Raw genomic sequence first — 414,412 nt, 5'->3', positions numbered from 1 at the left:
AACGACGCCAACGACGCCAACGACGCCAACGACGCCAACGACGCCAACGACGCCAACGACGCCAACGACGCCAACGACGCCAACGATCGAGCATAGCCCGGCAATCGCTTTCGCGGCGGATCACGCGGCACGATCCGCCGCCAGATTCGACCGGCGAGGCCGCGAGACCCGCTACCGTCGCAAGCGCTTGCGCAGCACGTCGATGCGCGCCTGCAGCTGGGTCACCGAGGCGCTCGCGACGAGCGGCCCGCCGCAGATGCGGCGCAGCTCGTTGTGGATCTGGCCGTGCTGCTCACCAGTGGTCTTCGCGTAGAGGCCGACGAGGCTGTTGAGTAGTTTGCGCTGCTCGCCGAGCGTGCGGTGCAGGGCTTGCGGGGCCTCAGCCTTTTCGGGGGCGTGCTCGACGATGCCCTGCCGGTTCGCGCTGCGCTTCGCCTGGCGTGCCTGGCGCTGCTGCAGGAGAGCCTGCACCTCGTGTACGTCGAGCAGGCCTGGCAGCCCCAGGAAGTCGAGTTCTTCTTCGCTGCCAACCTCGGCGTAGCCACCAAACTCGGCGCCATCGAACAGGGCCCGGTCGAAGTGGGCGTCTGACGAGAGCGCTTCATAGACGAACTCGTTCGTGAGCTCGTCTGACGCGCGATCCTCTTGGTTGGCGGCGTCGAGCATTGACGCTTCGAGATCCCAGGTGTCGCCCTTCGCGACCATGTCGAGCACGTGGCTGCGCTCTTTCTCGAGCTCGGCCGAGAGCTGCATGAGCGTGGGAACATTCGGCACGAACACCGAGGCAACCTCGCCGCGGCGGCGCGAACGCACGAAACGGCCGATGGCCTGCGCGAAGAAGAGCGGGGTCGCCGAGCTCGTGGCGTAGACGCCGACCATGAGCCTCGGCACGTCGACGCCCTCAGACACCATGCGCACCGCGACCATCCAGCGTGACTCGCCCTCTGAGAACTCGTCGATCTTCGCGCTCGCGGTGTCGTCGTCAGAGAGAATGAGCGCAACGTCTTCGCCCGTGATGCTCTTGAGAATTTGCGCGTAGGCCCTCGCCGAGGCGTGGTCGGTCGCGATGACGAGGCCGCCCGCGTCGGGAACCTGCAGCCTGGTCTCGGTAAGCCGAACGTCGGCGGCGCGCAGCACCTGCGAGACCCACTCGCCTGCGGGGTCGAGCGCGGTGCGCCACGCCTGCGAGGTGATGTCTTTCGTGTTGCCCTCGCCCAGCCGGGCCTCCATGACCTCGCCGGCAGAGGTGCGCCACTGCATCTTGCCCGCGTAGACCATGAACACGACCGGGCGCACGACGCCGTCGGCGAGGGCTCTGCCGTAGCCGTAGTCATAGTCGGTGATCGAAACCCTCGTGCCGTCTGGCTGGGGCTGGTAGAGAGTAAAGGGAATCTCGGCGTCGTCGCTGCGAAAGGGGGTTCCCGTGAGCGACAGGCGCCTCGTCGCGGTGCTGTAGGCCTCGCGAATCGCGTCACCCCAGCTGAGGGCATCACCGCCGTGGTGCACCTCGTCCATGATCACGAGCGTCGGCTCGCGGTCAGTGAGCAGGCGGTGCTGAATTGGCTTCATCGCGACCTGCGCGTAGGTCACGACGACGCCGTGAAAGTGACGGCCGTAACTCTGCCCGTCGGCGTTCGAGTACTGCGGGTTGAGTCTGATGCCAACACGGGCAGCGGCAGCGGCCCACTGCTCTTTGAGGTGCTCGGTCGGGGCAACAACGATGATCTGGGTGACGGTTCGGCGGCCACGAAGCTCGGCGGCGAGCCTCAGCGCGAAGGTCGTCTTACCAGCTCCGGGCGTTGCCGAGGCGAGAAAGTCACGGGGTTCGGTCTCGAAGTAGCGCTCGAGCGCCTCCTGCTGCCAGGCACGCAGCGACCCTGCCGTTCCCCACGGGGCACGGCCCGGAAACGCGGGCGAAAGATGCTCAGCAGCGTGGGTGCCGGGGGTCGGCGAGCCGTCATCCAGCTGCCCTGTCATCTCATCATCCCGTTCGTCCACGACGATCTACATTATCGTAGAGATATGACACCGCTGAATCCTGACATGAATGCCTCGCTTGAATTACCCTGGTCGCGGTATGTCGCGGTCGGCGACTCCTTCACTGAGGGCGTGGGCGATCCCGCTCCGACACGCCCGAACGGCCTGCGCGGCTGGGCAGACCGTGTCGCCGAGGTGCTGAGTGCTATGCACCCCGACGGCGATTTCTCGTACGCGAACCTCGCGGTGCGCGGCAAGCTCGTCGATCAGATCGCTAGCGAGCAGGTCGACGCGGCCCTCGCCTTACAACCCGACCTCATCACGATTTGCGCGGGCGGCAACGATGTCTTGCGCCCTGGCTCTGACCCCGACGAGATCACCGCGAAACTCGAGCGCATCGTCACGAGGCTTGCCTCTGGCGGCGCGACGATCGTCATCTTCACGGCGGTCGACGTGAGCTTCACGCCCGTGTTTAAGAGCATTCGCGGAAAAGCCGCGATCTACAACGAGAACGTTCGCGCGATCGCTGCCCGGCACGACTGCATTGTCGCCGATCAATGGGGGCTCACCGAGCTCAAAGATCCGCGCTACTGGGCTGACGACCGGCTGCACATGAACGCGCTCGGCCACCACACGGTCGCGCTTCGGGTGCTCGACGCGCTCGGGGTTCCGCACAAGCTCACCCCGCTCGATCCGCCTCCCGTCACCCCGCACAGCTGGCGCGAGGCGCGCGCCGAAGACGTGGTGTGGGCTCGCACGCATCTCGTGCCGTGGGTGATTCGCCGGCTGAAGCGCGAGTCATCGGGCGATCATGTCGCGCCGAAGTGGCCCGAGGCGAAGCCGCTGCCCGACGACCTTATTGGGGGCTAGCCGGGTGCCACACCCAGGGCTCGCGCGGTAGTCGAGCCTCGTCGAAGCGTTCGAGCAGCTGCTGGGTCGTCACCCGCGCTCCCTGTTCGTTCAGGCCAAGCGATGCGCCGAGCAGCGACAGCACCGATTGGGCCGTCTCACCCTGCTCAAGCAGTTCGGGCAGCGTCACTGCCCCGTCGCGCTTTGCGAGCCGCTTTGTGTCTGGGCCTAATACGAGCGGAACGTGATGGTACTCAGGCTGCGCGTACCCGAGCAGTCGCTGCAGGGCGATGTGCCGCGGCGTCGAGGCGAGCAGGTCGTCACCACGCACGATCTGGTCGACCCCCTGCCACGCGTCGTCGACGACCGCGACGAAGTTATAGGCGTAGGCTCCGTCGCCGCGCATGATCACGAAGTCGTCAATCACGCCCGTCGTTTCGCCGCAGACGCCGTCGGTGAAGCTGATCTCGCGGTGTGGTTCGTCGAAGCGCAGGCGAAGGGCGGCGGATCGCGGCGCAATACGCCGCCTCGCCTCCCGTCGCTCGCTCTCGCTGAGATCGCGGCAGGTGCCCGGGTAATTGCCGGGTGGCTGGTGAGGGGCAACGGGCGCCTCGAGAATTTCACGGCGGGTGCAGTAGCACTCGTAGAGATGCCCAGCTTCGTCAAGCTGACGAACGATGCCGGCGTAGGCGTCGATGCGCTCGGTTTGCCACACGACAGGGCCGTCCCAGTTGAGCCCGAGCGACGCAAGGTGCTCAAGCTGTGTCGCCGCGGAACCCTGATCACGTGCCCTGTCGAGATCTTCAACGCGCATGACAAAGGAGCGCCCCGTCGAGCGGGCGAAGAGCCATGCGAGAAGGGCTGTGCGCAGATTACCAAGGTGCAGATCGCCAGAGGGGCTCGGCGCGTAGCGGCCCGCCCCTGAATATTTCTCGTGTTGCACCATCTTAGAGTACCGAATGTCAGTGGCACACCGTATTCTTTTGCTCATGACCCACGCAGCTGATCAGCACACCAACATCACGGTTCTCGGGGCACGAGAGCACAACCTCAAGGGTGTCTCAGTCACGATTCCGAAGCGCCGGCTCACCGTCTTCACGGGGGTTTCTGGTTCAGGCAAGAGCTCGCTCGTTTTTCACACCATCGCAGCCGAGTCGCAACGACTTATCAACGAGACGTACAGTGCATTCGTACAGGGGTTTATGCCGACGCTGCCCCGCCCCAACGTCGATGTGCTCGAAGGGGTAACGACCGCCATCATCGTCGATCAGAAGCCACTCGGCCAAGACCCGCGTTCGACCGTGGGCACCGCAAGCGACGTGAACGCACTCTTGCGCATTCTCTTTAGCCGCATCGCGACCCCTCATATCGGTAACCTGCAGGCGTACTCCTTCAACGTTGCATCAGTTTCGGGCGCCGGTGCTGTCAGCTTCGAGAAAGACGGCAAAACGGTCAAAGAGCGTCGATCTTTCTCTGTCACTGGTGGCATGTGCCCGAACTGCGAGGGCCGGGGCCTGGTCTCTGGCTATAACCGGGAGGCGCTTTTTGACGCGTCGAAAACACTCGAAGAGGGCGCGATTCTCGTTCCCGGTTACTCGATGAGCGGGTGGTGGGGTCGCATCTTCGGCGCGCTCTTCGCGCTCGATAAGCCGCTTCGCGAGTTCACCGCCGATGAGATCGACCTTCTGCTGAACGCCGAACCGACGAAGCTCAGCGTCGAGGGCATCAACGTCACCTATGAGGGCCTCATTCCACGCATCGAAAAGTCAATGCTGCAAAAAGATCGCGAGGCCATGCAGGCCCATGTGAGGGCGTTTGTCGACCGCGCCATTACCTTTACCGAGTGCCCAGAGTGCAAGGGCACGCGCCTCAGCGAACTCACGCGATCGTCGCGCATCGAGGGCAAGAACATCGCCGACCTCTGCCGCATGCAAATCAGCGACCTGCTTGAGTGGCTGCCAACCGTGAGCGACGAGCGCGTCGCGCCGCTGCTCGCGTCGCTCACTGCAACGCTGCAGTCGTTCGTTGACATCGGTCTCGGGTATCTCTCGCTTGACCGTCCTGCCGGCTCACTCTCAGGGGGCGAGGCACAACGCACGAAGATGATTCGCCACCTCGGCTCAAGCCTTACCGACGTGACCTACGTGTTCGACGAGCCAACCATCGGCCTGCACCCGCACGATATCGAGCGCATGAACCGGCTCCTACTCGACCTGCGCGATAAAGGTAATACGGTGCTCGTCGTCGAGCACAAGCCAGAGACCATCGCGATCGCCGATCACGTCATTGACCTCGGGCCGGCAGCGGGGGCACTCGGTGGCGAGCTCTGCTACGAGGGTGATGTTGCTGGCCTGAGGGCGAGCGGCACGCTGACCGGCAAGCACCTCGATGACCGGGCAAGTACGAAGCCCACCGTGCGTGAACGCACCGGCTCGCTGCCCATTCGCGGTGCGGCACTGCATAACCTTGAGCAGGTTGACGTCGATGTTCCCCTCGGGGTGCTCACCGTCGTCACGGGTGTCGCGGGCTCGGGCAAGAGCTCTCTCGTGCACGGTTCGATCTCGCCCCAGCCGGGTGTCGCCGTCATTGATCAAACACCCATTCGTGGTTCGCGCCGCAGCAACCCCGCAACGTACACGGGCATGTTCGACGGCATCAGAAGCGCCTTCGCCAAGGCCAATGGTGTGAAGCCCGCGCTCTTCAGCTCGAACTCTGCGGGCGCCTGCCCCGAGTGCAAGGGCGTTGGTGAGGTGTCACTCGATCTCGGTGTGCTCGCCGAGGCCTCGGTTCCCTGCCCGGTGTGTGAGGGGCGCCGTTACTCTGACGAAGTGCTGCAGTACCGTCTTGAGGAGCGCAGCATCGTCGATGTGCTCGCTATGAGCATGAACGACGCGCTCGCATTCGTGCAGCAGCCAGGGGTCAGCGTGCCGAAAGCGAAGACGGTGCTCACGAGACTCGTCGACGTCGGCCTCGGCTATCTCACCCTCGGGCAGCCACTCTCAACACTCTCGGGTGGCGAACGACAGCGCCTCAAACTGGCAATGACCATGGCCGAAGACGCCTCGATCTATGTGCTCGACGAACCAACCACCGGGCTGCACCTCGCCGACGTCGAGCGCCTGCTCGAACTGCTCGACCGCCTCGTCGAGAGCGGCAAGTCGGTCATTGTTGTCGAGCACCACCAGGCGGTCATGGCCCACGCAGACTGGATCATCGACCTCGGGCCGGGCGCAGGCCACGAGGGTGGCCGCATCGTGTTCGAGGGAACTCCCGAACAGCTCGTCAAAGCACATTCGACACTCACGGGAGAGCACCTGGCACGCTACGTCGCGTAAGCTTCGGCCGCCCTGGGCAGTGGGGCCTTAAAGGCCCCACTGCGCCTAAGCCTCGGCAACGCCCCGAAGCCGCGCGTGCAGCGCACGCACACGGTCGCTGAGCTCTGGCGAGGGCCCAGCGACGCGAATGCCCGGGGCAACCGACTGCACCGGCAGCGGCAGCACAGGGCCAGCCGCGATGCCCCACTCGAGGTACCAACCGCTCAGTTGGTCGGTGCTCGTCGCGTAAACGATCGGGCCGAGCCCAACCCACGCGTGCGCAGCCGAACACATCGGGCAGTGCTCGCCGGAGGTGTAGACCGTGGCAATGGCACGCTCCTCAGGGCTCATGTTCTCGGCCGCCCAGCGCGCGATCTCAAACTCTGGGTGCCTCGTGTGGTCGCCTCCCGCCACGCGGTTGCGATCTTCGAAGCGCACAACGCCCTCGGCGTCAACGAGAATCGAGCCGAATGGCTCATCGCCCAGGTCGAGTGCCTCTTCAGCGAGGTCGACGCAGCGGGTCAGGAATCGGGTGTCTTCTTCGGTAAGTGTTCGTGAAGCAGTCATACTCTCACTCCATCACACCCTCGTGAAAGTTACCAGGGGAGCCTCAGCCTGAACACCGAGACTCCCCCGTTTGGCCTGTTACATGGCACGAAGATCTTTGCGCAGAATCTTGCCAGAACTCGACTTCGGAATCACCTCGATGAATTCAACGACGCGCACCTTTTCGTGCGGAGCGACTCGTTCGGCAACGTGATCGATAATCGTCTGCTCGTCGGCTTCAGCCCCCGGCTGCAACACGACGAAGGCCTTCGGCACCTCTTGTCCATCAGCATCAAGCGAACCGACCACTGCCGCGTCGGCAACCACCGGGTTCTCAAGCAGAACCGCCTCGAGCACCGCAGGAGCAACCTGATATCCCTTGTACTTGATGAGCTCTTTGAGTCGATCGACGATGAAGAACTCGCCCTGAGCGGTCATCGTCGCGATATCGCCGGTGCGCAGCCAGCCGTCTGAGTCGAGCATCTCAGCGGTGTCTTCGGGCCGATTGAGGTAGCCCTTCATCACCTGTGGCCCGCGCACCCAGAACTCACCCGGTTCACTCTGCCCATTCTCTGGAACCTCGACATCTTGCCCGGTCTCGGTATCGACAATGCGTCCCTCGGTGTTTGGCAAAAGCAGGCCGATGCTTGAGCGGTCAATATCGGTGCGCTCCTCGGGAATCGAGCACACCACGGGGCTCGTCTCGGTCATGCCGAAGCCCTGGGCAACGACGCAATCGAGACGTTTCGCAACGGCCTCGGCGAGGTGACCGTCGAGCGGGGCCGCGCCAGAGAAAATGACTTTGACAGGCGACATATCGAACTGGTCGACGAGCGGGTGCTTCGCGAGCGCCACGGCAATGGGCGGCGCGATGAATACCCAGGACGTACGATGCTCGGCGATGATCCGCAAAAATTCTGGCAAATCAAACTTGGGCATCGTCACGAGGCCTGCGCGCTGCTTGACCGCGAGGTTGAGCAGCACAGTCATGCCATAAATGTGGAAGAAGGGCAGCACGGCGAGCACGCGGTCACTCGAAGAGAGCCCGATGAGCAAGCTCGTCTGGTGAACGTTGGCCACGAGGTTGTGGTGGGTAAGCTGCACGCCCTTCGGTTTACCGGTCGTTCCCGACGAATACGGCAGCACCGCGAGGTGAGTGAGCGGATCAAACTCGACGTGCGGCGCAGGGTTGCCCTCTTGCAACAGCTGCATGAGGTTCGGGTGCCCCTCGGCCCCGTCGAGAACGATGAGCCGGTCGTCGGGAATACCGACCTCGGCGGCAGCAATCTTTGCACCCTCGAGCAACGGTGATACCGTGACGAGCCAGGTCGCGCCCGCATCTCGAAGCTGGTTCGCGATCTCGGCCGGGGTGTAGAGCGAGTTCAGGGTCGTAGCCGTTGCGCCTGCCCTCAGCATTCCGTGAAAGACCGTCGCGAAGGCTGGAACATTCGGGCAGAGGAGCCCCATTACCGTACCGACATCGACGCCGCGCACCGCAAGTGCGCCCGCGAAACCTTCGACCTGGGCGATAAGCGAACGGTACGTAGTTTCTGCCCCGCTCATGCCATCGATGATGGCCACCTTGTCAAGATCGGCAGCGTCTATGTCGGCAAAGAGGTATTCAAAGATCGAAACCTCGGGAATAGTAATGTCAGCGTATTGGCTGTGGACCATGTGATCTCCTTTGATCATTTGGCGTATTCGTACAACAAGTCGTCGACATTGCCCAGTGTGTCATACATCTTTCAGCTTTGGGCACAGCTGTTGGCGTTTTGTTACCGAATGTTTCCTTGAGCACGAATCTGGTTTGGTACCTGATAGTATGGCGCCTAATGACTTCATATATCTCAATGAAACACCAACTGCTCAACGAGCGACTTGGCACACCGCCCAATGCTGAACTCCTACTCTCGGTGCTCTCGGTGGCCCGCGACATCGACCGCGCCTGCGCTGACATGCTCGCGCCCTACGGCCTCTCTGAGTCGCGCCTCGCGGCGATGCTCGCGATTGAACAGCACCCCTCCATCACCGCGGCCGAGCTTGCCGATCACCTCGAGGTGACCCGGGCCACCGTGACGGGCCTTATCGACGGGATCGACCGCGCTGGGTACGTCATACGGCAAACGTCGGGAAGCGACCGCCGCCGCTCGCAACTGACACTCAGCGAAAAAGGCGAGGCGCTGCTCAATGACCTCATGCCGGTATACAAAACCTGGTTCAAGTCACTCACCTCGAATGTGAACGCCGAAACTCGCGACGCCACTCTAGGCGCACTCGGTGAGTTGCATGACGCACTCGAAGCGGGAGGCCGCTCGTGACTCCTCCCGGAGCTTCATCCCCCTCGAAGGTGAACCACGAACACCAAGCTCTGCTCAATACCGGCGCTGTGCAAGCACGCACCCTCAGCGAAGCACTCGCGATTGATCAACCCCTCCTCATGCGCACGGTCTGGCCCGACGCGCCAGACGCACTACACCGGGCGGTCGCCGAGGCCGATCCGCTCGGCATTCTGCAGCGCATGCGGCACATCGGCACCGCGCTCGCGGCGTTCGCCTCCCCTCAGCAGCTCGATGCTCTCTCGCGGCACTCCTCTGACACCGTTCGCGGCTGGGTTTGCTTCGCACTCGCCGTGAACGATGAAGTGCCCCCAAACACCCTCTTACGCGTGCTCGAGCCATTCGCTGACGACACGCATTTCACCGTGCGCGAGTGGGTGTGGATGGCAGCGCGCCCCACCCTGGTCGAGGAACTCGAGACGAGCATCACCCTGCTCACGCGTTATACCTCGCACCCGTCGCCTCGTATGCGCCGTTTTGCGAGCGAGGCACTACGGCCCCGTGGGGTGTGGGCATCGCACATTGCCGCGCTCAAGCGTAACCCCGACATGGGCCTGCCGCTCCTTGAACCATTGCGCTCAGACCCAGAAAAATACGTGCAAGATTCGGTCAGCAACTGGATTAACGACGCCGCAAAAGATCAGCCCGACTGGGCTCGCGAACTCTGCGCACGGTGGCTGGCCGAGAGCCCCACCCCCGCGACGGAGCGAATCGCGAAGCGGGGGCTGAGGTCACTCACCTAGACCTGATTAGCTCATCAAGACGATGCCGTAAACGGCAAACAGCACGAGGTGCGTCGCGCCGTGCAGCGCGGTCACCCTGCGCGCCGAGAACGTCGCGAGCGTCAGCAGCAGCGTCAGCCCGAGCATCACGAGGTTCGCAGGAGACTCGGCGAGCACCACTCGCTGCCCCGTGAGCATTCCAACCACGAGCACCGCAGGAATCGTCAGCCCCACCGTCGAAACGAGTGCCCCGTGGCACAGGTTGCTCACCCGCTGCGCCTCGCCTCCGAGTGCGGCTCGCACCGAGGTGAGCGACTCTGGCAAGAAAACGATCATCGCAATGATCACGCCCGCGAGCGCAATCGGAGCCCCGATGCGATCAAGCCCGTCATCGAGCAGCGAGGCCATATCGTGCGAAAGTAGCACGATCGGCAACACGGTGACGATCAGCAGCACGAATCGCGTGATGATCTCACCCTTGTGCCGCCCAACGATCACCCGCAGCGGATCGCGCCCGGCTTCACCCGTGGCCTGCGTGGTCGCTGGCCCTGCGGCTTCTTGTTGCCCCGGCGCCCTCTGATCGGGTGTTTGCTGGTCGGGCGCTTGCTGACCAGTTCTCGTTGCGCCAACGAGCATTTGGCCAACCATCGCCCCGCCGCCCCTGGCACCGTTCTGGCCTGAGCGCGCTACGAGATCGGCTGGGTCACGAAAATCGTCGGCCTGCGCGCCCATTTGGCGCACAAGAAAGAATGCGTACAGCCCAATCGTGAGCACGATGATGGGAATCTCTTGCCCCGTTGTATACGCCCCGTCGACGCCGACAACCGCGGGCAGCGCAAAGGCAAGTCCGATGAGCACGACGAGCATCGCAAGGTAAGCAGAGACACCGGTGCGGTTAACCCGCATCGCACCTCGCTTCAGCCCGCCCACGAGCAGCGAGAACCCAACCACGAGGTTGGTGATAATCATCGAGACCGCCATCACCGAGTCGCGCGCGATGGTCTCATGCTCGCCAGGGCCGAGCATGACTGCGGTAATAAGAATCACCTCAATCATCACGATCGAGAGGGTGAGCACGAGCGAGCCATAGGGGTCGCCGAGCCGGTGCGCAAGCGCCTCGGCCTGCTCAACCACGCCGAACGAGCACAAGAGAATCACGGCGACGATAGCGGCGAATGTGCACCACAGCACCGGGCTTGAAACCGAACTGCCGAGCACGGAAGCACACAGCGTGAGCACGACGAATGAGCCCCAGCCCACGGCGATACGAACGAGATCGATGGGACGAACCCACGCATTTCGAAGAGTGTGTTGCATGATCGAAATCTTTCCCTCGAGGTCGTCCTCGAAGAAGAGCGTCATCAGCCGGGTCGTCCCGCCTGGCCGGCTTCTCGCGCGGCTACGACAATCGTAACCGATGTCTCTGTGCGGCGATCGGTTCCTGAGCATCGCCGACTAAGCATGGCTCCGTCGAGCCGATACGCCACGTGTGAGTTAGGCAGCTCCGGCACCACGCACCAGGCCCATCAGCAAGTCAAAGAGTCGCTAGAAACACCAAACGGGAACCCGCCACATGAGTATGTAACGTGTTCCCGTTCGGTGATTCGGTGGGCGATGAGGGACTCGAACCCCCGACCCTCTCGGTGTAAACGAGATGCTCTAACCAACTGAGCTAATCGCCCGGATGCGCATTTGCAACTCTGTAAGCATATACACAGTTGGCACCCCACCGCAAAACGGGGTGCCAACCGCGTGTCGCACACCCTAGAGTTTCGCGAGAGCCGCCTCGTAATCGGCGAAGTTGCGTGGCTCTGACGGCGAAGTCTCGAACGAAGCCACGATCTTGCGATCCTGGCCGATCACGACCGTGGCGCGGGTTGCGATGCCACCGTCTTCGGCAAAGACACCGTAGTCTTTCGCGACGCCACCGTGCGGCCAGAAGTCTGAGAGCAGCGAGAACTCGTAGCCCTCTTCTTTAGCCCAAGCAGCAAGCGTGAACTTCGAGTCAACCGAGACACCGAAGAGGCGCACCTTCTGGTCGTCAAACATTGCGAGGTTGTCACGCAGCTCGCAGAGCTCTCCGGTGCAAATGCCCGAGAACGCGAGTGGGAAAAACACGAGCACAACAGGCTGCTCTTCGAGCGTTTCTGACAGGGTCACCTCTTCGCCGAGGTGGTCAACAAGGGTGAAGTCGGGGGCAAGTGTGCCAGCTTCAAGAACCATCGGTACTCCTTCTCAAATCTTTTCTACGCGTCATTCGCACCTTCAGTCTACGTGGCACCACCGACAGTGCGCGAGGGTCTACCGAACATCGCGACACGCCGCAGTTGCCCCTTTTTAACCCCTTCAAAGCGACGAGTGACGCCCCTTGGCATTCTTCGCCAATTTGGTAGTAATGTGGAGACTGAACGCATATCTGCGTGAAACGATTGTGCGTTGTTGACAAAACAGCGCCAACTTCATTCTTTTGAAACTCAAAGGAGTACCCCAGTGGCAGTGAACAGTCAAGATCCGTACGCACCCGACCTCGATGATCAAGACCCTCAGGAAACGGCCGAGTGGGTAGAGTCCCTCGACGGTGTCGTCGATACTTCTGGCCCCGGCCGCGGCCGGGAAATCATGACGAGTCTTTTGCAGCGCTCACGCGAACTGCACCTCAGCGTTCCACAGGTGCCCACGACTGACTACGTCAATACGATTGCCTCGCAGAACGAGCCCGAATTCCCGGGCGACGAAGAGCTTGAGCGCGAGTACCGCAGGTGGCTCCGTTGGAATGCTGCCGTCACGGTTCACCGCGCACAGCGCCCCGGCGTGGGCGTTGGCGGCCACATCTCAACGTACGCATCAGCTGCCTCGTTGTACGAGGTCGGCTTCAACCACTTCTTCCGCGGGCAAGACCACCCGGGTGGCGGCGACCAGATCTTCGTGCAGGGTCACGCCTCACCCGGCATCTACGCACGCGCATTCCTTGAGGGTCGCCTCACAGAAGAGCAGCTGAACGGCTTCCGCCAGGAGAAGTCACAGGCTCCCCACGCTATTCCGAGCTACCCGCACCCACGCAGCCAGCCCGACTTCTGGCAGTTCCCCACCGTTTCGATGGGCCTCGGCCCTATCAACGCGATCTACCAGGCCCAGGTCAACAAGTACCTCACAAACCGCGGTATCAAAGATGCCTCAGACCAGCACGTCTGGGCGTTCCTCGGCGACGGCGAGCTTGACGAGGTCGAGAGCCGTGGACAGCTTCAGGTAGCGGCTAACGAGGGGCTCGACAACCTCACCTTCGTTATCAACTGCAACCTGCAGCGCCTCGACGGTCCCGTTCGCGGCAACGGCAAGATCATTCAGGAGCTCGAAAGCTTCTTCCGTGGTGCCGGCTGGAACGTCATCAAGGTTGTTTGGGGTCGCGAGTGGGATGCCCTGCTCGACAAAGACGACGAGGGCGCTCTGCTCAACCTCATGAACACGACGCCCGACGGCGATTACCAGACGTACAAGGCCGAGAACGGCGCATTCGTACGAGAGCACTTCTTTGGCCGAGACGAACGCACGCTCGAGATGGTCAAGGACTACACCGACGACGAAGTCTGGGGCCTGCGCCGCGGCGGTCACGACTACCGCAAGGTCTACGCTGCCTACAAGGCTGCCACCGAGCACAAAGGTCGCCCGACCGTTATTCTTGCGAAGACCATTAAGGGCTACGGGCTCGGCTCATACTTCGAGGGCCGCAACGCGACCCACCAGATGAAGACGATGCGACTTGAAGACCTCAAGCGCTTCCGCGACACCATGCGCATCCCGATCACCGACGAGCAGCTCGAGGCGAACCCAGATCTGCCGCCGTACTACAACCCGGGTCCCGACCACCCGACGATCCGCTATATGAAGGATCAGCGCTCGCGCCTCGGTGGTTACGTACCCGAGCGCCGCACGAAACACACCGAGCTGGCACTGCCAGACAACAAGGTGTACTCGGTCGCGGCCAAGGGATCGGGCACGCAGGAAGCTGCGACCACCATGGCGTTTGTGCGCATGCTGCGCGACGTCATGCGCGACAAGGAATTCGGTTCACGCATCGTGCCGATCATTCCCGATGAGGCCCGCACTTTCGGTATGGATTCGTACTTCCCGACCTCGAAGATTTACAACCCTCACGGCCAGAACTACCTCTCGGTCGACCGCGAGCTGTTGTTGGCCTATAAAGAGAGCCCGCAGGGTGTGCTGCTGCACGTCGGCATCAACGAGGCAGGCGCAGCGGCCGCGTTCACGGCGGTCGGCACCTCGTATTCAACGCAGGGCGAGCTGCTCGTTCCCGTCTACATCTTCTACTCGATGTTTGGGTTCCAGCGCACGGGCGATGCGTTCTGGGCAGCTGGCGACCAGATGGCCCGGGGCTTCATCATCGGCGCCACCGCAGGCCGCACCACGCTCACCGGCGAGGGCCTGCAGCACGCCGACGGTCACTCGCTGCTGCTCGCGGCCACGAACCCGGCCGTTATCTCGTATGACGCGGCTTACGGCTACGAGATCGGCCACATCTTCCGTTCGGGTCTCGAGCGCATGTACGGCGGTCAGCATGAAGATCCGAACGTCATGTACTACCTCACCGTGTACAACGAGCCATACGTTCAGCCTGCCGAGCCCGAAAACGTTGATGTCGAGGGCATCGTGCGCGGTATTCACCGTGTGCACGAGGCTGCCAAGAGCGATCTGAACGCCGAGATTCTTGCCTCGGGTGTTGCCGTGCCATGGGCCATCGAGGCCGCAGAGGTACTCAAGTCAGAGTGGGGCGTCGACGCGAGCGTCTGGAGCGTCACCAGCTGGGGTGAGCTGCAGCGTGATGGCCTCGCCGCCGAGAAGCAGAACTTTGCGAACTTCGAGGCAACGCCGCGGGTTCCCTACCTGACGTCGAAGCTGCAGGGTGTCACCGGCCCCGTTGTCGCGGTCAGCGACTGGGCAACGCAGATTCCCGAGCAGATTCGCCCATATGTGCCCGCAACCTACACGGTTCTCGGCGCCGATGGTTTCGGCTACTCAGACACCCGTGCAGCTGCACGCCGCGACTTCAAGATCGACCGCGAGTCGGTCGTCGTGAAGGTGCTGCAGCAGCTGGCGCTTCAGGGCAAGATTGACTCATCGATTCCAGTACAAGCAGCCGAGCGCTACCGCCTCGATGACGTCAACGCCGGTTCAACCGGCGGTGCGGGCGGCGACGCGTAAGCGAGAGCATTCAATGCAACAATCTAAACAACAGGAGCTCGCCTGGCTTCGAAAGATTTCAGGCGAGCTCGCTACCCAAACGATCGCAACGCTCGAAGAGACCCTGCCCTGGTACGGCGCAATGCCGCCAAGCCGGCGCTCTTCGATCGGGCTCGTCGCGCAGTCGGGCATCAGCTCGTTCATCGCGTGGTACGAAGACCCGACGAGCACTCCGTGGGTTGCAGCCGACGTCTTTGACGCCGCGCCCCGCGAGCTGCTCCGTTCGATCAGCCTGCAAGAGACGCTGCAGCTCATTCGCGTGGTGGTGACCGTCGTCGAGGCGAGGGTTGCTCCAAAGAGTGAGCAGCTGCGTGAGGCCGTCATGCACTACTCGCGTGACGTCGCCTTCGCTTCGGCTGACGTGTACGCGAGGGCTGCCGAAGCACGAGGCCTGTGGGACGCGCGCCTCGAGGCTCTCGTCGTCGATGCCATTCTGACCGGAGAGGCCGACGAAGAGCTTCCGAGCCGCATTGCGGCCCTTGGGTGGCACGGCCACGGTGAGGCCGCGGTTATCGTGGGCACCGCCGACCGCAACGTCGACATCGATCAGATTCGTCGCACCACGCGTCACCGTGGAGCCGATGTACTCATTGGGTTGCAGGGCAAGCGTCTCGTGCTCGTGATCGGTCGCGCCGAGGCTGGCTCGCAAGACGGCGAGCACCCAGCAGACGAGAACACACCGTCATTCCACGAGATCGCCGAACGACTCTCGGAGTTTTTTGTCGATGGCCCGATCGTTGTTGGCCCGACGGTTCCGAATCTCGTCGAGGCATCAAAGTCGGCTCACGCGGCCCTCGCTGGTGTTGCGGTCGCGAGAGCATGGAGAGCGGCCCCCCGCCCCGTAGCAGCCGACGATCTCTTGCCAGAGCGGGCACTCGCGGGCGACTCACTCGCCAGGGCGACTCTTATCGAGCAAATCTACCAACCGCTGAAGAGCCACTCACCCGAGCTGCTCGAAACGCTCTGGTGCTACCTCGACAATGGCCGTTCACTGGAAGCAACGGCACGTGAGCTTTTCGTGCACCCGAACACCGTTCGGTATCGCCTGAAAAAGGTCTCTGAGGTCATTGGGTGGAACGCAACCGGTGCCCGCGAGGCACTCATCTTGCAGTCGGCCCTCATCATCGGATCGATCGCTCCTGTACCCGCAAAACGGCCGTTGCGTCGCCCAAAAGCGTGACAACCTACAACGTTTTCGGCGAATCTCGATAGTTTATATGCACTCTGAACCCACTCAATCTGGAAGACTAGAAGCGTGATTGTTATAGCTTGCCCAGGCCAGGGCTCTCAAACCCCCGGCTTTCTGACCGAATGGCTCAGCGACCCCGCTGACCGTGCCTTTCTCGAAGAGGTGTCGCAAAACATTGGTGTCGACCTCATAGAGCACGGCACTATCAGCGACGCCGAGACGATTCGTGACACCGCAATCGCTCAACCCCTCATCGTTGCTGCGAGTTTGCTCGCCTGGCGCGCGCTCGCGCGCCGCACCGACCTCTCGGCAGCCGCCGTGGCTGGCCACTCGGTCGGCGAGTTTGGCGCTGCGGCGATCGCGGGTGTCTTCTCAGAACACGATGCTCTCTCGCTCGTGGCAACACGCGGCGCCGCGATGGCCCAGGCCGCAACCGAGGCAGCTACCTCAATGGCCGCAGTGGTCGGAGGCGTCGAAGATCAGGTACTCGAAGCCATCGAGTCGTTCGGCCTCACCCCTGCCAACCGCAACGGTGGTGGCCAGATCGTCGCTGCAGGCGCTGAAGAGGCCATCGCGAAACTCGTTGCCGAGCCTCCACGCGGGGCACGCGTCATTCAGCTGCAGGTCGCAGGAGCCTTCCACACCGACTACATGGCCTCAGCCATTCCCACGCTGCAGGAGGCCGCATCACTCGTCACGGTGAACGACCCTGCCCGTGTGCTCTGGACCAATGCCGATGGTTCGCGCATTACCAAGGGCACAGAGTTTCGTGACCTGCTCATCACCCAGGTGTCAAACCCTGTGCGATGGGATTCATGCATGCAATCATTCACCGAAGCAGGCATCACTGGCTTCATCGAACTTCTTCCGGGCGGTGCACTCTCGGGCATCGCGAAGCGCGGCATGCGTGGCGTACCCAGTGTCGCGATCAAAACCCCGGCAGATCTCGACGCCGCCGTCGAACTCATTACGTCAGCGAACGAGTAGGAACAATCATGGCAGTGCTCACACAAATTACTGGCCCCGCGCACACCCGCATCCTTTCGGTGGGTGCCGCACGCGGCAACATCGACGTGCCCAACGATGATCTCGTCGAGGCGATCGACTCTTCTGACGAGTGGATCCGCCAGCGTACCGGCATCATCCAGCGCCGTCGCGCGAGTGAAGATGTTCTCGCAGTGGACCTTTCGGTTGAGGCAGGCGAAGAAGCGATCGTGCGTTCCGGTCTCGACCGCTCAGAAATAGATGGTGTGATCATCTCGACGATTTCGAACGTGGCGGTCACTCCGTCGATGGCTGCTCTCGCTGCGCACCGACTCGGGCTCACCCCAGCAGCAGCATTCGATATCTCTGCCGCGTGTGCCGGCTACGTCTACGGCGTCGGCCAGGCTGACGCGCTCGTACGCTCTGGCGTGTGCAAGAACGTTCTTGTCATCGGCTCAGAGAAGCTGTCTGACCTTGTTGACCCAACCGACCGCTCGATCTCATTCTTGCTCGGTGATGGCGCTGGCGCCGTTATCGTTGGCGCGAGCGACACGCCAGGCATCGGCCCCACTATCTGGGGTTCTGACGGCGGCCACTGGGACACGATCCACATGACCACGACCTTCAGCGATTACCGCGCAAACCCGGGCGAGGTCGCCTGGCCGACGCTCCGGCAAGACGGGCAGACTGTCTTCCGCTGGGCTGTCTGGGAGATGGCGAAGGTCGCGAAAAAGACGATCGCTGCCTCGGGAATTGAGGTTTCTGACCTCGCCGCGTTTATCCCCCACCAGGCAAATATGCGTATCATTGACGAGTTCGCTAAACAGCTGAAACTTCCCGAAACCGTTGCCGTTGCGCGCGATATCGAGATGCAGGGCAATACCTCTGCCGCCTCGATTCCGCTCGCGATGCACCAGCTTCTCGAAGAACAGCCAGAACTTTCAGGCGGCCTCGCGCTGCAGATCGGCTTTGGGGCCGGTCTGGTCTACGGCGCGCAGATCGTCACCCTGCCCTAATACTTCCAACCAAAACACATAAGGAGAAAAACCATGGCAGCTACTCAAGAAGAGGTACTTGCAGGTCTTGCAGAGCTCGTTGCAGACGAGACCGGCATCGCGGCCGACGTTGTCACCCTTGAGAAGTCATTCACCGATGACCTCGACATCGACTCGATCTCGATGATGACCATCGTCGTGAACGCTGAAGAGCAGTTCGACGTCAAGATCCCGAACGAGGAAGTCAAGAACCTCGTTACCGTGGGCGACGCGGTCAACTTCATCGTTGCAGCTCAGGCGTAACCCACGCCACCTGAGAGGGGCTGAGGAGAACCTCCTCGCCCCTCCCCCTTATCTTTACGATCAATGATGCGAAATCATCACCCCTCGGGAGAACACCATTGACTAAGAAAATCGTCATTACCGGCATTGGCGCATCGTCACCCATCGGTGGCACCGCGCAGGAATCTTGGGACGCCCTACTCGCTGGAGAGTCGGGCATTCACAGCCTCGAATTTGACTGGATCGAGCAATACGACATTCCCGTCACGTTCGCTGGCAAAGCAAAGGTGAACCCTGAAGAGGTGCTCGAGCGACCCGTCTGGAAACGCCTCGACCCCTCAAGCCAGTTCGCACTGATCGCAGCAAAAGAAGCGTTCGCCGACGCAGGCACCCCAGAGGTCGCCTCAGAGCGCCTCGGCGTTGACTGGGCCACCGGTATTGGTGGCGTGTGGTCGCTCCTCAACGCGTGGGACACCCTGCGCGAAAAGGGTCCCCGCCGCGTCATGCCCCTCACGGTGCCCATGCTCATGCCCAACGCACCATCGGCCGCCGTTTCAATGCACTTCGAGGCCCGCGCATATGCTCGCACCGTGGCCTCGGCCTGCGCCTCAAGCACCGAGTCGCTCGCAAATGCTTACGATCACCTGCAGGCTGGTCTCGCCGACGTCGTCATTGCCGGCGGATCGGAAGCAGCCATTCACCCGGTCACCATCGCCTCCTTCGCCTCGATGCAGGCACTCTCGACGCGCAACGATTCGCCCGAGACCGCATCGCGCCCGTACAACACTGACCGCGACGGCTTCGTCATGGGCGAGGGCGCTGCTGCGCTCGTGCTCGAGACCGAAGAGCATGCACTCGCCCGCGGCGCGAAGATTTACGCTGAGCTCGCAGGCGGCGGCGTGACCGCCGACTCGTACCACATCACGGCAAACGACCCAGAGGGCCGTGGAGCAAGCCGCGCCGTTGAGATGGCGCTCGAGCAGGCCGGCGTTACTGCGGCCGATGTCACCCACATCAACGCTCACGCAACCTCTACCCCGGTCGGCGACCCTGCCGAGTACGCGGCGCTCAAGCTCGTGTTCGGCGATCGCGTCGACGAGATCGCTGTTTCGGCGACGAAGGCTGCTACCGGCCACCTCCTCGGAGGCACGGGAGCGCTCGAGGCCGTCTTTACCACACTCGCGGTGCAGAACCGCCTCGCTCCCCCGACGATCAACCTCGTCGATCAGGATCCCGAGATTCCACTCTCGGTCTCGTCAGAGGCGCAGTCTCTCGGCGACGGGCCTCAGGTCGCGATCTCGAACTCGTTCGGATTCGGTGGACACAACGCCGTTGTCGTGATCCGCTCGGTCGACTAACTTCTGCGCCAGTGCGGCGGCACTCCTTCCCTAGGATGTCGCCGCACTGTCACGAAGAAGCGATCATTCTCTTCCCTAACGCGCATCCGGTCATCAGGCCGCCCAGCGTCAGGGTAGAATAAAGCGTCGCGAACAAAGACCACCCACTCACGGGGCATTAGCTCAGCTGGTTAGAGCACCGGACTCATAATCCGTCGGTCGCGGGTTCAAGCCCCGCATGCCCCACCAACACATCTGTACTCGTGCAACACAACGGTACTCGTGCAACACAACGGTACTCGTGCAACACATCAGTACTCGTGGCGCTTTGGACTTCGTGAGGCCTGCCTGCGGGTGCGGCCGCCTTCGTTGCACGCCTTTTTCGCGTCTACTTGACGAAAAGCAAGGTCTTTCTCGAAATACACCCTGCTTTTCGTCAAGTAAACCGCTGGAAGGCGAGCAGCAGCACTGCAGCGGGTGGCCGGGCCCCGTGACGCCCCGCGCCGCCCCGCCCCGCGACGGCCAAGCCCCGCGCTCCGAGGCAGTAGCCGGTTGGCGTTACGCCGCGACAGGCGCCAGCGCGCCAAGCACCTCGGTCGCGCCGCCGCCGAGCGCCACGTTCGCGCCGCCGTTCGGAGTCAGCACCCCGGTCATGAGCAGCGCGATGATAACGAGGCCAATCACGACGCGGTAGATCACGAACGGGGTGAAGCTGCGCTTCGAGATGTAGTTCATGAAGAAGCCAATGACGAAGAGCGCGACCACGAATGCGATGACGGTTGCCAGAGCAGTCATGCCCATGGGCGTCGAGCCGGGCGCCTTGATCGCTTTGTAGAGCTGGTAGAAACCTGAGCCGAACACGGCCGGGATCGCGAGCAGGAACGAGTAGCGGGCCGCTGCCTCGCGCTTGTAGCCCATGAAGAGGCCGGCGGTAATCGTGCCGCCTGAGCGTGAGACTCCGGGAATAAGGGCGAGCGCCTGGGCGAAGCCGTAAATGAGGCCGTGCTTCCAGGTCAGCTTTTCGAGGGGGCGGGTTTTCTTCCCCGCCCAGTCGGCGACACCGAGCAGAAGCCCGAAGAAGATGAGGGTGAAGGCAACGAACCACAGTGAGCGAAGGGTCGTCTCGATCTGGTCTTCAAAGGCGAGGCCAAGCACGACGATGGGAATGGTGCCGACGATGATCCACCAGCCCATGAGGGCGTCAGGGTCGTTGCGCGCGATTTTGCCTGTGAGAGAGCGGAACCAGTTGCCGATAATGCGCACGATGTCTTTCCAGAAGAAGACGATCACGGCGAGCTCGGTGCCCAGCTGAGTGATTGCGGTAAAGGCTGCGCCGGCGTCGCCGATGCCGAGCAGTTCGCTCGTGACGCGCAGGTGAGCGCTCGATGAGACCGGGAGAAACTCAGTGAGTCCCTGCACGAGCCCGAGTATGATCGCCTCGAAAATACCCATGAGTTCCTTTCGTTGGGTGTCGGTCGCTCCGACCTGCAATAGTTTAATTGCCCCGCGGTGCTCACCCGTGTGCGTTTGCAGGGAAAGGCGGGCTGGCGCTACTGCCTCGGCCTGCCCCGGGGTGGGCGCTCGTGAGAAACGGCGAAGGGCTGTGGGGCCACTTCACGCAGCTCGGCGAGCCAGGAGAGCGCTGCGAGGGCAAGGTGCCGCTGAGCGAGCTGGCCTGGGCTTTCGTCGTGAACACTGTCGAGGCGCGCTTGCCAAAGTGTTTCATAGGCGTTCAGCAAGACATCGGCGTCTCGGCCGGGCAAACTCACGGCCATCGCGACCTGCGCAAGCATCGTCTCCCAGGGATGTTGCTCGTCGGCAATGGGCTCGGTGAGCCATGAATCTGCGAGCGCACGCCCGGCATCGGTCACCGCGTAGAGCGGCAGCCCATCATCGGTCTGGGCCCGCTGCTCGGCAAAGCCGTCACGCACGAGCCGGTCGAGGGTTGAGTATACCTGGCCGACGTTGATGGGGCGCTCGCGCGGAAGCCTGCGGGTCAGCTCGCCCCGCAACTGCAGCCCGTAGGCAGGTCCCTCGGTCAAGATCGCAAGAATGGCGTGCTTCACGGCCGCCGGCCTCGGTGCCCCGAATCGTCGGTGGGAGGAAGCTCCTCGAAGGTTCCCTCAGGAATCTTGATATTGCCTGTGCTCGTCTGCATCATCTGCTTCATACCGGCTTGCGGGTGGTAACGCGCGAGGCCGAATACTCCGAGAATCGCGACGAGCCCTGAGAGCGCGAAGATGATGACCGCCGCAGCACTCGCGTGCTCTGCCTCGCCAAGAACGACGATGCCAATGAGCACTGCAATGAGCGGATCGACGACGGTGAGCCCCGCAACAACGAGGTCTGGCGGGCCCGATGAGTAGGCGTTCTGCACAAAGAACATGCCGAGTACGGCCCCGAGAATAAGAGCGGCGAGGCTGAGCCACAGGTAGGCGTCGAATTCTTGCTGCTGCAGTCTGCTGATGACCGTCTTCGCGAGCGTCGCCACGAAGCCGTACAGCACGCCGGCTCCAATAATGTATGCGAGGGCGATCGCGCGGTGCCGCATGAGTGCGAAGAGCACGAGGGCGAGCACGAAAACGACTGCGAAGATGATGAGAATGATGCGAAGCTTCGTGTCTGAAACCTTCGCGTCAACCGCGTTAAACGCGGCAACGGTTACGAAGATACCAACGCCGACGACGCACATCGCGACGGCTGTGAAGGCTTTCGCTCCGAGCCTGACCTTCGAATAGTGCATGTTGAGAAAGGCGGTGATCACGAGGGCCACAACACCAATCGGCTGCACGAGAATCAGCGGTGAGAAGCTCAGCGAGCCGATTTGCAGCACGGTCGCGAGGCCGAGCAGAATCGTGCCAACGAGCCACGAGGGTCGCTTTAAGAGGTTGAGCGTGTGCTTCGCTGAGATGCCCTGCGAGGCGCTACTGCCGGTGATGCGTTCGACCTTGTTGAGGCCGCGCGACTGGTACTGCGCACCGAACGAGAGAAACGCCGCGCCGAGCAGCGCGAGCGGTATGCCCCAAAACGCATGCGCGTCGAGCATGATCTCGTTCCCAAGCACGACAATTTGCACCGCGTCACCAGCTGGCAGCATCGCTTAGGCCTCCGACTTCTCGCCGCGCATAATCGCCACGAGACGTTCGGCAGCGAGGGCTACCTCGTCGTTCACGATGGTCTCGTCGAACTCTTCTGCAGCGGCGAGCTCGCCTTTCGCCGTCGTCAACCTGCGCTCCTGCTCTTCAGCCGATTCAGTGCCGCGGCCAATGAGGCGGCGTACGAGCTCATCCCATGTCGGTGGTGCGAGAAACACGAGTCTCGCATCAGGCATGGCGACGCTGACCTGGCGCGCACCCTGCAGATCAATTTCGAGCAACACGAGTTGTCCCTGCGCAGCGGCCTCGAGCACAGGCGTGCGGGGGGTGCCATAGCGGTAGGCGTTATGCACGGTCGCCCACTCAAGAAACTCTGACTCGGCGAGCATGCGGTCAAACTCTTCGTCGGTCACGAAAAAGTAGTGCACCCCGTCGATCTCGCCTGGGCGCGGGGCACGGGTAGTGGCCGAGACTGAGAGGCTCACCTCTGGGAAGTGCTCGCGAATGTATGCAGCAACGGTGCCCTTGCCCACCGCGGTGGGGCCCGCAAGAACAGTCAGGGGTGGCACTGTCGTCGCTTCTTCTAAGCCGAGTCGCTGCCGCACAAAGGCCTCCAGTCGTGTTCGTTGTCGAATTCCGAGCCCGCCGAGGCGCTTCCGCTCAGAAATATCCAGTGTCTCCAGGATACCGGGCATCTTGACCGCACCGATGGCGGGCATCAGTAATAAAAAGTCGGTTATCCGTAATGTTGCCGCTGGCGTGTCTGGCCTTTTCGAGAGCTCGAGCACCGTGACCGGCGACAGTTCACCGTCACGCACCCGTTGCTTGAGCTCGGCCCTTGCCCTGCGAGCCTCCACTGCCGCGCGACTTGCAGCGACCCTATCGGTGTCTGGAACCGGGTGTTTCACGCGTATGCCTCCATGATGCGTTCGTTACTCAGCGCGATACTGCTGCCGACCTGATCGGCCCCACCGTTGACGATGCTGCGCGATTCGCTCACGAGCACGCCTGCAGCGAGCGAGGCGAAGAGTTCGCGCACCTCGCCGACGCTTGCCCCCTGAAAGCCAAAGCCGGGTGCGAGCACGGGCACAACAGGCCCATCGTGCGTCGTAGCACGGTCGATCGCAAAGTCATCGAGGTTGACGGTCGCACCCAGCACGACACCGACCGAGCCGACCTCGCCACCCTGAGCGGCGTTCATGTCGCGCGCACCAGAGAGCACGTATTGCGCAAGTGTCTCGCCAGTCTCGACGTGGGCAAGCTGCACGGCCTTGGCCTCCGGGTTCGAGGTCGCCGAGAGTACGAAGAGCCCCTTGCCGTGTTCACTCGTGTACTCGCTGGCACCGGCGAGCGTACCGAGGCCTTGGTATGCGTGCACCGTCATCGCGTCGGCTTCGAGCGGGCTTCCTGGCTTCAGCCACGCGTCGGCGTAAGCCGCAAACGTTGAACCGATATCGCCGCGCTTCACATCGGCGATCACGAGGAGCCCCGCCTCGCGCGCATCGGCAAAGACGCGCTCGAGGGCGACGTAGCCGGCCGATCCGAAGCGCTCAAAAAACGCGATTTGGGGCTTGATGCAGGCGACCTCGCCAGCTGCCGCCGCAACAACCTCGCGCCCCAGGCGCTCAGCGTTTGCGGCGGTATCGTCGAGCTGCCATGCAGCGAGCGTACTTGCGTGCGGATCAATGCCGACGCATAAGCGGCGGCCCGCAGCAAACTGTGCTGCGAGCCGCCCACCAAAGGTGTCTGTCATTACTTCGTCTTTCGCGCGAGGCGGTCGGCCTCGTACTCCTGAAGCGGTTTCACCGTCACACCTTCAGAGACTCGTGAGATCGCAGCAACTGCCGCGTCGAGCTCAGAGACGGTCGTGAAGATGGGCATGCCAGCAGCGATGGCCGCCGCACGAATGCGGTAACCGTCGGCACGCGTCGTGCCGCCACTCGGGGTGTTGATAATCATGCCGACCTCGCCGCGATCGATGAGGTCAACCACGCTCTCTCCCCCGTTGATCTCTGAGTGCTTCTTCACGACCTCTGCCTCAATACCGTTGCGTCCGAGCACGACCTGCGTGCCCTTCGTCGCGATGAGACGGTAGCCAAGCTCTTTGAGGCGCAGGGCTGGGAGCACGATGCCACGCTTGTCGCGGTCTGAGACCGAGATAAACACGGTGTCGCCGGGCTTTGGCAGCTCACTACCGGCGGCCGATTGGCTCTTGGCAAACGCCGTCGGGAAGTCGCGATCCATGCCCATGACCTCGCCCGTCGAACGCATCTCGGGGCCGAGCAGCGAGTCGACTACGAGGCCCTCGGTCGTGCGGAATCGCTTGAACGGCAGAACCGCCTCTTTCACCGCGATGGGTGAATCGATGGGAGCGCGTGAGCCGTCACGCTCATCAAGCACACCGGCGTCGATGAGGTCTTGAATCTTCTCGCCTGCCATGACGCGTGCCGCGGCCTTTGCGAGCGGAATCCCGAGTGCCTTCGAAACGAACGGCACGGTACGCGATGCGCGGGGGTTTGCCTCAAGCACGTAGAGCACGCCCTGGCCGATGGCAAACTGTACGTTCAAAAGCCCACGTACGCCAACGCCCTCTGCGATCGCACGGGTTGCCTCGCGAATCTCGCCGATCTGCTCGAAGCCGAGCGTGATGGGAGGCAGGGTACAGCTTGAGTCACCCGAGTGCACGCCAGCCTCTTCGATGTGCTCCATGACGCCGCCAACGTAGAGCTGCTCGCCGTCGTAGAGCGCGTCGATGTCAATCTCGATTGCATCATCGAGAAAACGATCGACGAGCAGCGGGTTTCCGGGGCCAACGAGCGCCGATCCCTCGATGCGCACGAAGTAGTCGCGCAGCGAGTCGGTGTCGTACACGATCTCCATACCGCGGCCGCCGAGCACGAACGACGGGCGCACGAGCACGGGGTACCCGATCTCTTCGGCGACGCGGATCGCGCCAGCCTCGTCGATGGCCGTGCCGTTGCGCGGCGCGTGCAGGCCTGCCCGGTCAAGAATCTGCGAGAATGCACCACGCTCTTCGGCGAGGTCGATTGCCTCGGGGGTTGTGCCGAGAATCGGCACCCCGTTGTCTTTGAGCAGCTGCGCGAGGCCGAGTGCCGTCTGGCCGCCGAGCTGCACGATGACGCCGACAAGCTCACCCGAATCCTGCTCTGCGTGAATGACCTCGAGCACATCTTCGAGCGTGAGCGGCTCGAAGTACAGACGATCTGAGGTGTCGTAGTCGGTCGAGACCGTTTCGGGGTTGCAGTTGATCATAATCGTCTCGTAGCCGGCCTCCGAGAGAGAGAATGAGGCGTGCACGCACGAGTAGTCGAACTCGATGCCCTGACCGATACGGTTGGGGCCAGCGCCCAGGATGATGACCTTCTTGCGATCGGTCGCAATCGCCTCGGTCTCCTGGTCGTACGACGAGTAGAGGTACTGCTGAAGCCCCTCGTGCTCGGCCGAGCAGGTGTCAACCTTCTTGAACACGGGGCGCAGGCCGTGGGCATGGCGCCAGCCGCGCACCTCTGACTCGCGCATACCGCGCAGCTCACCAATTTGAGCATCTGAGAAGCCGTGGTTCTTGGCGTGCTTCAGCAACTCACTCGTGAGTTCTGCCGCCTCACGGACTTCGTGGGCGATCTCGTTGATGAGCACGATCTGGTCGAGGAACCAGGGGTCAATCTTCGTTGCTTCGAAGACCTGCTCGATCGTCGCGCCCTTGCGCAGCGCCTGCTGAATATCAACGAGGCGGCCGTCGGTCGGGCGCACCATGGTCGTGAGCAGCTCGTCTACTGAACGCTCGTCTTCGCCCCAGTGGAACGATGAACCCTTCTTCTCAAGCGAGCGCAGCGCCTTCTGCAGGCCAGTCGCGAAGTTACGGCCAATGGCCATGGCTTCGCCTACCGACTTCATGGTCGTCGTGAGCGTGTCGTCGGCTGCAGGGAACTTCTCGAAGGCAAAGCGCGGAACCTTCACGGCGACGTAGTCGATCGTGGGGTCGGCGGCAACGTCTTGAATGCCCGTCATATCGTTTGTGAGCTCTGCAAGTGTGTAACCGAGTGCAAGCTTGGCCGCGATCTTTGCGATCGGGTAACCGGTCGCCTTCGAGGCGAGGGCCGACGAGCGCGAAACACGGGGGTTCATCTCGATGACGATGACTCGGCCGTCTGTGGGATTGATGGCAAACTGAATGTTGCAGCCGCCGGTGTTCACACCGACGCGGCGAATGATCTCTTCACCGATGCGGCACATGTTCTGGTACTCGGGGTCGGTCAGCGTGATCGCCGGGGCGATCGTGATGGCGTCACCCGTGTGCACGCCGACGGGGTCAACGTTTTCGATCGAGCACACGATCACCGAGGCGCCGGTGGGGTCTTGCATGAGCTCAAGCTCATATTCTTTCCACCCGAGGATCGACTCTTCGAGCAGCACCTCGCCCGTGGGGCTCGAATGAATACCGTCGGTGACGATGCGCACGAGCTCTTCTTCGGTGTATGCGAATCCTGAGCCGAGGCCGCCCATGGTGAATGAGGGGCGCACGACGAGCGGGTAACCGAGGTCTTTCGCCTGTTCCTTCGCCTGCTCAACCGTCGTGGCGATGTATGACTTTGCCACATCGGCGCCTGCTTCAATCACGATGTCTTTGAAGAGCTGGCGGTCTTCACCGCGCTGAATGGCAGCGATGTTCGCGCCGATGAGCTCGACGTTGTGCTTGTCGAGAATGCCGAGCTCGTCGAGCTCGATCGCGGCGTTCAGTGCAGTCTGCCCGCCGAGCGTTGGCAGGAGCGCGTCGGGCTTCTCTTTCGCGATGATCTGCTCGATGACCTCGGCTGTGATCGGCTCAACGTAGGTTGCGTCGGCGAAATCGGGGTCGGTCATGATCGTTGCGGGGTTCGAGTTCACAAGAATGACTCGCACGCCCTCCTGGCGCAGCACGCGGCAGGCCTGGGTACCTGAGTAGTCGAACTCGCACGCCTGGCCGATAACGATCGGGCCAGAACCAATGACGAGTACTGAGTGAATGTCTGTGCGTTTTGGCATAAAAGTGCTCCTGTGCTGCTGGTTCTACGCGGCGGTGTTGACGATGGTTGCGAGCTCGGCGTCTGAGAGCTGTGCGTCTGCTCCCGAGAAGATGCCTGCGCGAAGCGGGCTGTCTGCTGCCGCGATGCGGCGCGTCAGCGCGCGGGTGTCGATGCCTGAGATGCCGACGACTTCGTCGCGGGCGAGATCGTCATCGAGGCTGCGGGTTGCGCGAAAATTTGAGACGCGGCGAGCCGGGTCGCGCACAACGAGACCAGCGGCCTCGATGCGTGACGAAACCGCGTCTTCGTCGTTCACACCGGTCGCACCGATGTGCGGCGTCGCGAAGACGACAATCTCTCCGGCGACCTTCGGGTCAGTGAGTGTCTCGAGGTATCCGGTGGGGGCTACATCGAGCCGCAAAGTGCCAACACTTCGTCCGACTGAGCCGTATGCGCGGCCCTCAAAGCGGGTGCCATCGGCGAGTACGAGTACGGCGCTTGATGTGGTCGTGGCGGTCATTTAAGCCTCCTCTAGTGAGCGAGCGGTTGTTGAGTTGGGGTGCTGGTTGAGCATTCGAGCGATGCTCTCAGCAAATTCGTGTTGTTGGTGCGGCGTGCTGAAACGAAAGCTCGTCGCGAGGGCGCCTCGTGGTGAGACCCACTCGAGGTTTGAGAGCCCGTCGTGCTCTACAACCTTGTCGATGGTGAGCTGAGCGAGCGTCTCGCCCGTGATGGCCTCGCGTGCGATGACCACGGGGTCTTCACCCGTGACCTGTACCTCAAGCCCGTCGGTACGAACGGCGACCTGAGCCCAGCCGCGAAAAGCGAGACCGGGAACAGCGACGCGTTCGAGCGGCGCACCTTGCGGGGTGGTTGCTACGTAGAACACGCGGTCAAACGATGCGATGGTGTCGCCAGTGAGCGTGGTCTCGATCGGAGCGAGATCGGCGTCGCGTCTGCCACGTCGTCGCCAGCTTCGCCACATGAGCCAGAAGAGCAGCGCGGTCAGAGCCACCAATACGAGCGTCGACGTGAAGAAATTCATGAGAGGTTCTCCTTTGCTGCCTGGGCGACCGTTGCTTCGTCAACGAGCACACCTTGATCGAGGGTGAGGTACCCGTGGCGAATGGTGGTGTGCACCCGCCCGGGAAGTTGCATGCCGAGAAACGGCGAGTTCAGGCTGAGCCCCTTGAGGTCGGCAACGCTGAAGGTGCTCGACGCGCTCGGATCGACGAGCACGAGGTCAGCGACCTCTCCCTCGTCGAGCGACGCTGGGTGCCCCTCGAGTTTGCCGATGGAGGCCGGGGTGTGTGAGAGCAGCTGTTCGAGCCGCTGCCAACTCACGGTGCCTTCGTCAATAAGCGTGAGCATCGCGATGGGCAGCGCCGATTCGAGGCCGACCATGCCAAACGCCGCCGAGTCCCACTCACACTCCTTGGTTTCACTGGGGTGCGGTGCGTGGTCAGTGGCGATGATGTCGATAATGCCGTCGGCAACCGCTCGCCTCAACGCTTTTACGTCGGCATCGCGGCGAAGCGGCGGGTTCACCTTGAAGATCGGGTCGTAGCTCACGGCTTTGTCTTCGGTAAGAATGAGGTGGTGAGGCGTCACCTCGGCGGTGACGTTCACGCCGCGCTCCTTAGCCCAGCGCACGACCTCGACCGAGCCTGCGGTTGAGAGGTGGCAGATGTGCAGTCGCGCCCCGATGTGCTCTGCGAGCAGGACGTCGCGCGCGATAATCGATTCCTCGGCAACGGCAGGCCAACCGGCGAGGCCAAGCTGGCTCGAGAGCTCACCCTCGTTCATCTGGGCATTCTCGGTGAGACGCGGATCCTGCGCGTGTTGCGCGATGACCCCATCGAACGTTTTCACGTACTCAAGAGCTCGACGCATGAGCAGCGAGTCGTGAACGCACTTGCCGTCGTCAGAAAAGACGGTCACGCCTGCGCGTGACTGCGCCATAGCGCCGATCTCGCTGAGGCGCTCACCCTCAAGCCCCGCCGTGACCGCACCGATCGGGCGCACCGTGGCGTACCCTGCGGCCTGGCCAAGGGCTTGTACCTGCTCAACGACGCCCGCGGTGTCAGAAACGGGCATGGTGTTGGCCATGGCGTAGACGGTCGTGAAGCCACCTGCGGCGGCGGCCCTGGTTCCCGTCAACACGGTCTCAGACTGCTCGAAACCCGGCTCGCGAAGGTGTGTGTGCAGATCAACGAGCCCCGTCATCGCGATGAGCCCCGTTGCGTCGATGACTCGCGCCTCGGCGCTCTCAATTGCCCGGCCCACGCGAACGATGCGGCCACCATCGACCAGGATGTCGACGGTCTCGGCATCGCCGACGCTCTTGCCAGCCTCGGTGAGGTCTTGCGCCCTCGTGACGTTGGTAATCAGTATCTGGCCCGCGTTAGGCATGCGTTTGCTCCTTGTCTCCTGAAAGCAGCAGGTACAGTGCCGCCATACGAACCGATACGCCACTCGAAACCTGATCGAGCACGGTCGATCGATCAGAGTCGGCTGCGGCAGATGAAATTTCGAGGCCACGGTTCATAGGCCCCGGGTGCATGATGAGTGAGTGCTCTGGGAGCGCTGCAAACCTGCGGTCATCAAGGCCCCAGTTGCGCGCGTACTCGCGCTCGTTCGGGAAGAACGCGTGGTGCATGCGCTCCCCCTGAATGCGCAGCATCATGACGACGTCTGGGGCGTCTTCGCGAATCGCCTCGTCGAGCGAGTGTCGAATCGTCGCAGGCCACGCCCGCACACCATAGGGTTGCAGGGTCTCAGGGGCGACGAGCGTCACATGGGCGCCGAGCGTCGTGAGAAGCCAGAGATTTGACCTCGCGACCCGTGAGTGGGCAATGTCGCCAACAATCGCGACAGAGATTCCGTCGAGATCACGCCCACGACTCTGGGCACCGAAGAGGCGTTTGCGCAGCGTGAAAGCGTCAAGCAGCGCCTGGGTTGGGTGTTCGTGCGTTCCGTCGCCAGCGTTCAGGACGCCGGCCTCGATCCACCCCGACTCTGCGAGGCGCTGCGGAGCGCCCGAGGCGTGGTGACGAATGACGACGCCGTCGGCGCCGATGGCCTGCAGCGTTTGCGCGGTGTCTTTGAGCGACTCGCCCTTCGACACCGACGAGCCCTTAGCGCTGAAGTTGATCACGTCGGCGCTCAAGCGCTTCGCGGCGGCCTCGAATGAGATGCGGGTGCGCGTCGAATCTTCGAAGAAGAGGTTCACGACAGACTTGCCGCGCAGTGTGGGCAGCTTCTTGACCTCGCGATGCTGGGTCGCAGCCATGTCTTCGGCCGTGTCGAGAATGCGCAGCGCTGCGTCGCAGCCAAGCGTTCTCGTGTCGAGTAGATGCTTCATGCCTCGGCCTCCCCTGCCGCCTCGGTCGATGAGATCGTGACCTGGTCGATGCCGTCGTGCTCGACGAGGTGCACCTGAATGCGCTCGCTCTTGGCACTCGGAAGGTTCTTGCCGATGTAGTCGGCCCGAATCGGGAGCTCGCGGTGGCCCCGGTCAATGAGGGAGGCGAGCCGCACGGCAACGGGGCGGCCGTGGTCGCCTAGGGCATCGAGCGCAGCACGCACCGTGCGGCCCGAGAACAGAACATCGTCGACGAGCACGACGGTAATGCCGTCAACGCCCTCGGCGGGCATGTCGGTCGGGCCCGTGACTCTTGTCGGGTGGCGGTCGAGGTCGTCACGGTACATCGTGACGTCGAGCGAGCCGACGGGAACCGTTACTCCCTCGATCTGTTCGATGTGCTGGGCGATGCGATGCGCGAGAGCGACCCCGCGCGTGGGTATGCCAACCAGCAGCAGCCCGTGGGGGCCCTTGTTTGCTTCTATGATCTCGTGTGAGATTCTGCGAAGTGCGCGAGTAATCTCGGCACCTTCGAGCACCGTTCGCGTATACACAACCAGAGCCCCCTTCTCCGCCTCACAGGACGGGTTTAAAGAAGTGCTTACCGTAAAAACTATAGCCGAAGAGCGCCGATCATTCAGCGTGTGTCGCGATATTTCCCAGCACGCCGTTAATGAAACGGCTTGAATCGTCGGTCGAGTACTCCTGTGCGAGAAGAACCGCCTCGGTGATGGCCACTGCGGCGGGAACCTCGTCGTTATACAAGATCTCCCAGCTGGCGAGGCGCAGGAGCGCCCGGTCAACGTGAGGCATTCGTTCGAGTGACCAGCCCTCGGCGTACTTCACGATGAGAGCGTCGATCTCTTCGCCGTGGTCGTGAACACCGTCGGTGATCTCTCGGGCGTACAGCCAGGAGCCCATGCGATCGGGCTCCTGTGCTGCACGTCTGGCTTCGGCCTCAATGACCTGGGGAATCTCGATTTCTCGCAGGTCAGCCTGAAACAGCATGTCTAGTGCGCGCTTGCGCGCTTTCGTTCGTGCGCTCAACGGTTAGCGATTAATCGTTGACGCGACCGAGGTAGTCGCCCGTGCGCGTATCGATCTTGACCTTGGTACCGGTCTCGAGGAAGAGGGGAACCTGAATCTCGTAGCCCGTCTCGACCTTTGCGGGCTTCGTGCCACCGGTCGAGCGGTCGCCCTGCAGGCCTGGCTCAGTGTAGGTCACCTCGAGAATGACCGATGCTGGCAGCTCGATGTACAGGGGCTCACCCTCGTGCATGCCGATCTGCACGTTGAGGTTTTCGAGCATGTAGTTCTCGGCGTCGCCGACAACAACGGCGGGAACCGTGAGCTGATCGTAGTCAGAAAGGTCCATGAACACGAAGTCAGCGCCATCTTTGTAGAGGTACTGGAAATCGCGGCGGTCAACGGTGGCCGTCTCGATCTTTGCACCGGCGTTGTAGGTCTTGTCGATGATCTTGCCCGAGACGATGTTCTTCTGCTTGGTGCGAACGAACGCGCCACCCTTGCCCGGCTTTACGTGTTGAAACTCAACAACGCTCCAGAGCTGGCCGCTGTCTTTAATGACGGTACCGTTCTTAATATCGTTCGAGGTTGCCATGTTTCGTCTCCAAGATCATGTGTTCGATTGAAAAAATGCGACACCCTATCGTAGCGGCTCAGTCGGTGAGCGCGCTGAGAGCGAGCACATACGATTGAAACCCAAAGCCAGCGATCACGCCGGTTGCCACGCCGCTAATGGTACTCATGTGCCGAAAAGCCTCGCGAGTGTGCGGGTTCGAGATGTGCACCTCGATGAGCCGCGAGGTACCCTGCAGCATCGCTACCGCGTCGCGCAGACCGTACGAGTAGTGCGTGAATGCCGCCGGGTTGAGAATCACGTCGCAACCACGGCGAAAAGCCTCGTGGATCCACCCGATGAGCTCTGCCTCGTCGTCAGTCTGGCGCACCTCAACGCGTTGCTCTGCGGTCTTGCGCGCTTCAAGCAGCTCACGCAGGTCATCGAGCGTCGCGTGGCCGTACACCTCGGGTTCGCGTGCGCCGAGCATGCCCAGGTTTGGGCCGTTGAGAACGAGAATCTCTTGCATGGCTGCCCCTAGCTCCCGATTGCCTGGTATGCGAACTGCAGCATTGAGGGGTCGACGCCCGCGAGCACGCGTGGCTTGCCAATGTCATCGAGCACGATGAAACGCAGCATGCCCGCGCGCGCCTTCTTGTCGCGCTGCATCGTCGCGAGTAGCCCTTCCCAGCGGCCGGCACCGTAGGTCACCGGCAAGCCGAGCGAGGTAAGAATCGCCTTGTGGCGGTCGACGACCTCGTCTGAGAGCGAACCGGCGAGGCGGCCGAGCTCTGCGGCAAACATCATGCCGATCGAGACAGCGACACCGTGGCGCCACTGGTAGCGCTCGGCGTGCTCGATCGCGTGGCCGAGCGTGTGCCCGTAATTGAGGTTCTCGCGCACTCCGGTTTCGGTGAAGTCTTCGCTCACGACCGCGGCCTTGACCGCGATGGTGCGCTCGATGAGCTCGCGAAACTCGGGGCTCGACGGGTTGGTCGCGACGTCGACGTCGGCCTCGATGATTTCGAGAATGCGCGGATCTTCAATGAATCCGCACTTGACGACCTCGGCGAATCCCGCGCGAATCTCGTTGTCGGGCAGGGTCTGTAGGTGATCGAGATCGCAGATGACCCGTGCCGGTGGGTAAAAGACACCGACGAGGTTCTTGCCCTCGGCGGTGTTGATGCCGGTCTTGCCACCGAGCGCGGCGTCAACCGCGCCGATCACGGTCGTCGGAATCTGCACGAGCTTGACGCCGCGAAGCCAGGTTGCCGCGACGAAGCCCGCAAGGTCAGTTGCCGCACCCCCGCCAATGCCAATAATCGCGTCGCTGCGCGTGAAGTCAGCCTGGCCGAGCAACGTCCAGCAGAAAGCCGCGACCTCGACACGCTTCGAATTCTCAGCGTCGGGAATCTCGGCGATGAGTACCTGATGGTACGTCTCAGAGAGCGCGACGCGTAGCTCTTCGGCGATACGCCCAACCGACCCGGTGTGTACGATGAGCACCTTTGCAACCTGAGGCCCGAGAGCGCTCACGACCTCGGCCTGCAGCCCGTGCCCGACGACCACGTCGTAGCGGGTTTCTCCGGTCACCTGAATACGGGTTGCGTCAGTCACTATGCCTCTTTATCTTCGTCGTTCGTCGGGAGGGTGTCGACGAGATGCTCGCTCGCCCACGTCGTAATCCAGTTTGCCGCAACCTCGGTGAGTGCACTCTGCGAGAAGCGGTCAGTTCGAAAGGTCACGTCGGCGACCTCTTCGTAGAGGGGCCTGCGTTGGTCGAGAATGCGCTGCCACGCCCCTGGATCGTTTTTGAGCAGGGGCCTGCGCGAAAGATTCGCGGTTTTGAGCACGGCTTTCTCGGTCGTCATGAGCAGCAGCACCGGGTGGTTGCGAAGCAGCTGCCTGGTGCGCTCAGTGAGCACCGCTCCCCCGCCGAGTGCAAGCACCCTGGGGCCTTTGCGCGCGAGCTCTGCCGCGATGACCGTCGCCTCCATCTCGCGAAACGCGCTCTCGCCCTGCTGCTCGAAGATCTGCGTGATCACTCCGTGCTGCTGCACGATGCGGGCGTCAGAGTCAACAAACGGAATGTTGAGCGCACGCGCGAGTCGCTTGCCGAGACTCGTCTTACCCGCCGCCATCGGGCCGACGAGCACGACCGCCCGGTCAAGCCCGAGCACATCGGGGTTGCCCTGCACGAGTGGTGGCGGCGACGGCACCGGGCGCTGCTGAGGGGGCCCCGCGGGGCGTGAAGCACGTCGGCGGGAAGGGCTCACTGTTCCCCTGCCGTGCTGAGCGTCTCGGGAATGTTCGCGAGGTACGCGTCGAGATTGCGCTTCGTCTCGGCAACGCTGTCGCCGCCGAACTTCTCGACCATCGCGTCGGCAAGCGTCAGGGCAACCATCGCCTCGGCCACAACGCCCGCGGCCGGAACCGCACACACGTCGCTGCGCTGGTGGTGGGCCTTCGCTTGCTCGCCCGTCGCAATGTCAATCGTCGGCAGCGCGTGAGGAACTGTCGCGATAGGCTTCATGCCCGCGCGCACCCGAAGCGGCTGACCCGTGGTCATGCCACCCTCGATGCCACCGGCGCGATCGGTCTCACGAACGATCTTGCCGTCACGCATGTGCAGCTCATCGTGCGCCACTGAACCGCGGCGACGCGTGGTCTCGAAGCCGTCGCCAAACTCAACGCCTTTAATCGCCTGGATGCCCATGATCGCGGCGGCGAGTTTGCTGTCGATGCGGCGATCCCAGTGCACGTAGGAGCCGAGCCCAGCGGGCAAGCCGTAAGCGATCACCTCGACGATGCCGCCAACGGTGTCGCCCGACTTCTTCGTCTCGTCGACTTCGGTAACCATCAACGCGCTCGTCGCTTCGTCGAAGCAGCGAAGCGGATCGGCATCGAGTCGTTCAACATCGCCCGGGACCGGAAGCGGTGTGCCGGCGGGAACCTGCACGGGCCCAATCGCAACCGTATGGCTCACGAGCTCGACCCCGAGCTCTCGTAGGAAGGCCTTCGCTACTGCGCCAAGAGCAACCCTCGCGGCAGTCTCGCGAGCGCTGGCGCGCTCAAGCACAGGGCGGGCCTCATCAAAGCCGTACTTTTGCATACCGACGAGGTCGGCGTGGCCCGGGCGCGGGCGCGTCAGCGCCGCCCCACGGCCGCGGGACTTCTCTGAGAGCTCGGTCGGCTCGGCGCTCATCACCTCGACCCATTTCGCCCACTCGGTGTTGCCAACGCGAATCGCGATCGGGCCACCAATGCTTCGGCCCTGCACAACACCTCCCGAGAGCGAGAGTTCGTCCTGTTCAAATTTCATTCGTGAGCCACGGCCATAACCGAGCTTGCGACGCGCAAGGTCATCTCTGATCTCTTGCATCGTGATGGGCAGCCCAGCGGGCATGCCCTCAAGAACAGCAATCAGTTCGGGTCCGTGTGATTCTCCAGCAGTAAGCCAACGCAGCATGCTGTCTATTCTTCCACAGAACTTGCCGCCGCTTCGCGCATAGCGGCAATCACGCGACCTTCACCCTCGAGCTCGGCTTCAGTCGAGCCATTCACGAACAGCCGAATCTGCAACACCGCCTGAAAAATGAGCATGTCAATGCCCGGGTAGCGGTCGCTTCCCCGCGCGTCCCACAACTCACTGAGGGGCGACGGCCAAGGATCGTACGCGACGTCGAAGAGCGGCGCCTGGGTTACCGTTTCTGGGAGCGCGAGACCAATACCCGCGGGGCCCGGAAGCGTACTCACGACCACCGTCGGGCGCCACACGGGCTCCTGCCCCAGCGTGCCGGGAACCGCCGCGTAGGCATTGCCGAAGGCAGCCGCCGCCTCAGGGCGTCTTGCCATGACCTGCACCTCTGCCGCTCCGCCAGCGCGAGCGGCAAGCACCGCCGAAACCGCGGTCGCTCCCGCACCCAGAACCAGCGTGCGGGTCAGATCGAGCCCGTGTGACTCGAGGGCCATACGCAGGCCCCCCACGTCGGTGTTGGCGCCGATCCACCCCGCCTCGTACCTCACGAGTGTGTTGACAACGCCACTCGCCTGAGCGACGGGGTCGAGCACGTCGGCGAGTTCACGCGCACGCGTCTTGAGCGGCATCGTGCACGAAAATCCAAGCCAATCGTCACTTAGCCCACGTAAGAGAGGCGCGAGCTCGGTTTCAGTACATTCAATGCGCTCGTACTGCCAGTCGAGACCCAACTCAGCATATGCAGCCGCGTGAATGAGCGGAGACTTTGAGTGAGCAATGGGCGAACCCAACACCGCAAGCCTGCGCATCAGCACCCGCTATCGGGGGTTTCGCTGCACCACTTGCGGTACTTGTCGACGGCTGCCTCATGGTCTTTCATATTTGAGGTGAACGTCGACTCGCCCGTGCCACCCGGCGACACAACGAAGTACAACCAATCTCCGTCTTCGGGGCTCAGTGTTGCCTCAATTGCACTGGCACCGGGGTTGGCGATGGGCCCGACCGGCAACCCCTTGTGCACGTAGGTGTTCCAGTCGTTATCGTCTTTGAGCGCTTCCTTCGATGACCACACGTTGCCATCGGCATGCTCACCGTACCCGTACTGCGCGGTCGAGTCCATTTGCAGCAGCATGTCGGTGTCGAGGCGGTTCGCGATAACGCGTGCAACCTTGCCGAAATCGCTCGGCGTTCCGGCCTCCTTCTCAACGATCGACGCGGTCGTGAGCACGCGCTGAGCGTCTTCATCACTCACCTCGAACGATGCGAGTACCGAACGCTGCTTTTGCACGAGCGTGTTGATCATGACAAAGGCGTCATCGTCAGGCCCGAACTCGTAGTTGGCAGGAAACAGCCACCCTTCGAGCGAAGTGACGCCAGCCGGAAGCCCATACGGAGCAACGTTCTTTGCCGCCTCTTCGAACTCCTCGAGTGGCACCCCAGTGCCCGCTGCAAGCCGCTCAAGCGTCTGGTCAACCGTGAGCCCCTCGCGCAGAGCCACTGAGCGTTGGAGTCGGTTCTCAGGGTCAAGGAGCGCCTCAAGTGCGCCCTCAGCGCTCATCTGCTGCTTAAGGGAATAACTGCCGGGAATCAAAACCGTGTCGGCTTTCTCGATCAACAGGTCGTAGAAGGCCTCTGAACTCTTGACCACGTCTGCCTCAGCAAGGGTCTCGGCGATGTCGCCTCCGAGCTCACCCTCGTAAATCGTGATGACGGCCTCGCCGGTTCCTGGTCCCGGGTAGTCGTTATCGACCATGCCGAAACGCTTGAGCACGGCGTCGCCGTAGCTGCCCCAGAGCACGGCCACGCCGCCCCCGAGGGCACCGAGCACGACGACAACGACGAGCAGAATGATCCACCCGCGTTTTCCTTTTCGGGGTTTTTCAGCACGATGAGTCATGAGGTGGTTTCCTCCTGTTGGGTGCCGGGCAGCACGGTGCCGGTAGGCTCCCCGCGCAACCGTTCAGCATCAATAGCGTGTTGCAAAATAACGACGGCCGCCGCCTGGTCAATAACACCGCGGCCCTTTTTATGGTTTTTTCCGGTCGCGTGTAGCTGACCCCAGGCGGTCACGGTCGAGAGCCGCTCGTCGACGAGCCTGACGTCGGTACCCAGCGCGGCAATCCGGTGTGCAAAGCCGAGCGCGTCGTCAGTTGAAGCGGTGTGTTGCCCCTGCATATTCAGAGGCAAGCCCACCACGCACTCGATGACCTCATACTCTGCGATCAGCGCACCAATACGCTCAATATCGGTCGAGCCTTCGAGATCGCGAGCCACCGTTTCAACCGGGGTCGCGATCATGCCGTGGGCATCGCATTTTGCAACACCAATGCGTGCTTTACCGACGTCAATGCCGAGACGAACCCCCACTCGCATCGAGGCTAGGCTCCGCGCAACTGCTCGCGCAGCGCCAGCAGTGCGTCGTCAATTTGCGTCACGTCGGTGCCGCCGCCCTGGGCGAGGTCTGGCTTACCGCCGCCACCACCGCCAAGAATGCGTGCGCCCGTCTTCACGAGGTCACCCGCGCGAACGCCCGCGTCGCGGGCGCCCTGAGTGGTCGCCGCAATGAGAACCGGTTTCTCAGCGACCTCTGCCGCGAGAACGACGACGGCCGCTTCGGCCTGAACACGGTCACGAATATCGGTCGCAAGGCCTCGCACATCGTCACCTGAGCCGACCGCTCCAAGCGAAGCGCTCACGAGCTTCACGTCGCCAACGCGCTCTGCCTGTGAGATGAGTTCGGGAATGCGCTCACCAAGCTGCGCTGCCTGCAGCTGCGCGATTTTCTTCTCGGCCGTTTTTAGCTGCGCTCCAAGCTCGGCAACGCGCTGCACGAGGTCAGCGCGAGGCGTCTTCAAGTTGCTGCTGAGTTCTTGCACGATGGCGCGCTCAGCGGCGAAGTTTTGGAACGCTTCGAACCCAACGAGTGACTCAACGCGACGGTTTGACGCACCCACCGAGCTCTCTGAGATGAGGTTGATCATGCCGACCTCGGCCGAATTCGAGACGTGCGTTCCCGCACACAGCTCACGGGACCACGGGCCTCCGATATCGACAACCCGCACAATGTCGCCGTACTTCTCGGTAAACAGAGCCATCGCGCCGAGTTGCTTTGCATCATCGATCGGCATCTCGCGAGCAACCACCTCGTGGTTAGCGCGAATCGCCAGGTTTGCGATCTCTTCGATCTCACTCTTTGCCGTCGTCGAGAGGGCCTCGCCGTGTGTAAAGTCGAGCCGCATGTAGCCGGCCTTGTTGTAGCTGCCGGCCTGGTGCGCGCCATCGCCCAGCACATCGCGTAGCGCGGCGTGAATGATGTGTGTCGCCGAGTGCGCCTGCTGTGCCCCACGTCGATAAGCCGCGTCGACCTTCGTCACCGCGCGATCATCAACAGCAACGGTACCGACGGTCACACGCACGGTGTGCACGACGAGCCCCTGCACGGGCTTTTGCACGTCGAGCACCTCAAGCTCGAAACCGTCACCGACGATCACACCATGGTCAGAGTCCTGGCCACCAGACTCAGCCCACAGCGTGGTTTCGGCGAGCACGATCTCGGCGATGTCGCCCTCTGATGCCGCAGTAACCGATTGTCCGTCGACGAGCACGCCGAGCACTCGAGACTCGTGTTCAAACTCGTCGTAACCGAGGAAGGTCGTCTCACCGAGCGCCCTGAGCGTCTTATAGACTCCGAGGTCGGCGCGCTGCCCCTTCTTCGCGAGAGCATCGGCCTTGGCACGGTCTCGCTGCTCTTGCATGAGGGTCGTAAAGCCAGCCTGGTCGACCTCAATGCCGGCCTCTTCAGCAATCTCAAGCGTCAGCTCAATTGGGAAGCCGTGGGTATCGTGCAACATAAAAGCGGTGTTGCCGGGCAGCGTCTCTTTCGCTGAACGCGCCTCGGTGACCGCGTCGTCGAGAATGGCAATGCCAGACGAGAGCGTACGCAAGAACGTCGCTTCTTCGTTGAGGGCTGCACGCTCAATGAACGAGTAGTTCTCGTTCAGTTCTGGGTAGGCCTCGCGCATTGCTTCGTACGATGCGGCAAACAGCTTCTTAAACGTTGGGTCAGAGACGCCGAGCAGACGAAGCGAGAGGATCGCGCGGCGAAGAAGCCTGCGAAGAATGTAGCCGCGGCCCTCGTTTGAGGGTGTCACCCCGTCACCAATAAGCATGAGGCCCGAACGAATATGGTCTGCGATGACGCGCATGCGCACGTCGTCGGCGTCATTATCGCCGTACGCTTTGCCAGAAAGCTCTGCTGTGAGATCGAGTACCGGGCGTACCTGGTCGATCTCGTACATGTTCTCGACGCCTTGCTTGATAAAGGCGATGCGCTCGAGCCCCATGCCGGTGTCTATGTTCTTCTTTGGGAGTTCACCCTCGATCGTGAACTCGGTCTTCGACTTCACATCGGTCACCGAGTACTGCATGAACACGAGATTCCAGATCTCGACATACCGGTCATCGTCGGTTGCGGGCCCACCATCAATGCCGTATTCAGGACCGAGGTCGAAGAAAATCTCAGAACACGGGCCGGCCGGCCCTGGCTGCCCCGTTGACCAGTAGTTGGTGTCTTTGCCGAGACGTTGAATACGCTCGTCAGGCAACCCTGCAATATCGCTCCAGAGGCGATGTGCTTCATCGTCGTCTTCGTAGACCGTAACCCAGAGATCGGCCGGATCGAAGCCGAGCCCGCCCTCTGCTTCACTCGTCGTGAGCAGATCCCATGCAAAGGTGATCGCTCCTTCTTTGAAGTAGTCACCGAACGAGAAGTTGCCGCACATCTGGAAAAACGTACCGTGGCGCGGGGTCTTACCGACCTCTTCGATGTCGTTCGTGCGAATGCACTTCTGTACGCTCGTCGCACGCACATAAGGTGAAGGAACCATGCCAGAGAGGTATGGCACAAACGGCACCATGCCCGCGACGGTAAACATGAGCGTCGGATCGTCACTCACGAGTGAGGCCGAAGGCACGACCGTGTGCCCACGTTGCTCAAAAAAAGAAAGCCACCGTCGACGAATTTCGGCGGTGCTCATTCCCGTTGCTGCAGAGTTCTTAGTCATTCGACCATTATCCCACAGCCGGGTGCCTCATTCAGCCTTGTCTCTGAGCTTCTTCAGAGCTTCTTCAACATCTTGCAGCAGAGCTTCGCCGCCCTGACGGTAGCCATCTTGCATAGCGTCGTTGAATTCACGAGCGCCCTGGCCTATGCGGTCGAAAAACTTTCGCCCCTCGGGCGTCTGATTCACAAAGTGAGCGGCAACAAAACCAATACCGACTCCAGTAATGAGCCAAGTCAATTTACGCATGTTCATTCCTTTGCGTTACCGATGCGTGGTCATACTCCACTCTACGGGGTGCAGTATGCCCGAAGTGAAGTATAGAAACACACAGGGGCATCACCCTAACGGGTGATGCCCCTGTATTGAAGCCTGATGCTTAGCGGCCTGAGTAGAACTCAACCACGAGCTGAACTTCACAGGTCACGGGAACCTCTGCGCGCTTCGGGCGGCGCACGAGGCGCGCCTGGAGCTTGTCGAGTTCAACCTCGAGGTAGCCGGGAACTGCGGGAAGCACGTCGGTGTGACCGCCGGCTGCAGCAACCTGGAAAGGCTCGGTGCCCTCTGAGCGCTCCTTGACGTGAATGAGCTGACCTGGCTTCACACGGAATGAAGGGCGGTCAACGATCTTGCCGTCAACGAGAATGTGGCGGTGCGTCACGAACTGACGAGCCTGAGCGGTCGTACGTGCGAAACCTGCGCGAAGCACGAGTGCGTCAAGGCGCATCTCGAGCAGCTCGACAAGGTTCTCACCCGTCAGACCATCCTGGCGACGAGCTTCGTTGAAGGCGATAACGAGCTGCTTCTCGCGAATACCGTACTGGGCGCGAAGACGCTGCTTCTCGCGCAGACGAACGGCGTAGTCACTGTCGCTCTTACGCTTGGTGCGGCCGTGCTGGCCTGGGCCGTAGGGGCGACGCTCGAGGTACTTTGCCGCCTTAGGAGTAAGGGGAATGCCCAGTGAGCGTGAAAGACGCGTCTGTGAACGCGTACGTGAAGTGGTTGACACGTGTCATCCTTTCGGGTTAGTGCTTTATGTAAATACGGAGCGTGCGGTTGCAGCTTCGTGTTCTCCTCGGCCACGCCGTGCCCGCATTTGCGAGAAATGCACGCGACACGACAAACCATTTCGGTGAGGGAACGACCGTTCGCAGTAACCCTGAAGGGCGCCTGTCAATAATGGCCACAGACGAGCATACCAGACTTTCGAGCTATGCACGCTCTCCGCGGGTGATTCGGCGTATTTTGTCGAGCCGCTCAGCGACCTCACGCTCGTGCCCAAGGCCTCGAGGGTCGTAGTATCGCTTTCCCCTCAGCGGCTCGGGTAGATACTCCTGTTCGAGCACACCGCGGGGGTCGTCGTGCGGATACCGATAGCCTTTACCGTGCCCCAGGGCCTTTGCCCCTTTATAGTGCGCGTCGCGAAGATGCTTAGGTACCGTGCCGATCTTTCCTTTTCGCACATCGGCCAAAGCATCGTCGATCGCAACACAGGCCGCGTTGGACTTCGGCGCAGTCGCAATGTATATCGTTGCCTCCGCGAGCGGAATGCGCGCCTCTGGCATGCCGATAAACTGCACGGCGTCAGCCGCAGCGGTTGCGATGACGAGCGCCTGCGGATCGGCCATGCCCACGTCTTCGGCTGAGTGAACAATGAGCCGGCGCGCGATAAAGCGGGCATCTTCACCAGCCTCGATCATGCGGGCAAGGTAGTGAATTGCGGCGTCTGGGTCAGAGCCACGCAGCGACTTAATGAAGGCGCTAATAACATCGTAGTGCTCATCGCCGTTACGGTCGTAGCGTAGGAGCGCGCGGTCCATCGCCTCGGCAACGAGCTCGGCGGTGACCACGGATGGGCCTTCATGTTGCAATGCAAGTGCAGCGGTCGCTTCGAGCCCTGTGAGGGTTCGCCTCGCATCTCCCGATGCAAACTGCACGAGGGCGCGAGCCGCGTCTGCTTCGACGGTGATTGAGCCGCCGTAGCCACGATCGTCGTTCACAGCCCGCTCAATGAGCAAGTACAGGTCGTCATCGGAGAGCGGCTGAAGCGTTAAAAGCAAAGACCTCGAGAGCAACGGGCTAATCACCGAAAAGGAAGGGTTCTCGGTCGTTGCCGCTACAAGGGTCACCCAACCGTTTTCGACTCCCGGAAGCAGGGCGTCTTGTTGCGCCTTCGTGAAGCGATGAATCTCATCAAGAAAGAGCACAGTAGCAATATCAAACAGGTCGCGGTCATTCAGCGCCTGCTCCATCACCACACGCACGTCTTTCACTCCGGCGTTAATGGCCGAAAGCTCGACGAATTTACGGCCGCTTGAGTGAGCGAGCGCCTGCGCGATCGTCGTTTTACCGGTGCCCGGCGGCCCCCACAAGATCACCGAAATCGCGCCTTGTTGGCCACTGTCGCCGTCGGCAAGAAGACGAAGCGGCGAGCCAGCCCGTAGCAAATGCTGCTGCCCCACGACCTCGTCAAGGGAGGTTGGGCGCATGCGCACGGCGAGCGGCGCCGTCTGTGCGGCCGGGCTCAGCGAATGATTCGTCACAATGCTTATGGTAGCCACACCCACTGACAAGATGCGTGAGAACGGCAGGAGTTAGCTATAGTAGAGACTTGATGGAACAATCTGCCTCGAATGGTGAAACTGTGAACGAATCAACTAACGCGAATCAATGGGGTCGCGTCGACGAAACGAATACCGTAACTGTGCGTGACGGCGACACAGAACGGGTAGTCGGCCAGTACCCAGACGGCACGGCTGAGGAGGCGATGGCCTACTTCGTGCGCAAGTTCGATGATCTTGAAGGGCAGATTCACCTGCTTGAACAGCGCATCAATACCGGTAGCGCAGGTCTCGACATTTCACAGAGTGTCGCCAGTCTGAGCGAACTCGTTAAAGAACCAGCCGCGGTTGGCGACCTGCAGTCGCTCCGTGACCGCGTCGCCAAGCTTCAAGAGCGCGCTGAAGAGTACGCAAAGAAGCAGCGCGAAGAGCGCGCCGCGCTCAAGCAAGAGGCGCTCGCAGAGCGAGAGGCGATTGTTGTTGAGGCAGAGCGCATTGCCGCTCAGCCTGAAGACCAGGTTCGCTGGAAAGACTCCGGCAAGCTCATGGAACAGCTCTTCACGAACTGGCAGAACGCACAACGCCAGGGCCCACAGATCAATAAGGCCGACGCCGATGCGCTCTGGAAGCGTTTCCGCACCGCGCGTACGAGCTTCGATGCTGCCCGCCGCCGCTTCTTCTCACAGATGGATGCGACGAATAAGCAGGTTAAGCACCGCAAAGAACAGCTCATTACGGCTGCCGAGGCTCTTGCACCCAAAGGCTCAGATGGCATCCCTCAGTACCGTACGCTGCTCGATGATTGGAAGGCAGCCGGCCGAGCAAGCCGCAAGGTTGACGATCAGCTCTGGGCACGCTTTAAGGCCGCTGGCGATGTGCTCTATAACGCTAAGGCTGAAGAGGTAGCCCTCGAGAACGTTGAGTATGAGGCAAACCTTGAAGCGAAGCGTGCGATCCTCGAAGAGGCTGAGCCGATTCTGAAAGTCTCAGATCATGAGAAGGCACGCAAACTCATCACCGACATTCAGATCAAGTGGGACGAGGTGGGCCGCGTTCCCCGCGAGGCTCTCCGTGAAATCGAAGGCCGTCTTCGCACGGTTGAAGATCACGTTCGCAAGCTCGAGAACGATCACTGGGAAGCCACGAATCCAGAAACGATCGCTCGAAGCGAGGGCTTGAAGGGGCAGCTCGAGGCCTCAATTGCAGAGCTTAATGAAGAGATCAAAGCTGCCGAGGCAGCGGGTAACTCGAAGAAGGCAGCCCAGGCCGCCGAAAAGCTCGCCACGCAGGAGTCGTGGCTCAAAGCACTCGGCTAAGAGTTACTCACACTTTTCGCAGGAGGGGTGGCATTCACCGCTTGTCTCACGACAGGCTGGTGCAATGCTCACCCCTCCTGCTTTTTCATTACTACCGCCCTCAATCATCTCTGCTGAGCTACGGCGCGGCTCGCTCGTTCGCTGCGGACCCGGCGTACGCGGTGTCGGGTGGCCTGACAACGCCGTCGTCCGGGCCAGTACGCTCCTGCCACCAGACGCCGGCAGCCACGAGCTCACCGTTGCTGCCTACAGTGCCGCATGGGTGTGGGGTGCTGAATGGCAGACCGGTCAACCAACGCTCTATTCAACGCTGAACGGTATGCGCTTCCTGAGGCGTATCGCTGACCCGGTTCGTGTGCGAGAGTACGATATTGACCGTTCACACACGGTTGTGCTTGCCGGTGTGCGCGTCACGTCTCCCGCACGCACCGCCTATGACCTGCTGTACCTCGGCGATGACGAGTTCGAACGTTTCGGGCTCAGTTCGCTCCGCTCGCTGCTTGAGCAGGATGCGCGCCTGCCTCAGGATCTTGCAACCAGGTACCACGAGCGTAATCGCCCCTACCGAGGAAGGGCCGAGGCTCGGCTCACCGAAGTACGTCGATGCGTGATCCGCCACCATCAAACCATCCAGTGAATAACGCTACCGAGGGCTAACCAGTGACCCTATAGACGTCGTACACACCCTCTATGCGGCGCACCGCCCCCAACACGTGGTCGAGATGGGTCGTGTTTGCCATTTCGAAGGCAAAGGTACTGATCGCGAGCCGCGCGCTCGAAGTGTTGAGGTTGGCCGAGAGAATATTGACGTGATATTCCGACAGCACTCGGGTGATGTCGGAGAGCAGCCCTGAGCGGTCAAGCGCCTCTACTTGGATTTGGACGAGAAATAAGCTTTTGGAGGTTGGTGCCCACTCCACCTCCACAAGCCGTTCGGTCTGCTCTGCGAGGGCCGCATAGTTGGTACAGCGAGTCTGGTGCACCGAGATGCCCTGCCCCTTGGTGATGAACCCCATGATTTCGTCGCCTGGAACCGGCGTGCAGCACTTTGCAAGCTTCACGAGCACGTCGCTCGTGCCCTTCACAATGACGCCAGAGTTACTCGTCTGGCGCTTGGCTGGCTGCTGCGCGCCGATCGCGGGAGTCTCAATCAGCGGACTGTGGTCGGTCCCCTCTTGCTCGGCAATGATGGCAATGATCTTCTCGACCACTGACTGTGGCGAGACGTGCCCCTCACCCACAGCCGCGTAGAGCGCTGAAACATCGGAGTAGTGCAGTTGCAGGCCTACGTCTTGCACCGCATCTGAGTTGAGAAGTTTCTGCAGAGGCAACTTCTGCTTACGCATTTCACGGGTGATCGCCTCTTTGCCGTGCTCAACGGCACCCTCGCGACGCTCTTTCGTAAACCACTGTTTGATCTTGCTCTGAGCACGCTTGCTCTTCACAAAGTTCAACCAGTCCTGGCTCGGCCCCGCATCGGGGTCTTTCGAGGTGAATACCTCAACGACGTCACCGTTGTGCAGCTCAGTTTCAAGTGGCAAGAGCCGGCCGTTCACCCGAGCACCCATGGTGCGGTGGCCGACCTCAGTGTGCACGGCGTAGGCAAAGTCGACGGTCGTACCGCCTGCCGGGAGACCAATGACACGTCCCTTTGGCGTAAAGACGTAAACCTCTTTTGCGCCGATCTCGAAGCGAAGCGCGTCAAGGAATTCGCCGGGGTCTTCGGTTTCGGCTTGCCAGTCGGTAATGTGCTCGAGCCAGGCCATGTCGGCTGAAACCGACTGCCCATTCTCAGTATTGCCCTGCTTGTACTTCCAGTGGGCAGCAACACCGTATTCGGCTCGCTGGTGCATCTCATGCGTACGAATTTGAATCTCGACCGCTCGCCCATCGGGCCCGATCACCGTCGTGTGAAGCGACTGGTACAGATTGAACTTGGGTGAGGCAATGTAGTCTTTAAACCGGCCGGGAATCGGGGTCCAGCGGGCATGAACCGCTCCCAGAACCGCATAACAGTCGCGAATCGAGTTCGCGAGAATACGAATGCCCACGAGGTCATAGATGTCATCGAACTCGCGGCCGCGAACGATCATCTTTTGGTAGATCGAATACAGCTCTTTGGGTCGCCCCGTTACCTCAACCTTGACCTTCGCCTCGCGCATGTCAGATTCGATCGTGCCGATCACCTTTTGCACGAGCTTTTCGCGCTCGGGGTTGCGCTGGTTGACGAGGTTTTGAATCTCGCCGTAGAGCTTCGGCTTGAGTACGGCGAACGAGAGATCTTCGAGCTCGGTCTTCATCGACTGAATGCCGAGCCGGTGTGCGAGCGGTGCGTAGATCTCGAGCGTTTCAGCTGCTTTGCGCTTGGCAGAGTCTGGGTTCACAAAGCCCCAGGTGCGGGCATTGTGCAGGCGGTCGGCAAGTTTAATGACGAGAACGCGAATATCTTTCGACATAGCGATGATCATCTTGCGCACGGTTTCAGCCTGGGCGCTATCGCCGTATTTGACCTTGTCGAGCTTCGTCACACCGTCAACGAGCATCGCGATTTCCTCGCCGAAGTCTTCGGTGAGGGTTTCAAGCGAGTAATCGGTATCTTCGACCGTATCGTGCAACAGGGCTGCGGCGATGGCCACAGGAGCAACACCGAGCTCTGCGAGAATCTGAGCGACGGCTACGGGGTGCGTAATGTACGGTTCGCCACTTCTGCGCACCTGGTCACGATGCCACCTCTCGGCGACCTCGTACGCTCGTTCGATGAGCGCGAGGTCGCCGCGAGGGTGGTTCGCTTTGACGGTGCGTACGAGCTGATCAACAGCATCGGGCGTGGTTGAGCGAGAAAAGAGCTTCGGCATCAACCGACGAAGCGATGAACTGTTGATATTTGTATCAGCCATGGCACCTCCACCTTATGAAGGAATCGTACGCCACATGTGCCCCGATCACGCAATCGAGGTTGAGGTTGCCTCTCGTTCGCGCGTTTTGCGCACTGTTTCGTCGTGCTTGATGATGCCATCTTCTTTTTCTCGCAGCTGCGCGTAGACCGGAGCAGCGATGAAAATAGTCGAGTAGGCACCGACAAAAATACCGATGAAGAGTGCAAGGGTAATGTCACGTAGGGTGCCGGCACCCAGCATCATCGCACCGATAAAGAGGATCGACCCGACGGGAAGCAGAGCAACGACCGAGGTGTTAATCGAGCGAACGAGCGTCTGGTTCACGGCGAGGTTCACCGATTCGCCAAAGGTTCGCTGCGACGTAAACATGCTCGTATCGGTATTCTCACGAATCTTGTCGAAGACCACAACGGTGTCATACAGCGAGTAGCCAAGAATCGTCAGGAACCCGATCATCGCTGCCGGGGTGATCTCGAACCCAGCAGCGCCATACACGGCGGCCGTAATGACGAGGTCGTGGAAGAGCGCGATGAGGGCCGCAAGAGCCATCTTCCAAGTTCTAAAGTAGAGCGCCATGACGAGGCCCGCGAAGAGAATGAACACGATGAGTGCCTTGAGCGCAGACTTGGTAATGTCCTGGCCCCATGTCGCACCAATGTACGACGAGGTTACGGCGCTCTCATCAATATCGAAGGCTTCGGCGAGCTGCACGCCGATTTCACGTGACTGCTTCTCGTCGAGCTGTTCGGTCTGAAGCCGAACCGTGTTCTGACCGAGGGTCGTCACCCGAGGCACCGAGCCTGGGAGTACGTCGGTAACGACGTCGGTCGCGACCTGAATATCGCTCTGGCTCACTTTGTCGGTGTGCACCTGGAACTCGCTACCGCCCGTGAACTCAATGCCAAAGCTGAAGCCACCTCGCAAGAGGGTGCCCAGCAATGCGAGAACGATGACGAGCGTTGAAAGGAGATACCAGCGCCCGCGGCGCCCAACGAAGTTTACCGAGCGGTCGCCCGTATAAAGGTCGTTACCAAGCTTTGCAAATCCACCGGCCATTAGTTTGCTCCCTGATTCTCAGTAGCCTTACGCTCGGCAATCGTTTGACGACGCTCTGCTTCTTTACGGCTCTTCTGGTTTTTGCGGCCCGCCTTCGATTCGTCAATGACGGGGGCCTGGAACTGCGCCCGGCCACGGTAAACGGCACCTAGCTGGCGCGGGTCGAGACCCGAAAGCGGGTGACCTTGGCTATAGAACTTCGTGCGTGCGAGCAAGACGAGCAGCGGGTGCGTGAAGAGTGTCACGACAAGAACGTCGACAATGGTCGTGAGACCGAGCGTAAACGCGAAGCCCTGCACATTGCCAACAGCGAGCACGAAGAGAATGATTGCCGCGAGCAAGTTAATGCCGTCTGAGGCCAGAATCGTACGAATGGCACGCTTCCAACCGGCGTCAACGGCGGCCGATACCTGCCGACCGTCACGAAGCTCATCACGAATTCTCTCGAAGTAGACAATAAACGAGTCGGCGGTGAAGCCAACGGCCACCATGACACCGGCAATGCCCGCGAGCGAGAGTCGGTACCCATGCTGCCACGACATGTAGATCAACAGCAGATAGGTAATGAAGCCGGCCATGATGAGTGACATCACCGTGACGCTGCCGAGTACCCGGTACTGGAACAGCGAGTAGATCATCACGAGAATGAAGCCGATGAGGCCCGTAATGAGGCCCCACTTCAGCTGGCTGTCGCCAAGCGTCGCCGAGATATCCTGCTGGCTTTGCACCTCAAAGCCGATGGGAAGTGCACCGAACTTGAGCTGGTCAGCGAGAGCCTGCGCCGCTTCTTGCGTGTAGTCACCCGTAATCGATGGTCGGCCATCAAGAATCGTTCCCTGCATCGACGGCGCAATGAGTACTGCACCGTCAAGCACGAACGCGAACTGGTCAAGAGGCTCCTGCCCCTTGAGACCGAAGAGTCTCGTGCTCATCTGCCCAAAGAGCTTCGAACCGGTTTCGTCGAGCTTCAGTTGAACAGCCCAGCTGCCGATCACGGCGCCGTTGCTGTCGGTTGCCTGTGCGGCGCTTGCGTCGAGAATCGACTCGCCACCGAGCACGTTGCCCTTATCATCTTGCTCAACCGGGCTCAAGATGTACTTGATCGTATTCGTCGTATCACACGTAATCAGTGGGCGGTCAAGGGGAGCTGCGCTTGCCTTGTCATGTGAATCGGTGGTGCACTGGTACTCGTTAAATTCGTTGAAGAGTGCCTCGGTTACCCACGCGCTATCGCTGGGATCAGTTGGCAGCGGATCGGGGTACAGATCTCCCGTATCTTCTGCGTCAGCAGCTTCATCCTTTGTATCGGCTGCTTCACTCTCTTCTGACTTGGCGTCAGACTCATCGGTCTTTTCGGCAGCTTCATCTGTACCGGCGACCTCAGGAGCATCCGCTCCTTCTTCGCCCTCGGCGGTTGCGTCGTCGCCTTCCTGAGCGCCGTCACTCGAGAGCGCGGGGCCGTAGTACAGCACCGCACGCATGTCCATCTTTGCAGAGGCCTCGATGCGTTTGAGCGTTGCCTCATCGGCTTTGCCTGGAATCGAGACGACGATGTTCTGGTTACCCTGTGTCGTAATCTCGGCCTCGGTCACGCCGTTAGCGTTGACGCGCTGACGAATGATCGACACAGCTTGATTCAGTTGCTCACCGGTGACTTGCGAGCCGTCGGTTTGTTTTGGAGCGAGAAGTACCTGTGTACCGCCCTGCAGGTCAAGCGCAAGTTTTGGCGCTAACCCTGTTCCCCCACGGAACACTCCGATACCAATCACGCTTATGAGCGCAATAATAATGACAGCGAGGGCGAGTAATGACTTACGCGCCTTTCGCACCGACGGTGATGATGCCACAGCGGATTCTTTCTCTAGAAAAAGGTGACGAGCTTACTTTTCGTCAGACTTGGGCGACTCAGGTGCCTCTGGGAATTCAGGAGCCTCTGAGGTCGCCGGAAGGTCAGTGGTTTCTTCGGTGGTTGCCTCGGTCGAACCGAGTGACTCGCCAAAGGCTGGGTCATCATCGGGCGCGAGCGATGACGCTTCTTCATCAACGGCTTCAACTTCAACAGGCGTGATGATCTGCCCAATAGCGTTACGGTGAACAACCATCGTGGTGTCACCGGTCTGAATGACGGCGCGATTCTCATCGACCTCATCGAACTTCACAAAGGTTCCGTAGATACCGGTCTGCAGCATGACCTCTGCCCCGGCGACAAGCCCCTGCTGCATTGCAGCGGCCTGCTCGCGGCGCTTACGGCCGTTGCGTACCATCATGATCACAAGCAAGCCGATGAGGGCAAGCATGATTAGACTCATTGGATCCATACTGTGTTCAACTTTCTTCTCAAGCCTTGTACGAGCAAACTCTCTCAGCTTACATGGTTGTTGGCTTTATAACGCCGAGGTAATCCCAAGCTTTCTGCGCTGCCACCCTACCTCGCGGGGTGCGAAGCACGAAGCCCTCGCGCACGAGGAAGGGTTCAACCACCGATTCAATGGTCTCCGCTTCCTCCCCCAGCGACGTGGCGAGCGATTCGACGCCAACTGGTCCACCCCCGAAACGCTCGACAAGAACGAAGAGGACATCGCGGTCAAGCCGATCAAGGCCAGCCTCGTCAACGTCATAGAGCGCAAGCGCTTCACGTACCGTGTCAAGGTCGCCGTGATTGTCATGTACGAGTGCGTAGTCGCGCACGCGCCGAAGCAGCCGGTTCGCGATACGCGGCGTACCCCGTGAACGCCGCGCGATCTCGGCGATCGAGGGCTCTTCGAGTCCGAAGTCGAGCAGTCTCGCCGTGCGGGTCACAACCTGTGCCAGCTCATCGTGATCGTAAAACTCGAAGTGCGCAGTGAAGCCAAATCGATCGCGCAGTGGGTTTGGCAGCATGCCCGACCGGGTCGTCGCCCCCACGAGTGTGAACGGCGAAAGATCGAGCGCAATTGAACTGGCGCCGGCGCCTTTTCCGACCATGATGTCGATGCGAAAGTCTTCCATCGCGAGGTAGAGCATCTCTTCGGCATTGCGCGAGAGCCGATGAATCTCGTCAATGAAGAGCACATCGCCAGGCTGCAACCCCGAAAGAATCGCAGCGAGGTCACCCGCGTGTTGGATCGCGGGCCCAGAGGTCTGATGCAGCTGCGCATCGAGTTCGTGAGCGACAATCATCGAGAGGGTCGTTTTACCGAGCCCAGGGGGGCCCGCAAGCAAGATGTGCTCGGGAGTGCGCTGCTGCATCTGGGCAGCGCTCAGCAACAGGCTCAATTGTTTACGCAGCTTGGCCTGCCCAATGAATTCACCAAGCCGCGAGGGGCGAAGCGCGCCCTCAAAGTTCAGTTCGCCGTGTTCGAGTCCTGCAGAGAGTTCACCACTCACGCCTTACTTCCCTCCCGACTGAAGAATGAGCAAAGCAGCTCGCATGAGCCTCGCAGCATCTCCTGGAGCACCAGCCTCGAGCGCCTGGAGCACAGCGGCACTCGCCTGCTGCTCATTCCATCCAAGACCTTGCAGGCCGAGGATGACCTGCGCGCGGTCGTCTGATGGCTTCTCTGCTGTGGGTGCAGCGGTAGCGGCGGGCTGAGGAAGGTGATCGAGTTTACCTGCGAGCGAGACGATGAGGAGCTTCGAGGTCTTCGGCCCGATACCAGGAGCCTGGCGAAACGCCTTATCATCTTCGGCCATCACGGCCGCGGCAATGTCACCAGGGCTCATCGCCGAGAGCACCCCGAGCGCCGACTTCGGGCCGACACCCGACACGGTAATCATGTGTTCAAAGACCTCGATTTCTTCGAGGGTCTCAAACCCAAACAGCGTCATAGCGTCTTCACGAACGATGAGTGAGGTATGTAAGAACACCTCCCCCGCGCCGAGCCGTGGGGCCCGAGCACCCGAGGGCACCTCGACACGCATGCCGACTCCCCCCACCTCAATGATGAGAAAGTTTGCCCCTTGACGAAGCAGCTGACCTCTGACTGATGCAATCACAGTTCAACTGTAAACGCTTCGCCTTGCGTTTCGCGCGTGCCACTCGGGTGATTCGAATAAATTTTCGAATACTATGCCGTGACCGTGGCCTTGTTGCGCTCGGCACGGTTCATCGCACTGACGATTGCTTTGAGACTTGCACGGCTCGTATCGGCGTCAATCCCGACGCCCCAGAGCTGCACCCCGTCGACGTCGAGGTGTACGTACGCGGCAGCCTTCGCGTCACCGCCCTCGCTCATGGCGTGCTCGACGTAGTCGAACACCTTGACCTCATTGCCGTCATCGTTGATGCCATTAATGAACGCATCAACCGGCCCATTGCCGCGTGCGGTGAGCGTGCGCTCTGCCTGCTCGTCGCGGTAGGTGACCGTGAGCTCGGTTACGCCGTCGCCCTCGCTCTTCGACTTGGTCGAGAAGATCTCGTAGCGGCCCCAGCGCTCGGCCGGCTCTGCCGACGGGAGGTATTCGTCCTGGAAGATCCGCCAGATCTCTTCACTCGTCACCTCGCCACCCTCTGAATCGGTGACGTTTTGCACCACGCCACTGAATTCGATTTGCAGGCGACGCGGCAGATCGAGCGAGTGATCGTTCTTGAGCAGGTACGAGACACCGCCCTTGCCCGACTGCGAATTGACGCGGATCACCGCTTCGTAGCTGCGGCCGAGATCGCGCGGGTCAACAGGCAAGTATGGAACGGCCCACTCGATGTCGTTAACATCGACTCCGGCTTTTGCGGCGTCTTGCTGCATGCGTTCGAAGCCCTTTTTAATCGCGTCCTGGTGTGAGCCAGAGAACGCGGTGTACACGAGGTCGCCGGCCCAGGGGCTGCGCTCGGGAACCCTGAGCTGGTTGCAGTACTCGGCGACGCGGCGAATCTCGTCGAGGCGCGAGAAGTCAATTTCAGGGTCGATACCCTGCGTGAACATGTTGATACCGAGTGCGACCAGGTCGACGTTGCCGGTGCGCTCACCGTTGCCGAAGAGGCAGCCTTCGATGCGGTCAGCGCCCGCCATGTACCCGAGCTCTGCCGCCGCGACACCCGTGCCACGGTCGTTGTGAGGGTGCAGCGAGAGAATGACGTTCTCGCGGTGGTTGAGGTGGCGGCTCATCCACTCGATCGAATCGGCGTAGACGTTCGGGGTCGCCATCTCTACCGTCGCCGGGAGGTTAATGATGACCTTGCGTTCTGCCGTTGGCTTGAAGATTTCGAGCACGTCGTTGCACACCTCAACCGCGTACTCGAGCTCGGTACCGGTGTACGACTCTGGCGAGTACTCGTAGTAGATATCAGTTTCTGGGCAGATCGATTCGGCTTGAACACAGAGCTTTGCCCCGTCGAGAGCGATCTGCTTGATGCCGTCACGATCCTGGCGAAATACGACATCGCGCTGCAAAATGCTGGTCGAGTTGTAGAGGTGCACGATCGCCTGCTTGGCACCGCGCAACGATTCGTACGTTCGGGTGATGAGGTGTTCGCGCGCCTGGGTGAGCACCTGAATGGTCACGTCGTCGGGAATCGCGTTCTCTTCAATGAGGTGACGCACGAAGTCAAAGTCGGTCTGGCTCGCCGAAGGAAAACCAACCTCGATCTCTTTGTAACCCATCTCAACGAGCAGATCGAACATGATGCGCTTGCGCTCTGGGCTCATTGGGTCAATGAGTGCCTGGTTGCCGTCGCGCAGGTCAACGGCACACCACCGAGGAGCCTTCGTGATCTGTTTCGTAGGCCAGGTGCGATCGGGCAGATCGACCTTGATGATCTCGTGGTACGGACGGTAACGGTGAGCTGGCATACCTGATGGCTGTTGAGTATTTTTCATGGTCTTACGTTCTTTCTTCTTGCGACGGTCCAGCCAAGCACAAACACCGCGACGAGGAAGGCTAGTGAACTAGGACTCGTCGCGGCAGCTAAGAAGAAGCGCCATGAACAGCATGCTGCAAATATAACACGGCTCGGCGAGCTTTTCTTACACTAGAGGTATGCCCGCACCATTTTTATCGCTCGTGGCCGCGCTGTTTTTGAGCGTTTCCTCGCTCTTTTCACCCGCTGTTACTCAGTCAACCCTCGAAGACTTTTCATACGAGTCTTGGAACACGCACATCGATCTCGAGACCACCGAAGATGGCAGAGCGGTCGCCCACGTCACTGAAACCCTCGTCGCCCTTTTCCCTGATCATGATCAGAATAAGGGCATCGTGCGCGGCATCCCCACAACCTTTCACGGCGCAAACTCCAAGCCTGAAAACGTCACAGTGACCGATGAAAACGGCGCCGCAACCCCGTTCTTCACGGAGACAGAGGATCGGTTTTTCGTGATCCTCACCGGCAACGATGATTATGTGCAGGGTCGCACAACCTATGTCATCTCGTACGATATTCCAGATCCTGTTTTTGTTCCAGATGACGCAGAGGTCGACGAGTTTCTCTGGGATATGGTCTCGGTTGACCGTGCCCAGGCCATCGATTCATTCTCAGCTAGCGTCACGGTCGATGACGCCCTGAGCGCCGCCTTCAATGGCGATATGACGGCATACGCCGGGGTTGCCGGTTCACGCAACACGGTGAACCTGCGCCACGAGGGTGATCGCTTCAGCATCGATCCACTGCCACTCGGCCCCAACGTGGTCGTCACCTTCGGGCTCGGCTTTGCCAAAGACACCGTCGTGCAGCCGCCGAAACGGCAGAGCAATCCCGTCGTGACGATCATGCCCTTCGCGGTCTCACTCGCCTCGATGGGAGCTGCGGTCGCCGCTCAGATCGCGTTCGTACGCTTCAGGAGGCGCCACCGCGAGACGGGTCGCGCAATCATCGCTCAGTATGAGGCACCTGCCCAACTTCCCCCGCTTATTGCCGCGGCCATCATGCACCCGGCCAGCCTCGACCCGATTGCCCCGGAGTACCTGCATCTCGCAGTGAAAGGCAATATTCGCATCGAAGAGCAGTTGAAGGCTAACGGAAACCTCTATCGCGAACCACGCATCGTGCTGCGCAATATGACTCCTGGCGCGGCTTCGCACAGCGTCACCGATGATGCACTCGACGCAGCGATGCTCGATGCGCTCTTTACTTCGAAGTATCCAGAGACCCGCCCAATCCCAAAGTCATCAACGAAGTTCGCGAGCCGTATGGGCCAGCTCACCGCCGATGGCAAGCGCGAGAGCGACAAACGTGGCTACTTCACGCGCAAGGCCAGCCCGGTTTCCAAAGTACTCGGGCTCGTAGGCATCGGCCTGGCGATCGTGAGTGCGGCGCTTCTCGCCTATGCTTCAGCGACCGGATTCGACCGTGGGATTACTCTCGTGGCGATGCCGCTCATCACCACCTCCCTCGCACTGTCGATCTTCGGCTTTTTCAAGCGACGAGTGCACACCCCGCTCGGAGCCGAAGCCTACGAGCATCTGGAAGGTCTCAAGCTCTTCATCTCGGTCGCCGAGGCCGAGCGTATTCGCATGCTGCAGTCGCACTCGGGAGCAGAGAGAGCCGAACTTGACGGGGTCGCCGTTGTGCAGTTGTACGAACGCCTTCTGCCCTACGCGACACTCTTCGGCCTCGAAAAAGAGTGGTCACGCGTGCTTGCCTCACGATACGAAGCCGAGCGCATTTCAGCTCCATACTGGTATCCGTACCTCGCAACGCGCGGGCTCTCGAGCATGAGCAACTCGTTGGGCGCGTTCTCTGGTGCGGTCACCTCGGCAGCCTCATACACCGCGAGTACCAGCAGCGGATCGAGCGGCGGCGGCTTTGCCGGCGGAGGTGGCGGCGGCGGCTTCTCGGGCGGCCGTTAGAAACCGAGGCGGTTCAGCTTCTTGGCGTCGCGCTGCCACTCCTTGAGCACCTTCACGCGGAGGGAGAGGTAGACGCGACGGCCGAGCAACTGCTCGATCTCTTTGCGAGCCTTCTCACCAATCGTGCGCAGCCTGCTGCCTCCCTTGCCGATGATGATGCCCTTCTGGCTATCACGTTCGACAATGAGGTTGGCGTAGATCTCAAGCAGCCCGTCTTCCCGCTCTTCCTGGTCTTCAATCGTGACGGCGATCGAGTGCGGTAGCTCTTCGCGCACCTCTTCGAGAGCGGCCTCACGAATGAGCTCAGCGAGACGGTCTTCTTCACTCTCTTCGGTCGTCTGCTCGATCTCGTAGAGTGGTGGCGACTCGGGCAGGAGCGAGAGCAAGAGGCTCGACATTTCTTCGAGCTGGCCCTCGTTTGAGACCGAGACCGGAATCACCGCGTCCCACTCCCTCAGCTGATCAACGAGTGCAAGCTGATCGATCACCTGGTCGCGGCCAGCGGTGTCGATCTTCGTGACGATGGCGACCTTCTTTGCCTTGGGAAAATCATCGAGTTGCTCGTTGATATACCGATCGCCAGGGCCGATCGCCTCGTTTGCAGGAACGCAGAAACCGATGATGTCGACGTCACCGAGTGTCGAGTACACGAGATCGTTAAGCCGCTCACCGAGCAGCGTTCGGGGGCGGTGAATGCCGGGAGTATCGACAATGATAATTTGACCGTCTTCTCGGTGCGCGATACCGCGAATCACTCGACGGGTGGTCTGTGGGCGATTGCTCGTGATGGCAACCTTCTCGCCGATAATCGCGTTGGTGAGCGACGACTTGCCGACGTTTGGCCGGCCCACGAACGAAACGAATCCGGCGCGGAAATCAGGGTGCTCAGTCGTCATGCTTTTCCTTGGTCTCGTGATCTTCCATCATATCCTGCGTCTCGCGCCCGACCCATTTGGCGCGAACGCTCACGAGCCTCTGGCGTTTCTTCTCAACGTTCAGCACGGTGAGCTCGATGCCTGATATTCGCACGACATCACCGGGCTCTGCAAGCCGACCAAGCTCTTTTGCGACGAGCCCAGCCACGGTTTCAACGTCATCGTCGTCGAGCTCCTCGTCGAAGAGCTCACCGAGCTCATCAATGTCGAGCCGGGCGTTGATGTGGTACGACCCATCGGGCTGCATGACGATGTCTGGGGTCTCTTTGTCGTGTTCGTCGTGGATCTCGCCCACGAGTTCTTCAATCAAGTCTTCGAGCGTCACGAGCCCTGCGATGCCACCGTACTCGTCAACGGCAATCGCGAGGTGGTTCGCTTCACGCTGCATCTCGCGGAGCAGGTCGTCGGTGCGCTGCAGATCGGGCACGAAGCGCGCCGGTTTCATAACTCTCGTCACTTGTGAGTGCTGAGCTTCTTCGGTTCGGCGATGCACAAAAGAGACGACGTCGCGCAGGTACATGACACCGATCACCCCGTCAGAATCTCCAGAGATCACCGGAATGCGCGAGTAGGGCGAACTCAGGAAGAAGTCGAGTGCCTCCTGAATCGTCGCACTCGACTCGATCGTGATCATGTCGGTGCGTGGCACCATGACCTCTTTGACGAGCGTGTCACTGAACTCAACGACCGAGTGAATGATGTCTTGCTCGTCTTCTTCGAGCAGTTCCTGCTCGGCTGCACGGTCGACGAGCGAGAAAATCTGCTCGTTCTTGAGCCGCTCGGCCTGGGTCGAACGGGCCGAGAACGCTCGCTCACTGATGCTGCTCATCACGGGAGCAAGCGGTGTGAGTAGCGTGTCGAGCATGCGTACGAGGCCCACCGTGCCGCGCACAATGCGCTCGGGGTGGCGCTCCCCCAGCTGCCTCGGGCTCACGCTAATGACGATGATGTTGAGCACCACGATCGTGAGCGCTGCGGCTGCGAGCGTCACCCAGACGCTCTGCCAAATCTCGCCGTAGGCCAGGGTAATGAGCACCGCCGAGAAGGTCTCAGCGGTAATGCGCATGAAGCTCAGGTTGCGCAGGTGGCGCTCGAGGTTGTCGCCGATGAGTTCAAGGCGATCGGCCTTTGCGGGGTTCTCTTCGGCGAGCTCTTCGAGGTCGCTCTTTGAGAGTGCCGTGTATGCCGCGTCGATTGCGGCGAGCAGCCCCCCGGCGGCGGTGACGAGCACCGCGAGCGCCGCGAGACCGATAACGAGACCAGGAATCACGCGCCAGCTCCGCGCAGCAGATACGACTGCAGCAGTTGGTTCTGCAGCGAGAACATCTCATGCTCTTCGACGGGCTCGGCATGGTCGTAGCCGAGCAGGTGCAGCATGCCGTGAGTAACGAGCACCAGCATCTCTGTCATAAGGTCATGGCCCGCGGCATCAGCCTGAATCGCCGCAACCTGAGGGCACACCACGATGTCACCAAGCAGGCCAGCTGGAGTCTGTGCATCGGGTCTTCCGGGGCGCAGCTCGTCCATCGGAAAGCTGAGCACGTCGGTTGGACCGGGCTCCCCCATCCACTGCTCGTGCAGCTTCGTCATCGCGTCTTCATCAACGAGCAAGATCGCGAGGTCGGTGTCGGGGTGCACGTGAAGCTCGGTGAGCACGAAGCTCGCGAGATCGTGCAGCGTTGCCTCGGTTGTGGGCATCGCTGATTCATTGTTGATCTCGATGGTCACGGTTGATCCTTTCGCGAATCATAGGAGTCGTAAGCGTCGACGATGCGGCCGACAAGGCTGTGGCGAACGATATCGTCGCTCGTGAGGTTGCACACCGCGAGGTCATCGACCCCGTCGAGAATGCGCAGGGCGTGTTTGAGGCCGCTCTTGGCATGAGGCAAATCAATTTGCGTGGCGTCGCCCGTCACCACCATCTTTGAGCCGAAGCCTAGCCGCGTGAGGAACATTTTCATTTGCTCTGGCGTCGTGTTTTGCGCCTCATCGAGAATAACGAAGGCATCGTTCAAGGTGCGCCCGCGCATGTAAGCGAGCGGTGCGACCTCGATCGTTCCGCCCCCGAGCAATTGCGGCACAGCGTCTGGCTCCATGAGTGACGCAATCGCGTCAAAGAGTGGTCGCAGGTACGGATCAATCTTTTCTTCGAGCGAGCCCGGCAGATAGCCAAGCCGTTCGCCCGCCTCAACCGCGGGCCTGGTGAGCACGATGCGCGAAACCTCTCGACGCTGCAGCGCCTGAACCGCCTTCGCAACGGCGAGAAACGTCTTGCCCGTGCCCGCTGGCCCCACGCCGAAGGTGATCGTGTGTTGGTCAATCGCGTGCACGTAGTCGCGCTGGCCCGCGGTCTGCGGGCGAATCTGCTTACCGCGAGTCTGCACGATAGGTTCACTGAGCATCTGTTGCGCAGTCGTTTGAGGCGCAGTATCTCGGCCGGGGCGCCCAAACAGACGCTCAGCTTCACGGGCGCTCACGGTGCCCTGCGCGAGGGTCACCTCTCGCAACCCGTCAACGAGCCGTTCGATCTCATTCATCTCGGCTGTCGGCCCTGTGAGGGTCAGGCGGTGCCCCCGAAGAAAGAAGGTCACGCCCGGAAAGCGTTCTTCGAGGGCACGAAGGTGTTCATCACCCGCACCAAAGAGAGCCCGCGGGTCAGCGGTACCAAGAACAATGGTGCGGGAACTGTGGTGAGGGTCAGCCACCGAGGCTCTGCTCCTTCAAGTCGTCGATGAGAACGTGTGCGTGCACATGAAACACGGTCTGCCCTGCTGAGGCACCGTTGTTAAAGACGAGCCTGTACTCGCCCTCACCGTGTTCGTCAGCCAGCTGCTTCGCAACAGCGACCATGTCAGCGAGCAGTGCAGGATCGCCAGCGGCGAGTTCTGTCACGTTCTCGTATGCGGTGGTTTTCGGAATGACGAGCAGGTGCACCTTTGCCTGGGGCGCGATGTCGCGAAAGGCGAGCACGCTCTCGCTCTCGTATACCTTCTCAACGGGAATCTCACCCGCGATGATTTTCGCAAAAATAGTTTCCTGAGCCATGCCGGTAGTCTACCAATGCCCAGCCGCGAGATTCAGTACCGAAAGTGCGGCAGCGCCAGCGCTCGAGGTGCGCAATACGTTCGCGCCGACCGTCGCCGTCATCGCTCCTGCGGCAGAGAGCGCTTCGAGCTCTGCATCGCTGAGGCCACCCTCGGGCCCGACGCACACATACACGTCGCCACTCGGGCTGAGTTCAGACACCCTAGCCGAGAGCTCTGCTGCGTCTCTCGGGTGCAGCACAATCACGGTCGTTTCGCCCGCCGCGGCGAGCTTCGTGAGATCGTTGGTCGTCACTGGGCCCGTCACGCGCGGCACGAACGGCCGTATCGACTGCTTCGAGGCTTCGCGAGCAACCCTGTGCCACTTCTCAAGCCCTTTCGGGCTCTTCTTCGCATCCCACTTCGAGATCGAACGGGCCGCCTGCCACGCGACAAACCCCCAGGCGCCAAACTCGGTGCACAGTTCGACCGCCCGTTCAGAACGATCGCCCTTTGCGAGGGCCTGCACGATCCACACTTTTCGAACGGGCTCTGGGTGCTCGGTAACCTCGGCGATCTCGACCGAAAAGGCGCTCTGTGACGCCGCGGTAACCGTGCCGCTCGCGATGGCTCCCTCGCCGTTTCCAACGAGAATGCTTTCGCCCACGCGCAAGCGACTCACGGCGACGGCATGGCGCGCTTCGTCGCCGGTCACTTCGATGGTGCCGGCGAAGTCGGCGGGCTGAAGGCCCTCTCGCACGTAGAGATTAGCCATGGTTAGCGAAAGAAGCGGTCGCGCATCTTGCCGAAGAAGCCCTGCTGAAACTCACCAAACTGCGGCGGCTTATTGCCACGCAACTTGGCGAGGTTCTTGAGCAGGTCTTTCTCCTTCGAGCTGAGCTTCGTCGGCGTCACAACTTGCAGGGCTACCTTCAAGTCACCGCGCTGGTTCGACTGCAGGTGCTGAATGCCGCGCCCGCGAAGGGTCAAGATATCGCCCGCCTGCGCGCCGGCCTCAACCTCGATCTCGACCGCGCCATCGAGCGACTCAAGCGTCACCTCGGTGCCGAGTGCAGCGTCGGTCATCTGCAGGTTCACGGTCGCGAGCAGATCGTAGCCGTCGCGGCTGAAGATGTCGTGGTGCTTGACCTGAAACTCGACGAACAGGTCGCCGTTCGGGCCGCCACCGGGGCCGACCTCGCCGCCGCCGCGAATCTGCATGCGCGTGCCCGTCTCGACGCCAGAGGGAATCTGAATGGTGGTTTCGCGGCGCTCACGCGTGCGGCCCTTGCCCCCACAGGTAATGCATGGGCTCTGAATGACGGTGCCGAAGCCCTGGCAAGTGCCGCAGGGGTGGCTCGTCACGACGTTGCCAAAGAGCGAGCGCACCTGACGCTGCACCGAGCCCTCACCGCCACATACGTCACAGGTGACGGGTGACGTACCCGGCTGGCAGCAGCTGCCCTGACACGTTTCGCACAGCACCGCGGTATTGAGCGCAACCGTCGTCTCATCGCCGAACATGACCTGTTCGAGCGTGACGTCAATGCGAATGAGCGCGTCTTCCCCGCGCTCTGAACGCGACTTCGGCCCGCTGCCACCGCCACCGAAGCCGCCACCGAAGAAGGTATTAAAGATGTCGCCGAAGCCACCGCCAAAGGCGTCATTGCCGCCCATATCGTACTTCTGGCGCTCCTGCGGGTCGCTCAGCACGTCGTAGGCGTGGGTGACGAGCTTGAAGCGCTCCGAGGCATCTTCTGAAGGGTTCACATCAGGGTGCAGCTCGCGCGCAAGCTTGCGGTAAGCCTTCTTGATTTCTTCAGGGGTTGCTTCGCGTGAAACCCCGAGAGTTTCGTAGTGATCTGCCACGAGGGCTGCTCCTTTTTGCGTTTCGTTGGTCTAGAGGTTGCTCTCACCGAGCAAACGACCGAGGTATCTCGACACCGCTCGCATCGCGGCGATGTTACGTTCATAGTTCATGCGGGTTGGCCCGAGCACACCGAGCCGCGAGAGTGTGGCGCCACCAGCCTCGTACTGGGTCGCGATGAGTGCTGCGTCAGGAAACCCGTACGGGAGGTTTTCGCGGCCAATTGACGCGCCAACTCCACGCTCATCGGTCGCAAGCTCTTGAATGAGCCTCAAGAGCACGACCTGTTCTTCAACCGCCTCAAGCACAGCCGAGAGGTTCTGAAAGGTCTCTCCCGGGCGCGACAGGTTCGCCGTTCCGGCGACCGCGATGCGCTGATTGCGGTTGGCGCTGAGCTGTTCTTCAACGACCGCAAGAACGCTCACAACCGGTTCGAGCTCATTCGGCTCTGCCCAGTCACTCGCGGTTCGAATGAGTTCTGTCACCCGAGTCTGGGCAAGCGCGATGTCACGCCCCATGACCTCGGTCGCGATGCGGTCTCTCAGCCCTTGCACCCAGGCCTCGTCGACAATCGCGTGGCGAATACGGGCGATGTGCTGTTCAACAGCCGCGTTACTCGTGATCACGACACAGAGCACCCGGTCTGGCCCAATCGCCACGAGCTCGATCTGTTTCACGTACCCCGCGCCAGCGGTCGGGTATTGAATCACCGCGACCTGGTGCGTGAGGCTCGCGAGCAGCCTGACGGTTCGCGCCATGACGTCATCGAGGTTCTCTGCTTCACCCAGAAAACGCTCGATTGCTGCGCGTTGTGCCTGCGTGAGCGGGCGAATCTCGGCGAGCGTGTCGACGTAGAGCCGGTAGCCCTTGTCGGTGGGCACTCGGCCACTCGAGGTGTGCGGCGCCACGATGAGCTCTTCCTCTTCGAGAAGAGCCATATCGTTGCGGATCGTCGCCGCCGATACCCCAAACGAGTGCCTCTCGACGATCGATTTCGAGGCCACCGGTTCGCCCTCGTTCACGAAGTCGTTCACGATGGCGCGCAAGACCGCCAGACCCCGGTCTGAGATACTCATTCACACCTCCGCATTGGCACTCTCAATACCTGAGTGCTAATACTAGTCGAACAACCTGAACATTTTTCACTGAAGCAGGCGATGAACGACCGTGTCTGAAAGCAGCCGACCCCTGAGCGTCGGCACGATCCGCCCCGCAATCGCCGCTTTGCCATCGATTAAGCCCTCGGCGATCAGGCTCGCGACCTCGCTCTTTCCGGCCTCTTCGAGTTGCGAGATGCGCGCGCCAGTGCGCAGCCGCGATTCGAGCATGATGCTTTCGATGCGCTGGTCTTCAGCCGTGAGCAGCTCTCGCTGGTGGGCAGGCGAAACGTCACGGGCAATGCGCTCGGCGTAGGCTGCAGGGTGTTTGACGTTCCACCAGCGCACGCCACCGATGTGCGAGTGAGCCCCTGGCCCAATCGCCCACCAATCTTCACCGGTCCAGTACGAGAGGTTGTGCCGCGATCGCAGCTCATCTGCCCTCGCCCAGTTCGAGATTTCATACCACTCATACCCGGCAGCCTGAAGCATGCCATCGGCGAGCTCGTACATTGCCGCGTGCAGATCGTCATCGGGCTGCGCAACCTCACCGCGGCGAATTTGCCGGGCGAGCTTCGTGCCCTGTTCGACGATGAGCGCGTATGCGCTCAGGTGGTCGGGTGCGCAGGCGATCGCCGTCTCGAGCGAGGTACGCCAGTCTTCGAGCGATTCCCCTGGGGTGCCATAGATAAGGTCGAGACTCACCTGCAGCCCGGCTTCCTTCACCATGTCGACGGCCTTCGGAACCATCGCCGGCTCGTGCGTTCGATCGAGTGTTGCGAGCACGTGCGGCACAGCCGACTGCATGCCCATGCTCACCCGAGTGAAGCCCGCCGCTGCGAGCGTCTCAAGCAGCTGCGGGGTGACGGTATCGGGGTTCGCCTCGATCGAAACCTCGGCCCCGTCGGCGAGCCCCCACTCGTCACGTACCGCGTGCAGCATCTCGGCGAGCTGCTCGCCCGGCAGGAGCGTCGGGGTTCCGCCACCAAAGAAGACCGTCGAAACCTTGCGCTCAGGAAGCCCCACTCGGCGCATGACGTCGCCCGCCAGACGCACCTCGTGCACCGCCTCGCCAGCATAGTTCTCGCGCTTTGCGCCGCGAAGCTCGGAGGCCGTGTAGGTGTTGAAGTCGCAGTACCCGCAGCGCACCCGGCAATAGGGCACGTGCAGATAGACCCCGAAGTTGCGCTCGTGCGCGCCAGCGGTCACACTCTCGGGTAGAGAACCGTCTTCGGGAGCGCTGACGCCCTCGGGGGGCTGGCTCGCCACGTTACTCTTCTTCTGAGCTTGACGCGTTGATCGTCGCTTGCACGACGGGCGTGAGTGCGTGCAACTGCTCGGCTACGCGGGCAATCTCTTTCTTCACGCTGCTCTTGGTGAGCAGCTTCTTGCTGCCCTTGCGTGCGTCGTAGAAAAAGCCACGAGCAACCGCCCACACCGAGTTATCGGAACGCATTTCGACACGCAAGAAGGCCTCGCCCGCGATGTCAGACTCTGCCGCGCTGCCGACAATGAAGCCGACACGGTTCGTCTCATCAATGACACTGATCACCCGCATGCTGCGCACGTCTTCGTCACCGATACGATAATTTACGAGGTGACCAGCCTCGAGGTACGGGGTGCCGTCTGGCGCAAAGAGCTGCTCGTTCTCTTTCGGGCCTTCGGGAAGCCCGGTGTCGCGAAACGAGATCGATGCGTACTTCGATTCCTGCCCTTTGTCGACGAGCTCAATCTCGATGTTGGCGCCCTTTTGCGCGCCCCAGGTCATGAGGGTCGAGCTAGCCGACATGAAGCGATCTTCGCCGCTGCCGAGCAGCACCTCTTCTTCGAAGGGGGTACTGCCAACAGGTGGATACTTCATGAGGTCGGGCGCCTGCGAGGCGCCGACCGATGCGTAGCTGACCTCGTGGTCGACGTGTGTGGAGCGCCTCAGGATTGGCTGCTCATCGCTCACTTATTTTTCTCCTTGTCCTCGACGTCACCCGAGAGTGCGGCAATAAACGCTTCCTGTGGTACCTCAACGCGGCCCACCATTTTCATGCGCTTCTTGCCTTCCTTTTGCTTCTCAAGCAGTTTACGCTTACGACTAATGTCACCGCCGTAGCACTTTGCCAGAACGTCTTTGCGGATCGCGCGAATGGTCTCACGCGCGATCACGCGCGACCCGATTGCCGCCTGAATCGGCACTTCAAACTGCTGCCTCGGAATGAGTTTGCGCAGTCGCTCGGTCATGAGCGTGCCGTAGTGGTAGGCACTGTCACGGTGCACGATCGCACTGAACGCATCGACTTTGTCACCCTGCAGCAGGATGTCGACCTTCACGAGATCGGCTTCTTGCTCACCCATCGGCTCGTAGTCGAGGCTTGCGTACCCCTGCGTGCGGCTCTTCAGGTGGTCGAAGAAGTCAAACACGATCTCACCGAGTGGCATTGCGTAGCGAAGCTCGACGCGCTCCCCCAGGTATTCCATACCGAGCAGGCTGCCGCGACGGCTCTGGCAGAGCTCCATGATCGCGCCAACGTAATCTTTGGGAGCGAGAATCGCGACGCGCACCATCGGCTCGCGCACGCTCATAATCTTGCCCTCGGGGTACTCGCTCGGGTTCGTGACCGTAATCTCTTCGCCGTCTTCAGCGGTCACCGAGTAGACCACGCTCGGCGCGGTCGCGATGAGGTCGAGGTCAAACTCGCGGCGCAGGCGCTCCGAGATAATTTCGAGGTGCAGAAGCCCGAGGAAGCCACAGCGAAAACCGAAGCCGAGCGCAACCGAGGTCTCGGGCTCGTACTGCAGCGCCGCGTCTGAGAGCTTCAACTTGTCGAGCGCCTCGCGCAGGATCGGGTAGTCAGAACCATCGATCGGGTACAGGCCCGAGAAGACCATGGGCTTCGGGTCGGTGTAACCGGGAAGTGCCTCTTCGGCACCGTGGTGCTGGCTCGTGACCGTGTCGCCAACTTTCGACTGACGCACGTCTTTCACACCAGTAATGAGGTAGCCGACCTCGCCGGTCGCGAGTCCCTTCGTCGGTTCTGGCCCGGGTGAAGAAACGCCGATCTCGAGCGCCTCGTAGACCATACCCGTCGACATCATCTGCACTTTTTCGCGCGGCGTGAGTCTGCCGTCAACCATACGAACGTAGGTCACAACACCGCGGTACGGGTCATAGACCGAGTCAAAAATCATGGCGCGTGCGGGGGCCTCCTGCTCGCCCACCGGTGCCGGAACCTTCTCGATCACGCGGTCGAGCAGTTCTTCAACGCCCATGCCGGTCTTGCCAGAGACCTTAATAATGTCTTCGGGCTCGCCACCGAGCAGGTCACAGATCTCGCGCGCGACCCGCTCGGGGTCGGCCGCCGGCAGGTCAATCTTGTTGAGCACCGGAATGATTTCGAGGTCGTGCTCCATTGCGAGGTACAGGTTCGCGAGCGTCTGGGCTTCAATGCCCTGTGCCGCGTCGACGAGCAGAATCGCTCCCTCGCAGGCGGCCAGCGAACGTGAAACCTCGTAGCTGAAGTCGACGTGGCCAGGGGTGTCGATCATGTTGAGCGCGTACTCGGCGCTCTCGTGCTGCCAGTGCATACGCACGGCCTGCGACTTGATCGTGATGCCGCGTTCTCGCTCAATATCCATATTGTCGAGGTACTGAGCACGCATCTCACGGTCGGGAACCGTGCCGGTGATCTGCAGCATGCGGTCGGCAAGAGTTGATTTACCGTGGTCGATGTGCGCGATGATGCAGAAGTTGCGAATCATGCGCGGATCGGTCGACGCCGGCACAGGGGGATGAACACTTCGAGGAGACATTGTGATTCAGTATCTCATGAAATCGCGAAACGATGCTGTTTACTCCTTTCGCGCGCGGCTTTTTCTGGTAGAGTTGGTTCTTGGCTTGCGTGTGGGTAACCACACACCCCGCCCGGTAGCCCTCTTCTCTGCCGTCGGGACTCAACCGTTAATGATTTTTAAGCTAAAGGACAAAGTACCAAGTGGCAAATATTAAGTCGCAGATCAAGCGCATCAAGACCAACCGCAAGGCTACCGAGCGTAACCGTGCCGTGAAGAGCGAGTTCCGTACCCTCGCACGCCAGACCCGCGCAGCAGTTGCCGCTGGCGACAAGGAGCTCGCAGAGAAGAAGCTCAAAGAGGCGAGCCGCAAGATCGACAAGGCTGTTTCGAAGGGCGTTCTGCACAAGAACCAGGCCGCGAACCGCAAGTCGAAGCTCGCACAGCAGGTAAACGCTCTCGCAGCGTAGTGACGCGTTTCACGTCAAGGGCCCTCACCGCTTGGTGGGGGCCCTTCGTGTTTCTAGGGCCCCATTCCCCTCGTGCCCAGAGTTCAGTGCTTAGGCGGCCGGGAGCGGAGCGCCCTTGCGGGCCACGAGCAACACGAAGCGCTCGAGCGCGTAGACGGCATCGCGAGACCCGCCCTTGAGAGCGAGGTCGGTCGCCGCTGACTCAGTCATGACCCGGGCGAGGCCGCTTTCACGCCAGCCGCGCACGTCGCGCATTGCGCGGTCGACCTGCCAGGGCGGCATGCCGAACTCTTTGGCGAGTTGGGCTGCCGAGGCCTCTGCCCCGCACACCCGGGCGATGGCACGCAGCTTATAGTTGAGGGCGCCGAGCAGAGGGATCGGTTGCACGCCGGTATCGAGCGCCTGGCGCAGGAAGAGTAATGCCTCTCCCGCGTTGCCCGCGATCGCGGCATCAGCGACCTTAAAGGCGTTCGTCTCGACGCGGCCGCCCGTCATGATCTCGACCTGCGAGAGCGTCACGTTGCCGCCGCTATTTTGGGCGAGCTGGCCGCACACCGCGATGAGCTCTTCAAGGTTTTCAGGAAAAGCTTGCACGAGTGCCTGCATCGCCCGCGGGTCGGCCTTGACGCCGAGCCGATGGAACTCGGCACGCACGAGCGCCGGCAGGTCGCCGGGCTTCACCGCTGGGCACAGCACTTCGACGGCTCCAGCGGGCATCGCGCGGATCGCGTCGAGAAGTCCCTTGCCGCGCTGCCCCCCGCCGTGACGAATCACGAGGGTCGTGTCAGCATCAGGAACTTCGAGGTATGCCTTCGCGTCGGTGATGAACGCGTCAGTGGCTTTTTCAGCGCCCATGACGCGAATGAGCCGCGGCTCGCCAAAGAGTGAGGGGCTCGCGAGCGTCATGAGCATGCCTGACTCGTACTGGCTCGCCTCGACCTCGTGGATCTCGAGTGCCGGGTCTTGCTCACGCAGCATCGATCGCATACGAAGCCAGGCCCGGTCAGCAAAAAGCTGTTCTGGACCGGTCACGAGCATGACCGGAACCGGCTGCACGTCTGACCACGAGAGTTGGGGAATCTTTGCTTTGGCTGCCACGGCTCTACTCTATCGTTCACTCCAGACAACGACTCTGTCGCCCTGTAGCGAAAGCGCGATCGAGCCGTGGGTATCACTGCGCAACGGGATCGTTTTGGCCCTGGCGAGGTCACCCAGCGCCTTATCGCTCGGGTGCCCGTAGCGGTTCTCGGCTCCGCTCGATACGAGACCGTACTCTGCGCCGAGTTGCTCGAGCAACTCGGCCTCGGCATCCTTCGAACCGTGATGAGCGACCTTCACGATGTCGCAGCGCTCGTCTGGGTAACGTGACCGAATCGTCGCGTGATCGCCCTCACCGGTATCGGCGAGCATGAAAAGACACACCCCCTGAACGTCGATGCGCATGACAATGCTCGCACCGTTCGCACTCGTAATCGGCTGCTCTGTGGTCGGCGCGAGAATACGCCACGCGAGGGTGGCGTCGGGGTTGTCGCTGCCGAGGGTTCCCTGCATACCCTCAACCCCGATTCGGTACGGAATCGAGTGTCGCTGTAGCTGCTGCTCGGGAGCGCGTTCGGCAGAGTCTCCGGTAACGGGGCGTGAGATGAGCGCAGCCCGCGTGCGACCGAGCACTGCCCCAATGCCGCCGACGTGATCGGCATCGTCGTGGCTGAGTACGAGCAGCGTCACCTCGGTCACTCCAAAGCGATCGAGGCAAGCCGATACCGCCGTTTCGTCGACGCCGGTATCGGTGAGCATCACTCTGCCAGGGTCTGCGGGGTCTCTCACGAGAAAAGCGTCGCCCTGCCCTACGTCGCACATCACGACGAACCAGTCTCCGGGGGTCGTCACCCGGGTCATGACCGGTGAGGTGATGCTGACCGCCACGAAAGTTCCGATGCCGGCCGCTCCGAAGGCCCACCAGAGGCGGCGCAACAATACCGGTGCATCGATGCGTGCTCGCCAACGGCCCACCGGCCTCATGCTGCGCAGCCACAGCGATGCGATGATGCTGCCCTGGCACAGTGTTAGGAGCACGGCACCAACCGCGCCACCCGGCCAATACAAGCGCGTGAGTGGCATCTCTGTGATCGTCACTGCGAGCCAGATAACCCATGACGAGGGAACGGCAGCGACAAGCGTCAGCCAGTGCCCGAGCCAAGGGGCCACGGGTGCGGCGAGCATCGCGAGAAGTCCGATACCAGTGCCGAGCGGCGCTGCCGGAGCGGCGAGAACGTTCGCAACAATGCCGCCGAGGGCAAGCCCCGGCTGCAGCAGCAATAAGAGTGGCCCGCAGGTGACCTGGGCCGCGATGGTCACGGCGAGTGTGAGCGCCAAGGGCATCGGCAACCTTGCCCACTGGGAAAGCCAGCGGGTGATCGCCGGCGCCCAAAACATAATGCCGGCGGTTGCGGCGACCGACAATGTGAAACCGGGGTGGCGCGCTTGCCAGGGGTCGCTGATGAGCAGCACGATCATGGCGCAGCCGAGCGAGGCAAACCCGACGCCACGGCGCCCACCGAACTGCGAGAGCAGTGTCACGGCTGCCATGAGGGCCGCTCGCTGAATGCTCGGGTCAGGCCCCACGATAAGCGTGAACCCGAACAGTGCAAGAGCCCCGAATCCAATGCGTAATCGCCTTCCAAGCCCAACATACGAAACCGCGACCATCGCGGCGGCAACAATGAGCGCGCAGTTCGCGCCCGACACCGCGATGAGGTGCGTGAGGCTCGTCGTTTTCATGGCCTCATCGAGCTCTTCGGTCACGAGTGTCGTGTCACCGACAGTGAAGCCCGGTACCAGGTCGGCGCCGTCAACGACCGAAGCATGCTCAATGATCGAGAGCCGTAACGAGGCGATGACTCGGTGCCAGGCCGCGGGGCTTTCGGCTACGTTGAGCTCTTGAACGCTCACCATGTAGGCCGTTGACCGTTCGGGCTCTGACGGGCGAAAGCTCCCGTCGAAGCGCACAACCATGCCGGGAACCCACCGCGAGGAGGGAATCTCAGTGGCCCCGTCGAGTTGTTCGAGCGTGTCTTTCGAAAACCAGAGCAGCACCGGCACCCTACCGCGGCTCGTCAAGACGTCTGCCTGCACCCACCCGTCGCCCGTCGCAGTGCGCTCGACAAACCCCGCGAGCTTCGCCTCACGCATCGCATTGCCGCGCGAACTCGCCGCGTCGCTTTGATGGGTGCGGATCGTCGCTTGCTCGACGCCGCTCACCTCTGGCGCCTCGCGCACCCACTCCTGGTGTGCGATCTGCCCGGAAACGACCGCGAGAAAGGCGAGCGTCACGACGGAAAAGCGCGCCACACACCGCGGCAGCTGAGCCTCCTTGAAGACCATCGATGCGCCGAGCATCAGACCGCCAATTACCAGTGAAGCCACCGTCACCGGCATAGCCCAACCCGGGCGGGCAATCAGAAACGCGGCTGTGGCCCATGACACAAGCGCAGCAAAAAGCAGCCGCCAGGTGCCCGGCGGTTGGCCCCGCCCCGTGTTCACGGGGCGGTCACAAGGTCGCGCAGCTCGGCAAAGACCTTCGGGCCGATGCCTGAGACGTTCATGAGGTCGTCGACGCTACGAAACCCGCCGTTTGCGTCGCGCCACTCAATGATTCGAGCGGCGAGGGCCGGGCCAATACGCGGCAGCGTTTCGAGTGCCGCCGCGTCGGCGCTGTTGAGGTTCACCGGCCCACCCGCTTCGGGCGCCGCGGCTCCCGATGAGCCGGGCTGCTCGCTTTGCTCACCCTCTGCGGGAACGAGTATCTGTTCACCGTCGATCACCTCGCGCGCAAGGTTAACCCCGACGAGCGAGGCTTTGTCGGTGACTCCCCCGGCCGCTTGGATTGCTTGCTGCACCCGCTCACCGGAGGTCAGTTCGATAACCCCAGGCTTCTTCACTTCACCCAGCACGTGAACAAACACGCTCGCGCTCTCGGCACCCTTGCTCGAGCGGTCACCGGGATCCGCACCACGATCGCCCTCACTACGGGAATCGTTCGAGCCGGCTTCCCCGCGCGAGGCCTCTCCTCCCAGTATTTCGCTCGCGTTCGCTTCGTCGTTAGCTGAGGTTTCGGATCCCTCGAGCGAGAAGGCATGGTTCGAGCGCACGAGCGCGAGAATCACTGCGACCAACACCACGAGGATAAAGATGATCACGCCAGCCGCGGGCGGCGTCGCGATTGCGCGAAAGAGTCTTCGCGGCAGCGACTCCGGCACCTTCCACGAGGCGGCTTCACCGTCGCTGCGTGCTGCAGGGCTCCTGGGTTTCGCTGCCACACGACCGGGCTTCGGCACCGTGTTCTCATCAAGGTTCATGGGGTGAACGCTACGTGAGACGAGGCCTCAGGCGGCTGTCATCAACAGACCTTCAAGCGTGAGCAGCTCGAGGGCCGTTGTGAACGGCGAAAGAAGCGATGACTCGCCTCGCTATGCCCTTCCCATGAGCCACTCAAACGCACTGGCCAAGTCGTCGGCAGACGCAAGACGCTCTGCGATATGCCCGTCGGGCCTCACGAGCAGCGCACCGCCGAGGGCCAGGCCCGTCTTCTCGCGGAATTCGCCGGGATCACGCTCACGGCGGCTGGCCTCGGTGAGCGCCGCGTAAGGAATTCCCAGAGCCGCCGCCGCAGCAGCGTATTGAAGCTCTCGGTGCTCACTCACAAGGGTCGGCAGGTGGTGAACCGCGACGAGGTCGAGGCTCGAAACCACCGCTGGGTCACCCTCGATCGCGACGTGCGGTATGCGCCTTCCCGGCTCGCCAGACGGCGCGTAGGGGCCAAGAGCGACGGGCTCGGCAGCGCCATAGTGCGTTGCGAGCAGCAGCTCATCGTCGATCGCGTAGTTGCGCCCAGCGTTGCCCGAAGACACCGCGATGATCGTCTCGGCGACGGGCCTGCGCTCAGCGGTATACCGGTCGAGGGTTGCGGCGGGAGCCGATCCGCCAAGCACCGCGGCAAGTCGCCACGCGAGCGTCTCAGCATCGCCAATGCCCACGTTCATGCCGTGTCCGCCGGTCGGCGGGGTCTGGTGAGCGGCATCGCCCGCGAGCAACAGGCGACCGTTTCGAAACGTCGTGGCGAGGCACGCATCCATGCGCCAGGTCATGGTGTCGAGCACGGTGACCTCGAGCTCGCTGACGCCGGCAGCCACACGAACGAGCTCGGCCAGTCGGTCGTTATCGGCGCGAAGCGTGTCACTGTCGGTGTGCTCGGCGATCGGGTACTGATAGATCCACCGCGTGGCATTGTCGACCGCGAGAAACCCGCCCTTGCCCCCAGCGAGAAAGTACGAGGTCGATTCGCGGCCACGAACGGTCTCGCGCAGGTCGGCAATGAGGCGGATCGAGAGAAACCGCGCGAGCCCCTGCTCGCCCTCAAGAGCAATGCCCGCCGCCTCGCGAACGGTGCTGCGTGCACCATCGCAACCAATGACGTACGCGGCATCGAAGTGCTTCGTCTCACCGGCAACCTGCGCGGTGACACTCACGCCCGTTTCGGTCTGCTGCACGTCGGTGACTCGGTGCCCAAAGAGCACCTGCGTCCCGAGCGATTTCGCGTGCTCGAGCAGCACCGGCTCAAGCACGTCTTGTGAGCAGAGCACGCCGGGTGAAGGGGTGTTGCCCGAGTCGTGTGTGGGAGGCGCGGCAGAGACCTCTGCGTGTGGATCGGCGAGCGTGTCGCCCCTGAAGAAGCGGATATGGCTCGCTGGCAACGCGACCTCGCGAATGCGCTCTTCAACACCGAGCGCCCTGAAAGCTTCCATAGAGCGGGCTGAAATGCCGCGGGCTTTGGGGTGCCGCGAGAGGCCCGGGTGGGCCTCAAGCACGAGCACCTCGATGTCGCGCTGCCGCAACATGGCTGCCAGGGTGAGGCCAATGGGGCCTGCGCCAACGAGAAGAACCGATGGAGTCATCGACACCCCTTCCTTGTAACGATAAATAAAAGATAACAGCGTTACAATACTCGTATGACGCAATCATACGCAACCGATGACCGGCCACTCGGGCTGCGTTTCGTCGTCGAGGCAATCAACGACGTCGAAACCGAAACGAGCTGGCGCACCCTCTGCGAACGCCGCGGTGACGCCGCGCTCGGCGAGCGAGCGTTCGATGAGGGTCGTTTTGCAGAAGCGAAGGCGATACTTCGCCGAGTGTTCGCAGAGCCAGAGCTCGCGAGCGCAGCGCCCATCATCAACGAGACACTCACCGCACACCAGGTCACCCAGCAGCTCACCCAACTCGCCGACGGGCGCTGGGCGCTACGACCCATCCATCAGGGGCCACACGATGACGCCGCGGCGACCCTGCTCACACTCGGCTCGTTTGGGCTCGCACGGTGGGCCTCAGACCAGGGCCGAGCGGCCTGGGGCATCTGCGCAGCATCCGGCTGCGAGCGAGTGTTCGTCGACGAGGGACGCAAAGGGCCGCAGCGGTTCTGCGGCACCACCTGCGCGACGCGCGTGAGAGTCGCCGCGCACCGCCGCAAGCAGCAGTCGAGCTGAAAGCACGCCAAACGCACGACGCCCCGCGAGCCAAAAAGGCCGCGGGGCGTCGTGTCTGACGAGCGAAAGAGGCTAGCCCTTCGTCGCGATCGAGACGATCTTTGGCAGGCGCACGATCACGCGCGCGATCTCCTTATCGCCAATCGCACGTTGCACCGAGGTCGAAGCGAGCGCCGCTGCCTCAGCGTCGGCATCGCTCGCGGTCGCGGGCAGCACGAGTACGTCGCGCACCTTGCCACCAACCTGCACGGCAACCTTGATCTCGTTCTCGACGAGCAGCGACTCGTCGGCCGCCGGCCACTGTGCGAGCGCAACGGTAGCCTCATGGCCGAGCATCGCCCACATATCTTCTGCAGCGTAGGGCGCGAAGAGTGAGAGCATCATCGCGATGGCCTCGGCCGACTCGCGCACGGCAGGGTCGGCGGTGCCGACCGAACCGTCGATGGCCTTGCGCGTCACGTTGACCTGCTCCATGAGGCGAGCCACGACGACGTTGAACTTATAGTCTTCGACAAGCTTCGGGACCTCGGCGAGCAGGTGGTGCGTCGCTTTGCGCAGTTCAGCGTCGCCGGTCGTGAAGTCAACGCCGGGCTCGCTCGTGACGTCGCGAGCGACGCGCCAGGCGCGGGCGAGGAACTTCGCCGAGCCCTGCACCGAGACGTCGGCCCAGTCGATGTCGTCTTCTGGTGGCCCCGCGAACGCAAGGGTCACGCGCAGCGCGTCGGCGCCGTGGCTCTCGAGCTGTTCGGCGAACTCGACGAGATTGCCCTTCGACTTCGACATCTTGGCGCCGTCTTGCAGCACCATGCCCTGGTTGAGCATGTCGAGGAAGGGCTCTTCGAAGTCGATGTAGCCCATGTCGAAGAGCACCTTCGTGATGAAGCGCGAGTAGAGCAGGTGCAAGATCGCGTGCTCGACACCACCCACGTACTGGTCGACGGGGCCCCACTTCTTCGCCTCGGCGGGGTCAAATGCCTGGGTGCTGTCGGTGGGCGACAGGAAGCGGAAGTAGTACCACGAGCTATCGACGAAGGTATCCATCGTGTCGGGGTCGCGCAGCCAGGTCGCGCCGGTCTCGGGGTCTTCGACCGTGGCCCACTCGGTTGCGGCGCCGAGCGGAGACGACCCCTTGGGCTTCAGGTCGAGCCCAGCCGAGGCTGGCAACTCAACGGGCAGCGTCGACTGATCGACAGGCTTCATCTCGCCCTCGTGCTCACCTGTGCCGTGCAGAATCGGAATCGGGGTGCCCCAGTAACGCTGGCGCGAAATGAGCCAGTCGCGCAGGCGGTACGTGATGGCTTGCTTGCCGGTGCCGCGCTCTTCGAGCGTCTTAATCGATTCGGCGACCGCCTCGGCCTTGGTGAGGCCGTCGAGCCCCGGCGAGTTGACGAGCACGCCGTCACCCGTGAGTGCGATGCCACTCTCGGCCGGGTTCGGCAGCTCTTCGCCCTCTTCGCCGCGCACGTCGAGCACCTGCACGATGGGCAGATCAAAGGCGAGGGCAAAGTCGAGGTCGCGCTGATCGTGGGCGGGAACCGCCATGATCGCGCCGTGTCCGTAGTCGGCAAGCACGTAGTCGGCGGCCCACACGGGAATACGCTCGCCCGTAAGCGGGTGCGTGGCATAGCGGCCAAGAAACACGCCGGTCTTCTCACGGTCAGCATTCTGACGTTCAATCTCAGACTGCTTCTGCGACTGCGCAAGGTAGTCGGCGAAGGCCTCACGGGTCGCCTCGTCGGCTCCCGCAACGAGCTCCTGTGCAAGGTCAGCGTCAGGCGCGACGACCATGAATGTCGCACCCCAGAGCGTGTCGGGACGGGTCGTGAAGACCGGGATCTTCTCGTCGTGACCCTCGATCTCAAAGAACACCTCGGCGCCCTCTGACTTGCCGATCCAGTTGCGCTGCATGCCGAGCACCTTTGCGGGCCAGCGGCCCTCGAGCTGATCGAGGTCGGCGAGCAGACGCTCTGCGTAGTCGGTGATGCGGAAGTACCACTGGGTGAGCTTCTTCTTGACGACCATTGCACCCGAACGCTCGCTCGTGCCGTCGGCAAGCACCTGCTCGTTCGCGAGCACGGTCAGGTCGACGGGGTCCCAGTTCACCCAGCTGTCTTTGCGGTATGCCAGGCCGCGCTCGTACATCTTGAGAAACAGCCACTGATTCCAGCGGTAGTACTCGGGGTCAGAGGTGTGCAGCACTCGGGTCCAGTCGAACGAGGGTGCGTACGTGCGGAACGACGCCTTCTGCTGGTCGATATTTGAGTAGGTCCATTCACGCGGATCGACCCCGCGCTTGATCGCCGCGTTCTCGGCGGGCAACCCGAACGAGTCCCAGCCGATGGGGTGCAGTACGTCGTAGCCCTGCGTGCGCCAGTAGCGCGCGAGAATGTCACCAAAGCAGAACGCCTCTGCGTGGCCCATGTGAAGGTCGCCCGAGGGGTACGGGAACATATCAAGAATGTACTTGGTTGGGCGGCCGGTGGGCTCGGGCTTCACCACGAAAGGCTCTTTGGCCTCCCATACAGGGAGCCAGCGCTCCTGGATTACCCGAAAGTCATAGGTTTCGTTCTGCATTTCACTCACAGTACTCTAGGATACCCGGCTCCCAGCGCTTTCAGCACCGCTCGGGCTTTCAGCTTAACCTCGGCGAGCTCTTCGTCTGGGCGCGAGGCTGCGGTCAGGCCTCCCCCGGCGCCAACGAGCGCCGTCGATCCGCGAAGCTCGGCGCAACGAATCGCCGTTGCAACCTGAGCATCGGCGCCGCTGACACTCACCCACCCGTAGCACCCCGAGTAAAGCCCCCTCGGCCCGTCTTCGAGCTCGGCGAGGTGCCTCACCGCCGTTTCTTTCGGCACGCCGGTCATCGATGCCGCCGGTGACATCGCGTCGAGCACCTCACCGAGCGTCGCACGCTCGCGGAGGTGACCACGCACTTCACTCACGAGCTGATGCACCTGCCCGTAGCTCTTGACCACGCAGGGACGAGGTACGTGCACGCTGCCACTCACGCACACCGTCTCGAGCTCTGCGACAACGCGTTCGGTGACTGCGAGGTTTTCTTGCCGCTCTTTTTCGCTCGAACGCAACTCCTCACGCAGCGCCTCGTCGGCTTCGGGGGTGGCACCCCGGGGCCTCGTGCCCTTCATCGGTTCGGTCTCGGCGATGCCTGCTCTGCAGGCGATAAAGGTCTCGGGGCTCGCGCTCACGAGAGCAACATCACCCTCAACAATGATCGCCGCCCGCGGCGCGCCGCTCGAGCGCGCAAGAGCCGTGTATACCGAGGCTGGATCGAACGGAGCCGGAGCCGTCACCGTTGCCATGTTCGTGAGGCAACGCACACCGCCATCTTCACGCACCGCCGCCACGCACGCACCGACGCGTTCGAGGTAGCTCGCGTCGTCGTGCCGCCACTGAACGGCTAGCCCTGCATGCGCCTCGTCGCCATCGCGGGGAGGCGCAGCGGGTTGCCCCTCCTCAAGAACACCCGGCCTGCCGTCAAGCACCTCAGCTGCCGAGTCACGCGCGTGACTGAGCAAGGCCTCGAGCGCAGCAGTGTTGCGACTGCTCGCTTCGCCCTCGACCCAGGCGTCACCATCACCGTGTCTCAGCACGATCGTGGCATCAGCGTAACCACCGAGCGGGGCCCCGCCCTCGTATCGCTCGGCGAAGATCCACCCCGCTCCTGGGGTTTCGACTGGCCACTCGCCCGAATCACCAACGACCACTCCGCGGTGATGAGGCTCACCGCCAAAGCGCCCGAGCCGCGTGATGCGACCATGCACAGGATCGTCGAGCTCGATGCTAAACCACGGGGTATCGCCGACCTGAAGCCCCTTGAGCAGAGCGCTGTGTAACGTTTTCACGCACCCAGCGTAATGCACGGTTAGAATCAGCGGTATGGAACGCCTCGCGCTTGCAGATTCGTTGCTCATTGATATCGCCGACGGCACCCCCGTCGCGAGGGGCCTCCCGCTTCATCTCGAGCGTTTTCGCGCGGGTGTGCGGGAACGGGCTGGCGAACGTCATGAAGCGCTACTCGACAACTTCTTCGAACTCGCACTGCAAAGCATTGACGAGTACGCACGGGCGAACGGCCCGGCCTTTCCGCGTTTCGAGTGCTGGCAAGACCGGGCAACTTTTCGCTTCGAGCTCGCCCTGCGCCCAGCACCGAAGATCACGAGTAAGATCGCGCTCACGACCGCACAGCAACCAGCCGCCGACGATGCGCACCTCAAAGGCCCAAACATCGAACGCTACGGGCGGGTCATGAAGCGCCTCGGGGGCGAGGCGCTCTTCGTGAACGACCGAGGCCATGCGATCGAGGGCACCACGACGTCACTCGTCTGGTGGCGAGAGGGTCGGCTCATGCACGCCCCGAGGGTCACGGTGCGGCCACGCGTTGCTTCTATCACCGAGCGGCTCGTGACCGAGATCGCTGATCGGCTTGGCTACGAGACGGGCACCGAGCTATGCTCACCGTTGGAGCTTGCCGAGACCGAGCTGTGGGCGCTTAATGCTCTGCACGGGATACGACCGGTGACGCTGCTCGATGGGACACCCCTCAACGCTCCCGACACGCAGCGGCTCGAAGCCTTCGAGAAGGCGCTTCACGCGATGCCTGAAGCAGTCGTGCCGAGCCGCTAGGCACCCGCCGAGCTCAGCCGCAGGTGCCTTGTCGCGTTTACCCCCTCGGGCAGGTCAGTGTGAGAGATCACGATGACGGCGCGATCACTTGGGACAGCTCCCAGCAGGTCGCGAAGCATCGCGTCGGCGTTTTCAGTGTCGACCCCCGCGGTTGGCTCATCGAGCACAACGATCTCGAAATCAGTGAGCAGCACCCGAGCGAGAGCGATGCGGCTCGCCTGCCCGCCCGACACGAGCGCGCCGTGCTCGCCGACGTGCATGTCGAGGCCTCCGCGGGACTCGGCCCACTCTCGCAAGCCCACCCTGTCGAGCGCCTCAAGCAGCACCTCGTCAGGAGCGTCGGGCTGAGCGAACTTCAGGTTTTGGCGCAGGTCGGAGTCGAAGAGGTGAGGCGACTGCTCCGAAAGCCCAACGCGCGAGCGCACCTCGTGGGTCGTGAGTTGTTTGAGCTGCGTACCGCCGAGTGTCAGCGAGCCCTCGTAATCGAGAAAGCGCACGAGCACCTTGGCGAGCGTTGACTTACCGGCGCCGCTCTCACCGGTGATGAGCAGCGTCTCGCCCGCGTTCAACGAGAAGTCGACGCCCTCGAGCGTGTTGCGCGTTGCGCCAGGGTACCTGGCCGAGAGGTCGCGGGCGGCGAGCAGCGGAGCCGTGGCCTCAAAGCCTGCCTGCCGAGCCTCGGCGAGGCGCTCTCGCGTCTCGCTTTCGCTGCCGGTGGTCTCGGGAATCTCGTCGGCAACGCGTTCGCCAAGCAGCGACTCGACGCGAGCAGCACTCTCGTCAACGAGCTGACGCGCCTGCATCGCCTGCGGAATCTGCGTGAGCACCTCGAAGAGGGCCGCGGGCACGATCACGAGGGCGGCGAGCACGGGAGCCGAGACGACGTCAAGGCCTGCCTCGGGTCGCATGAGCCAGAGGGTGACGAGGGTGCTGAGGCCAGCGGCAGCAGACATCAAGCCAGCGGTCATGCCGGTGAGGCCTGCTTCTTTTTGCTGCACCGAGACATACTCGCGAGAGATGCGTGCGATGCGTTCGTCGTGATTGCTCGTGGCCCCAAAATGGTGCAGAACCTGCGCAGCTTCGAAGCGTTCGATGAGGGCGTCGATGAGCCGTGAGCGGATCTCGGTGAGCTCAGAACTCGACACCTTTCGACTGCGCGCGATGAGCCATCTGGCGGTGAGCAGCGCGAGCACGATGAAGACGGTGTTCACGAGCGCGGCAAGCGGGCTCATGATCGCGACGAGACCGACGCCGAGCGCCACCGTGATACCCGACACGACGAGCGGCTGCCAGACGCGAAGCGGCTGATCTTGCAGTTGGTCAATATCGTCTATGAGGCTCGCGTGCACATCGCCCGTCGTGCGCTGCTTCATCGCTCCTGGAACGAGTGGAATCAGTCGCTTGAGCACGTTCGAGCGCAATGAGGCAAGCTGTTTGAGCGCACGGTCGTGCGTGGCGAGCCGTTCGAGGTACCGAAAAACGGCCCGACCGATCGCGAGGGCACGAACGCCGACAATGGCAAAGGTGAGGTGCAAAATCGGCGGCTGCTCGCCTGAACGCATAATGAGCCACATGCTGAGAATGAGCAGCGTGACCATCGAGGCGTCTGAGAGCACACCCCAGAAGACGCCTGTAAAGCGAGCTTTGGGCGCCGGCATCGCAAGCGCCTTGGCGTCGAAGCGATCTTGAGCGCTGTGTGTCTGTTTCGTCACGCCGTCACCCTCGATTCCATACGTACAACGCGCGTTGCCGCTTCCATGACCGCGGGTCGGTGGCTCACCACGACGAGCCCCTTCCCCTCAGAAGCGAGCGCGCGAAGCGTCTCGATCACGCCCTGTTCGGTCTCGGCGTCAAGCGCAGAGGTCGGCTCGTCGAGCACGAGCAGCGGGAGGTCATGCGCACGCAAGCGATACAGCGCCCTGGCGAGGGCGAGGCGCTGAGCCTGCCCTCCCGAGAGCCCCTCTCCTGAGGTGCCCAATGGTGTCGATGGATCGAGCCAGTCAAGCTTTGCCGCGTCGAGCGATGCACGCACAAGTGCTTCGTCGGCCAAAGACTCGCCGAGCGCCACGTTCTCGGCAACCGTGCCACGCAGCAGACCAGGCTTCTGCCCGCTCCATGCGGCGGGAGCTGCTTCAAGCGCGCCCTCGAAGGGCTGCGTGCCAACCATGGCATTGAGCAGCGTCGTCTTCCCGACACCGCTTGGCCCAGCAAGCACGACGATCTCGCCGGGTGACACGGTCATCGTGACTGGCTCGGCGACGGCGACACCGTTACGAACGGCCTGCACGCCGTCAAGCGAGACGACCGAACCGCTCGCCGGAGTTGCGGGGGCTGCAACCTGTTCGCCCGCGTCTTCGAGAATCGCAAAGACATCCTGCGCGGCGGTGAGCCCCTCACTCGAGGCGTGAAAAGCGGCCCCAACCTGGCGGATAGGAACGAACACCTCGGGTACGAGCAGCAGCACAAACAGTGCGAGGGTGATCGGGAACGCCCCGTCGACGAGCCTCGTGCCAACCGTTACCGCGACGAGCGCAACCGAGAAGGTCCCGGCAAGGTCAAGAACAAACCCAGAGAGAAATGTCACCCGCAGCACCTTCATGGTGCGCGAGCGATACTCCTCGGTGATGTTCTCGACACGTTCGACCTGACGGTCCTCGCGACGAAAGAGTTTGAGCGTTGGGAGCCCGCGAACGACGTCGAGGTACGCGTTCGAGAGCTGCCCGAGCGCCTTCCACTGCTTGTCCTGGGCGCCCTGGGTCGCGAGGCCAATGAGCACCATGAACACGGGAATGATCGGGAATACGATGACGACGATGATGGCACTCAAGAAGTCAACGCGAAAGAGTACGAGCACGAGCAGCGGGGTCACAGTGATCGTGAGAAAGAGCTGCGGCAGGTACTGCGAGAAGTAGTTGTCGAGGGCGTCAAGCCCCCGAGAGAGTTTGAGGGTGAGTCCAGCCTCTGACTGAGTGGTGACCCAGCCAGGGCCGAGCTCATCGATGTGCGCGAGGGCATTAGCGCGAAGCTGGTGCTTCACCGTTGCGGCCCCGCGCTCGGCAATCCAGTTCATCAACCAGGTTGCCGCGGTGCGCACCACGAGTGCTGCGCACGCGAGAATGATCCACGTTTGACGTTCGTCTTCCAGGCCCTCGAAAACGCGACCGTAGGCCGTCACCGACCAGTCAAAGACCATAATGGGCTTTGCGTACCAGGCGATGAGGTGGGCGATTGACCACGCCCACGCCACGATCGCGATGGCTCTGAGAACCCCGAGAAGGGCGCCCCAGCTGAGCAGCGGGAGCACCCCTCTCGCGTATCGGAGTAACCGAACGTCAAACGGTTTCATTATGCCGCGACCGGCTCCTCGGCGGGAATCGATTCGCGGGTAACGCGCTTCTTGAAGACCCAGTACGTCCAGCCCTGGTAGGCCAGCACGAGCGGCATGGTCAGGGCGGCAACCCAGGTCATGAGCTCAAGCGTCTTCTGCGAGCTTGCGGCGCCGACGATTGACATCGAGAACGCGGGATCGGTGCTCGAGATCATGAGGTTCGGCATGAGCCCCATGAAGATCGTCAGCAGCGCGAAGGCGATCGCGGCGGCATTGAAGGTGAACGCCCAGCCCTCTGAGCCACGGGCGTTGAACACCCAGGCGCCGATAAGCGTGACCGCTGCGAGGGCCGCCATAACGATGACCCACGGCAACATCGGATTATCGAGCTGCTGCACGATGGTCCACACGAGAAACGCCGCGGCAACGACGATCGTGATGAGGCCGACGCGTGAGGCAAGCGCCCGTGAGCGTTCGCGGATCGCGCCGTCTGATTTGAGCGCAAGAAATACCGCGCCGTGCGTGAAGCAGAGCAGCATCACCGCGAGACCGCCGAGGAGGCCGTACGGGTTCAGCAGCGTGAGCAGCGTGCCAGTGTAGATCCAGCCACCGTTGTCCATCGGTTCGATGGGCAGGCCCTGCAGGAGGTTCGCGAACGCGACACCCCAGAGGAGCGGCGGGAGGAACGAGCCGAACACGATAAAGCGGTCAAACCACTTCGTCCAGTTCTCGCCCTTGCCCTGGTGGCGGTACTCAAACGAGACACCGCGCAGAATAAGCGCGACAAGGATGAGCAGAAGCGGCAGGTACAGGCCTGAGAACATCGTCGCGTACCACTCGGGGAACGCGGCAAAGAGTGAGGCACCAGCCACAATGAGCCAGGTCTCGTTCAGGTCCCAGACGGGGCCGATCGTGTTAATGGCGACGCGGCGGTCGGTGTCGTCTTTGGAGACGAACGGGAGTGACATGCCGACACCAAAGTCGAAGCCGTCGAGCACGAAGTAGCCGACGAGCATCACTCCAACAATAAAGAACCAGAGAATTTCAAGAGACATGGTGATCCTTCCCTAGTACACCGTGGCGTGCTTGCTGACGTCGATCTCTGAACCGTCTTCGGGTTCTTCGATCTGCGGTGGGCCTTCTTTCGCGGCCTTTCTGATGAGCCAGAACTCGACAACGGCAAGACCACCGTACAACAGGGTGAAGACAATCATCGAGGTAAAGACGGCCCAACCGGGTACTCCGGGCGAGACACCCTGCTCGGTCGTCATGACGCCGAACACGATCCAGGGCTGACGGCCCATCTCGGTGAAGACCCAGCCAACGAGTGAGGCAAGCAGTGGCAGCGGAGCGGTCCAGACAGCAACCTTCCACGTCCAGGCCGGAAGCTCGGCGCGTTTGCGCGTGAGCCAGAGGCCTACGGCGCTCACGATCATCGACAGGCCACCAAGGCCGATCATCCAGCGGAACGACCAGTAGGTGATCCACACCGTCGGCACGAAGCTGCCGCTCTCGGGGCAGGTGAGCAGCGAATCTTCATCGCCACAGTACTTCTCGGTGTACTCGGCCTGCAGGTCACGAATGCCCTCGACTTCACCATCAAGCGAGTTTGTTGCGAGGAACGAAGCGAGGTACGGGATACGCACCGAGAAGATCTCGTGCTCGCCGTCTGGGGTGCCGATACTGAAGAGCGAGAATGAAGCGTCTTTACCGCTCGCGGTCTCGTACATCGCCTCGGCAGCGGCCATCTTCATGGGCTGCGTCTCGGTCATCGTGATACCGAGTGAGTGGCCCGAGAGGCCAACACCCATGAACGCGATGATGTTCACGACCGCGCCAAAGCGCAGTGCCGTCGTCATGTCTTCCTTGTGCTGCTTGCGAGCGAGGTGCCATGCGGCGATCGCGACGATCACCGTTGCGGCAAACATGAGCGAGGCGAAGATCGTGTGCACGAACTGGTTCACCGCGACGGGGTTCAAGAGAACAGCAGAGATGCTTTCGAGCTCGGCGCGGCCGCGCTCCTCGTTAATGACGAAGCCATCAGGGTTCTGCATGAAGGCGTTCGCGGCGAGAATGAAGTACGCACTCAGCACAGTGCCGATCCACACGCACCAAATCGTGGCTGCGTGAATCTTCTTCGGGAGCTTGTCCCAGCCAAAGATCCAGAGGCCGATGAAGGTCGCCTCAAAGAAGAAGGCGATAAGGCCCTCCATCGCGAGTGGTGCACCGAAGATGTCACCGTTAAAACGCGAGTAGTTCGACCAGTTCATACCGAACTGGAACTCCTGCACGATGCCGGTTACGACGCCCATCGCGAAGTTGATAAGGAAGATCTTGCCAAAGAGCTTCGTGAGGCGAAGGTATTTGACTTTACCCGTTCGTACCCAAGCGGTCTGCAGAATCGCTACGAGCAGAGCCATGCCGATGGTCAACGGGACAAAAATAAAGTGGTAGAGCGTTGTCAAACCAAATTGCCAACGCGCTAGGGACAGCGGATCAAAGAACTCGTCCATAGAACACTCCAGGTCCATTTCAGGAGTGCGCCCAACAGATTTCTTTAGAGGAAGCACCCCCATCAGTGAGCTCCGTGAGAGGATGTCATTCCTCGCGGATCTACCAGCGTCTACTGGTCACTTTCAAGCTTACCGGATTCGCGGCGTTCGCGCGAACCAACACGGGTAGAATGGCCTTGTGACTCTTAACCCACCGACCCCGTCTTCCCTGCGCGCTATCGCGGCAAAATGCGAGGGGTGGATTCATCAGCAGCGAACCAATAGGGCGACAAAACGCGGCAAAACACCATCGGTCATTCCATATATTGGGTATGGCTCGACCGAGTGGGTGCGCGTACTCGGTCGCGTCTTGTACCTGAAACCGAAGGCCGTAACCGAAGACCTCGGCCGCACAGATCTCGTTCAGATTTCAAAGGTTCGGGGGTGGCGAACCTTCACAAGTGTCGCAGTACCTCGCCAACAGGTGGAGGTATATCTCGACGGCAGACTAGTAACAACCGTCACAGCCGATGACGGCGGCGTGGTCGACGCTAAAGTCGATGTTTCACTAAACCCCGGTTGGCACACCCTCGGCCTTCGCGCCGAAGACGAAGACATTGCCGAGACAAACGTACTCATCGTCGACCCTCACGCCAGATTTGGCGTGATTTCTGACGTTGACGACACCATTTTGAAGACCGCACTCCCCCGGCCCCTCGTCGCCGCATGGAACACCTTTGTGGTCGATGAGCAGGCACGCACCGCAACTCCCGGCATGCCGGTTTTGCTCCAGACGCTCATCGAGCGCCACGAGGGTTCACCCATTGTTTACCTCTCGACCGGGGCTTGGAACGCGGCGCCCGCACTCAGCCGTTTTCTCGCACGCAACCTCTACCCCGTAGGGCCGCTCCTCCTCACCGACTGGGGGCCCACGCACGACCGGTTCTTCAGGAGCGGCCGGCAGCACAAACGACGCGAGTTGCTGCGCCTCATTGAGGAGTTCCCCTCAACCAAGTGGGTACTTATTGGCGATGACGGGCAGCACGACGAGATGCTGTACCACGAGTTCTCGTCACAGCACCCGGAAAATGTTGCGGCGGTAGCGATCCGCCAAATTTCTACGGGCGAAGCCGTCTTGCAGGGCGGGCGTTCGAAGGCCCGCCTGCACCGCAGCGTCAGTGGGGTTCCTTGGGTGTACGGGCCTGATGGCGCGACCATCATGAACGAGCTCAAGAAGCACGGGATTCTATGATCAGGTCGTTCTCACGCGCGGGTAGGCAGCTCACTGAAAGCTTCGTGCGCACCGAACGTACCCCGTTTCTGCAGGTCGTGAAGAGCGGCATCGCCTCGCTCTTGGCCTGGCTCGCGTGCCTGCTCGTATTTCCCGACGCCCTGCCCATCTTCGGCATCATCGCGGCCCTCATCTGCGTGCAAGACAACGTTTCGCAGTCGCTCAACAAGAGCATCGAACGGCTCGTCGGCGTGGTCGTTGGCGTGGCGATTGCGGTCAGCGCGAGCATCTTCTTTGGCAAGGCCCCGTGGCTCTTCGTCGCCGCGATCTTCGTCTCGCTGCTTATCGGCTGGGCCTTTCGTCTCACTGGCCCCTCAACGACGCAAATCGCGATCAGCGCCATGCTCGTCATTGCCCTCGGCGGCGAGAGCCTCGCGTACGGCGCAGAGCGCATCGTCGAGACCGCGATTGGTGGGGCCATCGGTGTGCTCGTGAACGCGTTTCTCATCGCGCCCGTGCGTACCTCGCCCGCCAGCATCGCCGTGCACGAGCTCGTCGAACACACGGCGCAATCGCTCGATCGCATCGCGACTTCGCTCACGAAAAAGCAAACGTTTGACGAGATGCAAGACATCCTCATGGCGGCGCGCGACCTGCGCGAAGAGCGCCGCGAGGTGCACACCCTTCTGCGAAGCGCGCGCGAGAGCCTGAAACTCAACCCGAGAAGCCGCCACTACCGCGAGCAGTTGCTCGCCGATGACGAACTCTTTCAGCGCCTGCAACACATCGTCACGCAGGTTCTCGGCATGTCGCGTGCCCTTGCCGATGGCTACGACCCCGACATCATTAACGACCCTGCGGTCGAGGGCCTCGCTGACGAATTCAACCGGGCGGCACATGACCTCAGGCACGTCGGGTACCGGTTTAATCTCGAGAGTGACGAGATCATCGAGCCTCCCGCGCTCACGGCGCCGTACCGCATCGTCGTGCCCAACGCCGAACACTGGGTGCTCATCGGCGCCCTCATGGAAGACCTTCGCCGCACGCGCATCAGCATCGACGAGCTACAACAAGGCGAATAGCCGCGACAAAACGCCCTGAATGACGCCTCAGCTTAGTGTTGGCATCCGGGGCACCAGTAGAGCTTGCGTGCGCCGAACTCCTCGAGTGCGATGTTCGTGCCGCATCGCTTGCACGGGGTGCCCTCAAGCTTGTAGACCCAGTGACGATCGTCGCGGTGCACGAGCGCTCGTTCGTAGGCCTCGCCCTCGAGCCCATCAATCGTGATCATCTGGCCGACGCGAATGCCAATGTCGAGCAGGTGCACCCAATCATCCCAGAGCGCCTGCATGGTCTCGCGGCTCAGCTCGTTCGACGGGGTGTGCGGATCGATGCCCGCACGAAACAGCATCTCGGCACGATAGACATTGCCGATGCCCGCGACCATTGACTGATCCATGAGTACGAGACCGATCGGCGTGCGCTTCTTGAGCGCACGGTCGACAAAACGAGCCTGTTCTTCGGGGCTGTTATCGTTTCCCGGGTCGGGGCCCAAGCGTCGCATCACCGCGTGCACCTCTTCGGGGCTCACGACCTCACAGGCGGTTGGGCCGCGGAGGTCTGCGCACACACGCTCGTTGAGCAACCGAACGCGCACCTGGCCGACAGGTTCGGGCGGCCATTCGAAGGCGACGTCACGCTCTTTGTCTTCTTCGGCCATGCGAATGCGTGTTTTTCTCGGTGCCCCAATCGAGGTCACTGAGTCTTCGCCAACCTCGTCAACGGCAGCCTTCTGGCCGTGAATCTCAATCGACTCGTGAACAACGATGTCGCCAGAGAAATCCCACGCACCGTACATTCCGAGGTGCACGCGCAGCCAGTGCTCGCCGGCAAACTCGAGAAACATCTGTTTGCCGACGGCACGGGCATCGGTCATTGGCAGGCCCGAGATAATCTCAGCGCCGGCAGCAAAGCGGCCCTGCGGGCTCGAAACCTCAGGCGAGGTGCCGACGTAGTTCGCAGCGAACTGACGCGTGATGCGATGAACTGAATGACCCTCAGGCACCGAAGCTCCCTACGCTGAAACGGGCTCGTCAACCTGCTTGCCGGCAATCTTGCCGGTTCGCTCGTACTCACCCAACTGGTTGATGCGGCGCACGTGGCGCTCGTCGCCGGGAAATGGCGTCGCGATGAACAGGTCAATGAAGCGCATGGCTTCTTCGACGGTGTGCTGGCGCGCACCGATCGAGATCACATTTGCGTTATTGTGCTCTCGCGCAAGTTCAGCGGTCGACTCGTTCCAGACTAGTGCAGCACGAATGCCCTGAACCTTATTCGCTGCCATTTGCTCGCCGTTACCCGACCCACCAAAGACGACGCCCAGCGCCTCAACGCCCGCTGCCTCGTCCCGCGCAACCGCGAGAGCCGCGTTAATGCAAAACGACGGGTAATCGTCGAGCGCATCGTATTCGACGGGGCCGTGATCATGGACCTCAAGGCCCTGCTCGGTGAGGTGCTGCTGAAGCGTCTGGCTGAATTCAAGACCGGCGTGATCGGTCGCAATGTGAATGCGCATAATGCTTCTACTGTACCCGAATCAGCTAGCTGAAATCGGGCCCAACTTCGCGGCCACGCTTCAGCTCGTAGAACCCTGGGGTCTGGGTTGCGTAGTACACCGCGTTCCACAGGTTCAGTGCGTCTTGGCCCTTCGGGCGAGGGGTCACCACGGGGCCGAAGAAGGCCTTACCGTTGATCGAGAGAATGGGCACACCGACGCCAGGACCAACGGCCTCGATGCCAGCGGCCGTGCTTGCACGCAAGAGCTGTTCGGCGGTGTCAGCATCATCGCCCGCAATGTTGGCGATCGACTCGGGCAGATCTGCGGCAGCAACGGCCTCGGCGAGCACTGCCTCATCGTCACGAGCGTCGTGGTGCAGGCGATTGCCGAGCTCGGTGTAGAGACGCCACACGGCCTCACTCCCGTGATCACGCTCGGTCACGATAAGCGCCTTGCCGAGCACAAGGCTACGGACGTAGGCGTCGCGATGACCGTCGTCTTCGTTGCCCTCATTCAAGATTGCAAGGCTGAAGGGGCGCCAGGCTACGGTAAGGCCGAGTTTCTCGCTCACCTCGGTGAGCCAACGGCTTGACATCCAAGCCCACGGGCACACCGGATCGAACCAAAATTCAACGCTGTCTACACGGGGTTGCTCTGCACTAGTCATACCACACAGTCTACCGCTGAGAGCGTAAAAGCAAGGACGCCCTCAGCGAACCCAGCGAACTTCGCCCTGTCTCGAATAGGCTGGTCACGTCCAATGTGAAGAAGATTCTAAGGAGCATCATGCCAGGAGAAAACCTCACTCACGTCGAAGCCCAGTCGCGTGCGGCGGTGGTGCAAACGAGTGCCTACGAGATCGCGCTCGACCTCACCCGTGGTGAGACCCTTTTCGGGGCCGATACAACCATCCATTTCACCGCTACGCCCGGAGCCGAAACCTTCATCGACTGCATCGCTGACGCGGTGCACAGCATCACGCTCAACGGAACCTCGCTCGATCCCGCCACCCATTTCGCCGACTCACGCATCGCCCTGCCTGGTCTCGCTGCTGAGAACACACTCACGATCGTGTCAGACATGCGATACATGAACACCGGCGAGGGCCTGCACCGTTTCGTTGACCCGGTCGACGGCGAGGTATACCTCTACTCGCAGTTCGAGGTGCCCGATTCACGTCGCATGTACCCGGTCTTCGAGCAGCCAGACCTCAAGGCAACGTTCCAGTTCACCGTGACGGCCCCCGCATACTGGAAGGTCGTCAGTGTACAGCCGACGCCAGAGCCTGTCGCTGCAGGTCAGGTCGACGGCGTCGAGGTAGCCACCTGGCACTTCACCCCCACCCCGATCATGTCGAGCTACATCACCGCCATCGTCGCTGGCCCCTACCACGAGGTGCGGTCTGAACTGACAAACCCAGACGGCCGCACGATTCCGCTCGGCGTCTTTTGCCGCGAATCTCTCGCCGAGCACCTCGACCACGACTACATCTTTGACATCACCCGCAAGGGCTTTGACTTCTTTGCCAAAGAATTCGACTACCCCTACCCCTTCGAGAAGTACGATCAGCTCTTTGTGCCCGAGTTCAACATGGGAGCCATGGAGCACATCGGCGCCGTTACCTTCACCGAAGCCTACGTCTTTCGCAGCCAGGTCACCGACGCGATGCGCGAACGCCGTGTCGTCACGATTCTGCACGAGCTCGCCCACATGTGGTTCGGTAACCTCGTCACGATGCGCTGGTGGAACGATCTGTGGCTCAACGAGTCATTTGCCGAGTACATGTCAACGCTCGCGACCGCTGAGGCAACCGAGTGGAACGAAGGCTGGACCACCTTCATCGGCAGCGGCAAAACCTGGGCATACCGCCAGGACCAGCTGCCCTCGACGCACCCGATCATGGCCAACATCGCCGACCTCAACGACGTGCTCGTGAACTTCGACGGCATCACCTACGCCAAGGGCGCCTCGGTGCTCAAGCAGCTCGTTGCGTGGGTTGGCCGTGAGCCATTCATGAAGGGCGTGCACGACTACTTCGAGAAGTATGCGTACAGCAACACCGAGCTGCCCGACCTCATGCGCGAGCTCGAGGCAACGAGCGGCCGCGATCTTGCCGAGTGGACGAAGGCATGGCTGCAGACCGCAGGCGTGAACACGCTGCGTCCGGTCTTCACGACCGACGCCCAGGGCAACTTCGAATCGTTTGCGATCGAGCAGAGCGCAACCGACGAATACCCGACGATCCGCCCCCACCGCCTCGCGGTTGGCCTCTACTCACTTGAGGGCGGGAAGCTCGTTCGCACGAAGCGCGTCGAACTCGACGTCGCGGGGGCAAGCACGAGCGTCGCCGAGCTCGTTGGGGTTGCGCAGCCCGATCTCATTCTGCTCAACGACGACGATCTCACCTACGCGAAGACCCGCTTTGACGAGCGCTCACTCGCGACGGTTCGCGAGCACCTCGCCGCGATGCCAGACTCGCTCGCCCGTGGCCTCGTGTGGGGCTCGCTCTGGGACACGACGCGTGACGCCGAAATGCCAGCCTCTGAGTTCATCGAGATCGCGCTCGCAAACGTGCACGCCGAGACGAACTCGACGATTTTGCGTAACGTTATCAACCAGTTGCTCACCGCGACACACTCGTACCTCGCGCCCGAGAAGCGAGAGGCGACCCGCACGCGCGTCGCTGACGCACTCTGGCAGCTCGCGAATGCGGCAGAGGCAGCTTCAGATGCACAGTTCCAGTTCATCAAGGCGTTCTCAGCCCTCGCAGAAACCCCCGACGAGACCGCGAAGATTCAGGCGCTACTCGATGGCACCGTGAAGCTCGAGGGCCTCACGGTCGACACCGACCTCACCTGGGAGTTCGTCATCTCGCTCGCTGCCGCCGGTCTCGTTGACGGTGCGGCGATCGACGAGGTGCTCGCAACCGACCTCACGGCAAGCGGCAAGCAGTTCGCTGCCTACGCGCACGCGGCACTGCCCACCGCAGAGGCCAAAGAGAGCACCTGGCAGCAGATGGTCGAGACCGAGGGCGCCGCGAACCTCACGATTCGCTTCGCCGCACTCGGCTTCAACCGTGTGCACGATACCGAGCTGCTTCGCCCCTTCATCGAGCGCTTCTTCACCTCGATCGATGCGGTGTGGAACGACCGCAGCTACGCCATCGGCGAGGAGATTTTCGAGGGCTTCTACCCCGCCCCGCTCGCAGACGCTCAGCTGCAACAGGCGACGCGTGCATGGCTCGAGGCAAACACCGACGCGGCGCCTGCGCTTCGTCGCTTCATGATCGAGCACCTGGCCGACGTTGAGCGCGCACTCGACGCGCAGGCCCGCGACGCTCAGGCGTAGGGCACACGCGTGGGCCGGGCGATACCACACGCCTGGCCCACGCACTCATCACACCCGTATGACGTTTCGAAGGAGGCACAGTGGAAATTCTTGAGGCACTACAGAGCTTTATCACCACCTATAAAGTTCCGTTTAACATCGCGCTCATTATCCTGCTCTCAATCGTGCTGCGGTGGCTCTTGCAGCACACCCTTCGAAGGGTCGTGAGCCGCGTCGTGAAGGGCGTGAAACGCTCGCAAGCGACCGACCTCACCGAGGAGCTCTCGCTAGCCCCGAAGCTCAGTGCTCGTGCGGTCCAGCGCACGAGAACGCTCGGAGCCGTCGGCAAACACATCATCACGTGGACGATCGGTGTCATCTCGATCATCCTCATCCTTGGCCAGCTGGGCGTTGACCTGGCAGCGCTGCTCACCTCGGCCGGTATCGTTGCTGCTGCGCTGGCATTCGGTGCGCAAAACCTCATTAAAGATCTCTTGAACGGCATCTTCATGGTGAGTGAAGACCAGTTAGGCGTCGGCGATTGGATCACGATCGGCGAGATCAGCGGAACGGTCGAAGACGTCGGCATTCGCGTAACGCAGGTGCGCGCGGTTGATGGCACCCTCTGGTTCATTCGCAACGGCGAGGTGCTGACCCTCGGCAACAGTTCTCAGGGCTGGGGCCGCGCCATCATCAACATCACGGTCGACGCCGATAACGATCTCGATCTCGTCGAAAACGTCGCGCTTGAGGCCGCTCGTGAGGTAATGAAAATGCCCGAGCACGCGCGAAAGATTATCGGCGAGCCCGAGGTGTGGGGCGTCGAGAGCATGTTCGGCGACCGTGCGACTCTACGCCTTGCGATGCGCACGAGGCCTGAAGCCCAGTGGGCCGTTCAACGCGCACTTCGTCTCGAGCTGGTGCGACTCTTCGACAAGCACGGCATCACCCTCGCCAGCGAACTACCAACGTTTCCAGGAGCTACCCCGTGACCACCCCAGAAACCCCAAAGCCACGCCTGACCCTCCGCGAAGGCGCGACCGGCAACGCAGTGACCGACACGCTCTGGCAGCAAGTCGGCGGATCACCCACTTTCGAGCGCATCGTGCGGCGATTCTACGCTGGCGTCAAAGAAGATCCGGTGCTTGCGCCCATGTACCCGCAAGACGATTGGGAGGGCGCCATCTGGCGCCTGCAGACCTTCCTCGAGCAGTACTGGGGCGGGCCAACCACCTACCAGGAGCACCGCGGCCACCCGCGACTGCGTATGCGTCACAATGCCTTCCCGATCAACGCTCTTGCTCGCGAACGCTGGCTGCACCATATGCACGCCGCACTCGACGAGGCTGACCTCGTGCCCATGGCCGACACACAGTTTCGCGACTATATCGAGCGGGCCGCGCTCGCGATGACGAATACCGCCGGTTAACGCAGCTCGGGATCGTCGCCTGTCGCGCGGTGCTCACCGGGCAATTCGTCTTCGAGCGGGAGCGTGATGGGCCCCGTTTCGGGTTCGGTTGGTGAGACGATCATCGCCTCGGCCGTAATGTCGGCGTCATTCAGCACCCTCGAATCAGGGGTAAACACCCACACGACCGTCGTGATGCCGAGCAGTACGGCGGTAAGCCAGAACGCAGCCTGATAGCTCACGGTATCAATGAGCATGCCTGCTATGAGGGGGCCGAGAATGCCGCCCAGGTCGGCCGACATCTGCCCAGCCGCGACAACCTGCCCACCGCTGCGTTTACCAACGACGTCGGCAATGACCGCCTGCTGCGCCGGGTTCGCACACGCCGCAGCAACGCCTGCGAGAGCGAGCGTCGCCATTGCGAGCGGAATCGAGGTCGTGAGGGGAAACACGATAAAGGCAATCGTGCTGAGCGCGAAGCCGGTAACGAGCAGCGGTTTTCTCCCGATTTTATCGTTCCATCGGCCAGAGGGAATCACGAACACCGCGTTGCCTGCGGCATAGGCCGCGAGAACCCAGCCCGATTCCCGACCGCCCCCGCCCAGGGAGCCCGCAACGAAGAGCGGGACCGCGCTAATACGCACCCCGAAAATCGCCCACCCAAACGAGAACGTCGAGAGCAGCGCACCGCGGTACTGACGCACGCGAAACGCCTCACGGAACGTTTGGGGTGGCAAAAGGTGCGCGCCAGCTGCCACCCCAATGTTCGTCGAGCGGCGCAGTGCGATTCCCACAACGAGCGCGGCGGCAAGCAGCGTGAAAAAGTAGACAATAAAGGGAGCGCGCAGGCCCCACCCAGCGACCAGCGCGCCGAGCACGGGCCCGAGCAGGTTGCCGAGTAGAAACGCAGCAGAGTTCATGCCGGCGACCTGGCCTCGCTGTGCGGCGGGCATCACCTTTATCATGAGCGCGGTTGAGGCGATCGAAAACATCGATGAGCCGATGCCCGCGAGCCCACGCGAGAGCAGCAGTTGCCAGTACTCCCCGACGAATACTGCCGCGCCAGTCATCGTGGCCACGATAAGCAGACCGGTCACATAGGTCGTGCGCTCCCCCAGCTTTGTGACGATGACGCCGGCGACGGGCGCAAAGATGAGGCGTGAGAGAGCAAACGAAGAGATCACGGCAGTTGCGGCAAAACTCGAAACGCCAAACTCCTGCGCAAACTGCGGCAAGACTGGCGCTACGACACCGTAGCCCAAAGCGATGGTGAACGCTCCGGCGATGAGCGCCCATACCTCAAACGGGAGCTTCTTTTCAGCCCTGGTCGCCATCGTCCCCCTCTGTTTGCGTTGCCTCGGCTAGTTTAGTCTCACCGAGCTTCGAGTCACGGTAACGTTGACTCGATGAATACTTCGCCCACCACCCCTCAGCACCAGAACCAGCCCCGATCATTTGTGCGCCGTAATGGCCGCATGACCGCTGGCCAAGAGCTCGCCTGGGCAGAATACGCCGGCGACTACCTGCTTGAGATGCAGCGTGACGGCGGAGCGACCACTGTCGCCAAGGGCGTGTCTCGCAGCCCAGAAGAGATCTTCAGTCGCAGCGCCCCGCTCGTGGTCGAGATCGGTACCGGCGACGGCGAGGCGCTCATTCACGCCGCGACCGAACACCCCGAACGCGATTTCATCGGTATCGAGGTTTACCAGGCGGGCCTCGCACGCGCTATGCTCAACGCCCACAAACGCGAGCTCACGAACGTGCGTCTTATCGAAGCCAACGCCCCCGAGGTGCTTGAGCACTACCTGCCCGAAACCTCGGTCGACGAGATTCGCGTCTTTTTTCCCGACCCCTGGCACAAAGCGAGGCACAACAAGCGGCGCCTTATTGCACCACCCTTCGTTGAGCTGGCCTCACGCGTGCTGAAGCCTTCCGGAATCGTGCGCATGGCGACCGACTGGCAAGAGTATGCCGATCAGATGCGCGAGGTGTTCGACGCGGCGACCGGTTACGAGCGCGCTTTCGAAGGCGAGTGGGCCGAGCGTTTCGCGGGCCGCCCCGTCACGAATTTCGAGCGCAAGGGCGCCGAAAAGGGCCGCGACATTCGCGACCTCACCTACCGAATCACGAGCGGCGCCCGCTAGCGCAGATTTCGCACTTGCCAGGCCCGGCGTAGCATGCGGCGGATCGACCCCAGCAAGACCGTAAACACGTCACTGTAACTTGCGCGCGGCAAAGCAATGCTATTCTGGTTCAGTTGCCTCCGTAGCTCAGGGGATAGAGCAATGGCCTTCTAATCCATTGGTCGCAGGTTCGAATCCTGCCGGGGGCGCTATATGAACGCTGCTTGCAGCGCGCTGTTCTGCGCATGCATCCAATGATGAGCTTCTGCTTGAGGCCTCACTTGTCAGCGAGTGCCATGAACCGCTCCCACTCCGCTGGTCGTACACGTCTCACTCGCCCAAAGTCGCAGGCTAGACGCCGCATGCTACTCGCTACTCCTGCCGTCCTATTCCCCCAATTCTAGACGAGTGAATTGTTTACCCTTGCGCTCCCCACCAATTCGTGTAGCGTGGAAATAACCGCATTTTCTAGGGGGAAATACAATGGGGATACGTGCATGGCGAAAATTTCGGGGTGGCATAACCGCCTCCCTAGTCGTCGGACTTATGTTTTCTGGATCGGTCGCAGCTCATGCAGAGCCTGCACCACCACCGACCCACGGCGACACCCCACCGTCGCCCGAAGCAGACCCTTTCATTGCGCCGGCGTGCGAAGGTTCTGAGCCCGACGAGGCGTCTCGCGTCGTAACGGGCGAACAGCTCGAAAACTATAATTCCGGGGGCATTGCCGTTCTGTACGGGTCACAAGGCACGCGGGATGAAGATTCGGCGACCGCCCCCGGCTGCGGCGTTCGGTACGTTGAAGCCGCGGGAGGCCCCGTCTCTGAGTGGATGTATTGCACCGACATGGCAAAGGCAGCCTGCTTGAACGTCATGCCCGACGGTAGCCTCGTGAGCAAGGAAGGCCATCAACCGGTCGACCCCATGGAATGGCTTGATGGCAACGATAAATTAACTGCAGACCAGTCGAAGGTGATCGCCTATATTCTTCAGAATGACATGCCAGTCACGCCACCACCTTCAGCCGATGTGACGACAACGTCAAACCGAGATCGTCATGAGCGTTACGCTCGCCAGCTCATGGTGTGGTGCGTTTCTGACTATGACCGCTTCGGTGTGGGCGGAGAAAATAACCTGTGGTGTAATGAAAACATAGGGCCCGAGCGCCAAGCCGAGATCTTGACGCTTATTCCAGAAACACCTCAGGTGAACCTCTCAATCTCAGGTGGCCAGACGAACATACCGGTGGGGGCGACCGCCCGCCTGGTCGTTTCAACGAACGTTTTTAAGCTGCCCATTGATTTCGAGATTGATGGCGCCGAGGTGAAGATTTGCTCAGGCGATGCGACCCTGACCGACCATCAGCTTGTCGTTCAGGGCACGAACCCTGAAACCTCCAAGCAAGTACACCTCTGCGTTAAGCGCACCTCTGCGGGCGACGTCACGCTCTCTCTGAGCGCAACACCGCAGGCATCGAAGTACCTGAGCTGGGCGCAGGCAAACCATTCTTCAGATACAACTTCGTGCCAAGTCTTTGCCGCTTTTGAACGCAGCCGTGCGACGAAGGTGCGCGCAATGACGCAGCTCAACTTTGTCGATGACCTCGGTACGTTTAATGTGCGCAAGGCGCTCTCGGGCATCGAGCCAGGTGACTTCCCAGAGGGAACTACCTTCCCAGTAGAAGCCACTTGGAACGAGGGCTCAGCAACCATCGACGTGCCAGCCGACGGCACCCCCGTCTCCTCCGGCGTCATTCTCCCGGCGGGAACGGTCGTGACCCTTGCCGAGGGAACACCGCCAGAAGCACCCGAGGGATACACCTTCACCTCGAGTCACCTCTCTGACGAATCGATCACGATTCTGGCAGACGACAACCCCGACATCGAACTCATCGTCACAAACACCTACGAACGTGTTCTCGGCGGCTTCGACCTGAGCAAAACGCTCAAAGGAGTCTCGTCTCAAGACTTCCCCAAGGAGACACAGTTCACGGTCACGGCCCTCCTCACAATCGACGGCAAAGAAGTGACCCGCGAGTTCACGCTTCCCGCCGACGGCTCACTCGTTGAAGGCCCAAGAGATCTGCCCGTTGGTACGACAGTCACCCTCAAAGAGGTGAAGATACCAACCCTTGAAGGGTACGTTTTCACCGGCGTCGACTTCAGCGAAGACGCCTTCACCATCACCGCCAATGAGCCCCTGCACATCACCGCAACAAACACCTATAGCGACACGCCACTCACCAACGAGGGTACGTTTAATGTGCGTAAGGCGCTCTCGGGCATCGAGCCAGGCGACTTCCCAGAGGGAACTACCTTCCCAGTAGAAGCCACTTGGAACGAGGGCTCAGCAACCATCGATGTGCCAGCCGACGGCACCCCCGTCTCCTCCGGCGTCATTCTCCCGGCGGGAACGGTCGTGACCCTTGCCGAGGGAACACCGCCAGAAGCACCCGAGGGATACACCTTCACCTCGAGTCACCTCTCTGACGAATCGATCACGATTCTGGCAGACGACAACCCCGACATCGAACTCATCGTCACAAACACCTACGAACGTGTTCTCGGCGGCTTCGACCTGAACAAAACACTCAAGGGAGTCTCGTCTCAAGACTTCCCCAAGGAGACACAGTTCACGGTCACTGCCCTCCTCACGATCGACGGCAAAGAAGTGACCCGTGAGTTCACGCTTCCCGCCGACGGCTCACTCGTTGAAGGCCCAAGAGATCTGCCCGTTGGCACGACAGTCACCCTCAAAGAGGTGAAGATACCAACCCTTGAAGGGTACGTTTTCACCGGCGTCGACTTCAGCGAAGACGCCTTCACCATCACCGCCAATGAGCCCCTGCACATCACCGCAACAAACACCTACCAAAAATCACCACTTGCCGTGACAGGATCTGAAATGTCGCCTGCGATGTGGCTCGTTCCAGGATTGCTCGTTCTCTTCGGCGGGGCCATTCTTTGGCTGACCCGAAGGCAGCGCAGGGAGTAGCCAAGCACTCTCGATCAGCCGTTCGGAAATTCTTCGAACGGCTGATCTGCACTGGTCTCAAACTATCGCCGTCAGGAGCTCTGGTCGAATAATCGCTCGAGATGCCGGTCAATGGCTGTGAGAGCCGCGCTCGGTTCAATGACGTTCAGTTCGAGCAAAGGGGCAAGACCCGTCAATGCAAGAACGAGATCTGTCTCGATCGCTGCATCGCAATCCGCTCGAATATGCCCCTCGTACACGGCATCGCGAATGAGCTGCTCGACCATCGCTCTCCCAGTACGCATGCCTTGGCTCACCTGCTCGGCCAAAGCAGCATCATGCATGGCCTCAAGCACGTATGCCGCATGCATGCGGCTAGTCGCTCGTGCGCCAGGATGCAATGGAAGCATCTCGCCAAGAATGACACGCAGCGCATCGCGAGGGTGCGGCGGCTGGCTGAGCTCTTCAAGTTGCTCTCCGATTCGGCGCGTTGTCTCTTCTGACGCGCACTCGACTCCAAACGTCAACATCTCGGCCCGCGACGAAAAGTAGTGTTGCAGTTGCCCAAGCGAGACCCCCGCTTCACGCGCCACCTCGCGCATGGTTGCTTTTGACCAGCCCTGTTCGTCAACAACTCGCCATAGCGCGTGAGCGATTGCTTCTCGCCGAGCTTGATGATCAACCTGTTTTGGCACTTGGACTCCTTTCCATACAGATGTAATAATACAGTTGACTTGCAAATAGGGCGAGAGGAGCACACCATGGCCGAGAACGAGCTCCCGAGTAGCTTTTTTAACCCCTCCGCGTTCGCCTTTGACACCGAAACAATGATCGCCCTCATCGCCGACATGCAGATTCGCAAGGCCATCGAACGGGGCGAGTTCGACAACCTTCCCGGAGCAGGCAAACCAATCGATGTCTCAGACAGCCACGACCCAGATTGGTGGCTCAAACGCCTCGCACGACGAGAAGGCCTCGTTGTCCTACCACCGTCTGTGCAACTGCGAAACGAAGACGCCGCACTCAATAAGAAGCTCGATCAGCTCGCGAGTGAGCGCGAGGTGCGTCGCGAGATCGAGGCGTTCAATGAACACGTCACCTGGGCACGGTATCAACTCCCAGCGGGCCCTCCCCTCATCACGATGCCACGCGATCTCGAGGCCACGGTCGCCGCATGGGTAGCCCGAAAGGAACAGAGTGCCGAGCAAGCTCGCCGCAAGGCCGAAGAATCACGTGACAATGAACGCGCTCAGATGCGCCGTCGGCTGGGGTTCTTTCGCAGGCGCCGAACCGAGCAATAATCTGCAAGGCGCTCCGGTGTGAATACGCCAACAACCTACCCAGCAGCACGTGCGCCTCACGCCCGCGATCCCCTTCCTAAAAGATGCGCGAAGTCAGTAACACTAGATTCGTGCAAGCAAAGGTAGGTAGACTGGTCTACCTATAGGGAGGGTCATGAAAACCGATCGACTGAAAACAGCACCAACTCCGGCACGCGACAGACTCATGGAGGCGGCAGGCAGGCTGTTCTACTCCAACGGCATGAATGCAACGGGAATCGATACGATTACCGCCGAGGCCGGCGTCGCCCGAAAGAGTCTCTACAACAACTTCTCTTCGAAAGACGAGTTGATGCTGGCCTACATTGACGCACGGCACGCTGAGTGGCTCGAACTGTATGAGGCGCGGCTCGCAGGGGCCCGTTCCCCCGCTGAAAAAGTGCTCGCCGTCTTTGACGCATATATTGATCACGCCGAGGCAGGGAGCGTGCACGGTTTCCGCGGCTGCGGCCTACTGAACGCCGCGGCCGAACTGCCGGTTGACGCAGCCGGGCGTGAGGCGGTGAGGCGCCACAAAGAACAGGTCGAATCGATCCTCGTCGAGCATCTGAACGCACTTGAGCGCCCAGATGCAAACGATCTCGCCGAGCATTGCGCATTTATTCTTGAGGGAGCAATGACGCGGGCTGGCCTCGAGGGCAGCACCGACAAGCTCGTACGGGCACGCTGTCTCGCCGAGCAGATGCTGGCGAATCAGTGAACCGCGGTGGCCGAGTAAGCGCGATCGCGGCCATTACCATCGCGTCGTTTCTCTGGGGCACGACCGGCACCGCCGCCACGTTTGCTCCCACGGCTGGCCCGCTAGCGATCGGGGCAGCCGCCCTCGGCATCGGCGGGCTCATGCAGGCCGTCATCGCCGTTCCTTCACTGCACAGGGCTTGGCCAGCGCTCAAGCCGAAGGCCGGGCTAGTGACGCTTGGCGGGGCCGCCGTTGCGGTGTATCCACTTGCCTTCTACAGCTCTATGCACGTCGCTGGCGTGGCCATCGGCTCGGTCGTCTCGCTGGCCTCGGCTCCCCTGGCCTCTGGCTTGCTTGAGCGGCTCGTCGAACGCCGACGACTCAGCCGATGGTGGTCGCTGGCCGCGGGCCTCGGCATCATAGGCAGCACACTGCTGTGCCTCGCTAAATTGAACGAGCCAGCAGCGTCAGGCGTTGCCACGATCGGCGGCATTCTCCTTGGGCTCATCGCGGGAGCATCATACGCAACGTATTCGTGGGCCACGCGCCGCCTCATGGACGAGGGCATCGGGCGCGCGGCCTCAATGGGGTCGGTGTTCGGCCTCGGCGGGCTCATGCTCATGCCGGTGCTCCTCGCGACCGGCGCACCACTCATTGAAACCCGAGAGGCGTTCTTTGTGGCGGCCTACATGGCGATGGTTCCGATGTTTCTTGGCTACCTACTCTTCGGGTACGGGCTTGCTCGCATTAACGCGAGCACCGCGACCACGGTCACCCTCACCGAGCCAGCAATCGCAGCGGTTCTCGCGGTCGTTATCGTTGGTGAACGGCTCACGGCCGCTGGCTGGGTTGGTCTCGCCGTGATTGGGCTCGCGCTCGGCATCCTGGCCGTTGCACCCACCAACGCCGGCTCTGTGACGGCAGCGAAGGCGCAGCCAAGCCAGACTGCCCCCCAAACCGATCAACGGCTCATGCCCGACTCGAAGCGGGCCTAGCGAAGCAAGCGAGGGGCGCACTACTCTGGTCTGGTGAACTCCGACACCTACCGCGACGCCGTGTGGCCGTTCCTGGCCGAAACAACTCCGCAGGTCACCGAGGTGCTCGATCGCTTGCACCGAGCAGCAACCGCAGAGGGCGTGAGCATCGACGGCATCACCGTCACCGTCTTTGTCGATCAAGACGGCGAGGGCCCCTTTGACGTGTGGGCCGCGTTCGAGGGCCGTGACGCGTTCACGCTTGACCGCAGGTTCGACGACGATCGCCACCTCTTCGGGGTTGAGTGGGGCGAGCAGGGCTGGGAGCCCGACGTGCCGCCACGACCGAGAGCGTGGAGCCGCGACGAGTTCGAAGAGGCGGTGCTCGAAGTCGTCACCGAATGGCTTCAACCACTCACGCCAAAAGACGGCCCCGACGACTTCTGGCGCATCGAGGCCGCCTTCTGCTAGCGCACGTGTGACCGATCAGTAGTATTCGCCGTGGCGGTAGTCCCAGGTGTTGAACTGCTGCGAGAGGTTCATCATAATCTTGTCGATATCGATCCCTTTGCGGATCACCGTGGGTGCAGGAGTCACCGAACGCTCACTTCCCTGCTCGGGAACGAGAGCACCCGAGGCATCGACAAACGACACCATGACGCCCTGCTCGTACCGCGTCTCTGGGGTCGCGTTTGGCTGGATCGAACGAACGTAGTCGTCGCCCTCAATGACGAGATCGGCTTCGGCGTCAATCGCCTCGCCGATGCCCTCGATCACCCCGCGGTTCCCCTTACCTGATGGGTTCGCAGAACTCGCGAAGGTGAGTTTTTTCTCCCGATCCCAGAGCTCCTTGGCAATATACTCGCCGGGTCGCCCGAAGCGAATGATGAAGCAGCTCGTGCCGCGCTCGTCGGTCACGAGCTCTTCAGATCCGTCGTTCGGCAAGAACTGCTTGCCCTCGTCTGACCAGGGCAAGATGCAGCCCATGAGCACGTCCTGCTCCCAGTGAGTCTCGTAAAACCGTTCAATCTCGGGGGTGAGCTTCGCGAGCGAACGCAACTGGTCCATCGATCCGCAAAGAACAACGCCGGGCTTCGTGAGGGCACGCTGCTTGACCTCGAACTTTCGGTCGAGCCCCGCACGGTCGGCGGTGAGAATAATGTAGCCGACCTTCGTGGGGCACACGACGATGCGGCCGCCCTCGTCGAGCAGTTGCACGGCCTCGGTTTGCAGGCCGCCGTTCCATTCAGTGTGATTGCGCTTCACAAGTACCTTTCTTGGGGTGATGACTCGGCAGAGTCGCCAGAAAACGCACCCCGGCGCGTGGGTCGCCGGGGTGCGAGCGGGTGTTTGCCCGTGTGAGCTACGAGCCGATCTGATGCGACCAGAGTTCGCTGAGCTCGCTCTCGAGCTTCATCCAGTAGCTGCGCATGATCGAGCTTGAGCGAGCCCCCATCCACAACGAGTAGTGCCAGAGGCCGGGGTCGGCTCGAATCCACTCATCAAGCCAGGCCTCGATCGCTTCAGAGAGCGCCTGACACCGCGGAATGCCGATGCCCGGCCTCGTGCTTGGGCGCAGTTGCTCTCGGCAGATCCACGTGACTCCGACATGTTCGGGCGTTTTGAAGTGCTCAATCTGGTACTCGGCAAAGACCTCGATAAAGATTTGCCCATAAGTGTGCTCGGGCAACGAGGCACACCAACGCTTGAGGCCCTCGAGGTCACCGATATCGCCTGCCGCGAGAACGCAGGCGAGCTGCTCGGTCTCGTCGTAGGGGTGGAGGGAATGATCGCGATGGTTGCACTGCATACCCTCAAGGTTAGGCAATGTTTACCCACATCAGATGAATGCACAGTGAATTGCCAGGATTGCCCACGATTCCCCCCACTTGCCAGTTAAATAGCCACTGGCAACCACCCCACCTCCGCGGGAACGACCCTGAACAGAGTCTGAGTTCTGAGCAAAAGTATCTTGACGTCAAGATACTTTCATGAGACATTAGGGTTGCCTAAGTCACATCAGATGATAGGAGTTTTGCCATGACTGAAGTCAGCCAACTTGCCCGCTACGTCGAGGCTGCGAGCCTCACCGAAATGAGCAGCGAGGCGCTCGAACAACTGAAGATTCGAGTGCTCGATACCCTCGCGGTCGCGATCGGCGCACTCGACGCCGAGCCCATCGTCGCGATTCGAGGGCTACTCGATGATCTCGGGGGCACGCCGAGCGCAACGCTCATCGGCGGCGGTAAAACGAGCCCAGAACGTGCCGCGTTTTTCAATAGCGCGCTCAGCCGCTACCTCGACTTTATGGATTCTTATCTCGCGAAGGGCGAGACGAACCATCCCTCAGATAACCTCGGTGCCGTTCTCGCCGCGGCCGAGAGCGTCGACGCGACCGGCGCCGAGTTTCTCACCGCCTTCGCCGTCGCCTACCAGGTGCACACGCGCCTGTCTGATGAGGCCCCGGTTCGCGCCAAGGGCTTCGACCACACCACGCAGGGCGCCTTTGCGGCGGCCGCCGCTGCGGCGAAAGCCATGCGCCTTCCAGCAGAGCAGATCGCCAACGCGGTCGCGATCGCAGGCACCGCAAACGTCGCCCTGCGCGTCACTCGCACCGGCAATCTCAGCCATTGGAAGGGCCTCGCTTACCCGCACGTGTCAAAAGAGGGCACCTTTGCGGCGCTCCTCGCGAGCCGCGGCATCACTGGCCCCGAGCAGGTCTTCGAGGGCAACAAGGGCTTCAAAGACTCGATTGCAGGCCCCTTCTCGATCGACTGGTCTAAGGAAGACCTTGAGAGCGTCAAGCGCACCATCATCAAAAAGCACAACGCCGAGATCCACTCTCAGTCGGCACTCGACGCGGCCCAGGACATTCGGCGCCAAGACGGCTTCAACGCCCACGCGATCGAGCGGGTGCGACTCACCACCTTCGACGTCGCCTACTCGATCATCGGCGGCGGCGAAGAGGGCGATAAGCAGCTCGTGCGAACGAAAGAAGAGGCCGACCACTCACTTCCGTGGATGATCGCCGTGGTGCTGCTCGACGGCCAGCTGAACCCCGAGCAGTACGACCCAGAGCGCATTATCGCGGCCGATGTACAGAGCCTCATGACGAGGGTCAAGATCACCCCGACGCAGGAGTTCTCAGATCGGTTCCCGCAGCACATGCCCGCCGACCTCGAGGTCGAACTCGCCGATGGAACCGTATTCCGTTCGTCACAGGACAGCTACCACGGTTTTCACGACAACCCGCTCGACTGGGCGGCGGCTCGGGCCAAGTTCGATGCGCTCACGACGCCCTTTGCCGACGCGAGCCTGCGCGACGAGATCGCGGCGCTCGTGCACAACCTCGAACACCACCGGGTCGCAGAGCTCACTGAGGCACTCGCCCGGGTCTCACGCTCGCGCGCATAGCCACCAATCCATCACAGACCAACCCCAATGATAAGGAGCTCATCATGAGTAATGCAGTACCGCACGACGTATCATTCAACTTCATTCCCCGCGCCTACCGCCCGCAGAAGCCACGTAGCTTCGGCATGACCGAGGTGCGCGCCCCCTACTACTCAACCTTCGGCACCCGCCATCTGCACGACGTGTTTGACGTCGCCGGGCAGTGGGTCGACGGCATCAAGTGGGCAGGCGGATCGTTCTCGCTCGTACCGAGCGAGCAGGTGCGCGCGTTTAGCGACATCGCTCACGAGAACAACGCTTACGTCTCATCGGGAGGGTGGATCGAGACCGTTCTGCGCTATGGCGACGACGCCGTCGATCATTACCTCAAGGAGGCGAAGGAGGTCGGCTTCGACGTCATCGAGATTTCGACCGGCTTCATCATGCTCAACACCTCGGGCCTGCAGCGGCTCGTCGAGAAGGTTGTGAAGGCAGGGCTCAAGGCGAAGCCAGAGCTCGGCCTGCAGATCGGCTCGGGCGGCGACTCGGGCGAGGCAGAGCTTGCCGCCGAGGGTAAGAAAGACATCGGTGACCTCATCGACCGCGGCCAGAAGGCCCTCGAGGCCGGCGCCTCGATCATCATGATCGAGTCGGAGGGCATCACCGAGAACGTGACCGAGTGGGACACTGGCGCTGCGGCGTCGATCATCAACGGTCTCGGTCTCGAGAACGTGATGTTCGAGGCGGCCGATGGCCCCGTCTTCGAGTGGTACATCAAGAACTACGGCAACGAGTGCAACCTCTTCGTTGACCACAGCCAGATCTTGCAGCTCGAGGGACTCAGGCAGAACGTCTGGGGCAACAAGAGCACCTGGGGCCGCATCATCAACCCGGCTCCGTAAAGAGCACTCCCCCACGCAAGATGCAGGGCGGGGTCAGCTTCGGCTGGCCTCGCCCTTTGGCTATGCCGGGAGGGCTTGACTATGCAGGGCGGGCTCGGACAAGCACCGTGGCGAGTGCTTGCAGCGCTCGTTCGAGTTGCTCAGGAGAAGCAGCCCCGAGGCACAGGCGAATTCCTGAACGCTCCGGCTCGCGTTCGGTCTCAAGTGTGCTTGGCGCGGTGACAAGCACGCCCGCCCTAGCCGCTTCGACGAGCACCTGCTGAGCGCTTGCGCGCTCCATCGGGAGCCACACGTGAAAGCCCGATTCCGGTAATCGCTCGATGCAGTTCCCGATGACTCTCTCGGCGACCTGCAACCGTTCTTCGGCCTCGGCTCTCATCGCGAGACCAACGTTGCCGACGGTCCCGTCGGCGATCCACCCCGCAACGAGCTCGGCGATGATGGGGCTCACTGCGGCCGTGCTGGCTTCGAGCCCAAGCCGCACCTGCTCGCCTTCTCCCTTCGGAATAACGAGTACGCCGAGGCGGAGGCTCGGGCTCAGACTCTTCGAGAAGCTGTTGACGTACCAGGTGCGCTCTGGCGCGAGGCTCTGCAGCGGCACCGTGCCACGCGGGCGAAAGAGCGAGTAGACGTCGTCTTCGATGATCACGGCATCGTGCTCTCGGCACACCCGCACGATCTCGGCTCTTCTCGCTGGGCTCATCGTCGCGCCCGTGGGGTTATGCAGTGTCGGGGTAACGTACACGATCGGCCGGGCTTGCGTGGTGCGCACCGCCGCCCCGAGCGCCCGGTCGAGCGCGGCGGGGAGCATTCCGTACCGATCGACGGCGACCGGCTGGACAGTCTGACGGTTCAGCCGCATCGCGGTGAGTGCCCCGGAGTAGGTCACCGCCTCGGTGCAGACGGTTGCACCCGGCCCCGAGGCCGCCAGGAGCGCGAGCGAGATGGCGTGCTGCGCACCGTGACTCAGCAGCACCGTGTCGCGTGAAGCCTGAACCCCCTGCCAGGTAAGCCAGCGGGCAAAGGCCTCCCGGTGGCGTTCATGCCCCGCGAGGTCGGTGTAGCGCGCGAGCGACTGTCCCGTGAATGCCTGCGGAATGCGAGCGAGACTTCGCGAGAGCAGCCCCATACCGAGGTTCGGCGGCGGGACGTTCATCGAGAGGTCGATGACCGCGTCTCGCTGGGCAGGCTGGGCGAAGTCGCTCACGAAGGTTCCGCTGCCGTGCACGGCGCTTAAGAGCCCCTCGTCGATGAGCCTCGAGTAGGCCTTCGAAACGGTCGCTGTCGCAATGCCGAGCTGCGTTGCGATCTCGCGGTGCGAGGGCATACGGTCACCCGGCGCGAGCTCCCTCGCTGCAACGCTCTCTCGCATGGCCTGGGCGAGCCGCTCATACACGCTGCCGTGGTTCTGATCTGAGAGGCGCGGCTGCCACGCTGATCGACTCGACATGCCAGGGCCCCCTGCTTGAAAGTGTCATAGGACACTCCCGAGTGTATCGAAAACGGTGCCACAGTAAACGAATTCACAAGAAACCTGAGGTGCCATGACCGTCGAAACCCTGCTCGCCCTTGCCGTATACGCCTTCGTCACCTCGATCACGCCAGGACCCAATAACCTCATGTTGCTCTCATCGGGCATGACCCACGGAATCGCACGCACCCTGCCCCACCTCGCGGGCATCACCATTGGTTTCGGCGTCATGGTGTGGGCCGTGGGCGTCGGGCTCGCAGGGGTGTTCATCGCGTTCCCTCCCGCCTACTCCATCGTCAAGGTCCTGGGCGCGATCTACTTGGTGTGGCTCGCCGTCAAGATTGCCCGTTCGGGAGCCCCCGCTGAGGGCAGAGCCGGCGCAAAGCCCCTCTCGTTTCTCGGCGCCGCTGCCTTCCAGTGGGTCAACCCAAAAACCTGGGTCATGGCCGTTGGCGCGATCGCAAACTTCGCTCCGGGCGAGCCGAGCATCGCCCGCATTACGCTCATCGCGCTCGTGTACGCGGCCGTCAACGCACCCTGCGTGAGCGTCTGGGCCATGTTCGGAGCGCTCTTGCGTAGGTGGTTCAGCTCACCCCGAGCGCTTCGGGCGATCAACATGGGCATGGCCATCCTGTTACTGGTGTCGCTCGTGCCCATGCTGGGCGCCTCGATCTAGCCCTATTCGGGGCTGTTAGCCTACTGTGGTGCATCTTTTTGACCTCGAACGCATCGGCTCAGGCCTTCCCGTCGCCCAGCACGAAGCTGCCCTCACCGCGGGCCTCGCCACCGCCTCGCTCGTGGTCACCGCACCACCAGGAACCGGCAAAACCACCTTCGTTCCGCCACTCACGGCAAACGCGGTTGCGGGGCGAGGCATCACGATCGTCACCCAGCCACGCCGAGTCGCGGTGCGTGCTGCCGCGCACCGTATCGCGTCACTTGATCGCAGCGATGTCGGCGAGACCGTGGGCTTCACGGTGCGGGGCGAGCGCCGCGTCAGGCCAGATACCCGCATCGAGGTCGTTACCCCCGGCGTGCTCCTGCGGCGCCTCATCAGTGACCCAGCACTCGATGGCGTCGCCGCCGTGGTGCTCGACGAGGTGCACGAGCGCTCACTCGACGGCGATCTCTTGCTGGGCCTCATCGCCGAGGTGCGACAGTTGCGTGACGATCTCACGGTCGTCGCAATGTCGGCCACGCTCGATGCCGAGCAAGTCGCCAAGGTCATCGAGGCCGAGGTTGTCGATATTCCCTCGGCGCTTCACCCCCTCACGGTCACGCACCGCCCCCACTCAGGCCCGAGGCTCGACCACCGTGGCGTCACGAACGACTACCTCGACCACCTCGCTCGCGTCGCCGTCGCAGAGCATCAAGCCCTCGGCTCCGACGCACTCGTGTTCGTTCCCGGAGCCCGCGAGGTTGAGGGCGTCGCGCGGCGCATCGAAGCCCTTCAGCACGAGAGCGACGTGCTCATGCTGCACGGTCAACTCGGTGCCAGGCAACAAGACCAGGCCGTTCGCGGCCGCGCACCAGGAGAGCGCCCTCGCATCGTCGTGAGCACGGCGCTCGCCGAGAGCTCATTGACCGTGCCGGGCATTCACCTCGTTGTCGATTCTGGTCTCTCTCGAGAGGTACGGCGCGATGCGGGCCGCGACATGACGGGCCTTGTGACCGTGAGCGCCTCTCGCTCAAGCACCGAGCAACGTGCGGGCCGTGCTGCCCGCCTCGGGCCCGGCCATGCGGTACGGGCATTCTCAGAGCAAGAATTCGCCCACATGCCCACCCACGCTCAACCCGAGATACTCTCGGCCGATCTCACCGACGCTGCCCTGCTGCTCGCAGCCTGGGGTTCACCAGACCTTCCGCTCATCACGGCGCCACCGACCGCGGCACTCGCCAGGGCCGAGCGCACGCTCCTAACGCTCGGCCTCATCACCGAGACGGGCGTTATCACCCCAGAGGGCTCCCTAATCGCGTTGCTTCCCGTTGGCGTACGTGAAGCGCGGGCGCTGCTCGCAGGGGCCGGTCTCACCGGCTCGCCGCAGCGCGCCGCAGAGGTCATCGCAGCGATTTCGGGAGGACACCGAGAGGCAAGCACCGACGCAAGCAAACTGCTGCGCGACCTCCGCTCTGGCTTACACCCGGGCGCACAAAGCTGGAAGCGCGAGGTTCGCCGGCTCGAGGCCATCGCATGTGACCGCCCAGCCCCGGCCCCCACCAGCGCTACCCCAGACGCCGACACTGAGGTCGCGGCAATCATGGCCCTCGCGCGGCCCGAGTGGGTCGCGCGGCGCACAGCTCCACACTCCCGCAGCTACCTTTTCGCAAGCGGATCGCGCGCCGCGCTTCCCGAGAACTCGCCGCTTCGCGAACACGAGTGGATCGCGGTGCACGAGGTCCAACGAGCCGAAGGCCGCGTGGCCGATGGTACCGGGGCCGTGATTCGCCTCGCCGCGCCCCTCACCGAGCAGCTTGCAACAACCCTCTCAGCCACGCTCCTCACCGAGCAGCGCAAGGCAACGATCGATGACGGGCGAGTACGGGTTCGGGAGGAGCGGCTGCTCGGCGCGATCCGCCTCTCATCGCAACCGGTGAAGGCAACCGCAGCCGACACGGGTGGCGCGCTCCTCTCGCACGTGACCGAAAACGGGCTGCAGGTGCTCGACTGGAGCGAAGGCGCGAAGGCACTTCGCGGCAGGCTCTCGATTCTTCACCGCGAGCTCGGCAGCCCCTGGCCCGCTGTCGACGAGGCCTCGCTCTTACACGCGGCGACCGAGTGGCTCATGCCCGACCTCGAGGCTCTGACCCCCGGCGCAGCACTCACCTCGATCGACGTCGAAGCCGCGCTTCGTAGGCTCCTGCCATGGCCAGAAGCCGCGCAGCTCGACGTGCTCGCTCCCGCCGCGCTCGCCGTTCCGTCTGGCTCGCGCGTGCGCATCGACTATCCGCTGGACGACGGGCCTCCGGTCGTCGCCGTCAAGCTGCAGGAGCTCTTCGGTCTTGAGCGTTCGCCCACGCTCGTCGGCGGGCGGGTGGCGATTCTCTTTCACCTGCTCTCGCCAGCACGCAAGCCGCTCGCGGTGACCGACGACCTCTCGTCGTTCTGGAACGGACCGTACCAGGACGTGCGCAAAGAGATGCGCGGGCGCTACCCGAAGCACCCCTGGCCCGAAGACCCTTGGAGCGCCGAGGCAACGAAACGCACCAAACGGGCCGATGCTACTCGGCGCGGTCACTAGGTTGCCAGCAGTTGCTAGTGGCTGCGTAAGAGGCGTATGAGCTCGGCCTTGCGCAAGCTGGAGTACCCGCTCAGCCCGAGCTGCTTCGCCCGACCTCGCAACTGCGGCACGGTGCGCTCCTCGTAATCTTCGGCCTCGCCGCCCCGCTTGCCCACGGCGCCTCTGCCGTCACGCGCTGCAGCGTTTGAGATACGAGCTGCCTTCTCTTTTGAATTGCCCTCTTCGCGCAGGCGCTCGTAAAGCTCCTCGTCCTTGAGCTGTGGTTCAGCCATGGTTGTCACGCTCCCTCGTCTCGTTCGGTTCAGGTTTCGTTCGTTTCGTGGTTCGTGCATTTCCAGGCTAAGCTCCATTTCGCACCGCCTCAAGCCGTATTCAGCGCTTGCACAGGCCCTTCAAACGCGTATGCCAGACTGAGAACATGAGCAACTTCATCACCGCAGATCTCGCGATTATTGGCACCGGTTCAGGCAACACCCTCATCACCCCGTTCTGGGATGACCGCACGGTAGTCATGGCCGAGAAGGGCGTGTTTGGTGGCACTTGCATCAACGTCGGCTGCATTCCGACCAAGATGTTCGTGCGGCCAGCGACCCTCGCGCGCACGCCTGAAGAGGCGACAAGGCTCGGCGTTGAAGTACAGGTTGGTGAGGTCGACTGGCCTGGCATGCGCGACCGCGTTTTCGGGCGCATCGACGCCATCGCCGCGGGCGGGCGCAACTATCGCGCCGAAGAGCTTGAAAACGTGACGCTCATCGAGCAGGCCGTCACGCTCGACGGCACGAGCGGTTTCGTAGCGCCCGACGGCACGCGAGTCGAAGCCAAGCAGATGGTTATCGCGGCTGGTTCACGTGCAACGCTTCCTGACATCGAGGGCATCGACCTCGACGGGGTGCACACCTCTGACACCATCATGCGACTCGAGGCGCTGCCTGAACGGCTCGTGATCGTGGGCGGCGGCTATATCGCGTGCGAGTTTGCCGGCGTGTTCTCGGGGCTCGGTAGCGCTGTGACCCAGGTGATCCGCGGCCCAGAGCTGCTCAGCCAGCTTGACGACAGCATTCGCGGGGCGTTCAACGAACAAGCGCGCGAGCACTGGGACCTCGTGACAGAGCACCCCCTCGAACGCATCGAACGCGCAACCGACGGTACGCTCGTCGTGCACGCGGGCGGCGAGCGTTTCGAGGCCGATGCCGTGCTCATGGCGACCGGCCGCACCCCGAACACCGACCTCATCGGTGCCCGTGAAGCAGCGCTCGATATGCACGACGATGGCCGACTCGTCGTCGATGAGTATCAGCGCGTCGTGCGCGGCGGCGCCCCTGTCGAGGGGGTGTACGCGATCGGCGACATCTGCTCACCGCACCAGCTCAAGCACGTGGCGAACTACGAGGCCCGCGTCGTCATGCACAACCTTGAGAATCCCACTGACCTGCGAGCAAACGAGCAGTTGCCCGTACCCGCCGCGATCTTCAGTTACCCCGAGGTTGCCATGGTCGGGCTCACCTCGCAGCAGGCCACCGAGCACTACGGCGCCGAAGCCGTGGTCACCCACACGCAGCGGTACGGCGACACGGCCTACGGCTGGGCGATGGAAGACCAGAGCGGCCTCTTCACCGTCGTCGCAGAGCGCAAAAGCGGTCTCATTCTCGGCGCCCACGCGATGGGATATCAAGCGTCAAACCTCATTCAGCCGGTGATCTCGGCCATGAGCTTTGGCATCCCGGCCCACCGCTTCGCCCGTGGGCAGTACTGGATTCACCCGGCGCTCATGGAGGTCACCGAGAACGCGATGCTCGGTGTTCAGCCTGAAAGCACTTCGTAGAGCACCGAGGCATTCCCCGCATCACCCAAATGGTTGATGCGGGTTCCGAGCACACGGGCGATGCCAGAAGCCTGTGATCCTGGTGAACTTGAGAGTGTCGCGCGAGCACTGCCCCGCGCCCCTCCTGGCCCAACCCGCGCCAGAGGCTCACTCGCAAGAAAGGTCACCATGATTTCGCTCGTTCGCACCGCACTCATCTACATGGTTGTCGGGGTTGGCTCGGGACTCTTTTACCGGGAGTTCACGAAGCTCAACAACTTCGCCGAGGGCGAGGCCACCCAGCTCGGGCTCGTGCACACGCACCTGCTCACACTCGGGTTTATCATGTTTCTCATCGTGCTCGTGCTTGAAAAAACCTTCACGCTCTCGCAAAGCCCGAAGCTCTTTACCGCGTTTCAGTGGCTCTACAACGCGGGCCTCGTGCTTACCGCTGGCATGCTCACCTGGCACGGGAGCCTCACGGTTCTTGGCGAGCAGTCGAACAGTATGATCGCAGGTCTCGCGGGGCTCGGCCACATGCTGCTCACGGCAGGTATGATCGTCTTCTTTGTCGCCCTCATGAAAGCGGTGCGGATTGCCCAGAACGAGCGTGCGGCTGAGCTGCAGAGGTAGCGGCTTCTGGCAGGAGTAGCGCGCTCTGCTCAAACCGACTACGAAGGCTCTCAGCACAGCGTCGCCGTTTCTTCACCGATGAGTGCCCCATGCTAAAGGTTAAGGACATAACCTTTAGTATGCTCATGGTATGAGTCAGATTCCTTCCACACCGATTCCAGGTTGGCCGGCGGTCACGTTTGAGCCGCGACCTTGGAAGCAAGATGCCGGAGTGGCTACCTCTCGAAGGCAAAAGCTGCTTGCGCGGGGCGACTACCAAGCAGCGGTACCGCCCTTCATCGCAAACCTCGAGGTACATCTGGACGCTGAGGCACTGACAACTGCCGATGACGCTAGCGCAGAATTAGCCCGTTTCGATTCAGAGCTGGGTTCGGTCACAGCGCCTTTCGCGTCGATACTCCTGCGCTCAGAATCAGCGTCTAGCTCAGAGGTTGAACAACTCACCTCAAGCGCAAAGCAAGTCGCCCTCGCCGAGCTGGGCGCCGCAAAGTCCGAGAACGCGCACCTGGTCGTTGCAAACGTTCGCGCCATGCAAGCTGCTTTGCAGCTCAGCGAGAATATCAATGAGCGTGCAATCATCTCGATGCAGCACGCACTACTGCACGAAAGTGCACCCGAACACACGGGTCAGTTTCGAAACACCCAGGTATGGATCGGCGGCGGCGGTATCTCTCCGCACAGTGCGGAGTTCGTGCCCCCGCATCACGACCGGGTACCAGAACTCATGACTGACCTCGTGCAATTTAGCCGCCGCACCGATATTCCCCTGCTTGCCCACGCAGCACTGATGCATGCCCAGTTTGAAACGATCCACCCGTTCCCCGATGGCAACGGCCGTACCGGCCGCGCCTTACTGCACAGCATGCTGCGACACGGCGGACTCACGAGAAACGTCACAGTTCCGGTGTCGGCCGGACTGCTCAGCAATACTGCAGAGTACTTCACAGCACTCTCAAAGTATCGAGACGGCGACACTGGAGCTATCGTCGTAACGTTCGCCGATGCGGTGTTCGCAGGCATCAATAACGGCCGCCAGCTCGTGACCGAGCTCGAAGCAGTCGCCGCCGAGTGGGAGAAAATTGCGCCTACACGCCAGGGCTCTGCCGTCACCGCGTTGAAGACACTCCTATTGCGTCAACCGGTCGTAACGGTAGCGTTGGTGGCCACCGAGCTCGGTGTCTCTTCAGTGACCGCCACGAACGCTATCGAACGCCTCGTGAGCTCTGAGGTTCTCGTGCAAACAAACAGCTTCAAACGCAACCGCATGTGGCATGCACCTGAAGTACTGACGGCACTTGACCGCTTCGGCTCACGTGCCAGACGACGATTGCCATGAACAGATTAAAGCACTCGCTATTGCCGTCAGAAAACACGAACGCCGCCGGGTATTTCTACCCCGCGGCGTTCGTACGTCTTGTGCACGATACTTAGCGTGCGACACCCTTCAGCGAACCGGTTACGGTCTCTGTGGTTGTGTCATAAACCGAGCAGACCACCTCACGGTCATTCATCTCTTTCCATGAGCCCTCTGAAGGCATAATCGCAAAGAAGTCGATGTCAGAGGTTTCGTAAGGAGCACCGATGAACTCTTCAAATTTCTCGAAGCACATCTGGTCGGCAGTTTCCGAAACTGCATCGGCGCCAGGCCACTCGCCATCATCCATCATCATGATTGCGACAACCTCGTTCTGGTGAGCGTCACCGCAGGGCACGGCGGGAACGTCAGAGATCTGGCCCGATGACGAGGGGTCGTTGTAGCAGTCGCCCACGTTCATGCTGAACGCAGACGCCTTGCCCTCGGTCACGACCTCATTCGTTTCAGCATCGCGTTCGGCAGCAGGGCCTCCGGTGATCTCTGAAAGCAGCGAGCAGCCGGTCAGCGCGAGCGCCGTAACCGCCACCGTCATACCGGCAAGCAGTGTGCGACGTACGGGTGAAACGTGGTTCATGTGGGTTCCTCTTCTGTTTTCTGACATTGCCCTCGCATACTGTACACACTGGGTGTGACGCCCTCGCGCCGCAGCTGTGGCTTCTGTACGAAATTCAAGTCGAAATTTCGTACAGAGACCATAGGGCACGATCGCCCGTTACCGAATCGAGACCTTTTGAGCGGTTTAGTCGGTCATCGGCTCGATTCGCCTTGCGATGTTGTTTGCGCTCAAAACAACGACGAGGGCGAGCGCCACCGAGATGAGGTATGCGATGCGCATCGAGCTCATGTCGGCGACCGGGCCAATGATCGCCGCACCAAGCAAGAAACCCACGTAGGTGAACGAGTTTGCCCTCGCGACCGCCACCCCGCTCGTGTCAAGCGAACCCGCCGCAGCAAAGGCCAAGGGAGCGATCACGCAGAGTCCGCCACCGGCAAGCGCGAAGCCGATGAGAGCGACGGGAGCGACCGGCGCGATGACGACGAGCACCATGCCACCGAAAGCAACGAGCGCGCACACCTGAATCACACGCTTGACGCCAAAGGAGCGAATGAGCCAGTCAGCACTGAGCCTGCCGATAAGCATTGCCGCGCTATACCCACCAAACGCGAGCGCAGCGACACTCTCGGGCGAGTTCAGGGTGTCGTGCACGTATACCGATCCCCAGCTTGAGGCTGACGACTCAATGAAGTAGGCCGAGGTCAAGACGACACCGATACTGATAACAGGAAGCCAGGGAACCTTGACTGCGAGTGCGTTCTCGCCCGACTCAGTGCGACGTTCGGCGATAATTCTCGTGTTCACGAGCGACGAACCCGTCACCAGCAACAGCGGCAAGAGCACGAGGGCCTCGACGCCGAAGAACACCCAGAGCGGAAGGCCAGCAGCGGCCGCACCGGCCGCAGCGAGCGAGGCGACAATGCCTGCTGCACTGTAGATCGCGTAGAACCCGACCATGATGCTGCGCCGGTACTTCGTCTGTAGTGCAACGCCCTTCATGTTCATCGTGGCATCGACCGTACCGAACGCAACACCCATGAGCACCCACGCTGGAATGAGCATCGCGAAAGAGTCGGCGAACCCGATAATGACGAGCGCGGCAAACTCAGCGATGATGGCGATGCGCAACACAATGTCGCTGTGTAAGCGCTGCACCACCGTTCCCGTGACGAGCGTGGCGACACCGGCGAGCAGCGGCAGCGCAAGCGTCAGAATTGCGAGTGTCGTGTCGCTGAAGTCGAAGCGCTCTTTAATAGTCGGCAAGCGCGCAAAGAGCGAGCCGAAGCCGAGCCCTTGCGCGAAAAAGACGATAAAGAGGGCAACCCGGGCCTTACGCATTCCATGCGAAATATGGGCCTGCATGGTCTCAGTGCCGTGTATCATGTACTTTCTCTACTCTCCATTGAGCGTTACTGCCTGAGATTCAGGCTGGGTTTCGCGCGCCATGCGCTTGAGCACCTGCTTGTCGACTTTGCCGACCGGCAAGAGCGGCAGGTCACGAACGAGAGTGAACTGCTTGGGAACCTTATAGTTCGCGAGCTGCCCGCGGCAGTGCGTCTCGAGCGCATCGCGATCGATGCTGTGCCCAGGTTGCGCGGTTACGTAGGCCACCCCAACCTCGCCAAACTTCTCGTCGGCTCGCGCGATCACCGCGGCAAGCGCAACCCCCTGAAAAGACTCGATGACCTGTTCAATCTCGCGGGGGTAAATGTTGTAGCCGCCAGACTTGAACATGTCTGACCTGCGGCCAACGAGCACGAGGTTACCGTCGGCGCGCAACACCCCAACATCGCCCGTTCGAAACCAGCCGTCATCGGTGTACGAAGCTTTGGTGGCCTCCGGCTGCCCGAAGTACTCGAGAAAGAGCCCCTCGTGCTGTACCTGCACTTCGCCCTCCTCACCGTGCGCGACCGGCTCAGCATTCTCGTCGGCAAGCCGCACACGCATGCCGCCGTCGAGCTGACCGACCGTATGCGCGAGCTCTTCTTCGCCCGCTCCCTTGCGGGTGATCGAAATCGAGGCAACGGTCTCGGTCATGCCATAGACGCTCATGAGTTCGATGCCCCGGTCACGGTATTTGCGCATCGATTCGACCGGCATAGCCGCCCCGCCCCACACGACGTGTTTGAGTCGCGAAAGGTCTCGGGTCTCAAAGTCAGGAAGCATCGCGATCATGTGCAGTACCGTCGGTACATTCATGAGGTTGGTGATGCCAAGCGCCTCGATGCTCGCAAGCATTTCTGCCGGATCAAACCGCTCGAAGAGCGCGAGCATGCCGCCCGCAACGAGCGTCGTACCGGTGAGATCTGCAAGACAAGCAACGTGGTTGATCGGCAGGTTGCAAGGAACTCGTGGGCGCAGCGTGCCAAAGAGTTCAGCTTCGACCCGAGACGCATAGACAAGACCCTTGTGACTGAGCACTGCCCCCTTCGGGGCGCCACTCGTTCCCGAGGTATACACGACCGTTGCGGGAGACATGGGTTCTGGCTTCACCTGTGTAAAGGGCACCGGCTCGGGAAGCGTAGCGAGCGCGCCAGTCTCGTCTTCACCGGTGAGCGAGAACACACGCTCGACATTCAGCTGCGTGGCGACACGCTCAATGAGTTCGCCGAGCCCGTCACCGTCGATGCTCGGGAGGGAAAGGATCACCGTGGGTTTCGAATCACCCACAACGTGCATGAGCTCTCGCTCGGTGTAGCGCGGGTTGAGCCCAAGCCACACCGCGCCAAGCTTCATGGCCGCGAGCAACGAGATGAAATACTCAGTTCGAGGCGTCGAGAGCACCGCGATGCGCTGCCCCTCGCGAAGACCAGCAGCGCACAATTGGCCAGCCATGGCCTCGACTCGGGCATGAAGCTGCGCATAGCTCAGCATCACCCCGTCACACCACACAGCGTCAGCCTCTGGCTGCACCGTCACGTAATGATCGAGGTACTCTGCGTAGCTCGTGAGTTCAGGCAGACTGTGTGTCACAATACTCGCCTACGCTTCACTCGTACCGTCGAGCGTGGCGAAGAGAGTCACCCATGTTGCGACCATGGCTGGCTTATCGGTGTGTTTGAGCTCGATAACGTTGTTCGTTGTCACGAGCACACGACCGTCTGGTCGTTCATCGACCTTCTCCAGCGTTGCGACGCAGCGCAGCTCTTCGCCGACGAAAACCGGGTGCGTAAAACGAACGCGATCCATCCCGTAATTAAATCCATAGATGCCAGGCTCACGCACCGGGCTGTTGTTGAAGTGAAACATCGTGAGCATGCTCGTCAGCAGGAAGCCATCGACGAGGGTACTGCCGAGAGGATTGTTCTTGCTCGCAGTCAGGTCAGCGTGGTCGGGATCGAGGTAGGTCGAGTAGGCAAACTGCGCGAGGTGCTGCTCGTCAATCGTCATCCAGGGAGAGGTAAAGAACGTCTCGCCCACGTGCTGCGCAATGGTAGCGAGGGTCATTTCAGGCTTGTGCGACACTGCATTCTCCAAACGTAAGTAATTATTTAGCTTTCAGTATTGACGGGTTGGACATTGTTGTCAAGCCGTGGTGGAATGAAGCGGTAGCTGTTTCCAAGGAGCCCCACCCGGATGACCCAAATTTCGCACGCACCGAGGCGTGAACCCCAACAGGCGCGAGGCAAAATCGCCGTCAAGTCAATCAAGCGAGCAACGGCCGAACTGCTCGAAGCATCAGGGTTCGAGGGGCTCACCACGCAAACCATCGCCGACAAAGCGGGCATTAACGTCGCAACCCTGTATCGCTATTACCCCAATAAATTTGCCGTCGTACGAGAACTCGCCGAGACCATTGAGCAGGAGCGGCTCATCTCGTCGATCGAACACTTGAAAGGACTCAGCGACACCGACGACTGGCGCGGGCTCATTCAAGAGACCCTCACGAACCTCATCAATCTGCGAGAAACAAGGCCGGGCGCGAGGGCCATCAGGCGGGCCCTGCAGTCATCACCCGAGCTTTGGGACATCGAGCATCAGATGCTGCACAACACCGCGAACGAGCTCGCCTGCGTGTTCGTCTCGGTTGGCACGAACCTCACCGAGACCCGCGCGCACAGCATCGCGCTCATCATCGTCGCAACGGTCACGCACCTGCTCGACGTCTCACACGACGTCGACACCAATGTGGCCGAGCTCAGAGAAGAGATGGGGTTGCTCATCGAGCGCTATCTTGCCCCGTACCTCGACGCTGCGTCCATCTGAAGGAACGGAAGGGCTGGGCCAGCTAGCCCTCGAGGTTATCTTCGCCAGGCAACCAGCTCAGGCCAGGAACACCCCACCCGTTCTTGCGCTGCGCTTTCTGCGCGCCACGACTATCGGGATGCACGAGGCGGTCAACGTAGAGCAGACCGTTCAAGTGATCGTATTCATGCTGGAAGATGCGAGCAAACCAACCGCTCGCCTCGATCTCAAAGAATTCACCGTCGAGATCTTGCGCACGCAACAACGCACGCTCAGAACGCCTCAGACCAAAGCGTTCGCCGGGAAATGAGAGACACCCCTCAAACTCGTCATCGTCTGGCATGCCGGGCTGCGACGGAGTGATCCACAGCACCGGGTTAATCGCAACGCCCTGGGCTGGCGCGACGTCTTGATCGTCGTAATCCCAGACAAAGATGCGCTTGCCCACACCAACCTGCGGCGCCGCGAGACCGACACCGGGTGCGGCCACCGTCGTCTCTTGCATGTCTTCAACGAGAGTGCGCAGCTGCGCGTCGAACTCGGTTACGGGCTCGGCGACACGGTGCAGAACCGGCTCGCCGCAAATCACGATGGGAAGAATTGCCATAAGGCAAGTGTAGTACGGGGCTACACTCGGTAGTGGCCACCCATCCACTGAAGAAAGATGTGACATGTCGAACACCCCCGCAGAACAGATCGTGTGGATCGATTGCGAAATGACCGGGCTCGAGATCGAAACCGATCGCCTCTGCGAGCTCGCCATCATCGTGACTGATTTTGACCTCACGCCGCTGCACGAGGGGTTCACCGTCGTGATCAACCCCGGCGAGGAGGCACTCGCCGGCATGAACGACTTCGTGCGCAACATGCACACGACCTCTGGCCTGCTCGAAGAAATGCAGCAGGGCGTCACCGCCGAGGTCGCCGAACAGCAGGCGCTCGATTACGTCAACGGGCTCGTGAGCGAAGGCTCACGCCCCCTCGTTGCCGGAAATACCATTGGTATGGATCGCCGATTTATTGCCAAATACCTGCCCGTCTTCGACGAACGCATGCACTACCGCAGCGTCGACGTCTCGACCATTAAAGAACTCTCGCGTCGCTGGTACCCATCAACCTTCTACCGCGCCCCCGAGAAGCACGGCGGCCACCGCGCACTCGCTGACATCGCAGAATCAATTCGCGAGCTCGCCTTCTTCAGGGATACCGTCATGGTCAAGGCCCCCGGCCCCGGCTCAGACGAGGTCAAAAATCAAGCGAAGAAAACCATCGCCGACTACGCGCCCCTCATCGACGGCATGACACGCTGACCGCTCAGTTTGCAACCAGCCCCCGGTTGTGGGCTATGATGATGAGGTTGCTTCGTGAGCCGCAAGGCTCTCAGCGGCACATGGTGGGCGTAGCTCAGTAGGTAGAGCACCGGCTTGTGGTGCCGGTGGTCGCGGGTTCAAATCCCGTCGTCCACCCCAGAGTCGCAAGACAACGAAAAGCACCTGAACTTTCAGCGAGAAAGTTCAGGTGCTTTTTCTTTTGCCAGTTGCTCGCGCTACCCCGCCCCGCCCTCGGCTTCTCGCTCGGCGCGGGCTCTCGCCACGTGGTCACGCGCGTGAGCAACCGCATCGTCGAGGTTATCGAAGAGGTGCGCCTGGTCACGCAAGGAGTGGAAGATGCCGATGCGCTCAGCGAGCGCCCTGTGCTGCGGCTGCACGCCTTTCACGAGCACGGTGATGCCGCGACGCTCGAGCCCCGTGATCATCTCGGTCGCGGCCTGGGCGCCCGTCGCGTCGAGAAACTGCAGCTCTGCCATGCGAACCACGACGACCTCGACACCACGAAGCGCCTCTGCTCGTTCAAGCAGCCGGTCGGCAGCGCCAAAGAAGAGCGCGCCTTCGAGGTGGAACACCGCGATGCGTTCGTCGCCCTCAACGGGCTCGCCGGGAAGCTCCTCACGATAGACGCCACTCGTCTTGGCAAGCTGCCGCAGTGAGAAGAAGCCCGCGGCGACGATGCCGATGAGCACGGCATAGATGAGGTCGATGCTGATCGTAATGATCGCGGTGAGCAGGAAGATCACCGCGTCTGAGCGAGTCGAGCGCAGCACGAGACGCACCGTCGTGGGGGCGACCATGCGGCACGCCGTCACCATGAGCACGCCAGCGAGGGCCGCGAGGGGAATCTGCGAGACGACGCCAGAGCCCACGAGCACGATCACGAGCAGCAGCACGCTATGCACGACCGCCGCGAGACGCGTCTTGGCGCCACCGCGAATATTCACCGCGGTGCGCGCAATGGCGCCGGTTGCCGGCATGCCGCCAAAGAAACCGGAGGCAACCGAGGCGAGTCCCTGCCCCACGAGCTCACGGTCAGCATTAAACGAACCGCTGTTCGTAAGCGTGGCAGCGATGCGTGCCGAAAGCAACGACTCAATGGCCGCAAGCGCAGCCACGGCAAAGGCAGGCCCGATGAGCACGCCCATCATATGCGGATCTAAGACGGGCAGGGTTGGCGCCGGAAGCCCGCTTGGCAGCTCGCCGATCACGTCAACCGGCAGGTCGAAGAGGCTCGCAACCAGCGTCGCAACAACAATCGCGATGAGCGAGCCGGGAAACTGCGGGGCGAGCTTCAAGAGCACGAGCATGATGACGACAACGAGCGCAACGATGCCGAGCGACCACGCAAGCTTCGGCATTTCGGCCGACATGGCCGACTGCACAGCCGAGACAACCGCGTTATTACTTTCGCCGGGCTCGGTTCCGGTTGCGGTGGGTACCTGCTGCAGGAAAATGATGACGGCAATGCCGAGGGTAAAGCCCTCGATCACGGGCCACGGAATGTAGCCGACCGTTCGCCCCAGCCGAAAAACACCGGCGAGAATCACGATCGCGCCTGCCATGAGGCACACGAGGGCGAGCGCACCCGCTCCGTGCAGCGCGATGATGGGCGCGAGAACGACCACCATGGCACCGGTTGGACCGGAGACCTGCACGTGCGATCCCCCAAAAATGGCAGCAACGATACCCGCGATAATGGCGGTCACGATGCCGCTCTCTGCCCCGGCTCCAGAGCTCACGCCAAAGGCGAGTGCAAGCGGCAGCGCGACGATGCTGACCGTGAGACCGGCGAGCAGGTCGTTCTTCCAGGTGCGTGGCACGTCCCGGTAGTCAGCGAGCGATGGCAGGAGGCTCTGCGACTCTTTCTTACTCACCGCGAGACCACCCCCAAACGCACCTCGGGTGCTGCTGGTGGGTGCATTTTCGCACCTTGGCCCCGCCGTCTAGATTCACCGGGCTCACACGCTCCTTTCGCTCGCGATTTGCGAACTGTCATGTATAGAGTTACCCCTCAATGATACCGCGAGGGCCAAAGTCGCCGCCCTGATCAGCCCGCGCAAGCATTTAAGACTCGTGACTACGTCGAGTCTCGGCATGCTCACGCTCGACCGCAACCGCCTCTTGCGCCGCACTGAGTTCACGTTCTGCTGCGGCAACAAGCTGCTCTGCCCGAAACTGCCGCCGCTCGGCGAAGGTGTGCACCAGGGCACCACCGGCTTCACCTCGACCCGCGTGATCACGGGTCGCAACCATGATGTAGCTGCTCGCAATGAGCACGACCTGCACCGACAAATTCACCCAGAGCAAGAGAGCGATGAGCACGGCAAACGAAGCGAGCAAGGGGTTCGACGTGGCACCTTTCACGAAAAGGCTCGAGAGCGTTTGCAGCACCGTGAGGCCGGCAGCCCCAAGCAGAGCTCCCTGCCAAAGCGCGGCAGAGCTCGCGGTGAAGTCGGCGAGGAGCCGGAACATGAGCGCCACGGTGAACAGGTCGACAATAAAGACAACTGCGATGCCCGCAAGCTGCGTCATAACCGCCACGGGCGTGCTCACGGTCGAGAGCCCCAACCACGAAGCGAGCGTCTCGATGCCGGCACCGCTAAACGCGCTCAGCACCGTTGCCGAGACGAGCAGCACCGCAAACCCCACGGCGAAGAGCAAGTCGCGCAGCGACCCCCACACGGCGCCCTGGTCATCGCGAAGCGTGTCGCCGAGGTCAAGCAAAGCCGTACGCAGGCTCGCGATCGCTGAGATCGCGGCCCAGGCGATGCCCAGAAGCGAGGCGATACCTAAGATGGTGAGCCCGGTGGGCGCCTCAATCTGGGTAATATCGACGACACTCGTGATTCCGGGAAGCAGGTTATCGAGCATCTCGCCGAGTGCCGTCATGGCCTCGGCGTTGCTCTCAAACCAGAGAGCAACGAGCGAAAACCCGAGCAACACCGAGGCAAAGATACCGAACAGCGAGCGATACGTGATGGCGTCGGCAAGCATCGAGCCGCGGTGCTCACTGTAGGTGAGCGCGGCACGAACGAGGCGCAACTGTAGCACCCACGCGATGGCCTGCTTGATGCGCTCTCGTGCCGTCATGCACGTCAGTCTAGCGAGCCTTACGCCTCGCCGACCACCCGAATACCCACGGTATTTCGCGAGCGGGCCTTATCTCGCCGCTCGATGTAAACGCTCAGCAACGCGAGCGCAAAACCTACGAGCGCGAGTGCGATACCAACCCAGCCGGGCGCAAGATAACCAAAGCCAGCGGCAATGACCGCGCCGCCAAGCCAGGCCCCAAGGCCATTGCCCACGTTGAACGCAGCATGGTTCACCGCCGCCCCGAGCAGTTCGGCCTCGTCGGCGATGCGGATCATGCGCGCCTGAATCGAGGGAATCAAGATCGCTTCGGTGAGGCCAATACTGAACACTGTCACGAAGAGCCCGACCGGGCTCGGCGCAACCCAGGTGTACACGAGCAGCGAGGCGACAAAGGTCGCAAAGCCAACGACAATCGTTCCCACGAGATTCCGGTCGCTCGCCCAGCCACCGATAAGGTTGCCGATCGTCATACCAAGCCCCATGACCGCGAGCACCCACGGCACCGCCGGTGGCTCGAGCCCCGTGATGCGCGTGGTCACCTCTGACACATACGAGTACACGGCAAAGAAACCGCCGAAGCCAATTGAGCCGACGGCAATCATGATCCACAGTCGGTAGTTCGCGAGGGCGCGCAATTCGGAGCGCGGGTCGCGGTCAGGATTCGCGGCGTACCGAGGCAAGAAGGCGAGTGCGAGGGCGAGCGTCGCCGCAAAAATAGCTGCCACGAGCACGTACGCCCAACGCCAGCCGAGGCTCTGCCCCAGCCAGGTTGCGAGCGGGACCCCGACGACGTTCGCGATCGTCAGGCCCGAAAGGGCAAGCGCGACCCCCTTGCCCTGGCTTCCCGGCCCCATGATGCGGGCCGCGATGAGGGAGGCCGCCCCAAAATAGGCGCCATGCGGAAGCCCCGCGAGCACCCGAAAAAGCACGAGGGTCTCGAACGTCGGAGCCGCCGCAGAGGCCAGCGATCCGCCCACAAACAGCACTAACAAGAGAAACGTGAGTCGCGTGTGCGAGGCCCTCGCCCCAAAAATCGCGAAGAGTGGCGCACCAATGACCACGCCGAGTGCGTACGCGGTGATGACAATTCCGGCCCGCGCGATCTCCTGCTGTGGGTTCGCCTCAAACCCAGGAATGAGGTCGCTCGCGATGTTTGGCAAGAGGCCCATCGAGGCGAACTCGGTCACCCCGATACCAAACCCGCCGAGCGCAAGAGCGATCAAGGCGATGGTGCGGCGCAGCGGCGTTAGCGGTTTCAAAGGTGCCCTTTCTCTTTGACGGTTCTCGCGCCCCCTTGCGCAGCAGGTTTTAGTGTAGCGGCTACGAGGCGCGCACGACACGCAGCTCGTCCCACTGGGTTGTCGCTCTTGGCGAGAGCATGTCGCGCCTCATGTTCCACACCGGCGCCTTTTGCAACCCACCACGTCCCACCCCAATGAGGCCGGGCCCCACACGCTCCTGAATGCGGTCGAGCGTCACGCCAATCTTTCGCCCCTCGAACTCGGGAACGAAGAGGTCGAGCGGCGCGAGCCTCGCCTCGGGAACGAGGTCGGTGAGCACGATTCCCGCACGCACATATCGCGTTCCCGGGAGCATCTTCTGAAGCAGCGGCGCCGCCGCTTTTGCGATGCGGATCGGCTCACTCGTGTGCGTCTCAAGCGTTGCTGAGACGTGGGCCGAGTGCCACGCGGCCGTGTTGTGGTGTGCGGTCATTGTCCACGCTGAGATGGTTTTTGCCACTTGCCCTTCAGAGCGCAGCCGTGCGCTGACTTTCTGCGCGTAGATCGAGAGCACCTGCTGCATCTCCTCTTGCGTCGTGACCGGCCGTGAAAACGAACGTGAAAAAATGAGCTGGTCTTTGTACTCACGCGCCTCGGCGAGTTCGATACATCGAATGCCTCGCAGTTCGTACACGGTTCGCTGCAGCACCACTGAGAAACGCTTGCGCATCTCGCCCGCGTCGCAGTCGCGCAAATCTTTCGCGGTGTGAATGCCCCTCGCGGTCAGTTTGTTCGTGAGCTTACGGCCAACGCCCCACAGTTCACTTACCTCGACCTCGGCGAGTAATGCGTCGGCCCCCTCTGCGTCGTGCTCGTTGAAGTTGCATATCCCGTCAAAGCGAGCGTTCTTTTTGGCGCCAATGATCGCGAGCTTCGCGAGCGTCTTCGTCGAGGCAATGCCGACCCGCACCGGAATGCCTGTGAGCTGATAAATCTCGTCTTTGAGCTTGCGGCACTTCTGCGTCACCTCAGCCGGCGAGCCGTTGAGCCCGATGAAAGCCTCGTCAATGCTGTACACCTCTTGCCACGCCGCATGCCTCCCAATGATGTTCATAACCCTGGCCGACATTGAACCGTAGAGTTCGTAGTTACTGGAGCGCGCGACAAGCCCCTGTTTCGCGGCACGCGCGCTCAACTGAAACCAGGGAATGCCCATGGGAATCCCGTAGGCCTTGGCCTCGTGCGACATCGCAACGACGCAGCCGTCGTTGTTTGAGAGCACGAGCACCGGGCGACCTTCGAGTTCAGGGTGAAAGACTCGCTCGCACGAGGCAAAAAAGCTCACACAGTCAACGAGAGCGATGCTCTGCCGGTGAGGTTCGTGCCCTGCCCCGCCAATACTGTCGGCACCGACGCTCTCGGTGCCGGCGCTCTCGACCACCGTCGCATCCCCTTCATCGAACATGGTGCAAGCACCTCGTCACGACACCCCAAATGCGCAACTCTGAGAGCTCTTCAACGACAATATCTGGGTAGCGAGGGTTTGCGGCGCACAGCACGACCCCGGAATCAGTTCGCTGCAATCGTTTGACAGTAAGATCACCGTCAAGCACCGCAATGACCACATCGCCGTACTGGGGCTCTGCCGCACGGTCGACGATAAGTTCATCGTCGTGACTGATCCCCGCTCCCACCATCGAGTCTCCCGCGACGCGTACGATGTATGTCGCGGCAGGATCACGAATGAGGTGCTCGTTGAGGTCGATCTCACCCGAGTAGTAGTCTTGCGCAGCCGAGGGCCACCCCGCGGGAACGGCTTCGAGCGCCGCACGCAGCGGCACCCGATGGGGCGCCTGCCGCACCCCACTCACGAGGGCGACGCCGCGCGTTTCATCACAACCCATTGATTCGAACATATGTTCGATCATACTCGCTTCCCCGCGCCTGGCACAGTTCTCACCGACACAGGGTAAAGTAAAGCCATGCACGAGGTGACGATCGAAGAGTTCGAAGAGCTCGTCTCGCAGGGTATCGATTCCTTGCCCGACGACATGCTCGAAGCACTCGACAACGTCATTTTTCTCGTCGAAGAGGCCCCGACCGATGGCAGTGAGGTGCTCGGTGTATACGAGGGCTTTTCGCTGCAAGAACGCGGTGACTACGGGTACGGCGAAGAGCCTGACCGAATCATTCTCTTTCGCGAGCCCCTCTTGGCACACTGCGCTGACCGAGACGAGCTCGTGCGCGAAATTCGCGTAACCCTCGTTCACGAGATTGCCCACTTCTACGGGCTCGACGAAAACCGAATTCATGAGCTTGGGTGGGGCTAGATGACTGACACTTCGTTACAACACGAGAGACAGCTTCGTGAAGATGCGCTCCCGTCAACCCCGTGGCAAACCATTGTGTGGGATGACCCGGTGAACCTCATGTCATACGTCACCTATGTCTTCCGCAAACACTTTGGCTACTCGCTCGATCGCGCCGAATCACTCATGCTCGAGGTGCACCGCGAGGGCAGCGCGATTGTTGCCGAGGGGTCGCGCGAGTCGATGGAATTGCACGTCGAGGCGCTCCACGGCTACGGCCTCTGGGCTACCGTGCGAGAGGGGCATATGCCGTGAAAATTCTCGTCATGCAGGTCGGCGAAATCACGATCGAGCTGCACCCCCAAGAGAGCATCATTCTCAGCAATCTCGTGGGCCAGCTGCTCGGCCTTTTGCAGTCGCACAGCAGCGCCCCACTCGATCCCGATCCGCTGCTTGCAAGCTATGAAATTGGCGGCACCGATTGCCTGCCCGCCGACCCAGCCCTCGCAAAGCTGCTGCCGAACGCTTACCTTGACCCGAGCCTCGCGGCCGAGTTTCGGCAGGTCACCGAGCAGGGCCTTCTCAACCGCAAGATTGAAGACGCGTTGCTCGTTGCTACGGCGCTCAGCGGCGGCGTTCCCGAGCACATAGAGCTCGAAGAGCTGCTCGCGTGCGAAGACCCCGAGGGCACGATTTTCTTCTTGACCGCCGACACACTCGAGCCGTGGGTGCGCACGCTCACGGCGCTTCGCCTCTCGATCGCCGCGAGGCTTGGCATCGAAACCGAGCAGGAGTACTCGCAGCTTCGCGAGCAGAGCGAGCACGAAGAAACCTTCGTGATTTACGAGTGGCTCGCGACGCTCACCGACATGCTACTGCGGTTTGCCCCGGCACTCGAGTCATTCTCTGACGAAGAAGAGTAGCCGAGCTACCGTTCTTCACCCCCGCCGCCGAGCAGCCTCGCGGGGCCGAGCATCGAGCCGAACTTCCCTTTGGCTTCATCGACCGTCTGATCGAGTGAGCGCAGTCGCTCATCGTCGTTCCATAGCCCCGCAACGACGTCGCCTTCGGGCATGAGGCCCTCGCCGCGAACACCGAGCAACCGCACGGGCCGACCGTCGGGGTCTAGGGCGCGCAGGAGTTCAAGCGCGGTGAGGTGAATTCTGCGCGTCACGTTGCTCGGCTCGGCGAGTGTTCGCGACCTCGTGACGGTTTCAAATGAGGCCCAGCGCAGCTTAATCGAGACGGTTCGTGCAACGACTCCATGACTGCGCAGCCGTTGCCCCACCTGCTCGCTCATGCGTAAGAGCTCTCGCTCCAGCGCGGGCAGGCTACGAATATCGGTCTCGAAAGTGTTCTCTTGCCCGATGCTTTTTTCGACGCGCTGCGTCTCAATGACTCGTGGATCATCGCCGCGAGAGAGCGCATACAGTTTTGCCGCGGCCGCTTTGCCGACGGTGCGTTCGAGCGAGTCAAGAGGTTCGCTCGCGAGGTCGCCGAGGGTGTGGATCGCGCGGGAGCGAAGCTTCGTAGCCGTAGCCTTCCCAACGCCCCACATGGCTTCGATGGGGAGCGGGTGCAGAAAGTCGAGGGTGCGCGTGGGGTGCACCTCGAGCAAACCGTCGGGTTTAGCCCTCTGCGAAGCAAGTTTGGCGACGAACTTTGTTGCCGCGAGGCCGACTGATGCTGGAAGGCCGGTCTCAGCGTAAATGCGTTCGCGAATGCGCTGTGCGATCTCTCGGGGCTCGCCAAAGAGTTTCATGCTGCCCTGAACATCGAGAAAGGCTTCGTCGATGCTGAGGGGCTCAACGAGCGGGGTGAACTCGTGAAAGATAGCCATGACCGCTTGTGAAGCCGCCCGGTATTTCTCAAAGGTGGGCGTGATGACCTGCAGTTGCGGGCAGAGCTGCCTGGCCCTGGCAACGGGCATTGCTGATGAGACTCCGAAGCGACGGGCCTCGTAGCTGGCACTCGCGACGACTCCGCGGTTCGCCGCACCGCCGACAGCGACCGGCTTGCCCCGCAGATGCGGCGCGTCGAGCAGCTCAACCGAGACGAAAAAGGAGTCCATATCGACGTGAAGGATCGAGGCGACAGTGCGCCTCGATCCTCCTGCGTCGACCTGTGGGGTGATGGCTACTGGCCTGCCCGCTCCATGATGAGCTCACGAACGCGTGCGGCGTCTGCCTGCCCACGCATCGCCTTCATCACCGAGCCGATGATGGCACCGGCGGCCTGAACCTTGCCGTCGCGAATCTTCTCGAGCACGTCTGGCTGCTGCGCGAGTGCCTCGTCGATGGCTGCAACGAGTGCGCCCTCGTCAGAAACGATTGCGAGGCCCTGCGCGTCAACGATCTCCTGTGCCGAGCCTTCACCGTCAATCATTCGCTGAATGACCTCGCGGGCGAGCTTATCGTTGAGCGTTCCAGCGTCGACCAGCTTCACGACCTGCGAGATCTGCTCGGGGGTCATCACGTCGGTCGGCTGAGCATTGCGCTCTTTGGCGATGCGAGCCACCTCACCGGTCCACCATTTACGGGCGGTCTGGGGTGCGACACCAATCGAGACGGTCTCTTCGATCGCGTCGATGAGGCCTGCGTTGACGACGTCCTGAAACTCAAGCTGGCTGAACGCCCAGGCATCGCGAAGCCTGCGCCTGCGAAGCGTTGGGTGCTCAGGAAGTGCTGCACGCAGCTCTTCGACGAGTTCACGAGAGGGGGTCAGCGGCGCGATGTCTGGGTCTGGGAAGTACCGGTAATCGTCGGCGTCTGACTTCGGGCGACCGGGTGAGGTCTCGCCGGTGTCTTCGTGCCAGTGACGCGTCTCTTGCGTAATCTCAACGCCGCGGTTGAGCAGTTCAGCCTGGCGCTGAATCTCGAAGCGCACTGCGCGCTCGATTGAGCGCAGCGAGTTCACGTTCTTCGTCTCGGTGCGGGTACCGAGCTTTCCCGAACCGCGCACACTCAGCGACACGTTCGCGTCGCAGCGAATATTGCCTCGCTCCATGCGCGCGTCTGAGATGCCCAGCGCTACAACGATGTCACGAATCGTTGACACGTACGCAGCCGCGATCTCTGGCGTGTCTGCTTCGCCACCGAAAATCGGTCGCGTCACGATCTCAACGAGCGGAACACCGGCGCGGTTGTAGTCGACCAGCGAGTACTCTGCTCCTTGAATGCGGCCAGTAGCGCCACCGATGTGGTTGAGCTTGCCCGCATCTTCTTCCATGTGGGCACGCTCGATGGGAACGTGGATCACTCGGCCAGAGGCCAGCTCGATTTCGACGCTGCCGTCGTAAGCAATCGGGTCATCAGCCTGCGAGGTCTGATAGTTCTTCCCGAGATCTGGGTAGAAGTAGTGCTTGCGCGCGAAGCCGGTCACCTCGCGAATCTCGCACCCGAGCGCGAGGCCGAGGCTCATCGAGTAGCGAACCGCTTCTTCGTTGACCGTCGGCAGTGAACCGGGAAGGCCGAGGCAGGCGGCGGTGAGGTTCGTGTTCGGTTCAGCCCCAAAGGTGTTGGGAGCCGTCGAGAACATTTTGGTCTTCGTGTTGAGCTCGACGTGCACTTCGAGGCCGATGACCGGCTCAAATAGTTCGAGTGCCTTGTCAAAGTCCATGAGCTTGGTTTTTGCCATTATGCGCTCGCCTTTCCCGAGAGTGCTGGAATGGACTGCCAGAACGGTGCCCCATCGCGAGCAGCGACGAGGTGTTCGAAGGCAGCGCCCACGCGGTATGCCCGGGCATCTTCAAAGGTCGGTGCGATGACCTGCAGGCCAACGGGCAGCCCGTCTTGCGCGACGCCAACCGGAACGCTGAGCGCTGGCATACCCGAGAGGTTTGCCGCGGTGAGCATCGAGTCGGTCAGCAATCCCGCATCGGGGTTTACCTGCTCGTTTGCAAAGCGCTGGGCGGTCGTTGCCGAGGTCGGGGTGACGATCACGTCTACGGTGGCAAACGCCGAGACGAGTGCCTCGGTGATCTGGGCGCGCACGCGCTGTGCCCCGATGAAGAGACGATCGAAGTTGCCCGCAGACAGCGCGTAGGTGCCGAGCAGCAGTCGCCGCTTCACCTCGTAGCCGAAGCCTGCGCCGCGGCTCGCGCTCATCACGTCTTCAACGTTTGCGGCGCCCTCGGGCACTACGCGCTGGCCGAAGCGAACCGAGTCAAACTTCGCGAGGTTACTCGAAGCTTCTGCCGACATGAGCAGCATGTACACGGCAGCACCGTAGGTGAGCGCTTCTGCGTCGATCTCAACGATCGTGGCTCCCTGCTGCTTTGCTTCAGCAATCATCGCGTCGAAGTGCTGAGCGACGTCGGGCTCAACGGCATCGGTTGCAAATTGCGAGACGACACCGATGCGCAGCCCCTTCAGCGACTCACCCGTTGCACCCTCGCGTGCTGCGGCAGCCATCGAGGGCCACTCACGCTTCGCCGAGGTTGATTCGTGTGAGTCGAAACCGACGATCACGTCGTGCATAAGCGCGGTGTCGAGCACGGTACGCGCGCATGGGCCCACCTGGTCGAGCGATGAGCCGAGGGCGATCGATCCGTAGCGACTCACCCCACCGTAGGTTGGCTTCATGCCGACGGTTCCAGTGAGCGAGGCAGGCTGGCGAATGGAGCCTCCCGTATCGCTGCCAAAAGCTAATGGGGCCATAAACGAGGCCACGGCTGCTGCCGATCCACCGCCTGAGCCACCGGGAACACGATCAAGGTTCCACGGGTTGTGGGTGTTGCCGTAGGCCGAGGTTTCGGTCGTCGAGCCCATCGCGAACTCGTCCATGTTCGTTTTACCGAGCAGCACGAGGCCAGCCTCACGGGCCTTGGTCACGACCGTCGCATCAAAGGGTGAGCGATACCCCTTGAGAATCGCAGAAGATGCGGTCGTGGGCATCTCGGTGGTGACGAGCACGTCTTTCACCGCGACGGGAACACCCGCGAGTTCGTGCAGGCTCTCACCATCGGCCCTGCGGGAGTCGATTGAACGGGCAGCGTCAAGCGCCTGCTCGTTCGTAACGAGGAACGCGCCAACCTGGTCGTTCACCTCGTCGATCCGGTCAAGGTGTGCCTTCGTGGCTTCTTCAGCCGAGACCTCACGAGCCTGCAGCTTCTCAGCGAGCTCAGCGGCGGTCAGTTGCGTCAGTGCACTCATTTACTGTTCGCCTCCCATGATTGATGTAACGCGGAACATGCCATCGGTCACCTCAGGGGCGTTCTCAAGAGCCTCATCGAGCGAGAGCACCTCTTTCACCTCATCGGGCCGCATCACGTTCAAATCTTTAATCGGGTGACTCATCGGGGTTACCTCTTGATTCGCAAACCCCTCTACCCGCTCGGCATACGCAATAGTTGCGCTGAGGTCGGCAGCAAGGGCCGTCGCCTCTTCGTCGGTGAGTTCAATTTGCATAGTCTGAGCGAGACCCCGCACAGCTTCTTCGTTCATGACGCCGTGGTCGGCGCTTTTCTCGGGCATACTTCTCCTGGTCAGTGTCGGAGCGAACCACCCTATTCTACGCCTTTTCAGCCCGCAGAGCTCTGAAATGGCGCTTCGAGCTCGGTGCGCGTGCCGTCAACGTGCCAAAGGCCCGAACAACCCCTGCGAAAACTGTCTCGAATATGCAGGTCAACAATGCCGATTGCTGACATCAACGCGAACATCGTGGTCGGGCCAACCATCGAAAAACCGTGGCCCTTGAGGCGCTTCGCGAGGGCCACTGATTCTGCCGAGGTCGTGGGAGCCTCGGCGTTCTGCTCAAAAACCGGCGATTGTGCAGGTATGTGCGACCAAACAAGTTCTGCAAGGCCACCACCGTAGTGTTCCCTCAGCGCAAGCGTCTGTTGAGCATTCGTCACGGCAGCCCTCACCTTGCGCTGATTCCGAATGATTCTGCTGTCACCGAGAAGTCGTTCGATGTCGCGCTCGGTATAGCTCGCAACACGCTCAGGGTCAAAACCGTCGAAGGCCTCGCGAAAGCCATCACGACGCTTGAGAATCGTCAACCACGAGAGACCACTCTGAAACGCCTCGAGACAGAGCCGCTCAAAAACCCCGGTCTCATCAGTGACCGGCATGCCCCACTCGGTGTCGTAATAGTGCTTCAGAATCGGGTCGCCCTGCGCCCATTCGGTTCTCACGTGCTCACGTTCTTGCAGCATCGGCTCTCCTCCACTCATCGGGCCCTACACTCAGCCTATGGTTTCGCAGTGGCTCACGGGAGTTATCCACAAACTGCAGCCCTCGGGCCTGCAACAAGGACAGCGTTAACGGTCAAGCCCCTCGGGCCCATGTTTGAGAAGCGTCACAAACTGTGCCGCGTCGAGTACCCGAATGCCGAGCTCTTCGGCCTTCGTGAGCTTCGACCCCGCCCCCTCACCGGCCACGACGAAGTCAGTCTTCTTCGAGACAGAACCGGCGGCCTTGCCACCTGCTGAGACAATCGCCTCCTTCGCACCGTCACGGGTGAAGCCCTCAATGCTTCCCGTCGCGACAACCGTGAGACCAGACAGCACGCCGCCAGCGTCTTCGGCCGCGCCAGGTCCCGGGTGCCCCGGAGTCTCCCAGAGCACTCCAGCTGCTGTCCAAGCATCAACGATCTCGAGGTGCCAGTCGACCTCGAACCATGCGAGCAGTGACTCGGCGATGATTGAGCCGACGCCGGGCGCCTCGGCGAGTTCGTCGGTCGTTGCCGCGCGAATCGCTGTGAGCGACCCAAACCAGTCAGCGAGTGACCGAGCCGCAACGGGCCCCACGTGCCTGATGTTGAGCGAGACCAACAAGCGCCAGAGCGGCTTCGTTTTCGCCGCTTCGAGTTCTTCCAGCAGACGAACCGCGGTTTTCGAGGGCTCTACCTGACGAAAGTCTTTGCGAACGCCCTGCGCACGCCGTTCGGCTGCGGTGAGCCCCTCGGCCCCAGGCGGATACGTCAGCGTCACCTTTTGAAACGGCGCCCTGCGAACCGGGTCGCCAGTCTCGGGGTCACGCTTCACCTCGCCCGTCTCGGTGTCTTTGACGAGCACCTCAATCGGCACGAGATCGTCAATATTGAGTGCGAAAAGGCCTGCCTCGGTCACGAGCAGTGGCGTTTCAGGCGACTCGGGCCTCGTGAGTGCTGCCGCGGTAATCTCGCCAAGCTCTTCGACGTCAAGTGCACCGCGAGAGCCAATGTGCTCAACTCTTCCCTGCACCTGCGCGGGACATGCCTGGGCATTAGGGCAGCGAAGGTCGATGTCGCCCTCTTTCATCGCGCGCAACGGCGTGCCACATTCTGGGCAGCACTCCGGCATGTGCCAGACCGTTTCGCTGCCATCGCGCAGTTCGACCACGGCCCCGAGAATCTCGGGAATGACGTCACCGGCCTTGCGCAGCACCACCGTGTCACCGATGAGCACACCCTTTGCCTTCACAACCTCCTGGTTATGCAGCGTTGCCTGAGACACTGTCGAGCCAGCGACCTTCACGGGCGTCATGACGGCGTACGGGGTTGCTCGCCCGGTTCGCCCGACCCCCACTTTGATGGCCTCAAGCTTCGTGTGCACCTCTTCAGGCGGGTACTTCACCGCGGTCGCCCAGCGTGGCGCCCTACTCGTCATGCCGAGTTCGCGCTGCACCGAGAAGTCGTTGACCTTGACTACCGCGCCATCGATGTCGTGTGGAGCCTCCTGCCGGTGCTCACCGTAGTAGTCAACGAATTCGATGACCTCTGAGACGCTCGTGAGCACGCGCGAGAATGGCGAAACTGGCAGCCCCCACGCCTCACAGAGGTCGTACACTGCCGACTGGGTCGCGACCGGGGCGCCCTCCCAAGCACCGATACCGTGCACAAAGAGCGAGAGTCTGCCGAGCCTTGCTCGCATGATCTCACGCTCAGCCTCGCTGCGCTTTTCGGCTTTTTGGCGGATCGTGCCCGCAGCCGTGTTGCGCGCGTTGGCAAACTCGGGAAACCGTGTGGGAATCTCTTCGGGCTTCTTGCCTCGCGCGAGCTGGTCTCGCTCGAAGGCCTCCTGAAACTCGTGTTGCTGTTCGTTCAGCGCAAGAAAGTTCTCGCGGCTCAGGAAAATCTCGCCTCGAACCTCAACAAACTCGGGAACCGATTCTCCCTGGAGGCGTCGCGGAATCGCGCCCACCCACTCGATATTCTCGGTGATATTCTCTCCCACGCGGCCGTCGCCGCGCGTTGCAGCCGATTCAAGCACTCCGTTTCGGTAGGCAAGGCTGATCGCGAGCCCGTCAATCTTGAGCTCGGTAAGCCACTCGACGGGTCCTGCCTGCGCCGTGGTCTTCTCGCACCACTCGCGAAGCTCATCGTTTGAAAAGACGTTATCGAGACTGAGCATCCGTTCGGCATGCTCGTGCGGCGGAAAGCCCGCGGAGTTCGTCGGTGCACCGACCCGCTTCGTCGGGCTGTCCTGCCCGCTCAGCTCGGGGTATGCCTGCTCAAGCTGCTCGAGCCTGCGAAACAGAACGTCAAACTCGGCGTCTGAGACCTCACTTACCCCGTCGTAGTAGCTCGCACGGTACCGTTCGATCTGCTCAGCAAGCCCCTCTGCCTCGGCACGCGCCTCGGCAAAGCCCGGTACATCGCTACGCGGCTCCATGGGTCTCTTTCATCAGTGTCTCAGCTTGCGAATCATCGTGTGCTGCCTCGCCCTCTCCCGAGGGGTTTGCAACTGAGCGGGAGCGGTCGATCGTGAACTGGCCGAGCACTCGGGTACCGATGTACAGCACCGCGGTTTGGCCGGGAGCGACCCCGAGCAGTGGCTCATCAACGTCGACAATAACCTCGTGGGTCGCGTCTTTTCTCGTGAGTTCGGTGCGCTCGGTGACCGGGGCGAGCCTCGCGGTCGCAGGAACGGGGTCGGCGTGGGCACGAATCTGCACCTCGCAGGCAAAGGGTTCTGCGAGATCAATGCCGGGCTCACCAGCCCACGAGAAGCGGCCGCCGGCGATCTGCTCGACCGCGAGTTGCTCGCGCGATCCGACAACCACCTGGTTTGAGACCGGGCGAATCGAGAGCACGAAACGCGGTTTTCCGTCGGGGGCCGGGTGGCCGATTGCAAGCCCCTTTCGCTGACCAATCGTGTAGCCGCGCGCGCCATCGTGGGTGCCGAGCACCGCGCCAGACTCGTCAACGATCTCGCCGGGCTCGCGGTCGAGCTTATCGCTCAGCCAGCCACGGGTGTCGCCGTCGGGAATAAAGCAGATGTCGTGGCTGTCAGGCTTCTGTGCAATCTCGATACCTCGCTCGGCCGCCTCGGCACGCACGAGGTCTTTTGAGGGCGTATCGCCGAGGGGAAAGTAGCAGTGGCGCAACTGGTCTTCGCGCAGAACGCCGAGAACGTACGACTGGTCTTTTGCCCATGCACTCGCTCGGTGTAACTCGATACCGTGCGGCCCCTCGACAACGTTTGCGTAGTGGCCGGTCGCGACCGAGTCAAAACCAAGAGCGATGGCTTTGTCGAGCAGCGCCTGAAACTTAATCTTCTCGTTACAGCGCATGCAGGGGTTTGGCGTTCGACCGGCTTCATACTCGTCGACAAAGTCTTGCACGACATCATCGTGAAAGCGCTCGCTGAAATCCCACACATAAAAGGGAATGTCGAGCTGGCTGGCAACACGCCTCGCGTCCATCGAATCTTCAATGGTGCAGCAGCCGCGCGCTCCCGTACGAAGCGTTCCTGGCATGCGTGAAAGCGCCAGGTGTACCCCAACAACTTCGTGCCCCGCTTCGACTGCTCGTGCGGCTGCAACGGCCGAGTCGACCCCGCCGCTCATCGCTGCTAAAACTTTCATTCTTCCATCCTACGCGGCACGATTTGCCGCATCGAGTGTCGTGTTAGACAAGCCCCGCGTTGCGCGCATGTTCGTATGCGGCGGGTAGCGCCTGCACGAACGCGTCGAGCTCTTCGTCTGTGGTGTCGCCTGAAATGGTGATGCGCAGCGAACCGATCGCTTCATGCTCGGGCAGCCCCATGGCGAGCAACACGTGCGAGGTTTCTTGCACCCCGGCCTGGCACGCAGAGCCCACCGAGACCGAAATACCCTGGGTATCGAGCAGAAACAGGAGTGAGTCACCCTGGCACCCGCTAAAGGTGAAGTGGGCGTTGCCGGGAAGGCGACCTGGCCCCGCCGGGTTCGATCCACGCAAAACCGCTTCTGGAACGGCCTCTGTGACCCTGGCGATGAGCCGGTCACGCTTCTCGGCGAGTCGCTCGGCGTACGCTTCGACGGGACCGAGGTAGTCAAGAGCCGCGGCAAAAGCAACCGCACCGGCGACGTCTTGGGTGCCAGAGCGACCCCGCTGTTGCGATCCGCCGTGCAGCAAGGCCTCGGGCTTGGCGTCGCGAGCAATCGCGAGCGCGCCAACGCCAACCGGGCCACCGATCTTATGCGCCGAGACGCTCATGAGCTGGGCGCCCCAATCGTCGAAGTGCAACGGCACCTGACCGAGCGCCGCAACGGCGTCAATGTGCACCGACACTCCCGCACGCTTCGCGACCGCGCAGAGCCCCCGCACATCGGCAATACTGCCTACCTCGTTATTGGCGAGCAGCACGGTCACAAGAGCAACGCGGTGCGCGCCAACCTCGGTGATGGCTGCTTCGAGTGCCTCAGGCGTCACGACACCCTCTGCGGTAACCGGCAGCCAGAAGAGCTCTGCCCCTTGTCGCGCCTCGGCCCACATCGCGGCGTCGAGCGTCGCGTGATGCTCGGTGCGCGGCAGCATGATGACATTGCGATCGGGGTTGCCCGCGGTGGCGTGCCACAGCATGCCTTTGAGAGCGATGTTGATCGACTCGGTTCCTCCCGAGGTGAAGGTCACCTCGACCGGTTCAGCGCCGAGCGCCTCAGCCACCCTTCGCCGAGCATCTTCGAGGTACACCCCGCTGTCTTGTCCGTGGGCATGAACCGATGCGGGGTTGCCCACGATCGCGAGTGCTTCACTGTACGCCTCTCGCACCGATGCGGGCATCGGTGAGGTTGCGGCGTGGTCGAGGTAGCTTCTTGGCATCACGAAAAGAGCAGGTTTGTGAGCCTTGCCCTCGCAGCGGTAACACGCGGATCAGCCTGGCCCGCGACCTCAAAGAGTTCAAGAAGGCGCTCACGAATTCGGTTGCGATCTTCGGGAGTTGCCGCCGGGAAGAGCTCAAGCAGTCGCAGGAATGCGTCTTCAAGGTGCCCACCAGAGAGGTCAAGGTCAGCGACGAGCATCTGCGCATCAATGTCAGTCGGATTTGCGGCGGCCTCATCACGCACCTGACCGGCATCAACCCCGGTCAAGCGGTCGAGCAGGCGCACCTGCGCAAGCGCGGCCTTCGCTTCTTCATCGCGTGGGGCCCGCGTGAGCACCTTCTCGTAGGCCTCGATTGCCGCAGGATAGTCGCCACGCTCAATCGCTTCGAGTGCCGGTTCGTGCTCGGGGTTCACGGCGGGTTCGGGCGCTGTCTCTTCAGCCCCGGCGTTCAAGTCGGGAGCGTTTACCCGGCCAGTTACCCCCTGTTGCGCCGCAACCGTGAGCAACTGAGCGTACACCTCACGAATTTGCTCAGCGGGTTGCACCCCTTGAAACATCGGAATGGCCTGTCCCGCGATCACGGCAACCACCGTTGGCAGTTGCTGCACTTGGAAGGCTTGCTGCAGACCAGGGTTTGCTTCTGCGTCGACCGTGGCCAGCAGCACACGTCCCTCCAGCTCGCGCGTTACCGAGACGAGGTGGGGTTCGAGTTCATCGCACGGCTCACAATTCGGAGCGCCAAGCGTTACGACCACTGGTACAACTTGCGAGAGCTGCATGAGCTGTTCAAAGGTATCGTCGGTAATCTGCATGACGATTGACGGAACATCAACCACAGGCGCTTGCCCACCGGGTTGTGCCGCTCCGGCACCGGGGTGCTGAGCACCCGGGTGAGCAGCGCCCGCACCCGAAGCCTGCTGTTGCGCGCGGTTTACAATACCGCTGAGATCTACTGCGCCACCGCTAAACTGTGCCATCGTTAATCAATTTCCTTCTTCGTTCCGGTCGCGCCGATCACCTGGGTCGACGAACCGAGAATCTGAATACTGTCTTTCGAGTCTGCAGTTGGCACGTAAAAAAGCACGCTGTGCTGCCACTGCCGAGTCACCTTCGAGTACGCTCCGTCGAGACCGAGGGCTTTCTCAACGTCTGAGAGCTTCACGAGGTCTCGCTCACTCTCGATTTCCATCACGTGATCTTCACGGAGGGTCGCAACGATGAGCGCACCACCCTGGCCCGTCGAGAGTGTCGCAACCGGCTCATCGACCGCGGTCACACTCTCAGAGCATTTGAGGCCCTCGATACAGTTTTGGGTAGGCCAGTTTGCTCCGAACTTCTCGAGCAACGCTTCGTTTTCAAGCGAAAAGAGCTCTGAGGCTTCAACTTTGTCGGAGCCCTGCTGCAAAATACTCGCGAAGGTCTCGGCAGTTTCTTGCGGCGATAGGCGCAGCGTCTTGATGTCGTTCGATAACACCGCGGTTCCCTCGTCAAGTGGAGCAGCGGCTGGCATCTCTATGCCACCACGAAGTGAGATCGTGCTAAGCACCTTGTAGTTGTCACGCGGGCTGTCTTGACGCAGGAGCAAAACGACAGTCGGGCTCTGGTCTTCAGCCGGCTCGACCGGGTCAACCGTCTCGTCATCGGTCGCTTCGCTCTCTTCAGGAGCAGCATCGTCAGTCTCTTTTTCCTGCTGTTCCTCTGCCTCGGTGTCGATGATCGAGTCGCTCGATTCGACGGTCAGGAAGAGCGTACGCGGCCACTTCTCAGTGCTCTGAATCAGGTCGTAGCGAAGACGTTCCGTCGTGAGAAATGGCAACGGAGCTGTAGCGTCATTAGCCGCACGAACCTTGTAGTTTGCGGTTCGCTCGGCAAGCGCTGCTCCGGCAAATCGTGATTCGATAACCGAAGCATCAAGCTCAGCATCGCCCTCATTCGCGACCGATACGACACGGTCAAGAATGCGATCGATCTGCTGGTCGGTGACCGGAACGACCGCGAGATTTTCATCGACCGTGGGCTCGCTCGTGACGGGCTCGGGCTGGGCTGGCTGTGGCCAGTACGATGCCGAACAGCCCGAGACCGCGACACCAACGCTCAAAACGCCGGCCACGGCAAAACCGAGGCGTGATCCGCGTCGAGAAGAAGATGAGCTACCGGGAGCTGCACCCTTCGAACGGCGTACGCGACGGTTTCGTAGGCCCAAGAACGGCCCTCTTCTTCCGCGTCGTGGCCCAAGACCACGGCGATCATGATCAACGGCGAACAGATACAAGATGATGCCAAGCGCAGCGAAAAGGCCACCGGTCACGAGCAGTGGGCCGGCAAGCGGGGTACCCCGTTCCTGAGCCCAGATGACGTAAACTTCGGTGGGTGCCGAAGGCTTATCACCGGCCGTAACGAGCAGTGCTTGACTTTTTTCAGGAGACACGGCGACCTTGAGACTTGTCTCACCGTCGTATTCGTTAAGCCACAGATCGCTTCCTTGTGGGTGTGCGACGCTCTCAGATTCGGCATCAGCCTCGTCTTCGCTCTCACCCTCCTGCTCAGCCGCATCTGTTTGCGCTTTGGTGTGCTTCGAGGTAATTTCACGGCGATCGGTTACCTGCTGGGCGGTTGAATAATTACTCTCAGCAAGCCAGCCATCGATATCACGCTGTTCAGCAAGAGCAAGAAAGACATTCTCGCCCGAGACGACAACCGATGGGTTGCCTTCTTCGAGCTCAAAGATTTCTGCCGGAATCACGACGTACTCAGAATCGTCAGTGATCTCGGTGATCTCGTGCTTCACGCTCGTTTCAGGCGCCAAGAACGTTCGTTGCCCAATACCCAGCACGAGTAGCACCGAGGCAGTGAGCAAAGAGAGAATCGCAAAGAAATATCGCACGCGGCTCCTGTTCCGTTTTGCGCCATAACGTTAAAGAGAAGTGTATGTCAGAGCGCGAGGCGCCATAATGCACACTATTCTAGGCGGTATCCTTTATTCTTGTCTGAACGTGACATATTCGCTACAGGCTCTTCTGAGCCTCCTGTGCGCGGTCGCCTGAGCGGCCACCGCCGATCAAACAGAGGATAAAAGATTGACCGCAACGCCCCACAACTTCACCACTGCTGTTCGCGGGTACCGCCGGCAGGAGGTCGATCAGGCGGTCGCTTCACTCGAAGCCAACATCGCTGAGCTCACCTCGCATGTGCAGCAGCTTCGTGAAGCGCATGAATCGCTGGGAGCAACAAACGAAGAGCAAGTGTCGCTCATCGCCGAGCTGCAGGAGCAGGTCGAAGAGCTCGGGGCAACCGGCTACAGCGGGCTTGGCCTGCGCGTCGAAAAGAGCCTACAGCTGGCAGAAGACCATGCCACACGACTCATCGCCGAGTCAGAACTCGATGCTGAGCGTTTGCGTTCACAATCTGAAGCTGAGTCACAGCGCCTCCTGCAGCAGGCCCAGAAGACCGCTGATGAGCTCGTGAGTGGCGCACAGGCACAGTCAGACGAGCTCCTCGCCTCGGTGCAGCAGCAGGCCGATGAGCAACGAAAGGAACTCCAGGAACGCTACGACACCCTCGTCGAAGAGGCCGAGGCGCGGGCAGCGAACCTATTGAACTCTGCGCAGTCTGAAGCACGACTCCTGAATGAGCGAACCGATCGGGAGACACAGGCGCTGATAGCGAAAGCGCACAACGAAGCAAAGCAGCTCCTCACGGCGGCTCGCGAAGAAGCGGCTGCTCTGCACTCAGAGACGAGCAGCGCCCGCGCGAGCTTCGAGCAAGACCGCGACGAGCAGCAGCGCGCATTTGACCGTGAGAAAGCTGAGCTGCGCGAAGAAATCGCAACCGCCCGTGCAACTTTCGCTCGAGAGCAGGCCGACCAAAAGGCTGCCCTTGAGCAGGAACACGCTGAGCGCACACACGCGCTCGAATCGTCGCACGAGGCACGCACTCTCGCTTTTAATGCCGAGGCCGACTCGCTGCGCGAACGCATCAAGAGCGAACGAGAACAGCACGCCGCCGCCCTCCAACAGGAGCGAGCAGAGCACGAGCAGCACCTCGCGGCCGAGGCCGAGGCACAGGAACTTAAGCTCGTCGCACTGCAAGCGAACGCAACGCGGGCAGTCGAAGTTGAACGTGCTGCACACGAGCAACAGCTCGAAGCCCTCGCCCAACAGGCCACGCTCACGCGCAAGCACATTCAAGACCAGCATGAAGAACGTCTCTTCCTCAGCCGCGAAGAGCACGATCAGGCGCTCCTTGATGAGGCCGAGCTCCAGCGTGAAAAGCTTGCCCGCGAGCTCGCCGCACACACGGCTCAGCTCACGAGCGAACGAGATGAGCACCGAGCCGAAATTGCTTCAGCTCTCGAGAAACACGCCGCCACCCTTGAACGTGAACGCGCGCACCACGACGAGGCCCTCGAGAGTGAACGCAACGCACACGAAAACGCCATTGCCGCAGAACGAGAAGCACATAATACCGCGCTCACGAGCGAGCGCGAGGTGCACGACCGCGCTCTCGCAACCGAGCGTGAAGATCACGACACACGCATTATCACCGAGTACGAGCGCCACGAAGCTCGTCTCGTTCGTGAGCGTGAAACCCACGAACGAGCCATCGCTGCCGAACGAGAGGCTCACGAGTCAACAATCGCGTCTGAGCGTGAGGCTCACGACGCTGCGATCAAGTCAGAGCGGGAGGCCCACGAAGCGACCCTGCTCGCCGAACGTGAGACGCATGATGCATCGCTCGCCGAAGAACGAGCCGCCCACGACGAGGCGCTCACCACCGAGCGTGCCGAGCACGAGCAGAGCATCGCTTCTGAACGGGCTGCGCACGAAGAACGCATCGCTACCGAACAAGAGGCGCATGACCTCGCTCTTCGCACCGAGCGAACCGAGCACGCGACCTCGATTGCTAACGAGCGCGAAGCCCACGAGCTCTCGCTCACGACGAGCCAGACCGAGCATGACAACCGCATTACCGCAGAGCGCGAGGCTCACGAACGCCGCCTCGCTTCTGAGCGAGCTCAATATGACGAGGCCATCGAACTTGGTCGCGCCGAGCACGAAGCGATGCTGCAGTCAGAACTCTCTGCTCACAATGCCAGGATTGCCTCTGAACTCGCTGCCCATACCGCCTCTGTTGAGCGCGAGCGCAGCGAACACGAAACCCGTATCGCCACCGAGCTTGCTTCACACGAGGCGCGTGTCGAACGCGAAACCGCTGAGCTCGCGACGACGCTTGAAGACGAGCGTGTTGCCCAGCAGACACAGCTTGCGCTCGAACTGCGCACCCACCAACAACGTCTCCAAGATGAACGCGACCAACTCGCTGCCGAGTTGCAGCAGGATCGAGACGAGCACGCGGCAAAGCGCGCGATCGACGAGGCGGCGCAGGCTGAAGAACGAGACCGCCTCATCTCTGATCTCGACGCCGAACTCACGCTCAAGCGCACCGAGCACGAGCGTGTGATCGCGAGTGAACTCGAAGCGCACCGCGCAGAGATCACGAGAGAAAACGAGCAAGCCAAACAGCAGCGCACATTCGAGCATGACGAGATCGTGCGTGCCGCAGTCGAACAGGCCGCTCTGCTTACAGCACAAACCGAAGCTGAACTTGAGGCTGCCCGCACATCGCAGCAAGAGGCGCTCGCCCACGAGCGCCAGGAGTTTGAAGCCTACGAACGAACCGTGCGCGAAGAGATCGAGGCCCTTCACCGCACGAACGGCGCCGCGGTCACGCAGAAGATCGCTGAAACTGAGCAACAGCTCAAGGAGCGTTACGATGAGGCCACACAGGCAGCTGAACACGAGCTCGCCGAGGCGCGTGAGCAGCTCAACTCGCTAACGGTGTTGCTTGCCTCACAGCGCGACGAGCTCGAAGCCACGAGACTTCGCACCACCAAGGTGGCGCAAGACATCGAGCTTCAGGCTCAGCAGCGTGCCACGAGCATCATTGCAGAGGCCGAACAACGGGCACGAACCACGTACGATTCAGCTGCTGACCGCGCTGCGAAGGTACTCGCCGATGCCGAAGACCGCATGGCCCAGCTCAAGGTCGAACGTGTCGCGGTCGCACGCTACTTCGAAAGCCTGGGTGAGGTTATCGGTAACGCAACCCGCATGAGCACCGATGCTTCATCGAGCATTGAAGTGCCCGTCGAAACGAACGAGGGCGACGCCGAGGAGCGCTAAGAGCGCGAAGCAGGTGCATCAGGGGCCGGGCCGCGAAAGCGTTCCCGGCCCCTCCATTTTACCCGTGGATCGCGTGTTATGAGGGCGTCGAGAACAGCACGTCGTCGGCTCTCGCAATGAGCGTGTCAACGGTATCTCCGGGCCGAAAATCAGTCACACCAACGTGCATGCCAATTGGCCCGGTCAGCAAGATGCGGCGAATTTTCTGCTCTGCCTCATCAACCCTCAAATATGGCACGAGCACAAAGAACTCATCACCTCCCAGGCGCACGAAAATGTCTTCTGGCCCGAGGTTCATCGTGAAGTGTTGGGTTACGGCTTTAAGCACACGGTTGCCTGCCGAGTGGCCCCCTGAGTCGTTCACCTGTTTAAAGCTAATGCAGTCGAGCATAACGGCCGAGAGTGGGTATCCGGCTCGTTCGGCACGGGCTAACTCGTTGAAGCCATACGCAGCGAGGCCGTGTCGGTTGAGCGCGCCGGTGAGCGAATCATGTTCGACAAAGGCTCGCGACCTGCTGTAAAGGTACGAGCTGAGTTCGAAGAGAATGCAGTACACGATCGCGCCGTAAATGACAGCAGTCGCAATGAGGCGTTGCTCGACAGTGTTGCCGTCGAGACTGCTCTCGAGCAGAAGCGGCAAACCGAGCAATAGAAGCCCCGAGATAAGCAGCCCTCGAGAGGCCTTTGTCCCTGAAAAAGTACCGAGGTAGAGCGCCACAAGCGAGGTCGCATACAGGAGCGCGATGCCGTGTGTCGTTGACTCAACGAGAAGCGCCGAGACAACCATGAAGCTGAGCAACACGGCGGCCGTCCAGAAACAAGCTTTCGCAGGATACCGGTTGCCAAACCAGAGCGGAAGAACGATCGAAACGAGCGACAGCGCACACGCCGAGAGCGTGAGCCAGAGGAGCCCACCGTGCACTTCGGGAGGGTTGATGAGCGTGCCCACGGTGACGGGAACGAGAACAAAGAACCCGAGCGTCGCGCTCATAATCGAGAACGAGGTTTGGCGTGGCAGCCTAAAGCGGTGCTTTCTCGGCGGTTTTACCGTGCCCTGCTCAGGAATATCGACGGGTCCCGTTATCAGCCGGCCGTCTGGTTTTCTTGGCCTCGACAGCTTCTTTTCATAGAGTCTCGCATCGGCACGTTCAAGGAGCGTCTCAACCGAGTCACCGTCGCGTTTTTCGCTGAGTCCCCAAGACCAGGAATGCACCGCATTCATCTGAAGACGGTTGAGCACCTGCAAGGCCTCGCCCGCCGTCGTGCGTGGAAAGATGAAGAGAAACTCGTCGCCACCGACACGACCAATCGTGTCGTACGAGCGCACTGTGTCTCGCCAATGCTGAGCGCTCGTGGCAAGAATGCTGTCACCATACGGGTGCCCGTAGGTGTCGTTAAGCTGTTTGAATCCGTCCAAATCAATGAGCACAACTGTCAACGGTTCCTGGTTTCTCTCAGCACGTGAAAACTCGCTCGCCAGCCGCACCTGGGTTCCTCGACTATTCAGCGTTTGTGTGAGCGAGTCGGTGTGCGCCGCGAGCTTCATGTTTGTTCTGAGGTACGAAGCCAAAATGAACGCGAGTCCCATAATGCACAGCGTGTACAGCGCAATCGCTGGGGTCAATATCGCGCTCTTGCCCACCGCAGGGCTCAGCCATACGCCAACCCCGATAACCATCACCGAACCGAGAAACATCGTCCAAGCGTGGCGCGGTGGCCAAAACCACCCGAGATACATGACGATCGCTGGCAAAATATGCAGTGCCGTACTCGCGAAAACCGGTGTGTCACCGAAGACGAGGTTGGCGACGAGCGCGCCAATGACGAAGAAGAAACCGAGGGCACCCGCCCACTTCGGGAACCGCTCTTTGAGAATGAGTGCGGCAGCGATCCACACCACCGCCAACACGCCCGAGACAATCGAAACCACAATCTCGGCCGGATTATCGGTCATGCCCTGCCAGTTCATGAGCACGTCGCACAGAACCGTAACGAGTAACCACAGCGCATTGAGCCCCGTGATTGCCCAGAAGACGCTCCGGTCGCTCTCTGCTGAGCTGCGCAGTGGTGCGAGCGTGCGCAGGAGCACCTGGCGGCGGCGCACGAGCCTCGAAGCGGGCATCGCTAGTGCCCTACGACGTTCATGAGCGGTTCATCGACGCAAGCAATGGCGCGAGTGTGCGCGCCTACGACGGCATAACCACTCCCCCACCCGTACACCCGTTGAACCGCCTCCCCGAAACCTTCTGCAATCACTCCTACAATAACTGATGGATCGCTTTTGTACAGTGAGCGCGAATGGAGTAAATCATGACGATCGTGGCAGCGGCCGATGGCTCGGCACTCGGCAACCCGGGAGCCGCTGGATGGGCCTGGTACATCGATGAGCAGAACTGGATGGCAGGAGGGTGGAAACACGCCACAAATAACCAGGCCGAGCTCATGGCCGTTCTCTCGCTGCTCACAGAGACAGCTGCCACGAATGAACCGCTGCACGTGCTCTGTGATTCCCAGTACGTCATCAATTCGCTCACAAAATGGATGCCCGGGTGGAAACGCAAAGGTTGGAAGAAGTCTGACGGCAAGCCTGTCTTAAACCGTGAGCTGCTCGAACAGCTCGACGAAGCGTTGCGCGGCCGCAAGGTCACCTTCGAGTGGGTAAAGGGTCACGCGGGACACCGTCTCAACGAGCGCGTCGATGACCTCGCGCGTGACGTCGCAACCGCTTTTCAGCGCGGCACAGCTCCGAACACCGGCCCCGGCTTCTCGCGGGACCAGTCAAAGACCGAGGCGGATCACGACGCGGCCGAAACCCGAGATCAAGAAGAGAACGCGACCCCAGACATTGCCCCTCCCTCGCTCTTCGACCTCTTCGAAAGCGCTGAACCACAGCAGAGCTCACCGGGCGCTGAAACCCAGTCAGCAATCGTTTCGGCTGACGCTCGGCTGCGAGTGGCGTGCGAGCGCCGCGACCGCGCCGCGATCCGCGCACTGCTGCACCCCAGCATGAACGCCATCGTCTCGGGAGCAGAACGCGCGCTCACGGCCCGGGAATTTGTCGATCACGCGACGACCGGTTCTGGCCTCAGCACACAGCGCGACATCGAGACACACGACATCGCCCCGGGCGTCGCACAATCGCTGCGCATCGGTTCAGCGTCGCGCGAGCCCGTTCAGAGTGCCCTCTGGGTGCGCGATACCGACGTCTGGCTACTTCGTTTCTGGCAGGAATCTTAGTCGAGCAGACAGTTATGAACTGATTCGCCAGCAGTGGGCGTGCCAGTGCCGTCGTTCGGTCACTGCTGCCCCATCGCCAAAGATGTGCTCCGCACTCCATGCCACGACGTGCGCCTGACCACGGGCAATTGACTGACCGCAGTCTGGGCACCGGTATTCTTTTTCGGCGCGGTGAGCAGGAACCTCACGCACGAACCACTCCCTGCCCCGCTTCACCACTTTGCTCGCCCCGCCGTACGAGAGACGCTCAACGTCTCCTTTGGGGGTTACTGGGCGGCGACGGTTTTTTCTCGCCACCGCTAAATCACCACCAGTGGTTCGATGACCAGAAAGCGTAGGCGCTCTCCCAGCTCCCGTAGCGGCCGACGGCGTAGCCCTCGGCCCAAGTCAGGTTTGCAACGGGGTCGTAGCCGCCGCCAGGAACCTTGCTGCAGGGGTATGCCTGGATGAGACCGCACGCTCCTGAAGAAGCGTTCGTAGCGTTAGGATTCCAGCCGCTCTCGCGCGAAGCAATGAAGTCAACGTAGCCCCAGTTTTCGGGTGCGATACCGGCGGCGGTCATCCAGGCCTCCGGTGATCCGCCCCCGCTGTAGGTTGGAATCGGAGCCGCAATCGAGGGCTGTTGAGCTTCGGTGACTTCTTCTTCGGGCTCCGGCTCCGGTTCTGGTTCTGGCTCAGGGAGCGTCTCAACTTCGAGGGCCGCAAGATAGTGCTCGGCCTCGGCACTCGCAGCGGCAATGGCCTCTTGCGTTGGCACCTCGCCTGGCTGATACAGCGCAGATACCTCAGGTTCGCTCGACCATGAAAGCTGTGGCGCAATCGCCACCATGCCGAACAGCGCAATAACCGAGCCAAACGTGAGCCCGTAGCGCAGACGGTGCATGAAGGGTGATGATGCTGAAGTTTTTACTGAGACAGACACAATGAAGACAGTTTACCTATTTTTCTTAAAAAAGTATCAATATTGTTATCTTTGCGACAACAGGTACTCGACGACGGCATCAAGAAACGCGTCAACCTGCGCTTCGTCGTAGCCTCGTCGTTGCGGGTAAAAGCGAACGGTGCGCACGTCGTTCACACGAACGTCGAGCCCCTGGTCCAAGCGATCAGCAAGCTGATCGATGACAGCGTCAACCTGTGAGATACGGTACCCAGATGAGAAAATACTGCGCCGCGTGAATCTCGCACCCCGGTCCCTGCGCATGCGAAGCGCCAAGTCGCTTCCGAGCGACTCGATGCTCTTCTCCCACTCCTCGAGGCCGTTCTTCGTTTGAAACGCCCGTCGCTCACGGTCAAACAGTACCTCTTCGAGTCGGTCAAGTGCGGCGTCAACGAACCTTGGGTCGTAGCCCTTCTTCGTAAATTCAAAGCCGCGCCTTCGAATCATTGAGGCTGTGACCTGCTCGCCTGCGGCGGCGTCGCCCTCGTAGGTTGCCTTAATGCGATCGAGAAACTCGTCGACCTCGCCGACTCGGTAGCCCTTCACCTTTCCCTCGGTCAGAGGAAAAGGTCCTTTCTGCGCCTCGGCTGATTCAGCCATTTACACACTCCCCGTTATGACCATGATGAAGTAGACAGGAACGGTCGAGGGCAGCAGGGAGTCGAGGCGATCAAGAAAACCGCCGTGACCCGGAACCCACGAACTCATGTCTTTAACACCAAGGTTGCGTTTGATGAGCGACTCGGTCAGGTCACCGATCGTTGCTGTGATGACGAGCATCACCCCGAGCAACCCCCCGAGCCACCAGGGCAGCTCAAGCAAAAACACCGCACAGATAATTGCAACCGTAACACCAGCGACAACGGCCCCGGCAAAGCCCTCCCAGGTTTTATTCGGGCTAATGCGGGGAGTCATCTTATGTTTACCAAGCGTCACACCCGCAGCGTATGCCCCAACGTCAACTGACACGACAACGGCGACGAGTGTGAATACCCACCACTCACCCGATTCACCGTGAACGATGAGAATAGCAATCGATGCCAGCAGCGCTACATATGCAAGGGTAAAGAGACCTGAGAAGACGTCGCGCACAAGGGTTTTCGGCGGCACTTCCCACTGCGGCACGAGGCCCTCAACAAGCCTCCAGACGCCAAGGACGATGAGACCTGCAACAAAACCGCCAAGCATCCCTTTGGCGCCATACTGATATGCACCAAAGAGAATAAAGAGACCGCTGATGGCCACACCGATGCGCGGTACTCTGCGACCGGCCCCCCGGTACGCTGTTGCGAGTTCGATAAGCGCCACAATCACGAGCAGCGCGACGACACCCGCAAACACTGGTTTTGCGAGGAACAACGAGAGCAGAAAAACGGCGCCGAAAACGAGCCCCGAGCCTATCGCAAAGAAGAGGTTTCGCCCCGCCTTCTCTTCGATACGCGCGCTGGCCTCATCGAACTGCGTTTTCCGCTCTTCCAAGCGGTGGCGCAGGTCGTCGCGAAGCTCCTCTGACATAGGCGTTAAACTTCCAGCAGCTCTGCTTCTTTATTCGTCAGGGCCTCGTCGACCTGCTCAATAAACTTCTTGGTGATGGCCTCGAGCTCTTTTTCGCCGCGCGAAACCTCGTCTTCACCGATCTCGCTCTTGAGCGCGTCAAGGTCGTCTTTCGCCTTGCGGCGTGCCGAGCGGATCGAAACGCGCCCGTCTTCAGCTTTCGCCTTCACGATCTTCACGTACTCTTTGCGGCGCTCTGCGGTGAGTTCGGGAAGCGAGACGCGTACGACCTGACCGTCGTTGCTCGGGTTTGCTCCGAGGTTTGGCATGTCACGGATTGCCTGCTCGATATCGCGCAGCGCGCCTTTGTCGTATGGGGTGATGAGCAGGCTGCGTGCGTCCTGGTTCACAACCGAAGCGAGCTGCGGCAGCGGGGTTGGCGTGCCGTAGTAGTCGACCATGACGCCCTGAAGCAGCGATGGGTTTGCGCGGCCGGTACGAACCGTCGCAAAGTTCTCTTTGGCCGCCGCAACTGCCTTGTCCATGCGGTCGGTGACATCGCTGAGTACTTCATCAATCACGGGGTGCTCCTTTAGCTGTGTGGTTCAAATAAACAGTGTAGCGTGGCGAGCTTCTAGGGATGTACGAGTGTGCCTAGTTTTTCGCCACGAATTGCCGCGGTGACGTTGCCAGCAGGCTCCATGCCAAACACGCGCATCGGAATCCCGTTGTCCATGCACAGGCTGAACGAGGTCGAGTCAACGACCTTGAGTCCCTGCACGAGTGCGTCGTTGTAGCTGACCTCGTCAAGCTTGACAGCATCGGGGTTGGTGCGGGGATCATCGTTGTATACGCCGTCGACACCGTTTTTCGCGACGAGCACCTCATCAGCATGAATCTCGAGCGCACGCTGCGCGGCAACCGTATCGGTCGAGAAGTACGGCAGGCCTGCACCAGCGCCGAAGATGACGACGCGGCCTTTTTCCATGTGGCGAATCGCGCGCAGAGGAATGTAGGTCTCGGCAACCTGGGTCATCGTGATCGCTGACTGTACGCGCGACGACACCCCTGCTTGCTCGAGGAAGTCTTGGAGGGCGAGGGCGTTCATCACGGTGCCCAGCATGCCCATGTAGTCGGCGCGTGCGCGATCCATACCGCGGCTTGAGAGCTCAGCACCGCGGAAGAAGTTTCCACCGCCAACGACGATTGCAACCTCTGAGTGCTGCATCGCTGCGGCGATCTCACGAGCGATCTGACTGACGACATCGGGGTTGACCCCGAGGCTACCGCCACCAAACGCCTCACCCGAAAGCTTCAGAAGGACTCGACGCTTTTTTCCCTCGGTTGCGCTCATGTGCTTGTACATCCCCTATCGTGTGCGGTGGTTGTTCTCTATGTATCTTGACATAGGAAGAGACCCGAGTCATCTCGACTCGGGTCTCTTCGGAGTGTGTTAGGCGCCTACCTTGAAACGAGCAAAGCCGGTGATGGCGATGCCAGCGGTTTCAGCAACCTGCTTCACGCTCTGCTTGTTGTCACGAGCGTAATCCTGCTCGAGCAGCGCGACGTTCTTGTAGAAGCCATTGAGGCGACCCTCGATGATCTTCGGGAGTGCAGCCTCGGGCTTGCCCTCGTTCTTTGCGATCTCAGTAACGAGTGAGCGCTCCTTCTCGACCTCTGCCTCAGGAACATCGTCGCGGCCCACGTAGAGTGGGTCAGCGAATGAGATGTGCTGAGCGATCGCACGAGCGGTCTCGTTGTCGTCGCCGCTGAAGGCAACAACAACGCCAACCTGCGGTGGCAGGTCTTTCGAGGTGCGGTGCAGGTAGGTCTCGAACTTTTCGCCCTCAACGCGTGCGACGCGACGAAGCTCGATCTTCTCGCCGAGAATCGCTGACTCGTCGACGATGATGTCGGCAACGGTCTTGTCGCCAGCAGGAGCCGCGAGAGCTGCTTCGAGGTCTGCTGCGCCAGCGGCTGCAACGGCCTCGAGAACAACGTCACCGAGCGCGATGAACTTCTCGTTCTTTGCAACGAAGTCGGTCTCGCATGCGAGATCGATCATGGTTGCCGCGCCAGCGCCCTCGGTTACAGCGATGAGGCCTTCACTTGCTGAACGGCCCTCGCGCTTTGCAACGCCTTTGAGGCCCTTCAGGCGAAGGATCTCGATCGCCTTTTCGATGTCACCCTCAGCTTCGATGAGAGCGTTCTTGCTGTCGGTCATGCCAGCGCCAAGGCGCTCACGCAGTTCCTTAATTGCAGCCATGCTTACCGCTGCCATATGGACTCCTTACGTTCGAAACGCTCAATGAAATCGAGCATTTACTGGGATCTAGGGTGTGTTACTCGGCCTTCTCAGCGGCAGGTGCTTCTTCAGCAGCTGCTTCTGCGGGCTGCTCAGCAGCCTTCTCGCCTTCGCCTTCCTTCGCCTGGAGAAGCTCTACTTCCCACTCAGCGAGGGGCTCAGCTGCTGCTTCGCCCTCGGTCGGCTTCTGGTGGCGCTCCATGAGGCCCTCAGCAACTGCGTCACCAATGATGCGCGTGAGCAGTGCAACCGAGCGGATCGCGTCGTCGTTACCCGGAATCGGGTAGGTGACCTCGTCGGGATCGCAGTTGGTGTCGAGAATGCCGATGACGGGAATACCAAGCTTCTTGGCTTCGTCAATCGCGAGGTGCTCTTTGTTCGTGTCGATGACCCAGAGCGCCGAAGGCGTGCGGGTCATGTTGCGAATGCCGCCGAGCGACTTCTGGAGCTTCTCGAGCTCGCGCTTCTTGAGCAGCAGTTCCTTCTTCGTGAAGCCGGTGGTGCCGCCTTCGTAGTCGAGCTGCTCAAGCTCCTTCATGCGCTCAAGGCGACCGGTAACGGTCTGGAAGTTCGTGAGCAGGCCACCGAGCCAGCGCTGGTTGACGTAAGGCTGGTTCACGCGCGTTGCCTGCTCGGCTACGGCTTCCTGGGCCTGCTTCTTGGTGCCAACAAAGAGGACGTTGCCGCCCTTAGCGACGGTCTGCTTAACGAAGTCGTATGCAGCGTCAATGTAGGTGAGTGACTGCTGAAGGTCAATGATGTAGATGCCTGAGCGCTCGGTGAAGATGAAGCGCTTCATCTTCGGGTTCCAGCGACGGGTCTGGTGACCAAAGTGCACGCCGCTGTCGAGCAGCTGGCGAATCGTTACGACGGCCATGGCCGTTCTCCTGTTCTGCGCAGGTGAGTGCGCGTTCTGGTTTCATACGTGACCGTGTGAGGCACGGCTGTATCCTGGTGCCCTGCCCCTGCTCCACCCGCGAACGGGACCATTGGAGAAGAGTGCGTGATTGGGCACGCGAAGTCACCTCAGATGAGGTGCTGGGAAAAGTTTACCATCGTTTTCGCTCCACGTCTCACGCTTTCGACGTTCACAGCAGATTCTCGTGGTTCGCCCCGGCGTGGCATGGGTAAAGCACCTTCTCCCCCTTCCCCGAAGAGGAAACTCATGACCATGCCTCTACTACTAATCCACTTCACTCGACGCCCTATCTCCCGTCTCAGAAACACGATCAGGCTCGTGGCCACGCTTTTTCTTACGCTCGCCCTGCTGCCAGCGGCATCTTCTCTCCCGTCGCAGGCAAGCACGGTTCATAGGAGTGGGCAGGAGCAACCCGGCCTGAGCATGAGGGCTTCCCTGACCATGGTGCCGAGCTTGAGTCAGGAGCCGGCTTTGCGCTTGGAGCCGGCTCTGCGACTGGACCCTGCCTTTCACCTGGACCCTCCTTCACACTTGAGCATCGAGCCCAACCGGGAGCCTCACAACGGGCCTGCGTGGCGCGTTCCCTTCTCTCGAATGCCCGTGATCGAGCGATTCTACGAGCAGCCAGAAGGTCGGTACGGGAAAGGGCATCGGGGCATTGATTTTGTTTCAACCGAGAGCTCCGTTATTCTCGCGCCGGCCTCAGGCACCGTGCACTTTGCAGGTGTGGTTGCCGAGAAACCTGCCGTGAGCGTGCGCGTCGACGGCGACATCATTTACACATTTGAGCCTGCGACAACCGATCTCTCGGTCGGTGATACCGTCACCGAGGGGCAGCCATTGGGGCGCGTAGCCGTCGGTGGACACTGTGACGGCAGTTGTGTTCACTTCGGGGTGCGAGTGTCAGGCGAGTATGTCAACCCGCTTCGCTTTCTCGCGGGCCGCCCAGTGCTGCTCCCGTTGCAAGGATAAGCCAACCGGCTCAAGCTCTTGGGTGGCTCGTTCGGTAACGCTCGGCGAGACGCTCGGTTGAAACATGCGTATACACCTGGGTGCTCTCAAGGCTTCGATGCCCGAGCATCTCTTGCACCACCCTGAGGTCAGCCCCGCCATCGAGCAGGTGCGTAGCCGCGGTGTGCCGAAAGACGTGCGGGCCACGCGGGCCGCTGCCCGGTTCTTCTGCGAGGTGCGCTGAAACAACCCGGTAGACCGCTTCAGGTCGCATCATGCCGCCTCGCGGCCCGAGAAACCACCAGTCGTGATCGCTCTTGGTCGTCGCCCGTGCGGCAAGCGTTGGGCGAGCTTCTTCGAGGTAACGGCGCATCGCCCTCTGGGCAGGAATACCGAAGGGCACGATGCGTTCAGAACCGCCTTTGCCGAGCACCCTTATAGTGCGCTCCCTCAAATCAACACCTCGGCGTTCGAGCCCGCAGAGCTCTGAAACGCGAGCCCCCGTTGCATAGAGCAACTCAAAGAGTGCGTGATCGCGAATAGCAAGCGGATCACCACTACTCGCGAGCACCTCAACGGCACTGAGCATCCGTTCCATCTGATCTTCGGTGAGTACCCGCGGCAGACTTTTGCCCGGCTTTGGTGCCCTCAGCCGAGAAGCCGGGTTTCCGGGCACAGTTCCGGAACGCTCCAGCCAGCCGCCAAACGATTTCAACGTCGCGACCCCGCGAGCAAGGGTACGTTGCGAAAGGCCCTCTTGTTGCCTTCTCCACACCCATTCACGACAATCGTCAAGTGTGAGCTGGGCAATGTCGTGCTGGGCCTCGTCGCCCACGGTTTGTTCGAACTGAGAGAGATCGCGGGCATACGCGCGCACCGTGTGCTCTGAGTACCCGTATTCCTGGTCGAGTGCACACAGAAACCGCTCGATTGCCTCGTTCATGCGCATGGTTTCATGCTACCGCGACCTCCTGACCAGTGCCCAGCGCTCCTGCTCTACCGGTGCCGTCATGGCGTCTGCCCCAACGCGTGCTACTTTTTGCAAAAGCTCCAGTTCCACAAGAACAGTTGCTGCTTCATCGAGGGTGATGCCCGCGTTGCGCGCTACCTCGTCGACTCCTCGAGCACCTCTGCGTGGTAACGCATCTGTGACGCGCTGATGCAGCGATAGTTCCCTAGGGGATGCCTCACCACCGCCGGAGTCTTTGCCATATTCCACTCCTTCTCCTGCGGGTTTCTCCACACCCATAAGCAATTCAAGATCAGCCGTTTTCGTTATGAGCGCAGCACCGTACTCCTCTATGACCCGAAAACACCCGAATGAACTCGCTGAGGTGATTGGGCCAGGAACAGCGCCGAGAGGGCGCCCAATCTCAGCCGCGTGACCCGCGGTGTTGATCGCCCCCGATCGTGTTCCTGCTTCAGTAACAAGGGTCGCCTCGGCAAGTGCCGCGATAAGTCGGTTACGCATGAGGAAACGCCACCTGGTTGGCGGAGAACCTGGAATCATCTCTGAAATGACAGCTCCTGTTTCACCAATGCGCCCGATCAGAGCATCGTGCGCCGCTGGATAGCGTCTGTCGGCTCCCCCAGCCAGTACAGCGATGGTACGGCCACGTGCGGCGAGTGCTGCTCTGTGTGCCACACCGTCGATTCCGTACGCCGCACCCGAGATAATCACTCTTCCGTGTTGCACGGCATTCTGTACAAGTTCTCCAGTGACCTGTTCACCGTATGAGCTGCAGGCTCTTGAGCCGACCACTGCAAGCCCAGCGTCGCTCAGCACAGGCAGATCTCCGATCACCCAGAGCGTCAGTGGTGCGTGATCGCCAAGATCTGTAAGCCTCCCTGGCCAAGACGGAGAAGCCCCGGTGATCAGGCGCATGCGATGCGTGCGAGCCGATTCACAGTCGGTGACCGTTGCAGCACGGTTGAGCCTCGGGCGCCATCTCCCGATGCCAGCAGCAATCTCAGCTTTACTCGGCGCAAGAGAAACACTGCCGCCCGGTGAATGCGCGGGTGGCTGACTTGCCTCGGCGGCAAGGGCCGCAAGCTTCACCGCCGAGGCCCCCTCAATGAGGTGTCCAAGCGAGCCGGCAGCTCCCATTATCGAGACGAGCCTCCTGGCTACTCGGTCGCCAGGTTCGCACATGCGAGCCCAGGCTACGGTTGCAAACGCTTCAGTAAGCGCTGCGTCTTCGGCACTGTACCCAGTCAGAGGGCTGGCGCTCATTGTCGGTGTTGAGAGCTTTGCTTCGTGATTGTCAGTGGGAGCTTGAAGAATACTGGCAATGACCTCGCGTTCCGTTCCGACAGGAACCAGACTTTTTAGTACGCGCTCTTTCATGAACGTGCCTCGCGGAACATAAGTGCACGGCTTACCTCAGTTGCTCCGGGCGAGGTTTTGCCTGCGAGATCAGCCACCGACCAGGCAACGCGAAGCGCCCTGTCATACCCGCGAAGAGTCAGCGTGCCGAGCGCAAGTGCACGATCGAGTAATGCTGTGGTCTGAGCACCCAGGCGAAGGTCTCCTTCTCTGAGCCACCCGCCCGAGACCTCGGCATTGACACGCCAGGGGGTACCCGCAAGACGTTCTGCTGCAGCTGCCCGTGCCTCGTTCACACGAGCCCGCAGCATTTCGCTCGTCTGGGCGCCCTGATGCTCGCCGGTACCGCCGTTCACACTCGAGACCCTTCTCAGCGTGACCCCAAGATCGATGCGGTCTCTCAACGGGCCCGAGATACGCGAAGCATAGCGGCGGCGTTGCATCGGCGTGCATGAGCAGAACGCGTCGGTGGCTTCAGTACCCGCTTTACCGCAGGGACAGGGGTTATGTGCAAGCACGAGTTGAACGCTAGCGGGCAACGTTGCTCGCAGACTCGCGCGATGAATATGCACCTTTCCTTGTTCAAGGGGTTGGCGCAGCGCATCAAGAACATTGCGCGAGAATTCTGCCGCCTCGTCAAGAAAGAGCACTCCTTCTGAGGCGAGCGATAAGCTACCCGGAATGAGCCCTCCGCCCTTCGCAGCACCAATCATTGCTGCTGGTGAGGCCGTGTGGTGCGGGTGTTCGAACGGCGGAACCCTCATGAGTGACGTGAGCGTATCGTTCGAAATGAGCGAGTGAATACTCGTTGCTCGCAACGAAGCCTCATCGCTCAGCCTCGGGAGAATCGTCGGCAGACGCTCAGCAAGCATTGTTTTCCCTGCTCCTGGAGGGCCGACGAAATGCACGTGATGCCGACCTGCTGCGGCAATGGTGAGCGCCTCGATTGCGACCTGCTGACCGATCACCTCACTCATGTCGACGGCTCGGCGGGCATCATAACCCAGGCCAGTGCTCTGGCCGGCCGGCACATTCGCTGTCTCGCTTTGAGATACGGCTGATCCGCTACGAGGTAAAAGTATCGCTTCGTCGACTTCGCCACGGTGCCATGCCACTGCGGCCGAAAGCGTCGCTACCCCGATCACCGTCATGCCCTTCACCAACGATGCTTCTTTGGCTCCTTCGGCAGGAACCATAACGGCAGAGAACCCCGCCGTTTTCGCGGCAATCACCGCAGCCAGAAGGCCCCGAGGCCGTCGCACCGTACCGTCAAGGCCAAGCTCGCCGATATGCACGGTATTGGAAAGCCGCTCGCTGCGCACGACCCCAGAGACAGCGAGCACCGCTAGCGCAATCGCTAGGTCAAAGCCCGAGCCATGTTTCGGCAGCTCAGCCGGCTGCAGATTCACAAGGATAAAACGGTCGCTGAGTTGCAGCCCCTGAGCAGCAGCAGCGTGCCGAACGCGCTGCTTCGCCTCACCGAGGGCAGCGTCAGGAAGCCCGACGATCGCGATACCGGGCAATCTGCGGGCAGATCCTGCTTCTACGGTCACGGGTGCGCCCTCGGTGCCGAGCAGGGCCATCGCAGCAACCTGCACCACCCCGCTCACGAGATGCCCTCAACATGCTCGATTTTTGGTGGCTGGTTGCCACGCAGAGTAATGCCAATGCCGTCTACCCTGCAGCTATGCCACCTCTCGGGATGCGTTCGTAGCCACTGTGCCAGTAGCCGTCGAAGACGCAGAGCCTTCAGATAGGTAATCGCTTCAAGCGGAGGCCCATAGCCCGTACCACTGCGGGTTTTCACTTCAACAGCCACAGCGGTGCGCTCTTGCATAGCGATGATATCGATCTCGCCGGCGTTCACCCGCCAGTTTCGTTCAACGATGTTGTAGCCAAGCGATTCAAGGTAGCGACAAGCAATCGCCTCACCCTGCACACCAATGGTCTGCGCCCGCCGTGCCACCTTTTTCGTTCTTGCAACGGTTCCTGCATATGGCAGGGACCGGGGCTTTGCCGAGTCTTTGTCTCGTGCGATGTTGTGAGCCATGCGTTACCTCCGAGCCCAGTATCGGGGCCGGCAATTGGCTTGGCAGAGTTCTCAACAGAAATGAGGCGACCATGCAGAAAAACATGGCTGTGAACGAAAAACAGACCCGAGGTCTCTTCTCGATCCGCCACAAATGCGTGATTCTCGTTCACAACGTGGCCCGCTCATTGCTGCTGCTAGTTGGCGCGGTTAGTCTTCGACCTTCAGCTCGTTCGGGAGCTTAAACTCACGAGCGTTCAGCTCTTCGACGTTCACATCTTTAAACGTCATCACCTTCACCGAGGTGACAAAACGGTCGGCGCGAAAAACGTCCCACACCCACACATCTTGCATTTGCACCTCGAAGTAAAAATCGCTGCCGGCGTCTTGCCTCGTGACATTTACCTCGTTCGCAAGGTAAAAACGGCGCTCTGTTTCAACAACATAGCGAAACTGGCTCACCACATCACGGTATTCGCGAAAGAGCGCGAGCTCGGCATCGCGTTCGTAATCGTCTAACTCATCGTCGTTCATCGTCTTCAATACTAGCCTGTGCGAGATAAGCTGGCACTGTGCATGATTCAGTCGCTCTTCTCACCGATCACTACGAGCTCACCATGGTCGATGCCGCCCTGCGTGCTGGCACCGCCGACCGACCGTGCGTCTTCGAGCTTTTCTCTCGCAGCCTCAAGGGTGCCAGGCGGTACGGTGTTGTCGCCGGAACCGGCCGCTTTCTTGAGCAGCTCACAAACTTTCGCTTTGGCGACAACGAACTCGAGTGGCTTAGCGGCCAAGGGTTTCTTTCACTCCAGACCCTCGATTGGCTAGCAAATTATCGGTTCTCGGGTGATATCTGGGGTTACCCAGAGGGCGAGGTATTCTTTCCGGGCTCACCACTCTTAACCGTCGAGTCGACCTTCGCCGAAGGCGTGATGCTCGAGACCTTTGCGCTCAGCATCTTGAACCACGACTCGGCAATCGCAACCGCGGCCTCGCGTATGACCCAGGCTGCTGGCGGTAAACCGCTTGCCGAGATGGGTTCACGACGGACAAGCGAGTACGGGGCAGTTGCAGCGGCTCGCTCGGCATACCTGGCGGGCTTTTCAGCGACTTCGAACCTCGAAGCAGGCCGCACCTACGGCGTTCCGACCATGGGCACGGCCGCTCACTCGTTCTCGCTGTTACACGACACTGAACGCGAGGCGTTCGAAGCGCAGCTTGCAGCGCTCGGCACCGACACGACACTTCTCGTCGACACGTACAACATCACCGAGGGTGTCGCGCTCGCGGTCGAGGTCGCAGGAACAGCGCTTGGTGCCGTACGCATCGACTCGGGCGACCTGCCCATCGTCGTGCAGGAGGTACGCAAACAGCTTGACGCCCTCGGCGCGACCGGGACGAAGATCACGGTCACGAACGATCTCGATGAGTTCACGGTCGCAACACTTGCGCACTCCCCCGTCGACTCTTTCGGTGTCGGCACCTCGGTAGTCGTGGGGTCTGGATCACCCACCATGGGCATGGTGTATAAGCTCGTCTCCCGACAGCGAGACGACGGATCATGGGTACCGGTCGCCAAGGCTTCGACGGGCAAACAGACGCTAGGAGGCAATAAACGTGCGTACCGACTCATTGGGGCTGACGGCAGGGCAACCTCAGAGCTCATCGTCGTGAGTGATGAGCCGGGTGAAGCTCCTGAAAACGAACCCATCGCGGCCAGGCCCGTCATGAAACACCTCGTTGTCAACGGCGAAGTGCAGCCTGAGTTTCTCGGCAAAGAGGCACTTGATGCGGCCCGCGCTCGGCATCAGAGCGCCGTTGCCGAGCTCCCGGTCGTAGCGCTCAGCCTCACCCGCGGCGACCCCGCGATTCCCACAGTTTTCACCCAATCGAGTGACATTCAGGCGTAGAATACGATCATGGCAATTGGTTTTGGTTCTGATGTTCAAGGCGGCACGGGTCTTCTCGACCGCGAGCTCGAAGAGCTGCTGAAAGATGAGCAGCTTGAAGATGGCGACCACGAGCGCTTCTCTCACTACGTTCCTAAAGACAAGATCGTTGAGTCTGCGGTAACCGGCAAGCCCGTTCGCGCTCTGTGCGGCAAAAAGTGGACCCCGAACCGCGACCCTGAGAAGTTTCCGGTCTGCCCCGACTGTAAAAAAATCTACGAGAAGATGCGCAAGTAACAAGCCATCTTCCGTACAAACGTGAGAGGGCCCGTGGCATAACGCCACGGGCCCTCTCACGTTTGCGTTTGCAACGCAGCGAATTAGTCAAACATCTGGGTAAACGCGAGCAGCTCAGAACTGCGGCGGTTGTATACGAGACCACCGAGTGCAATGCCAGCAACAAGCAGCAAGCCACCGTAAACGAGTGAACCCGCCAGGACTATAAAACTCTCGCCAAAACCAATCTCGGGGTTCACGAATATTACGAAGAATACGGGAGCGGTCAGTACTGCTGCTCCCAGGAAAGCGAGGGTCTGCGCAAAACCTGCTCCTGCACCCTGCCAAGCTGGTTGCACGAATGGGCTTTCACCCGGGCGTGAGGTCGGGTACGGACTCAGTACCGAAACCACGCTCGAGAGCGCAGCACTCGTGCACAGCGCAACGAAGCCCAACGCGATCACGGCAGGGGTCGCCTCCCAGTTTCCGAGAACAAGGACAGAAACACTCGCACCGATAATGAGCACGGGAATACCGAGCACAAACACCGGAACCAGGCGCCCCAAGCGGTCTTGCGTTCCCTTCACACCGCTCGCAACGTGAATCCACAATGCCGTCGAGTCGGTTGCAATGTCGTTGTGTACCATCCACCCAACCATGATGAGCACGAGCGGTAACGGAATGAGCGCGAGGTGGGCACCATCAACGCCAGCAAAAAGCAAGACACCCACGACGAGCACAGGAATCACGGGGATAGCAACGAGCGACACAAGGTAGCGCGGGTCGCGCATCCAGTACGTAAGCGAACGAGCGCCAATACTCATGGCTGGACCCTGCCCAAAGTATTCAAACCACCCAAGCGATGAACTCATCGAGGCCCCGTGTGCAGGGCGTTCGACGCGGGTCATGAGACCCGTGGTGAGCGAAATGGTGCCGCCAACAGCAAGAGCGAGCATCGCGACGTGAATACCCAGCTGCAACACGATCGAGTCGATGCCTTCTGCCCCGGTATGCAGCACTGCAAAGGCTGCGCCGAACGGTGTCCAACTAAAACTTTGTGCGGTATCGGCGAGTTGCTTCGCTCCTTCACCCTTCACCAGCGCAACGGTGAGCATGAGCACCAACGGCAACACTGAAATGAGGGTTGCTACCCCGAGGCCTTTGCGCAGGAGGGCAAGCCGCTGCGAGTTCGCTGCTAGGTCTCCGAGCGCTCCCCCGAACACTCCGTATACGGGAATCGAGACGAGCGCGACGACCAACGAAAGAACCGAGAGCGCGTTCCACTCGAGCATGTCAACGCGCAAGGCGACGAACGTCCCTCCCCAGACGATCGCGGCGAGACCGATCCATGTAACAGGCGCCGTCACGAGCAACGCAAGAGCAATTCGAGCAGGAGTCGCGGGATACTGTTGCAACGCGCGACGATCTAGCGTTACCGACGGCACAAAAAGCGGTATAAGGAAGGCTGCAAGGAGGATAAGGGCGCCAAAAGCCACATCGTAGCGGCCAAGTAGCTGAGCGTCATTCTGTGCGAAGAGAATGGGAGCCGCGGCGAGTGACGCCGCGAGCACGAGTAACAGCAGCCTCGCGATGATCGCGCGAACGGCACTTCGAGCCCCGCCAGAGAACGGGGCCCCGAGCAGGGCTACTCGGAGTCGTAAGATCCGTGCAACCATTCGAGCCCCCTCTCGGTCTCATTCTGCTGGGTAAGCTTCGCAAAACGTTCTTCAAGGCTCATGCCGTCACGCACATCATCAACCGAGCCCTGTGCGATAACGTCGCCATCATTGATGACGACAACGTGGTCGCAAACACGCTGAATAAGGTCGAGGCTGTGACTCGACATGACAACACTGCCGCCACTCTCAACGAACTTCTCGAGAATTTCGGTAACGTTTGCTGCCGAGACCGGGTCAATCGTTTCGAACGGCTCATCGAGCACAAGCAACTGAGGTGAGTGGATCATCGAGCAAGCGAGTGCGATCTTTTTTTGCATGCCGGCCGAGTAACTCTGCACAGCGCGCCCCAGTGCCCCTTCAAGCCCGAATGCCTGCGCAAGGTCGTCTGCACGACTCGCAACCGTCTGGGAATCGAGGCCTTGGAGAACGCCTGCGTAGTTCAACAGCTGCGCTCCGGTCAAACGATCAAAAAGACGAAGACGGTCAGGCAACGAGCCAATAAGTCGCTTTGCGGCAGGGCCGTCTTTCCAAACGTTGACATCGCCGACGAGCACGCGACCGCTGGTTGGCCTATTCAAACCGCTGATCATCGAGAGGGTCGTGGTCTTGCCTGCACCGTTCGGCCCGACAACGCCAACAAATGACCCTTCTCGAGCTTCGATCGAAATATTATTCGCCGCAACAAGATTGCCGTATACCTTCGTGAGCATCTGTGTTTGCAGCACCAGAGGCCGCTGCGATGCGGCCTTACCACGCTCACGAGCACGAACGACAGAGGGCACCGGTACGTGACGTTCAGGCCTCGCCTCTGCTGCGGTACTCGGTGCTGTCTCTTCAGGTTCTAGTTGCTCTTCTTGCACGGCCGCCACTTCGTTACTCGCCAGGTGATCATACGAACGCACACCCCTACCGACTCCCCCTCTGCCCGAGAGGCAGCGCACGCTTTGCCCGATTCTCCATCAGGCACCCCGCGGATGCACCCCTCTAACGTATCAAAAAGTTGGGCGACTAGCGTGTGAACTTACCCGTTTTGTTCACCCTGTCGTTGCTTCATTTCAGCCTCGGTATCGTACCAACGCTGCATGAGGGTTTCGATTGCTTCGCTAAACCGACGACTTGGCTCACCCTGACGAATGTCGCCAAAGTAATGTTCAGCCCAGTACGCGAGCTTTTCCTGGGTCGAATCATCGTGAAGAACCCGCTCAACCTCCGCGATCACGTTGCCCGCACGCTCTGTCGAGAGCCATTCACACGCCTGCAGGTAGCCAAGCTCATCGACAATCGCTTCACTCGATGCAGGCCGGGTCACGATGACCGGTTTACCCACAGCAAGGCGGTCATAAATCATTGCCGAGATATCGCAGATTGCAACATCGCTCTGAGCCAGCTGCCAGTTGATCGCTCCAGATTGGTCGTACACGTGATGCGCGCTCTCGTCGGCCTGATTTGCGGCCTCGATTGCCCGTACGATGCGTCGGTGCGCCGCACCGTATTCATCGTTCACAACACCCGAACGTGGGTGCGGGCGATACACCAGCCTGTGTTGCTTCGACTCGAGCAATTGCGTGACGAGTGCCTCACCGTGAGTGATGATTGAGCCGTAGGCTGCGCTCGGTCGGTCACCTTCCCATGTCGGGGCGTAAAGCACAACGGTCCGGTTATCGCTGGGGTACGGAGCTGATCCGCTCATGTAATCGGCCTGTGGACGGCCAATCTCGAACGTTCTCGCCGCAACGTCATACCCCCAGACGTTATGACGCAGGCGGTCATGCGCCGCCTGTCCGGCGATAAAGGCATAATCGTATGCCTTTATCTGGTTCGTCGTCATGTACATTTTGTCGCTCTCGCCGTGGTTAATAAACACGTGCCAGCGTGAGCCGTATCTGAGCATCTGGAAGTTCTTCGTGTTCTGGTTAACGTACAGAACAATGCGCAGTGGGTGCCGGTCAATAACCTGCTCCAGGTGCTTGACCTTCGGCGCAAAGACGACATGCAGGCCGCTCTCACGACGGAGCAGTTCTGCACCCTCAATGTTGCGTGCAAGAATAACGACCGGCCAGCGCTTCTGAAGCTCTCGAAGTGGCTCATACCACTGGCGCATTTGGTAGGCGTTCACGTGCGAGTCACAGAAGTAGACCGCAATTTCAAAGGTGCCTGCAGCGGGGCGTTCGCCCCCCTGTTGCATCTGACGAAAAGAGGCGTAAGCACGCCTTCTTCGCAAAACCGTTCGGGCAAGGCTCGCAGCCTTCCGAGTGTCCTTAATGAGATTCACCCCAATACTGTACCCCGCCCAAAGGGCCCGAACCTCAAGGAAGCTATGACACACTAGCTCCTGTGATTAAAGCGTTACCAGCAGTGAGCTATGTCATGCCCGTGTTGAACGAGGCAGGCCATCTTCGAGCCGCTGTCATGGCGGTTCTCGCACAGGAATACTCGGGTGAGCAGGAGATTGTTCTCGCACTTGGTCCTTCAACCGATGAGACGAACAGCATCGCACACGAGCTCGCTTCAACAGATGAGCGCGTGCGAATCGTCGAGAATCCAGAGCGCGACATTCCAATCGGGCTCAATCTCGCTATCGAAGCCGCACACAACCCAATCATCATCAGGGTTGATGCCCACTCAGAGCTCTCTCCCGGCTATACCGAGAGGGCGGTCGAGCTGCTGGGAGCAACCGGTGCCGCGAACGTTGGTGGGCGTATGCAAGCTGAGGGTACCGGGCCGGTGCAGCGCGCCATCGCGGGCGGTTACAACAGCCCAATCGGGCTCGGCGGCGGCTCCTATCACTTCAGCGAAGAGCCACACGAAGCCGAGTCGGCATATCTCGGTGTTTTTCCTCGAAGTACCTTCGACCTTGTGGGCGGCTTTAACCCGATTATTCGCCGCGGTGAAGACTGGGAGTTTAATCTGCGGGTGCGCAAAGCTGGCGGCACGGTCTGGTTCGATCCCGAACTCCAGGTCACGTATTGGCCCCGCTCCAGTTTCTCAGCGCTCACGCAACAGTTCTTCGCGACAGGCACCTGGCGAGCCAAGCTCGTGCGAATGTACGGCGGTGAGAACCCGTGGCGCTTCTTTGTGCCCGGCGCCTACGTCTTGGCGCTCGTCGCGGCGCTCACCACCGCGGTGCTACACGTGTGCGGCTTTGTCGCGCCAAGCGCATGGTGGCCCTGGGTCCTGTACGCCGCTCCAGTGGCCCACGCGGGACTCTCGCTCTTCGCCGGCACAAAAATGCCCGAGACGAAGGGACTGCGCGGCACCTTGCTCGGTGCCCTCGCGATTACGATCATGCACCTTGCCTGGGGCACCGGGTTCTTGCGCGGTTTTGTGTTTGGGTCAAGCAAAACGCTCGATCGTTCGCGCGCGAGCTAAGTCGCTGCGCCTAGCTCACGGTCGGAATCGCCTCAGCGTTCTCGAGCCAGTCAACGACGCGAGCTGACGCCCGACCGTCATCGTATGCATTAAACCGTTCAGAGAAACGCTTGGCCTCGACACGATTTTGCACGATCCACGCCGCCTGATTTCCTTCACGCTCATAGGCGCGCAGCATCTCGAGCATTTCGTCGTGTGACGTGACAAGTGGCCCCGGCGCATGTTCTTCAAGAGCGAATGTGAAGCCTCGTTCTGCCTCGAGGTACTCTTCACGGTCAGCAACGAACAGCACCGTCGCAATGCTCGCGACCGAGGCGTCAAACATGAGTGACGAGTAGTCGGTCACAAACACATCGGCCGCGAGCAGCAAATCGTTCACATCGGCGACACGGGTGACGTCGTGTACGCGGGCCCCCGAGTAGCCAGGCTGCCCCATCTCGCGACTGTGGCCTCGCGCGAGAATCGTCCACTCGCTACCGAGCTGATCAGCAAGTCGTGCCACGTCCAGGGTGTCTGCCATCGCCCTGCCGTGTTCACGCCATGTTGGCGCGTAAAACAGTACCTTCGAGACCGCACCAAGCCCAAGCCGCTGGCGCGCTGATGATTGGGCAGAGAGCAGTCGTTCTCCCTGGTGCTCAGCAAGCGCGAGCCGATCGTTTCTCGGATAGCCCGTCTCGATGATAGGCCCCCGAAATGCGTAGCTTCTCTTGAGCGCTTCTGTCGCGTGAGCATTCTGCGAGAGCAACGCGCTCCAGCGCTTACTCTCCCTGCGCACCGCGAGCCGAGTTCGCAGGGACTGCCCAGGCCTGTCGAGTGCTAGCCGCTTGAGCGGGGTGCCATGCCATGTTTGCAGGACGAACTGGTCTTTACGCGGCGTGAAGTCGAAGCGCAACCAGTCATTCACCACGAGCAGTTTCGCGTGACGGCGGGCCGCGTGCCATTCGGGGCTGCCCACAAGCAGCGCGACTGCGCCATGAGGAACCTGAACCCCCTCGTTCGCGACGCTCCAGTACCTGGTGAGTGCCGGGTAACGCTTTGCGAGTTCTGCATCGATCGCAAGAGGATTGCACGTTGCTAGCGAGCCATAAAAGCTTTCAAAGAAAACAGCGTTCTCGGTATCGATATTGCGTGCAGGATCGTGTAGCACCTGAACGTAATCGAGCACCCGTGCTGCCGAGTTCCCATCACGAAACTCATGAAACCTCGCGGCAAGGCGTTGGGTGCGCAATACTGCCGCACGTTGCACTCCTGGGTTTCCAGCAAGCGCGCTTTCAAGTCGCTTCAGCGCTCCCCGCCACGAAACGGCAAAGTGCCCCTCGGTCGTCACTTCGTACGGCTCATAGAGCCCCCGTGTACGGGTGTAATCGTCAAGGTCTGGGGCGAACCAAACAATGGGTCGTCCGGTGAGCGCAAAGTCAATGGCGATCGATGAGTAATCGGTCATCAGGGCGTCAAAGAGGCCAAGCATCGGAGTGATTTCTGTGCAAACATCACTGCCGACGAGCGTAATATTTTCGCCGACGAGGTGCTCGTAGTCGCCCTGCCCTAGCGGGTGCGAGCGCAGGAAAAGCTGCACGTTAGCGGTTCTTGCCCACGAGGCCACAGCGACTGCTTCTTCTGGCGTAGGAATACCCGCTGTCACCGCACCATCACGCCAGGTCGGCGCATAGAGCACCCAACGGCGTGACGATTGCGCCTCGCTCAGCCCGAGACGTTCAACAAGCCCGAGCCGTTTGCGTGCCGCAGCAGCGGGGTCTGCGAGGTTACGGGCGAGTTCGTCGAGCCTCGCATCGCCCAGCACTTGCACCATGCCCGGTTGGACGCGAAAGGCCGACCTGAGTCGCTGCGCAGCGATCGGAGAACCCGCAGCGTAGACGTCAACCTGGCTCGCGCCTTTCCGGTACATAAACCCGAGCAAGCGCTTGATTGCTCGGCCTCCCCCAACTTCGGTCGTTACCCGTGAGTCAAGATGAAGTTTTTTGAGTGGTGCGCCGTGCCAGAGATTCACAACGGTGGCGCCGAAAAGCCCAAACCGGTGTGCATCACCGAGGCCGTGGGTGACGACGATCGTGCCCGCACGAAGCGTCGCCCAAAACCCAGCCCAGGAACGCTTCTGTTTCGATTCAAATCCGAAGGTTTCAGCCTCGGCCGCTTGTTCAGGAGTCTCAGTCAGCCAGATGATGAGTGCGTCACCATCACGTTTCTGCAGCTCTTTCGCAACGGCAAGGGCGCCCTCTCCCACCCCAATGCCGCTCCCGAACACCCACTGGTTCCCGAGCCGCGTAACGAATAGCGACAGCAGGAACCCGAGGGCATAGCCGGGAATCGACAGGAGCTTCGCGAGGTTGCCCCGTCGAAAGCGAAAAGATGTCTGAGTGCTCACTGCTCCAAGCGTAGTCGTTCTCGTTGGGTTACGGGGTCATCGTTCCGAGCGTGACCGTCTCGGTTTTGGTTTGCCCATCGCGGTTGAGTGTCACCTCGACATCTGTGCCACCCTCATAAAAGCGGATCATTGCCGAGACAGACGTTCCATCACCCGTTGCGACGCCATCAACCGCGGTGATGATGTCGCCTGAGCGAATCCCTGCTTTCTCAGCCGCGCTCCCCTTCACCACGTCTTGCACGAGGCCACCCCGTTGCGTCGCCGCAGCGCTCGCGCGGGCGTCGAGCACCGTCGCACCAAGTAGACCGTGAGTCGGTGCCTCGCCATCAATAATCGCGCTTGCAACACGATCGACGAGCTTCACGGGAATCGCGAAGCCGAGGCCGACGCTGCCAGCCTGGCCCTCTTCTTGCCCTGTTGAGGCAATCGCAACGTTGATTCCGATAAGTTCTCCCGCCGCGTTGAGCAGGGGCCCGCCTGAGTTGCCGGGGTTGATTGAGGCATCGGTCTGGATCACGGGAAGCGTCACCTGACCGCCACCGCCGCTCTGCTCTTTTTTGCCGGGCGCATCAAAACGGAACTCGTATGGGTTCTCTTCCTGCGGCTCCTGCCCTTCGCTACCGTCATTGGGAATCAGCGGGCTGCCCACCGAAATACCTCGGTTCAGCGTACTCACAACACCGCTCGTCACGGTATTGCTGAGGTTAAAGGGGGCACCAATCGCGACGGTCAGATCACCAACCGCGAGATCGTCTTCAGCAACCGTGATGGGAGTGAGCCCCTCAGCTTCAACCTTGATAACAGCAACGTCAGCATACGGGTCGGTACCAACAATCGTGCCGTCGAGCATGCGCCCGTCACTCAGCATGACGCGTACCTGAGTGTCAGCGAACGACGAACCATCGATCGTAACCACGTGGGCGTTCGTCACGATGTAGCCATCTTCTGAGTAGATAACGCCTGAACCTGTGCCTGAACCAGCTCGGCTTGAGACGTCAATGGTGACCGTGCTGGGTGTCGCAACCTGCGCGATCGCCGAAACCTGCGTTGAAGCCTCAGGGTTCGCAATCGTAATCTCTGACGACCCCTTCGGATCGGCCGCAATATCACCGCGGTTTTCGAGCACGATCGCGGCGGTCGCACCGCCCGCGATCGCACCAATGATTGCACCGATCGCGATGCCAGCAATGAGGCCCGATGACCGCTTAGCATGCTGCTTCCGAGGCTCTTTACCCGATGAAAGGCCAAAGCCTTCACCTTGCCCGGGAGGAGGTGGTGTCAAGCCACCCTGCTGCAGCGGTGGCAGTACTGACGTCGCTTGTTGACCAGGCGTCACCGCCTCAGCCGTGGTGGCACGCGAAGCCCCACCAAGGTTGTGAGGAACATCGCTGCGAACCTGCCGCACTTCCTGATGCTGCTGCGGATCGCCGGCTCGTTGCACTCCCGCAGCAGCTGAGGGGGCCTGCGTTGACGCCACCGGCGCAGAAGGCGACGGTGTTACTGACGCTGGTGTTGCTGGCGACGATTCGACGGGAGCATGCGAAGGAGTAGAGCCAGGGCGCTCCGACATTGCGGGAGGCACCGTGGCTGATGATGCAACCGAACTCGGTACGGTCGAACTCGGTGTGGCCGACTGCCCGTGCGTCACTGTCGGGTTCGGGGCTGCAGCTGGCAAAGTCTGAGACATCTGAGGCGAATCGGAGGCGCCTACTTCGCGCTGAGCAGTCGTCTCACCATGTGGGCTGACCCCGGCATCGCGAGATTCGTGCTGATCCCCGGTGGGTGCCCCGCTGTGAGGGGCGCCCACCGGGTTCTCGGGCTGCTGGTTTGCACCGGTTGGTTCGTTCATGCGTTTTCCCTTCTCGATGGCTCCAGAATGCACACCGATGCTATGAGTCAGCCGAACGCCTCCTGCAAGAACGGTTAACCCGGTCGCTATTTCTTGGTGCGCGCACGCATCAAGATCCCGGTACACATGAGCAGAATTCCCGCGATTCCAATCATGCCAGCAGTGTTTGGGGCTCCAGTTGCGGCGAGCGCCTCTTCCTTTGGCGCGGGTTGCTCAGGCTTCGGTGGTTCAACTGGTTGGGGCGTGATTCGCGTAGTCTCGTTTGCGATACCGCATTCTCCCTCGTGCACGACCACGCGCTCGAAGGTTATGGGATCGACCGCGGTGAGTCTTTCTACCCAGTGCACTGTGCCCGCAGAACCAGCAACAATATCTTCACTCTGATGCTCACCCGTACTATCGATCGTCAATGCTTGAGTAACCGCGACCGGTTGGGCAAGACAGCGTTCACGGTCACTGAGCGCACTGAGGTCACTAGCGGTCCAGGTCTGCCCAATAGGTTTCCAGTGCTCGTCATACCGCGTCTGCCCTTCTTCCGGCGCAAGGTATGCGGTGAAGGTCAATTCGGCTTCGTTTGGCACCGGGCCCTCAACGATCGCGATATCGTGCAGCGTCTCGCCTTCAACCGATTCTTCCTGGGCTTTCGTCGTTACGCGTGGCGGCACGACTTCTGCGGTCTCGGCGGGAACACCGTAATCATCGCACCACTCACGCACGTTCTCGCGCTGCCCCTCGGCTTGATCGTCTGCATAGACGCACCACTGCATGGTGACGAACCCGGTGACGTCGAGCGGAATCGCAACCGCCTCACTTTCGTAGATACCGTCTTCGGTTACGGTGAGTCGGGTCTCAGCGAGCGGCACAGCATCCTCGGGCGCGGTGCCGCTTTGCTCCGGGCGTTCCTTCGAGTGGAAGAGCGTACCGCGCAAGACTACGGGCACCCGGTCTCCGCTTCCCTGCTTCAGCCACCCGCCATACTGCTCTGCCGTTACCGCAACGTCGTCCTTCGCGCTCCACCCAAGCCCGAGTGTGCCTTCAACAAGCCTGGTCGCTAGCGTAAGACGCTGCTGTACTAAATGCGTCTCGGGAGCCAAACCAAAGCCGTCGCGAATAGGAAAAGCCTCACGTTTAAGCGATGAGACCCCTGTACGTTCGGGCTTGGTCACTGCCCCCGGCTGCTTCTTCCAGTCGAAGCCCCACACCCAGGTGTAGTAGCCGGTAGCAACAGCAACGGTGTCGGCTTTTGCTTGATAGGTCCCGGGACCATCGGTGATCTCAATGGTGGCTGTCCCGGCAACCGGGGTTCCTTGTGGCACGTCGTTACTTGGGTTTTCACTCGGGTCGCTCCCAAGCGGGCCGTAGAGCGTACCGTGAGCGGTCAGCGGCATGTATGTCCCCGACTGATCAGTTGCCCACGCACCAAAGCGTTTATCGGCTGCCACCGTCACACTGTCGCGAAAGCTCCCTCCCACCTGAACGATGCGATCATGAACGTTTGTTGTGAGCGTCGGCGCCCACTCGTGTTTGACGTTCACGGTAGCCTTCTGCGTCCCTGCACGTTCCATCCCACGCGTCTTACCCGTTGGCGTCACGATTCTCTGCTCTCCCGGAGCCGTTGGTTCGTACAGGTTGAGGTCTGCACGCCACCCGTCCCTGCCAGTCGTCCAGGAAATCTTGGCTTCAACGTTAAAACTCGAGTCCCACCCTTTTGGTCGCACTGTTGCAATAGGCAGTGTGCCGCCCTTCGCCACGTCAACTTCTCGCACTGTTTGCTTCGTGTCGGCAAATACCGCATTCTTCAGTTCGATACGAGTGGTTCCGGCAAAGTACTCAACGGTGCCGGTTCGTTTATCACCAACCGTGAGCACCGGTGCTTTCACCTCGGTACCTTCGACGGGTGCGACCGCATTCTTCTTCGCCTCAGCAACCATTGTTTTTGCTCGGTCGACGATTGCGCTATGGCCCTTTTCTACGAGTGCCCTGTGCAGAGCTTCGTTGTAGCCGATGTTGTCGCCCCTTACCAAGAACATCGCAAGTGCGACGGCCGTTGCCTGCGCTTCATCCTTCGTCGTGCCCCACTCGGTCATGAGATAGTTCATTTGACGCATCACCGAAGCATCGGTCATCGCTGGCATGTGCAGTTCTTTTCCTCCCATGCCGAGCGGCCCACCCATCGCAAGATCGCCTCCGAACGAAGGAAGCTGGTCGACTGTGCTCACTGGACGCTGCGGATTCCAGGGTTCGCGAACCTTGATCTCGACGCAATACGCCTGTTCGCCAGAGGCCAGTTGAAACGACCCGAGGTACCCGAGGTCGCCGTACTCCTGTCCCGTTCCCTTCGAAGCCGCAAACGCGGGTTGTCCCTGTAATGACCACCAACCACCAAATACCGTCGCGATGAGCAACGCGAGCACGGCCATCACCCCGACTCTTCGCTCGTGCGGTCGCCGCACTTGATTCGCAGATTCACTCATGTGTTCCTTTCCTGCGTAGTTTTTCCACGCAGCACCAGAATGAGCCGTTGAACGGCTGCCTCCTCGGGTTATCAACAGCCACGACACCCCCGGGTTGCGGCAGGCGATTTGCATTCCCCACGAGAGCTGCTAAAGTTAATTCTTGTGCCGCGGGGTGGAGCAGTTCGGTAGCTCGCCGGGCTCATAACCCGGAGGTCGTAGGTTCAAATCCTGCCCCCGCAACGAAAAACAGCCCCTGATCAGGTGAAAACCAGGTCAGGGGCTGTTGGTTTTTCTGCGAGAAGTACCGAAGTACCCGCAGAAGTACCCGCATCGCTTTTGGGCGGTACACGCCGGTAGCCTCGGTGCAGATCGGCGATGTGGCCGCTTTCGCCCAGTGCTTCTACACCTCATGTGAACGACGAGAAGCACACCGCCCGCTACCCGTTGGCGCGGGCCCGGCGCTGGCCTGTGGCATGTGCCCCCCCCCCCCGCTTCGCGGGTGCAGGGCACCGCCGTATCGCCGGGGTGAGCGCCGGAGTGGACTGCAACGCGCAAAATGTACCGTCATTTTTCGAGCTGCAAAATGACGGTACAAAATGACGGTACATTTTGAAACCGCCGAGATCCGCATGATTCCGCGGCAGAACGGTCACTGAGCCGCACCGGCGAGTACCGTCATTTTGCAGGGCGTGAAGAATGACGGTACAGCATCGGTGCATGATCTTGACAGTCGCGCATGTGCGCGCGCACGCGCGTTTCCCCTGATAAACGAGCATTTTCTGTGATCCCTTACAGTGAAGTTCCAATGCTTCGATCCCGATTTGTACCGTCATTTTGCAGAAATCACGATTTTTCGCCCTCTGCGGAGAAATGTCGTTTCGACTGGGTACACGCGGAAAGTGGGTACATGGAGCCCAAATCTGTTGGAAAACCAGCAAACAGGCTGTACCCGCTATGTGCCCAAACTGGGTACGCGAGTGGGTACAGCCTCGTGCAACTGGGTACGCCAGAGCAGACCACCATCTCCCACGAGCACCTGACGGGCGGGGGTTCCCCTTCCATGAGGTGCTCGGACCTGCGGATGCGGGGTGCCGGTGCTGGCATGGTAGAGTTGTACCTCGTGACCGAAGAGAAGCGCCCTGATCTGACGGACAGCCTGACAGGTGCCGAGCTGCTGCGTTGGTACTGGCTCAAGGACGAGCTCGCCGACTTCGCCCGTCGCTTGGGCATCCGCGCGACGGGCGGCAAGGACTTGCTGGCGCAGCGCATTGCCGCGAAGCTCGACGGCGTAGGCTTCGTGGAGCCGCAGCGGGCACCCCGCAAGGGCGGTGCGCAGCTCACGGGGCCACTCACGGCGGCTACGACGATCCCCGCTGGGCAGCGGTGCAGCCAGGTCGTCAGGGCTTGGTTCGCCGATCAGGTCGGCCCGTCCTTCCGGTTCGATGCCGAGATGCGAGCCTTCTTCGCCGGAGCAAACGGCACGCAGACCATGCAGGACGCGCTCGACCACTACCTCGCGACGCGCGGCCAGGACGCGAAGCCCATCGACGCGCAATTCGAGTACAACCGCTTCACCCGGGCATTCCACGAGGCCAACCCTGCGGGTGGGCGAGCAGACCTCCTCAACGCATGGCAGGAGTACCGCTCCCGTCCGGTAGACCAGCGCGGGAGGGCCTGAGCTGCCGCCGGTGCTGCGCACTGTTGCCCTCGGCTGCGTGGTCACTCTCCGAGCCCCCTGCTGCTGGTCTGCTGCGGGGCATCGCTGTCGATGAGCGCCTGCACCTCGGCGCGGGCTGCGCGGGTCTTCTTCATGTCCGCGTCGAACAGGTCGCGCATGACGCGGCCATCACCCAGCTTCCGATTGTCGAGCCAGCGGTCGATGTCGGGGTCGATGCACTCGACCTTGGCGACCAGATCGCGCGCACGGGCGATCTCGGCCCGCTTCGCAGCGCTGAGCGACTCGGCCTCCTGCCGCTCGCGCTGAGCCGCGAGACGGGCGTCTGCGGTCTCCTGCTCCCGCCCGTCGAGATCGCGCTCCCTCGCGTCGAGACGGCGCTTGCGGGTGAGCCAGTCGGTCTCGCGCGCGGCGATGTCGCTGGCGCGCTCGTCGAGGTCGTTCTCGGCTTCTTCGAGATCAGCGAGATCAGCGTCGAGCTGCTCGCGAGCTGCGGCGATCTTCGCGGCGTTGGCCTTGTTCACTCGGTCGCCGTCCATCACCTTCTCGGAGAACTCGGCCACCTGCTTCTCGCGTTCCTTCCTCGCCTTGTACTTGGCGAGCGCCTCGTGCTTCGGGGAGCCCTCGATTCGGGCGAACGTGGCATCGTAGCCGTGCTCGTTCAATCGGGTTCGCATCGCGTCGTGGCGCTCGATATACGCGCGCTTCGCTCCGCCCTTGCTGTGGCCGTCGAACTTCGACTTCATGTTCACCCGGCCCGCCTCATCGACGGGGATCGTGTACATGTGCACATGCGCGTTCGTCTCGTCCAGGTTGAACGACCACGCGACCACGTTCTCAGCACCGTCGCGCTCGATCACCTCCTCGATCATGACGTTCAGCAGGCGCAGCACCTCGGCCCGCTTCTCGGGGGTCGCCGTCGCCCACGGACCCGTCCACTCGGGATCGAGTTCCAGGATGTACTCAAGCATCACGGCGGCGTCGCTGCGGAGCGCGACCGGCACCACGCGCCCGTCGGCCATGCGCCGCACGTTCGAGGGCGCGGCGTCCACCATCGCATCGGCCAGCTCGATCACCTGGTCGATGCTCTGAGCGCGCACGAAGCCGCCCTGCCCGTCGCTGATCATCGTCACGTTGTCGAGCGTGCGGGCCGGGTCGATCATCTTGTTCGAGTGGCTCATCTCGTTGCCCGCGAGCTTGTCGAGATCGCGCATCGAGTGGCGCAGCAGGCCGCGCCGCTTCTCCTTCGTGACACCGCCCCAGCGGTAGCTGGTCGTGTTGCAGCTCTTCGCGTCGCTCATCGCAAATCCTCCTGTCGCTCTGCCCCATCGGATGCTCCGTGGTCGGCTGGGACCCTGCACCCATCCACCCGCGTCGCGCCCTTTGCCGAGCCAAGCCAGACCCTCTCCACCACCTGGGACCCTGCGCCCGTGTGTGGAGCCTCTGCTCTGTCTTTGCGCGGCAAAGGGTAACCCAGTACTCTTACCTCCGCTGCGCTCCGGTAAGACTGGGCGCCTGCGGCGGGCTCCTCGGCCCTGGCGGGCCTCGACGCACCCCTGCGCGGGCAGCCCACTGGGCTCCCCGCTACGGCGTGCGAGACACGTCGAGCACCCCGACCGCCGCGTGACGGTCGGGGGCTCTCCGTGGGGGTCGGCAACGTCACTGCCGACCCCAGCCGTCCGCCGAGAATGACGGCTGCGCGCCGGTCTCGTCGTCCGAATCCGGGGAGACCGTCTCGAGCGAATCGCTCGAGACGGTCTCCGCCGAATCGACGGGGACGGTCACGCCGTCCAAGGCGATGCGCGCCGCCGAGATAGCGTCGGTCGCATACTTCACGCCGGGCGCGAAACGCTTCGCGATCTCACGCCCGAACGTCTCGTACTCGCGGGACTCCGCGAGCTTGGCTGCGCGTTGCGACTTCGCCGCTTCCGCGAGCAGTTCCTTGCTGGTCTTCGTAGCCACGGTGTGGCTCCTCTCGTTGGAATGAACCAGCCCGCCGACCGGCGAGCCGGGGGTCGGTCAGGCGGTCAGCCGCTCGACCAAGTCAGCGGGCATCCTGGCCCGCAGATGCTCGGGCAAATCGTGCTGCCCGTGGATGGCTGCTCCGCGGTCGGCATAGGCCCTCGTGAACCGCGACTGGTTGCCGGGCGCGCGCCACAGCAACGGCTCGCGCATCATCACGGTGTCCGGGTCGGTGTAGGCGTACATGAGCAGCAGCTCGATCGTCTCGACCTCGCCGAGGGGGCGAGCCGCCTTGAGCTTGCGGGCCTGGCGCTCGCGCCATTTATCGACCTGAGCCCAGATGCCCGGATCGGACACACGGATCGAGTCGCGGAAGTAGAGCGCCTTGCCGCGCGCTCGCTGCTCGGCGTCGTCGTGCGGCAGGTACGAGGCGAACCCCAGGAAGGCGTCACGGGCACTCCGTCCGCGCCCGGCGATCAGAGGGTCAAGGTCGATCAGATCGGCGGCGACGTCGAGACCTCGTGACAGCCGACGGTGCATCTCTGGGAGCGCCACCCGCGTGGGGCACAGCAGGGCACCCTGAATGTGCGGCGCGGCGCTGTCGCGGTCGTGCAGGCCGACGGCGTACTCCTGCACGGTGCGCTGCGGGTCGAGCACTGCGGCGACATCGGCGGGAGCCGCGAGGTCGGCAGGGATCACGAACCGGAACCCCGCGTATCGCGGGCCCCTGGTATTCTTGGGCATAGGAACTCTTTCCGACGCCCCTCGCCCGGTGCACTGCCAACGCCCGGATGCCGCGAGGGTCGTCTCTTTTCGTAAAGACGGCTCTTGCGAGGGGATCAGACCGCAGCGCTCGACCGCGCGGCCTGCTCTTCGAGCCAGGCATCAAGGTCGGCGACCCGGTAGAAGACCCGGCTGCCGGGCCTGCCGTCGCGGACGAAGCGGGGCCCCTTGCCCAGGTTGCGCCAGTTGACGAGAGTCTGCGGCTCGTAGCCGAGGTAGCGCGCGGCAGCGACGCTGGACACGCGCGCGGGAGTCAGCGCGACGACGGTCGCGGTAGGAGTGTTCTTGGCCATGTCGGCACCTCATTCAGATGAGGTGCGACCGAGCCCGTTTCCAGATAAACGAGCATTTCCCGGGTGCGTGCTCCCGAGTACTTCTGGCCGACCTGGAGGCGATTTCTCACCCTCGGTCACGAGCCGAGTGTCCACAGCCACCTCGCACGCACCGCGCGAGGTAACAACCACTCTACCGAGCGCTACCGACAAATGGGCCGATGTCTACTTCGGCGTGTCGTGCAGCTTGGCGTAGGCCGCTAGCATCGCGTCTGCGTTCGTGTGGTCGAGGTACGCGCCCCGATTCGTCTCAGCATCATGCCCGAAGTTCGCAGACCTGATCTCTTCCGGCACGCCGAGCGCCGCCGTCACCGTGTTGAGCGTCGCCCGCCAGATATGCGAACGCCCCGCCTCGGTGCCCATGATCTCGATGCCCAGCGCCTCAGCCGCCTCGTCATAGAGCCCTCTCGCTGCCTTCGAGCAGTTCCCGCGCTCCCAGACCGCCGTCTGATCGGTCGGTGAGCCGATGACGAGAGCGCCGGCGGCTCGGCGCTCATTCAGTCGCTCGACCACACGGGGGTCGAGCACCGGCACAGTACGCGGCTTCTTGTTCTTCGCGATGTGCTTGGGCACGTAGATCAGCATTTTTGCGTCCTGAGTAACGCTGACGAGCGACCAGTCGATGCGATTCGCCTCGCTCTGCCTGAGTCCGGTAGTCGCCTGCAACAGCGCGAGGTCGATGGTCGCACGGCGCTTCGCCACGGCATCCGCGCGAGTCCAGCGGCCACGACGCGGCTTCTCGACATCCTCGGGATCGAGCGCGAGCAGGTACTCAAGCGCGGCAAGCCACTGCTCACGGCTGAGCGACTGGCTGCCGCCCCGGCGGTTCGTGTTCTCACGGGCCCCCGTCTTGAGGTCGATGCTCATGCCCGCAAGCGGGTTGCCTTCGAGCAGGCCCTCGCGGATCAGCTGCTGCACGACGTACTTGCCGAGCACCGTGCGCGCCTGCCTGGCGCTCTCAGAGCCGTGCAGAGCAGCGATCTCCTGCAAGCACCCCTCCAGCACGCGGAAACGCGCCCCAGACGCGATGCTGTGGCCTTTGAGCGAGTTCTCGTGCTTGTGGTCGTCGCAGCCGCCAACGAGCTGCTTCAGCGCCAGCCGATAGCGGGCGAGCGTGTTCTCGTTCGTGTTCTTCTCGACCTCGGGCGTCGAGACCTGCGCGATGTAGTCGGCGAGACCGGAGGTGCCCTTCCATGCGCCGTGCATGCCGCCCGTCTTTAGCAGCTCCTCGGCGGCCTCGCGAGCGCGCTGCCGCACCTGGGCCTTGGTCGCACCCTGGGCGCGCTTCCCGGCGATCAGACGGCCGTCCTTGAGTCGTACGCTCCACTTCATCGTCCACGCGCCCCGCTCGTCGTTCCAGACGGGCGTGACGCGATCCACGGAGTGCTGGCCGGGTTCGAGACGGGTGGAGGGCGCGCGGTGCTGGGGCTTGCTCATGCCTTGAGGGTACTTTATGCAGTGGTTCAAAGCAAGATAAGTACCCTCAGAAGTACCCGCATAGTTCGGTAGACACGTGCCGAACTCCGGTAGACAAAATGTTCCCAACATATAGCTACATGCCAATGTTTTCTAGGGCAGAGTGGCTTGCGCAAGGGAGCGTCCAGAGTAGAACACACGTATCCCGGAGGTCGTAGGTTCAAATCCTGCCCCCGCAACGATGAGAAAGGCCCCTGATCAAGTGTTTACACGAGATCAGGGGCCTTTCGCTTTCCCAAAGTCGTCCACCGCTTGTTCGGTTATCGCGAAAAGAACGCAGGACCGCCCGAATACAATGGGCCTATGACTGAAGAACCGTCGCTCGATTCCTTTTAGAGCTCATATTTCGCTGACTATCTCGCTCAAGGCAAGACGGTAACCCAAGCGCTCAAGAGTATTAACGGCGTGCACATACAGCAGGACAATATCGACGTTGACTTCGCCCTCTTAGAGCACATCCCTAACCTTCGTGAGATCTGGCTCGACGTCCCTGGAATGCGTTTCAAGAACCTGGAGGCCATTCCACGGCTCCCGAAACTCCGAGAGGTGTGGGTGCGAACAGAAACATTGGCTCAGAGCGATCTTGAGCTGGTGACCGCTAACCCCAAAATCTCGAAGCTTCACATGACAGGAAAGCTCTTCGTTGAGAGCTTGGACTTTTTGAATGAGAGGCCACATATCAAGCTGCTGAGTCTGGATGGGGTCACTGGCATTACCGCCCAGGACATTGCGCGCTTGCAACACATCACCACGCTGTACATCAGTAGGCGAGATGAGAGCGACTATGGCGCACTGGCGGCAATGCCGAAGCTCCGCAATCTCGAAATCGAGATGCGCGAGAGTGAGAGCCTCGACAATCTCAATTTCCTCGCTGCGCGTAAGCTCATTTGCTTCGACACTCCTGTGCGAGCTCGCGACGAAAAAGCGCTTGACCTCGTACCCACGAAGACTCAGCTCTTGGAACTCAATTACCCGTTGAAGGACGTGAGCATCCTCAGCAATTGCTCTAAACTGCGATCGTTCAGAGTCGATGGCTCAGTAGAGCACGACTTCTCCCTCATCAGAGATCTCCCGATCACCGGAGTCAGCATGTATTTCGTACCATCGCAGGCGCACCTTGACGCGATGTGCGCACGACTCAAGGAGACCTGGCCGAACGCCAGCACCTCGGCGCGAATCTACTGGAACGATGATCAGCCCGAACCGGTTCGCAAGGCCAACCGCTTTCGCGACTTCTGGGCGCGCCTGTTCGCACGATAGTAGGTTGGCGGATCGCCGATTCCATCCCGGGATGCTCACCCGGCCGGCGCCCTGTGAACGGCGAAACCGTATGAAAAACCAGCGGTTTCCAATGAGCCGCTCCACCGACTAGCGTTGAACCATGATCCGCACCCTCGCCATTGAGAACTACCGTTCACTCGAGTACGTCGTGACCGACTTGCAACAGATCACGGTCGTGACCGGGCCCAATGGGAGCGGCAAAACGAACCTGTACCGATCGCTCAAACTCCTGCAACACATCGTCAGTGAGGGAGCGCTCACCTCACTCGCCGCCGAGGGCGGTCTCGCAAACGTGCTGCACGCAGGAAAGTCGCGTGCCGAACCCGTCGCCTTACGGCTGGGCTTTGCCACCGATGACTGGTCGTACGCGATCGACATCGGCCTGCCCCAGCTCTCTGCGTTTCGAGTACCGGGATTCGCGAAGGTGGTCGACCCCGAGGTGAAGAACGAGACGGTCTGGTTTGGCGAGACGCTGAGGCGAGCGACGATTCTCGCCGAGCGCCGTTCGCTCGCGGTGCACCTCAGAGACAAGCAGGGCGATCTCTCACTGAGCCCCATGAGAGTTCGTGAGAGCGAGTCAATGCTCGCGACGCTCGCCTCACCAACGGAGACTCCCGAGCTTTTTGAGCTCAAGGAGTCTGCGAGGGCGTGGCGATTCTATGACCAGTTGCGGGTCGATACTGAAGCACCGGCCCGCAGACCGGGACCGGTAACGTTCACCCCGGTTCTCGATGATCGCGGATCGAACCTACCCGGTGCCCTTGCCACCGTTCTCGGCGTGGGTGACGGCGAACGCTTGCAAGAGTCCATCGCTGAAGCGTTTGACGGCTCCCAGGTCACATTCGAAAGCTTGGGCGGATCCTTGGCAACGGTGTGCCTCAGCCAGCCGGGACTGAACCGGAACATGCAGGCGGCGGAGCTCTCAGACGGAACGCTTCGCTTCATTCTCCTCGCCACCGCGTTGCTGAGTCCAAGGCCGCCGAAACTGTTGGTACTCAACGAGCCCGAGGCGAGCCTGCATCCTTCGCTCCTCGCACCGCTCGCGGGGCTCATCAGATCGGCAGCCAAAAACACCCAGGTCATCGTCGTCTCGCACGCGCAGGAGCTTGTCAGCGCGCTCGAACCAGAAGCGCGTGTCTTGCGGCTCGAAAAGCCAGGCGGCGCCACCCTCATCGAAGACCAGTTGCCTTTCGAAGGGCCGGTCTGGCACTGGCCAAGGAGGTAGCCAGCGCCAGACCAGCGCCAGGCTAGTGCCTCACGCGAGCGCCGCGGGAACCTCTGCGTCTTCGAGTTCGGCTTCTGGCAGCTGAATCTTGCCGGTCATGCTCGCTGCTGCGGCCCGGTCAAAATCAGACTGTTTGAGCACGAGCAGCGCAACGAGCGAGATCACTCCCGTACCAACGAAAAAGTACCAGGGTGCCGAGATTGAGCCGGTCGCACTGATGATCCACGTGGCAACGAGTGGCGCGCTGCCACCGAAAATCGCGACTGGCAGGTTGTAGGCGACCGCGATGCCGGTTGAGCGCACTCGCGTTGGCAACAGCTCTGACATTGTCGCGTAGGTCGATGAGGCGTAGAACCCGAAGGCAAGCGCGCACGACATGAGCGGGAAGAAGAACGAGAGGGGCGTCGCGCCCGGCGCACTCACGAAGAACCAGAACATCGATACGGTTGCCCATACCCCCGACACGAGCAGCACGGGTTTACGCCCGTACCGGTCTGAAAGCCGCCCACCGATCGGCATGACAAACGCCGCGAGCAGACACGCGATGGTGACGAACCAGAACCGAACCGTCGACGAAAAATCGAGCGTTTCAACAATGAACGTCGACGCGTAAGTGAGCACGAGATAGAAAATCGATGAGTGCACAGCGATGATGCAGAACACGAGCGCGATCGCGCGACCCCAGGTGAGGCTCTCACGAAGGGGTGCTGGTGAGCGCTCCCCCGCCCGAGCGAGCTCTTGAAACTCGGGGCTGTCTTCAAGCTTCAGGCGAATGTAGATCGCGATGAGCCCGAGCACGCCCGCGAAGAGAAATGGCAGACGCCAGCCCCATGCAAGCATCGTCTCTGCTCCGAGCGCCATCGTGAGCCCATTGGCCACGAGACTGCCGAGCAACAGCCCGAGCACCGCGGTGACCATGAGCCAGCTCGTTGCTTGGCCACGCTTGCCGGGGCCAGCGTACTCCGCGATAAAGCTCGTTACCGTGCCGATCTCGCCACCTGCCGAGAACCCCTGAACGCAGCGCAACGCGATGAGGAGCACTGGCGCAGCGACCCCGATGCTCGCTGCGGTGGGAATCATACCGATGAGGCAGGTCGAGCCCGCCATCAGAATGAGCACGATAAGCAGCGTTTGCTTACGGCCAATACGGTCTGCCATTGGGCCGAAGAAGAGGCCGCCGAGCGGGCGCATGAAAAAGCTCAGCGCGAATACCGCAAAGCTGCTCATAAGCCCCACGACCGGGTTCTCTGAGGCGAAGAACAATTGCCCCATGTAGACGGCGAGAAACCCATAAATGCCGTAGTCGTACCACTCGATCACGTGGCCTGCGACGGCACCAACGAATGCCCGCTTGCGTCGTATCTCGTGCTGATGATCGGTTGTTGTTGTGTGCATCGTTGCACTCACTTTCTCTGGTGCTCGGCCCCGTTCGAGGCCGACAGTCTTGTGTTCGGCAGCGGGCTATGCCCCCACCTTGAACCTGCGTACCTTGCCAACGCTCGTGCGTGGCAGCTCATCGATGACGTGCCACGCACGGGGCCTTGCAGCGGGCGCAAGGTTTGCCGCGGCCCACTCGGCGATGCGCTCGGTTTCGAGTGGCAGCGTCGGGTCTTTGGGCACAAGGTAGGCGTGGGGCACGACGTCACGAACCGGATCGTCGACGGCAACGACCGCGACTTCGAGCACCCCGGGCGCCTGCGCAAGCACCGCCTCAATCTCGGTGAGGCTCACGTTTTCTCCCGAGACCTTAATCACGTCGTCGACGCGGCCCACGAACGAGAGCGCGCCCTGCTCGTCGCTCACGGCGAGGTCGCCCGTCATGAGCCAGGTTTGCCCCCGTGCATCACGCACAAGGGTGCGCTCCGTGGTCGCTGGGTCGTCGAGGTAATAGGCGAAGATATCTTGCCCCGGTGTTCCGAGAACCGCCATGACGCCTGGGGTTCCGCGTTCGACATCGTCAAGCGTTCCGGGGGCTACGAGCCGAACCGTTCGACCCCCGAGCGGCTTGCCAATTTCCTGCGCTTTTGCGGGCTGTGAACGGTCATACGTCACGACCGCGAGCGTCTCGGTCATGCCGTATAGCTGCCTCGGGAGCACCCCGGCAAGCGCCCCGAACTCGACGTGGTGCTGCTCCCCGAGATTCTGGGCAAACCAGACGTGCTCGAGCGAGAGCGGCTCGGTGCCGGGCTCGGTCTTCGCAAGAATCATGCGGATCGGCGCCGCGAACAAACTCGCGTGCGTTACACCGAGCACTCTCGCTTGTGTGATCCACCGGCTCGCCGAGAAGGTTGCGGTGAGCGCGACCGAGGCGCCCCGCTCGATCGCCGAGGCAAAGCAGTAAAACTGCGCGTTCGCGTGAAAGAGCGGCAGGGTAACAAACCAGCGGTGCCAGGCCATGAGCCCGGCCGCCTCGGCCATCTCGCTCGCCACGACCCGGTAATTCTGCTGAGTAAGCACGACCCCCTTCGGCTGCGAGGTGGTTCCCGAGGTGAACATCACTGCCAGGCGTTCGTCGGGCTGCACGATAACCGTGTCGCTCGGCCCACGCATGCCTTCATCGCGATCGCCAGGCAACGGCGCAACAAGCACTCCGTGAGGGCGCTGCACGTCACACGCGGTCTCGTCGAGCTCGAACACCGGCAACGCCCCAAAGTCGGCTACCCCTTCCCTGTACACCGCGGCGTGCTGCGTTGCACACACCCCAACGACGGGCCGCACCCGCGCGACCTGCGTTGCGATATCGCGGGGGCTTGATGCCGGATCGACGGGGATGATCCACGCCCCGAGTTTTGCTGCCGCAAGCCACACCGCGATGAAGCCAGGGCTGTTGCGCAAGCACACGTGAATCGCGCTGCCTGGGCCAACGCCCGCGGCGGTAAGCGTTGCGGCGGTATCGTCGACGATGAGGCCGAACGCCTCGTAGCTCCACTCGGTCACGGCTCCCTCACGGTCGTGAAAAAGCAAAAAAGGGTTCTCTGCGTGTTGCCGCACGCTGTCGTTCCAAAGCGCGGCAAACGTAGGCATGGTTGATGCGGGCATCTTTGTCTCCATCAGTGTCGGCCTGAAGTCGCAGGCCCGGCGTTCAAGTGTTCTTGGGCGTTATTCGGTTGCTTCGAGCACGCTCACGTAGTTGGCGACGGCCAGGCCGCCCATGTTGTGCACGGCCGCGCGCTTTGCCCCCTCGATCTGTGCCCCAGGAAAAAGCCCTGTGAGCTGCATTGCGGCGAGCACGTGCTGCGAGACACCGGTCGCCCCGACCGGGTGCCCCTTCGATTTGAGCCCGCCCGAGGGGTTCACCGGCATCTCGCCACCGGGCAGCACGGTGCCAGAGGTAACAGCCTCAAGCCCAGCGCCGCGAGGAGCAATGCCGAGCACTTCATAGAGGTTCAACTCGGCGATCGTGAAGCAGTCGTGCAGCTCAATGAGATCAAGGTCGCTCATCCCAATTCCTGCCGCCTGAAGCGCCCCGTCCCATGCGCGCCGGGTTGCGGCGAATGCAAGCGGATCACGCTTGGACGCCGGCAAGAAATCGTTTGCCGCGGCCCACGAAGCGAAGGCCACCGGTGGGTGCGCAGAGTCGGTCGGCTCGGTCGAGATGACAACCGCCGCTGCCCCGTCTGAAACGGGTGAGCAGTCGGTTCGCCGTAGCACGCCCGCGACGAGCGGGTTTTTCTCTGAGGGCGTCGAGCAGAACTCAACGCCGAGGTCTCGCTGCAGGTGCGCGTAGGGGTTTTGTGCGCCAAGGCGGTGGCTCTTCGCGGCGATGAGGCCGAGCGTATCGCTCACCGCACCGTAGCGCTCTTCGTACGCCGCTGCGACGCGGGCAAAAAGGCCGGCGAAGCCGGTGGTCGAGTCGGTGCCCGCTGCCTCGTAGTCGGCACCGAGGAGCGCTCTACCCACAACGTCTGGGGCGACCCCGGTCATCTTTTCAGCACCGATGACGAGCACTCGTTTCGCAAGACCGGCTTCGAGGTAGGCAAGCGCCGTCTGCACTGCGGCAGAACCAGAGGCACAAGCGTTCTCAACTCGCATGGCGTGAACGCCAAACAGGTCTTCGTGAATCTGTAGCGCAAGCGACGAGGGAAACGCGAGCGGGCTCATCCCAGCGTTGAAGTGGCCCATGACTACGAGATCAATATCGCCTGGCGCCACCCCAGCGTCTCGAAGCGCGGCCGAACCAGCGTCGACAACCAGCTGCTCGAAACTCTGCTCGGTGAGCTTGCCAAAAGCGGTATGCCCCCACCCCACAATGAGCGGTGTGGTGCGCGCCGCGCTACGACCAATACTGCTTGCCATCGTTACTCCTTCGTACGCTGTTGCAGCAAGCATGACTCACGTTCAGGCGATCGAACAGGGCTTGTCGTGCCAATTGTTACCCGCCACAGTGTCACGGTCTGCCAGTGCCCACCTATGCCTCGGGAAGGGCTCCCAGGACGGCGGCCATGCGCAGCGCCGTATCAACGCGAAAGCGGTCATCGACATCGCCAAGATCGAGCCCGGTCATCTCTTCGATTCTCGCGATGCGGTTGCGCACCGTGTTGTAGTGCACGAGCAGCTCATCTGCCGTGCTCTGCAGGTGACGGTCTCTCGACATGAACACCCTGAGCGTCGCGAGATAGGCGGTGCCGCGATGGGCATCAGATTCGAGCAGCGGCCCGAAGGTTTCGTGAACGGTCGTCGAAAGCTTCGCAGCGGGAAGGCTCGCGAGGCCTTGCAAGCCCAGGTCCCTGGCACTCATGACGCGGCTCTTTGGCGCCGTGTGCTGCGCACTCATCCCGATCTCACATGCAGCGACGGCCTCATCGTACGAGGTTGCAATATCGGCCAGACCGCCGCACGCTCGCCCCATACCCACGACGATCGGCCCGCCTTCTCCCGAAGCTGCCTCCTGCCCCACTGCACTCATCACCGCCTCGATTCGCACCGCAAGCTCCGGTTCGCTTCTCGCGCGGTTTGGTATGAGTATCACAAGGCGCGCGGTTTTCTCATGGACGACGCAGCCGGTGAGTTCCTTCGCAAGCGCAGAGCGAACCTCATCTGTGGGCAGACCGTCGTTTCCTCGAGCCGCGACTACGAGCACTCGGGCATCGTCACAGAGCGCCCCAAGGCCTGCAAGCGTCAACCGACGGCGCATCGTTTCATCATCAGCCCCCTTGCCCGTGAGTAGTTGCTCGACCAGCTCGCCACGAAAGCTTTCGAGGGCCAGGTCACGCGCAGCAAGGCGTTGCAAGTGTAGCTGTGCGGCACCGAGCACCACCGTTTCGTGGGCTTCGCTCAACCGTGACGACGCAGTCGAACGGTTCCAGCGAAGCCTCAGCCCTCCGGTGGCCTCGACCTCGATTTCACCCCCGATCATTGCGTCTCCTGTGGTTGCAGGGTCGGTAAGGCCACGCCTTGCCGTAAAGAGCTCCCGACCGCCATCGTCGACGAGTGTGACCTGCGCGTCAAGTGCCGCGGCAAGAGCGGTCAGCATCGGCCCTACCTCGTCGTTTCGCGGCATCGCACGAACAAACTCGGCGGCGGCGTGAAGTTCGCGCTCGGCCTGCAACGCTCGCGTCTCCTGACGCTGAGCAGCAAGCTGAGATGTCCCGTCGACGTCGAGTTGCTTGAGTCGCACAGCAACATCGTGGCTCACTGCTTCGAGCGTCGCGACCTCGTCATCGCGCCAATGGTGCGCGCCCCGAAACCCAACGTAGAGCACACCAACCGCTTTCTCTGCGGTCATGATAGGCACCACGAGCGTTGCAACGATACCCTCGTTGTCGATGAGCCTCTTGGCCGGTACTCGTCTCGAGTCGTGTTGGTAGTCGTTGCTCTTGCGTGGCCGCCCCTCGCTCGCAGCGGTGCCACCGATACCAACGCCAAGACCCAACCGCCAATTCGCGGCCATCTCAGGGGTGTTGAGCCCACTGTGAGCGCCGATCACCAGGTAGTCACCCTCGACAAGCCCAGCCCACGATACATCGCACGCGAGAATCTCGCGAGCCCGCTCGGTGGCGGCCTGCAGCGCTTGGGTGGCATCGTTTGCGACCAACAGTGCTCGCAAGTAATTCGTTTGACTCACGACTCCATTGTCTCGCACCCGGCAGCTTCCTTGTACCAAAACGCACAGGGCCCGAACGTGGCATAGCCATCGTCCGGGCCCTGTGCTGTCAGCAGCGGGTTCGTTACTCTGAGAGCTTCAGCGCCTGTTCAAGCGCCTTCGTGAGCTTCTCATCGGCCTTACCGTAAGCGGCCCAATCGCCAGCCTGCATCGCAGTCTCGCGTTCGGTGATCGCCTCCTGCATGTCTTTGAGCGCCTTCTGCAGGCTCTCAGGCGACGTGTCTGGTTTCGGTTTCGCCGAGCCTTCACCCTCGGTTCCTTCTTCGCCAGGCTCAACGCTTTCGACATCTTCTGGATCAACGGGGTTGCCGTCTTCGTCGGTGAGCTGGTTATCGCCCGCACTCGCGCCAGAGTCGCCACCGAAGAGCTTATCGAGAGCGGCGTCAAGTGTGTCTTCGAAGGCAATCTCATCGCCGAATGAGACCAGCACCTTTTGCAGTAGCGGGTAACTCGTTCCTGTTGTCGCCTTGACGTACACGGGCTGCACGTACAGCAGGCCGCCGCCAACCGGGAGCGTGAGGAGGTTACCGCTGATCACGTCGCTCTCGCCGAGGCGCAGCATGTTTAACAGGCTCGTCACCTCGGGGTCGGTCGTAAAGCTGTTCTGCACTTGGCCGGGGCCCGGTACCGTGTTGCCCTTCGGCAGTGTCAGCAGTTTCAGTGTTCCGTAATCTTCTGAGACCTCACCGTCGACATTGCCCGCGTTCGAGTTAGCCGCGAGGTAGCCGGTCAGAATATCTCGTGAACCCTCACCGCGCTGGTCGGGAATGTACGTTGAGTAAATCGAGAACTCGGGATCAACGTCTTTACCCGCCGCGAGCGTCAGGTAGTACGGAGGCTGAGGCAGGCTGCTCGCATCGACCCCGGCGGTCTTGCCCTTCACTGGGTTGTTCGGCGTACGCCACGCATCTTCGCTTGAGTAGAAGGCACCGCTCTCGGTGACGTGGTATTTGCCGAGTACCTGACGCTGCACCTTGAAGAGATCGCTCGGGTAACGAACGTGGCTCATCAGGTCGCCGCTCATCTCTGAAACATTCTTCACCGTGGTCGGGAAGATCTTGCTCCATGAATGAAGAATCGGGTCTTCCTCATCCCAGGCATACAGGGTGACCGAACCGTCGTAGGCATCGACCGTGGCCTTGACCGAGTTGCGAATGTAATTGATGCCCATTCCGCCCGGCTGGTTCTGGCCTGGGTGGTCAGCATCAACGATTGCTTCGGTCATGTTCACGAGTTCGGCGTACGGGTAGTTCGACGACGTGGTGTACCCGTCGATAATCCACACGATACGCCCGTCAACAACCGAGGTGTACGGCGTGCTGTCGGTTGTCAGGTACGGCGCAACCTTCTGCACACGCTCGACCGGGTCGCGATCGAACAGAATTTGCGAACCGGGCGCAACCGAGCCTGAGAGCAGAATCTCGATGTCCTGGAACTTGAGCGCGTAGACGATCTTTTCGAAGAGTCCACCGAGCACCGGTCCACCGTCGCCTGCGAAGGTCGTCATGTTCTGTGGCCCTGCGTCGGCCGGGAGGTCAGGCTCTTCTGTCGCTTCTTCCTTCGGCTTCTCGGCGTCTTCTTCGGCCTTAGGGTCGGCAACATCGGCTTCATCGGCCGGCGCCTCTGCGGGCTCTTCGGTCGAGGGCACCTCAATCTTGCCGGGTTCGGTATCGTCGGCCGGGTAGTCGATCTCGATGTCCTTCTCACGGTCACCACCGACGATCGAGTACTTGGGTGAGTTCACACCGAAGTACACGCGTGGTTCGAACTCGCCAAGGCGCCCCTCAGTGGGAATGCCCGACTCGAGAAATACCGGCTGCCCGTCAACCGAACGCTGGTTACCGTAGGCGGCGACCATGCCATAGCCGTGGGTGTACACGAGGGTCTGGTTCACCCAGCCCGACTGATTCTCGACATCGATGTCACGTACTGCGGCAACCGTGTCTTCAATCTTGCCGTCGATCTCGTACCGGTCGACCGTCAGTTTCTTCGGGAACTTGTAGTACTGACGAATCTGCTCGAGCTGAGCAAAGGTGGGCGAGATGATCTCGGGATCCATGATGCGAATGTTCGCGGTCGTCTGGGCATCGTTACGCAGCGCGCCTGGCTCAGCGTCAGTGACGGCCTCGTAGCGCTCAACCTTCACGTCTTCGAGATCGAACGCAGCTCGCGTTGCGTCAATGTTTCGCTGCATGTATTCGGCTTCAAGAATCTTCTCATCGGGCGAGACCTTGAACTCCTGGATCATCCAGGGGTAGCCAGCGCCCACCACGAGGCTCGCGACCAGTAGCAACGCGGTGCCGACGACCGGCATGCGCCACTTGCCCGTGATTGCGGCGAAGAGGAAGAGCAGTGCGACGATGAGCGCGATGCCCGCAAGAATCTGTTTCGCAGGAATCACTGCGTTCACGTCTTTAAACAGCGCACCCGTAACAAGGCCACGGTTATCACTCAGCGTCGAGTACTGGTCGAGCCAGAGGCTGACGGCCTGCAGCGCAACATAGAGCGTCGCAAGAATGCCTACCTGAATACGGGTGGCCTTCGAAATGCGCACCTCTTTGCCAGTAAAGGCGATGCCGCCGTACAGGTAGCTCGTCGCCGCCGTCGCGATGAGGGCGATGAGGGTTACCGCCGATGCGAAGCCGACAACACCCTGCCAGAGTGCAAGATCAAAGAGGTAAAACGAAAGATCGAGCCCAAACTGTGGGTCAACCTCGCCGGTCGGCTCGCTATTCCACCACAGCATCACGGGCTGCCACCAGGCCGAGGCTGCGAGACCCGCAAACAACCCGAAGACGACGGGAACGCCCCAGGTGAGCAGCTTGCGAAGCGGTTCGATGACCTCTTGGTAACGGTCGAGCTGCGACGACAGCTTCGCGTACACCGGCCTTGTACGGTGCGAAATATCGATCGCAAAGTACAGCGGAACCGCCATCATGACAAAGCCAATGACGAACATAATGCCCCGCGCAAGCCACTGCGTCACGAGCACGTTCACGTAACCGAGTTGGTCAAACCACAACACCTCCGCCCAAATACTCGCAAACCAGATAAAGAGCAGCACCAGAACGACGACCCCAATGATGGTGACGGCGAGCGGTGAAACCTTACGCTTCTTCGCGCTAGGCGCTGGAGCTGTGTGTTGAGTCACGTTAGCAATCTCACATTCCCGTGTAAGTTGGTGTGGCTATATCTCTTGTTAGCCTACCGGTGCCACCTGCGCGAGTTCTGCGCGGCAGCGTTCAAGCCCTTGATTTTCTTGCCCATTTCGATGATTGCGGATCGCGGTGGTCGCCTCACCGAGCGTCGCAACCGGCACGACGTCCATCGTGTCTGGGAGCTTCGCGGGAACATCGGCACAGTTGCCGACGGGCATCAGGAAGAGCTCGGTTCCCGCGTCTTCTGCCGCCCACATCTTCTGCGGTAATCCGCCAATGGCCCCGACATTGCCGCCATCGTCAATGGTTCCTGTACCGCTCACGGTCAGGTCTCCAAGAAACGGCTCGTCACTCAGACTCTCAATGATCGCGAGTGAAAAGATCATGCCGGCTGAAGGGCCGCCGATGCGATCCACGTCGAACGAAATGTCTCGGTCGATATCGTAAGCAACGCCCATGATGACCCCGATGAGGCCGGCGCCGGCCGCCTCATTCCAGTCAGGAGTAATCGCAATATTGAGGGGCTTCCCGTCACGTATGACCCCGAGTTCGATTTCGGCCCCCTTCGGCGCTTCGATGACCCGCTGTTTAACACTCGCGGTTCCGGTCACCGGCTCGCCGTCGATCGTTGTAATGACGTCCCCGGTTTTTACGAGCCCGTCAGCAGCCGAGTCTTGCACGATGTCTTCGACCGTGACGGTCGCCTCTACCTCTTCTCCGAGTGCGTGAAGCGCCGAGACGACTGCGGCCTGCTGCGAACTCTGCATCATCGCTTTGTTCGCGGCCTCGCGGTCTTTCGAACTCTCGCCCTCGCTAAACATATCGCTCATGGGCAGAATCTGCTGGCGGTGATCAAAGAGTGCTGGCAACAGTTCAAACCAGCCGACCTTGTTATCGGGGCTTCCCACAATCGAGACCGTCAGGAGATTGAGCTGGCCTTCGGCTTCGGGCGCTTCGCCATCGATCGTAATGATCGGCTGGTCCTTGCCGTCGAGCGTGATCTCGCCGAGGGTATTCACGACCGGTCCGGGCTTTTCGATGATGTAGGGCGAAGGAATGAGCGTGCCGACAATGATGATCACGAGTGCGGCGAGCACACCGATCGCGAGCGGCGAGAGTCGAATACGACTGCGAGAGCCGACCTCTTGATTGCTATTCAGGGTCACCCGGGTTCCTTTCGCAGCGCCTCGCGTTCGCATTCAGCGCAATCCAAGTTCACAAACTATCAGGCCTTTCTTGAGCATTTCCGAGTACCGTAAACAGTATGACGAGCGACCACTTTTCAGACGACGGGCGAGACAACGAGTTCGACCCGGCCCGCGATATCGAAGAGATTCTTCGCGGCATGTTGTCGGGCCAAAACTTTGACGGTTTCGGCATCGACCCGAGCGAGCTCGCCAAGGCGGCTGGCCTTCCCATCGACCAGGCTGCTTTGCAGCAAATGCTCGGTGCCCTGCAGCACGCGATGACGCCGCAGGCAATGAGCGGCGAGACCGACTGGTCCCTCGCACGCAAAACCGCAATCGACGTCGCCAGCAAAGACGGCAACCCGAGCACGCGTTCACTGCAGAGCGCTTTCTCGACCGCCTCGCTCTGGCTCGACAGCGCAACCACGATGGGCGCTTCGGCCGATGCACCACGTGAACTCCAGCGCATCGAATGGGTTCAACAGACCCTTGATACGTGGATCGAGATGGCCGAGCCCGTGGCCGACTCGATCTCTCAAGCCCTGACCAGCGCGATGCAGGAGCAACTGCCAGAAGAATTCCAGAGCGCCGTCAGCCAGGCCTCAGGCATGCTCAAGGGCGTCGGTGCGGCGCTCTTCGCGATGCAGCTTGGCCAGGTTGTCGGCTCGCTCGCCCGCGAGGTTGTTTCTGGCGGCGACGTCGGCGTCCCGCTGCTCGGCGGCCCCGGCAAAGAAGGTGGCGCACTGTTGCCAGAAAACGTCGCAGCCTTCGCAAAGGGGCTCGACCAGGAGACCACCGAGGTTGAGCTTTTTCTCGCCACCCGCGAGCTCGCTCACTCACGCCTCTTCCGGCATGCCAGGTGGCTTCGCTCACACCTCATGAGTGCCGTCGGCGAGTACGCACGCGGCATCGAGATCAATGTCGAGCACATTGAAGATCTCGCGATCGACCTCGACCCGCAAAATCCCGAGCAGATTCAAGAGATTCTGCGTTCAGGCCAGCTCATTCCGCCGAAGACCGAACGCCAGCAGGCAGCCCATGAACGGCTCGAGACGATGATCGCTCTCGTCGACGGTTACGTCGACGTCGTCACGCTCGAAGCCACGAAGCTTTTGCCAGGAGCAACCGCGCTCGCCGAGATGATCCGCCGCCGCCGCGCAGCGGGAGGGCCCGCAGAGCGCGCCTTCGCAACGCTCGTTGGCCTCGAGCTTCGTCCGCGCAAACTCCGTGAAGCAGCGGCGCTGTGGCAGCTCGTTGGCGAGAAGGGTGGCATCGAGACCCGCGACGGTCTCTGGGCACACCCAGATTTCTTGCCCACGATCGAAGAACTCGAAAATCCCGAGTTGCTCCTCAAACGCATCGGTCTGGTGCCGCACGAGGCTGACCCCGCAGAGATCGATTTCGACCGCGAGCTGAAACGGCTCCTTGAAGAGGGCGACCTCGGCGACCAGGGCACGGGAGAAACGTCTGAGTCGTAACCCGCCGTTCGCCGCTCACAGCCGCTGATGCTGGCGCTGCCCTGTGGGAAAAGCTTCCTGACGACCGCTCGCCGCGAGAATAGCGAGTATGAACACACTCGCTTTCGTTACCCCGCTTCTTTGGTCAGCGCCACTCACCGCCCGTTTCGGGGTTGATGAGCCACGGCTCACCCTTACCCTGCGCTCACGGTCAGAAGCAATGCTGCTGCAGCTCATTCACCAGGGCACCACCGATGCCGCACTCGATCGTGCCGCTGAGGCAGAGGGAGTAAGCGCGACCGGGGTCAGTGAACTCCTTGACCTCCTCGAACCGGTTCTCGCGACGTCACAGTGCACATTTTCGCGCCCCGCTCCCAACCGTTCAGTCACGATAACCGACCGTTCGAAGGGAGCCTCGCAGCTCGCCCACTGGCTGCTCGCGCTCGGTGTGAGCGCCCGACTAGCCTCCGCCTCGGCGACTTCTCCCCGCGGTATGTCTACCGCGGGGAGAGGTGCGCCCGCATCGACGTACCTCACCCTCGACCGTTTTGCATATGACGTGGGGCGGCTCACCGCACTCACGGCTCGCGGCTTTGAAGTCTTGCCCGTGCTGTTCACCGACACAAGCGTAACGATCGGGCCGGTGCTGAGCGAGCCTCCCCGTGCCAACGCTGCCCAAAGCTCCAGGATGCAACACCAGTGCCCCGGGTGCTTCACCGCGTTCAACACCGATGCGCTCGAGCGGTGGGGCGAGTGGGCTGGCCAGCTCGTCGGCGTACCGCTCTGGGTCGAACGTGGCGAGCCGTCGCTCACCATCGCGGCCCTCGCAACGATGGTTCTCGGCAGCGTTGAAGGAGCACGATTCACGGTGAGGCTCTCTTCACGCGGTGAGGTCGAGCACTGCTTCCGTGACTTCCCCACCGCTCATCCGTCATGCACTAACCACGGTGTTCTCGTTCACGGGCTCGCCGAACCCGCCAACCTCGACGAACTCGCCGCATAGATATCAGGGGCAGTGATGCCGCTCAGCGGCGCGTCTGGGCAATGCCCGCGAGCTCGATAAAACGCGACGGGGTACGCTTACCTCCCCCGGCCCCAGAGACATACAGGGCGTCTCTGGCGCGAGTTGTCGCGACATAGAACAGGCGGCGTTCTTCCTCGAGCGTTCGCTCGTCTTTCGCATAGCTGATAGGAAACACGCCCTCAGCCGCACCCGCCAACCAAACAACCGGCCACTCAAGACCTTTGGCGGCGTGGACAGTGCTGAGCGTCACGGCGTTTACCGACGGTTCGTGGTGCGCTTTACTTCGACGCAGAAGCTCTTCGCTAAATGCCCCGAGGCTCGTTCCTTCTGGCAGTTCGTCAACCAGCTTCAGGAGCGCATTGAGCACTTCCCAGCGCTCTCGGCCTCCTTCGCCCCGCGCCGGCGGTGCGCTCGTCCAGCCCTGGGTTCGCAGTACGTCACTCACCACCTGAAAGACCGGCCGGGTATCTTTCGCGACGGCCTGAGCTCGAATTTCCATGACCGCCCGCTTCACATCGGCTCGATCAAAAAATCGCTGTGCGCCGAGCGAACGAGCGTGCACTTCATTCCGGGCGAGAGCTTCCTCAAGGTGCACCGAATAGCCGTGCGAACGATAGAGCACGGCGATGTCACTGGCGGGCGTTCCCGAGGCGACCCGCTCCCGGATCGCCTGCGCGACGGCCTCAGCCTCGTCTTTTTCAGAGCCGAACCACTCGAACGAGGGCGCTGGCCCATCATCAGTTCTCGCAGCGACAAGTCTCAGTGCGCCAGGCTGCCCGTGCATGAGCGTATTCGCAGCCGTCACAATCGGTGCCGTTGAACGGTAATTTTGTTCAAGCTGCAGCTTGGTCGCACCGGGAAACTCGCTCTCGAAGCCTAAGAGGTATTTACTCGTCGCCCCGGCGAACGAATAAATCGTCTGGCTCGCGTCGCCAACAACGCAAAGGTCAGTACGCTCGCCGAGCCATGCATGCATGAGCGCGTGCTGCAACGGCGAAATATCCTGGTATTCGTCGACGGTGAAGAACCGATACTGCTGCCGAACTTCGAGGGCAACGTTCGGCTCTTGCTCAAGCATTCCGGTCATGAGAATGAGTGCGTCTTCAAAGTCGATCTGCCGCCGATCATCTTTGAGGGCCTCATAGCGTTCGTGAAACCAGAGCACCCGCTCGGGCGGCAACTCGCCGATACCGCCACGGTCGCCAACGATCTCTCCATAGCGTTCGAGGTTCAGCATTGATGACTTGCGCCACTCAATTTCGGCTGCAAGGTCTTTCATCGTTTCTCCGCGAAGCCGCATGCCCTCGCTCGCCGCGATCTGCCCAATGAGCCTGGCCTTACCGTCGATAATGTTCGGCGATTGCCCACCAACAACCCGTGGCCAGAAATACCCGAGCTGAGACATTGCTGCCGAGTGAAACGTTCTCGTCTGCACTCCCTGCACGCCGAGTTCGTGCAACCGTTGTTGCAGCTCGAGCGCTGCTTTGCGGGTAAAAGTCACGGCCATGACGTTCGACGGTGCGTACGTTCCCGTGTGTACGCCGTGAGCGATGCGGTGAGTGATCGTACGGGTCTTTCCCGCGCCCGCGCCCGCGTGGATCACCACGGGGCCGCGAAGAGCGTACACCGCGCGCTGCTGATCAGCGTCGAGTTTCGCTTCCTCGGCCTCGGGCGTGGGCACGGTCATATCGGTCCTTCCTCCGGTCATAAATAAGAAAAGCGGCGCTTGCACGCGTGGCATAACCCTTCACACAGGATGCCTGAATACCCTAGAGATTATGGCACGTACTCCCATCACTCTAGCGGCGTTAGCCACCTCTGCGGTGTCAGGCCTTCAGGTAACCGGCTACCGTGCACTCAACGGTGATGCTGGGGTTGAGCACAGCGTTATTCTCGAGTCATCTGAGGGTGACGTGCTCGTACAATTGCCAACCTCACCGACAGCCGAGGTGCACCATTCGGCAAAGATTCTCGGCCAGTCAGCACTCACGCCAGGCGTACGCGAGCAACTCCCTTTCGCCGCCCCGCGCGTACTCGGAATGACCCGATGCGACGACACTAGAGCCATCGTTTCAACGTTCCTTTCCGGCGATCGTTTCGCGGTCGAAGATCTCAGCGATGACGCTTTGCTACTCACCTCGATTGCCGAGACGCTCGCCGCGATCCACGCCTTGCCGCGCCTCACGGTGACGCAGCAGGGCCTTCCGGAGCGAAGCAGCAATGATGCCAGGCTCGATGCACAGGCAATCATTGACCGCGCTTACCAGTCAGGTCTTGTCCCTGAGGCGGTTCGCCAATACTGGAACGAAAAGCTTGCCGACCAAGCGCTCTGGGACTTTGCGCCCGTTGTTGTACACGGAAGCGTCTCTGACGACGTGCTGATCGTTGCTGATGATCACATTACCGGCGTGCTTGACTGGGCTGAGCTCTCTGTCGGAGACCCCGCGGTTGATTTTGCGTGGCTTGCCGCTGCTGAGCCCGAAGTGCTCGAGCGGGTCGCAGGCCTCTACGCAACCCGCCAGGCGAACGCTTGGGTTCTCGCGCTCGTTGAACGCGCCCGTTTCTGGCACGAACTCGAAATCGCCGAGTGGCTACTGCACGGTCTTGAACTGCGCGATCAGTCGATCATTGATGACGCTGTCGAGCTGTTTGATCAGTTGGTGTCACACATTTTTACTGTTCCAGCGAGAGAGGCCCCTTCATCGACACTGGCTGACGCCGAAGCCGCAGCCCGGCCCGAGTCAGTTCCCAACCACTTCTCTGAAACCGCGAGCTTCGAGATGCTCGACGAAGACCGCATGTTCCAGGTCGATCGAGATTTCCGAGCTGAAGAGCTCGAAGACACAGCGAACGATCACGAAACCAACGTGGTTGAGCGTGAAGCCACTGACTCCTCGACCAGTCATGATGCTTCGAACACTGACGGTGATGATGAGTTTTTGACGGTTCCTCTCTCACTCGATGACGAGCGCTCGCTTACTGACGAAGATGCAGAGAGCACGAAAGACGAGCGCGAGTAACCCGACACTGCGCAGGACCAGCACTGTCCTCGCTGGCCACCGGCTCAGAAGTCTGCCGGTTTAGACGGCTACCGGTTATGACGGCTGCCTTCTGAGCCGAACGTAACCAAAGCTGCGTGCTTCCTTCCCTTCTTCCCCGGCCACCAGTGAACAAGCGTTAGCCCGAGATCGTTTCGTACGCGCGCAGCCAGAGCGCTTCAAGTTCTTCTTTCTCCCGGGGTGTTTCGCTGCGTATTTCAACGTCTGCGTCGACATAGAACAGTGAAACGTCGATGTCTTCAAGCGGTGTTTCGGTGTGCAGAGCATAGGCAACGCGGTAAAGATCAAGTTGCAAGAGACGCTGCGCGGTCTCCTCATCGTTTCCCGGGGTGCGCCCCGTTTTCCAGTCAACGATCTCAATGCGCCCGTCATTCGCATAGACTGCGTCGAGCTTGCACACCGCGCGACGCCCAGCGAACGGAAAGGTGATCTGCTGCTCGACGGCAATGGGCTGCTTGGTTGCCCACCTCGATGCTTCGAACGTGGTGATGAGCCGGTCGAGTTCTTGACGCTCGGTGTCGCTGACGGTGTCATCGTTCTCTTCGAGCGCGAGTTCAAGGGAGGTGCCCAGAGGCGTCGTCGTTCTTCGTTCAACCCAGTCGTGAAACAGGTTGCCGATGCGGGTTCGCCGGTACGGGCGCTGAGGCACGGGGCGCAGGGCCCGGGCTTGTGCGGCTTCGGGGTCATGAATGAAGTCGTGAAACCCAGAGGCGTTAATTCGCGCAAACATGCTATTAGTGCTTGCGGCCGCGGCCCCCTCTGCCGCTTCAGCGAGCAAGAGCTCGGTCTGCGCATCCGGCTGAGCGGTCGCCTCTGCATCACGCACCATGGCTGCTGCGCGGTGTACCCGATCGTGGCGGGTACCCAGAGCATCGAGCGGCCAGGTGAGCGTTCGAGGCGCACGGTGTTCTGGCGCTTCTTCATGCTTGCTCTCGTCTGGAAGCTCGTCAATAATCGCCGAGCCAAGCCCTTCTTCCGTCGATGATGGAGCGTCTGCGTACATCCCCTCGTACTGTGCGGTGAGGGCCTTGAGCGGCTCGGAGGGTTCAAGGCTCGTCTTTCGGCCGCTCCAGAAGCAGCCACTGAGCAGCAGTGCCTTTTTGGCCCTGGTGTAGGCGACGTAAATGAGCCGTAACTCTTCTTCGGCAAACGCGGCGGCTTGTTCCCGTTGATACTGGGCCATCGCCTCGCGGGCCTCTTTTTGCGTCTCAGCTTCGGCCCAGAGCCCGATTGGTCTCGAACGGGCGTCTCCACGACAGCGATCAGGGATCACGCCCACCGCGAGCTCGCCCTTCGAACTGCGTGGCTTGCTGGGAAACTCCGTGGCGGATTGCCTGGGCACCGCAACGAGGTCCCATTCCAAGCCCTTCGACGAGTGCACGGTGATGAGCTGTACCGTGCCAGGCTCGGGCGCGGGAATGAAGGCAGGAAGAGCATCTTCACGTTCTGAGAATTCAAGCCACTCGAGCACCGCTTGCAGAGACCGATCCGGAGAAACCTGCAGAAACCCTCGCACTGCTTCGATGAGTGAGTGCAGATTCTCTCGCGCGGTGGCACTTGTCGCCGCAGAGAAGCGTTCGTTCGCCTCCAGCTCGATATCAAGTCGCAAGGTTTCGATTGCCGCCCGGATGAGATCGATAACATCGCCAGCGATCAGGCTCCTCAAGTCGCGAAGCATCTCGGCTGCCTCGCGCATTCGTTCAAAGCCCGTCTCACTTATCGTGCGAACGCTCGCGTGCGTGGGCGGTAAACGATGAAGCATATCAAGCGCGTCGACCAGTGAAACCTCGCGATCAAGACTCTCAAGAGCACTTCGCGCGTAGTCGGTATCAACGATGCGCTGCTGCGCGAAGTCACGCCCCGCAAACCACCGTGCAGCGTCACGGAGGCCTGCAATATCTGCGGGCCCAATTGCAAATCTGGGACCACAAAGAAGCCGCACGAGTTCGCTCGAGGCATCGGCATACCAGACGCAACGCAGCGTCGCGACAAGGTCGCTCACTTCTGGTGTCTCAAGGAGGCCCCCGATGCCTACGATTCGGGATGGAATGCCCCGTTCGCGAAGCGCCTCGGCAAAGAGCGGCATGTCTTTGCGCTTGCGAAAGATAACCGCGGCGGTCGGCGGCTCTGAAGCGTGCGCTCTCGAGTGTTTCACCCGCTCGTCCAACAACCACTGGGCAACCCGGCTGGCCTCTTCATCGAGGGTTTCTTCATATGCCACTTCGAGCGTGCCTTGCGTCGCGCCAGGCCGTGCTTGCAAAACCGGCACGGGAACCTGCGCGCTCATTCGAAGTGGAAGGGCCGCCCTATTGGCGGCTTCGAGCACAGCCAGTGAGTTACGCCAACTCGTCGAGAGCGTGAGCGTTCGTTGAGCGGCTGTAGCACTGGGCGAGAAGGCCTCGTGAAACCTCGACAGGCTCTCGGTCGAGGCGCCGCGCCAGCCATAAATTGATTGGTGCGGATCGCCAACGGCCATGACATGCTGCCCCGCAAAAATATGCGTCAACAGTCGGGTCTGTGCAACCGAGGTGTCTTGTACTTCATCGAGCAGCACCACTCGGTGCCTGTGGCGTAAGACAGTCACTGCCTGTGGCGTTTTCGACAACGCCTCGAGCGCAAGAGCCACCTGATCAGAGAACTCAAGCACCCCACGCTCCCGCTTTTCTAAGCTGTAGGCCTCGGCGAGATCGACGATGGTGCTCGTGTGCTCAAAGGCTTCGGCCTGGGAAGCAATCGCCGCGTAGACCTTCTCGCCACGTTCACCGCGAGCAAGAGCCTTCTCGTCGTAAGGCAGCTGAGGGACATCGGCGAAGCTCACCAGTGCTTCGCGGGCAGCAGCGTATGTTGAAAGGTGGTCAGATATTTCATGAGCCAGCGAAAGCGTGAGTTCGGTGAGACGGTTCACGCTCATGCCCAGCGCTGAGATGCCTTCGTGGCGAGAGCCCGTCACGATCTCTCGCGCAATGCCCCATGCAACCGACTCGTCGATGAGCTGGCCGCCGATGCCTTGCGCGCTGCCAAATTCTTGCACGAGTGACGAGGCAAAGGCGTTATAGGTCGACACTTCGGGCAGGTCAAGTGTGGTCGTGAGCGTTTCGCTGAGTTCGGCAGCCCGTTGCCGCTGTGGCTCGGTGAGCTCTGCCAGCATCGCTCGTTCAGCGAAGAGCATGAGTCGACCACGCATGCGTTCGGCGAGTTCACCAGCGGCTTTTCTCGTAAACGTGAGGCCGAGCACCTCGCTCGGCGCAACGAGACCGTTGGCAACGAGCCACACGACCCGGTTGGCGATCGTCTCGGTTTTTCCGCTCCCTGCTCCGGCAATCACGAGCGTCGAACCGTTCATGGGGCTTTCGATTACCGTGCGCTGCTCATCTGTGGGAATGAGCGCTTCTTTGCCTGGATCAGTAAGGATGCGGGCAATGGTTTCAGCATCAAAAAGGGGGGTCATTCGTAACTCACCGCCGGAATAATGTGGAGGCCACAGGCCCCGAACTGGTGTGGGTCAGTGCAGTGATGCTCGACCCTTGCTTCGAAACTGCCGGCGGCCATAATATCGGCGACCTGTTGTACACGCTGTTCGAAAGCTGCCCGTTTCTCAGGGGTGAGCGCCGGCTGATCGACGAGCCGGTAGGCCTGTTTCTGCGTCGTCGCTTTGGGATGCACGAAGAGTAACGCGGCCCCGCCGCTGCTTCCAAAGCTCACGGTCGTTGGTTCGCCTTCGGCATCGACCGGAGCGTCAGGCAAACGAAACTCGGCTTCGACCAGGCCCATTTGGTACGAGAGCAACTGCGCATTATTCTCGGCCTCGGCTTGTGACGGAAATGAAGCACCGGTTTTGAGGTCAACGATTCTCGGCAGGTTCTGCCCGTCGGCTCCGGGAATATGTTCAATGCGGTCAGCAAGACCACCAAGTTTCGCTTGCCCGATCATGAGTGAGAAGCCTGCCTCACTCGCGACGAGATCCATGCCCTTTGCAGAGGCATCACGCAGATAGTCAACGAGGCCCGTCACCATTCGGTAGGCATTCTCACGAAACAACGCTTCTTGCCACGGGGCATCAAATGTTAGGTGGTTCCACTCGGCATCGATGATGCGACGGAGCTCAAGTTCGCTCGCTTCAGTCATCGTTTCAAAGGCGTGGTGCACGAGTGTGCCGAGTTCGGCGCTCGTGTTACTCGGCCCTGGCGCAAACACCGAAATGAACCAGTTCAGGGGGCATGTCTCTGCCGTCTCGATACGTGACGGACTCACCGATACATGCGCCTCTGGGTCGCTCAGATCAACGAGTGGCCGCTCGGTCGAAGGTGTAGCAATGCCGTACCAGTCATCAGGTGATGCACCAGGAACTCCCTCGCGAGCAAGGTAGGCGAGCACGGTCGCTGCTGTTTCAGGAGCAATGCGTTGTTGCCCTTCGGCGCTATTCGATTCGTGAGAAGCGTCACCGTTTGACGTATCGGCTGTCTCGTGTTCGGCCAGCGCGAGAGCACCCGTGAGACTGCGCCGCAGGTGTGCGGTGTACCCTCTGAGCGTGAGTGTGACCGCTGGCAAACCACTCGTCAGGTACGGCCTTCCAAGGTGAAAGAACTGGCTCGGAAACTCGTCGTCGTCTTCGCGAGCGATAATGAGAAGCTCGCGTCTGGGCCGTGAGCAAGCGCTTGCAAAGAGTCTCAATTCTTCGTGCAGCATGTGACTGCGGTTGAACGGCTGCGGCGCCTCACCGCGTAGAAGAGTCTGTAGTGCCTGTGCCCCAACGAGCGAGTCACGTGAACGCATATTCGGCCAGATGCCTTCCTGAGGCCCTGCGATACAGACGATTTCGAACTCCTGGCTCGAGGCACCCTGCGGCGTTGTCACCGTCACCGCCGAACGAACACTGCGCCGCGCCAAGCTGTCTTGCGGCACATCGCTCATCAACAGCTCATCAATAACCTCGTTCATAGGCACATCGCTCGCAAGCTCTTCGTGGCGTTCAAAAGCAAAAAAGAGCTCCATCATCGCATCGAGCTGGTGATGCGCCTGTGCCGAGGCCATGCCGCTGCCCTCGAGCGCCCGTGCTGAGAGCGAAGCCTGCAGCCCAGTCGATTCCCACAGCGCCCAGAGCGCCTCACGAGGCGTTCCCCCCGCCTCACGAACAGTGCGCGCTGAGCGAATCACCCTCGAGAGCCTTCTCAGCGCTCGGCCCTCTGCGAGGTCGGGAATATCGTCAGGCGATTCGATAAGTGCCGAGTAAACCTCGGCGAGCGTTCGAGGCTCCCGTTCGCTCACAAAGGCATCTCGCCGCTCAGCCAGAAGAACAGCGTGATCAAGTCGTCGTATTGCGAGTGGATCGAGGCCCCCGATCGGCCCGAGCAAAAGCCCCTGCAGTTCACCCCCGCCCAACGGCACGAAGCCGAGCGCGTCTTGCAGCACCCGAAGCGTATGACGCACGAGCAACACATGGCCAATGACCATGCCACCGGAAGTGAGCGAGGTGGGAACTTGCAACGATTCAAGGGTGCTCGCGAGCTGGTTCGCCTGCTCGCTGGAACGGCAAATCACGGCCATGTCATGCCAAGCGATCGGCGGTTTTGCGGGGTCAAGCCCGAGATACCGATGCCTGAGGCGGTAAGCGATAACCCCGGCCTGTTCAGAGAACGTGCTCGCGGTCGCGCACTCGACGCTGCTTTCGTGGGCAGCCTCACTCACCGCAGCACGCTGCTGCCAACCGCCCGCTGCGCCGATGCGCTCGGTGATGCCGCGCACAAACCCCCGCAGCTGCTCGTTGTGCCGAAAGACCTCGCTGAGAATGAGTACCTGTTCTTCGCCACGAAGCGCACTCTCATGGGCACCACGGCGTTCAAGCTCACGATGCAGGTGCGCGAGTACTCTGGTCGGCTCACCAGCAAACGCCGCAGTGGCGGTATCGGGGTCACCGAATACCCAGATTCTGGTGCCGCAGTTCGCGAGGGCCGCGAGCAGCGCGAGAGCGCCCTCGCTGAGGTCGGCCGCATCGTCAACGAGCACCAGCTTGGGCACGGAGAGTGATGTGTCGCTGAGCGTTTGCTGGCCGAGCAGTGCAACGGCATCTCGCATCATCGCACTCGCAGAGCGCTCTTCTGGGTACTCGCTCACGGCGATGCGCTCGGCTCGGGCAAGTAAGAGAGCGAGAAAGCGCCACCGTCTCGCAAGCTCGTGCACAAACTCGCCGTGCCCTGGTTCAGCGAGCACGCCAAGCGCAAAGGTTTCGAGCTCAGTAGCGCTCATTGAGAAGTCATCAAGCACTCGCCACAGGTCACGAAGCTCGGTTCGCATCGCGGTGCTCTGCACCATGTCGAACGAAATACCGCTCGACTCGGCAGCTAGCGCTTCGGTGCCGGCATCGTTCATGGCCGCAGCCTCTGTCACCGCATCAACCGCCTCGCGCAAGATCTCGTCTTGCCGCGACCCCATCATGAGCTGAAACGCGGGCAGCGCTAAGCGTTGTTGCTGCTCGTTGCAGAGGTGAAACGCTAACGATGCGGGCGTGCGTACGAGCGTGCCAACGCTCGCAATATCAAGCTTCGCCTCAATACGATCTCGCAGCGAGGCTGCGTCGGCTCGCTGGTGCGAGAGCACGAGAAGCTCTTCGGGGGTGAAGGCCCCCTCGTGCAACCATGACACCACGCGCTCGACGAGAGCCGTCGTTTTACCGCTGCCCGGCGCACCAACGACGCGTGCGTGCAGCTTCGCTGAAAGGTGCTGCACCTGCAAGATGCTGTGTTCGGTTGCGCTCATGCCAGTAGGTTAGCTTGCACCACCGACACGCGTGTCAACAAGTTCGGCTCCGGTCAGGACGCCAGACAGCGAACGGTGGGTCTTCGTGAATGGCACCATGATGAGCGTCGCGATTGCAATGAGGGTGAACACCGCGCCACCAAACTGCCAGTTGGGCAGTTCAGACGCGATGAGCGGCACGGCGAGCACCGCGCTGCGGGCGAGCCGCTGCCACCAGGCGCCGGAGTGGCGCTTCTTGCCCGGGCCAGACCAGCGCGGAGCGATCCACACAATAGACATGCCAAGCGAGCCAAGCCCGCGCATCGCAGGAATCAGCAGTACCACCGCGACAACCGCCGCGTGCAGCCAGAACTGTACCCATGCGAAAGCCGCGAGGTCAATCTTGCCATCGATCAGGCGCCAGGTGATGCCGATGATCCACGACAATACGCCGCTCAGGGTCCAAACGAGGGTGTAGTTGAGAAACAGAGCGAGCACCCTGCGTGAGCCGGTGACGGGCCGCGGCTCGTTTCTCGTTGCAACCAGCTGCTCTTTAGAGGGCATCCAGAAGAGTACGAGCGGTGCGATGAGCGCCCCGAGAAGCGCCCCCAGGGTGTTCGTCATAAGGTCGTCGACATCGCCAAGCCGGTACGCACACGGGTACATGCCCCACATACCGGTGGCCTGGGTGACTTCAATCGCGAGCGAGAGCAACGCGCCAAGCGCAACGGTAGCGAAGAAGCCCCGTTTGAAATAGCCGCGCACAATGACACCAAAGGGTACAAACAGCACCACGTTAAAGATGACCTGCAGACCAAGCGTTGAGGCAAACATGGGGCCCCAGCCGATCTCAGAAGCGCGCATGACCATCGTTTCGATCGAGGCAAACGGTCTCAACTGTAGTTCATGCACACCGTGAGCCGCGCACCAGTCGAGTGAACGCACTGGAGGCAGAGGCAACTGGGTATAAGCGAAGAGCGCAGCCGCATACACGCTAATAGCGGCCGCGCCGAGCATTCGCCCGACGCTCAGCCTGCCGTAGCTCCGGTAATGCCAGACGAGCAGCGGTAAGAGGGCAAGAAAAAACACGGTGACGCCAATCGCCACGCCCATTTCTGCAGACCATGCCCAAACACTCATTCATCTATTGTTACGGCTGAGCTCTGTGAGTTTGCACAAGGTCACCACCGAAGACACAGTTACAGACCTTAGACTGGGGTGAAGCAGAAGAACCAGTCATTGGAGGAACACTTGGACGTTCGCATCGGCATTATCCAGTCGCCACGTGAGCTCACGTTTGAAACGGATTCGAGCGCAGAAGAGATTCTCTCAGCACTCGAAAAGGCCCGTGCCGGTGAGGGTGCTCTCGCAGCTTTCACCGACACCAAAGGCTCACAGATTCTCGTGAATCCCGACTCGATTGCTTACCTCGAGATCGGCGCGAAGGCTAGCGGGCGCGTAGGGTTCGTTAACTAGTCACGAACGCTTCAGAGACGCCGAAGGGGCCGTACGTATAGAGTGCGTACGGCCCCTTCGGCGTTTGAAGTCGTAGTACCGCCTAAGCGGTGAGCCCTAGCCCGTCCATTCGCCGAATGTGGTCGGCGATGAGCTCGGTAAACACGGGCTCCATCTCATTAGCGTTAAACGTACGGTGCTCGCTCAGCGCCAGCACCCCGCGTGCGACGAGCAGCGTGTCGCCTACGAGCCGCCTGCCCCAGAGCGCGAGGCGGTCAGAGAGCCCCGGGATCTCTTCGATCTGCTCGGCGAGTAGCTCGCGCAGACGGTCGCGGCCCGTGTTGTCGGCAAGAATCTCGATGGCCTCGGCGGTGAAGCCGTCTTTGATACCGCCGGCCAGGCTCGCAAAGAAGCCGTCGAAGAGGCCAGATACGAGGTACACCGAGAGCACGTGCTCGTGCCAATCGTCAGCGGCAATGCGCTCGAGGTAGCGGTCGATGAGCCCCGCGAAAGGTTCCATTGCTTCGTGCGGATCTTCGCCGCGCTTGCGCAGTTGCTCGGTGAAGCGCTGCTGTTTCGAGAGTGCCTCGGCGGCTACCTCGGCGAGAACCGACTTCGCCTCGAGCGACGGGGCCGCAACAACCGCACGTGAAGATTGCGTGTACAGCTCAAGCTTGAGGTACGACACAAGGCCGAGAAACGGGACGACAGCGGGCGCGAACTCGGCGAGTTCGACGTGCAGTGTTCCCCCGGCAGCGCTGCGAGTTTTGAGTTTTCTCGCGGGCCCGGCTTGCTTGCGAAATCGCTTGAACCAATCCATCACTCAGCCAGTTTACCCACGAATACAGGTACTATTGGAATGTTGCACGCCTTTGAGGCCTTATACCATCGTTGCAACTTGGCACCGTGCGTGCCCACAACACCACACAGATGAGGAAACCTGTGACCACTTTCGTAGAACTCGGTATTGACGGCGATATCGCGAACGCCCTTGCAAACCGAGGCATTATCGACGCGTTCCCGATTCAGGAACAGACCATTCCCCTGGCGCTCCAGGGCCAAGACATCATCGGCCAGGCCAAGACCGGCACCGGCAAGACCTTCGGGTTCGGCCTTCCGCTCGTGCAACGCCTCGGCCTCGACCCCGAGCCAGGAGTTAAAGCACTCATCGTGGTGCCCACGCGTGAGCTCGCGGTGCAGGTCTTCGAAGACCTCGTTCTCGCAACCGAAAACCGTGCGACCAACGTCGTGCCCATTTACGGCGGCAAAGCGTACGAGGGACAGATCGAGCAGTTGAAGGCCGGCGCACAGATCGTTGTCGGCACCCCCGGCCGTCTGCTCGACCTCAGCCAGCAGCGCTTGCTCGATCTCTCCGGCGTCACCGAGATGGTGCTCGACGAGGCAGACAAGATGCTCGACCTCGGCTTCCTCGCCGACATTGAGAAGCTCTTCTCGAAGGTCCCGGCGATTCGCCATACGATGCTCTTCTCGGCGACGATGCCCGATACCATCGTGACCCTCGCCCGCCGCTTCATGTCGAAGCCTATTCACATTCGTGCACAGGACCCCGACGAGGGCGCAGTACAGGCCAACATTGAGCACATCATCTACCGTGCTCACTCGCTCGACAAAGACGAGGTCATTGGCCGCATCCTGCAGGCTGAGGGCCGCGAAAAGGTCGTCATCTTTACGCGCACCAAGCGCGCAGCCTCAAAGCTCCTCGAAGAGCTCACCGATCGCGGCTTCTTGGCCGCGGCCGTGCACGGCGATATGAACCAGGACCAGCGAGAGCGTTCGATGGCCCAGTTCAAGGCCGGCAAGAAAGACGTTCTCATCGCGACCGACGTTGCCGCCCGTGGCATCGACGTTGATGATGTGTCGCACGTGATCAACCACACCGTTCCCGACGACGAGAAGACGTACCTGCACCGCGTCGGCCGCACCGGCCGCGCCGGTCGCTCGGGTATCGCCGTCACGTTCGTCGATTGGGAAGACCTGCACAAGTGGGCGCTCATCGACAAGGCACTCAGTTTCAACAAGCCTGAGCCGGTCGAGACCTATTCATCGTCTCCGCACCTCTTTACTGACCTCAATATTCCCGAGGGATCGCGCGGCCGTCTCAAGCAGACCCCGCCAGCCCCACGCCCCAAGCGCGACGGTGGTCGCGAGGGCGGCCGTGACGGCGGATCGCAGCGTCGCCGTAATCGCTCAGGCGGATCGGGCCAGGGTTCATCCGCTGCCGCAGCAGGCTCAGCCTCACCCGACGCTGCCAAGGCCGGCTCGGGTGAGACCGCAACGAACGCCGATGGCACCGATGAGCCCCGCGCACCACGCAAGCGTAACCGCCGCCGTCGCCGCAAGCCCACCGAGGGTGCAGCCGCTACCGGCGAGGCTTCGGCAACCGCTGCTTCGCCAGCAGCGGCTCCCACGGTAGGCGAGTAAGCATTCTGGCGTAGGGCGGCCGCTGCTACAGCGTGGCCGCTCTACCCTTCTGTGTGCGCCGCGGCGCGAATGCGCTCGACGGTTTCTACGGGCGAGGTGCACTGCCCCAGCCGGTTCGGTTTGCCCGCACCGTGGTAGTCACTCGCGCCAGTGGTCAGGAGCCCGAGACGAACTGCCTCGGCACGAAGCGGGGCGATCCACTCGGGCCGGTTCTCGGGGTGTTCTGTTTCGACACCCGCGAGGCCGAGACTCGCGAGTGGGGCCAGCTCTTCGACCGCGAACGGGCTTCGCATACGCTGGGCAGCCGGGTGCGCGAGCACCGGGACTCCCCCGGCTGCGATCACCAGTTCGATCGCCGCTGCCGTTGAGAGCGTCTCAGTCGGAACGTAATATGGGCCGCCAGGCGAAAGTGCCGTCTCGAAGGCGTGCGAGCGGTCGCGAAAGTACCCACCAGCAACCAGCAGGTCGGCGAGGTGTGGGCGGCCGAGGCTCGCGGTCGCGGCGGCAGCTCCAGCGGCCGAGTCGCCGTCGAGTAGCGCGTCCCAGTCGGCATCAAAGTCGGCTCGCAGCCGCCGCACCATCTCGTGGGCGCGCTCTCTCCGTGCTTCACGCAGCATCTCAAGCCGGCCCTGCAGCTCAGCATTGGCGACGTCAAAACCGTACGCGAGCAGGTGAGCCGAACGCCAACCGTGAGTCGTCGTGAGCTCCATGCCCGGCAAGAAATCAAGCCCTCGCGCTCGGGCTGCCTCGCGCGCTTCGATCCACCCCTCGGTCGTGTCGTGGTCGGTGAGTGAGAAACCTGCGAGCCCAATCGCGTGCGCCTCTTCGGCGAGTTCGGTGGGCGTTGTCGTTCCGTCTGAACAGGTTGAATGTGTGTGCAGATCGTAACGCATTGCTCCATCATGGCACAGGTTCAGGGGTACTCCGCCCTTTCTCTGATTGCGGTGAGATAATCGAGTCATGTCGAAAACCACCACGCACTCAGCAGAGATCAGTAACGAAAACCGTTCAACCACCCCGACGACCGAGCGTTTCACCACGTACATTCGCTCACAGTGGGCCGATGATGCGCGTGAGGTTCCCGAGGCAAGGCCAGCGGCACCCTACGCAGCACAGCGCCGCAGCGCCCTCAGCGAGCAGTTCTTGGGCAAACGTCTCGTCATCGAGGCTGGCCTCGCGAAGCAGCGCTCGAACGATACCTTTTACATCTTTCGTGCTCACTCGGCGTTCAGCCACCTGACCGGTTGGGGCGCAGACGCCCTTCCCGGTTCGATTCTCGTGCTCGAGCCGAACGCGTCGGGCCACGACGCAACCCTCTTCTTTCCAGAGAGCGCTGGCAAAGACACCGATGAGTTCTTCGCGAACCCCACCGTCGGCGAGTTCTGGACCGGCAAGCGCCCGAGTCTCGCACAGGTTGCCGGCGATCTCGGCCTGAAGACCCGCTCGCTCGCAGAGTTCGCTTCAGAACCGGGTGACGTCACGCTCGCAAACGCCGAGCTTTCCCGTGCCGTTTCTGAGCTGCGACTCGTGAAAGACGAGTACGAGATTGAGCAGATGCGCGAGGCGGTCATGGCGACCGAGCAGGGCTTCAACGCCGTCATCGAGGCGTTCCCCCGCGCCACGCAGCACCCCCGTGGCGAACGCGTCGTCGAGGGCGCCTTCGGCATGCAGGCTCGCCTCGACGGCAACGGTGTCGGTTACGAGACCATCGCCGCCTCTGGCCCTCACGCCTGCACGCTGCACTGGGAAAAGAACAATGGAGCGGTGCTCGAGGGCGACCTGCTGCTGCTTGACGCCGGCATCGAGCTCGACAGTCTGTACACCGCAGACATCACGCGTACACTGCCAATCTCAGGCACCTTCAGCCCGGTACAGCGCAAGGTCTACGAGGCCGTGCTCGAGGCCGCCGATGCTGCGCACGCGATTGTGCGCCCCGGCATCACCTTCCACGAGGTACACGACACCGCAATGGCGGTCATCGAGCGCAAGACCCGCGAGTGGGGCTTCTTACCCGAGAAGGAAGAGGGCGACGAGACCCCGTACCACCGCCGCTACATGGTGCACGGCACGAGCCACCACCTGGGGCTCGACGTGCACGACTGCGCACAGGCGAAGCGCGAACTGTATATGGATGGCGTACTTGAGCCAGGCATGGTCTTCACGATCGAGCCCGGCCTGTACTTCCAGCCCGAAGACCTCACCGTTCCCGAAGAGTTTCGCGGCATCGGCGTGCGCATCGAAGACGACATCGTCGTGACCGAGACGGGGCACGAGAGCCTCTCGGCGCATATTCCCCGCACCGCTGACGACGTCGAGGCGTGGGTGCAGCGGCTCAACCGCTAAGCACCCCGAACCTTGGAAGCGCGCAGTGCCCGGCAAGGGCGCTGCGCGCTTTTTGCTGACTACTTAGCGTTTGCCGCGTTAATGAGCGTCTGCCTCGCCTGGTGCACGAGCTCTGGTTCGGTCACGAGATCGTAGCGACCCGCGACGAGCTGCATGACCGACGCAAAGTCGCGCCGGTTGCGGTTAATGCCGTGGGTAAAGAGACCGAACAGCATGCCGAAGCCGGCACCGATCGCAATTGCCGAAACGAAGATCCCGGCGAACTGCGCCCCCGGCTGCACGATGAGCAGAATGAGCGAGAGAAAGAGGCCGAGGTACATGCCCGAGAGCGCACCCATAAGCGCGACCCTGCCCCAGGTCACCTTGCCGGTCACCCGCTCCACACTGCGAATGTCATCGCCGACAATGGCCACCTGGTTGACCGGAAAATCAGCGCGCGCGAGCGTATCGACCGCGTGCTGGGCATTCTGGTACGTGTCGTAGGTCGAGATAATCTCGCCCTTCGGAATGACCGGGGTCATCATGGCTTGGCGTCGCGACATGGGCGAAAGGTTCGTCATAGTGCAATTCTCTCATGATCCACTGAGCAACGGGTGAGCACTTCGGTACCATGGAGGCAATGAATACTGCACTGTGGAAAGCTCTCTCTCGGGTCATCGACCCAGAGATTCGCAAGCCCATCACCGATCTGGGCATGATCACCCAGGCCACGGTCGAGGGCGAAACCGCCGTGATCACGCTGCTGCTCACGATCGTCGGTTGCCCCGCGGCACGCTCGATCGAACGCGATACTCGCGAGGCCGCACTGTCGGTCGAGGGTGTCTCAGAGATTGACCTCACCGTCGGCGTCATGACGCCCGCACAGCGAACCGAGTTCATTGAAAAGGTGCGCGGTAAGGCAGCGCAGCGCGACCCCCAGTTTGGCCCCGACTCGCTCACCCGCATCATCGCGGTCACGAGCGGTAAGGGCGGCGTCGGCAAGTCAAGTGTGACCGCCAATCTCGCGTTTGCGCTCGAACGCCGTGGGTACTCGGTCGGCATTATCGACGCTGACATTTTCGGCTTTTCGATTCCCGCGCTCCTCGGACTCTCGCGAGACGGTGTCACGCAGCTGCCGACCCGCATCGACGACCTTATGGTTCCACCGGTCGGGCACGGGGTGAAGGCGATCTCGATCGGCATGTTCTTGGGCGACGCTGATCCACGAGAAACCGCGGTCTCGTGGCGAGGCCCCATGCTGCACCGCACGCTCGAGCAGTTCTTGCGCGACGTCTGGTTCGGCGACCTCGACTTCCTGCTGCTCGACCTACCACCCGGCACGGGTGATGTTGCCCTGAGCGTCGGGCAGCTGCTTCCACAGTCAGAGGTGCTCGTTGTCACGACACCGCAGGTCGCCGCGGCCGACGTCGCGGTGCGAAGCGGCATTCTCGCGATGCAGAGCGGTCAGCGCCTGCTCGGTGTCGTCGAAACGATGTCTGGCCTCGCGCAACCCGACGGCCAAGTACTCGAGGTGTTCGGTTCTGGCGGCGGATCAGCCGTGGCCGAGCGGCTCACCGAACTCGCCTCCCAGCGCGAGGGCTCGCTGCCAGAGGTGAAGCTCCTGGCCAAGGTTCCGCTCAGCGTCCCGTTTCGTGAGGCGGGCGACTCGGGTGAGCCCGCTCCGCTCGATGACCCTGCCGTCGTCGCGATCGCTGAGCTCGCCGAACGCATCGCCCCGAGGCCGGGAGGCCTCGCGGGCCGTTCGTTACCGCTGAGTGTTTAGGTCGCCTCGTCGTCGAAGTTAAAGTCGCTCGCGATCTCATGCGAACTGCCGTACATGGCGCTCAAGGCACCAGCCGCTCCTGCAGCGGCGGCTCCTTCGCCAACGCCCTCACCTGACGGGCGCTTACGCGCCCTCGACGCGGCGACCGCTCGTGCACGTCTCGCCTCGGGTGAACGCTCTTCTTCATCGAGCGCATCACGAATGATGCGGCGGGGGTCGTACTGCCTCGGGTCGAGCTGCTTCCAGTCGACCTCGTCGTACTCGTCACCCATCTCTTCTTTCACGCGCTCCTTGGCGCCCTCGGTCATGCGCCTGATGGTTTTTACGAGTTCGCCAAGCTTCTGCGCGTAATACGGCAACCGTTCTGGGCCGAGCACGATGAGTGCTATCACCAAGACAATGGCAAGCTTTTGAAACGTGAGACCACCCATGCCTCAATGTTATAGCCTTGATGCATGACTAAGTATGAGAGTGGTTGGCAATACACCGAGCAGTACCCGAACGAGGGCGACACCCAGGTGAAGGCTCGGCGGCTCTCGCTCGAAGTCGGGGTCGAGCCCGTGAGCCGTGCCATTGCTGCCCAACTCTCGTCGATTCCCGTCATGACGGGCGCAACGACACTGCTTGAGATCGGCACCGGTGTTGGCGTGAGTGGCCTCGCCCTCATGCGATACGCCCCCGATGCACACCTCACCTCGCTCGACATCGAAGCTGAGGCCCAGAAGCACGCGCGCCAGCTCCTTATCGAGTCGGGCGTCGCCGCCTCACAGTTTCGGCTCGTCGCGGGCGACGCCAAGCAGGTGCTGCCTCGATTTAACCAAGACTCATACGACCTCATTCACATTGATGGCGAGAAACGTGACCTGCTTGACTACGTCGAGCTTTCGCTCCCTCTCTTGCGTGTCGGCGGCACAATCGTCATCCCTCACGCCCTCGCCGGCGGCAAGGTTGCCGACCCTGCCTCGCGCGACGAGGTTACAACCCTCATCAGAGACCTCCTGGCGACCGTACAAGACGCTGAGGCGGTTGTGCCTGCGCTCTCACCCGTGGGCGACGGTCTACTCACGCTCACCCGCCGTCAGTAATCGCTGATGAAACACGAAAGCGGCCCAGATTGCTCCGGGCCGCTTTCATCAGATAGTTCTTGGGGCTATTCGCCGATCACGCCGGTGATCACCTTGCGAAGCTCGGCGGCTTCTTCGTCGTTAACCGATACCACGAGTCGCCCTCCGCCTTCGAGGGGAACTCGCAGAACGATGACTCGACCCTCGCGCTCGGCTTCCATGGGTCCGTCTGTGGTCCTGGGTTTCATAGCCGCCATGTGGCCTCCTCTGTTTCACGTGTAGGTCTCTATTATCCCGCGAATCGAGACGAACCGCTAACTTCCGGCCAAAATGTTACTGACTTGTTCGCTTGTAGACAGCAAAGAAGGGTGCGGATCGAAGCGTTGACGACCCACACCCTCCGAGGCTCGCGAGCGGCGAATGCCGTTCCCGAGCGAGTAGCTTAGCGGTCCAGGTGACGTTCTGGCGAGCCCGTGTACAGCTGCTGCGGGCGACCAATCTTCGTGCCGAGATCGAGACGCGCTTCACGCCAGTGGGCGATCCACCCGGGAAGCCTGCCGATGGCGAAGAGCACGGTGAACATGCGGGTCGGGAAGCCCATGGCCTTGTAGATGACGCCCGTATAGAAGTCGACGTTCGGGTAGAGGCGGCGTTCCTGGAAGTACGAGTCGTTGAGCGCGATCTGCTCAAGCTCCTGCGCGAGGTCGAGCAGCGGGTCGTTCACACCGAGCTCGGCGAGCACGCGGCCTGCGCTCTCTTTCACAATGCGAGCGCGGGGGTCGTAGTTCTTGTAGACCCGGTGCCCGAAGCCCATGAGCTTCACACCGTCTTCTTTGTTCTTGACCTTCTCGACGAACGAACGCACGCCCTCGCCGGAGTCGCGAATCTGGCCGAGCATGTCGAGCACTGCTTCGTTTGCGCCGCCGTGCAGCGGGCCAGAGAGCGCGTTGATGCCCGCTGAAATCGAAGAGAAAAGGTTGGCGCCGGTCGAGCCCACGAGACGTACGGTCGAGGTTGAGGCGTTTTGCTCGTGATCGGCGTGCAGAATGAGCAGCTTGTCGAGCGCGTCGACGAGCACAGGGTTGATCTCGTACTCCTCGGCCATGGTGCCAAAGTTCAGGCGCAGGAAGTTCTCAACGAAGCTGTGGTTGTTGTCGGGGTACAGAGTCGCCTGACCGATCGACTTCTTGTGCGCGTAGGCCGCGAGCACGGGAAGCTTCGCGAGCAGACGAATGGTGTTGACCTCGACGAACTCTTCAACACTCGTGTCGAGTGACGACTCGTAGTAGGTTGACATCACCTGCAGGCCGCCCGAGAGCGCCGCCATGGGGTGCCCGGTGTGCGGCAGGCCCTCGAAGTAGTAACGCATGTCTTCGTGCAGCAGCGTGTGGCGACGAATGTTGTCGTCAAAAGCCGTGAGCTCTGCGGGGGTTGGCATTTCGCCGTAGATGAGCAGGTAGGCAACCTCGAGAAAAGTCGACTGCTGTGCGAGCTCTTCGATCGGGTAGCCGCGGTACCGCAGGATTCCCTGGTCGCCATCAATGTAGGTGATGGCTGAGCGGGTCGAAGCGGTGTTCACAAAACCGTAATCGAGGGCGGTGAGCCCCGACTGTGCGGTCAGCTTGCTTACGTCGATCGATGATCGGCCGTCGGTGGCCGGGAGGATGGGCAGCTCTGCCTCTCCACCCGGAAATGTGAGCTTCGCGGTACCTTGCCCCTGAGCGTTATTCGCCACGGCGTCTCCAATCTGCGCCAACTCACTTCGTGGTGGTTAGCGGCAATACGATGATTTCTCATCTACCTTAACCCGAAAATTCAATGAGCAGTGAATCGGAGTTGTTGAATGAACCCTACAGTTCAGATGGTTCGAACCTGTGTGAAGCGAATAATTGTCGCAACCCTCAATGATTCCCTCTCGTCTGTGCACGTTGGCACAGTTTTTACCGAGGGCTAGGCCATGGGAGGCAGTTCGGCAACGATTGGATGGTCGAAGTCGTAGGCCCCAACCTTGGCTGCACCGCCGGGCGAACCCACCTTGTCGAAAAACTCGACGTTCACGCGATAGTAGACCTCCCAGACCTCTGGGGTGTCATCTTCATAATAAATCGCTTCTACGGGGCACACAGGCTCGCAGGCGCCGCAATCTACGCACTCGTCGGGGTGAATGTAGAGCATACGTTCGCCCTCGTAAATGCAATCAACCGGGCATTCATCGATGCAAGCTCGGTCTTTGACATCAACGCATGGCAAAGCAATAATGTACGTCATTTCATAGCCCCTTTCACTGGCGACGCGGTCAGCCTCTAGTGTACCGCCCAGAAAAGCGCGAACCCTGCACCCACGAGCATCCACGGGGCAAACGGAATCGAGATTCGCGCTTTTGCGCGCCCAAACAGCAGCGCTGCGGCGGCCGCAAGACCACCCGCCAGAAACATGGCAAAGCCGCCGACAAGCACCGCGCCATAGCCTCCATAAAGCCCAAGCATTGAGCCGAGGTACCCGGCAAACTTCACGTCACCACCGCCAAGGCTACCCCGCGAGGCAAGCGCGACAAGGTACCACACGGTAAAGAGCGCGAGGCCACCCATAACCGTGCGAATGAGCGGTGCGGCGTCAGCTTCACCGAGCGCAGTGACGCCCGCCACCACCCAGGCGAAAACCGTCGCTGGCAGCACCAGGAGGTTGGGAATGCGCATGGTGCGCTGGTCAATGACCGCGATCACAACAGCGATCGCGGTAAGCACTGCCCCCAGCGCCCAGCCGATCATGCCTCGTGGCTAGGGACAACCTCGGTGCCAATTCCCGCTGCCGTGAGAATCTCAATGAGTAGCGAGTGCGGTTTGCGCCCGTCGATGATCGCCGCCTTGGGCACCCCGTTTTGCACCGAATCGAGGCAGGCCTGCATTTTCGGGATCATGCCGCTCTCAAGCTCGGGCATGAGCGCGATGAGTTCGTCAGTCGTGATCGATGAGACGAGCGAGGAGGTGTCTGGCCAGTTCGCGTAGAGCCCCGCAACATCGGTAAGAATGACGAGCTTCTCAGCCCCAATCGCCTGAGCAAGCGCCGATGCGGCCGCGTCGGCATTCACGTTGAGAGCCTCAGCCACGTCTTCTCCGTTGGGCGCGATCGATGACACGACCGGAATGAGCCCCCGATCAATGAGCCCCAGCACGGCTTCGGGTCGCACATCAACGACGTCGCCGACGAGACCCAGATCAACCTCACGCCCATCAACCAGTACCGGGCCCCGCTTCTCGGCGGTAAAGAGTCCGGCGTCAGCCCCGGCGAGCCCAGCGGCAAGTGGGCCGTGCTCGTTAATCCGGTCAACGAGCCCCGGGTTCACCTGCCCCGTGAGCACCATGCGCACAACGTCCATGGCCTCTGGCGTCGTCACACGGTAGCCACCCTCAAAGGTGCTCTCGATCCCGAGTCTTTCGAGCATCGTGTTAATCTGTGGGCCGCCACCGTGCACCACCACCGGCTTCAGCCCGGCGTAGTGCAGGTACACAATGTCTTCGGCAAACGCGGTCATGAGTTCGTCAGAGACCATCGCGTTACCGCCAAATTTCACGACGACAATCGCGCCACGAAACTTCTTCAACCAAGTGAGCGACTCGATGAGCACCGCGGCTTTCTCAGCAGCGAGGTCTTGTTCGCGCTCGCGAACGCTACCCGTCATGGGATTCTTTCCTAACTCGAGTACGCGCTGTTTTCGTGCACGTATTCGTGGGTGAGATCGTTGGTCAAAATCGTTGCCGTGTGCTCGCCAGCTTTGAGGTCAATCAGCACGTGGGTGTTGCGTGGGGTCAGGTCACAGTCGTCAACCGGCCGATCGGGAGCACCCTCGCTGCACAGACGCACCCCGTTAAACGAGACGTCTACCTTGTACGGGTCGAAATCGGCTTTCGTGGTGCCGATCGCAGCGAGCACGCGGCCCCAGTTCGGATCGTTGCCAAAAATCGCGGCCTTGAAGAGGTTGTTTCGGGCAACGGCGCGGCCCACCTCTTCTGCGTCCTGCTCGTCAGCGGCGCCCACGACCTCGATATCAATGTCGTGGGTAGCGCCCTCGGCATCGGCTTGGAGTTGCTTCGCGAGATCTCGCATCACCTCGGTGAGCGCCTCGGCGAATTGCACCTCGTCGGCCTCGACGCCAGAGGCGCCAGAGGCCAGGAGCGTCACCTGGTCATTCGTTGACATGCACCCGTCTGAATCAAGGCGGTTGAAGCTGAGCTCAGAGCCCGTGGCAAGCGCGCGTGCGAGCGACTCATTGTTCATCACGGCATCGGTCGTAATGACCACGAGCATCGTGGCGAGGCCGGGAGCGAGCATGCCAGCCCCCTTCGCAATGGCAGCGATGCGCCACCCTGCCTCGCTCTCGAAAAAGCCATTTTTTTCGACGCTGTCGGTCGTGAGAATCGCAGCAGCAGCCGTCTCATCGTCGTCAGACAGCTGGCGCACAAGGGTCGGAACGTTGGTCACGATTTTGTCGCGAAAGGCCTGATCGCCGGTGCCGATGAGCCCGGTCGAGCACACGAGTACCTCAGAAGCTTCAAGCCCAAGCTCAGCGGCAGCCGCCTCGGCCGTGAGCCTCGAGGTCTCAAAACCAAAGTCGCCGGTGAAACAGTTCGCCCCGCCTGAGTTCAGCACGATCGCACGTGGCGTTCGTGCCCGCATCGCCTGCTTTGACCAAAGAATCGGGTTTGCCTGCGCACGGTTGCCCGTGAATACCACGGCCGCAGCGGGGTGCGGCCCGTCATTCACGACGAGTGCGAGGTCTGGTTTGCCGGTCGATTTGAGCCCTACCGCGATTCCAGCAGAGCGAAACCCTGCCGCCTTGGTGACCGTCACAGTGATTCCTTTCCTACGGCGCTACGCCGTTAACGCTGAGGCCACTCGCTTCGGGAAGCCCTAGAGCAATGTTAGCCGACTGAATCGCGGCGCCAGCGGTTCCCTTCGCCAAATTGTCGAGCGCGGCAACGACCACCACCCGACCAGCGGCCTCGTCAACGGCGAGCCCCATGAGGCAAGTGTTGGCACCGAGGGTATCGGCGGTTCGCGGGAAGACGCCCTCGGGCAAGAGCCTCACGAAGTGCTCGTCGCCGTAGGCTGCGCTCCACGCCTCACGCACCTCGGCCGCGCTCAACCCCGCTTTCAACGGCGCCGTCGAGGTCGCAAGAATGCCGCGGCTCATGGGCACGAGCACGGGCGTGAAGCTGAGGCTAGGGGTTTCGAGGGCACCAGCCCAACGCAACGACTGCTGAATCTCGGGAATGTGCCGGTGCGATCCGCCGACCGCGTAGGGGTTCGCCGTGCCCATGAGCTCGGCCCCGAGCAGATGCTGCTTTGCGGCCTTGCCTGCACCTGATGGCCCTACGGCAAGCACGCTCACGAGGTCACGCGGCTCGATCACGCCGGCGGCAATGCCGGGCGCGAGCGAGAGCGCAACGGTCGAGGCGTTGCAGCCAGGCGCGGCGATGTGGGTCGCTCCTGCGAGTTGCTCGCGCTGTTTCTGGCCCTCGCCAATAAGCAGCTCGGGAACCCCGTAGGTCCACGCGTCAAAGAACTCGCCGCCGTAAAAGGCATCCCAATCGGCCTGCGAGACGAGCCGGTGGTCGGCGCCGCAGTCGATCACGAGCCGGGTGTTGGTGAGCTGCGCGCTCAGCGCCCCTGAAGCACCGTGCGGCAGCGCAAAGAAGACGATATCGTGCCCGTCGAGCACCTCAGCGGTGGTTGGCTGCAGCGTGAGATGCGCGAGCGAGAGCAGGTGCGGCTGCGAGAGCGCCAGTGGCTGCCCCGCGGTTGAGTGCCCGGTCACGGTCACGACGTCGAAGTTCGGGTGCTCTGCGAGAAGCCTGAGCAGCTCGCCCCCTGCGTACCCACTCGCCCCTGCTACCGCTACCCGATACCGCACACGTGCCTCCTCATATCCTGGCTGTTTCGCACCATTGTCTCATGAGGTGACCTCGTGGCGTTGTCTCGCTCGACGCAACCGGGCAACGTGCCTGCGCAGCTCACCAGCTCCCAGCAGCTCTGAGAGCGCGATTTGCAAGATCGGCGAGACCGGGCAGCCGAGGTCGCGTCGAACCGGCAAGAGCATCGTGCGGATCGAGGCTGGCACAATGAGAAAGCCCGCCGCGAGCGTGAACGAGAGCGTCGCCGAAAAGCTGCCGAGTGTCGCAACGACTCCTCGTTCTGGGTCATCGAGCGTCGCGAACGTTGGAAGTGGCGCACGCGTATAGCGCTGCTCGCTATCAAAGTCATCTTCGATGAGCATGACGCCGCGCTTGCTGGCCCACTCGAGTAGTTCGAGCCTGCGTTTGAGGGGCATGAGGCCTCCCCCGGGAAACTGGAAGCTCGGGGTGATGATGATCGCGTCAAGAACTGCCTCTGGCAGCCCCTCGACGAGGATGCCATCGTCATCAGCGGGCAGCGACACCGCAGTCGCGCCGTGCCGCTCGGCGACCTCCCGTAGTGATGCGGGCCCCTCTGCTTCAAACCCGATAACGAGGCTGCGCCCTCTCGTCGTGCCGAGCGCCGTGAGAATAAGACTGAGCCCCTCACGAACACCAGCGGTGACAAGCAGGTCGTTCGTGGAGCGAACGGTGCCTCGCATCGCACGCAGGTGCTCTGAGACCTGGTACAGGAGCTCGGGATCGCCCTCAACCGGCATGGGTCGCCCAATGCGCTCAGAGACGGCTGCCTTGCGCCACGCAGCCCGCCACGCGGGTCTGGCACTGAGATCGGCAATCGGTTTCGGTTGCTGGTGCGCCGGGTGAGCGGCGCGGGCACTCGGGACACTCTGGGCTACCGGCGGCACGTAGTGGTGAATCTCGGTGAGGCGTTCGTTCACTCGCGTGCCGAGCCCCTGCCCCGACGAGAAGTAGCCTTCAGCGACAAGCTGCTCATAGGCGGTCACGACGGTGCCGCGAGACACTCCAAGCCTTGCGGCGAGGTCACGCGTTGGCGGGAGGCGATCGCCGGGGCGCAACGCACCCGATTCGATTTCGTGCCGCAGGGCGAGCACCAGTTTTGCCGAGAGTGACCCTGGCGTTTGCCGGTCAAGCTGAATCACGAGTTCGACCTCTGACACGTCAACTCCTTTGGTCTAATGATTTATTTCATTATTGGACTTTAATTTACACCAAGAGCCATTCATACTGCTCATATGACTACCAAGTACAGCAGTAATGCATTCGAATACACCCCATCAGCACTCGTGAAGCGCGGCGTTGCCGACAGCCTCAAGGGCGGCGTGATCATGGATGTCGTGACGCCCGAGCAGGCCCGCATCGCCGAAGATTCGGGGGCGGTCGCCGTCATGGCCCTCGAGCGCGTTCCGGCCGACATTCGCGCGCAGGGCGGCGTAGCACGCATGTCGAGCCCCGACCTCATCGAAGGCATCATCGAGACCGTCGACATTCCGGTCATGGCAAAGGCCCGTATCGGCCACTTCGTCGAGGCGCAGGTGCTCGAGCACCTTGGCGTCGACTACATCGACGAGTCAGAGGTACTCTCACCCGCCGACTACGCCCACCACATTGACAAGCAGGCCTTCAAGGTTCCTTTCGTGTGTGGTGCCACCCACCTCGCCGAGGCGCTTCGCCGTATCACCGAAGGCGCTGCCTTCATTCGCTCGAAGGGCGAGGCAGGCACGGGCGACGTGTCACAGGCTACGCAGCACATTCGCGTGATCCTCGCTGAGATCGCTGAGCTACACGCCAAGTACCAGTCGAACCCCGATGAGCTCTACGTGGCAGCGAAAGAATTGCAGGCACCCTACGAACTCGTACGCGAGGTCGCAGAGACCGGCAAACTGCCCGTCACCCTCTTCACCGCGGGCGGCGTTGCAACCCCAGCAGACGCGGCAATGATGATGCAGCTCGGCGCCGACGGAGTGTTCGTGGGCTCGGGCATCTTCAAGTCAGGAGACCCGGCAGCACGCGCCCGGGCGATCGTGAAGGCAACCGCGAACTTCCAAGATCCCGCCGTCATCGCCGAGGCATCGCGCGGGCTCGGCGAAGCCATGGTGGGCATCAACGTAAGCGATCTTCCGGCGCCGCACCGCCTGGCAGAGCGCGGCTGGTAACCACTCAACACCCCAGAGTGAAGGGGCGAGACCAGGCACCACGATGGCCACGTCTCGCCCCTTCACTCGGTGTAAAGCGTTATTCGACGGGGTTGATGATGACAGCGATGTCTGCAGCCTCGACAGCCTCGAGCGTGGCCGGGTTCCATGCCGGCGCGTTATCTTTGTCGATCACCCGGGCGCGCACACCCTCGACAAAATCACGCTGGAAGAGTCTGCTGCACACCCTGAGATCGTCACGAAGCACCTGCTCAAGTGTCAGCCCAAGCTGCCTGGTACGGGTGATCTGAGCGAGCGTCACGATTACTGAGGTAGGGCTCATCTCGCGAATGGTTGCCGCAACTTCTGGCATGCGCTCTTCGGCGAGCGCCACGAGCCGCAGCGCCGCCGCGATGGCCCACTCACCGAGGTCGAGGGCCGCGGGCGAGAACGACGGGGCCGAGAGGGCCTCGCCAAAGAGCTCGTCGATCTCGTGCTGCCGAGCAATGAGCTTCGACTCGGGAGCCTCGGTGGCAAAGCTGGCGATGATCCGCTCGATGCTCTCGTTGTCTTCGCCGCCCTCGGCAAGCGCTGTGGTGAGCTCAGGCAGGCGATCGCGCGCCACGAAGACATCAGCAAAGCCAAGGGCTATCGCATCGCCGGCGTCCATCTGGCCGCTCGAGACCGCGAGGTACTCGCCGAGGTGTCCCGGTGCGTTGGCGAGCAGCAGGTGCCCACCGACGTCGGGAACGATGCCAATGCGTGTCTCGGGCATCGCGAGCCGGCTCGTCTCAGTGACGATACGGTGCGCGGCGTGCCCCGTAAGCCCAATGCCGCCGCCCATCGTGATGCCGTCCATCAACCCGATCACGGGAATCGGGAGCTCCTGTGTCATGAGGTCAAGCACGTACTCCCGCTCGATGAACTCATGAGCATGCTGGGCACCGTCTTGGGCCATGGCCTTGATGTCGCCGCCGCCGCATAGGCCCCGGTCGCCGGCACCGGTAATCACGACGGCACGCGAGCCGTCGGTCGCGGCGTACTCGAGGGCCTGAATCATGATCTCGACCATTTCGAGGGTGAGCGCGTTAATGGCTCTTGGCCGATTCAACGTCACACGGGTGATATGGCCGAGTCGATCGATCAATACGGGTGCATCATTGGATTCCATACTTCCCTATCCTAGGGCTTTGGATCGGTTGAATCATAGGCCATAAATCCGCGGGCAAGTTTGACCGCGCATCCCATGAACACCATGATGATCACGCCACCGACAACCGACGGCACCCAGAGGAAGAGCGTCGCGGTAAGCATGCCAGCCCAGAGATCGCCGAGGCGAGGGCCACCGGTCACGACAATGGTGAAGATGCCCTGCAGCCGGCCCCGCATGTGATCGGGTGCAGAGACCTGCAAGATGGTGCTGCGAAACACCGCGCTGATGTTGTCTGAGGCGCCAGATGCGGCGAGCGCGATAAAGGCGAGCACGATGAAGAGTGTTCTGGGCGTATCTTCTGTTGCCTGACCGGTGACCTGAGCGACGAGAATGACGACGCCAAACATCGCAATCGAAAGCCCGTATACCGCGATGGCCCCTGTGACCGCCGCACCCTGTCTACGCACGTTGCCAACCCACCCTGAGCCGAGGCTCGAGAGAAAGGCGCCCACGGCAACGGCAGCGGTAAGCATGCCTGCGGTCGTGTATCCCCCGCCCAGCACGACCATGCCGATCGCCGGGAAGGTGACACGGGGCTGCCCGAACACCATCGCGATGATGTCAAAGACGAAGGTCGCCCGAATGTTTGGCGAGCGCTTCAAGAATTGCCAACCCTCAATGAGCGAGCGCAACCCGGGCTTCTCTGCCTCTCCCTCTGGCGCGATGGGCGGCAGCGAGAGCACCCCAAGAAAACCCGCGGTAAAGAGCACGACGTCGACAAGATAGGTGTAGCCGAAGCCAACGCTCGACACGAGCACGCCGCCGAGCGCAGGGCCCACCGCGACACCGATGCCAAACGAGATACCAAAGAGGGCACTCGCCTGCGGAATGAGGTTGGGCGGCAAGATGCGCGGCATGATCGCAGAGCGCGTTGCCCCGAGAATCGTTGCGGCCGAGGCATTGAGCGCTGCGAGCAAGTAGAGCGGCCAGGTCTCGGTCACCCCAAGAAAGGAGATGACGGCGAGCGCCCCGATCGAAGCCCACGACACCGTCGCCGTGACGAGCGAGAGCGTGCGCCTGTCAAAGACGTCAGCGAGCATGCCGCCCCACAGCCCCGCGACGATCATGGGGCCGAGCGCCCACAGCGCAACCATGGAGACCGCGAGCGTCGAACCTGTGAGGTCATAGACATGCATGCCAACGGCAACGATGGTCATTTGCGACCCGATGAGCGAGACCGAGTTACCGATGTAGAGTCGGGTGAAGGCGGGGCTCGCTGTAAACGGCGCGAGGTCGACAAAGAGCCTCGATTTCTTTGGTCTCTCGTGTGGCTCGTTCATCTCTCAACCATCATGCCCTAGTCTGTGGCTTTATGACATACGACGATCGATACGGGCGAGACGCGGTCGCTGATTTTCGTGACCGTCGGCGCGCTCAAAAGCCACCTGAGGTCGAGCTCACCAAGGGGCTCTGGCTTGAGCATGCGCTCACCGAGTTTCTCGGCGAGGTCGTGAAGCTCCCCGAGGGCGGGGTGATCGCGCTGCGCGACTTCGACGGTTTCACAAGATCGTTTCCCGTCAAAGACGCTTTCCTCGTCGACGGCGAGCGCGTCACCCTTATTGCCGCACGCGGCCCCAAGACCCGTCTCGTTTCGGCCTCCGGTTCGATTCTCGGCGAGCGAAAGCGGGCACAGGTCGCGCGCGCGAGCAGAATTTTTGTCGAGGGTAAGCACGATGCCGAGCTCATCGAGAAGGTGTGGGGTGACGATCTTCGCGAGGCAGCGATCGTGGTCGAACTGCTTGACGGCGTTGATCACCTCGAGACGGTGCTTGAGGAGTTTGCGCCTGGCCCTGAACGACGCGCCGGCATTCTCGTCGATCACCTCGTCGAGCGATCGAAGGAGTCTCGCATTGCCGAGCAGATCGAGCGCCGTTTCGGCGAGGGCGTGCTCATTCTCGGCCATCCCTTCGTTGACGTGTGGCAGGCGGTCAAGCCGGCACGCATCGGTATCGATCGCTGGCCAGCCCCGCCCCGCAGTGTTGAATGGAAGCGCGGCGTATGTCAGGCACTCGGTTGGCCACACGAAGAGCAGGCCGATATCGCCGAGGCGTGGCAACGCATTCTCTCGCGCGTGACCACCTACCGTGACCTCGAGCCCGCGCTCAGCGGGCAGGTCGAGCACCTTATCGACTTTGTGACCGTCGGGCACCACTAGCTTGGTCTTGCCCAGGCAGGCGCGTTACCCTGGCGTTATGGAGTTACGCACGAGACCATACCCTTTTGCGTGGCTCGGCTACGCGTATGCCACCACCGTGGGGTTTGTGTGGGGCGCGTTGCTGAGCCGTGGCGAGATCGAAAAGCACGGCAGACTGTGGGTCTTTCGCGGCATGCCCTCGTGGGCTTTTGGCCGAGGCGGATCGTGCGTTGGCGCGTGCTACCTCACCGACCAGAACGTCACCCCGGCGGTTCTCGCGCACGAAGAGATCCACCGTCAGCAATGGCGCACCTTTGGCCTTGCGATGCCCCTGCTCTACTGGCTTTCGGGCCGCAACCCACACACGAACGTGTTTGAGGTCAACGCCGGGCTCGAGCAAGGCGGTTACACGACGAAGAAAGGGACGGTCTCATGAGCGAAACCCCGCGCATCGAACTACTGCGCACACAAGGAACCCTGTGGCGTGAAGCAGAGGGCTTCACTATTGAAAATAACGTGTGGATCATTGGCTCAGATACCGAGGCCATCGTGATCGACGCCGCTCACGATGCAGCCGAGATCGCCGAGGCGGTCGGCGATCGAACCGTGCACGGTATTCTCTTGACCCACGGTCACGAAGATCACGTCAATGCGGCGCTCGAGACGGCCGCAAAGCTCGACGCTCCCCTTTTCCTCCACGCAGCCGACGATTTCTTGTGGCGCGAGATTCATGCTGAGGCCGAGTCTCCGATTGAACTCACCCACGGCGACATCTTTACCGTGGCGGGCGTCACGCTTGAGACGAGGCATACCCCGGGCCACACCCCCGGATCGGTCTGCTTCGTTGCGCGAGACCACGGCTTCGTCTTCTCTGGCGACACGCTCTTTCAGGGCGGCCCCGGAGCAACACGATGGGAATACAGCAACTTCGGTCAGATCATCACCTCAATCGAAGAGCAGATTTTCTCGCTCGACGGGCAGACGCAGGTGCTCCCTGGTCACGGTGATCCGACGACGGTCGCGGCAGAGCAAGTGCAGCTGAAGGCGTACATTGAGCGGGGTTGGTAGCGAGTGACACGTAGCTCAGAATTTCGTTTCCTTCATGAGCATGCCGAGCGAGTGAACCGGCTTGCACCTTTGCCAAAGTTCGAGCGCAAGAGCGTGCTGGCACCCAGCGGTCGTCGCGTGAGCGCGCTCGTAAGCCGCGATCCGCTCGCTCGTGGTAACGCACCCGTCGTGTTTCTGCACGGCGCAGGGCTCAATGCCCACACCTTTGACGCGACGGTTCTCGCACTCGAAGAGAACACGGTGTCAATCGACCTCCCCGGGCACGGTCGAAGCGATTGGCGTGACGATGCCGATTACTCGCCCACGACGATCGCTGCAGACGTTGCCGCGACGATCGCTTCGCTCACGAGCGGTGCCGTGCACCTCGTAGGGCAGTCGCTCGGTGGGCTTACAGCGGGCGCTCTCATTCCACTCCTGCGCAGCCGTTTGCGCACCGTGACACTCATCGACATCACCCCTGGGTTCGACCCAGCGCGCGACGCAACCGACGTGTCGCACTTCATCTCGGGCAAGCGTGTCTTCGCCACGTACGACGAGATGGTCGACCGCGCGATCGCGTTTGGCCTGGGCAGCGACCGGGCAGCCCTCACACGTGAGATCGCGCTGAACGCCCGTGAACGAAGCGACGGCAGGGTCGAGTGGAGCCACCACTTCGCGCAGCTCGACGGCCTCGACGCCGCAGCGTCAAGCTCAGAAGCGCAACCCCCTTTCGAGGGACTCTGGCAGCACCTGGCGTCACTTAGCGCACGGGTAACCGGGGTACGCGGCACGGCGGGGCTCGTCACCGAACGACATCAGAGCGAATGGCGAAACCGTCTTCCCGAGGCCGAAATGATCACGCTACAGGGCGGTCATAACGTGCAAGAAGCAGCGCCCGCACAGCTCGGTTTATGCATACGCGAGATTGTCTTAGCATAAGGTACACTCAAGTATCCGGCGCGGGGGCACGTGAACTCCTTCACTGTTCGAGCAGCGGGCGGATGAATATCCAAGGAGCAATGGCGTGACGCAGCCTCACCTCGGCAACTCTGGGTCAGAGTACCGTAAAAAGAACCGTTCGAAGCTTCCCCTCATCATCGGAGCGGTCGCTGCCGTCGCCGTTGTAGCAGGTGGTATCTTCTTGGCGCAAAGCCTCTCAAAAAAGCCCGCTGAAGAGGCCACCTCTGAACTCACCATCGGTATTCTGTTGCCGCCCACCAACCTCGATATTCGCAACACCTCGGGTGTCGCACTCGACCAGGTGCTCGCCGACAACGTTTACCAGGGCCTCATTGGTTTTGCTCCTGGCACGCTCGAACTGCGTGAGGTGCTCGCCAAGAGCTACACCGTGAGCGACGATGGCAAGCGCTACGAGTTCACCCTGCGCGATGACGTGACCTTCCACTCTGGTGCGTCACTCACCGCAGACGACGTCGTCACCTCACTCACCGAGACCCTCGGCGACACCGTCACGGTCTCTTCACCGTCAGAGGGCATCGTCGTCATCGAGCTTGCAGAGCCCAACGCGTTCTTCCCGTTCCAGCTCGCCGGCCGCGAAGGGCTCATTCTTGAGGCTGCCGCGACGAACGACCTCAAGAACACGGCTAACGGCACCGGCCCCTACACCCTCGACTCGTGGAAAGAGGGCGACAGCATCACCCTCGTGAAGAACGAGGAATACTGGGGCACCGAGGCTTCGCTCGACCGCGCCGTTTACCGATACATCAGCGATGGTAAGGCAGCGGTCAACGCCAGCCTCGACGGTGACCTCGATGCGCAAATCGCCGTACTTCCCTCACTCGTTCCCGAGCTCGAGCAGAGCGGCAAGTTCACGCTCGTCAACGCAGAGAGCTCAGATGTCTTTACCCTCGGCTACAACAACGCCAAGGCGCCCTTCGACGACGAGCGAGTACGCACCGCACTCTCGCAGGCGATCGACAGCTCGGCTCTCGTTGAAGCGCTCCAGGGCGACGCCAAGCCACTTGGCGGCCCCATCACCGCTCTCGAGCCCGGGTACGAAGACCTCACCTCGGTCAACGCCTACGACCCCGACAATGCACGCAAGCTGCTCGAAGAGGCAGGCGCAAGCGACCTCTCGGTCACCGTCACGGTGCCAAACTTCTATGACACCGTCGCGCTCGACATCGTGAAGTCACAGCTCGCAGAGGTTGGCGTCACGCTGATCATCAAGCAGGTCGAGTTCGGTACCTGGCTCGAAGACGTGTACACGAACCACGACTTCGACCTCAGCTTCGTCGACCACGCCGAGCCCTTTGACTTTGGCAACTACACCGACAGCGGTTACTACTTCGGCTTCGATAACGCTAAGGCACAGCAGCTCTACGCAGAGGCGCTCAAAGCCCCGTCAGTCGACGAAATGTCGCCGCTGCTGGCCGAGGCTGCTCGTGTTGTTGCTGAAGAGGCCCCTGCCAAATGGCTCTACAATTACACCCCCACGAATGCCATCGCTGAACACGTGAAGGGCTTTCCCGAGAGCAACACGAATTCGCGCATCAACCTCGAGGGTGTCACAATCGAGAAGTGATTCGTTTCATCCTCACACGCACCCTGACCCTCATCGTGGGTCTGGTGCTCGCGAGCGCCGTGATCTTCATCACGCTGAGGCTGCTCCCGGGCGACGTTGCGCAGGTTATCGGTGGTACTCAGGCATCACCGGAGCGCATCGCTGAGATTCGTGAGCAGCTGGGACTCAACGTGCCCTTACTCACACAGTATGTCCAGTGGATCAGTGGCATCGTCACCGGCGACCTCGGCACCTCAATCTTGACCGGCTCACCGATCGAGGCAGAGATCGTCGAAAAGGCCGCCGTGACGGTGCCACTCACCATCTACTCGCTGATCATCGGCCTGACGATCGCTCTGCCGCTCGGGGTCATCACCGCCGTCAAACACCGAAGCGCCGCATCACGCTTTCTCTCGACGGCGAGCATCGCGGCCGCTGCCGTTCCTGTCGTCTGGGCTGGCATGCTTGCGATCATGGTGTTTTCGGCATGGCTCGGTTGGTTCCCCTCTCAGGGCTTTCCTCGTGAGGGTTGGGAGTCACCGCTCGCCGCGATCCGCTCGCTCACCCTCCCCGCCCTCACAATCGGCCTCATCGAGGGCGCGATTCTCTTTCGCTTTGTAAAAAGCGCGACGCTCACGGCCTTAGACGCGCCCCACGTGCTCACCGCAATGTCGCACGGCCTCACTCGATCGCGCGCGCTCGTCAGCCACGGCTTGCCAAGCGTTGGGCTCTCGATCATCTCAATGCTTGGTCTACAGGTCGCTTCGTTGCTCGTGGGCGCCGTCGTTGTTGAACAGCTTTTCACCCTGCCAGGGCTCGGGCGCATGCTCGTGAGCGATGTGGGTAACCGCGATCTACTCAAAGTACAGTCGACGCTCTTCGTGCTCACCGCGGTGATTCTCATTCTCGGAGCCGTCATCGACATCGTGCACCGTCTCATTGACCCGAGACTTGCGGAGGCCCAGCGATGAAATCAGCACGCACCCTCTTCGCGCTCGCCATCATCGGGCTCACGGTAGGGCTCGCTCTTCTGAGCCTCTTCTGGCTTCCCCACGACCCCTCGTATGCCTCGGCCCAGAACACCTGGCTCCCGCCCTCGTCCGAGCACTGGCTCGGCACCGACGGCTCTGGCCGCGACATCGCCTCACGCCTCATCATCGGCAGCAGGGTCACCGTCATCGTCGCGCTCGGCACGGTCGCTTTCGCGGGGGTGCTCGGCCTGCTGCTCGCGATTCCGCAAGCACTCGGCCCACGGGTGATCCGCGAACCCCTCGCGATCTTGATCGACGTGCTCATCGCTTTTCCGACGCTCCTCATCGCGATCATGCTCACGGCCGTGTTCGGCTCGAGCATCACGATTGTTGTCGTCGCGGTGGGCCTCGGCTACGGCGTGCAAATCGCCCGCGTCGTGAAAGCCGAACTCAGGCAGGTTGCCGGCGCCGACTATGTACTCGCGGCGCGAGCCGCGGGGCTTTCGCGCTGGCGCATTCTCACCAAGCACCTCATTCCCGGGGTTTCTTCGGTGCTCTTCGTGCAGCTCTCGCTCTCGATGGGCCTCGCCGTGCTCGCAGAGTCTGGCCTCAGCTACCTCGGTTTCGGCGCCCCACGCGACATGCCTTCGTGGGGAACCATGCTGGCAGAGACCCAGCGTTACATTGGCGTGCACCCCGAGGTTGTGCTGTGGCCCGGTCTCGCGATCACGCTCGTCGTGCTCGCTTTCTATCTGCTCGGTGACGTGCTGCGCGAGTCACTCGACCCGGCGCTGCACGGCAATAAGCCCATCGCACGCAGAACCGCTCTGGGGGTGCAGGCATGACCAACGCTCTTTCACTCGAGGTCAAGGGCCTCACCGTTTCCATCAACGGCACAGAGCTTTTACACGGACTCGACCTCAGCGTTCAAGCTGGCGAGAGCGTCGGCTTTATCGGCGGATCGGGGTCGGGCAAGACGCTCACCGCCCTTGCGATCTCTGGGCTCCTGCCCGAACACGCCGTGGTCGAAGGGTCGATACGGCTTGACGGGCGCGAGCTCGTAGGCCTCCCTGAAAAGGAACTCGCCCTTATTCGCGGCGACCTCATTGGCGTCGTGTTCCAGGAACCCAAAACCGCGCTCAATCCGCTACGCAAGCTCGGCAAACAGATCACCGAGGCGCTCACGACCCGCTACGACCTCAGCAAGCGAGAACGGCGCGATGCGGCACTCCGGCTGGCGAGTGCCGCGGGGCTCAGCGATCCCGAGCGCATCATCGACTCCTATCCTCACGAGGTTTCGGGCGGCCAGCGCCAACGCGCAGCAATTGCCGCGGCCATCTCGGCACGGCCTGGCCTGCTCTTTGCCGACGAGCCGACCACCGCACTCGATGTCACGGTGCAGCAGGGCGTGCTCGAGCTCTTTCAGCGCATCACCACTGAAAACGAATCGACCCTCGTGTTCATCACCCACGACCTCGCCGTGCTCTCGTCAGTTGCCGACCGCCTCTACGTGTTTGATGAGGGGGCGATCATCGAGACCGGCAGCACCCGAGACATCATCGCGAGCCCGCAGCACCCTGTCACCCTGCGTCTGCTCGAGGCTGCCCGCAACGGCGATGACGCGCTCAAACGATACGAGGCGATGTAAATGCTCATTGGCGAACAGACTCCTCTCTCGCAGGCACGCGACATCACCGTCACCTTTCCCGGCCCTTCCCGCGGAGTCATGGGACGTCGTGAGAAGCTCACAGCACTCAATCGCGTCACGATGCACGTTAACCGTGGCGACTCGCTCGCGATCGTCGGCGAGTCTGGTTCAGGAAAGTCAACACTCGTACGCGCGCTCCTGGGGCTGCAGCGAGTCGACTCGGGCGAGGTGACCTACGACGGCCGACGCGTGACCGGACGAGGCCGCGAACGGTGGCTCCGAAGCCGCACTGGCATCGTCTTTCAAGACCCCTACTCATCATTCAGCCCCAGGCTCACCATCGGCGAGAGTGTCGCTGAGCCGCTCGAAGCGCTCGAGATCGATTGCGACCGCTCCGGGCGGGTGACCGAGGTGCTCTCACTGCTCGGGCTCCCAGCAGATGCGGCAAGTCGCTACCCCTCGGCCTTCTCAGGGGGCCAGCGGCAACGCATCGCGATTGCGCGCGGCCTGATCCACCGCCCTGACCTCTTGATTGGTGACGAGCCTGTTTCGGCGCTCGACGTGTTAGTACGACAGTCAATTCTGCGCCAGCTCGCGACGCTGCGACGCGAGCTGGGCCTCACGATGATCAATGTGACCCACGACCTCAGCATCGTTCCCGATATCGCCGACCACGTGCTGGTTTTGCAGGCCGGCAAAGTCGTCGAAACGGGAACGGTCGAAGCCATCTTTGGAAACCCCCAAGACCCATACACGCAATCGCTCATTCGCGCGATCCCGCGGCTCGAAGAAAGGTAGCGCACCATGCATAGCCGTCTGAAAACCGTCGAGGGAACCTATAACCTTCGAGACACGGGCGGGTACCGCACCCCCACCGGCTCAACCCGTTGGGGCACGCTCTTTCGCTCAGATGGGCTGAACCGGCTCACCGCGGCCGGGCTCACCGAGTTCGAGGCGCTCGGGATCGGCCACGTGATCGATCTGCGCGACGACGAAGAACGTGCTTCATCGCCCGATCGCGTCCCGGCCGGAGTCATCGAGGTGGCACACTCAATCTTTCCGAGCGCCAGGGCCCACGTGAGTGACAAGATGACCATCTTCGACCTCACCGACGGCATCTACCTGAACCACGCCGACACGCTTGTACCCACGCTGGGCCTGCTCGCCGATGCGCCGAGCCCCACACTCGTGCACTGCACCGCTGGTAAAGACCGCACGGGCGCCGTCATTGCCCTCGCGCTCACCGCCGTTGGGGTTGATCGTGACGACGTCTTTCACGATTACGCCGCCACCGAAGAGAACCTACGCGGCGAGTGGGTTGATTGGCATCTCTCGGCGCTTCGCCGCCTTGGCCTCGAAGTCACCGACGAGGTGTATGGGCTCGTCGCTTCGAGCCCCGTCGACGCCATCGCGAGGGCCATGCAACGCATCGATGCCGAGTACGGCTCGGTGAACGATTACCTCGCACAGCATGGGGCAGATGACGCAATGCTTGCTCGCTTAAGCGAGCGTCTCGTGTCGTAACCCCACAATGTTCACCCGGCTTCAGCAACCCGAAGCTACACTGACCCTTACCTAGATACTTACTCGAAGGAGAGAAACCACATGGAACGACTCATCTTTGACGAAGACCACGAGGCCTTTCGCGACGTCGTAAAAGAATTTGTGAAGCGCTACGGCGATAACGCTGCACGCGAGCGTTGGGAGGCTGCCGGCGAAATCGACCGCGACACGATGCGTGCGGCCGGCGAATCTGGCATCATCGGGCTTTCGGTTCCAGAAGAGTTCGGTGGCGCAGGCATGCTGCAGGACTACCGTTTTCGCACGGTCGTCAACGAAGAGATCGTTCGCGCGGGTCTTGGATCACTTGCTGGCGCATTCGGCATCCAGGACGACCTCGCGGTTCCGTACATCGTGCACTTTGGCACCGATGAGCAGAAGAAGAAGTGGCTGCCAGGCATGGCTTCAGGCGAGATCATTGGCGCTCTCGCGATGACCGAACCGGGTGCAGGCTCAGATCTGCGCGGCGTCACCACGACCGCGAAGAAGGTCGATGGCGGCTACGTGCTCAACGGAGCCAAGACATTTATCTCAAGTGGCAAGACCGCCGATGTTATCGTCACCTTCGTGAAGACCGGTGAGGGCAATCGTCCCGACGCGTTCAGCCTCGTGCTCGTCGAAGACGGCATGCAGGGCTTCGAGCACGGGAACAAACTCAACAAGCTCGGCTTCCACGGTCACGATACGGCAGAGCTCTCGTTTGCCGACGTGTTCATTCCCGAAGAGAACCTCATCGGCGGCGAAGAAGGTCACGGCTTCATTCAGCTCATGCGCAACCTACCGCTTGAGCGCCTCTCAATCGGCGTCGCAGCGGCTGCCGCTTCAGAAGCCGCGTATGAGTGGACCGTCGATCATGCAAAGGCTCGCGAGAGCTTCGGTCAGCCCATCATCCGCTTCCAGAACACCTACTTCAAGCTCGCCGACATGGAGACAACGGTTGACGCACTCTGGGCATACGTCGACCGCGCCATCGAGCTCTACGGCGAGGGCAAACTCACGCCAGAAGAGGCCGCAAAGGTGAAGTTCTGGGCCACCGAACGCGAGTGGGAGGTGCTCGATCAGGGCGTTCAGTTGTTCGGCGGTTACGGCTACATGATGGAGTACCCCATCACCCGTGCCTTCGCCGACGCTCGCGTGCACCGCATCTACGGTGGCACGAACGAGATCATGCGCGAGATTGTTGGCCGCAAGATCATCAAGGGCTAGTCGCCTCAAAACAGGTGAGGGGTGGCGCTGCATTGAAGCAGTGCCACCCCTCACTCGTTTCCCCGGGTCTTCCCCGGGGTGACCGAACTTCTACGAGCCTTGGAGCTGCGCGAGAATCGCGTCGCGCAACTGCGCAGGCGCCTTCTCCTTGCAGCCGCGCTGGATCGCCTCGGTGAGCGACTCACACACCCGTTGCTCTGCCCGGCATTCTGGGCAGGTTCGCAGGTGCGCGCGGATCGGCGCCGATTCCTCGGCGCAGAGTTCGTCGCGTAGCAAGTCTTCAAGTTTCTCGCGAGTCATCTCGCAACCACAATCTTTGGTCGCGCAGGTGCACTCGACCCCGCGTGCTTCGCAATCACAGTTCTTCATGATCATGCTCCTTTTCCTGATGATGGTGCCGCATAACCCTGCTCACGGGCGTATTCGCCAAGCATCTCTCTCAACTGTTTGCGCCCCCGTGAGAGTCGGCTCATGACCGTGCCGATCGGTGTGCCCATCATGTCTGCAATGTTTTGATATGAGAAACCCTCAACGTCAGCGAGATACACCACCATGCGGCGGTCGTCATCGAGTTCGTTGAGCGCCTCAGTGACCGCGGTCGAGGGAAGCCGGTCAAGCGCTTCTGCCTCTGCCGACCTCGCGGCCATCGAGGTGGTCGACTCTGCCCCGCCGAGCTGCCAGTCTTCGAGCTCATCGACTGCCCCGAGATACGGCTCCCGCTGCTGCTTGCGGTAACCGTTGATATAGGTGTTGGTCATGATGCGGTACAGCCATGCCTTCATGTTCGTGCCCGATTGGAAGCGCTCGAACGCGGCAAAAGCCTTCATGAAGGTCTCTTGTAAAAGATCTTGCGCTTCTTGAGGGTCACGCGTGAACTTCATGGCGGCACCGTACATCTGGTCAAGATATTCGATGGCCTCTTGCTCAAAGCGTTCTGCGAGCGATGCGCTCGCCTGAGTGTTACCCATAACTGTTGATTCTACGGGCAGAGTTGTTTGAAGCACGATATCTCTCTTCTTTGCGGCTAGAATGTGCAACATATGCTTGAGGCAAAATATTCCCGTAACACTGACGATCGACTTCCTGGCGAGAGTGCTGCCCCCGACGACGACGTCGCTGACTGGGCTGCCCCAACGTACACAAGCCCGATCGAGAGCACCGTCAGCATTCCTGGGTCGAAGTCACTCACGACGAGGGAACTCGTGGTGAGCGCGCTCGGTGACTCGCCGAGCCGCATTCGCGCGGCCCTCGACTCGCGTGACTCACAACTCATGACTGATGCGTTAAGGGCACTCGGTACCACGGTCTTGCGCGAGGGCGATGACCTCATCGTGACGCCAGCCGAAGAGCTTCTCGGCTCAACCACCATTGCCTGTGGGCTCGCAGGCACCGTGATGCGCTTTGTGCCAGCTGTTGCCGGACTCGCGCTCGGGCCAACAGCCTTCGATGGCGATGTCTACGCACGCGAGCGCCCCATGCGATCCATTCTCGACGCGCTGCGTTCCCTCGGCGTCGACATTGCTGACGAAGGCCGCGGCGCCCTCCCCTTCACCGTTCACGGCACCGGCTCGGTGCGCGGCGGCCGCGTCGAGCTCGACGCCTCAGGCTCAAGCCAGTTCGTCTCTGGCCTCTTACTCTCGGCCGCACGCTTCGACGAGGGCGTGCACGTCGTGCACACCGGCGCGACCCTGCCGAGCCTGCCCCACATCGAAATGACACTCGACGTCTTGCGCGCACGCGGCGTCAACGTTTCCTCGCCCGCACCAGGCGAGTGGATCGTCGAGCCCGGTCCCATCGCGGGTCGTGACCTCACGATTGAACCCGATCTCTCGAACGCAGCTCCGTTCCTCGCCGCGGCCCTCGTCACCGGAGGGAGCGTCACGATTCCGCTCTGGCCCGCGAGCACCACTCAGGTGGGCGATCAGCTGCGCGAGATCCTCCCACAATTCGGCGCCGGGGTCACGTACACGCCCACGGGTGACGGCGTAGGCGACCTCACGGTCACTGGAACGGGCCGTATCAAGCCCGTCACGCTGCACCTTCCCGAGGCTGGCGAGCTCGCACCTAACCTCATCGGTCTTGCGGCCCTGGCCGACGGTGTGAGCGAGTTCACGGGCATTGGCCATATTCGCGGGCACGAGACCGACCGCATTTCGGCACTCGCAACCGAGCTCACGAAGGTGGGCTGCGAGGTCGAAGAACGCGAAGACGGGCTGCGCATCGTGCCCCCGACCGATCCACAGCCAAGCGTGTGGCTCAGCTATGCGGATCACCGCATGGCAACGACCGGCGCGATTGTCGGCCTGCGGTTGCCCGGCATCGAGATCAACGATGTCGAGAGTACCTCAAAGACGATGCCAGACTTCACCGAGATGTGGCAGGACATGCTGCGATGAGCTGGCTGCCAAGCGACGAAGACGAACCCTACGCCGAGTACGCCGATCACGTCGTCAGGCAGCGACCAAACCCCAAGGCCAACAGGCCACGCACGAAGCGCCGCCCCCAGCACGACGATGCCTCGACGGCGATGGTTATCGGGGTCGATCGCGGGCGCTACACGACGCGCCTCAGCGATGCACAGGGGTCACGAACCGTTGTCGCCGCCCGCGCACGGGAGTTGCGAAACACCGCGATCGTCACGGGTGACCGCGTCGAGCTCGTCGGTGATCGTACCGGCGACGAAGGAAGCCTGGCACGCATCGTTCGTGTGACCGACCGCGAGACCCTGCTGCGACGTAGTGCCGACGATTCTGATCGAGTCGAGCGCGTCATCGTTGCAAACGCCGACCAGATGCTTATCGTCGTGGCCGCCGCAAACCCGGAGCCGCGCGTGCGTCTCGTCGACCGCTACCTCGTAGCCGCCTACGATGCGGGGCTCTCGCCGCTCATTTGTGTCACGAAAACCGACCTGACCGACCCCGCGGAGTTTCTCGCGCACTTTCAGGCCCTCGAAGTGCCGGTCTTTCTCTCAAACACGGGCGCGTTTCCCATCGCTGAGCTCACCGAAGCGCTCACGGGGCACGAGACCGTCTTTGTCGGCCACTCGGGTGTCGGCAAATCAACGCTCATCAATGCGCTCGTGCCAGACGCCGATCGCGAGACCGGCCACGTCAACATCGTGACCGGCCGCGGTCGACACACCTCGTCATCGACCGTCGCGTTGCCCCTCGTCGCCGACGGCAGCCCTCATGCGACCGACGATACCCCGCTCGGTTGGGTCATCGATACGCCAGGTGTTCGCTCATTTGGGCTCGGCCACGTCACCCCTGACAGTATCCTCAAGGGTTTCACCGACCTCGCCGCCATCATTGAGCAGTGCCCCCGCGGCTGCGAGCACCTCGATACCTCACCCGACTGCGCCCTTGACCTCGCCCTCGAAAACGGCGACCTCGGCGATGCAGGTGCATCGCGCGTCGAGTCTCTGAGACGCCTGATCTCAGAGAGAGAAGACAGCTAGCCCGCGCGCACCAGCCTCGCTAGACTGGCTGCATGACTGAAGAACGCACCCTCCTCACGCAAGGCGATACCGCACCCTCATTCACTCTCCTGAACCAGTCAGGGGCCGAGGTTTCACTCGACTCGTTTCGTGGCAAGGGTCTCATCATCTTCTTCTACCCTGCCGCAATGACCCCCGGTTGCACGAAAGAAGCCTGCGACTTCCGCGACTCGATCGAGTCGCTACGCACCGCGGGCTACGAGATCGTGGGCATCTCACCAGACAAACCAGAGAAGCTTGCGAAGTTCGCCGAGCGTGACGGCCTCACCTACGACCTACTGAGCGATACCGACAAGACTGTTCTCGCCGCGTATGGCGCCTTTGGTGATAAGAGCCTCTACGGCAAGATCACGCGCGGTGTGATCCGCTCGACCATCGTTCTTGACGCTGACGGCACCGTCGAGCACGCGCTCTACAATGTCAAGGCCACGGGGCACGTTGGCCGAATTCGTAAGCTGCTCGGCCTCGACCCGAAATAGCTGCCGCACCGCTCCCCTGTTTTCGTCGGCGCAACGCACTGGTCGCGCCGACGAAAGCAGCATGCGCTGAACGTTAGTCTTCCCGAGCCTCTTCTTCAGCCCACTTCCGGGCTCGCTCTTCGAGGATCGCGGTTGCCCGCTGCGCTTCTTCGCGCGTCTCAAATGGCCCGAGTCGATCGATCGAGAGCGACTGCTTGCCCACCTCAACCTCTCCAGTCTTGACGTTGAACCAGTAGCGCTCTTCGGGGTCATCGATGCCCCAATCTCGTTGCGACATTGCCGCCTCCTCGCTCGTTACGTACGTGTATTGTGAGCGTACCGCGAGCTCGCCCGCTACGCCACCGTTGCAACGAGCGTCGTCACGCTCGTACTCTCGGTCGGCTGAGCATCGAAAGCATAGTCAGCGTGCACCGTCACGGTTTCAGCACCGAGATACTCAAGTAGGAGCCGCATTTCTTCAACGCCCCAGAACCGCAGGGTGAAACGCTGCAGTTCTTGCTGCTCCAGTACCGGACCGTTCCACCGCTCGTATCGCAACTGCTGCGTCAGTCGCTGCGCGCTAAAATCACGCTCTTCGATATTGCTCACGAGCGTCAGCGTATGGTCGCCATCTTGCCAGCTGCGCGCCGGCCCAGCGGGTTCTGCGAGGCCAGCAAGTGAATCAAGATCGAGCACGAGCCTGCCACCAGGAGCGAGCTGTGAGAGCATCTTACGAAGCGCTTCTCTGGTCTCGTCAAAGGTCGCAATGAGCTGAATGGAACCGGCCGGAACCAGGATCGCTTCGTACTGCTCCGGCCATGCCTGCTCTCCAAAGGCGGCCATCGCGAGCCTTGCCTGAACACCCGCCTTTGCGGCCTCTCGCTCGCAGATTGCGAGCATGTGCTCTGAGGGGTCGGTTCCACTCACCATCAAACCACGCTGCAGCATCGGGATAAGAAAACGGCCGCTTCCCACCGCTGGCTCAAGAATCGGGCCCGTGCAGCCGTCAAGCAGCGCAGCATAGAACTCAATGTCACCGAAGGAGCGGCCAGTTGGCTTGTCGAGTTCATAAACTCTTGCGGCAAGGGACTCATAGACATTCGCTGTACTCATCACGTTTCAGTCTATGGCAGAACACGCGCAAAGCCCTCGCTATCTCAGCAAGCGCGCCACTACACTTTCACTATGGAAGACTACGTCTCAACGGGTGTGTTCTGGTTCACCCTCGCACTCATCAACGCAGGGCTCGCTGAGAGCAAGAACCGTTCACGCATGAACTGGTTCCTCATCAGCCTCCTGCTCGGGCCCCTCGCGACGCTCATGATCGTGGTTACCGAAAAGCCCGTAGACCGAGTGATGCGATGAGCTTCGCACACCACAGCATCAACTACCTCGAGTTGACCGTAACCAACCTGGCTGCCGCAAAGGCGTTCTACGGCGAGGCCTTCGGCTGGCAGTTCGTCGATTACGGGCCCGGCTACTCGGGCATTCTCGCCGTGGCCGATCAGCAAGCACCGTCGGGTGAATCGTACGAGGTCGGCGGGCTTGCAGAAGCAGAAGACCCGCCGCAGCCAGGTGGCCCCTTCGTCATTCTGTTCTCACGCGACCTTGAGGCAAGCCAGCGAGCAGTCGAAACCGCGGGCGGCACGATCACCGTCGCCCCGTATGCGTTTCCGGGCGGCAAGCGGTTTCACTTCGCCGACCCGAGCGGAAACGAGCTTGGCGTGTGGGCCCTGCCAGAATAGGAGCGTTCCAGACCTCCTCCGGTTCACCACGCATCGTGCCCACTCACGCTTTGCGCGCGATCACTGGGTACGGCGTGAGCGGCGCAAGCTGGGGCCGATGCGGCAGGCGAGCCGCGAGCGCGCGTTCACGGGCGTAAACGGCAGCGTCGATCCGCTGCGCGTCTTCGCGCGCTTCCCGCTCCCTCGGGAGTCGCCATGCCAGGTTCGGCGCAGACGGGGCCGGTTCTTTCTCCCACCCGCCCTCGGCGCCCGCAGCCCTAGCCGTCCAACGGCTGAGGCTCGCCCACGACTCTCGCCCGCCCTGTGCCCCCTGCCCCGCGCGGGACTGCCAATGGCCGACGCTCAACCCCACGCTGCGCACCGCCGCAGCAATCTCATGAAGCGACGCTGAGGCGCCCCACACGCGCGCCGAGATCACCTCGCCTGCCCTATCGTGCACCGTTGCCACGGTGCTTGCGGCCTCATGAATAACGATGAGCATGGTTGCTCGCTGATCGCTGAGCCGAAGTTCTGGGTTCCACATGGCTTTCATCATGCACCCAACCACCGACATCCGAGCGAACCCTCAGGCTTCACGCCGTGGCTTCGAAAAGCCACGGCGCAAAGTGCTAGGGTTTGTGCGTATGAGACATCGTCGTCAAGGAGGCACTTTGTGAACCCCGTGTCAGGCTCCCACTTGCTCGCCGGCTACCCGCTCACGGTTGCGGCCGTTGCCCTCATTGTTTTCGCGCTCTTTGTCGCGGCGGTCACCACACTCATGCGCACCCAGTCAGAGCACTCGGTCAGCGAGATTTGCTTGTGGCTGCTCGCCATCTTCTTCGTTCCAGCCCTCGGCCCACTCGCGTTTTTGAGCATCGCCGTCAAGCGTCACCACAATGACCGAAGGCAGGGCATCGCTTAGCGACCCCTGCCCTAGTCATCGACCTAGCGCACCGAAGTACGCCTCATGCAGGCCCAGGTACCAATGAGCGCAAGCGCTGCAATGCCGAGCGTCATGAGCGCAAGTTTCAGCCCGGTCACCCAGGCAACGATGTCGGCGAAGTACGGAACAGCAATGAGCACGCCGACCGCAAGCAACAGGCCGAGCGCGAGTCCAAGCACGAGTGGGCCTTTCGCCCCGAAGCGCACCCAGATTGCTCCAAAAATACTGCCAATGGTGAGGCACAGGAACACTCCGATAAACGCCGTGGCGATCAGCGTCCAGAGGTTTCCCGAACCGAGCACGGTCACATCGAAAACGTACAGGTCAAAGAACCAGTGTCCGGTTGCGAGCTCAAGCAGCAGGAGCACCGCAAGCACACCCGTGATGAACGCGGCGTGAATGAGGCTCGCGAGCGCAGTGCCAGCAACGTACGCGCGGCGGGTGGTGCCGAGCGCGAGCGCAAACGGAAAGGTCGTTGCGACGGCCTGCACACCGTAATAAATGAGAAAACCGGGAAGCGACCACATGATGCCGGCGTTATTTCGCGCCCCGGCCGCGTACTCGGGGTTGCTGGGGTCGAGCCCAGCCCGCTGTAGAGCGAGCGCGATGATGAGCGAGACGATCCACACGATAACAATGATGCCGAGCGGGGTCGCAAGCGCGGTGCCGGGCTTATTGAAATGCAGCCTCGTGACGGTGATGACCCGGTTCATGATGCGTTCCCTTCGGTGTGTGCCCCGTTACCGTTTTCGTAGGCTTCGGCAAGGCCGTATGCGGCAACGAGTTCTTGCAATGAGACGGCGGTAAGGTCGAGGCCGGCCTCGACCGCGAGCTCACGCTCCTCGCGTGACAGCGTTCCCTCAACGATCGCGGTTGCGAGGCCGCCGACGGTACGCCGCGAGATGACCTTTCGCCCCTCGAGAAACGGGGTAAGGGCCGTCACTCTGCCCGCAACGCCATAGACGCTGCCCCGCAGGCTCTCAACGTCGGCGTCTTGCACCACCCTGCCCCGGTCGAGCACAATCACTCGCTCAAGCAGGCGATCCATCTCGTCGATGAGGTGCGTCGAGAGCACGATCGTGCGCGGGTGCTCCTGGTAATCGCGCAGGAGCACGTCGTAGAAAATCGATCGTGCGGTCGCGTCGAGCCCGAGGTAGGGCTCGTCGAAAAAGGTAATCGGCGCTCGCGATGCAAGCCCAATGACGATACCAACCGCCGAGAGCTGACCCCGCGAGAGCTTGCGTATCTGGGTTTTTGCGGGAATGCGAAAGAGCCCAATGAGTTCATCGGCCAGTTCCTGCGACCAGTTGGGCGCAAAGAGCTTCGCCGCTCTGACGGCGTGGCCGAGCTTGTAGTCGTCTGGGTAGCGTTGGTTGTCTCGAATAAAGCACATCTCTGAGAGAATCGCTGCCCGTTCGAAGGGCTCCTCGCCCTGCACGAGCAACTCGCCCGACGTTGCGAGATCCTGAGCCGTAATGAGCGCCATCAGCGTGGTCTTGCCTGCGCCATTGCGTCCGAGTAGGCCAGTAATGGTGTTGGTCTGAAATGAAACGGTGACGTCATCGAGTGCGACGGTGTCGCGATAACGCCGAGTGAGATTGCGGGTTTCAATCGCGTTCGTCATGATCTGCCTCCTGAGCAGCCTGGTCTTCAATGAGTGTGTGAAGCTGCTTCGCTGAGATACCAAGCGCCGCAGCCTCACGCAGGAGTGGCTTCACATACTGGTCGACGAAAGCCCCCTGCCGGGTCTCGCCGATGCGCTCTTTCGCACCGGGAAGAACGAACATTCCGAGCCCGCGTCGCTTCTCGAGCACTCCGCGATCAACAAGCTCGTTGAGCCCCTTGCCCGCGGTCGCCGGGTTGATTCGGTGAAAGGCGGCGAGTTCATTCGTCGAGGGCACCTGGTCTCCCTCTTCGTACGCTCCACGCAAGATCGCATCGGCCAAAGCGTCAGCGAGCTGCAGAAAGATCGGCCTTGTTTCGTCAAACACGGCACCCTCCCGCCTGTTCAATGGTTCATTACTTCACTAATGAACCTATGTGGTTAACACCCCTGGTGTCAAGCTCGAAACGCCAACACCCTCGCGGATCGTCACCGCCTTCCCCTCCCGCTCACGCGCCGAGGGGCAGCCGGCAAAGCCTTCACCGAGTGTTCTCGTGCGTGTCAAGCCTCGCCCGAGTAGGCTCGTATGCATAGGGCTAACCCCTCGTTATCGCCAGGCCATTTCATATGAGCTGGCGCCAACAGTGCAGTAACTAAAGGAGATTCAATGTCGAACTATCGCGTTCAAAACCCCGCCACCGGCGAAGTCATCGAGTCGTTTGCGACCGCGACTGACTCCGAGATTGAGCAGAAGCTCGCCGCAGCCGATGCGGTCTATCGTGAGTGGCGTGAACGCAGCGTGCAGGAGCGCGCGGCAGTCGTGAAGCGCGTCGCCGAGCTCTTCGAGGAGCGCAAACAAGAACTCGCCGAGATCATCGCGCTCGAGATGGGCAAGTCACTGCCCGAATCAATCGACGAGGTCGAGTTCGCACGCGACATTATCGAGTACTACGCGGTCTACGGCCCCGGGCTCATCACCGATGCCGAGATTCCCAGCACGATTCCGGGCAAGGCCGTCATGGAATATCGCCCCATCGGAGCGCTCGTGGGCGTCATGCCGTGGAACTTCCCCTACTACCAGGTGGCCCGTTTTGCGGCGCCGAACCTCGTGCTCGGCAACACCATTCTACTCAAGCACGCCGACATTTGCGCTCGTTCTTCGCTCGCGGTACAGGCGATCATGGAAGAAGCCGGTGTGCCCGTCGGCGGCTACCAGAACGTCTTCGCCTCACACGAGCAGATCGCGACGATGATCGCCGATCCGCGCGTGCAGGGCGTCTCACTCACTGGCTCAGAGCGGGCCGGCGCGATCATCGGCGAGCAGGCGGGGCGCAACCTCAAGAAGTGCGTACTCGAGCTTGGCGGCATTGACCCCATGGTCGTGCTTGACGCCGATGACGTTGCAGCGGTTGCCCGCGACGCGTGGGAATTCCGCGTCTACAACGGCGGCCAGGTGTGCAACTCAAACAAGCGCATGATCGTCATGGACGACATCTACGACGAGTTCGTTGCCGAGCTCACGAAACTCGCGACAGGTCTCACCCCCGGCGACCAACTGAACCTCGCCGAGGGCGAGTTCGCTCCCCTCTCGTCTCGCGCCGCCGCTGAGACGGTCAACGAGCAGGTGCAGCGCGCCGTGGCAGCGGGCGCCACACTCGTCACGGGAGGCGTGCTTTCTGAAGGCCCCGCCGCCTACTTCTCACCCGCCGTACTCACCGATGTGCCCCGCGACTCGGCCTCGTATCGCGAAGAGATCTTCGGCCCCGTCGCGACCGTGTACCGCGTCTCGAGCGACGAAGAAGCTCTCGCGCTCGCGAACGATTGCGACCTGGGCCTCGGTGGCTCGGTCTTCTCGACTGACGAGGCACGCGCTGCCCGTGTCGCCTCACAGCTCGAGGTTGGCATGGCTCACGTCAACATCATCGCCGCAGAGGCCGCAGAGATCCCCTTCGGTGGCGTCAAGCGCTCGGGCTACGGCCGCGAGATGGGCCCCGTCGGCATCGGCGAGTTCGCAAACAAGCGCCTCTTCTTCGTCGCGAAGTAGCGCGCCCCCTTTTGGACGGCCAGCCGTGCGTTCCTCCGCGCGGCTGGCCGTTGGCTCGCTCGTGCCTGCTAGCCCCGTGCCGCTTTCCTTGAAATTGTTGGCAATTTTGCCTCATTTCAGACCGATTTCACGGCAGAAGTGCAAACAATTTCACGAAACGGAGCGGATCCGCACCCGCGCCCCACGCAAGTCCGGGGCCAGCCCCTACCCGACAGCCAAGCGGCGGATCATCTCGGCTTACGAATCTCGTCAACGATTGCGCCGAACGCAAGCCAGATGATCCACAGGGTAATCGCGGCTCCGACGCACCACGCGCCGATGCCAGCGAGCACGAAATCGACCCAAGAGAAAACCAGGGCGAGAACACCAACGACCGCGAGAATCCAAGCAAAATGGCCGATCGTGGCAAGTTTTGCGTTGCCGTACTTCTCTTTGATCTGCGCTTTCTGCCAGGCCTTGACCTCTTTCTCGGTCTTCTTATCAGCCCAGCTCGCACCGTCCCACCATTGGGTCTTACCTGCATCGTTTACATACCAGCCCGGCTCTGGGCTCTGCTGTTGGGTCATGGTCTTAACCATAAGCCAGTTTTCCCTCGACGAGGGCTTACGGCGAGTGATGAGTGCGGAATGGGCCAGATCATACGCCGGGTTCTGTGCGACGGCGAGCCGTCGTGACGACCATCTCTCTCGGGGTACCGTTGCCGGCACCCTCTAGCAACCAACCCGAAGACTCAGCGGGGAGCGTCATCGCCTTCTGTTCGGTCTTGCTCCAAACGAGGTTTACCTAGCCGCCCGTGTCACCACGGGCGCTGGTGAGCTCTTACCTCACCCTTTCAGCCTTACCCGGGCCGAAGCCCTGGCGGTCTACTCTCTGTTGCACTTTCTCGCGGGTTGCCCCGGGTGGGCGTTACCCACCGTTCTCCCCTGTGGAGCCCGGACGTTCCTCGGCGGGGTCAAGCCCCGACGCGGTCGCCTCACCGGCCCATTCCTAGGTTCTACTGTAGCGGGTTTCGCGTATTGTCCGCATGCTCTTAGGCGCACAGCAGCCGAACATGCGGCACAACAAGCCCGGCACGCACAAATGCGGCTCAGCGAGGCGTACTAGCGAACCCCTACTCGTCGGCGCCACGCACGAGAATCGCACCGCTCGTCGGGCAGAAGAATAGTTCGTCGGCCGGGGTGTTGCGTGCAGTTTGCAGGTCGGCCGGGTCGAGCTCCATGTTACTGCCCTCTGAGACCGTACCCCGCAGTCGTGCAGCGCCGATGCCATAGCGCTCGCGCGTGCGTTCGTACACTTCGAGCACCGGCCCCTGCACTTCGGCGGCGAGACCGGCGCGCTCCTCGTCGAGCGCTGCGAGTTCTTCGGCGATCTGCTGCTCTGCCTGGTGAATAGCGTCGCGCAACCGTTGCACCTCGGCGTCGACGTCTGAGACGTCAACGACACTCAGTGTGAACTGCCCCTCGGCGGCCTCGGCCTGCTCCATGAGTTCAAGCTGCCGGTCTTCGAGCACTCCCCGACGGCGCACGAGGGTGTCGAGCTCTTCCTGAAACGCGCTCGCTTCTTTCGCCTGGGTACTCGCGGCGAGACGCTCTGATGAGCGCTGGTGTCGTTGCTCAACGGTCGCGACCTCTTCTTCGACGCGCTGCAACTCACCACGAGCCTCTTCAACCGTGCGCTGAGCACGCATGAAGTTTGCCCGCACCTCACGCTGGCGTTCGGCGATATCCTCAAGCTCGGCACGCTCTGGCAGTTGCTTGTGGCGGCGGTTCAGGCGCAGTTTGTGGGTGTCAAGGCTCTGCAGCTCGAGCAGGAGCTGCTGTTGGCGAGGGCTAGCTTTCATGCCTTCAGCCTACCCGCAACTGCCACGGATCAGTGTTGATCTTGCTCACGACCACTTGCACTCCCGGCAACTCGGCGCGCAGTTGGCTTGCGGCACCCTCGAGCCACAGCGATTCGCTGGCCCAGTGCGCGATATCGATGAGCGCCGGCCCGCCGGTGACGAGCGATTGTTCGAGGCTTTCTTGCGCAGGGTGGTGTCTGAGGTCTGAGGTGATGTACACGTCGGCCCCGCGCACAGCCGGGTGGTCGAGCAGGCTATCGCCGGCACCTCCGCAGAGCGCTACGCGTTGCACGAGGCGCTCTGGGTCGCCTCCAACGCGAACCCCAGTCTCAGTTTTGGGAAGAAGCTCTGCGAGGCGTTCGGCGAGCGCCCGCAACGTCATCGGTTGGGCAAGATTACCGACCCGCCCGAGCCCATCGACAAGCTTCGCCCCTGGCACAATCGGAGCCGAGTGTTCGAGGCCGAGCAGGTGCGCGATGCGGTCAGAAACCCCACCCTCGGGCGTATCGGCGTTGGTGTGCGCAGCGAGGAGCGCGCACTCGGCTCGAATGAGATCGACGACGAGCGACCCCTTCGCGGTGTCGGTTGCCATCGTGTGCACCCCGCGCAGCATGAGCGGGTGGTGCGTCACGAGCAGGTCGGCACCGAACTGCACAGCCTCGTCAACCGTCGCGCGTACGGCGTCAACCGCGAGCAGAATCGTGCGGATCGGCGCCGAATTATCTCCGGTCACCAGACCCACGCGATCCCACGCTTCTGCGGTTGATTCGGGCCACAGCCGCTCGGCTACCGTGCGAACGTCGGCGAGGGTATGCAAGTCACTCATACAGCCAGTGTAGCCGCGGGCTCTGACAGACTCAGCGGCGGCGTACCTTGCGCGCGAGTGCGTTGCCCAGCACTTGAGCGAGATGCACGATGACGATCATGAGCAGCACCGCCGCCCACATGAGCTCTGGCTTGAACTGCCTGAACCCGTCAACGATCGCGAGCGTGCCGAGGCCACCACCGCCGATAACGGTCGCGATTGCCGACATGTCAACCACCGCGATAAAGGCGAAGGTGTACCCGAGAATCAGCGGGGCGAGTCCTTCGGCATAGAGCACCGTAAAGATGATGCGCAGTGGGCTCGCGCCCATTGAGCGCGCTGCCTCAATCACACCGGGATCAACCGTAAGCAGGTTCTGTTCGGCAAGCCTCGCGATGCCAAACGAAGCGGCAAACGCGAGAACGAAGATGAAGGCTTTGTTCTCGATGCCCGTGCCAACGACGAATCGCGTGAGCGGCATGAGGGCGAAGATGAGAATAACGAAGGGAATCGGCCGAAAGAAGTTCACGAGCAGGTTGAGCACGAGGTAGACGCCACGGTTCTCGAGAAGGCCGCCCTTGCGGGTCACCACGAGGGTTGTTCCGATGACGAGGCCGACAATACCGCCGACAACCATCGCGACAACCACAAAGAGCAAGGTTTCGCCGGTTGCTTGGAGCAGTTTCGGCAGCGCATCAATAATGGTTTCCATGGCTACAGCTCCTCAATGGTCGTGTGCTGCGAGAGCTCTGCAATAGCGGCGCGCACTTTCGCTTCGTCGCCGATGATTTCCATGGTGACCTGCCCGTACACTCGGCCGCTCACCTGAGTCACGCCACCGCCCTCGATGCTGCCGGTGACCCCGTGTTTCGTGAGCGTCGTGATGATGACCGGCTGATCGACCTCTCCCTCATCGGTAAACGAGATGGTCACGAGGGTGCCGCGACCACGCCGTTTAATCGCTTCGAGTACCTCGGGCGCGGGAACATTGGGCAGCGCCGTCTCAACGAAACGCCTCGTCGTGTTTTGCTGAGGGTTTGAAAACACCTGGTACGTGTCGCCCTGCTCGACGACGCGGCCCTCTTCCATCACCGTGACGCGGTCGGCAATTTGCCGCACGACCTCCATCTCGTGCGTGATGAGAATGATCGTGATGCCAAACTCGCGGTTCACCTCTTTAAGCAGCGAGAGCACCTCGGCAGAAGTTTCGGGGTCGAGCGCGCTCGTTGCTTCGTCGGCAAGCAACACACCGGGTTTCGTCGCGAGCGCTCTCGCGATACCGACGCGTTGACGCTGCCCGCCAGAAAGCTGCTCTGGGTAGGCTTGCTCTTTGCCCTTGAGGCCAACAAAGTCGAGTAGTTCAGCTGCTCTGCGCTGCCGCTCGTCTTTCGCAATACCGGCGATCTCAAGAGGGTACTCAACGTTTGCCTGCGCCGTGCGTGACTGCAGCAAATTGAACTGTTGAAAGATCATGCCGATTCCGCCGCGTACCTCACGAAGCTGCTTCTCTGAGAACCCCGTAATGAGCGTGTCACCGATAGTAATCTCGCCCGACGTTGCCCGCTCAAGGCCGTTGATGAGCCTCAGGAGCGTGCTCTTGCCCGCGCCCGAATAGCCGATAACGGCGTGAATCTCGCCCGAGGCGATGTCAATCGAGACGTCGTTGACGGCAAAAACCTCGGCCGCTTTCTTTCCGTGACCAGCAAATGACTTGCTGACCCGATCAATTTGCACTCGTGTCACGGTGCACCCTTTCGATACCAAACAGGGATCCTCCCTGCAGCGTCTATTATGACGGGCCGCGAGAGAGGATCCCTTCGTTTTTATTCGTTGGTGGCGTTACTCGCCGGCCTTCACGATCTCGAGTTGCTTTTCGAGCGCCTTCTGCAGGTCGGCTGCCGGCGTGTTCGTGATCACCGCTGTGCCGCCCGAGACATCTTGCACACCGTCGGTGACTGCTGCCGTGTTGTGGTAAATCTCAACGAGCTGCTTGTAGACCTCGTTGTCGGCGTCATCAGCGCGCACCGCAAAGATATTCACGTACGGCAACGATGATGGGTCGTTGGGGTCATCGAGGAAGAGGGCGTCGTTGAAGTCGAGGCCAGCCTTCTCAACGAAGTCGTTATTGACGACTGCGGCCGCAACGTCGTTGAGTACGCTCGCGGTCAGCGCAGCGTCGAACTCGGTAACGGTAACCTTCGACTCGTCGGTCAGCACGTCGTCGAGGGTTGATCCGGTGTTGCCCCCGTCTTTCAGCTTAATCAGCCCTGCCTGCTGCAGTACGAGCAGCGCACGTGCCTTGTTAGACGGGTCATTCGGAACAGCGATTTTCTCGCCCTTGGGAATCTCATCGATGCTCTTGTACTTCTGCGAGTGCACCGAAAGCGGGTAAATAGCCGTCGAGCCAATCGGGGTCAGATCGTCGCCGGTCGCAGCATTGTGCTCTGCGAGGAAGATGATGTGCTGGAACTGGTTAATGTCGAGGTCGCCCGCTTCGAGCGCAGGGTTCGGGAGGTTGTACTCACCGAAGTCGACAATCTTGAGGTCGATGTCGAGCTCTTCTTCGACGGCCTTTTCGTACTCTGCCCAGTACGGGTCGGCAGCGCCAACGACGCCGAGCCGAACCGTCTTCTGATCGCCGCCTTTGTCACTGGGTTCTGACGAATCTGACGAACAAGCGGTGAGTGCGCCACCTGCGAGTGCGAGAACCGCGAGCGAGGTGATCGCGGTGCGAATGGTCTTGCGTGCCATGGTGTATTCCTTAGGTCAAATATTGAGAAAGCATTGTGGGCGGTGATACTTGGAGCGCCCGAACACCCACTACTGTGACAGCTGTCGTTCTCTAGCGCGAATTCTGTGACGTTATGTGACACAAAGCATGGGATACTGGACGGGACCCTCAGTATCCCGAGGGAATATGACCCAGTTTGACTGAACAAGAAGGATCACGGAACGCATATGTCACAGCGCGCTGATGCTCATCTCGAGACTTGGAATGCGAATCAGGAGATTGCCGAGCGGATGATCCCGCTCATTGGCAAGTTGTACCGCGAGAACGATATCGTCATGTCGGTGCACGGGCGCACCCTCGTCGGCCAGAGCGCCGTTGACATCATTCGGGCTCACCACTTCGCCCGCAAGATTGATGACCAGCCGCTGCCCCTGACCGAAACGTTTGCGATTGTTGAGGCACTCACCAGCATTCAGCCTGGTCCCGCCTCGCTCGACCTCGCTCTGCTTGCAAACGAGTTTCGTGCCTCGGGCCAGAGCGACCTCTCAGCCTTCCTGACGCTGAAGCTCGCCGGCATCGCCGACGAGACCGCAGGCAGCAGCGATGTCGTGCTGTACGGCTTCGGCCGCATCGGCCGCATTCTCGCTCGCATTCTCGTTGAGCACTCAGGCAGCGGCAACGGCCTCAACCTGCGCGCGATCGTCGTGCGTAAGGGGTCAGAGAACGACCTGCAGAAGCGCGCCAACCTGCTTCGCCGCGACTCGGTTCACGGTCACTTCAATGGCCAGATTCAGGTCATCGAAGAAGAGAACGTCATTCTCGCAAACGGTGTGCGCATTCAGGTGATCTACGCGAGCGACCCAGCAACCGTCGACTACTCGCAGTACGGCATCGAGAATGCACTCGTGATCGATAACACCGGTGTGTGGCGCGACCGCGATGGCCTCAGCCAGCACCTCAAAGCAACTGGCGTTTCGCGCGTACTGCTCACAGCGCCCGGCAAGGGCGATCTCAAGAACATCGTCTACGGCGTCAACAACGATATGATCGCTGACGACGACACCGTGATCTCGGCTGCTTCGTGCACCACGAACGCGATCACGCCGGTGCTCAAGGTCATGAACGATACTTTCGGTGTCGAGCACGGTCACGTTGAGACGATTCACTCGTACACGAACGACCAAAACCTCATTGACAACTTCCACAAGGGTGACCGCCGCGGCCGCGCTGCAGCGCTCAACATGGTCATCACTGAGACCGGTGCCGCGACCGCTGTCGCAAAGGCGCTTCCCGAGCTCGAGGGCAAGCTCACGGGCAACTCGATTCGCGTACCAACCCCGAACGTCTCGCTCGCGATCCTGAACCTCAAGCTCGGCCGCGAGACGACGAAGGAAGAGCTCAACGGCCTGCTTCGCGAGATTTCGCTTACCTCGCCGCTTCGCACGCAGATCGACTACCTTGAATCGCCCGAGGTTGTTTCGACCGACTTCGTGGGCTCAAACCGCGCGGGTATCGTCGATGGGCTCGCAACGCTCGTGACCGGCGACAGCTGCGTACTCTACGTGTGGTACGACAACGAGTACGGCTACAGCTGCCAGGTGGTACGTATCGCTGAGCAGCTTTCGGGCACGCACCCTCAGCAGGTTCCCGCCCGCACGGCGTAGACTACGTAATAACCCTTCATTACGACGTGAGGAGGCCCCTATGGCCGAGAACATCATTATCGGAGTTGACGGATCAGAACAGAGCCGCGCGGCACTCGCGTGGGGTCTGGAACGAGCCAAGGAGCGTGGTGCGACGGTTGAACTGTTGCACGTTGCTGATGACTCGTTCCTCTCAGAGAGCGTTGCGTTTCTCTCAGAAGCGCAGCGTGCCTCTGAGCAGATGCTTGAGGCTGAACGAGACTACGCTCGTAGCCTCGGTTTCGAGGGCGAGCTCACCGGCACGGCTGTAGTGGGCCACCCCATCGTCGAGGTTGAGGTCGCTTCGCAGCGAGCAGATCTCCTCGTGCTCGGCGAGCACGCAGGCAGCAAGTGGGCGGGGTCGTTCTTCGGCACCCGTGCCGTGAAGATCGCAGCGGTCGCGCACTGCCCCGTTGCCGTGATTCCCACGACCCCGGTCACGAACCCGACCCGCGGCGTTGTCGTTGGCATCGACGGCTCTGAGCCTGCTCAGGCAGCGATCGACTACGCGGCCGAGGAAGCCTCGCGCCGTGGCGTCTCGCTCTCGGCGGTCTACGCCTGGATGCCACCGCTCACCCCGGGCCTCGAGTACCTCTGGAGTGAAGAGCTCATCGAGTCACAGCGCCAGGCGGCCGAAGAGGCCATCGCGATTGGTGTGAGCGGCCTCAGCACGCGCTACCCCGACCTCGAGATTCAACGCGAGATCGTCCAGGCGGCTCCCGTCTCGGCACTGTTGCAAATCGCCGAGAACGCTGAGCTGCTCGTCGTGGGAAGCCGCGGCCGTGGCTCGATCTCACGTCTCTTGCTCGGTTCGGTAAGTCACGGTGTGCTGCAGGCGCTTCCCTGCCCCGTGATCGTTACCCGCGACACCGCGAAGTAACCCCCGGCACAGAGCTGAGGGCCCGAGACCAAATGGGTTGGTCTCGGGCCCTCAGTCGTTCCTGCGGCACTACTGTGGGGGTCTTTACCGCAGGGCCTGTGCGATGCGCTCGCCGTTCATTCGCATCAGGTCAATGTACGTCGCGGGCTCCTCACCCTTTGCGGCGAGTGACTCGGTAAACAGCGATACGATCTCAACCTTGCCACCAAGCTCTGACTGGATCGTCTCAGCGAGGGCGTCTGATTGCGTCACGTCGGTGAAGACGGCTGGCACGCCGGTGGCCTCGATCGTGCGCACGATATCGTTGATCTGCGACGCGCTCGCCTGCGCAAGCGTCGAGGTTGATGGAATCATCTCGCCGACGGTCTCGAACCCGTAACGGTGCGCGAGGTAACCGAGCACACGGTGCTGCGTGATGAGCTTACGGTGGTCGTCGGGAATCTCAGCGAACTGCGCTTCGAGATCAGCGTCGAGCTTCTCGAGCTGTTCCTGGTACTCGGCTCCGTTCTCAGCAACCTTCGCGGCATCAATACCGTCAAGCTCACCGAGTTCGTGCACCATTTCCTCGACCGCGAGCGAAACCCGCTGCGGATCATGCCAGAAGTGCGGATCAATGGGCCCGTGATCATGGTCACCATGGTCGTGGCCTTCGTGCTCATCACCGTGCTCATGGTCGTCGCCATGCTCATGATCATGACCCTCGTGATCGTGATCGTGATCGTGATCGTGATCGTGATCGTGATCGTGATCGTCAGCGTCTTCAGCGTGCTCGCCTGACCCGTGATCATGGTCGCTCTGCTCGACCGCGTCGCCGTATAGGTCCACCGATTTGAGCGGCTTCACGCTCTCGCCGAGGTCAACGATGTTCACGCCATCGCTTGATGCGGCTTCGAGTTGAGGCGCCAGTGCTTCTTCAAATCCGAGACCGACCGCAAAGACGAGGTCTGCCGTGTGCAGCTGGCTAATATCCCTGGTCGAGGGCTGGTAGTCGTGTGGGTCACTGCCCGCAGGAATGAGCACCTTCACCGTTGCCTGATCGCCGACAAGCTCGGTTGCGATGTCACCGAAGATGCTCGTGGTTACGACCACGGTGGGGCCTTCTGCCCCGGCATCAGCGGGCGCTGAGCAGCCTGCAAGGCCGAGCGCGATCGCTCCTGCGGCCGCAACCGCGACCATCCGTTGTTTTTGGGGTGTCTTGTTCATGGATTCATCTTATTGATATTGATTCTCATTAGCAAATCGTCTCGGCAACACTCACAGGTAAGACGATAGGCTCACGGTATGGCCACTCTCGAACCGTTTACCCCAGACAACATCAATCGCGTACTCTGCATCGTCGCCCACCCCGACGACATGGAGTATGGCGGCTCGGCCGTTGCCGCCGAATGGGTAGCCCAGGGCATCGAGGTGAGCTACCTCCTCCTCACCGAGGGCGAGGCCGGTATTCGCGACATGGAGCCCATCAGGGTCGGCCCGATGCGCGCGGCAGAACAGCGTGAGGCCTGCGAGATCGTTGGCGTGACGTCCCTCGAGCTCCTCGACTTGCCAGACGGCCTTCTCGAAGCAAACCTTGAGACCCGCCGGGCTATCGCACGAGCCATTCGCAAACACCGACCCGATGCCGTCATGACGATGACCTGGAGCCTCGAGGCGCCGTGGGGCCTCAACCATGCCGATCACCGCGCAACCGGCATCGCGACCATTGACGCGATTCGCGATGCCGACAACCCCTGGATCTTTCCAGAACTCATCGAAGATGAGGGGCTCGAAGCCTGGAAGGCCACGTGGCTCCTCGCCATGTCACACGACCCAAGCCACGCGGTCGCGGTGAGCGAGGAGTCGAAAGAACTCGCGATCCGCTCGCTTGAAGCGCACGCAGAGTACCTCGCGGCACTGCCCGACCACCCGGCGCCCCGGGATCTCATCACGGGGATCCTCACACAGGGCGGCGAGAGCGCGGGCACGGCGCACGCGCTGCCGATCCGCCCCTATCGCATGTAACGGCGCTAGGCGCGCTTCAGCGCGGCAGAAGCGCCGAAGCACAGCACGGCAACAAGGGCGATCGACGGGCCGGCCGCCCACTCGAGAAACCACGATGCGGTGAGGCCTGCCCACACCGAGAAGATCCCCACAGCGATGGCAATAATGGTGATCTGGGTGATGTTCTTTGCCCAGACAGCCCCCGTTGCAGCGGGCGCGAGGAGCATGCCAACGACGAGCAGGGTTCCGACGGCCTGGTACGAGACCACAATCGTGAGGGCAACGCCGCCCATGAGCACGGCCTGCGAGATTCGCGGCGAAAAGCGCAACGAGTGCGCGATGCGCTCGTCAAACACCAGCGCGGTGAACGGTCGCCGAAACACCGTAAAGACGGCGATCACGAGAGCGCCGACCGAGGCGATGAGGGCAATATCGCCCCAGGTGAGGGCGAGCACATCGCCGAACAAGATCGCGGTGAGATTAATCGTGACGTTCTTGGAGGCCGAAACGATGATCACACCCACCGCGAGCATCCCCACGAAGAGTAAGCCGATCGCGGTATCACCCGCAATGCGTTTTCTGCGAGTCACGAGGCCAATGCCAACCGTCATGGCGGCAGCCGCCACAAGGGCACCGATTTGCCCCGGCAGCCCAAGCAGCACGGCTGTCGCAACGCCCGGCAACATGCCGTGCGAGAGCGCCTCGCCGAGGAACGCCATGCCCCTCAGGACAACCCAGGTTCCGACAACGGCGCTCAAGACGGCAACGATCGCACCGCCGAGCAGCGCGCGCTGCATGAACTCTGCCTGAAAAGGTTCTAGTATTCCAATCACGATTCTTAGTATAGAGTGTTAATGATAATGATTACCAATAAGCCTTCAGTTACCCTCGACGGAGTCTCGTTTGCACGCGACGAGAAGCCGATCTTCGCCGACCTCTCACTCGGCATCGAGCAGGGCGAGTTCGTCGCGCTTCTCGGGACCAACGGGAGTGGTAAATCAACACTGCTCGACCTCATCGCGGGCGTTTTGAAGCCCGACAAAGGAACCGTCACACGAGCCGAAGAGCGCTACGCTTTCGTTCCGCAGCGCAGCCACGTGAGCGAGCAGACCCCCATGACCGTTGCGAGCGCCGTCGCCATGGGCCGCTGGGGCAACCGGGGCATGCTCGGGCGGCTCACGAAAGAAGACCGCGCAGAAATCGACAGCCGCATGGAGCAGCTCAATATCGCCGATCTCAGGAACGCCCAGTTTTCACGCCTCTCGGGCGGGCAAAGGCAGCGTGTACTCATCGCGCAGGCTCTCACCCAAAGGGCTCCGCTCCTGCTCCTCGACGAGCCAGAGGCGGGCCTCGACAGTCAGGCTCGGGCGATCATTCAGCAGGTGCTCGCCGACGAAGTGGCCCTCGGCACGACCGTCGTACTCGCGACGCACGAGCTCGATTCAGCGAGGCGCACGCAACGGTGTCTCCTCATCCAGGCAAACGCCGGCGGAATCGTCGCCGATGGCGCCCCCGACGAGACCCTCAGCGACAGCACGCTCGCCCTCGCCTTCCACTAGGCGCGAGGGCCAGCGAGTCGCTACTCAGCGACCTCGCGCTGCGCCTTACCGGGAAGCGTCATGACTACCCCGGCGAGCCCCGCGACACCGAGCAGCAAGAGGCCCCATCCAATGAGCGGGGTACCGAGAATGCCCTGCAGTACTCCCGTTGCCGCAGCAACAACGAGCACCTGTACCGTGAGGTGAGACGAACGTGCCCAGTTGCGGCGGCGAAGCGAACCGACAAACGTGATCACGATCCACAAGGCCGCGAGCAGCATCGTGAGCACGAGCGCGATGCCCTGAACCGTGACCATCGAGCGATTCTCGTCGAGCGCCGGGTTTTGGGCGTCGGTCACCGCGCTCACGATCGAGTTCCAGGTCACCCAGAACACCCCGAGCCCCTCAATTGCGAGCACCATAATAATAAGCGCCCAGCCGAGGCCTCGCAGCTTTGACTGATTCATGTATCAGCGATCTCCTTCATCGTGTTCAATACCAATGATTCTGCCCGGTTTTTCTGGGAGAACTGGGGTTTTCGTACTGACATTCTCAAAAACCCTTGATTTGCCCCGGCTTTCATGGGACCATAAACATCGTCGAGTTTCGCGCACACCGTGGTGGGCTGACTCAATCAGTCACGAGTGCGTGGCGATCGAAACTGACGCTTTGTGTTCGATGCGCCACTTTAATGGTAGGAGAAAACATGGATTGGCGCGAACAAGCGGCTTGCCTTACTGCAGACCCCGAACTCTTTTTCCCGGTCGGTAACACCGGCCCGGCGGTCGAGCAGATTGAACGCGCAAAGTCGGTCTGTGCACGCTGCCCAGTCACCGAAATGTGCCTTCAGTACGCAATGGACACGGGCCAGGATTCAGGCGTCTGGGGCGGCCTAAGCGAAGACGAGCGCCGTGCACTCAAGCGCCGCGCAGCTCGCGCACGCCGCGCTTCATAAGTAAGCGCTCACACACGTTCACGTCTCGTAAGAGACGAAAGAAGGGGCGAAACCACCTGAGTGGTTTCGCCCCTTCTTTCGTTGTCTGAAGTTCTTCGGGCCGGTCTCTACGGGCGTGGCCCGCGACCGGCGCCGATCCGCCGCAAAAGGTGGCACGGGCCTCGCCCGGCCACACCCTCGCAGCGGATCCGCGACTTAGTCGGTGCCAAGGTCGAAGGCAGCGCCGAGGCCAAGCTCGTCAGCGGCCTGGTCTACCTCGTCACTGTTCGTCATGATCTCCTGCGCTTCGCCCACTTCGAGCTCACCAACGAGGTCAGAAACGACCCCGCCGACTAGGCCGAGGCTCGCATACTGCTCGAGGCGGTGACGCGAATCGGCGATATCGAGGTTGCGCATGGTGAGCTGACCGATGCGATCTTCGGGGCCGAACGCCGCGTCACCCACGCGCTCCATCGAGAGCTTCTCAGGGTGGTAGCTGAGGCTCGGGCCCGTCGTGTCGAGAATCGTGTAGTCGTCGCCGCGACGCAGGCGCAGGGTAACCTCACCCGTGATCGCTGAGCCAACCCAGCGCTGCAGCGACTCGCGCAGCATGAGCGACTGGGGGTCAAGCCAGCGGCCCTCGTACATGAGGCGGCCGAGACGGCGGCCCTCATTGTGGTAGCTCGCAACGGTGTCTTCGTTGTGAATCGCGTTCACGAGACGCTCGTAGGTAATGTGCAGGAGCGCCATGCCCGGAGCCTCGTAGATGCCGCGTGACTTCGCCTCGATGATACGGTTTTCGATCTGGTCTGAAACGCCGAGGCCGTGGCGGCCACCGATCGCGTTTGCTTCGAGCACGAGCGCGACGGGATCGTCGTACTCAACGCCGTTGATTGCGACGGGACGCCCCGCTTCGAAACGCACCGAGACCTCTTCGGTCTTGATGTCGATGTCTTCGCGCCAGGCGGCAACACCCATGATTGGCTCGACAATGTCGAGGCCCGCGTTCAAGAATTCAAGGGCCTTCGCCTCGTGAGTCGCGCCCCAGATGTTGGCGTCGGTCGAGTATGCCTTCTCGGTCGAGTCACGGTACGGGTAGCCGTTGGCAACGAGCCACTCGCTCATCTCGTGACGCCCGCCAAGCTCTTCAACAAACTGCTTGTCGAGCCAGGGCTTGTAGATGCGCAGGCGGGGGTTGGCCATGAGGCCGTAGCGGTAGAAGCGCTCGATGTCGTTGCCTTTGTAGGTCGAGCCGTCGCCCCAAATATCAACGCCGTCTTCTTTCATGGCGCGAACGAGCAGCGTGCCCGTCACCGCGCGGCCGAGTGGCGTCGTGTTGAAGTAGGTCTTGCCACCCGAGCGCACGTTGAACGCGCCAGTCTGCAGAGCAACGAGGCCCTCTTCAACGAGCGGCAGCTTTGCATCGACGTGGCGTGCGATCTCGGCACCGTACTCCTTGGCGCGGCCAGCGACACCGTCGATGTCGGGCTCGTCATACTGGCCGATATCGGCCGTGTACGTGCAGGGAACGGCGCCATTCTCGCGCATCCACGCAACAGCGCACGAGGTGTCGAGACCGCCAGAGAAGGCGATGCCGACGCGCTCGCCTACAGGAAGAGATGAAAGAACATTAGACATACCCTCAATCTTACGGGGTATTGAGCGCCTCGCCGAGCCATGTGTCAATGATCGCCCGCGCGATCGACGCCTTTCCAGGCAAAATGACCGTTCCAGCGGTAACTTCGGCCTCGAGTTCGGCACGGGTGAACCATTTCGTCTCACGTATTTCGACGCCGTCTGGCCGGGTCGAGTCGACGCCCCCGGTCAACCGCGCACGAAACCCCAGCATGAGCGAGGCCGGAAACGGCCATGGCTGGCTCGCGAGGTACGTCGGGTCGCTCACCCGCACGCCGCTCTCTTCGAACACCTCGCGCTTGACCGCCTGCTCGAGCGATTCGCCCGGGTCAACGAAACCCGCGATAAGCGAATACACCCGCGAGTCCCAGGCCATGTTTGAGGCGAGCAAGAGGCGATCTTCATCGTCGAGCACGGCAATAATCACGGCTGGGTCGGTCCGTGGAAAGAGTTCGGCGCCGCTCACCTCGTCAACGCGCACCCAGCCGCCGTTCGTGACCCTGGTCGCGTGACCGGTCGTCGGGGAAAATGGATGCGACCGATGCCAGTTTGCGAGCGCAACGGCACGGGTTGCAAGACCGACGTCACGAGCATCGAGCTCAGCGCTCATCGCCCGCAGCGGTTTCCACTGCCCCGCGGTGATGTGCTCAGCTTCGTGTTCGTCGACGAGCACGGCGATCACGGGGGCTCCGGCGCTCTCGGCGCCGGGTGCCGCCGCAACGAGCACTCCGTCGTCAGGAATGCCCTCTTCGGTCTCGACTCTGCCGAGGTACAACCTCAACGCCGCGTCGGCGCCTGCTGTGTCGCCCAACTGCTCGGGCGAGAGCAACGCGAGCCGGCCAGCGGCGTCGACGAGTACCCTGTCGCCCTGCAGCGGCAACACGAGCGTGCCCGGTCTCGACCAGAGTTCGGCAAACATCGCCTCCTGGTCGATACCTTGGGCGTCAAGTGAGTGGTCGGGAACGGGGTCATGAAACGCGAGGCGTTGCTGCACCTCGCGCCAGTTCGTACCCACGGGAGTTACCCGTCGTATGAACGCGGATCAGGCCCGTAGTTCGTCGCCGACTCTAGTTCGTCAATGGCCTGGTGCTCGGCAGGGCTCAGCGCGAAGTCGAAGATTGCCGCGTTCTCGGTGAGGCGTGCAGGCGTTTGCGTCTTTGGAATAACGACGGCGCCACGCTCGACGTGCCAGCGAAGCACGACCTGACCCGGAGTCTTGCCGTGGGCCTGCGCAGCCGCAAGCACTGCCTCGCGGCTCAGGAGGTCGCTCTTGCCCTGCGCAAGCGGGCCCCACGACTCGATGATGATGCCACGCTCGGTGCAGTAATCGACGAGCTCCTTGCGCTGGTTCTCTGGGTGCAGCTCAATCTGGTTCACCGCGGGCACGACGCCGGTCGCGTCGATGATCTGCTCAAGGTGCTCAATCTCAAAGTTGCACACGCCGATTGAACGGGCGCGACCTGACTCGGCGATCTTCACGATGCCCTCCCACGCGGGCAGCGCGGTGTCTCGTTTTGGCAGCGGCCAGTGCAAGAGGTAGAGATCAACACCGTCGAGCCCAAGGCGATCAAGCGAGCGCTCAAAGCCACCGATGGGGTCAGTCTGTTCGGTGTTCGCGAGCTTCGTCGTCACGAAGAGATCATCGCGAGCGATGCCAGAGGCAGCGATTGCGCGGCCAACTTCTTCTTCGTTCTGGTACACCATCGCGGTGTCAATGTGGCGGTAGCCGACGGCGAGCGCCTCGGCAACGATGCTCTCGCAGGTTTCACCCTGCATGAGAAACGTGCCGAGCCCGAGCTGCGGAATCGTGTTGCCGTCGAGCAGCGAAAGCGTTGGTACCTCAGTGTTCGTCATGCACCCCACTCTAGTCGGTGTCGGTGAGTGCCGACAGGGTGCCTGTGGAGAATTCACGTGTTGGTCACGCCTACTCGGCCTACCGCCAAATTGTTTGCAATTTTCACCCGAAAACTCCCTTTTTACCCCTAAAATTGCCAACAATTTCGCGAGGCACCGCCTTTCCACGTGCAACCGGCGCGGGGCCGCTCACGCAACCGGCGCGTGGTCGCTCGCGTAACCGGTACGGGGCCGCTCGCGCAACCGGCGTGCCCTACCCCTCGCGCGCGCCGTGGCCGCCCCTCGCGCGTCCCCTGGCAGCCCCCGCCCGCTGTGCCTTCCGGGCCGTCCAGCCGCGAAACGCAACCTGCGCGATAATGGAAGCAGTATGCAAGACATCACGTTCCCTCCCGAGCTTCCCGTCACTCAGCGCAGAGACGATATTGCTCGCGCCATCTCAGACCATCAGGTCGTGATTGTCGCGGGTGAAACGGGCTCGGGCAAGACGACCCAGCTCCCGAAGATCGCCCTGCAGCTCGGCGCAAAGCGCATCGCGCACACGCAGCCCCGCCGTATCGCGGCAAGGGCCGTCGCCGAGCGTATCGCCGAAGAGCTCGGGAGCGAGCTCGGTGACCTCGTAGGCTACCAGGTGCGCTTTACCGACAAGGTCTCGGCCGACACCCGCGTGCGGGTGATGACCGACGGGATCTTGCTCAACCAGATTCACCGTGACAAGCTCCTCAAGCAGTACGACACGATCATCATCGATGAGGCGCACGAGCGCAGTCTCAACATCGACTTTCTGCTCGGCTGGCTGCACCGCATTCTGCCCAAGCGTCCCGATCTCAAGGTCATCATTACCTCGGCGACGATCGACCCAGAGTCGTTCGCAAAGCACTTCGCTGATTCCCGTGGCAACCCTGCGCCGGTCATCGAGGTATCTGGCCGCACCTACCCCGTCGAGGTGCGGTACCGCCCGCTGGACCCAGACCCAGCCCCAGACCCCAACGCAGGCACCGACACAGCTACCGGCGCAAAAGCAGCTCAGCGTGACACGCTTTCCAGCGGCAGCAACAAGAGCGCCAACGCTAACGCCAATCCCAGCGGCAAACGCAAGCAGCCCGCCCAGCGTGCCGAGCCGCTCGAACTCGTCGACGCGATCGAGCAGAGCGTCGTCGAGATCACCCGCGAGGGCCCCGGCGACATTCTCGTGTTCCTCTCTGGAGAGTCTGAGATTCGAGACGCGCAAGACACGCTGCAGGGGCTCAACGCCAGGCTTCGACAGCCGCTCGAGATTCTTCCGCTCTACGGCAGGCTGAGCGCGGCCGAGCAGCACCGGGTTTTCTCGAGGTCTGGCTCGTCAAGGCGCGTCATTCTTGCGACGAACGTCGCCGAGACGAGCCTCACGGTGCCGGGCATCGTCTACGTCATCGACGGCGGCACCGCTCGCATCTCGCGCTATAACACCCGTAGTAAGGTGCAGCACCTGCCCATCGAGGCGATCTCGCAGGCGAGCGCTGGCCAGCGAGCAGGTCGCGCTGGGCGCACGCAGCCGGGCGTCGTCGTGCGCCTCTATAGCGAAGAAGACTATCTCGCGCGGCCCGAGTACACCGACCCCGAGATTTTACGCACGGGCCTCGCCTCGGTCATGCTGCAGATGATGAGCCTCGGGCTTGGCGACATCGCGAAGTTTCCGTTTCTCACCCCGCCCGATAAGCGCGGTATCTCTGACGGCCTGACGCTGCTCACCGAACTCGGCGCGGTCGAGAAGGGCCGCATCACGCGCATCGGCAGAGCCCTTTCACGGCTGCCGATCGAGCCACGGTTCGCCCGCATGCTCGTCGAGGCGCAGCGCTTTGGGGTGACCGACGAGGTTCGGGCGCTCGTCGCCGGTCTCACGATTCAAGACGTGCGCGAGCGGCCCGAGGCCGAGCGCGGCCGTGCCGACCAGTTGCATGCCCGCTTCACCGACCCCGAGGGCGACCTCATCACACTGCTCAACCTGTGGAACTACCTACAGGAGCAGCAGCACGCCCTTTCGTCATCGGCATTTCGAAGGCTGTGCCGCAAGGAGTTTCTCAACTACTTGCGGGTGCGTGAGTGGATGGACCTCGTTCGCCAGCTCACGAGCGCGACCAAAAACATGCCGGTCTTAGGCGACGAGGTTGCGACGGGATCTCCCGCCGAGGCGATCCACCGCGCGGTGCTCGCGGGGCTCCTCTCGCGGCTCGGCGTGCGCGATGACGCGCAACGCCGTGATATTCGCGGATCGAAGCGCAAGAAAGCCCAGGAGTACATCGGGTCTCGCGGCACGCGCTTCGTGCTCTTTCCCGGATCGGTTCTCGCGAAAGCGCCGCCGGAGTTTGTCATGAGCGTCGAACTCGTCGAGACCTCGCGTCTTTTCGCGCGCGGTAACGCTGTCGTGAACCCGGCGTGGGCCGAAGAACTCGCAGGCACGCTCGCCAAACGACAGGTTTCTGAACCGCACTGGGAGAAATCGCAGGGCGCGGCCGTCGCGTACGAGCGCGTCACGCTCTTCGGCGTGCCACTCATCGAGCGTCGCCGCATTCAGTTTGCGCGAGTCGACGCCGAGCATGCACGCGAGCTCTTCATTCGGCACGCGCTCGTCGAGGGCGACTGGGATTCGCCGCAGGCCTTCGACCGCGCAAACTGGCAGCTGCGTCGCGAGCTTGAACAGCTTGAGGAGCGTAGCCGCAGGCGCGATATTGTCGCAGACGACGATGCCATCTACGCATTTTACGACGAGCGCATTCCGGCCGATGTCGTGTCGATGCGCAGCTTCGAGGGGTGGTGGCGAAAGCAGCAGAACGAGACCCCCAAACTGCTGCACCTCACCCGCGACGATCTCGTCGAGGGCGAAGAAGCGAGCGACACCGAGTTTCCTCGGGTGTGGCAGTACGGTGACCAACGTCTCAAGCTGCGGTACCGCTTCGACCCGACGGCGCAAGACGACGGGGTCACCCTCAGTGTCCCCCTGCCGTTACTCCCCCGTCTCGAGCAGGCAGACTTCGCGAAGCTCGTTCCCGGGTTTCGCGAAGAACTCGTCGCCAACCTCATCAAGTCGCTGCCCAAGAGCATTCGTAAGCACGTGGTTCCCGCCAACGACTGGGCGAAGCGCCTGCTCGATGAAATCGGGACAGAGCTCGATCGCGAAGACTCGCCCTCGCTCACCACGTTGCTCGCGGGAGCGATCCGCCGCCACACCTCTCAGCCCGTCACGGCCGACGACTTCGACCTCGAACGCCTGCCGAACCATCTCACCCCGACGTTCAGGGTCATTGACGAGCGTGGCAAGACGCTCGGCGCCGGCAAAGACGTCGACCAGCTCAAGCACACGTTCAAAGACCAGGTGCGCGGCAAGGTCGCGAGCGTCACGCAGCGGGTACAGCCGGGTGCTGTGACCCACGAGATCGAGCAGAAGGGGCTCACCTCGTGGAGCTTTGGCGACCTGCCCGAGCACATCGACGCGGCGTACGACAAACGGGGCCACGGCGGCGTTGTGCGCGCCTACCCCGCCATCGTCGATCGAAAGAAGCACGTCGACATCGTGCTCGTCGCTGATCAGGCCGAGCAGCGCAGGCTGAGCGCCCGGGGCGTGCGCAGGCTCGTGCTGCTCAGCACGCCGAGCCCCGCCTCGTACATTCGCGAGCACCTCTCGAACGACGAGAAGCTGCTCTTAGGCGGCGGCCCGTACCGAACGCTCGACGAGGCCATCACCGACGTGAGTCTTGCGACCGTTGACGGTCTCATCGAGCGCCTCGCTCCGGGAGGCGTGGTGCGCGAGACCGCCGTGTTCGAAAAGATTGCCGACACCTACGCCCGCACCCTCATCGACGATATTTACCGCGGCATCGCTCTCACCGCGGCGACCCTCAACGAGGCGAGGCTCGCGCGCAAGGCGATCGAGAAGGCGACCTCGCTGCACACGCTCGGCCAGGTGAAAGACGCTTCGGCACAGCTCGACGCACTCGTCTTCCAGGGTTTCGTGTCTCGCACCGGGCTCGCCCAGCTCGACCGGCTGCCGGTGTACTTGCGCGCGATCCGCCATCGCATGGAGCAGTTGCAGGCGAACGCCGGCCGCGATCGCGTGTGGCAGAACGAGATCGATCGCGTGAGCGAGGCATACGAGAAGGCGGGCGGATCATTCCCGCTCACCCCGGATGCCCCAAGCCCACTTCCCGAGGTTCGCTGGCTGATCGAAGAGCTGCGCATCAGTCTCTTCGCGCAGCAACTCGGCACCCGCGGAACGGTCTCTGCGAAGCGCATCATGAAGGCGCTCACGGGTCAGGCTCAGTAACCGCTGGTCAGTTCTGAGCGTCAACGTGACCCTGTGCGGCGCGGGGCTGTCGCTTCCCGTTTTTACCGCATAGACTCTCATGGTGGGAGTATTTACCGATCTAAGCAAGACACCAGGCGTTTTTCGTATTCTAACTTCGCAACTCACAGCGAAGTTTCCGTCTGGCATGCTCTCGATTGCGCTCATGCTGCACGTCGAGCACACCTTCGGCGACTACACGTCGGCCGGCATCGTGCTCGCCTGCATGAGTATCGGCCAGGGCGTTGCTGGCCCCATCACGACGCGCCTCATGGGCGTCTGGGGCATGCGGCCCGTGCTCATCGCTACCTCGGCCGTGAGCGCAACGGCACTCACCATCATCGCAACCGTTCACGCGCCGCTCGTCGTGATCGGTGCGATCGCCTTCATCATGGGGCTCTTCACGCCGCCCATCACGGCCGCGGTGCGCACGATCTACCCGAAACTCGTACCGGGGCACCAGGTCGCCCCTCTCTTCTCGTTCGACGCGGCGTTGCAAGAGATCATCTGGATCGTGGGCCCCGTACTCGCGGTGTTCATCGCGGCGATTGGTAACCCCGCACTCGGCTTGCTCGTCGCGGCCGGTTTCATGATTGGCGGCGGTGCGTGGTTCATCTCGGCCCCGCAAATCGGGCTCGTGCGCATCCCGCGCTCGCGTAGACGGCTCGGTGCGGTACTCACGCGCCCCACGGTGCTGCTCTCAACCATCATCGGCTTTCTCTTTGTCGCTTCGTTCGCTTCGATCGAGCTCGGCATCGTCTCGATCTACGGCCATGACGGACTCGAATCGGGCATCGTGCTCGGGTTTTTTGCGCTCGGTTCGCTCATCGGTGGCGTGACCATCGGCAAGAATGCTCCCGGCCCGTGGTCGCTCGTCATGCGCTCGATCATCGTGCTCGCGGGCACGGCCCTGTGCCTGCTCTCGTTTAACATGTGGTGGCTGTGCGCCGTGCTGCTCGTCGGTGGCTTCGGCACGGCCCCCATGATCTCGGCGCTCTTCACCATGGTGTCTTCGACCGTGAAGTTCTCTGAAACCGCTGAGTCATACGGCTGGATGCAGACGGGACACCTCATCGGCGCCGCCCTCGGCTCTGCCATCGCGGGCATCGCCGTTGACGCTTCGGGCCCGCTCGGTGCCATCTGGGTATCGACCGGATTTCTCGTACTTACGGTCATCGTGTCCGGCTTCGCGGCCCGCTGGGCTCCCGATCTGCGCGGCGTCGACGCAACCCCCATTCCTGACACCGAACCGATTCAAATTCCGGTCGATCTTCCTTCTGAGCCCATGACGCTCCCGCCCACCGACGACACACCAAAACAATCTCGCTTCGGAAAAAAGCGGCGCAAGTAACGAAAACAGCGCTATCTCATGAAGATCGCATCGGTATCGGTGGTGAATCGTCTGAGATACCACCTGTTTTGTCTGTTTTTGACAGCTATAGTGGATTGTGGGTTGAGGGGCACCCCTCTCTCCCCTCCGCTACACCATCACAAGGAGTGTTCATGGGCAAGTACGCAGTTATCAACCCCGCTACCGGAGAAAAGGTAGTGGAGTTTCCTGATGCAACCGATGCAGAAATTCAAGACGCGCTCGCGAGCGCGCACAAGACCTACCAGGAATGGTCACGCAACACGACCGTTGAGGAGCGCGCAGCGCTCGTCCAGCGCGTCGCCGACCTTCACCTCGAGCGCAAAGACGAGCTCGTAGACATCATCGTTCGTGAAATGGGCAAGCCCGTTGACCAGGCGGTAGGCGAGGTCGAGTTCTCGGCAGAGATCATCTCGTACTACGCCAAGAACGGTGCCGAGTTCTTGAAGGATCAGGAGCTTCACACCGAAGACGGGCAGCGCACCTTCGTTCGCCGCCAGGGCCTCGGCGTTCTTCTCGGCATTATGCCGTGGAACTTCCCCTACTACCAGATCGCTCGTTTTGCAGCGCCGAACATCATCGCTGGCAACACGATCATCCTCAAGCACGCAGAGCAGTGCCCCGAGTCGGCAGCTGCCCTGCAGCAGATGTACATTGACGCTGGCCTGCCCGAGGGCGCCTACGTCAACGTGTACGCAACGCACGATCAGATCTCGACCATCATCGCTGATGATCGCGTTCAGGGCGTTTCACTCACCGGTTCAGAGCGTGCTGGCGCAATCGTTGCTGAGCAGGCTGGCCGCGCACTCAAGAAGTGCGTACTCGAGCTCGGTGGCTCAGACGTTCTGCTCGTTCTCGACACCAACGACATCGACTTCGCCGTTGAGAACGCCGTCGGTGGCCGCATGGAGAACTCGGGCCAGGCTTGCAACGGCTCGAAGCGCATCGTGGTCATGGACAAGTACTACGACGAGTTCAAGGAGAAGTTCGTTGCTGCGATGAGCGCACAGTCGTACGAGAACGGCGACTTCGGCCCACTCTCGAGCGACAAGGCAACCGAGACGCTCACCGCGCAGCTCGACAACGCCATCGCTCAGGGCGTCACCATTCTCACGGGCGACAACGAGCCCAAGGGCAACTTCTACACGCCAACCGTTCTCGAGGGCATCACCCCCGACATGGATCTGTACAAGCAGGAGCTCTTCGGCCCCGTTGCACAGCTCTACAAGGTTTCGAGCGATGAAGAGGCAATCGAACTCGCGAACTCATCACCCTACGGCCTCGGCTCAGTGCTCATCTGCGACGACGCTGACCGTGCGATCGAGGTTGGCTCGAAGCTCGACGTTGGCATGGTCTTCATCGGTGGCGCAGGCCTCGATGCGGCAGACGTTCCCTTCGGTGGCATCAAGCGCTCGGGCTACGGCCGCGAGCTCGGCCCCTTCGGCATCGAAGAGTTCATTAACAAGAAGGTCTTCCGCTTCTCAGCGTAAGGCTTAGCCGTTCCCAATGGGGCGGTGCGACCATCGTGTTCGGTGGCCGCACCGCCCCATTGTCGTTGCTACGAGTTCTCGGCGAAGCGAGGTTTTCGGTCACGAGACGCTAACGATATGCACTCCCAGGCTTTGCCCGCTCCAAAGGCTAGCTATGCTCGGGCTAGATGCCGCAACGGTGCGGCATGCGCAACGCAGAAAGGCCTCCTCAATGAAGAAGTTTTCGAAGCAGCTGATTGGCGCGACCGCGCTCATCGCTAGTGCCGCTCTTGCGCTGAGTGGCTGCAGCAGCGACTCGGGCAAAGGCGACGCCCCGGCTGGCGACAGTAAAGGGAATAGCTCAGACGAGCAGGTCCTGAAGATCGCTTCACTCCTGCCCCAGACAGGCTCACTCGAGCACCTCATTTACGGGCCGCAGGCAGCCATCAAGCTCGCGATGCAAGATATCAACGACGCCGGCGGCGTGCTCGGCAACCCCGTTGAGCTCGTCGCAGAGGGCAACGAGCACGACCCGACTGACCCTACGATCATTTCGAAGAGTGTCGACGAGATCATTGCAGCAAAGCCAGCCTTTGTTCTCGGCGCCATGGGCACCGGTAACACGAACGCCGCGATGCCGAAGCTCACCGAGGCTGGCATTCTCATGGGCTCGCCTTCAAACACGGGCATCGCGCTCGCGGGCTTCAACAAAAACTACTTCCGCACCATTGCTTCTGACAAGATTCAAGGTCGTGCACTCGGTAACCTTATTCTTCAGGATGGCCACACGAAGGTTGCGGTACTCACACAGAATAACGATTACGGTAAGGGCCTGCGAGACAACCTGCAGGAGACCCTTGAAGAGGCGGGCGCCGAGGTCACCTTTGGCGCGAAGGGTAAGGGCGAAGAGTTCCCCGAGGCGCAGACCACCTTCTCGTCTGAGGTCACGGCTGCACTCGATTCAAAGCCCGATGCTGTGGCTATGGTGAGCTACGTTGAGGCAAAACAGGCGATTCCCGAGCTTGCCGCTCAGGGTTTCGACCTCAAGAACCTGTACCTCGTTGACGGCAACACGGTGCCCTACACCGAGTTCGACGATGGGCTCCTCGAGGGCGCGCAGGGCACGACCCCTGGCCGCACGGTCGACGATTCGTTTAAAGATGACCTCGTAGCCGTACAGTCAGACGCAGACAAGAGCACGAACTTTGCCCCCGAAACCTACGATGCGGTGGTTCTCGTGGCCCTCGCTGCGCAGCGTGGCGGCTCTGCCGACACCGAGACCATCAAGGCAAACCTGCACGCGGTTTCGGGCGATAAGGGCGGCGAGAAGTGCGATACGTTCAAAGCCTGCCTCGCACTGCTCGAAGACGGCAAAGACATCCAGTACGAAGGTCGTGCCGGCGGCGGCCCACTGAATGACGACAATGAGCCTTCGACAGCGCTCATCGGTCTGTACAAGTTCGACGGCGAGAACAAGCCCAAAGCTGTAGGCGAGATCGAGGGCTAATCACTCTCTTCGCTCTACGCGCAGCACTGAGGCCGGCTTCCATCTGGAAGCCGGCCTCAGTGGTTTCTTGCGCTCACCCGAGTGTTGCAGCCGGGTGAACGGTGACGTTACTGCCCCATGTCAAGCACCGGCGTCGTGCGGTCGCGAATCATCGCTGCCCGCGGCATGATGCCCTCGTCAATAGCCTCAGGCTGCGGAGTCACCCAGTACTGCCCCGCGGCTACCTGCTCGAAGACACGGCGTGCGTGCTCCTCAGGCGTGATGCCCGTCTCTTCGGCACGCTGCTGCAGGCTCTGGTTAAAGGCGTCGGCCTCTGGTCGGGTGCTCGCGCTCTTCGCGGCAACAAAGATGTCGCTCTTCACCGAGTCTGGCATAACGACCGAGACCTGAATGGGCGACTGCATCATTTGCAGTTCGTAATGCAACGACTCGGTAAGCGCGAGCGTGCCGAACTTCGTCACGCTGTACGGGGCCATCAGTGGGCTCGGGAAAAGGCCGCCGATTGACGAAAGCTGCATGATCCACCCCGGTGTTCCCTGCTCGATCATTCGGGGCACGAAGGCGCGCAGCACGTTCACGTAGCCGCCAATGTTGATGCGCAGCATCGCGTCCCACTTCTCGGCCGGAATCTCCCACGACCAGCCCATCGCCATAATGCCCGCATTATTCACGAGCATATCGACACTTCCAAAGTGTTCAATCGTGCGCTTCGCGAGGGCTTCAACCGAGTCCGGGTCTGACACGTCGGTCACGACTGCCAGCACCTCTGCCCCGCCTTCTCGCAATGTTTCGGCGGCACCTTCGAGGCGCTCTCGAGCAATATCGGCGAGCACAACCTTCATGCCGAGCGCTGCCGCCTGCGAGGCAAAGCCGTGGCCAATGCCAGCCGATGCACCCGTGATAACGGCAATCTTGCCTGCAAACTGTTCAACTGAGGTACTCATAGCGCTCTCCTTTGGCTCAGCCTCGGCGGGCTGCCCCTACCGAGGCGTTCTGTGGTGTACCCCCAGGATAGCATTTTTGACCATTATGGACAATAATGCTACGGTGAGGCCATGAGCCCCACCACACAGCCATCAGAAAACCGCCGCGGCCGCCCGAGCGTCATCAACCGTGACGCCATCGGCGAAGTGGCGTTTCGACTGTGGGACGAACAGGGATTTGCCGCGACGACCTGGCGAGATATCTCAGAGGCGAGCGGCGTGAGCGTTCGCACCCTGACGCGACACTTCAACTCGCAGCTCGACCTCGTCTCGATGGGCGTCGACGCTGCCGCAGAACGGCTCAATACGGCGCTTGCAGAGGCCCCGAGCGACGCGCCGCTCGACACCCTACTGCGCGAACTCGTCACGCAGGCGGTTGCGGTCGACACACAAACCGGCAACATTCCGCTCATCTGGCAGCGCGTGCTCAGCGCCGAGCCGCTCCTTCGAAGCGCCTTTCGAACCGTGAGTGAAAGCTGGACAGCCGAGCTCGCAGGGGCGATCACCGAGCGCTCACCAAACATCCCGGCGACAACCGCCCGGGCTATTGCCGCAGCTTTGCACGCGGCAGCCTCCAGTGCCCTGCTCGACTGGGCGATGGCTGGGGGCAACGGCGACGCCGCTGAGGCGGTCGCCGACGCACTGTCGTGGATCACAGTGCTCGACCCCGCGCCTGGCCGCTGAACCCACAGCAGCCCGGTCGCAGAGAGGAACCCATGACCGATTCGCACACACCCACAACCCCAGACGTGCTCTCACCAGCACAGCTTGGCCCCATCACGTTGCGCAACCGCATCATCAAGGCGGCAACGTGGGAGGGCATGGCACCCAAGGGGCTCGTGAGCCAAGAGCTCATCGACTACCACCTCGCGCCGACCCAGGGCGGCATTGGCATGACCACGGTCGCCTATCTCGCGGTTGCTCCAGAGGGTCGCACTGAGAAAAACCAGATTCACTGGCGCCCCGAGGCCCTCCCTGGCCTGCGCCAGCTCACCGAGTCGATTCACAAGACCGGCGCAAAGGTGTCGGCCCAGATCGGTCACGCTGGCCCCGTCTCAGACCCCTCGTCAACGAAGTACCCGGCGCTCGCGCCAAGCTTCTCGATGAACATGCTTGGTCTTCGCCCGAACCGTGTCGCAACGAAAGATGACATCACCCGCATCACGAGGCAGCACGCTGAGGCCGCGAAGATGGCCCGCGATGTCGGCTTCGATGCCGTCGAGATTCACCTCGGGCACAACTATTTCGCCAGCTCGTTCCTCTCGCCAGGCATCAACCGCCGCAAAGACGAATACGGTGGATCGCTCGCCAACCGCGCTAAGGTCGCGAGGGGCGTCATGGAGGCGGTCAGCGAGGCCGTTGGTGGCGAGGTCGCGATTCTCGCGAAGCTCAACATGGAAGACGGAGCGAAGAGCGGCATTCAGGTCGACGAGTCTCTGCAGACCGCGCTCTGGCTCGAGCAAGATGGCACGCTCGACGCGCTTGAGCTCACCGCGGGATCAAGCCTCTTGAACCCCCTCTACCTCTTCAAGGGCGGTGCCCCGGTGAGGGAGTTTGCCAAGAACCAGCACAACCCGCTGCTCAACCTCGGGCTCCGCATGGTGGGCCGCTTCTTCATGCGCGAGTACGAGTACGAGCCCCTGTACTTCATGGAGACGGCGAAGCAGTTTAGGCGCGAGCTCAAGCTGCCCATGGTGCTGCTCGGCGGTGTTACTGACCGCGATGGCATGGATACCGCGATGGAAGAGGGCTACGACTTTGTCGCGATGGGTCGAGCCCTCCTGAGGGAGCCCGACCTCATCCAAAAAATCGCGGCTAACCCGGCAACCGCATCGCAGTGCATTCACTGCAACCGGTGCATGCCAACGATCTATAAGGGCACGTACTGCCCCGAGATTCCGGGCATCAAGGCACCCCGCCCGGCGCTTCCGCTCAGCGTCATCTAAGCGCTAGGCTGAAAGCCCTTCGATTCCGCGCGAGAGCTGCGTGAACGCCCTGCGTGCGAGCACTGCCGGGCGTTCTGCATCTTGCTCACCCGCCGACCAGTGTTCGAGGCTCACCCGAATAGCATCGGTTGCTGCAGCGGCGAGAAGCCGCACCGCAAAGACCGATGCTGTCTCGCTCGCGTGTTCGTCAAGCACCGCGGCGAGCTGCCGCTCTGCCTCACCGTTCACGCGATGCCAGACGGTGCTGAGCGCCGGGTCGCCGTGAGCGGCCTTGAGTAAGCCGCGCACCTCATCGAGCTCAGCACGGGAGCGATCATCGTCAGGTGTCAGCACCTCGACGACGGCCGCGGCGATCGCGCTCGGCAGGTCGCCGTCGTCGTGCTGCTCGATCGCCGCGCGCCACCTCGCCGCACCGACGTTTAAGAGTGGCGCAACGGCGTCTTGCTTCGACGGGAAGTAGCGATAGAAGGTGCGCACCGAGACCCCGGACTCAGCAGCAATGTGCTCGACGGTCACCCCAGCAACGCCATGCTCGGCAAAGAGCCGGGCCGCGGTTCGAGCGATGTCGAGCTGCGTTTCAGCCTTACGGCGTTCGGTGAGTGAGAGCGAAGTATTCATGCCTCTATCGTAGGCGGGAATAAAACCACAGGCGACATGGTTAGACTAAGTGACACGATATGCCACTAAGGCAATTCGCGCCCAGCAAGACTTCAACGAAAGGAAACCCCATGAAACGCTATGAAGGTCGCCGCTCACTCGTTACCGGAGGCGGTTCAGGCATTGGCCAGGCAACCGTTCTTCGCATGCTCTCAGAAGGTGGCAGGGTCGTCGCAGCCGACGTCTCAGAGGCTGGCCTCGCCGACACCGTCACCAAAGCGGGCGACGCCGCCGACCGCTTGCACACCGTCGTCGTGAACGTTGCCGATGAGGCTTCGGTCAAGGCTGGAGTCGCAGAGGCAGCAGAGTGGCTCGGGGGCATCGACGCGCTCGTCAACGCCGCAGGCATTCTGCGCTCGTCTCACACGCACGAGACCTCGGTCGAATCGTTTGAGCAGGTGCTGCGCATTAACCTCGTGGGCACGTTCCTCATGATTCGTGAGGCAATCCCGTCACTGCGCGAAGGCAACGGTTCGGCAGTCGTCAACTTCAGCTCGACATCGGCGAACTTTGCTCACCCCTACATGTCGGCCTACGCAGCGAGTAAGGGTGGCATCCAGTCGATGACCCACGCGCTCGCCGCAGAGTACGCGAAAGAGGGCATCCGCTTCACCGCCGTTCAGCCTGGCTCAATCTCGTCGGGCATGACCGACGGGTCAGGGGCAAGTAAGCAGAGCGAGGGCCCGGGCCTTCCCGCTGACGCCGACATGATGCTCCTCGCAAAACTGCAGCCGGCACTCGGCCAGGGCTTCGCAGGCCCCGAGACCGTGGCGAGCGTCGTTGCGATGCTCGCGAGCGACGACGGCCGCTTCATCACCGGCACCGAGGTGCGCATCGACGGCGGCACGCACCAGTAATCAGGAACGCTTGGCATATCGCCACAGCAGTGGGCGCCCGTTCTCGCAACGGGCGCCCACTGCGTTATGAGGCTTCGCCGGCGCTCTGCGCCTGCGACTTCGCCTCAACATCTTTCGCGAGCGTACCGAGGTAGAGCTCGATGACTCGCGGATCGTTCGCCAGGCCACGCCCCGTTCCCTCGTAGGCATTCGTGCCCTGATCGAGCACGTAAGCGCGGTCACAAATTTGCAGGCAACGCCTGGCATTCTGCTCCACCATGATAATCGTGACGCCGGTCTTATTGATCTGACGCGTACGAATGAAGGTCTCGTCCTGACGCACGGGCGAGAGCCCTGCGCTCGGTTCGTCAAGCAGGAGCACGCTCGGCTTCATCATGAGCGCGCGCGCCATGGCAACAGACTGGCGCTCGCCTCCCGAGAGCGAGCCGGCGAGCTGCTTGCGACGATCCGCCAGCATCGGGAACAACTGCCACATCTCGTCGGCACGCTCCGCGAACTCACGCGGCTTCAGGTACAGCCCCATCTGCAGGTTCTCTTCGATTGTGAGCGACGGGAACACGTTGTCGGTCTGCGGAACAAAGCCGACTCCCTCACGCACGAGCTGGTTCGTGCGATGCTTCGTGACGTCTTTGCCGTCGAGCGTGACGGTGCCCTTGCGAATGTTCACCAGCCCGAAGAGCGACTTGAGCAGGGTCGACTTGCCGGCGCCGTTCGGACCGATGATGCCGACGAGTTCGCCGGGGTACGCCTCGAGCGAGCAGTTGTTCAGAATGTTGATTCCGGGCAGGTAGCCCGCATCGAGCCCGTCGGCCCTCATGATTGGCTGTGGCGCGGTGGTCATCGCGACTCCTCCCTGACTTCTTCTTCGATCTGCTCTGAGATGTTCAGCATGATGCCGGTCGTGAGCGACGCGTCATCGCCCAGGTCGCGGTCATGGTGCGCACCGAGGTACGCATCAACCACGGCCGGCGTTGTCATGACCTCTTCTGGCAGGCCCTCGGCGATCACCTCACCCTGTGCCATGACGACAACCCAGTCAGAGATATGCCGCACGACGTGCATGTCGTGCTCGACGAAGAGCACGGTGGTACCCTCGTCACGCAGCCGCTGAATGTGCTCGAGCAGGCTCTGCGTCAGCGCCGGGTTCACGCCCGCCATGGGTTCGTCGAGCATAATCATCGACGGGTTCGCCATGAGCGCGCGAGCCATCTCGAGCAGTTTCTTTTGGCCGCCCGAAAGGCCGCCAGCCATATCGTCCCGCTTCGCGTCGAGCTTGAATCGTTTGAGCAGCGCCTCGGCCCGCTCGATATTCTCACGCTCGCGCTTCGCCCAGAAGGGCTTGGCAAGGCTCACGAACAGGTTTTCACCGGGCTGGTCGTTTGCACCAATGAGCATGTTGTCGAGCACGCTCATGCCGCTGAGCGCCTTCGTCAGCTGGAATGTGCGGATCATGCCCGACCGGGCCACTTTTGTCGCGCTCGTGCGGCCGAGATCTTGCCCGTTGAAGCTCCACGCAGGGCGTTCCTGGCCCCCGGCTGGCTTCGACGGATGGTCAAAACCGGTGAGCAGGTTGAAGAACGTTGTCTTGCCGGCGCCGTTGGGGCCGATAAGCGCGGTGATCGCTCCGCGAGGCACCTCGAGGTGGCGCACGTTTACGGCCGTCATACCGCCGAAGCGACGCGTGACACTGTCAACGGTGAGAATAGGGTCGGGCTTTGCAACGCCGGGCACCTGGTCGAGCGTGCGCAGCTCTGCACGCAGGGCCTCGCGGTCTGAGGGGTAGTTGCGGTCAGACATTGAATGACAGCTCCTTCTTATTGCCGAGAATGCCTTGCGGCCTAAAGATGACGAGCAGCATGAGCATGAGGCCGATGAGCACCCACGCGATAATCTCAGTTTGCTGCCCCGAAAGAATGTGCGAGGGCACGAACTCGGTCATCGCGCTCGTGATCACGAGACGCACGACGAAGAAGAGAATCGACCCGAGCAGCGGCCCGAGAATTGTCGCGGCTCCACCGAGCAGCATGATCATCCAGAGGTTGAAGGTCGTGGCACGACCCATCCCGTCGGGGTTGATCGCAGCGGTGAGTGACATGATGATGCCGCCAAAGCCGCCCATCACGCCACCGATCATGAGTGCCTGCAGCTTGTACGAGAAGGGGCTCTTGCCGAGGCTCCGCACGGCGTCTTCGTCTTCACGAATGCCCCGCAGCACACGGCCCCAGGGGCTCCGCATGATCAGCCAGGTGATGAGCAGAAAGAGCGCGACGAGTGACCATGCCACGATGCGCGACCACCAGTCATCAACGCCGGTGTTCACGTAGGTCATGCCGAGGAACGTCGTTCGACCCTCCGGCAGCGGCGAGAGCGCGTTGAGCCCCTCGCGAAAGAGCGGGCTCTGAATGCCGCTCGGCCCGCCGGTCAGCGGTGTCATGTTCGCGAGTCGGGCGACCATGCGCACAATCTCTGCGGCACCGATGGTCACGATCGCGAGGTAGTCTCCCCTAAGCTTGACCGTCGGAATGCCGAGCAACAGCGCAAAGAGCATTGAGGCGAGCATAGAAATGATGATCGCTGGGAACACCCCGAGGCCGTGCATGACTGAGATAACGAAACCGTAGCCGCCAACGAGCATGAAGCCCGCCTGGCCGATGTTCATGAGGCCCGTGAAGCCGAAGTGAATATTGAGACCGATCGCGGCAATCACAAATGCTGCGGTGACCGGAGAAAGCGCGGTCTGCAGGATTGCCTGCAGAAGTCCTGTCCAGAATTCCATGGGTTGCTCCTTAACCGATCCGCTCTTTTCGGCCAAAGAGGCCTTGTGGTCTCACGAGCAGTACCACGATGAGAATGAAGAGTGCGGCTGCGTGCTTGAGGTCGCCTGGCAGCCAAATGTTTGCCGTCTCGACGATGATGCCGATGATCATCGCACCGACGATGGCACCGAACGCGGTGCCGATGCCGCCGAGAATCACCGCGGCAAACAGCAACAGCAAGAAGTGCCACCCGGTGTTCCACGCGATGCCGTTGAGTACGAGGCCAATGAGCATGCCTGAGAGGCCAGCAAGAGCGACTCCCATGACCCATACGAGGCGGATCACCCGCTGCACATCGATGCCCGACGCCTCGGCAAGCGGCCTGTTGTCGGCCACCGCCCTCGTAGCCCTACCAAACCTGGTGTACTTCATGATGAGCCCGACTGCGATGATGAGCACGAGGGCAATGCCCATCGCAATGTACGACTGCACCGTGAGCGTGACGCCTAAGATACGCACCGTTTTCGGGGTCGAAGGATCAATGCGCAAGATGTTGGCACCGAAGAAGAATTGGAAGATGTTTTGCAGCACGATGGAAAAGCCGATTGAGACGATCATCATTTGCATGAGGCTGAGCCGTTTCTTACGCAACGGCTTCCATAACACGGCGTCTTGCAGCCAGCCCACCCCGGCCATCAGTGCAACAACGATGAGGCCGGTCAGCCAGAGGTTTCCGGTGATCTGCATGAAGAGGAAAGCGAAGATGCCACCCATTGACAGCATCTCGGCATGAGAGAAGTTTGAGAGACCGGTCGTGCCGTACACGAGCGAAAGCCCTACAGCACCGAGCGAGAGCAGGAGCCCCATACGAATACCCGACGCGAGCTGCTGCCAGAAGCGTGGCCATGAGAAGCCGTCACCGCCAGCCTCGGCGGCCGGCTGCCCCTCAACAGCGTTGGGGTTAGCGCCGGGGGTAGCCTCGGCGCCCTCAGACTCTTCGCCTGAATCGTCTGGCTCGGTTGTCGGGGCGGCCTGGCTAGGCTCGTCGCTGAGCCCGAACAACGCGGCCGAAACCGTGTGCAGTTTAACGTCGACGGTACGTGGATCGACCGACTTCAAGAACTGGCCATCGGGCAGGCTCTCTTCAGTCACCGCGACGGTATATGAACCCGCCTCGCTTACTGAAAAGCTCCACCGACCATTCTCATCGGTTGTGGTGGTCTCGTCGCCTTCGCCACCGGTCATAGTGAGTTCGATGCCAGCAGCAGGCTCTCCCTCGCTTGTTTTAATGATGCCTTGCACGCATCCCGTATCGCTGCTTGGAACGCATTCTGCCGCGTGTGCCGCGGGCGCTGCGAGAAGAGTACCGAACAAAACGAATAGGCAGAGGGTGACTGCTACGAGTATTCGTCGTGTTCCCGTACGAAGTGCTTGAGGGGGGTGAACCATTGCGCCTCCGAATTTTCCATTACGAAACGCCAATGATCACATCAGCGCTGACATGCTTCGTTTCCGAATCCTATCGAAGCCTGTCAGATCGACGCGCCCTTTCACATGATCTCTGGGCATTGTTATCGACTAGTAACATGCGCCGCACGATGCGAACGAGATCTCATTCGCGGCAACAAGCGATGCTTTGGGCGGCTCGCGCCGATCCGCCAGTTTCAGCAGGAGGGGCTACACGGCAGTCAGATTCGCCAGTCGATGGGGGCAGCCCCAAGCGAGGCGAGTGCTTCATTCGCTCTGCTAAACGGCCGCGAACCGAAAAACCCTCTCGAGGCTGACAGGGGCGACGGATGTGCACTCTCGATTATCGGAGTATCACCCAGAAGGGGCTTCAGGCTGCGGGCCTGGTTGCCCCAAAGAATCGCCACGAGCGGGCCCCCACGTGCGGCGAGCGCCCGAATCACGTGCGACGTGAGCTCCTCCCACCCTTTCTTGGCGTGGGAGGCCGGTTCGCCAGCGCGCACGGTGAGTACTCTGTTGAGGAGCATAACGCCCTGGTCGGTCCAGGCGCTCAGGTCACCGTGTGGTGCCGGCGCAATGCCAAGGTCGTTCTCGAGCTCGGCGTAGATGTTCTTCAGACTGCGGGGCAACGGCCGCACATCGCGCTGCACGGCAAATGAGAGCCCAATCGCATGACCCGGTGTCGGGTACGGGTCTTGGCCAACGATTAACACTCGCACCCGTTCAAGTGGCTGTTCAAAGGCCCTGAGAATGTGTTCGCCAGCGGGAAGCGTCACAACCCCTGCCGCGTGTTCTTCACGCAAGAGTTCGCCAAGTGCCGCGAGACGCTGAGCCTCGGGTTCGAGCACACCCACCCAGTCCTGCGCAATGAACCCCTCGGCTGCAAGCTGAGCGGGGGTCAGTGCGTCAGTGCTCACGCCTGGTCTTCCCCACGCACCACGAGCGGGCCGCGGTGGGTATGGAAGACACTGGACTGGGCAACAGGACGCAGCACGATCAGGTCTTGGTTTACGTGCGCCGGCTGTTCACAGGCGTCGACGAGCACCTGTGCGACGTCGTGCGCGGTCAACGACTCGACGTTGTCGTATGGCTTTTCAGCGGCTTCCGCGTCACCCCGAAGCCGATTCAACGTGAACTCTTCGGTGTGCACGAGGCCGGGTGCGAGCTCCATCACGCGAATCGGTTCGCCAGCGAGCTCGAGACGCAAAACCTCGGTCACCGCGTGGGCTGCATACTTGGCCGCGTTGTAACCGCCTCCTCCTGGGTAGGCTGCAAGGCCGGCGGTCGAGGTCAGGTTCATAATGGTGGCCCCTGCACCGTGTTCGCGAGCCGCCTCACGAAGTGTTGGCAGGAGTGAGGCCGTCACTGAGCGGAGCCCGAGAACGTTCACTTCGAACATCCAGCGCCAGTCGTCGTTCGAAGCATCTTCAACCCGGTCAACGCCAAGCGCTCCCCCAGCGATGTTCGCAAGTACGGTTGCACCGCCAGTTTCTCGTACCTGTTGAGCCATTGCCGCGACCTGAGCCTCATTCGTCACGTCACACACGATGGTCATCACGCCGGTTTCTCTCGCGAGAGCTTCGAGGCGTTCTCGCCGTCGAGCCACCGCGACCACGTTCCAGCCGCGTGCCACGAACTCACGAACGCTCGCTTCACCGATGCCCGACGAGGCTCCTGTCACTACCACTCGTTTCACGGTCGCTCTCCTTCGATGCTGTATCTGTCAGGGGGTCACGTTACGCTGTGTTGCAAGGGTGTTTGTCATCACAACTGTTCCAGCTTACGCTCGAATCATTCACAATACGATTTTTCACGCTTCACACTTTCAAGGAGAAACAGACGATGAGCAACGATGCCAACTGGGGGTTTGAGACAAAGCAGGTGCACTCGGGCCAGCAGCCTGACCCGGTAACCGGTTCACGCGCACTACCCCTCTACCAGACCACCGCTTACGTGTTCAAAGACACCGATCACGCAGCAAATCTTTTCGCGCTCGGTGAGTTCGGGAACATCTACACCCGCATCATGAACCCCACACAGGACGCTGCCGAGCAGCGTATCGCTGCGCTCGAAGGCGGCACCGCGGCACTCCTGCTCTCAAGCGGCCAGTCGGCAATCACGTTCTCCATTCTGAACATTGCGGGTGCAGGCGACCACATTGTCTCGTCAGCGTCAATCTACGGCGGCACGCACAACCTCTTCAAGTACACCTTCAAGAAGCTTGGAATCGACGTCACCTTCATCGAAGACCAAGACAGTGAAGCCGAGTGGCGAGCAGCGGTACGCCCTAACACCAAGGCATTCTTTGCCGAGACCATTGGCAACCCCCGCACGAACGTCCTCGACATTGAAACGGTCGCAAATCTCGCACACGAGCACGACCTTCCCTTCATCGTCGACAACACGATTGCCACGCCATTCCTCGTGCGCCCTCTTGAGCACGGCGCCGACATCGTCGTGCACTCGGCAACGAAGTTCCTCTCGGGCCACGGCACGGTTCTCGCTGGCGTCATCGTTGACGGCGGCAAGTTCCCCTGGTCACAGCACGCCGAGCGCTTCCCCGGCCTCACCGAGCCAGACCCGTCATACAACGGCGTGAGCTACACCGGCGCCCTCGGCGATGGCATCGCTTTTGCACTCAAGGCACGCGTGCAGTTGCTGCGTGACATCGGTGCCGCAATCGCCCCGAACTCGGCATGGCAGCTGCTCCAGGGCATCGAGACCCTCTCTCTGCGCGTCGAGCGCCACAACCAGAACGCGCAGCACGTTGCCGAGTGGCTCGAAAACCACGAGAGCGTCGCGAGCGTTTCTTACTCGGGCCTCCCCTCGAGCCCGTGGTACGCGGCAGCCAACAAGTACGCCCCGAAGGGCGTGGGCGCAGTTCTCTCGTTCGAGCTCAAAGGCGGCGTCGAGGCAGGTAAAGCATTCGTCAACAGCCTTGAGCTGTTCAGCCACGTCGCAAACATTGGCGACGTGCGCAGCCTCGTCATTCACCCGGCTTCGACCACGCACTCTCAGCTCAGCCCAGAAGAGCAGTTACAGGCTGGCGTGACGCCGGGCCTCGTGCGACTCTCGGTAGGCATCGAATCGCTCGCTGACATTCAGGCAGACCTTGAGGTTGGCTTTGCTGCCGCCCGCGAGGTCGTCGCGCAGGGAGCATAACGCTCGATGGACTGGCAAACCCCCGAAGATTCCTTTCCCACTGACTTCATCACTGACGCTCAGTTAAGGGCCCTTATCGGCCGCCCTCCCATCACGGGAGGGTGGCGTGAGGGCGACCCAACGGGCAACCGCCAGTTCGCGAACCTTGGCCCCCTCACAACCGAGTCGCGCGAGGTCATTCCTCACGTGCGTATGGCCTACGAAACCTTCGGCACCTTGAACGACGACGGCAGCAACGCCATTCTCGTCTTTCACGCCCTGACCGGCGACAGCCACCTCGTCGGCGACGCTGGCCGCGGCCACGCAACCGACGGCTGGTGGGCCGAAATCGTTGGTCCTGGCAAGGCGCTCGATACCGACAGGTTCTGCGTCATCGCCCCCAACGTGCTCGGCGGCTGCCAAGGCACCACCGGGCCGGCCTCACTCGCACCGAACGGTGTCGAGTGGGGCGGCAACTTTCCGTACCTCACGATTCGTGACCAAGTCGCAGCAACCGAAAGACTGCGCGAGCACCTCGGTATCGAAACGTTCCACACCGTCATTGGAGGCTCAATGGGCGGTATGCACGCCCTCGAATGGGCGGTAACGCATCCCGACCGGATTGAGCGCCTCGCTGTCATTGCGGCTCCACCGATCTTGACCGCCGACCACATCGGGTTCAACCTGGTGCAGCTCGAGGCGATCCGCTCTGACCCTTACTACCGCGGCGGCAACTACTACGACTCACCCGACGGCCTCGGCCCACACAATGGGCTTGCAACAGCCCGGCGCATGGCCTTGCTCAACTACCGCAGTAATACCGAACTCAACGCACGGTTTGGCCGTTCGTGGCAGTCGGCGCGCAGCCCGCTCGGAAACGGCGGCCGCTTCGCGGTTGAGTCATACCTCGACTTTCACGGTAATAAGTTCACCAGGCGCTTCGACGCTGGCAGTTACCTCACGCTCGTTGAGGCCATGAACTCCCATGACATCGGTCGTGGCCGCGGTGGGGTCGAACGGACGCTTGGCGAGGTGACCGTGCCGACCCTCGTGATCGGCATCACCACCGACCGACTCTTCACGCTTGAGGGGCAAGAAGAAATCGCAAGGCTCGTTCCCGGCAACATCGACGGCGACGTACCAACCATCATTGACTCCCCTTACGGCCACGACGCATTCCTTATTGAGTTCGACGTCGTCGGCGAACATCTCGCGCGGCTCATCGCGCACGCAGCCAACGAGTAGGCAACGTTCAGCCTCTTCCCCGTCAGTGTCAAGGTGCGAGCCTTACGCTATGAGAGATATGAACTTCTTCGTCACCTCCAGGTCGCACCACGGCAAGAGAGCCCCGCTACGGCGCACGCTTCTCATGGGCTGCTGGTGCACTGTTGGCACCCTCTTATTTACCGGTTGCTCAGAGGTGGCCGAGGTCGCTGACCAGGCGGTACGTAGTTTTAACGCAGACGCGAGCTTGCTCGCCCCGGTGACAAGCACCACATACTCGATTAGCGGTTCAGTTGAAGCTCCCGAACAAGATAACGAAGAAGCTTCGCCAGAAACCGACGAGACCTCTGCAGAACTACTCAGAGATGCTTCGGGAACCATCGTGACAAGTGATGGCATTGTGACGAGCATCGAGCTCGTTGCTTCTCTGGAGTCGCAAGACGACCTACGGTTCGTTCTCACCGAGCCAGCGCTCTACGAGCGTCGCGGCGAGCCCCTCGAATCATTCGGGGCCATTGGCACACTCATCACGCCCTCAGCCACCTATCCCGACACAAGAGTGCTGTTCACGCCACAGTTCGATGAAGACAGCTCTCGCGCTGAGGCTACATTCGACCTGCCAGACTCTTTCGTCACCGAGGGGCAGCTCTCTGCCCGCACCGTCCGCCTTGAGCTCGTGCTCGAACCGCTCGCAACTTTTGACCAGCCCTCCTCAGCGCACGAGGGCGAAGGTGCTGAAAAGCAGCAGTCTCAAGAAGGCTCCGAAAACCCAGAAGCCCAGCAGGGTGAAGAGGGCGTTTCAGAGGGCGACCAACCGCAAGCGGGCCCCCAGCCCGAAGGCTAGAGGCCCGCACCGTTACGGTTCGGTTTAGTCGAAGCGTTTGCGTCGGGTAGCGTCGTGCACCTCTCCCACAAGCTCTTCAATAACGTCTTCTAGGAAGAGCACGCCAACTTCCTCACCCTCAGCTGCGGTAACCCGCGCGAGGTGCGTGCCCTCCTGCTGCATGAGAGCAACAACATCACCGACCACCGCATCTGCCGGCACATCGAGCAGTTGCCTGATGCGTTTGGCTGGAATCGGATCGCCAGCGCGTTCAGGCGCGATGCGAATAAGGTCTTTGATGTGTACGTAGCCAACGAGGGAGTCGTGCTCGTCGGTGACGATATAGCGCGAGAAGCCGTGTTTTGCGACAGTCTGCTCGACCTCATCAGGTGATGAGAGGTGCGAGATAGTCACGAGAGCATCACGCGAAACGGCAACCCTTTCAGCATTCTTCTGCGTGAAATCAAACGCAGCAGTGAGGGCGCCGCTGCGGTCTTCAAGCAGGCCTTCCTCTTGTGAGTGGCTCACGATCGTTGCGACCTCTTCGAGCGTGTAGCTGCTGTTCGTCTCGCTCTTTGGCTCAACACCAAACAGCCTCAGAATGCCGTTGGCGATCGCGTTCAGGCCTTTGATGAGCAGCCCGAACACCCGAGAGACCGCCACGAGCGGCGGTGCGAGAATGAGCACCGCGCGATCTGGCACGCTGAACGCCGCGTTCTTAGGAATCATCTCACCTACCACGACGTGCAGGTATGTAACGAGCACAAGGGTGATGATGAAGCCGGCAATCGACACCATGTTCGCGCTCATGCCGGTCCATTCGAGCGGCCCTTCAAGAAGGTGGTGGATCGCGGGTTCAGAAACGTTCAGGATGACGAGCGAACAGACCGTGATGCCGAGCTGACTCGTCGCGAGCATGAGGGTCGCGTGTTCCATCGCGTACAGTGCCGTCTTGGCGCGCTTCTCGCCAGCCTCTGCGCGTGGCTCGATTTGCGAGCGCCGCGCAGAAATTACCGCGAACTCGGCTGCCACGAAAAAGGCGTTCGCGAGCAGCAACACGAAAAGCCAAAGAATACCTGACCACTCACTCATCGTTCTCACCTCCCCCGGTTTCTGCTGCTCTCGTAAAGAGCAGGCGATCCACTCGCATCCCATCCATCTTCTGCACCGTCAGGGTGCCTTCGGGAACGGCAACGCTATCGCCCTGCTGCGGCATGCGCCCCAGCTCATAGACGACGTACCCGGCAACGGTGTCGTATTCGGGCCGCTCTGGGACCACGATGCTCGTCTGAGAGAGAACTTCGTCGGGCCGAAGGTCGGCGGGAAACTCGATGTGGTCACCGCGCTGCGAGATCTCGACCGAATCGCGGTCGTGCTCGTCGGCGACCTCGCCAATGAGCTCTTCAACGAGATCTTCGAGCGTCACCATGCCTGAGGTGCCTCCGTACTCGTCGACCACGATCGCGATTTGGAAACCCTGGTTACGAAGCTCGCCAAGCAGTACATCGAGTGGCATCGTTTCAGGAACACGTGGCGCATCATCTGACAGGGCCGCAACGGGAACCTCTTGACGCTTTTCGCGCGGCACTCCGACCGCCTGTTTAAGGTGCACAACGCCGACAACATCATCTCGGTCTTCGTCGATCACGGGAAAGCGCGAGAAGCCGGTTTTACCCGCGAGGTCGATGACGCTCTGTGCGGAGTCGAGCTTGTGGAGGCTCTCCATTTTCAGCCTTGGCGTCATAACGTCGATTGCGTTCCTCTCTGAGAAACGCAGCGTGCGGCCAATGAGGTCGGCGGTCTCTTCTTCAAGTAGACCGGTATTCGCTGAGTGGCGCACGAGAGACGAAAGCTCTTGGGCGGTACGTGCGCTCGAGAGCTCTTCTTTCGGCTCGATACCGACCTTGCGCAAGAACCAGTTGGCACTGCCGTTGAGCCCGAGCACAGCGGGTTTGAAAACCGCGGTAAACCCGAGTTGCAGCGGCGAGACAATCTTGGCTGTTTCAAGTGGCTTCGCAATTGCAAAGTTTTTGGGCACGAGTTCACCGAAGATCATCGAGAGCAACGTCGCGATCGCAACCGCGAGTGGCACCGTAATGATCGGCAATACCGCGTCACTGATGCCGAGAGCACCAAGCGGCGCATTAAGCATGGTGCTGAGCGCTGGCTCGAGGGTGAAGCCCGCGAGCAGCGTCGTGAGCGTAATACCGAGCTGAGCACTCGAGAGCTGCGTCGAGGTGGTAGAGAGAGCTTTGAGCACTGAACCAAGCCCGCGCTCCCCCGCGCTTCTGCGGCGTTCAAGGGCAGCGCGTTCGAGAGCCACGAGCGAGAACTCGCTCGCAACGAAAACGCCAGTGCCAAGGGTAAGCACAAGACCTATAGCGAGCAGAATCCACTCGTTCATGCGCGGTACCCCCGCGTGGGCTCAAGTGAGTTGCTACTCGGAGGGTCGTCGGAATTCGATGATCTTCTCATAATTATTTGCAGTTTATCGTGAAATGCGCTCGCGCGCCCGGCCTTCTTCATATCCCGCAGCCGACTGCACCCCCACGACGGCTCGTTCGTGGAACGCCTCGATGTCCCGCGCACCCGCGTAGGTCATCGACGAGCGTACCCCAGCCGTGATCGCGTCAATGCTGTCTTCGATCGAGGGACGTTCTGGGTCAAGCTTCACGCGACTCTCGCTGATGCCCTCTGAGAACATCGCTTTGCGCGCACGTTCGAAGGCGCTGAGCCGAGCGAAGCGTTCGGTCACAGCCTTGGTCGAGGCCATACCCCAGTTCGTCTTAAAGAGGTCGCCGTTCGCCTCGCGTTGAATCTGCCCGGGCGACTCGATGTTGCCCGCAAACCATGAACCGATCATCACGCCACGGGCTCCCGCAGCGAGCGCGAGCGCAACGTCACGTGGAAACTGCACTCCACCGTCTGCCCACACATGAGCACCCGCAACTCGGGCTGCTTCGGCGGCCTCGAGAACCGCTGAGAATTGGGGCCGGCCGACGGCCGTCATCATGCGCGTCGTGCACATCGCACCGGGGCCAACCCCGACCTTGACGATGTTCGCCCCCGCTTGCACAAGATCGTTAGTCGCCTGAGCGGTGACGACGTTGCCAGCAACAATGGGCACTCCCAGGTCGAGTGCAGCGACGGCTTCGACGGCCTGCACCATGGCGCGCTGGTGCCCATGCGCGGTATCGAGTACGAGTACGTCAACGCCGGCCTCGACGAGGGCTTTTGCTCGGCCAGTCACGTCACCGTTGATGCCAACGGCGGCCGCAAGACCGAGGGTTCCCTGCGCATTCAGATTCGGAGTGTAGACGGTGCTACGCACGGCGGTCTTGTCAGAAATCGTGCCGATGATGTGGCCCCGACGCACGACAAGCGCAAAGGCGTGGTTGGTTGCGGCCAGTGCCTCGTAGGCTTGTTCACCGTCGGTGATCGTCTCGGCCTCGAGTGCGAGCCACCCGCTCTGCGAGAGCTGCCCCAGGGTGCTGTGTCGGTCGACCGTTGCGAGCAGTTCGGCTGGCACCACTCCGAGGTCTTCGTCACCCTCGGTCACGATAAACGCAAACCCACGGGTTGCCGGTAGGCGCGTAAGGGCTTCAGCAACGGTTGTGTCGGCACTCGCGCGATACGGGCTGTCCCAGAGTGGCGATTGCTCTTTGACCCAGCGGATCGCACCCAGCAAGTCTGCAGGGCCCATATCCTGTGGCAACACGCCAATACCGCCACGCCTCGCGATCGTTGCTGCGAGGCGTGGGCCCGTCACCGCGTTCATGTTTGAGGCAATGAGCGGAATCGTCATGCCGGTCCCGTCACCGGGGCCCAGGTCTGCCTCGTATCGGCTTGTAACATCGCTCAAGCTCGGCACAAGAAAGACGTCTGAATAGGTGAGATCACCGTGGATTCCTGAGTCAAGAAACTGCATAGTTCTCACGCTACCGTGCCAGGGTGCGAAGATCGAGCTTCACCTGATTGTCCATGGTGCATTGTAAGCAAAACTGACGTAGGCTAGTAGGTGGCGATCCACAACTAGGTGGGCACCCCAACATCATCTAACGTGCAGTGTCTGCACAACAGAGAGGAACATCAGTTTGGCTGTGCAATCGGGAGGCACCGGAAACGGTGGCATCTCAGAAGATTTCGGCGCTAACGCTTGGCTCGTAGAAGAGTTGTACAAGCAATACGTTAAAGATAAGTCACAGGTAGATAAATCCTGGTGGCCCACCCTCGAAGAGTATGGCGCGAAAGTTGCAGCTGGCGGAGGCGGGGTTGCTCCCGCCGCCGAGGCTCCCGCTCCCGCCGCACCCGCACAGGCGGCACCCCAGGCTTCTACCCCGGCTGCTCCCGCTGCAGCTGCTTCTCCTCCAGCGGCTCCACAAACGGGAACGATCGAGGCGAGAACCACGGCACGTCAGCCGAAGGTCACCCCGATTCCCGCAGAGGCGAGGCGTTCAAAGCCCTCAGCTGCACCCGCAGAGCCAGACAATGACGAGCCCACCACCTCAGCGCTGAAGGGCGTGGCAAAGATCGTCGCACAGAACATGGACGAGAGCCTTAAGGTTCCCACCGCTACAAGTGTTCGAACGGTTCCCGCAAAGCTCATGATCGATAACCGTATCGTCATGAACAACCACATGCGCCGCACCCGCGGTGGCAAGGTATCGTTTACCCACCTCATCGGCTGGGCCATCGTACAGACACTCAAAGAGTTCCCCAGCCAGAACGTTGCTTACGGTGTCGTTGACGGCAAGCCCTCGCTTATTGTTCCAGCACATGTTGCCCTCGGCATCGCCATTGACCTGCCGAAGCCTGACGGCACCCGAACGCTCGTCGTTCCTTCAATCAAGCGTGCAGAGACCCTCGACTTCAACGAGTTCCTCGACGCCTACGAAGATCTCGTGACCCGTGCCCGCAAGGGCAAGCTCGGTGTTGACGATTACCAGGGCACGACTATCAGCTTGACGAACCCAGGCGGCATCGGCACCGTTCACTCGGTTCCCCGCCTCATGGAGGGCCAGGGCTGCATCATCGGCGCGGGAGCGCTCGAGTACCCCGCCGAGTTCCAGGGCTCGTCACCCGAGGTTCTGCAGAACCTCGGTATCGGCAAGACCATCACGCTGACGAGCACCTACGACCACCGCGTCATTCAGGGTGCCGGCTCAGGCGAGTTCTTGAAGATTGTGCACGAGCGCCTCACCGGCGGCCACAACTTCTACCAAGAAATCTTTGAGGCGCTGCGTATCCCGTACGCACCCATCACCTGGGCGACAGACATTCATATCGATCTGCACGGCGCGATCGACAAGTCGGCTCGTGTGCAAGACCTCATCAACGCGTTCCGCGTGCGCGGCCATCTCATGGCCGACACGAACCCCCTTGAATACGAGCAGCGTTCACACCCAGACCTCGAGATCGAGTCACACGGTCTCACGTTCTGGGACCTCGATCGCGAGTTCGTCACGGGCGGCATCGGTGGCAAAGACCGCATGCAATTGCGCGACCTGCTCGGAGTGCTCCGCGATTCGTACTGCCGCAAGATCGGCATCGAGTACATGCACATTCAGGACCCTGAGCAGCGTCTCTGGATTCGCGAGCAGGTCGAGGTTCCCTGGGTCAAGCCAGACCGCGACGAGCAGATGCGCATTCTCGAGAAGCTCAACCAGGCTGAGGCCTTCGAGACCTTCCTCCAGACCAAGTATGTTGGCCAGAAGCGCTTCAGCCTCGAGGGCAGCGAGTCGGTCATTCCCTTCCTCGATGCAATGCTCTCAGACGCTGCAGAAGACGGCGTCGACAGCGTCGACATCGGTATGGCCCACCGCGGCCGCCTCAACGTGCTCGCCAACATCGCTGGCAAGTCATACGGCCAGATCTTCGGCGAGTTCGAGGGCAACTTTGCGGTCGGCAAACGCTCGGGTGACGTCAAGTACCACCTCGGCACCGAGGGTACTTTCACCTCGCCGACCGGCAAGCAGGTACCGATCTACCTCGCCGCGAACCCTTCGCACCTTGAGACCGTCAATGGCGTGCTCGAGGGCATCGTTCGCGCGAAACAAGACCTGAAGCCCATCGGCTCGTTCACGACGCTCCCCATCCTGCTCCACGGCGATGCCGCAATGTCCGGCCAGGGTGTTGTCTACGAAACCCTGCAGATGTCGCAGCTGCGCGGCTACCGCACCGGCGGCACGATCCACGTGGTCATTAATAACCAGGTCGGTTTCACGACGCTTCCGCAGGACTCACGCTCGGGTACTTACTCGACCGACATTGGCAAGGTCATTCAGGCGCCAATCTTCCACGTGAATGGCGATGACCCCGAGTCAGTCGTGCGCGTGGCGAAGCTCGCATACGAGTTCCGCCAGAAGTTCCACGTTGACGTCATCATCGATCTCATCAGCTACCGTCTCCGCGGCCACAACGAGGGCGACGACCCCTCGATGACCCAGCCGCTCATGTACGACCTGATCGACGCGAAGCGTAGCTCGCGAAAGATTTACTCGTCGACGCTGGTTGCCCGTGGCGATATCACCGAAGAGGAATACCAGGGAGCGCAGGACGACTTCCAGAACCGCCTCGAGCAGGCGTTTATGGAGACGCACGCGGCCGAAACCGCTTCGATCCCCGTCATCGATGGCAACGCTCCCGTGACCTCGACCATTCCGGTGAGCCAGGTGCCGACAGCGGTCGACCGCAGCGTTGTCGAACTCGTCGGCGATGCACACGCCAATAAGCCAACCGGCTTTACCGTGCACACGAAGCTGCAGCAGCTGCTCAACAAGCGCGTCGAAATGAGCCGCTCGGGCAACATCGACTGGGGCTTCGGCGAGCTACTCGCGCTCGGTTCACTGCTCGTCGAGGGCACCGCGGTGCGCTTCGCCGGTCAGGATGCCCGTCGCGGTACCTTTGCGCAGCGTCACGCGGTGTTCCACGACCGTAAGAACGGTCAGGAATGGCTGCCCCTCATGAACCTCAGCGAGCAGCAGGCTCGCTTCTGGATCTATGACTCGCTGCTCTCAGAGTACGCAGCGCTTGCGTACGAGTACGGTTACTCGTTGCAGCGTGAAGACGCTCTCGTCGTGTGGGAGGCACAGTTTGGTGACTTCGCCAACGGCGCTCAGACGGTCATCGACGAGTTCATCTCGTCGGCCGAGCAGAAGTGGGGCCAGAGTTCGTCGGTCGTCATGCTGCTGCCTCACGGCTACGAGGGTCAGGGCCCTGACCACTCATCGGCCCGCATCGAACGCTACCTGCAGCTGTGCGCCGAAGACAACATGATTGTGGCACGCCCCTCGACACCGGCAAACTACTTCCACCTGTTGCGTCGCCAGGCCTACCAGCGCCCCCGCAAGCCGCTCATCGTCTTCACCCCGAAGTCAATGCTGCGACTGCGCAGTGCGACCTCGTCGGTTGAAGACTTCACACAGGGTACGTTCCAAGAGGTCATCGACGACGCGCAAATCACTGACAAGAGCCAGGTCGAGCGCGTCATCATGGTCTCAGGCAAGACGTACTACGACCTCCGGGCGGCGCTCGAGAAGCAGCCAGACCCCCGGGTCGCGCTTGTTCGCGTCGAGCAGTACTACCCGACCCCGGTCGATGCGATTCGCACGATCCTCTCAACCTACCCGCGCTCGGCAGAGTTCGTTTGGGTTCAGGACGAGCCAGAGAACCAGGGCGCATGGCCGTTTGTCTCGCTCGAGTTCGTGAAGTACCAGGGCACCCGAGGCGTTCGCCTCATTTCACGCCCTGCCTCGGCTGCCCCTTCAACGGGTCTCGCCAAGGTCCACGCGGTCGAGCAAGAAGACCTTATTCGCAGGGCACTTGATATCTAGTACCACGCGATAGGCAGGTGAGGGCCGGGGCATCTTTGCCCCGGCCCTCACCTTTTTATGAGTCGCTCCCGAGGGGCATTCAAGATAAGGGAGTATCGTAAAGATCATGAAGGTACAACGTATTCTCGCAGCAGGGGCCCTGTGTCTCGCCTCTTTTGCTCTCGTCTCGTGCGCAGGAAGCAAAGAGCAGTCGGTGGTCGGTAACTGGGGCACCCCAGATGATGCCACGGGCCCGGCGTTGGTTTTTGAAGACGACGGCTCAATGCACGGCACCGACGGCTGCAACAACCTCATGGGCAGCTACACCGAAGAAGGCGGCAAGATTGTGTTTGGCGGGCTAGCTTCAACGATGATGTTTTGTGAGGGCGTCGACGATTGGCTTTCCAAGGGTGAATCGGCAACGATCGACGGCGAGATTCTCACCGTCTTCAACGAGGCCGATAAAGAAATTGGCAAGCTCGCCCGCATCGTCAACTAATGCCGCAAGCGTCGACAGTATTCCCCCGAGCGGCTGATCATCCCCGGGGCCGTAGCTCCAAGCGACGACGTACTCGGGCCACCGCACTCAGCCTTGCCGGCGCTGTAGCCGTTCTTGTCGCTGGGTGCAGTACTCCCCCGACGCCAGAGGTGTCAGCAGAGCAACTCGCCGAGGTCGCCGAAGACCCGACACCTGCCGAAGCGGCAGAAGAACTCGATGTCGAGGTCGAGCCAGAGCCGGTCGTTGATCCGATTGGCTGTTCTGCTTCGCTCGTGCTGACCGTGCGTGGCACGGGAGAACCATCGTCACGCCAGCTTCTCTCGCCCGTCGCAAAGAAGATTGCCAGTGACCGTAAGGGCGAGGTTGAGCGCGTCGACCTCGATTACCCGGCAGACGGGAACATTAAAGAGAGCGCGACCGTCGGTGTACGCATGCTCGTCGATACACTCAACCAACAAGCTGACCTCTGCCCAGAGCAACAGACGGTGCTACTCGGCTATTCGCAGGGTGCGCTCGTGGTCGGAGAGGCTTTGCAGGAGCCCGAGGGGCGGCTCATCGGCGAGACCGTCGGCGTCGTTGACGAACGTGCGAGCGAGCGCATTAGCGCCATCGTTCTCTACGCTGATCCGCGCTTCGTGGGTAGCGATCCCTTCGGTGAGGGCGACTACTCACCCGAGGTGAGCGGTCTTCTCGCTCGCGCCGAAGGCTCGCTCGACGACTACGCCACGAGGGCAAAGAGCTTCTGCGTCGCCGATGACTTCATCTGTCAGTCGCAACGGAGCCTTAACGAAGAAGGCCACGTCGCCTACTACTCCAATGGGATGCAGCAAGACGGCGCGGCCTTCGTTCTATCGGTGTTACCGAAAGCTCCGAACGAGAGCAAGAACGGGTCTACCAGATAACGGCGAGTGCGACGTTCAGGGCGCTCAGGCCAGCAATGATGCCGAGAGTGCCGCCTGAGACGCGCTCCTTCTTGCGGTTCACCATGATGACCACGATGAGGAGCAGCAGCACCAGCGTCTTCGCGCCGATCTTTGCGTTGTTCGGCGCACCGCCGGTCGCATAGACCATACCGACGAGGGCGAGCCCCGTCACGAGCAAGCCGAGGGCACCGTGGAAGGCACCCTTCGTGATCTGTGCGGTGCCCTTTTTCAGGTTCGTGAGCTGCGCAAGCGTCGTTCCGAAGACCACTGCAAAACAGATGATATGCAGTACAACCAAAATATCCTTCAAGATGTCCATACCCCCATGGTATCGAAGCTCACCGAGCAGGTACCGCAAGGCCTCTCCAGCGGCGGTTTGCGAGCGTTCAAGCCACCGAAGTGGTTGAATAGAGATACCCGTTTTCGAAGGAGTTTCACATGGCCCAGTCGCCCCTGCCAACCGCACTCGAAGAGATCGTCGCTCGCGCTGCAGCGGCCGCGACTCCCTTCGCTCGCACGACGCCCGAAGCCAGGGCCAAGGCGCTTGTCAGGGTGGCCGATGCGCTCGAGGAAGCAAGCGCAGATCTCGTCCCCATCGCGATGCGCGAGACGGGACTCTCGGAGGCAAGGCTCAGTGGTGAAGTGACCCGCTCGGCGGTACAGATTCGCATGTTTGCCGACGCGGTCGTCGACGGCGCATACCTTGATGCTCGCGTCGATCCGCTCGATGAGCACTTCGCTCTCGGGGTGCGCCCGGACCTGCGCCGCACCCACATTCCACTCGGCCCCGTCGTGAACTTTGCAGCGTCAAACTTTCCCTTCGCCTTCTCGGTTCCCGGTGGCGACTCGGCGGCGATTCTCGCGGCCGGCTGCCCACTCATCGTGAAGGCACACCCGGGGCACCCAGAACTCTCTGATGCGACCGCAGCGGTCATGATCGAGGCGCTCGCTGCTGCCGGCATGCCCGAGCACGTCATGCAGGTGGTGCACGGTTTCGATGAGGGCATCGCTGTGCTCACCGATCCCCGTATTAAGGGTGGCGCCTTTACCGGCTCAATCGCTGGCGGCAGAGCCCTCGCTGATATCGCGCAGTCACGCCCCGCCCCCATTCCGTTCTACGGCGAGCTCGGCAGTGTCAACCCCGTATTTGTCACCCAGGCCGCGCTCAACGAACGCCGCGATGCCATCGCTGAGGGCTACGTCACGAGCGTGTCTGGCTCGGCCGGTCAGCTGTGCACCAAGCCAGGGTTCGTCTTTGTTCCCGAGTCTCACGGTCTCGACACCGCGCTCAATACCGCCGCGACGCCGGTCGCTGAACACCGGCTGCTCAACCCGCGCATCGCGCAGGGCTACGCCGAGCGTCGTGAGCTCATCATGAGCACTCCGGGCGTGCGCGCCGTGCACGAGGGCGGCATTCGCTTTGATGATGAGGGCCAGGGCTGGGCGACACCCACCATCGTCGCAATGTCACTTGATACGCTGCGCGAACACGCTGCAACTCTCACGCACGAGGTGTTTGGCCCTATGTCGCTACTCATCGAAGTAGCAGAGGGCACGGCCTATGCCCCACTTATGAGCGAACTCTTCGAGGGCAATCTCACCGGAACCGTGCATCTTTCGGTCGATGAGAAAGCAGGGTCAACGGCCAACCGCGATGCTCTAGCCGAGCTCGTCGAAGCGATCACGCTGCAGGCGGGCCGAGTGCTCTTTGACGGCTGGCCAACCGGCGTCGCTGTTTCACCGGCGCAAACGCACGGCGGCCCCTGGCCCGCGACAACGCTCGACACGAGCACGTCGGTAGGCACTGCCGCAATCAGCCGCTTTCAACGCCCGGTGACCTACCAGAATGCGGCGGCGGCCTTCCTGCCAGCAGAGCTGCGCGATGATAACCCCCGCGGTGTCGCTCAGCGCATCTCGCCGGCAGGCAAATCGCAGAACTGGGGATCGCGCTGGCGCTAGGGCCCCTAGAGGCTCTAGCGCTCGATTCAACACGAGCGACGTCGCCAAGGCCCCAACATAGGATGCCGGTATCTCGTTGGGCAACGTGACAGCATGAAGCCCCGGTTCACAATTGTGGCCCGGGGCTTCATGCTGGTTGGTCACAGGGCCAGTACTGAGGTCATCTCGTAGAGGGCCTGCCAAGCTCGGCTTATCAGCCGCAGAGCGTTGCTACTGTCGCGCTCAGGCCCGCTTGCGGGTCAGCAACACGACTCCCGTAGCAGCAGCGAGCAGGCCACCAGCCAGGGGCAGCCACGGTAATTGACCGCCGGTTACCACAAGCTCGTGAGGAGTTTCGGTCTCTGCATCGTCAGTGTCTTCAGGATTCGGGGCGACGTCGTCTGCGTTCCACACTGCGTACAGTTCGAGATCTGCAAGCACGGGAGTAGAGAAGTCGTATGAGTTCTCCTCCCCCTTCACGGTACTCCACCCAGCGAAGGTGAATCCAGCCCGGGTCGGCTCAGCGGGAGCTGCGACAGGTTCCCCCTCGCGAACCATGATCGGCTCAACCGGAGTGCCGCCAGTTGAGTCAAAGGTGACCGTAAATGTTTTCTTCGCGGCGAGCACGTTGAGATCGTAGACATGTGAGAGCGTGTTGCCGTGACGGTCAGTGGCAACGACCTCCAACTCGAAAGCTCCCTCAGTTTGCGGGGTGCCAGAAAGCACGCCAGCGGCATCGAAGGTCATTCCTGGGATCAGATCAGAAACCAGTGCGTAGGAGTTCGGCTCTGCACTCGCACCCATCGGTGCGCCGATAAACCCGTCAGTAGTCTGAAACGTAAATTCGTATGGTTCGTCCACGTATGCATCTGCCGGGTCACCATTCGTAAAGACGGCCCGCTCTACACGGTGCGAGACCGTTGCCGAGAACAGCGCCGAAGTCGGCCCAACACGCTTGGAGACTTTCGCTTCTAGGGTTTGCGTTGAATCGTCTATGTCTTGCCAAATACCGCCTTCGCCGTCTGCGGTGGGCGTTGCGCCTCCAACAACAACCTGTTTCTCGCCGTATGGCATCCCGAACATCGAGGTGATATTAGATTTCGTGAACGTCGTCGCTCCCTCCGGCACCAGAACCGGCTCACCAACGATCGTCTGTTCCGCGAAGCCCACCTGAGCGATCCGAGGCCATGTCTCGAGAACCGTAATATCTGAGACGTGGCTGGAATTTACGTTACAAATCCTGAGTCGCTCGAGTCCTGCAAGCGGAGAAATGTCGGCGATCTGAGTGCTCGGGGCACTGATGGTATCAAGTCGCTTCAAATTCGCCAGGGGCGTCACATCAGACACCTCAGTATTCTGGAAGTAAATCGTGTGAATCGTGGTGAGGTTGGTGAGGGGCTCGAGGGAATCGATATCAGTGTAAGCCACCTGCAACCACTGCAGCTTCTTGTTGTTCCGAAGAGGTTCTAACGAACTCACCTGGGTAAAGTTCAGTTGGAGCAGGTCGATCTGAGGCAGCGTCGCAAGCGGCGTGATATCTGAGATCGGGTTGCTACTTGCGGTGAGTTGCCGAAGCAGAGGAAGTTGACTCAAGGGAGCGAGTGAGCTGACATTATTGTTGTCAATACTCAGCAGGGCCAAGTTTTCGGCATGCTCAAGTCCCGTGAGGTCTGAGATCCCAGACTTCTTACTGTCGAGCGAGCGAAGACGCCTGATATCTCGGTAGGTGATCCCGCTCGCGTTCGCACCAGTGACCTCCGCCGCAACAGCCTTGCGCAGCGCCGCGTCAGGCATATTGACCACTTCAGAGTCATCTGGCCGTTCTACACGCGCCTCGGGGAGCGGCGGCAGGGCCTCGGCCTGCAACTGGCCATTCAGCCCGGTATCGGCATCAAGTCCTATGTTCTCCACGCTCAGCATGGGAGCAGCGGAAGCGGCAGACACGCCAAGTCCTGCCATCCCACTCAGCGCAATAGTAACCGCCGCGGCCGCTGCGACCGCACGTCCACCCCGGAATCGCTGCCATTTCGAAAGCTGCCTATCTAACACTCCGCGCATTCTCCCTTTCATCGAAAACCTGCTGACGCAAAAGCGCCATTTCAAGGGTGCAACATCGCAGATCATGCGTGAGTAGGGATGTCGATGATTACGTGTTCTTCGCGGCCATTTACGTATGTGCTGTTGAAGGTCAGGTGAGATACGTACGCGCGCGTCGCGCACATCGCTTCACCTTAACCGAGCTACCCGGCGGCTGCTGTTTATAATCTAGACGCGCCTCACGCCTGCAGTGAGCGTTCGTTTGAGAGCCTTCACCCAGCGGCGCACGCCACGCACCCCCGTCTCGGTCGCGCCGCAACTAGCAAGGTCGACTCCCTCGTGCACGATCTCACGACGAGCGGCACGGCCCTCGCCAAACACTTCAACAATGCTCGCTTCGTGAGCGGTGAGCCCGCCCGCAAACCCCCTTACAGGGAGCGTTGCCCTTGCTGAAATGCGGTTGCCCGGTAAGCGTCGCACCTCGGCAGGCATACGCCACTCGAGAGCTGGCTTCGCTGCGGTCACTCCCAGACACACACCCGGCAGTGCTCTCCGTTTGGGCCACCAGTACTCGGCCCGAATATCGAGGCTCGAGTCGCTGCGCTTGAGCCTCAACGACGCAGGCATCGGGGCCGGCTTCGACGCGCTCTTCGGGACTTCCAGCGGGAGCTCGCTCGCGAGATCCGCGACGAGATGCGCCCAACGCTCTGAAAGTTGCACGGGCCGGTACGCCATTGACGCACGCACCACCGCTTCTCTGGCAGCCTCGCGCTCAGGTTCTGATGCAGAGGCAAAACTCGCGATGCGATGCGCCAGCGCATCAATGTCTCCGTCAGCAATGAGGTTCTCGGGCAAGCACTCGAGCAGATCAGCGGGGCCGTATGGAACCTCGTAAGCGAAAGGCACGCAACCGGCAGACATTGCCTCAGCGACAGCCATTCCGAAGCCCTCGTGCGTGCTCGTGAGCCCCGTCCACGACGCCTCGGCAAACCCGCTTTTGCCCCCTGCGAGGTGACCGCGCAAGCGCACCGCCTCATCGAGCCCTGCGGCTTTGATGCACTCACGCAACGAGGCCTCGGCGTCGCCCGAACCAAAAATATCGAGCGTAATCTCGGCTTCGGGAGCGATGTCTCGGGCACGAGCCACCGCGTGAATGAGGTGGTCGAGGCGCTTTCGCCCGCCAAGTGACGCGAGCACTACCCCGTGCCCTGGGCGTCTCTCGGCGTGCGCCTCAGCCGCAGCGCCAATCGCCGGCGGAATCACCGTAATCGTCGGGCTCGGGCTCACGAGCGCCGCAATATCATCACGTTGCTGCTCGGTCGAGCACACCACCCGGTCGAATCGAAAGAGCTCGCGCATCATGGGCGCACGACTGGGGTTCAACGCGGCGAGCGGTGGGCGTTTGCCAGGAGCCAGGTGTAGGTTGTGCACGACGTGCACGGTTGCAACATTCGACCTGCGATAGCGCTGCCCGAACTGAGCAGTCACCTTGCTGTCAAAAAAGAGCACGGCTGGTTCATCGCCAAGATATTCGTCGAGTGCGGCGGCATAGAGCGGCCAAATACTCTTCCAGCTTTTCACCGGCTTCCCGTTATCCCCGCACAGCGTTACTCTGCGGCCGCCCGGGGTTCCAGGGCTGCGGGTATCGTGCCGGTCGATCACGGCGACCGTCCCATCGGCCCTCATGTGATCCCGCTGGAGCACCGTCGAACTCTCGGGAACGTAGCGCGTTCGCACCCGCACTGATCCGCCAATATGCCACTCTTCGACACCGGTCGCCCCAGCGGGCAAAGGCTCGTCGAAAGAGACAGGCGTCGCGCCCTTCCACGGGGTGTCGGCAACGATATCCCAGAGGTGCACGATGCGGCTTCCCGCAGGAAACGCTTCGTGGGCCGCAAGCCGTGCGAGGTCGGCCGCTGCGTCTCGCAACGGCGCGCACACGATGAATTCGCAGTCGAAGCCCTGCTCGGCGAGCAACGATGAACGAGTGAGCGCCGCAGAGGTCATGCCACCGATATTTTCTGGAATGTGCCAGAGCACGGTGACGACGCGGGGCCGCGGTGTGGGCATCGGTCGATCCTTTCGGCTTGGGCGAAATCAGCTGCGCACCTGGCGCCGCGGGCCACGCCCCTGCGCGGCGTTTGCCACACTACTCCCCATTTCGGGCACCGCGCTGGTAGTTTGCTGTTGTCTGAAAGGCTCGACATGAAGTGCTGTAAAGGCGCTGAGAATTGCTGCGGATCACCCCACTCACGTGAACGACAAAGCCCCGGCTTGAACGTTCAAGCCGGGGCCAGGTACTGCGAGAGGGTCGCGCTTATTCGGTGTCGATAGGAACCTTGTTGTAGCCCGTCACTGGCTGAATCTCATCGAATCCAGCAACCTTGCGCTTGAAGAAGCGGGTGATGTACAGGAGGTAGATGAAGCCGAGAACCGTCCAAATGACGCCGCCGATGAGTGCATCAAGGTGCAGGTGCGCCCAGAGCACGCCCGTGAGTACCATGCCAATACCAGGCATGACGATGTACTTGAAGATGTCTTTCGGGGTCTTGCGTCGGCCCTGCCGCACCGCAAACCACGCGATGACCGAGAGGTTTACCGCGGTGAAAGCGATGAGCGCTCCGTAGTTAATGAAGGCAGCGATCATCTCGAGGGTGAAGGCAATGGCCAGCATGCTGATGAGGCCCGTGAGCACGATGTTGAAGGTCGGGGTGTGGGTCTTGGGGTTGATGTACCCAAAAACTTTCTTCGGCAGCACGTTGTTGCGGCCCATGACGAGCAGCATGCGCGATACCGAAGCGTGCGATGCCAGGCCCGAGGCGAGGGTCGCAGCAAAGCCGGCGGCGGTGAGCACGGCCTGCAGCACATTGCCGCCCACTTCCTGGCCGATGAGCGGCAGGGTGCTGTCTTCGACGTACTGCATGTCGCCGCCGGGAGCGAACACGTTCCAGTCGGGAAAGCGCAGCTGCGAGAAGTAGCCGGCGATGAGGAAGATCGCACCGCCGATGACGACCGTCAGCAGAATGGCTCGCGGCATAATCTTCGGGGTTTTTGCCTCTTCGGCGTACATCGTCACAGCGTCAAAGCCAATGAACGAGAAGCACACGACCGTCGATCCCATGAGCACTGCGCTCATGGTGACGCCGTCGTGGAAGAAGGGCTGAGCCGACGCGAGCGTGCCGATGCCCTCACCACCGCGCAGCTGCACGATGACCATGAAGACGAAGACGATCATGACGATGATCGAGAACACGAGCAGAATCATGTTCACGTTCGAGGTTCCCTGCATGGTCAGGTAGATGATCGTGGTGACGAACAAACAGTACAGCACCACCCAGATCCACCCCGGAACCGCTGGGAAGATGGCCTCGAGATAGCTGCGAATGATAAGGCAGTTGACCATGGGCAGCAGCATGTAGTCGATCAGCGACGTCCAGCCCACCATGAACCCGACGTTCGGGTGCATCGATTCGCGCACGTAAGTGTATGCCGAGCCGGCGCTGGGAATCGCGCCCGACATTTTGCCGTAGCTCACGGCGGTGAAGATCATGACGATCAGGGCGACCAGGTATGCGAGAGGAACAACGTTGTTCGTGTCGCGGGCGACCATGCCGAAGGTATCGAAAACAACCGTTGGGGTCATGTACCCGAGGCCAAGCCCCACGATAGCCCACAGGCCAAGACTACGTTTGAGAGTGGCGCCTTTGGCAAGCCCTGGCCCAGATTTCAGCATTGATGGTCCTTACGCTTGAGGTATCGCGACCGGGCTTGTTCATCGCCCCTTCGCGCTGTGTAGCCGGCGGGTTCTGAGGCCCGCACAGTTTTCTATCTTCTACCTCCGACGCAAGAAGCGCAAGCAAACACGCTCACTTCACCCGGGCGCCTCACCGAAGGACACCGTGCTGGCGCCCCGTGACAGTACAAAGCGGCTGGCAACAGCGCTTTCGCGTTGCCAGCCGCTTTGGTGGGTTCCTAGTGGAAGAAGTGGCGCTCACCCGTGAAGTACATGGTCACGCCCGCCTCCTTCGCAGCAGCGATGACCTCTTCGTCACGCACCGAACCGCCAGGCTGCACGACCGCGCGCACACCGGCATCGAGCAGCACCTGCAGGCCGTCGGCGAACGGGAAGAACGCGTCAGAAGCGGCGACCGCGCCACGAGCGCGCTCTTCGCCGGCGCGCTCGACCGCGAGGCGGCACGAGTCAACTCGGTTGACCTGCCCCATGCCAACGCCAACCGAAGCGCCGTCTTTCGTGAGGATGATGCCGTTTGACTTCACCGCACGCGAAGCGCGCCATGCGAACTCGAGCTCGAGAAGCGTCGCCTGGTCGGCCGGTTCGCCCGCGGCGAGCTGCCACTCGGCAGCGGGAGCGAAGTGACGGTCTGCTTCCTGCAGTAAGAAGCCGCCAGAAACCTGACGAATCTCGACGGGGTTTTGTGCGAAGTTCTCTGGCAGCACAAGCAGGCGCAGATTCTTCTTCTGCTGCAAGATCGCGAGTGCCTCGGGCTCAAAGCCAGGGGCCACGATGACCTCGGTGAAGATCGCCGAGACGGTTTCTGCCATGTCTTTCGTCACGACGCGGTTTGCCGCAATGACCCCACCGAACGCCGAAACCGGGTCGCACTCGTGCGCGAGTCGGTGCGCATCGGCGATTGGCGAAGTGCTCGATTCAGGAGCGACGGCAACGCCGCAGGGGTTCGCGTGCTTGATGATCGCGACGGCGGGGCGCTCGTGGTCGAACGCCGCGCGCAGCGCCGCATCGGCGTCAACGTAGTTGTTGTACGACATCTCTTTGCCGCTCAACTGGGTTGCCTGGGCGATGCCCGAGCCCTCAGTCTCGGTGAAGAGCGCTCCGCGCTGGTGGCTGTTCTCGCCGTAACGCAGCACCGAGTCACGCAGCCCGAAGATCTCGTAGCCAACAAAGGCGTCGGGATCTTCAAAAATGCGATCAATCGAGTCGCCCTCGTCTGCGGCAAGCTCGCTCGCATCGGCAGGAGCCCAGCCGAGCTCCTCCTGCTCGAGGAACCAGTTTGCGACCGATGCGTCGTACTGCGCCGTGTGCACAAAAGCCTCGGTTGCGAGCGAACGGCGCAGCTCAAGGCCCGTGCCGCCAGCGGCGACCGCTTCGAGTACCTGCGGGTATCGAGAGGGAGAAACGACAATTGCGGTGTTCGCGTGGTTCTTCGCGGTAGCGCGAACCATCGCAGGCCCCCCGATATCGACGTTTTCGATGATGTCGGCGGCAGGCTTGCCTGCGGCAACGGTCTCGTCGAAGGGGTACAGGTTTACGATCACGAGTTCAAAGGGCTCAATATCAAGTGCCTTGAGCTGCTCGCGGTGATCGGCAAGGCGAAGATCAGCGAGCAAACCCGCATGCACCGCAGGATGCAGCGTCTTCACGCGCCCGTCGAGGGCCTCCTGGAAACCGGTCACGTCGGCGACATCGGTCACGGCAACGCCGAGATCACGAATGAGCTGCGCCGTCGATCCGGTTGAAACAATCTCGACGCCGGCTGCACCGAGCCCACGTGCAAGCTCCTCGAGCCCGCTCTTGTCACTCACCGAGATGAGCGCGCGCCGCACCGCAATGGTGTCGCGATGCTCGTAGAGCGACGCGTCTTTACTCTGAACTGCCATGGTGTTTCTCCTCACACATTCAGGCGTTGGTCATTCCTCGTTCACTCGCCAAGCGTCACAGCGCCGCTTGCGATGTCACGAACGGTTTGCAGCAGGAGCGGTCGCTCCACCTCTTTGATCCGTTCGTGAAGTTCTTCTTCGGTCTCGTTCGGGAATACCTGAACAGACCGCTGGTTAATGACGGGCCCGGTGTCGACACCTGCGTCGATCACGTGCACCGTCACCCCAGTCTCGGTTGCCCCCGCTGCGAGCGCATCTCGCACGGCGTGGGCACCCGGGTAAAGCGGCAAGAGGGCCGGGTGGGTATTGATGAGGTTTGGGCTAAGCGCAGAGACGACACGCTCGGGCAAAATACGCATAAGGCCGGCGCTCACCACAAGATCGGGAGAGAAGCGTTCGATCTCGGTGAGGAAGGCCTCACCCCAGGCTTGCCTTCCATCATAATCTTTAGGCCTCGTCACGAAGGTTTTGATACCGCGCGATGTCGCGTGGGCGAGACCTGCCGCGTCGCCATCGGCTCCCACGGCGACCACCTCAAAGGGTTCACCACCGGCATCGGCCGCTTCGAGCAGAGCCTTGAGGTTCGATCCACCACCAGAGATGAGTACCACGATCTTAAGCACCCGCCTATTCTAGTCGAAGCTATGCTGCGAGGGTTGCCGTTATGCACAGCCTGGGCCATAACGTTTATCACGTGGGTGCGGTCGAAAACCGGTAACCGGCAATCTTCTCTGGCGCCTCACGCATCATATGCGCGGCCTCCTGTTGCGCCCAATCTTCCCAGTACGGCGCAAACACCTGGCCATCACGGGCAATGGCTCGACTCTTGCGCACGGCGAGTGGGCACTCGAGCCAGACGCTCAACACCTGGCCGCCGAACACCGCCGCGGCGTCGAGGGTCGTACGGGTCAGCGATCCGCACCCCTCGATAATGAGCGGAGTATCGCGGTCGAGCTCGCGTGTCTCAGCGAGCGCCCCGAGGTGCCAGTCGTACCGGCGGTAGCGACCGGTTTCAAGCGCTCGAACGAGCGTATCGGGAGCAGCGAGAAAGCCATGCCACCCCTCGTACAGGTCGTCCATATGCAGTATCGCAGCACCCATGAGCGGGGCGAGCGACGCGGCGAGCGAGGTCTTGCCCGACCCCGATCGGCCGTCGATGATGACGACTCCGGCGCGTGGCTTGCCAAGGGTTTGCCACGCCTGTTCGGCGTGCAGCAGAGGGTTCACGCGACCAGCTCTCCCCCGGCCATGCGCAACACCCGGTCGGCGATGCGGGTGGCTTCAGCCTCGTCGTGGGTCACGAGAATGGCCGTGGTTCGGGTTTGCCTCAGTACCGTGGCGAGATCGCCCGCAAGCTGCTCACGCAGTTCACGGTCGAGCGCCGAGAGGGGTTCGTCAAGCATGAGCAATTTGGGCGATGGCGCGAGCGACCTCGCGAGCGCGACGCGCTGCTGCTGCCCACCGGAGAGCTCGGTGACAGGCCGCTCGGCGGCGTCGGCGAGGCCCACGAGGCCGAGCATCTCAGCAACGCGCGCGGCACGATGCTCTCGCCCCATGCCTTTGACCCGCAGCCCGTAGGCGACGTTCTCGGCGACGCTCAGGTGAGAGAAGAGTTGACCGTCTTGAAACATGAGCCCAAAGCCGCGTCGGTGTGGTGCGACCCGTGCAAGGTCTTCGCCACCCCACAGTATTTTGCCCCCTGCGAGCGGCTCGAGCCCAGCGATCGCACGCAGCAGTGTCGACTTGCCGCAGCCCGATGGCCCGAGAATCGCCACGACCTCGCCCTCGGCAAGGCTGAGGCTCAGATCGTGCACGACCACTTCTGCGTCAAACGTTACGGTTGCCCCCATCACTTCGAGGCCGGTTTTGGCTGTCATTGTTACCATCCTCCCGCGTGTTCGGTCACACGCCAACCCTCGGCCAAGAGCATCACGACACTCGTTGCGAGACCGAGCACCACTGCCGCGGCGAGCCCTGTGCCGTAACTCGAGGCTGCCTGGTGTGAGACGAGCTGCGAGATGACCACCGGAAGCGTTTCTGAGCCGCTGCGCACGAGAAACGAAGTCGCCCCAAACTCACCAAGCGAGGTCGCAAAGGCAAAGCCGATTGAGAGCCCGAAAGCACGGCTGAGCGCGGGCAGCTCGATCGTTCGAAACACGCGTGCGGGCGATGCCCCGAGCAGCGTCGCCGCGTCGAGCTGCCTGGGGCTCACCGAATGCAGCACCGGCAACATCGTGCGAATGACGAGCGGGAGGGCGACGAGCGTTTGCGCGACCGGAATGAGCGCGGTGCTACTCCGCAAGTCAATACCGAGGCCGAGTGGGTTGTGCATCGTGAGCAAGAGCCCGAGCCCCAGGGTCACGGCCGAAACCCCGAGCGGCATCATGACAAACATCTCGTAGGCGCCCTGGGCCCGCTTTGCAGGCTTACTGCGCGGCCTTCGCGAGAGCACCAGTGCGATGAGCGTACCCAGTACCATCGCGATAAGCGCCGCGAGGAGCGCAAACCGAACCGACACCCAGAGTGCCTGGGGCACCGTGGTGGCAAGCGGAGATTCTTCTGGCGGATCGACAAGAAATCGGTAGTGGTCGAACGTCAGTGACCCATCTGGGCGTCTGAGTGAGCGCAGCCCGAGCGAGAATATCGGGAGCACGTGCAGCGTGAGCACCGTGACGGCAAAGACGATGAGCACGGTCGCGTGCTTGCGCCCTGCTTTCTCAAGCCTCGCGGCCCCCGAGGTGCGGCGCTCACCAGCTGAGTATTTCGTTCGCAGTCGTGCCGAGACCATGAGCGTGATGATCACGATCACGGCCTGCACGAGGGAGAGCACGGCAGCTCCCTGCAAGTCGAGAAACTGCATGGTAAGACCGTAGATCTCGGTCTCAATGTTCGAGAATTGCTTCCCGCCCAGCACAAGGACGACGCCGAATGCTGTCGCACAGAAGAGAAAGACGAGCGCCGCTGCCGATCCGATCGCGGGCAGCAGTCTTGGCAGGGTCACACTCACCCAGGCGCGCAAAGGTGAGGCCCCAAGCATCCGTGCGGCCTGCTCGGGCCGTTCGTCGAGTGACTGCCAGAAGCCGCCAACGATACGAGCGACAAGCGTGACGTTAAAGAATGCGAGCGCCAGCACGATCGCGATGAATGACTGGTCAAACCCGAGCCCAAAGAGCATGCCGCCCGGCCCAAAAAGCGATTGAAAGGCAACACCAACGACGACGGTCGGCAGCACGAAGGGTACGGTGAGCAGGCCCCGAATAACGGTCTGCCCCGCAAAGCGAATGCGGTAGAGCGCGAAAGCCGCGGGTAAGCCGAGCACGACCGAGAGCAGTGTTCCCGCTCCCGCTTGGGCGAGCGTCTGGCCGATCACCCGCCCCGTGCGCGGGTTCGAGAGCACGCTGAAGATACCGCCCTCGGGGGTCACGATGCCCCCTCCGAGGCCGGTCGCAACGAGCGAAGCGACCGGCCACAGGAAGAACAGGGCAAGAAACGCGAACGGAATCGCGGCGGCGACCCCGAGCGCTCCCCGCCAAAGCCTCATAGACCGATGGTCTCGCTGAGTGCCTTCAGCCAGCCGTCGCGCCCCTCGCCAATCTGCGTTGCGGTGAGGTCGTTGGGCTCGTCAGGCAACGGAGCAAACTCTTGCCACTCTTCGGGAACGTGAGCGTTCTCGTCGATCGGGTACACGTACATCGTCTCGGCAATGGTGTTCTGAAAGTCTGGCGAGAGCAGGTAATCGATGACGGCCTTCGCCCCCGCGCTGTTCTTTGCTCCGGCGAGCACGCCGGCGTACTCAACCTGGCTCGAGCAGGTCTCGAGCGGTGCGCTCGTCGTTGATCCCTTGCCATCTTCGGTCAACGTGTAGCCGGGTGATGAGCTGTACGAAACCACGATCGGGTAGGTTCCATCGGCATTACCGCCCGTGAAGTGCGTGTAGTACGCATCATTCCACCCCTGTTCAACACGGGCGCCGTTGTCAACGAGCGATGACCAGTAATCGAGGTAGTCTTCCTCACCGAAGTGAGCGATCGTTCCAATGAGGAACGAAGCGCCGGTCGACGATGATGTGGGGTCGAGCAGCACCGTGAGGTCACGGTATTCGGGCTTCACGAGGTCTTCATACGTCTCTGGGGCTTTCTTGCCGGCCTCATCAAACCAGACGGTATCGACGTTGATGCAGGTGGCCGCGACATCAATCGGGGTGAGCGCCCCCTCGTCGGTGACCGAGTATTGCTTCGCACGCTCGGGAAGATTCTCGGGCAGGTATGCCTCAGTCACCTCGTGTTCGACGAGCCGTGAGGCAAAGATGTGATCGACGCCAAAGAACGCGTCAGCGAGTGGCTCGCCCTTCGTAAGCACCAGCTGATTCGTGAGTTCGCCCCCGTCGCCGGCGGTGATGACCTTAACGTCAAAGCCCGTCGCTTCGCTCGCAGCTTTCTCGAACTCTTCTTCTGGCACAAAACTGTCGTGCACGATGAGCGTCACAGTATCGCCCGCTTTGCCGCTTTCACCCGAGGCATCACCCGTGTCTGCTGGCTGTGAACAGCCAACGAGCAGCGCCCCCGTGAGTGCAAGGCCCGAGATGACGAGTGCGTGACGTGTTACGCGAGGGTTTGGTGAGTACACCACAATAGATTCCTTCCTCCGCTGGCATGACCCAGATCAGGTTGAACGGTACGAGCACGCGTGCCCAGTCTCAGTTCGTCGCGTACGAACTCCCGTGGATTGCAGAACCCACTCTACACTCATTCGTCCCGGCGCGAAGACCCCTCATCATCGCTCTTCGACTCCCAAGAAAACTCTTCTTCGAGCTTTTCTGGATCAAACACCGGTCGCTTTCGATGACGCCTCGGTTTTGCCGCCTTGCGGTACCAAGGTTCTGCGGTCTCTTCGGCAACCGGGTCTGCGATTCGTGAAACCTCAGCGGTTTCTTGGTCGGGGTCGGCACCGTCGTCGGGGTCGGCGCCGCCGTTAGGCTCGCCCCAAGCCACACCCTCTTGTTCACGTGTGACATCGTCTGCCGTGCCCTCGACGCCGAATTCGACGCTCCGACCTTCACCGCTCTCAATCGGGACTGACAGGCGTTGCTTCTCAGCAGTGAATTCACCCTCACCTGGCTCAAGGTTTTCTTCGCCCCAGGGTATTCGAGCCACTGGCTGCGTAACATAGCGATCAGCGTCAACATCGAGTTCGACGAGCTCGTTTTCGTCGACATACGCCGGTTCCGCCGTTCGCGCTTCGTCGGCCCCGTCGCTCCCACGACGCACGAGCGCAAACCCCGCAATGAGACCGAGCGCAAGTTCAAGGGATGCGGCCGCTGCTGCAGGCCACACGAGCGGGCCGACGGCTTCGAGACGCCCCGGGCCCAACGATCCGCTCGAGAGCGCAAATGCGAGTGCGAGCACAAGGCCCGTGATCACGACCGCCGCGGCTGAGATCACCGTGAGACGCAGGATCGTCAGACGTCGAAACTCGGGCAGCTTTGCCGCGAGCGTGCCGATAACGACGCCCACGAGCACCACAAACAGCATCGCCAACATGCCCCAGCTTCCCCAAGAATCGGGAATCGCGGCGAGCAGTGGAATGCTCGGTAGGGGGCCAAGCAGCGTCTCGTACGGAGTCACGCTCGATCCAGAGCCCACAACGAAGCCGGGCCCTGCGAACCATGACACGGCCCAGATCATGGCCGTCGGTAAGAACGCGAGTTGCCCCAAGAAGAAGGTCAGGCTCCCGATAAAGTCAAGGTGCATCGACTGCGTGAGCGAAATGATGTCAACGAACCCGAGCAGCAGTGAAAAGCTCACCCCGATCGCGCCCAGCGCTGTGAGCCCGAGGAGCAGCATCGCAACGAGCTTGAGCGTGCGTGCAAGGTAGCGTTCAGCGCCCCACCCGAGCTTCGGCGCGCCGGCCTGCTCGAGCGCAACCTTGAACTTAAACCAGGCGGTGCTCACCACGTCGCCGTGGTGCATCATGAATCCGCCCCACGCAGGAATAATGAACCAGAGCGAAGCGAGCGCCGTCGCTGCCCAGATCGGTGCGGCGAGCAAGCTCCCAGCCATGACCGCGATGAGCGCTGAAGCACCGATGAAACCGAGAGATCCCCCGGTAATCGCAGCCGCGCCGGTCGTCATATCGCTTGAGAAGCGGTACCCCATGCGCCACGCGAGCGTAGCTGTCACAATGGCGATGAGCAGCGGCGCAAGTGTGATATCGAAGGCAAGCGGATCGGGCCCGAGGCCGAGGCTTACCGCCTGCGCGTCACTCACGGCGATACTCAGGCCGCCACCGTGCCCCAGCATCCACACCCCCGCCATCGTCTCGGTGAGCGTCGTCAGGTCGACTCCGAGCGAGAGCGTGACCGCGCCGATAAGGAGCGTCGGAACCGCAATAAACGCGATGCCGGCGAGCGCGATTAAGGCCGCCTCAACGGCGGCAACGAGGGCTGTAAGTAGGTGTCGCATGCTCACTCAAGTGTAACGACCCAAAGCCCGACGTTTACCAGGAACTCGCCACGTCGCGGTGCGTCGCAAAGAGTTCAGCAGTCGTGCCCTCGGGGGCCCGACCGAAGCCGCACTCGGTGCCAATGCCCCAGGGCCGTGTAAGCGTGGCTTCGGCTGCCGCGGCCCGACGCTTTGCCCCTTCGACACCGTCTTCACGGTGCACGAGCCCCAGATACAGCTCGGTCTCGTGCGGCAGCTCAAGACCGACAAGCGGAGCAAAATATGCGGCATCGTCGCGCTCAATCGGAACCGGCAGGTGCACCCAGCTGAGCTGCCTCGTCGCTTTCGCGGCGACGAGGTTGGCAAAGCGCACGAGGTTCGCCGCGTCTTTCGGCTCGACAAAGTGTTTCTCGCCAACATCTCCGTAGCACAGGTGCACGCCAACCTCGACGCTCTCGGGAACCCTGCTGATCTGTCGCGCAAGGCGGTCAGTCGTCGCCTGCCAAGCATCTTCGTCATACCAGGTCTCAGAGGGAGCGCCGTACCCAGCTCCCTCGAGGTGTGCGAACTCGAGCGCGGCATCCCACTGAATCGCAAGGCGGTCGGCAGGAATAGCGTCGAGAACCGCTTCAAGCTCACGGGCGAGCGCAGCCTCGTATACCGGTTCAAACTCGGCTCGGTTCGGCTGCACGACAAAGCTTCCGACTACCCCGAGCGGCGTTGGCAGCGAAACCTGAAAGCGAGTGCCAGGCGCAATCACGCCGTCCCGCTGCAGGCCCTCGAAGACGGCGTACGATGCGAGCGCGGCCTCGGCATAGCCAAGCGGCTGCAGGTCGAGCGTCTCGGCGCGAGCCCCCTCATCGAGCGCGACCGGGCGAAAGTCAACACCGCGAAGAATACGCGGCTCATCGCCCACGTGATGAATACCATCGGTGGCTGCCAGCCGCTGCGCCTGAAACGCAATCCAGTGAAAGCGCTCCCCCACTTCGCCGTCAGGAATGCGCTTCAAGTGCCCGCCAAGCTCGGCGGCCGCGAGTCGCATCGTCTCATCGGCGGTGTCAAGATTGATTGATCCAACCAGGTGTACGCCCTGCGGTGCGCTCATCGTGAGGGGTCCTTTCGTTCGCGAAACGTTTCACAGCCAGTATGGCCCCTCTCGAGCGATGCCGTGGCGAGTGTTGCTGAGTATGACGTACAGTGAGGGCATGAAGGTAGACAGCACAGGGCGAGTCGTCATCGGCGGCGCCTCGGGATTCATGGGTCAAGCGCTCACCGAACATTACCGTGAGCAAGGGCGCGAGGTGGTAACCATTGGCCGAAGCGGTGCCGACATCTCATGGAACGACCCAGCAGCGATCGCCCGCGCGGTCGACGGAGCTTCTCTCGTCATTGGACTCTCAGGCAAAAGCGTCAACTGCCGGTACACCCGGGCCAACCGTGCCGAGATCTTTCGCTCACGCGAAGAAACCACCGGGGCACTCAGCCGTGCGATCCGCGATGCAAAGAACCCGCCGCCCCTCTGGGTCAACGCCTCATCGGCAACCATCTACCGGCACGCCGAAGACCGCCCCATGACCGAGAGCACGGGCGATATCGGCAACGGCTTCTCAGTCGATGTTGTAAAGGCGTGGGAGCGGGCGATCTTCGCTGAAGAACTCCCGAACACCCGAAGGGTCGCTCTTCGGGCCACGATCGTGCTCGGCGAAGGCTCGGTGCTCACGCTGCTCACCCGTCTCGCGAAACTTGGCCTCGGTGGAACACAGCTCGACGGGCGCTGGCCGGTCACGTACGCGCGACGCCGTGCCGGCACCGCCCACTGGCCCGGAGCTCGCGGGGGCAAGCAGCGCTTTAGCTGGGTGCACCTCGACGAGATTGCCCGTGTGATCGACTTCGTTGAAGCCCACGAAGAGCTCTCAGGCCCCATCAACGTGGCATCGCCCTACCCCGTCGACAATCGGAGTTTTATGCGGGTCATTCGCGATGCCGTGGGCGCCAAAATCCATTTCCCGATGCCGCGGTGGATGCAGGAGATCGGCGCCATCGCCATTCGCACCGAGACCGAGCTCACGCTCAAAAGCCGGTGGGTGTTGCCTGAGACCCTGCTCGATGCAGGTTACGAGTTTCGCTACCCGCACCTCGAAGATGCGGTCGCGGCGACGCTCGGTGCCAAGACACACAAGCGGTAGACGGAACCAGGCGCCGCAAGCGATCAACGGGCGCCGAAAACAAGAACGCCGGCTCCCCATTCTCAGGAGGCCGGCGTTCTCGCTCACGTAAAGACTTACAGGGCTGCGTAAACCTCACGCAGCAGCGTTGCGGTCTCTGAAGGGGTCTTGCCTACCTTGACGCCAGCAGCCTCAAGAGCTTCCTTCTTCGCCTGAGCGGTGCCTGCCGAACCTGAGACGATAGCGCCTGCGTGGCCCATGGTCTTGCCCTCAGGCGCGGTGAAGCCAGCAACGTAGCCAACGACTGGCTTCGTCACGTTGCTCTTGATGAACTCTGCCGCGCGCTCCTCAGCGTCGCCACCGATCTCACCGATCATGACGATCGCCTTCGTCTCGGGGTCAGCCTCAAACGCAGCGAGCGCATCGATGTGGGTGGTGCCGATGATGGGGTCGCCGCCGATACCGATCGCGGTCGAGAAACCAAGATCGCGCAGCTCGTACATCATCTGGTAGGTCAGGGTTCCCGACTTCGAGACGAGGCCGATGGGGCCCTTGCCCGTAATCGTTGCCGGGGTGATGCCAGCGAGCGCCTCGTCAGGAGTGATGATACCTGGGCAGTTTGGCCCGATCATGCGGGTCTTGTTGCCCTTCTGCTGAGCGTATGCCCAGAACTCGGCAGTGTCCTTGACGGGCACGCCCTCAGTGATCACCACGAGCAGACCGATCTCAGCGTCGATCGCCTCGATGACGGCATCTTTGGTGAATGCCGGCGGCACGAAGGCAACCGAGACGTCAGCCCCGGTCTGCTCCATTGCCTCAGCAACCGTTGCGAACACGGGAAGCTCAACGGCGTTACCCGAAGCATCGGTGTGCGAGACGGTGGTGCCAGCCTTGCGCGCGTTAACGCCGCCAACAATGTTCGTGCCTGCTGCGAGCATGCGCGCGGTGTGCTTCGTACCCTCGCCGCCGGTGATGCCCTGAACGATGACCTTTGAATCCTTGGTCAAGAAGATTGACATGTTGTTTCCTTACAATTCTTGGTTCGGGTGCGACTAGCGCTCGTTGGCGAGCTGGGCAGCTTTATCTGCACCCTCGTCCATGGTTGCAGCGAGCGTTACGAGCGGGTGCGCAGCCTCTTCGAGAATGCGGCGACCCTCTTCAACGTTGTTGCCGTCGAGGCGCACGACGAGCGGCTTGTTTGCCGCTTCACCGAGCTTGTTGAGCGCGCCAACGATGCCGTTTGCAACCGCGTCACACGCGGTAATGCCACCGAACACGTTCACGAACACGCTCTTGACCTGCTCGTCACCGAGAATGACGTCGAGGCCGTTAGCCATGACCTCGGCTGATGCGCCGCCGCCAATGTCGAGGAAGTTCGCGGGCTTCACGTTGCCGTGATTCTCGCCTGCGTAAGCAACGACGTCGAGGGTCGACATCACGAGGCCAGCGCCGTTACCGATAACGCCAACTTCACCGTCAAGCTTGACGTAGTTGAGGTCGAGGGCCTTGGCCTTGAGCTCAAGCGGATCTTCGGCCGACTCGTCAGCGAGATCTGCGTGTGCTGGCTGACGGAACTCGGCGTTCTCGTCGAGTGAGACCTTGCCATCGAGTGCGACAACGTCGCCCTCAGCGGTGAGTACGAGGGGGTTGACCTCGACGAGGGTGGCGTCTTCGCCCTTGTACACGTCGTAGAGCTTCACGAAGACGTTAGCGACCTTGGCAACGAGCTCGTCGGGGAAGTTTGCTGCCTTGGCAATCTCGAGCGCCTTTGCCTCGTCGATGCCGGTGAGTGCGTTGACCTCAACGCGTGCGAGTGCTTCGGGCTTCTCAACCGCGAGCTGCTCGATTTCCATGCCACCCTCAACGCTGCAGAGCGAGAGGAGTGAACGGTTTGCGCGGTCGAGCAGGACCGAGAAGTAGAACTCCTGGTCGATGTTCGCGCCCTGCGCAATCATGACGCGCTTTACAACGTGTCCCTTGATGTCGAGACCGAGAATGGCCTTGGCCGCCTCGTATGCCTCTTCAGGGTTCTTTGCGACCTTCACACCGCCGGCTTTGCCGCGGCCTCCGGTCTTAACCTGCGCCTTGACGACGACAACGCCGCCCATCTTCTCGGCCGCAGCTTTTGCCTCTTCGGGCGTATCGGCAATCGCACCGGCAAGAACCGGTACACCGTACTGTTCAAAGAGATCTCGCGCCTGGTACTCGTAAAGATCCACGTGACTTCCTTAGCTGATCAACATTGGTGTCGTCGGTTGTGCAATAAATCTCGATATCGAGATATCCAACCAATGCACCAGCCTACCACCGCTGCCTTGTGTCGCAGATCAGAGTTTCGTGATTGGCGCCAGCTTAATGAGCAGTTTTCGTTCACCGACCGAGTCAAAAATCACGTGGGCGATTTTCTTCGAGCCGGTTCCCGTGACCCGGTCAACGCGCCCCTCGCCGTAATCGTCATGCTGAATGCGGTCGCCCGATTCAAGCTCGAGCTCGCCGTTGTCTCTGATCATGGCCCCGATCTGGTTCGGGAACCCAGACCCCCCGGCCTCTTTCGCCTGCTTCTTGCGCTCGCGCCAGAGCTCGAGGGCTGACTTCATATTCTCGCCCTCGCGCTGCGGCGCATCGCTCGCGCCCCCACCGCCGCCGAAGCCCCCGAAGCCGACACTCGACTGCGTAGCGTTCGTGGAGCGCCGTGACCAACCCTGACCCGGGGCCTGCCTCGCGTTCAGCGCGCGTGACTCGGTGCCGCCCTGCGAGGTGACCTCGCCAGGCGACTGCCGCCACTCAATAAGCTCGGGCGGGATTTCTTGCAAGAATCTCGACGGCATCGCGACCTTGACGTCACCAAACTGGGCGCGTGACGAAGCGAGCGAAATGAACAGCTTCTTGCGCGCTCTCGTGATGCCCACGTACATGAGCCTTCGCTCTTCAGAAATGCCGCCGACTTCGTCAATCGACATCTGGTGAGGCATGAGCCCCTCTTCGAGGCCGGTCAAGAAGACCACGTCGTACTCGAGGCCCTTCGCCGTGTGCAAGGTCATGAGCGAAACGGTGCCACTCTCGTCATCAAGCTCATCGGCTGCGGCAACGAGACTCACCTCGGTCAGGAACTCGATGAGCCCTGCCCCGGGGTTTCGCGTGTCAAACTCTTTGGCGACCTGCAAGAGCTCTTCGAGGTTCTCGGCGCGGGCCTCGTCTTGCGCGTCACGCTTGGCGCGCAACTTCTCAATCATCTGCGACTCTTCGAGCACAAGCTTCAAGATGTCGAACACTCGCGCGGGCGTTTCGGCAGAGGCCAGCTCAGCTGCCTGCGTGAGCGTTGCGCCCAGCTGGGTGATCGTGCCGAGCACCTTGGGCCCGAACGACAGCTCGGCCGCGCGGTTCATCGCGTCGTGATACGAAATCTCTTGTTCGTCGGCAAACACCGCGAGCTGGGCTTCGGCCATGGGGCCGATGCCTCGCTTTGGCGCCCCGAGTAGCCTCGACCACGCGAGCGGATCATACGGGTTCGCGATCGACACGAGGTAGGCCATCGCATCTTTAATCTCGGCGCGCTCGTAGAACTTCGTGCCGCCGAGCACACGGTACGGAACGGCCTCACGAATGAGCAACTCTTCAAGCGCACGGGTTTGGGCGTTCGTGCGGTAGAACACGGCCATGTCGCTGTAGGCCGTGCCCTTCACGTACTGTTCGGCGATCTCTTCGGCAATAAAGCGGGCCTCGTCGTGCTGCGAGTACCCGGTGAAGCCGGTAATTTTCTCACCCTCGCCCATGTCGGTCCAGAGCTTCTTGTCTTGCCGGTCAAAGTTATTGCCAATCACGGCGTTCGCCGCGCTCAGAATCGTCTGGGTCGAGCGATAGTTCTGCTCGAGCTTAATGACCTCAGCGCCGCCAAAGTCCCGTTCGAAGCCCTCGATGTTGCGAATGTCGGCGCCGCGGAACGCATAGATCGACTGGTCTGAGTCGCCAACAACGGTGATCGTCGCACCCGCGACAGGCTGCCCGTTGCGGCTCAGCTCGGCAGGCACCGGCCGAGTGAGCTCTTTAATGAGCGAGTACTGCGCGTGGTTCGTGTCCTGGTACTCGTCAACGAGCAGGTGACGAAAGCGTTCGCGGTATACCGCGGCCACATCGGGAAACGCACGGAAGAGGTGCACCGTTTGCCCAATGAGGTCGTCAAAGTCAAACGCTCTCGCTTTGCGCAGCTCCTGTTCGTACTGACGAAAGATTTCGGTGAAGATGCGCTCTCGCGGGTCGCTCATGCTCGCGGTCGAGGCGTACGAATCAGCGTCGGTGAGCTCGTTCTTGAGACGCGAGATTTTGCCACTCGTGTTTGCGGGGGTAAAGCCATAGGCGTCAGCGTCGAGGTCTTTAATGATGCCTTTGAGGAGCGCCCTCGAGTCACTCGAGTCATAAATCGTGAAGCCCGAGACGTAGCCGAAGCGGTCGGCCTCGCGACGCAAGATGCGAACGCAGGCGGAGTGGAACGTTGAGATCCACATGCCCTCTGCCGAGGCGCCCAGCAGCCCTTCAACGCGCTCGCGCATCTCGCTCGCGGCCTTATTGGTAAAGGTGATCGCGAGAATCTGGCTCGGCCAGGCCTCTTTCGTCTGAATAAGCCCGGCAATGCGGTGCGTGAGCACTCGCGTCTTACCCGACCCTGCCCCTGCGACGATGAGCAGTGCCGGGCCTCGGTAGGCAACGGCCTTCGCTTGCTCGGGGTTCAGCCCCACAAGGAGTCGCTCGAGTGCCCCTTGAGGTTCGCTCGGGGTCTGGTCGGGAGAAATCAGTTCATAGCTCGTCATGGCGTCTCAAGTCTATTGCGCACCGCTGACACTCCGAGATCGGGGTGGTCAACAAAGATGCCGTCAACCCCGGTCAAGAGCACTTCTTGCATCTCGCCCATCCAGTCGCCCCATGCCGCAGGGTGCGCCCCAATACGAAAGCGCTGCATCAGAAAGCTATTCTCTGGCCGCAGCGTCCAGGTGTACACGAGCAGGTCTCTCGCGTGCGCGCGCTGCACGAGGTCGTTAATGCCCTTGGCGATGCCGAGCACCCCGTAAATGAAGAGGTCGCGCTTGGCCACGCTGATACCGTGCACGCGCCCGCGCAAGCTGTCGAGCCCCTCATCGCTGCGGTACCACTCAAACGTTTTGGCGTGTTCTTCGCCGAGCGCACTCACCTCGTCGGCTGGTGCGCCACGCGTCTCAAGCAAGAAGATGTACGTCGCTTCGAGCCCATCACGCTGCAGTTGTTCGAGTATTTCGAGCTCAAAGCACTCGATCGTGAGCTGGCTCGACCTGTCCTGCCAGCCAGCGAGGCGTAGTTCACGGTGCAAGAGTTCGGCGATCGAAATACCAATCGACGCGAAATAGGTCGCGTGCTTCACCTCGATCACAACGCCCGGCGCGGTCTCCCGCTGATCTGCCACTTCGTCGACGATCGCGAGTACCTCGGCAAGCCGCAGCATCGGCTCCTGCCCCTCGTAGGCGAGATTGTCGCTGCGCACCTTGCGAAGCCGCTCAGTCGCACGCAACGTTTGCAACTCGGCCCAGGTGAAGTCTTCGGTGAACCAGCCGGTGTGTGAGACCCCGTCGATGACGCGGGTCGTTTTGCGGTCGCGAAACTTCGGATGATCGGCGACATCGGTCGTGCCTGAAATCTCGTTCTCATGCCTCACCACGAGCACCCCATCGCGGGTTGCCACGACATCCGGTTCGACCGCGTCGGCACCAAGCTCGAAGGAGAGCCGGTACGACGAAGCGGTGTGCTCGGGACGGTAGCCGGGAGCACCGCGGTGGCCAATCACGATGGGGGTCGAAGACGATAAGGAACTCATACTCATTGAGCGTAGTGTGCGTCACCTGAAACATCTGAATGATTCAGGCAACTATCGATAATGACAATTAGACTGACCACATAACGCAACGACGCCCACTTCTCTCATTATCGAAAGGGACGCCGCTTCATGAGCAATCCGGCACTCCGCAATAACCCCGCCTTCAGTGGTAAAACCATGTCGGCAGAAGAGCTTCGTCAGATGTACGATGCTTCTGCCGCCGCTCCGCCAGCGCAAAAGGCTGAGATTCAGAAGAACATGCCCGTCGAGGGCGCTTCTGATGACCCTATGACCTACGAAGACACGATTCACAAGACGGCAGCGCTTCTTGGCACGACCATCGCCGCGGCTGCGGTGGGGTGGATCATGCCCGGCCTGCTCCTCGTGGGCGTCATCGGCGGTCTCGTCTTTGGCCTCATCCAGGCTTTCAAGCGCGAGCCGAACCTCTTCCTCATCTTTGGCTACGCCGTTCTTCAGGGCGTCGCGCTCGGCGCGATCTCGGGCATCCTCAATGCCTCCTACCCTGGCATTGTCTCGCAGGCACTCATCGGCACCCTCTCGGTGTTTGGTGTCATGCTGCTGCTCTTCCGCTCGGGCAAGGTTCGCACGAGTCCCAAGATGACGAAGATCGTGCTCGGCGCAATGCTCGGCTACTTCGTCTTTTCGATGGTCAACTTTGTTCTGATGCTGACCGGCGTCACCACCGACGCTTGGGGCCTGCGCACCGGCGTTGAGATCTTCGGCATTCCCCTCGGCGTGGTGATCGGCATTCTTGCCATTCTGCTCGCGTCGTACTCGCTCGTCATGGACTTCGAGTTCGTCAAGAACGGTGTTGAGTCACGCGTACCCCGCCGCTACGGCTGGATGGCCGCGTACGGCCTCACCGTGACCCTCATCTGGCTGTACATGGAGATCCTGCGCCTCCTCGCGATCTTCCGCGACTAGCCACCAAGGTCGTTGCCTCAGGTGCCTTCCCGCTTCGGCGGGAGGGCACTTTTTTGTTGATCCTCAGCTGTCGTCTCACCCTGCCCCGCCCTCAGCGGTACCCGGGTCGAAGCTCGGGGCCGTTGTTGGCGCTAGCTCGGTCACCGGCATGCGCTGCTCGGCTTTTCCTGGTCCACTTGACGAAAAGCAGGGTGTTTTCGCGTGAACACCCTGCTTTTCGTCAAGTAGACGGCCAAATCGCAAACAGGCCGGCCGAAGCGACGCCCGGGGGCCGAAGCGATGCCCGGGGCAGAAGCAACACCCAGAGGCCGAAGCGATGCCTGCCGAAGCAACGCCAGGGCTCCGGCCGAAGGCAGCGCCCGAAGGCCGAGACCCCCGCCCAAAGACTACAAAGGGCCCCCGCCGCAACACGCGCGACGAGGGCCCAGAGTCTATGCGGGAGGGGTTACTCCCACTCGATGGTTCCCGGGGGCTTCGGGGTCACGTCAAGCACGACGCGGTTCACCTCGGCCACCTGGCTCGTGATCTGGTGCGAGATGTGCGCGAGCACCTCGTAAGGAATGCGTACCCAGTCGGCCGTCATCGCGTCTTCGGTCATGACGGGGCGCAGCACGATCGGGTGACCGTAGGTGCGCTCGTCGTTCGTGACGCCAACCGAGCGTACGTCTGCGAGCAGTACCACGGGGCACTGCCAGATCTGGTCGTCAAGGCCGGCTCGGGTGAGCTCCTCGCGCACGATGAGGTCTGCAGCGCGAAGCACCTTGAGGCGCTCCTCGGTGACCTCGCCTACGACGCGAATGCCGAGGCCCGGGCCTGGGAAGGGCTGGCGCGCAACGATCTTCTCAGGAAGGCCGAGCTCGCGACCGACCGCACGAACCTCATCCTTGAACAGGGCCGCGAGCGGCTCAACGAGTTCGAAGGTGAGGTCTTCTGGGAGGCCGCCAACGTTGTGGTGGCTCTTGATGTTCTTCGTGCCGTCGCCCACGCCCGACTCGACGAGGTCGGGGTAGATCGTTCCCTGCACAAGAAAGCGGATCGGGTCGTTCGCTTCTTTCGCTTCAGCGATCAGCTCACGCTGAGTCTGCTCGAAGACGCGAATGAACTCGCGGCCAATGATCTTGCGCTTCTGCTCAGGGTCGTTGACGCCGGCGAGTTCGCCGAGGAACTGTGCCCGCGCGTCGACGGTGATGAGGCGCACGCCGGTTGACTTCACGAAGTCAACCTCAACCTGCTCCTGCTCACCCTCGCGAAGCAGCCCGTGGTTCACGAAGACACAGGTGAGCTGGTCGCCCACGGCCTTCTGCACAAGGGCAGCCGAGACGGCAGAGTCAACGCCACCAGAAAGTGCACAGATGACACGGCCGGTTCCGACCTGCTCGCGAATCTTCGCGATCTGGTCTTCGACAATCGATGCAGCGGTCCAGGTGCCTTCGAGGCCGGCGATGCCGCGCACGAAGTTCGTAAACAGTTCGGTGCCGCGCTCTGAGGTGCGCAGCTCGGGAAGCCACTGGACACCGTAAACACGGCGCTCGTCGTTGCCGAATGCAGCGATGGGTGCTGCGTCACTCGAAGCGATCGCAGTGAAGCCCTCGGGCAGCCCGGTAACGGTTTCTTCGTGGCCAAGCTGTACCTTTGCGTCGCCTTCTGCCCCGGCAAAGAGCGGTGAGGCCTTGGCGGTGATGGTGAACACACCGTGCTCGGCCGCGCCAACGTTCTCGACCTTGCCGCCAAGTTTCGCGACAATCGCCTGCATCCCGTAGCCAATGCCGAGAACAGGAATACCGAGGTTAAGAAGGTCTGCATCAAAGCTCGGAGCATTGGGGTCGCTCACGAGGTTTGGTCCGGTGGTGAAAATCAGGGCGCTCGCCCCTCGCTTGCGCACTTCGTTCGCGGTGATCGAGTGAGGAACGAGTTCAGAAAACGCTCCGGTTTCACGCACGCGGCGTGCAACGAGCTGCGCATCTTGCGCACCAAAATCTACAACGAGCACAGGGCCCTGGGTCGGCGTCTCACTCATGACGCGATCTCCTTCGTGGTTATGCCGCAACTGCGGCTTCTCGTTTTTCGAGGTAAGCGTTTACCTGCTTCGCGGTGCGCCCTTCAAGGAAGAAGGAGAGGAAGGGAATGACCCCGCCAAGCGCGAGAAGCAGGAAACGCCAGAATGGCCACCTCATCGGGCTCCACAGCATGAAGTTTGAGATGAGGTAGACCACGTAGAACCAGCCGTGAGCGATAAGAATCGCTTTGAAGAGGTTGAAGCCTTCGCGCACGAACTCTTCTTCCTGCCCCAGCGGAATCGTGGGGTAAAAGTGGAACGCACCCTGGGGTGTGTTCACAAAGAGCTCGACGCCAAAAGCGTACTTCATCACCATGACCGCGCACAGGAGCAAGAGCATGATGCCGGTCACAACCGAGGTGACCATGTAGGCCTTCAGAGCTTTGCGAATGCGAGGGAAATCTTCAATCTTGGGTTCAAGCACAGCCATAGCTCTATTCTACGCGTGCCTCACCTGATGATTCAGCCTGGAGTTGCATCAACTCGTGTTCCTTCTCCCAGGCGTCTCTCGTGAGGCGGTACCAGAAGAAGATGGCAAAGCCGGCGAACACGATCCACTCAATCGCGTAGAAGAGGTTGAGCCAGTTAATTTTCTCTTCGGGCAGCGGTGGAAAAGAGTCGATCTTGTCGAGGCCGTCTGGGGCATTCTCTGAGACGAGATAACCGGCAAACGCGGTGCCCTGCCAAGGCTCCCAGAGGTTGATCGACTGCCCTGTCGCGAGCGCCTCATACACGTCGAGGGGTTCGCCCGGGCTAGGAAGAACCGCACCCTCTGAAGGCATGTAACGGCCTTCAACCTCGTGAACGGTGGTGAACGCAGGATCGGTGTCGAGGGCTTCAAGGGCCTCCTGGGCCTCAGCTTCGCTCTCGGCCCACCCGACCGCAACGGTGAGGTGCTCGTCGGCCGCCTCATTCTCGAAGTGGCTCACGACCCAGTAGCCCTTTTCGTTCTGATTCATGCGCGAGCCAACGATGTACGAGTCGCCGGGAACGAGACGCATCTCGTCGGTCACCATGCGGCCGCCCATGTCTTCGTTCACCGGCTGGCCAGTCTTCGTGAGCTCGTGAATCTCGTAACTCGTCTCAGAGTCGAGTGTCGTCTCGGTGAGCTTCACCGCCGTGCCCATCTGCCACTGCGCAAGACCAGCGAATCCCGCGCCGACGGCGAGCGAGAGAATGAGCGCGAGGATCCACCTCGGCCGCATCATCACTCGAAGCAGTGTGGGGTCGCCTTCGTAGTGGGGGCGCTTGCTCATGTGACTCCTGTTACTCGCAGAACCTACCCCTTGAGCCTACCCAGGTGTGGCTGAGAATTGCCGTGCGCAAACGCACGGGAGGCGTGCTACTCGCTGGCATCTCACACCTTCGAAGTCTGGCGCTACGGGCGATTATTGCGCACCCGATCAGCAGCCTCGTCGGTGAGCTGCAGCTGGCTCTCGATCTCGGCGGCGACGCGCTCGAGGTAGCGCTGCACCTCGGTGTCGCGCTGCTGCTCGCTCCAGTCGAGTGCAGCCGCCATAAGGTCAGCAGCGACGGGGGCGGCAGCGAGTCCACGATCTTCGGCCTCAATCGAGACGCGCGTGCGCCTCGTGAGCACGTCATCGAGGTGCAGCGCGCCCTCTGCTTCGCAGGCGTAGACGATCTCGGCGAGAAGCGTGTCATCGGCGCCAGGGAGCGTTGCCGAGAGCTCAGGCTTGGCCGCGAGGAGCTCACCAATCGCCCGCACGTCTGAACCGTATCGACGCAGCAGGCGCTCTGATTGGCGAAGCGTGAGCCCGTGCTGCTCGGCAAAAATGGAGCGTCGGTTCCAGTGGGCGGCAAACGATTCGCCGCCGCGCAGCACCACCGTGTCGGTGACCGAGGTCGTGTGCGGGGCCACGTGATCAATGACGTCGGAAGCCATGACCCGATAGGTCGTGAGCTTTCCGCCCGCGATCATCGTGAGTCCCGGTTCGACCGTCGCAACCGTGTGCTCTCGCGAGAGCGTCGAGGTGTTCTCGTCTTGACCACTCAGCAGCGGCCTGAGGCCCGCGTACACCCCGAGCACGTCGTCACGGGTGATGGGGTGCTCAACGACGCGGTTGACCTGATCAAGCAGGTAGTCGATGTCGGCCTCCGTCGCGGCGGGGTGGGCTTTGTCGAGGTTCCAATCGGTATCGGTCGTGCCAATGATCCAGTGCCTGCCCCAGGGCAGCACAAAGAGCACGCTCGTCGCGGTGCGCAAGAGTAGGCCTGCGTGCGAGTCAAAACAGTCGCGTGGCACGACAATGTGCACGCCTTTGGAGGCACGCACGCGGGGGCGGATCTCGGTTTCTGCGAGGCCAAGTACGTCGTCGGTCCACACGCCCGCCGCAATGACGATCTCTCTTGCGCGAATCGTGAAGGTCTCGTCGCGCTCAAGGTCTCTTGCCACCACCCCAACAACGCGACCGCTCTCGTGCACGAAGCCCTCGGCCCGAACGCGGCTTGCGGCGGCTGCGCCGTGATCGACGGCGCTACGCACGACCGAGACCACAAGCCTCGCATCGTCAACCTGGCCGTCCCAGTAGCCGAGACCACCAACAAAGGCATCGTGTTTGAGACCGGGTGCCACGCGCTTCAGCTGCCGCCGCGAGAAGTGGCGGTGAAAGCGCATGCCGGCTTTCGTGCGGGAGGCCCTCGCGAAGAGGTCGTAGAGCAGCATGCCCGCCCCGACGTAGCAACGTTCAATGACGGGCGTTTCGAGCGGGTACAGCAGTTTGATGGGGGTCACGAGGTGCGGGGCCAGGCGTTGCAAGAGGAGCCCGCGTTCGCTCAGCGCTTCGTGCACGAGCGAGAAGTTGAGCTGTTCGAGGTAGCGAATGCCACCGTGAACGAGTTTCGATGAGCGCGACGAAGTACCAGATGCCCAGTCGCGGGCCTCGATGAGCCCAGTTTTGAGGCCGCGGGTTGCTGCGTCAAGAGCGGCCCCCGCCCCGGTGATGCCGCCACCGATCACGAGCACGTCTACCTCTTCGGTGTGAAGTGAAGTGAGTGCTCGTGACCGGTTCATGGCGGTTACCGTTCTACGTGAACAATGTCGACCCTCTGGAATTCCTTCAGGTCTGAGTAGCCCGTGGTTGCCATCGCCCGTCGCAGCGCCCCGATGAGGTTCGAGGTGCCGTCGGCCGAGTCAGCGGGCCCATTGATGATCTGTTCGAAGGGAGCAACTGCCCCCGCGTTCATGCGAGCGCCTCGTGGCAGCTCGTCGTGGTAGGCCTCTTGGCCCCAGTGCCAGCCGCGTCCCGGTGCGTCGCTCGCTCGGGCGAGTGCCGCACCGAGCATGACCGCGTCGGCGCCGCAGGCCATCGCTTTAATGAGGTCACCCGAGGTGCCGAGGCCCCCATCGGCGATGACGTGCACGTAGCGCCCGCCCGACTCGTCGAGGTAGTCGGCGCGTGCGCCCGCGACGTCAGCGATCGCTGATGCCATGGGGGCGCGAATACCGAGCGTCGCCCTGGTGGTCGACGATGCGCCGCCGCCAAACCCCACGAGCACGCCGGCTGCGCCGGTGCGCATGAGGTGCAGCGCGGTCTTGTACGTTGCCGCACCGCCCACGATGACGGGCACGTCGAGCTCGTAGATGAACTCCTTGAGGTTGAGCGGCGCCCGGTCTTCGTGCGAGACGTGCTCGGCCGAGACCGTGTTGCCGCGAATGACGAAGAGATCGACGCCCGCCTTCACGACCGTCTCGTAGTGCTCTTGGGTGCGATGTGGCGACAGCGCGCCAGCGACGACAACGCCGGCCTCGCGAATTTCCGCGAGGCGCTCCTGAATGAGTTCGCCGCGGATCGGCTGCGCGTAGACCTCGCGCATCTTGCGGAGCGCCTCGGTCGGGTCGGTGATCTGGGCGAGTTCTTCGAGTACCAGTTCAGGATTTTCGTACCTGGTCCAGAGGCCCTCGAGGTTCAGCACGCCGAGGCCGCCGAGCTTGCCGAGCTGAATTGCCGTTGCCGGCGACATCACCGAGTCCATGGGGGCGCCAAGCACCGGAATGTCGAACTGAAAGGCGTCGATTGACCACGACGTCGACACGAGCTCGGTGTCGCGCGTGCGTCGGGTAGGAACAATACCGATCTCGTCAAAGGTGTAGACACGGCGTGCACGTTTGCCTCGCCCGATCTCGATCTCAGTGCTCACGAAAAGCCTTTCTGGCTAGTTTGAATAGTTGGGGGCATCAACAATGCCCTGAATGTCGTGCGGGTGCGACTCTTTGAGGCCTGCCGAGGTGATGCGTACGAACTCGCCACGCTCCTTGAGCTCGGGAATCGTGCGGGCGCCGACATAGAACATCGACTGGCGCAGGCCGCCGATGAGCTGGTGCGCAACCGCGCCAACCTGGCCGCGGTACGGCACCTGGCCCTCGATGCCTTCGGCAATGAGCTTCTCATCGCTCGGCACGTCAGCCTGGAAGTAGCGGTCCTTCGAGTACGAGGTGCGCTCGCCACGGGTCTGGAGGGCACCGAGTGACCCCATGCCGCGGTAGTTCTTGTACTGCTTGCCACCAACGAACACGAGTTCACCGGGGCTCTCGTCGGTTCCAGCAAAGAGCGATCCGATCATGACCGATGAGGCGCCGGCGACGAGCGCCTTTGCGACGTCGCCCGAGTACTGCAGGCCACCATCGGCAATCACGGGAACACCAGCGGGAGTCGCGGCGCATGCGGCCTCGTAGACGGCGGTCACCTGAGGAACACCGACGCCAGCGATCACACGGGTCGTGCAGATCGAACCGGGACCAACGCCCACCTTGACCGCGTCAACACCCGCGTCAACGAGCGCCTGCGCGCCCCTGCGGGTCGCAACGTTGCCGCCAATGACGTCGAGGTCACGGAACGCCGGGTCTTTCTTAATCTTTTCAATGATCTCGAGCACACCGCGGCTATCGCCGTTGGCGGTGTCGACGATGAGCAGGTCAGCGCCCGCGTCGAGGAGCGCGCCCGCACGCTGCCATGCGTCGCCGAAGAAGCCGATAGCAGCGCCGACGCGCAGACGACCTGAGTCGTCTTTCGTCGCGTTCGGGTACTGCTCTTCTTTGTCGAAGTCTTTGACCGTGATGAGGCCCGTCAGCTTGCCCTGACCATCGATGAGCGGGAGCTTCTCGATGCGGTGCTCGCGAAAGATCTCGAAAGCCTGCTCGCGGCTCGTGCCCGTCGGTGCGGTGATGAGCGGCATGCGCGTCATAGCATCGCCAACGCGCGTTTTTTCGCGGTCAGCCTGCTCGATAAACCGCATGTCGCGGTTGGTGATGATGCCAACGAGCACTCCGGCTTCGTCGACAACGGGAAGGCCGCTCACGCGGTACTCGCCACAGATCGCGTCAACCTCGGCGACGGTCGCGTCAACCGTGGTCGTGACCGGGTCGGTGATCATGCCTGCTTCAGTGCGCTTCACACGATCGGCCATGTATGCCTGGTCTTCAATCGAGAGGTTGCGGTGCAGAATGCCGAGGCCACCGTTACGGGCCATCGCGACCGCCATGCGGGTCTCGGTCACCGTGTCCATCGCAGCAGAGATGAGCGGAATGCCAATACGAATGCGCTTTGTCAGTTGTGTCGCAGTGTTAGCCTCGCTCGGAATCACGTCGGTGTGCCCCGGCAACAGGAGCACATCATCATAGGTGAGACCGGTAAAAGCGAATGGATCACGCTGTTCCATAGAACCTCTTCTCGAGCAGTGGCGAATAGGGCAAAACACGAGCGCCGCTCATGCGTTGTCTCTAGTCTAACGGGATAGGCCCCGTGTGTAATCCCGGGGGCTGCTCAGGCGGTGCTTTGCGCACTTGCCGCACGAGTTCGGTCACGAGCAGCGTGAGCGCAAGCCACACCGCAATGAATCCGAACCAGCGTGCCTGACTCATCTCCTCGCCCGCAATGAAGTAGCCGTACAGAAAGCTCATGATGGGCGTGATGAACTGCAAGAACCCGAGCGTTGAGAGCTTGAGCCTTGCGGCGGCCTCGCCAAAGAGAATGAGTGGCACCGCGGTCATCACACCGCCGAGCATGACGAGCACGCTCACCGTTGGGCTCACCGAAAAGGCGCTGAGGCCCACCGTGAGCTGCAACACGACCGCCTGCACGAGCGCGAAGGGAGCGGTAAGCACCGTCTCAACGGTGAGACCGGTGAGACCCGACACCTGCGAACCAAGCTCCTTATGGACCGCGCCGTAGACGCCAAAGGTCAGCGCGAGGCCGATGGCGATCGTCGGAAAGCGGCCATAGCCGAGGGTAACCGCGAGCACTCCGGCTCCGGCTACACACACCGCGATCCACTGCAGTCTTGAGAGCTTTTCTTTGCGAACGAACACACCAATAAGCACCGTCACGAAGGGGTTCATGAAGTAGCCGAGGGAAGTCTCGAGCACTCGTTCGCTCATGACACCGACAACAAAGATTTGCCAGTTGCCGTACAGCAGCAGGGCCGAGAGCAGCAGTGTAAGCGTCAGCCGGCGATTGCGCAGCACCCTCGCCACGTCGCCCCAGCGCCGCACGAGCGAAATCGCGATGCCGCAAAACACAAGCGTGAACAGCACTCGCCACGGCACGATCTCAAACGGCCCCACCTGCATAATGAGCCCGAAGTACACCGGCAAGAGGCCCCATAGGGCGTACGCCCCTACCCCGTAAGCAAACCCCGCTCTACTCTCTCGCACGATATGTACTGTACTGCCCCATTGCCCAAGGGTGCGACTTTGACACGTGCTAATCTCGACCCCATGAATATGCAGCCACACGGTCAAGCTCCCGCGACGGTTCGAAGGGTCTTCTTGCACAACGACCGCCAGTGGTGGTGGGTACTCGGCGGTGTCAACGCGGCAGCAGTTGTCTTGACTATCTGCTTTCTCTTGCGCCCCATCGGCTACTCGCTGGCTCCCGGCATCATGATGAGCTTCGTGCTCTTTGCCGTGCTCAACGCAATCTTCGTACCGCTGACGATTATCAGGCTCCGAGCCGCGCTCGTCATTGATTATGCCCACGGCACGATCACAGCCGGTGGCGTCACCCACTCTGCTGCGCAGCTTCAGTCACTCATCGAGACGACACGAACGTTTCCAGGAACCGCGCGCATGCTCACCCTCGTCTTTGCTTCGGGCATCGTCGAGATCCAAGTCGACGGCTTCGGCCACACCCCACGCACCAATGCGCGCGACGAGGCCCTCCTCGAATACGTGTGGCGTTGCCTGCCTGTTCCCGATCAGCACCGCTCGATCATCATGAGCGGATCAATGCTCACGAAGAGCCTGATCGGAAAACAGGAGGCAACAGCGTTGTTGCGAAGCTACGCGCACGCCGCGCGCTAGCCCGCGATCCACACCGGGGTATCGGCTGCCCAGCCGATACACACTGGGCCAGGATTCAGGGCAAACTGGGCCCTCGGGGTGACCACCTTGAGGCGGTGACCGCCCATCTCAACAACGTGCACAGCATCGGCGCCACGGTACACACTCGTCAAAAGAGTTGCCGAGTGAGGGGTCTCGGGCGATGCAGCAGCGGCGAGTCGAATGTCTTCTTGTCGCAACATGATGTTGCCTGATCCTTCACCAGAGCCCGGCACCATGAGCATAATCTCGGTCCCGGCCAAGCGCACAGTGGCACCATCTTTCGTGCCCTCTAAGAGGTTTGCCGCGCCAATGAAGTCGGCCGCAAAGGCCGTCGCGGGAGACGAGTAAATCTCTGCCGGGGCTGCGACCTGTTCGATCACGCCCGCGTTCATCAGCACGATGCGGTCTGAGAGGCTCAGAGCTTCTTCTTGATCGTGCGTCACGAAAATGGTCGTCACACCGAGCGATTGATGCAGCTCTTTCAACTCGATCTGCATGTCTTCGCGAAGACGGGCATCGAGGTTTGAGAGGGGCTCGTCGAGCAACAAAAGCCGAGGCTCGGTCGCGATGGCTCGGGCGAGCGCAACACGCTGCTGCTGACCTCCCGAAAGCTCGGTTGGCATGCGCTTTGCGAGGTGCCCCATCTGCACGCGTTCGAGCGCGTTCTGTGCGATATCAAGCTGTTCTTTTTTCGAGTGCTGTTGTTCCATACGCAGACCGAAACGAACGTTCTCGAGTACAGACATGTGCGGAAACAGGGCGTACGACTGGAACATCATGCCGAGCTTGCGCTTTTCAGGGGGCAGATTAGTGACGTTCTCGTCGCCGATGAGAATGCTGCCGCTCGTCACGGTCTCAAGACCCGCAATGCACCGCAGCAGGGTGGTCTTGCCGCAGCCTGAGGGGCCGAGCAACGAGATGAATTCGCCCGATTCAACCGAGAGATCAATGCCGCGAAGTACCTGCGTGCTCTTAAAGTTTTTGACGAGGGAGTCGAGGGTGAGGGTACTCATGAAACAAACAACCTTCCGAGTCCAATAATTTTTTCAAGAATGAGGGTGAGCACCACGGTGAGCAGCACCATGAGCGTTGAGACCGCCGCGACGGTCGGAGAAGTGCTGAACTCGAGCTGGCTGTAGATTGCGATCGGCAGGGTCTCGGTCGACGGGGTGCGCAGGAAGAGCGCGATCACCGCGTCATCGAACGAGATGTTGAAAGCAAAGAAGGCTCCCGCCATGATGCCGGGGCGAGCCGCGGGCAACACCACGAAACGGTAGCGGTTCCAGGTGTTTGCCCCCAAGGTGCGCGAGGCCTCTTCAATAAAGGGGTCTCGCCGTGCCATGACACCCGTGACGGTGCGCATCACGTACGGAATCGTGATGACCGTGTGCACGACCACGAGTACCCAGGCGCTTGGGGCACCAAAGGTGAGTGAGACGAGCGACAGCGCGCCGATCGCGAGAATAATGGTGGGCAGTGTGAGCGGCGACATGAGCAGGCCCTGGATGAACCCGGCGCCGGGAATCGTGAACCGAGTGAGCGCGAGCGCGGCGAGCGTTCCGAGCACCGCCGCAAGAATGGCCGTTGTGACCGCGATCACAAGACTCAGTTTGAATGGCTCAATGTAGGTGTCTTTCGTGAGCGCCTCAACATACCACTGCAGGGTGAAGCCCTCGGGTGGGAACGACAAGAAGCGACTCGTGTTCACCGAGGCGCCGGCCACCACGATGAGCGGCACGAGCATGTACAGTGCGGTGGCGACGATGAGCAGCACACCGAGCACCTTCGCAATAGTGGGAATTGATTTGACCATGGGTTACTTCTTCACCTTCCCGATGCGTGCGGTGGCAACGAGCACGAGCATGACGCCCGCGAAGAGCACGACGGCCTGCGCCGCCGCGAAGGGCCAGTTAAAGTTCGTGGTCGCGTCGACGTAGATCGTCTGGGCGAACACGGGAATCTGGGTGCCGCCGATGAATCGTGGCGTGATGAACGAGCTCACCGAGAGCACGAACACCAGTGAAGCCGCGCCGATAATGCCGGGCTTCGTGAGCGGCAGAATGACGAACCAGAGCGTGCGCCAAAAGCCTGCTCCCATGGTTCGTGATGCTTCCTCGAGACGCGGCGAGATGCCCGACATGACACCGAGAATGGTCAGTACGGCAAAGGGCAGGAGCACCTGCACCATCGCGACCACAATGCCAACCTCGGTACCGAGGAAGCCTTGCGACCCTTTCACGAGCCACTGCATGCCGGGAATCTGCATGAGCAGGCCGTTCGGGCCCATAAGCACGAGCCAACCAAAGGTACGCACAACGACACTCGTCATGAGCGGCAGAATAATGACGATGAGCAGGAACGAGCGCAGCCACGCCTTGGCCCTCACCATGATGTACGAGATCGGCAACGCGATCGCGATGGTCACGAGTGTTTGCATGAGGCCAAGGCGCAGCGAGCGCCACGCTGCTTGCAGGTGGTAGCCCGAGTCGAACAGCTTGGTGAACTGCTCGAGAGTGAACCCGCCTGCCGGCGATTGCACGCTCATGAGAAGCATGCCCGAGACGGGGGCGACAAAACCGACAACGAGCAATGCAATTGCCGGCAGTAAGAGGAACAGTGGTTCCCTACGGGTACTCTTCATGGTGTGACTTTACTGGGTTACGAGGCTGTTCCAGAGATCGGTCCACGCTGCGCGCTTCGTCGCGATCTCTCCTGGTGCATAAGTGATGACGTCGTCGAGTTCGTCGCCGGTGAGCACCTCATCGGCGATATCGCCTGAGAGCTCGGTTTTGACGTTGACGGGAGAGTAGCGCATGCGCTCAGCGAAGACCTGCTGCGCCTCGGGGCGCAGCTCGTAGTCGACAAAGAGCTTCGAGAGCTCGATGTTGTCACGACCCGAGACGACGTTGGTCGTGTGGATCGATGCTCCCGCACCCTCCTTCGGCACGATAAATTCGACGGGCAGGCCCGCGTCCTTCAGCGTTCCCGCGTAGTCCATCGCGTACGGAGCAAGCCAGACGTTGCGCTGTGCAAACGCCGACTGCACATCAGGAGAGGTCGGCACGGCGATCGCATCGCCCGACGAGACGAGCTTTGCGAGTTCTGAGATGGTCGCGTCAGGCTTCTCGAGCGAGTTGCCCTGCGTCTCTGCCATGCGGAGCATCGCGATCAGCCCAAAGGTGTTCGTGAAGTCGGTGATGGCAAGGTGCTCGGCGTACGCATCGTCAAAGACGTCAAGCCACGACGTGGGGCGCGGAGCGCCAGACTCGGTATTGAAGACGAGGCCGATGGGAGCCATCTGCATGGCCGGCCCTTCCCCGCGCTCAAGGCCCGCGACGGCGACCTCGACGAGATCGTCGTAGTTCGAGAGTTCGCTCGGTTCGATAGCCTCGATGAGCCCCTCCTGCGCCGCGGTGAATTCCTGCCCGCCTGAGAAGTGCACCACATCGATCTGTGGGCTCGAGGCCTGGGCCGAAACCTGTGCGAGTGCATCGGCGCTGTACAGGGTGATCATCTCAACCTTCGCGCCGGTTTCTTCTTCGAACGGTTTCACGACGGCGTCAACGAACGCCGCTTCCCAATCGCCACCAAAGGTGGTGACCACGAGGGTCTCGCCCGCGTGGGGCTTTCCTTCTGAACCTGCGTCGCCCTTACCGCCCGAGGCGGTCTGGCTGCACGCGGCAAGCGTGAGCACGCTGAGGGCAGCTACGCCACTCAGCATCAGTTTCTTCATCTTCATGAGTCTTCTCCTTTGAACGTCGATGAAAGCGGGAGGTGTTTAGTCTTCGAGACGTCCGATAGTAATCATTTTTGCGCCGTCGACACGAATAGCAGCCGATTCCTTCGCAAAGGCCTCGAGACCCTCGGTGATCGTTGCCCAGATGTTCACGGGGGTCCAGCCGAGAGGGCCGAGGGTACGTGCGCCGCGGTCGTAGAAAATGCCAATTTCCCACCACTCGAACGGCAGGCCGCCCATCTGCATCGGCTGCTGCCAGTACCACTGCAGATCGCCCGGAGCCGGAACAACCTGCTGGTTCTCGAAGGGCACCGTGGCGGGGTCGAAGTTCTGCGCCTCTTCGGGCAGACCCATCATAACCTCTGGGCCGGCGTACATTGCGTGCATTGTCTGCATCGTGCGGGGCTCTTCGAGCGCGCCCCACATGACCTTGCAGGTCTCGGGTGCGAGGTCTTCAAGCAGCGTCGCGATCGCGCGGGTGCCGTTTTCGTACTCGATGTAAATCTTCTTAGCCATAGTCGTGGTCTTCTTTCTGTTGAGTTGTGGTGCTATGCACCGGTGGTCAGTGTGCGAACAAAAGCGGCGAGCATGCGGTCTTCAACGGCGACCTCATCCTTCGTCTGCATCTTTTCGGGGTGCCATTGCACGCCCCAGAACTGCCATTCGGGGTCGGTCGATTCAACCGCCTCGACGACCCCGTCTGGGGCCATGCCGGTGACGCGCAGGCCACGGGCAGGCATTCCGACCGATTGATGGTGGATCGTGTTGATCTCTCGCTCGGTCACGCCGTACGCTGCGGCGAGCGCCGAGGTCGCGTCGAGCGTCACCGGGTGGCGCCGGTCGAGTTGCTCGGCAGTCGAGACAACGCGCTCATGCCAGGCCGTCGGTTCGATGTCTTCGATGAGGGTGCCGCCGAAGGCGACGTTTGCCACCTGAAGACCTCGGCAAATCGCGAGGGTTGGCAAGCGCATCTCACGCGCGGCGAGTGCGAGCGCAAACTCAAATTCGTCGCGGGCCTCGCTGTACTCTTGCTCAGGATCGGCCTGCGCCCCATAACGGCTCGGGTGCACGTCTTGTCCACCCGTCATCACGAGCGCATCGAGACGACCGAGAATACGCTCGACATTCGTGTCGGGTACGAGCAGCACGGGAATGCCACCCGCACGCTGCACGAGATCGACGTACTCGACGCCAACGGTGTGCGTCGGGCGGCCTGCGCCAAGGTGCGTCGCGATATCACGCTGCCAGGTCGTAATGCCAATAAGCGGTGCGGTCATGAGAGATCAATCCAGGTCGTTTTGAGGTCGGTGAATTTGTCGATGGCATGCAGGCTCTTGTCGCGGCCAAAGCCCGAGCTCTTGACCCCGCCAAAGGGAACGGTCATGTCGCCCTCTTCGAAGCAGTTGACCCAGACAATGCCGGCTCGCAGCCTGCGCGAGACAAGGTGCGCGTTCTTCAGATCGGTCGTCCAGAGCGTCGCAGCGAGGCCGAACTCGGTCTCATTCGCGATCTCGATGGCCTCGTCGAGACTGTCGAAAGCGATGACGCTCAGCACCGGCCCAAAGACTTCCTGCCTCGCGATTTCACTCTCGCGTGCCGCGTTCACGACAACGGGAGCAAAGTACGATCCGCCTTCGATCACGGCGTTCGCTTCTGAACCACCTGCGATGAGGTCGCTCCCGCTGGCTGCAGCCCGCTCCACGAAGCCAGCGACCCTGTCGAGGTGCTGGCTGCTCACGAGTGACCCCATCGGAGCATCCAGGTCGAGTGGATCGGCCGGGCGCTGCAACGCAGCGATGCGGCCCGCGATCTCAAGCGCCTCGTCAAGCCGGTGGCGCGGCACAAGTAAGCGCGACGCTGCCGTGCACATCTGCCCCTGGTTGTAGAAGCAGCCGTGCGCGCTCGCTTCGACCGCCTTGACGAAGTCAGCGTCATCAAGCACGAGGCTCGCGGTCTTACCGCCGAGCTCAGGCCATACCCGCTTACCGTTCGACTGCGCGGCGTACTCGAGAAACTTACGCCCAACCGCGGTCGAACCGGTGAAGGTGATGACGTCGACGTCGGGGTGCAAGCCAAGGGCTTGCCCAGCAACAGCACCAAAGCCAGGCACGACGTTGAAAACGCCGGCAGGAATGCCCGCTTCGAAGGCGAGCTCTGCAAGACGCAGTGCTGAAGCACTCGTGTGCTCATCGGGCTTCAGCACCACACTGTTGCCCGCGGCAAGTGCCGGGGCGAGTTTCCAAGCCGCCATGGTGAGCGGAAAATTCCAGGGCACGACCGCGCCGACAACACCGGCCGGCTCGCGAGTCACGAGTGCGAGCGAGTCTGGCGCGGTGCTCGGCGTTTCGTCGAGCACCTTATCGATCGCCTCGCCATACCAGCGAAACGAGTTCACGACGGCGCGCAGTTCGGTCTCGTAGGCCTGACGAAGCGGCTTGCCCATTTCAAGGGTGATCGTGAGCGCGAGCTCTTCAGCGTGATCGGCAATGTGCTGCGCGAAAGCGATAAGCCGCTGACCGCGGTCACGAGGGGCGAGACCAGACCATACGCCTGAGTCGAAGGCACTTCGAGCCGAAGCCACGGCGCGATCAACGTCTTCAACAGAAGCAGAGGCGATGCGAGTGAGCTCTTGGCCATCGCGGGGGCTCACGAGTGTCAACTCCTCGCCAGAACCGCGTACCCAAGCCCCGTCGATGAACAACTCGTTGCGAAGCGTGAGATCAGATCGAACGCGATCCCACGAAACGGTGGTCGCTGTAAACACTGGTTTTCCTCCTCATTGAGAGTGGCGGTAAGAACGCCGCGCTTAGGCGGCTGTAAAACTTACCCCAGTATGCACGCACCTCGCCAGTTTTGCAAACTTTATGATTCATTTCGGCCACTCTGGTCGAATATCTCACCATTTCAGCCGAACGAAACCCGGTCGCCCCCGCAGTTCTCAAGGCCAACGAGCGCACCGCTGCCGTTTTCTCGAAGGGAACAACAAAACCCGCTGCGTTGGGGTGAAGATTTCACCCCAACGCAGCGGGTTTCAGTGATACCGATATCGCTTAGCGGCTTGCCGCTTCAGGCCAGGTAAAGTTTGGCTTGCGCCCCTCGACGAAAGCGGCGCGCCCCTCTGCCAGGTCTGGGTTCCTTGCAACAACAGCCCACTCAGAACGCCAAGCCACTTCGGCTGCCTGCGCGTCTCGCACCCCGAGATCAATGAGCGCTTTGGTCCGTCGAATTGCGTATGCCGACCGACTCACAAGCCGTTCAAGGTAGGCGTAGGCTTCGACCTCAAAAGCTTCGCTCGGCACGAGAAGAGTAACAAGCCCCCACCGCTCGGCGTCAACGGGACTCACCCTGTCTGCGCTGAAGAGCAGGTGCTTTGCCCGGCTTTCACCCACGAGCCGCACAAGCCGCTCAACCCCGGTGCGCGGATACACAAGCCCGAGCAACGCAGGAGTGATCGCGATACGGGCATCATCAGAACAGATCACGATGTCACACGCCGAGGCAAGCTGCCACCCGCCCCCCATACATACCCCCTTGACGAGTGCAACCGTGGGTTTCTCACAGGAACCAATTGCCGCGTCAAGGCGACTTAAATGGTCAAGACCCGCAGGCGCCTCTTCGCTCGCCCCACGCTCATCAAAGAGCACATCATCAAGCCGCGTAATGTCTGCCCCTGCCGAGAAGTCAGCACCCTCGCCAGTGAGCGCGATCACACGAACCAACGGGTCAGCGTCGAGAGCACGCACTGCGTCTGTGAGCGCATCACAGAGCTCGGGCGTGAGCGAGTTTCGCTTCGCAACCCTGTCGATACGAACGACCCCAAGCCCCTCATCCACATCAACATGCACTGCCCAGTCACGCGTCTCACTGAACTGGGTGTCACTACCTCGCAAGCTACGAAATGTTCCTGTCACAGCGACGCCACCTTACCGGCGCCCACCAACGCGTCAACCTCAGCGCCGGTGTACCCGAGTTCGAGAAGTACTTCACGGGTATGTTCACCCAGCAGCGGCGGTGCGCGGTGCACACCCGTCGGGCTACCAGCAACGTTTAACGGCCCTCGCAGGAGTGGCAACGTGGTGCCATCAGCGCGCTCGGCCCTGTGAATCATGCCGAGAGCCGCAGTGTGTTCGAGCTCAAACACCTGTGGGTACGTGAGTACTGGACCACATGGAATTCCCGCACTGTTGAGCGCTTCGATCCACCTCTCTGCATCTGCTTTCGCGAGCAATTGGGTAAGCTCATCGACAAGCTCCTCGCGGTGTTCTGCCCGCAAACGGCCACTGCAAAAGCGAGGATCACTTGCGAGGTTCGCAGCGCCCAAAACCTCGCAGCATGCTCGCCAATGGGCCTCGGTTGTGACCGCCAACACAATCGGATCACTCGCAGTCGCGAAGGCACCATACGGAGCAATCGTCGGGTGGTCATTTCCCTGCGGGCGTGGAGCCTTTTGATGCGAAAGCGCCCCTTGCCCTTGGTACGCAGAAAGGCTCAAAGCCGTCTCAAACAGCGACGTCGATACGCGCGCGGAGCCATTGCCCCGCGAACGCCCAACAAGGGCAGCTAGCAGCCCCACAGCAGCCGTGAGGCCACTACTAAGATCAACGATCGACAATCCTGTGCGGTAACCCGCCGAACCTACTGGTCCAGTAACCGAGGTGATGCCCGTAACCGCCTGCAACACCTGGTCAAGCCCTGGCCTGTCGCTGAGTGGGCCATTCTCACCATAACCGCTCACTGAAGCGACAACGAGATCAGGGTTCAACGAAGCGAGACGATCGGCTGGGTACCCCATCTTTTCGAGCGTGCCGGGTTTAAAATTTTCAACAAGCGCATCAGCGTTGGCTATGGCCCGGTCGAGCACAGCCCTTCCCTCGTCACTATAAAAATCGAGAGCAACCGATCGCTTATTGCGATTGACAGAGTCGAAGTAGAGGCTGTGCTCAGCATCGAACGGAGGCCATGACCGAGAAGGGTCACCGCTTGCCTTCGATTCAAATTTCACGACGTCAGCACCGAGATCAGCGAGCAGCGCTGTGCAGTGCGGGCCCGCAAGCGCACGGCTAAGATCAACAATCTTGACACCCGTGAGCGGTAACGGCGCAGCCGAATCTTTCGCTCGCGTTTCAGCATGATGCATGGCATTTCCTTTCATCAGAAGCCTTCATTTCGTCAGCAGGGCTCACATCGAACTCGGAATGACAAGCAGCCCAACAAGCAGCACGGGCCCGACAATCACCATCGAGAGACCCCACTGCGTGAGCAGTCGGTTCATACGCGGCCGCTCGTCTTCATCGACGGTTGCCACGAGCGTCGCACCAACCGTTGAGAACGGTGATACGTCAACAATCGACGAGCACACCCCGAGCGCAGCGATCACAGCCCACCCGGCGATATCACCCGAAGCCACCAGCGGAATCGCGAGAGGCACGAGTGCAGCGAGCATTCCCGTCGTTGACGCAAATGCTGAGATCAGGCCGCCCAGTAGACAGATAATGAAGGCGGCGAGTAACGGGTTACCAACCTTGCTGGCGGCTTCACCAAGCATTTCGACCGCACCCATTGCTTCAAGAACGCCAACAAACGTAATAATTCCGCCGACCATGAGCACCGTCGACCAGTCAATCTTTCCCACCGCAGTTTTTCCAGTGACCGGGTCAATCAAGGTCAACACCGCGCCGAACGCGAAGCAAAGCACGCCGATATCAGGGTTCAAATCAAGAATCGACATCGCGACGACACTGATAACCAGACCGATCATGCAAGTCACCGTGGCGAGCTGGGTTACGGTCATGCGCTCATTGACGACGCCGGGAGCCGAGGGGTCCTCAAGCGTTGCGATGCCCGAGGTCACGGCATGCCGACTAGCCGCTGCAAGACCTTCTCGCTCAAACGGGTGTGCCGGAGCAGGGGTACGGGCACTCATGCGAACAACCCCATCACCTGGAATCTCAGTGCCACGACGGGTCAAGAGTCGCAGGCCGCCAAAAAGCACGTATGCGACCGCAAGCAGCACCAAGTTCGTGGCGAGAGCAACCGCAAAAAGAACGAGTGGGTCGAGATCAATATTGACCGAGTGCGCAGTGCCATATGTCACGATGCCAAAGAGGCTCGTCGGCGCAAAGGCACCGGCGCTCAACCCGCACCCGATAGCGAGCCCCATGAGCATGCGATCAATGCCGTATTTTTTTGCAAGCGGCATGCCGACGGGCGCCATAACGAGACCTGCGAGCGGCGAGCCCATCGCGGAAACCCCTGCAGTGAGCCCGAAGAACGCAAGCGGCAGCACCGCAGCCCGATCGCCAACGAGCCGAATCGCGCCCTGTATCAGCCGGTCGACCGTCCCATTTGCCTGCGCAATACCGAAAAAGTATGTAACGCCTACGAGCAACACCAGAATCGAGACGGGAAACCCGTTAACGACTTCGGGAAGCGACATGCCCCCGAGCCAGATGCCGACGCCGCCGGCCACCGCGAACATAATCACTCCGAGATGCACCTTACGCAGTGTCGCGATCACGAAGACCGCAACAAAGATCAGCAAGGCGAGTATTTGGGCCGCCATTGGCCCCCCTTTCCGAGAAAGCCGACCCACACAACCCTCATTGGTTTACTGTGTGAACCAGCGGTTCATTTTTAAATCTTCATCTAAAGTATCGCCCCCGACTCACCGCGTCAACCATTGAATATTCACCCACACGCGCAATGATGGTGTCATGAGCACTCACAGCGTTGTCACCGCGATCAAGGTGATAGAAGCAGTGTCAGAACTCCAGCCCATCGGCCTCTCTGACCTTGCCCGGCATCTCGACGCGTCAAAAGCCACAACACTGCGCACCCTGACAACACTCGCCGAGATGCGCTGGCTCCAACAGGGCGGGCCAACAGGCACCGACTGGCTGCTCACCTCACACGCATACGCAGTCGGCGTGCGAGGTGGGGCCATGGGAACGCTCCGAGAAGCCGCACTGGGCCCCATGCACCAGCTACAGCTCGAAAGCACCGAGACGATACACCTCGCAATTCCCGATGGCGAGGTACTCATTCTCGCCGAACGCATCGATACCCCACACGCGCTTCGCGCGTTCCTCGCGCTGGGAAGCCGAATTCCACTTCACGCTTCAGGAACAGGCCTCGCCTTTCTCAGCGCGTGCAGCGATGCTGAGATTGAAACAGCGCTCAGCCGCACACTCGATCCAGTGACCACGCAAACGCTCACCAACCCGGCCAAGATTCTCGCCGAGATCACCGCGATCCGCAACCGAGGATACTCAATCAACGTGGGCGGTCTCAGTGATGGCATTACCTCTCTTGGCGCACCCATTCGTTCACTCAACGGTCGACCCATCGGTAGCGTCTCAATATCGGGGCCGTCGAGCCGAATCACCCCCGACCGCTTCGGCGCGATGGGGGCCCTTGTTCAAGAAACAGCCCTTCGCATTGGATCGCAATACCCAGACCTCTAAGAGGTCTACGAGCCTATGGCCCCAGCAGATGGGCGCACGACCGGCACAATACCCGTGCTTGCTTCAGGCCCCTCATCGACCCGCAACGAACCACGCAGCAGCGGAGTGAGCACGACGAGCATGTCGAGCACCTCGAGGCCTTCGTGGCACGTCACTTGTTCACCGGTCACAAACTCATAGAGCGCCGTCTCATCGGCAACGATCACATTGGCGAGCAACTGTGAAGCCCCGGTAGTAGCAACAATAAATTTAATCTCGCTCGCATGAGCAAGCGCCTGGCCAAAGGCTTCAACCTTATCCATTGGCGCCTTGAACCACACGAGAGCCTCCATTCGAAGGCCGAAGACCGCCGGAACCACCTCGGTGCGCGGGTGCATAAGCCCCCTGGCCGTGAGCGATTCCATACGTCGACGCACCGTGGCCGAGCTCACGCCCAATTGGCTCGCAAGCTGGGCAACCGGCATTCTGCCGTCATGGAGCAACAGGTCGATGAGGGCGTCTTCTTCTTCAGAAATTTCACCCGCCAAGTCAGCGTCGACTGCTGCAGTCTTCTTGAGCGCCTGCTGTTGCACACTCGTCAAGATGCCAGGCTCCCAGTCATGACCCGAACGAAAGAACTTCAACACCGTTACGGCGTTGATTGAAGTAATGCCACTCATCTCGGGGATCTCGCTATAGAGCAGTTCCCGCACCGCTTCTTCGCTGCGCGGCAGCATCATGCACGCCACATCGTTACTGCCCTCCAACACTGAAACCGACGAGGCAATGCTCTTGCTCGCCAGCTCACGCGCTACGCCCCAGAGGTCGCCCGGAGTTGTCGTAACCCTCAACACAACGGCCCTCGCGTGCAACACGCGACTGACATCGACGTAGGTCGAAACTCGCACAAGGCCACGGTCAAAAAGCTGCTGGCCTCGCCTGGCCACCGTTCTCTCTGGCAGTTCGAGGGCCCTCGCAACCTCGCCCCAGGAGGCTCGCCCATTGATTTGGAGAGCGGCAGCAATGAGTTGGTCAGTTTCGTCGATTGTTTGCTCGTGCACGCGAAGCGCCTCACCCTTCCAACTCAAAACGGTCATTTATCTAACAGTAATGCACACAGGCCCCAAACAGGTGAGCACCGCGCGTTGCGAGTGGCGCATTTGCGTCTTCAGTAAAACCACCATGGCGCATTCGACCATTTTTCGAGTGGAATTGGCACCATTTGCGACTTCGCTCGGCACCTTAGCCCAACGATGCAAAAGGGCCGCACCGAATACGGTGCGGCCCTTGAACGGCGTTATGCCGAAAGCGTTGAGCGCGTTACTTTACGACAGCGAGAACGTCGCGAGCCGAAAGCACGAGGTACTCTTCACCCTGGTGCTTCACCTCGGTGCCGCCGAACTTCGAGTAGATCACGCGATCACCGACGGTGATGTCAAGGGGAATACGGGTACCGTTGTCAGCAACGCGACCTGGGCCTACGGCAACAACTTCACCCTCCTGGGGCTTTTCTTTCGCACTGTCAGGGATAACAAGGCCCGATGCAGTGGTCTGCTCAGCTGCAGTCTGCTGAATGACAATACGATCTTCGAGCGGCTGAATAGCGACCGACACGATGTCCTCTTTTCTTCACAGTAACAGGGGCTACGTCGAAACCCCGACGCAGTTCAGATCAAGTAAGCACTCTCATAGTGCGAGTGCTAATGCTCAAGTCTAGTGACACGTTAGCACTCACGCAAACAGAGTGACAGTTTTTAGCACTTCTCACCCCACACACTCAGGATGTGTGGGAAAATGGTCGCCGGCGCGCCAGCATTCTGGCCGCGCTCCCACCCCGAAAGGACCAAGACTCGATGACAAACGACGAGTTCCCACAGCAGAACGCGCCCGAGGAGAATCCCGCGGGAGAGGCGCAGACTCCGGAGGCTCCCGCAACGACTCCCGCGGCAACCGATGCCCCCGGTTACACTCCTCCGGTCATCCCGTCTGCCAGCCAGTCAAGTGACCCGCTCACACCATCGGCTGCGCCGACGTACGCACCTCCCGTCTTCCCTTCGGCCCAGGCCACAGGCGCTCCTGTCTCTGAAGAGCCTGCAGCACCCACCTACGCAGCCCCACTGACGCCGCCAGCACCAGCAGCAACTCCTGAGCCCACCACGGTACCGACATACGGCGCAGCCCCCGCGGCCCCGCCAGCGTACGGTGCTCCTATCGCTACCGCGCCTGCATACAGCACGGGCGCCGAAGATGCACCGCAGAGCGCCAAGACGAACGTGTGCGCAATTCTCTCACTCGTATTCGCGTTTGTCTTCCAAATAGCGGGTATCGTACTCGGGCATGTCGCCCTCAGCCAGATCAAAAAGACCGGTGAAGAAGGCCGCGGCCTCGCAATTGCCGGCCTCATCATCGGTTATACACTGTTTGCTCTCAGCATCATCGCCGTCATCATCTGGGTACTGGTCGTCGCGGCGTTCATCGCCTCAGAACCCAGCGGCTACTACTACTAAGCACTCGACGTGCGCATTTCAACGCCCGACCCCGGATGGGAGAATCTCCTTTCCGGGGCCGGGCGCTCTCTTATCACCGAGGCAACCGCAATGCATGCCCGCGGTGAGAGCCTCGAACGCATCGGTCTAGCCCTGCGCAAAGACGGGCACTCGGGTGATGCCGTCGCAGCCGCCCTCACACAGGTGCAGTTGCGCGAAAAAGCGGTCGCCAAGTTTGGTGACGCAGCCAAGAATATGCTGTTCACCCAGGCCGGCCTCGAGCAGGCAAGTCGCGACATTGTCGCCCGTGAACACGCCGAGCGCTTCGTTCGGGCCGGGGCCACGAGCGTAAGCGACCTCGGCTGCGGGCTCGGTGCAGAATCCCTCGCTTTTCTCAACGCCGGCATGAGAGTGCGGGCCGTCGAGATTGACCCGTTCACCGCCGAACTCGCAGCACACAACCTTTCGACTGCGGGCCTTGAAACTGCACACGAGGTCATCACGGGAGATGCAGAGCTACTCGGGCCAGGCAACGCCGAGGCGGTTTTCTTCGATCCCGCCCGCCGCACCGCCGGCCACCGCGACACGCGACGAATCGCATCGCCCGATGATTATTCACCATCGTTAACGAACGCGTTTAGCGTCGCCGCTTCACTCCCCACGGGCATCAAGCTCGGCCCTGGCTTCGAACGGGAACTCATTCCAGAAGAAGCCGAGGCGCAGTGGGTCTCGGTGAACGGTAGCGTCGTCGAGACGGCGCTCTGGTTCGGAGCCACCCGCTCTGGCGAGAGCCGTCGCTCAGCCCTGCTCTTCTCAGATCGTGGCGCAGCGATCGAACGCAACGAGCTGAGCGCCCCCGCTGACTCACTCGACGCGGAAATAAGCGGGGTGCGAGAGTATCTCTATGAACCCGACGGCGCCGTGATCCGCGCAAGACTCATCGGGCTGCTCGCAGAGCGGCTCGATGCCGCGATGCTCGACGAGCACATTGCGTATATGACCGCAGATCGATTGACCCCTACCCCGTTCGCGAGCGCGTTTCGAGTCGTCGACGAGCTTCCCTCGAAAGAAAAGCAGTTGAAACGTGCCCTGACCGAACTCAATGTCGGCACGGTCGAAATCAAGAAGCGCGGCGTCGCAGTCGATCCGGCCGAACTGCGCAAGCGCCTGAAACTCAAGGGGTCGCAGAGCGCGACGATCGTTATGACGCGCATCGGCGAGCGGCACGTAACCCTTCTTGTCGAGCGCGTGCCCGCACACTAGGCTCGCGTTAGACCTGAATGTCGGTCACCGGCAGGGTCGAGTCGGCTCCAAACTCAAGCCCCGAGGGCTCCTTGCCCGCCACAACAAGCTGAGCGCCGAGAAACGCGATCATGGCACCGTTATCGGTACAGAGCGAGAGCGGTGGCACGCGCAGTTCAATACCGTTTGCCTCGGCACGTTCAGCGGCGAGCTCACGTACGCGAGCATTGGCAGCGACGCCGCCTCCGAGCAGCAGCCGCGGCACGCCATGCGCCTTGCACGCGGCGATAGCCTTCTGCGTGAGCACGTCGGCGACCGCCTCTCGAAAACTCGCGGCGACGTCGGCCACGGGAACCTCGGTTCCCTCGTCGGTGGCCTTTTCGACCCAACGAGCAACCGCGGTCTTAAGCCCCGAAAACGAGAAGTCATACCGATGGCGCTCGAGATCTTTGGGCAACGTGAGCCCGCGAGGAAAGCGGATCGCGGTCGGGTCGCCCTCGGCAGCTACTCGGTCGATGTGCGGCCCGCCGGGGTACGGCAGCCCCAGCAATCTGGCAACCTTATCGAAGGCCTCACCAGCCGCATCGTCAATCGTTTCGCCAAGCAATTCGACGTCACTCACGAGATCACGCACGAGCAGCAGCGAGGTGTGCCCGCCGGAGACGAGCAACGCGACGGTGGGAAACTCGGCCGGGGTCTCGGCTGAGTCGATGAGGTCTGCGCCAACGTGCCCCACGAGGTGGTTGACGCCGTAGAGCGGCTTGCCGGTCGCGAGCGCGAGTGCCTTCGCCGCCGAGACGCCAACCATGAGAGCTCCAGCGAGGCCTGGGCCTGCCGTGACCGCAATCCCGTCGAGCTCGTCGAGGGTCACGCCGGCTTCGGCGAGCGCCTGTTCGATCGTCGGAGTCATCGCCTCGAGGTGGGCGCGGGCAGCGACCTCGGGAACGACGCCGCCGAATCGTGCATGCTGCTCCATCGATGAGGCCACCGTGTTGGCGAGCAGTGTCGTGCCCCGAACAATACCGATACCGGTCTCATCACAGCTCGTCTCGATGCCGAGAATGAGTGGTTGCTGCGGTTGAGTAGTCACTCGCTCGCCTCCTGAAGTGTACTGTTGCACATGATCAGTGCGTCAATGTTGTCTGGCTGATAGTACCCACGCCGAACCCCGATGTGTTCGAAACCCGAACGTTCGTACAGGGTGATCGCGACGGGGTTGTCGGCTCGCACCTCGAGAAACACGCGGGTGGCCCCAAGCGCCACCGCGTCACGTAGCAGCCGGCGAAGCAGTTGTTTACCGAGCCCGCGGCCTCGGTATGATTCGGTGACCGCGATGGTTTGTACGTCACCATCACCACCGACCGAGAGCACGCCGCCGTAAGCGACGATACTTCCTTTGTGCTCGATCACAGTGTATGCCCGGTAGGGCCCTTCGAGTTCTTCACGAACCACCTCTTCGGGCCAAGCCGTCGAACCGAAGAGTTCACGCTCGAGCAACGCTATTGCCGTGGCGTCGTCACTCTTCGCGTCACGCCACACAAGCTCGGTGCTGTCGGTCGTCACGAAGAGACCCGTTTGACCGCGGCGGGCGCCTTGACGTCTGGCTGGCGCAGGTAGAGCGCTTCGGGAGCCTCGAACGTTGCTCCTGCCGCGAGGCGCCTAGCCGCAACCTGGAGCAGCTTGGCCGCTGAAACGCGTTCGGGCCACACCTCATGATCGGCTGGCTCGTAGCCCTCGCGGGCTTCAATACGTGGCCCGCCGGTGAGCACGGGAACTCCGGCCCAGTCGAGCGCGGCATAGTCGCTCACAAACAATTCTCTACGCTTCGCGTCTTGCACGACCCTGACCGAGGCCGCTGCCCCGGTTTCGATCACCTCGAGTGCAGCCGCGTCGTGGCTCTTCACGGGCAGAAGCGGTGCCGCAACACCGAGAGCGAACGTCTGCGCCGCGGCAATGCCGACGCGCAGACCGGTGAAGGGCCCGGGACCAACGCCCGAGACCACACCCGTCACATCTTTCGGGTTCACACCGGCCGCCTTTAAGCTCTCATCGAGCAACGTGCCGATGACCTCAGCGTGCCCTCTTGGGTCATCGCTCGAAGCTTGCCAGACTCGCCCATCGCGGCAAACAGCAACGCTCGAGCCGAGTGACGAGTCGAACGCAACGAGCACGTGCCCGCTCGTCTCTTGAGCTTCGATCTCGACTACCACGTGATTCCCTCTTTCCACCGCTCGCCGTACCCCTCGAAGAGTACGCCACGAGCTTCGATTGCTTCTTCGCCCGCCTCGACCTCTGCGCCGGTTTGCCGGGTGAGCGTGATCTCGAGCAGGTTCGGCAGATCATCGATCATGCCCTTGCCCCACTCAATGACCACGGCCGCGTGTTCGAAGTCGAGGTCGAGGTCATCAAGCTCTTCGGGCCCACCAAGCCGATAGGCATCAACGTGCACGAGCTCAGGGCCGCCTACGAGCGACGGATGCGTTCTCGCGAGCACGAACGTCGGGCTCGTGACCTGACCGCGCACGCCCATTCCCTGGCCGATACCTCGGGTGAGGGTGGTCTTGCCTGCGCCGAGCGCGCCGGTGAGCATCACCACGTCGCCCGCTTTGAGGGTCTCGCCGATCGCGACCCCGAGGTCGTGCATTGCCTCGGGGGTCGCGATCTCGGCTTCATGCCGCCAGGTCGCCTGTTGCATTACTCGGCTTCAACCCACTCGCGTGCCACGCGAACGCCAATGCCGGTCGCGATCTCGTAGTTGATCGTGTCGGCGAATGCTGCCCACTCATCAATCGAGGGCGCTCCCTGCTCTGGGTCGCCGAACAGCGTGACCGGCTCGCCGAGATCGATCTCAGCGGCCTCGTCACCGAGCGGTTCAAGGTTCATCAAGAACTGGTCCATGCTGATGCGCCCCACGATCGGGCAGCGTTTGCCTCGAATCACGGCGCTTGCCCCCGCACCGCTCAGCGCGCGACGAAGCCCATCGGCGTAACCGACCGGAACGAGCGCGAGACGCGTTGCGCTCGGCACTCGATAGATATAGCTGTATGAAACGCCGGCGCCAGCTTCAACATCGCGGATCGCCGCCACCTGCGCCCGCAAGGTCATCGCCGGCCGCAGCCCGATCTCTGCCGAGGTCTGGTCGTCGAAGGGGCTCAGCCCGTAGGTGAGCAGCCCCACGCGCACAGTGTTGTAGTAGAGGTGCGGCGAGGTAAGCGTCGCGGCGCTCGAAGCCATGTGCAAGTATTCGGGCTCGATACCAGCTTCACGGAGCGCGACGATCGCGCGTTCGAACTGCTCCTGCTGCAGGCGGTCTTCATCGTCGTTGGTGTTCGAGATGTGCGTGAACATGCCACGCACCTTCACCAGGCCCTCGTTCTCAAGCTGCTTCGCGCGCGCGAAGAGTGATGGCCAGTCTTCGGATGAAGCGCCGTTGCGGCTGAGCCCCGTGTCAAGCTTGAGGTGCAGCTCGGCGACTTTGCCCGCCTTTCCCGCAGCTGCAGCGAGGCGCTCAAGCTGTGATTCAAAGCCGATTGCGAGCGTAATATCTCGGGCAACGACCTCGTCGAAGTCGCTCGAAGGCCCGTGAATCCAGCACAGCACAGGGGCGGTGATACCGCCATCGCGCAACGCGTATGCCTCTGAGAGGTCGGCTACACCGAGCATCGTCGCGCCCGCTTCGAGGGCTGCTCGCCCAACGGGAACCGCGCCGTGGCCATATGCGTTGGCTTTCACCACGATGATCACGTTGCCCCCCGTGCGGTTCTTAATGAACTGCACGTTGTGACGAATCGCGTCGAGTGAAACTTCTGCGGTGCGCAGTGCGCTGCCGGTCATGGCTATCTCTCTTTCCTACCGTATTCAATAATCACAAAGGCCGTTGCCACCCCACCGTCGTGGGTGAGTGATAGGTGCGGCCATGCATAACCTCGCTCGCCCAGCACTGCGACGAGTTCCGGGGTCGCTGAGAAGACAGGCTTCTCGCCGCGTACCCGGAGCACCTCAAGGTCGTGCCAGTTAATGCCCTCAGAGCCCCCCAGAGCTTTGATCAGCGCCTCTTTTGCGGCGAAACGGGCCGCGAGTGAACGGGTCGGTATCTCACGCTCGTCTGGTGTGAAGAGCCGCTCGCGCAGAGCGGGGGTTCGCGCCAGTTGTTTCTCAAAGCGTTCAATATCGACCGTGTCTACCCCAATTCCTGCCACAGCCGCGTGTGGCACGGCAGAAGACGAGGGTTCGGCATGCATGCCAACAGTTTATCGGCTCGGTAACGAGTGCGCGATGTCAGGAAGCATGTGGCACGATAGAAGCACTATGTCTGGGCTAAATACTGACACCACAGCCATTGTCAAACACAGTGACGTGTCACCTTTTATTGAAATTAAACGCAACGAATGGGCGCGGCTCGCTGGCGAAACCCCGATGCCGCTCACCGAAAGCGAGATCGAAGCCTTCAGAGGGCTCGGGGTGAGCCTCGACCTCACCGAAGTCACTGAAATCTATCGCCCCATCTCACGCCTCATCAATCAGTACGCGATCGGTGCCTACGAGATGCACCAGCGCACCCGCCAGTTTCTGCAACTCGAAGATAAGAAGACCCCCTACGTGATTGGCATCGCTGGTTCGGTCGCCGTCGGCAAGTCAACCGTTGCCCGCATTCTTCGTGACCTCCTTGCGAGGTGGCCCGAGACACCAAACGTGCAGCTCATCACGACCGATGGATTTCTCTACTCGAACGCCGAACTCGAGCGCCGCGGTATCGCGCACCGCAAAGGCTTTCCAGAGTCGTATGACCGCAAAAACCTGTTGCGCTTCGTCACGCAGGTTAAGAGCGGCGCAGCCGAAGCCGTGGTGCCGCACTACGACCACCTCATCTATGACATTGTTCCTGGCGAGCACACCGTCGTGAAACAGCCAGATATTCTCATCGTCGAGGGCCTCAATGTCTTGCAGCCAGCGTCAAACGAACACCCTATCTCGGTGAGTGACCTCTTCGACTTCTCGATTTACGTTGACGCACGAACCGCTGACATCGAGCACTGGTTCACTGAGCGTTTCTTGGACCTCAAGGAACAGGCGTTTAGCGACCCCAACTCCCACTTCAAACGCTTTGCGGGCCTCAGCAGTGACGAGGCCCGCGCACTCTCAAAGGAATTTTGGCGTGGTATCAACGAGCCGAACCTCGTCGAAAACATTCGGCCAACCAGGGCCCGGGCCTCATTGGTCTTGCGTAAAGGCCGAGACCACCGAGTGAACAAGGTGCTCCTGCGCAAGCTGTAGTGCCGGTCGCTGCGAGACCCCTAACTTCTTCGGGCACACCGTCCTTCAGCACTTCGTAAGCACCGGAATACCCGAGAACCCCTTTGTCGGCACACTAGCGCTCGCACTCGCCGTCGCGCTGTATGCCTTCAAGCGAGCCCGAAGGCACCGCTTTTGGCGCGACCGGCCAGCGCTCTGCGTGGTACTGCTGCTCGTGATATTCGCGGTGCTCACCGCGGCGCAACTCGCAGTGCTGCGCATGCTCTCGTAGAGCGGGCGCGATCCGCATCAAAAAAGCCCGCGGCCACCAAACCGGTGATCGCGGGCTTTCTTGTCGTTGAATGCTAGATTGCGAGGCGCTCTTTCACGACCTGCGCGAGATCGTTTGCGAGTTGCTCCGCGACTTCCTGGGTCGCTGCCTCAACCATGACGCGCACGACGGGCTCTGTTCCCGAGGGCCGCAGGAGCACGCGCCCCTGCCCCGCGAGCGCAGCCTCTGCCTGGTAGATGGCCTGGCCGAGCAGCTCATCACCGTGCACACGCGTGCGGTCGACACCGCGAACGTTCACGAGCACCTGCGGGTACACGGTCATGCATTCTGCGAGCTGCCCGAGCGTCTTGCCAGAGCGAACCACCTCTGCTGCAAGGTGCAGCCCTGTGAGAATGCCGTCGCCGGTCGTCGCGTAGTCGCTCATGATGACGTGACCCGACTGTTCACCGCCGAGCGTATAGCCGTGCTCGTTGATCGATTCAAGTACGTACCGGTCACCAACGTTCGTTTGCACGACGTCGATGCCGTTATCGGCCATCGCGAGCTTCAGACCGAGGTTGCTCATCACGGTCGCGACGAGCGTGTTCTCAGCAAGCTTGCCGCGCTGCGACATCGAGAGCGCGAGAATCGCCATGATCTTGTCACCATCGACCACGTTACCGTCGCCATCAATCGCGAGGCAGCGGTCTGCATCGCCATCGTGCGCAATACCGAGGTCAGCCCCCGACTGCTTCACCGTTTCGATGAGCTTCTCGAGGTGCGTCGAACCGATACCGTCGTTGATGTTGAAGCCATCGGGATCGTTGCCGATAACGGTCACCTTGGCACCAGCCGCGTGAAACACGTCGGGTGAGATACCCGCAGCGGCTCCATGGGCGCAGTCGAGCGCGACGTGAACACCCTCGAGGCTCAGCCCTTCGAGGGTGCCGAGCAGGTGCACGAGGTACCGATCTTCGGCATCAGCGAAGCGGCGAATGCGGCCGACCTCGCGGCCAGTCGTGCCAACGAGTGGCCCCGCCATTGCCGCCTCGATCTCATCTTCGACATCATCAGGAAGCTTCTTTCCTCCCTCAGCGAAGAACTTGATGCCGTTGTCGGGCGCAGGGTTGTGCGACGCCGAGATCATGACACCGAAGTCGGCTCCGGTATCGGCCACCAGGTAAGCAGCTGCGGGCGTCGGAATCACTCCTGCTTCGAGCACGTCAACGCCCGCTGCTGCAAGGCCTGACGCGACTGCCGCTGCAATAAACTCGCCCGAGACTCGAGGATCACGCGCAACGACGGCAGTAGCACGACGGCTCTCGGCCCGGGCATTCCGCCCGAGCACGAGAGCCGCTGCGTGTGCGAGGTGGAGGGCCAGCTCGGCGGTCACATCGACGCCAGCTAGCCCCCTCACACCATCGGTACCAAAAAGTCGTACCATGATTGCACTCCGACGCGTGGTTAGCGCTTCGAGTACTGTGGAGCCTTACGAGCCTTCTTGAGGCCGGCCTTCTTGCGTTCCTTGATACGAGCGTCGCGGCTGAGGAAGCCAGCCTTCTTGAGTGAAGGGCGGTTGTGCTCAACGTCAATCTCGTTCAGAGCGCGGGCAATGGCGAGACGCAGTGCGCCTGCCTGGCCCGAGGGGCCGCCACCGTCGATGATCGCAACGACGTCGTATGCGCCGGCGAGCTCGAGAACGGTGAAGGGGTCGTTGATGAGCTGCTGGTGCAGCTTGTTCGGGAAGTAGTCTGAGAGCTCACGGCCGTTGACCGTGATGCTGCCTGAACCCGGGGTAACGCGCGCGCGGGCTACAGCCTGCTTGCGACGGCCAACGCCTGCGCCAGCCACGGTGAGCGCGGGGCGAGGGGTTGAAGCGACGGCTGCCTCAGCAGGCGTCTCGGTGGTGTAGCTCTCGGCTACTACGGTTTCTTCGGTAGTCACGTTGTTTTCCTTAATCTTGATCGATGACGGCGCGACTACTGCGCGACCTGAGAAATGGTGTACTGGGTCGGTTGCTGAGCAGCGTGTGGGTGCTCAGCACCCTGGTACACCTTCAGCTTCTTGATGATCTGTGCACCGAGCTTGTTCTTAGGAAGCATGCCGCGGATCGCCTTCTCGATGGCGCGCTCCGGGTTTTCGTCGAGCAGCTGCGTGTAGGTCACCGAACGCAGGCCACCGGGGTAACCCGAGTGACGGTAGGCGCGCTTGGTAGCTGCCTTGTTGTTGGTGAGCACAACCTTTTCAGCGTTCACAATGATGACGTGGTCGCCCATGTCCATGTGAGGTGCGAAGGTGGTCTTGTGCTTGCCGCGCAGCAGTGCTGCTGCCTGCGAAGCGAGGCGGCCGAGCACAACGTCAGTAGCGTCAATCACGAGCCAGTCGTGAGTCACGTCTGCGGCTTTGGGCGTGTATGTGGTAGTCACAATACTGCTTTCTTGTCGGAATGGAGGTGTTCGTGTATCCCACTCCATGGCGATTTCTCTCGAGAGAAAAAGCACCTGCGGAGGTCTCAACATTCACAGTATGCATATTGATACGCATACCAACGAATAACTCTAGCACACCCGACACCTTGGCCGCGATCTGCTCGGCGCGGTGAGCTGCCGCGTGCTGCTCGGGTGAGCGGACGCGGCTGCCTTCGTTGCTGGCTTCGTTGCTGCCTTCGTTGCTGGCGCGCGGCGGCTTTGGTTGCTGTCGCGGCCCCGCTCGTGGTCGCGGTCGCGTTCGCGGTCACGGCGGGGTCGCGGTCACGGTCACGGTCACGCCGCTGCACGCCGTTTTCGCGTTTACTTGACGAAAAGCAGGGTGTTTTCGCACCAACACCCTGCTTTTCGTCAAGTAGACCCGGTGTGCAGCCGAAACCGCCACCCGCCCCGCGCGCGACCGAAACCGCCACCCCGCGCGTTCAGCCGAGAGCCTGAGGGGCAAGCGGATCGCGCCGCGCACGCGTCACCGCAGCCCGCGCCGCGAGCCCAGCATCTTCGGGGTACTCGACGCCGACGAGCGTGAGGCCATGCGCAGGCATCACCGGAATGCTGCTTGAGCGCCGCTGCTCGGCTGTGAGTTCTTGAAACCGCTGCACCGTCAGTTTGCCCGCCCCCACCGCAAGCACCCCACCCACGAGAGAGCGCACCATCGAGTGGCAGAAGGCATCAGCGTGAATCGTTGCAGCGAGCACCCCGTCGGTGCGCTTGGCCCACGTGAAGTCAATGAGCGTACGCACCGCAGTTGAGCCGTCGCGTGCTTTGCAGAAACTCGTGAAATCACGCAGACCGAGCAGCGTGAGCGATGCTGTGCGGGTTGCATCGAGATCAATTTCGTCGCCGAGCGAAACAACACAGTGACGCAAGAGCGGGTTTACGGGCACTCCCCTCGGCGACACCAGGTACTCATAGGTTCGCGACAGCGCGGCAAACCGAGCGTCGAACCCCTCAGGCGCAATGCATACGGCATGAATGATGAGATCACCTGCGTCAAGACGCTTGAGTGCGCCATTGAGTTTGCGCGCAGCGCCCGCGATGCTGCCGTGCCTACCCGCGAGCTTTGCGACCTCAGCCTCAGTGACCTCAACATGACAGGTTTGTCCTGTTGCGTGCACCCCGGCATCGGTTCTTCCCGCAACTGTCACGGTAACCTCGTCAGGTTCTCTGCGCACGACCATAGCGATCGCCCGTTCCAGTTCACCCTGCACCGTACGCAGGGCAGGCTGCTTCGCCCAGCCCGAAAAGTGCGTGCCGTCGTAGGCGAGGTCAATTCTCAATCGAACCTGACCGTCTGCCCGCATGCTTCGCACCTCTTTCGCGTATGATGAATCGTTGCACAATAGCCCCACACACTCTACCTGCAAGTGTGGGGCCGAGCCACGAAGGATCCACCTGAGAATGCACGAGACCAAACGCCAGCAGCGGCTCGGTGGCCTCGACGGTCTTCGCGCTATCGCAGTGGGTCTCGTGCTTGTGTACCATCTCTTCCCGCCTCTCATGCCCGGCGGTTTTCTCGGCGTTGACGTTTTCTTCGCGATCTCAGGTTTCCTCATCGCGACCCTGCTCATGCGAGAACATGAGAGCAAAGGGCGCATCAACCTCGTCGATTTCTGGCGTCGACGGGCAAGGCGACTTCTACCGGCACTTGGCCTCGTCGTAGCGGTGACCACCGCTGCAAGTTTCATCGTGGGCGGCGACCTGCTCTATCACATACGCCAACAGGTCATCGGCGCCTTGTTGTTCGTTTCGAACTGGGTCTTTATTGCTTTTGGCACCGACTACTTCGCACAAGACACTCCTGAATTGTTGCGCAATACCTGGTCGCTCGCGATTGAAGAGCAGTTCTACCTTCTGCTGCCCCTCGTGCTCATCGTTTTGTTGCGTCGGTCACGCAAGGCGCTCGTCGTTACGCTCTTCGCGCTACTCGGCACCGGATCGGCCTGGCTTATGTGGCACTACAGCCTCACGGGCATCGACGCGACCCGCATCTACTTCGGCTCAGACTCGCACGTGTTTGGCCTGCTCTTCGGTGTAGCCCTCGCTGCCCTGCTCCACCCGTCGCGCAAGAACGCCGCAGCCATCACCTCACTCACGAGGCCTCAGGCCATCGTGAACACCGTGATCGTGGTCGCCGGCCTCAGCTGCTTTATGTGGCTCAGCCTCACGCTCGTCGAGGGCTCTACCGAGAGCTTCGAAGGCGGCTTCCAGCTGGCGACACTCGCCGCACTCGTCACTGTCGGTGCAGTCACGCGGCCCGGAGCCCCGCTCGCGAGAGCGCTCGATATTCGCCCTCTCGCATACATCGGTGAGCGCTCATACGGCATCTACCTCTGGCACTGGCCTGTGTTGTTGCTGGTGCGGCAGTCGCTTGGCCCCGCTGCTGGCCTCACAACGCCGGTCTGGGTCATCGGCGTTGTGACCCTCGGCATCACGCTGACGGCCGCTGGCCTCTCGTACCGCTTCGTCGAGACCCCCATTCGCCGCCATGGCCTTCGCACCTCGTGGAACGCCTTCTGGGGCGCCCTGGCAGGCCGCATGTCACGGCCGGTCACGAAACGTCGGGCTCTCACGGTCTTCAGCATCACCTTCCTGGCCGTACCTCTCGTCGGCGGCGCGCTCCTCACCGCCCCAAACCGTACGAGTAGCGAAGCAGCGATCGAACGTGGTCGCGAAGCGACCCAGTCAGCCCCGCAAGGTGCCGAAGGCGCACAGCCAGATAGTGAAACGCCAGACCCTGCAGACGCTTTTCAAGCGGGTCCAGAGGCCAAGAAGAGCCCCTCGGCCGATGATGCTACCGGCGGCGGTAACGCTGACGCAGAAGCTGCCCCTCAACAGCTCAACCATGGCCTTGACCTTACCGCCGTCGGTGACTCGGTCATGCTCGCGAGCGCGCCCGAACTCAGCGATGCCTTCGCCGGCGTCGACATCGATGCTGAGGTCTCACGTGGCCTCGGCTATGCCGTCTCATACGTCGAAGAGCTCGCACACACTGGCTCGCTGCGGCCCATACTCGTGATCGGCCTTGGCACGAATGGCCCCATTTCTGACGACGACCTCGCGGCCATCGCCCAGATCGCCGAGAAGCGCCGCATCATTCTCGTCAACGCCTACGCAGATCGCTGGTGGGTTCCCGAGGTTAACGAACAACTCACCGCATTCGCCGACGATCACCGTGGGGTTGTGGTCGCCGACTGGAACGGCAGCATTGCACCCCACCCTGAGTTGCTCGCGGGCGACCTCGTGCACCCCCACCCCGAAGGTGGCGAGGTCTACGCCAGCGCGATCGCCCAAGCAATCGACGAACTCAATGCTCAAGATGAACGCGTAGGCTTCGGAGTTCCCCGGCGTTAGCCGGCAACCTAAGCGGATCGCGGCCCTGGCACCGTTCCCGCCTGCCCGGCCCGCTGCAGCACGTCACCTCACGGCGTCGCTGTCGTGACGGTGCAGCTGCGCGATACTCTGCCCCGGGTATGCAAAAGGGGCGGTAGCTTTCGCTACCGCCCCTCACGCTCGAGTTCGAGAGAGTTACTCAGCCTTTTCTTCGGCTGCTTCCTCTACCTGAACCTCTTCAGCGGGTGCTTCTTCTACTGCGGCCTCTTCGACGACCTCAGGAGCTGCTGCTTCAGCGGGAGCTGCCTTCTTCGCCTTCACCTTGGGCTGTACGGGCTCGAGAACGAGCTCGATGACCGCCATAGGAGCGTTGTCGCCCTTGCGGTAGCCGGTCTTGATGATGCGGGTGTAGCCGCCCTGACGCTCCTCAACGAGGGGAGCGATCTCAGTGAAGAGCTCGTGAACGACCGTCTGATCACCGATCTGGCGCAGAACGCGACGGCGTGCTGCCAGGTCGCCGCGCTTTGCGAAGGTGATGAGTCGCTCAGCCACGGGCTGAAGACGCTTTGCTTTGGTCTCGGTGGTCTGAATGCTCTTGTGAGTGAAGAGCTGAGCCGCCATGTTGTTGAGCAGAAGACGCTCGTGGGCTGGGCCGCCCCCGAGACGTGGACCCTTGCTGGGCTTTGCCATGATGTTCTCCGTAGATGTTTACGTCAGCGTGGCTGACAAACAGTTAGTTGTTGTCTTCTTCGTAGCTGTAGAAGTTCGCCCCGTCGAAACCGGGAACGGTGTCCTTCAGCGAGAGCCCCATCTCCTGGAGCTTGTCGCGTACCTCGAACACTGACTTCTGACCAAAGTTACGAATGTTCATGAGCTGGCCCTCTGAGAGTGCAACGAGCTCTGAAACTGTGTTGATGCCTTCACGCTTCAAGCAGTTGTAGCTGCGAACTGAGAGGTCAAGATCTTCGATCGGGACCATGAGTTCGCCGTCAACAACCTGCTCAACCGGGGCTGGCCCGATCTCAACACCCTCAGCCTGCGTGTTGAGCTCACGGGCAAGGCCGAAGAGTTCAACGAGCGTCGCGCCTGCTGATGCAACTGCATCGCGGGGGCTGATCGCTGGCTTGCTCTCAACGTCGACCACGAGGCGGTCGAAGTCAGTGCGCTCACCGGCACGAGTTGCCTCGACGCGGTAGGTCACTTTGAGAACTGGTGAGTAAATCGAGTCAACCGGAATACGGCCAACCTCTGCGTCTTCTTGACGGTTCTGGTTTGCCGAGACGTAGCCGCGGCCACGCTCGATCGTGAGCTCAAGCTCGAACTGCGCATCTTCACCGAGCGTCGCAATGACCAGCTCGGGGTTGTGTACCTCAACGCCTGCAGGCGCTGAGATATCGGCAGCCGTAACTTCGCCCGAACCGGTCTTACGAAGGTAAGCGGTGATCGGCTCGTCGTGCTCGCTCGATACAACGAGATCCTTGATGTTCAGGATAATTTCAGTCACGTCTTCGGTCACGCCGGGAATCGTGGTGAACTCGTGTGCGACTCCCTCAAACCGAACGCTCGTCACCGACGCGCCAGGAATTGAAGAGAGAAGGGTACGACGAAGCGAGTTGCCAAGGGTGTAACCGAAGCCCGGCTCGAGGGGTTCGATCACGAAACGTGAACGGAACTCTGAGATGGGCTCTTCGGTGAGTGTTGGTCGCTGTGCAATGAGCACGATGTATTTCCTTTCGTTCAGAGTCCGCTATATGACTCTTGAAAACGGTTGAAAAGCGGGAGGAAACGCGTTCGGGCCGAAACCCGAACGCGTGCTATGCACGTTAGACGCGGCGACGCTTGGGTGGGCGGCAACCGTTGTGAGCCTGTGGCGTCACGTCGTTGATTGACCCAACCTCGAGGCCTGCAGCCTGAAGCGAACGAATTGCGGTTTCGCGACCTGAGCCGGGGCCCTTCACGAAAACGTCAACCTTCTTCATGCCGAATTCCTGCGCCTTGCGAGCTGCTGATTCTGCAGCAAGCTGAGCGGCGAACGGGGTTGACTTACGTGAACCCTTGAAGCCAACGCCACCTGACGACGCCCAGCTGACAACTGCACCGCTCGGATCAGTGATCGAAACGATGGTGTTGTTGAACGTCGACTTGATGTGGGCCTGGCCCTGAACGATATTCTTTTTATCCTTGCGGCGCGGTTTGCGCACTGATGATGGATTAGCCATGTGTGCTGTACTCCTGAAAGCCTAAGGGTTCTACTTCTTCTTACCGGCAACGGTGCGCTTCGGCCCCTTGCGGGTACGAGCGTTCGTCTTCGTGCGCTGACCGTGCACGGGAAGGCCCTTGCGGTGACGCAGACCCTGGTAGCTACCAACCTCAACCTTACGGCGAATGTCGGCCTGCACCTCACGGCGAAGATCACCTTCAACCTTGAAGTTTTCGTTGATGTAGTCGCGAAGCTGAACGAGCTGCTCGTCGGTCAGGTCCTTGACGCGAATGTTTGCGTCAATACCGGTTGCCTCGAGCGTCTGCTTTGCACTGGTGCGACCCACGCCATAAATGTACGTGAGTGCGATTTCTACGCGTTTGTCGCGCGGAATGTCTACTCCTGCGAGACGTGCCATGTGTGGCTCTCCTCTATGTATTGGAGGTGTGGTGCGCACCATGGAGCCTGGGCCTCCAACCCAGGGTGTCCCCCGCCGAGGCGGGTTCTGAGGTGCGCATGTATATTCATTTATTGGTTGTAATGCGTGCGCGAGGAGCGCACATTACTAACCCTGGCGCTGCTTGTGACGCGGGTTCTCGCAGATGACCATCACGCGACCGTGACGGCGAATCACCTTGCAGTTATCGCAGATCTTCTTAACGCTGGGCTTTACCTTCATGTGGAATCCTTGGTATTCGCTGTCCTCGTACTCATGAGGTTCATGAGCCGTTACTTCTCAGCCGTCGTTACTTGTAGCGGTAAGTGATGCGACCACGGGTCAGGTCATAGGGCGTGAGCTCTACAAGCACCCGATCTTCGGGAAGGATGCGAATGTAGTGCTGCCGCATTTTCCCTGAGATGTGTGCAAGAACGAGGTGTCCATTCGTCAATTCGACGCGGAACTGGGCATTGGGAAGCGCCTCGACGACGCGGCCCTCGAGCTCAATAACGCCTTCTTTTTGCTTCTTGGGACGATCTTGCTTGGCCATAGCCTCACTATCACTTGTTCAACGATGCTGGTCGTGCGGATACGCATGCGCGAGCATACATAATCCACCAAAGATCTATAATAGACCTAGCGGCTGGTACTTGTCCAGTCGCTACATGAAGTTCTTTACTAGGCGATGGGAACGGGGGTAATCCCGAAGGGCTTCAGCCCCGCTGCCCCGCCATCTTCAGCGGTGAGAACCCAAATGCCGTCCTTGTGAACGGCGACGGTCTGCTCCCATTGGCAGCTCATCTTGCCATCGGCCATAGCGACAGTCCAGTCGTCATCGAGCACGATGGTTTCTGGTCGCCCCTCTGAGATGATTGGCTCGATCGCGACGCACAAGCCAGGTTTAATTTCGGGGCCTGCAAAATTCACCGGGTAGTTAAACACGGGCGGAGCCTCGTGCATCTTCCGGCCGATGCCGTGCCCGATGTAATCTTCGACAATTCCAAAGTCGCTGGCCTTGCGCACATGCTTGGCGATCGCTTCGCCGACCTCATTCAAGTGAGTTCCGTGTGCGAGTTGCGCAATACCGTGCCACATCGCGTCATGAGTCACCTGACTGAGCTTTTCTTGACGCTCAGTGCGCTCAGGACGCTCGGGGTCTGGGAGCACGACGGTAATCGCCGCATCTCCGTTCCAGCCCTTGATAATCGCCCCTACATCGAGCGAGACCATATCGCCTGGCTCGAGCGGGCGGTCATTCGGGATGCCGTGCACAACATGCTCGTTCACGCTCGCACAAATCGTGTGACGGTAGCCAGGCTCAAGCATGAAGTTTGGCTCGCCGCCGAGGTCACGAATCGCCTGTTCTGCGATGGCATCGAGCTCAAGGGTGGTCATGCCAACCTTAATCTCTCGTTTCATGGCCGCCAGGGCTGCCCCTGTCGCTTTTCCCGGCTCAATCATGAGCCGGAGCTGGGCAGGAGACTTGTAGAACGATTTACGCAGAATGTTACGAGCCATAGCGAGCTAGGAAAGCACCCCTTCGAGAGCTGTATTGATACGGTTAGCGACTTCTTCGACGGTGCCAAGACCGTCAACAGCGACAAGGATGCCGCGCTCGCTGAAGAGATCAATGAGCGGAGCTGTTTGCTCAGCATAGACCTCTTGGCGGTGACGAATGACCTCTTCGGTGTCGTCTGCACGACCCTCGAGCTGTGCACGGTTGAGGAGGCGAGCAACGACCTCGTCAGTATCTGCCTCGAGCAGAACAACGGCATCAAGCTTCGCGTTGATCGGCGCGAGCATCTCATCGAGTGCGTGCACCTGATCTACGGTGCGGGGGTACCCATCAAGCAAGAAGCCGTTCTTCGCGTCATCTTGCTGAAGGCGATCCGCCACAATCTCGTTCGTGAGGGCGTCTGGAACCAGCTCGCCCGACTCGATGATCTGCTGGACACGCTTGCCGAGCTCGGTCTGGCCCTTGATGTTCGCACGAAAGATATCGCCAGTCGAGATTGCAGGAATCTCGAAGGTGGTTGCGATCTGTGAAGCCTGCGTGCCCTTACCTGCTCCGGGAGGGCCGATGATGAGAAGACGAGCGGTCATTACTTAAGGAGTCCTTCGTAGTGTCGTTGCTGCAACTGAGCATCAATCTGCTTCACCGTGTCAAGGCCAACGCCAACGATAATAAGAATCGAGGCTCCGCCGAACGGGAAGTTTGCGTTTGCGCCAAAGAATGACAGTGCAACGAGCGGAATAAGAGCGATGATACCGAGGTACAGTGAGCCGGCACTTGTGATGCGCGAGAGCACGTACTGGAGGTAATCAGCGGTCGGCTTGCCTGCGCGAATGCCAGGAACGAAGCCACCGTACTTCTTCATGTTGTCTGCGACCTCGTCGGGGTTAAACGTGATCTGCACGTAGAAGAAGGTAAATCCAATGATGAGCAGGAAGAAGACCAACATGTAGAGGGGCTGGTCGCCCTGCATGAGGTTCTGCGAGATCCACACAACCCAGCCCTTGGGCTCTTCGCCAGCCGCAGGCTGATTGAACTGTGTCAGCAACATGGGCAGGTACAGCAGTGACGAAGCGAAGATCACGGGGATCACGCCTGCCATGTTCACCTTGATGGGAATGTACGTGTTCGAACCACCGTAGGTTCGACGGCCAACAACGCGTTTCGCGTACTGGACCGGAATACGACGCTGCGACTGCTCAACGAAGACGACTGCTGCCACGACGATCATGCCAACGGCGAGCACGAAGAAGAAGACTTCCCAGCCCTTTGCGACCTTGATCTGCCAGAGGGCACTTGGGAAGGTTGCCGCGATCGAGGTGAAGATCAGGAGCGACATGCCGTTGCCCACACCGCGCTCGGTGATGAGCTCACCGAACCACATAATGAGACCGGTACCCGCGGTCATCACGAGAATCATGATGAGCATTGCGTACCACTCTTGCGACACAAGATTCTGACATGCGATCTCGTTGCTCTGACCGAAGAGCATGCCTGAGCGTGCCACGGTGATGAGCGTCGTCGACTGCAGAATCGCGAGGCCGATCGTGAGGTAACGCGTGTACTGGGTCAGTCGCGCCTGGCCGGCCTGGCCTTCTTTGTGAAGCGTCTCGAAGTGAGGAATCACAACACGCAGCAGCTGCGTAATAATCGAGGCCGTAATGTACGGCATGATGCCGAGCGCGAAGATAGAGAGCTGCAAGAGCGCTCCACCACTAAACAGGTTGACCATTTGGTAGAGACCCGCGGTCTCCTGCGCAGACTGGTTTGCTGCGAGACACATCTGGACATTGTCAAAGCTCACATAGGGCGTCGGAATAAAAGAGCCGAACCTGAACAGCACAATGATGCTGAGTGTGAACATGATCTTACGCCTGAGATCTGGCGTTTTCATGATGCGTCGAATGGCGCTAAACAACAGCTGCCTCCTGGGTGGGGGAAATGAGGACCGTGAAAATAGACACACGACCAAATACTTATCTTACACTACCCCACACGTTTCGCTCTCGAAAAGTTTCGTTATACGCAAAACGGCCCCGGCGCTTTCGCGCAGGGGCCGTTCGCTGGCCTAAGCCAAATTAGTTAACGCTACCGCCAGCTGCAGCAATCTTCTCTGCTGCAGATGCCGACACCTTGTCAACTGAAATGTTCAGCTTGACCTGGATGTCACCGGTGCCGAGAACCTTCACGGGCTGGTTCTTACGAACTGCGCCCTTTGCAACGAGGTCATCGATAGTCACGTCGCCACCCTGTGGGTAGAGCTCTGCGAGCTTCGCCAGGTTCACTACCTGGTACTCGGTGCGGAAGGGGTTCTTGAACCCGCGGAGCTTCGGGGTGCGCATGTGCAGTGGCATCTGCCCACCCTCAAAGCCAGCGCGAACCTGGTAGCGAGCCTTCGTACCCTTGGTACCGCGGCCTGCGGTCTTACCCTTCGAAGCTTCACCGCGACCAACACGGGTCTTGGTGGGCTTTGAGCCGGGTGCGGGACGGAGGTGGTGCATCTTCAAAAGCTGCACGTTCTGCTCCTCTGCCTGTGCGGCCTTCTTGGCCGCTGGCTTCTTCTCTTCGGTCATTAGTCGATCTCCTCAACTTCAACGAGGTGAGCAACAGTGCGCACGTAGCCGCGGTTTGCGAGGGTATCTTCGCGAACGACCGTCTGGCCGATACGCTTGAGACCCAAGCTACGCAGCGTGTCACGCTGGTTCTGCTTCTCACTGATTACCGACTTAATCTGGGTAATTTTGAGGTTTTTAGCCATGCTTACGCACCTGCCTTTGCCTGTTCAGCACGCTCAGCAGCGGCCTTGGCCTCTGCGCGAACGATGCGTGCGGGCGCCACCTGATCAAAGTCAAGCCCACGGCGAGCTGCGACTGCGCGTGGCTCTTCCAGAAGCTGGAGAGCAGCAACAGTTGCGTGCACGATGTTGAGCGTGTTCGATGAACCGAGCGACTTTGAAAGTACGTCGTGAATGCCTGCGCACTCAAGAACTGCACGGACAGGGCCGCCGGCGATAACACCGGTACCGGCTGCAGCGGGGCGAAGCAGAACAACGCCTGCTGCCGCCTCACCCTGAACGGGGTGCGGAATGGTGTTGCCGACGCGAGGAACGCGGAAGAAATTCTTCTTAGCCTCTTCGACGCCCTTCGAAATTGCGAGGGGAACTTCCTTCGCCTTTCCGTAGCCAACACCGACCATACCGTTACCGTCGCCTACGACGACGAGAGCGGTGAAGCTAAAGCGACGACCACCCTTAACAACCTTTGAAACGCGGTTGATCGTTACAACGCGCTCGAGGAACTGGCTCTCGTTACGGTCACGAGCGCCGCGCTCACCACGGGTGCCGCGATCGCGGCTGCCACGGCGTGCTTCGCGAGGTTCGTTGCGGTGTTCCTGGCCCTGGTTCTGGCCTTCCGCTGCCTCGTTCTGTGCCTCTGCAGTCACTTGCTGCTCCTTCTGATTCTCGCTCACAGGCTCAGCCCTACCTCTCGGGCTCCGTCTGCAACCGCTGCAACGCGGCCCGCGTACTTGCTGCCGCCACGGTCGAAGACAACAGAATCGATTCCTGCATCTTTCGCACGTGCGCCAACGAGCTCGCCAACCTTGCGTGCCTTAGCGGTCTTGTCGCCGTCGAATGCACGGAGGTCAGCCTCCATGGTCGAGGCGTATGCAATGGTGTGGCCCTTTGCATCGTCAACAACCTGCACAAACACGTGACGTGATGAGCGAGTTACGACGAGACGGGGGCGCTCGGCGGTGCCAACAATCTTTTTGCGCAGGCGTGCGTGGCGGCGAATGCGTGCCGCTGCACGGCCCTTGGCGCGAGTCATTGATCCGGCCATGATTACTTACCAGCCTTTCCAGCCTTGCGACGAACCTGTTCGCCTTCGTAACGCACGCCCTTGCCCTTGTAGGGTTCTGGCTTGCGGAGCTTACGAATGTTTGCTGCGGTTTCGCCTACAGCCTGCTTGTCGATGCCGCGAACCGTGATCTTGTTGTTGCCTTCGACCTCGATGGTGATGCCCGCGGGTGCATCGAACTGGACCGGGTGTGAGAAGCCGAGAGCGAGCTCGAGGCCCTGGCCCTTCGCCTGGACACGGTAACCGGTGCCGACAACCTCGAGCGACTTTGCGTAGCCCTCGGTGACGCCGATGATGTTGTTGTTGAGCAGGGTACGGGTCAGGCCGTGCAGCGAACGTGACTCACGCTCGTCATTCGGGCGGCTGACAGTGATCTGCCCTTCTTCGAGTGCAACCGTAATGGGAGCAGGAACGGTGTGTGAGAGTTCGCCCTTGGGGCCCTTCACAGTGACGTCCTGACCATTGATGGTTACCGTTACGCTACCGGGAACTCCGATAGGAAGCTTTCCAATACGTGACATGAGAACCCCCTACCAAACGTAAGCGAGAACTTCCCCGCCTACGCCCTTCTGCTCGGCTTCACGGTCCGTGAGGAGCCCTGAAGAGGTTGACAGGATTGCGATTCCCAGGCCACCGAGTACCGTTGGCACCTCGGTTGAACGCGCGTACACCCGGAGGCCGGGCTTTGACACGCGCTTAATGCCTTCAATCGAACGTGAACGGTTCGGGCCGTACTTCAGCGTGAGGGTGAGGTTGGTGCCGACGCGAGCGTCTTCAACCTTCCAGTCTGAAATGTAGCCTTCACGCTTGAGGATATCTGCAATGCGCTCCTTGAGTTTGGAGCCAGGAACAGAGACCTCATCGTGGTACGCCGAGTTGGCGTTGCGCAGTCTGGTAAGCAAGTCTGCTACCGGATCTGTCATCGTCATGATGTGTCTTCTTTCTCGCCTGGTTTCGTCGACCCGTACACGGGAGACGACCTGGGTGGTTCATGAACGGCCAGGACCAGCTGCACGAGGCAGCTGTCCAGACGCCAGTGTCGGGCAGGCCGAAGCCTGCCCGATCCTGACCGTCATGGTGAACTATTTACGCGTCTTGCTTGAACGGGAAGCCGAGCTCTCGCAGGAGAGCGCGTCCTTCCTCATCCGACTTCGCGGTGGTCACGACGGTGATGTCGAAACCGCGCACGCGATCAATCTTATCCTGATCGATCTCGTGAAATACACTCTGCTCGGTCAAACCGAAGGTGTAGTTACCGTTTCCGTCGAACTGCTTGGGTGAAAGACCACGGAAGTCACGAATACGCGGCAGTGCCAGCGATACGAGACGGTCCATGAACTCCCACGCGCGATCGCCACGCATGGTGACGTGTGCACCAATTGCCTGGCCCTCGCGCAGCTTGAACTGAGCGATCGACTTGCGAGCTTTGGTTACCATCGGCTTCTGGCCGGTGATGAGGGTGAGATCGTTGATCGCGCCCTCGATAACCTTGCTGTCGCGTGCCGCTTCGCCAACGCCCGAGTTCACAACGATCTTGACGATACGTGGAACCTGCATGACGTTGTTGTAACCGAACTCCTTCTGGAGCGCGGGAACAATATCAGCGCGGTACTTCTGCTTGAGACGCGGCTGGATTTTGCCAGCCACTGCAGCAGTCTGCTCTGCCATTAGATGTCCTTCCCAGACTTCTTCGCGAAGCGAACACGAACGGTCTTCTTCACACCGTTCTTCTCAACCTCTTCGACGCGGAAGCCAACGCGGGTCGGCTTCTTCGTTTCGGGATCAACGAGTGCAACGTTTGACACGTGGATCGGCGCCTCATGAGTTTCGAGACCGCCTTCCTTTGCGCCGCGCTGTGACTGACCGACCTTCACGTGCTTGGTGACGTAGTTAACGCCCTCAACGATCACGCGATCTGAGTCGGTCAGAACCTCGATGACGAGGCCCTGCTTGCCGCGGTAACCACCGCGGTCCTGCGACGGGCCTGAGATGACCTCTACGAGGTCGCCCTTCTTGATCTTCGAGCCCATGGACTAGATCACCTCCGGTGCGAGTGAAACGATCTTCATGAACTTCTTGTCACGAAGCTCGCGGCCTACGGGGCCAAAGATACGGGTGCCGCGTGGTTCACCGTCTGCCTTAAGAATGACAGCAGCGTTCTCATCGAAGCTGATGTACGACCCGTCAACACGACGGGTTTCCTTCTTCGTGCGAACGATAACTGCCTTAACGACATCGCCCTTCTTGACGTTGCCGCCAGGAATAGCATCTTTGACCGTAGCAACGATGGTGTCGCCAAGACCTGCGTAGCGACGACCTGAGCCGCCGAGAACGCGAATCGTGAGCAACTCCTTTGCGCCGGTGTTATCGGCTACCTTGAGTCGGGATTCCTGCTGAATCACTTGTTACTCCTTCTATGCAGTAAACGGAAAACCGCTTACTTCGCCTTCTCGAGAATCTCAACGAGGCGCCAGCGCTTAGTCGCGCTCAAGGGGCGAGTCTCGTGAATGAGCACGAGGTCGCCGATGCCTGCGGTGTTTCCTGCATCGTGTACGTGCACCTTCGTTGAGCGGCGCATGACCTTGCCGTAGAGAGGGTGCTTAACGCGATCCTCTACCTCGACAACGATGGTCTTGTCCATCTTGTCGCTGACAACGTAGCCGCGGCGAGCCTTGCGGTAACCGCGCTGCTCGGCCTGCTGGTCAGCGGTCTGAGTTTCGACCTTTGCCATGGTTAGGCCTCCTTCGTTTCAGCGGCAGTCTCTGCCTTTTCGCTCTTCTTAGCGGCTGCCTTCTTCTTAGGCGCTGCTGCGGGAGCTGCTACGGGCGTCGTACGAATTCCGAGCTCACGCTCGCGAATGACGGTGTAGATACGTGCGATGTCGCGCTTCACCTGGCGAACGCGGCCGTGGCTCTCGAGCTGGCCGGTTGCTGACTGGAAGCGGAGGTTGAACAATTCAGCCTTCGACTTCTTGAGCTCCTCTTCGAGGCGCTCGTTTTCGAATGTATCGAGCTCGCTGATGGCGAGTTCCTTCGTTCCGATGGCCATTACGCGTCGCCCTCCTCACGTTTGATAATGCGTGCCTTCATGGGGAGTTTGTGAATTGCGCGAGTGAGTGCTTCACGAGCGAGCTGCTCGTCGACACCTGCTACCTCGAACATCACGCGCCCTGGCTTGACGTTTGCTACCCACCACTCAGGTGAGCCCTTACCCGAACCCATGCGGGTCTCAGCGGGCTTCTTGGTGAGCGGACGGTCTGGGTAAATGTTGATCCAGACCTTACCGCCACGCTTGATGTGACGGGTCATCGCGATACGAGCTGCCTCGATCTGACGGTTCGTCACATATGCGTGCGTTACTGCCTGAATGCCGTATTCACCGAAGTTGACCTTCGTGCCACCAGTTGCCTGGCCTTTACGGCTCGGGTGGTGCTGCTTACGGTACTTGACTCGACGTGGAATCAGCATGTTTAGCTCTCCGCTCCTGCTGCAACGGGTGCAGCCTCAGGTGCCGGGGCGTTGTTGCGTGGCCCACGACGGCGGTCACTGCGCTCGCGTGAAGGCTTCTGGTTGGCCTGCTCGCGTGCGAGTTCCTTGTTGGTGAGATCACCCTTGTAAACCCATACCTTCACACCGATGCGACCGAAGGTGGTCTTGGCCTCGTAGAAGCCGTAATCGATGTTGGCACGGAGGGTGTGAAGGGGAACGCGGCCTTCGCGGTAGAACTCTGAGCGGCTCATTTCTGCGCCGCCAAGACGACCCGAAACCTGGATGCGAACACCCTTTGCGCCTGCGCGCTGAGCGCCCTGGAGGCCCTTACGCATTGCGCGACGGAAAGCCACGCGTGCTGCAAGCTGCTCTGCAACGCCCTGAGCGATGAGCTGAGCGTCGGCCTCGGGGTTCTTGACCTCGAGAATGTTGAGCTGAATCTGCTTGCCGGTGAGCTTTTCGAGCTCGCCGCGAATGCGCTCTGCCTCTGCACCACGGCGACCGATAACGATGCCGGGGCGTGCTGAGTGGATATCAACGCGAACGCGGTCACGCGTGCGCTCGATCTCTACGCGTGAAACGCCCGCACGGTCGAGCTTCTCAGTGAGGTGCTCACGAATGCGAATGTCTTCTGCGAGGTAATCGGCGTAGCGCTGACCTGGCTGCTTCGAGTCAGAGAACCAACGCGAAACGTGATCAGTGGTGATCCCGAGGCGGAAGCCATAGGGATGAATTTTCTGGCCCATTTACTTGGCTCCCTTCGACTGCGCGAGCTCATCCTGGCTGGCAATGACAACCGTGATGTGGCTGGTGCGCTTGTTGATGCGGAATGCGCGTCCCTGAGCACGGGGGCGGAAACGCTTGAGCGTTGCACCCTCGTCAACGAATGCGCGAGCTACAACGAGCTCGTCTTCGTTGAAGGGAAGGTTTTCGTTGTCGGCCTTCACGCGTGCGTTTGCAATCGCCGATTCGACGAGCTTGAACACGGGCTCTGCCGCTGCCTGCGGTGCAAACTTGAGGATAGCGAGTGCTTCCTCAGCCTGACGGCCGCGAATGAGGTCAACGACGCGACGGGCCTTCATCGGGGTGATGCGAATGTGACGCACACGTGCGATTGATTCGACCATTATCTCTCTCCTTAGCGTCACCGCGCTTAGCGGCGACGGCCCTTCTTGTCGTCCTTCACGTGACCGCGGAAGGTACGAGTCGGTGCAAATTCACCGAGCTTGTGGCCAACCATGGTTTCCGTGACGAAAACGGGAATGTGCTTGCGACCGTCATGCACTGCGATGGTGTGCCCGAGCATTGCCGGGATGATCATCGAGCGACGTGACCAAGTCTTGATGACATTGTTCGTGCCTGCTTCGTTCTGCGCGACCACCTTGTCAAGGAGGTGGTTGTCGACGAAGGGGCCCTTCTTAAGACTACGAGGCATCTTCTATCTCCTAGCGCTTCTTGTTTGCATTACGGCGGCGAACAATGAGCTTGTCGCTTGCCTTATTCGGACGGCGAGTGCGGCCTTCCTTCTGGCCCCACGGTGACACTGGGTGACGACCACCTGAGGTGCGGCCTTCGCCACCACCGTGTGGGTGATCAATCGGGTTCATGACAACACCGCGAACGGTCGGGCGAACGCCCTTCCAGCGCATACGGCCTGCCTTACCCCAGTTGATGTTCGACTGCTCTGCGTTGCCAACTTCGCCAACCGTTGCACGGCAGCGGGCGTCGACGTTGCGGATCTCGCCCGAGGGGAGACGGAGCTGTGCGTAAGGGCCATCCTTAGCGACGAGGCGAACCGAGGTTCCTGCTGAACGAGCAAGCTTTGCTCCGCCACCGGGCATGAGCTCGATCGCGTGCACGACGGTACCCGTCGGGATGTTCTTCAGCGGGAGGTTGTTACCGGGCTTGATATCAGCCTTTGCACCTGACTCAACGATGTCGCCCTGGTGGAGCTTCTCGGGAGCAAGGATGTAACGCTTCGTGCCATCTACATAGTGCAGCAGCGCGATGCGAGCGGTACGGTTCGGGTCGTACTCAATGTGAGCTACCTTGGCGTTGACGCCGTCCTTGTCGTTACGACGGAAGTCGATGACGCGGTACTGGCGCTTGTGCCCACCACCGATGTGGCGAGTGGTGATACGACCTGAGCTGTTACGGCCACCCGTCTTGGGGAGGGGGCGTACCAGTGACTTTTCTGGGGTCGAGCGAGTGATCTCAGCGAAATCTGCCACGCTCGAGCCACGACGACCAGGAGTCGTCGGCTTGTACTTACGAATTGACATAATTCTACGTTCCTCTTCGTTTCAGGCTTATGCAGCCGAGAAGATGTCGATGGTGCCCTGGCTCAGCTTGACGATGGCGCGCTTGGTGTCCTTGCGCTTGCCCATGCCGAAGCGGGTACGGCGCGTCTTGCCCTTGCGGTTGAGCGTGTTGATCTTTGCGACCTTTACGTCGAAGATCTGCTCAAGAGCGAGTTTGATCTCGGTCTTGCTTGCAGTGGGCTCAACCTCGAAGGTGTACTGGCCGTTCGTGTCGATGAGCGTGTAGCTCTTCTCTGACACCACGGGACGCAGAATCACGTCGTGTGGGTTCTTGTTCAGGCTCATTACTTCGAGTCCTCCTTAGCAGTACGCGCTGCGACGAAAGCGTCGAAGGCGGCCTTGGTGAAGACGATGTCGTCGCTGACGACCACGTCGTATGCGTTGAGCTGACCGTGTTCGATCACGTGCACGTTCGGCAGGTTGCGTACCGAAAGAATCGTCGACTCTTCGGTTGCTTCCGTAATGACGAGCACGCGCTTGCCCTGAACAACGCTCTCGAGAGCGGTACGAGCCTGCTTGGTGCTGGGCTTGTCACCGACGATTGCGTCGAGAACAACAATGCGGCCTGCGCGAGCGCGATCCGAAAGGGTGCCGCGGAGAGCCGCTGCAACCATCTTCTTCGGGGTGCGCTGTGAGTAATCGCGTGGGACTGGGCCGTGAACAATGCCGCCGCCGGTGTGCTGAGGCATACGGATCGAACCCTGACGAGCGCGGCCGGTGCCCTTCTGCTTGAACGGCTTAGTACCCGAACCCGAAACCTCGCCACGAGTCTTCACCTTGTGGGTGCCCTGGCGCGCAGCTGCGAGCTGTGCGACGACAACCTGGTGAATGAGCGGCACGTTGGTCGGAGCGTCGAAGATCTCCGCTGGGAACGTTACCTTTGCTGGAGTTACGGTAGCCATGGACTACGCCCCCTTCACTGTGTTGCGGATGAAAACGAGACGACCCGCAGCACCTGGGATTGCACCCTTGATGAGCACAAGACCGCGATCAGCGTCAACCGCGTGAACCTTGAGGTTCTGAACGGTAACGCGGTCGCCACCCATGCGGCCTGACATCTTCTTACCCTTGAATACGCGACCAGGGGTAGCCGATGCGCCGATCGAGCCGGGCTTGCGGTGGTTACGGTGTGCACCGTGCGATGCAGCGCCGCCACCGAAGTTGTGGCGCTTCATGGTGCCTGCAAAGCCCTTGCCCTTTGAAGTGCCGACAACGTCAACGAGCTGTCCTGCCTCAAAGGTCTCTGCAACGGTGAGCTCCTGGCCCAGTTCGTAGCTGGCTGCGTCGGGCGTGCGTACCTCGGTGAGGTGACGACGCGGCGTAACGCCTGCCTTCTCGAAGTGGCCCGAAGCGGGCTTGTTTACCTTACGCGGGTCGATCTGGCCGGCAGCAATCTGCACTGCTGAGTAGCCGTCTACGTCCTGCGTACGAATCTGGGTTACGACGTTGGGAGCAACCTCAACGACGGTTACGGGAACGACTGCGCCGTTCTCGTCCCATACCTGGGTCATGCCGAGCTTGGTGCCGAGCAGGCCCTTTACGTTCTTTACTGATGACATATGCGCTTGACCCCCTAGAGCTTGATCTCGATGTTGACATCGGCGGGCAGGTCGAGACGCATAAGCGAATCAACAGCCTTTGGAGTCGGGTCAACGATATCGATGAGGCGCTTATGGGTGCGCTTCTCGAAGTGCTCGCGGCTGTCCTTGTATTTGTGAGGTGAGCGGATCACAGCGATCACGTTCTTCTCAGTGGGCAGCGGCACGGGGCCAATTACAGTTGCACCTGCACGAGTGACCGTGTCAACGATCTTGCGTGCAGAGCTGTCGATGACTTCGTGGTCATACGACTTCAGTCGAATGCGGATCTTTTGTCCCGCCATGTGACTCTCTCTTTCTGTTGCGTCATACCCAGGCCGAAGCCTGACATTGGACGTCTTCGTGTAAAACGTTCATGCACCACTGGAGTGCGTGTTCGCTATTCACCTGTCAAATTCGTGACTTGCGTCACGCCCCACTCGAGACAGCGAAAGAACGCTGCACTGTCATGAAGAAATGTTCGCCACCCAGGGCACTCCCTACCCCGATCGGGGCGGTCACGCACACTTGAGCGGTGATCCGCAAAAAGAATTGCGGAATACTGAACCAATCAATTCTCACACACCTCCGGCCACCGCGCAACCCGGGCGTGTCGCTTTTCAGAGATTGGTGGATCGACCCCGCGAAAGCAGTCGCGGTAGCGCAAGATAGATGCCCAAGACAACAAACCCAAGCGCCAGCAAACCCAGCTGCCACCAGCCGTCTACCCACAGGCTCACGAGGCCCAGCGCTGACGTTGCTGCGGTACAGAGGCCCGCGATTGCCGAAGCTGTCGTGTGAGAGTAGCCGAGCTGCTGAATGCGCTGGTACGTGTGTTCTTTGTGTGGCTCATCCCACTTATAGCCGGCACGGACACGCCTCACAAGCGTTACTCCCACATCGCCAAAGTAAATAACCATAGGCCCGATCGTCGCCAGCATCGGAACACCAGCCATGAGCGCGGCAAAACTTGTGACGGCAACTGCACCTCCGAGCAGGTAGCTCCCGACATCACCGAGGAACGCGCCGGGCTTCGTGAGGTTGTAGGGCAGGAAACCGAGAAAGCCCGCCGCGATAACGACGCCAGCGACGCCAAGCCACGTCATCTCGGTCACGTGACCGACGGCGGCAAAAGTGAGCCCAGCGATGACCGCGTGGAAACCGCTGATGCCGTTCAGTCCGTCCATGAAGTTTGCAACGTTAATGTAGCTTGAGATAAAGAGAACCGCGTATACAACGAGCAGTAGCAGCACCCAGAGAGGGAGCTCGCTACGGTCAAAAGGGCCACCCCAGCCAAACGTCGCTGCGCCCGTCGACCATGACGGCCAGATGAGCGCCACGGCAGCCACTCCCCCAATGAGCAGTAACGCAGCACTGCGTACCGGAACGCTCACGCCACGCAGGTCTTCACCAAGACCCAAAACACCGCTCGCGAGCGAAGCCACCGTGACCACGAGCAGCAAACCCCAGTCGCTTGCACCGGTCAGGCTCAGCAAGCCGGCGAGATAGCCGGCAGCCATCGCAATGAGCACCGCGAGGCCAACGCCACGAATCACTGGGCGCTCGTGTGACGAGCGTTCATTCGGAACGTCCATGATGCCAAGTCGCACGAGCAGTGGTTTCACGAGCTTCGGTAGCAAGAGCGACAAAGCGAGCGTCAGCGCAAAGACCGTCACCACGATCATGGTCGAGGTCACGAGAGCCGCCCCTCTGCTTCGTCAGTGAGATCCATTCGCGCGATCCACGTGTCATGGTCAAGACCGTCGGGTGCGAGCCAGTCGACCCGGGCATGTGAAATCTTGTTGTGGAAGGGGCGCTCATCGCCCTCTTCAAGCGTCACAAGCTCCTCGTGAAGTTTCTCACCGTGGCGCAGGCCGGTATAGACGATATCGATGTCTTTGCCCGATGATTCGATCATGCGCTTTGCCACGTCGAGAATGCTCACGGGTTCACCCATGTCGAGAATCAGCACTTCGCCTGGCCTGCCGATTCCTCCAGCCTGAATGACAAGCTGTGAGGCCTCGGGAATTGTCATGAAGTAGCGCGTAACGTCGGGATGCGTAATGGTGAGCGGCCCACCCTGTTCAATCAGACGTTTAAACGTCGGGAGCATCGAACCGCGGCTGCCAATGACATTACCGAAGCGCACCGAGAGGTAGCGGCCACCGGTCTCTTTCGCCATCCAAGCAGTCAGCTTTTCAGCGACACGTTTGGAGTGCCCCAACACACTTGTAGGGTTGGCAGCCTTATCGGTCGAAATATTCACGAACGTGTGAACATTTGCTGCCTTTGCTGCACGCAGAACGTTAAGCGTACCCTGGACATTCGTCTTCCATGCTTCCTCTGGGTACTGTTCAAGCATCGGGAGGTGTTTAAGCGCCGCAGCGTGAAACACGACGTCTGGCTTATGCTCAAGAAAGACAGTCTCGAGATTCTCAGCGTCTCGAATATCGGCCAGTACAACGTCGCTGGTGTCGAGCAGCCCGTGCCCTCGAATTGAGATTTGTGTCTCTTGCAGCGCCGACTCGTCTCGGTCAAGCATGACGATCTCACGAGGAGAGAAGCGAACAAGCTGCCGACAGAGCTCAGAGCCAATTGACCCTCCTGCCCCCGTCACGAGAACGGTTTTCTGGGCAAGATACGAGGCGATGGACTCGGTCTCCAGGCTTACGGGGTACCGGCCAATGAGGTCTTCAATCGACAGGGCACGCACGTCTGAGAGTTCACTCGAACCGTGCATGATCTGCTCGATGGGCGGCAGCACCATCACCGTAAGACCCGCTTCTTCGGCAAGTTCGCTCGTGCGGCGCATCAGCCGTGAATCGGCATAGCCGATGCAGACCATAATCGTGTTAGCACGTGTCTCATCGGCTACCCGTACGAGGTCTTCAAGGGTACCCATGACGCGAACACCGCGTACCTCAGTGTTACTCTTTTTTGGGTCATCATCGAGCATTGCGACAGGGAGCATTTGTGCCTGCACGTCGGTGAGAAGACGGCGTACGGTGAGCGTACCCACATAGCCAGCTCCGAAAATAATGACCCGGTCTGCTTCACGGCCGGGCTTGAGCTGTTGCTCTGAAGCAATACGCACGAGATACCTTGTTACACCCATGAAGCTAAAGGCGATCGGGGCCGCAATGATCATCGTTGATCGCGGTATTCCGTTCCCATAGCCGACGAGGAATGCAGCGAACCACGAGACAACCATAACTGCGCTGGTGTTCAATACGAGCGCGCGAACCTCGTCAAAACTCCCAATCTCGTACCGATTGCGATATAGCCAAAACACCCAGCCACCAAGCAGCTGAAAGGCGGCGGTCACGGCGATGACGAAGAGGGTGCTCTGCCAGTTAATACGGTGAGTGTCAAAGTCGAAGCGCAGGATGAGCGCCACGATAATTGCTCCTGCCCACGAAAGCGCGTCAGCAAAGTACAGTGCGCCATACGCTTGTGTGAAGTGCCTCACACGGCCGAGCACTTTCGATGTCACGTATTCCCCTGAGTTCGCGAGTTTTTCTTTCTTTACGAGGATACTCCCTTTGCCCTCATTCTCTGGCTCAGGGTCCTGTGTTAACGGCGAATGACCGCCAAAATGACGATGACCCCGGCATTACTGCCGGGGTCATCGTTCAGGAACTACTTACGCAATAACCTTGGTAACGGTGCCTGCACCAACGGTGCGGCCACCCTCACGGATTGCGAAGCCGAGGCCCTCTTCCATAGCGATTGGCTGGATCAGCTCAACCGTCATGTCGGTGGTGTCGCCAGGCATAACCATCTCGGTGCCCTCGGGCAGCGTGATGACGCCGGTGACGTCAGTCGTACGGAAGTAGAACTGGGGGCGGTAGTTGGTGAAGAACGGGTTGTGACGGCCGCCCTCTTCCTTCTTGAGGATGTAAGCGGTGCCCTCGAAGTTGGTGTGCGGCTGGATTGAACCAGGAGCAACAACAACCTGACCACGCTCTACGTCTTCGCGCTTGGTACCGCGGAGCAGGAGACCACAGTTCTCGCCAGCCCATGCTTCGTCGAGCTGCTTGTGGAACATCTCGATACCAGTAACGGTCGTCTTCTGGGTATCGCGGAGACCAACGATCTCGACCTCAGAGTTGATCGCGAGGGTACCACGCTCTGCACGGCCGGTAACAACGGTTCCACGACCGGTGATCGTGAAGACGTCCTCAACGGGCATGAGGAATGGCTTGTCTCGGTCACGCACGGGATCGGGGATGTTCTCGTCTACAGCTTCCATGAGCTCGAGAATGGACTTAGCCCACTTCTCTTCGCCCTGGAGTGCGCCGTAGCCTGAAGTGCGGATAACTGGAACGTCATCACCAGGGAAGCCCTGCTTCGAGAGTTCCTCACGGACCTCCATCTCGACGAGCTCGAGGATTTCCTCATCGTCGACCTGGTCGCACTTGTTGAGTGCAACGAGGAGGTAAGGAACGCCGACCTGCTTCGCAAGGAGGATGTGCTCCTTGGTCTGTGCCATCATGCCGTCGGTAGCAGCAACCACGAGGATTGCGCCGTCCATCTGGGCAGCACCGGTGATCATGTTCTTGATGTAGTCAGCGTGGCCTGGTGCATCAACGTGTGCGTAGTGGCGCTTCGGAGTCTCGTACTCAACGTGCGAGATGTTGATGGTAATACCGCGCTGGCGCTCTTCAGGAGCCGAGTCGATCTGGTCGTAGTCGCGCTGAACGTTCGTCTCTGACGGGTAGTGATCAGCGAGGGTCTTCGAAATCGCAGCAGTAAGAGTCGTCTTACCGTGGTCAACGTGACCGATCGTTCCGATGTTAACGTGCGGCTTAGTCCGCTCGAACTTGGCCTTAGCCACTATAGGTCCTCCTCAGGACATTGGGTACCTGCCCGGCTTTCGACGGTTTTCGAAAGCGGAAAAGTACGGTTTGTAATTATGTTACTTGCTCAGGCCGCTTGATGCGAGCTGAGCGCAGGGTTTCCCGGAATATTATGCGGGAAACCCTGCTCTTGGGCAAGGTTACTCGCCCTTAGCCTTCTGAACGATCTCATCGGCCACAGCCTTCGGAACCTCAGCGTATGAGTCGAAGACCATCGAGAACACTGCACGGCCTGAGGTCTTCGACCGCAGATCACCAATGTACCCGAACATCTCTGAAAGTGGTACGAGTGCACGCACTACCTTGACACCGCTTGCGTCTTCCATCGACTGGATCTGACCACGGCGTGAGTTGAGGTCGCCGATAACGTCGCCCATGTACTCTTCGGGGGTACGTACTTCAACGGCCATCATGGGCTCGAGTAGCACGGGGTTCGCGAGGCGTGCAGCCTCTTTGAACGCCATCGAGCCGGCGATCTTGAACGCCATTTCTGACGAGTCAACATCGTGGTACTGGCCGTCGAGCAGCGTCGCCTTGACATTCACGAGTGGGAAGCCAGCGAGAATACCGTACTGCATTGCATCCTGAATACCCGCATCAACCGAAGGAATGTACTCGCGGGGCACGCGACCGCCGGTGACCTTGTCTTCGAACTCGTACACCTTGTCGGTGTCGGTCTCGAGCGGAGCAAGCGCGATCTGCACCTTAGCGAACTGACCTGAACCACCGGTCTGCTTCTTGTGGGTGTAGTCGTACTTCTCAACCGTCTTGCGAATCGTCTCGCGGTAAGCAACCTGTGGCTTACCAACGTTCGCCTCAACCTTGAATTCGCGCTTCATGCGGTCAACAAGAATGTCGAGGTGCAGCTCGCCCATACCCGCGATGACGGTCTGGCCGGTCTCAGGGTTGAGGCTAACGCGGAACGTCGGGTCCTCTTCAGCAAGCTTCTGAATGGCCGTGCCGAGCTTCTCCTGGTCACCCTTGGTGTTGGGCTCAATCGCAACCTCAATCACGGGCTCAGGGAAGGTCATCGACTCGAGAACAACGGGAGCGTCCTGTGCGCAGAGCGTGTCACCGGTCGTCGTGTCTTTGAGACCAACAACGGCGTAGATGTTGCCTGCCATGAGCTCGTCAACAGGGTTCTCCTTGTTGGCGTGCATCTGGAAGATCTTACCGATACGCTCGCGCTTGCCCTTGGTCGAGTTGAGTACCGCGGTGCCCGAGGGAATCTTGCCCGAGTAGACACGAACGTAGGTGAGGCGACCGAAGAACGGATGCACAGCAACCTTGAACGCGAGTGCCGAGAAGGGGCTCTCTTCGGTTGGGAAACGCTCGATAACGACCGACTCATCCTTCGGGTCGTGCGCTTCAATAGCACCAACGTCGAGGGGGTTCGGGAGGAAGTCAACAACTGCGTCGAGAACGGGCTGGATGCCGCGGTTCTTGAACGCCGAGCCGCAGAAGACTGGGTAGATCTCGTTGTTGACAACAAGCTTGCGGATCGCAACCTTGATCTCGTCAACGCTGATCTCTTCGCCACCGAAGAACTTCTCAAGGAGTTCGTCATCGGTCTCAGCAACCGTCTCGACGAGCTTCTCGCGGTATTCCTTGGCCTTCTCAAGCAGATCGGCAGGGATCTCCTGGGTTTCGTAGTTCGCACCGAGGGTAACGTCACCCTTCGAGTCGCCCTCCCAGACGAAAGCCTTCATGGTGAGCAGGTCGACAACACCGATGAAGTCGTTCTCAGCACCGATGGGAATCTGCATGACGAGCGGCTTCGCACCGAGACGCGAAACGATCGTGTCGACGGTGAAGAAGAAGTCGGCACCCATCTTGTCCATCTTGTTCACGAAGCAGATACGAGGAACCTCGTACTTGTCTGCCTGGCGCCAAACGGTCTCAGACTGGGGCTCAACGCCCTCTTTACCATCGAACACAGCAACAGCACCGTCGAGCACGCGCAGTGAGCGCTCTACCTCAACGGTGAAGTCAACGTGTCCCGGGGTGTCGATGATGTTGATCTGGTTCTTGTTCCAGAAGCAGGTCACCGCGGCACTGGTGATCGTGATGCCGCGCTCTTTCTCCTGCTCCATCCAGTCGGTGGTCGCGCCACCATCGTGGGTCTCACCGAGCTTGTGGTTAACACCCGTGTAAAACAGAATGCGCTCGGTGGTAGTGGTCTTGCCGGCATCAATGTGGGCCATGATGCCGATGTTGCGGACCTTGTTCAGGTCGGTGAGCACGTCTTGTGCCACGGGTTCCTCCAATGAGTTTGGGAGCCAGGATCGCTGACCCCGACAAACAGTTTCGGTCTGAAGTGATGAGAGGGGCAGGAGCCGAAGCAGCCTGCCCCAGGCTTACTACCAGCGGTAGTGAGCAAATGCGCGGTTCGACTCCGCCATCTTGTGCGTGTCTTCACGGCGCTTGACTGCGGCACCGAGGCCGTTTGATGCGTCGAGGATCTCGTTGGTGAGACGTTCCGTCATGGTGTTCTCACGACGGTCCTTCGCGTAGCTCGTGAGCCAACGGAGTGCAAGGGTGTTTGCACGGTGTGGCTTCACTTCTACGGGAACCTGGTAGGTGCTACCACCAACACGACGTGAGCGAACCTCAAGGGTGGGGCGCACGTTGTCGAGCGCCTTCTTGAGTACCGTCACGGCGTCCTGGCCTGACTTGTCGGCAACGGTCTCGAGCGCTTCATACACGATGCGCTCGGCGAGACCCTTCTTGCCATCTACGAGGATTTTGTTAACGAGCTGGCTGACGACCGGTGATCCGTAAACGGGATCAGCGACCACTGGGCGCTTCGGAGCAGGACCCTTACGAGGCATTACTTCTTCTCCTTCTTAGCGCCGTAGTGGCTACGAGCCTGCTTGCGGTCCTTGACCGCCTGCGTGTCGAGCGCGCCACGAACAATCTTGTAGCGAACACCGGGGAGGTCCTTCACACGACCGCCGCGCACGAGCACCATCGAGTGCTCCTGCAGGTTGTGGCCTTCACCTGGGATGTAGGCCGTTACCTCGGTTCCGTTCGAGAGCTTCACACGAGCGACCTTACGCATCGCCGAGTTCGGCTTCTTCGGGGTGGTGGTGTACACACGGGTGCATACGCCACGCTGCTGGGGATTCGATTTCAGTGCGGGAGCTTTGCCCTTAGCAGGCTTGCTCTTACGCCCCTTACGAACCAACTGCTGAATAGTTGGCACTATTTCTCCTTGTTCGTTCCTGCACGGTGACAGGAATGCTGTATTGCTTGCAGCATGTGTGAGCACAGCAGGCTCACTGACTCGTCGGCGCACCCGAGGGTGTGCTTTGATGACGAGTATGCCGTGGGGGTTTCAACCGGATGGTGAGGGACCCTGAGCGCGAGCGTGATTGCAGCCACAGTGCAGCCACAACGTCAACACACGCCAACAAGTAACATTACCGTGCCCGGGCCGCCAGGTGCAACAAGATGCGCTGGGAGTTCAACCGACGTTCAGTTTCCCGGTGCTTCAAGATTGCGGCTGAGTTGTTCAAGTAGTGCTTCAATTTGCGGATCGACGAAACGCTTGACCGCCTGCCGCACGCCCGGCTGATGTTCAACAAGCAAAAAGCACAGCTCCTGCCCTACCGAGGCAGCCTGTCTATCGGCAACATCGATCTCAAGTTTCAGCTGTCGTTTTTCTGCTTCGGTGAGCGGCGGCCTGGGTAACGCCGGCTCAGGCTTCTCAGCCTGCTGCAACTCAGCAAAGGTAAAGAGAAAGGGTTGAGCACCCGGGGCTTCAACAGCGTCGTGGTCTACTCCATCGTATTCAACGTCAAGTCCCTGACCCGGGTCGTAGCCTCCCGAGTTCCAGATCGCGGCGCCCTCGAGCTCGGCCTGCAAAAGCGGCAGGTGCTCGTTCGTGTACATATCGACCTCGGCGTCGATGAGTCGATGCATGCGTGAGACGAGTGCGTGCACCACCTGGTGAGGGGTGTCACGGGCGAAACCCGCGGCCGCGGCAAGTGGCGAGTTCGTGCACTTACGGCACACCCTCGGCCTGGCGCGGTTCAGGGGCGGCTCCCACGAGGCCAACCACCCCTCCCACGCTTGAATATTCTCGGCAACCCGCGCCGCCAGGTGCTCCCCCGTCACGGCAGGCCATCCTTAAAGTAGTCAGGACCCTCATCGAGCTCGTTCTTCTCCCACGGCCACCGCGGTCGGTCTTTGCCGCTGTAGAGCTTGCGCATCGCGATCCACCAAAAAATGATCACGGCGAGCAACCATGAGACCGCGAGTGCGAGCGCATACGGGCTCAGCCAGGTCTCTTCGATGCTCAGCCCAAAGGCGACGCCAAGCAGCGACCAGAGCAAGTAGGCAGCAGCGGGCATCACGATGATGAGCACAAGTGATGGCGGGTTAGCCCGCAACAGAGAGATCATTTCGCGCCAGAGCACGATCACGAGCATCACGAGGCATAACCCAACGATGCCAGGAGCGGTGACTCGCGAAACGTCACTCTCGATAGGATCGCTGCCGAGAAACCATGAGACGTAGCCCCACGAGACCACGACAAGCGACATGGCAAAAATGGCGACCGCACCGATCAGTCCTCGGGCATAGGCCTTCGTGACTCGGTGCGGAACGCGCTTGTTCATAGTGCCTGCGGTACTTTCAGCTCGGCGAGCTTCTGCTCGTACTCTTCTTGCGCTGCCGCGTTTCGAGTCTTGAGGCGGCGGCCACGAGCGCCGATCCACGCACCAAACCACACGGCGACCTCTCGCGCAGAGACGGCTGCGACAAGCGCGGGGATCGTCAGGGCAAACTTCGCAAAGTCGCGAATGTTGTGGCGCGCGCCTTCGGCAGCGTCGATGAGCTGCGGCGAGAGAGCGTACCCCACGCCGGCGCTTGCCCACACGGCGATGGCGACGAAGAAGCCGAGCACGGCATAGACCCACCAGCCGGCACGGTTAAAGATCAACACGAGTGCGAGCATCGTCACGAAGAAGACGCCGCACGGAATCACGAAGCCGAGCGAGACCAGGTACGGGTACAGCCCCTCTTGCAGGAACGTCGAGGGCGGGTAGTGCCTCGCGAGCCAGAGCGCGAGCAGGCCAGCGTAGATGACGCCGAAGCCGAGCGTTGCCAGGAGGCTAATAAACAGACCCGCGAGTCGGTTCGACTTCATGACCGGGGCATCTGGCTGCTGCATGTAGAGCGCCGCCATCGGATGGTCGGGGCTGATAACCATGGCTCCCGGTTCAATTCCAGGCGTCGCAGCCGGCGCCTGTACGGGAGCAACCGGAGCAGCGGGGGCTACAGGAGCCGCAGCGCTCGGCATCTCAACGCTCTCGCTAATGGTGACGGTTTCTTGCACAGGAAGCATCGCCTCGGTCGAGGTGTCTGCGTGCTCGGCTGGCGTCAGGCCCGACGCCTCGATCGCCTCACCCTCAGGGGTCTCGAGCGCCGTCGTCTCGGCCGTTGACAGCGCGGTCGCATCTTTCGCGCGCTCGATCGCCTCGCGCACGTCGGCGGTGTTGGTCGACTCTTCCTCGCCAGACTGCACCGGCAAATTCTCTCGCTCTTGGTCGCTCATCGCTACCCCTTAGGTCGTATCTCGATCATACTGATCAGCGCAACCGTAGCAAGTTCTCCGGTTTGATTTTCGATGCCGCGCCGAACCGTGTCTGATTTGAAGCGAATACTCTGCAACCCCCGCCCCAAAAGCAAAAGGGAGGGTGCCCCGCCTTAGCGGAACACCCTCCCTGAATGCGTTGCGAACTAGTTCAGGTCGCCCGTCTGGGTAAAGTCGTCACCGATGAAGGTGTCGAACTCGACGAACGAGAGGTCGCCCTCGTCGAACTGGCCGGCCTCGGCGTAGAAGCGGCTTGGGTAGCGCTCTTCCTTCGCCTCGTCGGTCGCCTCGACCGTCACGTTGCGGTATGCATCGAGACCGGTACCTGCCGGAATGAGCTTACCGATGATGACGTTCTCCTTGAGACCGATGAGCGGATCCTTCGATCCTTCCATCGCCGCCTGCGTCAGCACGCGAGTGGTCTCCTGGAACGATGCGGCCGAGAGCCATGACTCGGTTGCGAGTGAAGCCTTCGTGATACCCATAACCTCGGGACGAGCCGTTGCGGGGCGCTTGCCCTCGAGAACAGCCTCGCGGTTGAGGGTCTGGTAACGCGAGCGGTCGACAAGCGCGCCCGGGAGCAGCTCGGTCTCGCCGTGGTCAACGACGGTAACCTTGCGCAGCATCTGGCGCACGATGACCTCGATGTGCTTATCGTGAATCGGCACACCCTGTGAACGGTAAACGCCCTGCACGCCCTCAACGAGGTACTTCTGCACCGCACGTTCGCCTGGAATGTGCTTGCCATCCTCGGTCGAGCCAACCTGCAGCACGTCCTTCGGGTCAAGGGTACCGGCGATGAAGGGCTGACCGATCTCAACGTGATCGCCATCTTCAACGAGCAGGGTTGCACGCTTGAGCACTGGGTAGTTGCGCTCTTCGGTTCCGTCATCGGGAACGAGAATGACGCGACGGCTCTTGTCGGTGTCTTCGATCGTGACGCGGCCTGCGGCCTCGGCAATCGGTGACGCACCCTTCGGGGTACGTGCCTCGAAGAGCTCCTGAACACGTGGCAGACCCTGGGTAATATCGTCTGCCGATGCCGAACCACCGGTGTGGAAGGTACGCATCGTCAGCTGGGTACCCGGCTCACCAATTGACTGAGCCGCGATAATGCCAACGGCCTCGCCGATGTCAACGCGCTGGCCGGTTGCAAGCGAACGACCGTAGCAGACCGCGCACACCCCAACCGCCGACTCACAGGTGAGTACTGAGCGAACCTTGATCTCGGTCACCCCGCCCGCGACGAGCTTGTCGATGAGCACGTCACCAACATCTTCACCAGCGTTTGCGACAACGTCGCCTGAACCGTTCGTGGCGTCAGCCGCGAGGGTACGTGCGTACACCGAGTTCTCGACGTTCTCATCACGAACGAGCTCACCCGACTCATTGGTCGCTGCGATCACGAGGTCGAGACCGCGGGTCGTGCCACAGTCTTCTTCGCGAATGATGACGTCCTGTGAGACGTCGACGAGACGACGTGTGAGGTAACCCGAGTCAGCGGTACGCAGAGCGGTATCGGCAAGACCCTTACGAGCACCGTGCGTCGCGATGAAGTACTCGGCAACCGAGAGACCCTCACGGTACGACGACACGATGGGGCGAGGGATAATCTCACCCTTCGGGTTGTTCACAAGGCCACGCATACCGGCGATGTTACGAATCTGCAGCCAGTTACCACGAGCACCCGAGGTCACCATGCGGAAGATGGTGTTGTCAACGGGGAACGCGTCTTTCATAGCGTCAGCAACATCGTCGGTTGCTCTAGTCCAGATGTCGACGAGGTCGGCACGACGCTCGGCGTCAGTGATCATACCCTTGTCAAACTTCTTCTGAACGTCAGCGGCCTTCGACTCGTATGACGAGATGATTTCCTGCTTGTTCGACGGCGTCACGATGTCAGACAGCGCGACGGTTACGCCCGAGCGAGTTGCCCAGTAGAAGCCCGCATCTTTAATGCGGTCAAGCGTTGCAGCAACTTCAACCTTCGGGTAACGCTCAGCAAGGTCGTTCACGAGCGTTGACAGCGCGCCCTTATCGGCGACGCTCTCGAAGTACGGGTAGTCGGCTGGCAATGCTTCGTTGAAGATTGCGCGGCCGAGGCTCGTCTCAACGAGAACTGGCTTCGTCTGGATCTCGCGATCCTTGCCCGCGTAGCCCTCGATGCGGATCTTGGCCATGGCACCCAGGTCGAGCGTTCCCTGATCGAACGCGAGGATAGCCTCGGCGATCGACGAGAATGCACGGCCCTCGCCGGCTGCGCCTGGCTTCACCGTGGTGAGGTGGTGCAGGCCAATGATCATGTCCTGCGAAGGCAGGGTCACGGGGCGACCGTCTGAAGGCTTCAGAATGTTGTTCGAAGCGAGCATGAGCACGCGCGCCTCTGCCTGCGCCTCAACCGACAGCGGCAGGTGGACTGCCATCTGGTCACCGTCGAAGTCAGCGTTAAAGGCGGCACACACGAGGGGGTGCAGCTGAATTGCTTTACCCTCGACGAGCTGCGGCTCAAACGCCTGAATACCGAGGCGGTGCAGGGTTGGTGCACGGTTGAGCATCACGGGGCGCTCACGAATGATCTCTTCGAGCACGTCCCAAACCTCTGAACGAGCGCGCTCAACCATGCGCTTTGCGGCCTTGATGTTGTGTGCGTGACCGAGGTCGATGAGACGCTTGATGGCGAAGGGCTTGAAGAGCTCAAGCGCCATCTGCTTCGGCAGGCCACACTGGTGCAGCTTCAGCTGCGGGCCTACAACGATCACCGAACGGCCCGAGTAGTCAACACGCTTACCGAGCAGGTTCTGACGGAAACGACCCTGCTTGCCCTTGAGCATGTCAGAGAGCGACTTCAGAGCGCGGTTGCCGGTGCCCGTAACGGGGCGGCCGCGGCGGCCGTTGTCGAACAGCGCGTCGACAGCTTCCTGCAGCATGCGCTTCTCGTTGTTCACAATGATCTCAGGCGCACCGAGATCGAGCAGACGACGCAGACGGTTGTTGCGGTTGATCACACGACGGTAGAGATCGTTCAGGTCAGAGGTCGCGAAGCGGCCACCGTCAAGCTGCACCATGGGGCGAAGCTCAGGCGGAATAACGGGAACAACGTCGAGCACCATCGAAGCGGGGTTCGCGCCGGTCTGCAAGAACGAGTTCACGACCTTGAGACGCTTAATCGCGCGGATCTTCTTCTGGCCCTTGCCCTCGGCGATCTGCAGCAGCAGGTCTTCGCTCTCTGACTGCAGGTCGAAGCCCTCGAGGCGACGCTTAATCGCCTCGGCACCCATGTGAGCGTCAAAGTAATCGCCGTAGCGATCCATGAGCTCAACGAATGCCGCGTCTTCAGGCTTGAGGTCGCCCACCTTCAGGTTGCGGAAGTCTTCCCACACCTGCTTGATGAGGTTGATCTCGTTATCGAACTGAGCGCGCACCGCAGTGGCCTCTTTTTTGGCTGACTGCTCTGCACGACGCTTCTGGTCGGCCTTTGCACCCTCAGCCTCGAGAGCAGCGAGATCTTTCTCAGCCTGCTGCATAAGCTCGGCGATCGTGATGTCACGCTCGCTCTCAAGTGCCTTCAGCTCCTGCTTGAGCTCCTGTTCGAGGCCTGCCATGTCTTCGTGGCGGCCTTCTTCATCAATGTTGATGACCATGTACGCGGCGAAGTAGATGACCTTCTCGAGGTCTTTCGGCGCCATGTCGAGCAGGTAACCGAGGCGGCTTGGAACACCCTTGAAGTACCAGATGTGAGTCACGGGAGCGGCGAGCTCGATGTGGCCCATGCGCTCACGACGAACGCTCGACTTGGTTACTTCAACGCCACAGCGCTCACAGATGATGCCCTTGTAACGCACGCGCTTGTACTTGCCACATGCACACTCCCAGTCGCGGCTGGGGCCAAAGATCTGTTCGCCGAACAGGCCATCCTTCTCTGGCTTGAGCGTACGGTAGTTAATCGTTTCGGGCTTCTTAACCTCGCCGTACGACCAACCACGAATATCTTCAGCGGTCGCGAGACGAATCTGAAGCTCGTTAAAACTCGTTCCTTCGAGCAATGTATCTCCTTGAAATTCTAAATTCTCTAGTGTGCGACCGTTTAGATTTCGTCAGCCGACGAAGCTTCAAAACGGGTTGAAAGGCTGATGCCGAGCTCTTCTGCGGCACGGTGTGCCTCATCGTCGTTGTCGCGCAGGCTAACGGCGTTACCGTCGGCACCAAGCACCTCAACGTTCAAGCAGAGCGACTGCATCTCTTTCATCAACACTCGGAACGATTCGGGAACGCCCGCCTCAGGAATGTTCTCACCGCGAACGATGGCCTCGTAGACCTTCACGCGACCGAGAATGTCATCAGACTTGACCGTGAGCAGCTCCTGCAGCGCGTATGCGGCACCGTAAGCCTCGAGTGCCCACACCTCCATCTCACCGAAGCGCTGGCCACCGAACTGTGCTTTACCACCGAGTGGCTGCTGCGTAATCATCGAGTACGGACCGGTTGAACGAGCGTGAATCTTGTCGTCGACCAAGTGGTGCAGCTTCAGGATGTACATGTAGCCAACAGCAACCGGGTACGGGAAGGGCTCGCCTGAGCGACCATCAAAGAGTCGCGCCTTGCCGCTCGAGTTGACCATGCGCTCGCCATCGCGGGTAGGCAGGGTCGAGTCGAGCAGACCCGAGATCTCAGCCTCAGTCGCACCGTCGAACACGGGGGTCGCAACCTTGGTGTTTGGCGCAACATCGAGTGCGTTGTCAGCGAGGCGGCCAGCCCACTCGGGCGTGCCTTCGACCTTCCAGCCCTGCTTGGCGATCCAGCCAAGGTGAGTCTCGAGAACCTGACCGAAGTTCATTCGGCCTGGGATACCGAGGGGGTTCAGGATGACGTCAACCGGAGTACCGTCTGGCAGGAAGGGCATGTCTTCAACGGGAAGAATCTTCGAGATGACGCCCTTGTTACCGTGGCGGCCAGCGAGCTTGTCGCCCTCGGTGATCTTACGCTTCTGAGCGATGTAGACCACGACGCGCTGGTTGACGCCCGAGCCGAGCTCATCGTCGTCGTTCTCAGCGTCAAACACCTTAACCGAGATGACCGTACCCGAGACGCCGTGAGGCACCTTGAGTGACGTGTCACGAACCTCGCGGCTCTTCTCGTTGAAGATAGCGCGCAGGAGGCGCTCTTCAGCCGAGAGCTCGGTCTCGCCCTTCGGCGTGACCTTACCAACGAGAATGTCGCCAGGCTGAACCTCAGCACCGATGCGAATGATGCCACGCTCGTCGAGGTCTTTAAGGGCCTCCATCGATGCGTTCGGCAGGTCGCGAGTGATCTCTTCTTTACCGAGCTTCGTGTCACGAGCGTCAACGTCGTACTCTTCGATGTGAATCGATGAGAGCGTGTCGTCTTTCACGAGGTTTTGGCTGAGAATGATCGCATCCTCGAAGTTGTGACCTTCCCATGGCATGAATGCCACGAGCAGGTTCTTACCGAGTGCGAGCTCGCCGTTCTCGGTTGCTGGGCCGTCGGCGAGAGCCTGGCCCTTCTCCACGCGCTCGCCAAGCTTGACGATCACACGGTGGTTGTAGTTCGTTCCCTGGTTCGAGCGGTTGAACTTGCGCAGGTAGTACGTACGTGAGCCAGCGTCATCGTTCAGCACGGTCACGGCGTCAGCCGAAACTTCGGTGACAACACCAGGCTTCTCGGCGACAATCACGTCACCGGCATCGATCGCCGCGTAGCTCTCCATGCCCGTTCCAACGATCGGTGACTCTGAGCGCACGAGGGGAACAGCCTGGCGCTGCATGTTCGCACCCATGAGGGCACGGTTCGCATCGTCATGCTCAAGGAAGGGAATGAGTGAGGTCGCAACCGACACCATCTGGCGCGGTGAGACGTCCATGTAGTCGACCTGGTCTGAATCAACGAGAACCACCTCAGAGCCACGGGGGCGCGCAAGCACCTGTGCCTCGGCGAAGTGACCGTCGTCGCTGAGTTCAGCACCGGCCTGAGCGATGAGGAACTCATCTTCTTCGTGTGCGGTGAGGTAATCAATCTGGTCGGTTACCTTGCCGTTTTCAATGCGACGGTATGGGGTCTCGATGAAACCAAATGAGTTGATGCGCGCGAACGTCGCGAGCGCACCGATAAGGCCAATGTTCGGGCCCTCAGGGGTCTCAATCGGGCACATACGGCCGTAGTGCGATGGGTGAACGTCACGAACTTCAACGCCCGCACGGTCACGCGAGAGACCGCCGGGGCCGAGAGCCGAGAGACGGCGCTTGTTCGTCAGACCCGCGAGCGGGTTGTTCTGGTCCATGAACTGTGAAAGCTGCGAAGTACCGAAGAACTCCTTGATCGCAGCGAGCACAGGGCGCGTATTGATCAGGGTGTTCGGCGTGATCGCCTCAATGTCCTGGGTCGTCATGCGCTCGCGAACAACGCGCTCCATACGGCTGAGGCCGGTGCGCATCTGGTTCTGGATAAGCTCGCCAACCGCGCGAATACGACGGTTACCGAAGTGGTCAATGTCATCGACGTCGAGACGAATGTCAACGACCTCGCCGTTACGGCTACCAGGAAGTGACTCGGTGCCCGCGTGCAGGCCTACGAGGTACTTGATCGTCGAGATGATGTCTTCGAGCGTGAGCACCGACTCAGTGATAGGCAGTTCAAGACCGAGCTTACGGTTGATCTTGTAGCGGCCGACCTTTGCGAGGTCGTAACGCTTCTCGTTGAAGAAGCTGTTGTCGAGCAACGCGCGGGCAGCCTCAATCGCAACCTGCTCGCCTGGGCGCTGCTTGCGGTAGATGTCTTTCAGAGCATCTTCCTGCGTCTCAATGTTGCCGTCCTTGGCAAGCGTGAGCTCGATCGACTCGTAACCCGCGAACTCCTCGCGAATCTCGTCTTCGGTCATGCCGAGGGCCTTCAGGAAGACCGTTACCGACTGCTTGCGCTTGCGGTCAATGCGCACGCCGACCTGGTCGCGCTTGTCAATCTCAAACTCGAGCCATGCACCACGGCTCGGGATGACGCGCGCGGTAAAGAGGTCTTTATCGCTGTTCTTCTCCGGGGTGCGCTCGAAGTACACACCGGGGCTACGCACGAGCTGCGAAACAATAACGCGCTCGGTGCCGTTGATGATGAAGGTGCCCTTGTCGGTCATGATGGGGAAATCGCCCATGTAGACCGTCTGGCTCTTCAGAACCTGCGTCTCGGTGTTGTAGAAGGCAGCCTCGACGTAGAGTGGCGCCGAGTAGGTCTTGCCCCGCTCCTTGCACTCGTCGATCGTGTACTTCTGCTCGTCGAGAATGGGGTTCTCGAATGAGAGCTGCATGGTGCCAGCAGCATCTTCAATCGGTGAGATCTCTTCAAAGATCTCTTCGAGCCCGTTCAGCGTTGCGACATCGTCGCGCCCCTCGGCTTGGGCCTCAGCAAGACGCTCTTTCCAAGCGTCGTTGCCGACAAGCCAGTCGAAGTTCTCAAGCTGGAGAGCCAGCAGGTTAGGAACCTCAATAGTGTCAGAAACCTTAGCGAACGAAACGCGTGAATTTTCACGCGAGTTCTTGGGTCGGTTTGTGGAAGATGCGTTGCGCGCAGCAGCCAAAAGAATAACCTCCGTGAGCCCCGTCGGGCTAAATTGTCCGGATATTGCGATGAGTGACTTCACTGGATGCAAAACGCACCTGAAAACGAGGTGCTGACCGACCGCAATATGAAGGCATAGCAAAACAGGAAGTGCAACTACCTAATGTACGCCAGTTTGCACCGCTTGTCTAGCGGGTTTCCTGAGTGTTCGTTGCGCTTCCGGGTAGGGTGGCTCACATGAATTATAGCGCTCCGCCCGACCACGAGACACCAAACCGCCAGATGCGAAGCTTAAGCATCAAGCCGTGGATCATCGGCGCGCTGCTCGTCGTTCCCGTCGCAGCTGCCTTTTGGTTTGCTTTCGGCTCGACTGCTCCTTTGCCCTTCGACGAGTGGTGGCACGAGCGAATTACGGCAAAGCCTCACTCGGCAACGTTTAGTATCGCAAACGTTCTGCATGTCTTTGGGAGCACGAAGAGCATGGCAATCATCGCTGCTGTGCTCACGATATTCCTTATCGTCTTACGCCGATGGCGCGAAGCAGCCACTATCGCCACCACCATGATCGGCGTGCTCGTGATCGTCGTCACGCTGAAGTTCACCGTTGAACGCCCCCGCCCCGTGAACATGCTCGTAGAGCAGGGCGGCACTTCCTTCCCCTCGGGGCACTCTCTGGCGGTCGCGGCCCTCTTCACGAGCATCACCTGCATCTTCGTCGTTCACAGCCGCAAAAAACGAACCTTTACGGTGCCACTCGTGGTGACGATTGCCGCGATCCCCCTCATGATGTGGAGCAGAACCGCGCTGAACGTGCACTGGCTCTCAGACACGCTCTGCGGAGCGCTGTTTGGCATCGCTCTCGCGCTCGTCGTGGCGCGCGCCCTCCTACGTGTTCCTGAAGAGGCAGTGTTAGCGCCCGGCGAACAGCCCCGGCAGATTGCCTAAGATATTCGTATGACTGCAGAATCAACCATCACCATGTTCGGCGCTGACTGGTGCGGCGACTGCCGAAGGGCAAAGCTCATGTTCGACCGCCTTGGGGTGCCTTATACCTACATCGATCTCGTACAAGACGAGGCCGCGGTCGAGGTCGCAAAAGACATCTCGGGTCGCACTAACATTCCCGTCATCGTGTACCCCGACCAGTCGTTTCAGGTCGAGCCTTCAAACGCCGACATCACGGCGAAGGTCAGCGAACTCGGGCTCGGCACGCAGCCAGATGGGGCCGAGGCGCTCTCGTAGCACCTCGCTCCCATGACCGCTGTTGAACGTCGCCTCGGCGACGGCAGTCTCGCCCGAATCGAGCCAGATCCGTACGTTGCTGGCGCCATGCAGTTACTCCTTGACGGCACCCCGCAGTCGCACGTGAACCCTGAGGCCCCGAGCGACCTCTTCTTTGAATACGTGCGTCGCATGGGCCACGTCATTGACGCGGTACGCGAGCCAGGGGCTCCCATCACCGCTCTGCACCTGGGAGGCGGCGCCTTCACCCTCCCCCGGTATATCGAGGCGACCCGGCCCGGCTCGCAGCAGCAGGTTATTGAGCTGAACGGCGACCTTATCGATTTCGTGCGCGAGCACCTCCCGCTCCCACGCAGAGCAAGCCTCAGGGTGAGGCGAGGCGACGCACGAGAAAAACTCTCGTCGTTGCCAAAGGGGCTCCTCGGTGCCGTCGATGTCGTAGTCGTTGACGTCTTTAGCGGCGCTCAAACTCCCGCTCATCTGACGAGCACCGAATTTTATCGAGAACTCGAGCCTTTCCTCGCACCCCAGGGTGTGGTGCTCGTCAACGCAGCCGACGGCCAGTCACAGCGATTCGCCCGTTCTCAGGCGGCAACGCTCGAGAGCGTTTGGAAGAACGTTATCGCCCTCGCCGAGCCGCAGGTATTGAAAGGCCGTCGCTTCGGCAACGTGGTACTCGTCGCCGGGCTCACCAACGCTTTCCCACTGCACCGCCTCATGGCGGCAGGCCCGCACCCAGCGAAGCTGCTCGAGGGCGAAGATATGCGGCGCTATATCGCGGGCGCTCAAGCGGTAACCGATACGACAGCCGAGGCCTCACCGCCGCCACCCGACGCGCTGTTCGGTTCGGGCCGTTGACTGTCGACCGCCAGCGCGCAGCCGGTATTGCGCGAGGACTCATTGCCGACCACCTGGGCGATGACTGGTCATTCGCCTTCGACACGGCAAAGCGTCGAGCAGGAGCGTGCCACTACACGAAGCGCTCAATCACGGTGTCACGGTACTTCACCGAGCAAGCAACAGAAGAGGAGTTCACCCAGGTCATGTTGCACGAGATCGCGCACGCTCTCGCGGGGGCTGACGCGGGGCACGGGCCAGAGTGGGCCTCGACCGCACGAGCGCTTGGTTACTCGGGCGCACGAACCCTCGAAACTCCCTTCGCCCGCGAGAAGGCGGCGTGGGTTGGCGCTTGCCCAGGCGGTCACGACCACTATCGTTACCGACGGCCGACAAGGCTCCTCTCATGCTCGCTCTGCTCGAAGCGCTTCGATAAGCGGTTCGTCATCGAATGGACCTTTGTGCCGCATTCTGCACGTAAAACGCACTGAGCTTCGCTCGTCAGCGCGTGCAATACACTGGTTTTTTACGAGCACGCGAGAGAACCCAAGGAGCGCTTACCGTGGCACGACCAATCATCATCGACACCGACCCTGGCATCGACGACGCAGTCGCTATTTTCCTGGCAGCGGCAAGCCCCGAGGTAGACCTGCTCGGCATCATCTCGGTTGCAGGCAACGTTGGCCTTAAACACACCAGCGGGAATGCCGCGGCACTCGCTGATCTGCTCCAGCTCAACATCCCACTCGGCAAAGGTGCAGACGGGCCGCTCTGGCGGCGGGACACCAAGCCAGCCGACCACGTGCACGGGGCCAACGGGCTTGGTGGCTACGCGCTACCCCAGTCAGATCGTGTCGCAGAGCCAGGGCTCGAGCTCATGGCAAGACTCATCGAAGAGAGTGAGGAGCCCGTCACGCTCATCGCGATCGGCCCGCTGACCAACGTCGCGGGGCTCATCACCTTCTACCCCGAGACCGCTCGCAAACTTGAACGCATCGTACTCATGGGGGGCGGAACCCTCGAACACATGGGCAACGTCACCCCGGCCGCCGAGTTCAACATCTACTACGACCCCGACGCCGCCGCACGCGTCTTCGACTCTGGTCTGCCCATCACGATGGTCGGTCTGAACGTCACGAACACAGCCCTCGTTGGCCCCTCGCACCTGCCCGGTCTCGCAGGGTCTGACGGCAAGGTCGCCGACATTACACGTCACCTCCTCTCGACCTATCGCAGCAAGGTTGAAGACAACGGCACTGCTCAGCACGACTCGGTTGCGGTCGCCTCGGTCATCGACCCCACGCTCATTGAGACGAAGCTGCTCCACGTCGATATTGACAACACAGGCAGACTGACTGCCGGGCAAACCGTGGTCGACCACGAGGGCGGCTCGGGCATGACCCCCAACATCGATGTTGCCCTCTCGATCGACCTCGAGCGATTCAGGTCACTGCTCGATACCAGGCTCACTGCCCTCGATACCCGCCTCAGGGGCGCGGCATCATGACACAGCGAGTCACGGTCGTTGGCAGCGCCAACGCCGACCTTGTCGTAGCGGTTGATCGGCGGCCCTCGGGCGGTGAAACCCTCATGGGCGGCGAGCTCAGCATCATCCCCGGCGGCAAAGGCGCGAATCAGGCCGTCGCAGCCGGGCTTGCCGGCGCGGTGACGAGCTTCGTCGGTTGCGTTGGTAACGATGGGAACGGCGAGATTCTACGAGCCTCGCTCACGCGAGCCGGCGTCAGCACTCGTTCATTGCACGCGACGCAAAGCCCCACGGGCACGGCCATCATCTTCCTCACCCCAGACGGCGAGAACTCAATCGTCGTCTCTCCCGGAGCAAACCACGACCTTACCCGAGCACTCGCAGAACGCGAGTGTGCCACCTGGCGCGAGGCAGCAGCCGTCGTGCTGAGCCTCGAGATTCCGCTCGAGACCGTTCGCTTCGTGATCGCTGATGCCGCCGAGCACGGCACCCGCGTCATCGTCAACGCCGCCCCCGCAACCAGCCTCGGGCGCGACGTACTCGAGCACTGCGATCCGCTCATTGTCAACGAGCACGAAGCGCTCGAGGTGCTCGGCGCCACGGGCGATGACCCCGACGCGAGTGACTACCCAGCGCTCGCGACGCGCCTCCTCGCGGCTGGCGCTCGCTCAGTCATCGTCACGCTCGGCGCAGAGGGCGCCCTCATTGCAACGGGGGCGGGCTGCGAGGCCATGCCCGCCTTCTCGGTGCGAGCGACCGACACGACAGGTGCGGGCGACGCTTTCGTCGGCGCCGTCGCAGCTGAGCTCTCACGCGGAGCTGACCTCAGCGAGGCGGTTCGTTTCGCGCAGGCGATGTCGGCGCTCTCGGTGCAGCGCCTCGGGGCCCAAACCTCATACGAGAATGAGCAGGCAGTTCGGGCTTTTCTGGCAGAAAACGCATAACACTTCTTGCAACTTGTCTGAGGAGTTGCTAAGGTAATCGCATGCTTTCTGCAGTGCTTCTTCTTCGTCGCCACGACGGGGCCTAACCGACCGGCTCCCCGTCGTGGAGTCGAAGCATGCGTCGGTCACCATACACGCACAGAAAGCACCGAGCATGAGCCATACGGCATTCGCAAGATTCAATACTCCCTCAGGGCCAAGGCCCGAAAATGCACCCTTCTGGAACCGGCAACGGCACTCACAAATGCCATCGCACCGCTACCGCGACGTGTACGAGCGCGTTACTGTCGGCCTCACCGACGCCGAGCGGGAGTGGCCCTCGAAGCGCCTCACGAAAGCACCGCTCTGGGTTCCTGTCGATCTGCGAGACGGCAACCAAGCGCTCGCTGAGCCGATGGACCCCGCACGCAAGAAGCGCTTCTTCGAACTCATGGTCGCGATGGGCTACACCGAGATCGAGGTCGGCTACCCCTCGGCCTCGCAAACCGACTATGACTTCGTACGGCTCCTCGCCGAGGGAACCCTCGCTCCAGAAGAGGTGACCCTCGTGGTCTTCACGCCGGCGCGCCGTGATCTCATCGAACGCACCGTCGAGTCGATCAGGGATATTCAGAATCCCGTCGTCATCCACATGTACACGGCCACGGCCCCGACCTGGCGCGAGATGGTCTTGCGCAAGAAACCCGCAGAGCTCAAAGAGCTCATCTTGCGCGGCGCAACCGACATTCTCGAGCTCGCAGGGCACCTGCCCAACGTGCGCTTCCAGTTCTCGCCCGAGGTCTTCAATCTCACCGAACCCGACTACGTCATCGATATTTGTGACAGCGTCACCGAGCTCTGGCAGGCGAGCCCCGAACGGCCCGTCATCTTGAACCTGCCCGCGACCGTTGAGGTGGCGACCCCGAACGTCTACGCCGATCAGATCGAGTACATGCACAAGCGACTCGCCAGGCGCGACAGCGTGATCCTCTCGGTGCACCCCCACAATGACCGAGGCACCGGCATCGCCTGCGCAGAACTCGCCGTGCTCGCCGGGGCCGACCGCGTCGAGGGCTGCATCTTCGGCAACGGCGAGCGCACGGGCAACGTTGACATCGCAACGCTCGCGCTCAACCTGCACGCCCAGGGCATCGATCCCATGATCGATTTCTCTGACATCGACGAGATTCGCCGCACGGTCGAGTACTGCAACCGCATCACGGTTCCCGAGCGCCACCCCTATGTGGGCGACCTCGTGCACACGGCGTTCAGCGGCACACACCAAGACGCGATCAACAAAGGCTTTGCCGAGCATCGTGAGCGAGCCGAAGCGCTAGGAGTGCCCGAAAACGAGGCCGCGTGGCACGTGCCCTACCTTCCCATCGATCCTGCCGATCTTGGCCGAAACTACGACGCCGTCATCCGGGTCAATTCGCAATCGGGCAAAGGCGGCATCGCCTACCTGCTCGCGACCGAGTACGGAGTCGAGCTGCCGCGCCGAGCCCAAATCGATTTTGCGCGCCGGGTTCAGCATCACACCGATACCTCGGGGGCCGAGATCACCGCTCACGAGATCTGGCGCGTATTTCGCGAGAGCTACTGTGCTCCAGTGCGGATCGAGCAGCCGTTCTCACTCACGAATTACGCTACCTCTGGCGTTGGAACCGAGCTGAGCACTTCGGTCGAGATCATGACGCCCGAGGGGCATGCCAGCTCATCACACCATGTTGGAACCGGCCCAGTCGAAGCACTCACTGCGGCACTCGCTGCGGAAGGGGTCGACATCGAGATTCTCGAGTTGCACCAGACGAGCCTCACTGCGGGCAACGACAGCGAGGCGCTCACACTCATCGAGTACCGGGTCGGCGCCGAAACCGCGTGGGCGGCTGGCATCGCTTCATCGGTGCTCGCCGCATCGCTCGAGGCGCTCATCGCAGCAGCAAACGCCGTGATCAGCACGCAGCAGGTCGCTGAGCGCGACCTTGAGTACGTGGGCTAGTCGAACCAACGAAGAGAGGGGTGGGGGGGGGCCGGGGGGGGCCCCCCCCCCCCCCGCCCCCCCCCCCCACCCCTCTTGCGCTACAACGCCGTCGCTATGCGCGCTTGCGTCGGTTAAACACGACGGTTCCCGCTGCAACCGCGACGAGCGCAAGTCCGGCAACAACCATGAGCACCTGACCGGCCGAACCAGTGAGTGGCAGCTCAGGTACGCGCTGCTGCTTGTTCGTGATCTCCTTTGAGATCTCGGTGACCTCGCCCGGGTTCACGATGACCTCGGTCTTCGCCGCATCTCCGGTGGGCAACACGAAGCCGTTTGGCGCCCGGGTCTCGACCAGCACGTAGCATCGAGCGCTCAGGCCGTTGGTCATCTGCCCTCCGTTCAGCTCGTCGTCGCCGATCCACAGCCCATCAATCAGAATGCTGCCGTCGCTTCCCGACTCGACGATGAATTCACTGCCATCGGCGTTCTTGACCTGTTCGAGCCCCTCATCGAGCTTGCAGCCAGAGGCCTTCTCGCTGATGTAGAGCGTAAACTGAGCGCCCTGCAGGCCTTTACCGGTGGTCTCGACATCAACCTTCTTCATCGAGACCCCACCCCAGCGGGTCCATACCTCGTTGGTCGGGGTACCGGGGTTGTTGTCGCCATCAAGGTCGAGGTCGTTCACGTTGACGATCGCCTTGTTCGGCATGGTGCCATCGCCGAGCGTGGTGATCGTTGCCATGAATTCGACCTTCAGAACGTCGCCCACATTCAGGTCGGCTAGGGTCGTGGCACTCAGCTCAACGGTGAGCGTCGAGCGTTCGGGAGTTCCACTCTTTGTCCACCCAGCCGTGTAATCGCCGCCAAGGGACAGCGGTGCACCGTTGAGCGTCACAAGGGGCAGCTCTGAGCCGGTGAGGCGCTGGTCAAGTGTGTCAGTGACGATGAACTTCGTGTAGGTGTCGCCGGTCACGGCGGGTGCCTTCTGCGAGATCGTGTAGTTGATCTTCGAGCCCAGGACGTAGCCGTTGGTCGGCTGGTTCTGGATGGTCTTGACGGGCGTATCGCCCACGTCGTTCTTCGGGTACACGTTGACGTTGTAGACCCAGGTTCCGTCGCCTTCACCGACGTTCACGCCGGGGGTAGGAACGGTGACGACGAACGGCTCGGACTTCTTTGTCACGTGCGCCGGAACCGTCTTCTCTCGAATGAGGTACGCGCCGAGAGCAATCGATCCGGTCTCGGTCACACCGTTCACGGTCGGGTCCATGACCGTGCAGCCGGTGAGGGTGAGGTTTCCAAGCGCGGTACCGGTGCGAGCCCCGACGAGGTCATCGGCGGTGAGCCCGCGCAGCGTGTCCCAGCCAATATTTGCGCCGCTCAGCAGGTCAATGCCGTCAATCTTGCAGTACTCAAAGACAACATCATCGATCGGCTTCGAGTCAGGCCTCGTACCATTACCGTCTGGGTTCATTTGGCCTTCGCCCGGGGCCTCGAACTTGTTAATGGTGATCGAACCGGTGCGCGTGGTGTCGATCTCTTCTGCGTGAGCGGTACTCGCGCCGACAAAAAGACCAAGCGCGCCGACGGCCATCACCGCTGTCGCGGCTATGCCCCGCCGCACCGCTCGGGGTTTCGTGTGAGTGTTCATATCGATTCCTTTCTGGAAAATCGGTAGAGGTGTGTTCAGGACTACCCTCACCAAGCAGTAGCCCGGGTCGTGTTATTGCGTGAGAAAGAACATTACGTGAGCCTGCGTGCACGGATCGTGCGCACGGCAAAGAACAGCGTGAACGCGAGCAAGAGCCCGCCGACGATGACGAAGATAAGGGTTCCAAGGCCGCCCGTGAGCGGAAGAACCGGCACCTCGACCTGGCGGTTTTCAATCTCGCCGAGATCAACAGCGGTATCGCCAGCGATCGTCACAAGAATTGGAGCCGTGAGTTTTTGGAAGCCTGCAGGGGCCTTCGTCTCAATGAGGTGATAGTTTCCCGGGGCAACACTCGCGAGCGTGAACACTCCGCCCTCTGGGCTCTGGTCGATGCCCTCGCAGTCTGCCTCACTGTCAGCGACGCAGTCGGTCACATCAATGGGCTCTGCTCCCGCGATGGGCTCTTCGTTCTCATCGAGCGGCACGAGCTGCCACTCGGCGCCTTTCAAGCGCTCACCCTTCGGATCGACCTTTTGCCAAGTGAGTCCTGCCCCAGCCTCGTAGTTTGCGACGTTGCCGATCTCATACGTCCACTCATCGACATTGAGCTGCTCAGAGCCGACAGTGAAACGAACTGGCTCTGCTGCCACCACGTAGCCGTCTGGCGCCTTCGTTTCAGTGAGTTCGTACGTGCCCCACGGAATACCCTTCAACGAAAACTTGCCCGCTTCTGGGTCACGGTCTTCACCGCAGCTGGCCTCATCGGTGCAGTCGGTGATGGCCTTGGGCCAGTCGCCGGCAGGCATGGCTTCGCCCTCTTCGACCACGGGGCTCAGCGTCCATTCGCTTCCTGCAAGCAGCCTGGTCGGGTCGAGCCCGTCAACCTTCTTCCACGACAGATCAGGGTTCAGCTGCAGCCCCACCTTCGACGCTTCTGAGGGCAGCATCGCTGTTCCGTTCGAGGCCCGTAGCCCCGCAATCGCGACGTTATTCCACGCGACCCCCGTCAGATCACCGTTCCCTCCGGCCACCGCAGGAAATACCCCGGTGAAGGTATCTGCGGGCTTCCAAATCCGATCACCAAAATCGAGGCGGATCGCGGTGACATCGACCCAATCAGCGGGTGCCCCGGTGAACCAGTCATCAGAGCAGCTGGTTGGCGCGCTTGAGCGCGATCCACCACCCTGCCCTGCTAATTCGCCACGGCACGGCTCATCCTGCGTCGAGTACTGCACCACCGTGTCCCCGGGAAGGCCCGTCACCGGGCCCGTCATGAAGACATCGAAGGCTGAATCTCGGGGCCCAGCGTCCGGTTTCACACCGTTGTCACCGACCCTAGGAAGAAGGTCGTAGAGCACGACGCCACGCATATCGACATTGCCCGTGTTTGTGATCGGAATACGGTACTGGGCCTCGCCAACACGATCGGTCGACCCGATGCCTGGTGAGGGAACATAGTCTGTGTCGAACGTTCCCTTCACCTGCTTACTCGCGGTCAGGCCTGGCCCTTCGACAATGATGTACTCCTGTTGAGTGCGACACCCGGTGTCGGCTTCAGGCCCTTGCACGACATTATCGAAGGTAAAGTCGGCCCAGGAGCCCGTTTGGGGGTCAAATACATCAGGGTTAGCGTACTCGCCCGGCCTGGTGCACACGAGATATTCATGCTCGGCCTGAGCGGCCTGCACAAGCATGTAGTTGGTAGAAAGCTTTGTATCTGCCCCTGTGCTTGCCGCGTTGTCTTTTACCCTTGCATCGAAGCCAATTGAGATCGCTTTCTCAAGCCCAAGACCGCCGTCGGCCGGGGCATCGGGAAAATCGATGACGATCTTAGTGCGGACAACACCGTTAATTTCAACTTCGCTCAGCGTCAATCGCGGTTCACCGAGGCGTGCAATGTCTTCAAGAGTGGTCCCGTCTCCATCCTCTGAAGGTGCGAGATAGACAGGATTGCCTGGGTCTTTGGGGTCAAAAACGAGGTTCTCCGGCAAAATTTCGGTGACTGTTGGGGTGAAAAACCATGTGTCGAAATTCCCGAGGCCTACCGAGTCATTACGTTTCGTAACCACCTCGACACGAACTCGTTCACTCGGCACGAGAGACGGCGAGTTATCCTTCCCGTCTTCACCCACGCGGTCGGGGTTATACATGCGTTTTTGGGCATAAATATCAATCAGATCACGAGCGACGCGAGTGTAACCGCATCGACCTTCATGGTTAGAGTCGACGAGCGTATCATTACGCGACATCGATTCACCATTCCAGGTAACCGTATTATCGTATGTACAGTTTTCGATGGTCACCCAAAGCGGGTGCTCAGAAGCCGGTGTCACCCCTCGCACTGGAGTGCCCTCCTTCGTCGGGCCGCCGGCGGGGTCACCCGTTGTCAAGAAGTGCGGTTGATACGCTCCATCGGCAACAGCCTGAGAGTTATCGAGCGGAATAGTGTCATTCACTCGGCCGAAAAGAAAGAGTTTGCCGTCTGAGCCTGCTTTGACGGGGTTATCGTCGAGCCAAAACTTCGTGATCCATTCGCCGTCGTCCATCACAATGGACTCCCCGTCGGCCAAGCCCTCGCAGTTGCGAATGTCTTTATCACCAATGATCGAACCCGCTGGAATCGTACACACACCCGTCCTCGAGGTGTTCGTCGTCCAGTGCACCTGCAGCTTCGACATGTTTCCGTTTGCACCAAATGCGATGTCGGTGTAGGCAGGGGTTGCACAATCGGTGTCGTCAGGATCTTCAGGCGAAACCCAGTTACACGGCAGCATGTCAACGAGAGACCATGAGCCAGAAGCTGCACCGGTTCCCTTAATCGCGAAGTAGTTAAGGTAGCCGCGAACCCAGTCACCATGTGACGAGCGCTCTCCCCGCATAAACTGCCAGCCCGCCCCGTTAGACGCGGCGTATGACCGGCCCTTTTGCAGCGTGAAATCGCCGTCGGCGCCAATCTGTAGGTAATGATCCGTCATATCAGCGTCGTTGAGCTCGTGGCTCTCATCGCCCCACGCGTTGGCATGGGCGGTAACCGTGTTCTCTTGCTTCACATGGTTGTTAGCCGCTTCGGTGAAGCGGTCAGCCGGAAAACGAACCGTGACGAGTAGGCTCTTGCCGAATGTTCGGGAATCACAGACCAACTTCCCGTTCTGAGTTTGCACGGAATCGCCAAGGTTCCAGGTCACCGTATTCTCTGATTCGTTATATTGGCCCCCCAAGTTTGCCGAAACAAACTCGACCCCCGTTGGCAGTGTGTCAACAATAACGAGATTCTGCATTGCCCAGATGCCGTTCTCTGCGCACATGTTTGAGTAGTGGCCGAACTGTCCTGCTTCGTTCCACTGCCGTGCGTATCCGGCTTCAATCAGATAGGTCACTTCGCCATCGACATAAGGGTCTTCAAGGTCACCTTCAGCTGTCGTGGTCCCGTCGGTTCTCTGCTTCGTAATTTTCAGCTCGACGTCAGAACGAACCAAGACGGGCTGTCCCACCGCTTGATCGCTACCAAGATTCGACGTGCTGATCGAGATTTCGGGAGTCACGGTCGTGCCGTCGGGTGTGCTGTAGTTTGCAGTCTTGAGCTGAAACCATACCGTCTGAGTGCCGCCAGTTGTTAAGTTAGCCGGAAGGTCCCAGACGATGACTCGATTTGAGCCGGTGCCTTCAACGCGTCCAGGGTAAGTACTTCCGATCGCGCCGCTAATCTCTACGACTTCGAGTTCGATGTTGCCCGGCATCCCCTGGGGAACAGGAACTTCAATTCTTCCATTTTCACAAACCGCGACACTGTGATCACCGCACTCCCAGTTCGCCGTGAACAGGATCGTTTCGCCAGAGCGCACCGAGGCCGTGGGCTCGAGGAAGACCACAGATACACCGTTCGCTGCTGAGGTCGCTGGAATCCCTACCCCGAGTACAAGCAGAGCTGTAGCGAGCAGCATACCGACGATGCGGGCTATTCGCCCTTTGAGCGTCTGTGACCTGTGTTGCACCGTCTTCACGGCTTCCCCCTATTTTGACGGTCGCCGTGAAGAGCTCATGTGCTCGGACGACAACGCCCAGAGGTAAGAGCTTCAGCGATCACACATTGACCGTATTTTCCAATCCCTAGTGCTGATTCTGCACCGCTGGAGCAAAAAAGAAAAGCCCTGGAACCGATATTTCTTAATTTTCGGGTCAATTATTTACTTTTTGACCATGATGGTCGCTCATTGAGCAGCCCGCGTCTGAGAATGCCTCGCTGCTGCTCCTTATTCCTTCAGGCGAGTTCGACACCTCAACCGCAATACTGCGGTTGTCAACAGCAAAGCCAGCTGGAGAACCCGCTTATGATTGAACGACTCCAGCATTTGGGGCCAGTTCATTCTCTGCATGCGAACGTTTCTTGAGCATTACACTCAGCTGTGGCGATTTCTGTGGCGTGCGAATTCGAACGCATTCCCCGACCGAAATTGCAAAAGTGAGTCCTGCGCTCCCTCCCTGTCAGGTCTTCCGGTGAGGGGCGAGTAGGCGCGGCGTGTGGGCTGAGACGCAGGAACCTCACGAACCATCGGAGAATATTGCTGGGGCCGAGTCAAAGAGCGTTGGCGATCTCCCGGAGGGCTTGCAGGTGAACCTCGTAGGACTGCCGACCATCGTGAGTCAAGGACAGCCAGGTCCGGGGACGCTTACCGATGTAACCCTTGTGTATGCGCAGGTATCCGGCCCCTTCGAGGACGGCATTGGCCTTCGAGAGTGTGGGGGCAGTCACATCAAGGTCCTCAGCTAATGCCATGAATTCAATGCGGTCAGTGTTGGCAACCGCGGCCATAATGCTCAGTCGGAGTGGATGGTTCAGTAGCCCATCGAGGCGCAGGCGTGGGTGGCTCATTGCCCCGCCAGCCCCAAGTCGTCGGGAGCCTCAGCCAGCCATCGGCCGCTTACGAAACCGATCACAAAGCAAGCTACAGCAAGTAAGCTAATAATCCAACCGTCTGGGCGCAATTGCATCGTAAGAATAGTAGCGGCACTCGTGGCCACTCCAGAGAACCCAAGCCCTAGCAAGGGGGCCATGCGCCATCCTCGAGCGACGCGTCGTTGACGCGCCACCAAGGCCAAGGACACGCAGACAAGGACTGCTGTGCAGCCTAGTCCGACAATTCCCCATCCTATGCGGGGAGCCTCGCGGTATGCGGCCCAGGCCAGGGAGAGAAACAAAGGCGTCCAGGCGAGCGCCGCAAGAGCGAGCGATACGGTAGAGACCGCCTTAGAGGGGCGTGGGACAGCTGCCACGGCCCGAAGCGATTCCTCGGCTGTGTCCTGGGTGATGTGTTTGGGCATGACAAAACACTAACAAGTAGTTACCTTTTTGGCAACTACTTTCCATATCGACGCTACCCCTCCCACAAAAGAGGCGTCTCTTGCGACGATCATCGCTTACCCAGCCGCAGCTCTAGCATCATGGCAGCGCCTCCTCGAACAGTGCACTGCCCCCGGGTAGGGGAAAGTTTGCCAGGAGTGGTGGCGGCTCCGGGCTATATGCAATAAGGAGTGGGTCGAATCCTAACCAAACTGCTTTTAGCCACAGGAGAAACAAAAAAGCCCCTCTTCTTCCCAGTGTTTCAGCGGAAGTTGAGGGGCTATTGGTCGGGATGACAGGATTTGAACCTGCGACCCCGTCGTCCCGAACGACGTGCGCTACCAAACTGCGCCACATCCCGATGGCTCGATGAGCCACGAACCATACTACTCCTGCATCGCCCGAGACAAAAATCAGGGTGCGGTGTGCGCGCCCGATGGCTCGGCTCGACGGGGCTACCAGGGGTCGCTGTGGGAGAATGGGACGCATGACGAACCTTGATTTTCGCCTGTTGGCGTTTGACCTTGACGACACGCTCGCCCCCTCGAAGTCACGGGCGCCCGAGGTGATCGTGCAAGAACTCACGCGGCTGCTCAAGCTCACCCCTATCGCGGTGATTTCGGGAGGGAACTTTGAGCAGTTCTCGACGCAGCTCATTGATCCGCTGCGGGAGCACCTTGCGAAAGCAGACGCGCTCGACCTGCTCGGCGAACTGCATCTCTTGCCCACCTGCGGCACGCGCTACTACCTGCACGACGGAGCTGCGTGGCGGGCGAAGTACGAAGAGAACCTGCCGTTTGCCGATCGCGCGCTCGCGGCGCAGACGCTCGAGGCTGAGGCGAAGCGTCTCGGGCTCTGGGAGGCGCTCGTGTGGGGCAACATCATCGAAGATCGCGGCTCACAGGTCACGTTTTCGGCGCTCGGGCAGCGCGCTCCGGTCGAGGCGAAAGAGCTGTGGGATCCGTCTGGCGCCAAGAAGAATGCGCTGCGAGAGGCCGTCGCAGCGAAGCTTCCCCACCTTGAAGTTCGAAGCGGCGGATCGACGTCAGTCGACATCACGCTCAAGGGCATCGACAAGGCCTACGGCATGCAGAAGCTTGCCGAGCAGACCGGCATCGCACTGAGCGACATGCTGTTCGTTGGCGACAGGCTCGACCCTGACGGTAACGACTACCCCGTGAAGCAGCTCGGGGTTCGCTGCCACGAGGTCACCGGCTGGCAGGACACCGCCGCTTTCTTGGCGACGCTCGCTGGCTAACCGCGAGTCACCATAGATACGGCTGAGGCCCCCGCTCCGTGTGGAGTCGGGGGCCTCAGCCGTATTAGCGAGAGGTTATTACTTCGCTTAGGCCTCGTTGTTCATGAGGCCGAGCGTCTTGGCGGTCGCAGCAAGCGATTGCATCGCGACATCGGCATTCGCGTTGATGTCTTTGCCGTATGAAGGAATCTGCTTGACGATCTTTGCCTTCCACTCTGATTCAAACTTTTCAGGGAAGCACTTGCTCATGACGTCGAGCATCGCATACACAGCGGTCGATGCACCGGGCGATGCGCCGAGCAGGCCTGCGATGGTGCCCTCGCCACCGGTGACGATCTCGGTGCCGAACTGCAGCACGCCGCCCTTTTTCTTGTCTTTCTTCATGACCTGCACGCGCTGGCCGGCCGTGATGAGGCGCCAGTCTTCTGACTTCGCAGCTGGCAGGTACTCCCGCAGTGCTTCGAGGCGCTTGTTACGGCTCGCCATGAGCTCGGTGAGCAGGTACTTCACGAGCGAGAGCTCGCTGAGGCCGACGCGAATCATGGGCCAGATGTTGTGCATGCGAATTGAGCCTGGCAGGTCAAACCATGAGCTCTTCTTGAGGAACTTCGGGGTGAAGCCGGCGTAGGGGCCAAACAGCAGTGATTCCTGGCCATCGACGATGCGGGCGTCGAGGTGAGGAACAGACATTGGGGGCGCACCAACCGCGGCTTTGCCGTAGACCTTGGCGCGGTGCTGCGAGACGACCTCGGGGTTGTCGCAGCGGAAGAACTCGCCGCTGATCGGGAAGCCACCGAAGCCCTTGATCTCGGGAATCTTTGAGCTCTGCAGCAGCTGCAGTGCGCCGCCGCCGGCACCGACGAAGACGAACTTCGCGTCGATGGTGCTCGAGATGTCGGTGTTGTGGTCGCGGTAGAACACGCGCCAGGTGCCGTCACTCTGACGCTTGACCTTCTTGACCTGGGTGTTCATGTTGACCTCGACGCCCTGCGACTCGAGGTTGTTGGTGAGCTGTCGTGTGACCGAACCGAAATCGACGTCAGTGCCGTGAATCGAGCGGGTAGCGGCTACCGCTTCGCCCTTCTTACGACGATCGATGATGAGGGGTGCCCACTCGGCGATCTTCTCTGGATCGTCGGTGAATTCCATCTCTTTGAAGAGTGGCTCTTGCTTGAGCGTCTCGTAGCGGCGACGCAGGTAGTCAACGTTCTTTTCGCCCTGAACAAACGTCATGTGCGGCGTTGCGTTGATGAACGACGTTGGCTCGCCGAGCACACCGTCTTCAACGAGCGATGCCCACCACTCGCGGCTGAGCTGAAACTGCTCGTTGATCGTGACTGCCTTGGCCGATGAGAGCGAACCGTCTTTGCCCTCGGGCATATAGTTCAGCTCGCAGAGCGCTGAGTGCCCGGTACCCGCGTTGTTCCACGCGTTTGAGCTCTCGGTGGCGAGGCCGCCGAAGCGCTCGAAGAGCGTGATCGACCAGTCTGGCTGCACCTGTTTGAGCAGGGTTCCGAGCGTGGCGCTCATGATTCCGCCACCAATAAGTACGACATCTACGGTTTTGTTAGTCACGATGTCCTAGTGTACTCCTCCTTGACGATTCGTGTGTGAAGCGGTGCTCAGCGTCAACCCGCCGACGTCGAGAGTCTTGCGGTATGCTGTGCTGCCTGCCGTAACGACCCCGTCGCGTCGTCAATGATGTGCTGGTAGCCGAGCCTCGTGGCTTCTGCCCTGCGTTGCTGGCCTGCCTGAACCGGCCTGATCTCGCCGGCAAGGCTAATCTCGCCAAAGGCAACAACGCCAGCGGGCAGGGCCCGGTCTTTGGCCGACGACAGAATTGCGAGTGCGATCGCAAGGTCGGTACCAGGTTCTGCGAGCTTCACCCCGCCGACCGTCGAGACGTACACATCATGGTCTGAGAGCTTCTGCCCGCAGCGTTTTTCGATGACCGCGAGAATCATTGCGACGCGAGACGAGTCAACGCCGCTCGTGACCCGTCGTGGATTCGGTGCCGCTGATGGCGAGACGAGTGCCTGAACTTCAACGGGCAGCGGCCTTCGCCCCTCCATCGCAATGGTCGTGCACACCCCGCTCACGCTCTCTCGGTTTCGACTCAGGAAGAGGCCGCTCGGGTCGGGAACCTGCTCGATACCCTCACCGTGCATCTGGAAGCAGCCGACCTCGTCGGTTGGGCCGAATCGGTTTTTCAGTGTTCGTAAGAAGCGCAGCGGCGAGTCTCGATCACCTTCGAAGTGGCACACGACGTCAACGAGGTGTTCAAGGAGCCTCGGCCCGGCAACCGTGCCGTCTTTCGTCACATGCCCCACGAGCACAACGGGAATCTCACGCTCCTTTGCCACCCGAATGAGCGTGGCCGCGACCTCACGCACCTGGGCAGGCCCACCGGCGATGCCCTGTGCGGCCTCGGTTTGCATCGTTTGCACGGAGTCGATGATGACGAGATCGGGATTGACCTCTTCGATCTGGCCGAGCACAACGGCAAGGTCGGTTTCAGAGGCGAGAAAGAGGGTCTCTTCGAGCGCGCCGGTTCGCTCGGCGCGCATGCGCACTTGCCCCGTCGACTCTTCGCCGCTCGAATACAGCACGCGGTCGCCCCGCCTCGCCGCTTCGGCCGCCGCGCTCAGCAGCAGCGTCGACTTGCCAACCCCAGGCTCGCCCGAAAAGAGAATCGCAGCCCCTGGAACGATGCCGCCGCCGAGCACTCGGTCAAGCTCAGAGATGCCGGTCGGCCGGTGCTTAACGGTGTCGCCAGAGAGCTTCGTAATCGCCACCGCACTGCGGCCCTCAGGAGGCCTCACCGCACGGGTGTTCTTACCAATGCCACCGGCAGGAGCCCCTCGTTCAATGACCGTGCCCCACTGCTGACACTCGCCGCAGCGCCCCACCCACTTGGGTGCACGCCAGCCACACTCAGTGCATTCGAAGCCGCTTGATTTTGCCATAGTGTGAGCATACTGGCAGCCACTGACACGGCGGCTCCGAGGCTGTCGAGTGGCCCGAATGAGCGCTACACGGGATCGGTGAGGTGCGGCCCGTCACCCTTCAGCGGGGCGACCTCGTCAATGCGCAGTTGCCGGGCAATACGCCGACCGCCCTCACGAACCATCTCGAGCAATGAGCCGGCGCCCGGGTTGGCAGGGTCGATCCACGCGTCAATGTGGGCTTCTTCAATGAATACGGGCATGCGGTCGTGCAGCGCGCTCACCGGCCCCTCGGCTTCGTCGGTGAGCACGGCAGCTGTGAGGTGCCATGCGTCTGGGCCCTCGGCTTCTGGGTCACGCCACCACCCGTATAACCCGGCCACGAGCATCGGCTGGTGAGGGGCCTGAATATAGTGCGGGATTCGCTTGCCCTGTGATCCGCTCCACTCATAAAACCCGTTCATGATCACGACGCAACGCCTCGAACGCAGCGGATCTTGCCACGTGGCCTTCGTCGCCGCCGTCTCGGCCCTCGCGTTGAACGTCGGGAACGAGGTTTGCAGGGTCGGGGACCAGGGCGGCGTCAACGACCAGCGCGCCAGTTCGACTCGGCGTTGGCCAGGCTGCTTATGACTCATCACGAGAATGGGCAGGTGCTGGGTCGGCGCAAGGTTCCAGGACGAGTCGCCGAGCTCGGGCGAAAGCACGGCGCCGGGAAAAATCTCGGCGAACTGTTGCTCTGAAATGTCGACGACGCAGCGACCGCACATATGGCGCTACCCCCGCCTGGTTTCTGGCTGCTGCCGAGCGCTCTTCACGGTGACCCCTTTACGTTCTCGGGCACCAGTGTCTCACAGCGAGCACAGGTCGCCAAGATTTAGGCATTGAAGACTGAAACCCCGAGCACCGTGAGCTCGATGTCTTACGTATCGCCCGTTCGGCAGACAGCGTGCAGAGCATTGCACAACAGCTGTTTCTTTCGCCAGGAACCGTGCGCAACTACCTTTCATCGGCTATCACGAAGCTCGGTTTAGCCTCGCGTCACGCGGCCGCTGAACATGCGTGGCAACAGGGGTGGATCTAGGCCAGACTAACCGATCGCCACTCCAAAGAGCATGCCGATGAGGTAGGTCGCGACCATCGTGGCAGAGCCCATGAGCACGTTGCGTATGATCGCGGGCCAGATCGGCGCTTCGCCGAGCTTGGCGCTCAGAAGGCCCGTCAGGAAGAGGCCGACCACGACCGCAATCGCGGTGAGGGCGACCGCGTTGCCCCCGGGAATGAGAATCATGAGCATCGGGATGAGTCCACCGAGTGTGAAGGCGATGAACGACGAGAACGCAGCGACCCACGGGCTCGTGTACTCGTCTGGATCGATGCCGAGTTCGACCTCGGCGTGAGCCGCGAGGGCGTCGTGCTCGGTGAGCTCTTCGGCGACCTGCTTCGCGAGCTCGGCTGAGAGCCCACGCTTGCGGTACATGCCGGTGAGCTCTGCCAGCTCAGCTTGCGGGTGCTCTTTGAGCTCGATGCTCTCTTTTTCAATGAGTGCTTTTTCGGTGTCACGCTGTGTGCTCACCGAGACATATTCGCCGCCCGCCATCGAGAAGGCGCCAGCAACGAGCGCGGCGATGCCGGCCGTCGCGATCGCAATGACGTTGCCTGGCGTTGCTGCTGCGACACCGACAACGACGCCGGCGACCGAGACGATGCCGTCGTTGGCTCCGAGCACGCCCGCGCGCAACCAGTTGAGGCGTTGCCCCACGTTGCTCTCGAGGTGTGACTCATGGAGGTGGTCGATGACGGTTTCGAAGCCGGTTTGTGTGGTGGTCATGCCATCAGCATGGCACTGAGAAGAAGGCCGCGCAAGCAAGGCTAGGCAAGGCTAAAAGCCTCTGTTTGCCTCAAATATGAGTGTAGCCTAGCCTCACTTTTAGACCCGTTACCGAGCGCGAATATGCTCGGGACGCGAAGCAATAATTCCAGCCAGCAATTGCACGACGAGCGCGACTCCCAGCACGACCATCGGCACCTTCCATTCACCGGTTGCAGCGTGCACCGCCCCGATGCCGATGGGCCCGAGCCCCGCAATGAGATAGCCGAAGCCCTGAGACATCGTCGAGAGGTGACCCGTGTGGTGGGCATCTGGTGAACGCCACACGATGAACGTGAGCGAGAGGCTGATAGTGGCACCCTGACCGAGGCCAATGAGCGTCATCCAGACGTAGGCTCCCTCGGCCGGCGCGATCGCGAGCCCCACGTACGCAGAGGCGACGAGCGCTGTCGCGATGGCAACGGGAACCCAGGTCGGCTTCATGCGGGCTGCGACCGAAGGCGTGACAAGTGAGGCAACGATTCCAGGAAAGGCAGAGTATGCGAGCATCAAACCAGCCTCGTTCGGGCTCATGCCGGCGTCTTGCAGCATCGTCGGAATCCAGGTGAGCATCGTGTAGTAGCTCGCACTCTGCAGCCCCATAAGCAGCGTGACAGCAATCGCAATCGGGTCGGTGAGAATCGCACGAAATGGCGGCTCGTTGGTGGTGGTTTTCGTTGCGACGACAGCAGTAGCACCCTGCCCTGCCCCGTGCTTTGGGCACCTGGGCTGCGGGCCGCGTCGCAGCTGCGGCAACCAAATGACGAGCGCGATCACTGCGGGAATCGCCCAGACGCCAAGCGCGAGGCGCCAATTCCCGTCCATGACTGGCAGTAACGGCGCGGTGAGCCCTGAAGCAAACGCGGCACCAACGAACAGGGCGGTCGAGTAGAGCCCCATCATGAGGCCCACCCGGTGCGAGAAGTCTTGCTTGATCGCAGCGGGCATCACCACGTTGCCCACCGCAATCGCGGCACCAACGAGCACCGTACCGGCGAAGAGGCCAAGCAGGCTTGGCTGCAGCCGAAGCAGAATGCCTGCTGCGAGAACGAGAAGCGTAAGCCCGAGCAGGCGGTGCATGCCGAGACGTCTCGTCAGAACAGGGGTAAAGAAAGCAAACGCACCAAACGCAAAGACCGGGATCGTCATGAGCAAACTCACGAGCGTCGCAGAGAGCCCGAGCGAGGCTTGAATGTCGGCAAGCACGGGGCCGATCGAGGCAACACCGATGCGCAGGTTTAGGCCGATGAGGATGAGACCGGTGCCGAGCAGTAGCAGCGACCATTTGCTCGGGGTTTTTTCGGGTTCGCCGCTTCCCTTTGCGGCATCCGGGGTTGGCAGGTTCACCATGTCAGTATTCGGGGTATCAAACGGCATACCCACTATTTCAGCCGATGCGCAACTAGCTCTCAACCGGTAAACTGACATGAAATGCCTGAATTACGCCAAGAAGTCATCATTCCCGAGCAGGCCCTGCGACTCGGTCACGAGCAGCACACCCCCGCCCACCTACACGACCAAGGCCACCTCGTGTACCCCGCAACCGGCGTGCTCTCGATGGTGACCGACGCGGGGTCGTGGATCGCGCCCTCGAACCGTGCCGTATGGATTCCCGGCGGCTTTCTGCATCAGCACCGCGCACACGGAGCAACCGACATGCGCATCGTCTTCATGACCGGCGAGCATGCCTGCCGCCTGCCAGGCCACCCGGCAGTGCTCGCGGTACCGCCCCTCGCCCGGGAGGCCACGCTCGCGCTCACGAGCACACAGGCTCGCAGCCCTGAATCACGCAACCGCCTACGCCACGTCATCATCGACGAGCTCACGGCGACCCCGGAGCAGCCCCTGCATCTTCCCGTTCCCACCGACGAGCGCCTCTTGCAGGTGATGTCGCTCGTCACGGCAGACCTCGCGAGCCCCGCAACCCTGAGTGAGCTGGGCCACCGCATCGGCGCGAGCGAACGCACGCTCAGCCGCCTCTTTCGTGCAGAGACCGGCATGAGCTTTCGCCAGTGGCGCATTCAGTTGCGGGTGCACAGCGCTCTTCTCATGCTCAGCGAAGGCCGGTCGGTGCTCGACGTCGCAACCGCCTGCGGCTGGGCCAACCCGAGCGCCTTCATCGACGCCTTCACCGCGCTCATTGGCCAGACTCCCGGCAGGTATCAGCGCTCGCTGGGCGAAGCGAGGGCTGGCTCAGCTCAGTAGCACGCTCCCGGGCAACCGCGGGGCGCGATCCACCAAGAAAGAGAACAGCCCCAGCCCGGCGCTATGCCGGGCTGGGGCTGTGAAGCGTTTCGCGTGAGCGAACGTTAGTCGTTCATGATGTCTTTTGCGGTGTCTTTCACGTCGCCAACGACCTTCTTGGCACCGCCCTTGACCTGGTCTGCCTTGCCCTCGGCCACCATCTGTTCGTTATCGGTGAGGTTGCCTACGGCTTCTTTGGCCTTACCCTTTACCTTGTCCATACCTGCTTCGATTTTGTCTGATGCACTCATTGTTCAGCTCCGTTCGTTGGTTATATTGGACATTTCTACTGTTTCATTCACTCGCCGCTGATGCAAGGCTTGCCCAGGGCGTTCACAGCCGCTACTCGCCGAACCCGCAGCTTTTCGTAACCTTGCGTTTACCTTGCCCCGGTGCCAGCACGCATGCAAACCCCCAACAGCTACGCCAGCATCTTGCGCAAGAGCGACGAGAGCCCCTCAACAAGAAAGACGATCACGAGCACGCACAGCAGTAAGAACAGCAGCTCGTGCTGGTTCACCCGGGCCGCGCTCGAGAGCATGTACCCGATGCCACCGCCACCAACGATGCCGAGCACCGTCGCCGAGCGAATATTCGTGTCGAGCAGGTAGAGCGTGTGCCCAACAAACGATGGCACGGCCTGCGGGAAGGTCGCAGCCGCAAACATCTGCGGCCGCGTCGCCCCAACGGCGAAGAGCGCTTGCTCGGGCCCGGGATTCACCTCTTCGAGCGAGTCGGCAACGAGCTTCCCGAGCAGCCCCACCCCGCCGATGCCAAGCGCGAGCACAGCGGCACCGGGGCCGAGTCCCGTGAGAATAATAAAAAACAGGGCGAGCAAGAGCTCTGGCAAGCCGCGGATCACGACGAGCGTCAACCGCGCTCCGGCCCGAACCCCGGGGCTCGGTGAAACGTTGCGTGCGGCGAGGGCTCCGAGCAACATCGAGAAGACCACAGCGAAGAGGGTTGCCGCGAACGCGATCTGCACGGTCTCAACGAGGGCAAGGGTAACCTGACCCCACTTTTCTTGCGCGAGCGAGGGCGGCCAGAGGCGACCGCCTGCAATCGCGAGGTTCTGCCAGAAGTTCGCGAAGCTACTGCCCTGCGATCCCGCGAGAACGACCGAGGCCGCGACGATCAGCACCGTCGACCAGATGAGGGTGACGCTGCGCACCCGGTCAGGGGTCCACGGAATACGGCCTTTGCGACCCTGGGCGGCGTGCGCGATCCGCGCCTCCTCTGGAGTCTCGGGCTCATTCGTCAGGCGGCGAACGAGGCGGTGGGCAATGCTGCGGCCCTCGGGCTGGGCTCCGAGCAGCGAGCGTCGCAACAACGCCGAGACGACCTCGAACAGCACACACAGCACGAAGATGATGATCGCGAAAGGCATCGCCTCGCGATAGTTGAGCGTTTGCATGGCGATGCTGAGCTGCTGGCCGAGACCGGCGACGCCCACGAAGCCGAGAATGACCGAGACGCGTAGGTTAATGTCAGCACGGTGCAACACGATCGCGATGAACGCGGGCAGAATTTGCGGCCACACCGCTCCCCAAAATTGCTGATGTTTACTCGCCCCTGCGGCGCGCAGTGCGAGCACGGGGCCGTCGTCGATCTGCTCAATTGCGTCGGCAGTGAGCTTGCTGATCATGCCAATCGAGTGGATCCCGAGAGCGAGTACGCCGGCAAGCGCGCCCTGCCCGATGATGAGCGCAAAGATCATCGCCATAATGGCGTCGGGTGCCGCTCGTGTCGTGACACCGAGAAAACGGCCGAGCGCTACGCCAAAGCGATTTGGGGCGGTGTTGCGGGCGGCAAGGTAGGCCACCGGGATCGAGAGCACTGCGGCGAGCGCCGTTCCGCAAAACACGATGGCCAGGGTGAGGGCGCAGAGCCACAGGGCTTCGCCGAGGCTCGGCCAGACGAAGGGAACCGTGCGTGCAAGGAACGACCCCGCATACTCGGTGCCGCGGGTGACCTGTTCCCAGGAGAGACCGACGCCCTGCATCGACCATACTCCCGCGATGAGGAGCCCGATGAGCAGCGCGTTGGTAACGATTCTCGCCCTCGTTGGCTTTGCGAGTGTGGGCCGGGGCGACTGCGCAGCACCCTCTCGTTTCGCGAGCGTCGGGGCGCTCACGCCGATGCCCCGCTCGCCTGCATATCGGTCATGTTTACCGCTGTAGCAGAGTTCAGCCCCTCAGCTCCTTCTTGCGGCTCGATCGCCGCGATCTCTTCGGGGGTCACTGCTACACGGCGATAAATGTTCATGACGGTTTCTTTATCGAGCGCGCCGGCCCGGGTGTCGAGCACGACAGCACCGTGCCTCAGCCCAACAATACGATCGGCCCAGGCAAGAGCGAGGTCGACCTGGTGCAGGCTGCATAACACCGTCAGACCGCGACGCACGGCGATTTCACGAATGAGGTTCATGACCTGCTGCGATGACTCTGGGTCGAGCGAGGCAACGGGCTCGTCGGCGAGCAAAATCTCGGGCTCCTGCATGAGGGCTCGGGCGATCGCGACTCGCTGCTGTTGCCCGCCAGAGAGTGTGTCGGCCCGTTGGAAGGCGTGCTCTTCAAGGCCCACCTCGGCGAGCAGGTCGAGAGCGCGCAACCTCAGCTGCTTCGGGTAGCTGAGCAGGCCGAGCCTCGGGCCGCGAAGTGTTGCGAGGCTTCCGCTCAACACGTTTTCAAGCACACTTCGTGGGCCCACCAGTTCAAACTGTTGAAAGATAAACCCGACCTTGCTGCGAAGCTCTCGCAGCTGCCGCCCCTTAAGCCCGCTGAGTGTCTCACCGAGCACTTCAACGGAGCCGTCGGTAGCGGCCTCAAGCCCATTTAGGTGGCGCAGTAGGGTCGATTTACCCGATCCCGATAGGCCGAGCAGCACAACAACCTCGCCCGACGAGACTTCGAGCGAGACCTTTTCAAGGGCAACCGTATGCCCAAACTTCTTCGTCACGTCGATCAAGCGGATCTTTGATGTATCACTCATCGGTTGACTCCTTCTGCCGCGCCTTCCGCGGTCTCAAACATTCATGTGCGGGGCCCGGCACCGCTTGGTGTCAGGCCCCGGTAAATGCTGAGTAGGCGTTCTCGAGCGAGCCCTACTCAGCTATGCCGGTTAGGGCTGGCACTGAGCAGCGCCGGTTTCTTCACACACCTTGCGCACGCTGTCGTAATACGAATCTTCAACGGGCACGAGCTCGTAGAAATAGGCTTTGAACGCCTCGGTGATCGTGATGCCCTCGTCTTCGATACCGTCAAGCGTGATGTTTTGCAGCGCATCTTTCAGCGAGCTCTGCACGTCTTTCGGCAGGTTCGTCGACATGACGAGCGGAGCCCCCGGAACGGTAACGCGGTTAATCACGGTCAGGTCGCCCTCGGCAAAGAGACCATCGGCGATACCCGTGGTCTCGACCACGGCGTCCTCGGCAAAGCCAGCCTCACATTCAACACCCTGCGCGGTCTTCTGTGCCGAGGCATCGTGACCACCGGCGAAGACCGGGGTCACATCGCTCTCGGGGTTGATCCCCTCTGCGAGCAGCTCTGCGCTCGGGTACAGGTAGCCCGAGGTCGAACCCGGATCAACGAAGCACACCTTGTGCCCCTTCATGTCTTTGATCGAGGTGATGTCTGAGCCCTTCGGCACAACCGCGAGTGACTCGTACCCGGGCTCCTCTCCCGCTTCAGTCACAGTGACCCCGATCGGTGTGAGGGGCGCACCACCATTCGTAGCGGCTACGTAGGTGAAGCCCGAGAAGCTCCCGATATCAATACGCCCCGCAATCGCCGCCTCTACGAGGGCCGCGTAATCGGTCGATTGCACGAGCTCGACCTCTTTGCCGGTCTTAGCCGCGATGTACTCAACGAGCGGCTCAAAGTTATTTTCGACCGACTGCTGGTCTGGAACCATGCCCATGACGAGAGTGTTCTCGTCTTTCGCGAAGCTTCCCTCTTGAGAGTTCGCGGTGTCGCCGCCCTCTGCGGGTGGCGTGGCTTCGCTCGGCGAGCAGGCGGCGAGTGTGCCGAGGAGTGAGATTCCTGCAACGATGGCGAGGCCACGACGGGTTGATGTTTTCACGGAGTACCTTTCGGGTTGTATTCAAAGGGTGAAAGTCGGTCAAGATCACATACTGCGGTGGCCCAGTCGCTGCCGAGCCCCACAAGACTCGAGACCCGCACATGGGCCTCAGCGGCCCACGGTTCGGAGTCGGCCTCGTACTCGGTCTCTGGGCCTGAGCTTGGCTCAGCACGCACGAGTACAGTGCGGCACCCAGCAGCGAGCGCTGCACGCATACCCACTTTGGAGTCTTCGAGCGCGAGACACTCACTCGTTCGAAGCCCAAAAAGGCGTGCGGCATGCTGGTAGGGCTCAGGATCTGGTTTCGTAGCGAACACGTCATCGGCGGTGATGACATATTCAAACCAACCCAAATCGACCTCACCCGCGAGCTGCTCATACCAACGTCGCGATGAACTCGTCACAATCGCGACGGGCACCTCAGCTTCACGCAGGTCATCAAGCATTTCTCGTGCACCCAGTTTCCAACGAGCCGTGCCACGCTGCACCCGAAGTGAGACTCGCTCGATCCGCTCACCAAGTTCGGCAGGCGTGCTAAGCCCACGGGGCAGCTGGCCGAGAAAGAAGTCTTCGATGATGAGTCGCGCTGTTTGCGAGACCGTCGCTCCTTCGAAACGCAAGAGTTGCCGTTGAGTCACCGCAATGCCAAAACCCTCGAGCGTCTCGCGAACGGTATCGAGCCAGGGCTGCTCAGTATCGAGCAGGGTCCCATCGAGGTCGCACAATACAGCGGCCGGCAGGCGCTTTATCTGCGGCTGCGTTTTCAGCAGGGGTTCTGTCATCACGCTTCCCATTAGGACCCGTTGGCGTAAACCGCATAGGTCACTCCGGTAAACGCCGGGCAAACGTTTCCTTGCCGAAGGCTCCTGGAAACAAACAACTGTGAACTCCTGTTCACAGTTGTCTTCGAGCCGGGCCGCGCGGGCTATTCTTGGGGTGTGAACGCTGCCAGAGCTTCGATCCACCGCGATGTACTGCGAGATCTTCTCGCACGCATCATCGACGGAGAATTCAGCGCGGGCACGGCGCTTCCGGCCGAGGCCAAACTCGCCGAGCAATACGGTGTCTCGCGCGGCACGATACGCACGGCACTCTCCGGACTTGAAGATCGCGGCATGCTCGTTCCCCTCCAAGGCGCGGGGTGGATCGTGCAGTCGAGTCTCAACACACAAAGCTTTCGCGAGCTTCGGTCGTTCGCACAGTGGGCAAGAAGCAAGGGTATGACCCCGGGCGGTCAAGTGCACTCAGCGACGCCGCGACCCGCGAGCGTACAGGAGGCCCGCAAGCTTCTCGTGAAGCCCAAGAGCGAGGTGCTCGAGGTCACGCGCACACGCACACTCGACGGCAGGGTCGTCATGCTCGAACGCACCATCTACCCCGAGTGGATGTCAGAGAAGATACGCTCGCTCCCCGCCGACGAGCCCTCGGTCGTTACTGTCCTGGCCGAGCGCTTTGGCGTGGTGACTGCACACGCCGACCACGCGATTGATGCCGTCGCCGCCTCAAGCACCGACGCGGCACTCCTTCACGTTCGACGCTCAAGCCCGCTGCTTCGCGTGCGTCGAACGAGTTTCAACGGAAGTGGCGTGCCGATCGAACACGGCGAAGACCGCTACTTGCCAGACACCATCACCTTTCACGCGCAAACGTCGAACGCGAGCAACACCCTCTCTCGAACCGACTAGGCCTGGGCACGGGCACGGGCTTTGTCGGTGGAATCGCCGCGGGCATAGGGGTTAGGCGCTGGCCCGAAAATGCAACGACCGACATCGTCGAGGGCACATCGAGCAACCCCCGAACGTTCGAGTGCTTGAACGGCTCTACCCGATTGTTACGTAATCAACATCAGTTCTTTTCGGTTTTTCGGAGGAGTGACGATACTATTTAGCAGGGGGATATTCGACCGTTTGTGTTTGTACGCAACAGAAGGACGTCTTATGGCTACATGGATTGAAACTCCCGGAATTCAGCGTGAAGCTTGGGGTACTCTGCACGAAATGTACGACCTGCATCGCGGTCATACTCTCGATCTTGAGTGGATCAACCTTGCGACTGGAGCACGCGTCGCGCTCGTACAAGACAACGGTCGATTCGAAAACGCGAATGGGACACATTTTTTTGCGAAGCTCCGCCTCTTTCACCGAGACGCCAGCGACTCTGTTGCTGAGCTCACGAACGTCGTACTGTCACACATCAACGACGTTCCGGTACCTCGCCGTGGTCCAGCCGAAGGCGTCTGCGAGCAGATTCAAGAGCGCTGCGCCGCGGCAGTGCGTGACTTGCTCGGTGATGTCTATCACTCCGCGCATCAGCCCCACGAAGAAGAGAGCGACGCTTTACCGCAGCGCTCGCACCAGCCCAATCGTGCCAACCGTGGCGGTCGCAAGCAACGCGGTAACAACACCGATGAGCGGCAGCAGCACATTCACGCCGTAAACGGCTGAGAACACGATTGCCGCGTAGAGTATAACCGTCACCGCGGCTACCGCGATAAGCAGTTGCTCAACCCTGCGATAGTACGCCTGCGCCTTTTCGACGGGGATCACCCTGGGCACGTTAACACTGCCCGGAAAGTACGAGGCGATCACCATGCCCGCCGAGACGAGCGCCGCCAGTATGAGCAGCGCGATGAACGAACCCCTCGGGCCCCACTGGTCGGGTTCGCCGTTCACTCCGTAGTGCGTTGGGATTGTGTCAGGCATAGACACATAACCAACGATCCCAACCACCACCACCGCAACCGCCGCCGCAATCGTTAAGTACCTTGCGCACCGCGTCACGGGGCCGGTCACGTAGGTGCGTGGCGGACGCTCGGCGGGGTGGGCAGGGCTGATCGGGTGCTTCGTCATCAGGCTCATTCTATGCGCTCGCTGGTTTCTGCGCTGTGTCGTCGCGGGTGACCTGGCACTGAGGGTGACCTGGCACTGGAGGGTGACCTGGCACTGGAGGGTGACCTGGCACTGGAGGGGGACCTGGCGCCGCGGGGTTCCGGCGCGCCGACCATTCTGGTGCTTTTCTGCCAAGTCCGCCCCCGTTTTTGCCCCGCAGCGCCCTCTTGCTTCATCGAGTGGTCAAAAAGTGTCGATTCCGCTCGGTGTCAACTTGTTGTGAGTCACTCACCCCGGCATACCGTCAGGGTCTTGTCACTGTTTGGGAAGGTTAATC

379 protein-coding genes, 6 tRNA genes, 1 other RNA gene, 1 pseudogene and 1 riboswitch are annotated in these 414,412 nt (G+C 61.3%); of the genes and pseudogenes, 117 read left to right on the top strand and 270 right to left on the bottom strand.

Features of this window, described 5'->3' with window-relative positions; genetic code table 11:
• Positions 1-171: 171 nt before the first annotated feature.
• The gene (locus KTJ78_RS01925; RefSeq protein WP_217132116.1) at positions 172-1,977 is read right to left on the bottom strand and encodes a DEAD/DEAH box helicase; all 1,806 of its coding nucleotides are present in this window, start codon (positions 1,975-1,977) and stop codon (positions 172-174) included.
• Between the two features lie 45 nt (positions 1,978-2,022).
• Between KTJ78_RS01925 and KTJ78_RS01920 the strand changes: the two genes are divergently transcribed.
• A complete protein-coding gene (locus KTJ78_RS01920) occupies positions 2,023-2,847 on the top strand; it encodes an SGNH/GDSL hydrolase family protein (protein ID WP_217132114.1) in 825 nt (274 codons plus the stop codon).
• Here KTJ78_RS01920 and gluQRS read toward each other — a convergent pair.
• Positions 2,834-3,769, bottom strand: a complete 936-nt coding sequence (gene gluQRS / locus KTJ78_RS01915; protein ID WP_369807930.1) for a tRNA glutamyl-Q(34) synthetase GluQRS — start codon at positions 3,767-3,769, stop codon at positions 2,834-2,836. The two genes, KTJ78_RS01920 and gluQRS, sit on opposite strands and share 14 nt — an antisense overlap.
• Positions 3,770-3,815: 46 nt before the next feature.
• Here gluQRS and KTJ78_RS01910 point away from each other — a divergent pair, with 46 nt between their 5' ends.
• A complete protein-coding gene (locus KTJ78_RS01910) occupies positions 3,816-6,161 on the top strand; it encodes an ATP-binding cassette domain-containing protein (protein ID WP_254259236.1) in 2,346 nt (781 codons plus the stop codon).
• A 45-nt stretch (positions 6,162-6,206) separates the two neighbouring features.
• On the opposite strand, the gene KTJ78_RS01905 is transcribed toward KTJ78_RS01910, so the two are convergent.
• Positions 6,207-6,707, bottom strand: a complete 501-nt coding sequence (locus tag KTJ78_RS01905) for a nucleoside deaminase (RefSeq protein WP_217132111.1) — start codon at positions 6,705-6,707, stop codon at positions 6,207-6,209.
• 78 nt (positions 6,708-6,785) lie between these two features.
• Entirely contained in the window at positions 6,786-8,360 is a 1,575-nt protein-coding gene (locus tag KTJ78_RS01900) for an AMP-binding protein (RefSeq protein ID WP_217132110.1), read from the bottom strand.
• Between the two features lie 158 nt (positions 8,361-8,518).
• Between KTJ78_RS01900 and KTJ78_RS01895 the strand changes: the two genes are divergently transcribed.
• Both KTJ78_RS01895 and KTJ78_RS01890 read left to right on the top strand, forming a co-directional pair.
• Entirely contained in the window at positions 8,519-9,004 is a 486-nt protein-coding gene (locus tag KTJ78_RS01895) for a MarR family winged helix-turn-helix transcriptional regulator (protein ID WP_217132109.1), read from the top strand.
• 29 nt (positions 9,005-9,033) lie between these two features.
• Positions 9,034-9,765, top strand: a complete 732-nt coding sequence (locus KTJ78_RS01890; protein WP_369807929.1) for a DNA alkylation repair protein — start codon at positions 9,034-9,036, stop codon at positions 9,763-9,765.
• 6 nt (positions 9,766-9,771) lie between these two features.
• On the opposite strand, the gene KTJ78_RS01885 is transcribed toward KTJ78_RS01890, so the two are convergent.
• The 3 genes from KTJ78_RS01885 to KTJ78_RS01875 all read right to left on the bottom strand — a co-directional run bounded on the left by KTJ78_RS01885 (position 9,772) and on the right by KTJ78_RS01875 (position 11,967).
• Positions 9,772-11,061, bottom strand: coding sequence for a calcium:cation antiporter (locus KTJ78_RS01885; protein WP_217132106.1), 1,290 nt, complete (start codon positions 11,059-11,061; stop codon positions 9,772-9,774).
• A gap of 291 nt (positions 11,062-11,352) precedes the next feature.
• Positions 11,353-11,426, bottom strand: a tRNA-Val gene (locus tag KTJ78_RS01880).
• Between the two features lie 82 nt (positions 11,427-11,508).
• On the bottom strand, positions 11,509-11,967 hold the full coding sequence (locus tag KTJ78_RS01875) for a peroxiredoxin (protein ID WP_217132105.1): 459 nt from the start codon (positions 11,965-11,967) through the stop codon (positions 11,509-11,511).
• A gap of 267 nt (positions 11,968-12,234) precedes the next feature.
• Between KTJ78_RS01875 and aceE the strand changes: the two genes are divergently transcribed.
• The 7 genes from aceE to KTJ78_RS01840 all read left to right on the top strand — a co-directional run bounded on the left by aceE (position 12,235) and on the right by KTJ78_RS01840 (position 20,036).
• Complete coding sequence (gene aceE, locus KTJ78_RS01870) at positions 12,235-14,961, top strand: pyruvate dehydrogenase (acetyl-transferring), homodimeric type (RefSeq protein ID WP_217132102.1); 2,727 nt, start codon at positions 12,235-12,237, stop codon at positions 14,959-14,961.
• Between the two features lie 13 nt (positions 14,962-14,974).
• Complete coding sequence (locus tag KTJ78_RS01865) at positions 14,975-16,180, top strand: PucR family transcriptional regulator (RefSeq protein ID WP_217132100.1); 1,206 nt, start codon at positions 14,975-14,977, stop codon at positions 16,178-16,180.
• Positions 16,181-16,255: 75 nt separating this feature from the next.
• Positions 16,256-17,176, top strand: a complete 921-nt coding sequence (locus KTJ78_RS01860; protein ID WP_217132099.1) for an ACP S-malonyltransferase — start codon at positions 16,256-16,258, stop codon at positions 17,174-17,176.
• A gap of 8 nt (positions 17,177-17,184) precedes the next feature.
• A complete protein-coding gene (locus KTJ78_RS01855; RefSeq protein ID WP_217132097.1) occupies positions 17,185-18,189 on the top strand; it encodes a beta-ketoacyl-ACP synthase III in 1,005 nt (334 codons plus the stop codon).
• 33 nt (positions 18,190-18,222) lie between these two features.
• Positions 18,223-18,471 (top strand): acyl carrier protein, encoded by a 249-nt coding sequence (locus tag KTJ78_RS01850; protein ID WP_217132095.1) that lies wholly within the window; start codon positions 18,223-18,225, stop codon positions 18,469-18,471.
• 98 nt (positions 18,472-18,569) lie between these two features.
• A complete protein-coding gene (locus KTJ78_RS01845; RefSeq protein WP_217132093.1) occupies positions 18,570-19,808 on the top strand; it encodes a beta-ketoacyl-[acyl-carrier-protein] synthase family protein in 1,239 nt (412 codons plus the stop codon).
• Between the two features lie 151 nt (positions 19,809-19,959).
• Positions 19,960-20,036, top strand: a tRNA-Ile gene (locus KTJ78_RS01840).
• A gap of 309 nt (positions 20,037-20,345) precedes the next feature.
• On the opposite strand, the gene KTJ78_RS01835 is transcribed toward KTJ78_RS01840, so the two are convergent.
• From KTJ78_RS01835 to KTJ78_RS01720, 24 genes are all read right to left on the bottom strand, one after another.
• Positions 20,346-21,239: an undecaprenyl-diphosphate phosphatase gene (locus KTJ78_RS01835; RefSeq protein WP_217132091.1), complete on the bottom strand. Its 894-nt coding sequence runs from the start codon at positions 21,237-21,239 to the stop codon at positions 20,346-20,348.
• Positions 21,240-21,337: 98 nt separating this feature from the next.
• The gene (locus KTJ78_RS01830; protein WP_217132089.1) at positions 21,338-21,853 is read right to left on the bottom strand and encodes a PadR family transcriptional regulator; all 516 of its coding nucleotides are present in this window, start codon (positions 21,851-21,853) and stop codon (positions 21,338-21,340) included.
• Positions 21,850-22,884 carry a DMT family transporter gene (locus KTJ78_RS01825; protein ID WP_217132088.1) on the bottom strand — a complete coding sequence of 345 codons (1,035 nt, stop codon included), beginning with the start codon at positions 22,882-22,884 and terminating at the stop codon, positions 21,850-21,852. The genes KTJ78_RS01830 and KTJ78_RS01825 overlap by 4 nt, the downstream gene beginning before the upstream one ends.
• A 3-nt stretch (positions 22,885-22,887) precedes the next feature.
• Positions 22,888-23,790, bottom strand: coding sequence for a guanylate kinase (gene gmk, locus KTJ78_RS01820; RefSeq protein WP_217132086.1), 903 nt, complete (start codon positions 23,788-23,790; stop codon positions 22,888-22,890).
• Positions 23,787-24,635: an orotidine-5'-phosphate decarboxylase gene (pyrF, locus tag KTJ78_RS01815; protein ID WP_217132085.1), complete on the bottom strand. Its 849-nt coding sequence runs from the start codon at positions 24,633-24,635 to the stop codon at positions 23,787-23,789. Before pyrF ends, gmk begins: the two co-directional genes overlap by 4 nt.
• On the bottom strand, positions 24,635-27,925 hold the full coding sequence (gene carB / locus KTJ78_RS01810; protein WP_217132083.1) for a carbamoyl-phosphate synthase large subunit: 3,291 nt from the start codon (positions 27,923-27,925) through the stop codon (positions 24,635-24,637). The genes pyrF and carB overlap by 1 nt, the downstream gene beginning before the upstream one ends.
• A 24-nt stretch (positions 27,926-27,949) precedes the next feature.
• Positions 27,950-28,426 carry a carbamoyl-phosphate synthase domain-containing protein gene (locus KTJ78_RS01805; RefSeq protein ID WP_217132081.1) on the bottom strand — a complete coding sequence of 159 codons (477 nt, stop codon included), beginning with the start codon at positions 28,424-28,426 and terminating at the stop codon, positions 27,950-27,952.
• Positions 28,427-28,951, bottom strand: coding sequence for a PH-like domain-containing protein (locus KTJ78_RS01800; protein ID WP_217132079.1), 525 nt, complete (start codon positions 28,949-28,951; stop codon positions 28,427-28,429). It lies immediately after the preceding gene.
• Positions 28,948-30,318, bottom strand: coding sequence for a dihydroorotase (locus tag KTJ78_RS01795; protein ID WP_217132078.1), 1,371 nt, complete (start codon positions 30,316-30,318; stop codon positions 28,948-28,950). The genes KTJ78_RS01800 and KTJ78_RS01795 overlap by 4 nt, the downstream gene beginning before the upstream one ends.
• On the bottom strand, positions 30,311-31,270 hold the full coding sequence (locus KTJ78_RS01790) for an aspartate carbamoyltransferase catalytic subunit (protein WP_217132077.1): 960 nt from the start codon (positions 31,268-31,270) through the stop codon (positions 30,311-30,313). The genes KTJ78_RS01795 and KTJ78_RS01790 overlap by 8 nt, the downstream gene beginning before the upstream one ends.
• Complete coding sequence (gene pyrR / locus KTJ78_RS01785; RefSeq protein ID WP_217132076.1) at positions 31,267-31,824, bottom strand: bifunctional pyr operon transcriptional regulator/uracil phosphoribosyltransferase PyrR; 558 nt, start codon at positions 31,822-31,824, stop codon at positions 31,267-31,269. Before pyrR ends, KTJ78_RS01790 begins: the two co-directional genes overlap by 4 nt.
• Positions 31,825-31,903: 79 nt before the next feature.
• On the bottom strand, positions 31,904-32,317 hold the full coding sequence (gene nusB, locus KTJ78_RS01780; protein ID WP_217132075.1) for a transcription antitermination factor NusB: 414 nt from the start codon (positions 32,315-32,317) through the stop codon (positions 31,904-31,906).
• A 10-nt stretch (positions 32,318-32,327) separates the two neighbouring features.
• Positions 32,328-32,891 carry an elongation factor P gene (gene efp, locus KTJ78_RS01775; RefSeq protein ID WP_217132074.1) on the bottom strand — a complete coding sequence of 188 codons (564 nt, stop codon included), beginning with the start codon at positions 32,889-32,891 and terminating at the stop codon, positions 32,328-32,330.
• A gap of 58 nt (positions 32,892-32,949) precedes the next feature.
• Positions 32,950-33,378, bottom strand: a complete 429-nt coding sequence (locus tag KTJ78_RS01770) for a type II 3-dehydroquinate dehydratase (RefSeq protein WP_217132073.1) — start codon at positions 33,376-33,378, stop codon at positions 32,950-32,952.
• 8 nt (positions 33,379-33,386) lie between these two features.
• Entirely contained in the window at positions 33,387-34,466 is a 1,080-nt protein-coding gene (gene aroB / locus KTJ78_RS01765) for a 3-dehydroquinate synthase (RefSeq protein WP_217132071.1), read from the bottom strand.
• Positions 34,466-35,068, bottom strand: coding sequence for a shikimate kinase (locus KTJ78_RS01760; protein ID WP_369807928.1), 603 nt, complete (start codon positions 35,066-35,068; stop codon positions 34,466-34,468). Before KTJ78_RS01760 ends, aroB begins: the two co-directional genes overlap by 1 nt.
• 53 nt (positions 35,069-35,121) lie before the next feature.
• Positions 35,122-36,318, bottom strand: coding sequence for a chorismate synthase (gene aroC, locus KTJ78_RS01755; protein WP_217132068.1), 1,197 nt, complete (start codon positions 36,316-36,318; stop codon positions 35,122-35,124).
• A gap of 5 nt (positions 36,319-36,323) precedes the next feature.
• Positions 36,324-37,136, bottom strand: a complete 813-nt coding sequence (locus KTJ78_RS01750; RefSeq protein ID WP_254259234.1) for a shikimate dehydrogenase family protein — start codon at positions 37,134-37,136, stop codon at positions 36,324-36,326.
• Positions 37,136-38,224 (bottom strand): endolytic transglycosylase MltG, encoded by a 1,089-nt coding sequence (mltG, locus tag KTJ78_RS01745; RefSeq protein ID WP_217132064.1) that lies wholly within the window; start codon positions 38,222-38,224, stop codon positions 37,136-37,138. The genes KTJ78_RS01750 and mltG overlap by 1 nt, the downstream gene beginning before the upstream one ends.
• On the bottom strand, positions 38,221-38,700 hold the full coding sequence (gene ruvX / locus KTJ78_RS01740; protein WP_217132062.1) for a Holliday junction resolvase RuvX: 480 nt from the start codon (positions 38,698-38,700) through the stop codon (positions 38,221-38,223). The genes mltG and ruvX overlap by 4 nt, the downstream gene beginning before the upstream one ends.
• A 5-nt stretch (positions 38,701-38,705) precedes the next feature.
• Positions 38,706-41,363: an alanine--tRNA ligase gene (gene alaS, locus KTJ78_RS01735; protein WP_217132166.1), complete on the bottom strand. Its 2,658-nt coding sequence runs from the start codon at positions 41,361-41,363 to the stop codon at positions 38,706-38,708.
• Between the two features lie 54 nt (positions 41,364-41,417).
• Complete coding sequence (locus KTJ78_RS01730; RefSeq protein ID WP_217132060.1) at positions 41,418-41,636, bottom strand: hypothetical protein; 219 nt, start codon at positions 41,634-41,636, stop codon at positions 41,418-41,420.
• A gap of 130 nt (positions 41,637-41,766) precedes the next feature.
• Positions 41,767-42,396: a 30S ribosomal protein S4 gene (rpsD, locus tag KTJ78_RS01725; RefSeq protein WP_217132058.1), complete on the bottom strand. Its 630-nt coding sequence runs from the start codon at positions 42,394-42,396 to the stop codon at positions 41,767-41,769.
• A gap of 202 nt (positions 42,397-42,598) precedes the next feature.
• Entirely contained in the window at positions 42,599-43,876 is a 1,278-nt protein-coding gene (locus KTJ78_RS01720; protein ID WP_217132164.1) for a replication-associated recombination protein A, read from the bottom strand.
• 155 nt (positions 43,877-44,031) lie between these two features.
• Between KTJ78_RS01720 and KTJ78_RS01715 the strand changes: the two genes are divergently transcribed.
• Together KTJ78_RS01715 and KTJ78_RS01710 are read left to right on the top strand one after the other, a co-directional pair.
• Positions 44,032-45,264: a DUF349 domain-containing protein gene (locus tag KTJ78_RS01715; RefSeq protein ID WP_369807927.1), complete on the top strand. Its 1,233-nt coding sequence runs from the start codon at positions 44,032-44,034 to the stop codon at positions 45,262-45,264.
• Between the two features lie 64 nt (positions 45,265-45,328).
• Entirely contained in the window at positions 45,329-45,901 is a 573-nt protein-coding gene (locus KTJ78_RS01710) for a hypothetical protein (RefSeq protein WP_217132056.1), read from the top strand.
• A 16-nt stretch (positions 45,902-45,917) separates the two neighbouring features.
• On the opposite strand, the gene KTJ78_RS01705 is transcribed toward KTJ78_RS01710, so the two are convergent.
• The 7 genes from KTJ78_RS01705 to leuA form a co-directional block, all read right to left on the bottom strand.
• Positions 45,918-48,161 (bottom strand): RelA/SpoT family protein, encoded by a 2,244-nt coding sequence (locus KTJ78_RS01705; RefSeq protein ID WP_217132054.1) that lies wholly within the window; start codon positions 48,159-48,161, stop codon positions 45,918-45,920.
• A gap of 45 nt (positions 48,162-48,206) precedes the next feature.
• The gene (secF, locus tag KTJ78_RS01700) at positions 48,207-49,217 is read right to left on the bottom strand and encodes a protein translocase subunit SecF (RefSeq protein ID WP_217132051.1); all 1,011 of its coding nucleotides are present in this window, start codon (positions 49,215-49,217) and stop codon (positions 48,207-48,209) included.
• Positions 49,217-51,064: a protein translocase subunit SecD gene (gene secD / locus KTJ78_RS01695; protein WP_217132050.1), complete on the bottom strand. Its 1,848-nt coding sequence runs from the start codon at positions 51,062-51,064 to the stop codon at positions 49,217-49,219. Before secD ends, secF begins: the two co-directional genes overlap by 1 nt.
• A 33-nt stretch (positions 51,065-51,097) precedes the next feature.
• Positions 51,098-51,514, bottom strand: a complete 417-nt coding sequence (locus tag KTJ78_RS01690; protein ID WP_217132048.1) for a preprotein translocase subunit YajC — start codon at positions 51,512-51,514, stop codon at positions 51,098-51,100.
• Positions 51,515-51,584: 70 nt separating this feature from the next.
• Positions 51,585-52,583, bottom strand: a complete 999-nt coding sequence (gene ruvB / locus KTJ78_RS01685) for a Holliday junction branch migration DNA helicase RuvB (protein ID WP_217132046.1) — start codon at positions 52,581-52,583, stop codon at positions 51,585-51,587.
• A gap of 3 nt (positions 52,584-52,586) precedes the next feature.
• Positions 52,587-53,192 carry a Holliday junction branch migration protein RuvA gene (gene ruvA, locus KTJ78_RS01680; protein ID WP_217132044.1) on the bottom strand — a complete coding sequence of 202 codons (606 nt, stop codon included), beginning with the start codon at positions 53,190-53,192 and terminating at the stop codon, positions 52,587-52,589.
• 71 nt (positions 53,193-53,263) lie between these two features.
• Entirely contained in the window at positions 53,264-55,012 is a 1,749-nt protein-coding gene (gene leuA / locus KTJ78_RS01675; RefSeq protein ID WP_217132043.1) for a 2-isopropylmalate synthase, read from the bottom strand.
• 160 nt (positions 55,013-55,172) lie between these two features.
• On the opposite strand from leuA, the gene KTJ78_RS01670 reads away from it, so the two are divergent.
• A complete protein-coding gene (locus KTJ78_RS01670; RefSeq protein WP_217132042.1) occupies positions 55,173-56,978 on the top strand; it encodes a DUF2207 domain-containing protein in 1,806 nt (601 codons plus the stop codon).
• On the opposite strand, the gene era is transcribed toward KTJ78_RS01670, so the two are convergent.
• The 11 genes from era to lepA all read right to left on the bottom strand — a co-directional run bounded on the left by era (position 56,975) and on the right by lepA (position 67,701).
• On the bottom strand, positions 56,975-57,874 hold the full coding sequence (gene era, locus KTJ78_RS01665; protein WP_217132041.1) for a GTPase Era: 900 nt from the start codon (positions 57,872-57,874) through the stop codon (positions 56,975-56,977). The genes KTJ78_RS01670 and era overlap by 4 nt on opposite strands.
• Positions 57,864-59,183 (bottom strand): hemolysin family protein, encoded by a 1,320-nt coding sequence (locus KTJ78_RS01660; RefSeq protein WP_369807926.1) that lies wholly within the window; start codon positions 59,181-59,183, stop codon positions 57,864-57,866. Before KTJ78_RS01660 ends, era begins: the two co-directional genes overlap by 11 nt.
• On the bottom strand, positions 59,180-59,641 hold the full coding sequence (ybeY, locus tag KTJ78_RS01655; RefSeq protein WP_217132040.1) for an rRNA maturation RNase YbeY: 462 nt from the start codon (positions 59,639-59,641) through the stop codon (positions 59,180-59,182). The genes KTJ78_RS01660 and ybeY overlap by 4 nt, the downstream gene beginning before the upstream one ends.
• The gene (locus KTJ78_RS01650) at positions 59,638-60,618 is read right to left on the bottom strand and encodes a PhoH family protein (protein WP_369807925.1); all 981 of its coding nucleotides are present in this window, start codon (positions 60,616-60,618) and stop codon (positions 59,638-59,640) included. Before KTJ78_RS01650 ends, ybeY begins: the two co-directional genes overlap by 4 nt.
• Complete coding sequence (locus KTJ78_RS01645) at positions 60,611-60,958, bottom strand: histidine triad nucleotide-binding protein (RefSeq protein ID WP_217132039.1); 348 nt, start codon at positions 60,956-60,958, stop codon at positions 60,611-60,613. Before KTJ78_RS01645 ends, KTJ78_RS01650 begins: the two co-directional genes overlap by 8 nt.
• Before the next feature lie 9 nt (positions 60,959-60,967).
• Complete coding sequence (locus KTJ78_RS01640; protein WP_217132038.1) at positions 60,968-61,711, bottom strand: 16S rRNA (uracil(1498)-N(3))-methyltransferase; 744 nt, start codon at positions 61,709-61,711, stop codon at positions 60,968-60,970.
• Between the two features lie 2 nt (positions 61,712-61,713).
• A complete protein-coding gene (dnaJ, locus tag KTJ78_RS01635) occupies positions 61,714-62,805 on the bottom strand; it encodes a molecular chaperone DnaJ (protein WP_217132036.1) in 1,092 nt (363 codons plus the stop codon).
• A 30-nt stretch (positions 62,806-62,835) separates the two neighbouring features.
• The gene (gene hrcA, locus KTJ78_RS01630; RefSeq protein WP_217132035.1) at positions 62,836-63,879 is read right to left on the bottom strand and encodes a heat-inducible transcriptional repressor HrcA; all 1,044 of its coding nucleotides are present in this window, start codon (positions 63,877-63,879) and stop codon (positions 62,836-62,838) included.
• Between the two features lie 66 nt (positions 63,880-63,945).
• Complete coding sequence (gene hemW, locus KTJ78_RS01625) at positions 63,946-65,169, bottom strand: radical SAM family heme chaperone HemW (RefSeq protein ID WP_217132033.1); 1,224 nt, start codon at positions 65,167-65,169, stop codon at positions 63,946-63,948.
• 1 nt (position 65,170) lies between these two features.
• On the bottom strand, positions 65,171-65,854 hold the full coding sequence (locus KTJ78_RS01620) for a DUF1990 domain-containing protein (protein WP_217132031.1): 684 nt from the start codon (positions 65,852-65,854) through the stop codon (positions 65,171-65,173).
• A complete protein-coding gene (gene lepA / locus KTJ78_RS01615) occupies positions 65,851-67,701 on the bottom strand; it encodes a translation elongation factor 4 (protein ID WP_217132029.1) in 1,851 nt (616 codons plus the stop codon). The genes KTJ78_RS01620 and lepA overlap by 4 nt, the downstream gene beginning before the upstream one ends.
• A gap of 182 nt (positions 67,702-67,883) precedes the next feature.
• On the opposite strand from lepA, the gene rpsT reads away from it, so the two are divergent.
• The gene (gene rpsT, locus KTJ78_RS01610; protein WP_217132028.1) at positions 67,884-68,150 is read left to right on the top strand and encodes a 30S ribosomal protein S20; all 267 of its coding nucleotides are present in this window, start codon (positions 67,884-67,886) and stop codon (positions 68,148-68,150) included.
• Positions 68,151-68,240: 90 nt separating this feature from the next.
• On the opposite strand, the gene holA is transcribed toward rpsT, so the two are convergent.
• The 4 genes from holA to KTJ78_RS01590 all read right to left on the bottom strand — a co-directional run bounded on the left by holA (position 68,241) and on the right by KTJ78_RS01590 (position 74,104).
• Positions 68,241-69,248: a DNA polymerase III subunit delta gene (gene holA / locus KTJ78_RS01605; protein ID WP_369807924.1), complete on the bottom strand. Its 1,008-nt coding sequence runs from the start codon at positions 69,246-69,248 to the stop codon at positions 68,241-68,243.
• Positions 69,249-69,257: 9 nt separating this feature from the next.
• Positions 69,258-71,576 carry a ComEC/Rec2 family competence protein gene (locus KTJ78_RS01600; RefSeq protein ID WP_217132027.1) on the bottom strand — a complete coding sequence of 773 codons (2,319 nt, stop codon included), beginning with the start codon at positions 71,574-71,576 and terminating at the stop codon, positions 69,258-69,260.
• Positions 71,577-71,689: 113 nt separating this feature from the next.
• Positions 71,690-72,508 carry a ComEA family DNA-binding protein gene (locus KTJ78_RS01595; protein ID WP_217132026.1) on the bottom strand — a complete coding sequence of 273 codons (819 nt, stop codon included), beginning with the start codon at positions 72,506-72,508 and terminating at the stop codon, positions 71,690-71,692.
• Between the two features lie 111 nt (positions 72,509-72,619).
• Positions 72,620-74,104 carry an FAD-dependent monooxygenase gene (locus KTJ78_RS01590; RefSeq protein WP_217132025.1) on the bottom strand — a complete coding sequence of 495 codons (1,485 nt, stop codon included), beginning with the start codon at positions 74,102-74,104 and terminating at the stop codon, positions 72,620-72,622.
• A gap of 54 nt (positions 74,105-74,158) precedes the next feature.
• On the opposite strand from KTJ78_RS01590, the gene KTJ78_RS01585 reads away from it, so the two are divergent.
• Entirely contained in the window at positions 74,159-74,692 is a 534-nt protein-coding gene (locus KTJ78_RS01585) for a CGNR zinc finger domain-containing protein (protein WP_217132024.1), read from the top strand.
• A 72-nt stretch (positions 74,693-74,764) separates the two neighbouring features.
• Here KTJ78_RS01585 and leuS read toward each other — a convergent pair whose 3' ends face one another.
• Together leuS and KTJ78_RS01575 are read right to left on the bottom strand one after the other, a co-directional pair.
• A complete protein-coding gene (gene leuS / locus KTJ78_RS01580; RefSeq protein ID WP_217132022.1) occupies positions 74,765-77,266 on the bottom strand; it encodes a leucine--tRNA ligase in 2,502 nt (833 codons plus the stop codon).
• Positions 77,267-77,271: 5 nt separating this feature from the next.
• Positions 77,272-78,555 carry a chorismate-binding protein gene (locus tag KTJ78_RS01575; RefSeq protein ID WP_217132020.1) on the bottom strand — a complete coding sequence of 428 codons (1,284 nt, stop codon included), beginning with the start codon at positions 78,553-78,555 and terminating at the stop codon, positions 77,272-77,274.
• Positions 78,556-78,589: 34 nt separating this feature from the next.
• Here KTJ78_RS01575 and KTJ78_RS01570 point away from each other — a divergent pair, with 34 nt between their 5' ends.
• Positions 78,590-79,336, top strand: coding sequence for an aminotransferase class IV (locus KTJ78_RS01570; protein WP_217132017.1), 747 nt, complete (start codon positions 78,590-78,592; stop codon positions 79,334-79,336).
• Here KTJ78_RS01570 and cydC read toward each other — a convergent pair.
• From cydC to KTJ78_RS01550, 4 genes are read right to left on the bottom strand one after another with little or no spacing between them, the layout of a single operon-like run.
• Positions 79,333-81,048 (bottom strand): thiol reductant ABC exporter subunit CydC, encoded by a 1,716-nt coding sequence (cydC, locus tag KTJ78_RS01565; RefSeq protein WP_369807922.1) that lies wholly within the window; start codon positions 81,046-81,048, stop codon positions 79,333-79,335. The two genes, KTJ78_RS01570 and cydC, sit on opposite strands and share 4 nt — an antisense overlap.
• The gene (gene cydD, locus KTJ78_RS01560; RefSeq protein WP_217132015.1) at positions 81,045-82,682 is read right to left on the bottom strand and encodes a thiol reductant ABC exporter subunit CydD; all 1,638 of its coding nucleotides are present in this window, start codon (positions 82,680-82,682) and stop codon (positions 81,045-81,047) included. Before cydD ends, cydC begins: the two co-directional genes overlap by 4 nt.
• Positions 82,682-83,719: a cytochrome d ubiquinol oxidase subunit II gene (gene cydB, locus KTJ78_RS01555; protein ID WP_217132013.1), complete on the bottom strand. Its 1,038-nt coding sequence runs from the start codon at positions 83,717-83,719 to the stop codon at positions 82,682-82,684. Before cydB ends, cydD begins: the two co-directional genes overlap by 1 nt.
• A gap of 12 nt (positions 83,720-83,731) precedes the next feature.
• Positions 83,732-85,177, bottom strand: a complete 1,446-nt coding sequence (locus KTJ78_RS01550) for a cytochrome ubiquinol oxidase subunit I (protein WP_217132012.1) — start codon at positions 85,175-85,177, stop codon at positions 83,732-83,734.
• Positions 85,178-85,355: 178 nt separating this feature from the next.
• Here KTJ78_RS01550 and KTJ78_RS01545 point away from each other — a divergent pair, with 178 nt between their 5' ends.
• Together KTJ78_RS01545 and KTJ78_RS01540 are read left to right on the top strand one after the other, a co-directional pair.
• Positions 85,356-86,408 (top strand): App1 family protein phosphatidate phosphatase, encoded by a 1,053-nt coding sequence (locus KTJ78_RS01545; protein WP_369807921.1) that lies wholly within the window; start codon positions 85,356-85,358, stop codon positions 86,406-86,408.
• On the top strand, positions 86,405-87,469 hold the full coding sequence (locus KTJ78_RS01540; protein WP_217132011.1) for an FUSC family protein: 1,065 nt from the start codon (positions 86,405-86,407) through the stop codon (positions 87,467-87,469). Before KTJ78_RS01545 ends, KTJ78_RS01540 begins: the two co-directional genes overlap by 4 nt.
• Positions 87,470-87,501: 32 nt before the next feature.
• Here KTJ78_RS01540 and KTJ78_RS01535 read toward each other — a convergent pair whose 3' ends face one another.
• Genes KTJ78_RS01535 through KTJ78_RS01525 form a run of 3 tightly spaced genes read right to left on the bottom strand, consistent with a single transcriptional unit; the run spans position 87,502 to position 89,611 of the window.
• Entirely contained in the window at positions 87,502-88,452 is a 951-nt protein-coding gene (locus KTJ78_RS01535) for an Fpg/Nei family DNA glycosylase (protein WP_217132010.1), read from the bottom strand.
• A 9-nt stretch (positions 88,453-88,461) separates the two neighbouring features.
• Positions 88,462-88,962, bottom strand: coding sequence for a ribose-5-phosphate isomerase (locus tag KTJ78_RS01530; RefSeq protein ID WP_217132009.1), 501 nt, complete (start codon positions 88,960-88,962; stop codon positions 88,462-88,464).
• A 25-nt stretch (positions 88,963-88,987) separates the two neighbouring features.
• Positions 88,988-89,611, bottom strand: a complete 624-nt coding sequence (locus KTJ78_RS01525) for a mycothiol-dependent nitroreductase Rv2466c family protein (RefSeq protein ID WP_217132008.1) — start codon at positions 89,609-89,611, stop codon at positions 88,988-88,990.
• Between the two features lie 119 nt (positions 89,612-89,730).
• Between KTJ78_RS01525 and pepN the strand changes: the two genes are divergently transcribed.
• The 3 genes from pepN (at position 89,731) to KTJ78_RS01510 (ending at position 93,700) form a co-directional block, all read left to right on the top strand.
• A complete protein-coding gene (pepN, locus tag KTJ78_RS01520; protein WP_217132007.1) occupies positions 89,731-92,292 on the top strand; it encodes an aminopeptidase N in 2,562 nt (853 codons plus the stop codon).
• Positions 92,293-92,372: 80 nt separating this feature from the next.
• A complete protein-coding gene (locus KTJ78_RS01515; RefSeq protein WP_217132006.1) occupies positions 92,373-93,263 on the top strand; it encodes a mechanosensitive ion channel family protein in 891 nt (296 codons plus the stop codon).
• A 59-nt stretch (positions 93,264-93,322) separates the two neighbouring features.
• Positions 93,323-93,700, top strand: coding sequence for a globin (locus KTJ78_RS01510; protein WP_369807934.1), 378 nt, complete (start codon positions 93,323-93,325; stop codon positions 93,698-93,700).
• Here the strand turns inward: KTJ78_RS01510 and KTJ78_RS01505 are convergent.
• Positions 93,697-95,013, bottom strand: a complete 1,317-nt coding sequence (locus KTJ78_RS01505) for an MFS transporter (RefSeq protein WP_217132004.1) — start codon at positions 95,011-95,013, stop codon at positions 93,697-93,699. The two genes, KTJ78_RS01510 and KTJ78_RS01505, sit on opposite strands and share 4 nt — an antisense overlap.
• Positions 95,014-95,085: 72 nt before the next feature.
• Here KTJ78_RS01505 and trmB point away from each other — a divergent pair, with 72 nt between their 5' ends.
• The 3 genes from trmB (at position 95,086) to KTJ78_RS01490 (ending at position 98,796) form a co-directional block, all read left to right on the top strand.
• On the top strand, positions 95,086-95,823 hold the full coding sequence (trmB, locus tag KTJ78_RS01500) for a tRNA (guanosine(46)-N7)-methyltransferase TrmB (RefSeq protein WP_217132003.1): 738 nt from the start codon (positions 95,086-95,088) through the stop codon (positions 95,821-95,823).
• Between the two features lie 115 nt (positions 95,824-95,938).
• Positions 95,939-96,011 (top strand) — tRNA-Arg (locus KTJ78_RS01495).
• A gap of 337 nt (positions 96,012-96,348) precedes the next feature.
• The gene (locus KTJ78_RS01490) at positions 96,349-98,796 is read left to right on the top strand and encodes a DUF5979 domain-containing protein (RefSeq protein WP_217132002.1); all 2,448 of its coding nucleotides are present in this window, start codon (positions 96,349-96,351) and stop codon (positions 98,794-98,796) included.
• A gap of 71 nt (positions 98,797-98,867) precedes the next feature.
• Here the strand turns inward: KTJ78_RS01490 and KTJ78_RS01485 are convergent, their stop codons facing one another.
• Positions 98,868-99,470, bottom strand: a complete 603-nt coding sequence (locus KTJ78_RS01485) for a TetR/AcrR family transcriptional regulator (protein ID WP_217132001.1) — start codon at positions 99,468-99,470, stop codon at positions 98,868-98,870.
• 66 nt (positions 99,471-99,536) lie between these two features.
• On the opposite strand from KTJ78_RS01485, the gene KTJ78_RS01480 reads away from it, so the two are divergent.
• The 4 genes from KTJ78_RS01480 (at position 99,537) to KTJ78_RS01465 (ending at position 102,239) form a co-directional block, all read left to right on the top strand.
• A complete protein-coding gene (locus KTJ78_RS01480) occupies positions 99,537-100,076 on the top strand; it encodes a DnaJ family domain-containing protein (RefSeq protein ID WP_217132000.1) in 540 nt (179 codons plus the stop codon).
• Between the two features lie 154 nt (positions 100,077-100,230).
• A complete protein-coding gene (locus KTJ78_RS01475; protein ID WP_217131999.1) occupies positions 100,231-100,815 on the top strand; it encodes a TetR/AcrR family transcriptional regulator in 585 nt (194 codons plus the stop codon).
• Complete coding sequence (locus KTJ78_RS01470) at positions 100,812-101,789, top strand: DMT family transporter (RefSeq protein ID WP_217131997.1); 978 nt, start codon at positions 100,812-100,814, stop codon at positions 101,787-101,789. Before KTJ78_RS01475 ends, KTJ78_RS01470 begins: the two co-directional genes overlap by 4 nt.
• A 33-nt stretch (positions 101,790-101,822) precedes the next feature.
• Positions 101,823-102,239, top strand: coding sequence for a DUF6389 family protein (locus KTJ78_RS01465; protein WP_217131995.1), 417 nt, complete (start codon positions 101,823-101,825; stop codon positions 102,237-102,239).
• A 15-nt stretch (positions 102,240-102,254) separates the two neighbouring features.
• Here KTJ78_RS01465 and KTJ78_RS01460 read toward each other — a convergent pair whose 3' ends face one another.
• A complete protein-coding gene (locus KTJ78_RS01460; protein WP_217131993.1) occupies positions 102,255-103,034 on the bottom strand; it encodes an L-threonylcarbamoyladenylate synthase in 780 nt (259 codons plus the stop codon).
• A 97-nt stretch (positions 103,035-103,131) separates the two neighbouring features.
• On the bottom strand, positions 103,132-103,578 hold the full coding sequence (locus KTJ78_RS01455; RefSeq protein WP_217131991.1) for an SIP domain-containing protein: 447 nt from the start codon (positions 103,576-103,578) through the stop codon (positions 103,132-103,134).
• A 230-nt stretch (positions 103,579-103,808) separates the two neighbouring features.
• Between KTJ78_RS01455 and KTJ78_RS01450 the strand changes: the two genes are divergently transcribed.
• Both KTJ78_RS01450 and KTJ78_RS01445 read left to right on the top strand, forming a co-directional pair.
• Positions 103,809-105,182, top strand: coding sequence for an MmgE/PrpD family protein (locus tag KTJ78_RS01450; RefSeq protein ID WP_217131989.1), 1,374 nt, complete (start codon positions 103,809-103,811; stop codon positions 105,180-105,182).
• Between the two features lie 44 nt (positions 105,183-105,226).
• On the top strand, positions 105,227-106,063 hold the full coding sequence (locus KTJ78_RS01445) for a phosphosulfolactate synthase (RefSeq protein ID WP_217131987.1): 837 nt from the start codon (positions 105,227-105,229) through the stop codon (positions 106,061-106,063).
• Positions 106,064-106,142: 79 nt separating this feature from the next.
• On the opposite strand, the gene KTJ78_RS01440 is transcribed toward KTJ78_RS01445, so the two are convergent.
• Positions 106,143-107,513, bottom strand: coding sequence for an aminotransferase-like domain-containing protein (locus tag KTJ78_RS01440; protein WP_217131985.1), 1,371 nt, complete (start codon positions 107,511-107,513; stop codon positions 106,143-106,145).
• Positions 107,514-107,607: 94 nt separating this feature from the next.
• On the opposite strand from KTJ78_RS01440, the gene KTJ78_RS01435 reads away from it, so the two are divergent.
• Positions 107,608-108,210: a LysE family translocator gene (locus KTJ78_RS01435; RefSeq protein WP_217131983.1), complete on the top strand. Its 603-nt coding sequence runs from the start codon at positions 107,608-107,610 to the stop codon at positions 108,208-108,210.
• A 28-nt stretch (positions 108,211-108,238) separates the two neighbouring features.
• Positions 108,239-110,773, top strand: a complete 2,535-nt coding sequence (hrpB, locus tag KTJ78_RS01430; protein ID WP_217131981.1) for an ATP-dependent helicase HrpB — start codon at positions 108,239-108,241, stop codon at positions 110,771-110,773.
• 14 nt (positions 110,774-110,787) lie between these two features.
• Here hrpB and KTJ78_RS01425 read toward each other — a convergent pair whose 3' ends face one another.
• Complete coding sequence (locus KTJ78_RS01425) at positions 110,788-111,045, bottom strand: DUF7218 family protein (RefSeq protein WP_217131979.1); 258 nt, start codon at positions 111,043-111,045, stop codon at positions 110,788-110,790.
• 146 nt (positions 111,046-111,191) lie between these two features.
• On the opposite strand from KTJ78_RS01425, the gene KTJ78_RS01420 reads away from it, so the two are divergent.
• From KTJ78_RS01420 to KTJ78_RS01410, 3 genes are all read left to right on the top strand, one after another.
• A complete protein-coding gene (locus KTJ78_RS01420) occupies positions 111,192-112,595 on the top strand; it encodes a mycothione reductase (protein WP_217131977.1) in 1,404 nt (467 codons plus the stop codon).
• A 168-nt stretch (positions 112,596-112,763) separates the two neighbouring features.
• Entirely contained in the window at positions 112,764-113,207 is a 444-nt protein-coding gene (locus KTJ78_RS01415; protein ID WP_217131975.1) for a DUF2871 domain-containing protein, read from the top strand.
• A 130-nt stretch (positions 113,208-113,337) separates the two neighbouring features.
• A complete protein-coding gene (locus KTJ78_RS01410; protein ID WP_217131973.1) occupies positions 113,338-114,543 on the top strand; it encodes a Fic family protein in 1,206 nt (401 codons plus the stop codon).
• Between the two features lie 91 nt (positions 114,544-114,634).
• Here the strand turns inward: KTJ78_RS01410 and KTJ78_RS01405 are convergent, their stop codons facing one another.
• From KTJ78_RS01405 to KTJ78_RS01390, 4 genes are all read right to left on the bottom strand, one after another.
• Positions 114,635-115,156, bottom strand: coding sequence for a septum formation family protein (locus KTJ78_RS01405; protein WP_217131971.1), 522 nt, complete (start codon positions 115,154-115,156; stop codon positions 114,635-114,637).
• Positions 115,157-115,321: 165 nt separating this feature from the next.
• A complete protein-coding gene (locus tag KTJ78_RS01400) occupies positions 115,322-116,521 on the bottom strand; it encodes an MFS transporter (RefSeq protein ID WP_217131969.1) in 1,200 nt (399 codons plus the stop codon).
• A 9-nt stretch (positions 116,522-116,530) separates the two neighbouring features.
• Positions 116,531-118,111, bottom strand: a complete 1,581-nt coding sequence (locus KTJ78_RS01395; protein ID WP_217131967.1) for a class I adenylate-forming enzyme family protein — start codon at positions 118,109-118,111, stop codon at positions 116,531-116,533.
• Positions 118,112-118,120: 9 nt separating this feature from the next.
• The gene (locus tag KTJ78_RS01390) at positions 118,121-118,585 is read right to left on the bottom strand and encodes a MaoC/PaaZ C-terminal domain-containing protein (protein WP_217131965.1); all 465 of its coding nucleotides are present in this window, start codon (positions 118,583-118,585) and stop codon (positions 118,121-118,123) included.
• 129 nt (positions 118,586-118,714) lie between these two features.
• On the opposite strand from KTJ78_RS01390, the gene KTJ78_RS01385 reads away from it, so the two are divergent.
• The gene (locus KTJ78_RS01385) at positions 118,715-119,344 is read left to right on the top strand and encodes a TetR/AcrR family transcriptional regulator (protein ID WP_217131962.1); all 630 of its coding nucleotides are present in this window, start codon (positions 118,715-118,717) and stop codon (positions 119,342-119,344) included.
• 22 nt (positions 119,345-119,366) lie between these two features.
• Here KTJ78_RS01385 and def read toward each other — a convergent pair whose 3' ends face one another.
• A complete protein-coding gene (gene def, locus KTJ78_RS01380) occupies positions 119,367-119,930 on the bottom strand; it encodes a peptide deformylase (protein ID WP_217131960.1) in 564 nt (187 codons plus the stop codon).
• 64 nt (positions 119,931-119,994) lie between these two features.
• Here def and orn point away from each other — a divergent pair, with 64 nt between their 5' ends.
• Entirely contained in the window at positions 119,995-120,633 is a 639-nt protein-coding gene (gene orn / locus KTJ78_RS01375) for an oligoribonuclease (RefSeq protein ID WP_217131959.1), read from the top strand.
• A gap of 83 nt (positions 120,634-120,716) precedes the next feature.
• A tRNA-His gene (locus KTJ78_RS01370) sits at positions 120,717-120,792 on the top strand.
• A 77-nt stretch (positions 120,793-120,869) separates the two neighbouring features.
• Here KTJ78_RS01370 and KTJ78_RS01365 read toward each other — a convergent pair.
• The 5 genes from KTJ78_RS01365 to KTJ78_RS01345 form a co-directional block, all read right to left on the bottom strand.
• Positions 120,870-122,528 carry a SulP family inorganic anion transporter gene (locus KTJ78_RS01365; RefSeq protein WP_217131958.1) on the bottom strand — a complete coding sequence of 553 codons (1,659 nt, stop codon included), beginning with the start codon at positions 122,526-122,528 and terminating at the stop codon, positions 120,870-120,872.
• Between the two features lie 190 nt (positions 122,529-122,718).
• Positions 122,719-123,744, bottom strand: coding sequence for a YihY/virulence factor BrkB family protein (locus KTJ78_RS01360; protein ID WP_217131957.1), 1,026 nt, complete (start codon positions 123,742-123,744; stop codon positions 122,719-122,721).
• A 20-nt stretch (positions 123,745-123,764) separates the two neighbouring features.
• Positions 123,765-125,006: an MFS transporter gene (locus KTJ78_RS01355; protein ID WP_217131956.1), complete on the bottom strand. Its 1,242-nt coding sequence runs from the start codon at positions 125,004-125,006 to the stop codon at positions 123,765-123,767.
• Positions 125,007-125,067: 61 nt separating this feature from the next.
• The gene (locus tag KTJ78_RS01350) at positions 125,068-126,432 is read right to left on the bottom strand and encodes a Y-family DNA polymerase (RefSeq protein ID WP_217131955.1); all 1,365 of its coding nucleotides are present in this window, start codon (positions 126,430-126,432) and stop codon (positions 125,068-125,070) included.
• Entirely contained in the window at positions 126,422-126,883 is a 462-nt protein-coding gene (locus tag KTJ78_RS01345) for a LexA family protein (protein WP_254259232.1), read from the bottom strand. The genes KTJ78_RS01350 and KTJ78_RS01345 overlap by 11 nt, the downstream gene beginning before the upstream one ends.
• Positions 126,884-126,949: 66 nt before the next feature.
• On the opposite strand from KTJ78_RS01345, the gene KTJ78_RS01340 reads away from it, so the two are divergent.
• Genes KTJ78_RS01340 through KTJ78_RS01330 form a run of 3 tightly spaced genes read left to right on the top strand, consistent with a single transcriptional unit; the run spans position 126,950 to position 128,199 of the window.
• Positions 126,950-127,297, top strand: a complete 348-nt coding sequence (locus KTJ78_RS01340) for a metallopeptidase family protein (protein WP_217131954.1) — start codon at positions 126,950-126,952, stop codon at positions 127,295-127,297.
• A complete protein-coding gene (clpS, locus tag KTJ78_RS01335; protein ID WP_217131952.1) occupies positions 127,298-127,591 on the top strand; it encodes an ATP-dependent Clp protease adapter ClpS in 294 nt (97 codons plus the stop codon).
• Between the two features lie 11 nt (positions 127,592-127,602).
• Complete coding sequence (locus KTJ78_RS01330; RefSeq protein WP_217131950.1) at positions 127,603-128,199, top strand: DUF2017 family protein; 597 nt, start codon at positions 127,603-127,605, stop codon at positions 128,197-128,199.
• 5 nt (positions 128,200-128,204) lie between these two features.
• Here KTJ78_RS01330 and dinB read toward each other — a convergent pair whose 3' ends face one another.
• The 10 genes from dinB to KTJ78_RS01280 all read right to left on the bottom strand — a co-directional run bounded on the left by dinB (position 128,205) and on the right by KTJ78_RS01280 (position 141,173).
• Positions 128,205-129,362, bottom strand: a complete 1,158-nt coding sequence (gene dinB / locus KTJ78_RS01325; RefSeq protein WP_369807933.1) for a DNA polymerase IV — start codon at positions 129,360-129,362, stop codon at positions 128,205-128,207.
• A gap of 50 nt (positions 129,363-129,412) precedes the next feature.
• Positions 129,413-130,912 carry an Asp-tRNA(Asn)/Glu-tRNA(Gln) amidotransferase subunit GatB gene (gene gatB, locus KTJ78_RS01320; protein WP_217131946.1) on the bottom strand — a complete coding sequence of 500 codons (1,500 nt, stop codon included), beginning with the start codon at positions 130,910-130,912 and terminating at the stop codon, positions 129,413-129,415.
• Complete coding sequence (gatA, locus tag KTJ78_RS01315) at positions 130,912-132,429, bottom strand: Asp-tRNA(Asn)/Glu-tRNA(Gln) amidotransferase subunit GatA (protein WP_217131945.1); 1,518 nt, start codon at positions 132,427-132,429, stop codon at positions 130,912-130,914. Before gatA ends, gatB begins: the two co-directional genes overlap by 1 nt.
• A complete protein-coding gene (gene gatC, locus KTJ78_RS01310; RefSeq protein ID WP_217131943.1) occupies positions 132,430-132,750 on the bottom strand; it encodes an Asp-tRNA(Asn)/Glu-tRNA(Gln) amidotransferase subunit GatC in 321 nt (106 codons plus the stop codon).
• A 47-nt stretch (positions 132,751-132,797) separates the two neighbouring features.
• On the bottom strand, positions 132,798-133,433 hold the full coding sequence (locus KTJ78_RS01305; RefSeq protein ID WP_217131941.1) for a DNA-3-methyladenine glycosylase I: 636 nt from the start codon (positions 133,431-133,433) through the stop codon (positions 132,798-132,800).
• 105 nt (positions 133,434-133,538) lie between these two features.
• Positions 133,539-135,872 carry an NAD-dependent DNA ligase LigA gene (ligA, locus tag KTJ78_RS01300; RefSeq protein WP_217131939.1) on the bottom strand — a complete coding sequence of 778 codons (2,334 nt, stop codon included), beginning with the start codon at positions 135,870-135,872 and terminating at the stop codon, positions 133,539-133,541.
• Positions 135,859-137,067 carry a tRNA 2-thiouridine(34) synthase MnmA gene (mnmA, locus tag KTJ78_RS01295; protein WP_217131937.1) on the bottom strand — a complete coding sequence of 403 codons (1,209 nt, stop codon included), beginning with the start codon at positions 137,065-137,067 and terminating at the stop codon, positions 135,859-135,861. Before mnmA ends, ligA begins: the two co-directional genes overlap by 14 nt.
• Before the next feature lie 43 nt (positions 137,068-137,110).
• Positions 137,111-138,286: a cysteine desulfurase family protein gene (locus tag KTJ78_RS01290; protein WP_217132155.1), complete on the bottom strand. Its 1,176-nt coding sequence runs from the start codon at positions 138,284-138,286 to the stop codon at positions 137,111-137,113.
• Positions 138,286-139,266 carry a tetratricopeptide repeat protein gene (locus tag KTJ78_RS01285; RefSeq protein WP_217131935.1) on the bottom strand — a complete coding sequence of 327 codons (981 nt, stop codon included), beginning with the start codon at positions 139,264-139,266 and terminating at the stop codon, positions 138,286-138,288. The genes KTJ78_RS01290 and KTJ78_RS01285 overlap by 1 nt, the downstream gene beginning before the upstream one ends.
• Before the next feature lie 2 nt (positions 139,267-139,268).
• Positions 139,269-141,173 carry a DUF8094 domain-containing protein gene (locus KTJ78_RS01280; RefSeq protein ID WP_217131932.1) on the bottom strand — a complete coding sequence of 635 codons (1,905 nt, stop codon included), beginning with the start codon at positions 141,171-141,173 and terminating at the stop codon, positions 139,269-139,271.
• 193 nt (positions 141,174-141,366) lie between these two features.
• On the opposite strand from KTJ78_RS01280, the gene KTJ78_RS01275 reads away from it, so the two are divergent.
• Positions 141,367-144,471, top strand: a complete 3,105-nt coding sequence (locus KTJ78_RS01275; protein ID WP_217131931.1) for a coiled-coil domain-containing protein — start codon at positions 141,367-141,369, stop codon at positions 144,469-144,471.
• 76 nt (positions 144,472-144,547) lie between these two features.
• Here KTJ78_RS01275 and KTJ78_RS01270 read toward each other — a convergent pair whose 3' ends face one another.
• Entirely contained in the window at positions 144,548-146,593 is a 2,046-nt protein-coding gene (locus KTJ78_RS01270; RefSeq protein ID WP_217131930.1) for a GGDEF domain-containing protein, read from the bottom strand.
• A 188-nt stretch (positions 146,594-146,781) separates the two neighbouring features.
• Between KTJ78_RS01270 and KTJ78_RS01265 the strand changes: the two genes are divergently transcribed.
• Entirely contained in the window at positions 146,782-147,708 is a 927-nt protein-coding gene (locus KTJ78_RS01265) for a ribonuclease H family protein (RefSeq protein WP_217131929.1), read from the top strand.
• A 12-nt stretch (positions 147,709-147,720) separates the two neighbouring features.
• Here KTJ78_RS01265 and KTJ78_RS14075 read toward each other — a convergent pair whose 3' ends face one another.
• The 8 genes from KTJ78_RS14075 to rpsB all read right to left on the bottom strand — a co-directional run bounded on the left by KTJ78_RS14075 (position 147,721) and on the right by rpsB (position 153,324).
• Positions 147,721-147,924, bottom strand: a complete 204-nt coding sequence (locus KTJ78_RS14075) for an Rv1322 family protein (RefSeq protein WP_501993651.1) — start codon at positions 147,922-147,924, stop codon at positions 147,721-147,723.
• Positions 147,925-148,012: 88 nt separating this feature from the next.
• Positions 148,013-148,630 (bottom strand): aggregation-promoting factor C-terminal-like domain-containing protein, encoded by a 618-nt coding sequence (locus KTJ78_RS01260; RefSeq protein WP_369807920.1) that lies wholly within the window; start codon positions 148,628-148,630, stop codon positions 148,013-148,015.
• Between the two features lie 45 nt (positions 148,631-148,675).
• Positions 148,676-149,248 carry a DivIVA domain-containing protein gene (locus KTJ78_RS01255; protein WP_217131928.1) on the bottom strand — a complete coding sequence of 191 codons (573 nt, stop codon included), beginning with the start codon at positions 149,246-149,248 and terminating at the stop codon, positions 148,676-148,678.
• On the bottom strand, positions 149,249-150,163 hold the full coding sequence (locus KTJ78_RS01250; RefSeq protein ID WP_217131927.1) for a phosphatidate cytidylyltransferase: 915 nt from the start codon (positions 150,161-150,163) through the stop codon (positions 149,249-149,251).
• Between the two features lie 5 nt (positions 150,164-150,168).
• Positions 150,169-150,723, bottom strand: a complete 555-nt coding sequence (frr, locus tag KTJ78_RS01245; RefSeq protein WP_217131926.1) for a ribosome recycling factor — start codon at positions 150,721-150,723, stop codon at positions 150,169-150,171.
• Between the two features lie 53 nt (positions 150,724-150,776).
• Complete coding sequence (pyrH, locus tag KTJ78_RS01240) at positions 150,777-151,496, bottom strand: UMP kinase (RefSeq protein WP_217131924.1); 720 nt, start codon at positions 151,494-151,496, stop codon at positions 150,777-150,779.
• Between the two features lie 99 nt (positions 151,497-151,595).
• Entirely contained in the window at positions 151,596-152,423 is an 828-nt protein-coding gene (gene tsf / locus KTJ78_RS01235) for a translation elongation factor Ts (protein ID WP_217131922.1), read from the bottom strand.
• A 61-nt stretch (positions 152,424-152,484) separates the two neighbouring features.
• Complete coding sequence (gene rpsB, locus KTJ78_RS01230) at positions 152,485-153,324, bottom strand: 30S ribosomal protein S2 (RefSeq protein WP_217131920.1); 840 nt, start codon at positions 153,322-153,324, stop codon at positions 152,485-152,487.
• Between the two features lie 573 nt (positions 153,325-153,897).
• Here rpsB and KTJ78_RS01225 point away from each other — a divergent pair.
• Entirely contained in the window at positions 153,898-154,338 is a 441-nt protein-coding gene (locus KTJ78_RS01225; RefSeq protein ID WP_217131918.1) for a M23 family metallopeptidase, read from the top strand.
• A gap of 10 nt (positions 154,339-154,348) precedes the next feature.
• Here the strand turns inward: KTJ78_RS01225 and KTJ78_RS01220 are convergent, their stop codons facing one another.
• From KTJ78_RS01220 to KTJ78_RS01200, 5 genes are all read right to left on the bottom strand, one after another.
• Complete coding sequence (locus KTJ78_RS01220; RefSeq protein WP_217131916.1) at positions 154,349-155,266, bottom strand: tyrosine recombinase XerC; 918 nt, start codon at positions 155,264-155,266, stop codon at positions 154,349-154,351.
• A 9-nt stretch (positions 155,267-155,275) separates the two neighbouring features.
• Positions 155,276-156,664: a DNA-processing protein DprA gene (gene dprA / locus KTJ78_RS01215; RefSeq protein WP_217131914.1), complete on the bottom strand. Its 1,389-nt coding sequence runs from the start codon at positions 156,662-156,664 to the stop codon at positions 155,276-155,278.
• Positions 156,661-158,253, bottom strand: coding sequence for a YifB family Mg chelatase-like AAA ATPase (locus tag KTJ78_RS01210; RefSeq protein WP_369807919.1), 1,593 nt, complete (start codon positions 158,251-158,253; stop codon positions 156,661-156,663). Before KTJ78_RS01210 ends, dprA begins: the two co-directional genes overlap by 4 nt.
• Positions 158,250-158,693: a YraN family protein gene (locus KTJ78_RS01205; protein WP_217131912.1), complete on the bottom strand. Its 444-nt coding sequence runs from the start codon at positions 158,691-158,693 to the stop codon at positions 158,250-158,252. Before KTJ78_RS01205 ends, KTJ78_RS01210 begins: the two co-directional genes overlap by 4 nt.
• 189 nt (positions 158,694-158,882) lie before the next feature.
• Entirely contained in the window at positions 158,883-159,206 is a 324-nt protein-coding gene (locus tag KTJ78_RS01200) for a DUF2469 family protein (RefSeq protein WP_217131910.1), read from the bottom strand.
• 38 nt (positions 159,207-159,244) lie between these two features.
• Between KTJ78_RS01200 and KTJ78_RS01195 the strand changes: the two genes are divergently transcribed.
• On the top strand, positions 159,245-160,582 hold the full coding sequence (locus KTJ78_RS01195) for a nicotinate phosphoribosyltransferase (RefSeq protein ID WP_217131908.1): 1,338 nt from the start codon (positions 159,245-159,247) through the stop codon (positions 160,580-160,582).
• A gap of 9 nt (positions 160,583-160,591) precedes the next feature.
• Positions 160,592-160,858, top strand: coding sequence for a DUF3039 domain-containing protein (locus KTJ78_RS01190; protein WP_217131905.1), 267 nt, complete (start codon positions 160,592-160,594; stop codon positions 160,856-160,858).
• Positions 160,859-160,941: 83 nt separating this feature from the next.
• Here the strand turns inward: KTJ78_RS01190 and KTJ78_RS01185 are convergent, their stop codons facing one another.
• From KTJ78_RS01185 to KTJ78_RS01175, 3 genes are all read right to left on the bottom strand, one after another.
• The gene (locus tag KTJ78_RS01185; protein ID WP_217131903.1) at positions 160,942-162,513 is read right to left on the bottom strand and encodes a hypothetical protein; all 1,572 of its coding nucleotides are present in this window, start codon (positions 162,511-162,513) and stop codon (positions 160,942-160,944) included.
• The gene (locus KTJ78_RS01180; RefSeq protein WP_369807918.1) at positions 162,483-163,418 is read right to left on the bottom strand and encodes an ABC transporter ATP-binding protein; all 936 of its coding nucleotides are present in this window, start codon (positions 163,416-163,418) and stop codon (positions 162,483-162,485) included. Before KTJ78_RS01180 ends, KTJ78_RS01185 begins: the two co-directional genes overlap by 31 nt.
• A 119-nt stretch (positions 163,419-163,537) precedes the next feature.
• Positions 163,538-164,701: a CDP-glycerol glycerophosphotransferase family protein gene (locus KTJ78_RS01175; RefSeq protein WP_217131901.1), complete on the bottom strand. Its 1,164-nt coding sequence runs from the start codon at positions 164,699-164,701 to the stop codon at positions 163,538-163,540.
• 149 nt (positions 164,702-164,850) lie between these two features.
• Between KTJ78_RS01175 and KTJ78_RS01170 the strand changes: the two genes are divergently transcribed.
• Positions 164,851-165,885 (top strand): glycosyltransferase family 2 protein, encoded by a 1,035-nt coding sequence (locus KTJ78_RS01170; RefSeq protein WP_369807917.1) that lies wholly within the window; start codon positions 164,851-164,853, stop codon positions 165,883-165,885.
• 10 nt (positions 165,886-165,895) lie between these two features.
• On the opposite strand, the gene KTJ78_RS01165 is transcribed toward KTJ78_RS01170, so the two are convergent.
• The 3 genes from KTJ78_RS01165 to KTJ78_RS01155 form a co-directional block, all read right to left on the bottom strand.
• Entirely contained in the window at positions 165,896-168,268 is a 2,373-nt protein-coding gene (locus tag KTJ78_RS01165) for a CDP-glycerol glycerophosphotransferase family protein (protein ID WP_217131900.1), read from the bottom strand.
• Between the two features lie 28 nt (positions 168,269-168,296).
• Positions 168,297-170,117, bottom strand: coding sequence for a S1C family serine protease (locus tag KTJ78_RS01160; RefSeq protein WP_254259231.1), 1,821 nt, complete (start codon positions 170,115-170,117; stop codon positions 168,297-168,299).
• An 86-nt stretch (positions 170,118-170,203) separates the two neighbouring features.
• Positions 170,204-172,591: a hypothetical protein gene (locus tag KTJ78_RS01155; RefSeq protein ID WP_217131899.1), complete on the bottom strand. Its 2,388-nt coding sequence runs from the start codon at positions 172,589-172,591 to the stop codon at positions 170,204-170,206.
• A gap of 148 nt (positions 172,592-172,739) precedes the next feature.
• Between KTJ78_RS01155 and KTJ78_RS01150 the strand changes: the two genes are divergently transcribed.
• Positions 172,740-172,813 (top strand) — tRNA-Met (locus KTJ78_RS01150).
• Between the two features lie 880 nt (positions 172,814-173,693).
• Positions 173,694-174,251 carry a DUF6434 domain-containing protein gene (locus KTJ78_RS01145; protein ID WP_369807916.1) on the top strand — a complete coding sequence of 186 codons (558 nt, stop codon included), beginning with the start codon at positions 173,694-173,696 and terminating at the stop codon, positions 174,249-174,251.
• 41 nt (positions 174,252-174,292) lie between these two features.
• Here KTJ78_RS01145 and KTJ78_RS01140 read toward each other — a convergent pair whose 3' ends face one another.
• The 5 genes from KTJ78_RS01140 to KTJ78_RS01120 all read right to left on the bottom strand — a co-directional run bounded on the left by KTJ78_RS01140 (position 174,293) and on the right by KTJ78_RS01120 (position 178,762).
• The gene (locus KTJ78_RS01140; RefSeq protein WP_217131897.1) at positions 174,293-175,549 is read right to left on the bottom strand and encodes a plasmid recombination protein; all 1,257 of its coding nucleotides are present in this window, start codon (positions 175,547-175,549) and stop codon (positions 174,293-174,295) included.
• Between the two features lie 358 nt (positions 175,550-175,907).
• Positions 175,908-176,210, bottom strand: a complete 303-nt coding sequence (locus tag KTJ78_RS01135; protein ID WP_217131896.1) for a hypothetical protein — start codon at positions 176,208-176,210, stop codon at positions 175,908-175,910.
• 57 nt (positions 176,211-176,267) lie between these two features.
• On the bottom strand, positions 176,268-176,954 hold the full coding sequence (locus KTJ78_RS01130; protein WP_217131895.1) for a hypothetical protein: 687 nt from the start codon (positions 176,952-176,954) through the stop codon (positions 176,268-176,270).
• 95 nt (positions 176,955-177,049) lie between these two features.
• A complete protein-coding gene (locus KTJ78_RS01125) occupies positions 177,050-177,286 on the bottom strand; it encodes a helix-turn-helix domain-containing protein (RefSeq protein WP_217131894.1) in 237 nt (78 codons plus the stop codon).
• A gap of 204 nt (positions 177,287-177,490) precedes the next feature.
• Positions 177,491-178,762 (bottom strand): site-specific integrase, encoded by a 1,272-nt coding sequence (locus tag KTJ78_RS01120; protein WP_217131892.1) that lies wholly within the window; start codon positions 178,760-178,762, stop codon positions 177,491-177,493.
• A 444-nt stretch (positions 178,763-179,206) separates the two neighbouring features.
• On the opposite strand from KTJ78_RS01120, the gene KTJ78_RS01115 reads away from it, so the two are divergent.
• Both KTJ78_RS01115 and KTJ78_RS01110 read left to right on the top strand, forming a co-directional pair.
• Positions 179,207-180,061 carry a hypothetical protein gene (locus tag KTJ78_RS01115; protein WP_217131890.1) on the top strand — a complete coding sequence of 285 codons (855 nt, stop codon included), beginning with the start codon at positions 179,207-179,209 and terminating at the stop codon, positions 180,059-180,061.
• 121 nt (positions 180,062-180,182) lie between these two features.
• Positions 180,183-181,307, top strand: coding sequence for an AAA family ATPase (locus KTJ78_RS01110; RefSeq protein WP_217131889.1), 1,125 nt, complete (start codon positions 180,183-180,185; stop codon positions 181,305-181,307).
• A 30-nt stretch (positions 181,308-181,337) separates the two neighbouring features.
• Here KTJ78_RS01110 and KTJ78_RS01105 read toward each other — a convergent pair whose 3' ends face one another.
• The 6 genes from KTJ78_RS01105 to KTJ78_RS01080 all read right to left on the bottom strand — a co-directional run bounded on the left by KTJ78_RS01105 (position 181,338) and on the right by KTJ78_RS01080 (position 191,734).
• Positions 181,338-182,702: an MFS transporter gene (locus KTJ78_RS01105; protein WP_217131888.1), complete on the bottom strand. Its 1,365-nt coding sequence runs from the start codon at positions 182,700-182,702 to the stop codon at positions 181,338-181,340.
• Positions 182,703-182,768: 66 nt separating this feature from the next.
• Complete coding sequence (locus tag KTJ78_RS01100) at positions 182,769-184,346, bottom strand: class I adenylate-forming enzyme family protein (protein WP_217131887.1); 1,578 nt, start codon at positions 184,344-184,346, stop codon at positions 182,769-182,771.
• A gap of 60 nt (positions 184,347-184,406) precedes the next feature.
• Positions 184,407-185,603: a thiolase domain-containing protein gene (locus KTJ78_RS01095; protein WP_217131886.1), complete on the bottom strand. Its 1,197-nt coding sequence runs from the start codon at positions 185,601-185,603 to the stop codon at positions 184,407-184,409.
• Between the two features lie 112 nt (positions 185,604-185,715).
• Positions 185,716-187,371 carry a helix-turn-helix domain-containing protein gene (locus KTJ78_RS01090; RefSeq protein WP_217131885.1) on the bottom strand — a complete coding sequence of 552 codons (1,656 nt, stop codon included), beginning with the start codon at positions 187,369-187,371 and terminating at the stop codon, positions 185,716-185,718.
• A 103-nt stretch (positions 187,372-187,474) separates the two neighbouring features.
• Positions 187,475-190,561: a UPF0182 family membrane protein gene (locus KTJ78_RS01085; protein WP_217131884.1), complete on the bottom strand. Its 3,087-nt coding sequence runs from the start codon at positions 190,559-190,561 to the stop codon at positions 187,475-187,477.
• A 48-nt stretch (positions 190,562-190,609) separates the two neighbouring features.
• Positions 190,610-191,734: a YlbL family protein gene (locus tag KTJ78_RS01080; protein ID WP_217131882.1), complete on the bottom strand. Its 1,125-nt coding sequence runs from the start codon at positions 191,732-191,734 to the stop codon at positions 190,610-190,612.
• 98 nt (positions 191,735-191,832) lie between these two features.
• Between KTJ78_RS01080 and KTJ78_RS01075 the strand changes: the two genes are divergently transcribed.
• Positions 191,833-193,233: a zinc-dependent metalloprotease gene (locus KTJ78_RS01075; RefSeq protein ID WP_217131880.1), complete on the top strand. Its 1,401-nt coding sequence runs from the start codon at positions 191,833-191,835 to the stop codon at positions 193,231-193,233.
• Positions 193,234-193,321: 88 nt separating this feature from the next.
• Positions 193,322-194,215, top strand: a complete 894-nt coding sequence (locus tag KTJ78_RS01070; protein ID WP_217131878.1) for a hypothetical protein — start codon at positions 193,322-193,324, stop codon at positions 194,213-194,215.
• Between the two features lie 22 nt (positions 194,216-194,237).
• On the opposite strand, the gene KTJ78_RS01065 is transcribed toward KTJ78_RS01070, so the two are convergent.
• A complete protein-coding gene (locus tag KTJ78_RS01065) occupies positions 194,238-195,923 on the bottom strand; it encodes an ATP-dependent helicase (protein WP_217131876.1) in 1,686 nt (561 codons plus the stop codon).
• Positions 195,924-196,014: 91 nt separating this feature from the next.
• Here KTJ78_RS01065 and KTJ78_RS01060 point away from each other — a divergent pair, with 91 nt between their 5' ends.
• Positions 196,015-197,256: a phosphotransferase gene (locus tag KTJ78_RS01060; RefSeq protein ID WP_217131874.1), complete on the top strand. Its 1,242-nt coding sequence runs from the start codon at positions 196,015-196,017 to the stop codon at positions 197,254-197,256.
• 157 nt (positions 197,257-197,413) lie between these two features.
• Here the strand turns inward: KTJ78_RS01060 and KTJ78_RS01055 are convergent, their stop codons facing one another.
• The 3 genes from KTJ78_RS01055 to KTJ78_RS01045 are packed head-to-tail and all read right to left on the bottom strand — an operon-like array spanning position 197,414 to position 205,167.
• The gene (locus tag KTJ78_RS01055; protein WP_217131872.1) at positions 197,414-200,743 is read right to left on the bottom strand and encodes an ATP-dependent helicase; all 3,330 of its coding nucleotides are present in this window, start codon (positions 200,741-200,743) and stop codon (positions 197,414-197,416) included.
• Complete coding sequence (locus KTJ78_RS01050) at positions 200,740-204,048, bottom strand: UrvD/REP family ATP-dependent DNA helicase (protein ID WP_217131869.1); 3,309 nt, start codon at positions 204,046-204,048, stop codon at positions 200,740-200,742. The genes KTJ78_RS01055 and KTJ78_RS01050 overlap by 4 nt, the downstream gene beginning before the upstream one ends.
• Positions 204,049-204,057: 9 nt before the next feature.
• On the bottom strand, positions 204,058-205,167 hold the full coding sequence (locus KTJ78_RS01045; protein WP_217131868.1) for a VanZ family protein: 1,110 nt from the start codon (positions 205,165-205,167) through the stop codon (positions 204,058-204,060).
• Positions 205,168-205,278: 111 nt separating this feature from the next.
• Here KTJ78_RS01045 and KTJ78_RS01040 point away from each other — a divergent pair, with 111 nt between their 5' ends.
• Positions 205,279-205,503, top strand: coding sequence for a DUF3107 domain-containing protein (locus KTJ78_RS01040; protein ID WP_217131865.1), 225 nt, complete (start codon positions 205,279-205,281; stop codon positions 205,501-205,503).
• Positions 205,504-205,585: 82 nt separating this feature from the next.
• Here the strand turns inward: KTJ78_RS01040 and KTJ78_RS01035 are convergent, their stop codons facing one another.
• Positions 205,586-206,302: a ferritin-like fold-containing protein gene (locus KTJ78_RS01035; RefSeq protein WP_254259230.1), complete on the bottom strand. Its 717-nt coding sequence runs from the start codon at positions 206,300-206,302 to the stop codon at positions 205,586-205,588.
• 122 nt (positions 206,303-206,424) lie between these two features.
• Between KTJ78_RS01035 and KTJ78_RS01030 the strand changes: the two genes are divergently transcribed.
• Positions 206,425-207,924: a DEAD/DEAH box helicase gene (locus KTJ78_RS01030; RefSeq protein ID WP_217131863.1), complete on the top strand. Its 1,500-nt coding sequence runs from the start codon at positions 206,425-206,427 to the stop codon at positions 207,922-207,924.
• Positions 207,925-207,965: 41 nt separating this feature from the next.
• Here the strand turns inward: KTJ78_RS01030 and KTJ78_RS01025 are convergent, their stop codons facing one another.
• The gene (locus KTJ78_RS01025) at positions 207,966-208,817 is read right to left on the bottom strand and encodes a PHP domain-containing protein (protein ID WP_217131862.1); all 852 of its coding nucleotides are present in this window, start codon (positions 208,815-208,817) and stop codon (positions 207,966-207,968) included.
• Positions 208,818-208,884: 67 nt separating this feature from the next.
• Between KTJ78_RS01025 and KTJ78_RS01020 the strand changes: the two genes are divergently transcribed.
• Positions 208,885-210,267, top strand: coding sequence for an aminopeptidase P family protein (locus KTJ78_RS01020; protein ID WP_217131861.1), 1,383 nt, complete (start codon positions 208,885-208,887; stop codon positions 210,265-210,267).
• 59 nt (positions 210,268-210,326) lie between these two features.
• Here KTJ78_RS01020 and KTJ78_RS01015 read toward each other — a convergent pair whose 3' ends face one another.
• Positions 210,327-210,827: a YflT domain-containing protein gene (locus tag KTJ78_RS01015; RefSeq protein ID WP_254259229.1), complete on the bottom strand. Its 501-nt coding sequence runs from the start codon at positions 210,825-210,827 to the stop codon at positions 210,327-210,329.
• A 50-nt stretch (positions 210,828-210,877) separates the two neighbouring features.
• Here KTJ78_RS01015 and KTJ78_RS01010 point away from each other — a divergent pair, with 50 nt between their 5' ends.
• Positions 210,878-212,029 carry a P-loop NTPase gene (locus KTJ78_RS01010; protein ID WP_369807915.1) on the top strand — a complete coding sequence of 384 codons (1,152 nt, stop codon included), beginning with the start codon at positions 210,878-210,880 and terminating at the stop codon, positions 212,027-212,029.
• On the opposite strand, the gene KTJ78_RS01005 is transcribed toward KTJ78_RS01010, so the two are convergent.
• Complete coding sequence (locus tag KTJ78_RS01005; RefSeq protein WP_217131859.1) at positions 212,026-212,460, bottom strand: twin-arginine translocase TatA/TatE family subunit; 435 nt, start codon at positions 212,458-212,460, stop codon at positions 212,026-212,028. The two genes, KTJ78_RS01010 and KTJ78_RS01005, sit on opposite strands and share 4 nt — an antisense overlap.
• A 24-nt stretch (positions 212,461-212,484) precedes the next feature.
• Here KTJ78_RS01005 and KTJ78_RS01000 point away from each other — a divergent pair, with 24 nt between their 5' ends.
• Positions 212,485-213,114 (top strand): O-methyltransferase, encoded by a 630-nt coding sequence (locus KTJ78_RS01000; protein ID WP_217131858.1) that lies wholly within the window; start codon positions 212,485-212,487, stop codon positions 213,112-213,114.
• A gap of 65 nt (positions 213,115-213,179) precedes the next feature.
• Here KTJ78_RS01000 and KTJ78_RS00995 read toward each other — a convergent pair whose 3' ends face one another.
• The 8 genes from KTJ78_RS00995 to KTJ78_RS00960 all read right to left on the bottom strand — a co-directional run bounded on the left by KTJ78_RS00995 (position 213,180) and on the right by KTJ78_RS00960 (position 220,183).
• Positions 213,180-213,350, bottom strand: a complete 171-nt coding sequence (locus KTJ78_RS00995; RefSeq protein WP_217131856.1) for a DUF3117 domain-containing protein — start codon at positions 213,348-213,350, stop codon at positions 213,180-213,182.
• 185 nt (positions 213,351-213,535) lie between these two features.
• Entirely contained in the window at positions 213,536-214,828 is a 1,293-nt protein-coding gene (locus KTJ78_RS00990) for a citrate synthase (protein ID WP_217131854.1), read from the bottom strand.
• Between the two features lie 215 nt (positions 214,829-215,043).
• Positions 215,044-215,361 (bottom strand): ferredoxin, encoded by a 318-nt coding sequence (gene fdxA, locus KTJ78_RS00985; protein ID WP_217131852.1) that lies wholly within the window; start codon positions 215,359-215,361, stop codon positions 215,044-215,046.
• Between the two features lie 35 nt (positions 215,362-215,396).
• Positions 215,397-215,861, bottom strand: coding sequence for a prepilin peptidase (locus KTJ78_RS00980; protein WP_217131850.1), 465 nt, complete (start codon positions 215,859-215,861; stop codon positions 215,397-215,399).
• Positions 215,858-216,772, bottom strand: coding sequence for an acetylglutamate kinase (gene argB, locus KTJ78_RS00975; protein WP_217131848.1), 915 nt, complete (start codon positions 216,770-216,772; stop codon positions 215,858-215,860). Before argB ends, KTJ78_RS00980 begins: the two co-directional genes overlap by 4 nt.
• 11 nt (positions 216,773-216,783) lie before the next feature.
• The gene (gene argJ, locus KTJ78_RS00970; RefSeq protein ID WP_217131846.1) at positions 216,784-217,941 is read right to left on the bottom strand and encodes a bifunctional glutamate N-acetyltransferase/amino-acid acetyltransferase ArgJ; all 1,158 of its coding nucleotides are present in this window, start codon (positions 217,939-217,941) and stop codon (positions 216,784-216,786) included.
• A 13-nt stretch (positions 217,942-217,954) separates the two neighbouring features.
• The gene (argC, locus tag KTJ78_RS00965; protein WP_217131844.1) at positions 217,955-219,004 is read right to left on the bottom strand and encodes an N-acetyl-gamma-glutamyl-phosphate reductase; all 1,050 of its coding nucleotides are present in this window, start codon (positions 219,002-219,004) and stop codon (positions 217,955-217,957) included.
• 39 nt (positions 219,005-219,043) lie between these two features.
• The gene (locus tag KTJ78_RS00960) at positions 219,044-220,183 is read right to left on the bottom strand and encodes an aminotransferase-like domain-containing protein (protein WP_217131842.1); all 1,140 of its coding nucleotides are present in this window, start codon (positions 220,181-220,183) and stop codon (positions 219,044-219,046) included.
• 75 nt (positions 220,184-220,258) lie between these two features.
• On the opposite strand from KTJ78_RS00960, the gene pdxS reads away from it, so the two are divergent.
• Positions 220,259-221,179, top strand: a complete 921-nt coding sequence (gene pdxS, locus KTJ78_RS00955; protein WP_217131840.1) for a pyridoxal 5'-phosphate synthase lyase subunit PdxS — start codon at positions 220,259-220,261, stop codon at positions 221,177-221,179.
• A 79-nt stretch (positions 221,180-221,258) separates the two neighbouring features.
• On the opposite strand, the gene KTJ78_RS00950 is transcribed toward pdxS, so the two are convergent.
• The gene (locus KTJ78_RS00950; protein WP_217131838.1) at positions 221,259-222,329 is read right to left on the bottom strand and encodes an enoyl-CoA hydratase/isomerase family protein; all 1,071 of its coding nucleotides are present in this window, start codon (positions 222,327-222,329) and stop codon (positions 221,259-221,261) included.
• Between the two features lie 11 nt (positions 222,330-222,340).
• A complete protein-coding gene (locus KTJ78_RS00945; protein ID WP_217131835.1) occupies positions 222,341-223,651 on the bottom strand; it encodes an MFS transporter in 1,311 nt (436 codons plus the stop codon).
• Between the two features lie 32 nt (positions 223,652-223,683).
• On the opposite strand from KTJ78_RS00945, the gene KTJ78_RS00940 reads away from it, so the two are divergent.
• The 11 genes from KTJ78_RS00940 (at position 223,684) to KTJ78_RS00890 (ending at position 233,461) form a co-directional block, all read left to right on the top strand.
• Positions 223,684-224,526, top strand: coding sequence for a DUF3097 family protein (locus tag KTJ78_RS00940; protein ID WP_217131833.1), 843 nt, complete (start codon positions 223,684-223,686; stop codon positions 224,524-224,526).
• Positions 224,527-224,563: 37 nt separating this feature from the next.
• Positions 224,564-224,941, top strand: coding sequence for a Fe-S oxidoreductase (locus KTJ78_RS00935; RefSeq protein WP_217131831.1), 378 nt, complete (start codon positions 224,564-224,566; stop codon positions 224,939-224,941).
• The gene (locus KTJ78_RS00930) at positions 224,938-225,573 is read left to right on the top strand and encodes an MBL fold metallo-hydrolase (protein WP_217131830.1); all 636 of its coding nucleotides are present in this window, start codon (positions 224,938-224,940) and stop codon (positions 225,571-225,573) included. The genes KTJ78_RS00935 and KTJ78_RS00930 overlap by 4 nt, the downstream gene beginning before the upstream one ends.
• Positions 225,574-225,666: 93 nt before the next feature.
• Positions 225,667-226,491, top strand: coding sequence for an alpha/beta fold hydrolase (locus KTJ78_RS00925; protein WP_369807914.1), 825 nt, complete (start codon positions 225,667-225,669; stop codon positions 226,489-226,491).
• Positions 226,492-226,576: 85 nt separating this feature from the next.
• A complete protein-coding gene (locus KTJ78_RS00920) occupies positions 226,577-228,097 on the top strand; it encodes an ABC transporter substrate-binding protein (protein WP_217131828.1) in 1,521 nt (506 codons plus the stop codon).
• Complete coding sequence (locus KTJ78_RS00915) at positions 228,094-229,047, top strand: ABC transporter permease (protein ID WP_217131827.1); 954 nt, start codon at positions 228,094-228,096, stop codon at positions 229,045-229,047. The genes KTJ78_RS00920 and KTJ78_RS00915 overlap by 4 nt, the downstream gene beginning before the upstream one ends.
• Entirely contained in the window at positions 229,044-229,892 is an 849-nt protein-coding gene (locus KTJ78_RS00910; RefSeq protein ID WP_217131826.1) for an ABC transporter permease, read from the top strand. The genes KTJ78_RS00915 and KTJ78_RS00910 overlap by 4 nt, the downstream gene beginning before the upstream one ends.
• Positions 229,889-230,695 carry an ATP-binding cassette domain-containing protein gene (locus KTJ78_RS00905; RefSeq protein ID WP_217131825.1) on the top strand — a complete coding sequence of 269 codons (807 nt, stop codon included), beginning with the start codon at positions 229,889-229,891 and terminating at the stop codon, positions 230,693-230,695. The genes KTJ78_RS00910 and KTJ78_RS00905 overlap by 4 nt, the downstream gene beginning before the upstream one ends.
• Entirely contained in the window at positions 230,696-231,493 is a 798-nt protein-coding gene (locus KTJ78_RS00900; protein ID WP_254259227.1) for an ABC transporter ATP-binding protein, read from the top strand.
• A 6-nt stretch (positions 231,494-231,499) separates the two neighbouring features.
• Entirely contained in the window at positions 231,500-232,219 is a 720-nt protein-coding gene (locus KTJ78_RS00895) for a tyrosine-protein phosphatase (protein WP_217131824.1), read from the top strand.
• An 81-nt stretch (positions 232,220-232,300) separates the two neighbouring features.
• Positions 232,301-233,461, top strand: a complete 1,161-nt coding sequence (locus KTJ78_RS00890) for an acyl-CoA dehydrogenase family protein (protein WP_217131823.1) — start codon at positions 232,301-232,303, stop codon at positions 233,459-233,461.
• A 90-nt stretch (positions 233,462-233,551) separates the two neighbouring features.
• On the opposite strand, the gene KTJ78_RS00885 is transcribed toward KTJ78_RS00890, so the two are convergent.
• Entirely contained in the window at positions 233,552-233,830 is a 279-nt protein-coding gene (locus KTJ78_RS00885) for an anti-sigma factor family protein (protein WP_217131822.1), read from the bottom strand.
• Between the two features lie 2 nt (positions 233,831-233,832).
• Positions 233,833-234,429: a sigma-70 family RNA polymerase sigma factor gene (locus KTJ78_RS00880; RefSeq protein WP_217131820.1), complete on the bottom strand. Its 597-nt coding sequence runs from the start codon at positions 234,427-234,429 to the stop codon at positions 233,833-233,835.
• Between the two features lie 72 nt (positions 234,430-234,501).
• Here KTJ78_RS00880 and aroA point away from each other — a divergent pair, with 72 nt between their 5' ends.
• Genes aroA through bcp form a run of 3 tightly spaced genes read left to right on the top strand, consistent with a single transcriptional unit; the run spans position 234,502 to position 237,436 of the window.
• The gene (gene aroA, locus KTJ78_RS00875) at positions 234,502-235,857 is read left to right on the top strand and encodes a 3-phosphoshikimate 1-carboxyvinyltransferase (protein WP_217131819.1); all 1,356 of its coding nucleotides are present in this window, start codon (positions 234,502-234,504) and stop codon (positions 235,855-235,857) included.
• Positions 235,854-236,918: a ribosome small subunit-dependent GTPase A gene (gene rsgA / locus KTJ78_RS00870; protein ID WP_217131818.1), complete on the top strand. Its 1,065-nt coding sequence runs from the start codon at positions 235,854-235,856 to the stop codon at positions 236,916-236,918. The genes aroA and rsgA overlap by 4 nt, the downstream gene beginning before the upstream one ends.
• 32 nt (positions 236,919-236,950) lie before the next feature.
• Positions 236,951-237,436, top strand: a complete 486-nt coding sequence (bcp, locus tag KTJ78_RS00865; protein ID WP_217131817.1) for a thioredoxin-dependent thiol peroxidase — start codon at positions 236,951-236,953, stop codon at positions 237,434-237,436.
• Positions 237,437-237,509: 73 nt separating this feature from the next.
• Here the strand turns inward: bcp and KTJ78_RS00860 are convergent, their stop codons facing one another.
• Together KTJ78_RS00860 and KTJ78_RS00855 are read right to left on the bottom strand one after the other, a co-directional pair.
• Positions 237,510-237,713 carry a methionine aminopeptidase gene (locus KTJ78_RS00860; protein WP_217131815.1) on the bottom strand — a complete coding sequence of 68 codons (204 nt, stop codon included), beginning with the start codon at positions 237,711-237,713 and terminating at the stop codon, positions 237,510-237,512.
• Between the two features lie 56 nt (positions 237,714-237,769).
• Entirely contained in the window at positions 237,770-238,528 is a 759-nt protein-coding gene (locus KTJ78_RS00855) for a class I SAM-dependent methyltransferase (protein ID WP_217131813.1), read from the bottom strand.
• Positions 238,529-238,600: 72 nt separating this feature from the next.
• Between KTJ78_RS00855 and KTJ78_RS00850 the strand changes: the two genes are divergently transcribed.
• Both KTJ78_RS00850 and KTJ78_RS00845 read left to right on the top strand, forming a co-directional pair.
• Positions 238,601-238,780, top strand: a complete 180-nt coding sequence (locus KTJ78_RS00850) for a hypothetical protein (protein WP_217131811.1) — start codon at positions 238,601-238,603, stop codon at positions 238,778-238,780.
• Entirely contained in the window at positions 238,777-239,160 is a 384-nt protein-coding gene (locus KTJ78_RS00845) for a VOC family protein (protein WP_217131808.1), read from the top strand. Before KTJ78_RS00850 ends, KTJ78_RS00845 begins: the two co-directional genes overlap by 4 nt.
• 43 nt (positions 239,161-239,203) lie before the next feature.
• Here KTJ78_RS00845 and KTJ78_RS00840 read toward each other — a convergent pair whose 3' ends face one another.
• A complete protein-coding gene (locus KTJ78_RS00840) occupies positions 239,204-239,695 on the bottom strand; it encodes a hypothetical protein (RefSeq protein ID WP_217131807.1) in 492 nt (163 codons plus the stop codon).
• A 117-nt stretch (positions 239,696-239,812) separates the two neighbouring features.
• On the opposite strand from KTJ78_RS00840, the gene KTJ78_RS00835 reads away from it, so the two are divergent.
• A complete protein-coding gene (locus tag KTJ78_RS00835; protein ID WP_217131806.1) occupies positions 239,813-240,061 on the top strand; it encodes a PLDc N-terminal domain-containing protein in 249 nt (82 codons plus the stop codon).
• A 23-nt stretch (positions 240,062-240,084) separates the two neighbouring features.
• Here the strand turns inward: KTJ78_RS00835 and KTJ78_RS00830 are convergent, their stop codons facing one another.
• Genes KTJ78_RS00830 through KTJ78_RS00820 form a run of 3 tightly spaced genes read right to left on the bottom strand, consistent with a single transcriptional unit; the run spans position 240,085 to position 242,073 of the window.
• On the bottom strand, positions 240,085-240,795 hold the full coding sequence (locus KTJ78_RS00830; RefSeq protein ID WP_217131804.1) for a hypothetical protein: 711 nt from the start codon (positions 240,793-240,795) through the stop codon (positions 240,085-240,087).
• Positions 240,792-241,706, bottom strand: coding sequence for an ATP-binding cassette domain-containing protein (locus KTJ78_RS00825; protein WP_217131802.1), 915 nt, complete (start codon positions 241,704-241,706; stop codon positions 240,792-240,794). The genes KTJ78_RS00830 and KTJ78_RS00825 overlap by 4 nt, the downstream gene beginning before the upstream one ends.
• Complete coding sequence (locus KTJ78_RS00820; RefSeq protein ID WP_217131800.1) at positions 241,690-242,073, bottom strand: GntR family transcriptional regulator; 384 nt, start codon at positions 242,071-242,073, stop codon at positions 241,690-241,692. The genes KTJ78_RS00825 and KTJ78_RS00820 overlap by 17 nt, the downstream gene beginning before the upstream one ends.
• 279 nt (positions 242,074-242,352) lie before the next feature.
• On the opposite strand from KTJ78_RS00820, the gene KTJ78_RS00815 reads away from it, so the two are divergent.
• The gene (locus KTJ78_RS00815; RefSeq protein WP_217131798.1) at positions 242,353-243,729 is read left to right on the top strand and encodes an NAD-dependent succinate-semialdehyde dehydrogenase; all 1,377 of its coding nucleotides are present in this window, start codon (positions 242,353-242,355) and stop codon (positions 243,727-243,729) included.
• Between the two features lie 227 nt (positions 243,730-243,956).
• Here the strand turns inward: KTJ78_RS00815 and KTJ78_RS00810 are convergent, their stop codons facing one another.
• The 7 genes from KTJ78_RS00810 to KTJ78_RS00780 all read right to left on the bottom strand — a co-directional run bounded on the left by KTJ78_RS00810 (position 243,957) and on the right by KTJ78_RS00780 (position 249,125).
• The gene (locus tag KTJ78_RS00810) at positions 243,957-244,295 is read right to left on the bottom strand and encodes a hypothetical protein (RefSeq protein WP_217131796.1); all 339 of its coding nucleotides are present in this window, start codon (positions 244,293-244,295) and stop codon (positions 243,957-243,959) included.
• 57 nt (positions 244,296-244,352) lie between these two features.
• Positions 244,353-244,713, bottom strand: an RNA gene (rnpB, locus tag KTJ78_RS00805) — RNase P RNA component class A.
• Positions 244,714-244,840: 127 nt separating this feature from the next.
• Positions 244,841-245,569 (bottom strand): zinc ribbon domain-containing protein, encoded by a 729-nt coding sequence (locus tag KTJ78_RS00800; protein ID WP_217131794.1) that lies wholly within the window; start codon positions 245,567-245,569, stop codon positions 244,841-244,843.
• Between the two features lie 4 nt (positions 245,570-245,573).
• The gene (locus tag KTJ78_RS00795) at positions 245,574-246,395 is read right to left on the bottom strand and encodes a Nif3-like dinuclear metal center hexameric protein (protein WP_217131792.1); all 822 of its coding nucleotides are present in this window, start codon (positions 246,393-246,395) and stop codon (positions 245,574-245,576) included.
• Positions 246,396-246,426: 31 nt separating this feature from the next.
• The gene (locus KTJ78_RS00790; RefSeq protein WP_217131790.1) at positions 246,427-247,086 is read right to left on the bottom strand and encodes a methionine ABC transporter permease; all 660 of its coding nucleotides are present in this window, start codon (positions 247,084-247,086) and stop codon (positions 246,427-246,429) included.
• 2 nt (positions 247,087-247,088) lie between these two features.
• Positions 247,089-248,117 carry a methionine ABC transporter ATP-binding protein gene (locus tag KTJ78_RS00785; protein WP_217131788.1) on the bottom strand — a complete coding sequence of 343 codons (1,029 nt, stop codon included), beginning with the start codon at positions 248,115-248,117 and terminating at the stop codon, positions 247,089-247,091.
• A gap of 96 nt (positions 248,118-248,213) precedes the next feature.
• Complete coding sequence (locus KTJ78_RS00780) at positions 248,214-249,125, bottom strand: MetQ/NlpA family ABC transporter substrate-binding protein (protein ID WP_217131786.1); 912 nt, start codon at positions 249,123-249,125, stop codon at positions 248,214-248,216.
• Between the two features lie 207 nt (positions 249,126-249,332).
• Between KTJ78_RS00780 and KTJ78_RS00775 the strand changes: the two genes are divergently transcribed.
• Together KTJ78_RS00775 and KTJ78_RS00770 are read left to right on the top strand one after the other, a co-directional pair.
• Positions 249,333-250,769: a glyceraldehyde-3-phosphate dehydrogenase gene (locus KTJ78_RS00775; RefSeq protein ID WP_217131784.1), complete on the top strand. Its 1,437-nt coding sequence runs from the start codon at positions 249,333-249,335 to the stop codon at positions 250,767-250,769.
• A 40-nt stretch (positions 250,770-250,809) separates the two neighbouring features.
• Complete coding sequence (locus KTJ78_RS00770) at positions 250,810-251,667, top strand: universal stress protein (RefSeq protein ID WP_217131782.1); 858 nt, start codon at positions 250,810-250,812, stop codon at positions 251,665-251,667.
• A gap of 84 nt (positions 251,668-251,751) precedes the next feature.
• On the opposite strand, the gene KTJ78_RS00765 is transcribed toward KTJ78_RS00770, so the two are convergent.
• Positions 251,752-252,870 carry a metal ABC transporter substrate-binding protein gene (locus tag KTJ78_RS00765; protein WP_217131780.1) on the bottom strand — a complete coding sequence of 373 codons (1,119 nt, stop codon included), beginning with the start codon at positions 252,868-252,870 and terminating at the stop codon, positions 251,752-251,754.
• Between the two features lie 78 nt (positions 252,871-252,948).
• On the opposite strand from KTJ78_RS00765, the gene KTJ78_RS00760 reads away from it, so the two are divergent.
• Complete coding sequence (locus tag KTJ78_RS00760; RefSeq protein ID WP_217131779.1) at positions 252,949-253,668, top strand: PIG-L deacetylase family protein; 720 nt, start codon at positions 252,949-252,951, stop codon at positions 253,666-253,668.
• A gap of 5 nt (positions 253,669-253,673) precedes the next feature.
• Here KTJ78_RS00760 and aztB read toward each other — a convergent pair whose 3' ends face one another.
• Positions 253,674-254,480, bottom strand: a complete 807-nt coding sequence (gene aztB, locus KTJ78_RS00755) for a zinc ABC transporter permease AztB (protein ID WP_217131778.1) — start codon at positions 254,478-254,480, stop codon at positions 253,674-253,676.
• 27 nt (positions 254,481-254,507) lie between these two features.
• Between aztB and aztA the strand changes: the two genes are divergently transcribed.
• On the top strand, positions 254,508-255,206 hold the full coding sequence (gene aztA / locus KTJ78_RS00750) for a zinc ABC transporter ATP-binding protein AztA (protein ID WP_217131777.1): 699 nt from the start codon (positions 254,508-254,510) through the stop codon (positions 255,204-255,206).
• Between the two features lie 20 nt (positions 255,207-255,226).
• Here the strand turns inward: aztA and KTJ78_RS00745 are convergent, their stop codons facing one another.
• On the bottom strand, positions 255,227-255,652 hold the full coding sequence (locus KTJ78_RS00745; protein ID WP_217131776.1) for a hypothetical protein: 426 nt from the start codon (positions 255,650-255,652) through the stop codon (positions 255,227-255,229).
• Between the two features lie 239 nt (positions 255,653-255,891).
• On the opposite strand from KTJ78_RS00745, the gene KTJ78_RS00740 reads away from it, so the two are divergent.
• Positions 255,892-256,140, top strand: coding sequence for a WhiB family transcriptional regulator (locus KTJ78_RS00740; RefSeq protein ID WP_217131775.1), 249 nt, complete (start codon positions 255,892-255,894; stop codon positions 256,138-256,140).
• Positions 256,141-256,335: 195 nt separating this feature from the next.
• Here the strand turns inward: KTJ78_RS00740 and argG are convergent, their stop codons facing one another.
• Genes argG through KTJ78_RS00725 form a run of 3 tightly spaced genes read right to left on the bottom strand, consistent with a single transcriptional unit; the run spans position 256,336 to position 259,608 of the window.
• Positions 256,336-257,757 carry an argininosuccinate synthase gene (gene argG, locus KTJ78_RS00735; RefSeq protein ID WP_217131774.1) on the bottom strand — a complete coding sequence of 474 codons (1,422 nt, stop codon included), beginning with the start codon at positions 257,755-257,757 and terminating at the stop codon, positions 256,336-256,338.
• A gap of 10 nt (positions 257,758-257,767) precedes the next feature.
• Positions 257,768-258,769, bottom strand: a complete 1,002-nt coding sequence (gene nudC, locus KTJ78_RS00730) for an NAD(+) diphosphatase (protein WP_217131773.1) — start codon at positions 258,767-258,769, stop codon at positions 257,768-257,770.
• Positions 258,770-258,774: 5 nt separating this feature from the next.
• Positions 258,775-259,608 (bottom strand): aldo/keto reductase, encoded by an 834-nt coding sequence (locus KTJ78_RS00725; protein ID WP_217131772.1) that lies wholly within the window; start codon positions 259,606-259,608, stop codon positions 258,775-258,777.
• 367 nt (positions 259,609-259,975) lie between these two features.
• Between KTJ78_RS00725 and hrpA the strand changes: the two genes are divergently transcribed.
• From hrpA to KTJ78_RS00705, 4 genes are all read left to right on the top strand, one after another.
• The gene (gene hrpA, locus KTJ78_RS00720) at positions 259,976-263,905 is read left to right on the top strand and encodes an ATP-dependent RNA helicase HrpA (RefSeq protein ID WP_217131771.1); all 3,930 of its coding nucleotides are present in this window, start codon (positions 259,976-259,978) and stop codon (positions 263,903-263,905) included.
• 79 nt (positions 263,906-263,984) lie between these two features.
• Positions 263,985-265,274, top strand: coding sequence for an MFS transporter (locus KTJ78_RS00715; protein WP_217131770.1), 1,290 nt, complete (start codon positions 263,985-263,987; stop codon positions 265,272-265,274).
• A 152-nt stretch (positions 265,275-265,426) separates the two neighbouring features.
• A complete protein-coding gene (locus KTJ78_RS00710; protein ID WP_217131769.1) occupies positions 265,427-266,782 on the top strand; it encodes an NAD-dependent succinate-semialdehyde dehydrogenase in 1,356 nt (451 codons plus the stop codon).
• A gap of 211 nt (positions 266,783-266,993) precedes the next feature.
• Positions 266,994-268,268 carry an ABC transporter substrate-binding protein gene (locus tag KTJ78_RS00705; protein WP_254259225.1) on the top strand — a complete coding sequence of 425 codons (1,275 nt, stop codon included), beginning with the start codon at positions 266,994-266,996 and terminating at the stop codon, positions 268,266-268,268.
• A gap of 107 nt (positions 268,269-268,375) precedes the next feature.
• Here the strand turns inward: KTJ78_RS00705 and KTJ78_RS00700 are convergent, their stop codons facing one another.
• The gene (locus tag KTJ78_RS00700) at positions 268,376-269,212 is read right to left on the bottom strand and encodes an SDR family NAD(P)-dependent oxidoreductase (RefSeq protein ID WP_217131768.1); all 837 of its coding nucleotides are present in this window, start codon (positions 269,210-269,212) and stop codon (positions 268,376-268,378) included.
• A 111-nt stretch (positions 269,213-269,323) separates the two neighbouring features.
• Between KTJ78_RS00700 and KTJ78_RS00695 the strand changes: the two genes are divergently transcribed.
• Positions 269,324-269,935 carry a TetR/AcrR family transcriptional regulator gene (locus KTJ78_RS00695; protein WP_217131767.1) on the top strand — a complete coding sequence of 204 codons (612 nt, stop codon included), beginning with the start codon at positions 269,324-269,326 and terminating at the stop codon, positions 269,933-269,935.
• Positions 269,936-269,967: 32 nt separating this feature from the next.
• The gene (locus KTJ78_RS00690) at positions 269,968-271,197 is read left to right on the top strand and encodes an NADH:flavin oxidoreductase (protein WP_217131766.1); all 1,230 of its coding nucleotides are present in this window, start codon (positions 269,968-269,970) and stop codon (positions 271,195-271,197) included.
• A gap of 3 nt (positions 271,198-271,200) precedes the next feature.
• Here the strand turns inward: KTJ78_RS00690 and KTJ78_RS00685 are convergent, their stop codons facing one another.
• On the bottom strand, positions 271,201-271,815 hold the full coding sequence (locus KTJ78_RS00685) for a TetR/AcrR family transcriptional regulator (RefSeq protein WP_217131765.1): 615 nt from the start codon (positions 271,813-271,815) through the stop codon (positions 271,201-271,203).
• A 110-nt stretch (positions 271,816-271,925) separates the two neighbouring features.
• Between KTJ78_RS00685 and KTJ78_RS00680 the strand changes: the two genes are divergently transcribed.
• Entirely contained in the window at positions 271,926-272,711 is a 786-nt protein-coding gene (locus KTJ78_RS00680) for an SDR family NAD(P)-dependent oxidoreductase (protein ID WP_217131763.1), read from the top strand.
• Between the two features lie 64 nt (positions 272,712-272,775).
• On the opposite strand, the gene KTJ78_RS00675 is transcribed toward KTJ78_RS00680, so the two are convergent.
• From KTJ78_RS00675 to KTJ78_RS00650, 6 genes are all read right to left on the bottom strand, one after another.
• Positions 272,776-273,552, bottom strand: coding sequence for an ABC transporter ATP-binding protein (locus tag KTJ78_RS00675; RefSeq protein WP_217131761.1), 777 nt, complete (start codon positions 273,550-273,552; stop codon positions 272,776-272,778).
• The gene (locus KTJ78_RS00670) at positions 273,549-274,508 is read right to left on the bottom strand and encodes an ABC transporter ATP-binding protein (protein WP_217131759.1); all 960 of its coding nucleotides are present in this window, start codon (positions 274,506-274,508) and stop codon (positions 273,549-273,551) included. Before KTJ78_RS00670 ends, KTJ78_RS00675 begins: the two co-directional genes overlap by 4 nt.
• Positions 274,501-275,487, bottom strand: a complete 987-nt coding sequence (locus KTJ78_RS00665) for a branched-chain amino acid ABC transporter permease (protein WP_217131758.1) — start codon at positions 275,485-275,487, stop codon at positions 274,501-274,503. Before KTJ78_RS00665 ends, KTJ78_RS00670 begins: the two co-directional genes overlap by 8 nt.
• A 10-nt stretch (positions 275,488-275,497) precedes the next feature.
• On the bottom strand, positions 275,498-276,769 hold the full coding sequence (locus KTJ78_RS00660; protein WP_369807913.1) for an ABC transporter permease subunit: 1,272 nt from the start codon (positions 276,767-276,769) through the stop codon (positions 275,498-275,500).
• Positions 276,770-277,155: 386 nt separating this feature from the next.
• Positions 277,156-277,851 carry a uracil-DNA glycosylase gene (locus KTJ78_RS00655; protein WP_369807912.1) on the bottom strand — a complete coding sequence of 232 codons (696 nt, stop codon included), beginning with the start codon at positions 277,849-277,851 and terminating at the stop codon, positions 277,156-277,158.
• Complete coding sequence (locus KTJ78_RS00650) at positions 277,848-278,621, bottom strand: SDR family oxidoreductase (RefSeq protein ID WP_217132141.1); 774 nt, start codon at positions 278,619-278,621, stop codon at positions 277,848-277,850. The genes KTJ78_RS00655 and KTJ78_RS00650 overlap by 4 nt, the downstream gene beginning before the upstream one ends.
• A gap of 155 nt (positions 278,622-278,776) precedes the next feature.
• On the opposite strand from KTJ78_RS00650, the gene KTJ78_RS00645 reads away from it, so the two are divergent.
• From KTJ78_RS00645 to KTJ78_RS00635, 3 genes are read left to right on the top strand one after another with little or no spacing between them, the layout of a single operon-like run.
• Positions 278,777-280,096 (top strand): bifunctional o-acetylhomoserine/o-acetylserine sulfhydrylase, encoded by a 1,320-nt coding sequence (locus tag KTJ78_RS00645; RefSeq protein WP_217131756.1) that lies wholly within the window; start codon positions 278,777-278,779, stop codon positions 280,094-280,096.
• A gap of 6 nt (positions 280,097-280,102) precedes the next feature.
• Positions 280,103-281,320 (top strand): homoserine O-acetyltransferase MetX, encoded by a 1,218-nt coding sequence (gene metX / locus KTJ78_RS00640; protein WP_217131755.1) that lies wholly within the window; start codon positions 280,103-280,105, stop codon positions 281,318-281,320.
• Between the two features lie 49 nt (positions 281,321-281,369).
• Entirely contained in the window at positions 281,370-282,143 is a 774-nt protein-coding gene (locus KTJ78_RS00635; protein ID WP_217131754.1) for a hypothetical protein, read from the top strand.
• A 24-nt stretch (positions 282,144-282,167) separates the two neighbouring features.
• Here the strand turns inward: KTJ78_RS00635 and KTJ78_RS00630 are convergent, their stop codons facing one another.
• From KTJ78_RS00630 to guaB1, 3 genes are all read right to left on the bottom strand, one after another.
• Entirely contained in the window at positions 282,168-283,214 is a 1,047-nt protein-coding gene (locus tag KTJ78_RS00630) for a hemolysin family protein (protein WP_217131753.1), read from the bottom strand.
• Complete coding sequence (locus KTJ78_RS00625) at positions 283,207-284,526, bottom strand: hemolysin family protein (RefSeq protein ID WP_217131751.1); 1,320 nt, start codon at positions 284,524-284,526, stop codon at positions 283,207-283,209. The genes KTJ78_RS00630 and KTJ78_RS00625 overlap by 8 nt, the downstream gene beginning before the upstream one ends.
• A gap of 84 nt (positions 284,527-284,610) precedes the next feature.
• The gene (guaB1, locus tag KTJ78_RS00620) at positions 284,611-286,050 is read right to left on the bottom strand and encodes a GMP reductase (RefSeq protein WP_217131749.1); all 1,440 of its coding nucleotides are present in this window, start codon (positions 286,048-286,050) and stop codon (positions 284,611-284,613) included.
• A 160-nt stretch (positions 286,051-286,210) separates the two neighbouring features.
• On the opposite strand from guaB1, the gene KTJ78_RS00615 reads away from it, so the two are divergent.
• From KTJ78_RS00615 to KTJ78_RS00605, 3 genes are all read left to right on the top strand, one after another.
• A complete protein-coding gene (locus KTJ78_RS00615; RefSeq protein WP_369807931.1) occupies positions 286,211-289,954 on the top strand; it encodes a multifunctional oxoglutarate decarboxylase/oxoglutarate dehydrogenase thiamine pyrophosphate-binding subunit/dihydrolipoyllysine-residue succinyltransferase subunit in 3,744 nt (1,247 codons plus the stop codon).
• A 106-nt stretch (positions 289,955-290,060) separates the two neighbouring features.
• The gene (locus KTJ78_RS00610) at positions 290,061-290,432 is read left to right on the top strand and encodes an META domain-containing protein (RefSeq protein ID WP_217131745.1); all 372 of its coding nucleotides are present in this window, start codon (positions 290,061-290,063) and stop codon (positions 290,430-290,432) included.
• Between the two features lie 149 nt (positions 290,433-290,581).
• Positions 290,582-291,334 carry a cutinase family protein gene (locus KTJ78_RS00605; protein ID WP_369807911.1) on the top strand — a complete coding sequence of 251 codons (753 nt, stop codon included), beginning with the start codon at positions 290,582-290,584 and terminating at the stop codon, positions 291,332-291,334.
• On the opposite strand, the gene KTJ78_RS00600 is transcribed toward KTJ78_RS00605, so the two are convergent.
• Entirely contained in the window at positions 291,324-291,674 is a 351-nt protein-coding gene (locus tag KTJ78_RS00600; protein ID WP_217131743.1) for a hypothetical protein, read from the bottom strand. The two genes, KTJ78_RS00605 and KTJ78_RS00600, sit on opposite strands and share 11 nt — an antisense overlap.
• Before the next feature lie 119 nt (positions 291,675-291,793).
• On the opposite strand from KTJ78_RS00600, the gene KTJ78_RS00595 reads away from it, so the two are divergent.
• A complete protein-coding gene (locus tag KTJ78_RS00595; protein ID WP_217131742.1) occupies positions 291,794-293,314 on the top strand; it encodes an aldehyde dehydrogenase (NADP(+)) in 1,521 nt (506 codons plus the stop codon).
• Between the two features lie 222 nt (positions 293,315-293,536).
• On the opposite strand, the gene KTJ78_RS13835 is transcribed toward KTJ78_RS00595, so the two are convergent.
• The 11 genes from KTJ78_RS13835 to KTJ78_RS00540 all read right to left on the bottom strand — a co-directional run bounded on the left by KTJ78_RS13835 (position 293,537) and on the right by KTJ78_RS00540 (position 308,512).
• Entirely contained in the window at positions 293,537-295,237 is a 1,701-nt protein-coding gene (locus KTJ78_RS13835) for an InlB B-repeat-containing protein (RefSeq protein WP_217131740.1), read from the bottom strand.
• A 321-nt stretch (positions 295,238-295,558) separates the two neighbouring features.
• Entirely contained in the window at positions 295,559-297,400 is a 1,842-nt protein-coding gene (locus KTJ78_RS00585) for a glycosyltransferase (protein ID WP_217131738.1), read from the bottom strand.
• Positions 297,401-297,647: 247 nt separating this feature from the next.
• Entirely contained in the window at positions 297,648-299,063 is a 1,416-nt protein-coding gene (locus KTJ78_RS00580) for an APC family permease (RefSeq protein ID WP_217131737.1), read from the bottom strand.
• 239 nt (positions 299,064-299,302) lie between these two features.
• Positions 299,303-300,967, bottom strand: a complete 1,665-nt coding sequence (gene purH, locus KTJ78_RS00575) for a bifunctional phosphoribosylaminoimidazolecarboxamide formyltransferase/IMP cyclohydrolase (protein ID WP_217131735.1) — start codon at positions 300,965-300,967, stop codon at positions 299,303-299,305.
• 41 nt (positions 300,968-301,008) lie between these two features.
• Entirely contained in the window at positions 301,009-301,590 is a 582-nt protein-coding gene (gene purN, locus KTJ78_RS00570; protein WP_217131733.1) for a phosphoribosylglycinamide formyltransferase, read from the bottom strand.
• Between the two features lie 67 nt (positions 301,591-301,657).
• Positions 301,658-302,194, bottom strand: a complete 537-nt coding sequence (locus KTJ78_RS00565; RefSeq protein ID WP_369807910.1) for a nucleoside/nucleotide kinase family protein — start codon at positions 302,192-302,194, stop codon at positions 301,658-301,660.
• On the bottom strand, positions 302,191-302,844 hold the full coding sequence (locus KTJ78_RS00560; RefSeq protein WP_217131731.1) for an ABC transporter ATP-binding protein: 654 nt from the start codon (positions 302,842-302,844) through the stop codon (positions 302,191-302,193). The genes KTJ78_RS00565 and KTJ78_RS00560 overlap by 4 nt, the downstream gene beginning before the upstream one ends.
• Before the next feature lie 2 nt (positions 302,845-302,846).
• Positions 302,847-304,508, bottom strand: a complete 1,662-nt coding sequence (locus KTJ78_RS00555) for an ABC transporter permease (RefSeq protein ID WP_217131730.1) — start codon at positions 304,506-304,508, stop codon at positions 302,847-302,849.
• Entirely contained in the window at positions 304,505-305,596 is a 1,092-nt protein-coding gene (locus KTJ78_RS00550) for a thiamine ABC transporter substrate-binding protein (protein WP_369807909.1), read from the bottom strand. The genes KTJ78_RS00555 and KTJ78_RS00550 overlap by 4 nt, the downstream gene beginning before the upstream one ends.
• Positions 305,590-305,699, bottom strand: a riboswitch (TPP riboswitch). Its footprint overlaps the gene before it by 7 nt.
• Before the next feature lie 13 nt (positions 305,700-305,712).
• Positions 305,713-307,428: a cell division protein PerM gene (locus KTJ78_RS00545; protein WP_217131729.1), complete on the bottom strand. Its 1,716-nt coding sequence runs from the start codon at positions 307,426-307,428 to the stop codon at positions 305,713-305,715.
• 34 nt (positions 307,429-307,462) lie between these two features.
• Entirely contained in the window at positions 307,463-308,512 is a 1,050-nt protein-coding gene (locus tag KTJ78_RS00540) for a hypothetical protein (RefSeq protein ID WP_217131728.1), read from the bottom strand.
• 100 nt (positions 308,513-308,612) lie between these two features.
• On the opposite strand from KTJ78_RS00540, the gene KTJ78_RS00535 reads away from it, so the two are divergent.
• Positions 308,613-309,593, top strand: a complete 981-nt coding sequence (locus tag KTJ78_RS00535; protein ID WP_217131727.1) for an epimerase — start codon at positions 308,613-308,615, stop codon at positions 309,591-309,593.
• Between the two features lie 95 nt (positions 309,594-309,688).
• On the opposite strand, the gene sucD is transcribed toward KTJ78_RS00535, so the two are convergent.
• The 4 genes from sucD to KTJ78_RS00515 all read right to left on the bottom strand — a co-directional run bounded on the left by sucD (position 309,689) and on the right by KTJ78_RS00515 (position 315,417).
• Positions 309,689-310,591 carry a succinate--CoA ligase subunit alpha gene (sucD, locus tag KTJ78_RS00530; protein WP_217131726.1) on the bottom strand — a complete coding sequence of 301 codons (903 nt, stop codon included), beginning with the start codon at positions 310,589-310,591 and terminating at the stop codon, positions 309,689-309,691.
• A 33-nt stretch (positions 310,592-310,624) separates the two neighbouring features.
• Positions 310,625-311,791 (bottom strand): ADP-forming succinate--CoA ligase subunit beta, encoded by a 1,167-nt coding sequence (gene sucC / locus KTJ78_RS00525; protein WP_217131725.1) that lies wholly within the window; start codon positions 311,789-311,791, stop codon positions 310,625-310,627.
• Between the two features lie 108 nt (positions 311,792-311,899).
• Positions 311,900-314,377, bottom strand: coding sequence for an ATP-dependent helicase (locus KTJ78_RS00520; protein WP_217131724.1), 2,478 nt, complete (start codon positions 314,375-314,377; stop codon positions 311,900-311,902).
• Positions 314,374-315,417, bottom strand: coding sequence for a glycerophosphodiester phosphodiesterase family protein (locus KTJ78_RS00515; protein WP_254259224.1), 1,044 nt, complete (start codon positions 315,415-315,417; stop codon positions 314,374-314,376). The genes KTJ78_RS00520 and KTJ78_RS00515 overlap by 4 nt, the downstream gene beginning before the upstream one ends.
• Positions 315,418-315,540: 123 nt before the next feature.
• On the opposite strand from KTJ78_RS00515, the gene KTJ78_RS00510 reads away from it, so the two are divergent.
• Positions 315,541-316,356, top strand: coding sequence for a Bax inhibitor-1/YccA family protein (locus KTJ78_RS00510; RefSeq protein ID WP_217131722.1), 816 nt, complete (start codon positions 315,541-315,543; stop codon positions 316,354-316,356).
• Between the two features lie 445 nt (positions 316,357-316,801).
• Here the strand turns inward: KTJ78_RS00510 and guaA are convergent, their stop codons facing one another.
• From guaA to rarD, 7 genes are all read right to left on the bottom strand, one after another.
• Positions 316,802-318,373: a glutamine-hydrolyzing GMP synthase gene (gene guaA / locus KTJ78_RS00505; protein ID WP_217131720.1), complete on the bottom strand. Its 1,572-nt coding sequence runs from the start codon at positions 318,371-318,373 to the stop codon at positions 316,802-316,804.
• Positions 318,374-318,392: 19 nt separating this feature from the next.
• Positions 318,393-318,842: a DUF3817 domain-containing protein gene (locus KTJ78_RS00500; protein ID WP_217131717.1), complete on the bottom strand. Its 450-nt coding sequence runs from the start codon at positions 318,840-318,842 to the stop codon at positions 318,393-318,395.
• 4 nt (positions 318,843-318,846) lie between these two features.
• Complete coding sequence (locus tag KTJ78_RS00495; RefSeq protein ID WP_217131716.1) at positions 318,847-319,668, bottom strand: SURF1 family cytochrome oxidase biogenesis protein; 822 nt, start codon at positions 319,666-319,668, stop codon at positions 318,847-318,849.
• A gap of 122 nt (positions 319,669-319,790) precedes the next feature.
• Positions 319,791-321,443: a glycerol-3-phosphate dehydrogenase/oxidase gene (locus tag KTJ78_RS00490; RefSeq protein ID WP_217131714.1), complete on the bottom strand. Its 1,653-nt coding sequence runs from the start codon at positions 321,441-321,443 to the stop codon at positions 319,791-319,793.
• A 5-nt stretch (positions 321,444-321,448) separates the two neighbouring features.
• On the bottom strand, positions 321,449-322,570 hold the full coding sequence (locus KTJ78_RS00485) for a GuaB3 family IMP dehydrogenase-related protein (protein WP_217131713.1): 1,122 nt from the start codon (positions 322,568-322,570) through the stop codon (positions 321,449-321,451).
• Positions 322,571-322,585: 15 nt separating this feature from the next.
• Positions 322,586-324,088, bottom strand: coding sequence for an IMP dehydrogenase (gene guaB, locus KTJ78_RS00480; protein WP_217131711.1), 1,503 nt, complete (start codon positions 324,086-324,088; stop codon positions 322,586-322,588).
• Positions 324,089-324,149: 61 nt separating this feature from the next.
• Positions 324,150-325,082: an EamA family transporter RarD gene (rarD, locus tag KTJ78_RS00475; RefSeq protein ID WP_217131709.1), complete on the bottom strand. Its 933-nt coding sequence runs from the start codon at positions 325,080-325,082 to the stop codon at positions 324,150-324,152.
• 63 nt (positions 325,083-325,145) lie between these two features.
• Between rarD and KTJ78_RS00470 the strand changes: the two genes are divergently transcribed.
• On the top strand, positions 325,146-325,730 hold the full coding sequence (locus KTJ78_RS00470) for a hypothetical protein (protein WP_217131707.1): 585 nt from the start codon (positions 325,146-325,148) through the stop codon (positions 325,728-325,730).
• Here KTJ78_RS00470 and KTJ78_RS00465 read toward each other — a convergent pair.
• The 10 genes from KTJ78_RS00465 to KTJ78_RS00420 all read right to left on the bottom strand — a co-directional run bounded on the left by KTJ78_RS00465 (position 325,727) and on the right by KTJ78_RS00420 (position 336,049).
• The gene (locus tag KTJ78_RS00465; protein ID WP_217131705.1) at positions 325,727-326,764 is read right to left on the bottom strand and encodes an ABC transporter ATP-binding protein; all 1,038 of its coding nucleotides are present in this window, start codon (positions 326,762-326,764) and stop codon (positions 325,727-325,729) included. The genes KTJ78_RS00470 and KTJ78_RS00465 overlap by 4 nt on opposite strands.
• A complete protein-coding gene (locus KTJ78_RS00460; protein WP_217131703.1) occupies positions 326,761-327,564 on the bottom strand; it encodes an ABC transporter permease in 804 nt (267 codons plus the stop codon). Before KTJ78_RS00460 ends, KTJ78_RS00465 begins: the two co-directional genes overlap by 4 nt.
• A 3-nt stretch (positions 327,565-327,567) precedes the next feature.
• Positions 327,568-328,392, bottom strand: a complete 825-nt coding sequence (locus KTJ78_RS00455) for an ABC transporter permease (protein WP_217131701.1) — start codon at positions 328,390-328,392, stop codon at positions 327,568-327,570.
• 9 nt (positions 328,393-328,401) lie between these two features.
• On the bottom strand, positions 328,402-329,490 hold the full coding sequence (locus KTJ78_RS00450) for an extracellular solute-binding protein (protein WP_254259223.1): 1,089 nt from the start codon (positions 329,488-329,490) through the stop codon (positions 328,402-328,404).
• 39 nt (positions 329,491-329,529) lie between these two features.
• A complete protein-coding gene (locus KTJ78_RS00445) occupies positions 329,530-330,003 on the bottom strand; it encodes a DUF3830 family protein (RefSeq protein ID WP_217131700.1) in 474 nt (157 codons plus the stop codon).
• Positions 330,004-330,035: 32 nt separating this feature from the next.
• Positions 330,036-330,764 (bottom strand): gamma-glutamyl-gamma-aminobutyrate hydrolase family protein, encoded by a 729-nt coding sequence (locus tag KTJ78_RS00440; protein WP_217131698.1) that lies wholly within the window; start codon positions 330,762-330,764, stop codon positions 330,036-330,038.
• The gene (locus tag KTJ78_RS00435; RefSeq protein WP_217131696.1) at positions 330,761-332,251 is read right to left on the bottom strand and encodes an aldehyde dehydrogenase; all 1,491 of its coding nucleotides are present in this window, start codon (positions 332,249-332,251) and stop codon (positions 330,761-330,763) included. Before KTJ78_RS00435 ends, KTJ78_RS00440 begins: the two co-directional genes overlap by 4 nt.
• A gap of 286 nt (positions 332,252-332,537) precedes the next feature.
• On the bottom strand, positions 332,538-333,398 hold the full coding sequence (locus tag KTJ78_RS00430) for an enoyl-CoA hydratase/isomerase family protein (protein ID WP_217131694.1): 861 nt from the start codon (positions 333,396-333,398) through the stop codon (positions 332,538-332,540).
• On the bottom strand, positions 333,395-334,624 hold the full coding sequence (locus KTJ78_RS00425) for a CaiB/BaiF CoA transferase family protein (RefSeq protein WP_217131692.1): 1,230 nt from the start codon (positions 334,622-334,624) through the stop codon (positions 333,395-333,397). The genes KTJ78_RS00430 and KTJ78_RS00425 overlap by 4 nt, the downstream gene beginning before the upstream one ends.
• 42 nt (positions 334,625-334,666) lie before the next feature.
• Positions 334,667-336,049 (bottom strand): SLC13 family permease, encoded by a 1,383-nt coding sequence (locus tag KTJ78_RS00420; RefSeq protein ID WP_217131689.1) that lies wholly within the window; start codon positions 336,047-336,049, stop codon positions 334,667-334,669.
• A 151-nt stretch (positions 336,050-336,200) separates the two neighbouring features.
• On the opposite strand from KTJ78_RS00420, the gene KTJ78_RS00415 reads away from it, so the two are divergent.
• Positions 336,201-336,950: an IclR family transcriptional regulator gene (locus KTJ78_RS00415; RefSeq protein ID WP_217131687.1), complete on the top strand. Its 750-nt coding sequence runs from the start codon at positions 336,201-336,203 to the stop codon at positions 336,948-336,950.
• A 5-nt stretch (positions 336,951-336,955) separates the two neighbouring features.
• On the opposite strand, the gene KTJ78_RS00410 is transcribed toward KTJ78_RS00415, so the two are convergent.
• Both KTJ78_RS00410 and groES read right to left on the bottom strand, forming a co-directional pair.
• Positions 336,956-338,026, bottom strand: coding sequence for an Lrp/AsnC family transcriptional regulator (locus KTJ78_RS00410; protein ID WP_217131685.1), 1,071 nt, complete (start codon positions 338,024-338,026; stop codon positions 336,956-336,958).
• Between the two features lie 223 nt (positions 338,027-338,249).
• Positions 338,250-338,543 carry a co-chaperone GroES gene (gene groES / locus KTJ78_RS00405; protein ID WP_217131683.1) on the bottom strand — a complete coding sequence of 98 codons (294 nt, stop codon included), beginning with the start codon at positions 338,541-338,543 and terminating at the stop codon, positions 338,250-338,252.
• 239 nt (positions 338,544-338,782) lie between these two features.
• On the opposite strand from groES, the gene KTJ78_RS00400 reads away from it, so the two are divergent.
• Positions 338,783-339,436 carry a DUF4190 domain-containing protein gene (locus KTJ78_RS00400; RefSeq protein WP_217131680.1) on the top strand — a complete coding sequence of 218 codons (654 nt, stop codon included), beginning with the start codon at positions 338,783-338,785 and terminating at the stop codon, positions 339,434-339,436.
• Between the two features lie 9 nt (positions 339,437-339,445).
• Positions 339,446-340,678 carry a THUMP-like domain-containing protein gene (locus KTJ78_RS00395; RefSeq protein ID WP_369807908.1) on the top strand — a complete coding sequence of 411 codons (1,233 nt, stop codon included), beginning with the start codon at positions 339,446-339,448 and terminating at the stop codon, positions 340,676-340,678.
• Positions 340,679-340,685: 7 nt separating this feature from the next.
• Here KTJ78_RS00395 and tsaD read toward each other — a convergent pair whose 3' ends face one another.
• From tsaD to KTJ78_RS00365, 6 genes are read right to left on the bottom strand one after another with little or no spacing between them, the layout of a single operon-like run.
• On the bottom strand, positions 340,686-341,747 hold the full coding sequence (gene tsaD / locus KTJ78_RS00390; protein ID WP_217131678.1) for a tRNA (adenosine(37)-N6)-threonylcarbamoyltransferase complex transferase subunit TsaD: 1,062 nt from the start codon (positions 341,745-341,747) through the stop codon (positions 340,686-340,688).
• Positions 341,744-342,220, bottom strand: coding sequence for a ribosomal protein S18-alanine N-acetyltransferase (gene rimI / locus KTJ78_RS00385; RefSeq protein WP_217131676.1), 477 nt, complete (start codon positions 342,218-342,220; stop codon positions 341,744-341,746). Before rimI ends, tsaD begins: the two co-directional genes overlap by 4 nt.
• Entirely contained in the window at positions 342,217-342,867 is a 651-nt protein-coding gene (tsaB, locus tag KTJ78_RS00380) for a tRNA (adenosine(37)-N6)-threonylcarbamoyltransferase complex dimerization subunit type 1 TsaB (protein WP_369807907.1), read from the bottom strand. Before tsaB ends, rimI begins: the two co-directional genes overlap by 4 nt.
• Positions 342,861-343,352, bottom strand: coding sequence for a tRNA (adenosine(37)-N6)-threonylcarbamoyltransferase complex ATPase subunit type 1 TsaE (gene tsaE, locus KTJ78_RS00375; protein WP_217131674.1), 492 nt, complete (start codon positions 343,350-343,352; stop codon positions 342,861-342,863). The genes tsaB and tsaE overlap by 7 nt, the downstream gene beginning before the upstream one ends.
• A complete protein-coding gene (alr, locus tag KTJ78_RS00370; RefSeq protein ID WP_217131672.1) occupies positions 343,352-344,491 on the bottom strand; it encodes an alanine racemase in 1,140 nt (379 codons plus the stop codon). The genes tsaE and alr overlap by 1 nt, the downstream gene beginning before the upstream one ends.
• A 2-nt stretch (positions 344,492-344,493) precedes the next feature.
• Positions 344,494-344,898 carry a holo-ACP synthase gene (locus KTJ78_RS00365; protein ID WP_217131671.1) on the bottom strand — a complete coding sequence of 135 codons (405 nt, stop codon included), beginning with the start codon at positions 344,896-344,898 and terminating at the stop codon, positions 344,494-344,496.
• A 67-nt stretch (positions 344,899-344,965) separates the two neighbouring features.
• Here KTJ78_RS00365 and coaA point away from each other — a divergent pair, with 67 nt between their 5' ends.
• On the top strand, positions 344,966-345,931 hold the full coding sequence (gene coaA, locus KTJ78_RS00360) for a type I pantothenate kinase (RefSeq protein ID WP_254259222.1): 966 nt from the start codon (positions 344,966-344,968) through the stop codon (positions 345,929-345,931).
• 323 nt (positions 345,932-346,254) lie between these two features.
• Here the strand turns inward: coaA and glmM are convergent, their stop codons facing one another.
• The 4 genes from glmM to truA form a co-directional block, all read right to left on the bottom strand.
• Positions 346,255-347,604, bottom strand: coding sequence for a phosphoglucosamine mutase (glmM, locus tag KTJ78_RS00355; protein WP_217131669.1), 1,350 nt, complete (start codon positions 347,602-347,604; stop codon positions 346,255-346,257).
• A gap of 20 nt (positions 347,605-347,624) precedes the next feature.
• Positions 347,625-348,104 carry a 30S ribosomal protein S9 gene (rpsI, locus tag KTJ78_RS00350; RefSeq protein ID WP_217131667.1) on the bottom strand — a complete coding sequence of 160 codons (480 nt, stop codon included), beginning with the start codon at positions 348,102-348,104 and terminating at the stop codon, positions 347,625-347,627.
• A gap of 35 nt (positions 348,105-348,139) precedes the next feature.
• Positions 348,140-348,634, bottom strand: a complete 495-nt coding sequence (gene rplM, locus KTJ78_RS00345; RefSeq protein ID WP_217131665.1) for a 50S ribosomal protein L13 — start codon at positions 348,632-348,634, stop codon at positions 348,140-348,142.
• 434 nt (positions 348,635-349,068) lie between these two features.
• Positions 349,069-349,947 carry a tRNA pseudouridine(38-40) synthase TruA gene (truA, locus tag KTJ78_RS00340; protein WP_217131663.1) on the bottom strand — a complete coding sequence of 293 codons (879 nt, stop codon included), beginning with the start codon at positions 349,945-349,947 and terminating at the stop codon, positions 349,069-349,071.
• Positions 349,948-350,044: 97 nt separating this feature from the next.
• Between truA and KTJ78_RS00335 the strand changes: the two genes are divergently transcribed.
• Positions 350,045-351,997 carry an acyltransferase family protein gene (locus KTJ78_RS00335; protein WP_217131661.1) on the top strand — a complete coding sequence of 651 codons (1,953 nt, stop codon included), beginning with the start codon at positions 350,045-350,047 and terminating at the stop codon, positions 351,995-351,997.
• Positions 351,998-352,171: 174 nt separating this feature from the next.
• Here KTJ78_RS00335 and rplQ read toward each other — a convergent pair whose 3' ends face one another.
• The 40 genes from rplQ to rpoB form a co-directional block, all read right to left on the bottom strand.
• Positions 352,172-352,666, bottom strand: a complete 495-nt coding sequence (gene rplQ / locus KTJ78_RS00330) for a 50S ribosomal protein L17 (RefSeq protein ID WP_217131659.1) — start codon at positions 352,664-352,666, stop codon at positions 352,172-352,174.
• 43 nt (positions 352,667-352,709) lie between these two features.
• Positions 352,710-353,696 (bottom strand): DNA-directed RNA polymerase subunit alpha, encoded by a 987-nt coding sequence (locus tag KTJ78_RS00325; protein ID WP_217131657.1) that lies wholly within the window; start codon positions 353,694-353,696, stop codon positions 352,710-352,712.
• 103 nt (positions 353,697-353,799) lie between these two features.
• Positions 353,800-354,195 (bottom strand): 30S ribosomal protein S11, encoded by a 396-nt coding sequence (gene rpsK, locus KTJ78_RS00320; protein WP_217131655.1) that lies wholly within the window; start codon positions 354,193-354,195, stop codon positions 353,800-353,802.
• A 30-nt stretch (positions 354,196-354,225) separates the two neighbouring features.
• Positions 354,226-354,594, bottom strand: a complete 369-nt coding sequence (gene rpsM / locus KTJ78_RS00315; RefSeq protein WP_217131654.1) for a 30S ribosomal protein S13 — start codon at positions 354,592-354,594, stop codon at positions 354,226-354,228.
• Between the two features lie 147 nt (positions 354,595-354,741).
• Positions 354,742-354,855 carry a 50S ribosomal protein L36 gene (gene rpmJ / locus KTJ78_RS00310; RefSeq protein ID WP_005987264.1) on the bottom strand — a complete coding sequence of 38 codons (114 nt, stop codon included), beginning with the start codon at positions 354,853-354,855 and terminating at the stop codon, positions 354,742-354,744.
• Between the two features lie 67 nt (positions 354,856-354,922).
• Positions 354,923-355,165 (bottom strand): translation initiation factor IF-1, encoded by a 243-nt coding sequence (infA, locus tag KTJ78_RS00305; protein ID WP_217131653.1) that lies wholly within the window; start codon positions 355,163-355,165, stop codon positions 354,923-354,925.
• Between the two features lie 128 nt (positions 355,166-355,293).
• The gene (gene map / locus KTJ78_RS00300; protein ID WP_217131652.1) at positions 355,294-356,133 is read right to left on the bottom strand and encodes a type I methionyl aminopeptidase; all 840 of its coding nucleotides are present in this window, start codon (positions 356,131-356,133) and stop codon (positions 355,294-355,296) included.
• Between the two features lie 6 nt (positions 356,134-356,139).
• Positions 356,140-356,718 (bottom strand): adenylate kinase, encoded by a 579-nt coding sequence (locus KTJ78_RS00295; RefSeq protein ID WP_217131651.1) that lies wholly within the window; start codon positions 356,716-356,718, stop codon positions 356,140-356,142.
• A complete protein-coding gene (gene secY / locus KTJ78_RS00290; protein ID WP_217131650.1) occupies positions 356,718-358,046 on the bottom strand; it encodes a preprotein translocase subunit SecY in 1,329 nt (442 codons plus the stop codon). Before secY ends, KTJ78_RS00295 begins: the two co-directional genes overlap by 1 nt.
• Before the next feature lie 160 nt (positions 358,047-358,206).
• Positions 358,207-358,701, bottom strand: a complete 495-nt coding sequence (rplO, locus tag KTJ78_RS00285; RefSeq protein WP_217131649.1) for a 50S ribosomal protein L15 — start codon at positions 358,699-358,701, stop codon at positions 358,207-358,209.
• Complete coding sequence (rpmD, locus tag KTJ78_RS00280; protein WP_217131647.1) at positions 358,701-358,886, bottom strand: 50S ribosomal protein L30; 186 nt, start codon at positions 358,884-358,886, stop codon at positions 358,701-358,703. The genes rplO and rpmD overlap by 1 nt, the downstream gene beginning before the upstream one ends.
• 2 nt (positions 358,887-358,888) lie before the next feature.
• Positions 358,889-359,596 carry a 30S ribosomal protein S5 gene (gene rpsE, locus KTJ78_RS13465; RefSeq protein ID WP_217131645.1) on the bottom strand — a complete coding sequence of 236 codons (708 nt, stop codon included), beginning with the start codon at positions 359,594-359,596 and terminating at the stop codon, positions 358,889-358,891.
• Positions 359,593-359,967: a 50S ribosomal protein L18 gene (gene rplR / locus KTJ78_RS00270; RefSeq protein ID WP_217131643.1), complete on the bottom strand. Its 375-nt coding sequence runs from the start codon at positions 359,965-359,967 to the stop codon at positions 359,593-359,595. The genes rpsE and rplR overlap by 4 nt, the downstream gene beginning before the upstream one ends.
• Before the next feature lie 2 nt (positions 359,968-359,969).
• Positions 359,970-360,506: a 50S ribosomal protein L6 gene (rplF, locus tag KTJ78_RS00265; protein WP_217131641.1), complete on the bottom strand. Its 537-nt coding sequence runs from the start codon at positions 360,504-360,506 to the stop codon at positions 359,970-359,972.
• Positions 360,507-360,515: 9 nt separating this feature from the next.
• The gene (rpsH, locus tag KTJ78_RS00260) at positions 360,516-360,914 is read right to left on the bottom strand and encodes a 30S ribosomal protein S8 (RefSeq protein WP_217131639.1); all 399 of its coding nucleotides are present in this window, start codon (positions 360,912-360,914) and stop codon (positions 360,516-360,518) included.
• A gap of 157 nt (positions 360,915-361,071) precedes the next feature.
• Complete coding sequence (rplE, locus tag KTJ78_RS00255; protein WP_217131637.1) at positions 361,072-361,653, bottom strand: 50S ribosomal protein L5; 582 nt, start codon at positions 361,651-361,653, stop codon at positions 361,072-361,074.
• Positions 361,653-362,015: a 50S ribosomal protein L24 gene (gene rplX / locus KTJ78_RS00250; protein ID WP_217131635.1), complete on the bottom strand. Its 363-nt coding sequence runs from the start codon at positions 362,013-362,015 to the stop codon at positions 361,653-361,655. Before rplX ends, rplE begins: the two co-directional genes overlap by 1 nt.
• Before the next feature lie 3 nt (positions 362,016-362,018).
• On the bottom strand, positions 362,019-362,387 hold the full coding sequence (gene rplN / locus KTJ78_RS00245; protein ID WP_217131633.1) for a 50S ribosomal protein L14: 369 nt from the start codon (positions 362,385-362,387) through the stop codon (positions 362,019-362,021).
• 35 nt (positions 362,388-362,422) lie between these two features.
• The gene (gene rpsQ, locus KTJ78_RS00240) at positions 362,423-362,716 is read right to left on the bottom strand and encodes a 30S ribosomal protein S17 (RefSeq protein ID WP_217131632.1); all 294 of its coding nucleotides are present in this window, start codon (positions 362,714-362,716) and stop codon (positions 362,423-362,425) included.
• A 2-nt stretch (positions 362,717-362,718) separates the two neighbouring features.
• The gene (gene rpmC, locus KTJ78_RS00235; protein ID WP_217131630.1) at positions 362,719-363,033 is read right to left on the bottom strand and encodes a 50S ribosomal protein L29; all 315 of its coding nucleotides are present in this window, start codon (positions 363,031-363,033) and stop codon (positions 362,719-362,721) included.
• Positions 363,033-363,452, bottom strand: a complete 420-nt coding sequence (gene rplP / locus KTJ78_RS00230; RefSeq protein ID WP_217131628.1) for a 50S ribosomal protein L16 — start codon at positions 363,450-363,452, stop codon at positions 363,033-363,035. Before rplP ends, rpmC begins: the two co-directional genes overlap by 1 nt.
• A 2-nt stretch (positions 363,453-363,454) precedes the next feature.
• Positions 363,455-364,219 (bottom strand): 30S ribosomal protein S3, encoded by a 765-nt coding sequence (gene rpsC / locus KTJ78_RS00225; protein WP_217131626.1) that lies wholly within the window; start codon positions 364,217-364,219, stop codon positions 363,455-363,457.
• Positions 364,220-364,600, bottom strand: a complete 381-nt coding sequence (gene rplV / locus KTJ78_RS00220) for a 50S ribosomal protein L22 (protein ID WP_217131624.1) — start codon at positions 364,598-364,600, stop codon at positions 364,220-364,222.
• A gap of 26 nt (positions 364,601-364,626) precedes the next feature.
• On the bottom strand, positions 364,627-364,908 hold the full coding sequence (gene rpsS, locus KTJ78_RS00215; protein WP_217131623.1) for a 30S ribosomal protein S19: 282 nt from the start codon (positions 364,906-364,908) through the stop codon (positions 364,627-364,629).
• Between the two features lie 10 nt (positions 364,909-364,918).
• Entirely contained in the window at positions 364,919-365,755 is an 837-nt protein-coding gene (gene rplB / locus KTJ78_RS00210) for a 50S ribosomal protein L2 (protein ID WP_217131621.1), read from the bottom strand.
• Positions 365,756-365,782: 27 nt separating this feature from the next.
• Positions 365,783-366,079 (bottom strand): 50S ribosomal protein L23, encoded by a 297-nt coding sequence (gene rplW / locus KTJ78_RS00205; RefSeq protein ID WP_217131619.1) that lies wholly within the window; start codon positions 366,077-366,079, stop codon positions 365,783-365,785.
• Positions 366,079-366,696: a 50S ribosomal protein L4 gene (rplD, locus tag KTJ78_RS00200; protein ID WP_217131617.1), complete on the bottom strand. Its 618-nt coding sequence runs from the start codon at positions 366,694-366,696 to the stop codon at positions 366,079-366,081. The genes rplW and rplD overlap by 1 nt, the downstream gene beginning before the upstream one ends.
• Before the next feature lie 3 nt (positions 366,697-366,699).
• Positions 366,700-367,353, bottom strand: a complete 654-nt coding sequence (gene rplC / locus KTJ78_RS00195; RefSeq protein ID WP_217131616.1) for a 50S ribosomal protein L3 — start codon at positions 367,351-367,353, stop codon at positions 366,700-366,702.
• Between the two features lie 14 nt (positions 367,354-367,367).
• Entirely contained in the window at positions 367,368-367,676 is a 309-nt protein-coding gene (rpsJ, locus tag KTJ78_RS00190) for a 30S ribosomal protein S10 (protein ID WP_010156393.1), read from the bottom strand.
• Positions 367,677-367,991: 315 nt separating this feature from the next.
• Positions 367,992-369,068 carry an MraY family glycosyltransferase gene (locus tag KTJ78_RS00185; RefSeq protein WP_369807906.1) on the bottom strand — a complete coding sequence of 359 codons (1,077 nt, stop codon included), beginning with the start codon at positions 369,066-369,068 and terminating at the stop codon, positions 367,992-367,994.
• Entirely contained in the window at positions 369,065-370,864 is a 1,800-nt protein-coding gene (locus KTJ78_RS00180; RefSeq protein WP_217131613.1) for a polysaccharide biosynthesis protein, read from the bottom strand. Before KTJ78_RS00180 ends, KTJ78_RS00185 begins: the two co-directional genes overlap by 4 nt.
• A gap of 150 nt (positions 370,865-371,014) precedes the next feature.
• Positions 371,015-372,208, bottom strand: coding sequence for an elongation factor Tu (gene tuf / locus KTJ78_RS00175; protein ID WP_217131611.1), 1,194 nt, complete (start codon positions 372,206-372,208; stop codon positions 371,015-371,017).
• 162 nt (positions 372,209-372,370) lie between these two features.
• Positions 372,371-374,485, bottom strand: coding sequence for an elongation factor G (gene fusA, locus KTJ78_RS00170; protein WP_217131609.1), 2,115 nt, complete (start codon positions 374,483-374,485; stop codon positions 372,371-372,373).
• 105 nt (positions 374,486-374,590) lie between these two features.
• On the bottom strand, positions 374,591-375,061 hold the full coding sequence (gene rpsG / locus KTJ78_RS00165) for a 30S ribosomal protein S7 (RefSeq protein ID WP_217131607.1): 471 nt from the start codon (positions 375,059-375,061) through the stop codon (positions 374,591-374,593).
• Positions 375,061-375,435, bottom strand: a complete 375-nt coding sequence (gene rpsL / locus KTJ78_RS00160; RefSeq protein WP_217131605.1) for a 30S ribosomal protein S12 — start codon at positions 375,433-375,435, stop codon at positions 375,061-375,063. The genes rpsG and rpsL overlap by 1 nt, the downstream gene beginning before the upstream one ends.
• Positions 375,436-375,707: 272 nt before the next feature.
• Entirely contained in the window at positions 375,708-376,349 is a 642-nt protein-coding gene (locus tag KTJ78_RS00155; protein WP_217131603.1) for a spermidine/putrescine ABC transporter substrate-binding protein, read from the bottom strand.
• Positions 376,346-376,852 carry a hypothetical protein gene (locus KTJ78_RS00150; protein WP_217131602.1) on the bottom strand — a complete coding sequence of 169 codons (507 nt, stop codon included), beginning with the start codon at positions 376,850-376,852 and terminating at the stop codon, positions 376,346-376,348. The genes KTJ78_RS00155 and KTJ78_RS00150 overlap by 4 nt, the downstream gene beginning before the upstream one ends.
• Positions 376,849-377,790, bottom strand: a complete 942-nt coding sequence (locus KTJ78_RS00145) for a hypothetical protein (RefSeq protein ID WP_217131601.1) — start codon at positions 377,788-377,790, stop codon at positions 376,849-376,851. The genes KTJ78_RS00150 and KTJ78_RS00145 overlap by 4 nt, the downstream gene beginning before the upstream one ends.
• Before the next feature lie 185 nt (positions 377,791-377,975).
• Entirely contained in the window at positions 377,976-381,872 is a 3,897-nt protein-coding gene (gene rpoC / locus KTJ78_RS00140) for a DNA-directed RNA polymerase subunit beta' (RefSeq protein ID WP_217131600.1), read from the bottom strand.
• A 41-nt stretch (positions 381,873-381,913) separates the two neighbouring features.
• The gene (rpoB, locus tag KTJ78_RS00135; protein WP_217132122.1) at positions 381,914-385,411 is read right to left on the bottom strand and encodes a DNA-directed RNA polymerase subunit beta; all 3,498 of its coding nucleotides are present in this window, start codon (positions 385,409-385,411) and stop codon (positions 381,914-381,916) included.
• Positions 385,412-385,629: 218 nt separating this feature from the next.
• On the opposite strand from rpoB, the gene KTJ78_RS00130 reads away from it, so the two are divergent.
• The 7 genes from KTJ78_RS00130 to KTJ78_RS00100 all read left to right on the top strand — a co-directional run bounded on the left by KTJ78_RS00130 (position 385,630) and on the right by KTJ78_RS00100 (position 391,879).
• Positions 385,630-386,337, top strand: coding sequence for a phosphatase PAP2 family protein (locus KTJ78_RS00130; protein ID WP_217131599.1), 708 nt, complete (start codon positions 385,630-385,632; stop codon positions 386,335-386,337).
• Between the two features lie 9 nt (positions 386,338-386,346).
• Complete coding sequence (locus KTJ78_RS00125) at positions 386,347-386,634, top strand: glutaredoxin domain-containing protein (RefSeq protein WP_217131598.1); 288 nt, start codon at positions 386,347-386,349, stop codon at positions 386,632-386,634.
• Between the two features lie 12 nt (positions 386,635-386,646).
• Positions 386,647-387,492: a spermidine synthase gene (locus tag KTJ78_RS00120; protein WP_217131597.1), complete on the top strand. Its 846-nt coding sequence runs from the start codon at positions 386,647-386,649 to the stop codon at positions 387,490-387,492.
• On the top strand, positions 387,489-387,962 hold the full coding sequence (locus tag KTJ78_RS00115; RefSeq protein WP_217131595.1) for a SprT-like domain-containing protein: 474 nt from the start codon (positions 387,489-387,491) through the stop codon (positions 387,960-387,962). The genes KTJ78_RS00120 and KTJ78_RS00115 overlap by 4 nt, the downstream gene beginning before the upstream one ends.
• Before the next feature lie 71 nt (positions 387,963-388,033).
• Positions 388,034-388,978 (top strand): nucleoside hydrolase, encoded by a 945-nt coding sequence (locus KTJ78_RS00110; RefSeq protein ID WP_217131594.1) that lies wholly within the window; start codon positions 388,034-388,036, stop codon positions 388,976-388,978.
• Positions 388,975-389,901 (top strand): ribokinase, encoded by a 927-nt coding sequence (locus tag KTJ78_RS00105; protein ID WP_217131593.1) that lies wholly within the window; start codon positions 388,975-388,977, stop codon positions 389,899-389,901. The genes KTJ78_RS00110 and KTJ78_RS00105 overlap by 4 nt, the downstream gene beginning before the upstream one ends.
• A gap of 244 nt (positions 389,902-390,145) precedes the next feature.
• A complete protein-coding gene (locus tag KTJ78_RS00100; protein ID WP_254259221.1) occupies positions 390,146-391,879 on the top strand; it encodes a 2-isopropylmalate synthase in 1,734 nt (577 codons plus the stop codon).
• 94 nt (positions 391,880-391,973) lie between these two features.
• Here the strand turns inward: KTJ78_RS00100 and KTJ78_RS00095 are convergent, their stop codons facing one another.
• The 4 genes from KTJ78_RS00095 to KTJ78_RS00080 all read right to left on the bottom strand — a co-directional run bounded on the left by KTJ78_RS00095 (position 391,974) and on the right by KTJ78_RS00080 (position 399,211).
• Positions 391,974-393,512, bottom strand: coding sequence for a SpaH/EbpB family LPXTG-anchored major pilin (locus KTJ78_RS00095; RefSeq protein WP_217131590.1), 1,539 nt, complete (start codon positions 393,510-393,512; stop codon positions 391,974-391,976).
• A gap of 92 nt (positions 393,513-393,604) precedes the next feature.
• On the bottom strand, positions 393,605-397,513 hold the full coding sequence (locus KTJ78_RS13830; protein WP_217131588.1) for a SpaA isopeptide-forming pilin-related protein: 3,909 nt from the start codon (positions 397,511-397,513) through the stop codon (positions 393,605-393,607).
• A 572-nt stretch (positions 397,514-398,085) separates the two neighbouring features.
• Entirely contained in the window at positions 398,086-398,382 is a 297-nt protein-coding gene (locus KTJ78_RS00085; protein WP_217131586.1) for a transcriptional regulator, read from the bottom strand.
• 752 nt (positions 398,383-399,134) lie between these two features.
• A tRNA-Pro gene (locus KTJ78_RS00080) sits at positions 399,135-399,211 on the bottom strand.
• A 126-nt stretch (positions 399,212-399,337) separates the two neighbouring features.
• On the opposite strand from KTJ78_RS00080, the gene KTJ78_RS00075 reads away from it, so the two are divergent.
• A complete protein-coding gene (locus tag KTJ78_RS00075; protein WP_217131584.1) occupies positions 399,338-400,108 on the top strand; it encodes an HAD-IIB family hydrolase in 771 nt (256 codons plus the stop codon).
• 87 nt (positions 400,109-400,195) lie between these two features.
• Here the strand turns inward: KTJ78_RS00075 and KTJ78_RS00070 are convergent, their stop codons facing one another.
• The 3 genes from KTJ78_RS00070 to KTJ78_RS00060 form a co-directional block, all read right to left on the bottom strand.
• Entirely contained in the window at positions 400,196-401,683 is a 1,488-nt protein-coding gene (locus tag KTJ78_RS00070; protein ID WP_217131582.1) for a malate:quinone oxidoreductase, read from the bottom strand.
• 53 nt (positions 401,684-401,736) lie between these two features.
• A complete protein-coding gene (gene radA, locus KTJ78_RS00065; RefSeq protein ID WP_217131580.1) occupies positions 401,737-403,074 on the bottom strand; it encodes a DNA repair protein RadA in 1,338 nt (445 codons plus the stop codon).
• Positions 403,075-403,139: 65 nt separating this feature from the next.
• The gene (locus KTJ78_RS00060) at positions 403,140-403,823 is read right to left on the bottom strand and encodes an SOS response-associated peptidase (RefSeq protein WP_217131579.1); all 684 of its coding nucleotides are present in this window, start codon (positions 403,821-403,823) and stop codon (positions 403,140-403,142) included.
• Positions 403,824-403,972: 149 nt separating this feature from the next.
• Between KTJ78_RS00060 and KTJ78_RS00055 the strand changes: the two are divergent.
• Positions 403,973-404,137, top strand: a pseudogene (locus KTJ78_RS00055) (response regulator transcription factor); the annotation flags it as partial.
• A gap of 6 nt (positions 404,138-404,143) precedes the next feature.
• Here KTJ78_RS00055 and KTJ78_RS00050 read toward each other — a convergent pair.
• Both KTJ78_RS00050 and KTJ78_RS00045 read right to left on the bottom strand, forming a co-directional pair.
• On the bottom strand, positions 404,144-404,884 hold the full coding sequence (locus KTJ78_RS00050; RefSeq protein WP_217131578.1) for a VIT1/CCC1 transporter family protein: 741 nt from the start codon (positions 404,882-404,884) through the stop codon (positions 404,144-404,146).
• Between the two features lie 108 nt (positions 404,885-404,992).
• Positions 404,993-406,300 carry a CynX/NimT family MFS transporter gene (locus KTJ78_RS00045; RefSeq protein ID WP_217131577.1) on the bottom strand — a complete coding sequence of 436 codons (1,308 nt, stop codon included), beginning with the start codon at positions 406,298-406,300 and terminating at the stop codon, positions 404,993-404,995.
• Positions 406,301-406,354: 54 nt separating this feature from the next.
• On the opposite strand from KTJ78_RS00045, the gene KTJ78_RS00040 reads away from it, so the two are divergent.
• On the top strand, positions 406,355-407,128 hold the full coding sequence (locus KTJ78_RS00040) for an AraC family transcriptional regulator (protein ID WP_217131576.1): 774 nt from the start codon (positions 406,355-406,357) through the stop codon (positions 407,126-407,128).
• A gap of 104 nt (positions 407,129-407,232) precedes the next feature.
• On the opposite strand, the gene KTJ78_RS00035 is transcribed toward KTJ78_RS00040, so the two are convergent.
• The 5 genes from KTJ78_RS00035 to KTJ78_RS00015 all read right to left on the bottom strand — a co-directional run bounded on the left by KTJ78_RS00035 (position 407,233) and on the right by KTJ78_RS00015 (position 412,029).
• On the bottom strand, positions 407,233-407,418 hold the full coding sequence (locus KTJ78_RS00035; RefSeq protein ID WP_217131575.1) for a CsbD family protein: 186 nt from the start codon (positions 407,416-407,418) through the stop codon (positions 407,233-407,235).
• Between the two features lie 170 nt (positions 407,419-407,588).
• Positions 407,589-409,301 carry a phosphonate ABC transporter, permease protein PhnE gene (gene phnE, locus KTJ78_RS13825; protein ID WP_217131574.1) on the bottom strand — a complete coding sequence of 571 codons (1,713 nt, stop codon included), beginning with the start codon at positions 409,299-409,301 and terminating at the stop codon, positions 407,589-407,591.
• Complete coding sequence (gene phnC, locus KTJ78_RS00025; RefSeq protein WP_217131573.1) at positions 409,298-410,158, bottom strand: phosphonate ABC transporter ATP-binding protein; 861 nt, start codon at positions 410,156-410,158, stop codon at positions 409,298-409,300. The genes phnE and phnC overlap by 4 nt, the downstream gene beginning before the upstream one ends.
• 129 nt (positions 410,159-410,287) lie before the next feature.
• The gene (locus KTJ78_RS00020; RefSeq protein ID WP_217131571.1) at positions 410,288-411,247 is read right to left on the bottom strand and encodes a phosphate/phosphite/phosphonate ABC transporter substrate-binding protein; all 960 of its coding nucleotides are present in this window, start codon (positions 411,245-411,247) and stop codon (positions 410,288-410,290) included.
• Entirely contained in the window at positions 411,244-412,029 is a 786-nt protein-coding gene (locus KTJ78_RS00015; RefSeq protein WP_217131569.1) for an HAD family hydrolase, read from the bottom strand. Before KTJ78_RS00015 ends, KTJ78_RS00020 begins: the two co-directional genes overlap by 4 nt.
• Positions 412,030-412,185: 156 nt before the next feature.
• Here KTJ78_RS00015 and KTJ78_RS00010 point away from each other — a divergent pair, with 156 nt between their 5' ends.
• Positions 412,186-412,932, top strand: a complete 747-nt coding sequence (locus KTJ78_RS00010) for a GntR family transcriptional regulator (RefSeq protein WP_369807905.1) — start codon at positions 412,186-412,188, stop codon at positions 412,930-412,932.
• Between the two features lie 501 nt (positions 412,933-413,433).
• Here the strand turns inward: KTJ78_RS00010 and KTJ78_RS13710 are convergent.
• Complete coding sequence (locus KTJ78_RS13710; RefSeq protein WP_256448940.1) at positions 413,434-413,556, bottom strand: hypothetical protein; 123 nt, start codon at positions 413,554-413,556, stop codon at positions 413,434-413,436.
• Positions 413,557-413,583: 27 nt separating this feature from the next.
• Positions 413,584-414,096, bottom strand: coding sequence for a DUF1648 domain-containing protein (locus KTJ78_RS00005; RefSeq protein ID WP_217131567.1), 513 nt, complete (start codon positions 414,094-414,096; stop codon positions 413,584-413,586).
• Positions 414,097-414,412 lie beyond the last annotated feature (316 nt).

It is taken from the genome of Leucobacter chinensis (assembly GCF_019049105.1).
Taxonomy (GTDB): domain Bacteria; phylum Actinomycetota; class Actinomycetes; order Actinomycetales; family Microbacteriaceae; genus Leucobacter_A; species Leucobacter_A chinensis.
The sequence above is the reverse complement of the archived record's forward strand: the minus strand, read 5'-3'. Positions and strand labels throughout refer to the sequence as shown.

Bases quoted from the DNA above. Each gene is read 5' to 3' on its own strand.
- KTJ78_RS01925 (WP_217132116.1), bottom strand. From the start codon at position 1,977: ATGACAGGGCAGCTGGATGACGGCTCGCCGACCCCCGGCACCCACGCT.
- KTJ78_RS01920 (WP_217132114.1), top strand. From the start codon at position 2,023: ATGACACCGCTGAATCCTGACATGAATGCCTCGCTTGAATTACCCTGG.
- KTJ78_RS01910 (WP_254259236.1), top strand. From the start codon at position 3,816: ATGACCCACGCAGCTGATCAGCACACCAACATCACGGTTCTCGGGGCA.
- KTJ78_RS01905 (WP_217132111.1), bottom strand. From the start codon at position 6,707: ATGACTGCTTCACGAACACTTACCGAAGAAGACACCCGATTCCTGACC.
- KTJ78_RS01900 (WP_217132110.1), bottom strand. From the start codon at position 8,360: ATGGTCCACAGCCAATACGCTGACATTACTATTCCCGAGGTTTCGATC.
- KTJ78_RS01895 (WP_217132109.1), top strand. From the start codon at position 8,519: ATGACTTCATATATCTCAATGAAACACCAACTGCTCAACGAGCGACTT.
- KTJ78_RS01885 (WP_217132106.1), bottom strand. From the start codon at position 11,061: ATGCAACACACTCTTCGAAATGCGTGGGTTCGTCCCATCGATCTCGTT.
- KTJ78_RS01875 (WP_217132105.1), bottom strand. From the start codon at position 11,967: ATGGTTCTTGAAGCTGGCACACTTGCCCCCGACTTCACCCTTGTTGAC.
- KTJ78_RS01865 (WP_217132100.1), top strand. From the start codon at position 14,975: ATGCAACAATCTAAACAACAGGAGCTCGCCTGGCTTCGAAAGATTTCA.
- KTJ78_RS01855 (WP_217132097.1), top strand. From the start codon at position 17,185: ATGGCAGTGCTCACACAAATTACTGGCCCCGCGCACACCCGCATCCTT.
- KTJ78_RS01850 (WP_217132095.1), top strand. From the start codon at position 18,223: ATGGCAGCTACTCAAGAAGAGGTACTTGCAGGTCTTGCAGAGCTCGTT.
- KTJ78_RS01835 (WP_217132091.1), bottom strand. From the start codon at position 21,239: ATGGGTATTTTCGAGGCGATCATACTCGGGCTCGTGCAGGGACTCACT.
- KTJ78_RS01825 (WP_217132088.1), bottom strand. From the start codon at position 22,884: ATGCTGCCAGCTGGTGACGCGGTGCAAATTGTCGTGCTTGGGAACGAG.
- pyrF (WP_217132085.1), bottom strand. From the start codon at position 24,635: ATGACAGACACCTTTGGTGGGCGGCTCGCAGCACAGTTTGCTGCGGGC.
- carB (WP_217132083.1), bottom strand. From the start codon at position 27,925: ATGCCAAAACGCACAGACATTCACTCAGTACTCGTCATTGGTTCTGGC.
- KTJ78_RS01805 (WP_217132081.1), bottom strand. From the start codon at position 28,426: ATGACCGCCACGACCACATCAAGCGCCGTACTCGTACTCGCCGATGGC.
- KTJ78_RS01800 (WP_217132079.1), bottom strand. From the start codon at position 28,951: ATGAATTTCTTCACGTCGACGCTCGTATTGGTGGCTCTGACCGCGCTG.
- KTJ78_RS01795 (WP_217132078.1), bottom strand. From the start codon at position 30,318: ATGCCTAACGCGGGCCAGATACTGATTACCAACGTCACGAGGGCGCAA.
- KTJ78_RS01790 (WP_217132077.1), bottom strand. From the start codon at position 31,270: ATGAAGCATCTACTCGACACGAGAACGCTTGGCTGCGACGCAGCGCTG.
- efp (WP_217132074.1), bottom strand. From the start codon at position 32,891: ATGGCAACCTCGAACGATATTAAGAACGGTACCGTCATTAAAGACAGC.
- KTJ78_RS01770 (WP_217132073.1), bottom strand. From the start codon at position 33,378: ATGCAAGAGATTCTCGTTCTCAACGGCCCAAACCTGGGCATGCTCGGC.
- aroC (WP_217132068.1), bottom strand. From the start codon at position 36,318: ATGCTGCGTTGGCTTACTGCTGGAGAATCACACGGACCCGAACTGATT.
- KTJ78_RS01750 (WP_254259234.1), bottom strand. From the start codon at position 37,136: ATGCGCAGGCTTGCGGTGTTGGGTTCGCCCATTGCTCACTCAAAGTCT.
- mltG (WP_217132064.1), bottom strand. From the start codon at position 38,224: ATGACTCATCGTGCTGAAAAACCCCGAAAAGGAAAACGCGGGTGGATC.
- ruvX (WP_217132062.1), bottom strand. From the start codon at position 38,700: ATGCGAGTGGGGGTTCGTCTCGGCATTGACGTCGGTAAAGCACGCATT.
- alaS (WP_217132166.1), bottom strand. From the start codon at position 41,363: ATGAGCACCGCCGAAATTCGTCGACGGTGGCTTTCTTTTTTTGAGCAA.
- KTJ78_RS01730 (WP_217132060.1), bottom strand. From the start codon at position 41,636: ATGCGTAAATTGACTTGGCTCATTACTGGAGTCGGTATTGGTTTTGTT.
- KTJ78_RS01720 (WP_217132164.1), bottom strand. From the start codon at position 43,876: ATGCGCCCAACCTCCCTTGACGAGGTCGTGGGGCAGCAGCATTTGCTA.
- KTJ78_RS01710 (WP_217132056.1), top strand. From the start codon at position 45,329: ATGCTCACCCCTCCTGCTTTTTCATTACTACCGCCCTCAATCATCTCT.
- KTJ78_RS01705 (WP_217132054.1), bottom strand. From the start codon at position 48,161: ATGGCTGATACAAATATCAACAGTTCATCGCTTCGTCGGTTGATGCCG.
- secF (WP_217132051.1), bottom strand. From the start codon at position 49,217: ATGGCCGGTGGATTTGCAAAGCTTGGTAACGACCTTTATACGGGCGAC.
- KTJ78_RS01690 (WP_217132048.1), bottom strand. From the start codon at position 51,514: ATGCTTGCCCTCATCGGCTTGCTTGTGATCATGATGGTACGCAACGGC.
- leuA (WP_217132043.1), bottom strand. From the start codon at position 55,012: ATGAAAAATACTCAACAGCCATCAGGTATGCCAGCTCACCGTTACCGT.
- KTJ78_RS01670 (WP_217132042.1), top strand. From the start codon at position 55,173: ATGCCCGCACCATTTTTATCGCTCGTGGCCGCGCTGTTTTTGAGCGTT.
- era (WP_217132041.1), bottom strand. From the start codon at position 57,874: ATGACGACTGAGCACCCTGATTTCCGCGCCGGATTCGTTTCGTTCGTG.
- KTJ78_RS01645 (WP_217132039.1), bottom strand. From the start codon at position 60,958: ATGGCTCAGGAAACTATTTTTGCGAAAATCATCGCGGGTGAGATTCCC.
- KTJ78_RS01640 (WP_217132038.1), bottom strand. From the start codon at position 61,711: ATGGCTAATCTCTACGTGCGAGAGGGCCTTCAGCCCGCCGACTTCGCC.
- hrcA (WP_217132035.1), bottom strand. From the start codon at position 63,879: ATGAGTATCTCAGACCGGGGTCTGGCGGTCTTGCGCGCCATCGTGAAC.
- lepA (WP_217132029.1), bottom strand. From the start codon at position 67,701: ATGTCTCCTCGAAGTGTTCATCCCCCTGTGCCGGCGTCGACCGATCCG.
- KTJ78_RS01595 (WP_217132026.1), bottom strand. From the start codon at position 72,508: ATGAACCTTGATGAGAACACGGTGCCGAAGCCCGGTCGTGTGGCAGCG.
- KTJ78_RS01590 (WP_217132025.1), bottom strand. From the start codon at position 74,104: ATGACTCCATCGGTTCTTCTCGTTGGCGCAGGCCCCATTGGCCTCACC.
- KTJ78_RS01585 (WP_217132024.1), top strand. From the start codon at position 74,159: ATGACGCAATCATACGCAACCGATGACCGGCCACTCGGGCTGCGTTTC.
- leuS (WP_217132022.1), bottom strand. From the start codon at position 77,266: ATGCAGAACGAAACCTATGACTTTCGGGTAATCCAGGAGCGCTGGCTC.
- KTJ78_RS01570 (WP_217132017.1), top strand. From the start codon at position 78,590: ATGGAACGCCTCGCGCTTGCAGATTCGTTGCTCATTGATATCGCCGAC.
- cydD (WP_217132015.1), bottom strand. From the start codon at position 82,682: ATGAAACCGTTTGACGTTCGGTTACTCCGATACGCGAGAGGGGTGCTC.
- cydB (WP_217132013.1), bottom strand. From the start codon at position 83,719: ATGTCTCTTGAAATTCTCTGGTTCTTTATTGTTGGAGTGATGCTCGTC.
- KTJ78_RS01550 (WP_217132012.1), bottom strand. From the start codon at position 85,177: ATGGACGAGTTCTTTGATCCGCTGTCCCTAGCGCGTTGGCAATTTGGT.
- KTJ78_RS01540 (WP_217132011.1), top strand. From the start codon at position 86,405: ATGATCAGGTCGTTCTCACGCGCGGGTAGGCAGCTCACTGAAAGCTTC.
- KTJ78_RS01530 (WP_217132009.1), bottom strand. From the start codon at position 88,962: ATGCGCATTCACATTGCGACCGATCACGCCGGTCTTGAATTCAGCCAG.
- KTJ78_RS01525 (WP_217132008.1), bottom strand. From the start codon at position 89,611: ATGACTAGTGCAGAGCAACCCCGTGTAGACAGCGTTGAATTTTGGTTC.
- pepN (WP_217132007.1), top strand. From the start codon at position 89,731: ATGCCAGGAGAAAACCTCACTCACGTCGAAGCCCAGTCGCGTGCGGCG.
- KTJ78_RS01505 (WP_217132004.1), bottom strand. From the start codon at position 95,013: ATGGCGACCAGGGCTGAAAAGAAGCTCCCGTTTGAGGTATGGGCGCTC.
- trmB (WP_217132003.1), top strand. From the start codon at position 95,086: ATGAATACTTCGCCCACCACCCCTCAGCACCAGAACCAGCCCCGATCA.
- KTJ78_RS01490 (WP_217132002.1), top strand. From the start codon at position 96,349: ATGTTTTCTGGATCGGTCGCAGCTCATGCAGAGCCTGCACCACCACCG.
- KTJ78_RS01480 (WP_217132000.1), top strand. From the start codon at position 99,537: ATGGCCGAGAACGAGCTCCCGAGTAGCTTTTTTAACCCCTCCGCGTTC.
- KTJ78_RS01475 (WP_217131999.1), top strand. From the start codon at position 100,231: ATGAAAACCGATCGACTGAAAACAGCACCAACTCCGGCACGCGACAGA.
- KTJ78_RS01455 (WP_217131991.1), bottom strand. From the start codon at position 103,578: ATGCAGTGCAACCATCGCGATCATTCCCTCCACCCCTACGACGAGACC.
- KTJ78_RS01450 (WP_217131989.1), top strand. From the start codon at position 103,809: ATGACTGAAGTCAGCCAACTTGCCCGCTACGTCGAGGCTGCGAGCCTC.
- KTJ78_RS01445 (WP_217131987.1), top strand. From the start codon at position 105,227: ATGAGTAATGCAGTACCGCACGACGTATCATTCAACTTCATTCCCCGC.
- KTJ78_RS01440 (WP_217131985.1), bottom strand. From the start codon at position 107,513: ATGTCGAGTCGATCAGCGTGGCAGCCGCGCCTCTCAGATCAGAACCAC.
- KTJ78_RS01435 (WP_217131983.1), top strand. From the start codon at position 107,608: ATGACCGTCGAAACCCTGCTCGCCCTTGCCGTATACGCCTTCGTCACC.
- KTJ78_RS01425 (WP_217131979.1), bottom strand. From the start codon at position 111,045: ATGGCTGAACCACAGCTCAAGGACGAGGAGCTTTACGAGCGCCTGCGC.
- KTJ78_RS01420 (WP_217131977.1), top strand. From the start codon at position 111,192: ATGAGCAACTTCATCACCGCAGATCTCGCGATTATTGGCACCGGTTCA.
- KTJ78_RS01415 (WP_217131975.1), top strand. From the start codon at position 112,764: ATGATTTCGCTCGTTCGCACCGCACTCATCTACATGGTTGTCGGGGTT.
- KTJ78_RS01410 (WP_217131973.1), top strand. From the start codon at position 113,338: ATGAGTCAGATTCCTTCCACACCGATTCCAGGTTGGCCGGCGGTCACG.
- KTJ78_RS01405 (WP_217131971.1), bottom strand. From the start codon at position 115,156: ATGAACCACGTTTCACCCGTACGTCGCACACTGCTTGCCGGTATGACG.
- KTJ78_RS01400 (WP_217131969.1), bottom strand. From the start codon at position 116,521: ATGATACACGGCACTGAGACCATGCAGGCCCATATTTCGCATGGAATG.
- KTJ78_RS01390 (WP_217131965.1), bottom strand. From the start codon at position 118,585: ATGACCCTCGCTACCATTGCGCAGCACGTGGGCGAGACGTTCTTTACC.
- KTJ78_RS01385 (WP_217131962.1), top strand. From the start codon at position 118,715: ATGACCCAAATTTCGCACGCACCGAGGCGTGAACCCCAACAGGCGCGA.
- def (WP_217131960.1), bottom strand. From the start codon at position 119,930: ATGGCAATTCTTCCCATCGTGATTTGCGGCGAGCCGGTTCTGCACCGT.
- orn (WP_217131959.1), top strand. From the start codon at position 119,995: ATGTCGAACACCCCCGCAGAACAGATCGTGTGGATCGATTGCGAAATG.
- KTJ78_RS01360 (WP_217131957.1), bottom strand. From the start codon at position 123,744: ATGACGGCACGAGAGCGCATCAAGCAGGCCATCGCGTGGGTGCTACAG.
- KTJ78_RS01350 (WP_217131955.1), bottom strand. From the start codon at position 126,432: ATGTTCGATGAAGGGGATGCGACGGTGGTCGAGAGCGCCGGCACCGAG.
- KTJ78_RS01345 (WP_254259232.1), bottom strand. From the start codon at position 126,883: ATGTTCGAATCAATGGGTTGTGATGAAACGCGCGGCGTCGCCCTCGTG.
- KTJ78_RS01340 (WP_217131954.1), top strand. From the start codon at position 126,950: ATGCACGAGGTGACGATCGAAGAGTTCGAAGAGCTCGTCTCGCAGGGT.
- clpS (WP_217131952.1), top strand. From the start codon at position 127,298: ATGACTGACACTTCGTTACAACACGAGAGACAGCTTCGTGAAGATGCG.
- KTJ78_RS01330 (WP_217131950.1), top strand. From the start codon at position 127,603: ATGCAGGTCGGCGAAATCACGATCGAGCTGCACCCCCAAGAGAGCATC.
- gatB (WP_217131946.1), bottom strand. From the start codon at position 130,912: ATGGCAAAAACCAAGCTCATGGACTTTGACAAGGCACTCGAACTATTT.
- gatA (WP_217131945.1), bottom strand. From the start codon at position 132,429: ATGAGTGCACTGACGCAACTGACCGCCGCTGAGCTCGCTGAGAAGCTG.
- gatC (WP_217131943.1), bottom strand. From the start codon at position 132,750: ATGCCCGAGAAAAGCGCCGACCACGGCGTCATGAACGAAGAAGCTGTG.
- KTJ78_RS01305 (WP_217131941.1), bottom strand. From the start codon at position 133,433: ATGCTGCAAGAACGTGAGCACGTGAGAACCGAATGGGCGCAGGGCGAC.
- ligA (WP_217131939.1), bottom strand. From the start codon at position 135,872: ATGGAGCCGCGTAGCGATGTACCGGGCTTTGCCGAGGCGCGTGCCGAG.
- mnmA (WP_217131937.1), bottom strand. From the start codon at position 137,067: ATGAAAGTTTTAGCAGCGATGAGCGGCGGGGTCGACTCGGCCGTTGCA.
- KTJ78_RS01290 (WP_217132155.1), bottom strand. From the start codon at position 138,286: ATGCCAAGAAGCTACCTCGACCACGCCGCAACCTCACCGATGCCCGCA.
- KTJ78_RS01285 (WP_217131935.1), bottom strand. From the start codon at position 139,266: ATGGCACAGTTTAGCGGTGGCGCAGTAGATCTCAGCGGTATTGTAAAC.
- KTJ78_RS01270 (WP_217131930.1), bottom strand. From the start codon at position 146,593: ATGCCCGCTTCGAGGCTCGTGCGCCGCCGCCAGGTGCTCCTGCGCACG.
- KTJ78_RS01265 (WP_217131929.1), top strand. From the start codon at position 146,782: ATGACGATCGTGGCAGCGGCCGATGGCTCGGCACTCGGCAACCCGGGA.
- KTJ78_RS01255 (WP_217131928.1), bottom strand. From the start codon at position 149,248: ATGGCTGAATCAGCCGAGGCGCAGAAAGGACCTTTTCCTCTGACCGAG.
- KTJ78_RS01250 (WP_217131927.1), bottom strand. From the start codon at position 150,163: ATGTCAGAGGAGCTTCGCGACGACCTGCGCCACCGCTTGGAAGAGCGG.
- pyrH (WP_217131924.1), bottom strand. From the start codon at position 151,496: ATGAGCGCAACCGAGGGAAAAAAGCGTCGAGTCCTTCTGAAGCTTTCG.
- tsf (WP_217131922.1), bottom strand. From the start codon at position 152,423: ATGGCAGCGGTAAGCATGGCTGCAATTAAGGAACTGCGTGAGCGCCTT.
- rpsB (WP_217131920.1), bottom strand. From the start codon at position 153,324: ATGGCCGTCGTAACGATTCGCCAGCTGCTCGACAGCGGCGTGCACTTT.
- KTJ78_RS01220 (WP_217131916.1), bottom strand. From the start codon at position 155,266: ATGCGCATGAACGAGGCAATCGAGCGGTTTCTGTGTGCACTCGACCAG.
- dprA (WP_217131914.1), bottom strand. From the start codon at position 156,664: ATGAAAGAGCGCGTACTAAAAAGTCTGGTTCCTGTCGGAACGGAACGC.
- KTJ78_RS01205 (WP_217131912.1), bottom strand. From the start codon at position 158,693: ATGGCTCACAACATCGCACGAGACAAAGACTCGGCAAAGCCCCGGTCC.
- KTJ78_RS01200 (WP_217131910.1), bottom strand. From the start codon at position 159,206: ATGAACGACGATGAGTTAGACGATTACGAACGCGATGCCGAGCTCGCG.
- KTJ78_RS01190 (WP_217131905.1), top strand. From the start codon at position 160,592: ATGGCAATTGGTTTTGGTTCTGATGTTCAAGGCGGCACGGGTCTTCTC.
- KTJ78_RS01185 (WP_217131903.1), bottom strand. From the start codon at position 162,513: ATGGTTGCACGGATCTTACGACTCCGAGTAGCCCTGCTCGGGGCCCCG.
- KTJ78_RS01175 (WP_217131901.1), bottom strand. From the start codon at position 164,701: ATGCAACAGGGGGGCGAACGCCCCGCTGCAGGCACCTTTGAAATTGCG.
- KTJ78_RS01160 (WP_254259231.1), bottom strand. From the start codon at position 170,117: ATGAACGAACCAACCGGTGCAAACCAGCAGCCCGAGAACCCGGTGGGC.
- KTJ78_RS01155 (WP_217131899.1), bottom strand. From the start codon at position 172,591: ATGAGTGAATCTGCGAATCAAGTGCGGCGACCGCACGAGCGAAGAGTC.
- KTJ78_RS01140 (WP_217131897.1), bottom strand. From the start codon at position 175,549: ATGAGCGACGCGAAGAGCTGCAACACGACCAGCTACCGCTGGGGCGGT.
- KTJ78_RS01130 (WP_217131895.1), bottom strand. From the start codon at position 176,954: ATGCCCAAGAATACCAGGGGCCCGCGATACGCGGGGTTCCGGTTCGTG.
- KTJ78_RS01125 (WP_217131894.1), bottom strand. From the start codon at position 177,286: ATGGCCAAGAACACTCCTACCGCGACCGTCGTCGCGCTGACTCCCGCG.
- KTJ78_RS01120 (WP_217131892.1), bottom strand. From the start codon at position 178,762: ATGAGCAAGCCCCAGCACCGCGCGCCCTCCACCCGTCTCGAACCCGGC.
- KTJ78_RS01110 (WP_217131889.1), top strand. From the start codon at position 180,183: ATGATCCGCACCCTCGCCATTGAGAACTACCGTTCACTCGAGTACGTC.
- KTJ78_RS01105 (WP_217131888.1), bottom strand. From the start codon at position 182,702: ATGCACACAACAACAACCGATCATCAGCACGAGATACGACGCAAGCGG.
- KTJ78_RS01100 (WP_217131887.1), bottom strand. From the start codon at position 184,346: ATGCCCGCATCAACCATGCCTACGTTTGCCGCGCTTTGGAACGACAGC.
- KTJ78_RS01095 (WP_217131886.1), bottom strand. From the start codon at position 185,603: ATGGCAAGCAGTATTGGTCGTAGCGCGGCGCGCACCACACCGCTCATT.
- KTJ78_RS01075 (WP_217131880.1), top strand. From the start codon at position 191,833: ATGACGAGCGACCACTTTTCAGACGACGGGCGAGACAACGAGTTCGAC.
- KTJ78_RS01070 (WP_217131878.1), top strand. From the start codon at position 193,322: ATGAACACACTCGCTTTCGTTACCCCGCTTCTTTGGTCAGCGCCACTC.
- KTJ78_RS01065 (WP_217131876.1), bottom strand. From the start codon at position 195,923: ATGACCGTGCCCACGCCCGAGGCCGAGGAAGCGAAACTCGACGCTGAT.
- KTJ78_RS01060 (WP_217131874.1), top strand. From the start codon at position 196,015: ATGGCACGTACTCCCATCACTCTAGCGGCGTTAGCCACCTCTGCGGTG.
- KTJ78_RS01055 (WP_217131872.1), bottom strand. From the start codon at position 200,743: ATGACCCCCCTTTTTGATGCTGAAACCATTGCCCGCATCCTTACTGAT.
- KTJ78_RS01050 (WP_217131869.1), bottom strand. From the start codon at position 204,048: ATGAGCGCAACCGAACACAGCATCTTGCAGGTGCAGCACCTTTCAGCG.
- KTJ78_RS01045 (WP_217131868.1), bottom strand. From the start codon at position 205,167: ATGAGTGTTTGGGCATGGTCTGCAGAAATGGGCGTGGCGATTGGCGTC.
- KTJ78_RS01035 (WP_254259230.1), bottom strand. From the start codon at position 206,302: ATGGATTGGTTCAAGCGATTTCGCAAGCAAGCCGGGCCCGCGAGAAAA.
- KTJ78_RS01025 (WP_217131862.1), bottom strand. From the start codon at position 208,817: ATGCGTTACGATCTGCACACACATTCAACCTGTTCAGACGGAACGACA.
- KTJ78_RS01020 (WP_217131861.1), top strand. From the start codon at position 208,885: ATGTCGAAAACCACCACGCACTCAGCAGAGATCAGTAACGAAAACCGT.
- KTJ78_RS01015 (WP_254259229.1), bottom strand. From the start codon at position 210,827: ATGACGAACCTTTCGCCCATGTCGCGACGCCAAGCCATGATGACCCCG.
- KTJ78_RS01010 (WP_369807915.1), top strand. From the start codon at position 210,878: ATGGAGGCAATGAATACTGCACTGTGGAAAGCTCTCTCTCGGGTCATC.
- KTJ78_RS01005 (WP_217131859.1), bottom strand. From the start codon at position 212,460: ATGGGTGGTCTCACGTTTCAAAAGCTTGCCATTGTCTTGGTGATAGCA.
- KTJ78_RS01000 (WP_217131858.1), top strand. From the start codon at position 212,485: ATGACTAAGTATGAGAGTGGTTGGCAATACACCGAGCAGTACCCGAAC.
- KTJ78_RS00995 (WP_217131856.1), bottom strand. From the start codon at position 213,350: ATGGCGGCTATGAAACCCAGGACCACAGACGGACCCATGGAAGCCGAG.
- fdxA (WP_217131852.1), bottom strand. From the start codon at position 215,361: ATGACGTACATTATTGCTTTGCCATGCGTTGATGTCAAAGACCGAGCT.
- KTJ78_RS00980 (WP_217131850.1), bottom strand. From the start codon at position 215,861: ATGATCGGCTGGGCGCTGGGGGCAGTGCTTACCGCGATCGCTGTTGTG.
- argB (WP_217131848.1), bottom strand. From the start codon at position 216,772: ATGACGGGTAGCGTTCGCGAGCGCGAACAAGACCTCGCTGCTGAGAAA.
- pdxS (WP_217131840.1), top strand. From the start codon at position 220,259: ATGACTACCAAGTACAGCAGTAATGCATTCGAATACACCCCATCAGCA.
- KTJ78_RS00950 (WP_217131838.1), bottom strand. From the start codon at position 222,329: ATGGAATCCAATGATGCACCCGTATTGATCGATCGACTCGGCCATATC.
- KTJ78_RS00945 (WP_217131835.1), bottom strand. From the start codon at position 223,651: ATGAACGAGCCACACGAGAGACCAAAGAAATCGAGGCTCTTTGTCGAC.
- KTJ78_RS00940 (WP_217131833.1), top strand. From the start codon at position 223,684: ATGACATACGACGATCGATACGGGCGAGACGCGGTCGCTGATTTTCGT.
- KTJ78_RS00935 (WP_217131831.1), top strand. From the start codon at position 224,564: ATGGAGTTACGCACGAGACCATACCCTTTTGCGTGGCTCGGCTACGCG.
- KTJ78_RS00930 (WP_217131830.1), top strand. From the start codon at position 224,938: ATGAGCGAAACCCCGCGCATCGAACTACTGCGCACACAAGGAACCCTG.
- KTJ78_RS00910 (WP_217131826.1), top strand. From the start codon at position 229,044: ATGAAATCAGCACGCACCCTCTTCGCGCTCGCCATCATCGGGCTCACG.
- KTJ78_RS00905 (WP_217131825.1), top strand. From the start codon at position 229,889: ATGACCAACGCTCTTTCACTCGAGGTCAAGGGCCTCACCGTTTCCATC.
- KTJ78_RS00900 (WP_254259227.1), top strand. From the start codon at position 230,696: ATGCTCATTGGCGAACAGACTCCTCTCTCGCAGGCACGCGACATCACC.
- KTJ78_RS00895 (WP_217131824.1), top strand. From the start codon at position 231,500: ATGCATAGCCGTCTGAAAACCGTCGAGGGAACCTATAACCTTCGAGAC.
- KTJ78_RS00890 (WP_217131823.1), top strand. From the start codon at position 232,301: ATGGAACGACTCATCTTTGACGAAGACCACGAGGCCTTTCGCGACGTC.
- KTJ78_RS00885 (WP_217131822.1), bottom strand. From the start codon at position 233,830: ATGAAGAACTGTGATTGCGAAGCACGCGGGGTCGAGTGCACCTGCGCG.
- KTJ78_RS00880 (WP_217131820.1), bottom strand. From the start codon at position 234,429: ATGGGTAACACTCAGGCGAGCGCATCGCTCGCAGAACGCTTTGAGCAA.
- aroA (WP_217131819.1), top strand. From the start codon at position 234,502: ATGCTTGAGGCAAAATATTCCCGTAACACTGACGATCGACTTCCTGGC.
- rsgA (WP_217131818.1), top strand. From the start codon at position 235,854: ATGAGCTGGCTGCCAAGCGACGAAGACGAACCCTACGCCGAGTACGCC.
- bcp (WP_217131817.1), top strand. From the start codon at position 236,951: ATGACTGAAGAACGCACCCTCCTCACGCAAGGCGATACCGCACCCTCA.
- KTJ78_RS00860 (WP_217131815.1), bottom strand. From the start codon at position 237,713: ATGTCGCAACGAGATTGGGGCATCGATGACCCCGAAGAGCGCTACTGG.
- KTJ78_RS00855 (WP_217131813.1), bottom strand. From the start codon at position 238,528: ATGAGTACAGCGAATGTCTATGAGTCCCTTGCCGCAAGAGTTTATGAA.
- KTJ78_RS00850 (WP_217131811.1), top strand. From the start codon at position 238,601: ATGGAAGACTACGTCTCAACGGGTGTGTTCTGGTTCACCCTCGCACTC.
- KTJ78_RS00845 (WP_217131808.1), top strand. From the start codon at position 238,777: ATGAGCTTCGCACACCACAGCATCAACTACCTCGAGTTGACCGTAACC.
- KTJ78_RS00840 (WP_217131807.1), bottom strand. From the start codon at position 239,695: ATGATGAAAGCCATGTGGAACCCAGAACTTCGGCTCAGCGATCAGCGA.
- KTJ78_RS00830 (WP_217131804.1), bottom strand. From the start codon at position 240,795: ATGAACCGGGTCATCACCGTCACGAGGCTGCATTTCAATAAGCCCGGC.
- KTJ78_RS00825 (WP_217131802.1), bottom strand. From the start codon at position 241,706: ATGACGAACGCGATTGAAACCCGCAATCTCACTCGGCGTTATCGCGAC.
- KTJ78_RS00815 (WP_217131798.1), top strand. From the start codon at position 242,353: ATGTCGAACTATCGCGTTCAAAACCCCGCCACCGGCGAAGTCATCGAG.
- KTJ78_RS00810 (WP_217131796.1), bottom strand. From the start codon at position 244,295: ATGACCCAACAGCAGAGCCCAGAGCCGGGCTGGTATGTAAACGATGCA.
- KTJ78_RS00800 (WP_217131794.1), bottom strand. From the start codon at position 245,569: ATGAAAGCTAGCCCTCGCCAACAGCAGCTCCTGCTCGAGCTGCAGAGC.
- KTJ78_RS00795 (WP_217131792.1), bottom strand. From the start codon at position 246,395: ATGAGTGACTTGCATACCCTCGCCGACGTTCGCACGGTAGCCGAGCGG.
- KTJ78_RS00790 (WP_217131790.1), bottom strand. From the start codon at position 247,086: ATGGAAACCATTATTGATGCGCTGCCGAAACTGCTCCAAGCAACCGGC.
- KTJ78_RS00780 (WP_217131786.1), bottom strand. From the start codon at position 249,125: ATGGCACGCAAGACCATTCGCACCGCGATCACCTCGCTCGCGGTTCTC.
- KTJ78_RS00775 (WP_217131784.1), top strand. From the start codon at position 249,333: ATGTCACAGCGCGCTGATGCTCATCTCGAGACTTGGAATGCGAATCAG.
- KTJ78_RS00770 (WP_217131782.1), top strand. From the start codon at position 250,810: ATGGCCGAGAACATCATTATCGGAGTTGACGGATCAGAACAGAGCCGC.
- KTJ78_RS00765 (WP_217131780.1), bottom strand. From the start codon at position 252,870: ATGAACAAGACACCCCAAAAACAACGGATGGTCGCGGTTGCGGCCGCA.
- KTJ78_RS00760 (WP_217131779.1), top strand. From the start codon at position 252,949: ATGGCCACTCTCGAACCGTTTACCCCAGACAACATCAATCGCGTACTC.
- aztA (WP_217131777.1), top strand. From the start codon at position 254,508: ATGATTACCAATAAGCCTTCAGTTACCCTCGACGGAGTCTCGTTTGCA.
- KTJ78_RS00745 (WP_217131776.1), bottom strand. From the start codon at position 255,652: ATGAATCAGTCAAAGCTGCGAGGCCTCGGCTGGGCGCTTATTATTATG.
- KTJ78_RS00740 (WP_217131775.1), top strand. From the start codon at position 255,892: ATGGATTGGCGCGAACAAGCGGCTTGCCTTACTGCAGACCCCGAACTC.
- argG (WP_217131774.1), bottom strand. From the start codon at position 257,757: ATGTCTAATGTTCTTTCATCTCTTCCTGTAGGCGAGCGCGTCGGCATC.
- KTJ78_RS00725 (WP_217131772.1), bottom strand. From the start codon at position 259,608: ATGACGAACACTGAGGTACCAACGCTTTCGCTGCTCGACGGCAACACG.
- hrpA (WP_217131771.1), top strand. From the start codon at position 259,976: ATGCAAGACATCACGTTCCCTCCCGAGCTTCCCGTCACTCAGCGCAGA.
- KTJ78_RS00715 (WP_217131770.1), top strand. From the start codon at position 263,985: ATGGTGGGAGTATTTACCGATCTAAGCAAGACACCAGGCGTTTTTCGT.
- KTJ78_RS00710 (WP_217131769.1), top strand. From the start codon at position 265,427: ATGGGCAAGTACGCAGTTATCAACCCCGCTACCGGAGAAAAGGTAGTG.
- KTJ78_RS00705 (WP_254259225.1), top strand. From the start codon at position 266,994: ATGAAGAAGTTTTCGAAGCAGCTGATTGGCGCGACCGCGCTCATCGCT.
- KTJ78_RS00700 (WP_217131768.1), bottom strand. From the start codon at position 269,212: ATGAGTACCTCAGTTGAACAGTTTGCAGGCAAGATTGCCGTTATCACG.
- KTJ78_RS00695 (WP_217131767.1), top strand. From the start codon at position 269,324: ATGAGCCCCACCACACAGCCATCAGAAAACCGCCGCGGCCGCCCGAGC.
- KTJ78_RS00690 (WP_217131766.1), top strand. From the start codon at position 269,968: ATGACCGATTCGCACACACCCACAACCCCAGACGTGCTCTCACCAGCA.
- KTJ78_RS00685 (WP_217131765.1), bottom strand. From the start codon at position 271,815: ATGAATACTTCGCTCTCACTCACCGAACGCCGTAAGGCTGAAACGCAG.
- KTJ78_RS00680 (WP_217131763.1), top strand. From the start codon at position 271,926: ATGAAACGCTATGAAGGTCGCCGCTCACTCGTTACCGGAGGCGGTTCA.
- KTJ78_RS00675 (WP_217131761.1), bottom strand. From the start codon at position 273,552: ATGACCACCGCGCCACAGCCAATCATGAGGGCCGACGGGCTCGATGCG.
- KTJ78_RS00670 (WP_217131759.1), bottom strand. From the start codon at position 274,508: ATGTCTGACCGCAACTACCCCTCAGACCGCGAGGCCCTGCGTGCAGAG.
- KTJ78_RS00665 (WP_217131758.1), bottom strand. From the start codon at position 275,487: ATGGAATTCTGGACAGGACTTCTGCAGGCAATCCTGCAGACCGCGCTT.
- KTJ78_RS00645 (WP_217131756.1), top strand. From the start codon at position 278,777: ATGAGCAACGATGCCAACTGGGGGTTTGAGACAAAGCAGGTGCACTCG.
- metX (WP_217131755.1), top strand. From the start codon at position 280,103: ATGGACTGGCAAACCCCCGAAGATTCCTTTCCCACTGACTTCATCACT.
- KTJ78_RS00635 (WP_217131754.1), top strand. From the start codon at position 281,370: ATGAGAGATATGAACTTCTTCGTCACCTCCAGGTCGCACCACGGCAAG.
- KTJ78_RS00630 (WP_217131753.1), bottom strand. From the start codon at position 283,214: ATGAGTGAGTGGTCAGGTATTCTTTGGCTTTTCGTGTTGCTGCTCGCG.
- KTJ78_RS00625 (WP_217131751.1), bottom strand. From the start codon at position 284,526: ATGAACGAGTGGATTCTGCTCGCTATAGGTCTTGTGCTTACCCTTGGC.
- guaB1 (WP_217131749.1), bottom strand. From the start codon at position 286,050: ATGCAGTTTCTTGACTCAGGAATCCACGGTGATCTCACCTATTCAGAC.
- KTJ78_RS00610 (WP_217131745.1), top strand. From the start codon at position 290,061: ATGAAGGTACAACGTATTCTCGCAGCAGGGGCCCTGTGTCTCGCCTCT.
- KTJ78_RS00600 (WP_217131743.1), bottom strand. From the start codon at position 291,674: ATGGACATCTTGAAGGATATTTTGGTTGTACTGCATATCATCTGTTTT.
- KTJ78_RS00595 (WP_217131742.1), top strand. From the start codon at position 291,794: ATGGCCCAGTCGCCCCTGCCAACCGCACTCGAAGAGATCGTCGCTCGC.
- KTJ78_RS00585 (WP_217131738.1), bottom strand. From the start codon at position 297,400: ATGCCCACACCGCGGCCCCGCGTCGTCACCGTGCTCTGGCACATTCCA.
- KTJ78_RS00580 (WP_217131737.1), bottom strand. From the start codon at position 299,063: ATGCTGAAATCTGGGCCAGGGCTTGCCAAAGGCGCCACTCTCAAACGT.
- purH (WP_217131735.1), bottom strand. From the start codon at position 300,967: ATGGCAGTTCAGAGTAAAGACGCGTCGCTCTACGAGCATCGCGACACC.
- KTJ78_RS00560 (WP_217131731.1), bottom strand. From the start codon at position 302,844: ATGACAGCCAAAACCGGCCTCGAAGTGATGGGGGCAACCGTAACGTTT.
- KTJ78_RS00555 (WP_217131730.1), bottom strand. From the start codon at position 304,508: ATGAGGCTTTGGCGGGGAGCGCTCGGGGTCGCCGCCGCGATTCCGTTC.
- KTJ78_RS00545 (WP_217131729.1), bottom strand. From the start codon at position 307,428: ATGCGACACCTACTTACAGCCCTCGTTGCCGCCGTTGAGGCGGCCTTA.
- KTJ78_RS00540 (WP_217131728.1), bottom strand. From the start codon at position 308,512: ATGAGCGCACCGCAGGGCGTACACCTGGTTGGATCAATCAATCTTGAC.
- KTJ78_RS00535 (WP_217131727.1), top strand. From the start codon at position 308,613: ATGAAGGTAGACAGCACAGGGCGAGTCGTCATCGGCGGCGCCTCGGGA.
- sucD (WP_217131726.1), bottom strand. From the start codon at position 310,591: ATGTCAATCTTCTTGACCAAGGATTCAAAGGTCATCGTTCAGGGCATC.
- KTJ78_RS00520 (WP_217131724.1), bottom strand. From the start codon at position 314,377: ATGACGAGCTATGAACTGATTTCTCCCGACCAGACCCCGAGCGAACCT.
- KTJ78_RS00515 (WP_254259224.1), bottom strand. From the start codon at position 315,417: ATGAGTATGAGTTCCTTATCGTCTTCGACCCCCATCGTGATTGGCCAC.
- KTJ78_RS00510 (WP_217131722.1), top strand. From the start codon at position 315,541: ATGAGCAATCCGGCACTCCGCAATAACCCCGCCTTCAGTGGTAAAACC.
- guaA (WP_217131720.1), bottom strand. From the start codon at position 318,373: ATGAGTGAGACGCCGACCCAGGGCCCTGTGCTCGTTGTAGATTTTGGT.
- KTJ78_RS00500 (WP_217131717.1), bottom strand. From the start codon at position 318,842: ATGGCTGTGCTTGAACCCAAGATTGAAGATTTCCCTCGCATTCGCAAA.
- KTJ78_RS00495 (WP_217131716.1), bottom strand. From the start codon at position 319,668: ATGAGCAAGCGCCCCCACTACGAAGGCGACCCCACACTGCTTCGAGTG.
- KTJ78_RS00490 (WP_217131714.1), bottom strand. From the start codon at position 321,443: ATGAACCGGTCACGAGCACTCACTTCACTTCACACCGAAGAGGTAGAC.
- guaB (WP_217131711.1), bottom strand. From the start codon at position 324,088: ATGGAACAGCGTGATCCATTCGCTTTTACCGGTCTCACCTATGATGAT.
- KTJ78_RS00470 (WP_217131707.1), top strand. From the start codon at position 325,146: ATGAATATGCAGCCACACGGTCAAGCTCCCGCGACGGTTCGAAGGGTC.
- KTJ78_RS00465 (WP_217131705.1), bottom strand. From the start codon at position 326,764: ATGAGTACCCTCACCCTCGACTCCCTCGTCAAAAACTTTAAGAGCACG.
- KTJ78_RS00460 (WP_217131703.1), bottom strand. From the start codon at position 327,564: ATGGTCAAATCAATTCCCACTATTGCGAAGGTGCTCGGTGTGCTGCTC.
- KTJ78_RS00455 (WP_217131701.1), bottom strand. From the start codon at position 328,392: ATGAAGAGTACCCGTAGGGAACCACTGTTCCTCTTACTGCCGGCAATT.
- KTJ78_RS00450 (WP_254259223.1), bottom strand. From the start codon at position 329,490: ATGAAGATGAAGAAACTGATGCTGAGTGGCGTAGCTGCCCTCAGCGTG.
- KTJ78_RS00445 (WP_217131700.1), bottom strand. From the start codon at position 330,003: ATGGCTAAGAAGATTTACATCGAGTACGAAAACGGCACCCGCGCGATC.
- KTJ78_RS00440 (WP_217131698.1), bottom strand. From the start codon at position 330,764: ATGACCGCACCGCTTATTGGCATTACGACCTGGCAGCGTGATATCGCG.
- KTJ78_RS00425 (WP_217131692.1), bottom strand. From the start codon at position 334,624: ATGCATCATGCTGAAACGCGAGCGAAAGATTCGGCTGCGCCGTTACCG.
- KTJ78_RS00420 (WP_217131689.1), bottom strand. From the start codon at position 336,049: ATGGCGGCCCAAATACTCGCCTTGCTGATCTTTGTTGCGGTCTTCGTG.
- KTJ78_RS00415 (WP_217131687.1), top strand. From the start codon at position 336,201: ATGAGCACTCACAGCGTTGTCACCGCGATCAAGGTGATAGAAGCAGTG.
- KTJ78_RS00410 (WP_217131685.1), bottom strand. From the start codon at position 338,026: ATGACCGTTTTGAGTTGGAAGGGTGAGGCGCTTCGCGTGCACGAGCAA.
- KTJ78_RS00400 (WP_217131680.1), top strand. From the start codon at position 338,783: ATGACAAACGACGAGTTCCCACAGCAGAACGCGCCCGAGGAGAATCCC.
- tsaE (WP_217131674.1), bottom strand. From the start codon at position 343,352: ATGCAACAGGCGACCTGGCGGCATGAAGCCGAGATCGCGACCCCCGAG.
- alr (WP_217131672.1), bottom strand. From the start codon at position 344,491: ATGACCGGCAGCGCACTGCGCACCGCAGAAGTTTCACTCGACGCGATT.
- KTJ78_RS00365 (WP_217131671.1), bottom strand. From the start codon at position 344,898: ATGCATGCCGAACCCTCGTCTTCTGCCGTGCCACACGCGGCTGTGGCA.
- coaA (WP_254259222.1), top strand. From the start codon at position 344,966: ATGTCTGGGCTAAATACTGACACCACAGCCATTGTCAAACACAGTGAC.
- glmM (WP_217131669.1), bottom strand. From the start codon at position 347,604: ATGGTACGACTTTTTGGTACCGATGGTGTGAGGGGGCTAGCTGGCGTC.
- rplM (WP_217131665.1), bottom strand. From the start codon at position 348,634: ATGGAGTGGGATACACGAACACCTCCATTCCGACAAGAAAGCAGTATT.
- truA (WP_217131663.1), bottom strand. From the start codon at position 349,947: ATGCGGGCAGACGGTCAGGTTCGATTGAGAATTGACCTCGCCTACGAC.
- KTJ78_RS00335 (WP_217131661.1), top strand. From the start codon at position 350,045: ATGCACGAGACCAAACGCCAGCAGCGGCTCGGTGGCCTCGACGGTCTT.
- rplQ (WP_217131659.1), bottom strand. From the start codon at position 352,666: ATGGCAAAGCCCAGCAAGGGTCCACGTCTCGGGGGCGGCCCAGCCCAC.
- rpsK (WP_217131655.1), bottom strand. From the start codon at position 354,195: ATGGCTAATCCATCATCAGTGCGCAAACCGCGCCGCAAGGATAAAAAG.
- rpsM (WP_217131654.1), bottom strand. From the start codon at position 354,594: ATGGCACGTCTCGCAGGAGTAGACATTCCGCGCGACAAACGCGTAGAA.
- rpmJ (WP_005987264.1), bottom strand. From the start codon at position 354,855: ATGAAGGTAAAGCCCAGCGTTAAGAAGATCTGCGATAACTGCAAGGTG.
- infA (WP_217131653.1), bottom strand. From the start codon at position 355,165: ATGGCCAAGCAAGATCGTCCCAAGAAGCAAAAAGAAGGCGTTATTGAG.
- map (WP_217131652.1), bottom strand. From the start codon at position 356,133: ATGGCTCGTAACATTCTGCGTAAATCGTTCTACAAGTCTCCTGCCCAG.
- KTJ78_RS00295 (WP_217131651.1), bottom strand. From the start codon at position 356,718: ATGACCGCTCGTCTTCTCATCATCGGCCCTCCCGGAGCAGGTAAGGGC.
- rplO (WP_217131649.1), bottom strand. From the start codon at position 358,701: ATGACCGAAGAGAAGAAGCCAGCGGCCAAGAAGGCCGCACAGGCAGAG.
- rpmD (WP_217131647.1), bottom strand. From the start codon at position 358,886: ATGGCTAAAAACCTCAAAATTACCCAGATTAAGTCGGTAATCAGTGAG.
- rplR (WP_217131643.1), bottom strand. From the start codon at position 359,967: ATGGCCGGATCAATGACTCGCGCCAAGGGCCGTGCAGCGGCACGCATT.
- rplF (WP_217131641.1), bottom strand. From the start codon at position 360,506: ATGTCACGTATTGGAAAGCTTCCTATCGGAGTTCCCGGTAGCGTAACG.
- rpsH (WP_217131639.1), bottom strand. From the start codon at position 360,914: ATGACGATGACAGATCCGGTAGCAGACTTGCTTACCAGACTGCGCAAC.
- rplE (WP_217131637.1), bottom strand. From the start codon at position 361,653: ATGGCAGAGCAGACTGCTGCAGTGGCTGGCAAAATCCAGCCGCGTCTC.
- rplX (WP_217131635.1), bottom strand. From the start codon at position 362,015: ATGGGCTCGAAGATCAAGAAGGGCGACCTCGTAGAGGTCATCTCAGGC.
- rpsQ (WP_217131632.1), bottom strand. From the start codon at position 362,716: ATGGCAAAGGTCGAAACTCAGACCGCTGACCAGCAGGCCGAGCAGCGC.
- rpmC (WP_217131630.1), bottom strand. From the start codon at position 363,033: ATGGCCATCGGAACGAAGGAACTCGCCATCAGCGAGCTCGATACATTC.
- rplP (WP_217131628.1), bottom strand. From the start codon at position 363,452: ATGCTGATTCCACGTCGAGTCAAGTACCGTAAGCAGCACCACCCGAGC.
- rpsC (WP_217131626.1), bottom strand. From the start codon at position 364,219: ATGGGCCAGAAAATTCATCCCTATGGCTTCCGCCTCGGGATCACCACT.
- rplV (WP_217131624.1), bottom strand. From the start codon at position 364,600: ATGGTCGAATCAATCGCACGTGTGCGTCACATTCGCATCACCCCGATG.
- rpsS (WP_217131623.1), bottom strand. From the start codon at position 364,908: ATGCCTCGTAGTCTTAAGAAGGGCCCCTTCGTCGACAACCACCTCCTT.
- rplB (WP_217131621.1), bottom strand. From the start codon at position 365,755: ATGTCAATTCGTAAGTACAAGCCGACGACTCCTGGTCGTCGTGGCTCG.
- rplW (WP_217131619.1), bottom strand. From the start codon at position 366,079: ATGAGCCTGAACAAGAACCCACACGACGTGATTCTGCGTCCCGTGGTG.
- rplD (WP_217131617.1), bottom strand. From the start codon at position 366,696: ATGGCTACCGTAACTCCAGCAAAGGTAACGTTCCCAGCGGAGATCTTC.
- rplC (WP_217131616.1), bottom strand. From the start codon at position 367,353: ATGTCATCAGTAAAGAACGTAAAGGGCCTGCTCGGCACCAAGCTCGGC.
- rpsJ (WP_010156393.1), bottom strand. From the start codon at position 367,676: ATGGCGGGACAAAAGATCCGCATTCGACTGAAGTCGTATGACCACGAA.
- rpsG (WP_217131607.1), bottom strand. From the start codon at position 375,061: ATGCCTCGTAAGGGTCCTGCTCCGAAGCGCCCAGTGGTCGCTGATCCC.
- KTJ78_RS00150 (WP_217131602.1), bottom strand. From the start codon at position 376,852: ATGAACAAGCGCGTTCCGCACCGAGTCACGAAGGCCTATGCCCGAGGA.
- KTJ78_RS00145 (WP_217131601.1), bottom strand. From the start codon at position 377,790: ATGAGCGACCAAGAGCGAGAGAATTTGCCGGTGCAGTCTGGCGAGGAA.
- KTJ78_RS00130 (WP_217131599.1), top strand. From the start codon at position 385,630: ATGAATTATAGCGCTCCGCCCGACCACGAGACACCAAACCGCCAGATG.
- KTJ78_RS00125 (WP_217131598.1), top strand. From the start codon at position 386,347: ATGACTGCAGAATCAACCATCACCATGTTCGGCGCTGACTGGTGCGGC.
- KTJ78_RS00120 (WP_217131597.1), top strand. From the start codon at position 386,647: ATGACCGCTGTTGAACGTCGCCTCGGCGACGGCAGTCTCGCCCGAATC.
- KTJ78_RS00105 (WP_217131593.1), top strand. From the start codon at position 388,975: ATGACACAGCGAGTCACGGTCGTTGGCAGCGCCAACGCCGACCTTGTC.
- KTJ78_RS00100 (WP_254259221.1), top strand. From the start codon at position 390,146: ATGCCATCGCACCGCTACCGCGACGTGTACGAGCGCGTTACTGTCGGC.
- KTJ78_RS00095 (WP_217131590.1), bottom strand. From the start codon at position 393,512: ATGAACACTCACACGAAACCCCGAGCGGTGCGGCGGGGCATAGCCGCG.
- KTJ78_RS00085 (WP_217131586.1), bottom strand. From the start codon at position 398,382: ATGAGCCACCCACGCCTGCGCCTCGATGGGCTACTGAACCATCCACTC.
- KTJ78_RS00075 (WP_217131584.1), top strand. From the start codon at position 399,338: ATGACGAACCTTGATTTTCGCCTGTTGGCGTTTGACCTTGACGACACG.
- radA (WP_217131580.1), bottom strand. From the start codon at position 403,074: ATGGCAAAATCAAGCGGCTTCGAATGCACTGAGTGTGGCTGGCGTGCA.
- KTJ78_RS00060 (WP_217131579.1), bottom strand. From the start codon at position 403,823: ATGTGCGGTCGCTGCGTCGTCGACATTTCAGAGCAACAGTTCGCCGAG.
- KTJ78_RS00050 (WP_217131578.1), bottom strand. From the start codon at position 404,884: ATGACCACCACACAAACCGGCTTCGAAACCGTCATCGACCACCTCCAT.
- KTJ78_RS00045 (WP_217131577.1), bottom strand. From the start codon at position 406,300: ATGCCGTTTGATACCCCGAATACTGACATGGTGAACCTGCCAACCCCG.
- KTJ78_RS00040 (WP_217131576.1), top strand. From the start codon at position 406,355: ATGCCTGAATTACGCCAAGAAGTCATCATTCCCGAGCAGGCCCTGCGA.
- KTJ78_RS00035 (WP_217131575.1), bottom strand. From the start codon at position 407,418: ATGAGTGCATCAGACAAAATCGAAGCAGGTATGGACAAGGTAAAGGGT.
- phnC (WP_217131573.1), bottom strand. From the start codon at position 410,158: ATGAGTGATACATCAAAGATCCGCTTGATCGACGTGACGAAGAAGTTT.
- KTJ78_RS00015 (WP_217131569.1), bottom strand. From the start codon at position 412,029: ATGACAGAACCCCTGCTGAAAACGCAGCCGCAGATAAAGCGCCTGCCG.
- KTJ78_RS13710 (WP_256448940.1), bottom strand. From the start codon at position 413,556: ATGCGCGGAGTGATAGACATCACCGAGCAAGTCACGCACTGCCGCGGC.
- KTJ78_RS00005 (WP_217131567.1), bottom strand. From the start codon at position 414,096: ATGACGAAGCACCCGATCAGCCCTGCCCACCCCGCCGAGCGTCCGCCA.